Consider the following 461373-nt stretch of genomic DNA (forward strand, 5'->3'; position numbering starts at 1 on the left):
AGGCGCGTCAGGATTTGCCGGGACTGACCCTGGCGATGCTCAATGCCAGTGATTTCATTCGTGGTTGGGGCTGGTTGTGTTTTGGCGTGATGGCGAGCGGTTTCTGGGGCTGGCGCTTGTATTTGCGCAACCCGGCTGCGCGCTTGAATTGGCACAGCCGCATTTTGAGATTGCCGTTATTCGGGCGATTTGTGCTGGGGTTGAACACCGCGCGTTTTGCCTCGACCCTGGCGATTCTCGGTGGAGCAGGGGTACCGTTGTTGCGGGCGCTGGAGGCGGCGCGGCAGACCTTGTCCAACGACAGGCTGAGCCTGAGCGTCAGCGACGCCACGGCCAAGGTTCGTGAGGGCGTCAACCTGGCCGCTGCCCTGCGGGTGGAGAAAGTCTTCCCGCCGGTGCTGATCCACCTGATCGCCAGCGGCGAGAAAACCGGCTCGCTACCACCGATGCTCGAACGCGCCGCGCAAACCCTGTCCCGTGACATCGAACGCCGGGCCATGGGCATGACCGCATTGCTTGAACCACTGATGATCGTGGTCATGGGCGCGGTGGTGCTGGTGATCGTCATGGCGGTGCTGTTGCCGATTATCGAGATCAACCAATTGGTGCAGTAAAAGCTTCGCGAGCAAGCCCGCGAAGGCTGACCATCAGGCGCTAAATTTTCCGGATATTTTCCCACCACCCCAACCCCACCCGAGCGATCCTCGGGATCTCCGTTCTGTCATGTCCAACCACAAATCAACCCCTCCAGCCCTGCATTGCCCGGAGCTGCCAAACCCCTGAGCCAGACGCGGCCGCGAACCCCGCTAAACACCCGAGAATTCAGCGGAAAATCATCGCGCACCTCCCGAGGATTTTTCCTTTCTCTGTCACCGGAACCTGCGAGTTTCTACTTCATGGCCTCACCCCAAACGCCCTTCGCAGCAAGGCAGGATCTGAGCGCCATGGCGTCATTAACGAGCACATCACTCAACGTACAAACACGATGAAAGGAGCTTCTTCATGTTTAAGCGCACTATGATCGCAGCCTCGTTGGCTGTAGCCGCACTGGCTTCCGCCCAATCCATGGCCGCTGTTGTCGGTGGCGGCGCAACTCTGCCAGCCAACCTCTACAACGGTACTTCGACCCTGCCACGTTTGCTGCCAGTTGACTTCACCTACACCGGCTCCAGCAGCGGTACCGGCAAGACTAACTTCCTCGCCAACCCTTCTGCTGTTGACTTCGCCGGCAGCGATTCGGTGTTGACGTCTACCGAGTTGACTAACTACAACAATGCCAGCAGCGCTACCTACGGCAAGCTGATCCAGGTGCCTTCGGTCGGCACGTCGGTGACCATCCCTTACAAGCGTACAGGCGTGACCAGCCTGCAATTGAGCGGTGCTCAACTGTGTAACGTATTTTCCGGCGCCACCACTACCTGGGGCGGCCTGCTGGGCACTGCCGATGCTACCCCGATCAAAGTGATCTACCGTTCGGGCAGCAGCGGTACCACTGAACTGCTGACCCGCTTTCTCAACGATTCCTGCTCAGCCCAGTTCGGCGTCAGCGGCACCTTCACCACGGCCAACATTGGTGCTGAACCTGCCACCTGGCAAGCCGTGGCTACCAGCGCCGACGTCGTAACTGCCGTCAACGGCACCGACGGTGCAATCGGTTACGTCAGCCCTGACTACGTCAGCCTCACCAACGCTGTGGTTGCACGTGTCAGCAAGGCCGCAATGGCCGCAGGTACCGCACCGCTGCCAACCCTCGCTAACGCCCGCACCGCCTTGGGCACAGCTGTCGCACCCGTCGGTGCTGATCGTGCCAACCCGCTGAAATGGGTCCCTACCTTCGGTAGCAACGTCGCTGCCGGTGACAAGCCAATCCCAACTGCCGCCAACGCTTATCCAATCGTTGGCTACACCAACTTCCTCGTGGGTCAGTGCTACGCCACTGCGGCTGACGCTACTGCGATCCGTAGCTTCCTCAATGACCTGTACAGCGGTACCAAAGCCACTGTCATTGCCCAGCACTCCTTCGTCAGCCTGCCAACCGCATTTGCTGCCGAAGTCAAAAAAGCCTTCCTGGACAACACCAATGCCGAAGGCCTGGACATCGCCAACCTGAGCGTTTGCAACGGTGTAGGTCGTCCGTAAGCCACGCGTCTGAAGTCACTTCGCGCTTCACTGGCGAAGGTAAAAAACAATCGGCAGCGGCCTGCACGGCGCTGCCGATTTTTTCTTTGCCACGCATCAACTTTTGAAAATCACAGAACCTGTGGGCGAGCCTGCTCGTGAAAGCGTCAGCCCAATCCACATTGATGCCGGATGTGCTGTCTTCATCGCGTGCAGGCTCGCTCCCACAGGTTTTTGCATCTTGGGCGATTGGTATCGAAACCCCTTGTCACGGCGGGCCTTACCCCAGCTATGTGAACTTTGCGTGACAAGCGTTCGGTCTCGGCCCGCGACAACTGCCTTATCCCATATCAGCAACGCCAGCCGTTGCCGCAGCCCCGTTCCTGGAATTGTAAAAGGAAGAGTAGTGATGCCTCGCGGTAAAACCACGCCTGAACTGAATACCCCTGTGCGCTCGATGGAGCATCCATTGTTGCGCTTGAAACCCCTGGCCCAGGCCATCGCGTTGCTGATGATCGCCGGCAGCGCCGACGCGGCCACGGCCTTCAGTTCCAGTTGGTTCGCTGCCAAAGGCGCTGCGCTGAACAGTGGTGCCGCTCAGCCCGCAGGCCTGGTGCCCGGCGCACCGCCACCGCTGGCCCAGCAGCAGCGGGTCAATCAACAGTTGCGGCGCTCGGTCGAAAACCTGAACAACACCGTGGCGGCGATTGCTGCACAGCAGGCGGCGCAAGCGGCGGGGCGACAGTTTGCCCTCGGTCAGCCACAAAGCGTGCCCAACGGCCTCGGCGAAGGTGGCCTGAAGGTTGACGAGAATCCGCTGACCCAAGGCTGGACTCACGCAAACGGACCGCAGCAATCGCAGTCTGGTGGCAAAACCACCGTGCGTATCGAGCAGACCGCCGACAAGGCGATCCTCAATTGGGAAACCTTCAACGTCGGGCGTGACACCACCGTCGAGTTCGGTCAGCAAGCGAGCTGGGCAGTGTTGAACCGGGTCAACGACCCGAACGCTCGCGCCAGTGTGATTGCCGGCCAGATCAACGCGCCAGGCACGGTGTTGCTGGTCAATCGCAATGGCATCCTGTTCAGTGGCAGCAGTCAGGTCAATGTGCGCAACCTGGTGGCTGCCGCCGCGACCATCAGCGATGACCAGTTCAGCAAAAACGGTGTGTACGTCGACTTCAATGGCACTCAGCCGACTTTCACCGATGCGTTCGGCAAGGTGGAAGTACAGCGCGGCGCGCAGCTGCAAACCCTGCCGGCCGGGTCATCGACCCAGTCCGGTGGCTACGCGCTGCTGCTGGGTAGCGATGTGCGCAACGACGGGACCATCGTTACCGCCAAGGGCCAGACCACCCTGGCGGCGGGCGACAGCTTTTACATCCGCCGTGGCGTCGGCACCGAAGGCAACCAGCAATCGACCACACGCGGCAACGAAGTGGCCACCAGTCTCAAGTCCGACAGCCAGGCTGGCACGGTGGTCAACAGCGGGATCATCCAGGCAGCAACCGGCGACATCACCCTGACCGGGCATCAGGTCCAGCAAATCGGCGTGCTGGTCGCCAGCACGTCGGTGGACACACGCGGCACCATTCATTTACTCAACGCCGCCAGCGACGGCACTGGCAGCGTCACCCTTGGCCAGGGCAGCGTCAGCACGATCATGCTGGAGCAAGGCACCACCGCGCTGGACAGCCAGCGTCAGGCTGCGCTCGATAACCTCAATGGTTTACTGCCCAACAACGCGTCAGGGCGTTTCGACAACTTGAGCAAGATCGCCGACCGCACCGACCTGTCTCGGGTCGAGATCGTCAGCGGCGGCACCGTGGACTTCCAGGGTGGCTCGCGGGTGCTGGCCAATGGCGGCCAGGTCGCGGTCAGCGCCGGCCAGCGCAGCCTGGTGCGTGACGGTGCAATCATTGACGTGTCCGGTGCCATTGGTGTCAAGGTGGCGATGGAATCCAACAGCATCAAGGTCAATATCCAGGGCAACGAACAGCGCGATGCCTCGGGGAACCGCGACGGCGGCGTGCTCAACAGCACCGATGTTTGGGTCGATGTGCGCGACCTGGTGCACGTGGCCGCGGGCGTCAACGGTTACGCCACTGATCGCTGGTACACCGCGGGTGGTTTGCTGGAAGTCGGCGGCTATCTCGGCACCCGTGGCCACAGCATTGGTGAGTGGATGGCTCAGGGCGGCACGCTGACCTTTGCCGGCAACGATCTGGTGACACAGAAAGACTCGCTGATCAACCTGTCCGGTGGCACTTACGATGTGCAAAGCGGTAACGTCAAGCAGAGCTGGCTGCGCGGCGCCAATGGCCGTTTGTATGAAGTGTCCAAAGCGCCCGGTGATCTGCTCTACACCGGCGTCTACAAAGGCTATGAAGACCACAGCGAGCGCTGGGGCCAGACCGATTATTTCTACAACCCGCTGATCGCGCCCCGGCAGCGTTTTGAAAGCGGCTACACCGTGGGTCGGGATGCCGGACAACTGGTCGTGGCCACAAAAAATGCGGCGCTCGACGGCGAATTGCTCGGCAAGACGTTCCAGGGTGACCGGCAGAGCCAAGCGCCCGTCGCCGGGCTCGACGGTTACCAGCAACCCCAGAACAGTGCGGCCCGTGGCGCGCAATTGATCGTCGGCAGTTACGTACCGCGTTACCTGAAAACGCCCGGCACCCTCAACTATCAATTGGGCGCGGTGCTGGACACGGTCTCTCTCGGTGATGAGCAAGGTCAGGACAGCCAGCCCATTGGCCTCAACGATGCGGTGGCCGAAGAGCGTAAGGGCAACCTGTCGCTCAATGCCAGTCTGCTCAATGACTTCGAATTGGGAGCGATCAAGGTCGCCGCCAAGGACCGGATCGTGGTCGATGGCGCCCTGCAAGTGACGCCCGGGGGCGAGATCACCCTGTATGGCCCGCGTATTGATGTGAATGCCGACCTGACTGCTCGGAGCGGCAGCATCCGTGTGGGCAACGTGCTCAATCAACTGAACGACAGCCAGATCGCGGACACGCTGATCGCCGCACCCGTCGGCACCCAGGCGAACGTGGTGATCGCCAAAGGCGTCACGCTGGACGCCAGTGGCCTGTGGCGCAATCAATCGCAGAGCAGCGTAGACAGTGACGGTGTGGCCTGGCGCTCCGGGGGCACGGTGTCACTGCGCAGCAGCGATCACCTGACATTGCAGCAGGACAGCCGGATGGACGTATCGTCCGGCGCAACCTTGCTCAGTAACAACACGTTGCTGGGCGGGCGTGGCGGCGACATCACCCTGGCGGCAAACGCTACTGCCGACAGAGCGCCCGACAGCACGGACGCCATAGGTCAATTGGTGCTCGGTGCTGAGCTGTTGGGTTATGGCGTCGACGGTGCCGGACTCCTCGATATCCAGGCCGCCAAAGTGCAGATCGGCAACCCGAGCGGCGCGCTGGAGGACGGGACGGTGGTGCTGGCGGCGGACTTCTTCAACAAGGGTTTCAGTCAGTACAAGGTGACTGGCCACCAGGGCCTGACGATGCTGGCAGACACCCAGGTCGATGTCACGCGCCCGGTCTACCGCTTGCGGCCCGATCAGCAGAGCAGTGGCCCAACGGTCACGCAGAGGCTGGACGTCTGGACGCCCGAGTTGTATCAGCAAGACCCGATCAAGGGCGTGCTCACCCAGCGCGGTGGTTCAGGCCTGAGTTTGAACGCCGGTACATTGCTCTCGGCCCTCGCCGACCGGCCGGACGTCAGCCTGGTGGTTGAACGTGGTGCGGTGTTGAGCGTCGATCCGGGCCAGGCGATCAACCTCGCCAGTATTGGCCAACTCACCGTCAATGGTCAGCTCAACGCCTGGGGCGGCTCAGTGAGCCTGAGCCAGATCAACCCGATCATCATTGATGGCGGTCTGGATGAGGCGGCACATCAGCGTTCAATCCGCATCGGCAGCGGCGGGTTGATCGATGTGTCGGCGCGAGCCGTCACGGCGCTCGACGCCCAGGGACGTCGTTATGGTCGCGTTGGTGCGGGTGGCAGCATTGTTATCGGCAGCGAGATCAACGCCGATCAGGGCACGGCCAAGGCCCCGGATCTGTTCGTGGTGCTGGAACAAGGTTCTCGGCTATTGGCCAATGGCGCCCAGGCTGAACTGGACATCCGCGACCAGGGTGCGCGGTCGATCGCCGGCGCCGGTGGCAAGATTGCCTTGAGCTCCAACAATGGCCTCATCATCGACGGCCAGCTCAGCGCGGCATCGGGTGGTGCGGGTGCGGCGGGCGGTAGTCTGTCGGTGGCACTGGAAAGCGGCTTCTACCTGAATCGCTCCATCGACAACACGGTGCGCGTGCCACGGGAGCTGATTGTGTCGCAAGCGCCTGGCGCGCCGGCTGATCCATTGGCACCGTTGGCCTATGGGCAGGGGCGTCTGGACGTGCAGCGTATCGTCGATGGCGGCTTCGACAACCTGTCGTTGCTGAGCAACGGCATCCTGTCGTTTGACGGCGATGTCAGCCTGAACCTCAAGCAAAGCCTGAGCCTGTATGCCGGCTCGCTGGCCCTGGCGGAGCACGCCGCCGATAACAGCCGCGTGTCGCTGCACGCGCCGTACTTGCGCCTGGCGGGGCCGACCGCCATCGGCACGGAGGCGGCATCACGGCCGACCGTGAAGGGCGGGTTGTCGACGCGTGACAGTCAGGCGCAGCTGCTGTTAAGCGCCGAGTTGCTGGACGTGCGCGATGACGTGACGTTCGGCGCTCACGGCAATCTCAATCAAAACCAGGGGCCGGACCTTATAGTGGATCGGCGCGGCTTCGCGCAGACCACCTTGCGCAGTGAAGGCGATTTGCGTTTCCTCAAGGCCGCCGGCCTGGCCGGCGAGGGCGTCACGCGTCTGCAAAGCAATGCAGACCTCAACGTGCTCGCCGCACAGCTTTACCCGGTTACCGGGGCCAATGCGAAAATACTGACCACCCCGACATCGACCCTGACTATCGGTCGCACCACCGATGCCTTGCCGGCCGTACCTTATTCGGCATTCGGTCAGTTGAGCCTGGATGGCGGCATCATCGAGCAGGGCGGGGTCATTCGAGCGCCGTACGGCCTGCTGTCATTTGGTGAAACCCTGGACGTTTTGCAGACTCTATCATTTTTGCCCGGCAGCCTGACCTCGGTCAGCGGCGAGGGGCTGCGGATGCCCTACGGCGGCACCATCGACGGCCTGTCTTATCAATATAACGGCAAGACCGTCGAGTTGGCGGGCGTGGGAGGGAGTGCAAGCAATAACGTATTGACGATGGGCATTTCACTGAAAAGCCCGCGTATTGAAGTGCAGCCGGACGCGGAACTGGACCTGTCCGGTGGTGGCGAGTTGACCGGTGCCGGATTTATCTCCGGGCGTGGCGGCTCGACGGATGCCCGTTACAACCCGTTGGTGCAAAACGGCGCGGACGGTCGCTTCACGTTGCCGGGGCTGTCGACTAACCCGGTGTACGCGATCATGCCGGGCAATCCGTCAGCCTACGCGCCGCTGGCCGGCGAAGGCGGGGTGCGTGACCCAGTGATCGGCCAGCGTATTACCCTCGATGCCGGGGTACCGGGTTTACCAGCGGGCACCTACACCCTGATGCCGGCCAGCTACGCCTTGTTGCCGGGCGCGTTCCGGGTCGAGCTCAATGGCCTGGCGAGTGCTGGCGCCTTGAACAAGGGTCTGGCCATGCGTAACGGGTCGTGGGCCACCTCGGGCCGGTTGTCGATCGCCAACACCGGCATCGCGGACACATTGTCCAGCCAGTTGATCGTCACTTCGGGGGATGTGCTGCGTCGCTATGCCCAGTACAACGAAACCAGCTACACCGCGTTCGCCAAGGCGGACGCCGCGCTCAAGGGCGTGCCGCGGCCAGCGATTGAGGCTGATGGTAAAACCTTGTTGCTTAGCTTCACGGGGGCCGGCAACCCTGCGCAAGCTTTCAGCTTCAAGGGTCGCGCTGCGTTTACACCGGCAGGCGAAGGGCTGGGTGGCAGCGTAGGAGTGCTCGGCAATGGGGCGACTGATCTCGAAGTGTTGACGACAGGACAGCCAGCCACAGCAGGTTTTGTCGGTGCGTCTGTCTATGCCAGCGAGTTGAATGCGCTCAAGGCGCCGAGATTGTCCATCGGTGCCTTACCGGGCGTGATGTACGGTCAGGGCGGCAATCTGGTGACTTTCAACGCGGTGGGAAGTCTGTACTTGCGCCAGGGTGCAACGCTCCAGGCCGGGGAAGTGTTTCTGCTAGCAAACGGAAAGAACCGCGACGGCATCGTCATCGAGCAAGGCGCGGGCATCAACACGTTGGGGCAGGGCATGGCCCCTTACGATTCGCGCAGCGGTTTCATTTATAACCCGGGCCTGAATGGCCTGTTGGCGGTATCGAACGGATGGCTCGACGTGCTGCCGCCAACCGCATCCCTGAGTCAATGGGATGGCCCCAGCCCGGTACGCATCGGCCTTTGCACATCGTTGGCCTGCACCGGCACCACGGAGTTGTACTCGGAAGGTTCGATTATTGTCGCCACCGACAACACCTTCAGCCTGGATGAATCGGTGCGCTTCGGTACCCGTAACCTGATCCTGGCGGTGGGTGGGGTCAACATCGGTTCGGCTCAGGCGTTGGCCGCTGCGCAACAACGCAATGCCTTGCCTCAGGGCCTGACACTCAATCAGGACGTGCTCGACCGGCTGCTACGCGGCGACGCCGCCAAAGGTGCGCCAGCCCTGGAAAACCTGGTCCTCAACGCCCGGGATTCGGTGAACTTCTACGACAGCGTAGCGCTCAGCACCCTCGACCAGAATGGCCAGTCGCGCTTGCAACGGCTGGTACTTGGTACCCCGGCCATCTACGGCTACGGCGCCGCCAGTGACCGGGCGACGATTCGCACCGGCACCCTGGTGTGGAACGGCACCAGCACCCCGGCGGGGGCGCCGATCGCCAACGGTGCCGGCACCGGCAGTGGGGCATTGGACATTCTGGTCGATACCCTGGAATTCGGTTATGGACCGAACAGCCAGCCGAACGACAATGACAGTCAGCGCCTTGCATTAGGCTTCAATCAGGTCAATCTCACCGCCAGCCGCCGCATTACCGCCAACCACACCGGCGGCCTTCGCGTGTATGAGGCACAGGGCGAATACACCCCGGGCAGCGGCTTTGCCTACAGCGGCGGCAACCTGCAGGTCAATACTCCGTTGTGGACCGGCGAAGCCGGTTCGGTCAATCGCATCAAAGCCGGTGGCGCCATCACCGTGTCTGGCATTGCCGGCCTGAACGCCGGGGTGGTCGATGCGTCAGCGCTGGGGGCGGAGCTGGCGCTTGAAGGCCAGAACCTCTCCATCGACAGCACCTTGCGTTTGCCGAGTGGCAAGTTGACCCTGGCCAGTAGCGGCGACCTGAATCTGGGCGACGCGGCGCAGCTGGATCTGGCCGGTCGCGAACAGACGTTCAACGATGTCGTGAAGTACAGTTGGGGCGGCGAGCTGATCCTCAAGAGCGCCAGCGGGAGCATTCGCCAGGCGGCCGGGTCGATCATTGATTTGAGTGCGCGCAACAATAATGCCGGCACATTGAGCGCCTACGCCTTGCATGACGCGGCAGGTCTGGTGGACTTGCAAGGGCAGATTCTCGGCAGTGCCAGTGGTGACTACAACGCTGGCGGCACCCTGGTGCCTTACGCGGCGGGCGAGGTCGATATTCGAGCGCAGAGCGTCGGCGATTTCGCAGCGCTCAACCAGCGTCTGAGCCGCGACCAGGTGTTCGGTTCGCGCAGTCTCCAGATCAAACGTGGCGATCTGGTGATCGGCAATGAATTGAAGGCCAATGAAATCAACGTCTCGGTCGACAATGGCAGCCTCACGGTGCTGGGCACCGTCGACGCCAGCGGCCGTCAGGTCGGGAGCATTCGCCTGGCGGGCAAAACCGGACTGACCCTCGCCAACACCGCGGTGCTGGATGCCCATGGTACGCAGCTGCGGGTCGACAGCTACGGCAAGATCATCGATTCGCCGAACCGCGCGATCGTCGAGCTTTCCACACAGGACGGTGCGCTGGTATTGGCCAGCGGCGCGCGCATCGATTTGCGCCATGGCACCGATGCCGTTGCCGGTAACGGGCCGGGGCAATATGACGGCAAGCTGCGCGGCACGCTCGAACTCAACGCCCGACGCCTGGGTGACGCGAGCGCGGGTGACATCGACATTGACGCGCGGGGGCCGTTGATGGTTCAGGGTGCGCGCTCGATCGTGCTCAACGCGGTGCAACGTTACACCGATGCCCCGCCTGGCACAGGCGGCGATGGCAAAAACGCCGACGGTCGTCCGTATCAGGTGATCGATAAGGCTTACCTCGATCAAAAGCATGGCGAGAGCACAACCTTTATCAACGCGGCGCTTGCCAGCCCGGCGTTGCTCAATGGCAAGCTTGCCGGGCTGAACAACGCCACCTACGCCGACGCGTTTCACTTGCGTCCCGGGGTGCAGATCGCCAGTGCCACGCCCGATGGCGACATGGTGATTTCCGGTGACGTCGACCTGTCCGGTTATCGCTACGCCAGTCTCAACCCTCACAGCCAGAAAACCGGCGTCTACGGTTCCGGCGAGCCGGGCAGCCTGGTGATTCGTGCGGGTGGCAACCTGGACATCTATGGCAGCGTGTCCGATGGTTTCACCCCGCCGGACCCATCGGACGCCACCGGGCGCACTGACGGTAACGGCTGGTTGCTGATTCCTGGCAAGCAGCCGTTCGGCGGTGATGTGGTGGTACCGCGCGGCGGTGTCGAACTCGCCGACGGTACGCAGTACCCGGCGGGCAGCGTGCTCAACTATGACGTGCCGTTCAAGGCCATGTCCCTGGTCACTGGCACGCTATTGCCGAATGCGCTGGTGCTCGATACCCCGCTGAACCTGGCGGCCGGGACCCTGTTGACGGCGGCGGTGCGCGATACCAATGGCAACGTATTGTTCGCGGCGGGTACCTTGCTGCCGGAGGCGGTTACCTTGCAGTCCGGCACACGCCTGGATGCCGGCAGCCGCTTCAATGTCGCTGTCGGCGTGCAGGCCGGCGTCTGGCCCAAAGGGGTGGCTTTGCCCGAGGCCGGGCTGGTGCAGTCGGGCGCCAATACGTTGCCTGTCGGCGGTGTGATCCCGGCGCAAACCGATGTCAAACTGGCCGAAGGCACGGACTTGATCGAGCTGCGCCCCCGCGAAAACGGTCAGCAGGGCAAGAACTGGGCCGTGGCAACGCTGCTGCCCAACGGTTCCTTGTCGTGGTCGATGCGCCTGGTGGCTGGGGCCGACACCCAGGCGGCGGATAGCCGACTGACGCGTGCGGATGGGCGTGAAGGGCATCTGCGACTTGCGGATGGGCACTACATGGCCAAGCAGGAGTTGATTGGTGATGACCCAGGCACTGGCTTTGTGTGGTCGCCGGACAATAGTTATGGGATGGAGCCGGGAACCCCGGTCGCTCCCGAAAACTTGGGCTTGTGTGAGATCGCCGGCTGGTGTCTACCGACTCCGCCCAAAACCATCTTGGTATGGGCACCGGGCAATCTCATTTGGATGGAGCCGGGAACTCCGGTCGCTCCCGAAGATCTTGGGTTGTGTGAGCTTGCTGGGTGGTGTGATGAGATAGCGGCGCCTGCGGAGCCTCAACGCACCGTTGTTTCGCCCAGTACCCAGCTGTTCAGCGTCTTGCGCACCGGCACCGGTGATCTCGACCTGCTCAGTGCAGGCGACTTCACGATGCAGTCATTGTTTGGCGTCTACACCGCAGGCGCTCAATCGGCGTCCCTCGCGGATGGCAGCGACGATCCGCACCAGCAAGCCCGTGGTCTGGGGGTTGACGGGACTGTACTCGGTGCCGACGCCAGTGCTTACGAACCGTTGACGAAGGGCACGTCCTATCAAGCCTGGTACCCGGAGCAGGGGGGTAATCTGCGGTTGCACGCTGGGGGTCAATTGCAGGGCGATACGCTCGGCCGCAAAACTGATGGAAGCCTCAACGTCATCCGCCCACAGGTGGGATCTGCCGCAGTGGGCAACTGGTTATGGCGGCAGGGCATGGGCAATGGTTCCGAGATCCCCACCGCCTGGTGGATCAACTTCGGTAGCTTCGTTGCGCAACCCACTGGCGACCCGGCACTGGTTGGCTTCACCGGTATTGGTACGCTGGGCGGGGGTAATCTTGACGTAAGTGCCGCCGAAGACGCAGGGCTTTTGGCCTATAGCGGCGTGACAGAGCAAGTGTCGGTGGAGCGCAGCCAAGGCATTACCCTGGCCGTGGGCAGCACCGGTCGAGTGAACAGCGATGGCAGTCTGGTGATGACCGGTGGCGGTGACATGCAAGTGCGCATCGGCGGCCGGCTTAACCCGTCGGCGACGGCTCGTACCGCCGCCAATGGCGCAACGGCCGACCTCAGAGGGACGTTGGTCAACTTGCGTGGTGCGGTGCAACTGCAAGCGGGCGCCGTCGGCGCGCTCGACCTGACATATGGCATGGCACGCTCGATGCAAGACCCGAAAGAATCCCGGGCGTATGACGCCTATGTCTCCACCTTCGCCAATGCACAAGGCGGCATCACGGTGGTTGCGGGGGATGCCGGAGTGCAGGTCAACAGCCGCGGCGATCTGGTGCTCGACGGCGTGGGTGACCCTGGTCGCCTGGCGATGAAAAACTCGACGGGCTACGTCGATGCGTCCGGTATATCTCACGATGGGGGCGGTTACGCCGGTTTCTCATTGTGGACACCCAACACCTCGATCGACCTGTTCAGTGCGGGGGGCAACCTGACGCCGTTCCGCAATACGGATATCAACCCGAGTCTCAACGCCCCCGTCACGGGCGGACGCCTGTTCTACCCGTCGATCCTGCGAGCCGTGGCGGCCAATGGCAGCCTTTACTACGGAGCTTCGGCATCACTCAGCATACTGTCATCGGCCTTCTCAGTGATGACGGCGCCGTCGGCCAATGCCCAATTGCAGCTCATGGCTGGTGACTCGATCTATGCCGGCGGTTATGGGGTGACTCAGTCCGGAGCCGATCCGGCGCGGATCCCAACGCCGTTCAACCCGGTATACGCGGGGGTGGATTCGTTCGGGCGAGTCGGTTACAGCAACTTCAGTGCAGATATCCCCAAAACTGAATCCAATTCCTTTCCGCTGTTCACGTTTGGTGCCAACACCTTCACCAATATGGCCTGGCCGGAGCGTCAACCGGTGCGCTTCTACGCCATCAACGGCGACATCGTAGGCTTGCGGACAGGGGAGATCCTTCGGTCTTCAGGTGGCGGGGAGGGTGGAGCGCGCTATGAGGGCAGCGGCCCGCTGCGGGTAATGGCCGGCCGGGATATCGTCAATTCCGGCGTGCCTTTGGGCACAACCACCCTCGTACCCTCAACAGTCGCGGGGGACTTTCAGCGCGTATCGACCGGCAATCTGGTCGTCCACAGCCGCGCCGAGGATATTTCCGTTGTTTCCGCGGGGCGCGATATTCGCCTGAGCACGTTCAACATCGCCGGGCCGGGTTTGCTGGAAGTGACCGCCGGCCGCAACCTCTACGGGGCCGGCTCGGGCGTGGGCCAGGTGTATCAGGAGGGCGGCTTCAACAGCATCGGCAACGTCGATGCCCGTTCCACGATCAACGAGGGCGGTGCATCGATTGCGCTGGTCGTCGGTGCCGGGGCTGAAGGCCCGAACTACCAAGGTTTGCTGACCCGTTATCTGGGGCAAGGCGCGATCAAAAACTACAGCGCCGACCTGACTCAATGGCTGCGCGAGCGGTTCGGTTTCAGCGGTGATGAGCGTCAGGCAGCGGACTATTTCGCGGCGCTGCCGGCCGAACAGCAACGGGTGTTTGCGCGCAAGATCTACTTCGCCGAATTGAAGGCCGGTGGCCGTGAATACAACGCCGTCAACGCCCCGCGCAGTGGCAGCTACGTGCGAGGACGCGAGGCGATCGCGGCGCTGTTCCCGGCCAAGGATGTGGCGGGTAACACGATCAACTACGACGGTGATGTCACCCTCTACGGTGGCGCGGGGATTCACACCGATTTCGGCGGCGACATCCAGGTGCTGACGCCGGGCGGACAGCAAATCTACGGCATCGAAGGGGCCGCTCCACCGTCGACGGCGGGGGTCATCACCCAAGGTTCCGGGGACATTCAACTGTACGCCAGGGATAACATCCTGCTGGGCCAGAGCCGGATCATGACCACCTTTGGCGGCTCGATCCTGGGTTGGTCTGCGCAGGGTGATATCAACGCCGGTCGTGGTTCGAAAACCACCGTGGTGTACACGCCACCGAAGCGGGTTTATGACCCTTGGGGTAACGTCACCTTGTCACCGTCAGTGCCAAGTACCGGCGCGGGGATTGCAACGCTCAACCCGATCCCGGAGGTGGCACCGGGGGACATCGACCTGATCGCGCCACTGGGCACGATCGATGCCGGCGAGGCGGGGATTCGGGTGTCGGGCAACGTCAACATTGCGGCGTTGACGGTGGTGAACGCGGCGAACATCCAGACCCAGGGCAAATCGTCCGGGGTGCCGGTCACGGCATCGGTCAACACCGGGGCGATCACCTCGGCCAGTTCGGCAGCGTCGTCAGCCACGCAAGCGGCGGAGGACGTGGCACGCCAGCAGCAGGCGGCATCACGCAAGAACCAGGCCTCGGTGTTTACCGTGCAGGTGTTGAGTTTTGGCTCCGAGCAACTGGCACCGACGCGGGATGGCGCGAGTCGTGTGCCCTCGCCAGCGTACAACGCCGACAGCCCGGTGCAGGTGTTGGGCGCGGGGACGCTGGATGAGTCGGCTCGGCAGCGCTTGACCGAGGAGGAACGGGGAAATCTGACGTTGTAAGACTCTCGTTGTAAGACTCTCGTTGTAAATTTTCGGGCGGCCTTTTGGTCGCCCATTTTTTTTTGGCGTACTTAGCCGTTGCAAACGGTTCATTCAGACACCCCGCATCATCGCTAACGACCTTCGCAACCCACCCCGAAAATGAAGCTTTTATGACAAAAGTTCGGTAGCACATCGCCATTCCGGTCATGCCTATGTAACGCGCTTGAGGGGCCGCAAGGTCGCTTTTCCAGCCGAGGCGGGAAGCCGGGAGTGAGGCAATGGGGACTATGGAACGCTACTCGAAAGTGGGCATGCAGGAACTCGATCAACGCCTGTCGAAGATCGTCGAGGCCGCGCGTAAAAAACCGGTTTCGGTCTATCGCTACGGCGCGCCATGGGTCTGGATCGTGTCCCAGGATGACTGGCAGGGCGCTTTGAAAGAAGTGTCGAGCTACATCCCTGCGGGCCATTCGCTGGTGCTGCTGCGCCCGCAAATCGACGACCTGCTCGACGACCATCGCGACGTGCTGCACGGCCTCAATGCCGAGGCCGGCATGATCATCGCCCCGCAAACCGTCATGCACATCCTGCTCCTGCAATTGCTTTATTCGGTCCCCAGCGAGCAGCAACTCTACGAACAACTCAATTACAACCTGCTGTTCCGCTGGTTCGTCGGCCTGGACCTCAACCAGAAAGTCTGGAGCTTCAACGTATTAAGCCGCGACATAGCCACGTTGCTGAACAACCCGCGGGCGGTGCAGTTGATCCAGAAAATCATTGGCGAAGTGTTCTGCGGTGCGTTGCTGCAAATGCCGGAGTTCTCCTTGAACTTCGCGCTGCTGCACACCTGGCTGGGCAAGCACGTCGCGACGTCGACCAAAAGCAATTGAGCCAGCCTGCCGTAGCGCAGACGGTGACCGGCATTTTGAATTCAGGGGGTGGTGTGGAGCATTTTTTCAAGTCACGGCTAGCGCTGTGGAGCTGGCTGCTGGTGGCTGCGGGCGCGCAGCCGGCGTTCGCCGAGGAAGCGGCGGCACCGACAAAATTGGTCGATGTGAACGAGTATTTTGTACGCGGCAACACCGTGCTCGATGCCCGCGCAATCGAAGAAGCGGTGTACCCGTTTCTCGGTCCGCAAAAGGCCCTGAGCGATATCGAAGGCGCCCGCGATGCCTTGCAAAAGGTCTATCAGGCTCGCGGTTACCAGTCGGTATTCGTCGAGTTGCCGGAGCAGAAAGTCGACGAAGGCATCGTCTATCTGCAAGTCAGTGAAACCAAGGTCGGCCGCGTGCGCGTGGTGGGGGCCAAGCATTATTCACCGGTGGAAATCCGTGAGGACGTGCCGGCGTTGAAAGAAGGCGAAGTGCCGGACTTCGCCAGGGTCCAGACCGAGCTGGCGCAACTCAACAAGACACCGGGCCGGCAGGTCATGCCACTGGTGCGCGAAGGGCAGCGGCCGGGCACCATGGACGTGGACTTGCAGGTCGAAGACCAGAAACCATGGCAAGCCAGCCTGGGCCTGAACAACGACTACAGCGCCGACACCGAAAAACTGCGCAGCGTGGCCAGCCTCGGCTACGACAACCTTTGGCAGTTGGGACACAGCGTCTCGCTGACGTTCTTTACCGCGCCCGAGGATACGTCCAACGCCAAGGTTTGGTCGGGCTCTTACACCGCGCCTTTGAGTGAGCGCTGGAGTGTGCAGTTCTCCGGTTACCAATCCGACAGCAACGTCGCCACTCTCGGCGGCAGCAACGTGCTGGGCAAGGGACACTCGTATGGCGTATCGGCGATCTACACGCTGCCGTCCAGCGGCAACTGGTCCAACTCGCTGTCGGCCGGCATCGACTTCAAGGACTTCGACGAGCAACTGGACCTGGACGGCGAGAGCGACAAAGTCCCGCTCAAGTACGCGCCATTCACCTTCGCCTACAACGGCTTTCGCTACACCGAAAGCGCCCAGTTGGGTCTCGGTCTGAGCCTGGTGGCGGGGACGCGCAGCTTCCTGGGCTATGGCAGCTCCGACGAAGACTTCGACTACAAGCGCTACCGCGCCAGCCCGAGCTTCGCCGTGCTCAAGGGCGATACCAATTACACCTTCACCTTCGGCAACGACTGGCAGACCGCGTCCAAAGCCGCGTTCCAGCTGGCGTCCGGGCCGCTGGTTTCCAACGAGCAATTCTCGGCCGGCGGTGCAACCTCGGTGCGCGGCTACCTGGCCGCCGAGCGTACCGGCGATGACGGTTACCTGCTGAGTCAGGAACTGCGCACGCCGTCCCTGGCCAAGTACCTGGACAGTTACGTCCAGGAATGGCGCTTCTATGCCTTCGCCGAAGGCGCCCAGTTGTACCTGCGTGACGAGCTTCCCGATCAGGACGCGGATTACGCCCTGGCCAGTGTTGGCCTGGGCACCCGCGCGAGCTTGAGCAAATGGCTTTCCGGCAGCCTGGATTGGGGCTACCCGTTGCTAGAAGGGCCGAACACCTCGAAACAGGAGTCGCGCCTGCATTTCAACCTGCAAGCGACATTCTGAACCTACGGAGTAATTTTTCATGCAGCGCTTATTCATCGCTTTCCTGATCTGCCTGGGCTTTGTGCTCCCGGCCACCGCCCAGGCCTGGTGGCAGGATGACTGGCATTACCGTAAACAGATTTCGGTCGACACCACGCCCCAGGGCGCGGCGATCAACGAAACATTGGGCCGCACGGCGTTGCTGGTGCGTCTGCACACCGGCAACTTCACCTTCGACGGCGTCAAGGAAGACGGTTCGGACCTGCGTTTTGTAGCCGCCGATGACAAGACCGTGCTCAACCACCAGATCGAAAGCTTCGACCCGCTGATGGGCATGGCGCTGATCTGGGTCGATGTACCGAAAGTCGAGGGCGGTCAGCGTCAGGACATCTGGATGTATTACGGCAACCAGAAAGCCCCGGCCACCGGTAACGGTCAGCTGACCTTCGACCCGAACTACACCGCGCTTTACCATTTCGACGGTGCCAACGGGACACCCGCCAAGGACACCACGGCCTATGGCAATACCGCGCAGAACGCTACCGGTGCCAGCATCGACGGTGTGATCGGTCGGTCGCTGCAGTGGAACGGTCAACCGTTGCTGTTGCCGGCCAGCCCTTCGCTGCAACACAACGTGGGCAGTGCGTTCACCTTCAGTACCTGGTTGCGTCTGGATCAGGCCAGTGGCGAGCAGTTGGTGCTGACCCGCCGCGAAGGTACAAGCAGCCTGCTGCTGGGCTTGAACCAGGGCATGCCGTTTGTCGAGATCGACGGTCAGCGCGCAGTGTCGACTCAGCCGCTGAACCCCGGCCAATGGCAACACCTGGCCCTGACCGCCGAAGGCAGCAAGGTCTCGCTGTACGTCAACGGCCGTGAAACCGCGAGCCTCGCGGTCGCCATGCCGGTCTTCAACTCGATCATGGCCATCGGCGCCGATCTGCCGAGCGAAACCGCGGGTGTGTATCAGCCATTCAGCGGCGCGATGGATGAACTGCGCCTGTCCAAAGTCGCGAGACCTGTCGCCCAACTGCTGGCCGATGCGAACGCCCAGGGCGCCGAGTCGAAACTGGTGGCCTACGGTGTCGACGAAGAGCAGTCGGGCTACGGTTTCGGCAGTCTCGGTTTCCTGCTCAATGCGGTGCCACTGGACGCCTGGGTGATCATCGTGGTGCTGGTGCTGATGATGTTCCAGTCGTGGGTCATCATGATCCGCAAGAACCGCATGGTCAGCCGCGTCAGCGCTGCCAACGAAGCTTTCCGCGAGCAGTTCGCCAAAGTCGGTACGCGTCTGGAAATGTTCGCCGACGACCAGGAACTCGCCCAGCGTTTGCAGTACTCGTCACTGTGGCGCCTGTATCAGGTGGCGGTGAAGGAAATTCGCACCCGCCGCGAGCAAGGCGCCGACACCTCGTCGGTCTCGGCCGCCACCATCGAAGCCATTCGTTGCTCCATGGATGGCGTGCGCACCCGCGAAAATCAGGCGCTCAGTTCAAAACTCTCGACCCTCTCCAATGCCATCGCCGGCGGCCCGTACATCGGCCTGCTCGGGACGGTGCTGGGGATCATGGTGGTGTTCCTCGGCACGGCCATGGCCGGTGACGTCAACATCAACGCCATCGCCCCGGGTATGGCCGCTGCCTTGCTGGCCACGGCCATGGGGCTGTTCGTCGCGATCCCGGCGCTGTTTGGCTACAACCGCCTGATCACGCGCAACAAGGAAGTCAGCGCCGACATGCGGGTGTTCGTCGATGAGTTCATCACCCGTCTGGCGGAGATGCACGGCGAAAGCCAGTTCAGTGAAGCGGCCCATCGCCGTGGCAATCACACCCATCCGTCCGTACCGGCCTGAGGAACACCGACATGGCTTCCGTAAATGCCTCCCACGACGATGACGATGATGCCGCGGTGGACAGCATCAACATCACGCCCCTGGTGGACGTGCTGATGGTAGTGCTGGTGATGTTCATCCTCACCGCCACCGCTCAGGTCTCGGGTATCCAGATCAACCTGCCCAAGGCGAGTGCCTCGGTGTCGCTGTCCGAAGCCAAAACCAAGGCGATTTCGGTCAACGACGGCGGTCAAGTGTTCCTTGATGCGTATCCGGTGACGCTGGCAGAGCTTGAAGATCGCTTGCGCATCGAGAAGGCGCAAAACCCTGACTTTCCGGTGATCGTGCGCGGTGATGCCACGGTGCAGTACCAGAAAGTCATCGAGGTGCTGGACCTGTTGCGTCGGCTTGAACTGTCCCAGGTCGGTCTCGTCACCGGCAAACCGAGCCAGGGCTGACCATGACCGCACAACAACCCTTCAAGCCGTTGCCGGTGAAGCCGTCGCCCCTGCGCTTTGTGAAGTGGGGCGCCGGTTTGCTGATCGCCGGCGTGGCCGCGTGGTTTCTCTGGCAGTGGGCCAACGACATGAGCGGCGTGCGTCGGGAAGCACCGAAGGTGCCGACGATCATTCCGTTGCCGCCACCGCCACCTCCGCCACCGGAAAAACCACCGGAGCCGGAAACGCCCGTGGAAGAAAAGATGGTCGAGCCCGAACCGACGCCGGAGCCGGAGGAGGTCAAGCCCGAAGAAGAGGCGCCGCCGAGTCCGGCGGAAGATCTGGCTAACCCGATGCAGATGGACGGCGACGCGCAGTCCGGCAACGACGCCTTCAACATAGGCGCGGGCAAGGGTGGCGGCATGGCCGGTGCCGGAGGCGGGCGTGTGGGCAATGGCACCTACAGCCAGTTCCTGGCGTTCACCTTCCAGCGCTTGCTACGGGAGAACCCGGACTTGCGCAACCTGGCGTTTTCGCTGCAGGCCGATGTCTGGCTGAGCAGTGTGGGCGAGATCACTCGGGTGGAACTGGTCAAATCCAGCGGTAACCCTGATGTAGACACCCAGGTGCTCACCGCGTTGCGCAATGCCCAGCACCTGAGCGAGCGGCCACCGGCCTCCCTGACTTTGCCTGTGCGCCTGTCCCTGCAAGGGCGGCGTCCGGGTTAACCGAACATTTCAAGTTTTGCCAAAAGGAGTTGTGTGCAGATGATTTCCAACGTGAATCGATTGTCCCTGGCGGTCGGCATGGTCATTGCGACCCTGGTCGGGCACGCAGCGGCAGCCCCTGCGCCCTCGGAAAACGCCACGATCAATCTGATCCGCTTGCTGGTAGAGCAAGGCGTGTTGAAACAGGACAAGGCCGAAGCGCTGATTGCCCAGGCCCAGAACGAAGCCGTGCAGGCACAGAAGACGGCCAGCGCCAGTTCCGCGGTGGCGACCGGGCCTGCTGCCGGCCCCGGCGATGTGCGGGTGCAATACGTACCGGCGGCGGTACGCGATCAGATCCGCGACCAGGTCAAGGCTGAAGTCATGGCCACTGCCAAGCAGGAAAACTGGGCCCAGCCCAACACGTTCCCGGACTGGGTTTCACGCATCAGCTTCGACGGTGACATTCGCCTGCGTGACGAGTCGCGCTACTACGCGGGGACCAACAGTAACGAGATCGTCGACTTCGCCAAGCTCAACAACAACGGCCCGTACGACGTGAACCCCAACAGCAGCACCAACCTGCCACCGTTGCTCAACACCCGTGAAGACCGCGAAAACCTGTTCCGCTTGCGAGCACGTCTGGGCATGAAAGCGGTGATCTCACCCGAATGGACCGCGGGCATCCGCATCGCGACCGGTTCGGACAACAACCCGGTCAGTACCACCCAATCCCTGGGGGGTGGCTTCGGCAAGAAAGACATCTGGCTCGATCAGGGTTACCTGACCTGGAAACCGTCCAAGGAGCTAACGCTGACTGGCGGGCGGATTGCCAACCCGTTCATGTCCACTGACATGCTCTATTCCAACGACCTGAACTTCGACGGCGTGGCGGCGATTTTCGACCGCAAGCTCAGCCGCGACTGGGGCCTGTTCGGTACCGTCGGCGCGTTCCCGGTGGAGTACACCAACGACACCAGCTCCAGCAACGGTTTCGACAAGGAAGAGAGCGACAACAAATGGCTGTACGGCGCGCAGGTTGGCGCCAACTGGGCGATCAACTCCAGCAACCGTCTGAAGGGCGCGTTGGCCTATTACCGTTTTGATGACATCGAAGGCCAGCGCTCCAGTCCTTGCGAGCCCTGGGCCGGCGCGCCGGGCTGCGACACCGATGGCAGTCGTTCGGCATTCATGCAGAAGGGCAACAGTGTGTTCCTGCTGCGCGACATCACGCCGAACCCGCTCAACCCGGCCGCCACGGCGCAACCGCAATTCGTCGGCCTGGCGTCGGAGTTCAACCTGCTGGACCTGAACGTCGTCTGGGACGCCGACTTGCCAGAGGACTTCAAGCTGCGCAGCCAGGGCAACTACGTCCACAACCTGGGGTACGACGAGGGCGAGATGCGCAAGCGCTCGGCCGGACAGATCGTCAACAACCTCGACAGCAACGGCGATATCGAAAGTGGCGCCAATGCCTGGATGGTTCAGTTCACCCTCGGCAGCGAACTGGAGCTGAAGAAGCAGGGCGACTGGAACCTGTTCGCTGGCTACAAATACATCCAGCCGGACGCCTTGCCTGATGGCTTCAACGACTCGTCGTTTCACTTGGGCGGCACCAACGCCAAGGGCTACTTCCTCGGCGGTAATTACGGGCTGGCCAAGAACGTCGTCGCCACCGGGCGCTGGTTGAGTTCCGAAGCGGTGTATGGCGCGCCGTTCGACATCGATGTCTTGCAGCTTGAAATCAACACGCGCTTCTAAGGCGCCGGGAGAGCTTCATGAACAGAAAAATCCTGCTGTTGGCCTTGGGCTTGCTGGTGACGCAAGGCGCGACTGCCGAAGGCATGGAGGAACGGCTGCGCACGCAACTGCGCTCCACCACTCAGCAGTTGCAAGCGCTGCAAAGCCAACAGGCCCAGGCCAGCGCGGCGCAGGTAGCGGCAGAAAGTCAGGTCAAGGCGGCTCAGGCGCAGATCAAGCAGTTGACCGCCGAATTGGCCAAGACCAAAGGCGTTGCCGAACAGTTGGCCGGTCAGCACGGCAGCCTGCAAAGCCAGGCTCAGGCGCAAGCGGCGGCCAGCAGTGAGCAGATCGGCAAGTTCAAGAAGGCCTACGAAGAGCTGCTGGTGATGGCGCGCGGCAAAGAAGCCGATCGCTCGAAACTGGAAGCGCAATTGGCCGAACGTGACACACAAATGCAGCAATGTTCGGTCAAGAATCAACAGATGTATGGCGTGGCCAAACAGATCCTCACGGCCTACGAAAAAATCGACGTCGCTGAGGTGATGAAGATTCGCCAACCGTTCGCCGGAACTGCCCGGGTCAAGTTCGAAGAACTGGCTCAGGGGTTCGGTGACGAACTCTACAAAACCCAATTTGACGCGCCACAGGCTGCGATCGCTCATTGAACACCAGGGAAGAACTGCGCATGACTCAATTACTTAGCCACGTATCGCCACAATCGCTGACCGACGTGCTGCAAGCCGCCGGCTACCGGGTCAACCAGACGGAACAGAACGGCATCGTGCAGTTGCTCAGCGCCAGCCAGGGTATCGGCTACGCCGTTCGTTTCGGCAACCCGGCCGTGGAGCAGGGCAGCTACGTCGACTTCACCTTCAGTTGCGCGTTGCGCGTGCAGGGTGCCTTGCCGGCGGGGCTGGCGGAATTGTGGAACGCCTCGCGACGTTTTGCCCGGTTGTCGGTGCAGGGCGAGTTTCTGGTCATGGAAATGGACGTCGTGGTTGCCGCCGGTGTGAGCGACGATCACCTGCGAGGCAACCTGGAGCTCTGGGATCGCTTGCTTCAGGAGTTCATCGTTTACCTGCGCGAATACAGCCAGAACACCGAGCAATTGCAGGCTCAGGCTGAAACCACCAAAGAAGAGGTTCCAGCCCTGTGAAAAAACGGATGGTAGTAGCCAGCGCGGGTGCGTTGGCTGTGCTGGTGGTTGCCGTGGCGCTGGGAGTGCGTCCGGGTAATGACCCTGTCGCGGCTCAACAGCCGGCGTCATCGACGGCACTGTCGGCGAGTGAACCTGCGGTGGCGCGACTGGGCAATCAGCAGGTCGCACTCGAAGAACTCAAAGCCCTGCTGGCAACGTTGCCGCCTGAGTCACGGGAGCAATTACAGGCCGATCGTGGGGCTCTGGAAAGCTGGATTCGCTCACGTCTGGCCGAGAAAGCGGTGCTCGAACAGGCCGATGCTCAGGGTTGGCGCCAGCGGCCGGAGGTCGAGCGGCAAACCCGTGCCGCCACCGAGCAAATCATCTTTCGCGACTACCTGCAGTCGGTCAGTCAAGTACCGGCCGGCTACCCCAGTGCGGCCGAATTGCAGCAAGCCTATGAGGCGGGCAAATCCGGGTGGATCACGTCGCCGATGTACCGGCTCAGCCAGATTTTTCTCGGGGTAGCCGATCCACAGAATCTTGAAGCCATACGCAAACAAGCGCTGGAGCTGAGCAAGAAAGCCCAGGCGGTGCCGACGGAATTTGCCGCGCTGGCGATTCAGTATTCGCAGGACCGCGCCAGCGCCGAAAAGGGCGGCGACACCGGTATGCAGCCCCTCCAGCAATTACTACCTGAAGTGCGCGGCGCTGTGTCGCGCCTCAAGGTCGGTGGCGTGTCGGACCCGGTGCAAAGCAGCGCTGGTTTTCATGTCGTCAAACTCACCGAACTGCAACCGGCACGGGTCGCGACCCTGGACGAATTGCGCGAGCGCCTGACCCAGGCCTTGCGTACCCAGCGCCAGGAGCAGATCGCCAAGGCCTACCTGGAAGGCATGCTCAACACCGCTACGCTGAGTATCGACGGCGCAGTGTTGAATACGGTGCTGGAGAACAAGCAATAGGGCCTGCAAGGCCATTCGGCGCGCCTTATGAAAGGCTATCCGGATCCCCAAAAAACATCTGAATCCGCGACCTTAGCCACCGCTCACCCGGATCATTGTCCTGCGACCCACGCCAGGCCATGTGCAACTCAAAGCTGCGCACCGGCAATGGCGGGTCTTCAGCCCGCACACCGCCAGCGGCTGTCAGCGCATCAGCCGTGTAATCAGGCACGGTCGCGACAATATCGGTCCCGCTGATGAGCGTGCTGAGTCCGTTGAATTGCGGCACCGCGAGGACCACATGTCGTTTGCGCCCGAGCTTTTGCAGCTCTTCATCTATAAAGCCGCTGAGGTCGCCCGCGAAGGACACCAGCGCATGAGGCCGCGCGCAGAAATCATCCAGGCTCAACGGCCCTGGTACCGTATCGGCCCGCAACAGCTTCGGCATGCTGCGGCGCAGCACCTTGCGTTTGGCGTTGGCCGGCAGGTCGGCGGTGTAGCTGACACCGATGGAAATCTCGCCCGAGGCCAGCAGGCTTGGCATCAGGATGTAGTTGGCCCGACGCACCACCAGCACGATCCCCGGTGATTCGGCGCGCAGACGCTTGAGCAGCATCGGCAGCAGGGCAAATTCGACATCGTCCGACAGACCGATGCGAAACACCGCCGTGCTGGTGGCTGGGTCAAATTCCGCGGCACGGCTGACCGCGGTGGAAATCGAATCCAGTGCAGGCGAGAGCAGGGCGAAGATTTCCACCGCTCGGGCGGACGGTTCCATGCTGCGGCCGGTACGCACGAACAACGGATCATCGAACAACCCGCGCAGGCGCGAGAGTGCCGCACTGATCGCCGGCTGGCCGAGGAACAATTTCTCCGCAGCGCGGGTCACGCTGCGTTCGTGCATCAATGTTTCGAAAACGATTAACAGGTTCAGGTCGACACGACGCAGGTCATTACGATTCATCTGGAGTCCTGGCAGAGTCATCAAGCTTGACGAAAGCGGCCATATGGGAACAATGGCCGGCATGAATATTAAGGGGAAAGGCTGCTACTCTGCACCGAGTAATTCAGTTTTCCAAAAAAGGTTGCTTCGGTATCACGGCATTTGACGATGTCGCCGGCGCTGCGGAATCAATGACAGGCATGTCGACTATTAATAGCCACTGATAGTCTTGGGTAGAAAGCCCAGATAGAGTTCAGGGCATTAGAGGTTTCTTTGACGAGGTTTGCGATGTCCCGCACGATCCGTTTTCACAAGTTTGGTCCAGCCGAGGTGCTCAAATGCGAAGAGCATGCGGCCGCTCTCCCTGCGCCGGGCGAAGTGCAGGTGCGCGTCGAGGCGATTGGCATCAGCTGGTACGACATTCTCTGGCGCCAGAACCTGGCCTCGTCCCACGCTCGTCTGCCTTCAGGCCTTGGCCATGAAATGTCCGGCGTCGTCACGGCGGTCGGCGAGGGCGTCGATGATCTGGCGGTCGGCGACAAGGTTGCCAGCTTCCCGGCTGAAAGCCCGAACGACTATCCGGTCTACGGTGAGCAGATTGTTCTGCCGCGCACGGCACTCACCCGTTACCCGGACGTGCTCAGCCCGATCGAAGCCAGCGTGCATTACACGCCGCTGCTGATCGCCTACTTTGCTTATGTCGATCTGGCACGGGTCAAACCGGGGCAATTCGCGCTGGTGACCGACGCCAGTCACTGTGCCGGTCCATCCTTCGTCCAACTGGGCAAGGCGCTGGGCATTCGGGTGATTGCCGCCACCAAAACCGCGGAAGAACGTGAATACCTGCTGTCCCTCGGCGCCGAGAAAGTCATCGTCACCGAAGAACAGGACCTGCTGATGCAGATCAACAAGATCACCGACAATCGCGGCGTGGACGTGGTGTTCGATGGTCTTGGCGGTCCACAGATGTCCTTGCTCGGCGATGTGCTTGCACCGCGCGGTAGTCTGGTGCTGTACGGCTTGCAAGGTGGCAACCAGACGCCATTCCCAGCCTGCGCAGCGTTCCAGAAGAATATTCAGTTCTTTGTGCACTGCATCGGCAACTTCACCGGCAAACCGGAGCTGGGCATCGTCCAGGACCAGGTCGCACTGCAACGTGCCTTGCGCGATATCAACCAGCTGACCGCCGACCGCGTGCTGCTGCCGCTGAAGACTCGGGTCTTCCCGTTTGCCGAGTTTGTCGAAGCTCACCGCTACATGGACGAATGTCCATGCCGCGAACGGGTCGCCCTCCAGGTTCAATCTGCATAAGCCCTTTAGATAAGTCCCTCAGCAAGAGTTCGTGCCCCCACGGACTCTTTTTGCATGCGTCATCTGCCATAAATGAGACCTTCCATTGACCGGTCAATGGGGCAGTTCAGCAACTGAACTGGTTTTTGCTCTCAATCTGTATCTTCTAATCATCATATAAGCCTTGATAATTGAATGATTACTTTCATCTCAAGGAATGAGCCATGGCTGGGTATCTGGTTGATACTTTTCAATACACGCTGTTAATCGATATCCGACAAATAGCGCATCGTTGCGCAGTTGCCGACAAAACATGGGCGACTTCTTTCTGTATTTCTTGTGCTAAATGTCTGTGGGACGCTGTCGGACATTTCCTAGGATGTTGCGCGCAGCCGCAAGAGGCTGACTCTACAGGGCCTCGCGCCAACCTGTCTCTGGCCGGAGCAGGGGTGACCTCCAAACATTTCAAATAATTACCAAAAACTTAAGTGTTAGCATTTGGCAATAGCGTCCAGCACTTCAATCGTGGCAGGCAACCCATTGCGCAGTGCATGTCGTTGTTAGTGCGATATCGAACTTACAAGCATCAGGTAAATTAAGATGACCAATATTCATGATCAAGCGATGAACTATGTCTATCAGCAAGTGCTACAGCGATTGTTGAGTTTCTTCTCTCGCGCCGAACGCACGGCATTGCAGCTTATGATTCAGCGCCTGGTGATAGCCGCCGGGGGCATGGAGCGCATTGGCGATTACAAGGTCCTGGCGATTCAGTCCGGGTCCCGCGACAGTTGCTACACTCTGGCGCTGCTGCGCGCAGCACAACTGAGTATTGCCGGTCGGGCGCCTGCGACATTCCGGTTGCGAGTGGTTTCCTTGCGTTTGAACGGCGTAAGCTCGACGGCCCTGGAAAATATCCATCGCAGCTACAGCGCCTTGTTCCTCTACGACGATCCTCGGGTCGAAGTGTTGATGGTCGATAATCGGGAAGTGCTGCCGTTCAACCACCTGACACCGATCTCCGACGCCGGCCGAGAGTCGAATCGGCTCAATCTTTTGATGGTTGGCCATCGTCGCACCTGTAATGGGCTGCATGATCTGTGGGACAACGGGTACCTGGCCACCGGTGAGTTCTATGGGCAAATTGCTCGTTGGGACAGCGGTGTCGATGCGTTGGTCAGTAGCGACACGCCTCGCCAGCAGAAACAGTTTCTCGACGGATTGAAGCGTGCTGCCGCCAAAGCCGGGCTCAAGCCCTCGAATCACTACGAAAGCGGCTATGAGGAGCTATTCGCGCTGCTCGATGAGCTGGGCAGCGACTGTTACCGCGCTTTTTATGCTGAGCATGAGCAGGCAGTGTGGCGTCCGGCCGAACGATTTGAGGCGTGTCGCCGCGCCACGTACATCGACATTCACGACATGGTGGTCAGCAACCTCGAAGAGCGCTGGCCATTGACCACCGAGTTTCTTGGTTTTCAATCCGATGAGCCGGCGGCACAGCTCAGCGACAACGAACACGTCAGCTTTTCTATCTGCGCACACGTTCGGGGTTTGCAGTCGTGCTTCCTACACGGCCGGAACTACGAGACGGGTGTCGCCGAATATCTGCAACGGACATTGGTGATGATGCGCCGCAAACAACTGGCGGAACGGTTGTGCGAACAAGCGGTGGAGGCGTTTGGCAACCCGGCAACGTGGGCCGAGCAGCGAGTTCTGGCAGCGGCCGAAGCTCAAAAAGACCTTGGCTTGAGCGAGGCGCAACTGGTGTGCCTGCTCAATTCACCGTTTGTCGAGCATGGCGCGGCGCTTGAGCGTTTTCTGCGTCAGTGCCACCCCGGCATGCTCGTGGCGATGCCCGATTTGCACCGGGCAATGCAGGGCAATCCTGTGCCGGAGCAGGTTCTGCAATGGATGACCGACGTCAGCGGATTGCCTGTCCACCTGATCGGCAAGCTTTACCGCATGGGCCCGGTGTCTACGGATGAGGGTAGCGGTGGCGCCCCGGAAGTCGGCGGCGACGGTTTGCACGCCGAAGCCGCCGAATATGACGACGAGGCTGTGGCGGATGAACGGTCAGCGGGGCGCTGAAAGTGCCTGGTTTGACGGACTTGTTGACGATGCATGATCACGTTCACATGGCATTTGGCCCTCGCCCATGAAAGGGCCACGAGAAACCGACTTCGCGTACCAGGCGGTATACCGATATCTGACCAATCTGATCAATGAGCCGGTGGGTGACACGCGCATCCGTCTGCCGTCGTTACGACAGTTGGCGGATCGCCTGAGTGTGTCGATCTCGACGATTCAGTACGCTTACTCGCTGCTGGAGAAGGAAGGGCGCGTTTACTCGGTCGCCAAATCCGGCTATTACGCGTTGCCGGTGTCCTCCATCAGCGTCAGCAGCGGCAATGACCTGCTTGAAACCGTCTATGTCAACGCCAGGCGCCCAGGAATGCTGGTCTTGAGCGCCGATGAGCCGGCGCTGTTACAGCCGCTCGACAGCCCGCTGTTACTGCTGGAGCGGGAACTGCTGCGCCAGTATCCGCGCCAGCCGCAACCGTCATCGCAACCGTGTGGCGAGCTGGAGCTACGCATCGCCCTGGCGGCGCGCTACACCACCTCGCCGCTACGCTGCTGGCACGCCGACGATGTCTATATTGGCGCTGACCTGCGAGGCGTGCTGGAAATACTGATCGCCGTGTTGAGCCTCAAGGACGCTACGGTGCTGGTCGAGTCGCCGTGCGACTGGGCGATTCTGCGGTTGCTCCAGGCTGCGCAGGTACGAGTGATTGAACTGGCGGTGCAATCCAGCGGCGGCCTGGACGTCGAGTGGCTCAAGGAGTTGCTGGAGACCGAACCGGTGCGGCTGGTGATGGTTTCATCCGGGCTGAATATGCCGCGAGGCAGCTTGGCGCCCGAGGACAACCGACAAGCTGTTGCGCAATTGCTGGAGCGACATGGCAGCTGGGTGTTGGAAAACGACTGCTATGGCGAACTCGGATTCGAACCGGACAGCCAGCGGTTTCGCGACCTGCTGGACCCCGATCGGCTGATCGTGTTTTCCACGTTCGAGAAAATCATCGGGCCAGAAGCGCCCTACGGCTATTTGCTCTCGCGGCATTTCAGTGCTGAACTGCAACGGCACTTTCTACTGCGTTCGTTTCGCCTGTCACCGATTCGCCAGAAAGCCATCGCTCGCTTGTACAACAACGGACGTGTCGATCAGCACCTTCAGGTATTGCGGCGGATGCTCAAGGATCGCAAGGCGCAGATGACTCAGCTGTTGCAGGAGCGTCTGGGCGATGCCTTGCGCTTCGTCGAGCCTCAGGGCGGTGCAACCATCTGGGTCCGTTCGCTGCGTCAGGTCGATGTACGTCGAGTGTTCCATCGCCTGCTCAAACACCACGTGGTGATCGCACCGGGAGAGCTGTTCAGTCTCCAGGGTTTGCACGCGCAACACTTGCGCCTCAGTCACACCTTCGGCGGCGACCACGACTTGGCCGCGGTGTTGGGCCTGTTAGGGGATGCCTTGCGTCTGGAGTCGATCGATTGAACGGGGTCCCCCAACATCCTCGGCACTCGTGGATCGATCCCATCGCGTTGCGGTCGAACTGCCAGTAAACTGCGTCCTATTCCTGAACCACTCTCTTTCAGAGGTTTTGCATGACACTCAGTCCTTTTGCGGGCAAACCGGCACCGGTAGAACTGTTGGTCGACATCCCGCGACTGGTAACGGCCTATTACACCGGCCAGCCCGATGCCGCCGTCTCGACCCAGCGCGTTGCCTTTGGCACGTCCGGGCACCGAGGCAGCTCGTTCGACTTGAGTTTCAACGAATGGCACGTTCTGGCGATCAGCCAGGCGATCTGCCTGTACCGCGAAGCCCAAGGCATTGACGGCCCGCTGTTCGTCGGCATCGACACCCACGCGCTGTCCACCCCGGCCGGCGCCAGCGCCCTTGAAGTGCTGGCCGCCAACGGCGTGACGGTGATGATCGCCGAAGGTGACGAATACACCCCGACACCGGCCATTTCCCACGCGATTCTCTGCTACAACCGGGGGCGCACTTCAGGCCTGGCGGACGGCATCGTCATCACCCCGTCGCACAATCCGCCGCAAAGCGGTGGCTACAAATACAACCCTACCAACGGCGGCCCAGCCGATACTCACATCACCAAGTGGATCGAAGCCAAGGCCAACGAACTGCTGGGCAACAAGCTCGCCGGCGTCAAGCGCATCAGCTATGAGCACGCGCTGAAGGCCAGCACGACCCATCGTCACGATTACCTCAATACCTATGTCGCCGACCTGATCAACGTGATCGACTTCGACGCTATCCGCGATGCCAAGCTGCATCTGGGTGTCGATCCGCTAGGCGGAGCAGGCGTGCGCTACTGGTCAGCGATCGCCGAGCATTACCGTTTGGATCTGGAAGTGGTCAACAAACAGGTCGATCCGACCTTCCGCTTCATGACGGTCGACTGGGACGGCCAAATCCGCATGGACCCATCGTCCAGTCACGCGATGCAGGGCCTGATCGGTCTGAAAGAGCGTTTCGACGTAGCGTTTGCCTGCGACCCAGACCACGATCGCCATGGCATTGTGACTCCTTCCGGTGGATTGCTCGCGCCGAACAGCTACCTCGCGGTATCGATCGACTACCTGTTCCAAAACCGTCCGCAGTGGCGCGCCGATGCCGCCGTGGGTAAAACCGTGGTCAGTAGTGGCTTGATCGATCGCGTTGCAAAACGTCTGGGTCGTCGCCTGTACGAAGTGCCAGTCGGCTTCAAGTGGTTTGCTGATGGCCTGTTCGACGGTTCTCTGGGTTTTGGCGGCGAAGAAAGTGCCGGTGCTTCGTTCCTGCGCAAGGATGGCGGCGTCTGGTGCACCGACAAGGACGGCTTGATCCCGGCGCTGCTGGCAGCAGAAATGACCGCCCGCACCGGCCGTGACCCAAGTCAGGCCTATCGCGCCTTAACCGATGAACTGGGCGAACCGTTCTCGGTACGGGTCGATGCCAAGGCCAACCCTGAGCAGAAGGCACTGCTGAGCAAATTGTCGCCGGACCAGGTCACCTCGACCCAACTGGCTGGCGAAGCGATCCAGAGCATCCTCAGCCACGCACCGGGCAACGACCAGGCGATCGGGGGGCTGAAAGTCATGACCGAGAACGGCTGGTTCGCGGCGCGTCCGTCTGGCACTGAAGACATCTACAAGATCTACGCTGAAAGCTTCGTCAGTGACGAACACCTCAAGCAATTGGTGGCAGAGGCTCAAACGCTGGTGGATGGCGCTATCTCGGCGAAATAAGCGTCGGACAGTCACCGACAAACAAAAAAAGGCGACCATGACGGTCGCCCTTTTTTTGTCCCGCGTTTACGATCAGGCCACGTCCACCAGAACGATTTCACTGTCCTCGATGGCGGTCACCCGCAACACCTGCTCATCGGCAACGGCGATACCGTCTCTAGCTTGTGCACGCAAGCCATTGACTTCAATGACGCCGGTGGCCGGAACCAAGTAAGCGCGACGGCCATTGTCCAGGCGATACTCGGCGGATTCGCCGGCCTTCAGGTTCGCCGCCACCAGTCGCGCATCGGCTCGAATCCGCAGGCTTTGATCGTCGCCGGCTTTGCCGCTGGCAAGGGTCACGAAACCTTCGCGCTGGCCTTTGGGAAAAGGCTTGGCGCCCCAGGACGGTGCCAGACCGGATTCGTTCGGGATGATCCATATCTGGAAGATCCTGGTCTCGGTCGCTTCCAGGTTGTATTCACTGTGGGCGATCCCGGTGCCGGCGCTCATGACCTGAACGTCGCCCGCTTCAGTACGACCCTTGTTGCCCAAGTTATCCTCGTGGGTGATCGCGCCTTCACGCACATAAGTGATGATCTCCATGTCCCGGTGCGGGTGTTTCGGGAAACCGGTACCTGGTGCAATCACGTCGTCGTTCCACACCCGCAGGTTGCCCCAGTTCATGCGTTTTGGGTCATGGTACTCGGCGAACGAAAAGTGGTGATGAGCATCCAACCAGCCATGGTGGGCGCCGCCCAGGGATTTGAAGGGTCTGAGTTCAAGCATGATCGTCTCCTGAAAAGGTTCGTCATGGGGCAGAGCGCCTGAGCCACGAAACGCGAACCGGTGGTCGATGGCGAGCATCATCTATCAGGTATCAATCGATAAAAAGCGTAAAAACTGCCTCAATACAATCGAATAAACTGATATCGAATAACCTCGAAAGATTCTCACCCAACCTTCACTTCATCGCATAAGCCAATGACCTGTAAGCATTTCACTAGAACTGAACGGCAAATGCAGACACCATAGCCGCAACAGCCTCACACCCTGGAGTCAGCCCGCGTGCCGCAACACACCCCCGATCTTCCTCCTGAACTTCGTCCCTTGGCCGAGATGCCACTGCTCAAGCGTCTGGCCGCCCGGTTTTTTGGCCACGGCCTGACGCGTCTGCGTGCACAGCATCGTGCGTCCTGGCTACACGGCCAGGCGGATGGCTTTCGCAGTGGTCACAGCGCCGGCGTGGATTACGGCTATGAAGAAGGCAAGCTTGAAGGGTTGGAACAAGGCCGGCAGGTGTTGCTGATCCGCGACTCGCGCTCCACCGAGCACCGACCGCCCAACGTTGACGACCATCTGTTCGACGATTGGCGTCTGCCGTTGAGCGCCGAGTTGAAGAAGCGCATGAAGACTGATGTTGCTCGACTGCTGCCACCACACGCGCAGCCCAGCGCCGCGCAGTGGAAAATGATCTTCAGCGACACGCCCTCGACCTCGGTGATTGCCGGCGCGGGTGCGGGCAAGTCGACCACGTTGGTGTTGCGGATTTTGCTGCTGACCCATTATCTGGGGTTCGAGCTGAGTTCGATGACGGTGGTGACCTTTACCCGTGAATCGCGCAAAGACTTCATCAATAAACTGATCGAGCTGTTTGCACTCTGGGGCCGGGTGCTCAGTTTCAAAGAGGCACGTGATCTGGTGCGTACCTTTCATTCGCGAATCCTGCCGATGGTTCGCAGCCTGCCGGGCTTCGAGCGACTGCAAGCCTTCGAAAACCTCAGCAACCGCCCGCAAAGCGGCGATGAGGAGGTTGACAGCAATCCTTTCGACCTGCGCATCAACGATACCCAGCGCCAACAGCTCAATGCCTGCTATCACCACCTGCACACTCGCGATGAGCGCTTCCGCGAACTGATCAAGCCATTGTCCCGTCACGCGTTGCAGCTCAAGGAGCTGGAGCGCGATCACCCGGACGTGCAGAAACGCATGGCCGTGACCGAACTTGCCGCCAAGCGCGATGAAGAGCTTTGCGATGCTGTTGAAGATCTGTGGTTTCGGGCGGGGGCCTGGCCGATCAAAGGCATCGAGCCGAATCGCCAGACGTTCGATATCAACGGTTCAACGTTTCATTGTCATGGCTATATTCCGAGCCTCGACGCTTGGGTGGTGCTGGGGTTCGATCCTCGGGAAAACCCGCAGGTCAGCCGCCCGAATGCCAAACTGACAGTGAGGGCAGAATGGGCGGTGAAACGCACCCTGTTTCAAGCTTTCTGTCGTAAGCCATTGATATGGATAGATAGTTACGAATCTTCAAAGCGAGTACTGGCTTCTCTTGCCGGTGATGCCAGCGCTGGCCCAGGCTTCGATTACAAGGTCAAGGGTGAACTCGGTTCAGCGCCATTGCTGGACTGTTTTGTCGCGGCGGCGGGGTTTATCGAGAACCTCGGCCTGGAGGTGCCCAATGCCGTGGGCCAGATGAGTTTTGCCAAGGACGACCCGGATCGGTTTTTCTTCGAGGCCTTGAGTCTGTACTGGCGATCGCTGGAAGATCACCTGCTCGATCAGAAGCCACCGGTGATGACCTATAACCGGATGTTCGCCTTGTTCAGCGAACATTCTCCAGAAAACCTGAAGCTGCTGAGCGATGAGTTGCTCAGGCCAATGTCGCACTTGATGATCGACGAATTTCAGGACGTATCACCGCAAATCGTTTCCTGGATCCGCGCGAGCCTCACCGAAATCCGCGGTCGCGGACCGGCTATGCACGTGGGGCGTGGCGCACAACGCTCGTCATTGCTCTGTGTAGGCGATGACTGGCAGTCCATCTATGGCTGGCGGGGCAGTTCGCCGACGTATTTCATGGAATTCAACAAGGAATTCCCTTCGCCGAGCACGACCAAAGTCATGCTCAGTGACAACTACCGCAGTCACCAGCACATCATCGATGCCGCCGAACACATCGTTCGTGCGGCGCCCGCGATCGCTGGCAAGAAGGCCAGGGCAAGTGGCGAGCCGAAGGCGTTGCTGCCGGTGAACGTTCTCGATCGCGACGATCAAGCTATGGCCCAGCGCCTGATCGAGCACTACAGAAAGGGCGATTCAATCTTGATGCTTTATCGAAAAAGCAGTGATAAGTCGTTGATAGAAGAGCACATTAAGTCTGTAGTTAATGTTGATTCCAGCTTGCCTTACGAAGCTCGGCGGCTGAAGCAACTGACTTATCACAGCGCCAAAGGACTTCAGGCTGACGCCGTGTTTCTACTGGGCGATTGTCAGCACCTGACCAGTTCACCTTACAAGAACCAGGTCTACCGCATGGCAGGTCTGGGCAAGGCTGGCGACAACGAAGCGTACGACAGCGCACAGAAAGACGAGATCCTGCGGCTGGCATACGTCGGCATCACTCGGGCGGTGAGTCATTGCTACTGGTATCTCGATGGGCAAGACACCCAGGCGGCCAACCTGCCTAAAGCTTCCGATCGGATTGGCAGGGGCAAGGCGTTCTTTGCCGATCACCGACAGGGCAAGCCATCGGCGTGAGCCGTGAATCTTGCGCCACAAAAAAGCCCACTTAACGTGGGCTTGTTGTTGAGTGTTCAGCCTTCAGGCATAGCTCCTGAGGGCGACTGGCGGAATGAAAGCCTCAAGCTCATCTTCCACCGCTTCGATTATTCGTTCTACATCCGCAGCATTCATTACCGTCGCGCAAGGGATACCCGCGATGGCGATCATGGTCTCGCCACTGGCACGGTCAAATAGACGGGCAATCATGCTGCCCGGCGCGTCCATGCTCGCCTCGAAACCCATGGGATGAAAATGCCAGCGCATCAGCTGGCAGGCGTTTGGAAACGTGACTTTACTGAATCCTTTATTCATGTGTTGCCCGCCTTATTCATCGAGCGCTTCCTTTAGCTCATGTTAGGAGGGGAAGAGCCTTCGATGGCTCAACCGGTGACGTCTTTAAAAGTAGCATCCAGATGTGAAAATAATGTGGATTTTTCAGTCCGTTTAGCGATTGATTCAGTTTTTTTGATGCAGGTCACGAGAACGGTAGATTTCCGGCAACTGGCTACCACTGATTGGCCATTCATTGGCCATTGAAGCTGACGCAAAACTTCGGCAAGCTCGGCTTTTTCTCGTCGAGTCCTTTATGCACGCCGTTGATGATGGTCCACTGCAAACCCAGGCCACGGGCGACACGGTGATGCGCTATCACTTGCGCTGGAAACACCGGGATCTGGACGGGGTCACGGCGCTCTATCACCCAGAAATTCAGTACAGCGATTTCTTCCAGAACCGTGTGATGGGGCTGTCTGAATTACGTGAGTACGTGCGCAGCAGCATGCCTCGAGATCCCGGTGAAGCCCTGGAGCATACGGACCGTATTCGTTTGGACGGCAACACGGCGTTCATTCAGTACCGCATCACCCTTCGCGGCGGTGAAGGGCTGGTGTCGTTCCGGGCCAGCGAGGCGATTACCGTTCGTGACGGTCTGATCTGGCGGGTCAACGAGTACGCCTCGCTGGTGCATGAGCAGCCCGTCAGCAAGGTCAGCAGCCAACGCCCAGCTGTCAGTCGGCTCGGGCTGTCTGCGCGCCAGCTGAGCTTCATGGCTGAAGACTTGCAGCAGTATTTTCAGCGCCAGCAGCCTTATCTCGATCCCGAACTGGACCTGCAACGGGTGGCGAAGGAGTGCGGGTACAGCCGCAATCAGATTTCCTATCTGCTGAATCAGGTGCTTGGCCAGAGCTTTTATCGATACGTCAACCAGGCGCGCCTGCAGCATTTGCTCGCGTCACTGGATAGCGCCACGCTGCCGTTGCGTATCGACGAACTGGCGTTTGCCGCCGGGTTCAATTCGCTGTCGGCGTTCTATAGCTGCTTCCGTCAGCACACCGGCCAGTCGCCCAAGGCCTACGTAAAACAAATTTCTTTGCGTGCACGCGCGCAAGACAGCCTCTAAGTCCACGCACTAGGATCGACGTCATCGAAGTTTGAGTGGCGGAGTCTTGCATGCCGGCGTGGCGCACTATCAGTTTGTGGATGGACCAACTCGACGAGCCATTATTGGCGCGTCCCTCGCTGGAGCAGGATCTGGATGTCGACGTCGCCATCATTGGCGCGGGGTACACCGGACTCTGGACCGCGTACTACCTCAAACGCCTGGCTCCCGACCTGAGCATCGCCATCGTTGAAGCGCAAACCGCCGGTTTTGGCGCCTCGGGGCGTAACGGCGGCTGGCTGATGGGCAATGTGCTGGGCGAAGACCGCTTGCTCGCCGATTTGCCGCCCGAACAGCGCCGGGCTTCTTTCGATTTGCTGCACAGCATCCCGGACGAAGTCGGGACGGTCCTCGAACGTGAAGGTATTGACTGCGATTACCGCAAAGGCGGGGCGCTGTATTGCGCCGCACGCTATCCAGAACAGGAAGCCAGTCTTCGGCACTCTCTCGACAAGCTCTACAGCCAGGGATTGACCGAAAGCGATTACCGCTGGCTCAGCCCCGAGCAGTTGGCGCAACAAATCAGAATCGCCAAACCTTATGGCGGTATCTATGCACCGCACGTTGCGACGCTTCACCCGGCAAAGTTGGTGCGAGGTCTGGCTCGTGCGGTGGAGAAAATGGGCGTCAATATTTACGAAAACAGTCCGGTCACCCATTGGCAGTCGGGCGGTCTGCGCACGGCGAAAGCCTCGCTTCGCAGCCGCTGGATCGTACCGGCCGTAGAAGGTTACTCGGTCACCTTGCCGCCGTTGGGACGTTATCAGTTGCCGGTGCAAAGTCTGATAGTGGCCACCGAGCCGCTATCCGTTGCCACGTGGGATGAAATTGGCCTGAGTCGAGGCCAGGCCTTCAGCGAAAGCAGTCGCCAAGTCACGTACGGTCAGCGCACGGCTGACAACCGTTTGGTGTTCGGTGCCCGGGGCGGTTATCAGTTCGCTGGCAAGTTACGCCATGACTTTGACCTGACCACCAGCGAAGTGGAGCTGCGGCGCTATCTGTTCGGCGAACTCTTCCCGCAACTCAAGAACGTGCGGATTACCCATGCCTGGGGCGGCAATCTGGGGATGTCCCGGCGTTTCAAGCCGCACATGCTTTGCGATCAAGCGAGCGGCATTGCGATTTCCGGCGGCTATGGCGGGGAAGGCGTCGGTGCCAGCAACTTGGGCGGCCGGACCCTGGCGGATCTGATTCTGCAGCGTGACACCGAGCGGGTTCGCCAGCCGTGGGTCATCCAGGGTGGTCTCGATGCGCTCAGGGCGTGGGAGCCGGAGCCCTGCCGCTGGCTCGGTTACAACGCGATCATCCGCAGCTTTGTCCACGAAGACCAGACCCTGGCCAACCCGGCCACCGCACCCTGGCGTCGCAAACTGGCCAGCGGTATTGCCGGCTTCATGGAAGGTTTCATGCAGTAAACGGCGCGCTCTTCATCTATCGGCTCAATCGACAGGTACTCCCATGAGCATCACGCAATTCAAGAACACTGCAACCCTGAAGCTGGAAGCGTCGAACCCGGTCGCCGTACCACTGGGCATACCCGTGGCGGTGGCCTCGACCACCAGTGTTGAGCGCGACGATGGCGTCGAAACCGGCGTCTGGGAATGCACACCCGGGCGCTGGCGGCGACAGATCATCGCCCAGGAATTCTGTCACTTCATCCAGGGACGCTGCACCTTTACCCCGGATGACGGTGAAACCCTGCACATAGAAGCCGGCGATGCACTGATGTTGCCAGCCAACAGCCTCGGCACCTGGGATATCCAGGAAACCGTGCGCAAGACCTACGTTTTGATTTTTTGATCCTCTGATTGCCTGCCAGCTTTCCAATAAAAAGAATACAAACCAAACAGGAATCGACTCATGATCCGAAAGACACTGACTCTGGCTCCACTGGCGCTCATCGCATCCCTCAGCCACGCGACCGAGACCGTCAAGATCTACAACTGGTCGGACTACATCGCCCCGGACACCACCAAAAACTTCCAGAAAGAAACCGGCATCGCGTTCAGCTACGACGTCTTCGACAGCAACGAAACCCTCGACGGCAAGTTGATGACCGGCAAATCCGGGTACGACGTGGTATTTCCGTCCAACCACTTCATGGCGCGGCAGATTCAGGGTGTGGCGCTGAAGAAACTCGACAAGAGCCAACTGCCGAACTGGAAAAACCTCAACCCGGCATTGCTCAAAGCGTTACAGACCAACGATCCGGGCAACGAACACGGCTTCCCGTACCTCTGGGGCAGCACCGGCATCGGTTACAACATCGCCAAGGTCAAGGCGGTGTTGGGTGATAACGCGCCGGTGGATTCCTGGGACTTGATTTTCAACCCCGAGAACATGAAAAAGCTGCAGAAATGCGGCGTCGCCATCCTCGATAACGGCCCCGAGCTGTTGCCGGCGGCACTCAACTACCTGGGCCTGCCGCATCACAGCAAAAACCCTGAAGACTACAAAAAAGCTGAAGCGCTGCTGATGAAAGTCCGTCCGTATATCAGCTATTTCCACTCGTCCAAGTACACCAGCGATCTGGCCAACGGCGACATCTGCGTGGCCGTCGGCTTCTCCGGTGACATTCTGCAAGCTGAAAAGCGCGCGAAAGAAGCCAAGAACGGCGTCGACATCGGCTATGCGATTCCCAGGGAAGGCGCCGCCATCTGGTTCGACATGGTGGCCATGCCGGTAGACGCCCCGGACGAAAAGGCCGGCTATGCCTTCATGAACTACCTGCTGCGCCCGGACGTCATGGCCAGCATCAGCAACTACGTGCACTACGCCAACGGTAACGAACAGGCCGACAGCTTGATCGACCCGGCGATCAAGAATGACACCAAGGTCTACCCGAGCGCGGAGATGATGGGGAAATTGTTTGCGCTGGAGGCGATGCCGCTGAACATCGATCGGATTCGTACGCGGGTTTGGAACAAGATCAGGACGGGGAGCTGACGAGATGGGTCGGGCGGTGCACGGGCTAAGGCCCGACCTTTTCGTTCTGGCTAGAGCAATCGTGATAAGAAACCTGTTTTTTATACCTGTCATTTGTAACAGGTGCCTAGCGTTAAAATTTATCGTTATATACCAGGGCAGGGAGTGCAAATCTGCGCTTCCAATCGATTGAAGGAAATTTCTCATGTCCGGCATCACAGAGCAGACAGGTAAAAATGCTAATACGGGAGTCATTGAGGGAACGGTGAAAAACCGTCACACCGAGACCGAATATTCGTTCAGAACCGAAGGCACCTGGCGCGATGAGCAGAACGGTACGCTCCGATTTCATGGCTCCATGAAGGATCCCGAGGGTGAAAGTAAGTATATGCAGGTCAGTCTGCAGCTCAGCAAAAGTGATCAGCCTGCCGGTTCCATTGCAGTGGGTGACCCAAAAATTTTGCATCTGGCCCTAATAAAAGGAGAACCGGGCGAGCAGGTGTTTAAGGCCATTTCGGGTGAGGTGACGCTTGAACGCCACCCCGAAAACGCCGTCAAGGGACAACTCACATTCACAACAAGCACCAGAGTGTTCATTTCCTACGATGTCGATGTGACGTTTCAATTTGAATGACCTGTGAGTCAAGGGGGCAGCCACATCGGATGCTTCCCTTCTATCTTCCCAACTAATGGCACCTGCAATAGCATTTTTAGACTCAGCCTTGAAATTGAGACACACCTAACAAAACCCAACCTACCTGAATTTGATTTTTTACATAGCCGATTGTCAGACAATCCCCCTCGAAACCCTCAACTACAAATAATATTTCGACAGCACAAGCAATGTTTCCGGGTAGTTGCTGGAACAACTCAATTTGAAGTCAAAAAAAATGTAGACGTTTGATTTCAAATTGTGTCAGTTTTCTTTCGCCTTCATTGGGCGAGTGATAGGACGATCTCGCCAGAGATTGTCGCTGTCTGACAAAAAACTGTTCATAGCAAAACAAGGAAGTGTGTTTATGTCGAACGTAAAAAACAACGCTATTGACTCCGCCGAACAGGCGTTCCAGCCACTGCAAGCATTGGCGGCATCCAGTTCTGCGTTCAACCAGATCAATAGCTTCAGCCATCAATATGATCGGGGTGGCAACCTCACGGTCAATGGCAAACCCTCCTTCTCCGTCGACCAGGCAGCGACCCAATTGCTGCGCGATGGCGCTGCCTACCAGGACAAGGACGGCAGCGGCAAAGTCGAACTCACCTACACGTTCCTCACTTCGGCGTCGTCGAGCACCATGAACAAGCACGGGATTACCGGGTTCAGCCAGTTCAGCGCTCAGCAGAAAGGCCAAGCCGTGCTGGCCATGCAATCCTGGGCCGACGTGGCCAATGTCACGTTCACCGATAAGGCCACGGGCGGCGACGGTCACATGACCTTCGGCAACTACAGCGGCGGCCAGGATGGCGCGGCGGCTTTCGCCTATCTGCCAGGCACGGGTGCGGGTTACGACGGTTCTTCCTGGTACCTGACCAACAGCAGCTACACGCCAAACAAGACGCCGGACCTGAACAATTACGGCCGGCAGACCCTGACCCACGAAATCGGTCACACCCTGGGCCTTGCCCACCCTGGCGACTACAACGCCGGCGAGGGCGCTCCGACCTACAACGACGCGTCCTACGGGCAAGACACCCGCGGTTACAGCGTCATGAGCTACTGGAGTGAAAGCAATACCAGCCAGAACTTCAGCAAGGGCGGCGTCGAAGCCTATTCGTCCGGCCCGCTGATGGACGATATCGCGGCCATCCAGAAGCTCTACGGCGCCAACACCACCACCCGTACCGGTGACACCACTTACGGCTTCAACTCCAACGCCGGTCGCGACTTCCTGAGCGCGTCTTCGTCGTCGGACAAGGTTGTGTTTTCGGTGTGGGATGCGGGCGGCAAGGACACGCTGGACTTCTCCGGCTTTACCCAAAACCAGAAGATCAACCTCAATGAAGCCTCGTTCTCCGACGTTGGCGGCTTGGTGGGTAACGTTTCCATCGCCAAGGGCGTCACCCTCGAGAATGCCATCGGCGGTTCGGGCAACGACCTGCTGATCGGCAACAGCGTGTCCAACGAACTGAAAGGCGGTGCCGGTAACGACATCCTCTTTGGCGCGGGCGGTGCGGACAAGCTGTGGGGCGGCGCCGGTTCGGACACCTTCGTGTTCGCAGCCAGCAACGACTCCAAGCCAGGTGCATTCGACCAGATCCTCGACTTTGTCAGCGGCCTGGACAAGATCGACCTGACCGGCATCACCAAAGGCGCAGGCCTGCACTTCGTGAACTCGTTCACCGGTGCGGCAGGCGATGCGGTGTTGACCTCTTCGGGCGGCAACAGCCTGTTGTCAGTGGACTTTTCCGGTCATGGCGTGGCTGATTTCCTGGTCAGCACCGTGGGCCAGGCGGCTTACTCCGACATCGCTGCGTGATGTGAGGTGAAAAAGGAGGGCAGCGCAGACGCGCTGCTCTCTGCCCCTTGAGATGAGTAAAGCGCCTTATGATCCATAACGGCTTCACCTGCAGAACAACCGCGTGGCTATTGGCGACGTTCATGATGTTTTTTGGAGATTTAGCCATGGCGAGCAGCCTGAAATTAGCAGACCCCTCGGAGCTGGCCGGCAAATGGCAGGCGACCCTGATCGCCAAAGAGGACTCGCCAGCGTCCCAGTTATTGCAGGACAAACCGTCAAACGTGTGCACCCTTGAACTTCAAGTAAACCAAACGCTGGGCGAGGGTGCCAAGTGCCTGAGTGCCTGGCTAAGCGAGCAAACATTCGGTTGGTTTACGGAGCCTGACGGCATTGCAATCACTGGGCCTGAAGGCTCAAAAGTGCTGTTTTTCAGTCGGCATCGTGATGGGTTTTATCAAAGCACGTTGAAATCCGGGTTGATCATTACGCTCCAGCGAGACGTGCATTAAGTCCAACGCCCACCAAGAGCGTTATAAGCCGCAGATCAATAATCGAAACGCTTGGTCGACGACATAGAGTTGTTATTGAAGTGTAAGCGGCACTTGAAAATAAGATTAAACAGACCTCGCCAGGTATGGCGAGGGATAACACCTCAGGAAGAATCCATGAAGATGGCAAAGAGCCCGGCCACCGCACCTTTAATTAAGGCCTTGGGCGACTATAAGAGCATTCTGATTGGCGTCGGTTGTTTTACCGCACTGATTAACGTGCTGATGCTGGTTCCGTCGATTTATATGCTCCAGGTCTATGACCGCGTATTGTCGTCGCAAAACCAAACAACGCTGGCCATGTTGTCATTAATGGTCGTCGGGTTTTTTGCCTTCATTGGCTTGCTGGAGATTGTGCGCAGCTTCATCGTCATTCGCGTCGGCAGCCAACTGGAGCGACGCTTCAATTTGCGGGTCTATCAGGCGGCGTTCGAGCGCAACCTGTTCAAGGGCGAAGGCAACGCCGGACAGTCGTTGGGGGACCTGACCCATATTCGCCAGTTCGTCACCGGCCCGGCATTGTTTGCCTTCTTCGATGCGCCGTGGTTTCCGATCTATCTGTTCGTGATCTACCTGTTCAATGTCTGGCTCGGCGTGTTCGCGACGGTGGGCGCGGTGCTGTTGATCGGCCTGGCTTGCCTCAACGAGACCATGACCAAAAAGCCCTTGGGCGAAGCGGCAGGGTTTTCCCAAAAATCCAGCCAACTGGCCACGAGTCACCTGCACAACGCCGAAACCATTCAGGCCATGGGCATGCTCGGGGTGTTGCGTAAACGTTGGTTTCAGGTTCATTCACGTTTCCTCGGCCTGCAGAATCAGGCCAGTGACACCGGTGCCGTCATCAGCTCTTTGAGCAAAACCCTGCGCCTGTGCCTGCAATCGCTGGTGCTGGGTCTTGGCGCCTTGCTGGTGATCAAGGGTGATATGACGGCCGGGATGATGATCGCCGGTTCCATTCTGATGGGCCGCGTCCTGAGCCCTATCGATCAGTTGATCGCCGTATGGAAACAGTGGAGCGGCGCCAAACTTGCCTACCGCCGTCTCGACGCTTTGCTGCAAGCCTATCCGCCCAGTGACGAAGCCATGGCGCTACCCGCGCCCAAAGGCCAGATCAGCTTCGAGCAAGTCAGTGCCGGCCCGCCGGGGCAACGCGCGGCGACCCTGCACCTAGTCAATTTCAGCCTCAGCGCGGGAGAAGTGATGGGGGTGCTCGGGGCGTCCGGTTCCGGTAAATCGACCCTGGCCCGGGTGCTGGTTGGCGTCTGGCCAACGCTTGGCGGGACGGTGCGGCTCGACGGCGCGGACATTCATCGCTGGAACCGCGACGACCTTGGCCCTTACATCGGCTACTTGCCTCAGGACATCGAACTGTTCAGTGGCAGCATCGCCGAAAACATCGCCCGGTTTCGCGAGGCGGATCCGCAAAAAGTCGTTGCAGCCGCGCAGCAGGCCGGCGTTCACGAACTGATCCTGCGCATGCCTCAGGGCTACGACACGGTGCTCGGCGAGGACGGCAGTGGACTGTCCGGTGGCCAAAAACAGCGTGTGGCTCTGGCGCGCGCCCTGTATGGCAATCCGAGTCTGGTGGTGCTGGATGAACCCAACTCCAACCTCGACACCGTAGGTGAATCGGCACTGGCTGGCGCCATTGCACACCTGAAAGCCCGGGGCACCAGCGTGATTCTGGTCACCCATCGCTCTTCCGCGCTGGCCCAGGCCGACAAATTGCTGGTGCTCAGCGAAGGTCGTTTGCAGGCCTTCGGCCCGAGCCAGGACGTGCTCAAGGCACTCTCCGGCGCCCAGGAACAACAACGTGAAAAAGCGGCGCCGGGTGGGCTCAGCATGAGCCGGCAGTATCAGGCCTCGACAGGGAATTCGGGTGTATGAGCAGCGCACAGATGGACAGTCAAAACGAAGCGACGATGGAACACGACTACATCGCTGAACGCCCTGAGCGCGACGCGCGTTTCTTCGTCCGCATGGGCTGGATACTGGCGATCGTCGGCGCCGGCAGTTTCTTCACTTGGGCCAGTCTCGCGCCTCTTGACCAAGGCATTCCCGTGCAAGGCACGGTCGTGGTGTCGGGCAAGCGCAAAGCCGTGCAATCGATGAGCAATGGCGTGGTCAGCCAGATTCTGGTGCGCGAGGGCCAAGTGGTGAAGCAGGGCCAGCCTTTGTTCCAGCTCGACCAGACGCAAGTCGCCGCTGACGTGCAATCACTGCAAGCGCAATACCGCATGGCCTGGGCCAGTTTGGCGCGATGGCAGAGTGAACGGGACAACCTCAGGCAGGTAAATTTCCCCACTGAACTGAGCAACGATCCCGACCCACGCCTGGCGTTGGTCCTCGAAGGCCAGCGGCAGTTGTTCAGCAGTCGCCGTGAAGCGTTTTCCCGCGAACAGGCCGCCTTGCGGGCCAGTATCGAAGGCGCCAGCGCGCAACTGGCTGGCATGCGCCGCGCCCGCACTGACCTGACTGCCCAGGCCGGCTCTCTGCAACAACAGCTGAGCAACCTTCAGCCCCTGGCGGATAACGGCTACATCCCGCGCAATCGGTTGATGGAATACCAGCGTCAGCTGTCGCAAGTTCAGCAACAATTGGCGGAAAACACCGGCGAAAGCGGCCGGGTAGAGCAGGGCATTCTAGAATCGCGGCTGAAACTGCAGCAGCACATCGAGGAATACCAGAAAGAAGTCCGCACCCAACTGGCCGATGCGCAGTTGAAAAGCGTAACGCTGGAAGAGCAACTGACCTCCGCCGGGTTCGATCTGCAACACAGCGAGATCATCGCCACCGCCGATGGCATCGCGGTCAACCTCGGGGTTCACACGGTGGGCGCGGTGGTGCGTCAGGGCGAAATTCTGCTGGAGATCGTGCCTCAGGGGACGAGTCTGGAGGTGGAAGGGCACCTGCCGATCAACCTGGTCGACAAGGTCGGCACGCACTTGCCGGTGGACATTCTGTTCACGGCGTTCAACCAGAGCCGCACGCCGCGCGTCCCCGGCGAAGTCAGCCTGATCTCTGCCGACCAGATGATCGACGAAAAAACCGGTGCGCCGTATTACGTGCTGCGCAGCAGCGTCAGTGACCAGGCCATGGAAAAACTCAACGGCCTGGTGATCAAGCCCGGCATGCCAGCGGAAATGTTCGTGCGCACCGGTGAACGTTCCCTCCTCAATTATTTGTTCAAACCGCTGCTCGACCGGGCAGGTTCCGCGTTGACCGAGGAATAAGGATGTTCCGCAGTATGAATAAGCTTTCCATGCTCGCCGCAACCCTGGCGTTGCTGACCTGCAACAGTGTGCTGGCCATGGGGCCGTTCGAGGTCTACGAACAAGCGTTGCGCAACGATCCGGTGTTTCTCGGCGCCATCAAAGAACGCGATGCCGGCCTTGAAAACCGCGCCATCGGCCGCGCCGGGCTGTTGCCGAAACTCGGTTACCACTACAACAAGGGCCGTAACACCTCCAAAGTGACGTACTTGAACGATCGCGGTCGCAGCCAGAGTGATGATCGTAACTACAGCAGTTACGGCTCGACCCTGACCCTGCAACAACCGCTGCTCGACTACGAGGCCTACGCGGCATATCGCAAAGGCGTGGCGCAGTCGCTGTTCGCCGATGAAAACTTTCGTGGCAAAAGCCAGGAGATGCTGGTTCGGGTGCTGGAGAACTACACCAAAGCACTGTTCGCTCAGGATCAGATCGACATTGCCCAGGCCAAGAAAAAAGCCTTTGAGCAGCAGTTCCAGCAGAACGAGCAGATGTTTCGTCAGGGCGAGGGCACACGCACCGACATCCTTGAGGCCGAGTCCCGCTATGAACTGGCCACGGCCGAGGAAATCGAAGCCCGTGATGAGCAGGACGCGTCGTTACGAGAACTGGGCGCGCTGATTGGCGTGCCGGCGATCAACATCGGCGACCTGGCGCCGCTGGACCAGCATTTCCAGACCTTCGTCCTGCAACCGGCCAATTACGACACCTGGCACGAGTTGGCCGTGGCCAACAACCCCCATCTGGCCTCCCAACGCCAGGCCGTGGAAGTGGCGCGCTACGAGGTTGAACGCAACCGCGCCGGGCACCTGCCCACAGTCAGTGCCTACGCCTCAGTGCGACAGAACGAGTCGGAAAGCGGCAACACCTACAACCAGCGTTACGACACCAATACCATCGGCATCGAAGTCAACGTGCCGCTGTATGCCGGTGGCGGGGTCTCGGCCTCGACGCGCCAGGCCAGCCGCACGATGGAGCAGGCCGAATACGAACTGGACGGCAAGACCCGGGAAACGCTGATCGAGCTGCGTCGGCAGTTCAGCGCCTGCCTGTCGGGCGTGAGCAAACTGCGGGCCTACCAGAAAGCCCTGGCTTCCGCCGAAGCGCTGGTGGTGTCGACCAGGCAAAGCATCCTTGGCGGTGAACGCGTCAACCTCGATGCGCTGAACGCCGAACAACAACTTTTCACCACCCGCCGGGACCTGGCCCAGACACGTTATGACTACTTGATGGCCTGGACCAAGTTGCATTACTACGCCGGAACCTTGAGCGAGCAGGACCTCGCCAAGGTTGACGAGGCGTTCGGTCAGGGCCCGAGGATTCAATAACGCCTGAAAGATTGCAGCTCAAACCATCTCTGACAATTCCAACAAAGAGAGAGGTAATACCCATGGGTGTGTACGACTACAAAAACCTCGGCACAGCAGATTCCAAAGCGTTATTTACCGACGCGATGGCAATCACGCTGTATTCCTATCACAACCTCGATAACGGCTTTGCCACCGGCTATCAGCACACTGGCTTCGGCCTTGGCTTGCCGGCGACACTGGTCACGGCGCTGATCGGCGGCGCCGACTCCCAGGGTGTCATCCCCGGGGTTCCGTGGAATCCCGATTCGGAAAAAGCCGCGCTGGGCGCGGTGCAGAAAGCCGGCTGGACGCCAATCACGGCTTCGCAACTAGGTTATGACGGCAAGGTCGACGCACGCGGAACGTTTTTCGGCGAAAAGGATGGCTACACCAGCGCTCAGGTAGAAATCCTCGGCAAGTACGACGCGCAGGGTCATCTCAGCGAAATCGGCATCGCCTTTCGCGGCACCAGCGGGCCCCGGGAAACCCTGGTCAGTGATTCAATCGCAGACGTGATCAACGATCTGATGGCAGCGTTGGGGCCGAAGGATTACGCCAAGAACTACGTCGGCGAAGCCTTCGGCGAACTGCTCAGTAATGTTGCGGCATTTGCCCGGGCCAATGGCTTGTCGGGCAAGGACGTGCTGGTCAGCGGCCATAGCCTCGGTGGGTTGGCGGTCAATAGCCTGGCGGATCTGAGCAACGACAAATGGGCCGGGTTCTATCAGGGTTCCAACTACATCGCCTACGCCTCGCCGACCCAAAGCAGCACGGACAAAGTGCTCAACGTCGGTTACGAAAACGACCCGGTGTTCCGTGCCCTCGACGGCTCATCGTTCAACCTGTCGTCGGTGGGCGTGCACGATGCCCATCAGGATTCGGCGACCAACAACATCGTCAGTTTCAACGATCACTACGCCTCGACGGCGTGGAACGTGCTGCCGTTCTCGATCCTCAACATACCGACCTGGATCTCGCACTTGCCCACCGGTTACGGCGACGGCATGACCCGAGTGCTGGAGTCGGCGTTCTACGACCTCACCAGCAAAGACTCGACGATCATCGTTGCCAACCTGTCGGACCCGGCGCGCAGCAACACCTGGGTCCAGGATCTGAACCGCAACGCCGACACCCATAAAGGCAGCACCTTCATTATCGGCAGCGACGGCAACGATCTGATCCAGGGTGGCCAAGGCAACGACTACCTGGAAGGCCGCGATGGCAACGACACCTTTCGCGACGGTGGTGGCTACAACATCCTGTTGGGCGGCAAGGGCAACAACGTGCTGGACTTGCAGCAGTCGGTGAAAAACGTCGACTTCGCCAATGACGGTGCCGGCAATCTGTACATCCGCGACGCCAAGGGTGGCATCAGCATTACCCGCGACATCGGCAGCCTCGTGACCAAGGAGCCGGGGTTCCTATGGGGGCTGCTCAAGGATGACGTATCCCACAGCGTCACTGCCGAAGGCCTTAAGACGGGCAACAACCTGACTCAGTACGCGTCAACGGAGAAGGGTGGCGCTGGCGCCGATACGCTCAAGGCTCACGCGGGCGGCGATTGGCTGCTGGGGGTGGACGGCAACGATCATTTGATCGGCGGCAAGGGTGACGACGTGTTTGTCGGTGGGGTGGGAAATGACCTGCTGGAGTCGGGAGGCGGGATCGATACCTTTTTGTTTAGCGGCGCCTTTGGTCAGGACCGGGTGGTTGGCTATCAGGCCAGCGACAAACTGGTGTTTCTCGGGGTTCAAGGGGTGGCGTCGAACGACGACTATCGGGCGCATGCCACGGCGGTGGGGCACGACACGGTGCTGACGTTTGGGGGGGATTCGGTGACATTGGTCGGGGTGGGATTGGATAGTTTGTCGAGTGCGGGGATTGTTATTGCCTGAGGGTGATGTGACGCTTCATCGCGAGCGAGCTCGCGATGAACGTTACGTGGAATTCAGTCTTCCTGCCGAATCGTGGTCACTTCATCGGCATTGACCTTCACTTTTGCCCCGGAAATATCTTCGAACTCAAAGAAGCCATCCTTGGTCTTGGTTTTCGGCGCGTCCTTGGTCAAATACTGGGTGCCGTTCTGCAGCGTCACTACCGTTGGCGTCGAGCAACCCGCCAGGGCCAGAAAGGCCGCTACCGCCAGGGGCAAGCCCAAAGTCTTGATATTCATAACCACCTCTCATCCTTCAAAAAACAGCGCGACTGTCGCGAACGAAATCAATCATCACTGCACCTCTAACGCGGTTGGTGTGATGGATCGGCAGAAAGTTCATAGACACCCGGAAAATACCGATAGCGCCGCCGCTTATCCTTTTCCGTTTGCACCAGGCAGGGCGTAGCTGGTATCTGTACGCATAACCAGTACTCGCTCGCCATGGCCTTTTTTTCCTGTGACAGCAAATCCTCTCGACGATCCGTTCTATTACATGAACAACTTCATGCAAGTGCTTGATTGGCTTGAGCATCGCTATGCCGATGTGTTGAGTGTCGAAGAGCAACACTTCATCCGCGACTTCAATCGGTTGCCCCGTGAGTCCAGGGCGCTGCTGGTCAGGATGGTGATGCGCAAGGGGGAACACTTCAGGGCGAGCAAGCTGCATTACCTCGAAATCGGCGACACCGCCATTGCCGCCGGCCCATTGCTGGCGCTGGGCTGGATCAATGAGCAATTGCCGATGCCGATCGAGGTGCTGTTCGAGGTGTTGCTAAAGGCAGAAATTCTTCAATGTTTTGGCCCCACCATCGATCAGCCCAAGGGAAAAAAGACCGATTGGCTGCCGGTACTGAGCGAGCGGTTTCCCCATAATCAAACCTTCGGCCAGTGGTGCCCGTCGCTGGATGACCGATTGTTCAGCCTGACCATCATGGGCCTGTGCGACCGGCTGCGTTTGATGTTTTTCGGCAATCTTTACCAGGATTGGTCCGAGTTCGTGCTGGCTGACTTGGGCATCTTTACCTATGAAAAAGTCGAGTTCTGTGCCGATTCCCGAGGCCTGCGCAGCCGTGACGACGTGGATGCCTGCCTCTTCCTTCATGAGTGTCAGCAGCATTTCGAGGCCGGCGATGCAGTGCAAGGCATTGTCGAGCAGATCAACGGACTGGCGCTGAGCAATCCCTGGCTGCAACGACGTCGCGGCAAACTGTTGTTCCAGATCGGTCAGCATTGCGAGCGCCTGGCGGATTTCTCGACTGCCCTGATGATCTACCGCGAGTGTGCCTATCCCGGCGCGCGACTGCGGTTGATTCGGGTGTTGGAGCGCTGCGGTGAATATCAGCTGGCCATGGACCTGGCCGTCGCGATAGAGCAATCACCGGAAAGTGCCGCCGAACAGCAACAATTGGCGCGTGTGCTGCCCAGGCTGCGGCGCAAGCTGGGCGGGCCGGCGATGAAGCGCGTATCCCCACGGGCGATGCTGCGCCTGGACTTGCACCTGCCCAGAACCGACCCGGCGTTGTCCGTGGAGTATTACGTTCAGGCGCATTTGGCGGAAGATTCGGCACCGGTGCATTACGTCGAGAACAGCCTGGTCAACTCGCTGTTCGGTCTGCTGTGCTGGCCGGCGATCTTCGCACCGTTGCCGGGGGCGTTTTTCCACCCGTTTCAGCGTGGGCCGGTGGATTTGCTCAATGAAGACTTTCACGCGCGCCGCGCGGAGCTGTTCCAGGACTGCCTGGCTGAACTCGATGATGGGCGTTACCTGCAGACGATTCGTGAACGCTATGCCAGCAAGTGGGGCGTGCAGTCGCCCTTTGTGTTCTGGGGTGTGTTGAGCGAAGAGTTGCTGGATCAGGCACTCGATTGCCTGCCGGCCGAACACCTCAAGCACTGGTTCAATCGACTGTTGTTGGACATCAAGGCCAATCGCGCCGGTATGCCGGATTTGATCCAGTTCTGGCCGCAGGACAAAACCTACCGGATGATCGAAGTCAAAGGCCCCGGTGATCGTCTGCAAGACAATCAATTGCGCTGGCTCGAGTTCTGCCATGAACACCAGATGCCGATTGCCGTCTGTTACGTGCAATGGGCGGAGCAGAGCGCTTGAGTTACAGCATCGCGGTGCGGGCGCTGTGTGAATTCACCGCCAAGGTCGGTGACCTCGACCTGCGTTTTACGCCCTCGCCGACGGCGCTGGAAGGTATCGTCGGGCACCGTACGGTGGCGTCCCGACGCAGCGAGGGCTACCAGAGCGAAGTCGCGCTTGAAGGCCTGTATCAAACGTTGAAGGTAAAGGGCCGGGCCGACGGTTACGACCCGGTGCAAAACTGCCTGGAAGAAGTCAAAACCTATCGCGGCGACTTGAGCAAGCAACCCGCCAATCACCGTCAGTTGCACTGGGCGCAGGCGAAGATTTACGGCCGGTTGATGTGTCAGAAACTGGAGCTGGCGCAGATCAATCTGGCCCTGGTGTACTTCGACATCGTCAGCGAAAAGGAAACCTGCCTGGTCGAGGCGTTCAGCGCCGTCGAACTGGGGCTGTTCTTCGAAGACCATTGCGCCTTGTTTCTGCACTGGGCCGAACAGGAAATGGCTCATCGCGCAGGGCGTAATCGGGCCGCACAACACCTGGCGTTTCCCCATGCCGACTTTCGCCCCGGGCAACGTCATCTGGCGGAATCGGTGTTCAAGGCCGTCAGCATCGGTCGTTGCTTGATGGCCCAGGCGCCCACGGGGATCGGCAAGACGGTCGGCACGCTGTTCCCAATGCTCAAGGCCCTGGCGCCGCAGCAACTGGACAAGGTGTTCTTCCTCACGGCTAAAACCCCGGGGCGCAAACTGGCGCTGGACGCCGCGCAGGTGATCCTTGAGAGCGCCGACGCGCCGCCCTTGCGGGTGCTCGAAATGATTGCCCGGGACAAGGCCTGCGAGCATTCGGACAAAGCCTGTCACGGCGAATCCTGCCCGCTGGCCCTGGGGTTTTATGATCGCTTGCCCGCCGCTCGCCAGGCAGCCAGCGAACTGAGCCTGTTGAACCAAAGCGCATTGCGCCACGTCGCTCTGGAACACGATGTCTGTCCCTACTACCTGAGCCAGGAAATGGCCCGCTGGGCAGACGTGGTGGTCGCCGATTACAACTATTATTTCGATTTCAGCGCGCTGCTGTTCGGGCTGGCCCAGGCCAATAACTGGAAAGTCGCGGTGCTGGTGGACGAAGCCCACAACCTGGTAGAGCGCGGTCGACAGATGTACAGCGCCAGCCTCGACCAATCCACCCTCAACGGCGTACGAAAAACCGCGCCTGAGGCGTTGAAAAAACCCTTGCAGCGGGTCAACCGTGAGTGGAATGCCTTGCATAATCTGCAACTCGGCGCCTATCAGGCCTATGACAAGGCTCCGGAAAAACTGCTCCAGGCGTTGTCGTCGTGCAGTGCGAGCATCGGCGACTACCTGAACGATCATCCTCAAGGCCTGGACGGGCCGTTACAGAACTTCCATTTCGACATGCTGCAATTTTGCCGCGTGGCCGAACTCTTCGATGAACAGTTCCTGTTCGACATCAGCAAGCGCGACCTCGATTGCAAGCGCAACCTGTCGCAGCTGTGCCTGCGCAACGTGGTGCCCGCCGGTTTCATCCGCCCGCGCTTGACGGCTGCCCGCAGCACCGTACTGTTTTCCGCGACCCTGAGCCCTCGCCACTACTATGCCGATCTGTTGGGTACGCCAGCGAACACGGTGTGGATAGACGTCGAATCGCCGTTCCATGCCGACCAGTTGCAAGTGCACATCGTCAGTCAGATCTCCACTCGGTTCGTCCATCGCCAGTCATCCCTCGCGCCGATCGTCGAGCTGATTGCCCGGCAGTTCAGACAACGTCCCGGAAACTACCTGGCGTTTTTCAGCAGCTTCGATTATTTGCAGCAAGTGGCGCAGTTGCTGGCCGAGACGCATCCCGACATCAATCTGTGGTCGCAGTCCCGGGGCATGGGGGAAGGGCAGCGTCAGGACTTTCTCGATCAGTTCACCATCGACAGTCAGGGCGTCGGTTTTGCGGTGCTGGGCGGGGCTTTTGGCGAAGGCATCGACTTGCCCGGTGCGCGCCTGATCGGTGCGTTCATCGCCACCCTTGGGCTGGCGCAACTCAACCCGGTCAACGAGCAATTGAAACAGCGCATGGCGGCGATTTTCGGCGCCGGTTATGACTACACCTACCTGTTTCCCGGTGTGCAGAAAGTGGTGCAGGCGGCGGGGAGGGTGATCCGCACCCAGCAGGATCAAGGGGTGGTGATGTTGATCGATGACCGGTTTGGCGAAAACAAGGTCAAGCAGTTACTGCCGCGCTGGTGGTCGATTGACCCGAGGCTTCTTCACTCAACCGAGTAGGATTTTTTACTTTAAAAACATCGACATATCTTGAAGACACGCCTATTTGAACAAACGGCGAATTCCCGCTTTATTCAAAGGGCGAGTCATCACGTTCAAACCAATCTTTGATAAGGAAATCAAGGTATGTCAGCAGCACCGAAATACACGTACACCCCTGAGCAGGTCATCGCAGTGTTCGATGAAATAAAAGCGAGGCTATTCTGCGGTCTCACGGTCGAGGCAATTCCCAAAATGCTGGTCGTTGCCGGGCTGCAAGGGTCAGGCAAAACCTATCTGCTGGAAAAGAACCTGCTGGCTTCAAAACGCTACGACAACTATGTTCGTCTGTACCTGCCCGACTACCGCAAAAAACACCCCCAATACTCAGAGATGATCAAACTCGGCGTCTTGCATGCGTATGAGCATACCGAGGCATTCGTCCGAGAAGTCAGCGCGAAAATCTTTACGCAGGCCTTCACCGGCAAATACAACATCATCATGGAATGTGCGTTCGACAGTATCGATTTCGCGGCTTTTCCACCGACGGCAACAGCCCAGGGTTATCAGTTCGAGACCCACATCGTTGGCTGCACTCAAGAGTTTGCTCATGTGTCGAGCATTAAACGAGCACTCAAAAGCCTTGAAAATCAGGAAATGGAAAGGTTTCTCACGGTGTCTAAGCTGAATGCCAGCATGGGTTATGCACAATCAATCATCCTGGCTTTCGAGACGGCTGCAAAGGCAGTCAGCGGTTCGCAAATCACTGTGTACGAACGTGGGTTCGGAGTGTTGAACGAGCGAACGGTGCGTGGTCAGAGCACCTACACCAAAGCTGCCGACGGCTCGGTGACTACAACGACGACCATGAGGCCTTTTGAGTACATCGTTTACTCGCGCATTACGGATAACCACGTTTTCGCGGTGAACGGCCACTACGAAATCGTCAAAGAGTGCCATCTGGCATTGCTCAAGGCCGGGACGCATGCCCCGTCTGTCCCAGCCTTTGTCTACAACGACCTGTACACCTATATCGCCAAGTACGTGAACCAATAACACTTACGTCGAGAGGTGCTTTTTGGCTTTCCAAATTCCCGGTTTGTCGCCTACTCCAGAAAAACACCAGTGACGTGAGGGATCAATGAGCGAGGATCGGACCAAAGCCACCGCCATTGAGGACATGCCTTTTCGCCTGTTGATCGATGCCGTGATTGAGTACGCGATCTACATGATTGATTCCGATGGCATTATTACCAGCTGGAACTCTGGCGCCAAGCGTTTCAAGGGGTATGAGGAGGCCGAGATTCTCGGCCAGCACTTCTCGCGTTTCTATACCGAAGAGGACCGTCGTGCCGGTTTGCCCCAGCGAGCACTGGACACGGCGATCAGGGAGGGGCGTTTCGAAAACAAAGCCTGGCGCGTGCGCAAGGACGGTACGCGGTTTCTGGCACACGTCGTGGTCGAATCGATTTGGGGTGACACCGGCACGTTACTCGGGTTTGCCGCCGAGCGCCTGGAAGGTTTCGCAACCAGACTTGCGCGCCTGTCCAAACCCTTTACTCAACTCAATCTGGTGGAAATCATCGCCTCGACCATGAAATGGCAAGCGCGTTCAATGTTAGGCCGCGGATCCCGCGTTCTTCTTGAATCCACGTACGTTCATGGCGCACAGGCAAAACTGCAGCACGATCAGTGCATAAGCCTGGGTGTGGTAACCCCAGATCGCCCACAAAATATTGCTGACAATAAAGCAGACGAAGCCCGAGACCCTGCGCCGGGGGCTTTGCGAACCAATCAACCACGCCGCCAACACCGTGACCAGCATCGCTGGCCATTGCACCCAATCGAGATAGTCCATCCCCATTCCTTAACGTCAGCCTCTTAAGTGAGGGACCACAGTGGCGAGGCACCGTTCGGGGGTGACCTAACGACGCCATTGAATTTTTCGTCATTGAGCGGCTCAGAGTTTTTACAGCGCCTTGGAACACTCCCGCCATGAGCCGTCCTATCGAGAACCTGCCGACCTCCCTGTTTTTCGACGATGACGGGCAGACGCCCAACAGTCGTCTGCCGGTTCTGCTTTATCGAAATGTCGCGCTGAAATCGGCGGACAAGGCTAGCGCCTTCGAAGCATTATTTAGCGCCAATCACTGGCCGGCTCAATGGCGGGCGCAGGTGTTCGATTATCACCATTACCACTCGAACGCTCATGAAGTGTTGGGTGTCATCAGCGGTCGGGCACGCTTGAAACTGGGCGGTTCATCCGGTGCAGAGCAGACGGTGGAAGCGGGCGACGTGTTGATTCTGCCGGCGGGCATCGGGCATTGCAGCCTGGACCAGAGCAGTGATTTTTTGGTCGTTGGTGCGTATCCAACAGGCCAGGAAAAGTATGACATTCAGCGTCCGGACCCGACGACTCACGCCCTGTCCGTTGCTCGAATCGCCAAGGTTCCACATCCTTTGGCCGATCCAGTGTCTGGCGGCGAGGGTGCCTTGATGGGTGCCTGGAGGGGGTGTTGAAATCCAGCTGAACTTGTCGGGAGACGTTTCTTCTAAATGTTTTCCATCCCGTGTGTGACTCTTGTGCCAAAAATACTGACCGAGGCCCCGGCCGAAGAAACCCTGACCGGACACAACGCCAAGATGTTCGGTTCACCCAAGGAGCGTCTGGATTTCTACCGCCAGGAAATCCAGTACGAAACCAGCATTCTGGCCAATCGCACCGACGCCTACCTGGCGGCGCAATCGTTTCTGGTGATTGCCTTCGCATCGTGCATGTCCAACCTCAATCCCGAGTGGGGGAAACTCTTCACGCTGGTGGTGCCACCCTTTTTGGCCCTGTTGGGACTGCTCAGTTCGCTCAACGCCTGGCCGGGCATTCGCGCGGCGTACGACATTATCGATCATTGGCATTTCAAGCAGAGTGAGTTGCTACGCAGCGAGCCCTTGATGGGCCTCGCTTACGATGAGTCGCCGCTGTTCAGTGAGACGGAATCGTCCCATAAGGGATATCGCAAGTCGTTGTTATTTTCCGTGCGTACGCCGTGGATTTTCACCACTTTCTGGGTGCTGTTGGGCAGCTACGCGTTTTACATTCAGGTGACCAACCCGGGTGCGTGAACCGAACAACCAAAAAGGCCCGGCATTTGCGGAACCACAGCGTGGTAGCCCCCCGAGTCAGCCGGTGCGTGCAGACGCAAGCCAACACGCCGCTACTGACGGCCGCCTTTCACTTCAATGATTTGTTCACGCACTGTTCCTGTCGCGAACGACGCAGGCATTGCGCAGGGGGCACCGCGGTAAGGATGCCGTGCATCAAGCCGCCAGATTGGCTGCGCTCAGTTCTTTCTTGTACTGGGCTTTCAAGGTTTCCATTTGCGCGCCCAACTCTTCCAAGGTGGCTTTACCCAGCAGCTTTTTGGCTTGAGGAAACATTTCCGTTTCCTCTTCTTCGATGTGGTGTTCCAGCAGTTCCTTGACCACTTTCACGCGACCGGTAAATTCCGGGGTGGACGGGTCCGTGACTTTGAGGTCTGGCAGCACCAGCAAATCAACGGTGCGATGTTCTTCCTTGGCTTCGTAATACATGACCTCCTGTTCCTTGCCCCCGGCTTTCTTGTACGCCGGGTACAAGACTTCTTCTTCGAGACGGGTATGGATGGCGATCTCCATTTCCAGCTTGGCCAGCAACTCGCTGCGCTTTTTCACACCCCGTTCGGTGGTCTCGCTTAACTGGGTCAGGATGCCTTTTACACGTTCATGGTCGGCTTTCAACAGGTCTATGGCGTTCATGGTCGAGTCTCTCCAACGAGTCAGGGGGTGAGCGCAAACGGTCTCAAGGCCGAAAGTCGCTCATAGACCTTGAGCATTTGTCGTGCCGAATTTAATCCTTCAACTAGGTCGTTATAAATCAACACGTTGGCTTCGTTGATGGCGATCTGCGGTCGTGCAGGCTGCATGAGTCCGGAATTTGACTCATGCAGTTCGCGGTGTCGCTTTTTTTACTCCAGGCAAAGCGCCGCCTGCGCGAAGATGTTCGGCGCCGAGCCAATCTTCATGGTGGCTTATGCCCAGGTGGTAGCTCGCGGCAAGAAGAAAATGCACGCCATCGGAGCAGTGATGCGCAAATACCTGACCGGGTTATGGGCATGCATGCGTTCTGGAGAAGAATTTAATACGGCCAAGCTTTTTAGCGAAAAACATCTCGCGAAAGCTTGACCGTGAACAGAGTATCTACAGGTTCAGACTCTGGATTCGGGCTGCTGGAGCAAGCGATGAGCGTTTTGCGTGGACATCGAGACAGGTGGAAAATCTTCATTAAGCACCCGCAAGTGCTCGATCGCGTCCTGGAACGTCAAGTCGGCCTTCCTGCGCATGGCCTGATAGCGATCAAACAACTCCACGTCCATGTCACTGCCCTCAAGTAGCGCAAAGGCGTTGCGGCTCAGCGCCTGGGCGTTTTCGAACATTTGACGATTACGTTCCAGGGCGAATGCCCGGCAGGCTTTGATTTCATCGGAGGTGGAATAGTGAATCATGACCAGCACCTGATTTTTTCGAGGTCCCTTTTGATAGGTATCGACGCCGCAGGGGAACCGAACCTGATATGTCCCGCCGTGAAAAAGCCGGGCGAGATTAAAGTTGTGACTGGCCGGATCGCAAAAGAATTTCAAATTTATGAACGTGAAAATTCGATAATTCCGATCATGAACGTACAGACATCGAATCAAGTATCCTGTTTTTTATGCTGTTCATATCGAGCCAGGATCGGTTGAGTGCTGAGCCCGTGGATGAGGATGCTGAGCGCGACCACGGACAAGGTCAGATCAATACAGAGTGTAGAGATCGACTCGCCCAGCCCGTGGTTCAGGGCATAAAACAGGTAATACAGACTGCCGATGCCACGAATGCCGAACCAGCCAATCAACATTCGCTGGTGACCGTTGAGCAAACTGCCCCAGGGCATCGCGACGACGCTCAGCGGTCGAATCAGGCAAAACAACACTACAGCGATTGGCAACGCACGCCAGTCCCAGTGCGCCATCAGCACCACGCCAAGCAGCGTCACCAGAAATACTTCCATGGCCCGTTCCACCAGGCTGCCGAAGGCGAGCATGTCGCCCATCATGATGCCCGCGGCGACCTGAGTGTCCTCCAGGCTTGCGGTATCGCCATGAACCGCGTGCTGCGGCTCGACGTTCTGATGGCCCACAACAGGCTGGACGAGATGCTCGGCGGGAAGTTCGTCGCCGCCCGTGGATTTGACTTCTTCGTGACGCAAACCCAGACCTGCGGCGAACACCGACAGAAAGCCGTACCCCCCAATCGAATCGGCCCCGACATACGCCAGAGCAATCAAGGCGAGGGCGAGGTAGTCATTCGGGGAAAGGGTGCTGTCGTCATTCTTGATGCGCATTAACAAGGTCAGTCGGCCAATACCGCGTCCCATCCAGTAGCCGGTGAGCAAACCGGCCGGGACTGCCCACAACAGACTGCGCAGCACCCAATCGCTCAGCCAGCCGGGGTTGCCGTCGTGTTGCACCAGGAGCAGGCCGAGGATGACAAACGGGAAGGCGATTCCGTCATTGAGCCCGGCCTCACCCGACAGCCCGAAGCGCACGCTGTCATCATCCCGGGCGTCGTTGACTTGCACCAGGGCGGCGAGTACCGGGTCGGTAGGCGCCAGAATCGAGCCGATCAACACGGATGCGCCCCAGGACAATTGGAATCCGTAGTGCAGCAACAGGCTGACGCCCGCAATGGTCAATACCATAACCGGACCGGCCAAGCCGTAGGCGATGCGCCAGGTTTTATCCTTGAGCGGCAAGCGCAACTTCAAACCGCAGACAAACAACGAAAACAGCACTGCGACTTCCGTCAGGTGTTCCATCCAGGTGGACGCATTATCGGTGTCCAGTTTCAACAGCCCAAGCCCCGCGGGCCCGATGGCCACACCCAGCACCAGGCACACCGCCGACGTGGTCACCGGCATCCATCGCAGGTACGACGACGTCAGCGCCAGCGTCAACAGCACGGCACCCAACACCGCCACCCATACAATAAAATTCATGCTCTGTACTCGCCGGGTGCGTGCCGCGATGAAGGGCTTTTGGCAATCAACCGACGGTCGCGCGCAAATATTCCGGCGTCAGTACGTTGAACCACAGGAGGATCATTGAAATCAGCATGGTGACCAGCACCAGCAATCCGACGCCCCAGACGCAAGCGGCATTCAGCAGGCCTTGTTCCTTGCGCTCATGCATAAAGGTCGGCAAGCCGACAAACAGCAGAAACGTGGAATAGATCGCCGCCGCCCCCAGCACCAGGATCGCCAGCCAGCGGCTCGGGTACAAACCGGCGAAGCCTGCGAGGAAAAACGGCGTCGCGGTGTAGGCCGCGAATCCGATGCATTGATTGACGGTTGGCCGCGAGTCGAAGGTGCGCGACATCCAGCGGATGAACAGCCCCATCAACGCCACACCGGCGACGATGGTCACGTACAGCAACACACAGAGTTGCAACGCACTGGCGGTGCTGAGCTTGACGGTTTCGTTCACGGCCAGGCTCCAGCCGACATAGGTGGTCCCGATAAACAGGCACACGGCGGGGATCAAGGCGAGCAGCAGTAAATGAGCGAGGTAGTGGTGTGGATGCGCTTCCTCCTCCTTGCGGATATCCGTCCACGCGAAGTTCGGTTGGGTAAACAGCTTGATGATAGGTGCGGACATGATGACCTCCAGATATGGAGCGGCCCATAGCAGAGGGCCCCTAAACGTATTGAGGGGCGGGTTTTGACAGGGTTCATTTTTTATCACCTGAGCCGAGTGTGGTCCGATAGAGGGAATGTTTGGAGACGACGAAGGTCAACCGAGCAGCTCTCCTTTCTGGATGATTTGCCATGAGCATCAGCCAATCCGTGGTCGAGTATTTGCGTCAACACAACTTACTGCTGACCACCGCCGAGTCTTGTACGGCGGGTGCATTCTGGCCGGCACCCTTTATTTCGCCTGGGCCTGTCAGACCGGACAGGGGCGCATCCGATGAACGATGAATCCGGCCATACCGATTACCACAGCCGCGACTATCCGGTGCGCGAAGACATGACGCATCAGGTCAAGGTCTGGCGATTCGAGCGTTGGGGCTGGTACACCCTGGTGCTGTTGGTGTTGCTGGCGCTGCTCGGGCTGTTTTCACGCGGGCCGCTGAGCACCCGAGATGTTCACGGTGACGACGGCAAGGTCCGGGTGCAATACGAGAGGTTCCACCGCCACGGATCGTCCAACCCGATGCAGATCAGCGTGAACGGTGCGCCCAATGCCACCGTTGAGCTGGAACTGACCGGGGCGCTGCTGGACGGTTTCAACATCGAAACCCTGCAACCGCAACCCCTGCGCGCCATCAGTGCCGGGCAAGGCATGAGGCTGTGGGTGCAAACCGACGCTCAGGGCCAGGCAATCCTTTATCTGACGTTGCGTGGCGATGGGCTGGGACTGTTTCGCAGCCGCATTGCATCGCCCGGCGCCTTGCCCGTGAACCTCGATCAATTCATTTTCCCTTAGGTGACCTATGGACTCGGTATTGCGCGCGGCCGCGATGTATCTGGCGCTGATGGTGCTGTTCAAGATTGCTGGCCGGCGCTCTCTGGCCGAGTTGACGACATTCGATTTTTTGCTGTTGATGATCATCGGTGAGGCGACGCAACAGGCGTTGCTGGGCGATGACTTTTCCCTGACCAACTCGATGTTGGTGATCGTCACGCTAATTGTCATCGACGTCGGACTGTCGCTGCTCAAACAGCGTTCGCAATGGGTATCACAGCTGATCGATGGTGGGCCGACGATCATCGTCGAGAATGGCAAGTTTCTACACAAACGCCTGCGCCACTCGCGATTGCTCGAGGCCGACATCATGGAGGCCGCACGCTCGAGTCAGGGCATCGAGCGCCTTGATCAGATCAAGTTCGCGATCCTGGAACGCAACGGCAAGGTATCGGTGATTGCTCAAAAGCCGTCATGAAGCTGCTGCCGAACGCAACCTTCGGCAGCGGCTGCACATCCTGCTCAAAGCATCGGCTTGCCACCGGTGATTCCATAGCGCTGGCCGGTGATGTAGCTGGCCTCATCCGACGCCAGCAACACATAAATCGGCGCTACTTCCACCGGTTGGCCCGGCCGGCCGAGCGGGGTCTGCCCACCAAAGTTCTGAACTTCTTCATCCGGCATGGTTGAGACAATCAACGGCGTCCAGATCGGCCCCGGTGCCACGCAGTTCACCCGAATGTTCTTCGGCCCCAGCATCTGCCCAAGGCCAGCGGTGAAGTTGGCAATCGCGCCCTTGGTGGTGGCGTAAGGCAGGAGGGTAGGTTTGGGCATGTCCGAATTGACCGAGCTGGTGTTGATGATCGAACTGCCGGATTTCATGTGCTTCAACGCGGCCTGACAGAGTCTGAAAATGGCGGTGATGTTGACGTCGAAGGTCATCACCCATTCTTCGTCCGGGATGTCCTCGAAGTGTTCGTGGGTCATCTGGAACGCCGCGTTGTTGACCAGCACATCGATCCGGCCGAACCGTTCGACCGTCTTGTCCACCAGGGCCTGGCAGTGTGCTTTCTGCGCCAGGTCACCGGGCAGCAACAGGCACTGACGGCCGGCCTGTTCGACCCAACGTGCGGTTTCCTGGGCGTCTTCATGTTCGTTGAGGTAAGCAACGGCAACATCGGCGCCTTCACGGGCGAAGGCGATCGCCACGGCGCGACCGATGCCACTGTCGGCACCGGTGATCAGGGCGATCTTGCCTTCCAGACGGCCTGAACCTTTGTAGCTTTGTTCGCCACAGTCGGGGTAGGGGTCCATCTTCTTTTGGGAGCCAGGGACGGGCTGGCCCTGTTTCGGGAAGGGTGGTTTTGGATAGGTAGTCATTGGGAAATCTCCTTTCTCAAGGCAGAAGAGTCAAAGGGTTGACCCTGGTCTTTTGCCTTGAGTTCGGTTGGATTTCCGTGATCATTCCACGCGCCGCGTGGGAATGATCATCAGGTCTTGAGGGTGAGCAAACTGCGCTCCATCCGCGCGATGCCTTCTTCCAGCAACGACCGTGGGCAGCCGAAGTTCAGGCGCACGAACTGTTTGCTGTCATCGCCGAATTCCAGACCCGCGCTCAACCCGACTTTGGCGTGTTCAAGGAAGAACTGTTGCGGGTTGTCCAGGTCCAGCGCCGAGCAATCGAGCCATGCCAGATAGGTGCTTTGGGGTACGTTCATGCTGACACCCGGCAGCCGGGTGCGAATGGCGTCGACCAGGTAATCGCGGTTGCTTTGCAGGTAGGCCATCAGCTCGACCAGCCAGGGCCCGGCTTCGCGGTAGGCGACGCGGGTGGCTTCCAGGCCCAGCGGGTTGACGCTGTCGACCAGGCCGCAGCGCGCGTGGTTGACCCGCTCGCGGATGGCCCGGTCCTGGATGATCATGAACGAGGTTTTCAGTCCGGCGATGTTGTAGGCCTTGCTTGCCGACATCAGCGTGATGGTGCGCTTGGCGATTTCCGGACTTAACGTTGCGATCGGCACATGCCGGCGTCCGTCGAAGCACAGCTCGGCGTGAATCTCGTCGGAGATGATCCAGGCGTCCTGTTCCACGCAGATGTCAGCCACCGCTTGCAGTTCTTCCCTCGGGAAGACCTTGCCTAGCGGGTTGTGCGGATTGCTCAGCAGCAGGGCGCCGCCACCTACCAGGGACTGGCGCAAGGCGTCGAGCGGCGTGGCATACGTACCGTCCGCCATTGCGTCGAAATTCAGTTCAACCTTGTTCAGCCCCCAATGGCTTGGGGCATGGCGCAGCGGCGGGTAGTTGGGCGTCTGGACCACGACGTTCTGCTGCGGCTGGACCAGCGCATGCAGGGCCATATTGAAACCCGACTCGACGCCTGGCAGGAAGATCAGCTCATGAGGCTCGACGCGCCAAGCGTACTTGTTCCAGAGGTCGGCGACGATGGCATCGCGCAAGTCATCCTGGGCCACGCTGTAACCAAGCATCGGGTGCTCCAGACGTTTTTGCAGGGCCTGGATGATCACCGGCGGTGCGCAGAAGTCCATGTCGGCCACCCACATCGGCAACACGTCGGCCGGGTAACGGCTCCATTTGGTACTGCCGGTGTTGCGGCGGTCGAACACCTGATCAAAATCGAAAGTCATGCTCAGTCTCATAAAAGCCGGGATTAATGTGGTAGCCATGATAAGCGCCAAACCCCGTGGGAGCGAGCCTGCTCGCGAAGGCCGATGCTCGGCCCGACAACGCCGAAGTCCCGAACGATTCAGGTTCGACTCCGGCTGCCTTCCGCCATTTCTCCTTTCAACTGAGCAACTGGGTATTCAGCCCAAAGCGCTTCTGGGTAGGGTTTTTTCAACCAGTCCTCAGCCAACTGCTGATTGCCAAACACGTTGATAGCGTGCTCCAGGGCCTGCGCATACTGGAAGGCGACTGTACTTTGCTCTGGTTTAGGCGCACGGGTTTGGTCTCCTTCGCTAAGCGCTGGACGGTCCTGAGGGACTTTCCTGTAATGCACTGAACAAGGCCGTGCAACACGCGTCGTTGCCTACAGGTGCGTAAGAACCCGCCGAGCTCGCGGTGAACTGGCGCTGGATCAACTCGACCCATCTGAGTAGCCACTGCCCTGTGGCGAGGGGGGGCGGAACGCCGCACCGCCCGTTCGGCTCTGTAGCAGCTGTCGAGCGCAAGCTCGACAGCTGCTACAGAATCGGGCGCAGGCTTCGCCAGCTGCAAGGTATGCGTTACGGCTGAAATGGCATTACCACAGCGCCCGAGTTTTTCGCGCTCGACATCAGCACGCAATAGAAGTTATTGCGCGGGGCCGTCGGTCATTGCATCACATAACGCCCCGGTGCCGACTCAATCGCCGGGTATTGGGCGTTACCGGTATGCAGCACCGAGGGCTGGCGTTCGCCGGACTGTTCAGCCAGCCAGACGAACCAGTCATTCCACCAGCTACCGGCATGTTGCTCGGCATTCTTGAACCAGGTTTCAGGGTTTTTAGTGACCCGATTGTTGGTCCAGTAATGGCGTTTTTCCTTGGCCGGTGGGTTGATCACCCCGGCGATATGCCCCGAAGCGCCCAGCACAAAACGCTTGGTCCCGGAGAGCAACTCGGTGCTGGCGTAAGCGCTTCTCCACGGCACGATGTGATCGTCATGGGTGGCGAGGATGTACGCCGGAGCATCGATGGCGCGCAGGTCCAGCTTGACGCCGCAGCAGTCCAGCTCACCGGATTTCAGGTCGTTCTGCAGATAGGTGTGGCGCAAATACCAGCAGTACATCGGGCCTGGAAGGTTGGTGCTGTCGTTGTTCCAGAACAGCAGGTCAAGGGGGATCGGTTTCTGGCCCTTGAGGTATTTGTCGACGTTGTAGTTCCACCACAAGTCGTTGGGGCGCAGTAGCGAGAAGGTATTGCCCATGTCCTCGCCCTTGAACAGGCCGATGGGGCCATCCTGGCCGCCGATGGTGCGCTCGCGGTAGGCCACTAATTGTTCGTCGACGAAGATGTCGATGGGGCCGGTATCGAGGTAGTCGAGGAAGGTGGTCAACAGGCTCACGCTGCCGATCTCGCGGTCGCCGCGCGCCGCCAGGACGGCCAGCGCCGAGCTCAACAAGGTGCCGCCGATGCAGAAACCGACGCAATTGGGCCGCTGTTCGCCACTGATCTCGCGGGTCAATTGCAGGCCTTTGATGATGCCGGTTTCGATCAGGTCATCCCAGGTGGTGCCAGCGTGTTCCTGGTCGAAGTTGCGCCACGACATCAGAAACACCGGGTGCCCTTGTTTCAACAGATGGCCTACCATCGAGTTGTCCGGGCGCAAGTCGAGAATGTAGTACTTGTTGATTGACGGCGGCACGACAAACACCGGGCGCCGGTACTGGGTTTCGGTTTGCGGGTAATACTGAATCAGTTGGAAGAGTTCGTTCTCGAAGACCACTTCGCCGGGGGTGTTGGCGAGGTCGACGCCCACCTTGAAAGCGCCGGCGTCGCACTGGCGCATCTTGCCGTCTTGCAGGTCGCTGGCCAGGTGCAACAGGCCTGTGAGGAGGCTGCTTCCCTGGGTATCGACGACCCGTTGCAGCGCATCGGGGTTACTGGCCAGAAAGTTACTCGGCGCCCCGGCAGCAATGGCTTGTTCCACCAGATACAGCAGGCGCTGGCGCGGTTTTTTGTCCGGGATCGCTAACGTGTCCAGCAGCTTCAGCAGAAACCCGGCGTTGAGCAGGTAAAAGGCGGCGAGGGAGCCGAACAGTGGCTGGCTCCAGTTGCCGCTGGAGAAACGACGATCATCGAAGCTGAACGGCTGACCGGTCAGCAAACGCTGGCCGAGCTCGCCCCATTGTTGTTGATAATCCGATTGAAGGCTGTCCAGGGTACCGCGCGGCAGGTCAAACCACTCGTTGTAGGCTTGGCCGGTAAACCACGGATTGGTGCTGACCCAGAGACGTAATTGCTGCACTGCAAAGGAGGCAATGAACGGAACCTGGCCTGACCAGAAGGTGTTGAAGGTATGCGCGTTATTGTCCATGGAACTCCTTGCCCACATCTGTAAACCGGGCAGAAAAAAAACCGCGGCGCCGGACTTCGGCGCCGCGTCAGCTACTTAAGGAAACACTCCTGTGTTTCTAGCGCTCGATGACCAGGCTGACACCCTGGCCGCCACCGATGCACAACGTGGCCAGGCCTTTTTTGCCGTCGCGACGAATCAGCTCGTGCAACAGCGACACCAGAATCCGCGCGCCCGATGCGCCGATCGGATGGCCCAGGGCAATCGCGCCGCCGTTGACGTTGACCTTGCTGGTGTCCCAACCCAGTTCTTTGCCGACCGCCAGTGATTGCGCAGCGAACGCTTCATTGGCTTCGATCAGGTCGAGGTCGTCCAGGGTCCAGCCAGCTTTTGCCAGTACCAGGCGGGTGGCCGGTACCGGGCCGATGCCCATGATCGAGGGGTCTACACCGGCACTGGCGTAGGCCGTGATGCGTGCCAGCACCGGCAAGCCGAGGGCCTTGGCCTTGGCAGCGCTGGCCAGCAACAGCACGGCGGCGCCATCGTTAAGGGTCGACGAGTTGCCGGCCGTCACGCTGCCGTCTTTCTGGAAAGCGGGTTTGAGGTTGCTCAATGCTTGCAGCGTGCTGTTCGGGCGCGGCTGTTCATCGGTGTCGAACGCCAGCGGCTCACCCTTGCGCTGAGGGATCAGGATCGGGGTAATTTCACGTTTGAAGTAACCCGCTTCGATGGCAGCAGCAGCTTTCTGTTGCGAAGCTGCGGCGAAGGCGTCTTGGGCTTCGCGACTGAGGTCATACTTCTGCGCCAGGTTCTCTGCGGTGATGCCCATGTGATAGTCGTTGAAAGCGTCCCACAAACCGTCCTGAATCACGCTGTCTTGCAGTTGCGCATGACCCAGACGCAAACCTGTGCGTACCTTGGGCAGAACATAGGGCGCCAGGCTCATGTTTTCCTGACCGCCGGCAATCACCAGTTCGGCGTCGCCGCAACGGATGGCCTGGACCGCGAGCTGAACCGCCTTGAGGCCCGAGCCGCAGACCTTGTTCAGGGTCATGGCAGGGGTGGTATGGGGCAGGCCGGCCTTGATCGCCGTCTGGCGTGCGGGGTTTTGCCCCGAGCCTGCGGTGAGTACCTGGCCGAGGATCACTTCATCGATCTGTGAGCCGTCCAGACCTGTCTCTTCCAGCAGGCGGCGAATGACCGCCGCGCCCAGTTCAGTGGCAGGAATCGCGGACAAGGCACCTTGAAAACTGCCAATAGCGGTACGAGTAGCGGCAACGATTACGACTTCGTTCATGCGTGACCTCATAAAAAAGACAACATTCGTCTAGCGCGAGCAGGGCGTCCTTGCCCTGGCCGGTCTACTGCATATTCATGCCGCCGTTGACCGAGAAGTCCGCGCCGGTGCTGTAGCCCGACTCATCGGAAGCCAGCCAGGCCACGATGGAGGCGATTTCTTCGGGTTGGCCGAGGCGCCCGACCGGTGTGGCAGCGATCATGGTGTCGAGAATGTCCGGACGGATGGCCGCGGTCATGCTGGTCTGGATGTAGCCTGGGGAAACGGTGTTGACGGTCACGCCCTTGCCGGACACTTCCCGGGCCAGAGACATGGTGAAGCCATGGATGCCGGCCTTGGCCGCGCTGTAGTTGGTCTGGCCGAACTGGCCGCGCTGACCGTTGATCGATGAGATGTTAATGACCCGTCCCCAACCTTTGGCCAACATCCCTTCAATCACCTGCTTCGTGGTGTTGAACATGCCAGTCAGGTTGGTGCCGATGACTGCATTCCAGTCTTCTGGAGTCAGTTTGCGGAAGGAAGCATCGCGAGTGATGCCCGCGTTGTTGACCAATACATCGATTGGGCCGAATTGCTCGCGTGCCATCTCGAACGCTTTGCGCGTTGATTCCCAATCGGTGATGTCGCCATAGATGAATTCGAATTGATAACCCGCCTCCAGTTGGCTCGCCATCCATTCGCTCTTGCGGGCGGAGTCAGAGCTGCAACCCACGATGACTTTGAATCCTTCCTTGTACAGACGTTGGCTTATCGCAGTGCCAATTCCACCCATACCACCCGTTACCAACGCAATACGACTAAGCGACTTCATACACTCTCTTCCTTTTTGAGTTTGCGCTGCAAGAAGGGTGGATTGTTCGGTATTGGCGGGGTGTGCGGAAGTGTTGAGAGGTGACTGTGTGGTGTCCAACGGTGCCATGCACGAAATGAAATTGAACTGTTCACTGCGTTTGTCATCGCCCGGCAGCGGCTACGGGGCGACGACTGGTGTGAAATAGTGGCTAAAAGTGAGGATTACCTATACTGGGATCAATATTGGCAACGGAACACCCCGTTAGCATTTCGATTCAGCGCAGATCAGTCATGGCTCCGGACCAGGATGTTCGGTTCCACAGGTCATTGAGGACGCCATGTATAGAATGAGTTCAGGCTATGCCAGCGTGCTGGTAAATACGCTTTCGGCTCAAGGACTGGATGTTGCCAGTCTGTGTCGGGAGGCTGGACTAGACGTTAATCTCGCGAACATACCAGGAGCGTTTTGCGAGCGAAGGGCTATCTATCGACTATGGGATCTGACCGCTCAGGCCTCGGGCGATCCGGACATCGGCTTGAAGGCCTATGGAAGTTTCCACCCCGGCAGCTTTCAGATTGTCGGCTACACCATGATGTCCAGCCTGAATCTGAAAAAAGCCCTTGAACGCCTGGTCCGTTTCAGTCCGTTGATTGGCACCGGATTCAGCCTTTTCTTTACCTCGGAACAGCAGAATTACCGACTGTCCGGGCTCGATCATCAACAAAAAGATTCTGTCAAACCTCGCCAATACACCGATGCAGCGCTGGCTTCATTGCTGGGTTTCTGCCGTAAGCTGGCGGGCGGCAACTCACCGCACCCCTTGAGCGTGGGATTCACCTATCCCGAACCTGAAGACACCACCGAGCATCGACGGCTGTTTGGCTGCGATCTGCATTTCGACGCGCCTTACGACAGCATTTTGTTTGACGAGCAGGAGCTGCTGCGTCCGTTGAGCATGGCCAACGAAGAGTTGGCGGTGCTGCACGACAGTTTTGCCGAGGCTCAACTGGATCTGCTGTTTGGTTTTTGCATTGTTGGCAGGGTTCGCGCGCTGATAACCGAGCGCTTGAGTCAGGACCAGGGGCAGTGCGATATGGAGTCGATCGCGGCAGCATTAAACATTAGCAAGCGGACGCTGCAACGCGCGCTGGAAAAGGAAGGGACGCAATTCAAGGACGTGCAGAACGATGTGCGCCGGCAATTGGCCGATTTCTACCTGCGCCATTCTCACTTCAACATGAAGCATGTCGCGTATCTCCTTGGTTTTCATGACCACAGCAGTTTCAACAAAGCCTGTAGCCGCTGGTTTGGCATGACACCCGGTCAGTATCGGGCCGATGAATCGTTTGAAATCGAGGAAGCCGCGCCGGTGTGACGCGGTTCTCCTCAGCGTTAAACGTTATTTCACCGGAGGTGTTTTTACGCCTTGCTTGCCCTTGGCAGGTTTGCGCACTGGACTCGCAACCTTGGCGATGGGGTCAGGGATCACTGCGGGTATTTTCTGTTCGATTGGCTCGGGCATTACCGCTGGAACTTGCTGCTTGATCGGTTTAGGGATTGCCACCGGGGTTTTCGGCTTGATCGGCTTGGGGGTTACCACCGGGGGTTGCTGCTTGATCGGCTCAGGGATTACCACCGGGGCTGTCTGCTTGATCGGCTCTGGGGTTGCCGTCGGGATTTCCTCCTCGATGGTATCGGCCTCACCGGGTGGTTGGGTCAGGTTGAAACCTGGCAGGGGGACATTGAGCAGCGTGTGCAGCTCACACCAGAATGGGTTGTCTGCGCCGCTGGTCAGCAGTTCCGGCAGCAAATTGGCGACGGCCGCCAACACTTGTTGGCGTTCTTCGACCTCAACCAGCATTAAGGGCAGGCTGTGCAGGCTTTCTTGCGGATGGGTAGCGACCAGCAGTTTTTGCAGGCGCAGGGTTTCGCGCAGATCAAGCGGCTTGGCACTGTAGTCCTGGAGCAGTGCCTGCATTTGCAGGATCAATTTGTCGACGCTTTCCTTGCCCGGCTCGTCGCTGTCGCGGCCCAGCAGGAACAGAATCCGTATCAAGGCTTCCATCAGCCCGCCAAGGGGCAGGGCATCTTGCAGGCGCTCGATCAGGACCTTGTCGTGTTGCTCGGCATGTTCCTGGAGATTTCGCCCGGGAGCATTGCCGGCGAGGCTATTGAGTACGCCATACACGCCGTAGAAACACATTTCCTGCGCCGCATCACGCAGATCCCGATAGCCGTTCAAGGCGTCCTGCATCTGGTTGGAAAACAGTTCCTGCCAGACCAGCAACGGGTTGTTTTGGCTGGCGGGGTGACGATCCTTGCTCACGTGGGCGGCGCTACCTGCCAGCCACCACAGTGCCGGGTTCAAACTGCTCCAGGCCACTTGCTGCTGATGGAAAGGGTGTGCCCGGCGCAGCAGTTCGGCGCTGGGTTCGTTGATCAGCAGGCGCAACCATGGGCGTATGAATTCGTCGTACACACTGTTGTTGATGTCGGACGCGCGCTGGACCAGCGCGAATTCGCGATCGTCATCACGAGGCTTCTGCACTTCGCCATGGATGTCGGCGATGCGCCGGGGCTCGAAATGCACGGCATACGGGGTCGCCGAGTTTTCCGGCAGGTCTTCGATCAGCATTTCATACAGCCCGGCTGGCAGCGCATTGATCGCATCGACCGCCCCCAGTAACTCACGGTGCTCACGCCGCGCCACTTCACCGGACACGAAGATGCCCAGATGACCGATGCTCGCGTGCCGCAAGTACACGATGGTGCGTCCGGCATTTTGCAACGCGAGATCGCTGGGATAGACGTCGGTGATCCAGTCCAGTGCCTGTTGCGGGGAGGTGATGTTGTCGCCATACGAGCAGAACACCACCACCGGCACTTCAATCAGTTTGAGGTCAAGCCCGCTGCTCTTGCGACCGAGGCCGCCGGACAGCTGATTACCGATGAACAAGTCGTCGACAATCATCTCGATCTCTTCGCCATTGAGCAGGGTCGGGCTGCCCCACCAGCGTTCGAAATCCAGAAAACGTGCGGCCTCGCTGTCGACTTCACTGAACAGGTGGTAGTACTTGCCCCAATAGGTGTTAGCCGGGTCCAGGCTTTCGAAATTGCTCACCAGCCAGGTGCCGTCGAAGCGGTCATTGCCAAGGTCGCTACCGAGGCGCGCCATCCAGCCACCACCCAGCAAACCGCCGGTGTAGCGCATCGGATTGCGGCCATTGACCCCGGCCCAGTACGACAACGGCGCACCATTGACGATGATCAACCCTGGCAACTCCGGCCGGGTGGCGGCCAGGCCCATTAACGCCCAGCCCGCCTGGCAGTTGCCAATGACGACAGGTTTGGCGCTGTCCGGATGCCGGGCGCTGACGACTTCGATGAACCGCGCCTGGGCTTCTGTGATATCGGCGAGGGTTTGCCCAGGACGTGGCGAGTGACTGAAGGCGATGAAGTAGGTGGGGTGGCCGGCTCTCAGGCTTTCGCCGATGACTGAATCCTGTTTGAAACCGCCGATCCCCGAGCCGTGGCCGCCGCGTGGGTCAATGATGATCACCGGCTGCTTTTTGCTGTCGATCTGTTGTCCGGGGCCGCCGAGGATTTGCAACAGCGAATAGTTGACCGGGTGGCGCAGGTCTTCCCCGGCGACCAGCGTTTCATGATTGAACTTGAGCAGCAGCGGATAACCGGCGCGTTCGTGGGCCAGAGTGTTGTCGCCGCGCTGGCGTAAGGTGTCCCAGAACAACACGCTGCGCTGGCCAAGGTCCGTGAAGTATTCCTGCCAGTCAGCGGGCGTCGGTTGTCTGAGTTGCCCAAGGTTTAAAGCTGCGAAGGTTTTTGCCTGGCGCTTCTGCACGGCGTCAAGGACATTGCGGGTATTGAGGCGGTGCAGATGATTCAGGTGTTGGAACAAACCGACGGGGCCGGAAAGCTCTTCATCTTGCAGCGCAATATTGACTTCCTGACCCATCGTGATCTCCTGACGCTCTACATGGGAACCTGCGCATCTGAACCCTTTAGCTAAAGAGGGCTAGGCTCGCCGTTCGATAGACTGGAGTTTATAGCGAATAGGAAGGGCATGAGCAAAGATTATTTTGCACCGCACAAAAATAGACGTTGCCAAATGGTTTTGTGCACTGCAATATCAAGGCTAACGCGATGACTGGCCGGATCGCTATCGCGTCTTCAGGTCCATCAGGGCCATCCAGTACCAGGAGATTCAAGCATGTCTTTTTTCAATTCGGAAAAACTGCAAACCGCTCAGAAAGCCAACCTCGATCTTCTGCAGCAAATCAGCGGTAAAGTCTTCGCCAGCGTTGAACAGCTCAGCCAGTTGCAGTTCAAGGCACTGCGCGACTCCACCGAAGAGCACTTCGAAGGTGTTCGCAAGCTGATGGCCGTCCGTGATCCACAAGGTTTCGCAGAGCTGCAGGCTTCTTTCACCCAGCCGAGCGCGCAAACCGAACGTCTGGCCGAGTTCAACCGTCAGGTTCAAGCACTGATTGTGGGTACTCAGTCGGACATCGCCAAACTGACCTCGAGTCAGTTCGAAGCCGGCACCCAGCAGGTGCAAGAGTTCGTTGAAACGATCAGCAAGAATGCACCGGCCGGTTCCGAGCCTGTGGTGGCAGCGTTCAAGTCGGGCCTGGCGAATGCCGGTACTGTGTTCGAAAGTGCACAGAAAGCCGTAAAACAGGCGACCGATGTGGCTCAGAGTGGCTTCGACGCAGCGACTGCCGCGGCCACGAAAGCTACCCCGGAAGCAAGCGCCAAGGCTACCAGCGGTAACAAGTAAGTCACGTCAAGCAAGCGGCACCAATGGCGATGGGATCATTCCCCATCGCCATTTTTTTTGTGCCGCGAAAAACCTTGGCAGGAAGGCTCTGGTTCACCCTGATACCAGTCGTCTGATCCACTCTAGCAATACGCTGGGCAACAGTTCTGGTCGGTGCAGCAAGGCGTATTGCCGCGATCCGAATACCGCCGGCAGGTAATTTGCCGCCTGGCGGTCGATGGTCAAACAGAAAGGATAGATGCCTTGGAGTTTGGCTTCGGTCACGGCTTGGCGCATGTCTTCGACACCATAGCGGCCTTCATACTGATCAACATCGTTCGGCTTACCGTCGGAGAGTAGTAATAAGAGTCGGTGGGTGGCGGCTTCGCGCATCAGCAACGTGCTGGCGTGGCGCAGGGCAGAGCCGGCCCGGGTATAGCGTTCCGGTTCGAGTGCGGCAATGCGCCGACCGACTTCATGGCTGTAGCGCTCATCAAATGCTTTCAGTGTGCGTATCGTGACCCGCTGCGGACCTTCGCCGGAAAACGCCAGCACGCTATAGGGCTCGCCCAGGCTCTCCAGTGCCAGACAAACCAGCAGCAACGCCTCGCGCTCGACATCAATGACCCGGCGATGGTGGGACAGCCAGCTGTCAGTGGAGCCGCTGACGTCGATCAGCAACAGGATCGCCATGTCACGTCGGCTACGGCGCTGGGTTTGATACAGCGCCTGCGGCATACTCAGGCCGGCGCGGGCCTCGGCGCAACCGTCGATATACGCCTCCAGATCGATATCGTCGCCCTCCCATTGTTTGCGCAACCTGACACGCTGCGCCCGCAGGCATTCGAATTGCCGGCGGATGGCATCGAGCACCGGGCGGTGAGCCTCCAGGGTTCGCTCGACCCACTGCTGCGGGCCTTCCTGGGCGGGACACAGTTGCAGGGTTGTACCCGGATCACGGTAGATCTGGCGGCGGTAATCCCACTCGGGGTAGCTGATTGCGTTGCCGGGAATGTCCTGTGCACCGCGCCGGACGCGGGTTTGTGGCGGGTCGTCAGACAGCAGCACTTCTTTCGGGCGGCCTGCCGTGACCACCAGTCGGGCTTCGTTGAGTTCGGACAAGGACTCGGCAAAATCAGCCGCCGGGGTATCGGTATCCCGGTCGGTAGGGCGCTGCATCCCCATGGGGTCTTCGGCCTTTTCCAACGGTTCGGCGGGTTGCACCATCCACAAACCCTGTTCCTGATCGTCGTCTTCGTCGGTACGGGCCTCGCGCGCAGTGGGCTGGCGTACGAGGCGAGCGCTGCGTGGCAGGGTATCGGCTGTGTCGATTTCGCCGGGCAGGGGGGGCGTTTTCCGGCCCGCCGACGGCTCGCGCAGGTCGCCGGTCCAGGCATCTAGCAGCAGCAGATGAGCATCGAGCCTGGGCTGTTTTTCGACGGACATGAGACGTTGTGCGAGGGTTTCTGATTGTTGCAACGAGTCGGCCGTTTTGGTGGGTATCTCCAGCCCTTGCAGAGGTTTGCCGCATTCGCTGCGCAGCAGTAAACGCAGCAAGTTTTCCAGGGGCTGTCGCTGAATTGGAAAGGCCTGAAGAGGCGGGCGGGTCATCAAGGCATGATGGCGCAAGCCATGGATCGATGGCGCCAACCCCGGCAACAGCCGTACCAAGTCCGAATCAGCAGCCCAGGCTTCGAGGAGCCGATAGACACTGCGCTGCATCGGGTTGTCGAGGGCCGACAGGGCGGTGGCACTGCCTCGTTGGGCGCGCATCGCCTGTTGCAACGCCAGGGTTTTATAACGTTCCAGCGTGAACGGACCGTCGTCGCTGCCCAGGTTCTCCGGCAACCATATAGACACGCCATCGGTTGCCGGGACCGCGCTTTGCCGACACGGCTTTTCGTGACGCTGTACGAGCTTTTTCAGTAGCGTGGGGGGCGAGGGTGGTTGCGCAACGCGCAGTGAATAGTGGGTGTCGAACACCGCCTTGATCAGCAAATCGAGGTGTTGTGCAACATCCCCGAGGGTGACGATTTTTGCAGTGTCCGAGGGGCCCTGGTGACGCCGCCACAATGCCTGTGCATACACCGTTGCGTGGCGTGCGACATCGGTGATGAGGTCCTCGGCTTCGGCCATTTAGATAAACGTCAGGTCGACGAGATCGCGCATGGCAGCCACCAGCACCGCGTCATCGGACAGCGGCGAGATCAACGCGACCCGGCACGCGATGGGCGCAGCAATGCCGCGGGTGATCAGCCGTGCAGTGGCGATCAGCAGACGGGTACTGGGCACTTCCGCCAGGCCCCGGTCCTGCAAGGCGCGTAGCCGCTGGGCGAGGGTGACCAGCGCATGGGCGGTGGCGTAATCGGTTCCACCCTCATGGATGACAATGGCGATTTCGCGCTCGGCCGGCGGGAAGTCAAAATCCAGCGCCACGAAGCGCTGTCGGGTACTCGGCTTCAAATCCTTGAGTATTCGCTGGTAACCGGGGTTGTAGGAGACCACCAGTTGAAAGTGTGGTGAGGCTTCGAGGATCTCGCCGATTTTGTCCAGCGGCAGAATGCGTCGGTGGTCGGTCAGTGGGTGCAGGACGACAATCGTGTCTTGCCGCGCTTCGACCACCTCGTCCAGGTAACAGATAGCGCCTTCGCGCACCGCACGGGTCAGCGGGCCTTCCGACCAATGGGTGCCCTGGTGTCCGATCAGGAAACGCCCGACCAGGTCGCTGGCACTCAAATCGTCATGGCAGGAAATGGTGATCAACGGACGCTTGAGACGCCAGGCCATGTGTTCGACAAAACGGGTCTTGCCACACCCGGTGGGTCCTTTGAGCATGATCGCCAGTTGCTGCGCATGGCATTGCTCGAAAATCACTACCTCGTCGCCGCAGGGTTGGTAATAGGGTTCTGCCTGCAGCGGTGCGGGGTCGGCGTGCATCCGTGAACGTTCCATCACAACGCTGTGCTTGAGGCTTGAGGTGTGGCCAGGACTGGATCGGCTTCATCGACATTGAAGTCCGGTGCATGGCGGAAAAAATCGAAGATGAACAGCCCCGCCCCCAGGCTGAACATCGACGCCGTCGCCACCAGCATCAGGAAATGCACCTGAATCTTCAACTGCACGTCCAGATAGCCCATGCCGAGAATGCGTTCCAGATACACCTGAGCAATGCCTGCGGTGGCAAATGACAGCGTCATGCCAAACATGCCTCCTAACTGCAGCCAGAATGCCCAATAACCGATGCTGCTTTCCTCAATGGGACGACGGGTTATGCCGGGCAGCGCATAAGTGATCATCGCCAGGACAATCATGGCATAGGCTCCATAAAAGGCCGCATGGCCATGCATGGCGGTGATCAGGGTGCCATGAGTCCATTTGTTGACGTCGGGAAAGGTGTGGGCCAGCCCCAGGAGGCCGGCGCCAAACATGGTGAACAGGGCGCTGCCCATCGTCCAGTGTAAGGCCAGTTTGTTGGGGTGAGAGAGGCCGGAGCGGCGCATCGCGTTGTAGGCATAGATCGCCATACCGACCAGCGCCAGGGGCTCAAGTGCACTAAAGAAGCCGCCCAATGGAAGCCAGTAGTAGGGGACACCGATCCAGTAATAATGGTGGGCGGTGCCAAGGATGCCGGCAATGAACACCAAGCCGACAATCACGTACAGCCACTTCTCCATGACCTCGCGATCGGCACCGGACAGTCTGATCAGCAGATAGGCAAGAAAGCCGCCCTGGATCATTTCCCAGACACCTTCGACCCACAGGTGAATCGTCCACCAGCGGTAGTAGATCGACACCACGTAGTTTTCATAATGCAGCAGCGCCGGCAGATAAAGCACAGCGGCACTGGCCAGACCCAACAGAAGAACGCCCTCGGTGGCAGTGAAACGCCCGGCTTTCTTGATCGTCATGCCGATGTTGTAGAGGAACATCAGCATGCAAATCACGATCACGATCTTGTGCGGCAGCGGTTGTTCGAGCAGCTTGTTCCCGGTGCCATAACCGAACAGGTAACCCAGAACGGCGGTGACACCCATGGCCGTCCACAACCCGAGCTGAATGTAGGCCAGTCGGGTGCTGTGCAACTCACCACGGGACTCATCCGGCACCATCCAATAGGTCGCCCCCATGAACCCGGTCAGCACCCAGACGATCAACAGATTGGTGTGAATAGACTTGGTGACATCGAATGGCAAAAGGTCCAGCAGCGGATCCGGCCCGAGGTATTTGGCCGCCGACAGTAGGCCGAATACCAGTTGCAGGCCGAACAGCACCATGGCAACGGCGAAATACCAGTAGGCGACGGATTGAGATCTGTAGCGCATGGTCATCCCCTGCGGTTACTGGAACGACGCCAGATAGGCGACCAGTTGATCGATCTGTTCAGGCGTAAGCGATTTGGCGAAGGTGTCCGGCATGAAGGACATGCCGTTGGCGGAAAACATGTCGCCCGGATGCAGGTAGGCACTCGGCGTGACGATGGATTCGCGGATAAAGTCTTCGGCGTCCTTGGCCTTGCCCTTGTAGTCAGGCGAGGCGATGACCTGCTTGGCCCGGCTGGCCAACCCTGCCAGGGACGGCCCGGCGAGGTTGACGCCCGGCGCAATCGAGTGGCAAGCGCTGCACACCGGGGTGGCGGTTGTTCGAAACAGCGCCTCGCCCAGGGCGATCGGGTCTTCCTTGCCGGACACTGGGCGTGCGGCGGGTGGCTGGTTGCCGCCGGCGACGTTCTGTTGCGCAACGGTGAGGTCCATGCCGGGAATCGACGTGCCGGTCACCAGAATTGGACGCGGTGGCCAGCCTTGGTTGTCGACCTTGCTCACCCAATCCATAAAAGCGATCAAGGCAGCGATTTCTTCGTCAGAAAGATTCAGGTTCGGCATCAACCGGCGATGGCGTTGCTCGTCATAAAACTTTGAAGGGTCTTTGAGGAACGCGGTGAGATAAGGGGCGCCGCGCAGCTGAGTGATTTTCGTCAGGTCCGGGGCGTAATACGCGCCTTCACCAAACAACGTGTGGCAATTGATGCAATTATATTCATGCCATACATCCTTGCCGCGAGTGACCTCTGGCGTGATCAGTTGAGCGTTGGTCAGTGTGGGGAACTGCCGGTGACTGTCAACGGTCATGCCCAGAAACACCACGGCAGCAATAGCCGTCGATATCAGCGCGAACGAGCGTGTCTGGTGTTTGTTCATTGCGATCTCCCTATACGCCGATGCCGGTCCAATAGGTGATGCCGATCACTGCGGCATAGACGACCGCGCTGGCCATCAGCACGAGCACCGCATAGCTGACAAGCTTCAAGACTTTTTGCACGACTGCCTCCCAATGTGAAAGTGCAGGTGGAAAGTGCCTGGTCATTCGCGTTGCACATTGAGTATGAGTGCGCGCAAAAGAGCGTTAGCCCGCTGCACTGACGATTGCTTGAAGTCTGCATTCGAACAACTGCGAACAGGCGCTAAAGATTGATGACCTCACCAAGCCTTGCGTTTAAGTACCGTGGTTCAGTGGGGAGGCAGGATGACTGAGAGCTTAGTAGACGTCGCGCGACTGTCAATGACTCGGGAGTACTTCATTCACCGTCTTTTTTCTTTGCGCCATCAGCATCAGGCTTGCCGCCAAACATGCCAAACAGGTTCTGGGTGTTCAGATACAGCGCCTTCGACTGGTCGACATATTGGCGCATCAGATCCTGCATCACCGGGGCCTGTTGATGCATGAAGTCGCTCCAGGCCTCGGACGACTGCGCGCCGGTCTGGGACTGAACGTCGATTACGGTCTGAATGCTCTTGTCCAGGTAACTGCCGAGGACGCCCTGATAAGGGCCGTAGAACTGGATAATCCCCATCAGCATTTCGGTGGTGAAGATGGGCTCACCGCCGCTTTCGGCGTCCAGAATCACTTGCAGCAGGATGCTGCGCGTCAGATCCTCACCGGTCTTGGCATCGACCACCTGAAAGGCAATTTTGTCGACCACCAACTGGCGTATGTCCGCCAGCGTCAAATGACTGCTGGTGTGGGTGTCATACAGTCGGCGATTGGGGTACTTCTTGATCAGGCGGGGAGTGTTATCTTTCATGCGGGCGTCTCGCGGCGGGCCTGGTTTGCAGGCATCTTATCCTACTATGGCCACTGTCGCGGATGATCGTTCCCACGCTTAACGTACCGATCATTCCCACGCAGAGCGCGCAGAGCGTGGGAATGATCAGCATGGGAACGATCAAGTACTACCAGATCGGCAACGTGTAGCTGACGATCAGGCGGTTTTCATCCAGATCGCTGCCGAAGTGGGTCGAGCGCACCGTCGCATTGCGCCACTTCACCCCGACATTTTTCAGCGGGCCGCTCTGCACGACATAGCCGATGTCGGTATCACGTTCCCATTCCTTGCCTTCTGGGCGGTTGTTGCCCAGATCGATATCGGAGCCGGTGATGTAGCGGGTCATGAAGGTCAGGCCCGGAACGCCGATGGCCGCAAAGTTGTAGTCGTAGCGAGCCTGCCAGGACTTTTCGTCTTTGCTGGCGAAGTCGCCGATTTGCACGAAGTTCACCAGGAATGCATCGGTGCCGTTGACGTAGGCGTAGCCGGTGTCGCCGCTCATGCTTTGATAACCCAGGCCTAGCGCGTGCCCACCGAGGTTGTAGGTAAACATCGCGCCAATGGCATTGTTATCGACATTACTGCCACCATCGTCCGTGGAGCGGGCGAAGCGCAAATCCGACTTCAGCGACTGGCCGGTTGTGACCGGCAACACGTAGGTCAGGTTGACCAAGTGCTGGCTGTAGAAGTTGTCGAGATGGCCGTAGCTGTAGCCGGTGGCGAGGTTGCTGGTCCATTTGTAATTCAGGCTGGCGAAATCGAAGCTGTCGCTGTCGACATGACGCGTGGAGATGCCTTTGGCGCCGGTCCGGGTGATGCCCATGTCCTCGTAGTCCGAGGAGTCGCGCTGATTGACCTGCGTCAGTCGCCCGGCATCCACGGTCAGGCCTTCGATTTCCAGCGACGTCAACTGGCCGCCCTTGAAGGTTTGTGGCAACAGCCGTGAATCGTTGGCCAATACCGTGGGCAGCTTCGGCAGCAGCGTGCCGAGTTTCAGCGTACTTTTCGAGGCACGCACTTTGGCGGTCAGGCCCAGTTCACCGTACTCGTGCTGAGCACCTTTGCGGGTATCGCTGTGGCGTTTGAGCAGTCCGGAACCCGCGCGATCAGGGCTGGAATCGAGTTTGACACCCAGCAGACCGATCGCATCGAAACCCACGCCGATCAATCCTTCGGTGAAGCCCGACTCATAGCGCAGCAGGAAACCCTGCGCCCATTCCTCTTGTTTGGATTGGCGGGCATTGTCTTGGCGATAGTCACGATTGAAATAGAAATTGCGCAGCTCAAGGCTGGCCTTGCTGTCTTTGACAAATTCAGCAGCGGCGGGGGCCGAGAGGCTGACGACGCCGCCGGCCAGCAACAGTCGGGTAGCGAGGGTGCGGGTGTTGCGGTCCATGGTGAAGCCCCTTTGTTTTTATTATGGAAGACAGGTCCTGCGGCCCTCGCCAAGTGGGCGAGGGCTTATCAATAAAAAACGCGAACGCCGAAAAGATAGGAGCGTGGCGCCGCGTGCGGTTCAATCGTTAGAACTGTTCGGCGCTCAGGCCAAACAAGGAGGCACTGCCCGCGCGGATGGATTGCTCCAGACTCAAAATGCGTGGTAACAGGCGGTGGATGTAGAAGTCGGCGGTGGCTATCTTCGCGCCATAAAACCCTTCATCTTCACCGCGCTTTTGCTGGGCAACCTGTGCCATGCGCGCCCAAAGCCAGGCGTAAGCGACATAACCGAACAGGTGCAAATACTCCACCGAAGCGGCACCGACTTCGTTACGATGGGTCGCGGCCTGATCCTGCAACCAGTCGCTCAGGTCCTCCAGGCGCTGCACGGCATCGAACAGTTGAGTGGAGTAGGGCGCGCCGGGCTGATGGGCGAAGTGGCGAATCTGGCCGGTGAACTGGCGTAGCGCGACACCCTTATCGGCGAGCACTTTGCGTCCGAGCAAATCCAGGGCCTGAATGCCGTTGGTGCCTTCGTAGATCTGCGCGATGCGTACATCACGGACCAATTGTTCCTGCCCCCACTCACGGATGTAGCCATGGCCGCCGAACACTTGCTGGCCGTTGATGCAGCTTTCCAGACCGGTATCGGTGAAAAACGCCTTGGCCACGGGGGTGAGCAGCGCGACCAGGGTTTGGGCGGTGTCCCGTTCCTTGGCGTCATCGGAAAACTTCGCCAGATCGAGTTGCTGACCGACATAACTGGCGAACGCGCGACCGCCTTCGGTCATGGCTTTCATGCTGAGCAGCATGCGCCGCACATCGGGGTGGACGATGATCGGGTCGGCCACTTTGTCCGGGGCGATGGCACCGGTCGGCGCGCGGCTCTGCACACGTTCGCGGGCATAGGCGACGGCGCTCTGATAGGACGCTTCGGCACAGCCAATGCCCTGAATGCCGATGGACAAGCGCTCGTAGTTCATCATGGTGAACATCGCTGCCAGGCCTTTGTTGGCTTCGCCGACCAACCAACCGCTGGCGCCGTCGAAGTTCATCACGCAGGTGGCCGAGGCCTTGATGCCCATCTTGTGTTCGATCGAACCGCAACTCACGGCGTTGGCATGGCCGAGGGAACCGTCGGCATTGACCAGCACTTTGGGGACGACAAACAGTGAGATGCCTTTGGGCCCCGCAGGCGCGTCCGGCAGTTTGGCCAACACCAGATGGACAATGTTTTCGGTCAGGTCCTGATCACCCCCGGTGATGAAGATCTTGCTGCCGGTAATGCTGAAGCTGCCATCGGCCTGAGGTTCGGCACGGGTGCGGATAATCCCCAGATCGGTGCCGGCGTGGGCTTCGGTCAGGCACATGGAACCGGCCCAGCGGCCTTCGTACATCGGCGGCAGGTAGAGGTTTTTCAGGGTGTCGCTGGCGTGGGCATCCAGCGCCAGGCAGGCACCGGAACTCAACGCGGAATACAATGCAAAGCTTGAGTTGGCGCCGTAGAGCATTTCTTCGAATTGAACGGCGAGCATCTTCGGCATGCCCATGCCGCCGAAATCAGCGTTGCCGGACAGACCCACCCAGCCGCCTTCAATGTAGGTGGCATAAGCTTGTTTGAAACCGATTGGCGTGCTGACCTGGCCATCAAGCCACTGAGCGCCTTCTTCGTCGCCGCTGCGATTCAACGGCGCAATCAGGTGCGAGGTGACTTTGGCCGCCTCCTCAAGAATGGCGTCAGCGGTGGCGGCGTCGACACTGTCGGCCAGGGCCGGCAGGCGTGCCCACAGGGCCGGGGCGTCGAACACTTCATGCAGCACAAAGCGCATGTCGCGCAGCGGGGCGTTGAATTCGGGCATAACGTGAACCTCAAAAGGTTGTGCGATGGGCACGGCGCCGCTTGAGCAGGCCGTGCCCTTTCAATCAATGACTGGAAGCGCTGGCGGCGCCGAGGCCGGTCTGGGCACGAACGAACTGGTCGGCGTAAGCGTCACGCTCCTTGTCGGCCCGCACGCTGCGGTCGAGTTTCGACACCATGACGATCACGAAGAACGCCAGCGGCATGGAGAACAGCGCCGGGTGGTCATACGGGAAAATCGCGTGAGCATGGCCGAGCACAGTGACCCAGACCGCTGGCGAGAGGATCACCAGCACCAGCGCGCAGAGCAGGCCGGCGAAACCGCCGATGATCGCGCCTTTGGTGGTCAAGCCTTTCCAGTACATGGCCATGATCAACACCGGGAAGTTGGTCGACGCGGCAATGCCGAATGTCAGGCCCACCAGGAACGCGACGTTCATCTTCTCGAACAGAATGCCCAGCAGAATCGCGATGATGCCCAGGCCAACCGTGGCCATGCGGGTCACGCGCATTTCCTGTTTCTGGCTGGCTTTACCCTTCTTGAACACTGTGGCGTAGAGGTCATGGGAAATCGCCGAGGCACCGGCCAGGGCCAGTCCGGAGACCACCGCGAGGATGGTGGCGAAGGCGACGGCTGCGAGGAAACCGAAAAACAGGTTGCCACCGACCGCTTTGGCCAGGTGCATGGCGACCATGTTGCCGCCGCCAATCAAGGCGCCGCCGACTTCGCCATTGACGTAGTACTGCGGGTCGGTGCCGATGATCACCATCGCGGCGAAGCCTAGGGTGCACACCACCAGGAAGAAGAAGCCGATGAAACCAGTGGCGTAGAACACCGATTTGCGAGCTTCTTTGGCGTTAGGCACGGTGAAGAAACGCATCAGAATGTGCGGCAGGCCGGCAATCCCGAACACCAGGCCCAGCGACATCGACGCGGTGTTGATCGGGTCGGCGAGCATCGAGCCGGGGCCCATGATGTTCCAGCCACTGGCGTGCGCCTGGACGGCTTTGGTGGCCAGGGCTTCGTAGCTGAAACCGAACTGCGACATGGCCATGACCGCCAGGGTCGTGCCGCCCGCGAGCAGCAGCACAGCTTTAATGATCTGGACCCAAGTCGTTGCGATCATCCCGCCGAAAATCACATACACCAGCATCAGTGCGCCGACGATCACCACCGCAACCGGGTAGTCGAGCCCGAACAGCAGCTTGATCAATTGACCCGCACCGACCATCTGCACGATCAGGTAGCAGCACACCACCGTCAACGAACCAAACGCGGCGAAAATCCGCACTTTGTTCTGGTCCAGTCGATAGGACACGATGTCGGCAAAGGTGTAGCGCCCCAAGTTGCGCAGGCGCTCGGCCATCAGGAAGGTGATGATCGGCCAACCGACGAAGAAGCCGATGGTATAGATGAAGCCGTCGTAGCCCTTGGCAAACACCAGGCTGGACAGTCCCAGCAAGGTGGCGGCGGACATGTAGTCACCGGCAATCGCCAAACCGTTCTGGAACCCGGTGATGCCACCGCCCGCGGTGTAGAAGTCTGAAGTGGATTTGGTTTGCCGCGCGGCCCACCAGGTGATGGCCAGCGTGCCTAAAACGAAGACAAAGAACATGCCGATCGCATGCAGGTTGAGCGGTTGTTTTTCCACCGCACCCAGCGCGGGCGCAGCCAGCACAACGGAGGCCGGCAACAGTCCGGCAGCGGCGAGGATAAGTTTACGGAGCAGGTTCATTACTTGCTCTCCTCGAGAATAGCGGCGCCCAGGGCATCGAAGCGCGTGTTGGCGCGGTAGACATACCAGCCGGTGAGTAACCAGGAAAACACGATGATCGCCGCGCCAACCGGCATGCCCAGGGTCAACATCCGATGCTCGGCGATTGGCGCATGCAGCCATTGCGGGGCAAACGCCACTACCAGCATGAACGCGTAGTAAGTGACTAGCACCGCAGCACTCAGCGACCAGGCCAGGCGCGAACGGCTGCTCACCAGTTGAAGGAATTTCGGGTTGGACCGAATGCGTTCACAGCGTTGGGTATCGGTTGAATGGATGTCGATCATGGTGGCTCCACCTTGTTTTTGTTATCGATGCTTTTGGTATTCAAGGGCGGGGCAGGGCCCATTTCGGCCTGCACGAGCCCGAAGCGGCCAGTAAAAACACCGGCCGCTTGACGGGTACAACGTCGATTCGGTTAGAGCGCTTTGGCCCTGTCGCGCAGGACGTACTTCTGGATCTTGCCGGTCGAAGTCTTCGGCAGCAGGGTGAAAATCACCGTGCGCGGGACTTTGAAGCCGGCCAAATGTTCGCGGCAGAAACTGATGATGTCGGCCTCGCGAACGTCCTGGTGATCAGCTTTCAATGTAATAAAGGCGCAGGGCGTTTCGCCCCACTTCTCATCGGGACGGGCGACGACGGCTGCTTCCATCACACCCGGATGGCGATAGAGCACCCCTTCCAGTTCGATGGTGGAGATGTTCTCGCCGCCAGAAATGATGATGTCCTTGAGTCGGTCCTTGATCTCCACATAACCGTTCGGATGACACACCGCCAGGTCGCCGGTGTGGAACCAGCCGCCTTCGAACGCTTCGGCCGTGGCGGTCGGGTTCTTCAGGTAGCCCTTCATCACGGTATTGCCGCGCATGAAGATCTCACCGATGGTCTGACCGTCACGCGGGGTGGGTTCCAGGGTCTTCGAGTCGCCGACCATCACGCCTTCGAGCGTCGGGTAACGCACACCCTGACGGGATTTGATGTGCGCTCGCTCTTCCAGCGGCAACTCATCCCATTCGGCATGCCAGGCGCAGAGCGTCACCGGACCATAGGTTTCGGTCAGGCCATAAACGTGAGTGACCTTGATGCCCATTTCTTCCACGGCACCGATCACTTTGGCCGGCGGCGCGGCGCCGGCGACCATGGCGTTGACCGGGTGATCGATCGCCGCTTTTGCCGACGCCGGCATGTTGACCAGCGCGTTGAGCACGATCGGTGCAGCGCACAGGTGAGTGATCTGATGCTCGCGGATCAACGTGAGGATTTTCTGTGGATCGACACGGCGCAGGAACACATGCACACCGGCCAGCGCGGTGATGATCCACGGGTAACACCAACCGTTGCAGTGGAACATCGGCAGGGTCCAGAGGTAGACCGGATGGTTGCCCATGGCCCAAGTCATCTGGTTGCCCAACGAGTTCAGGTAAGCACCGCGATGGTGGTAGACCACGCCTTTCGGATTGCCGGTGGTGCCCGAAGTGTAATTCAGCGAAATGGCTTCCCATTCGTTCGCCGGCCATTGCCAGGCGTAGGCCGGATCGCCTTCGGCCAACAGCGCTTCATAGTCCAGATCACTGACCGCCTGGCCTTCGCCGTATTCCGGGTCATTAACGTCGATGACCAGTGGCGGGTGATCCAGCATGCCAATCGCCGCGTGAATCACATCATGGAACTCACGGTCGGTAATCAGCACCTTGGCTTCGCCATGCTGCAGCATGAAGGCAATGGCTTCGGCATCCAGACGCACGTTGAGTGGGTTGAGCACCGCGCCAATCATCGGTACGCCGAAATGCACTTCAAGCATCTCTGGAATGTTGGGCAGCATCACCGCCACCGTGTCGTTCTTGCCGATACCACGACCGGCCAGTGCCGAAGCCAAGCGTCGGCAGCGGGTGTAGGTCTGCGCCCAAGTGCGGCGGATAGAGCCATGGATGACGGCGGGGTAGTCCGGATAAACGCTGGCGGTACGCTCGATGAAGCTGAGCGGAGACAAGGCAATATGATTGACAGCCGCAGGGCCTAGCCCTTGTTCATAGATCGACATGTACGGGTACTCGGTGGCTGATTGTTAGCTCTATAGGTGACCTTGCAGCGTAGCCGCTGAGGTCGCCTTTTATGTCCGGTCTGCTTTATATAACATTCAGCTACAGATATGGAAGTACAACCTATGTCATATAGGATATGTACTATATTTGATTCTGACAGGTCTAAATGAATACAGTGACACCGCCGAGGCCGGTATATCCTTGGCTTCCCCAACGAAGCGGACCTGTGATGACCCTGACTCCCGTTCGATTGCACAGCTGGTTGCGCCTGCAGCGCGAGGGTGTGTCGCTGGCCGCCCGGGCTGATGCGTTGTGCCGCGCGTTGCAGGAATGTCCCGAGGTGCGCCGGGCGGTTTACTTGAGTTGGCAACCCAATGCGCGGATTTACAGCCACGAGGGCGCCGCCCAGCATTTTCCACCGGGCCTGGGTGACCCGTCGCTGGCCAGCGATCAGTTGCTGTTTGATCGACTGGTCGAGGCGGGGCGTCTGGATCTGGCGCAAGTACGCCAACTCGATTGCTGGTTGTCCGGTCGATTGCGTCGGGCCGCCATCAGCCATGGCCAGGTGTTTGATCTGGCCTTGCAACCGGGGCAGCCGGGGTTATTGCTGGTGGAAGTGTGCGAGGGCGTGAGTCTTGATTGGCTGGGTTGGGTGCAGGACTTGCTGACGACGTTGCTGAGCAGCGTCAACGGCATGCTGCGCGGCTCGCCGCTGTTGGGCCACGATCCGCAACCGAGTCTGTTGCTCGATGCGCAGGGCCGGCCGCTGGAGTTCAATGCCGCGCTGTTGGCACTGCTCGCCGAAAAGCCGTTGACCGATGTGCTGGGCTTTTTGCCGGTCAATCACCGGGTGCTGGTGCGCGCCTGCCTTGACCAACAACGCGCTGTCGAGGGGGTCGAAGCCCAGTTCGAAGCGCAGATATTGATCTGGACGTTTATCCCCGATCCTCAGGACAACCGCGTGCTCGCCCGTTGCCGCGATGCCACGGCACAAGTGCTGGCCGAGCGTGAAGCGGCCACGGCACGGCGGCTGTACCGGCTGATCATCGAGAACACCACCGACCTGATTTCCAGGCACACACCGGACGGGCGTTTTCTCGATGCCTCGCCGGCGTCCTGGACATTGCTCGGCTACTGGCCGGAGGAGTTGCGCGGGCAAATGGCCCAGGGCTTGTTCCATGGCCAGGACCTGGCCAGCCTGGTGCAGCGTGCGCGGGATGCCCTGGAGCAGGACGGTTATCACACGATGACGTATCGCATTCGCCATCGAGACGGGCATTACCTGTGGTTCGAAACCGCGAGCCGGGCGATTCGTGAAACCTACACCGGGACGGTGGTCGAAGTGGTCAGCGTCTCCCGGGACATTACCGCCCGGGTGCAAGCCGAAGAGAACAAGCGGCGCCTGGCCGAAGTCGTCGAGGCCAACACCGATCCGGTGTTGTTCATCGACCCGGAGGGGCAAGTCACTTATCTCAACCCAGCGGCGCGGCGCATCCTGGGGATCGACGAGCAACAACCGATGCCAGCCCTGGCGCAATTGTTCGCCAGCAGCGACCTGGCACGTCTGCAGCGTGATGGCTGGAGCAGCGCCGAACGTGACGGTGTCTGGAGCACCGAGGCGCGGTTGCAGCCACCGGGTGGCGGCACTTCCGTGCTGGTATCGCTGGTGCTGCTGGCGCACCGTTCGGCCGGTGGCGAGCGCTATTATTCATTGGTCGCACGGGACATGACCGAGCGTGAACTGCGTGAAGTGCAACAGCGCCGCCATCAGGACGAACTGGCACACACCGCGCGGTTGGTCACCCTGGGTGAATTGGCCTCGGGCATCGCACACGAAATCAACCAGCCGTTGGCGGCGGTGGTCAATTATGCCAATGCCAGCCAGCGCTATTTACAGACGCTGGGCTCCAATCCCCAGGCCGCCGACAGAGTGGCGCAAGGGCTGCAACGCATTACCCACCACGCCACGCATGCTTCGGAGGTGATCAGGCGTCTACGGGCGTTTCTGCGCAAGGGACAGCGGCACTTGCAGGCCCTGAACTTTACCGACGTCGCTCGCGAGGCCGTGCGTTTGTGTGCCTGGGAAGCGAGCAATTGCCAAGTGACAATCGAGGATCGACTGCCGGATAATCTGCCGCCGATTTATGCCGACCGGGTGCTGCTGGAGCAGGTCCTGCTCAATCTGTTGCGCAATGCCATCGATGCCAACCGCGAACAACATCCGGGGCAACCATCACTGATCGTAATGACTGCGGGGCAGGGCAGTGGTGCAACCGTGGAGATCAGCGTGCAAGACCAGGGACCGGGCGTCAGCGAGCCCGAACTGGAGCAGATATTTACCCCGTTCTATACCAGCAAGGCCGATGGCCTGGGACTTGGCTTGTCCATGAGCCGCAGCATCATCGAAGGTTTCGGTGGCGAGTTGCAGGCCCGGCGCCAGCCTGTCGGGCTGCTGATGTGCTGCCGTTTGCCGCTGGCCGGCCCAACAAAACAACAACAGGAATAACGTAATGGCAGGTGTGACGGAGCACGTGGTGTATGTGGTCGACGATGACCAAGGCATGCTCGATTCAACGGTCTGGTTATTGGAATCGGTCGGGCTCAAAGCCTTGCCGTTTACCAGTGGCGTAGCGTTTCTCAGTGCCTGTGATGCCACGCTCGATGCCTGCGTGCTGCTCGATGTTCGCATGCCCGGCATGGGCGGTTTGAACGTGCAGGAAGAAATGCGCATACGTGAGCTGAACCTGCCGATCATTTTCGTCAGCGGGCACGCCGATGTGCCGATCGTGGTTCGCGCTTTCAAGGCAGGCGCCCATGACTTCATCGAGAAACCCTACAACGAGCAATTGCTGCTGGACAGCGTGCAACAGGCGCTCAGCAACTGCGCGGCCAGCCGCTCAGGCAATCAGGGACACGAAGAACTGCAGGCGCGTTTGCTCACACTGACCCCACGGGAGCGCGATGTCTTGCTGCCGCTGGTGCAGGGTTACACCACCCGTGAAATCGCGGAGCAACTGGGCGTGAGCGCAAAAACCGTCGACCTGTATCGCTCGCGGGTGATGAAACGCATGCAAGCCAATACCTTGCCGGATCTGGTGGGCATGGCCATCGCGGCTGAACTGGTCGATCCGCTCAAGCTGCGGTGATTTCTCGCGTTTTCTATTGAGCGTCTATGCTGGGCTAACCGATCTTGTACCTTTGCAACGATCTGCAAGGAGGCAGCAATGGTGCCCACTATCCCCTGCAAGAGCGGCTCAAGGGGCCGCTGGGTCAGACACAGGGGCGTATTGCGACGCTGATTGTGCTGGTGGCTATCGTTATTCTCATGGTGCCGATCTATCTGACACCGTTCGAGTCGAACGAGCGGCGATGTTGGCATTTGCTCAAGCCTTCGACCCGCAACCTTTCCACCGAGCGTCGTCATGGGTCTGTGGCGCGCGCATGATGGCTGAGGTCTCTCACCGAGTAGTGTGACGCTGGCCATGCAGGGACAGGATGGAGGGGCGACATTAGTTTCCGGGGTATTGAGCAATGACCTGATCTACGCCTGCTTTGGACAGCCCGATTACCTGATAAACATCATGTTTTCCGTTGACTTCCATACCTGGAGACCCAGCTGGCATGCCAGGAACGGCGATCCCGAGAAGATCGTCACGTTTGCTCATCGCAATGATTTGCTCGGCGGGTACGTGACCTTCAACAAACTTTCCGTTGATCATCGCGGTGTGGCAGGACGAGAGTCGTGGAGCTACACCGAGCTCCTGTTTGACAGCGCTCATGTTGGTTTCTACATGATCAATGACGGTGAAGCCGTTTGCCTCTAGGTGCTGAATCCATTTCTTGCAGCATCCACAGTTTGCATCTCGATGAACATCGATTGTCAGCGCCTGTGCTGCTTGAGCGGTAGAACCGATGAATAGCGCTGCAAACGTTGCGATACGCATGAAGCGACTTGAGAGTTGGAAGTTACCTGTCATAAATTTTTCCTCTTGCCTTGGCTGTGTCGGGATACCCTCGGAAAGAAGCCAAGCTCTCACTCAAGTGTTCAATCCCGCTGCTTCGGTTCAATCGAAGCGCTACCCCTAGAGTGGAGACAGCGACTTCTCGATTATTCAAAATTCGTAAAGGCGGTGCCCAAGTCATTCAGAACCACATCCGAATACCGGCTACAAATTTCGCCTCGCTGGTTTTTTCCCCTTCATCGCTGACTAGGTCGGCTGTTTTTCCGTAGGAACGATTCCAGGAAACACCGATATAGGGGGCGAATTGACGGACAATTTCATAGCGCAACCGCAAGCCCACCTCGGTGTTGGCCAGTCCGGAGCCAACGCCCCGTTCAGGATCGTTTTTACCGTAGAAATTCGCTTCGGCGGTAGGCTGCAAAATCAGGCGATTGGTGAGCAAAATATCGTAGTCACCCTCGATGCGGGCGGCGGTCTGTCCGTTCTCACCAATGAATGCGGTCGCTTCTGCTTCAAAGTTGTAGAGGGCCATGCCCTGAATCCCGAAAGCTCCCCAAGTCTGTGGCGACCCGGGTTTGAAGTCCTGACGAATGCCCGTGACGACATCCCACCAAGGACCGATAGAGTGTCCCCATAACGCTTGAAGTTCAGCGCTTTCGGTTACGCCATTGGTGCGCTCACCTTCAGATCGCAGCCACAGACGGTCAACGTCGCCACCCACCCATCCTTTCGCGTCCCAGCTCAGTGCACTGCCATTGTCGGCATCTTGATATTCGAACTTATCCAGCAGCATGAAGGCGTTGACCTTCTTGTCGTGAACACCGTGACCAGCCACATTCGGGAACGCGGCTGCACGGTCAGCGTCGGTCAGTACAGGGATTGGAGTTCGGCTGGTGGTGGTAGCCCCTCCGTCCATACTTTCCATACCGTCCATTGCTCCATCGTCCATGCTCATCTTGCTGTGATCCATTGCCCCCATCTTGCTATGGTCCATAGCTCCCATTGAGCCGTGGTCCATCTTGGAGTGATCCATCGCGCCATCTTTCGTAGGGGCAGGCTTGGGTTGTTGCGCGGACGAAGGCTTCGAATTCGCACCTGATGGCATTGCCATCGAATGATCCATCTCTTCTGCCGCCTGGGCCATGACCAAATAAGCAGGACTGGTAGAGACTGCAAGTGCTAACAGCGTTGGGCGTATGAATTTGCTGGTCATGATCTCAATCTGCCTTTTTGGTTTTTGGGTCATGATCCATCGATTCATGGCGCTTCTTGCTGTGGTTTGACCCGTGATAGGGCTTTAACTCGGTTGCCGTAGTTGCGGGTTGATTCGTTGCTTTCGCAGGAGTCGCAGTTGAATGGTCACTACTATCAACCCCTGCCAATGCCACGGACGAGAGGCCACCCAACAGGCCAATGGCAAAGAGGCGATCCACCAGCGATTTACGATTTAGGTATGTGCTCACAGATCGTCTCCTTTACTCATCAACCCGTACTTCACGGAACATGCCCATTTCCATATGGAAAAGCAGATGGCAGTGATAGGCCCAGCGACCTAACGCATCAGCGGTAACTCGATAGCTGCGCTTGGTGCCTGGTGGCATATCGATTGTGTGCTTGCGCACCATGAACTTGCCGTTCTCATCCTCAAGGTCACTCCACATACCGTGAAGGTGGATGGGGTGAGTCATCATGGTGTCGTTCACCAGGGTGATGCGCAGACGTTCCCCATACTTCAGGCGCAGCGGCTCGGCATCGGAGAATTTGATGCCGTTGAACGACCATGAAAACTTCTCCATGTGGCCGGTCAGATGCAGCTCAATGGTGCGATTGGGCTCGCGGCCGTCAGGGTCTTGGAAAGTGCTTTTCAGATCAGAGTAGGTGAGTACCCTACGACCATTGTTCCGCAATCCGATGCCGGGATCATTTAGCTTTGGCGTTGGGTTCATGGCTTGCATGTCCACCAAGGGGTTGTTGGTTTCGGAAGCCGGGTGAGTCTGCATTTCGCCACCCATACTGCCCATGCCAGCCATTCCCGACATATCACCACTGCCCATCCCTGCCATCTTGCTGTGATCCATGCCCGCCATCTTGCTGTGATCCATTCCGGCCATGTCGCCTTTGTCCATGCCGGCCATCTTGCTGTGGTCCATGCCTGCCATCCCGGACATGTCACCTTGTTTCATATCGCCGCCGCCGCCCGCCATGCTGCCATGGTCCATGCCCGCCATCCCGCCCATTCCCATGTCATCCATGGTCAAAAGAGGCCGAGGATCGGTCGCAGGCACCTGTGCCTCTAATCCTTCGCGAATGGCCAGGGTACCGCGTGCATACCCGGTTCTATCCATTGACTGGGCGAAAATGGTGTAAGCCTCTTCGTTGGCAGGTTCTACGATTACGTCATACGTTTCTGCCACCGCGATGCGGAATTCGTCGACGCTGACCGGTTTGACGTATTGTCCGTCAGCGGCCACAACGGTCATTTTCAAACCAGGAATACGGACATCGAAATAGCTCATGCCCGAGCCATTGATGAAGCGCAGGCGCAGCTTTTCGCCCGGTTTGAAAATACCGGTCCAGTTACCATTAGGCGCCTGGCCGTTCATGAGGTAGGTATAAGTATCCCCACTGACGTCTGCGAGATCAGTGGGGTTCATTTTCATTTCAGCCCACATCTTCCGATCGGCCACGGCAGCAGACCAACCTTCGTTGCTGACATCGTCGATGAAGTCGCCAACGGTCCGTTTGTGATGGTTGTAATAGTCTGATTGTTTCTTGAGCTTGGCCATGACGCGAGCAGGATCTTCATCGGTCCAGTCAGTCAACATCACCACATAGTCGCGGTTGTACTGAAAAGGTTCAGGCTCTTTTGAGTCGATGACGATTGGACCGTAAACGCCCGCTTGTTCCTGTAACCCAGAATGGCTGTGGTACCAGTATGTGCCGTTTTGATGCACCTTGAATTTGTACTCGTACATGCCGTCGGGTGCGATGCCATGGAAACTCAAGCCAGGCACCCCGTCCATGTTGGCCGGCAGAATGATCCCGTGCCAATGAATGGAGGTGTCCTGATCTAGGCGATTTTTTACGCGCAGCGTGACCGTGTCTCCCTCCCGCCAGCGCAGCAAAGGTCCGGGCAATGAGCCATTGATGGTCATGGCTGTGCGTGGTGAGCCGGTGATGTTTACAGGGGTTTCACCAATAAACAGATCAAATTCGTTACCTGTGAGAACGCTCGGCAGACCAGGACTGGTCACTGCCCATACAGGAGTGCGCCACAGGCCAAGGCCGCCGAGAATGCCACCAGCGGCCAAGCCTTTTACGAATGTCCGCCTAGAGGTTTTGGAATGCATGCCGTTTATGTCCAATCAGTCAGAAGGGAAGCCGTGCGAAACAACCAACGAGTTGTTCAGGTTGAAGGCACTCTCTCGGGGGGTTTGTAATGAGCCCGGATGAGCTTCGCCCGCCGTCACTGAAAATGAGCGCTTACGGCAAGCGAGCTCTGAAATTGCCACATTTGAACCATCACAGTGATTACATTTCTGTCAGCTTGGGAACGCTGCAAGCTATTCAGCAATTCTTGTGGTCCATCGCTTTAACTTTGCTTTCCGCGACAGGTGGTTGGGCGCTCTGCGTTTGAGCTACTTGGTACGACTCCATTGAATTATTCCTAGCCGCTTCCATACGTGCGAAAGCCCGGTCACCACCGCCTTCAGCGATAGCCAAAGAAGAGATGGTCAGAGCTGCGATGACGAATAAAGTTTTGATAGGTTTCATTTAAGGTTCCTCGGATGTATTGGTAATCCCCGAATCCACAACAACGATGAATCTTGGGGGGAGCTTAAGGCTCAATAAGACTATAAGGCTCATCCCCTGTCAGGAAGCTGAGGTCAATATTACAGTTCTGTCAGGTAGCGATGTTTCGTTTGAGAAGCACACAACTTAATGGTGCAGAGGACATAACTCTTATTGTCGATTAGAAAATTTATCTTGTAGTCTTGTGGTCTTGTGTGAATCCCATCTAGATCAAGAACTGATCCATCTGAAGCTTAACCTGAGCCTGAACCGAAATCTGAAGCAGTTTGTGGATCAGTCGGCGGATTGGCGGACTTGGCAATCGTGAAGGTCATCTATTCTATCTGGGCTCACCGTTAGTTGATAAGACAGGCCACCAGAGAAGAAATTTTTTAAGACTTTCCTACAGACTGTTTGCAACGAAATGTTACCTGACGGGAAGCTGACAGGATTGTAATATTCATTTCATCGACGGTCCGCCTCGCGTGGTCTAGGGTGAAAGATGAGCCCTTGAGGAAGCACTTCATCTGAACCCTAAGAAACAGTTTCCTGTTCAAATTGGTTTGGTATTGATCTGCTATATACGAATCCGCTATTGACCCAAAGTGATCAGCTCTTTTAACGCAAATGTCTCAGTCGATGTATATGCCAATCTTCCGACTTCTTACGAGGAGATTCACAATGTCACAGCATATCAAGCACAGCAGCTCTAGCCGGTTCACTTTATCAGCGAGGGCGGTAGCGATAGCTGTCGCGTTCATGGCGACAGCGCCGACGTGGACCAGTGCCGCAGAGCCCGCGAAAAGCGAAACGATGCCGATGCCCTCCGAGCAGATGGATCACTCGAAGATGGACAGCATGAAAGGAATGGGTGGTATGTCCAAGACCGGCGATGTGGATTATGACTTCGCGGCTAACATGCGCATGCATCACCAGATGGCAGTCACGATGTCGCAAGCCGAACTCAAGAACGGAAAAAATCCAGAGATGCTTCGAATGGCAAAGGACATAATTGCCGCACAGGAAAAGGAAATCGCTGTATTCGATCAGTGGATGAAAGCGAATAAAAAACCATGACCCAGGTGCTGTGCGTTGCCTCTACATGACAGAAATTGCCGCGCTGGTGGCCGGTGATCCCCATCCGTCGTGCGCAACACCTTGAACGGTAGGAGCAAAACCAAGCTCCGCTTGGACTATGGATTTCCAGGGCATTCGCGCTTGGGTCAGAGGTCTGCAAACAGGGGCACTGATCTGAGCCCAAGACGAATTTTGCCACCGGGCTCGTGAAGCCTGATCGCTTGGGAGCGAAAGAGACAGAATGTAACTAGGACGTGGGGCAAAGCGTTATGTCCGGGTTCATATCGATGGCAGCATGATGGTCGAGCGGAGGATTACCTTATCGTTGGTAGGCGCCCGCTGAGTGAACGAGCTGTTCCTTTGGCGCAAGCTTTTCTTTCTGCCCCTACAGTTTGTGGAAGATGTAGCTGGAGGATTCCGAAGTATCGACTTGCACACCTCTGTTTCTCACTGTTTCACGCAATTCATGGTCTTCGATGCGCACGTTCCACGTGGCATGGGCCGTTCTTTGAAGACCTGAATCATATTGCTCGAGTGCAGCAATCAGATTCTGTCTATCCGGCAGATACACGGCCAAAGCGTTTTCTTTCCACGCGGCAACCTTCATATCCATGGATTCGCAGACAGCCACTTTCGCGTGCGCATCCAGTCTGTCCGCTTCCCTAGACTGCTCGATCTGAATGAGTAGCGCAGGATCGACTACCCGATCAGAAACGATAATCTCGTCCGCCTCCCACACCTCTGGGGGGCACACCTTATCCGTAGGATCCAAGGTGATGAACGGTGAAATTTCCGCAGGATAGATCTTGCACACCAGCGGTCTCTCTTCATAGATCCCACACCGATCCTGATCGTCAAGATTTGGGCATTGGGTAAGCGCGTTCGCGGCGAAAATCGCGATAACGTTGATCTTGGTGTTACCACTGACAATCTGCGCCGCACGCTTAGCGTTGTGCCTGAACTTCTCAGGCTCAGTGGGCCAAAGGGATTCGTCGAATGCTTCAAGTATCACCGCGACGTCATGGCCCCGCTGTAGCCACTGTCTCGACTCATTCAAGGTCAGAGGAATCAGGCGCCCCTTGCAACACACTCCACAGCCATTGCAAGCAAATCGTATTGCAGTATTTTCCATGCGCGTACTCGATTTATTATCCACGGGCATGAGCGGTTGGTACCGCTACATTACAGGCAAACGTGGCTTAGCCAAAAAATATGCCGGGGGAGACACAAGGGGTCCATGCCGGTCGAAAACTGACCAGCCCGGCGGTTTATTAAACTGAGTTTACGAACCCCGAGACACCCATTTCGTGAGGTTTCACCTGATCCGATTTCAGCTTGTCTTTGAGCTCGTTGACGTGGTCACATTCCATCTAGCTCGCGAGCTGAGCGCTGCTATAGCATCGCGTCATTCATCAGCGCTTTGAGTTTTTCTAGAACGGGGCCAGCATCTTTCACCCCCTTGTCTCCCTGCTCCCTGACCCAGCGCGCCTGCACCTCCTCATAGCGAGTGGTCGTCTGCCAGTCGTTCACCTCTTTGCTCTCTAGTTGTCGGATCTGCGCGCCGGCTGTTTTCAGATCGTCGAGCATGGCGTCGTAGCTGCGGTCCATCACGGTCCCCAGTGCCTGGTAGGCGATATTGGCGGCGCGTTGAATGGCAGCCTTGTCTTCACTTGCAAGCCGTTCCCAGGTGTTGCGGTTCATCGTCAGCAAATAGAGGTGTCCCAGCCACAAATTGCGGGCGACCAGCACATTGGGCGCTGCTTCATGGACCTTGAGCAGGTAACCGCTGTCCACGTTGACCATTAGCCCGTCCAGGGTTCTGGCTGCCAAGGCCTTATAGACTTCTTCGCCCCAATGCATGGTGACCGGAACGGCGCTGGCGTTGAGCAAAAAATCCTGGTGCCAGAAGCTGGCCGTGCGCCAAGTTTGGCCCTTGATGTCCTTCAACGAGCCCAGTGGTTGGGTGCTATAAAACGCAACCGGGTAGCCGGTACTCAACAGGATTGGAACCACATTGTTGTTGGCCAGCTCGGCGGAAAAATCCGGAATATCACCATACACGCGACGGAAGAATGCTACCTGTTTGGCGCCCGCAGGGCCGGTAGGGAAGCTCTTGAACAACTGGTGCAGCGGCAGGTCATTGGCCATGTATTCGGGTACGACGATGCCCATATCCGTCACCTCGCCCTTGCCCACGGTACGCAAGGCGTCGTAACCACTGGAAAGCTCGGCGCTCCAGTGGTCCTCGATCTTCAGGCGTCCGTTGGACTCTCTCTCCACGGCGGTAAAAAACACATCCTTGATAAAGCGGGTGCGCATACCGCCCAGCGGTTCATGATCGGAGTACCGAAGGATGGTGGTGCCGGCTGCGGTGTTGGGTAGCAGGACCGCTGCGAATAGCAGAGGCATGGCTTTCCAGATTAGCTGGGTGAAACAGGCTCTGATGAATTGCATAACGTCTCCATGGTGTCCCTCGTGGCGAAGGCGACAAAAGACGGTAAAGTATATGAACAATCATTCAGGTTTTGAATTCGCATATGAAAATCCCACCACCCGACGCGCTCAAGCCAAGAAAGACGCCGTCTCAGGCCCGATCCGCCGCGACGGTGGACGCCATTTCGAAAGCCGCTATTCAGGTTTTGCTCGATGAAGGCGTTCGTCGCCTAACCATGACGCGGATCGCCGAACGCGCCGGTGTTTCGGTGGGCACGATGTACCAGTACTTTCCGCACAAGCAAGCGCTGCTGTACTCGCTCGTCGAGCAGCACATGACTGAGTACGCCGATACATTCCAGGCGGCCTGTCTGCAACTGCACGGTCAACCTGTTGCTGCGATGAGCGAGGGCATTGTCACCGCGTTCGTCGACACCAAGCTCAACCAGCCCGACGCATCGCGCGCCCTCTACAAAATTGCTGGGGAGTTCGACACTGACGACCTGCGGATCGATATGATAAAACGTCTTCAGGATGCCTGCAGCGCGCTACTGGCCAGCGCTACGGATGCCAAGTTCGCTGACCTTGCCGATGTCTCCTTCACTCTGCTGACGGCGATGAATGGCACCATGAAAGCTATGCTCGAACGAGGCACGCAGGCAAATAAGGTCAAAATACTGCGTATGCAATTACTGGCGCTGTGTCGGGGTTATCTCCTCGCCGTATCGAACTTGCCTGGCCTTGCATTGCCAGCCGGCAACCAAGAGGTCCCGTGTTCAATAACAAGATAATTGTCAAGGCGATCAGTGGCCCCGCAAATCAACCCGCATGCTACTGCAGTGCGAGTGCTACGACAGCAGGTGTTCACTTCACTGCTTCCAAAGCAGTGCTTTCCTGATTGCTGTCCAGTGATATGTAATGGATGGCATTTGGGTGCTGAAGCTGTGACTTCAGAGCAAAGTCAAGAAGATTTGAATCTAGTTATCTAGGCTCTGCGCTCGTATTTGAAGGAAATAACAGCGCTCTCAAGCCCTAATCTGGGAAGGAAAACCTAAAGCTTCAACTGCTCTGCGAACCTGCTCTGGGCTTTCCACGCTTTCAACGCTCACCTTACCAGCTCCCCGATCCACGGAAACTTTAGCTTGGTTGTCGAGTGATTGAATTGCTTTGGTGATTTTGCTGACGCAACTGCCGCAGCCAATGCCTGCTACATCTAAGACGAACATGGTTATTCCTCTTGTGTTGGGCGGTTTCTTTCAACCGTACCGACAGCATCAACGTTGACACGATGGCAAGGTCAAGGGTTATCTCCTTTGAGATCGGGAGCGTCGTTGAAGCTCAATCTATCGGAGTATTCCTCAGTCTCAATGCATTGAAAACTACAGACGCCGAACTGACGCTCATTGCTATGGCGGCGATCATTGGCGACAGGAGGTATCCCGTCAGCGGATAAAGAAGGCCCGCGGCTAGGGGGATACCCATCGCGTTGTAAAGAAAGGCGAACCCCAAATTTTGCCGCATGTTTTTTACTGTTGCGACCGAAAGGGCCCGTGCACGTAGAATTCCCATCAGGTCGCCTTTTACTAGCGTGAGTTGCGCGCTATTCATCGCAACGTCAGTGCCTGTCCCCATTGCGATGCCCACATCTGCCCGCGCCAAGGCCGGTGCGTCGTTGATTCCATCACCAGCCATGGCAACCTTCCGTCCATATTGCTGAAGGTCTGCGACCAGGCGTTCCTTGTCCTGAGGTTTCACTTCACCATGGACCTCTTCAATCCCCATCTCCCTGGCGACAGCCCGAGCGGTGGTGAGCCCGTCTCCGGTAGCCATGATGATTTTGATGTCATTAGCCTTGAGCTTGGTGACCGCTTCTTTGGAGGTCGGTTTTATCGGGTCTGACACCGCCAGTAACCCCGCCAATACCCCGTCAACCGCGACATAGATGATGCTGATGCCTTCAAGACGTAACAACTCTGCACGGTCTTGTAGGATCTTGGTACTCACGCCGGCGGCTTCCATTAACGCCGTGTTGCCCAGCTGTATCTTCTTGTCATCAACCCGGCCACTGACCCCAATACCTGAACCAGACTCAAAGGATTCGGGCTTGGTGAGCTCAATTTTCTCGGATCGAGCGTGATCGACGATGGCATGAGCCAGGGGATGTTCGCTGCCTTGATCAAGGCTGGCGGCTAGCTGAAGAACAACGTGAGGTTTGAAACTGGGTGTGGCCTCCACACTGTGAAACACCGGCCGACCTTCTGTTAGGGTGCCTGTCTTATCGACAATCAGCGTGTCGATTTTGCAAAGGTTTTCGATGGCACTGGCATCCCTGAACAGCACACCCATGCTGGCTGCCTTACCCGTCGAAACCATGATCGACATGGGTGTTGCAAGCCCCAGCGCACAGGGGCAAGCAATGATCAGCACGGCGACAGCATTGATCAGACCAAAGACCCAGCTGGGTTCCGGGCCGAATAGCCCCCAGCCTACGAATGTCAGTATTGCAATCGTGATAACACCCATCACAAAGTAGCCGGCAATCGCGTCTGCCATTCGTTGCATTGGCGCTTTTGAGCGTTGGGCCCGAGCGACCATCTGTACAATCTGCGAGAGCATGGTTTCGGCGCCAACCTTTTGCGCCTCCATTACCAAGCTTCCATGAGTATTGAGTGTTGCACCGATCAAGGTATCCCCAGATCTCTTCATTACCGGCACTGGCTCGCCAGTGAGCATGGACTCATCCACAGCACTTTCGCCCTCCAGTACAGACCCATCAACCGGCACCTTTTCACCAGGTCTGACGCGCAGATGATCACCCAGGTGCACATGGGTGATAGGAATGTCTTCCTCCTGGCCATCTGCGTTGATCCTGCGTGCCGTTTTGGGAGAAAGGTCGAGAAGAGACTTAATGGCGGCAGAGGTTTGCGATCGGGCCTTGAGCTCGAGAATCTGCCCAAGCAAGGTGAGCGAGATGATGACCGCGGCTGCTTCGAAGTAGACGCCGATTCGTCCATCTTGAACGAAGGTAGCGGGAAAACTTTGGGGCATGAGTGTTGCCGCGACGCTGTAAAGATAGGCGGCGGCGGTACCTAAACCAATCAGAGTCCACATGTTTGGGCTGCGATTACGAATAGATGCGATGCCTCTTACAAAAAAGGGCCAACCTGCCCATAACGTCACCGGCGTTGCCAGAGCGAGCTCGATCCAGTTTTGGATCGAGCCATGGAACAATTGCAACGAGTGTCCCGCCATGGCGAGTACGGTCACTACCACGGTTATTGGCAGCGACCACCAAAAACGGCGGGTGAAATCCTTAAGCTCAGGATTTTCCTCTTCATCCAGAGCAGGCAGGACCGGTTCTAATGTCATGCCGCATTTAGGACAATTGCCCGGTACGGGCTGGCGTATTTCCGGGTGCATAGGGCAGGTAAACTCAGTACCCGCTTGTACCGCAGGCTGTGGAGTGCTGCCGCGGGGTTCTGCGCTCGGATGGTTCCCGCTGTAGCGTTCAGGATCTGCTCGAAACTTTTCTTGGCATTTCAGGCCACAAAATTGATACGTGTTTCCCTGATAAGACTCGCCAAATTTACGTGGAAGAGTGACCGCCATTCCGCACACCGGGTCACGCAGATCAGCATCATGGGGAGTGATCGCATGAACGTGACTGTGATCTTGGTGGGTCGGTGAGGTAGGCATAGCTATTTCCCTTTTTCGTCCTTGTTAATTGGTGTTTGATCGCCATGGCGACCATGTCCGCCATGGACATGGCCATGGCCAAAAAAATGCATCAATGGACAAATCAGCAGAATCAGGTAGGGCAAAAATGAATAAACGTGGTTGAAATGCTCCCGCACCACGTAGAAGGCACCGATCGCAATGAGCATGAGCAGTACAACGCCTGTTTTGCGCCTCCAGAATGGTAAGTTGGCGCTCCTATCCGTATGTTGATGGTTATTCATGATCTAAACCTCACGGTGTAAGTGAGTTGCTGTGATCTCTGCGACAGAGCGTAGTCAACTCTTCCGTCGACGCGGTGCTTGCAGCCAGCTCTGGCCTACTTCAGTTCAAACTGACCGACCATCCCTGATTGGTAATGCCCCGGTACGTTGCAGGCAAATTCAAGCCCTGTGCTTTTGGTGAACGTCCAGATGAGCTCTTGGGTTGAGCCTGGCTCGATCAAAACGCTATTTGGGTCGTTGTGCTCCATACCTACCATCTTCATCCCCCCCATGCTGTGCCCCATATCGCTCATCTTGTGGTCAGTACCGCTGGGTGTCAGCGTGCCGTTCTGAACCATGCTCGCCATCTCTTCCTGATGCGCGGCATGACCAGCGGCTTTGCCGATGTTGAACTCGTGCAACAGTGAACCTTCGTTGCGAAGGACAAATCGAACTGTTTCGCCAGGTTTTACATGGATGCTATTGGGTTTGAAGGCGTTATCACTCATCTTGACTTCAATTGTGCGGGTAACCTCGGTGGCGGCTCCAGGTCGACCAATATCGTCTTTCCCATGACCTGCGCTAGCCAAAGCGGTAGCACCAAAAAGAAGGGTAATTGCTGCAATAGCTGGGGTAGTAAGCTTGGCTTTCATGGTGACCTCGTGAGTAAAAGGGAGACACTGGCTATGCTAAATGCACTGAGCTGCCAGTTAACTGACCTGAACACTACATTTCTGTCAGTTTCATAAGAAACACGGCGTTCAGATGACGCCGTGTTAATCAGCTCTAACCAGGAAATGCGTCGAGCACTTACTGATGGCACTCTGAAAGCATCAATTTGTGCTCCCGCTGCATTTGGCTCAAAACGTCATCGACGATTTTGTCGTGCTTTTCCATCCAGGCCAGGTGCTGCTGGGGTGACATTGAGGCGTCGGGATGATCTTTATGGAGCTGGCTCATGATGTCGCCGAGCAGCGTCATATGTTCGGCCATGTGGACATGACGCTGTCCTTCAGGGGCTTTTTCAGCTTGTATCAGGACGGCTTCAGCCTTGTCGCGCAGGCCTTCCATACGCTCGATGACCCGGTCTCCGCCACTTTCAGCCCATACAGAAGCCGAGAGAAGTATCGAGCTCACAAAAAACAGCATTTTTAGGCGATTCATAGGGCAGCTCCTTATGGAATGATTTCCGGCTCCCATACGTTTCATGCTCAAGAGTCGGTCGAGCACTAGGACGTACTCATGTGTGAACCCTAGCCAGCACTCCCTGACATCTACCTGAAGCCAATATTACTTTTCTGTCAGTTACTGGTTGGCTGGTGTGTTTCGTTGCAGACTCCGCTTCATCATTATTGAGAGCTCCCCCCATGAGACTTCTGGTTGCTGAAGACGAACCCAAAATAGGTATCTATTTGCAGCAAGGACTCACCGAGGCGGGGTTCAATGTTGATCGTTTCACCAATGGCAATGAGGCGCTTCAGCATGCGCTGAGCGAGGCGTATGACCTGCTGATCCTTGATGTCATGATGCCTGGGCTGGATGGCTGGGAAGTACTCAAGAAGGTGCGTGCATCCGGGAAGGATGTTCCCGTTCTCTTTCTTACGGCGCGAGACCGGGTCGAAGATCGAGTAAAGGGGCTTGAACTCGGAGCTGATGATTACCTGATCAAACCCTTCGCATTTTCTGAACTGCTGGCTCGCGTCAGAACATTGCTGCGTCGCGGTAACGGCGCGCCCTCGCAAACCTATATGAAATTGGCCGATCTGGAGGTGGACTTGCTCAAGCGCCGGGCCATCCGTGGAGGTAAACGCATCGACCTGACGGCCAAAGAGTTTGCGTTGCTTGAGCTGTTGTTGCGTCGTCGAGGGGAGGTGCTGCCGAAGTCCCTTATCGCCTCCCAGGTTTGGGACATGAACTTCGACAGTGATACCAACGTTATCGAGGTTGCGGTGAGGAGGCTGAGAGCAAAAATTGATGACGACTTCGAGGTCAAACTGATCCATACCTCTCGGGGTATGGGTTACATGCTCGACTCACCTGATTCGGAGTCGTAATGAATCGCATGTCCCTGACGACCCGCATGAGTCTTCTGTTCATGCTTGCTGTAACGGCTGTGCTCACGGTCGCCGGACTCAGTTTCAATAATCTCAGTCGGCATCACTTCAAGGTGCTGGATCAGCAGGCATTGAACGAAAAGCTACACTCAACCCAGAGAATTTTGGCCGGGTTGAACAGCATTGATCAATTTAGCGATTTTAAGCCTGAGCTGGAGGCGTTACTGGGTGCTCATCGTGATTTGACTGCCCTAATAATCGATGGTGACGGCAAGCTGCTGTTTGCTGATCCCGGTCCGGTTGATCTTCCCGAGGAATTCCGCACGACCCCAAACACCAACGTCTGGGAGTGGCGAGAGCAGGATCAGATGTTCCGTGGCGTAACGGCGCAGGCTGTGGTGCCAGGGCAAGACAAGCCGTTGACCGTCATTTTGATCTTTGACGTCACACAACATATGTCCTTCTTCGAGACGCTTGAACAATGGTTTTGGATAGGGCTTTTGATCAGCGCGTTGGTCAGCGCTGCACTTGGTTGGATGGTTGCTAGCAGTGGTATGCGGCCCATTCACCAGGTCACGCGGGTCGCTGCCTCAATGTCAGCTAAATCGCTCAAAGAGCGCATTCCCCTAGCGCCTGTTCCCAAAGAGCTTCAGCAGATGGTGCTGTCGTTCAATGCCATGTTGTCCAGGCTGGACGATGCGTTTGTCCGTTTATCGAATTTTTCTGCGGACATTGCTCACGAATTACGAACCCCCGTCAGCAACTTGATGACCCACACGGAAGTGGTGCTCTCAAGAAAAAGGAATATCGAGGACTACGAAGACAATCTGTATTCAAACCTCGATGACTTGAAGCGTATGAGTCGGATGATTGATGACATGCTTTTTCTGGCGAAATCAGACAATGGTCTGATCACACATGAGAACAAACCAATAGACCTGGTGGAGGTCGTAGAAAAATTGCTGGAGTACTACCGCCTGGTGGCTGACGAGCGCGGTATTGAGCTCACGGTTTCTGGAAGGGGCAGTGTCCGAGGCGATGTTCTTATGCTCCATAGAGCCATTTCTAATCTGCTCTCAAATGCGCTGCGCTACACCTCTGAAGGGAAGTCCATTAGTGTCGATATCCAACAGAAGGAGATGTCGGTAATGATCGTCGTGGAGAATCATGGAGAGCCCATTGCCCCAGAACACCTTGAAAAGCTATTTGATCGCTTTTATCGCGTGGATCCAGCTCGGCGAGAAGGCAGTCCAAGCAACGCGGGGCTAGGGCTGTCGATTACCCGATCAATTATTGAAGCGCATGATGGCAAAATATGGTGTACGTCATTTGATGGGAAAACGGCCTTTCATCTACAGTTCCCGACTGTTGACTTGAAAATGAGCTAAACGACGTCGTGTTTGCGATCAGGGTCGACCGCTCAATCTGTGACCCGCGTCCGCATGCGTCAGCTTTAAATGAGCGAAAGCCCTGATATTCGGGCTTGCAGCCTCCTCGTTACGTCCCGTTACCCCCGTCAATCCACGGCCAATGCCCGCGCTCAAGCTGACTGAAATGTAATCGAACAGTTTGCGTTCGTGTGGCATCGTGATCTTGCATTGTGACGTTGAGATTCTAGTAAGTTTTCCGTTCTCGCGGCCTCAGGGTACGGAGACTACTCGCTATTTCATCAGTGGTTTTGGACAAGAAACGAAAATTAAAAACTAGATATTCCCAAACAAACCTCGAATCAACAGCTCTTGCTGTGAGGAGTCTTGCATGTCATTTCTTAAAACTACCACCGTAGCTGTTGCGCTTACCGCGGGTTTGCTTCTGAGTGCAGTTGCTCAAGCACATCCAAAGCTTCTTTCTTCCACTCCGGCAGAAGGCTCGGATGCGGCGGCCCCTTCGAAAATTGAGCTGCATTTTTCTGAGAATCTTACGACTCAGTTTTCCGGTGCAAAACTGATCATGACCGATATGCCAGGGATGCCGAACTCTCCAATGGGTGTTAAGGCAGCCGTCGCTGGTGGTGGCGATCCGAAAACGATGGTGATTACACCTGCAGCACCTATGACCACCGGTACTTACAAAGTCGAATGGCGTGCCGTCTCCTCGGACACTCACCCGATCACCGGCAACTTCTCATTCAAAGTGAAATGATTTATGAGCGACTCAATATACATTGTGGTTCGCTTTGCTCTTTATTTTGACCTGATGCTGCTATTCGGATTGGCAATTTTCGGTTTGTATAGCCTCAGGGGAAAAGAAAGAGTATCGGGCACAGTCTTGAATTTTGAGTCGCTTCTTTACGGTACTTCCGTCGTAGGTATCGCTCTGTCCCTTGCCGCTATGTTGTTGCTTGCGAAAGCAATGAGCGGTGTGTCGGAGCTTATGGAGCTACATCACCATATTTTCGAAATGGTCCTTATGGGGACCGACGTCGGGTTGACCTGGATGGTCCGAATAGCTGCCTTGGTGGTGGCAATTATTGGTGTCGCTTTGAATAAACGCCATCCGACACTGAGTCTCTGGATCGTCACCTTATGCGCAGCGGTCGCGTTGGCTACGTTGGCATGGACGGGGCACGGCGCGATGGGTGAGGGAAGCCGCCGCTACTGGCACTTTATCACCGATATCTTCCATCTATGGGCCGCAGGTGGCTGGTTGGGCGCACTAGCAGCATTTGCCTTACTACTGCGTTTGAAGTCGCTCAAAAGCGATCAAGAGGCACACATTCTTGCTCGGGTGCTGACTGGCTTTGAGTCGGCCGGCGGAGTGATTGTGGCAATCATAAGCATCACGGGAGTAGTAAATTACCTGTTTATCGTTGGGCCAAACCTCGATGAAGTGATGCTCAGTACTTATGGCCAGCTGCTGTTTTTGAAGATCTTGCTCTTTGCGGGGATGATCGTGTTAGCCGCACTCAACCGTTTTCACTTAAGTCCGGTACTAGAACGGTCAGTTCGCAACGGAGAATATTCTGTCGCGGTCAATGCGTTGCGCCGCAGCATGACGCTCGAATTTACAATGGCAATCGTCATAATTTGTCTCGTCGCGTGGCTAGGCACCTTAAGTCCGGAAATGGAAATGAGCGCGGAATAGAGGGTGGTGGCAGCCAACGAAGGAGACTCAAGGGTGAATTGTAAGGTCCATTTTCACCGGCTACACTCCAGTCCATGAAACGCTCTCTGCGGTTTTGCCTGATTTGCCTGATTTGCCTGATTTGCCTGATCAGCTTGGCGCTTCCCTTCAGCGGGATGGATGGCGATGATGGACGGTATGGGACACGACTGGAAGGACATGAAAAGTCGCACCGAACACGGCAAAACCTGCAAGCCAGGTCAGGAATGCAAGACCGGCGGTATGCTGCAAGTCTCGATCGTCAAGCCGCCTATCACCTTATCCAGCCCTCACGTCCTGTCCTTCTCTAGTGACTTGTTGCCAATACAAACCCCGTCAGGGGTATAGCGACCTCCCCGTATTTGATTCCTGTACCACACTGAGCCTCATTCCGCGTTAGCGGGATGGCATATCGACCGCAAGGCGGCCGCTCGCTACGGGCTGAATATCGCCGACGTGCAGTCGATCGTCGCCGGCGCTATCGGTGGTGGAAACATTGGGGAGACGATTGAAGGACTGGCTCGCTTCCCGATCAACGTACGCTACCCTCGGGAGTGGCGTGACTCGATCAGCGCCCTTGAGCAGTTGCCGATCTACACCCCTCTGGGTAGCCAAATCACCCTCGGCACGGTCGCGAAGGTTAAAGTCAGCGAAGGTCCGCCCATGCTCAAGAGTGAAAATGCACGACCGTCGGGCTGGGTGTACATCGATGTGCGGGGGCGGGATATCGCCTCGGTGGTCGCCGACCTGCGCCGGGTCGTCAATGAACGTTGTTGATCATCTTTGTGCTGCTCTACCTGACTTTCTCCCGTTTCGACAAGGCCTTGCTGATCATGGCCACGCTACCGTCGGCCCAAGGCCATGACTGTGGCCGTGATCATTGCGGGCCTGTTACCCATCCTTCTGGGTAGTGGCCGGTAGCGAAGTGATGAGCCGCATTGCCGCACCCATGGTGGGTGGCATGATCACGGCGCCCTTACTGTCTCTGTTTGTCATCCCGGCAGCCTATCGCCTGATGCGTCGTCGACACCTATCAGATGAACCTGATGAAGGTGTTGATGCGTAAAGAGTAAATGTAGAAAACGAGGCCGCATTTGCGGCCTCGTTAGTTGAAAGCATTAACTGCTTTTGGCGATCTGGACACTCAGTCGTACCTGTGTTCCCCTCGCCTTACTGTTGGACACTCAAGTAATCGCCGGTCGTTTTCAGTGAGATGGTCACATCGTTGTTGCTGCGATTACGCCAGAACCAACCGTGGGTACCGTCAAAAATGGCGGTGAATTCACCTTTATCACTTTTGACCTGCTTGCCCTTGTTGTAGCTGTGGAAGTAACCCTTTTTACCGTTGTAGGGTTCGCCATGGGTGTCGTAGTTCACAGGCCCACCAGCCGCGGTCCATTCATAGCTGACGGTCTTGTTCTTCAGCACTTCCAGTTTGATTTCTGTCCCTTCACCTGGCTTGAGCGTGACGGTCATCTGATTTGTCTTCAAAGCAGAAGCAGGTGTCACCGCTGGTTGAGCAAAAGGTTTCGCAATAGGTTGGATTTGCGCAACCTGCGGAGCTGGAGCTGGAGCTGGAGCTGGAGCTGGAGCTGGAGCTACCGGTTGAGGTGGCGTGGCATCCGCCAACGCCTCCTGGGCAAGGATGATCTTTAGTTCGCCCATCTGGGTCAGACCCAGCGCGCGGCCCACACCCGTAGGATCAACGGCATATTCCGAAGGCATGACCACGGTCACCAGCAAGCCGACCGCAGTCAGCAGTGCAATGACAGTCGAACGCACCAGTTTGCGAGTGCTAGGCAATTCATTAACAGTTGGAAGCGGAGTATTGAACATGGTCAGAATTCCTTACGCGGAGATAAACAGGCCGGTGATCTGGTAGCCCATCAGGAGGAAACCGGCACTCATCATAGCGACGTTGGCGATATAGGCATGGCGCCAGAAACTACCTGTGCGCCGCCAATACCCCATCAAAATGAGAATTGCGCTGAGGGCCAGCAATTGGCCGATCTCGACGCCGACGTTGAAAGCGAGCAGGTTGGGAATCAGGCCATCAGGCGAGATCTCGTACTCCTGGATCTTGGTGGCCAGACCAAAACCGTGGAGCAGGCCGAAGATCAGCGTGGCCACTTTGGTATTGGGTTGGAAGCCAAACCAGCGCTGGAATGCGCCCAGGTTATCGAGCGCCTTGTACACCACCGAGAAACCGATGATGGCGTCGATGATGTAGGAGCTGATGCTGACCTCGGTCAGCACGCCAAGCAGCAGCGTGACCGAGTGGCCTACAGCGAACAGTGTGACGTAGAGCCCCACGTCTTTCAGGCGATAGAGGAAGAAGATCACCCCGAACAGAAACAGCAGGTGGTCGTAGCCCGTCATCATGTGCTTGGCGCCCATGTAGATGAAGGGCAACAACATGACGCCGGAGCTTTCCTGGATGAACCCCTTGTCACCTTCTGCGACGGCATGAGCCATCGCCTCGGGCATTGCGAGGAAAAGTGACGCGACAAATAAAAACAACAGCAGTAGCAGGCGACGCGAAGGCGCAGTAAATGCGTCAACGCCGCTCATCGAGTGCGAAGGCATAGATCAAATCCTACGTTGAAGGGATCAAAAGCCGCAGTACGGCCATGGTCAGGATGCAAACGAAGGACGGGGTGGACGCTCGATCAAGAAAATCGGCGGACGAGGAACTGAATAGCGTGGCGCATCGGCCCGCATAGAGAGCTTCGGTTGCGCGGCCAAACTCAACGCGGAGGTGAGCTGTGGCGTTTCGTGCTGATGGTCAGGTGTCAACGGGGAGTGATAGTGATCCGAACAGCTCGCACACGACATCTCGGCTTGCTCTTCATGGGAGTGATGAGCGTCTTGTGCAATCTCCCAGGCCGACTGTTTCGACATCACTGACAACGCATAGGTATGCCCGGCCCAGGCCACAAACATGGCGAGAGTAAGCGCGACTACCACCGTCGATGTCATTGTTCTGCTGAACATAGCGTTCGGGTTTCAACTCGTTTCATAGGATTTTGATACGTTTGACCCATCCTCCTAGGGGGGATAGGATGCCAGCGTAATTCATTGAGGCCTGAGGCTCAAGTCATGAGTGAGCACGAACACGAACACGAACACAGCCATCCCCACACCCACCAGAGTCATGAGGCGATCATCAAGCGCCTCAAACGGGCGGACGGTCATTTACGCGGCATCATCACCATGATCGAAGAGGGGCGTCAGTGCGTGGACATCGCCCAGCAGCTACATGCTGTTGAAAAAGCGGTGTGCCAAGCCAAGCGCACGCTCATTCAGGATCACATTGATCACTGCCTGGAGGACACCGTCTCGGCGTTGAACAATGGCGAGCGCGCACCACTGGACGCTTTCAAGCAAATCACCAAGTACCTCTAGGTCTGACATGCCCAACTTCGCTGAACTGCTACAACAAGGCGGGGCTCACGCCTGGCTGTATTTTCCGAGCGCTATCTTGCTCGGTGCCTTGCATGGCCTGGAACCGGGCCATTCAAAAACCATGATGGCGGCCTTCATCGTGGCCATCCGTGGCTCGGTCAAACAGGCCGTTTTGTTGGGCTTGGCCGCGACGCTGTCGCACACCGCTGTGGTGTGGTTGATCGCCATCGGCGGCATGTACCTGGGCCAAGGTCTGGACGCGCAAACCACTGAGCCGTACTTCCAGCTTGCGTCCTCTGCACTGATTATCGTAATTGCGCTTTGGATGCTGTGGCGTACCTGGCGCGGTGAGCAGATGTTCAAGTTCGAGCAAGGTGATGCTCACCACCACGGTGAGCATGACCATGGCCATCATGACGAAACCCACCGAATCGATACCGGTCATGGGCGCATCGAACTGTCGATTTTTGAAGAAGGTATGCCACCGCATTGGCGCCTGAAGACATTGACCGGACACGCTTGGGCTACATCGGATGTTCGCCTGATGACGACTCGTCCGGACGGCAGCACCCAATCGTTCTCTTTCGTCGAGCGCGAAGGCTTCTTGGCGTCGGTAGTCGATATCCCGGAACCGCATGAGTTCAGTGCTCGCTTGAGTCTTGGGCATGCGGGCCACTCCCATGATTACGATCTGGCGTTCCAGGAGCATGATCACGGGCACGCGCATTCCGAACTGGAAGGTCTTGAGTTGTCAATTGATGGCTATCAGGATGCGCATGAGCGTGCGCATGCCAACGATATCCGTAAGCGCTTCACCAATCGTGAGGTGACCACGGGCCAGATCGTCATGTTCGGCTTGACGGGTGGGCTCATTCCTTGCCCGGCGGCCATCACCGTTCTGCTGCTCTGCCTTCAGGTCAAAGAAGTAGCCTTGGGTGGCGTGCTTGTCCTGTGCTTCAGCATTGGTCTTGCGCTCACACTGGTTACCGTCGGTGCAGCAGCCGCCATTGGCGCCAAACGGGCCTCGAATCGCTGGCCGTGGTTGGGCACCTTGGCTCGTCGCGCACCGTATCTCTCCAGCGTATTGATCATCGGTGTTGGCCTGTACGTCGGCTTCCATGGTTGGATCGGTTTGAGCGCACAAGGCGGCGTTTGAGTGTTTGAACTCACCAGCTACGTTGGTCTGTTCCTGGCGGCATTCGGTGCCGCCACGTTGTTGCCAATGCAGGTCTGAAGTCGTGCTGGTCGGGATGCTCTCCGACCAGTACGTCGCTTCTACGCTCTTGGCGGTTGCCACCTTCGGCAACGTTGTCGGCTCTACGCTGAATTGGGTGTTGGGTCGCTCCATTGACCGAATTCGCCACAAGCGATGGTTTCCGGTGAGCGAGAGCAAGCTCGAAATGACCCAGCAGTCCTACCTGCGCTTCGGGCGCTGGTCGTTGCTGCTGAGTTGGGTGCCCATCATTGGCGATCCGCTCACGGTCGTCGCTGGAGTCATGCGCGAACCACTCTGGAGTTTTCTATTGATCGTCACGCTGGCCAAGGGCGTGCGTTATCTCGTGCTGACCGCCGTCACGCTGGGGTGGGCATGAGGGGGAAGACCGATGAATTGATGTTTCGCTCATCCGCTCGATTGCACCCAAAAAGACACAGCGATATGGCAACTAGCATCGCCCTAGGGATGACGGGGGCCTGGAGCTTAATCATTAGCTCTGATGAAAAAAACGAGTTCCTAGTCATGAAGGTTCCTGCGTTTCGCAAACACGGTCCTTACAGGCTCCGCTAGAGCTAACAAATATTTTTGAAGGAGCGAGCTAGGTGGCCAGCCCGCGATCCGTGACGATAGGGACTTCTAGAAATTCTTTGTGGGATTCGTGAAAAATCGTAACCTATGCATAGCTGGGTTTGTTCTCCGGTCCACATATGGTTGCAGTGCACCTGATGCGCGACTCCTGCCAGGTCGTTACGCTGTGGTGGTCCGGCCGGGGCTACCTACCGGATATCCATACGATGATCAGCCGCTGGGCGCGCCAGATAAGGTGCGCGAGGCTGTGGCCACGCTCCATTTCGAATCTGTGCGAATCGAGCTATTGTCGGCCCGCTTGGAATCCCGGCGCTATTGCCTAACGCCGATCAGTTAAGCCTGGCTCGGGCGTACAACTCATTTCTCCTGAGCCTGGCTTCTGGAAAAGGGCCAGGTTACCGTCTTGCCAGAACCTGTAGTTCCCCTGGTCATCCTTGCCAGTGTATTGGGTTCCCGAATCACTCGGCACCTGGCTCAGGGTGATCGAGGTGTTCGCCCATTTCAGGTACACGACACCCGGCTGCGTGGTAAAGAAGGTGGCAGCAATCAGCGCGTCAAACCCCGTACAACGAAAAGCCAGGGGGCCTTCGGTAAATCGGTCTGGATCCTTGGTTCTCACAATGGCCGAGCCTTGGCGTAGCTGGTGCGCGCGCTCGGCATAACTCCGGATCGTGCACACCTTGGGCGCAGGCTCGGAAGCACACTGATTGCGGGCGTCGATCCATAACTGCTGGTCGATGATGACTTTGTCTGGACGCGGTACTGAATGTTCATCGGTGAGTGCCAGGCGATAAAGACGCGTCAGTTCGATATCCATCTGCGCCAGTTGCGAATCGCGACAGATAAGCTTTTCGACGGATGCCCTTGCCGTGAAGCAGTCGAAGCTGGTCACGAACGACGCAGCAATGGCACAGGTGCTCGTCGCCGCGCACACGCTGGCAGCGAGCAGACAGGTGAAAAGGGCCGTGACCGTTTTCATGTTGGCTTTACCCAGATCATTACATGATGCCCGGATTGCCGTGGGACGTATCGGTCCGTTGAACATTCATTCATTCGCATTGGGTGTATCGCAGTGTAAGTCAGTCCTCAAAAACTGCCACACCGCCCGGCGGCGGCTGGGTTCTAGAAAATCGACCGATGCCTGTCAGTCGCGAAGCAGCATTCGGTCAGCGCTGGTTGACCACAGTCGTGCTATTGCGCAACGTCAATTCAAACGGCAATACCACATGACGCTGTGCAATCGGTTTCTTCTCAATCAGCGCAATCAGCATCTCGACGGCTTTCTGGCCGAAGACTTCGGCGGGTTGCGCGATGGTCGTCAGGGGTGGATCGCAGTACGCCGCGAAGGGGATGTCGTCGAAACCCACCAATGAAATATCCTCGGGTACCCGCAAGCCCTGCTGCTTGATTCGTTTCAACGCACCAATGGCCATTTCATCGTTTTCGCAAAAGAGCGCGGTGGGACGGACGGGCAACTCCAGCATCGCTGCTGCACCGTCATGACCGGCCTTCAAACTGAAATCACCATGGCAGATAAGAGCGGGATCGGACGCGATGCCGGCCTGGCGCAATGCATCCTGATAACCGGCCACACGATCGCGGGTCAGCGGGCTGCTTTTCGGGCCTTTGATCAGGCCGATCCGGCGGTGGCCCAGTTCGATCAGATGCTCGGTCATGGCCTTGGCTGCCGCGCGGTTATCGAGGCTGATTGTGGGATGGCGACCGCCCTGAATCACCTCACAGGCGTTGACGATGGGCGGTAACTCGGCGCTGGGGAAGGGCGAGTCAAAAGGGTCGTAGGCGCGCAGCTGGATCACGCCATCGGCCTGATGGGCGTACACCAGCCCGGCGAATTCCCGTTCGATTTCCTCGCGGCCCTGGGTGTCGCACAGCAGAAGTCGATACCCGGCGGCCTGGGCAGCCTGTTGCGCACCGCTGATCACCCGGGCGAAAAAGGTATTGGCAATGGCCGGCACCAGAATCACCAGGTTGCCAGTTCTGCGCGAACGAAACTGCACCGCCATCAGGTTCGGCCGATAACCGGCCTTTTCCACGGCGGCGTTGACTTTGTCCCTGGTGTCGGGGAGTACGCGCTCAGGCGACTTCAGTGTTCTGGACACCGTGGCCACCGAGACGCCGGCAAGCCGGGCTACTTCACGGATATTGGACAAGACCACCTCATTATCGAACTGTGCGACTGGCGAGCTTAGCGCAGGTCGGCCGTGCCCTGAAATGTTCATGGGTTTTAATCCAGGGGTTTGACACCTCGCTCAACAGGGCCTAAATTTCCGTCACGATGTAACCGGTTACATCGTCACAGAATTTAAGCACCTCAAACATCGACACGAGGGGCCAAAAAGATGTGTAGACACCTATGTCTCAAACAAAGAAGAGTTGCGATGAATGTTCCAGTGTCAAAAATAAGAATAGGGTTTGTCGGGGGCGGCGAGGGTGCCTTCATCGGCAAAGCCCATCGTCAGGCCGTCGGGCTTGATGGTCGTTTTGAACTGGTGTGCGGCGCGTTCAGCCGGGATGCCCGCAACAATCAGGACACGGGCGCGGCGCTGGGATTACCCGCTTCCCGCTGCTACAGCGACTGGCAGCAGATGCTCGATGCCGAGCGCGCGCAACCCGCCGATGAACGCATGGAGCTGCTGATCATTGTCACGCCTAATCATCTGCACGCGCCGATTGCCCGCCAGGCGCTGTGTGCTGGGTTTCATGTATTCAGCGAGAAGCCCGCGGCGCTGAATCTGCCCGAGCTGCTAGCCCTTAAAAACCTGCTGCAGACCAGCGATCGCCTCTATGGATTGGCCCACACCTACCTTGGTTATCCGATGGTCTGGCAGGCGCGGGAAATGGTTCGCGACGGCGTGATCGGTACGGTGCGCAAGGTCATCGTCGAGTATCCCCAGGGCTGGCTGAGTCAGGATGTGGCCGGGCAGGGCAACAAGCAGGCGGGCTGGCGCGATCAACCCGAACAGTCGGGGTTGGGAGGCTGCATTGGCGATATCGGCACCCACGCCTTTTCATTGGCCGAATTCGTCGCAGACCAGCCCATCAAGCACCTGTGCGCGATGTTGAATACGCACCTTGCCAGCCGGCAACTGGACGATGACGCCGCGATGCTGTTCAAGATGGCCGACGGCGCGAGCGGTGTATTGATCGCCAGCCAGGTCTGCGCTGGCGAAGAGAACCCGTTGAAGATCCGCGTCTACGGCGATAAGGGCGGGCTGGAATGGCGTCAGGAAGAACCGTCGAGCCTGATTCATCGTTCCATTGATCAACCCTTGCGCATCCTGCGTTCCGGCGTCGGTCAACCCTGGTTATGCGAAGCCGCGACCCGACGCATGCGTTTACCCGCCGGACATCCCGAAGGCTATCTGGAGGCCATGGCCAACCTCTACGGCGACTTCGCCAACGCGATCTGCAGCAACGTCGAAGGCAACGATGCGCCCGGTGTGCCGGGCATCGACGTGGGATTGCGCGGCATGGCCTTCATCGAAGCCGTGATCGCCAACCATCGTGGCGACGCGAAGTGGACCGAACTGGTCTGCCATCCATGAACCCGGAGAATCCCCCCGTGAACCCTACGCCCCAACCCCCGACAGGCCTGCGTGGCCCAGGCATTTTCCTCGCGCAGTTCATGTCCGCTGAAGCGCCATTCGATACGCTGGCCAATATTGCTCGCTGGGCGGCGTCCCAGGGGTACAAGGCCATTCAGTTACCCACCTTGGGCACGCAATATATCGACCTGGCGCGGGCCGCCGACAGTCAGGATTACTGCGACGAATTGAAAGCCGTTTGTGCTCAAGCGGGCGTCGAGATCAGTGAGTTGTCGACGCACCTGCAGGGCCAATTGGTAGCGGTGCATCCGGCGTTCGATGCCTTGTTCGATGACTTTGCGCCCGCGCATTTACGCGGTCAGCCGCAGGCGCGGACCGAATGGGCGATCGACCAATTGAAGCTGGCGGCCCGCGCCAGTCAGCGGTTGGGGTTGAAGGCCCACGCGACCTTCTCTGGCGCGTTGCTCTGGCCGTATCTCTACCCTTGGCCGCAACGGCCGAGCGGTTTGGTCGAGCAGGGGTTTGCAGAACTGGCCAAGCGCTGGTTGCCAATCCTCGCGTGTTTCGAAGAGGCCGGCGTCGACCTGTGCTACGAGATCCACCCTGGCGAAGACCTGCACGACGGCGCCTCGTTCGAGCGTTTTCTAGAGGCTGTAGATCATCATCCACGCGCCGCCATCCTGTATGACCCGAGTCATCTGCTGCTCCAGCAAATGGACTACCTGGGCTTCATCGATCGCTACCACGAGCGCATCCGCATGTTCCACGTCAAGGACGCCGAGTTTCGGCCCGATGCGCGTTCGGGTGTCTATGGCGGGTATCAGGGATGGGTTGACCGACCAGGCCGCTTCCGTTCCCTGGGCGATGGCCAGATCGACTTCAAATCGATCTTCAGCAAACTGACCCAATATGACTTTTCCGGTTGGGCAGTGCTGGAGTGGGAGTGTTGTTTGAAGGACTCGGCACAGGGCGCCGCGCAAGGAGCAGCGTTCATTGAGCGGCACATGATCACCAAGACTCAAAAGGCGTTCGACGATTTCGCCAGCGTGACGTCCGACGAAGGTTTCAATCGTCGACTGTTGGGTTTGCCCGATGCCTGAATAAAACGTTGTTCGTTCCTCTCTCCAAAAAGAAAAACAATAAGACGGTGACTGTTATGACCATGATGACCGCGCGCTTAAGCGCCATGATGTTCCTGCAATTCTTTATCTGGGGCGGATGGTTCGTCACCCTCGGTACATTTCTGGCCAGTAATCTGGGCGCCAGCGGTGGGCAGATCGGCATGGCGTTCTCGACACAGTCCTGGGGCGCGATCATCGCGCCTTTTGTGGTCGGTTTGATCGCCGACCGCTTCTTCAATGCCGAACGCATCCTCGCCGTGCTGCACCTGGTGGGCGCTGTGTTGCTGTATCAGCTTTATCGAGCGCCAGACTTCAGCACGTTTTATCCGTTTGTGCTGGCTTACATGATGATCTACATGCCGACCCTGGCACTGGTGAATTCAGTCGCGTTCCGGCAGATGAGTGACCCGGCCCTGGAGTTTTCCCGCATCCGCGTGTGGGGCACCATCGGTTGGATTGTGGCCGGCGTGGTGATCAGTTTTGTGTTTGCCTGGGACTCCCAAGCCGCGATTTCCTCAGGTGGCTTGCGTAACACTTTTTTGATGTCGGCGATTGCGTCGCTCGTTCTGGGGCTCTACAGCTTCACCTTGCCGCGCACGGCACCACTGAAGCCTGAGTCGGGCAGCGGTGGCCTCAAGCAAATGCTCGGGCTGGACGCCTTGGGCATGCTGAAAGACCGCAGCTACCTGGTGTTCTTCATCGCCTCCATTTTGATCTGCATTCCGTTGGCGTTTTATTACCAGAACGCCAATCCGTTTCTGGCGGACATCGGCATGACCAACCCCACGGCGAAAATGGCCATCGGTCAGGTCTCCGAAGTGCTGTTCATGCTGCTTCTGCCGCTGTTCATTCAGCGCTTTGGTATCAAAATCGCGCTCTTGGTGGGGATGCTGGCGTGGGCCTTGCGCTACCTGTTGTTCGCCTACGGTAACAATGGCGACCTGGCCTTTATGTTGTTCACCGGCATCGCACTGCACGGCATCTGCTACGACTTCTTTTTCGTCTCGGGCCAGATCTACACCGATACCAAGGCCTCGGAGCACTTCAGGAGCTCCGCCCAAGGTTTGATAACCTTGGCGACCTACGGCGTGGGCATGCTGATGGGTTTCTGGGTCGCTGGGCAGGTGACCGACCACTACGCAGTGGCGGACAGCCATGACTGGAAAAGCATCTGGTTGTTTCCGGCAGGGTTTGCGTTGGCGGTTTTTTTCTGTTTTACGCTGGCGTTCAAGGGGCGGCAAGCGGTGGTTGTGCAATCGACTGTCTAAGTATCGTGAGTGTTTAGGAGCTTTAGTAAATTCGGCGCGCTAACAGCTTCATCGCACCAGTTGCTCGACCAACTCAGGCGTCACGTAGTGCGGCCCGTCGAACAGGTAAAGCGGATAACCGTCATAGGCCGCCAGTTGCGGTTTGAGCTCGGCAGCGGTCGCGGAGCGGAAGCCGCCGCCGAAGTTGGGGCGGAAGGCTTCGACGATGATCCGCACACGATCTTTGCCCAGACGCTGGCGCATGGCGTCGGCGTAGGTTCGGGCGACCGGTGCGGTGCGGGCGTAAACGCCGACGCCGTCCTGGAAGAACACACCGATGTCGTCCGGCAGCCATTGCTTGAGCCATTCGGCCGTGGCGACGGGGCCGATATTGGCGCCATCATAAACGCTGATCCACAACGGTCGTGGCAGCTTGGCCAGCAGGGCGGGCAGCTCTTTGGCGCGGGTCCAGCTGGGGTCGACTTCGGCCGGGAAGTACCATCCAGTCACGTGTAACGGCGTAGGCAATTTAGCGATCCGTTCCGAGACCTTGGCCAGTTCCTCGATGTTGTCCCGTGAGCGTTTCTCGCTGAAATAACCTGCCAGCCCCAGGATGACATCCTGCGCCCAGGGTGCCTTGGCGATGCGCGCCCAATCGGGCAGGACCGGTACGCCGGGCAGGCCGGTACCGGGAACGAAGGCCTGATCGTCCACGACGGTCCATTGGACCAGCAGCTCACGCGCTCCCAGTTTTTCCCAGTGTCCGCTGATACCGACGGTCTTGTTGTCCGGCTGCCAGACGATGCCGACAATCCCAGGGTCCAGGGCCTTGGTCTTCGTCACGTAGAGCATGCTGGTACCTGCACCGACAGTGACGGCAAGCAACAGAGCCGCAGCGGTCGCGCGACTGGCGGTGTAGCCGAAGATTTTCACGGAAGTGCCTTTTTGATGCGTTGATGCCATTGGCTCAGCGAGGTGACGCCTTTTGCGTTCCAGTTGGCTGCCGCGTCAGGGCCAAGGTGGAACTGGCCCTCGTTGAATTGCCAGACAATCACTTGTGGCTTGTGTTCGGCAAAATCCGCCGACTCCAGGTATTGCAGCAGCGTAGCCCACGGACCGACGTCGCCGGGGTTCCATGTCAGTGCGACGGGACGGTCCAGGGCATTTGAGAGCTTCTGCGTAAAACCCAGGTAAGGCTGGACAAAGCTGTTGCCGATCACCTGAACCGGCGCCGGCATGTCATCGATCAGCAAGTCTTTCTCTGCCTGATGGCGAACGGTGTAGATGTCGCGACCAATCACCTTGCGCTTGATCGCTGGCAGGAAATTACTGGCCAGGTCGCCGAACGCGCGCCTGTCGAACCATTGGCCCAGCACCGAGCCACCACCGGGGTCCCCGCGCAGGAGGAAGCGCTCGGTAATGAGTTGCGCCGTGGCGTCGGCGGTGTTTTCGGCGCTCCAGGCTGTCCAGTGGTAGTCGGCGCGGTAAAACGCGGTCTGTTTGCCTTGCTCGGTCCGTTGCAGGATCGGCTTGATGTTCAGCGTGGTCAGGCCTGCCTGGCTCAGGTCGCTCTGCAAATGGTCGTAGCGCTGCATGACGACCGCGCTCAAGGGCTGATCGGCAGGAAGACGCTGAGCGTAAAAGGGCGCTTTCATCGGCACCACCAGCACGACCAGCCCAATGTGTTCGCGTTCAAGTTGCTGCTGGAGTTCTTTGACCAGCGCAATGTTGCGAGCAGCGCCGTTGTTGTCGACCTTGCTCAGGCTTTCCCAGGCAGGGAATAACCAGCCGCCGTTGCCGGTGATCACTGCCGAGGCCGCTTGAACGCCAGTGCCTGACAGGCTCGCCAACAGGCCGGCGATCATGGCGGGCATCGACAATCGACGGATAAACCGTTCGGGTTTGAATTGAAGGTTCATGGGGCGGTCTGGTCGACAAGGCCAATCAGGCGTGGCGCCTGGCGGGAGCCGATCAGGAACAGGCTATAGCGATCGCCGGCCTTGAAGGGCGCCAGCTTCATCGGCAGGCTGACGTTTTCATTGCAGCTGGCAATTAGCGTTGCCTGCACCGGGTTGATCGTGCGCTGGGCTTGTCCATTGAACGGCAGCTGGTTGAATACCGGGGCGCCATTGGCCAGTTTGACTTCAGCCTTTTCGCAACCGTTGCTCAGGTTATAAATATTGAGTTCGGCGCGCAGGTCTTTACCGCGCAGCGGCGGGTCGATGACCAGGCGTGGCGCCCGTGCCGGATCTGTGTCAAGAATCAGTGTGACCCACGCACTTTTCGGTGCGCTCAGGCCCTTTATCTCGCGGCCATTGACGGTCACCTGTAGTGGCTGTCGCGAGTCCACGACCTGAAAGGGGCTGGCCATCGCGCTCTGGGCGGAAAGGGCAAAACTCGCGCCTTGGCCCACTTGGACCTGCATCGCGGTGTCGGACGGATTGACCACCCGCACCCATGCCGAACCCTCGGGCAATTTTGGCGCGTACAGCTGGGCGATTTCTGGGGCGGCTTGTGCGCCTGTCGAGAGCAGGCCAAGACCCAGCCACACACAGATTCGAACGTTCATGTAAGTCCTCAGTAGGAATAAGTCAGGCGAGCGAAGACGCCTTCGGCACGGTCATCGCCCAGCACCTTGACGCGGTACTGCAGGGAAAAGTCGACGTAGGAGCGGGGCGCGTTGTACGCGTCTTCGCGGAACCAGTACCGGACGTTGTTACCGATACCCACCCCGCCGGCCTTGCCGGATGATGAGTCCGAACGGCCGTCGGCATCGGTGCCGCTGTTCATTTTCGAGTCGTAGTCGAACGCGGCCACGACATGCGGGAAGCTCACCCAGCGCGAGCCAGTGCCACCGATCGCATAGCTGCGGCCGACTTGCCATTCGCTGTTGAAGTAGTTGCGCGAGTCGTTGACGTAATGACCGGCTTCGGCGAACAACTGCGAGGTCCACCAGCTGGAGGCATCGACGCGCAGGTCGGTGCCGACGCTTGAGCCGTAACCCAAACGCAGCAGCCAGTCACCGTCAACGTCTGAAGATCCCAAAGGGAATGTGCGCTCGACGGCGGCCATCACGTTCAGAGCGGTGAAGGGTTTGACGCGCACGCCGACGGCACCTTGCAGCGCATCGAAACCGGTGTCCGCATCACCGTTCTTGCTCCAGAGCGTGTCGGTGACACGGCCATAGAGTTCGACGAAGCGTGCGTTGCGATAGCCCAGCGGCCGCCAGGACAGTTCGGTGCTGTTTTGCAGGCTGTCATTGCTGTTGCTGCCGCCGCTCGGCGCGGAGCTCAGCCCACTGCTGGAACTGTTGCCGCGATAACTGGTGGTGCTGGTCAAGCCCATTCTGCGTGAGACATCGCCCACCGCGCGGCGGGTGTCGAACAGCTGCTGCGCGGACATGTCCACTTCACCGGCATGCTGCGCGTCGATGACGCGCTCGAAGTAGCCTACGGCTTGCTGGTCTTCGTTGGCGCGCATCGCGGTGTAGGCCGCATCCTGAGTGGCTGACGGTGTGAGTCGGGTGTCAGCATCAGCCTTGCGGAACGAGCCGAGGGCGCCGTCATCGTCACCGGCCTGGACCGACAAATAAGCGATCTGCAGGTCACTCATTGATTCCAGTTCGCCCGTGTCCCGCGCTTGTTGCAGCCGTTCGCGCGCGGTTCTGCGCTGGCCGATGGCGGCATACAGACTGGCCTCTTCGTAAGCGGGCAGGCTGCCGAGGGCCAGGGCTTGGGTGAAATCTTTGCGTGCCCCGGCATCGTCGCCGGATTGCTGACGCAAACGACCACGCTGGGCCAGCAGCCGCGCGTCATCGCCATTGAGCCTGAGACCGTCACTGGCCGCCGCGATGGCTTCGGGCACGCGCTTCTGCTCGCTCAAGGCGCTGACCAGCAGACGTCGGTACGCCGGATTCTGTGGCGCCCGGGCAATCGCCTCGTTCGCCAGCACCACCGCGGACGCGGGGTCCTTGCCGGCCAGGGCCGCGTAGGCCTGAGCGGCTTTGTCGGTTCCGGCATCACGCTGATTGCCAGGCCAAATGTCACAGACCAGGCCGAAGGCGGTTTCTTGGCAGTTCAAGGCCGGTGCCGAAAAAGGGGCAATGGCGTTCAAGCCGTTGTTTTTCTGCCGCAGCGCCATTCGGGCGGCGGTACGTCGGCGGGCCACTTCGCGGCCTTCATCGTCGACCAGTGGCTGCAGATGATCGAGCGCCTGCTGAGGCTCGCCATGGGCCAGTGCGGCGTCCGCGGCGAAGAAACGAATGTCACGAATTTCCGCTTCCAGCAGGCCATCGATGGCCAAAGCTTGATTCAGATCAGCCTGGGCGGCCTGAGTCTTACCCTGACGATCAAGGGCGTAGCTGCGCAGAATCCACGGTGCGATTTCCCCATCGTCCTGAGCCAACGCGCCTGACGCCGCCAGCTCGGCGCCTCGGTAATCGCGGGCCGCGAGCAGGGCACTGATCAGCAATTGCTGATTGGCGCCGATTTCCGGGGCCAGGGCGACGGCTTTTCGAGCCTGGTCAACGGCGAGGGTCGCATCGCCTTGCTCCAGGGCGCGATAGCCCTGAACCGCCAGCGGCGCCGCCAGTTGACGACGAATCGCTTCGCGACGCATCAACAACGTATCGTCGTCCGGGAACACGGCCAGTGCCTGGGTGGTGGCTTGATCCGCTTCCTGCAAGTGCTGTTGGCGCTGCAAGGACTCGATCAGCAGTAATCGATAATCCATGCGTTTGGGCGCCTGAGCGATGGCTTTGCGTGCCGCCTGGGCAGCAGCGCCGAAGTCATCGCGATCGTAGGCCTTGAATGCCTGCGCCGCGGCGCCGAAGCCTGGGGCCTGACGCGACTGGCGGTAGCGTTTAGGATGATCACGCAGTTCCTTGTCGCGCTGAGCCAGCACAATCAGGGTGTTCAACCGAGTGATATCGGCGCGTTGACGCAACGCTTCGCGGGCCTTGGCGATGGCCAGGTCGTAGTCTTTACGCTCGTACGCGCTGTACGCCTCGTTGGCCGTTTCATAGGCCGGGCCGGTCAACGGCAGGGGCAGCGTCTCGGCATGAACAAGCCCGGGTAACAGGCTTAGCCCAGTGGCCATGAGGGTCAGGAAGGGGCGGTTCATGCCGGAAGCTCCGCAGGGTAGTGGCTGTGCTGACGCGCCACGGCCTTTTCGATGGTGGAGCGGGGCAGCACGCCACTGTCGACCAGATAGTCGCCAATGCGTCCGTGATGCTGCGGGCGGTACTGCAACATGGAGCGGCTGAACACGTCGCGATCCAGCAGCCCCATCTCGATCAACAGGTCCCCCAACAGCGGCGCACGGGCATCCGGCACGGATTGGCCTTCACGCACGTGCTGTTGACGCAATTGCGCGACGATTTCGCTTTCACGGGCAATCAGCTGCACCGGTTCGCTGCCCAGTTCATCGCTGACCTGTTGCAGACCTTCGGCCGGCAGAGGGCTGGCGACGGCGACTTGCGCGCGGCCGTCGGCATTCAAGCCAAGCGGCACCACGCGCCAGCGCAGCGCGAACTCATCGTCCAGCGTCAGGATCGAGTCCCGGGCCTTGGCGGCCACATCGAACACCCGTGGCAGATCGTTCTGGAAGGCGATGGCTTCCGCCAGCGTCTCGTCGTCTAGCCAGCCGTTGCTGAGCAAAATCCGCCCCAAAGGCATGTGCCGGGTTTTCTGTTCGGCGAGGGCGCTTTGCAGGTCAGCGTCGTTGATCGCCTGCCAGGACAGCAACACGCTGCCCAGCTTGCGCGGTGCGGCAGCCACCAGGTCGGTGGACGGGAAGTCGTGCATGGTCTTGTCCCACACCAACTTGCGGTTCAGCACCTTGCCGACCAGGAACATGCGCCAGGCGCGTGATGCGGCCATGAAGTTGACGAAGTTGCCCACCACCATGCGCGGGATGGACAGCAAACCATGCTGCCAGCCGTACAGCACGGTGGTGAAATAGCAGCGGTGCGCGATACGCCAGGCCAGCGCGATACCGTTGGCCAGTAGCAGGGTTTGGATAAAGCCATTGGTTTCAAATGGCGTCGGGAAACTCACGTCCCACAGGCCACTCTGGCGCAGGATGATCAGGCCCAGCAACTGCACCAGAATCACGTAGGCGATGATGCTGACGAACGCCGTCACCACGCCCTTGCGGTCACGAAACAGCAGATAACGGTTGGCCAGCGAGCCGTTCCAGCCCATTTGCTCCCAGCCTTGCAGGCCAATGCCCAGTGTCCAGCGGGCTTTCTGGCGGAACGCGGTACGGAAGGTATCGGGAAAGAATTCTCGCACGCACAACGGCATCTTCAGGGTCGATTCGTAAGGCTTGCGAAACCATGATTTGCGCAACACGCGAAACTGCACCGGAAAGCGTACGAAGATCGCATTCATGCCAACCTTGGACAGGCGTGCGCCGACGTCGTAGTCCTCGGTGAGGCTGTCAGTGTTGAACGGCTGGTTCTGGGTTTCCCCGGCCAGCACGCGCAGGGCACGATGAGAGAAACAGGTGCCGACCCCGGCAGATGGCACCGTGTCGGTCATGCTTTCACGCACTACCAAATCCTTGCCATGCCATTCGGCGAATTCGTCCATGTAGGTGCCGGCCACCCATTCGTACCAGTTGCGCTCCAGCGAAACCACGGGCAACTGGATCATGTCCTTGCGCGGCAGCAAGTAGTTGAACAGGCGCAATTCCATCGGGTGCAGTACGTCTTCGCTGTCGTGCAATACGACGCCGGCGAAGGTCATGCCGTGGGTTTTCTCGTGCAGGAAGATCGCCTGGATCACCCAGTTCAGGCAGTCGGCCTTGCAGGTCGGGCCGGCATGCGGGACTTCCACGCGATGCAGCTGCTTGTAGCGCCGACGCATGCGTTCCACTTCATCGATGGTGCGTTGGTCATTGATGTAGGTGCCGACGAAGACCACATAGTTCTGGTAATCCAGGGTCGACACCATGTTCTCGATCATCGGTGCGATGACGTCATATTCCAGCCAGGCCGGGACCATGATCGCCAACGGCTGTTCATCCCGGGCCATCAGTTGCTCGGCGGTCAGCGGCCGGTATTTGCGATCCACGGTGAACTTGCGAAACAGGCGGCGAGACCAGTACCACAGGTCAATGAACAGATCGTCCAGGCTGGAGATCAGGATCAGCACCGCGACCACGATGGTCGAGATCTCCAGGAAGCTGTAGTAGTGGGCCAGCCAGTAGGGCCAATAAAGCGACGTCATCGAAAGTTCCCGTTACTGGCGATTGCGACGGGCGCTACGGCCAGCCAGCAACAGGATGAGGAGCAACAGGATGCCACCCGGAATCAGCCACAACAGCGACGGCTTGCGCCAGGCGTCCAGGCCCTTGGGTTCTTCGTTGTCGATCAATTGGCTGCCACTTGGGTCCTGGGTGTCGAAGGTGGTCAGTGCACCGTTGTCACCGAGGATAGCCACGTCGCCGCGGGTCAGCAGAATCTGTTTGGCGAAGCGTGGTGCGTCATTACCCAGGGCGCGATAGACAAGACCGTGCTGGCCTCCGGCATCCACCACTTGCAACGAGGCCAGGTGGTTGAGGGGATGGATGTCCAACAACATCTGATCCTTGTGATTGATGCGCAAGCGACCCTGATCATCGACCTGCACCGATTCCTTGCTGTCCTTGATCGGCAGCTCGAAGGCGAGGAAGGCTTTGTCCGGTGCGACCGAAACCTTTGGGTCGGCGCTGACGTTCAGTTGCGCCCGCAGCGGCGAAACACCGGCGGCGTCAGCCACCGAAATCACCTGCGGCAAGCTGCTCGCCGGTTGCTCGAGGTAGGCCTGTGGTACGAGGATTTGCGTGTCCATGGCAAAGCGCGCAGCCATGCCCGAGAAGTCATCATCCAGCGCGGTTTTTTCCAGCACGATGTGGCTGGTCGGCCGCACCGAGACCGGGAAGGCCTGTGGCGTTTCCAGGCAACGATCGCTGACCGGCTGACGCTGGAACGACACGCGCAGTACGTTCTTCGAACCCAGGGCGTAACGCGGGATACGTGCTTCGATGCGTTGCTGTTCACCGTTGGCCACGAGCTGTTGCGCGCCAATCAAGTAATCGTTGAGAAACACCGAGGCCACTGGCGCGGTGTCCGAGGCACCGGGGGCGGCAGACACATCGATCACCGCCTTCACCGGCAGGCGACCGTCGTAGGCCACGCTGCCGAGCGGGAACGAGGTGCTCCAGTCGGATTTGGCCAGCACGTCGATGGCGCCGGGGTTACCGCCCAGGCGCGACAACGCCACGCGGCCGTCGGCGCTCAGTGGCATCTGTGCTTCGCTGACCGTCAATTGGCGGCTGCGTGCGAGGGTGTTCCAGGCCGAGCTGAACAAGGCCAATGCCTTGCCGGTCGCTTGCGGCGCGATCATCAGCACCGGACGTGTGCCCAGCAATGCCAGGCGTACGTTGTCGGTACCGGTGGCGGCCAGACCGGCATTGATATGCCGCTCACGCCATTGCGTGAAGGCGTTGGCTGCCGTTGCGTCGAGACCCTGAATCTGGCTCTGCAGCGCGTCAAGCGATTCATTCACGGCTTTGAGCAGTTGCGGGTCGTTGATTGCCAGATCCGCCTGGACGTTCGGCGTCTGCCCCAACATCAACAGCGCACCGATTTGCGCCGGGTTCGCCAGAACGTGCGAGCCTTTGCCGTTAAGGCTGGCGAACGCTGGAATAGTCTGCAGTTCGGCCGGGATGCGCAGGCCAGTCAGGTCAACGCTGTCTTGCACAGCGGGGAAGGGCAGGATGCGGCTGTGCTTGCCAATCCGCTCCAGTGCCACACCGAGGCGCCAGGCCGCATCGTAGCTGTCGGCGGATAAGGTGCCCGGCGCGACCATGATCCCCGGTTTGCCAGCCAATGCCGTCCAGGCAGCACCGACGTCCTGTAACTGGCTGGCGTCGTAGCTGTAATTGAGGCGAGTGTCCGGTTCGATACGCAACACGTTGCCGATGGCGCGTTCGTCTTCGCACAACACGCGGGACACGATCGACGACCAGGCAATCCCCAGGCGTAGCGAGCCGCTGTCACGCGCTTTCTTGTCCACGCCCAGTGTGGCGCTGGCATCACCTTGGGCTTCGCTGAGCCCTTCGGCGCGTACCGGATAGCCGTCCAGCGACAGCAACAGCGTGTTGCGTCCACCTTCGCCATTGAGGTAGCTGGCGTCGAAATTCAGGGTGGCTTCCGTCAGCGGCACACCCGCCGGTACCGGCAGATACAGGTCGCGTCGGGCGTCGGTGGAGCCGAGGATGATCGGTGCATCGATCCCCAGATCGCTCAAGCGAATCTCACGCTCTTGTCGGATGTCGGCGTTGAGCCGATTGATCGCCTGGGTAAGCGGGCTGTCCGCGGCCAAGGCAAAGGTCGGCATGAGCGCGAGCAGGCTCACGCCACAGGCAAGGGCGCTGAGCGCACCCGTATGGATGGCAACGGAAGACTTCATTCAGGTAGATCTCAAGCTGATAAGGGGGAGGAGCGGTTTGGTTTATTTAGAAGTAAAAGCCGGGTAATTTTTCTCGGGCACAGGCACCGCTGACGGGTAGTGCAGGAACTTGGGCAAGGGCTGTCCGGCCACGACGAAATCATCGACTGGGCGCCCCATCAGGGCATCGACGATGCGCGCACTGGCCTTGCCATCGCCGTAAGGGTTGGCAGCCTGGGAGCAGCGACGCCACAGCAGGTCGTCATCGAACAATGCGTTGACGCCAGCGATGATCGAGTCCGGCGAGGTGCCGACCAGACGCACAGTGCCCGCCGCGACAGCTTCGGGGCGCTCGGTCACATCACGCATGACCAGCACCGGCTTGCCCAGGGAGGGCGCTTCTTCCTGCACGCCACCGGAGTCGGTGAGGATCACATGCGCACGTTGCATCAGGCGCACGAAGGCCAAGTAGTCCAGCGGATTGATCAGGTGCACGTTCGGCAGATCGCCCAGCTGCTTGGTGACCGGGCCCAGGACGTTGGGGTTCAAATGCACCGGATAGACGATCTGGATATCAGCGCGCCGCGCCAGATGGCTCAAGGCCTTGCAGATATCCAGGAATCCTTCGCCGAAGTTTTCCCGGCGATGCCCGGTCACCAACAGAACCTTGCGGCCGGTTTGCAGGAACGAGAACTGCCGGTCCAGGCCTGCACGCAGGTCAGCGTCTTGCTCAATGCGCCGCGCCGTCATCTGCAACGCGTCGATCACCGTATTGCCAGTCACGAAGGCGCGACCTTGGAGGCGTTCGTCGAGCAGGTTCTGGCGCGACTCGTGGGTCGGGGCAAACAGCATGTCCGCACCGAGGTCGATGCAGCGGCGGTTCATTTCTTCCGGCCACGGGCTGTAGATATCACCGGTTCGCAGCCCGGCTTCGACATGACCGACCGCAATGCGTCGATGGAACGCAGCCATTGAGGCAACCATGGCCGAAGTGGTGTCGCCATGCACCAGCACCCGGTCCGGGCGGGTCATTTCCAGCACCGGGTCAATCGCCCCGTAGAGCGCCGCAGTCAACGAATTGAGCGACTGGTGCGGCGTCATCACATCGAGGGTGTAATCGGCCTTGAGGTCGAACAGATCCAGCACCTGTTTAAGCATGCTTTGATGTTGGCCGGTGATGCAGATCTGCGAGTGAATGCCAGGTTCCGCAGCGAGGGCTTTGACTAAAGGCGCCATCTTGATGGCTTCTGGACGGGTACCGAAGATCGAAAGAATTTTAACCCTTGAATGATGGCGAGCGATGATGTCTTCCTTGCGCAGTTTTAGTGCGCACACAACAGCGGCCCAAGTTTATTGAATCTTGAGCACACCAGCGTTATTTGAATTTAGTAAAGACCGGGGCAATCAGCGTGAGATCAGATGTTCACTTCATTGTGAGGTGGTGCGTCGCCTTAAACCCGGTGCCGGCCGGATTATTAGCATCGATGGTGAATGTTTTAAAGTGTTATATGCGTTATTTTTTTAATAATCAAAGTTTGAAACTTTTATGTTTGTGGTCGGTCTTTTTTAGTTTTTTGTAATTCTTGGAAAAGTTTGTCTTGATTGTTATGGCGACTTAACATCATGGTTTATAACGATATTATTAATGTTTATATCCGCTCGTCGGCGCGAATGAATTATTCATTGGTTATGTCGGTCGGGCTCTGCGTGTGTTAAAGGTCTGGTTTTCAGGAGTGAGGGTTATGATAGTCACTGAAATGACGCCTGTATATTGTCATGATGCAATAAGTGTTTCTTTTAGGAGTAATAAATGAACTTTCTTTCTATCTTCATTATTTAATAATCCCTCAACCTGTACTGGTTCGGGAGGTGACTCAGAGAAGGGTGTCTTCGAGTACCCATAACAGCGGCGTTTTACATGTTGGTAGTGAACCGGGGCCGCGGTCCGGCGAAGAAACCGCGGCGGCCGATCAATCAGGCGGCGGGGAGCAGGCCTTTCTGTTTGGCGACATGAGTCGCCAGTGCGTCCATCAAGTCCGGGGACAGGCAGTCATAGGGCTCCAGGCCGATCGAACGCAGGCGCTCACGGATAGCCTTCATTTGCGCTGGCGGTGTGCCGGTTTCGATGATGGAGGACACGAACGCTGCGAAGCTCGGCGCAGCCCATCCGCTCTGGGGAGAGAGCTCGGTGTGGACGAAGTCCAGGCCATAAAACGCATGGTCCTTGTTCTCGATTCGCCCGAAGAGATGGGCGTGGCACTGCTTGCAGGCGTGGCGCTGGATGGCGGCGCTTTCGTCGACAATTGCCAGTTTTTCGCCGTGGGCAGTGACGCTGACCTTATCCCGAGGTACTACGGCAATGACGGCGAATGTCGCGTTTTGCGGTTTCCAACATTTGCTGCAGCCACACGCGTGGTTATGCAGGGTTTGTGCGTCGATCGTGACCTCGACGTTGTCGATCGCACACAGGCATTGCAGGGTGCCACCTGTGAAATTCGCGGCGGCGGGTTGGATACCATCGTCCAGTGCGGGGTGAAGTTTCAAGGTGCTCACGTTGGCTTCTCCGTTTCAGGGTGTCAGACGAAAGTGCCTGGGGCCGTGCGCCAGGCCGGTAGATCATTCGCGCCAGCGGCATGGCGTGAGTGACGAAGGGCGCCCATTCAAGCTCGCCATTCATCGCATCCTAGACCCTCTTCTGCAACAGGGGGCGGTGTGGGCCTCTGGAAGGGACGGGCGGACTCCAATGCATCATTTGACTTATGGGTAATGTTGAATGTTTATGAGATTTCGTGCCCCAGTCCGAATGAATGCGACATTCCCGCCCGTCACCCACATGAAACCCCAGCCCGTCGAACCAGCACTAACCCGTGGTTACGTTGTCAGTAATTGGCGGTAGCGACGTGGTCGTCTCTGATAGCGGCACGTCAGCCTACGTTTAGTGTTTCTCCAATGCCTTAGGGCAAAAGCTCGCGATGGATTGCGTCTTCGACCGACTATTCCTTTTGCGAGCGACACTCTATGGGTTTGCTTCTCGATCCGCGTCATGACATTGATGCCGCTTTATTAAGCTATCGCCGTGTGTTCTGGTCGTTGGCGCTGTTCAGTGGCGTGATCAACCTGCTGGTGCTGGTGCCGTCGCTCTACATGATGCAGGTGTACGACCGGGTCCTCACCAGCCGCAACGAAACCACTTTGTTCATGCTCACCTTGATCGCCCTGGGACTGTTCATGTTCAGCGCCCTGATCGAGTGGGCACGCGGCGAGGTGATGATTCGCATGAGCGCGGGGCTGGACGAGGCCTTGGGCGAGCGGATTTTCGACGCCGCCTTCGCCCGCAGCCTGCGTGAGCACAACGCCAATCCGGCGCAGGTGCTGACCGATCTGGCGACGCTACGGCAGTTGATCACCGGCCAGGGCCTGATCGCCTTGCTCGATGCGCCGTGGTTGCCCATTTTCGTGCTGGTGGCGTTCATCTTTCATCCCTGGTTCGGCGTGCTGACGCTGGTTCTGGCCCTGGTGCTGTTCGGCCTGGCGCTGTGGGGCGAGTTGGCGACTCGCACGCGTTTGGGCGAAGCCAATCGTCTGGGCGTGCAGTCGTCGATCTATGTAAACAGCACGTTACACAATGCCGAAGTCATCCAGGCCTTGGGCATGCTCGGGCCGTTGCGCCAGCGCTGGAGCCTGCTGCAGCAACGCATCATTGCCGCCCAGGCCCATGCCAGCGATCGCAGCGCGCGTATCACTTCGGCGACCCGTTTTGTGCGCATCTCCGGACAGTCGCTGGCCCTGGGCCTGGGGGCGTTGCTGGTGCTTGAAGGCCAATTGTCGGCGGGCATGATGATTGCAATGTCGCTGCTGCTGGGGCGTGCCCTGGCGCCCGTGGAAATCGCCATTGGCTCGTGGAAGCAATTCAACTCCGGCCGCCAGAGCTACCAGCGCCTGAGCCAACTGCTTGCCCAGCATCCGCGCGAGCGCCTGCGCATGCCTTTGCCACCGCCCACCGGCGCGGTGCGCCTGGAACAGGTGTATGTCGGCCCGCCCGGCGCTTCGCAACCGATCCTGCGGGGCGTTAATTTCAGCTTGGTCAAAGGTGATGTGCTCGCCGTCGTCGGCCCCAGCGCCAGCGGTAAATCAACGCTGGCCAGAGCGCTGGTCGGGGTATGGCCGGCCATGGGCGGGTCGGTGCGCCTGGACGACGCCGAGATCAGTCAATGGTCCCACGACGCCCTTGGCCCGCACCTTGGATACCTGCCGCAGGACATCGAGCTGTTCGACGGCAGTGTGGCCGACAACATTGCCCGCTTCGGCGAGCAGGACGCCGACAAGATCATCGCCGCCGGGCGTCACGCCGGCATTCACGAGATGATCCTGAAATTCCCCAAAGGTTACGACACGCCGCTGGGCCCCGGCGGGCTTGGCTTGTCCGGTGGACAAAAGCAACGCCTCGGTCTGGCTCGCGCGCTCTATGGGCGCCCGTCGCTGATCGTGCTCGATGAACCCAACTCCAACCTCGATGAAGCCGGAGAGCTGGCGCTGGTGCAGGCCATCAATGCGCTCAAGGCTGCTGGCAGCACCGTGGTGCTGATTACCCACCGGCCTAATGTGCTGGCGGTGGTCGATCACATCCTGGTGCTCAAGGACGGCACTCAACATGCATTCGGTCCAAGGGATCGGGTGCTCAAGGCATTGAGGCCGGGGCCAAGACCGGCCGCGGTCAGGGAGGCTGGCAGAGATGCGTGATCTGACCACAGAGGCACAAACGTACAACGAGCAGGGACTGAGTGTGCGCGGCACCACACTGCAGCCCCGCGCCAGTACCGACGCCGGGGGAGCCGCTCGCTATGGTGTGGCTTTCCTGGTCCTGACGCTGGGCGGCTTCCTGCTCTGGGCCTGTCTGGCGCCGCTCGACCAGGGTGTCGTGGGCAGCGGCACCGTGGTGGTGGCGGGCGAACGCAAGGCGGTGCAGTCGTTGGTCGGTGGGGTGGTGGAAAAACTGCTGGTCAGCGATGGCGACCGCGTCACCCAGGGACAGTTGCTGGTGCAGCTCAATACGGTGCAGGCACAGTCGCAACTGGACGTGACCCTGGGCAAGTTGCTCAACGATCGCAGCGTCGAGGCACGGTTGATTGCCGAGCGCCTGGGCTCAGCCGAGATCCAATGGCCCGCTGAACTGCTGGAACGCGCCGACGAGTCGCGGGTCAAGGCCTCCATGGCCTTGCAGAGCCAGTTGTTTCTGACCCGCCGCGCAGAACTGGGCAGCCGCTTGCAGATCATCGAACACGAAGCCGCGGCATTACAGCAGCAACTGCTCGGCTACGAAGGCGTCAAGCGTAACTACGATACGCAGATGCGCTTCCAACAGCAGGAGCTGGAAGGCCTGCGTAATTTGGCCCTTGAAGGCTACATTCCGCGCAACAAACTCTTCGAGGCCGAGCGCAACGCAGCCCAATTGGCCGGGCAGATTGCCTCCGGGGTGGGCGATGTCGGCAGGACCCGCCAAGCGATAAACGAAAGCCACCTCAAGGCCTTGCAGGCGCAGCAGGAATTTCGCCGCGATGCCGAAACCCAGCTCAGCGAGGTCTCTGCTGAGGCGGCAGGTTATGCCGATCAGATTCATGCCTTGCAGTTTGAAGTCGACAACGGTGCGATCCGTGCGCCGGCATCCGGGCAGGTCATGGACGTGAGCATTCATACGGTGGGAGGCGTTGCACAGGCCGGCCAAACCCTGATGCAGGTGGTGCCGATGGATGCGCCGATGGCGATCACCGCGCGTTTCGAGCCGCTGATGGCCAATAAGTTGCGCCCGGGTCTGCCGGTTCATGTGCATTTCACCGCGCTGCAACGGGTGGATACGCCGACCGTCACTGGCACGGTGACAACGGTGTCGGCGGACCAATTGATCAATGAACAGACGCACCAGCCGTACTTTTCCGCCAAGGTCGAAATTCCCGCCGATACCGTCGCCTCGCTGCAGGCCGTCGGCCTGCTGGTGCGCCCCGGTATGCTCGCCGATGTCACGGTGGTGACGGGGGAGCGCACCTTGATGAATTACCTGATGAAACCTTTGCGTGAACGCTTGCTTGCGGCCTTCAAAGAGGAATGAGCATGACCGACCGTTGCCGCTATCGCCGCGGGTGCTTGCGGGTTTGTGTACCTGCGGTGGTCGTTGATTTTCCCGGCACTGCAAATCCCCTGAGGGAGCGAGCTTGCTCCGGGCGGCGTTCCGACGATAGCGGTCGGTCAAACAGCTTCCTTGCTGAATGTACCGCCGTCATCGTCGGAACGCCGCCCGGAGCAGGCTCGCTCACATTAGGTCAGGCTGTGAAATCGCTGGCCTGCAGCTCCTTGACGCCCACCACTTCGAATTCGAACTCGGGGGTGGCGTCGGCGTTGACGCTGCCGTAGAGGATGCCATCGGCAAAGCGTATTTGGCCGGTGGCGTTGGTGGGGTCGAAGGCGTTGCTGCCGATGAACATGAAGGCGTCGAGGGTGGCGGTCAGCGGGTTGGCGTCCAGGCTGGTGAAATCCAGATGATCACCCTCGGTGGTCTTGAAACCGCTGATCACATCGCGCAAAGCCCCGACGCCCATGTCCGACAGCGCACCAAACGCGTAGGTGTCCGCGCCAGTGCCGCCGGTGAGGTTGTCGGTGCCTGCACCGCCGATCAGCCGATCATCGCCCGAACCTCCCACCAGCGTGTCGTTACCGGTACCACCGTTCAGGATGTTCGCGGCACTGTTGCCCGACAGACTGTCGGCGTAGGCGCTTCCCGTCACGTTTTCGAAGAATTTCAAGGTGTCGAGCCCCGAACCCGCGGTGTTTTGTTGTGCGGACGTCGAGAGGTTTACGCTAACCCCCGCCAAGGCACGCTCGAAGGACACCGTGTCATTGCCATCGCGCCCATCCAGCACGTTGTTGCCGGCACCGGCGAACAGCGTGTTATCCAGCGCGTTGCCCGTGCCATTGGCGGCGCCAGCGCTATCGATATACAGATGCTCGACGTTGTTGCCGAGGGTGTAGGCCGCCAGGCTGCTGTGCACGCTGTCGATCCCTCCGGGCACCGCATTGCTGTTGGTCTCGATCACGGTGTCGTCGGCGTTGTCGACATAGTAAGTGTCGTCGCCATCGCCGCCGCTCATGCTGTCGGCCCCTGCGGCACCATCGAGCACGTTGTCGGCGGCATTGCCGGTGATGAAGTTGCGCCGCTCATTGCCGGTGCCGTCGATCTCCGACACCCCGGTGAGCACCAGGTTCTCGAGATTGGCGCCCAGTGTCCAGCTGACCGAGGCTTGCACGGTATCGATCTGCGAGGTCGAGGTGTTGGTTTCCACCACACTGTCGGACGCGTTATCGACCACGTATGTGTCGTTGCCATCGCCACCGGTCATGGTGTCGGCGCCCAAGTCGCCATCCAGTGTGTCGTTGCCCGAGCTGCCCACCAGGGTATCCGCTTGATCAGTACCGGAAATCATCCCGCCTTGGTTCTGAGCGTTGTCGAAAATAGCCTGCACGCTGTTGTTGTCGTTGGGGTTGCCCTGGAAGCCAAGGTCATTGGCAATGTAATCGGCCAAACGCTGGCCGACGATTTCCGCCGATTCCTCATGCAAGTGCCAGACGTCGTCGGGATACACCAAAGGATCGACCTCATAGCGCAAGGGCAGGTCGGTGTAGTCCACCGCCAGCTTGACGTCGGCGCGCTCGGCGGCGATGGCTTCCTGGGCGGCGCGGACATAGCCAACCCCCTCGACGATGGAGGCAATCTTCTCTTCCGAATAACCACGGGCACGCGCCGCGTCCTGCTCGTAGTGACCGGTTTCCATCATGTACACGCTGAAGTTGCCGAACTGGGCATGCAGGTAGTCAAACACGTTCAGGGTAGCGGCCTTGTAGGCCGCTGCTGCCGCCGGTTTGTCCGTGGCACGGGCGATCTCCTGGGCGGCTTCCTCGCCCTGGCTCCAGATGATGCCCATGGTGACGTTATCGATGGATTTAAGTTCGGTGAGCTGGTCCTGCAGCAACGCCACGGCACGCAACAGCGCAGGCCCGGGTTGGTTGGTGTCGGTCAGCCACCAGCACAACTTGAGTTGCTCGGCGCCCAGGGTGGACAGGCCGTTGACCGTGCTGCCACCCACCGCGATGTCAATGCCATTGCCATCGGCGTCGGTGAACTGGCTGCGCACGTCATAGGTTGTGTAGCGGTCCAGGTCCTTGACCAGCATTGAGGTGCCGGATTGATCGTCGTCCTCCGTCATGCGCAGCAGGCGCGCATTGGATTGGCCGAGTGTGGGTAGGTAGAGGATGTCTTGCTGGGCTCGCTCGCCGAAAACGAAATCACTGGCGGTCAGGGTGTTGAGGTAATTGCCGTTGAGGGCGATTTCGAAGCGATTGCCGTCGGCGTCGGCCTCGGCGGATTTGATGTAGGTCTTGTCGCCGGCCGCGTTGAGCGTCATGTACAACGTGCCATTGCTGCCATCGCCGAGGCCGAGAAAGCCAAGGCCCGCAACATTGATCTTGTCGACACCCACGGTGAAGTCATAAACCGTGTCGGTGGCCGTGACACCGCCGGTGTCGTAGTCGCGGTAGCTGTCGAGTACGTTGGTGTAGCGGAAGGTGTCGGCACCGTCGCCGCCGTACAGCGAATCGCGTCCGGCGCCGCCGTCGACGATGTCCGCGCCGGTGCCGGCCTTGATGGTGTCGTTGCCACCGAGGCCGAGGATCAGGTCTGCGGCTGCCGTGCCGTTGAGGCTTTCGGCGTTGTTGGAGCCGGTGATGGTGTTGGCGGGCGCATCGGCCACCGCCAGGGCGAAGCTGTCGCTGACCGACGCACCTGAAGGATCGGTGGCCTTGACCAGTACGTTGTAATTGCCGGACGCCGTGCTGATCGGCGTGCCGGAGAACGTCAAACTGGTGGCATTGAAACTCAGCCAAACGGGCAGGGCGCTGCCGTCGGCGAGGGTCGCGGTGTAGGTCAGCGCATCCTGGTTGGCATCGGTGAAACTGTCGTGGGTTACGGTGTAGTTGAACGGCGTGCTTTCGGTGGCGTTCTGGTCGAGGAGGGGGATGGCCACCACCGGCGCTACATTGCTGGGGGTGTTTTGGTCGGCGAAGACGAAATGACTCGCCGTCAGGCTGTTCACCAGGTTGCCCGCCAGTGACACTTCGAAGCGGTTGCCGTTGGCGTCGACGGTGAGATCCTTGAGGTAGGTTCGGTTGCTCGAAGCGCTGTAGGTCATTTGCAGCGTGCCGTTCAGGCCATTACCCAGGCCCGTGTAGCCGATTGCCGAGACATCGATCTTGTCGGCAGCCACATCGAAATCGAGGATCTGGTCACTGGCACTGGTGGACCCGGTGCGGTAGCTGTCGAGTGTTGAGGTGTAGCGGAATACGTCGGAACCCGCGCCGCCGGTGAGTTTGTCCGCGCCGGTGCCGCCGACCAGAATGTCGTCGCCGGCGCCGCCATTAAGGGTGTCGTTACCGGCGCCACCGAACAGTTGTTCGTTGGCCGCGGTGCCCGTCAGCGTGTCGTTGTTCGGCGTGCCATTGATCACAGTGGGTGCGGCGGGTACGTCCTGTACGGCCAGGGTAAAGCTGTCGTTGACGGTTGCATTGCTGCCATCGGACGCGGTGACCTGTATTGAGTAAGTGCCCGATGCCGTGTCGCTTGGTGTGCCGCTGAAGGTGCGGGTGGCGGCGTCGAAGGTCAGCCAACCGGGCAGGGCGCTGCCATTGGCCAGTTTGGCGGTGTAACTGAGGCTCTCGTTATCCGGATCGGTAAAACTGGTGGCCGGCACCACGTAGCTGAACGGGGTGTTTTCAGTGGCGTTCTGATCCAGCAATGCCGTTGCCACCACCGGCGCATGGTTGACCGTTGGCGAAGTGGCAAAGACAAAATTGGCGCTGGTCAGCTTGTCGAGGTAATTGCCATCCAGCGCCACTTCAAAGCGGTTGCCATTGGCGTCGGCGGTCAGGGTCTTGATGTAAGTCTTGGTGCCGGCAGTGTTGAGCACCAGGTACACGGTGTTGTTTTTGCCGTCCCCCAGGCCGGTGAAACCCATGGCCGAGAGGTCGATCTTGTCGGCGGTGATATCGAAGTCGGTGATCAGGTCGCCAAGGTTGGCGCCGCCGGTGTTGTAGTTGCGATAACTGTCCAGGCGGTTGGAGAACACGAAAGTGTCCGCTCCGGTGCCACCGGTGAGGGTGTCCATGCCGACGCCGCCGTCAATTTTGTCGTCGCCCGCGCCGCCACTGAGGCTGTCGTTGCCTGCCAGGCCGAGCAGGGTGTCGGCCGAATCGCTACCCAACAGCGAGTCGCTGCCGCTGGTGCCGGTGACCACCCGATTGAAAATGAAGTTGCTGGCGGTCAGGGTGCCGGCCAAGTTGCCCGAGAGAATCAACTCAAAGCGATTGCCGCTGGCGTCGGCATCGTAGTCCTTGATGTAGGTGCGGTCGTTGCTGGCGCTGTAGCTGACCTGCAAGGTGCCGCCACGGCCATTGCCCAGGCCGGTGAAACCGAGGCCGGCGAGGTCGATCTTGTCCTGGGTGACGTCGAAGTCGGTAAGGGTGTCATCGAAGCTTGCGGTTGCGTTGCGGTAACTGTCGGACTGGGCGATGAAACGGAACGTATCGGCACCCGTGCCGCCGGTGAGTTTGTCGATGCCTGCACCGCCCACCAGAATGTCGCCACCGGCCCCGCCATTGATCGTGTCGTTGCCGGCTGCGCCATAGAAAATCTCGCTGGCGGCGCTGCCCAGCAGGGTGTCGTTGCCAGCCGTGCCTTGCACGGTGGTCATCGGCACCGTGGCGCTGACGTAGCTGCCGTCGCCATAGACCAGCGTGGCGCCCTTGCTGGTGTGGCTGATGGTGTTGCCGATGATGGCGTTGCGATCGGTGCCGTCTTCATTGCGCTCTGCAACACCGTAGGTCGACAGGTCGCTGCCGCTGATGATATTGCCCTGGATGAGGTTATCACTGCCGTTGAAGTACCTGCCGGACACGCCCAGGGTGTCGTCGTAGGACTGGATGATGATCTCGGGTACAGCGCCGCCCAGTGAGTTGTTGTTGAGCGTGTTGTCGATGACTTCGACGTGGTTGCTGCCGTAGACGCGTATCCCGGCGCTGGCGTTGTCATGGATATCGACGCCGCTGACGGTCACGTCGCTGGACAGTTTGATCAGCACGCCTTCGGCGCCGTTGCCGTACACCTCGCCACCGGTGATGGTGATGTTGCTGGGGGAGGGGATGTCCTCGCTGCCGCGCTGCACCACGATGCCATTGCCGCCATTGTTGTAGGCAACGTTGTTGGTGAGGGTGAAGTCGTGGGTACTGGTGACGACGTTGAAACCGTGGCGGTCATTGTCGTAGGCGACGTTGTTTTCGAAGGTGCTGTCGCTGAGGAAGTCAGCAACGAAGCCGTCCAGGCCATTGCCGTGGGACACGCTGTTCTTGATGACCATGTTGACGGTCTGCTCGTGGGGGTCGAAACCGTACCCGGAGCAATCCTTGATCTCGACGCTGTCGAGGGTGACGTTGGAGTCGTAGCCTTCTTCGCCGGGAATGTAGCCGTTGAACCAACCGTCAATCTTGCCGGTGGTATTGGCGCGGTTACCGTCGATGGTGAGGTTGCTGACGCCAAAGTCGTGGGTTTCTTCGCCATAGGCCGAGCGGATGACACCGGTGATCTTGGTGTCGGAGCCGTCAGCCACTTTGACGGTGGTTTCGCCCATGCCGTCGCCGTACAGGTAGACGTTGCTCTTGAGCATCAGGCAACCGTCGGAAGGTTCCTCACCGCCCGAAACGATATAAGTTCCGGTCGGCATATACACCTGCCCCCCGCCTGCGGCGGCCGCTGCATCAATCGCACTTTGTATCGCCGCCGTGTCGTCTGTGATGCCATCTCCTTTGGCGCCAAAATTTTGTACGTCGAAAATCATGAGCTTATCTCCGTATTAGGCTAGAACTCGCTAGACGCCAATATTCCATCGACGGCCACCGTGTTATGACCCAGCGGAGCGCAAAAGTTGTGACCGCATATCGGGGAAGTGTCAAAAAACCAGAGTTACTGATCAGTGGTTGTAGGGCGTATCAAAAAAGTAACGCTTTGTTGACGTTTGTCACAAACGCCTAAAAAAGTAAGCGTTCCGGGGACACACCTTCCGAACTGCGGCATTAAGAGCGATGGTGTCCGCGTATTTTAAGCGGACGCAATAGCCCTTAACGTCAGAATTTCCATGCGCCAACGAAGCTCCTACCTAAACCGTTCAAGGCCCAGGTTGTAGAGGAATGCCTGCAAACGGGCGCAACCCTATCCAGCGTTGGGCGACTGCACGCACGCTCCCGTGCATTTCGAAGATCGATATCCCGTGTGAGATGACGGTCCCATTCCAACGTCCTGCTCTCCCCAAAGTCGAGTGAATTTCAGAACTGCGCTTCATCCAGTTGGTACAACGTATTGCTCCCGGCACGGATGCAGGCTTCCAGGCTGTAGATGCGCGGCAATAAGCGGCTGAAGAAAAACCCCGCGGTAGTCTGTTTAGCTTGGTAGAACGACGCCGATTGGGCGCTGTTGGTTCCAGCCGCCTGGGCCAATCCAGGGCAAGCTACTGCCATTTCTGCAACCCATTCAGTTAAGCGCCATGACCCTGGCGCGTAATGTGCTGGGTGGCAATGAGGAAGTAAAGTTCCCGGCGATGCTGGTGAAGGTCAAGACTCCGGAAATGCCGCTGCACCTGGCCGGAGAAACCAGCCGTAAGGACTTGCAATGGCAGATCAGCCTTGAGTCACAGGGGCTGATAGCCAGAGGTCTGGACATGGCAGGGCAGCTACGGGCGTTCGTCGTTAGTGAAGACCAAATGAAGCAGGCCTTTACATTGCTGCGTCAACTCGCGTTGTAAATCAAATAGGCAGAGCTCAACCGGATCGCCCAATCGGGCTGAGCGTGTTGTTCTGCTTAGACTTAATGTCGATGCCAAGGCCGCAATCTGCCAGATCGGCTTTGATCAACTGACGGTAGAGGTGCACTTTTCGACGTTGGCGTCGGGACGCATCATGAGCGGCTGGCTCCAGAAACAGATTGGGAGCACAGCATCAGGCTTCAACTGGCGGCTTTGAATGTGTGGGTGATGGATCGCTTACGAAAGGACGTAAGCGATCCATGAACCCCAAAACAAACCAGGCGCGTGGATACGGTAGAAACCCTAGTTGAGAAAAACTGTTTGTCGTCAATTGACATGGCAATGGTGCCACCCCGGTGAGGTGAGAAGGCCGGCTGATGGGTGTCACGTTTTTCATCCTTTGAAATCGGCTGCGACAGGTTGTGTTTGATCTATCGTCGGTTGAGGTAATTTGTTGAAAGGAAGGGTCGAACTACGCTTAACGTTCTACAGAGGGGGATATGCGTCATGAGCGAAGATCGAGTTTGTTGCGCTATCGGTGACTCCGCAATGACCTGGGTAAAGGCCGATCACGCCCAGGATGCCATCGCCGAGATTGAAATGGCCCAGGCTGACATTGCGCGCCTGCCGCTGTTTTCGACGCAATAGCTGAGGGGCGGCTGAAGCCTGACCAGATCGAGAAGGTAAATAATCAAGGCTTTAACGTTCAAGGCCCGCATTGAGGGCCCTGGTTATTTGGAGTTAAAAAGGGATCGGCAGGGGGAAGGCCATGGCATTCAGATGGCTCAGGAAGAGAAACTGTAGTGGTCAACTAATCCCGGACACGACGTTAAGTTTTTCTTCGGCCCGAGCTGGCGCCAGCCCATCGTTGAATTGATGGGGCCGAATCCAGTTGTACCGATGCATCAGGAACTGGCTGATATCGCGTTGAGCTTCTTGAGCAGTCCTGTAGCCCGTGGGTGGGTGTAGTAACTTGAGCGATTGATTTCAAACACCTTGCACAGCCAATCAACCGGTTCATGGACGCTCAGCTGATTGATCGTAAGCGATCCACCGTGCCCACATTCAAAGCCGCCAAGTCATGAAGGGCGCGCTTTTTTAAACGCAAAGCGCCTACTGCACCTCTGCAAGCGCCCTGCGGAATGGTGCATCCGAAACCTGAATCGGGCCGCCAAAAGGAACATTCATGTCCAGCACAAGATAAACAGAGCCGGCTATGAGTAAAGCCGATATGGTGAACATTCCCACAACCATCGGGTTTCTCGGAGCCCGGTATCCAAAACTGGCATAAATGAGTGTCATCCATGCCACCAGCATGCCGATCAGCGGGCCTGGAATGGCACCTTCAGACTGCTCAACGATCCTCCAGCGCTGTTCGATCAGAGAGTGGTATTGCTGGCGTACGTCCAGCATCATGGTCTCGTGAAAGCGATCAGCGGGTTTGATGGCGGTCAATGCCCCCCCCCGATCGCGTCCAGATATTGAACGGCGAGGCTTTTGGGGTTTTGTAACGCCAGGTCACCGCGAAAGGGATTGGCTATGGCCTCTTCGACATACACATATCAAATGTCCCCGGGCATCCTCCGCTGCCGTGCCATAGGCCCTGAGTGATCGGTCGAGAATAATCAAACTGGTTGCATAAGCATCTGCCGAGCAAACAGGCGCGTCTGTTCGGCGGTGTAGGCCGAGCCGTTATCGCTTAGCCACTGTACCGGCGTGGCGGGCAGTTGATCGCCGAAACGCTTCTCCACGCTTTCCAGCATCAAGTCGCGGATATCATCGCCGCTGTACCCGGTTGGACTTGCGACCCAGCCGATGGCCTCACGATCGCAGCAGTCCAGGGCGAAGGTCACGCTCAGTTTGGCGCCGTCCTCGCAACGGAACTCAAAGCCGTCCGAGCATCAACGCGTATCGCTGGTTTCCACCGCAATACGCCCTTCGTGCCGACGCGGCACCCCAGGCTGTTTGATCCGGCGCTCAAGTAGCAAGTTGTGATCACGCATGACCCTGTACGCCCGCCTGACGTTGATCGCCGGCAGCGACTGGATTTCACGTTCCCGACGCAGTAATCCCCAGACACGACGGTAGCCATAGCTGGGCAACTCGCTGACCTGTTGCTGGATCTCAACCACCAACTCAGCGTCGTCCACAGGTCTGCTTCGCCGTACTTTGGGCGATACCGATTGTTTGATTCGAACCGTTAATTGCGAGCGCGCTACACCGAGACATTTGCTGACCAGCTTCACTGGTCGTCCCCCGGCAACAAGGGTGAGTGCGCAATCCATTTTCGCGACCGGGCGATCTCCACGGCCTCTTTGAGGATTTCTGCTTCCATCGTTTTCTTGCCCAGCATCCGTTGCAGTTCACGGATTTGCTTGAGCGCATCGCTCAGTTCCGAGGCAGGCACCACGGCCTCGCCAGCACTGACCGCCGACAGGCTGCCGTCCTGATACAGCTTGCGCCACAGGAACAGCTGGTTGGCATTGATGCCGTTGCGCCGAGCCACCACCGAAACGCTTTGCCCTGGCTCAAGACTCTCGCGAACCATGGCCAGTTTTTGCTCTGGGCTCCAGCGGCGCCGCCGCTCCTGGCCCAAAAGCTCCCCACTCTCGTTGCTGTTAGTCATAAACATAACCGTTTGCCTATCCCTTATCGTAAGGGGGAAACGGTGTCCTGTCTTTCACGGGGCTCGTTCACTGATCAACTTCTATCAAACTTGCGGCTGCAACGGCCTGACCGTGCTTGGGCAGCTGGGTGAGGCTTCCAAACTGGAAGCTGCTGAATCCCTGCAAGTTGCTAGTCGGGCGATTGCAGTCGCCGGCGCCCTACCGGTTATCGTTGGCGTGTCCGCGCCCGGTTTTGCCGCAATGCGCGCGCTGGCCCATGAGGTGATGGACCGGGGCGCTGCAGGCGTGATGATCGCGCCGCCCAACACCCTCCGCACCGACGACCTGATTGTTGGCTATTACACCCAGGCGGTGGAGGCGATCGGTGCCGACATACCGTTTGTGCTTCAGGACTACCCCCTCACCTTCTCGGTACAGATGTCGCACAATGTGATCCGGCGCATCGTCAACGAGCTACCGTCCTGCGTGATGCTCAAGCATGAAGACTGGCCAGGCCTGGAGAAAATTTCCGCCTTGCGCCGCTTCGAGCGCGAGGGCTCGATGCGGCGCATTTCCATACTGGTGGGGAACAACGGGCTGTTTCTAGACTACGAGCTGAGCCGGGGCGCCAACGGCGCCAACACCGGTTATGCCTTCCCGGACATGCTGTGTGATGTGGTGCGACTCGTTGCAACCGGTGAGCGCGAGCAAGCCCATGACCTGTTCGATGCGCACTTGCCGTTGCTGCGTTACGAGCAACAACCCGGCGTCGGCCTGGCGGTACGCAAGTACGTACTGATGAGGCGCGGCCTGTTGACCAGCGTGGCCCAGCGGCGCCCGGCCAGTGTATTGGCCACAGCCAGCCAGCAGGAGGTCGATCATTTGCTGCGGCGCTTAGCGCGGCATGATGGGCGCGCCGCATAGTTGATTGAAATAGAAACGCGCTGGCCTTCATCAGAGGGCCAGCGCGTCCTTTCAGGCGATGATCGGCCCGGATTGGCCGCGTGCCTGAAGGCCCTGCGTGAAGGCGATACTCTGGTTATTGAAAGCGCGACCGACTCGGACGTAGCCTTCGCCAACTAATTAACACCGTCCACGACCTTACTATAGGAGTGGAGGTGCTCACCGGCCACGGTGCAGCCATCGACACTACTACTGCGGCGGGAAAGCTGGTGTTCGGGATCTTCGCGGCACTGGCAGAGTTCGAGTGGGAGTTGATTTCCGAGCGTATGGTCGCCGGGCTCGTCTCGGCACGTGCTCGCGGCAGAAAAGGGGGGCGCCCGTTCAAGATGACCGCTGCCAAACTACCCTTGGCGATGGCGGCCATGGGGCAGCCGGAAACCAAGGCGTCGGATTTGTGTGAAGAGCTGGGTATCACCCGTCAGACGCTCACCGACATGTCTCGCCCAGGGCAGGATGCCTTCCTAAAATTCACAAGTTCGGTATGTGCTGCGGGCAAGATGAGGGCTTAGTTAACCATCACCTCGTCCAGTGCCTGCTCGAGGGTGCTGACCGTGCGCTCGATATTGTGCAGCTTTTCGAGTCCGAACAGACCGATGCGGAAGGTCTGGAAGTCGGCCGGCTCGTCGCATTGCAACGGCACTCCGGCGGCGATCTGTAGGCCGTGGTCGGCAAATTTCTTACCGCTCTTGATGTCGGCATCATCGGTGTAGCTCACCACTACGCCAGGGGCCTGAAAGCCGGCTGCGGCCACGCTTTTGATGCCTTTGCCGGCCAACATTGCGCGCACCCGATCGCCCAGAGCCTGTTGTTCGCCGCGGACCTTGTCGAAACCGTAGGCTTGCGTCTCTTTCATCACTTCGTTAAATCGCGCGAGGGAATCGCTGGGCATGGTCGCATGGTAGGCATGTCCGCCCTGTTCGTAGGCCTGCATGATCTGAAGCCACTTTTTCAGGTCGCAGGCGAAGCTGCTGCTATGCGTCTGTTCGATGCGCTCGAGGGCCAAAGAACTGAGCATCACCAAGGCGCAGCAAGGGGAGGCGCTCCATCCTTTCTGCGGTGCGCTGATCAGCAGGTCGACTGCGCATTTCTGCATATCAACCCAAAGCGTGCCTGAGGCGATGCAGTCCAGCACGAACAGGCCACCCACCGCATGCACGGCGTCGCCGACGGCCCGCAGGTACTCGTCGGGCAGGATAATCCCTGATGAGGTTTCAACGTGGGGGGCGAAGACAATCTGCGGCTTCTGCGCCTGAATGGCTGCCAGCACTTCGTCCAGAGGGGGTGGGGCGTAGGCAGCCTGGCGACCAGTGTCGACCGGTCGGGCTTTCAGCACCGTGGTGGCCGCCGGGATGTTGCCCATCTCAAGGATCTGGCTCCAGCGATAACTGAACCAGCCGTTGCGTATCACCAGGCATTGCTGGTCGGTGGCAAACTGTCGCGCCACCGCTTCCATGCCGAATGTGCCGCTGCCCGGGACCACCGCAACAGCCTGGGCGTTGTAGACCTGTTTCAGGGTCCTGGAAATGTTCTTCATCACGCCTTGAAATGACTGCGACATGTGGTTGAGCGAGCGGTCGGTGTAGACCACTGAGTACTCGACCAGCCCCTCGGGATCGATATTGGGATATAGCTTTGACATGGGGTGACTCCTTTGGCAGAGATCTCAGTGGTATCGACCCTGCCCTAAGCCTTGGCAAATGACAAGATTGCTCGGGATTGAATTGCGACTTCTGTCGAGCGGCTGGCATCATCAGGTCGATTACTGGACGTAGCAATGCTCGCAGGTGGCTGCTGAGTTGTGGGAGGGTGGGCCTTAAAGGTTCCTACCTTTTTACGTTCGGTCGATAACGACCCGTTACGAAGGGCAGCAGCCGACCCAAAGCAACCTTAGGCGATTGGCAGAATGCAGCCGACTCTGTTGAAAAGGGTAGTCTCAGCCGCGAATCAGGATTGCCCCCGGAGGTACTTGCCATTCCAACTTCTGACAACTGCCTGGCGGCGGTTGGTGTCCTGCTGGTCGGTCGGGATACCAGATGCGGCATTCGCCAGGTGGTGGCAGGTGTCCGGCCGGTACGTCATACCCATGATGGGGATACGGATCATAGTCGCCGTACCCATAAGCCACGCAGCCGGCACACAGCAAGAGACCGACGCTGGCCGAAAGCAGGCGAGTGACACGGTAAAGCGCCCTTTGGTCCAAGCCCCCAATTGAATTATTCACGATAGGCTTTCTCCCGCTCTCGATAGAACTCCGCTCTATTCTTGGCATCTTCCCGCTCCATTTCCTCGAAATGCTTGCGCTCTTCGCGATCCATCTCCTCATGGAACTTCCCGTGTTCACTGTCCGCCTCCATGTCAGCCTTGTCCATTTCCCGGTGGTGTTCCCAGTAACGCTTATTCGCCTCCCGAATGTCTTTGTCCGGGTCATCAGCGAAAGCACCCACTGAGGTGAAGCAGAGCAAGGCGAGTGCGAAAACGGGAGCTTTTTCCATGGTGATTGTGTCTCTGGTAAGGATGGACGCAGGCCGCGCTATCCGCGGCTTCCAGTAGACAACAAGAATCGCAAGCTGCTGCGCGGGGTATCATTACTTGGGGCGTTCCTGCGGGAACTTCAGGGTACTGGTCAGGTCAATAGAAGCCCCTTCATCCGTAATGATGGGACAGTGAACCACCCCCAGCCGATCAGCGCTGGAGGCCTGTTTTACGACAGTGCCGTCTATGATCAACCGAGTCTGTCCCCTGATGCCAACCAAGAGTTTGCTGCCAGGTCTCATCCTGACGTTCTGCGCAGCCGCATCGCTTTGCTCGGTGGCTGCCGAGCGAAGAGCCTCCCCGCAAAGTAACAACGCATCAACCACCCTAATTGAATCCGCCTCGCAGCAGTATGCAGATGGCCAGTTGGACCAAGCCGCTGCTACGCTGGAGCGTGCGCTGCATATCCAGCCGAACAATCCCGCGACGCTGCACTACCTCGGTGTGTTGCGTCTTCAGCAGGGACAGTACCAGCAGGCTGAAGCGCTGGCGGCGCGCTCCAACATGCGGGTTGGTCGCAACGTCGAGTTACGCAACCGCAACTTCCAATTGATCCAGGCGGCGCAGCAGGCCCTGGCTTCGAGTACCCTACCCAACGCCGAACAGGATCGGGTTACGGTACAGAAGGGGCTGAAAGAGGAAGCCGGAAGGCGCCGCGAAGCAGAGATGGCGGTCTTTGAGCAATCCATTCCGGACACTGGGCGCGACGCTGGAAACTTCGCTAGCGCAGAGGCAGATCGGGTTTCGGATGCACCAACGGCTGGCAGAGCCGGGCCCGAAGGAAAATTGCTAAGGTCAAATGTCGAGCCAGAGCGGGCGTACGCTGAGGTAGAGATTCCCCGCGGCCATATGCCGCCTCCGGGCAAATGCCGTATTTGGTTCCCTGATCGTCCGCCGTGGCATCAGCCTGCACCCGGCAAATGCAAGAAGCTGCGATATCGTGTTCCCTCAGGGGCCTACCTGGTGCGAGGTTGAGTTTCTGAGTGTCCGCTCCTGGCCGGTTGCTGCCTGTCGGGAAGGGCTGCAAACGACCCAAAGCGGACGTTGCTGAACATCTGCCGATTGTCTTAGGACGACGCCTCAAGCCACTGCATCGAAATATCTATTCGCCGATCCTACGAGGGTCGCGTTGGCAACCTTAGAAATACAACAGTGCTTCCACGGTTCCGGTCAGTTGGTTTCGAGCGTCACCCTGGCCGAAAGGACGCGCGTCATCGCGACCGTCGAACCAGTCGTAGCGCAGTTCCGGGCGCAGTGTCAGGTATTTGTTGAAGTCATACCGCAGCCCCGTGGTCAGCGCATTGAAGGCGCCGCGAGCGGTGGAAGAGGGGAACAGAATGTAGCCGTCCGGGTCGTCGAAATGCTCGGCTCGTACGGAAAACGACAAGTCCTTGCGTTGCTGGTACGTCAACACGACGTTGGCCCCCCACCAGTGTGCGCCATCGAAACCGGGGCCGGTAACGATGTCCACGGTCGACGCGTTGCCATCGCCCGATTGACGGCCGTAGACCATTTCACCGCCCATCGACCACTGTTCGTTGAATTTGTGCCAGCCATTGAGCGAGTGCTGCTGCTTGAACTGACCGTCAGCGGAGATCAGGCGGCCGCGGGGCGTTTGTATGTCGTTGCGACTGTCGTTTTGTGAATCGCCGACGAGAAACTCATAGTCGATCCAGGTGGTCATGTCGGACGTGCGCCAGCGCAGTGCGCCAAGCAGCGACTGGCTGTCGTTGTTGTCGCGCAAGTTGCCTTGACCCTGGATCACGCCGACCTCCGCACCGAGCAACATGTTGGAGTTGTTGACCAGGCGTTTGCCTAGCAGGAAGCCGGAGACCGCGCCGGACTCGGTCATGAAGGCGTAGGAACGACTGGCAAACGGGTTGCGTGCCGCACGCACGTTGGGTGGGATTTCGTAACCCAGCGCCGGGCCAAAAATGCCGACGATCGCGGTAAAGCCGCCGGCATATGGCAGGTAAGCCGTGGCGGCGATGTTAGGTACGGCGAGGAAGTTCTGTTTGTCGCGCCGGGCCTTGTCCGGATCGTCGTCACCTGGAGAGTTGATGCCCCAGTGCATGTCCCAACCGTAGGTGCGGGCTTGTTGAGCATTGCGTCCATAGGCGGTTTCGAAGGTGAAACCGAACGAAGCTTCAGTGGGCGCCGGACCGGGCAACGGCGTGACGCGCGGGATGAAGTTGGCCTTCAGAGCCTTGTCGGCAAACAGGTGAAGGGTCGCGAGCTCAAAGCCCTCATCGCCGAATCCGGCGACGGGCGTGCTGGTCTGCCCTGACTTGCGATCATCATGGGACGAGTTGTTATTATGCGAATAACCGGCGTCGAGCAGACCGGATACCTTGATCCCGTAGTCGCGCTCCAGCGAGTCATCGAAAATGCTGCGAAATACAGTGCCTTCGCCGACATCGGCCGGTTGGCCTGCCAGGCAATGACCCGTTGCGAGGGCGAACAGAACCGCACCGAACGATTTGACGTTGATGTTCTTCATGGGGTTTCTCTTGTTTTTATCGGGATGCGGCTATTCGCTGGCCGCGGTGCGGGACACTCAGTTGGTGACTGGCACAGCCGTCGTCCGATTCAGGCGCCAGAAGCCGATGACGCCGATGGCGGTGATACTGGCGGGAATGGCGGCGGCCACCAGCAGGTCACTCGTCGACCATTGCAGAGACAGGAGCAGGGCGCCGATGAACGGGCCGCAGATGCCTCCCAAGCGTCCCAGTCCCAAGGTCCAGCCCGTGCCGGTGGCGCGCAGTGCCGTCGGGTAAAAAGTAGCGGTCATGGCGTTCAGTGCCGCTTGGCCGCCGAGGATGCCGAAACCGGCGACGGCAATGCTCAGGTAGGCCAGATTGATCGATGCATAAAAATGGCTGAACAGGACGATGGCCGCGGCAGAGACAATGAATGTGGGGACGAGCACGGCGCCGAAGCCGCGTCGGTCGACAAACCAGCCCAAGAGCCAGCCGCCCGCCAGGCCACCCAGCCACATGGACGTGCCCGCCAGTACCGCCTGCGAAGGTGAATGGCCCGCGCCACTCATCAGCACCGGCGTCCACGATGCGAGGAAATACACGCAGAGCATGTTCATGAAGTTGATCAGCCAAAGCAGCAAAGTGCCGGGCAGCCTGCCATCGGCAAACAAGTGAGCGAGTGACAGGCCTTTTTTGCGCGGTTCACCGATCACCAGGGTCGTTTGTTCGCTGATTTGAAGGCCGGGCTCTATACGGGTCAGGATGGCCCTGACGCGGTCGAGTTGGCGTCCGCGCAGAACGCACCACTGCAGTGATTCGGGGAGTGCAAAAAACATCAGCAAACCGAGGCACAAAGGGGCGATGGCGCCCAAATAAAACACCGCTTGCCAGCCGTATATAGGAATCAGCGCGGCAGCAATGGCGCCGCCGACCAGTCCGCCGACGACCATCCCCGACGAGACCAGCGTCAACAGCATCACACGGTTGTGCCGGGGGGCATATTCCGTCACCAGGGTCGCGACGTTGGGCACGATGGCACCCATGGCGATGCCGGTAAAAAAGCGCAGTGCGAGCAAACCGTCCACCGTAGTGGCCTTGGCGGTGAAGTACATCAGGATGGCCATGACCAGGGAGGCGGCCACCAGTACTGGCCGGCGACCGACACGGTCGGCCACCGAGCCCAGGGCGAGTGAGCCGATCAACATGCCGAGCATGCTGATGCTAAATACCGGGCCCAGGTTGGCTTTCGCGATGCCCCATTCGGCGATGAGGCTTGGGGCGGCGTAAGCCATGGCTTGAATGTCGAAGCCATCGACGACCATGCACAGGAAGCATTGGACGAGTACAAGCATCTGAAAGGCGCCCAAGCGACTCCTTTCGACGATCGCGCAGATGTCGAGTTGATTGTTCACGAGCGAATACCTCTGTTGTAGTTATTTTCGGTAAGTGTTGGACGCACGATCAAAGCGGTGGCCGGGTATTGAAAGTCTCTTTTGCGCGGTGATTAATCAGGCCGCGAGCCAGCTGCTGGCCTCGGCGCGCATAGCCTGCTCCAGCTCGCTGCCACGGGTGGCGAAAACCCGTTCAAGCGCGAAGCCACTTTTATCCAACAGGTAGGCCAGCGGCGCGTATTCCCGTGGGTAGCGCGCCACGGTTTCACGATCTATCTCGACCACGCCCTGGGGGAACGTAAAGCTGCCCATGTCGTAGATGCTCTGACGCTTGACCAGCTTCCAGGCGCCCTGGCGTTTCTCGACCAGGTCATAGAAGCGGTTGTGAACGCTGCAACCCAGGTTCAGCCGGACGTTATCGGCAACGATCACCGCGTTGGTTTCCACCACCGCCTTGTTGCCATTGAAACTGACCACGGGTGTGCCGATCAGGTGTTTGGTGCGCAAGTCGGATTTGCCCATGCGCTTGGAGCCTTCGACGAATTCGGCGAACGGACCTTCAAACCAGGTGATTTCAATAACCCCGTCCGGGTGCGCGAGGTTGGCCAGTTGCTCCCATTGACCCAGGTCGCGGTGCATCCATCCGGTAATCAGATCGGTGATTTGAAGTCTGTCTTCCAGGTAACTCTGCATGATTGTTCTCGGCAGGGGGTGTGTTGTTGAATTCAGCATCTGCTGCTGGACAGATAACTTCAAATAGATTGATATGAATGATCGATCATTAAATCTGATGGAGTTGGATGCTCATGGATCTGCGTCATTTGCGGTATTTCCTCGCGGTTGCCGAGGAAGGTCATTTCGGCCGGGCAGCCCAGCGTTTGCACATTGTCCAATCGGCGCTGAGCATGCAGATCCGCGCCCTGGAAGAGGAACTCGGCGGCCCGCTGTTCCTGCGCACCAGTCGTCGCGTCGAGCTCACCGAAGCCGGGATTCTTCTGCGTGCTGAAGCGCAGCGCACCCTTGACCAGGCCGCGCATGCCCAGCGTGTAGTGCAGCGTTCCTTGCGGGGCGAGATGGGCACGGTGCGTATTGGCTTCGCCGGCAATGCGGTATTCAGTGGACGGTTGATGGCCGACGTCCGCGCTTTTCGCGCGGCTTACCCGGATGCTGAAGTCATCCTGCGCGAGCTGGCGCCGCAGTTGCAGGTCGAGGCCATTCAAAACGGCCAATTGGACTTGGGTTACGCGCCCAGTCATGGCGGTCAGGCCCACGATAGCGAGCTATTGTTTGAGCGAATCGGCACTTGGCCGCTGGTCGTTGCATTGCCCGAGGACCATCCCCTGGCGCACCAGAGAACCTTGCGCGTGCCGATGCTCGGCGCCGAGTCGCTGATCATTTACGCCGCGCATGGCGCCGATGAATACATGCTGGCTGGGCTGCGAAAGGCGCTGGGACGCGAGCCCAAGGTTCAACGTACCACCAGCACCTTGAGCGTGCTGGCGTTGGTGGCGGCCGGTATGGGTGTCGCGATGGTGCCGGCGCCCTTGATGCAGGTCACGATTCCGGGCCTGACCTATCGTCCATTCGACGATGTGGAACCGCACACCGACTTGCTGCTCATCAGCCGCGTCAAGGAAATCGGCGGTGCAGTGCGGGCGTTCCTGAGGGTTGCCCATCAAGGTGGCGTGGCGTCTGCGGCGCACTGAAACCTCAATCGTGCCAGCAGCGATACCAGCCGTTTTTTTCGCTGATGTGCAACGGGGTCTGATAGAGGTCCGAAAGATGTGCGCTGGTCAAGAGATCGGATTTTGGACCGTCGGCAATGATCCGCCCCTCCCTGATCAACACCACGCGATCGATTTCCGGAATGATCTCGTCAACGTGGTGGGTGGTAATGATCAAAGAACGGCCCTCACTGCAAAAACTGCGCAGCAGCGTGAGCATGGCCAGGCTCGCCCCCATGTCCAGGCCATTGGCCGGTTCATCGAAAATCAACGCCTCGGGATGATGCACCAGCGCTCGGGCCAGCAACAGGCGTCTTTTCTGGCCGGTGGAAAGGCGTTGGAACATGCAGGATTCATCCTGCGAAACCCCCAGTCTGGTCATCATTGCGCGAGCCTGCTCAAGCTGCAGCTCCGTCAGTTGCAGGTGCTCATGACGGCCAATGGCGCCGAAAAAACCGGAAACCACAACGTCCAGTGCGCTGGTGTAGGGCGTGTAATCCTCTTGCAGGTCCTGCGACACGAAGCCGATCCTGTCCCGCAGTTGCCACAGGTGTAGGGTCTCGCTGCCAAACAGCTTCAGATAGCTGCCTGGCTGGGCAACCGGGTAGAGTTCCCGGTTTATCAATTTCAGCAGAGTGCTTTTACCCGCGCCATTGGGGCCGAGGATCGCCACACGCTCCTGCGGTCCGATTTTCAAGGACAACTGGTCGAGTACTCGGGTCTGTTGCTGATACGCCGTGACTTGATGGAATTCGATCATCTGAAAAACCTTGCAGAAAAATGCAGAAATAGCCGGGCTAGATGCGGAATCTGTCGATGTGCCCGCGCAGCCCTGCGGCCAGCAGCGACAACTCTTCGCTAGTCGAGTGAATCTGTACAGCGCTGGCCGAAGTTTGTACGGACAGATCCCGAATATTGACCAGGCTCCTGTCTATTTCCCGGGAAGCCAGAGCCTGTTGTTCTGAAGCACTGGCGATGACCACGTTCATTTGACTGATCGTCTCCACCGCAACGGTCACTTCCTGCAAGGCTGAATCCGCTTCCCGGGCAATGCCCAGTGTCGAGTGGACGCGTTCGGTACTACGTTGCATGGACGCCAGCGCGTGTGTCGCTACGCTACGCACCGAGCTGACCATGAGCTCGATTTCCTCTGTCGATTGCTGCGTCCTGAACGCCAGCGCCCGAACTTCCTCTGCGACGACGGCGAACCCGCGACCCGCTTCGCCAGCCCGGGCGGCTTCAATGGCGGCGTTGAGTGCCAACAGGTTGGTCTGCTCGGCAATTGACCGTATCACTTCAAGCGCCCGGTTGATCCCGGACACACTGCGTGCAAGCTCCTGGACACGATCCGCGGTCATCGAGATGCCCTCTGTCAACATCGAGAGCGACTCGAGGGTCTCCATGACTCGTGATTTTCCGGTTTGCGCCGCCGCATCGGTGGTTCGTGAAGCAAGGGCCGTCGCCGATGCGTGTCTCGCCACTTCATCAACGGCTGCCGTCATTTCATTGACTGCCGTGGCGGCCTGTTCTATTTTCTTGTTCTGCTCCTGAAGTCCGCTGGTCGTTGTCGCGATCACGCCATGAAATTGCTGCGAAGACAGCGCCAGTTGGGTGGACGAGCCGGTTATGCGCAAAACAGTGTCGTGAAGGTGAACCTGCATGGTCTTCAATGCCTTTAGCAATAAGGCCGGTTCGTCGTTCCCCGTATCGTTGATGACGGATGTCAGGTCGCCGCGTGCAATATTCTGCGCGACCTTGAGAGCGTCGAGCAGTGGCTGGTTGATACTTCGGGTGTAGAACGTCGCCAGCATTACCGTCAACAGCGCGGCGAGGGCAATTGCCGCGATGACTCCCGTCACCACGCGTTGGCGGGTTTGTTGTTCAAGCTCGGCCACCTGTTGGTATTGCTGCAGATAAAAATCCAGCAATTGACTGGAGCGTGCGCCCAGCTCCATGGCGAATTTGTCGATAGGGCCATTGAGAATATCAGTGGCTGCCTGGCGCTGACCTTCGCCGGCCAGCCGGATGACCTCGAGCTGTTCATGACGGAACGCTGTTGAAGCGTCCAGGTAACGTTGAAAAATCTCCTGCTCCGACGGTCGCCGAAGATGCGCGGTAAACGCATTTTGCTGCTGGCGAACATTTTCGAGTACTTGCATCAGCGAATTCTGATTGGCTGATAGGGCCGCCGGGTCCCGCAGGACGACCATGCGGAAGGTCATGATCCCGGCTCGATCCTCTGCATTATTCAATGCTGCCAACCGGATGATTCCAGGAACCCAGACCTCTCTGATCGCGTCGGACTGCACACTCATCTGCTTGACCATACTCAACGAGAACAACCCGAGCAGCAGAACGACCAGGCCAAACAGGCCAAAGCCAAAAATCGAGCGCGGTGCCAATTTCATTTTTCTGAAAAACAACGGATTTTCCTCAAAGAAGGAACGATTCGGCGCCAGCTTGTGGCCGGCGCCGTTGTTTCAATGAAACGCTTTAGGGATGGTTCAGTGCCGAGTGATCGTGGCACTCGGCACTGGCTGCACACCTTGTGCATGACGGGGCGTGTCGCTGCATGCAGACACGCCCATTCCGACATCCTGTCGCTCTCCGGGAGGAGTGAATGTGTTAAACGCTGTCAATGCCCTGGGCGGCAGGTACAGAAGTTCTTGCGGGCGCCGTTTCGCGCAAACAGGTCGCGACCAGTAACCCGACCAGCACAGCGCCGAGTGCCAGGTACATAGTGTTTTCGATGCCGTGATGCTGGGCGATATACCCCGCGATGGCGGGCGCTACGCCGCCACCAAAAATCTCACCGATGCCCACCACCAGACCGGTGGCGGTGGAGGTCAGTGCTGCTGGAACGGATTCGCTGGTGAGCGGCCCGACGGTCATGCAGATCATGCTGAAGTTGAAAAAGATCGTCAGGAACAGCAGCGCGAACAATTTCACCGGTTCAGCGCCCGTGCCCATCAGCAGCCATAGAAAAGCCCCTGTCGCCACGAACGAGATGAGCACCACCGGTTTGCGGCCGATACGGTCCGACACCGCCGGCATGATCAACTGCCCGAGAAAACCACCGAGGCCGATCGCCGACATCACAAAGCCCATCTGCTGCACTTGCAGGTGTAAATAGTCCATCAGGTAATTGGGCATCATCACGCTGATGACGAACAGGCACGTGAGCATGCAAAACATGCCGACGATGTTCAGCCACACATTGCGAAAGCGTAGGGCATCCAGCCAGCCCGGGTGATCGGAGGCGGTGCGGCTTTCGACCTTTTGCGGGGTCACGGCGCGGGTTTCCCGCAGGTAGCGGTACATCGCCAGGGCCAACAGGAAGCCCGGCAACGACACAATCACAAAGACCCAGCGCCAGGACGGCACCACCAGCAGTAATTGAGTGGCGAGAATCGGCGCGAGGCCCAGACCCAGGATCGGGAAGAACGCCTGCTGAATCCCAATGTTCATGCCCCGTCGGCGAGGATGCGAGGACTCCGCCGTGGCCGCCAGCGCTGTCGGGGTAAACGCACCTTCGGAGATGCCCATGATCGCGCGGATCAGCATCAACCCGCCGATGCCGGTCGCCAGACCGGAAAGCCCCGCGAGCAACGAGAACACCAGCACGGCCGGGATCAGTACTTTGCGGCGCCCGATTCGATCGGACAGTCGCCCCATGAAAATCGAAGAAATGCCCCAGGCCAGCCCCAGGACGGCGGTCACATTGCCGAGGTCCTGGTAGTCCAGGCCGAGGTCTTTCATCATCACCGGGAACAGCGGCAGGATGATGAACCGATCCAGGCCCACCAGGCCGAAACCCAGTGCCAGCAAGGCCACCGCTTTGAACTCGTAGCGAACATCCCACGCATGCTTATTGTTGTTCATGGTTGTTACTCGGATGGAGTTAATGAAGGCAGCCGCATCAGCAACCCGGCTGCCAGGGGCTTAGAAATAAACCAGTGCTTCGACCAGTCCGGTCAGTTGCGTGCGGTCACGCCCGGCGCCAAATGGGTGATCGTCGGCATTGCCATCGAACACGTCGTAACGCACTTCGGGACGCAGCGAGATGTACTTGTTCAGGTCGTAACGCAGGCCAGCGGTGACGGCGTTGAAGTTGCCGCGGGCGGTGGAAGCGGGCAGCAGGATGAAACCGTCAGGGTCGGCAAAATGCTCGGCGCGTATCGAGTAGGAAAGGTCCGGTCGTTGCTGATAAGTGAGCACGGCATTGGCGCCCCACCAATGCGCGCCATCGAAACCGGGACCGTTGATGATGTCGACGGTGCTGGCTTTGCCGTCGCCGTCCTGATGGCCGTAGACCACTTCGGCGCCCATCGACCAGTTCGAGTCGAAGCGGTGCCAGCCGTTGAGCGAGTGTTGTTGCTTGAACTGGCCGTCTGCCGACACCAGGCGTGACGTCGGCGCCTGCACGTCGCTGAAGCTGTCGTTCTGCTCATCGCCGAGGATGAACTCGTAGTCGATCCAGGTCTGCATATCGGCGGTGCGCCAACGCACGGCCCCCATCAGCGACTTGCTGTCGTTGTTGTCGCGCAGGTTGTTCCAGCCCTGCACTACGCCCAGTTCCACACCGAGAATCCCTGACTCACCGTTGTACAGACGTGTGCCGAGCTGGACGCCGCCGACTGTGCCGGGCTCGCTGACGAAGGCATAGGTCTTGCTGGCAAACGGGTTGCGCGCGGCACGAATGTTCGGTGGGATTTCATAGCCGAGCGCCGGGCCGAAGACGCCGGCCATGGCCGTGATGCCGGAGCCGTAAGGCAAGTAAGCCGTCGCGGCGATATTGGGAATGGCGAGGAATTTCTGTTTGTCACGCTGGGCCTTCGCCAGGTCGTCGTCGCCCGGTGAGTTGACGTCCCAATGCATGTCCCAGCCTTGCGTACGGGCGAATTGCGCATTGCGGCCGTAGTTCATTTCAAAGGTGAAACCGAAGGACGCTTCGGTCGGCGCCGGGCCGGGCAGGGGGGTAATGCGCGGGACCATGTCGCCCTTGAGCGCCTTGTCAACGAACAGATGCAGACCGCCCCATTCCAGGCCTTCGTCGGCGAAACCCACCAGCGGCAGGTTACTCAAGCCATCCTGGCGCTCGTCGTGGGTCGAGCGGTTGTTGCGCGAGTAGCCAACGTCAAACAGACCGGAGACCGTTACCCCATAGTCCTTTTCCAGGGTGTCACCGAACAGGCTGCGAAACAGCGTGCCTTCGCCCGTTTCAGGGGGCTCGGCGGCGTGGGTATTGAGCGTTGCGAAGGCGGCCAGAACCGCACCAAGCGTTTTTACCTTGATGTTGTGCATTGTCTGTCTCTTGTTTTTGTTGTCAGAGTTTTAACGGGCGGGGCGTCCATGCCCCTGGGTGATCGGTGTCAGGCGCGGCAGGCCTTGGGGTCGTTGGCAATGGGCTGTTGACTGGCGTTCTGTTGCAACTGCTGGCGCAGGGAGTTAAGCAACTTCGGTAGTGTCGACAGCTCAGCCACACCGCCGTAGCAGTAGTAGTCAGGGCGCACGACGAGGGCTTTGAGCCCGGCCTCGGCCATGAACTGCAAATACTTGCCGGATACGTCGCGATAGATGCCCTTGGCACTGTCGGCAACGGTGGCCAGTCGCACGACCTTGAGGTCGTACTCGCTGATGAACTGCAGAAGTTGCGCATCGAGCTGCGACAGAGGGTCTTCGTCGCCCCTGACGAGCAAGTGGAAACCGCGGCCGATGAGATCATCGTAACGACCGACCTTACCGCCGATTTCAATCGAGCCGTGTACCCCGAGAATGCCGCGCAATTGACCACCCTCTTGCAAAAGCCCATCGGTCAAACCGGGAAACGGCGGCAGTGGTGCAACATTGCCGCTCAAATACGCAGCGTCACGCTCGGCGGCTTTCACCGGGTCCGACACGCACACCACTTTGCCCATGGCCATCGAGGCTTCGATCACCGCGCGGATCTGCGGTTTGCGCTCCAGGGTGTAGCTGTCCAGCAGGCTGTTGTCGGACAGGCCGCGCAGCAGCAGGTCCAGGCGCCAGGACAGATTCCACGCATCGCGAATGCCCGAGCACATGCCTTGGCCCATGAACGGCGGCATCACGTGGGCCGCGTCGCCGGCCAGCATTACCCGGCCGCTGTGCCAGTTCGAGGCGATGCGCGAACGGAACTGATAGACCGCGTGGCGCACCAGATCGGCGGTGTCCGGCGTGACCCAGCGCGACAGCAGCGACCAGACCTTGTCGGTGTCTTGCAGGTCTTCGATAGTTTCGTGAGGCAGGCGCATGAATTCCCAGCGGCGATAGCCAGGGCCGCCGGGGACCATGGTGGTCGGGCGCTCCGGGTTGCACCATTGGCCGATATCCGGCACGTCCAGTTGCACACCTGGTTTTGGCTGCAGGTCGACCACCAGCCAGTCTTCCTGGAAGCCCAAATCTTGCCATTCAATGCCCAGCGACTGGCGCACAAAACTGTTGGCACCGTCGGCACCGATCACAAAGCGAGCGCGGACGCTTTGCTGCTCTTCGCCCAATGAGAATTTGCCGTCTTGGCGAATCACCCGATTGAGCACCATGTCGCAGCCATTGGCGTCTTGCTTGAGCGCAGTGGCTTCCCAACCTTGATGAATCTGCACGTTGCCGATGCTCTTGGCCTTGCGGTCCAGTGCGGCTTCCAGCGAGGGTTGGTTGAACAGGTAGCCGAACGGCCCGTCGCTGATGGATTCGGCCGACCAGTCGATCTCCACCAGCACTTTCCAGTCGGCATTGAACCACTGGTAGCGCGCCGACGGCTGGGAGATTTTTTCCAGCTCTTCCCCAAGCCCCATGGACAGGAAAATACGACGGATTTCATGATCGTAAAACACTGCGCGAGGCAGTGGATAAAGCGCGGGCCAGCGTTCGAATACGGCGACCGAATAACCCATCTGACCCAACAGAATGGCCAGGGTCTGGCCGACAGGACCGTAACCGGCGATGGCGACATCGACTGTAGTGTGCTGATTCATGACTGTGCCTCGTGTACTGCGCAATGATTTCCGGACGTGGCCGGGCCCGTCGCGCGTTTCAGTGGAATCGCGCGATGCAGGAAGTAAGGTTGGTAGAGGTGGGTTCAGGCCGGTGCCGGAATATCCGCTTCAGTATTGAAAATGAAGTTGTCCGGTACGTTCGGCCCCCACAGGTACAGGGAGTTCTCCGGTGGGAAATCGCCGGCGGGCCATTCGACCCCTTGGTCTATGTAGTCGATGTCTGCCGAGTATTCGCAGAACGAGCCCCACGGGTCCTGCACGTAATGGAAGTAGTTCGAGCCCAAGCAATGACGACCAGTGCCCCAGCCTTTTACGTGCCCGGCAGCCGCCATCTGTGAAGCACCCGCGCCAACTTCGTTGATGTTGTCGACTTCCCACGCCGCGTGGTGCCAGCCTTTGGCACTGCTCTTGGCAAACGCTACTAGATGATGATCACAGCCGTGGGGTGCGTGACTGAAGGCGATAATGTCCAACGATTTGTCGGAAAGCTTCAGGCCCAGCGCTTGTTCGTAAAAGTGCAGGGCACCGATGACGTCCGGCGTGAACAACAGGACATGGGACAGGCGACGAGGACGGATGATGGCCTGATCGTCGCGCGTGGTTGCGCCACGGCTATTGGCCGGGGTGCCGTTGCTAAGATAGGCAGTCTTCTGGTCGGGCATGGTTTTTTCGCCGACCTTGACCTGCAACAGGTTGCCATCCAGGTCGCGGAACCAGATGCCGCCACCAGGATGATCTTCAAGATGCCCGCCAGCGGTTTCGATTTGCTGGCGTAGCGCCGGGAAGTCCTGCTCGTAGCAATTGAAGCTCAGGTAGGCCATCGATTTAGAGGCGGCGGGCAGGATTTTCGCCCACACATGCCCGTCGGCGGCCCGCAGCAGGAGCTGATCCGGTTGACGTTCCACATCGAGGCCGAAGCTTTCAAAGAATTGGCGGGCTTCGTCCAGCGACGGAACGTTCAGTGCGTAGTGATCGATTGAATGCACACCATGGGAAACGCTCATGATTGCCTCCGTTTCTAATTATTGTAATTATTGTTCGCAGGGCTGACGGGCGGCCCTGCGCAAGATCTGATCGGCGTGATCAGGCTTCGTCGACCACCGGGTTGACCAGCTTGCCGATGCCCTCGATGGACACTTCGACTACATCACCGGCCTTCAGGTACACCTTTGGATTCATGCCAAAACCAACGCCTGCCGGGGTGCCGCTGACAATCACGTCGCCGGCTTCCAGAGTCACCGCTTCGCTCAGGGTCGAAATGATGGTAGCCACGTCGAACAGCATGTCGTTGGTGTTGGCCGATTGTACGACCTTGCCGTTGACCCGGGTTTCCAGCAGCAAGCCCTTGCCGCCTGCCGGCAATTCATCGGCGGTGACCAGTACCGGGCCGAATGCACCGGTGTCATCGAAGTTCTTGCCGACGGTCCACTGCGGCGAAATGAACTGGTAATCGCGCACTGAGCCTTCGTTGAACAACGCGTAGCCGGCAACATGGCTCAGCGCATCTTCCTTGCGGATGTGACGGCCGCCGCTTTTCAACACCACGGCCATTTCACCCTCGTAGTCGAGGCTGTCGGATACTCGTGGACGAATCAGCGGTTTGTTGTGGGCGGTCAGGCTGGAGTTCCAGCGCGGGAATAGCGTCGGGTAATCAGGTTGGGCGTACGGCGATTCTTTGGTGTGGTCGGCATAGTTCAAACCCACGCAAACGATCTTGGTCGGACGCGCCATCAGGGGCAGGTAGGCGTCTTCGGCAATCTCGACCAGCGCACCGCTGGCTTCGGCGCCGTGGGTGGTCAGGTCCACACCGCGAGCCAGCAGGGACTCAAGCGTCTCGGCACCTAGAACGCGTACACCTTCGGCAGTAACGAGACCCAGGACAGGTTGACCTTGATTGAGGAAGCGAACGTAGCGCATGACGGTTTCTCTTGTTGGAGTGGAAAGGGCCAGCGTGATGGGCAGCCGACCGCGTAGCCATAAAGCTAGGGCGAAAAATATATATCGTCAATAGAAAAATATATATTTTATCGAATGTGAGAAATTTCGAAGTCTGTGTATGATTCGTGCAGACCGCGTAAAAGGAGTCGAGCTTGAATTCCCCACTGATCACCTGGCAACCCACGGAGCCCGCAGAAAAGCGCACGATGGCCTCTCAACTAGAAGCCAGGATTCGCCAGGACATCATCAATGGCCAACTGGCACCTGGCAGTCGCTTGCGCCTCAAGGAACTGGCCGAAGCTTACGAAGTCGGGGTGATTCCGCTGCGTGAAGCCTTGTCACGCCTGGCTAGCAGCGGCTTTGTCTCGGCAGCGGACCAGAAAGGCTTCAGTGTGGGGCGGATTTCCGCAGCGGAAATCGCTGACATCACCGCCGCCCGCCTGCACATCGAATGCAAAGCCCTGGCCGAGTCCATTCGTCTGGGGAACGTGGAGTGGGAGAGTCGGGTTCTGGCCTCACATCACCGGCTTGATCGCCTCACCATCGTCGAAGGCCCCGAGCGCTTGCTCAAGCCGGAATGGGAAAACGCCCATGAACTCTTCCATCAGGCGCTGATTTCAAGCTGCAATTCCCCAACGCTCCTGCGCTTGTGTACGTCTTTGCGGGATCAGACCGCACGTTATCGATTCTTGTCGATGCACTATCCCGACAGCACCGAGCGTGACGTGCCCAATGAGCACCGCCAACTGATGGATGCTGCGTTGGTCAAAGATATCGACAAGGCTTGCGAGTTACTGGCCAGTCACTATCAGACCACAACCGACTCGGTGCTCAAGCACGCATTGCTCGGATAGCGGTGATGATCTCTCGCTCAAGCTGCGTTGCAATGATTGGTGTGCGGTAGATCACGTAATTAACGCCGAATAAGGGGCATCGAACCTACGTGAGTGACCGGTATTGGCTGTGGATTCAACCGGTCGATGCAACAGATTGGCTAAATCATTCAGCAGGCGTTTCGTAGTTTAGTGTTTTCCGAGGACGGCTATTTAGCTGCCTTGCCACATCATTGAGCCTGGCTTGCGAGTGATCCGCAAGGTCAGTCCCTTTCGGGAAGTACTGCCTTAACAACCCGTTGGTGTTCTCATTCGATCCCCGTTGGCAAGGACGATGAGGATCGCAGAAGTAGACCTTTATGTCGGTAGCCACCGTAAAGCGTTTATGGTCAGCCATCTCTTTGCCGCGATCCCACGTCAGCGATTTGTAGAGTTCTTGGGGTAACTCGCGGGCGTTTTCGATCAGGGCGCTGATGACTGTCTCGCTATCCTTATCGACCAACTTCACCAGCATTACGTAACGGGTATGACGCTCCACAAGAGTGGCAATTTGGCTGTTCCTGCTACCGCACAGCAGGTCACCCTCCCAGTGACCTGGCACCGTCCGATCTTTAACCGTGGCTGGGCGTTCGCGGATCGATACCGCGTCTGTAATTCGACCGTGATTTTCTTTCTTCTGGGTATGATGGCGCGAGCGACGCATGGCTCGCGTTCGCCGTAAATGCTCAAGCAACTCTTTCTTCAGAGCCCCGCGAGCCTGTATGAAGGGGGTGCGATAGATCGTCTCGTGTGACACCCAAGCAGCCTGATCAGCTTGATTAGCTCGGTAGCATCCTTGACCACCGTTGCGTCTGATCTCACGGCTAATGGTCGAGGCTGCTCGCCTTAGCAGTGCAGCTATGGAGCGGACCGAGTTACCCGCCACCACTGCACGCGAAATCTCTTCGTGCTCAGCCAACGTCAGCGCCAATCTGGACCTGCGGCGTACAGCGGGTCTGATACCGCCTGTTTCCGCCAAGATGCGCTGTATCGATGAGTGGTTTCGTTCAAATAGTTGGGCGATCTGCTGGAGAGAGTCGCCTTTCTGCCAGTGATCCCACATCAGTTTTTTCTGGCTTTCGGTGTAATAAATCCGAGGTCTCTGCTTCATCTGCAACACTCCTTCTACCTTTGATACGATCAGCGTCCCCCATTTACGTCAAAGCACAACTCGAAACTAACGTCCTTCGGATCTCAAGCGATGAGCGCCCGCTAGCGCCAACACGGCGAGCGCTTTTGGCCATGTTTTCCAGACATCTGTGAACTCAGCACTGCTGCAGCTGATGCAGGCTTCCCTCCGATCGGGTCGCGCGAGATTGCCCCGGCCGTTTGTGACCGTTTCATTTCTGGATGGTCGCTATTTTTTCATCGCTGCGCTCCGCCCATCCTTTCATTTGCCATTTATCTCAACTGGTGTTGATATAATTTGCGGGTGGACGTAGGCTCGTGGAAAAGCCGGATCAGGTACGTCATCGACCTAAAGCTCCAAACGCGTGCGCTATTACAATAATAAGGACACAAGAGATGAAACGTTGGTCAGTACTTGTTGGATGTTTTCTCGGAATGAGCATTGCGCCGCCCGCCATTCTGCTGATTCCGCTGGGTCTGTTCATGAAGTCGGTGACCTCCGAGTTCGGTTGGTCGCGTACCGATTTTTCCATCATCATTTCCGTCGCTGCCATCTGCAACGCGCTGGTAATGCCACTGGCCGGCTACCTCGTTGATCGCTTCGGCGCACGTCGTGTCGCGCTGATTGGCACAGTGCTGGGATGCGGCAGCTACATGTGCCTGTCGCTCACTCACTCGTTCGGTGCGTTTGTCGCGGTCACGGCGTTGAGCGTGGCGCTGGGCAATCTGGCGAGTTATCCGGCCTTCCTGTTTTTGACGCAACGCTGGTTCGACAAGCGCTTGGGTCTTGCTTTTGCCATTACCTCGTCGGGCCTTGCGGTCGGCACGGGCGGGTTCTCCTATCTCATTTCGCAAAACATCGTACTGCACGGCTGGCGAGAGGCTTTTCTGGTGGCTGGGGCGATCGCCTTGGTCATTGGCCTGATCAATCTCGCAGTGTTTGTTCGTGACAACAAAGGGCCGATTCCCGAGGCTGAACGCCGCGACGAGAAAACTCAACTTGAACAGTCTGGCTTGACGCTGCGGGTTGCCATGGCAACGCGTGACTTCTGGCTGTATTCGCTGGCCTTTGTGCTGGTGCTTTTTGGCGCAGTGGGCGCCAGCTTTCACCTGCCCGCGATGCTGTCGGATTGGGGCGCATCATCTGCCCAGATCGCCGGCATCATTGCTGCTGGCTCTGCCGGTTCGCTATTTGGGCGACTTTTCGGTGGTGCCTTGCTCGATCATCTTCACACTCGAACCGTGGCCGGCATTTTCCTCACCTGTCAGTTGGTGGGTTTCCTGATGTTGTTGGATGGGCTGAATTGGGCGTTGGCTGCCAGCTTTCTGATTGGCGCAACGCAGGGTGCCGAGATCGATATTCTGGGCTATCTGATTGCCCGCCGATTTGGCCGATTGGCCTACGCACGGATCTTTGGCAGCGCCTTTTCGGTGACCCTGCTGGGCGCCATTATCGGCCCCATCGTGCTGGGTATGGTTTTCGACAAAAGCGGCTCTTACACCCTGGGCTTGATGCTGTTTCCGGTACTCCCGGTGCTTGCGTTTGGCATGTTGTGTCTGTCCGAAAAGTCACCCAAAGAACCTCTGCGTCTTATCACTCCCGAAACCGCATAGCGCAGGCTGATAAACGCATCTTGCGAAAACGCAGCTTTGTGAAAAATAACACGGGCACTGTTGCGCCGGCGTTTGACGTCTGCAATGCGCAAATGACGACCGACAACAAAAATAATAGGAAACAGTATGCCGCCCCATCCAGACGGGACGAACCGAATCCGTAAGCATGCACCTGAATTTGTACGGGTCACTTTGGCGGCAGCGTTGGCTATATGGGCAGCTCAGTCGTTTAATGCTCGCGCTGAAACAATGCCGACGACCCAAAATGCAGCCGGGCAGATTGCCCCGGAACTGAAACAACCTGCTGAGCGGCTTGATCAAACGGCTGCGAAAACAGTACTGCCAGACAGCCAACTGCTGGGTCAAATTATCGAGCGTAAAAAGCAGTTCGCGAAAATCGATGCATTGGTTGAGCAAGGCCAACTGACCGAGTTGCCCCCGCCGTCTGAAAGTATCATCGGTGACGCGGGTGGAATTCGCAGTGATCTGGCTAAACACGGCATCGGTTTCAATATTCTGAACATGACCACTTTTTCCAATAACTACCTTGATCACGACCGTCACAACCCACAAGCTTACGGCGGTGAGCGTCCCACTTACTCGTCGAATTTATTGGTCGGGATTACGTACGATCTGGGACAGGTTGGCCTGGAAAATGGCCAGCTTATCTTCGGCGTCGGTAGTTACTACTCCAGTTGGGATGAAGTGAATCCGTCATCGAAGTTCAGCTATTCGCGCATTGCTTACTACCAAAGCCTGTGGGACAAGACCGTTGAATTCAAGATGGGTGTGCTGCCCAATGACCTGGAGTTCATCGGCCCGTTCACTGGCGGCACGCTGGTGGGCGGCACTCAAGGTTTGCAGGCAGTTATCCCATTCCAAGTGGGATTGAGCCACGCGCCCGTTTCCAGCCCCGCGGCGAACGTGACCTTGAACCTCGGTCACTTCTATAACAAGTTCGGTGTACAACGCAGTATCAGTCCTGACGGTATGGGGCCGGAGATCGATCGCCATTTGGGCGAACTCGATCTGCATGTAGATAACGCCGGGGCGCTGTACATCGATGAGCTTGGATATAAACGTGCGTCTACACCGGGTACCCCGTATGCGTGGCTGCGCGCCGGTTATATCCATAACACGTCGGAATATACGCAGTTCCTGAGCAATGAGCGCAGTGACGACAATTGCGCGGGTTATGTGTTGGGTGATTATCAGTTTCACCAGTTCGACAGCGCGATTGCATCCCGTGGACTTTATGCCGGTTTTACCTGGATGTCTGCGCCAGAAGATCGCAACTTGTTTGACCTGTATTACGGGTTTCGTGTGTTCGCAAAAGGGCCATTGGACTCGCGTCCATTCGACATGGTGATGCTGGAGTACGGGTATACCAGCTACAGCGACGACGCCAACAAAAAGCTCGATGCGCTCGATGTGTCAAATGCTGACGATTCAAAGTCGACAACACTCGCCTACAACATGCGGGTAGCCGCCGGCACCTATGTTCGCGCGGGGCTAAGTTACGTCGAAAACCCTGCATTCAGTCCCGATGTGAAAGATGCACTCAATCTGCAAGCCAGCTTCACGCTGTTTTTCTGAACGTCGATTTACAAACGAATCAATTTTGCGCCGGTTTTTACCGGCGATAGACGAGAGAATCTCACCATGAGCGATACGCAAAAACTGTACACACCCTCCACACCATTACCGCCTGCCAGAACCGGCCTGCTGACCGCATTTGAACCCGGAACGCGAGTGCTGAAAAAAGGCTTCCAGATCGCCCCGCAGTTCCGCCCGATCCCCGTCGACATCGTGTTCGAGAAAGACGTGGCGGTGCAGTTGCGCGATGGCGTGACCATTTACGTGGATGTGTTCCGCCCGGCGGGCAGCGAAAAGGTACCCGTCATTATTGCGTGGAGTCCTTACGGCAAAGGACAGGGCACCTCCGTCAGTGTGATGGGCGTGTTCGGCCTGGTGGGCCTGAACAACAATGTGGTGTCAGGTCTGGCCAAGTTCGAAGCGCCGGACCCCGCTTATTGGTGCGCAAACGGTTACGCGATCTGCAACCCGGACATTCGTGGTTGCGTCGACTCCGAAGGCGACAGCGTGCTTTGGGATCGTCAGGACGGCCGCGATTGCCACGACCTGATCAACTGGCTGGCTGAACAGTCATGGTGCAGTGGCAATGTCGGCATGAGCGGTACCTCGTACCTGGCGGTTTCGCAGTGGTTTACCGCGGCCGAGCAGCCTGAGGCACTCAAAGCCATTAACCCGTGGGAAGGCGTCAGCGATGTTTACCGCGACCTGGTGTTGCGCGGTGGCATGCCCGATCTCGCCTTCGCCGGGCTGTTGCAGAACGGCAGTTTCTTCGGCAAGAATCAAAAAGAAGACATCCTTGCTGAAGCCGCGCGTTACCCGCTGATGAACGAACTGTGGGAAAACAAAATCCCCGAGTTCGAGCGCATCAACGTGCCGGCTTACATCGTCGCCAGCTATTCCAATACGCTGCACACCGCCGGGACATTCCGCGCCTGGCGGCGGATCGCCTCGCACGACAAATGGCTGCGTATCCATAACACTCAAGAGTGGCCTGATTACTACGACGAAGCGAATGTGGAAGACCTGCGCCGCTTCTTCGACCGTTACCTCAGAGACCAGCCCAACGACTGGGAGGCCACACCTCGCGTGCGTTATGCCGTGCACGACTTCGAAGGCGGCGACCAGGTTAACGTCGCAGCAGACGAATTTCCGCCGCAAGGCGTGGTGTCGACCCGGTTTTACCTCGACGGTCGCACCCGCACGCTGGCAACCCAAGCGCCGGCCGCCGATGTGGCGGTCTCGTATAACGTGGCCAACAACCCGAATGTGGTTTCGTTCATCACCCGTTTCGACGAGACGACCGAGCTGGTCGGTTATCCCAAAGCGCACCTTTGGGTCGAAGCCAAAGGCGCCGACGACATGGACCTGTTTGTGCTGGTGCAGAAGCTCGATGCCTACGGCACGCCGCTGCAGCAGTTCACCACACCCAACCACAGCGCGATGATTCACGACCTCACCGATCACGGCGCAACCATTCTTCGTTACAAAGGCTCGGACGGGCGCTTGCGTGTCTCGGCGCGGCATCTCGATAAAGCGCTTTCTAGCGAAGACGTGCCGGCGCACAGTTTCGATCGTGTGGAAAAACTCGCCCCCGGTGAGATCGTCGACATCGAGATCGACTTGCTACCGCTCGGCATCAAGTTCTATCCCGGGGAACAACTGCGTTTTGTCATCAGCTCGCGGAACCTGATGGGCACGATGATGCCTGGCATCGCAGAGTACATCGGTGCCAACAGTGGGGAGCATGTGATCCACACGGGCGGTGAACACGCCTCCTATCTGCAACTCCCCGTCAAAATCAGCTGATCTCTGACGTGCGCCGTGCTCTTCACAGGGTAGGGCGCACTACACCTTCGACTCTGAAAACCTAAGTCGACAGCGTCATGGTTTCCTTTCAGGAGATGAATGCATGATCCTCATTACATCGGCCAATGGTAACCAGGGCAAGCGACTGGTACCCAAGCTGCTCGCGTCCGGACATCAGGTGCGGGCTTGCGTGAGAACCGAAGCGTCGGCTGAGCAACTGCGAGCACTCGGCGCGCAACAAGTGGTGGTGGGCGATCTCGCCGACCCGGTGTTCATTGCCAAGGCGATGAAAGGCGTCAAAAGCGTGTACCACATCGGCCCGACGCTGCATCAAGACGAGCGCGCGATGGGTTTCGCCATGATCGACGCCGCCAGGGCGGAGGGCGTGAGCCACTTTGTATTCAGTTCAGTACTCCACGCCATCGCCAGCGACTTGGTCCAGCATGAGATCAAGCGCGACATTGAAGAGCATCTGCTGTCCTCCGGGCTCGAATACACCATTGTGCAACCCGCCAATTACATGTTGCCTTCGCGAATGAAAGCTGTGTTCGAGGAAGGCGTGTTCCGCTTGGCGTGGTCGTTGGACAGACGACAGTCGATGGTGGATCTGGAGGATGTCACCGATGTGGTTGCACAGGTGCTCTCTGACCGCAAACGTCACGCCGCAGCGACCTATGAGCTGGTCGGTCCCGGACGCTTCACTGCGCACGAGATTGGCGCGGTTGCATCGACAGTGACAGGCCGCGAAATCACGGTGGAGCGCTTCGATGTCGAGGTGTTCGTCGGCGAACGTTTCGGCAATCTCGATCCCGACGCGCTCCAGCACATGTTGCGGATGAACCTCGCAATCGCTACCCACTACAGCAACCACGACTTTGTCGGCAATTCCAATGTGCTGTCCTTTCTGCTTGACCGTCCCGCCACGACCTTCGAGGCGTTTGTTCGCAGGGAATACGCACGTTTCAGGGAAGGTCTGAAAACACTTTCAGATTGAAACAGTCAACGCATTCCCGTTCAGAGAGCCGCTCGTGCAATGCGACGGCTCTGGCGGGAATCTGACGCTATCAGCGATTCAACTGACTCCCATCATTATTGGCCATTGGCCGATCCGCACGCCTACGAGATAGGCTCTAAGCGTTAGAAATGCAGCGCGTCTGACCCCATAAAAACAACAAGAAGCCCTCATATGCTCAGTTTGCCTTGGTGCCCTCTGCTGTATCCGCTCTGGTTCAGATGTGTCTCGCCAGTGTGCAGAGAAGTGTCCCTGTGATCGCCCGCGTGCTGGGCAATCTGTCGGTCGGCAGTAAATTGTGGCTGGGTTTCGGCCTGGTTCTGTTGTCGACTCTAGCCGTTGCAGCGACAGCGTTTTACGCCCTCAACGTGCTCGAAACACGCGCCGGGAAGATGAACGACGTCGCCTCCGTCGAGTCGCTGATCTTGCAGGCGCAAGTGGCCGTTAAGGCGTTCGGTCTGGACCTGGCTGAGGCCGAAGCCGACAAGGTCGCCGGGCTCACCGCTGAGCTTGTCTCGTTGTTGGCAAAATCCCAAATGGAAACAGGACAGGGCGGTTCCATGGAAGCCGCAGACAATTATCTCGCCCAGTTCAAACGATACGCCCAGGCCCAGCGCGATGCCCGCGAAGCTCGCCTGCGTATGCAGCAATTGGCTCAGGCGGTGGGTGAGCGATTCACCGTGGTGATGCTCGACCAGCTCGATGCGGTCAACCTTCTGGCATCGCGGGTGCAGCCAGCGGACGCGGTGCGCATGCTGCAACTGGAGCAAGCCTCCACGTTGCGCGACAAGTTGGCAAACCTGCGTGACAGCGAACTTTATTTCACGCTGCAAGGCAGCCTGGAAGATCGCGACGCCTGGGAAGCGCGGGTGATTGAACTGCGCTCTTACATGGAAAACCTCGAGCTGCGGCTCGAAGGTCTGGAACGAGAGTCGCTGACTCAGGCGCGCGCAGCGCTTGATGAATACCGCGCCGCATTCAATGGTTATGCCGTAAGCCGTGATCAAACCCGCGACAGCCAAACGGCAATGAATGTCGCCGCTGACAAGGTCGGTGAACTGCTAGGCGTGGTCCGCGCCACGCAGGCTCAAGCCTCGCACTCGATGAGTCAGCGGGTGTCGCGTCTGCTTGAAGGCATTGTGCTGTTGGCGCTCGCCTTCGGTATCGGCGCCAGCCTGCTGATTCGCCACTTGATTTTGCAGCCGCTGCGTCAAGCGGTTGAACTGACCCGGCGCGTGGCGTCTGGGGATCTCAGCGCGCAGATCGATGCCGCTGGACGCCGTGATGAGTTGGGCCAGTTGCTCGGCAGCGTCGGGGTCATGCTCGAAAGCTTGCGTGGGCTGATCGGCCGGATTGGTCAGGGTGTCGGGCAGTTGAACGAGGCCGCCGACAGCCTGGTGCAGGTCACCGAGCGCACTCGGCAGGGTGTTGACTCGCAGCGTGAGGAGACTGAATTGGCGGCCACCGCGATGCAACAGATGGCCGCGACTGCGCAGGACGTCGCGCGCAATGCAAGTCAGACCCGCGACGCCGTCGAGCAGGCTAATGGTCAGGCGCGCAAAGGCGAAGAATTGGTGCATCAGGCGACGGCCAAGATCGGTCACCTGGCGCAGGAAATGAGTGGATGCTCCGAAGCCATGGGTTCATTGCTCAACGAGAGTACGGCGATCGGCAAGGTGCTCGAGGTGATCAGTGCCCTGGCCGGGCAAACCAATCTGCTGGCGTTGAATGCTGCCATTGAAGCGGCACGCGCCGGCGAAAACGGTCGAGGTTTCGCCGTGGTGGCGGATGAGGTCCGCAACCTGGCGCGACGCACCCAAACCTCCACTGACGATATCGCTGCCATCATCCAACAGCTGCGCAACGTCGCCGAGCATGCTGCCAGTCGCTTGCAGGGCAGTCAGGTGCTGACCGGCGAGAGCGTGGTGCTGGCCGTGCAGGCGTCACAAGCGCTGCAGGAAATCGCCGCAGCAGTATCGACAGTCGAGCAGATGAGTCAGCAGATCGCGGCGGCGGCCGAACAGCAGAGCGCCGTGGCCGAACAGGTTGGCGAAAGTATGGAACGGGTACGCGCGGTCGGTGAGCAGAGTACCGCTGCCAGCGCCTTGCTCGACGCGTCGGTGCGCGGGCTGGAGCAGGTGGGTGGTGCGCTGAACGCGGCAGTTGGCGGTTTTCGGACCGCATCCTGAACGGATCATTTAAGGCCGGCATTTGATGCCGAAATTCAGCAGCTTAGTACGGCGGCATGTTCTGTCGGTTCATCTCTAAGCAGACAACAACAAGAGTGGAGGCAGATATGAGTTCGCTAAATGAAAATTCGATCACCGGGTCATTGGCTTCGCTGGATATCGACCGGGATGAAACGCAGGAGTGGCTGGAGTCACTGGAGGCCGTCGTGCGCGATGGCGGCTCCGAGCGCGGCCAGTTCCTGCTTAAACAGTTAGAGCAACACGCAAGAGCACTTGGCATCACCTCGCATGTGCACCCGTACTCGGCCTATCGGAACACAATTCCGATTGAAAGGCAGGGTCCCTATCCGGGAGACCTTGCAGTCGAGGAACGGATTACTTCGATCATTCGTTGGAATGCATTGGCCATGGTGGTGCGCGCAAACCAGGCCTACGGAGATCTAGGTGGGCATATCGCAAGTTATGCCTCTGCCGCCGAAATCTTCGAGGTTGGCTTCAACCACTTCTTCCGTGCCCGTGACGAAAGTCACGACGGCGATCTGGTGTTTTACCAGCCGCACTCGGCGCCCGGCGTTTACGCCCGCGCGTTCCTCGAGGGAAGGCTGTCGGAAGAGCAACTGGCCAACTATCGCCAGGAAGTCGGCGGCAATGGGCTGAGCTCCTATCCGCACCCTTGGCTGATGCCTGACTTCTGGCAATTCCCGACCGGTTCGATGGGCATTGGCCCAATCAGTGCCGTCTACCAAGCGCGTTATATGCGCTACCTGGAACACCGCAATCTGGCCGAAACCGCCGACCGTCATGTCTGGGGGGTGTTTGGTGACGGTGAAATGGATGAGCCCGAATCGATTGCGGGCCTCACGCTCGCAGCGCGGGAAAAACTCGACAACCTGACCTTTATCGTCAATTGCAACTTGCAACGTCTGGATGGACCGGTGCGCGGCAACGGCCAGGTTATTCAAGAACTCGAAGCGTTGTTTACCGGCGCCGGCTGGAATGTAGTCAAGGTCATTTGGGGCTCGGACTGGGATCCGTTGTTTGCGCGGGACACCAACAATGCCCTGTTGCAACGCTTTGCACAGACCGTCGATGGCCAATACCAGACGCTCGGGTCCAAGGATGGCGCTTACAACTTACTGCACTTCTTCCAGCAGGATCCGGAGATCAAAGAGCTGGTCTCGCACATGTCCGATGCCGACATTGATGCCCTGAAACGCGGCGGTCACGATTTCCGCAAGCTGCATGCAGCCTTTGCCGCCGCCAAGGCACACAAGGGCCGGCCAACCGTCATCCTCGCCAAAACCAAGAAAGGTTACGGCATGGGCGGCGCCGGAGAGTCGCGCATGACTTCGCATCAAGCCAAGAAGCTCGATATCGACGCACTCAAGGCGTTCCGTGATCGGTTCGCGCTGCCTCTGTCGGACGACGATGTGGCGCAATTGCGCTTCTATCGCCCGGCCGAAGACAGCCAGGAAATGCGCTACGTGCGTGAGCGCAGAGAAACGTTAGGCGGCTACATGCCATCACGGCTGAAGGGTAATGAACACGTTGCCATACCTGCCCTGGCTGACTATGCGCGTTTCGCGTTCGAGGCCGACGGCAAAGAAATGTCCACCACCATGGCGGTGGTAAGAATGCTCGGCGGTCTGCTCAAAGACAAAGAACTGGGGCCGCGCATCGTCCCGATCGTCGCAGATGAAGCACGCACTTTTGGCATGGCCAACCTGTTTCGCCAGATCGGTATCTACTCGCCGCTGGGGCAACTTTACGAGCCAGAAGATGCCGGCTCGATGCTTTATTACCGTGAAGCCCGTGATGGTCAGCTGTTGGAAGAGGGCATTACGGAAGCGGGTGCACTGTCTTCCTGGGTGGCTGCCGCGACTTCCTACAGTGCTCACGGCAAACCGATGCTGCCGTTCTACATCTACTACTCGATGTTCGGTTTTCAGCGCGTCGGCGATCTGATTTGGGCAGCGGCGGACCAACGCGCACGCGGATTTTTGCTGGGTGCCACCGCCGGGCGAACGACGTTGGGCGGGGAAGGGTTGCAGCATCAGGATGGCAGCAGCCATGTCGTGGCAGCCACCGTCCCCAACTGCCGTGCCTATGACCCGGCGTTCGCGGGCGAACTCGCGGTCATTGTCGACCATGGCATGCGCCAGATGATGGAGCGCGATGTCGATGAGTTCTATTACATCACGGTGATGAACGAGAACTACGCCCAACCCTCTTTGCCGTCCGGTGTTGAAGATCAAATCATCCGCGGAATGTATCGCTACGCCGTGTCCGATGCTCCCCCGTCGCGCGGCTCTGTGCGGCTGTTGGGCTCCGGCACCATCCTGCGCGAAGTAATAGCGGCTTCCGAGCTACTGGCGACTGACTGGCAGGTATCAAGCGAGGTGTGGAGCGTCACCAGTTTCAGTGAACTCGCTCGTGAAGCGCGGGAAGTGGAGCGACGCAATCGTCTTAACCCCGCTGAACCTGAGCAAGTCAGCCATCTGTGCGCCTCCCTTGCTGGCGATGCACCGGTGATCGTGGCCTCCGACTATGTTCGCGCCTGGCCACAACTGATCGCCAGCTACGTCGATGCTCGCTTTATTGCCCTGGGTACCGACGGTTTTGGCCGCAGCGATACCCGCGCCGCCTTGCGCAGCTTCTTCGAAGTTGATCGTCACCAAGTGGTTCTGGCTGCATTGGACGGTTTGGTGCGTGACGGCAGTCTGCCGCGTCAGGTGCTGGTCGAGGCCATCGAGCGCTACGGGCTGAAGAGTGATCGCCCGGCGCCGTGGACGTGCTGAAAGGTGTTCTCTTCGCATGCGCTCGATGAGCGCTCCCTCCGTTGCGTTATCCCGCAACGGATCTATTTCTGGGCGACGGTAAGTCATGAGTGAAATCAGAGAGATTCATGTCCCTGACATCGGGGACTTCAAAGACCTCCCGGTGATCGAGGTGTTGGTCAAGCCGGGCGATAAAGTGGCATTCGATGATCCTTTACTGACCCTGGAATCGGATAAGGCATCGATGGATGTTCCGAGCCCTGGCGCCGGCACCGTAGTGTCGGTGACTATCAAAGAGGGGGATCGGGTTTCCAAGGGCAGTTCTATCCTCACGATGCAGATGACTGTCGATGATGCGCCTGCTGCTCAGAATGCAGTGAACAGCCCGGCCGTAGTTGATCTGCCTGTTAGCGTTCCATCGGTACCTGTCGTTGCGGCGCCTGCAGTGCCTGCGGCGGCCGTTGCACCAGCACCTGCCGCGTCTACTTCTGGCCCGAAACCTCACGCCAGTCCTTCCGTGCGCAGTTATGCGCGCAAATTGGGAGTGGACGTCACACGAGTAGCGGCTACCGGCAAGGGCGGGCGAATTCTTCGTGAAGATGTCGAGCGCTTCGTCAAGGACGCTCTGGTTCGTCTTGAAAGTCCTGCGCCGCGTGCCGACCACTCGGGCGGGCTCAACCTGCTGCCGTGGCCGGACGTCGATTTTGCCAAATTCGGCACCGTCGAGAAGGTCGCGCTGTCGCGTATCAAGAAAATCTCTGGCGCAAACCTCTCGCGCAACTGGGTGATGATTCCGCACGTCACCAACAACGAAGAAGCCGACATCACCGAGCTTGAAGCGTTTCGGGTTCAACTCAACAAGGAAGGCGGCAAGGACGCGATCAAGTACACCATGCTGGCTTTCCTGATCAAGGCAGCCGTCGCCACACTGAAAGCTTTCCCGCAGTTCAACAGCTCGTTAGGCAACGAAGACGGCGAGCCAGTCCTGATTCTCAAGCAGTACTACCACATTGGTTTTGCCGCTGACACCCCGAACGGGCTGGTGGTGCCGGTCATTCGCGATGCCGATCAAAAAGGCATCGGCCAAATAGCCACCGAATGCGGTGAGTTGGCGCGAAAAGCCCGGGACGGCAAGTTGGGCCCGGCAGACATGACGGGCGGTACCTTCACGGTATCGAGCCTGGGAGGCATTGGTGGTACCGGCTTTACCCCGATCATCAATGCGCCGGAAGTGGCAATCCTCGGCGTGACTCGCGCGCAAATCAGACCGGTGTGGGATGGCAGTGCGTTTGGCCCACGCCTGATTTTGCCCTTGGCACTTTCATGGGATCACCGCGTCGTGGATGGCGCGGCGGCGGCACGTTTCCTCCAGCATCTGGCGGCTCTGTTGGCTGATTTCCGTCGAATCACTCTTTGAGGGAAAGCCCATGAGTCAGGTTATTGAAGTAAAAATGCCAGGCATTGGCGATGCTGCCGCGATGCCGGTGATTGAGGTGCTGGTCAAGGTCGGTGATGTGGTGGCTGTCGATGACCCCGTCTGCACGCTTGAATCCGACAAGGCGACGATGGATGTGCCGTCGTCTGCCGCCGGTGTGGTCAAGGAAATACGGGTCAAGCTCGGCGAGAAAGTGGCCGAAGGCGCGGTGCTGTTAACGCTGGCATCGAATGAGGTAGCAGCGCCGACGCCGGCGCCAGCAGTGACTTCAACCGGCGCCCGCAGCGCCGAGCTGGAGTGCGACGTGCTGGTCCTGGGCGGTGGACCTGGCGGTTACTCTGCCGCGTTTCGCTCGGCCGATCTGGGCCAGAAAACCTTCGTGGTGGAGCGCTATGCCTCGCTAGGCGGCGTGTGCCTGAACGTGGGCTGCATCCCCTCCAAAGCGTTGTTGCATATTGCCTCGGTGATGGAGGAAGTACCGCATTTGGCGTCCTTGGGTATCGACTTCGGCGCCCGCAATATCGATATCGACACGTTGCGCGCGCACAAAGAATCGGTGGTCCACAAGCTCACTGGCGGGCTCGCCGGGATGGCCAAGGGGCGCAAAGTAGAAGTCGTGCGAGGCTTTGGTCGCTTTCTCGATGCGCACCACATCGAGGTCGCACTCTGCTCGGGTTCCGGCCAGGAACAGACGGGCGAAAAGCAGGTCATTCGCTTCAAACAGTGTGTTATCGCCGCCGGCAGCCAGCCAGTCAAACTGCCCTTTATGCCGAAGGATCCGCGCATCGTTGACTCCACCGGCGCGCTGGAACTGCGGGCCGTGCCCAAACGCATGCTGGTGGTCGGCGGCGGAATCATCGGGCTGGAAATGGCCACCGTCTATTCAGCCCTGGGCGCGCGCATCGATGTGGTCGAGATGCTGGACGGCTTGATGCAAGGGCCTGATCGCGATCTGGTCAAAGTCTGGGAAAAGCACAACAGCCATCGCTTCGATCACCTGATGTTGAAAACCCGCACGGTGAAAGCCGAGGCGAGTGAGCAGGGCATCTGGGTAACATTCGAGGGCGAGAAAGCACCCCCCGAGCCGCAGTGCTATGACCTGGTATTGATCGCTGTCGGCCGTAAACCCAATGGCGACCAGATCGATGCCGACAAGGCGGGTATCACCGTCGGTGATCGCGGATTCATCTCCGTGGACAAGCAGATGCGCACCAACGTGCCGCATATCTTCGCGATCGGCGACATCGTTGGCCAACCGATGCTGGCTCACAAAGCAGTCCACGAGGGACACGTAGCCGCTGAAGTGGCGGCAGGTGAAGCCTTGAACAACGCGGAACTCGCCCGCAGCCGTTTTGAAGCGTTGCAGATTCCCGGCGTTGCATACACCAATCCAGAGGTTGCCTGGGCCGGTCTGACCCAGCAGGAAGCCAAAGACAAAGGCATCAAGGTTGAGGCGGCGGTTTTCCCGTGGGCCGCGTCCGGACGTGCGATTGCCAATGGTCGCGATGAAGGCTTCACCAAGCTTCTGTTTGATGCAGAAACTCATCGGGTGGTCGGCGGCGGCATCGTCGGCACCGGTGCAGGCGATCTGATCAGTGAGGTTTGCCTGGCCATCGAAATGGGCGCTGACGCCGTGGATATCGGCAAGACCATTCACCCCCATCCGACACTGGGTGAAACCGTGGGGATGGCGGCGGAAGTCGCCCATGGCAGTTGCACCGACTTGCCAGCTGTACGTCGCAAAGATGCGTGACGGAGGATATGAAAATGAACGCCTGCAATGAGGCAAACCTGGCCGATTTGACCCAATGGGTGGGCCGCGAGGAATTGCGCAGCGACCGTATCGATCAACGTACGGCGCAGGCGCTGGCTGCCACGCTCGATCTTGATCCCGATTCGCTGCATGAGGGCGCGCAATTACCGCCCCTGTGGCATTGGGTGTACTTCACGCCCAACGCCCGACACAGCGAAATCGGCGTCGACGGGCACCCGCAACGGGGCGGTTTCCTGCCGCCCGTGAATCTGCCCAACCGCATGTGGGCCGGCGGGCGCCTGAGCTTCGAGCAGCCGCTGCGAGTCGGCGAGGCCGTCACCCGGGTTTCGCGGATCCTGCGTTGTGAGCGCAAAGCCGGACGCAATGGCGAGCTGCTGTTCGTCACCGTCGAGCACAAGGTTTCCGGTGAGCGTGGTGTGTGCGTGGTTGAGGAACAGGACATCGTCTACCGTCAGCCGGCGCCCAAAGATGCTCCAATTGCCGGCGAGGCGACCGAGCGCCGCGGTGAGTTCCGCCGGCTGATTCATCCCGACCCGGTCTCGCTGTTCCGCTACTCGGCGTTGACGTTCAACGGGCATCGCATCCACTACGACAAGCCCTATGCCACCCAGGAAGAAGGCTATCCGGGTCTCGTGGTGCACGGTCCGCTGGCGGCCACTTTGCTGCTCGAAGCCTTTCGGGCCACGCATCCATCCAAGCGTATTCGAAGCTTTGTATTTCGCGCGGTAGGTCCTCTGTTCGATACGGCGGATTTTGAAGTGTGCGGACAGCTCACCGGCCCAGGCAGCGCCGAATTATGGACCGATTGCAACGGGCGCCTGACGATGAAAGCTGAAGTCACGTTCGACTGATCCACTGACGCACTCGAAAAGTTTTCAAAAAGGTGCCGCTCTGCAGAAGCGCCAAGGGCGCCGCTGCGCCGCGATTACCCCAGACAAGACAGGAAACCGACATGACCATGCTTTACGCCCCCGACGAACACCAGGAAATCCGTGACGCCGTACGTGCTCTGTGCAGCGAGTTTCCGGATGAATATTTTCGCAAGATCGACGAACAGCGTGCCTACCCTGAGGCCTTTGTCGACGCGCTGATCGGCGCCGGCTGGCTCTCGGCGATGATTCCCGAAGAATACGGCGGCTCCGGCCTGGGACTCACCGAAGCATCGGTGATCATGGAGGAGATCAACCGTTCGGGCGGCAACGCCGGCGCGGTGCACGGTCAGATGTACAACATGAGCACGCTGCTGCGTAACGGCAGCACCGCGCAGAAAGAAAAGTACCTGCCAAAGATCGCTTCGGGTGAGTTGCGGATCCAGTCAATGGCGGTCACCGAGCCGACTACCGGGACTGACACCACCAAGATCAAAACCAATGCCGTGAAGAAGGACGGCCGCTACGTGATCAACGGGCAGAAGGTGTGGATCTCGCGGGTGCAGCATTCCGACCTGATGATCCTGCTCGCCCGCACCACGCCGCTTCCCGAAGTAAAGAAAAAGTCCGAAGGCATGTCGATTTTCATCGTCGACCTCAAGGACGCGATCGGCAAGGGACTTACCGTGCAGCCGATCCCTAACATGGTGAACCACGAAACCAACGAGCTGTTCTTCGACAGCCTCGAGATCCCCGAAGAGCACCTGATCGGCGAGGAGGGCAAGGGCTTCAAATACATCCTCGACGGGCTCAACGCCGAGCGCACCTTGATTGCCGCCGAATGCATCGGCGATGGCTACTGGTTCATGGAGCGCGCCGTCAAATATGCCAACGAGCGCGTGGTGTTCGACCGTCCGATCGGTCAAAACCAGGGCGTGCAATTCCCGATCGCCGACGCCTTCATCGAGATTGAAGCGGCCAACCTGATGCGCTTCAAGGCATGCCAGCTGTTCGATGCGCATCAGCCCTGTGGCGCCCAGGCCAACATGGCCAAGTACCTCGCAGCCAAAGCTTCGTGGGAAGCCGCCAACGTCTGCATGCAAACCCACGGCGGTTTCGGCTTCGCCAACGAATACGACATTGAGCGCAAGTTCCGTGAAACCCGTCTGTACCAGGTCGCACCGATCTCCACGAACTTGATTTATTCCTACGTCGCCGAGCACTTGCTCGGGCTGCCACGCTCTTTCTGAGGACTTTGCCATGGCTACTAGCAAACCGGGTCTCCCGCTAGAGGGCGTGACGGTGGTCTCGTTGGAGCACGCGATCGCCGCGCCACTGGCGACACGGCATCTGGCCGATATGGGCGCTCGCGTGATCAAGGTCGAACGCCCTGGCAGTGGCGACTTTGCCCGCGCCTATGACGCCCGTGTCGAAGGGCTCGCCTCGCATTTCGTCTGGGTCAACCGTTCGAAAGAGAGCCTCACCCTTGATCTCAAACAACCTGAGGCGCAGGAGATTTTGATGCAGCTGCTGTCTGAGGCCGATGTGCTGGTGCAGAACCTTGCACCTGGCGCAGCTGCCCGCCTGGGCTTGTCGTTCGAAGCGCTTTCAGTGAACAACCCGAAGCTGATCGTTTGCGACATCTCAGGCTACGGCGAAGGCGGTCCGTACACCGAAAAGAAGGCTTATGACTTGCTGATTCAGGGCGAGGCGGGTTTTCTCTCGATCACCGGCACAGCGGAGGGTCAGGTCAAGGCCGGTATTTCGATTGCCGACATCGCGGCGGGTATGTACGCCTACACCAATATCCTCAACGCATTGATCGAACGTTTCAAAACCGGGCGCGGCCGCCGTATCGAGATTGCGATGATCGATGCAATGGTCGAGTGGATGGGCTTCCCGATGTACTACGCCTACGAGGGACAGGAGCCGCCGCGCCGGACCGGTGCGTCCCACGCAACCATTTACCCTTACGGGCCGTTTCGCGCCGGAGACGGCCGGACCGTCATGCTTGGTCTGCAGAACGAGCGTGAATGGGCCGTGTTCTGCGAACAGTTGTTGGGCGATGCAGCGATCGCCACCGATGAAAGGTTTGCCAACAACGCGCGGCGTACCGCCAACCGCGATGCCTTGAGCCAACTGATCGTACAGAGCTTCGCCAGCCTCACCGCCGATGAGGTCATGGCTCGCCTCGATGCTGCCGACATTGCCAATGCAAACGTCAGCACGATGAGCGACATCTGGAGCCATCCACAACTCAAGGCGCGCGAACGCTGGACCAGCGTGGATACACCGGCCGGCCCTGTGCCCGCGCTGCAGCCGCCGGGCATGGGCGGAGATCGTCCGGCCCGTATGGGCCCGGTGCCAGCACTCGGCGAGCACACCGGCGCAATACTGCGCGAACTTGGCTATTCAGACCGCGCAGATGAGCTGCGCGAAAGGAAGGTGGTGTGATGGCGAGCCGAGCATTGAATCTGGGTCGCGCGCGAACCTTCCTCTTCGTTCCCGCAAACCGGCCGGAACGCATTGCCAAAGCATTGGCCAGTGGCACCGACGTCGTCGTTGTCGACCTGGAGGACGCCGTGGCACCTGCCGACAAGCCAGCTGCACGGCTGGCCTTGATCACCTGGCTGGATGCCAACCCCGATGAGCGGGTCACCGTGCGGACCAATGCTGCGGACACGGCGTGGCACGAAGATGACCTGACAGCCTGTCGCCATGCGGGCATCGCGGCGGTCATGCTGCCGAAGGCTGACAGCGCTGCGCAGGTTGAGCACGCCCATGACGCCAGTGGCAAACCCGTGCTGTGCATTGTCGAAACCGTGCAGGGTATTGAAGCACTCTCGGACGTCGCCGCTGCGCGCGGCTGCGCCCGCTTGATGTTTGGCAAGCTCGACCTGGCCGTCGAGCTCGACCTGATCCCCGATGAGTCAGACCCTGAAGAGCTGGTGTTCCTGCCCTGGCGCGCCATGCTGGTGCTCGCAAGCAAGCGGGCGCGATTGCCTGCCCCGGTCGACGGGGTGTACACGGTCATTGGTGATAAGACAGGCCTGGCTGGATACGCCGCGCGTGCACGCCGGCACGGGTTCAGTGGTCAGCTGCTGATCCATCCCAGTCAGGTAACCGAAGCCGCTGCGGCCTTCACGCCGTCTGCACAAGACATCGAATGGGCGAAGACTGTCTGCCGGCTGGCTGACGGTGCCGGGGGAGGAGTCGTTGTGCTTGAGGGTCGCATGATCGATGCACCGGTGATGGCTCGCGCCAGGAGCATCCTTTCGGTGGCGGCAGAGTTTGGCCTCGGTGCTTGAAGCGTCGTTCTTTTCTGTTTTGGAACAACTCTTGGTCCAATTCACAAATTCTTAAAACCGGCCTATCTCAATACTATCGAGGTCTGGCAACAGCAGCCGAATTTCTCTTGCGGCGGTCATTTTGCGCCTCAAGCCAAACGTTTCAAATGCAGGAGCATGACCCATGGAAAATAACGCAAACAAAAAACCGATGGCCATGAGTGGAGCCCGAAACGGAGTGCGCAGCGGGGCCGACTACATCGCCTCTCTGCAAGACGGTCGCTCCGTCTGGATTGATGGCGAACGCATCAAGGACGTCACGGTGGACCGCCGGTTCCGTGGCGCGATTCAATCCATCGCTGATCTGTATGACATTCAGTGCGATCCCGCCTTGCAGGACACAATGACGTTTGTGTCGCCAACCTCTGGCGCACGTGTCGGGCGCTCGTTCATGCTGCCACGCTCTGCCGAGGATCTGCGTCTGCGCCGGGACATGATGAAGACCTGGATGGATGCCGTGGGCGGCATGATGGGTCGCACGCCTGACTTCCTCAACGTGATGGTCAGCGCGCATGCCTCGGCCCATGAACTGTTTGCCGCCGGAGGCGAGCAATTCGGCCAGAACATCCTCAAGTACCATGAATTCATTCGCGAAAACGACCTGGCACTGACGCACTCGCTGGTGTCGCCGGATATCGACAAACGCCTGCAAATGTTCGAACAACCGGGCGACATGGTGATGCGTGTGGTTCGCGAATCCGATGCCGGCATCTTCGTGTCCGGTGCGCGCTCGGTGGCCACCCTCGGCCCTTTGGCCAACGAGGTGCTGATCATGCCGGCGGCGGCGAAATTCCCGCTGGTGGCAGATGCCGAAGCCTACGCGGTTGGCTTCGCGGCGCCCATCGACACCCCAGGCATGAAGATGATCTGTCGTCCCTCGTTCCCCACGAACGGCCGCTTCGCCAACGACCCGCTCACCGCGCGGATGGACGAAATGGACGCCGTTCTTTGGTTTGATGAGGCGTTCATTCCGTGGGAGCGGGTATTCATGTACCGCAGCATCAAAGCCGTCGAGTCGGCGATGAAGTCGCCCTCCGGCCCGCACGGTTCACACCAGTCCGCCACGCGTTCGCTGGCGAAGATGGAGTTCCTGCTGGGCATTGCCTACAACCTGACGGAAGTGAACCACAGCCGTTTCCCTAACGTGATGGTTCAACTGTCCGAACTGGTGGCGTATGTCGAGACCCTGCGGGCCTTGATTCGTGTGGCCGAAATCGACTGCATACCGGGGCCCGGCGGCACCGTTGTGCCCTATGAACAACCACTCAATGTGGTGCGCGCCCAGTATCCGGCGATGCATGCCCGGGCGCTGGAAATCCTCCAGCTGCTCGGTGCCGGCAACGTGGTGGTCGCGCCAACGGTCGAGGATCTCTACAGCGAAAACGGTCCGGCAATCGAACGTTACTGCGCCGGGGCCGACATCCCCGCCGAACGCAAGATGCAGCTGTTGCGTCTGGCCTGGGACGCCTCCTGCTCGTCCTTTGCCGGGCGGCAAAACTTGTACGAGAAGTTCTTCTCGGGCGATCCATGGCGCAACGCCCAGATGCGCGGTGAACGTTATCCGGGTGCTCGCGAAGCGCAAGACCGTGTGTGGGCGTTCCTTGATCGCAATAGCGAATGGGATCAGCGGATCAACGGCCAGTAAGCGAAGGCTGCCGCAGCCAATGTAATAGCCACGCTGCGGCAGCTGACCAACAACAATAATGTGCGGAGTTTTGTATGCCTCGTATCCAACTGCCCACCCCTGATGACGAGCCCGAAGCGTTTGCGCTGCTACGGGCCAAGCGTGGCCACGCGCCGACTGCACAAATCTTTCGAACCCTGGCCGTCTGCCCGGAGATCCTCGAAGTCTTCATCCCCATGGCCGATGCGGTGCGCGAGGGCTGCGGCATCGATCCCAAATTGCGTGAGATGGCCATCGTGATGTCCTGCCAGACCATGGGTACCCATTACGAACACGATCCGCATTGGAATCGAGCCATCAAGGAAGGCGTCTCGAGAGAACAAATGCTGGCGCTGTGGGATTTTGAGAAGAGCGCGCTGTTTTCCGATCTGGAAAAGGCCGTCCTGCGTCTGGCCCGTGACGCTACCCGCGCGCCGGCGCAGGTCAGCACCCAGGTGTGGGAAGACGTGTACCACGGCCTCGGGCAAAAGCAGAGCGTGGCGCTGCTGTTCAATATTGGTTGGTACAACATGACCGGTCGGTTGACTGGTCCCCTCGAGTTGAGCAACGAAGCCGATTTCACTCGACTCTGAAAAGACACCAGGAGACTTACCATGCCACTGCCAACACCGGTCTATTACCCACCGTTCAATATCACCCGGTCCAGTCACGCCGTTATCACCTCGCGCGATCTGGAAGCCAGTCGCGATTTTTACGAACAGGTCATTGGCCTGGTCTTGACCGAGCGCGATGCCGACACCCTCTATTTCCGTGGTCTGGAGGAGGTTTGTCACCACAGTCTGGTGATCAAGCGCCACGGCAACAATGCGCACGAAGCCGAAGCAATCGGGCTTCGGGTTTACACCGAAGAAGAGTTGGACAAGGCGGAGCACTTCTACAAGTCCAAAGGCCTGCCCGCACGCTGGATCGAAGTACCGCATCAGGGCCGCACGCTGCTGGTCAACGACCCGGCCGGAACCCCTGTGCAGCTCTGCGCCACCATGCCGGTCCTGCCCCGTTTGTACACGCAGTTTCAGGACTTCAAGGGCGGCGCTGCGATGCGTTTCGATCACTACCAGATCCAAGTCCCGAATGTGCAGGAACAGACCGATTTCTACGCAGAAATGGGTTTTCGCATTTCGGAATACATGGCGCTGGATGACAAGTTGATTGCGACGTTCATGTTCCGCAAACCTGGCACCCAGGACATCGTATTTCTGGAAAACCCGGGCCCACGCTTGCACCACTTTGCCTACACCGTTTCCGACTCCCACAGCATCCTGCGCGCCTGCGACATCGCCGGCAATCTGGGCATGGGTGATGTCGTGGAACGCGGGCCCGGTCGGCACGGCCCGGCAGGCGTGCTGTTCGTGTATTTGCGCGATCCCGATGGCCATCGAGTGGAGTTGTTCTGCGACCACTATCTGCTGATCGATATCGAGGTAGAGCCCGTCGCGTGGGACGTGCGCAAGCCCGGCTTGTCGCTGCGCTGGGGCCTGCCGCCGCAGGAGTGCTGGTTCAACGAGACGACCGCGTTCAGTGGCATCCCGACCAAGGAACTGGATCACGAGCGCGGCCCGTTGGTGACACTTGAGACCTATCTGGCAGACAAAGCACGCGCCAGAGCCGCCAAGTAGTGGGGCAGGGGCCACTTCGGTGGCCCTTCGCCGCACGGCGGTTTCGATAATAAGAAGACTGGAGGCATTCACCATGACGACACAGACAGCAACCCAGACAGACCCGTCCAAGGCAGGCCCAAGTTGCGACGCCCGCGCATTGCGGGATGCTTTCGGCTCGTTCGCCACTGGCGTGACGATAGTCACCACGGCTGGCCCCGGTGGCGTAGACATCGGTTTGACCGCGAACAGCTTCTCCTCGGTGTCGCTGGATCCGCCGATGGTGCTTTGGAGCCTGGCGCGGACGTCGTTGAATATGGATGCCTTCCGTAACAGCGGGCATTTCGCCGTGCATATTCTCTCGGCCGATCAGGAGGCGCTGTCGTCGCGGTTCGCGAGCAAGGGCATTGACCGGTTCGAAGGGCTTGAGCTTGATCGCGGGCCGGATGGCGTTCCGTTGTTGCCCGACTGCATGGCCCGCTTCACCTGCAAACTGGCCTACCAATACGAGGGCGGGGATCACGTTATTTTCGTCGGCGAAATCGTCGATTTCGGCCACTCGGCGCGCAAGCCATTGGTGTTCCATGGCGGTCGATACGGCATGTTGCTGCCCAAGCAAACCGTTGCGTCAGTCGAGTCGGCGGACGAGTTCAGCAACCTGTCTTCCGATGATTTGCTGTACCAGGTGTCGAATGCCTATTTCCGGACCCGGCAGACCGTGATTGAAAAGCTTGAATCTCGGCAGTGGACAGCCGAGGAATACGCCGTGCTAAGCATCATTGGTCGTGAAGATGGCCTGTGCGTGCCCGAGATCGTTGCGCGCAGCGAGAAGGTTCGCGGCCAGGGGATTTCGGCTGCCATTGTGCAGAAGCTCATCGAGCGAGGGTTGCTGCACGAGGTCGATTCCAGCGATGGACAAGTCACTGTCAGGTTGACGCCCGCGGGACGTCTTTCGGTTCTGGAACTGATCGCGATACGCAAGTCCAGCGAGGCCGATGTGCAAGGCAATCTCGATCCAAGCGAAGTGCAATTGCTCAAACACCTCCTGGCGCGGCTCGACGCATGAAAATCGCACGCTACCATTCTGCCGCGGGAGCCGAGCGGCTCGGCGTCGTCACCGGCGTAACAGGCCGTGAAATGCTCGTTGATGTTGCCAAGGCTGCTGCTGCCCGGGGTGCCCCGGCCACGCCCGCGTCGGTGATGGCGCTGATTGAGGGCGGTGCACCGGCAATGGATGCCTTGCGCGAGTTGCTTGCGTGGACAGCGCATCGCCAGGACCCCGTCTGGATGGATGACCCGAACTCCGCGGGCTGGCTTACGCCGGTTCCAGAGAAGTCCATGTTCTGCGCTGGCCGCAACTTCGGGCGGCACAAGATGGAGTCGATCAAGGGCGATCCCGCCAACGCCAGCAAGTTGCACAGCGATTTCCCGACAGGCTTCATCAAGCTCGGGCGCACGTTGGTGCCGCACAAAAGTCAGGTCAAGCGGCCCGACGACGTGCTCAATTTCGACTATGAAGTCGAGATCGCCCTGGTACTGGGCAAGGCGATTGATGCGCGCAACGACATCGATCCCGCCAGTGCCATCTTCGGTTACACCATTTTCAACGACCTGTCGGCCCGCGAATGGCAGCTTCGCGAAATGCAGAACGGCATGATCATGCTCGGGAAAAACTTCCCTGGGTTTGGACCGATCGGCCCCTACATTCTCACCGCAGACGAAGTTACTGATCCCAACGCTCTGGTGCTATGGCTAAAGGTCAACGGCGAGTTGCGCCAGCGCTCCGACTGCCGCGATCTGATCTTTGGTTTTTCGGAAATGGTGCAGTTCTGGTCGCGTTTCGGCCTGGTGCCAGGCGACCTGATCAGCACGGGTACACCCGAAGGTGTTGCCTTGCACCACAAACCCGACCCACAGGAATGGTACCTCAAGCCTGGTGACCGGGTTGAGGCGGGCGTCGACGGCATCGGCGTCCTCGAAACGTTCATCGTCTAGCAACCACATCCCACGTCTACGATTCATGGAGCTTTAAATGAAGCTGTATTTTTTGCCTGGTGCGTGCCAAATCGGCATTCATGCCTTGCTCGCTGAACTCGGTCAGCCGTTCCAGATCGAGAAAGCCGCTCGTCCTGACACTCCGGAGTTCGAGGCTTACACGAAGATTAATCCCAAGGGCAAAGTCCCCGCACTGATTCGCGATGACGGGTCGCTGCTCACAGAATTTCCGGTGATCGCACTTTATCTCGCCCGCATGAATCCTGGGAGGGAACTCATCCCGACGGATATCGAAGGCGAAATTCGTGTGATGGAGATGACCGAATATTTGGTGTCTACCGTGCACATGCAAGGCTACACTCGGGCTCGCCGGCCCGAAAAGTTCGCGCCGAGCGAATCAGACCATGCGGCCGTAAAAGCGCAGGGTCTGAAGATATACCAGGCCGGGCTTGATCGGGCCGAACGACAGATTAACGGCAAAGACTGGCTGTTCGAGAAAATGACCATCGCGGATTTTGCATTGTTCTATCTTGAGCACTGGTGCGTGGTCAACGGGATCGGGTCGCTGGGTCCAAGCTGTCAGGCGCACCACGATCGTCTGTGGTCGAAAGTCGAAATCCGTCGCGCGATCGAGTCCGAACTCATTACTTGATTCTGAGCGCTCCACTATGGACATGCTGTTGAAGCTGAAGGCATTCGTCGTGACCGCCGACACCGGTAACTTCTCAGCCGCCGCGCGCACGTTGTACACCTCACCCTCGGTCATCATGAAGCGGGTCGACGAGCTTGAGTGGGATTTCAAAACCACTTTCTTCGACCGCTCGACCCGGCGATTGACGTTGACCGATACGGGGCAAAGCTACCTGACTCATGCACGCCAACTGCTGCGGTCATACAGCGATATGGCCAGCGGTGCGATTTTGAGCCCTGGCAGCATCGAGGGCCCGATCAGGATCAAGGCCCCAGCGGTTCTTATCCGGCAGGGCCTGGGCAATCTGTTCACCCGTTACCGCGCTGAGCATCCGCTCGTCCAGTTGGAAATCGTCGCGTCTGACCGAGGCGGCAATCCGGCGGAGGAGGGCTTTGATATCTCGGTCGGGATGGATCAAATGGCCTACTCAGACGTTGTAGAGCAAGTCATCCGGCCCTTTCCCCGTGTGATGTGCGCGGCCGCTGCCTATCTCTCGCGATGTGAAGCGTTGCTGCATCCGCGCGACCTGATCCATCACCCCTGTCTTTCGTTTTCCCTCGCCGGTTCCATTTGGGGATTCAACTCGCCAGAGGGGCGCATAGAAGTGGACGTGCGTCCCGTGCTCATCACCAATGATGAAGGCTATTTGTGCGCTGCCGCCCGCGATGGCCAGGGAATTGTTCAACTGGCACTGCCGATCGTTGAGGATGCCTTACAGGCCGGAGAACTTGTGCCAGTGCTTGAAAAATTCTCGTTGGTCGAACGCTGGGTGAAAATCATGGTGCCGGCTGCCAGACTGGAACTGACGCGTGTGAAGCTCCTGTTCGACAAAATGGCGATGCACCTGGCCTCCGACCAAAACGCATAATTCGAAGCAAGATTTGTGGCGAGGGAGCTTGCTCCCGCTGGTCTGCATAGCAGACCCAAAACCTGCGAGTGCGGTATTGCAGAAAACCGCGGTGGCTGATTTTATGACTACTGCGAAGCAGAGCGGGACGGTGCGACGATTCGACGAGCTCCCTCGCTACACGCATTACAAATGCCCATCATTTTTCTAGCGCCTTATTTCCGATCTGAACGCCAATCTGGCGGGCGCAGGCGTGGGCGCTTGCTTCTCCCCCTGAAGAACCAGCGCTCTGACTGAACCATCAGTTTTCTGGCTGCGGTGTAGCGGGTTTTATCATTGTTCAGGCCGAAAAGGGCCTGCATATACTCGGACCAACACGATGCACAGGCACTGAACGAAGATAGAGAAACCGTATTTCAAACCGGGATCTGCCTGTACTTCGATCCGCTCGTGCAATGAATTCAAACCGGTATCACGCAACGCATTGGAGGCATTTTTCTGTAGGTCGCTGGGACTGGCCAGTGTCATGTGACGAGGCAGATCAGCAGTCGGTGTTCACGCGTCAAACAATCTCTAGGTGACAATGATGCAAATAATAAAAATAAGATTTGCAGTGCCGCAAGACGATTTGTACCGCCAAAGCATTCGATCCGTGGTGGTTGCCACTAGTCTGATGGCTGCCGGCTATTCACTGGCCGCGCCGATTGATGTGGGCAATCCCGACATCAAACTGCGCTGGGATAACACGCTCAAGTACTCCGCTGGTATGCGTCTCAAGAACCAGTCTGACACGCTCACCCAGAACGTACCCGCCACTCGGGGTAGCGGAGCTGGTCCCGCCGCGCTCAACGGCGACGACGGCGATCGCAACTTCAAACGCGGCAGGCTCATCTCAAATCGATTCGATTTGTTGTCCGAAATGGACCTGGTCTTTCGCGACGATTTCGGCTTCCGTGTGAGCGGGGCTGCCTGGTACGACGACGTCTACAACCACAAGAACGACAACGACTCGCCGGCGACCAACAACTCGCTGTCGGTGCCGCACAACGAATTTACCGATGACACCCGGGATCTGCACGGCCGCAAGGCCGAGATTCTCGACGCTTTCGTCTTTGGTGGCGCGGACGTTGGCACAGCCCGCGTGAGCGGCCGCTTGGGCCAGCACACGGTGCTCTGGGGCGAGAGCCTGTTCTTCGGCTCCAACGCCATTGCCGGAACCCAGTCTCCGGTGGATGCGGTCAAGGCATCCTCGGTACCAGGATCGACCACCAAAGAAATCATCAGGCCGGTGGGTCAGTTCTCGGGCCAAATCCAGTTTTCACCGGCGCTGACCCTGATTGGTTATTACCAATACGACTGGGAGGCTACCCGCCTGCCCGCAGCCGGCAGCTACTTTTCGGCCGCGGACTTCATCGGCGATGGTGGCGAACGCATTCGCGTCGCGCCCGGAGTACCAGGCAATGGTTTGGCGCGCAGAAAAGATATCAAAGGCAGCGATAAAGGCCAGTATGGTCTTGGCTTGCGCTCTCAGTTGGGCGAGTGGGAATTTGGCCTCTATGCGATCCGTTACCACGCCAAGACGCCTGTGGTTTATTCCCGAGCGCCTGCGCCGACCGGCATCCCCGGTGCCGGGCTGGGGAGCTACCAGTTTGTTTATCCGGAGGGCATTAAGGCGTTCGGTGTCAGTGCCACCACTACCGTGGGTGCGGTCAACTACGCCGGTGAGCTCTCTGTGCGTCGCGACACGCCGCTGACCAGCCTCCCGCAGAACGTAGGGCGTGCTGAGGCGGACAACAACAACCACGCGTTTTATGCCATCGGCAATTCGGCCCATGCCAACTTGTCCATGATTTGGACTATGCCGCGTAACTTCCTGTCCGAAGAACCTAGTTTCACTATGGAAGTGGCCTATAACCAGCTGACCAGTTGCACAAGCAACTGCAATGCCATGGATCCAGGCCTGGACCGCCGCGCTGCAGCGGTGCGTGCAGCATTTGCTGCGCCGCAGCGCAACGTCTTGGACGGCCTGGACCTTACGCCCTCCATCAACGTGGGCTACAACCACGGCAAGTCGCCAGTGGTGCTGATGGGGCCTAACAATGGCGGGGACATGACTTTTACGCTGGCAGGCAACTATCTGACCGTGTGGGACTTTTCGCTGGCTTATACCCACTATTACGGCGGAGAAAACACTGCCACGTATGCGTCCACCGATCCCAACGTCAACGGCACGTTCACCTTCGACCAGACCCTGAAAGATCGGGACTTCGTTTCAGTGTCGCTGCGTCGCACCTTCTAAGGGAAAATCACATGACTATTTTCACTCGCATGACCCTGCTTGCCCTGGCGTGCGCCGCATTGACGGCGCCCACGGTCCAGGCCGCTGTTTCAGCCGATGAAGCGGCCAAGCTCAAGACCACACTTTCACCGCTGGGCGCAGAGCGCGCTGGCAACAAGGATGGCACCATTCCGCCATGGGAGGGAGGCTACCCGGTCGATGCTTCGAAAACCTCGCCGGCGATTGCGGACCTGTTCGCCAAGGACAAGCCCCTGCTGACCATCACGGCGCAGAACGCAGACCAGTACAAAGACAAGCTGACCGAAGGCACGATGGGCCTGCTCAAGCGGTTCCCGAACTTCAACGTTCAGGTATTTCCGACTCGACGCACCGCAGCAGCACCGCAATGGGTCTATGACAATACCTTCGCGAATGCTACTCGGGCGACAATGGACCCGAGTGGCGAACTCGGTCCTTTCCCAAAGGGCACCTTCGGCGGCACACCGTTCCCAATACCGAAGAACGGCGAAGAAGCGATCTGGAACCATCTGCTGAGATGGACGAGCCCTGGCTACCAGACCACGCCTAGCCTGGCGCGCGTCACCCCTGAGGGCAAAGTAATCCCGGTCTCGCAGAACGTGGCCAAGAGTTCGTTTCCGTACTATGACCCGAACAGCAACCTGGAAAAATGGGAAGCCGCTGGTTCCAACATGGTGGTTCGCCGTGTAGACACTTCCGGTCCGCCGATCCGCGCGGGAGAGATTCTCCTTCAGCGCGTGAACATCAACGACATCGAGTCAAAAACCTGGGTGTACCTGACTGGCCAGCGGCGTGTTCGCCGTCTGCCACTGACCTGTTGCGACGTTCCCAGCCCGGTGGCGGGCGGCATTCTCAATTTCGACGAGGTTGAGGTTTACTCATCCTCCATCGGCCGTTACGACTGGAAACTGGTGGGCAAGCGCGAAATGTACGTGCCGTACAACACCAACAGTTACCACCAGGCGGCATCGCTCGACCAGCTCATGCAAGCACAGACCGTGAATCCTGATTTCGTGCGCTTCGAGCAGCATCGGGTCTGGGTGGTAGAAGGCACGCTCAAGCAAGGCCAGCGTCATGTGATTCCGCGCTTGCGTGTGTACCTTGATGAAGACACCTGGATCGCTGTGGCTGGCGAACGTTGGGACGCTCAGGGGCAACTCTGGAAGGTGACTTATAACCTGCCAACCGTGTTCCCAGCCGCGCCGGGCACCATCGTGGCGGGCTATATGTCCTACGACCTGATCGGCGGGGGCTACTTCGCTTCAGCTTACTTCCCCCGTGAACGACAAGTTGACCTGAAAGCTTCATTGCCAGACCGCCTCTTCACCCCCGAATCGCTCGCTGGAGAAGGCGTACGTTAGAACTGTATCTCGCTTGAACAATGAATCTGATGAGATAACCAGTATGAATAACAAGAATAACAATGAAGGCTTCGACGGGTCGCGTCGGCGGCTGTTGGTGGTGGGGATGGGGTTGGGTCTGCAGGTATTGCTGGCCCCCACCATGGCAGCGTCCACCGTAGCGTTTGCCTCGGCAGCCATGCCCGGGCCGCTGCGCCAACCTGCCACGATGACGCCCCGAGCTGCACAAGCTGTGCTGACCCGGGTGGTTCTGGCCGGTGATCGTTTGGTGGCGATGGGCGAGCGCGGCATGGTCGTGCTGTCTGACGACGGTGGGCGACAGTGGCGCCAGGCGCGCGTGCCGGTCAGTGTGACCCTAACCTCCGCGAGCTTCGCCGATGCCCGTCAAGGTTGGATCGCCGGCCACAGTGGTGTGGTGTTGCACACCACTGACGGTGGCGAAAACTGGTCGCTACAGACGGATGGGGTGGCGCTCGCCAAGGCAGGCCTCGCTCAGGCGCTGGGCTTGCCTGACACCGATGCGGACCGTGAACATCGCATCCAGGACGCCCGGCGTCTGGTGGATGACGGCGCCGATAAGCCCTTGTTATCGATTTGCTTTGCCGACGCCCGGCGCGGGTTGGTTGTGGGCGCATTCGGCTTGGCAGCCACCACTGACGACGGTGGCAAGACATGGATTCCCTGTCGGAACCGCCTGCCCAATCCCATGAGCCTGCATCTGTACGCAGTTGCCCACCATGACAAAACCTGGGTGATTGCGGGGGAGCAGGGCGTGCTGATGCGCAGCAGCGACGACGGCGCCAGCTTCGAATCGCTGGCTTCGCCTTCCGAGCGGACCTTGTTCGCTGCGACTGCCACTCGTGGTGGTGGTTTTGTGTTCGCCGGTTTGTTGGGGGCTGCGTGCCGCATCGATCCGCACAGCACAGCCGTCACCTCAATCGAGCTGTCGGCACCGTTGACGATTCTGTCTTGTGTCGAACTACGCGATGGCCGAGTGATGCTGCTGGCGCAGGGCGGACGAGTCCTTGCAAGCCGCGACGGTGGTGTTCACTTCAGCGAGCAGCAACTTCCCCGACGTGCTCCTCTGACCTCGCTGGTTGAAGCTGCAGACGGCGGTCTGGTTGCCACCAGCATGGGCGGAGTTGCCCGGCTTGGCTGACGACACCCAACAGCACGATCACCCGACGCGCCCTACAACGAGTCCAACGACATGACCATTGTGACACCTACCGAGACCGCGGCTTGCCGGCTCGAAGACTTTGATCCGCGCTCGGGCTCCCGGCTCGAACGCGCCGTTTTCAACCATCGTATTCTGGTCCTGCTGCTGTGCGTGCTGGTCACGATCCTGCTCGGCGTCAGCGCCTTGAGCCTGAAGCTTAATGCCAGCTTCGAAAAGACCATTCCAACCAACCACCCGTACATCACGAACTACCTGGACAACAAGAAAGAACTCTCCGGCCTGGGTAACTCGGTGCGGATTGCAGTGGAAGCACGCAAGGGCGATATCTACACCGCGAGCTATCTGGAGACGCTGCGCCAGATCAACGACGACGTGTTCATTTTGCAGGGCGTGGACCGGGCGTTCATGAAGTCACTGTGGACACCCAATGTTCGCTGGACTGCGGTGACCGAGGATGGGCTGGACGGCGGTCAGGTTATCCCCGCGCGCTATGACGGTTCGCCTGCCAAGCTCGAGGAGCTGCGCATGAACGTGCAGCGTTCGGGCGAAATCGGCCAATTGGTGGCGGCCAATGGCGGCTCCACCATCCTCCAGGTGCCTTTGCTGGAGCACGATGCTGCCGGCAACCCGCTGGACTACTCGGCACTGTCCGCACAGTTGGAACAGCTGCGCGCCAAGTACAGCAGTGACGAGGTGGCCGTTCATATCACGGGCTTTGCCAAGCTGTCCGGCGACCTCATGGACGGCATGCAGGAGGTGATAGGGTTTTTCTTCATCGCGTTGGTCATCTGTGCCGCGATGGTGTTCTTGTACAACCGCGACGTCATCAGCACCGCGTTGGTGGTGATCACCTCCGTGACCGGCGTGCTGTGGCAGCTAGGCCTGCTGCCGCTGCTGGGGTATTCGCTGAACCCTTATACGATGCTGGTGCCTTTCCTGATTTTCGCCATCGGCATCAGCCATGGCGCCCAGAAAATGAATGGCATCCTGCAGGATATCGGGCGCGGGACGCATCGCTATGTGGCAGCCCGCTTCACCTTCAGGCGCCTGTTCCTGGCCGGCCTGACCGCGCTATTGGCTGACGCAGTTGGCTTTGCGGTACTGCTGATGATCGACATTCCGGTCATCCGAGAACTGGCGATCGCCGCCAGCCTTGGTGTGCTGGTGCTGGTGATTTCCAACCTGATCCTGTTGCCCGTGCTCTTGAGCTTCGTGGGTGTGAGCCGCCAAGCAGCCGAAAGGGCAGTGCGCCGGGAATCGGCCAACGCAGCCGGGGAGAGCAGTGCGTTCTTTATCTGGCTGGTGCGCTTCACCGAGGGACGACGTGCCACCGTGGCGATCGCTACGGCGATGGTTTTGGCGGTGGTGGGCGTCGCCGTCGGCACCCAACTGAAGGTCGGCGACCTCGATCCCGGCGCTCCGGAATTGCAAGCCGACTCGCGTTACAACCGCGACGTGACCTACCTCACGAATAACTACGGTGCCAGCAACGACCTCTTTGCGATCATGGTCAAGACATCCGAGGGCAATTGCAGTCAGTACGATGTGCTGCGCCGGGTCGACCAGCTCGAATGGGAGCTGATGGATCTGCCCGGTGTCGAGTCCACTCAGTCGATTGCGCGGCTGCAACGGCGCCTCATGGTGGGTATGAATGAGGGCAGTCCGCTGTGGTACGACTTGTCGAGCAACCAGAGCATGCTCAACACCATCACCGCTCGAGCGCCGCGTGAACTGTACAACGAAGAATGCAATCTGCTGACGGTGTACGCCTATCTGCGTGATCACCGCGCCGAGACCCTGCAGCAGGTAGTCGACCTGGTCGAGCGCTTCGCCGAGAAAAACAATGATAAGGACGCCACCTTCCTGTTGGCAGCCGGCTCGGCGGGGATCGACGCGACCACCAACATCGTGGTTCACAAAGCTTGGTACCAGATGTTGTTCATGGTTTACGGGGCGGTGGCACTGCTGTGCTTCATCACCTTCCGCTCATGGCGGGCGGTGTTGGTGGCCATGCTGCCGCTGATGCTCACTTCCATTTTGGCCGAGGCCTTAATGGTATGGCTGGGGATGGGCGTTAAGGTCGCAACCCTGCCAGTGATTGCGCTTGGCGTGGGCATCGGGGTGGATTACGCGCTGTATGTGCTGAGCGTGACCCTGGCACGCATGCGTGCAGGCGCTACGTTGAAACAGGCCTACGCCAACGCTTTGCAGTTCACTGGCCGGGTGGTGCTGCTTACCGGTGTGACCCTGGCGGCAGCGGTCGCGACCTGGCATTTCTCCAGCATCAAATTCCAGGCTGACATGGGCTTGCTGCTGGCGTTCATGTTCTTGTGGAACATGCTCGGTGCGTTGGTACTGATACCTGCCCTGGCGCGTTTTCTACTGCCCGGTGCACGTCAAGGGTCAATTGCTGAGACCACTGATGACGCAGCCCAGGCTCAAGGATTAGCTTCCATTCCCCCCGGTCCTACTGACAAATTGGTGTACGAGAGATGCATGCCATGACTCATTTAATGAGCGCGCCAATAGCGGGCAGACCTCAGGTCAACGTCACGCAAGTCATTGAAGGTGGCAAATTCAATTCGTTCAGCTTGCAAGTGGCGCTGATCTGCTTTCTGGCGATTGTGTTTGACGGTATCGATAGCGCGCTCTTCGGCACGCTACTTCCAGCCATCATGGCCGATATGAAAATGGGCCCTGCCGAGGCCGGAATCCTGGCCAGCGTTGGGCACATCGGCGCTGTGGGCGGCGCGATCATTTTTGGCGTGGCGGCTGATGCGATTGGCCGCAAGCGGATGATGCTCATCGGAATGACGATCTTCATCATATTCACTGCAGCCTGCGGCCTGGCCCAGGGAATCGTCGATTTTGCTATCTACCGCTTTATCGCTGGTTTTGGTCTGGCCGGCATCGTGCCGATTGCTGTGGCGCTGGTTTTCGAATACACACCCGGCAAGTGGAAAGCGATGGCTTCCAGTGTGTCCTATACGGGCATCTCGGTGGGCGTGCTGTTCTCAGCGTTGCTGTCGATTGCTTTACTGTCCACCGTCGGATGGAGGGCGATATTGCTCGGAACCATCGTTTGCATCGTCTTGGTGCCCATCGCTTTCGTATGGTTGCCGGAGTCGATGTCGATTCTGGTGAAAAAGGGCAATAGTGAAAGCATCCGCAAGATCCTGGTGAAGGTAGACCCGCAGTTTGCTCGCGCTATCAACGACGAATACATTCTGCCAGAGCCACCGGCCGCCAAGGTGCCTCTGAAACGCCTGTTCCAAGGTGAATACGCGCGCAACACAGTGTTTTTAGGGGTGGGCATGCTCTGCATCATGATGGTTGCAGTCACCCTGACGACCTGGATTGCGCAGTTGATGGTTCAGCGTGGCTATTCGATAACCACAGGGGTGACGTTTATCCTGGTATTCACCTGCAGCAATTTCATCTCAACTCCGTTGGCCGGATGGATGGCTGACAGGATCGGTTACAAGAAAGTGTTCGCCATCTACATGCCGATTTTATTCATTTCGATCTCAGTGATTGGTGTCATTCAGGACCCAGTTGCCGCATTGATCTGCATGTTTTTTGCCGGATTCACCGCCATGGGCGCCACCTGCATTTTATTACCCTACGTCGGGTCGCTATACCCCATGAGCTTTCGTTCATCGGCGATGGGGGTGATTTACGCCATTGGCCGGGTCGGACCGATTATTGGCCCTGCAATCGCCGGCTTCATGCTTGCCGCAGGCGTCAGTGTGCCGATTATCCTTGTTTGCATGGCAGCCCCTGCTTTGGTGGCGCTTAGCGCTTTTTTGCTGGTGAAAGAGAGTTCGCTGCAAAGTATTTAGCGGCCATTGCTTTGCAGATTTAATACTGGTTTGCGCGCGCCATTCTCGTTAATTGCATAACGCAGGGTTCGAACTCGGCTATTTAGTATTCGATGTATCAAGTAATCGCAATATTTTGTCCCATAACTGAAATAAAGGAAAACCCATGGATCGCTATATCAACCGTTTGTTTCACGTCTGCATCACTGTCGCTGATATTGATGCCGCACTTGAGTTTTACTGTGGCGTGCTCGGGCTTGAATCTATAGGCAAACTGCGTAACGAAAGGGCGCCCGGCGAAATTCTCGGCTTTCCTAATCAAACCATTGAAATCCATGCCGACCACCTCGTCGGCAAGGACAAGGAAAACGCGACCGTTATCGATCTGATCGAGTTCGTGTCACCTAAAACAGTCGTCAGTACGACACCGTCCGCTCCCCTGAATCATGCCGGTATCAACCGCATGGCGTTTGGCGTAGACAGTACTGATGCCATCCATGAAAAATTAAAGGCGCGTGGCGACATCGTTTTCCTTTGCGAGCCACAAGTCGTGATCGCTCCTACTGGCGGGAAATTTAAAATCTTGACGTTCAAAGACCCCTTTGACAACATCTTGGAAGTCATTGAGTACTGCAAGTAATTAGTGGTTTTGTATAAAAAAAGCCATTGGGATGCGGTTTTTTTACTCTGACAAACCGGAGAGTTTTAAATGAGTATTACACAAGATAAATCTGAAATTATTGAAGTCATCAACCTCTACGGTGTAGCGCTCGACAGCCACGCCTGGGACTTGCTGGATGACGTGTTTACCGAGGATGCCCATGCCGACTTCGGCCCAGCGGGGGCGGTTTGGAAGTCTGTCGGTGCGCTGAAGTTCGCTTTCAAGGACTTTCACGAAACGCTGACCAATCACATGCACACCATGATGGGTTCTTGCGTTCACGTTGACGGTGACACGGCCTATGCACTGACGTACGGCGACTGGTTGCTTTCGCGCGACTCAGCCGTGGGCGGTCCCGACTGGGTTGGTCGTGGCTGGTACGACGATGTACTTGTGCGTACTGACAAGGGCTGGCGCATTAGCAGTCGTGTTTGCCGACTGATTTCCTGGACAGGCAATCCGCTTGTTCCCGAACCCGCGTTCGAACAGCACCCGGTGATGACTACCCATACGCTGCGTAGTCACCGCGAAGAAGGGAAAATCAAATACTTTGAGGCAATCGCCAGAAAGTAAACAACCAGAGCCAACAGCGATGCGGTGACCACTTCCAGTTTTCGGGCGGAAGTGGTCTGTGGGCTCTTTTGCCTGAATTTCCATGTTCTCGTCATTAACAAGATCCACAGTTCATATGGGAAATTTAAAAATGAGTGATCAGACAGTTATTTGGACAGTGGGCATTAATTGCCCAGCTGAAGATGAAGATAAATTCAATACCTGGTACGACAATGTGCACGTGCCAATGTTGTTGAAGGGCGATAGTGTCAAGAAAGTTACTCGCTTCAAGCTGGCTGAAGAAACGTATCACGTGGGTACTACCACCCAGGTGTGCCCAACGTATCTGACCATCTATGAATTTGAGAATCAGGCTAAATTTGAAGCGTGGATGAATGGCGCCTCGCGCGCTGAAGCCGGCGACGACAAAACAAAAACCTGGGGCGATAAAGTCTACGACGTTCAATGGGCAACACGTTACAACCTCACCAACGCCTGGAATGTCTAATTAGGGAAGGTATACCGCTATGAACGCATTAGTTAAAAAACTCCTGCATGTTTGTATCACCGTGCCAGACGTGGATCAGGCCCTCAAATTTTACCGTGATGTGCTTGGTTTTGTTTCCACGTTTGAAACAAGAACCGACGAGGCGGACGGACCGCTGCTGGGCTTTGAACAGGAAGAAATCAGTATTTATGCGCACCACATTCTGACAGTAGGCGCAGATCCCAAGCACGCCACTGAAATCAACCTGATTGAGTATACCAACCCGCCCACCATCATCGGTGATGGTCCTTACGACCTGATGAACCAGGTAGGGATTACTCGATTGGCACTTCTTGTCGAAAATGCCAGGGAAGCCTTCGATAAAATCAGTGTCTATGAAGGTATTGAAATTGTTTGTGAGCCGAAAGACATCATTATCCGCAAGCCTGGCGGAAATCTCACGATGACTTGGTTCAGTTTTAAGGATCCGTACGGCGTTTTTATCACCATTGCCGAACCGCCAAAGGCCTAAGCACGGTGCAGTTCAACGTTGCGATTCAGAGTGGGTCGCATCGCCCCGTTCCAGTTCAATAGAATCCAGGAGATAACATGCAGATCGATGTTCTGGTCGATGTGAAGACGACCATCGGTGAAGGCCCTGTATGGGATGTGCAGGAGCAGCGCTTGTACTGGATCGATGTTGTCGGCTGTCGCGTTTTTCGCTGCACGGCTGATGGACGCGAGGTTCGTTCATGGGACATGCCCGACACAATCGGCTCCATGGCGCTGCGACGCGATGGCGGTGCCATCGTAGCGCTGGGCTCAGGGTTTCACTTCCTCGACTTCAACACCGGCGAGACGCAGCTGATCGTTAACCCTGAGGGTGACAAACCACACAATCGGTTAAACGATGGCAAGGTTGATGCGCGTGGACGCTTCATCGTTGGCAGTATGGACACCCGAGAGGGCTTCGCGGACGGTACGCTGTTTCGCGTCGACCCAGACTTGTCGGTGCACACGCTCGACGCGGGGTTTGCGATCTCCAATGGACCCTGCTGGAGTCCCGACGGGTCGACGTTCTATTTCTCGGACACTTTCTCCGGCGAAATTTGGGCCTATGACTACGACCTCGAAACTGGAGGCATTGCGAACCGGCGCACTTTTACCAAAGCGGGCTTCACGCCTACAACAGCGACCGATGGCTCAACCGTCGATGCCGAAGGATTCCTCTGGAACGCCCAGGTCTACGCCGGCAAGCTGTGCCGCTTCGCGCCTGATGGCAACCTTGATCGTGTTATCGAGATGCCGGTCAAGAAAGTCACCAGTGTCAATTTTGGCGGGCCGGACTTGGACACGCTTTTTGTCACGTCGATGGCCAAACCTCCCTTGCCTCGCTATCCCGGTGACGGCGTGATGCGCGGTAGTGTTTTCGCAATTCGTGGCCTGGGCGTGAAAGGGCTGCCCGAACCCCGCTTTGGTGGCTAACCTGGTCTTGCCGCGCTTCTCGATGTCGAGCGGCGCGGCGCTAGCGCTGCTGGATATTGCCGACCTGTCGCAAACGTGCAGGCTGGTTAAGAAGGGAAGAAGAGTCGCAGTTCGTAACCGGCCAATTGCTGGCCGTCGACGGCGGCATGATGAAAGTCAGTTAAAGGGCGTTCCCGCCGTAACAGTGACGACCCGAAATCTTTATCTCTACGCTGACAAAGACTAAGCGGCGCGTAAGCAAACTCATCTCCCGGGTCTACTGAACCCAGTCGGCATGTCGAGCCTTTTTTCGGCCATCCTCTCAAGGCACGCAATGCGCCACGCCAGCAGAAGGCTAGTGAGCGGTGCACTGGTAAGCCATTCCCGATATGGATAGAGTACGAGCTTCCTGCGGCTTTTCTAATTCCGCTTGGCAAAAAAGAATAAGAGACAATCCAGCGCATGACACTCTACGAACCCGCTCGGCCGGAGCAATAGTCACCTCATGCTCCCGAAACTGATGCACATCCGCATGTTTGTTGCCGTGTACGAGGAAGGTTCCTTCACCGTCGCAGCCAGTCGCGAAGGGCTGGGGCAGTCCGGCATTTCCGCGCACGTGCGACAGTTGGAAACTCAATTGGGCGTGCAACTTTTCGCGCGCGACCGCGCGATCGTCCCCACGCCGGCCGGCCATGCTTATTATCGGCAATGCGTGCAACTGCTGCGCCTACACGAGAGCGCATGCAGCGCGATCGGCCGCCGCGCGGAGCCGTCCAGCGGCGCGCTACGGATCGGCATGATCCCAACTATGACCCGCTCGGTATTCAGCCGGGCGCTGCGAGCGTTCGAAACGGCTTATCCCAGTGTTTCCGTGCATCTGACTGAAGGTGCCGGCAGCGTGATAGCGACCGCGGTGCGCCGCGGAATGTTGGATTTCGCCATCACGCAGCGTATGTCAAACGACGGTGGCGGGGCGCTAGGGCTGAACACATCGTTATTCACACGAACACCGGCGTTTCTGGTTTCCTCACCTGACTCCGGTTTGCCCCATTGCGAGCCCGTTCGCCTGAGCAACATCAAGGACTTGCACCTGATACTGCCTGTCGGGCGACGGCCGCTGCTGGAACAGTACCTGATTGACCACAAGGTCCAAATCGTGCAGCGGCTGAACATGTTCGAGTCCATGCTGGGCGCAATGGACCTGGTGCGCTCCAGCCACTGGGCGGCGATTATTTCCGGGCTGTTCATCGCCGACGATTTGCGGCGCCGACGCTTTACACTCAATCCACTGGCCGATCCAATTCTCTGGGACGATTTGCTACTGGTAGAGCCGGCGCGCAAGCCCCTGTCCAGGGAGGCTCAGAATTTCATCGAGTTGTTGAGAAAGGCCACTGAAGACGTCAACGCTATCCCGATCCGCATCGCTCATGGCGAGCATTTGTCTAGCCTCAGCCAGGCTTTCGCCGTCAATGAGCGAGGCGCGCCATGAATGATGTGTTGCCCGGTCTACGGGAGATGCAAATGTTCGTGGCGGTGTATGAGACACGATCGTTCACCGCTGCGGCAGCACGTGAATTCGCCACCCAGTCAGGCATATCTCAGCACATCAAGCAGATTGAAGAATTGCTGGGCGTGCAATTGTTCGACCGGCAGAAAACGGTGGAGCCCACAGCGGCGGGGACCTTGTTTTACCAGCATTGTCTTGAGGTGCTGGCTGCTAACGCCAAGGCCCTGCTGGCAATTGACACTTTAGAGTGCGGCCTTTCCGGCGAAGTCCGATTCGGAGTCACGCCCACGCTGGCGACCCATCAGCTCGCGCCGGCCTATCTGCGCCTGATGGCGCAGAACCCTAACGCCTCTATCGCTGTGATTGACGCCCCCAGTAACATGCTGATCGACATGGTGCGGGCCAATGAACTCGACTTTGCAATCATCCCCTCTATTTTGCAGCCGCCCCCGGATCTGGTCACGACGGTATTTGCTGCCACGCCCGCATTTCTGGTCTCGTCAATCACCCACGCCAGCGGCTTCGAGCATGGGGAAGTCATTGAGCTCGACAAACTAGCGGGTCTCAAGCTTCTGGCCCCTGATAGCCGCGAGCATGCCCAGTGGATCGGTTCGCAGCTGGATGCGCCTTTGAACCCCGGCCCCTATTATCAGCTCGACGCAGTGCTGGCGACGCTGGACCTGATCAGGCAAAGCGAGTGGATGGCCATTCTTCCTGGCCTATTGTTCGTTCACGATCTTAGCGCAGATCCTTCAGAACGGGACTTCAGGCTTAACCCGTTTTCGGGTTCCGGCCTGACGCTGGAACTTCTGCTGGTGCAGCCGTCTCGGCCAACTCCCGCACCGTTGATGTTAGCAGCCATCCACGCCATCCAACAGGTAACCAAAGAGCACATCCAGCTGGTGAGCACCTTCCAGTCGGACGATAAGACAGGCGCTGGCTGACGTAGCCTTCCCAACTTAGTTTCCGATCGCGCGCGGTATGGGAAGTGTCGGCAGCCATTCAGCGTGCGGAACACATGCAGGCAGACATTCGCTTGTAAGGGCAAAGCAGTGTCGTCCCCACAGCTCAAGATAGAAGCACCTCCTATCCACATAGGAGAGCATCGAAGGGAAGGGCATATGGCAGAGCCAGAAAAGTCGCCGTCAGTAGTATCTTCTGGTGCCCTTTCTTAGGAAGGTGTCCAGAGGGGCACTGCCCCTCCGGCGATCGTAGGTCAGGCGTCTGTGAGTGATTTTTCTGCAATCGGGGTGCCAGAAAAACCTGCCACTTTTCGCAGTACGCGATCAGTTCCGTCGCGCGGGCTTCCCGAAGCGTCTGGATGGTCGTCGAACCAGTTCCCATTAGGGTACCGGTACATCAAGTCGACCATAAGGCGGCGCTCGGCGATTAACCAACCACCGTCGCGGCGTTCAAATCTGTCGAAGTAGCGTGCCCATAATTTAACCGTGTCGCCGTTCCAATGATGACGCTCTGAAGCTGCATGATCCGCTTGTAGATACGTCTCAACATACGCAATGTCCGGGCCATCGAATTCGATCAGACTGTTCCCCAGAAAATGCTGGGTTTTATTAAAGCGTGGCATTTCATCAGTTAAAAATTGGAAAAATCCCTCGGCCCCGCCGACGTGAAGGCTTTCGGGGAAATGTATATAGGCGTCTTTGTGAAAAGCGCCGCGGACCAACGACATATCAATACGGTCGAGGCCACGGCAATAGCGCAGCAGAACATCATGTATTTCAGTGCGCGCGACGAGTTCTTCGAGAGTCATAAGGTTTCCTTTAATATTTAATTAAATGATGTTCTTCACTTTGTGTTTGGGAACAGCTTTGACGTAGCCAGTCGCTGATGTTGCTCGTTTCAATTATCGCTTTCGCCCGACCCGCCAGCCATGAAGGGGAAGGGATCGGAATAAAATGGACGAATCTCGCAAATTAAACGGCCTCTGAAACGGATCATCTCGGCTACCTGCGGAGGTGGTCCCTTATGCCCTTCAAGTAAAAACTCGACAATTTCTACCGCATGGTCGTCGCTTATGCTGGTGCCTATAAATGTAAGACCCTCAACCTTAGCCGCCCGCCTCACGCGCGGGATCAGCTCGAGAAAAGCGTCTTTTCCGCGGTAGGTGCCGCCGAACGGCATGAATGAAGGAATGGTGATAACGAAGTCATCGGTCAACAGTTCCCGCGCTGCTGCATGATTTCCGGCTCCATTCAGAGCGTAATGCTGGCGAAGTATTGCTAGCTTCTCTGCGGTCGTTACGATTTCCGCATCTTTAATTTCTTCACGACTCATAACAATTTCCTTAAAGTAAGACTCTGTTACTAGACTCGGAGCAACCGTACAAAGCCGATAAACAGATGTCAGAACTGCAGCGGGATGCACAGGCCTCCGCAAGAACCCTAGATCGAGGCGTTATATGCTTTCGCCGGAACGATCGGCAATTGGATAAAGCCCGGGCGATCTGGACCTGTGTAGATCGTGTTCCGCGCGCCGTCGTGGTACTTAGCCTCATAGCCGTGCCGGGGTCCGTGATCGACCCCGTCGAAGGGCTGAATGTCCACGCGCAGACGGTAGCCCTTGCGGATCAACGCTGTGTTGGGAATGATCTCGATCTCAACCGGTACCACTTCGCCGTTTTCAAGCGGTGCATAGTCGGCTTCGCGGTGCGTGTGCTTGACCGTGTAGTGGGTCGAACGCGATGCATCAATCTTGCGATGCGAGGTCTTTAACCAGCCCTTAGCGAGGGGGTAATTGGGTACGTTCATGCCCATCGTGGTCGGGCCGGCGTAGTCGACTTCCTGGCCGTTTTCATCGAGGACACGCAGGCTAAGGTAGATGTCCATGTCCTCGCTGGTGGACGACACCCATAGCTTGGCTTTGCCATAACCGGCGAACACCATGTCTTCTTCCACCGGCCCACTGATGAACGAAATGCCCGTCCGCCATATTTCCAGCACGGATGGCGGTTTGACGGGCAGAAAGCAGGGCGGCATGCCCGTGCGCAGTTCCAACGGGATTTCTGCGGAATAGGTTGCCTGGCCATCGAGGGCCGGCGGTGTCACCGACAGACGCAGAAAGTCATCACGACACTCGTCGCCTGGCCAATCCGATGGCGTGGTATCGAAGAACCATCGGGGGTAGGTGGTCCTTGCGATCGGCCACTCATTTTCTTCCTGAATATAGGAGGCGCCATTGCCGCTGCGAATCTCCAGGCGCACCGGTGCCTTGTCCATGATGCCGTTGTCGATACCTTTCAGCCAATGGTCGAAGAAAGCCCGATGATCGGCGATAGCGGTTCGTGAATAAGGTTTGGTGAACCAGTCTTCCCAGAAGTCGATCTTCTTGGAGGCCGTGTTGGTGGCGAGATACGCCTCACTGCTGCCGAGCTGATGGAAGTGCGCCATGTGGGTGGTGCAGGCAATGGCCCAGAGCGGTACCTTCACCTTGCTCATGTCCGGACTCATCAAGATTGTCGATCTGGGTCCGAACGCTGCGGTGGTGTCAGAGTCCCTAAAAGTGGCCTTTTTGAGCATCCCGATAAAGTCGACCGCATTGGGTTCGCCGCACACGGCAGCAAGAACGCCAGCTCTATACCAGTGGGTGAAAAATTCTTCATTGAGGATGCCGCCGGTATAAGCCACCTCATCGTACAGATCAACATCGGTGCCAATGGCGATCATGGCTTTCAGATGCCGCGGTTCAAGGCTGGCTGCCGCGTGTTGGCTCATGGCGTAGTACGACATGCCCCACAGCCCGACATTACCGTTACACCAGTGCTGCACGCCCGCCCAATCAATCGCATCGCGAAATGCCTCGGCCGTTTCGATACCAAACGGCGCGAGTGTTCCTGGATTTTTGCCCGAGCCGGGGCCATCTACACGCACCAGCACATAGTCGTGTGGAACCCAATCTACCGTGTTGGCTGTCTCGTGATTCTCAAACACTTGTCCTTCAGGATTGCCGTGGAAGTAACGCTCCTCCATCTCTTCATGGGCCTCAAACGCGGCATCGTCTGCGATCGAGTGATGATAGAACGCCCGACCATAGGGCCCGCAGTTCATGATGACCGGGAACTTGCCTTCCTTTGCCGGGCGGAAGACATCCGCGTACACGAACAGACCGTTTTGCAGTGGAATCTTGACGTCTTTGAAACGCAGAATATCCAGAATATTGCGGCGCACTTCATTGCGAGCAGTCGCCGCGGAACATAGCAGGCGCGGCGTGCGATCAGTAAAGACGCCAGCTGCCGAAAGCTCGGCGAGCAGCGCGGCGATCAAGGGGTCTTGGTCAAACTCAAGAACGGGATTCAGCGCAAGGCCGGCAAAGGAAATATCGTGGCGGAAGTTGATTCGATAGTTGCCGATGATGTCGTGCACGGCGGAGTCGATGATGATGCCACCGTCCAGATTTCCGTCACGGTCGAGCGAGCACAAAAACCGTGCAATGTTGGTCAGCCCCGCATCAAGCAATTTGTTGATATTGCCGTCCACGCGACTGACTATTTCCGCCAGATTGATGCGTGGTGCGCCAAGGGCAGATCCTATCGCCGTCTTCCCGACCAGAAAAGCGATCCGCTCGCCCTCGCGGTACTGGAATTCACCCTTTTCGTTCGTCAGCCCACTGAGGGTAGGGGTCTGATATTTGAGGCCAGCAACTGGCCCGGAAAAAGTGCCTGTCTGCAGCATGTTGAAATCCTTCTAGAAGTCTGCCAACCCATAAGTCGTGATCGCGATGACAGCCAAAAAAACCAGGCGTCGTCGCAAGGCAACCCGCATGCGCCGTGCGCTTGAGGGTGATCTGCTTATATCGAACGGTTCAAATGGCTATCCGGCGGCCTTGATAGGCAACTGGAGGTAGGAGGCATGGCGTCCACCGGTATGGATGACGTGCTGCCCACTGTTCACACCGGTGTATTCACGCAGGCCCGGCATCATGGTTCCGGTCAGATTGCGAGCGCTGACAATGAAGCGCAGTTGCTCGCCGGGGCGGAAGACCAGGCCGAGCGGTAACAGATCAATCTCGACGTCGACAATTTCCCCAGCAGAGAGCTTCTCTACGCGATCGAAGCTGTGTGCCGGCACGTCCTCAGTCGAGAGCGTTTTATCGAGATAGCGAGCCGATGCCCGCAACCTGCCGTCCGAACCTTTGTAGCGCAGGATGCTGCCGCCATGATCGGTGACGTCATGGCATCGCGCGCTCTGGTTGGGAACGGTGAATTGCTGCAAAGGAGTGCCATAGGCGTCGAGCTTTTGAATGAGCACGAACAGATCCATATCGTCAGCGCCACGTGCTTCTACCCAAAGGTGCGCCTTGGGGTAACCGACGATCACCGTGTCCTGTTCGAAGCGGGTAATAAACGACACCGCATTCGGATTGGAGGTGGCGTCGTAGGTTGCCTCGACCTCATCAGTGGGTGCTGTGTTGGCTAACGTGCGAGCACGGCCGTCAAGGTACAACTTTGTCGACGTGACGTCCGCTGGCGGGAAGGTTTCTGCGGGCACGTTGACCCGGTCGCTACCTTTGAGGTCATGAATGGCGTAGCGCACGCGCGGCGTGGATTGCCATCCGTTATCCAAGCCCTTGAGGTAGTGATCAAAGAAACGGCGCAGATCTTCCACGTTCGCTTCGTCGTAGTAGTCAGGCCATTCCTGGCTGTTGTGGATGCGCAGCCATTTGTCTGGGGACGCCATACGACGCCAACCGCGAAAGGTGCCCGCGGTGTGCAATGTGTTGGAGTAACTGGCCACCACAAAGGCCGGTACGGTGATGCGGTCAAAGTCAGGAATCTTGTTGGCCCACAAATCGTTCATCAGTGGGTAGCACTCTAATTCCGCAATGATGTCCTCTTTCTGGTTCTTGCCGAAGAAACTGCCTTCCTGCAACCGCTGACCGAAGGCAACGTCAGGCATGCCGCCACGCTTCAATAGATCACGGTAGACGTCGCTCACGCCTTCCCACGGGTTGATCGCCGCCAAGTGCTTGGGCTGCTCGGCCGCGGTGAACCATTGCGAGACCGCGAGGTACGAGGTACCGCTCATGCCTACCTTGCCGGTGCACCAAGCCTGTTCGGCCAGCCATTCAATCAGGTCGTGGCAGTCGCGGCCTTCCTGGCGGTCCCACAGCACGCTGTTGCCTTCAGAGTCGATGATGCCGCGCGGATCCGGGTTGCAGATGGCATAACCCTGTGCGCACCAATAGGCGGGATCCGGGCCCTCGAACTTTGCCAATCCTGAGACGATGGAATTGCTCAGCCCCACCAGCGCAAAGACACCCATCACGCTGGCTGATGTGCCCTGCGCTTTGCCATAAGGGCTCCACGCCACAATCACAGGCACTTTCTCGACACCGACGGGACGGAACATATCGACGTAGATAGTCACGCCGTCGCGCAATGTCACGGCCACGTCTTTCTCGAACACGATATCGACTGGAAGCGCTTTGAACGGCGGGGCGATTTGGAAGCCTGCCTCCAGCGTGCGGACGCCGGGATTGAAGACAGTTAGCAGGCCGGTTCGGTCAGCCGGCAGCGGGTGGGCGGAAACAAACGTCTGCGGGGTATCACTCATGGAGAGGTCCTCTTGTAGTGCAGATTTTGGGCGGGCAAATGCGAGAGATACGAGTGTAGGTCTTTTGGATTTTTAACTCAACACGTGTTGAGTAAAGGATAAAACCTGACCATAATTCACTTGGCTTCCTCCACAGCTGCATCGTTTTTTGAGCAAGACGCGGGGACGGACACGCCCCCGCGTGGGTGCGCACCGGGCGGCTTTAAAGTTAACGTCAAGAGGCAGAGTGGTGGCGGCAGACTGCGAATGCAGTCTTCGCCAGAGAGCGGTAAAATCCATGGGTTACATGACGACGGCAGAGTGCAGGGCTTGGTATGTTTTGCGATTGCCGTTCCTGCCTGTCAATCATCCTTTTTTCACGATGTTGCGAAGAACCTAAATCGACGCCATGACCATTAAAGAAGAACCAACGTTAGCTGTAGCTCGAACGCGCAAACCTGGGCGGCCGGCAGGCTCGGGAAGCAGTCGGCATACGGTACTAGATGCTGCACGTGCTCGTTTCGCCAGCGATGGTTTTGCGGCGACAACGATGAGGCGCGTCGCAGCCGATGCCGGAGTCGACGTGTCAATGGTGATGCAGTTCTTCCGCTCGAAAGACGAGCTTTTTGCGGCGGTGATGGATATTCCGGAATCGGCGCTGGAGAAGTTAGGTGAGGTTTTCGAGGGGGCAGATGAGCACCTCGGAGACCGCGTCGTTCGCGCATTTCTCCAAGCCTGGGAGGGGGCGCCGGAAGAGTCGGAGCCGCTGATGGCGATGCTCAGGAATGCGATGGTGAATGAACAGGCGCGTGGTCATTTACGCGATTACATCGAATCCAGGTTAGCCAAGGGCGGTATTGAAACGCTTGGCCCGGATGCTCGGCTGCGCGCGGGCTTGGCGCTATCGATGCTTGTCGGTGTGATCACCGGGCGACAAATCATAGGTGTGCCGGTTCTCGCCGCCGCAGACCGGGAGACACTGGTTTCATTCATCGCGCCGGCTATTCAGCACACGCTCTTGCCGACCACGACAGGCTCGATTGGCGCTGATTGATCGGCATCACTGGTGCTGATTGCCGGCTTCGATCATGGTGTCCACCTTACGCGCCGGGTGGACACCCTCGTTGTTGAGGCCTGACTAGGGGACGATCGGCAGTTGCAGATAGCTCGGGTATTCCGGCCCGGTATGAATCCGGTTTACGGCATCCACGTGATAGCTCTTGTCATAGGCACGAACCGGTACGCCCGCCGGCGCATAGGGCTGGATATCGACCAGCAGGCGGTAACCCTTGCGGATCATCGCGGTGCTGGGGTTGAGTCCGATTTCGACCGGCACGATTGCTTCAGGCTGCAGTGGCGCGCAGTCCTTCTCCAAGTGGGTATGCACCGGCCAATATTCGGTCGAGCGTTCGACGTCAAGGCGACGACGAGACACTTTCAACAAGCCATGTCCCACCGGATGGATGTGCACCGGATCCACCGGAAGCACCACGGATTCGTAGCGAATCTCCCGGTCTTGCTCATCCAGAACCCGCAGCGAGACGAATACATCCATGTCAGCGCTGCTCGATTCCACCCACAGGCCGACCTTCATGTACCCGGCGAGCACCATGTCTTCGCTCATCGGCTCGCTGACAAAAGAGATGCCTGTCGACCAGCGCGGAGTGCCGTCATTGGAGCCCCCGGGCGCCAGCGTCGGAGTGCCCAGATCAAGGTGGGCGTCATATTCGGCGCTGGCCTGCTCTGCGGGCACAGTGTCGGTGATGCGCCGCGTATTGAGACGACGACTGTCGTTTTGCCAATCTGAAGGCCGGGCATCGAGGTACCAGCGGCGATATTGGGTTCGCGCGATCGGCCATTCATTTTCATGCAAGACAAAGTGGGCACCGTTGCCGGTTCGAACCTGCACTCGCACCGGTGCTTCGTCCATCACACCGTTGTCGATTCCCTTGAGCCAATAGTCGAAGTAGCGCATGTGTTCGGCGATCGATTTGTTGCTGTAGGAGTCCGGGAACCAGGCATCGGCGAAATCAAACTTCCTCGCTTTGGCGGCGGTGGAACGGATGAAGGTTTCGCTGCTGCCTAGCTGGTGAATGATGGCGCCTACTTGAGGGCCGACGATCCAGACCGGTGCGGTGGCCTTGCTCATGTCCGGGCGTATGAAGATGCTGCCGCGTGGGCCATAGGCGTTGATGTCGTTGAACGGCGTGGCCAGAACGCGGGCCATCCAGTCTGTTTCCGGGCGCTCGCCACAGTGGTTGTTTCCAGACCAGACCTTCCACCACCAGTTCCAGAAACCGGAACCGAAGATGCCGCCGCCGTACAGGGCTTCGTTGTAGATGTCGGCATCGGTACCTTGCGCAATCATCGCCTTGAGGTGCGAAGGTTGCAGGCTGGCCACACTGTGTTGGGCCATGGCCAGGTAAGACATGCCCCACAAACCGACGTTGCCATTCGACCAGGGCTGAGTGCCTGCCCATTCGATCGCGTCGTAATAATCTTCGGCTTCCTGGACGCTGAAAGGCGCTTGCAGCCCCGGACTTTTGCACACGCCGCGCGCGTCCACGCGGATGCACACGTAGCCTTCTGGCACCCAGACTGATGTGTCGACGGTCTCGTGGTTTTCGTACTGGGCACCATCCGGATTGCCAGAGAAATAGCGATCCTCCATCTGCTCCTTGCGGATGACGTCGTCCTCGTTGCAAATGCAATCGTGATAAAAACTCTTACCGTAAAAGCCTTTGCTCATGACGATTGGGTATTGGCCGGGATCCGCCGGACGGAAGACGTCGGCACAAACGTAGGAGCCATCGCGCAAGGGGATGCGCACATCGGTCATCTTGATGATGCCGCGAATGTTGCGGCGCAGTTCATTACGGCTGGTGGCGGCATCACATAATGTGCGTCGCGTTTTTGCAGTGAATACACCGGGCGTGGCGTTAAGCGTTTCGAGGATAAGTTGCAAAGTGGGATCGTTGGCAAAATCGACAGCGCCACCCTGGCCCATGGGCATCACTGGTGGGCTGAAGTTGATCGGAGTCGTGCCAATCAGTTCATGCACCTGAGGTGCAATTTTGACGCCGGACTCGATGTTGCCTTGCTGATCCAAAGTGTGGACGAAGCGAGCGAGGTTGGTGACCGACGGATCCAGCAGCTTGTCGATCTTGCCGTCTACACGATTGGTGAGTTGCGCCAGGTTCAAGCGTGGCGCCGCCCCTATGGCCCCCAGAACGATACCGCCAACCAGAAAGGTAATGACCTCGCCGGCGCGGTACAGGAATTCGCCATCGTCCGTAGTGACTCCGGATAGCGTGGGTGTCTGGTATTTCAGTCCCGCGATCGGGCCGGCGAAAATACCTGTGAAAACAGGGCTCAGAGCAGGTTCAGGAGATAGGCTCATGCTGGATTCCTTATTGTTCTTGATTATGGGAGCGATTCCAGTAAGGTACGGCGGTCGAGAAAATAATTCAACACCAGTTGATATTAACCATATTTCGTAATAATTTGGACATGACTATGAAAAAAGAAACCGCTTCCACGGCGCGCCGTGGCCGTCGGCCTGGGCCCAATAGCTCGCGGAATTTGGTACTTGAGGCCGCGCGCGCGCGTTTTGCCTGCGACGGGTTCGCCGGCACGACCATCCGGCTGGTCGCGGCTGACGCTGGTGTTGATGTGGCTCAGGTGATGCAGTTTTTCCGCTCCAAGGACGAACTGTTCGCCGCCGTGATGGCGATCCCGGCGTCCGCGCTTGAGCGCTTCGATGCGCTCTTTGAAGGACCGGATGAACACTTGGGCGAACGGGTGGTGCGTGCGTTCCTTACAGCGTGGGAGGGTATTCCCGAGGAGTCGGAACCGCTGATGGCGACGCTTCGAGGGGCGTTCGTCAATGATCAGGCCCGCGATCAGTTACGCGCCTTCATCCAGTCGCGATTGCGCACAGGCACGCACGAACACTCTGACTCCGACGGCAATCTGCGGGCGGGCCTCGCGGCATCCCTGCTCGTGGGTATGGTGGTGAGCCGACGAGTTATTGGCGTGCCTATTCTGGTCGCGGCAGAACCAGAAGAACTGGTGAGGATTATCGGTCCTGCCATTCAAAAGATTCTGGTGCCAGAGAGCTGATTGATACAGTGCGACGGTAGCTCCACGAAGACCTGCCTGTGCATTGAACGGGGAACACATGGTCAACTTTTCTGCCGCCAGTTTCAAAACAGTTCACCTCGGGATACTGCTCGGGCAGACAGCTGCGCTGAAAGATCGGCTGCTGGATCGTCATCTGATGCCTCTCGGCATAACCGCTGCGCAACTCAAAGTGCTGAAGATTATTTGTCAAGGAGATGACACCGCAGTCGCGTTGTGCCGACACCTGTCCATCCACAGCGCCTCGATGACTCGAATGCTGGATCGCCTTGAGCGCAAAGGCTTGATCACCCGTAGCCAGGACGGTCAAGACCGACGCCAGGTTCGGTTGGTGTTGACCAGCAAGGGCGAAGCTTTGAGATCCAAGTTTCCGACGATGGAGGCCGCTGCAATGAATGAGTTCACTGCTTGCCTTACGACAGAGGAATTGATGAAGCTGGAGAGCCTCCTGGAAAAGATATTGAGTGCTGAGACGGAGTCTGGCGGGTCGCTCAATGCGCGGCTCAGCGCCTGGTAAAGGCCGCGATACCTGGCAGCATCATCAACATTGCATCAATTCTTGGTCTGCGCTCAGGTAGCGGTTATAGCCATTACAGCACCGCGAAAGCCGGTGTGGTGCAATTGACCCAATCCCTGGCGTTGGACTTGGCGCGTCATAACATTCGCGTTAATGCCATTGCTCCCGGGTATTTCAAGACTGAAATGAACGATGACTATTTCGGCAGCGTGCAAGGCGAATCTTATATCCGCAACTGCGTACCGATGCGCAGGTTGGGTACGCTGGAAGAACTAGAGGGTCCTTTTCTTCTTCTTGCAAGTGAAGCCGGCACGTTCATGACGGGCGCCACATTAGCTGTAGACGGGGGGCATCTGGTGAGCAGTCTGTAAACGAATACAAGGTGACCTTGGGCCGTTTTGCACTGTTGCGGCGTGACGCCACGGCTGAATGTTTGGATCGCAGGGTAGGGGGCTTGCCTTTGGACAGCACACGCACAGATGAATGGCATTAGTAGTGTCTAAGGAGAGCTATGCAATATCCAAGTCTGACAGTTATCGGTTTTTACACATGTAACTGACCCTTCTGGTCTGTCCGTAGGCTCCATCCGGCACCACGCGCTGCCGAGAACAGTGCCTTACTCACCATCAGAAAAAGCACCTATCGAGCATTTACTACTCCCTGCAAACATCCCGTGGCGTTGGCATGGTAGGACAACTGAAAAAAAGACATGATCCGTCATAGGCCGTTGATACCAGGTCCAGACGTATACTGATACTGGAGTGCTGATAAGCCAATGCCGCCTAGCTGCTATACCAAGCTATGGCGTCCGACTTTTGATTCGATCACATCAAAGGCCCTCAATTTCGCAAGATATCTTTTACCGTCGCCAAGCGCTGGCTGCACGTTTCACTAATCTAATAATGCAAGTGGTGGTGGGTGGGGCTGCCAGCTCAGGAGTCTTTTTGACCGCGCCACGGCGTACCGGAAAGTCCACTTTCGTCCGTGAGGACCTTAGGCCTTGCTTGGAGGAGGCTGGAACATGGCATATGATTTAACATAATATACATTACACGTAACAAGGTGTTTCAGGATTAGCCCGATTGCACACAGATTTTGAAGCGATCAATTCACCTCAGCCCTCATCCTCCCATCAGCTTCTCAAACAGCTCCGAATGCTCAGGAAATTGCTCGGCAAGCTTCTGGCGACTGCCCAACTCCATATCCGCAAAATCAAATCCTGGTGAAACTGCTTCACTGATCAGACCGTATCCCGCCAATCCATTTGTAAGCTGCGAAGCTTTCCAGACGCCACCAGGCACATGTAACTGCAAACATTGTCCGGCGTTGATATCGCTGCCCATCACAACCATTTTCATTGTGCCGTCCGGAAATATCAGGCTGTACTGAATCGCATCCCCTAGATGGTAGTAATGCACGATGTCCGATTGGTTCAGATGAAAATGACCTCTCGGCGAATCCTTGGTCGGCAAGTAATAAATGGATGTCATCAGATGCCGCCGGCCACTCGCGGTCTCGACCATCGCGTGGTGATCGGCTTGAAAGGTTCTGCGGTAGAAACCGCCATCCATGTGGGGTTCCAGGTCCTGTGCCCTGATCACTGCCTCAGCGCAGGGGCTGAAAATTGGGTTCTCCAGCCTTGAAATAGCACTCGCCAAATAACTACACCCTATCGACTTAATTGCATCAATTAATATTAACTATGCTAAATAGCTCTTTAGTAGAGCTAGCTATTTAGAGCCGGGACGCACGGTATTGCCCTCGCCCACAGCCGCTATGTCGATATTTTTATTCACACCGCACTCGTGTTTGCGACACGAACGGTGCGAATAAACAAGGCGCGCACCTTCTCCCAGAAATTCCCCCCCAGCACAAAAAAGCTGCCGATCAGCATTGCGTCGCCCAACGCTTGAAGCTGCCAGAGGTTGGGCCTGAGTCCAGGCCAAAGGCTGTCGATGTAGGGTTCAAGCAGGGATGAGATCAGCGGCAAACAAAACATGACGATGCCGATTCGATGACGAACCGGCCCCACTTCAAGATCGGGTTTGGGCGCAAGTGTGGACACGTAACCGAACACGCTGCGTTTGAGTTGCTGGAAGCCCGATTTGCCCATGATGGTGATGACAAGAATCAGCAGGACCTTGTTGCTGATAAACAGCACGCCGGTCAGCGCAGCGATCCTTGAGCCAGGTACACCGGCCGCTGCTGCGACAGGCACCATCAGCCAGGACCCCAACATCAAGCAGATAATGGCTATTCCCATTTTGAAGCGCCAGCCGGCTGAATGGGGTTCAACACTGCCCTGGGTGGTATTCATTCGTCGTACCTTTTTAGCCGGCTGCAGTAGATTTGAAGGAGCTTAAAAGCGTAGCAGCCGCCTGTCGATTCGGGCGGCTATGCTCCAGTGATCTTCGTTGGTCGGGTAATGCGTAATGCATCCAAGTAGACGCCTGCTGATTCGGCCAGGCCAGCTCCTGCTGCTGGGTGTATTCGGCCTCAGTGGTTGCGTACGGCTGGGCCCGGACTTCCAGTCGCCCGGCGAAGAATGGGTCAAGCACTGGAGCACCCCTGCCCTTGAGCAATCCAGCCAACGCGGGCTTAACCCGGACATGCGTCAGTGGTGGCAAATCTTCGCCGATCCGGTTCTCGACCAACTGATTGCCGACTCGGATGCTCACAACGCCAGCCTTAAGATCGCTGGCCTGCGCGTGATGGAAGCCCGTGCCCAGCTGGGCATCGCCCAAAGCGGGCTTTATCCGCAACTGCAGCAGGCCAGCGTCGATAGTCTGTACTTCAATCGAAAACAATCGGGCGGTATCAATCCGCAGGACAGCCATTTCTGGCAATACAGCGCCGGTTTTGATGTTGGCTAGGAGCTGGACTTTTGGGGACGCTTCAGTCGCGCCATCGAGTCGTCCGATGCCAATTACTTCGCCGCCCAGGCCAACTATGAAGACGTACTCGTGCTGTTGCGGGCGCAAGTGGCCGACACCTACTTCTCGCTGCGCACCACCGAAGCGCGTTTGCGCGTCGCCCGGGAAAACGCCAGGCAGCAAAAGCGCAGCTTCGAGATCACCGAGAAGTTGTTCAACAGCGGTCAGACTGCCGAGCTCGACCTGCAACAAGCCAAGACCCAGTACCTGGGCACGCTGAGCACCATCCCCAATCTCGAAGACCAGTTGTTGCGCACCCACAATGCGTTGGCCATGTTGATCGGTCAGCCGCCCGGCGCGCTGCCGCTGCTGATGGAAAATGAAGGATTGATCCCGCTGGTCGACCGTGCCGTGTTGCAGGAAGTACCGGCCAATCTGCTGCTGCGTCGACCCGACGTGCGCGCCGCCGAGCTCAATGTCGCGGCCCAGTCGGCGCTGATCGGGGTGCCTTTGTGATTCCGGTGGCCGCGGAAGTGGCAGCCCGAGTGACCCGTGTAAACGTGCGTAACAACCAGGACGTCAAGGCCGGCGAAGTGCTTTTTGAGGTGGACTCTCAGCCCTATCAGATTGCCGTCGATCGTACACGCGCTGACCTTGAGTCGACACGCCGGCAGATTGGTGCCAGCACTGCCGGAATCGCGTCGGCGCAAGCGTCGTTGCGTGCTGCTCAGGCCAACGAACGCAAGGCCCGGCAGGACAATCAGCGTCTTGAAGGTTTGTATCGCGAAGACCCGGGTACCGTATCGGTGCGTCTGCTTGAAGTGTCCCGCGCCAACCATGAACAGGCGGTCAGCCAGGTCGCCGCCGCCCGTGCCGAAATTCAGCGTGCGCAAGAGCAGGAAGGTGGCAGCGACGAAGAGAACGCCCTGCTGCGCAGCGCCGCCACGGCGCTGTCAAAAGCCGAACTGGACCTGGCCAATACGCAGATTCGCGCGCGCTCGGCCGGCCTGATCACGGACCTGCGCACTGACGTTGGGCAATTCGCAGCGGCCGGTAGCCCGGTCATGACCCTGATCGCCATCCGCGATGTGTGGATCAGTGCAGACATGACCGAGAACAATCTCGGTCTGGTGAAGCCCGATACTGCGGTGGCGATTGCACTGGATGCGTTGCCAGGCCAGATTTTCGAGGGCCGCGTGCGCAGTGTCGGTTACGGCGTCAGCGTGGGCCAGACGCCCGCGCCCGGCACCCTGCCCAGTGTGCAGAACAGTCGTGACTGGCTGCGTCCGGCCCAGCGTTTCCCGGTAATCATCGAGTTTTCCCAAGACTCAATGAACACACTGCGTGACAGTCGCGCCATCCGTGCCGGAGGGCAGGCCGAAGTCATGGCCTTCCCCACCCAGAGCAACCCGCTCAACCCGCTCGGTCGCGTATTCCTGGGACTGATGAGTTGGCTGTCCTATGCCTACTGAACGCCCCCCCCGGGTTCAACGCGCACTGCGGCTGGCTTTCGGCACGGCACTGTGCCTGGCAATCAGTTTCGGCCTGGGTTTGCCGATCCCGTTTATCGCGCCAGTGCTTTGCTTGCTGCTGCTGTCCACGCTCAATCGTGCGCTGCCCTTCAAGGCTGGAGTAGTGCTCGCACTGGCCGCGATGTTGACCAATGGCGTCGGTCTGCTATTGATCCCGATCCTGCGTTATTACCCCTTCAGCGGCGTGCTACTGATCGGCGCGAGTCTGTTCCTGGCTTTTCGTTTTGGACTGCGTGGCGGTAACAATCTGATTGTCACTTTTCTGGTGATTGGCCTGACCATGATCTCTTCGGCCGGTGTGGCGGATTTTGATTTGGCCGCGATGGTCATCGGTGCGTTGGTCAAGGGATTGCTCCTGGCCGTCATAGTGCTGGCACTCAGTCATTGGCTGTTTCCCGAGCCGATCAATGCCCCGTCACCACCGCCCCCTCCGGTTCTACCGGACGAAGAAGTCGGTCGAGTGGCGCTGCGTGCCACCCTGATCGTGCTGCCGACATTCCTGCTGGCGCTGATCGATCCGGCCAGTTATCTGCCGATCATCTTGAAGGCCGTGACCCTGGGTCAGCAAAGCTCGACGACAACCGCACGTCAAGCCGGTCGCGAGCTGGTCGGTTCAACGTTGCTCGGTGGCTTGCTGGCCATTCTGTTCTGGTGCGCGCTCAGCCTGTTTGTACATCTGTGGATGTTCTTTCTGTGGATGCTGCTGTTCGGCCTGATTTTGGCGCGCAAACTCTATGCCTTGAGCCCGACGCGGTTAAGCCCGGGGTTCTGGCTCAACAGCCTGATCACGCTGATTATCCTGCTGGGCCAATCGGTTCAGGACAGCACAGCGGGCAAGGACGTTTACACCGCGTTTGCCGTGCGCATGGGCTTGTTCATCGCCGTGACGCTGTATGCCTGTCTGATGGTGCATTTGCTCGATCAGCGTCAGCCCAAAAATGCTCAAGGATTGACCTGATACCCCTTCCCTTGCAGGCAACTGGTATAGGCCGTTGAACTGGTCGCAGCACTGGTTTTCTGCTGCTCCCGGCGTTCCTGACGCTGGCGCGAGCCACCCACTACGGCTCCCGCTGCCGCTGCCCCTTTTGCCTGGTTCTGGCGATAGTCCTGCTTCACGTCATCATCGACGCGATCATAAAACTCGTCATGCTGACGGCCGCGCACCTGCGCCCCCGCAGCCCCTGCGGCAGCGCCCACAGCGGCTCCCTTCAGTCTTCCTCCAGCAGGAGGCGGTGCCGTCGAGGCGCTCAGACTGGCCGCGATGGTGTGGCAATCGGTGATGTCCACTTGGGTTTGTTGCGAATTCTGCCCCTTCATCGGCACGACCGTTTCTGCCCACACCTGGGTCGAGGAAACCGACAGTGCGATGCACAGGCTAATTGACGACAACGCTCTCATGATGACCTCCTAAAGAGCCCTTGCTACTCCACACACCGTGATTCTGAACCGAGCTCAACACAGAAGATTGTAGATCACCCCTCCTCTCCTCTCACTTCGCCGGGGCAACGTTCAGTTGCTCTTCAGTGATGCGGTCAAGTTGGCGACCGTGTTACTTCCCGAGCAGGCGCAATTGCAAGGGCAACTCAGTGTGCTCGGGACCGCATCCCCTAGCAGTCTTGCTATGGAAAAGGCGGATCTCGTGAAGCAGAGGTGCTATCTCACCGCACAAAAAGACAAGATCCTGAAGCGATTGAGTGCGGCCGGCATCGAATTGGCCAAGCCTGCTCCTGCGACATGACAAATCGCTTGAAAATTTAACGGCTGAGTTTCAGCGTTTCACTCGGCAATTCCTTAAATAACGCCCGATAACTGCTGGAAAATCTTCCTAAATGCCAGAACGACCAATGCATCGCCACTTCGGCAACAGTAGTCTCCATCGCTGTACGGCTGAGCAGTTCTCGGCGCGCACTGTTGAGTCGACGCAAGCGCAACCAATGGGTCGGGGTCATCCCGGTATAAGCCTTGAACGCATGCTGCAACTGACGCAGTGAAACCCCGGCGACCTGCGAGAGCTCCAGCAGATTCAGGGTTTCTTCCGGGGCATCGGCCGCCCATTCACCGATGCGCTTCATCACCGATCGCTCTTCGGTGCGGCGCTGTAGACCTCCGCGATCAAGGCACACACACGCGTTGTCGAGGATGTACAGGCAGTCTTCCAGCAACTGATGGGTCAACGCCTCCTTGCTCGGCGGATCGAGCGTCTGCGCCAGTCGGGTCAACGTCCCGCTGAGCCAGCGACTGAACAGCGCGTTCTGTCCCGAATTCAGTGGCGCCATGAACAGGCCTTCGAGCCTGGCCACATTCAAACCGTGACGCTGAACGAACGCCGGACCGAACACCACGGCGATTTCCTGGTAGTTCTCCGGGGTGATCCAGATGTTGCGGCTTTCACCGTTCAACACGTACAGCGCGTTGTCGCTGCGATCGAAACAGAACGCCAGCGAGCCTTCAGGGGCGCTGAAATTCTGTTCGACCCGCGTGTTCATGTGTTCCTCGTAAATCTCCACGCCTTGCAGGTCCAGATAGCGCACCCTCCCGGCGAAATGCCCTGGCGACATTTGCTGGTAATGCTGCACCCAACCCGGTGTGACGCGGATTTGCTCGGCCACGTCGGCGGTGTTGAACGCTTGGACTTGCAAGGGATTGCACGTTGTCATGGATGACCTTACGCACTCGTTTGGTGCGTTTTGGTGCTGCTGAAAGTGGATAGATAGAACGTCAAGGCTCGGCCAAGATAGTCGTCAACGCGCCACAGGGGAAGTGTGTGGTGGATGAAACCAGCCTCCCGGCGTTAATAAAACCAATAACGAGGTCTTTATGAATGTCCCTTTCGATCAGCTGCTCACGTGGCTGAAAGATCACAAAATTACCGAAGTCGAGTGTGTGGTCAGCGACTTGACCGGCATTGCACGCGGCAAAATTGCACCCACCAACAAGTTCCTGCATGAGCGAGGCATGCGCCTGCCGGAAAGTGTGCTGTTGCAAACGGTAACCGGGGACTTTGTCGACGACGACATCTACTACGACCTGCTCGACCCCGCCGACATCGACATGGTTTGCAAGCCCGTTTCCGACGCGGTTTACGTGATTCCATGGGCCATCGAGCCCACCGCCATCGTGATTCACGACACCTTCGACAAGTTCGGCAACCCGATCGAGCTGTCGCCGCGCAACGTACTGAAGAAAGTCCTGCAGCTGTACACCGACAAAGGCTGGCGGCCGATTGTCGCGCCGGAAATGGAGTTCTACCTGACACAGCGCTGCGAAGATCCGGACTTACCGCTCAAGGCGCCGCTGGGTCGTTCGGGGCGTGCGGAAAGTGGTCGTCAATCGTTTTCCATCGACGCCGCCAACGAATTCGATCCGCTGTTTGAAGACGTTTACGACTGGTGCGAACTTCAGGGTCTGGACCTCGACACCTTGATCCACGAAGACGGTCCGGCGCAGATGGAAATCAACTTCCGTCATGGCGACGCACTGGACCTGGCCGACCAGATCACCGTGTTCAAGCGAACCCTGCGCGAAGCGGCGCTCAAGCACAACGTCACCGCGACCTTCATGGCCAAACCGATTGGCGATGAGCCCGGCAGCGCCATGCATATCCACCAGAGCGTCGTGGACATCGCCACCGGCCAGCCGATCTTTGCCGAAGCCGACGGGCAGATGAGCGAACTGTTCCTGCACCACATCGGTGGCCTGCAAAAGTACATCCCCAAAGTGCTGCCGATGTTCGCGCCCAACGTCAATTCGTTCCGCCGCTTCCTGCCGGACACCTCGGCGCCGGTGAACGTCGAATGGGGCGAGGAAAACCGTACCGTGGGCCTGCGCGTGCCGACCTCCACGCCAGACGCGATGCGCGTGGAAAACCGTTTGCCGGGGGCCGACGCCAACCCTTATCTGGCCATCGCAGCGAGCCTGTTGTGCGGGTACCTGGGCATGGTTGAGCGCATCGAGCCCAGCGCTGCGGTGCAAGGTCGCGCCTATGAACGGCGCAACCTGCGCCTGCCGATCACCATCGAAGACGCTCTGACGCAGATGGAAGAGTGCGAAACCGTCGGGCGCTATTTGGGCAGCAAATTCGTCCGCGGTTACGTGGCGGTCAAACGCGCCGAACACGAGAACTTCAAGCGCGTGATCAGCTCCTGGGAGCGTGAGTTCCTGTTGCTCAGCGTCTAGCACTTGATCGGTCCCACGCTCTGCGTGGGAACGACTCACCGGACGCTCCGCGTCCGTTTTGGGACGCAGAGCGTCCCGGGCTGCATTCGCTCGCAGAGCGTGGGAACGAACATTCTTAGAGGTGTCGATATGCATCTATTGAAATCCGTGGTCCCGGTCGCATTGGCGTTGTTGTTCAGCGCCGTTTCGCAGGCTCAGCCAACGGTCAGCGTCTACAACTGGACCGATTACATTGGCGAGACCACCCTCGTCGACTTCCAGGCGAAAACCGGAATCAAGGTGATCTACGACGTGTTCGACTCCAACGAAACCCTGGAGGGCAAATTGCTCGCCGGCCGCACGGGGTATGACGTGGTGGTGCCGTCCAACCACTTCCTCGCTCGCCAGGTAAAGGCCGGCGCGTTCTTGAAACTCGATCGTTCGCAACTGCCCAACTTCAAGAATCTCGACCCGAAATTGCTGGAGCTTCTGCAGAAAAACGACCCGGGCAACGAGCACTCGGTCCCGTACCTGTGGGGCACCAACGGCATTGGCTACAACGTCGACAAGGTCAAGCAAGTCCTGGGCATCGATCGCATCGACTCCTGGGCAGTGTTTTTCGAACCCGAGAATCTGAAGAAACTCAGTCAGTGCGGTGTGTCGATGATGGATTCGGCCGATGAAGTGTTCCCCGCCGTTCTCAATTACATGGGCATGGACCCGCGCAGCGAAAACCCTGAAGACTACAAAAAAGCCGAGGCCAAGCTGCTGAGCATCCGGCCTTACATCACCTACTTCCACTCGTCCAAGTACGTCTCGGACCTGGCCAACGGCGACATCTGCGTGGCCTTCGGTTACTCGGGGGACGTGTTCCAGGCCGCGAATCGGGCCAAGGAAGCCAAGAACGGCGTGAACATCGCCTACGCGATTCCCAAGGAAGGCAGTAACTTGTGGTTCGACCTGCTGGCGATTCCTGCAGACGCCAGCAACCAAAAAGAAGCCCACGCATTCATCAATTACCTGCTCGACCCGCAAGTGATCGCCCAGGTCAGCGCTTCGGTCGGTTACGCCAACCCCAACCCGGCGTCCAAGCAGTACATGGACTCGGAGCTGGTCAACAATCCTGAGGTTTACCCACCGCAGGAAGTCCTCGACAAACTCTACATTTCGACCACCCCGCCCCAGGCGATAATGCGTTTGATGACCCGTTCCTGGAGCAAAGTGAAGTCCAACAAATGAATCAGAACAGCAACGAACATGCTCGCTCTTATTACGCGGCGTCGGCCAATGACATGGCGCCCTACCCCACGCTGGCCGCGGATCTTGAAGCCGATGTGTGCGTGATCGGCGGTGGTTTCTCCGGGGTCAACACGGCGATCGAGCTGGCGCAGCGCGGGCTCTCGGTGATTTTGCTGGAAGGCCGACGGATCGGCTGGGGCGCCAGCGGGCGTAACGGCGGACAGCTGATCCGCGGCATCGGCCATGACATCAGCGGTTTCGCCCGTTATGTCGGTGAGGACGGCGTGCGCTATTTAGAGCGTGCGGGCACGGAATCGGTGGAGCTGGTAGGTAATCGCATCGGCGAACACGGCATCGATTGCGACTTGCGCTGGGGGTTCTGCGAATTGGCGAACACTACAGCGCAGTTCGCGGCATTCAAGGTTGAGCAGCAAGGCCTTGCCGAATCGGGTTACGCCCACGAAACCCGACTCGTCGGGCCGGAGCAGATCCGCCAGCAGGTGGTGAACTCCGGCGTGTACGCCGGTGGTCTGGTCGACATGGGTTCCGGTCATTTGCATCCGCTCAACCTCGTCCTTGGCGAGGCCAGGCTGGCGCAATCCCTCGGCGTAAAGATCTTCGAGCAGAGCCCGGTGCTGGAGTTGATCCATGGCAGCACCGTGCAGGTTCGCTGTGCCGGTGGCACGGTGCGCGCCGGCAGTCTGGTGCTGGCATGCAACGCGCACCTGGACGAGCTCGAACCGAAACTGAGCGGCAAGGTCCTCCCGGCGGGCAGCTACATTATCGCCACCGAGCCGTTGACGCCCGAACAGGCAGCGCAATTGATCCCGCAGAATCTGGCGCTCTGCGACCAGAAAGTCGGCCTGGATTATTACCGGCTCTCGGCAGATCGACGCTTGTTGTTCGGCGGGGCCTGCCATTATTCCGGGCGTGATCCGGCGGACATCGAAGCTTACATGCGCCCGCACATGCTCAAGGTCTTCCCGCAACTGGCCAACGTGCGCATCGACTATCAATGGGGCGGCAAGATCGGCATCTCGGCCAATCGCTTCCCACAGGTCGGGCGCCTGAGCCAGCATCCGAACGTGTTTTACGCTCAGGGTTACTCCGGTCATGGCCTGAACGTGACCCACTGGTGCGCGAAGCTGTTGGGCGAAGCGATCCATGTCGGACACAGTCAGGGCTTTGACGTGTTCAGCGCCGTGCCGCACATGACGTTCCCCGGCGGCCCCATGCTGCGTTCTCCTTTGTTGGCGCTCGGCATGTTCTGGTATCGCCTGCGTGAACTGCTGGGCTGACCGCCCTCCACCCTCGCGGTGCCCTAGCGCACCGCCCCGACTTATCCCATTGAACAGCCTTTTAATTTGCTCAATCGCGAGGCGCTTCTATATTGAGGAAGTGCTCTGACTTCCCTGCGTCCTGGCGAGTGCAGCCTATGGCTACGACTGACTCACTGATCATCTGCGAGCACTGCGACTGCGTGTATGAAAAAGTCACGCTCGCTAAACATCAGAAAACCCTTTGTATGCGCTGCGGCGGCGTGCTTCAGCGCTATAACGGCCTGTCGGTGGAGCAGCGACTGGCCTTGACCTTCACCGCCGCGGTGCTGTGGATTTTCGCCAATTTCTATCCGCTCATGAGCATCAGCCTCAAGGGCCTGAAAAACAGCGCGACGCTCTGGGATTCGGTGCTGGCCCTGAGTCATGGGCCGATCACGTTTATTGCCATGGTGGCGGCGATTTCCATCATCATCGCGCCCATTTTCCAGTTACTCCTGCTGATCTGGGTCCTGAGCTTCGCGCTCGTGCAGCGACGTTCGCCCGTTTTCAGGTTCTGCATGCGCTGGCTGGAAATACTCCGGCCCTGGAGCATGCTGGAAGTGTGCTTACTGGGGGCCATGGTGGCGGTGTTCAAACTCGCAGGTTTGCTCGACGTGCTGCCCGGGATTGGCCTATTTGCCCTGGCTGTCCTCAGCCTGATGATGATCCGCCTTGCCGGACGCGATATTCGCGATCTGTGGGACATCCTATGAACGCGCCACCGACCGCCAGCGAACTCAACCTCTGCCTGTGTCACAGCTGCGACCTGGCCTGCGACATGACCCATGAACCTCACGAATGTGAACGCTGCGGCGCGCCCTTGCACCGACGCAAAAGTAACTCCCTGACCCGGACCTGGGCCTACCTGCTGACATCGCTGGTGTTCTATATCCCGGCCAATTTGCTGCCGGTGATGAACACCACCATGCTCGGCTCCGGTGCCGACAGCACCATCATGAGCGGTGTGCTGGAGTTCTGGCAACACGGCGCCTGGGACATTGCCCTGATCATTTTCATCGCCAGCATCGCGGTGCCGGGCGTCAAGTTCGTCGCCCTGACGCTGCTGCTGGTCACTGTGCAACGCGACAGCTCATGGGCGCGCAAAGAGCGTTCAAAGCTCTACCGTTTCGTCGAGCTCATCGGCTACTGGTCAATGCTCGACGTGATTGTCGTCGCGCTGGTGGCGGCGCTGGTGAAGTTCCAGGCGCTGGGCGATATCGAGCCGCGCGTGGGCATTCTGTTTTTTGGCCTGGTGGTGGTGTTCACCATGCTCTCGGCCATGAGTTTCGACCCACGCCTGATCTGGGACAAAAAAGAGCGGGATAACCCAAACGAGGAGGCCAAGGATGAAGTCGCAAGCCACTGACGGGCCGCAAGCGCCCGGACAGGCCCCTGTCAAAACCCGTCGTTTCAGCGTTTCGCTGGTCTGGATCGTGCCGATTGTCGCGGTGCTGGTGGGGATTTCCCTGGTCGTACACACCATGCTGCAGGAAGGTCCGACCATTACCGTCACGTTCAAAACCGGCAGCGGCCTGACGGCCAACAAGACCGAAGTCAAATACCGCAACGTGGTGATCGGCCAAGTCACGGACGTGGAACTGAGCAACGACCAGAAAAGCGTCAACGCCACCATCAAACTGGCCAACGAGGCGGAAAGTTTCACCCGCGAAGACTCGCAATTCTGGGTCGTGCGTCCGCGTATTGGTGCTGGCGGGGTGTCGGGTATCGATACCCTGCTGTCCGGGGATTACATTGGCGCCGACATTGGCCAGGCCAACGCTCGCGCAAAAAACTTTACCGGCCTGGAAAACCCGCCGCCGATTACCTATGGCGAGCCGGGCAAGCGCTTCACCTTAAATACTCAGGACCTGGGTTCGCTGGATATTGGCTCTCCGGTTTACTACCGCAAGATTCCGGTGGGTCAAGTGGTGGCTTATGCCCTGAACGCCGACGGTAAAGGGGTGAACATCGAAGTGTTCATGCACGCGCCCAACGACGCCCACGTCACTGAAAACACCCGGTTCTGGAACGCCAGCGGGATCGACGTGAATGTCGGCGCCAACGGCTTTTCGGTGAAAACCGAGTCGCTGTCGTCCATCTTGGTGGGCGGCATCGCCTTCCGCGCTCCGGAATACAGCCCTAACGATCAACCGGCCACAGAGGAGAAAGCCTTCGATCTGTTCGAAGACCAGCTAACCGCCCTCGCCCCGCCCAGCGGCAAGGGACAATTCTTGAGTTTGCGTTTCGATCAGGCCTTGCGCGGGCTCAAGGTCGGTGCGCCGGTGGAATTCCTTGGTATGGAGTTCGGCAGAGTCGTGTCGGTCAATCTGGACTTCGACGCGAAAAAGCGCAGTTTCCCGGTCAATGTCGGCATCGTGATCTACCCGCAACGACTCGGCCAGGCCCACATTAAAATGCTCGAGGCCTTGAAGCATGACCCCAACGACGAAGCCGCAGGCGTACGTCTAATGGGCAGCTTCATCGACAACGGTCTGCGGGCCCAGGCCCGTAGCGGCAATCTGTTGACCGGTCAGTTGTACATCGCGCTCGACTTCTACCCCAAAGCGGAGAAAGTCGTGTTCGATCCGACCGCCCGTCCTGTCTCTATCCCCACCATTCCTGGCAGCCTCGAGCAGTTGCAGGAAAAACTGGAGGGCATGGTCAACAAGATCAACCAGCTGCCAATCGAGCGCATTGCCGGCAACCTCGACAGCAACCTCGTCGAATTGCGTAAAGGCCTGGCGCAATTCAACGCCAAGACCCTGCCCGGCGTGCAGACGACGCTGGCGGACGTCAGCAAGACCCTTCAATCGGCCAGTTCGACCTTGGCTGAAGACTCGCCGCAACGCGAACAATTAGGCCAGACCCTGGACGAACTCGGACGCATGTCGCGCTCCTTGCGTGAACTCTCGGATTACCTGGGACGCCACCCGGAATCGCTGATTCGCGGTCGTCCCGACAATGCCGCGCCGATGGATCTGCAAGGGCCGCCGCGCAAATGACCACAGGAGCATCAGCCATGGCTTTTCCACTGAAGATCACCTTGCTCACCGCGCTGGTGCTGCTCGCCGCTTGCCGCAGTGATCCGATTCAATTCCACACCCTGATTCCGGCTCAACCGAGCCTTGCTGCACGGAACAGCGGTGCAGACATCCAGATTGAGGGCATCAGCGTGCCGCCCCAGGTGGATCGTCCGCAGATCGTCATTCGCCAGGGCAACAGCGGCATGGCGATCCTTGAAACAGAGTGGTGGGCTGCGAGTCTGGTGGATGAATTGCGCAGTGCTCTGGTCGATCAAATGGTCAGCGCCAATCCCCGGCACAACCTGTCGGTGCGGGTGGACGTGCAGCGCTTCGACTCGGTTCCCGGTCAATATGCTTTGATCGACGTCAAGTGGCGCCTGCGCAATCTGAGCGAAGGTGATGCTGCGCTGGTCACCTGCCGCAGCACCTTGCAAACGCCTTCAGGTGCTTCCATAGATGAGCTGGTGGCGGCGCAACAAAACAACGTCAAACGCCTCGCCGCGCTTATCAGCCAGGCCGCTGGCGGAACACAAAAAGGGTGTCCATCGGCCCAGTGATTTGGCGCTTTTTTCTCATACTGCCCTTTACATTTGCCGCGCCTTAAACATGCAAATGATTCGTATTGATGTAGACTGATCGACGACCTTCCCGTTGGTTCTGTCGAATCTGCGTGATCGAATCTAAAAAAGCCAGGAGCTGTCACTGCATGATTTCTCACATCCCTTCTTTCCTGAAAACAGCACTGCTGGCTGCCGCTCTGACGAGCGCCGGTCACGTGTACGCAGCAGAGACTGATGGCATCGTGGTCTACAACGCCCAACACGAAAGCCTGACCAAATCCTGGATCGAGGGCTTTACCAAGGAAACCGGCGTCAAGGTCACCGTACGCAATGGTGACGACACCGAAATGGGCAATCAGATCGTGCTGGAAGGCGCCGCCTCCCCGGCCGACGTGTTCCTGACCGAAAACTCCCCGGCCATGGTGCTGGTCGACAACGCGGGGCTGTTTGCGCCGGTTGCGCCGACCACTCTGGAACAGGTCGGCGATGCTTACCGTCCGGCCCATGGTAAATGGGTGGGGATCGCCGCGCGTTCCACGGTGTTTGTCTATAACCCGAGCAAACTGCCCGAAGCCGAACTGCCCAAGTCGCTGATGGACCTCGCCGGCCCGAACTGGAAAGGTCGTTGGGGCGCGTCGCCGGCCGGTGCCGACTTCCAGGCGATCGTCGCTGCCGTGCTGGCACTCAAGGGTGAAGCTGCCACTCTGGAATGGCTCAAAGGGTTGAAGGCCAATGCCACGATCTATCGCGGCAATAGTGCGGTAATGAAAGCGGTTAACGCCGGGCAGATCGACAGCGGCGTGATCTACCACTATTACAGCTTCGGCGACCAGGCCAAGACCGGCGAAAACAGCAAGAACACCGCCCTGCATTACTTCAAGCACAAGGATCCGGGCGCGTTTGTCAGTGTCTCCGGCGGCGGCGTTCTGGCGTCCAGCAAACACAAGGAACACGCCCAGGCGTTCCTCAAGTGGATTACCGGCAAAGAGGGCCAGGCCATCCTCAAAACCGGCAAATCGTTCGAATACGCCGTGGGCAAGAACGCTGAATCCAACCCCAAACTGTTGCCTTTGCAGCAACTCGACGCGCCGACAGTCGATGCTTCAAAACTCGACAGTAAAAAAGCCGTGGAGTTGATGACTCAGGCGGGACTGCTCTAATTGATGCCAGAAACTTTGCCGGCCGGTGTCGCTGAGGCGATACCCGCGAACGTGCGACGACGATCCCGCGGTATTTTCGCAGGAAGCGGCGGCGCATGGGTGATCGGTTTGTCGGTGCTGGTTTCGCTGCTGTCGCTGCTGCCGATTGCCTTCGTCATCGGCGTGTCGTTTCAGACAGGCTGGGCGACCCTTGTGCCGCTGGTATTTCGGCCGCGGGTCGCTGAACTGTTGATCAACACCGTTTTACTGGTGGTGATCACGATTCCGTTGTGCGTCACGTTAGGCCTGTCTCTGGCCTGGCTGACAGAGCGCACCAATTTGCCGGGGCGGCGTTGGTGGTCGTTGTTGGCGACCGCGCCGCTGGCGGTGCCGGCCTTCGTTCACAGCTATGCGTGGGTCAGTCTGGTCCCACCGATTCACGGGCTGTTTGCCGGGGTTCTGGTGTCGGTCATCGCCTACTTCCCGTTCCTGTACCTGCCGATTGCTGCAACGCTGCGTCGGCTCGATCCGGCCATCGAAGACGTTGCCGAATCACTCGGTCTCAAACCCTGGGCCATATTTTTCCGTGTGGTGCTGCCGCAACTGCGCCTGGCCATCTGCGGCGGTGCCTTGCTGGTGGGCCTGCACCTGCTGGCCGAATATGGCCTGTACGCGATGATCCGCTTCGACACCTTCACCACGGCAATCTTCGATCAGTTCAAGTCCACCTTCAACGGACCCGCCGCCAACATGCTGGCCAGCGTGCTCGCCCTGTGTTGCCTGGTGATGCTGACCGCAGAATCCGCTGCTCGCGGCTCGGCGCGTTACGCCCGGGTCGGGTCGGGAAGCGCTCGAGAGCAGCGGGTTGTGCGCCTGAAATCCGCAGCCACGCTCCTCGCGCTGACACTGCAGATCGCCACCTGTGCGCTGGCACTGGGCGTGCCACTGGTAACGTTGGGTCACTGGCTGGTGGCTGGCGGTACACAGGTTTGGCAGATGGCCGAGCTTCTGCCGGCGCTGGAACAGACACTGATGTTCGGCGTTACGGGTGCAGCCTTGACCACCTGCGCCGCGATCCCGATTGCCTGGTTGTCGATTCGCTCTCCGGGCCGGATGCAACGTGTGCTGGAAAGCTGCAACTACATCACCAGTTCGTTGCCTGGGATCGTTGTTGCCCTGGCATTGGTGACCATCACCATCCATTTTGCCCGGCCGATTTACCAGACAACCATCACGGTGTTGCTGGCGTATCTGCTGATGTTTCTTCCGCGCGCCCTGGTGAGTTTGCGCGCAGGCATCGCCCAGGCGCCGGTAGAGCTGGAAAACATGGCCCGCAGCCTCGGCCGCTCACCCACCCGGGCATTGTGGCTGATCACCCTGCGCCTGGCCGCGCCCGGCGCTGCCGCAGGTGCCGCGCTGGTATTTTTGGCGATCACCAATGAGTTGACCGCTACCCTGCTGCTCGCCCCTAACGGCACGCGCACCCTGGCCACCGGATTCTGGGCCATGACCAGCGAAATCGATTACGCCGCCGCGGCGCCCTACGCCCTGTTGATGATCCTGCTGTCGCTTCCGTTGACCGGACTTCTCTATCACCAATCCAAACGAACGGCTGGCCGATGAACGCTCTCGAACTCCATTCCATTTCCAAGTCCTATGGCGCCTTTCAAGCGCTGGAGAACATCAACCTGTTGGTGCCAACGGGCAGCCGAACGGTCATCGTCGGCCCGTCCGGCTCAGGAAAAACCACGTTGTTGCGGATGATCGCCGGCTTCGAATTCCCTGACACCGGCCGTCTGTCACTCAATGGCCAAACGCTCGTCGACGACACCCACGAAGTCCCGGCGCATCAGCGTTTGATTGGCTATGTTCCGCAGGACGGCGCCCTGTTCCCGCACATGACCGTGTCCGCCAATATCGGTTTCGGGCTTTCGAGCAAGGGCGGCGCAAGACAGGAGCGAATCGCGGAGTTGATGGACAGCGTCGCACTGGATGCGAACATGGCCAACCGTTGGCCCCATGAACTTTCCGGTGGCCAGCAACAGCGCGTGGCGCTGGCGCGGGCGTTGGCGCAACAGCCGCGCTTGATGTTGCTGGACGAGCCGTTTTCGGCCCTCGACACCGGACTTCGGGGCGCCATGCGTAAAATGGTCGCACGGCTACTGACAGACGCCGGCGTGACCACCATTCTGGTCACCCACGACCAGAGTGAGGCTTTGTCGTTTGCCGATCAGCTGGCGGTGATGCGCGACGGTCGGCTGGTGCAGTCAGGCCATCCGCTGGATCTTTACCGCTACCCCGAAGATGAACAAACCGCGCTGTTTCTGGGGGATGCAGTGGTCATGCCCGCCAGAATCGAAGCCGGTTGGGCCCATTGCGATCTCGGTCGTATACCGGTGAACAATCATCGGAACAACAAATCGGCACAGATCATGCTGCGCCCCGAGCAACTGCAACTCGTCAGCCTCCAGCCCAGCTCAACGAAGGCTGCGGGGTGCCGCGCTGTAGTGACCGAGCGGGATTTCAGCGGCAATACCTGCACGTTGACCGTGGAATTGCAGTCTTTGGTTTCCGGCGAACAGCCAGGTCGATCGTTAATGGTGCGCAGTTCGGGCCTGTATGCGCCACCCGCCGGCAGTGCGGTTCACGTCTCGATGATCGGCCATGCCCACGTACTGAGCGAACCTTGAGCCCCGTCCGTCAAAGATCAAACCGGTCCACTGCCCGACGCCGCTCGTTGTCATCGCGCACATCGTAGTTGGCCGTTGTCTGGATGTTGCTGTGATGGGCGAGTTTCTGGGCGATCGACAAGTCATGCTCCTCAATCACTCGGGTAATGAACGAACGCCGAAAATCATGCGGCATGATTTTCACCCCGACCTGCGCACCCCGTTGCCGGGCGATGTAATAGATCGCGTGCTTGGTGATGCGCTCGCGGGTGATGTGGCTGCCGCGACGAATGCGGTTGAACAGGAACGGATCGTCCGTTTCACCCTCCTTCAGCAGTGAGCGCCGCAGTTCCAGCCAGTCATTGAGTTTGGCGAACGCCCAGGCCGGTGCGTACTTGATCAATTGCTTGTTGCCCTTGGCGGTCACACAAAGGCTGCGCTCGGTGAAGTCGACCTGGTTCAGGTCCAGGTTCACCGATTCCGATTTGCGCATCCCCGAACCGTACAAAATCCCGATAATCGCCGCGTCCCGCAGACCTTGTGGCCGTGGATCGGCGGCACAGACCGCCATCAATTCCTGGATCAGCGTGCGCTTTAGGTTGCGACCCTGGGACAGTCGCGTGCCGGCAATCCCCTTGACCGAACGCATTTTCAGCAAGTGTTCCTGACTGATCAGGCTCATGCGCCACGCTTCGTTCATCACCCCGCGCACTGCGTTGACGTACAGCGAAGAGGTGTTCGGCGCGTATCCGTCCGAGCGCAAAGTGGCCACCAGCGCAATGACATCTTCAGGTTGCAGGTTGTGCCACGGAATCTCCTCGACGTTCATGTCTTCGAAGCCCAACCGATCAGCGGCATCCTGCAAAACGTAACGCATGGTCAGTTGGCTGGAGGGTGCGAGGCGCGCCAGATACAGGGTCAGCGGGTTGGTCTTTGAGGGGATTAAGTCAGTAGCGGGTAAGTCAATCAAACGAAACGGCCTTGAGTAGAAACAGTTCATTAAACAACTAAGGATTGAAACATCCTTCCTATAAAGCGGAACACTTCTGTAAGACTTTCTACTAAAAAACTCGATGAACGGCAGAAGTCCGAACAGCGGCTGTATGACTTTCAGAATAAACAGAGGTGTTGGGCCTGGCGTATGAAGCGCCCGGACGTGGCGTTATACAACACGATAGGCGAATTGAAATATGGCCTTGCCTATTCTGATGGCGCACGGCAGCAAGTCGATCCGCACTCAGGAGTGCCCCATGAAAATCAGTGTATTTGGTAGCGGTTACGTTGGCCTGGTGCAAGCGGCCGTCCTGGCTGAAGTCGGCCACGACGTGATTTGCATAGACATTGACGAGAAGAAAGTCGGGCTGCTGCAACAAGGCCACGTGAGTATTTTCGAACCGGGGCTGGCCAGCCTGGTACGCAAAAGCCTGGAAGCCAAACGGCTGCAGTTCACCACCGACGAAAAACTCGCAGTGCAGCATGGCCAGGTGTTGTTCATCGCGGTCGGTACACCGTCCCGGGATGACGGTTCGGCGGATCTGCGGTATGTGCTGTCGGTGGGCGAAGCCGTGGCGCGTCATCGTGAACAACCGGTGATTCTGGTGGAGAAATCCACGGTACCGGTGGGCACGGGTGACACCTTGCGCGCGCACATCGACAAGTGCCTGATCAAGGTCGGCCGGTTGTTGCAGTTCGAGATCGTCTCCAACCCGGAATTTTTGAAAGAAGGCTCGGCCGTGGCCGATTGCCGGCGCCCGGACCGGATCATCATCGGCTGCGAACGCGAAGATGTACGTGACGTCATGCGCGACCTTTACGCGCCATTCAACCGCAACCATGACCGGATCATGTTCATGGACCTGCGCAGCGCCGAGCTGACCAAGTACGCCGCCAACTGCATGCTGGCGACCAAGATCAGTTTCATCAATCAGATCGCCGAACTGGCCGAACACCTGGGCGCCGACATCGAATCGGTGCGCCTGGGCATCGGCGCCGATTCGCGCATTGGTTACCACTTCATCTACCCCGGTTGCGGTTATGGCGGTTCGTGTTTTCCCAAGGACATGCGCGCGCTGATCCACAGCGCCGAAGAGGCTCATTGCTCCAGCGATCTGCTGCAAGCGGTGGAAGCGATCAACCAGCGTCAGAAACACAAGCTGTTCGAACGCATCAACGCGTTCTACAAGGGCGACTTGCGCGGCAGAACCTTTGCCGTGTGGGGCCTGGCGTTCAAACCGAACACCGACGACATGCGCGATGCGCCGAGCCGGGTGCTGCTGGAATCGTTGTGGGCCGCCGGGGCTAACGTCCGCGCGTTCGACCCGCAAGCCATGCAGGAAACCCAGCACCTGTATCCCGATGAATCCCGGTTGATGCTCATGGGCACGCCGGAATCGGTATTGTCCGGCGCCGATGCGTTGATCATTTGCACTGAATGGCAGCAGTTCAAGGCACCGGATTTCAGCCTGATCCAGCAGCGGCTCAACGCCCCGGTGATCTTCGACGGACGCAACCTGTACGACGCCGATCGCCTGGCTCGCGCCGGTTTCATGTACTTCCCGATGGGCCGAGGTGAATCGCGCAATCTGCCGATTCCGCACCAGCAATGGCCAGTGGCTTCGGTTGTTGCTTGATTGCCTCGCTGCCCTCGGCAGTGCCTGAGCCCGGTGATTTGCGGTTTCCTGCTGATGCACCCCCCCCCGCGCCAACGATGTTCTATACCTTGAGCGCGCTGACCGCTATGGGTGGTTCCCTGTGTTTCATGAGCGGTTGTCGCGTGGCATTACAGCAAAATTAATGCACTGAAACTGCATTAATATGAATTTGTCAGCATCAGGAATCAACGGCACACTGCGCCTCGTTCCTCCCCCAATAGTTGGAACTACTTCAAGGGCTTTCTGGGTATCCCAGCTAAGCCTTTTTTTTGCATAGATTTTTGCCAACGGATTGTCTGCCTCATGTTCTCTCGCTGGTTTCCCGCCGCCATCAACACTCGTCCTTCCGAATGGAGCCGGGCCGCCATCGGCATGTCCCTGGGCACACTGTTCAGCGTATGGCTCTGCAGCCAGGTATTTGGCATGGCAGTGGCGCAACACCTGATCGGTCCGCTGGGCGCATCGGCCGTGTTGCTGTTCGCAGTGTCCTCCGGCGCCCTCGCCCAGCCTTGGTCGATTCTTGGCGGCTACTTCAGCGCCGGGGTGGTTTCGCTGCTGGTCGCTCACGTGCTCGGACGAACCCTCGGCAGCGCTAGCCTGGCGGCCGGCATGGCGCTGATTCTGATGTGCTGGCTGCGTTGCCTGCACCCACCGGCCGGGGCCTTGGCGCTGCTGTTGGTGTTGGCAGACCCGGCGACCATTGCTCTGGACTGGAAAGCCCTCGGCCCGGTGATGCTTGGCGCATCGACCATGCTGCTCTGCGCCCTGGCCTACAACAACCTGACGCGCATTCGTTATCCGAAACGCGCCAGTGGACCGGTGGCCGTGGTGCCGGCGGACCACCCGCCCACCGACAGCCAGGCGATCACTGCTCAGGATCTGAAAATGGCCTTGGCGGACATGGAAGCCTTCTTCGACGTCACCCCAGAAGACCTCGAACAGTTGATTCATGCCAGTGAATTGCATGCTAAACGCCGCAGTATTGGTGATGTGTTTTCCAGAAAAGATTGAAGATAAAAAGTTCGCTCCAAGGCAAAAACGCAAACTAACCCTGCACATATCCCGGTTGTACAAGGCAAATTTGCACTGTTACGATCCAGCATCGCTCGCGCGCGGGCTTCTCTATAAAGAACAATAAAAGCAGGGAGTTAGTGATGACTGCTCAAGTTTCTTCTCCGGGGACTCAGTCCATGGATGCCACGCAAAACGAAGTGCTGGCCGAGGTTCGCAACCACATCGGTCACCTGACCCTCAACCGCCCCGCCGGCCTCAACGCCATTACCTTGGACATGGTGCGCAATCTGCAGCGTCAGCTCGATGCCTGGGCGTTGGATCCGCACGTGCACGCGGTGGTGTTGCGCGGTGCGGGCGAGAAGGCTTTCTGTGCCGGCGGCGACATTCGCTCGCTGTACGACAGTTTCAAAAACGGCGACACGCTGCACGAGGATTTCTTCGTCGAGGAATACGCCCTCGACCTCGCGATTCACCACTACCGCAAACCTGTGCTCGCCTTGATGGACGGTTTTGTCCTGGGCGGCGGCATGGGCCTGGTGCAAGGCGCCGACCTGCGGGTGGTTACCGAGAAAAGTCGTTTAGCAATGCCGGAAGTGGCGATCGGGTATTTCCCGGATGTCGGTGGCAGCCACTTCCTACCGCGCGTTCCCGGTGAACTGGGTACTTATCTCGGCGTCAGTGGCGTGCAGATCCGCGCGGCCGATGCGCTCTATTGCGGCCTGGCCGACTGGTACCTGGAAAGCGACAAATTGGGCACCCTGGACGAGCGACTCGATCAGCTCCAATGGCATGAGACACCGCTGAAGGACCTGCAAGGTCTGCTGGCAAAACTTGCCGTGCAGCAATTACCCGATGCGCCACTGAGCAAGCTACGCCCGGCCATCGATCACTTCTTCGCCCTGCCCGATCTGCCGAGTATTGTTGAGCAACTGCGTGAAGTAACGGTCGCCGACAGTCACGCGTGGGCCACGAACACCGCCGACCTGCTGGAAAGCCGTTCACCGTTGGCCATGGGCGTGACCCTGGAAATGCTCCGTCGTGGTCGGCACTTGAGTCTTGAAGACTGCTTCGCCCTGGAGCTGCACCTGGACCGTCAGTGGTTCGAGCGCGGCGACCTGATCGAAGGCGTGCGCGCCTTGCTGATCGATAAAGACAAGAGCCCGCGCTGGAACCCGCCGACCTTGCAGGCGCTGGACGCCGAGCACGTCGCGAGTTTTTTCACGGGTTTTGAGCAGAGCGGGAGCTGAGCCATGCACGATATCGAATTGAGCGAAGAGCAAGTCATGATCCGCGACATGGCCCGGGACTTTGCCCGCGGCGAAATCGCGCCCCACGCCCAGGCCTGGGAAAAAGCCGGCTGGATCGATGATGGTCTGGTGGCGAAAATGGGCGAGCTGGGGCTGCTGGGCATGGTGGTGCCCGAGGAATGGGGCGGCACTTATGTCGACTACGTCGCCTACGCCCTGGCGGTGGAAGAGATTTCTGCCGGCGATGGCGCCACGGGCGCGCTGATGAGCATTCACAACTCCGTGGGCTGCGGTCCGGTCCTCAACTACGGCACTGAAGAACAGAAACAGACCTGGCTGCCGGATCTGGCGAGCGGTCAGGCCATCGGCTGCTTCTGCCTGACCGAACCCCAGGCCGGTTCCGAAGCCCACAACCTGCGCACCCGCGCTGAACTGCGCGATGGCCAATGGGTCATCAACGGCGCCAAGCAATTCGTCAGCAACGGCAAACGGGCGAAGCTGGCCATCGTGTTCGCGGTGACCGATCCGGACCTGGGCAAGCGCGGAATCTCGGCATTTCTGGTGCCGACAAACACGGCGGGTTTCATCGTTGATCGCACCGAACACAAAATGGGTATTCGGGCGTCCGATACCTGCGCGGTGACCCTGAGCAACTGCACCATTCCCGAAGCCAACCTGTTGGGTGAGCGCGGCAAGGGACTGGCGATTGCCCTGTCAAACCTTGAAGGCGGCCGCATCGGCATTGCGGCACAAGCGTTGGGCATTGCTCGCGCGGCATTTGAAGCGGCGCTGGCGTACTCACGGGATCGGGTGCAGTTCGACAAGCCGATCATCGAGCACCAGAGCATTGCCAACCTGCTGGCCGACATGCACACCCGATTGAATGCTGCACGACTGTTGATCCTGCATGCCGCGCGTTTGCGCAGTGCCGGTAAGCCGTGTCTGTCGGAGGCTTCACAGGCCAAACTGTTTGCGTCGGAAATGGCCGAGAAGGTGTGTTCGTCGGCGATGCAGATTCATGGCGGGTATGGGTATCTGGAAGATTACCCGGTGGAGCGTTATTACCGGGATGCGCGGATTACGCAGATTTATGAAGGGTCGAGCGAAATACAGCGGATGGTGATTGCTCGGGAGCTGAAGCACTACCTGGTTTAGAGATCGTTCCCACGCTCTGCGTGGGAATGCCGCCCGGGACACTCCGCGTCCCTTCTCAAGCGTGACGCAGAGCGTCACAGGATGCATTCCCACGCAGAGCGTGGGAATGATCGGTACGGGTTACTTACCTTGGAACTCGGCTTCGCGCTTTGCGATAAACGCCGCCATCCCTTCCTTCTGATCCTGCGTAGCAAACGCCGCATGGAACACCCGGCGCTCAAAACGCACACCTTCCGAAAGGCTCACTTCAAACGCGCGATTGACGCTTTCCTTGATCATCATTGCAATCGGCAACGACTTCTTGGCAATCAGCGCCGCGACTTTCAACGCTTCTTCCAGCAATTCATCCGCCGGAACAATCCGCGCGACAATCCCGCAACGCTCCGCTTCCACCGCATCGATCAGTCGGCCGCTGAGGCACATTTCCATGGCCTTGGCCTTGCCCACGGCGCGGGTCAGGCGCTGGGTGCCGCCCATGCCCGGCAGTACGCCGAGGTTGATTTCCGGTTGACCGAATTTGGCGTTGTCGCCGGCCAGGATGAAGTCGCACATCAGCGCCAGTTCACAACCACCGCCCAAGGCAAAACCGTTGACCGCCGCGATGATCGGCTTGCGGCGGTTGGCCACGCGATCGCTGTCGCTGAACAGGTCGTCGAGGTAGATCTGCGGGTAAGTCAGCTCGGCCATTTCCTTGATGTCGGCGCCGGCGGCGAAAGCTTTTTTCGAACCGGTCAGCACGATGCAGCCAATGTTCGAATCGGCTTCCAGGCCATCGAGGGCCAGGTTCAGTTCGCTGACGATCTGCGCGTTCAACGCGTTCAAGGCTTGCGGACGGTTCAGGGTGATCAGGCCCACACGGCCGTGGGTTTCCAGCAAAATCGTTTCGTAGCTCACAGATGACTCCTTCTCAAAGATTGCGCGAAATAACCATGCGCTGAATATCGCTGGTGCCTTCGTAGATCTGGCAGACCCGCACGTCGCGGTAGATCCGCTCCAGCGGGAAATCGTTCAAGTAACCGTAACCGCCAAGGGTTTGCAAGGCGGCGGAGCAGACCTTCTCAGCCATTTCCGAGGCGAACAGCTTGGCCATGGAGGCTTCGACCAAAGCCGGTTTGCCGCTGTCTCTTAACGCCGCCGCGTAATGCACCATCTGCCGGGCGACGGCGATCTGGGTTGCCATGTCCGCCAGGCGGAACGCTACCGCTTGATGCTCGATGATTGGCTTGCCGAAGCTTTCACGCTCGCGGGCATAGTCCCGGGCCGCTTCGAACGCAGCGCGGGCCATGCCCACCGATTGCGAAGCGATGCCGACACGGCCGCCTTCGAGGTTGGCCAGGGCGATCCGGTAACCTTCGCCCTCCTCGCCTAACCGATTGGCCACCGGCACCTTCACGTCTTCAAACAGAATCTGGCAAGTGTCAGACGCGTGCTGGCCGAGTTTGTCTTCGATCCGCGCGACTTTGTAGCCCGGCGAATCGGTCGGCACGATCAGCGCCGTGATGCCACGCTTGCCGGCACTCGGATCAGTCACGGCGAACACGATCACCACCCCGGCGTTCTGCCCGGACGTGATGAACTGTTTGCAGCCGTTCAACACGTAATGATCGCCTTCAAGACGGGCACGGGTTTTCAGGCCGCTGGCGTCCGAGCCGGCCTGCGGTTCGGTCAGGGCAAAGGCCCCCAGCATCGAGCCGCTGGCCAGCGGTTTGAGGAAGCGTTCTTTCTGGTCGTCGTTGCCGTACTTGAGGATCGGCACGCAACCCACCGAGTTGTGCACGCTCATGATGGTCGAGCAAGCGCCGTCGCCGGCCGCAATTTCTTCCAGGGCCATGGCGTAGGCCAGGTAACCGGTGTCGCAACCGCCCCACTGCTCCGGCACCAGCATGCCGAAGAAGCCCAGTTCAGCCATCTCGCCGATGGCTTCCTTGGGGAAGCGATGTTCGCGGTCCCACTCGGCGGCGAACGGTTTCAGCCGTTCCTGGGAAAATTGCCGGGCCGCGTCGCTGATCTGAAGTTGTTCGTCAGTCGGGAGCATAGTGATTCCTTAATACAGGCATTCAACGGCCATGGCCGTGGCTTCACCGCCGCCGATGCAGATCGCCGCAACGCCGCGTTTCAGACCTTTCTGGCGCAGGGCCGAGAGCAAAGTCACGAGGATCCGCGCGCCAGACGCACCGATCGGGTGACCGAGGGCGCAAGCGCCGCCGTGAACGTTGATCTTCTCGTGGGGGATTTCCAGTTTGGTCATGGTGACCAGACTGACCACGGCGAAGGCTTCGTTGACTTCGAACAGCTCGACTTCGTCCAGGGACCAACCGGTTTTCTTCATCAGTTTCTTGATCGCGCCCACCGGTGCCACCGGAAACAGGCCCGGGGTGTCGGCAAACGCCGCGTGGCCGTGAATCACAGCCAGCGGTTTCAGGCCGCGCTTTTCAGCTTCGCAACGGCGCATTAGCACCAGTGCTGCGGCGCCATCAGAGATCGAGCTGGAATTCGCCGCCGTCACCGTGCCGCCGTCGCGGAACGCCGGTTTCAAGGAAGCGATCTTGTCCAGTTTGGCTTTCGGTGGCTGTTCGTCGTTGCTGATCAGCACCTGCTCTTTACCGACGGTCACGGTGACTGGCACGATCTCGTCTTTGAAGCTGCCGTCCTTGATCGCCTGCTGCGCGCGGGTGGTCGAGACAATGGCAAAGGCGTCCTGGGCTTCACGGGTAAAACCGTTGGTTTCAGCGCAATCCTCGGCGTAGGTGCCCATCAGGCGGCCCTTGTCGTAGGCGTCTTCCAGGCCGTCGAGGAACATATGATCGAGTACGCGACCGTGGCCCATGCGGTAACCGCTGCGGGCGCGGTCCAGCAGATACGGCGCGTTGGACATGCTTTCCATGCCGCCGGCGATAACCACATCGGCGCTGCCGGCCACCAGCATGTCGTGGGCCAGAATGGCCGCTTCCATGCCCGAACCGCACATCTTGTTCAGGGTCGTGCAGCGGGTCGATTTATCCAGCCCGGCGCCCAGTGCGGCTTGGCGTGCCGGGGCTTGGCCGAGACCTGCGGACAGGACGCAACCGAACAGCACTTCTTCAACCGAGTCTGGCGTTACCCCGGCGCGTTCGACGGCGGCGCGGATCGCGGCAGCACCCAGTTGCGGTGCGGTCAGGCTTTTCAATTCGCCCTGGAAACCACCCATCGGGGTGCGGACGGCGCTGACGATAACAATGGGATCGTTGGACTGAGTCATGACACATTCTCCTTACTTGGCGGCCATGCGCAAGGCGCCGTCGAGACGGATCACCTCGCCATTGAGCATGCTGTTTTCAATGATATGCCTGACCAGCCCGGCATACTCGCTTGGTTTACCCAGACGGGGCGGAAACGGCACGCCAGCCGCCAGGGACGCGCGGACTTGCGGGGTCATGCCGGCCATCATCGGGGTTTCGAAAATGCCCGGGGCGATGGTCATCACCCGGATGCCGAAGCGCGCCAGCTCGCGAGCAGCGGGCAACGTCAGGCTGACGATCGCGCCTTTGGACGCGGCATACGCGGCCTGGCCGATCTGGCCGTCGTACGCGGCAGCCGAGGCGGTGTTGATGATCACACCGCGCTCGCCGTCGGCATCCGCTTCGGTTTCAGCAATCGCCGCGGCGGCGAGGCGCAGCATGTTGAAGCTTCCGATCAGGTTGACGTTGATCACCTGGCTGAAATTGGCCAGCGCATGAGGGCCATTCTTGCCGAGGATCTTCTCACCCCGCACGATGCCAGCGCAGTTGACCAGACCGTTGAGGCCACCGAAGGCTTTGACCGTCGCCTGCACGGCGGCCTCGGCCGCGGCTTCGTTGCTGATGTCCGCCACCACACTTTGCGCGCCGAGTCGTTCAGCCTGGGCCGCAACGGCCTCGGCGTTCATGTCCACCAGCATCACCTTGGCGCCGGCCGCGACCAGCATTTCAGCCGTGGCCGCACCGAGTCCGGAGGCACCGCCAGTGACGAGAAAAACCTTGTTTTCGATCTGCATCATTGTTTCCTTGGATTCAAGCTTAAACGTTCTTCGCGGCGGCCTCTTGAGCCTTGGCGATTTCCTGGTTGCGCAAGATAAAGCGCTGCAATTTGCCGCTAGGGGTTTTCGGCAACTCGCTGACAAATTCGATTTCACGGGGGTAGGAGTGCGCGGCCAGCCGTTTGCGCACATGTTGGCGCAGTTCTTCGGCCAGTTCCGGCGCAGCGCGGTATTGCGCGCTGAGCACCACGAAGGCTTTGACCAGTTCGGTGCGTTCCGGATCGGGTTTGCCGACTACGGCCGCTTCGACCACTGCGGGGTGTTCAATCAATGCGCTTTCCACGTCGAACGGACCGACGCGATAACCGGAGGTGGTGATTACATCGTCGCTGCGACCGACGAAGCTGATGCTGCCGTCCGGGTTCCATTCGACAGTGTCGCCGCTCAGGTAATAGTTGCCGACGAAGGCCTTGGTCGGTGCGCCTTCGTAACCGGCGAACCAGCACATCGGCGACTGGGTGCGATCGATGGCCAGAATGCCCGGCTGGCCGACGCCGAGTTCATTGTACTCGTCGTCCAGCACCACAATGCGGTGGCCTGGCGAAGTGAAACCGGCGGCGCCCATGTGAATCGGATGCTCCAGGCCGTGGTGATTGCACAGGACCATGCCCAGTTCGGTCTGACCGTAATGATCGTGAATGACCACGCCAAGGTTGTCAGCGAACCAGCGGATCACTTCCGGGTTGAGCGGCTCGCCGGCACTGCTGACAATGCGCAGTTTGCCTTTGATCGAGCGGGCGAATTCGTCGCCTCCGGCGATCAACAGACGGTAAGCCGTCGGCGAACCGGTGAGGTTGGTGATCCCGTATTTGTTGATCACCCGGCAGGTGCTTTCGAGGGTGAACGGGCCATCGTAAAAGGTGATCGGATGCCCCATGGCCATCGGCCCGGTGACACCGAAGTAGATGCCATAGGCCCAGCCCGGATCGGCGACGTTCCAGAAGGCGTCTTCAGGGCGCAAGTCGACGGCGTCACGGGTGTAGCTCTGGAAGGCAACGATGGCCTTGAGCGGTACGGACAGCGCTTTCGACGGTCCGGTGGTGCCAGATGTGAACATCAGCAGGAATGGATCTTCACCGGTCAGCAGGACCGGTTCGCACTCAGGAGAATAATTGGCCAGTTCGGCCCAGAAGCTGTAATCGCCGCGGACGATGCCTTGGTCTTTTGGACCGGCGACGGTGACGATGGTCGGGCAATCCGCGACTTCAGTGAGTTTGGCGCGATTGCCCGCGTCGGTGACCACCACTTTGGCGCCAGAAGAGCTGAGGCGGTGTTCGATGGCTTTTGGGCCGAAGGCCGTAAACAGCGGTTGATAGACCGCGCCGATGCGCCAGGTGGCGAATACGGTGATCAGTAATTCGATGTTGCGTGGCAGGAGACCGGCCACCTTGTCGCCTTTTTTCACGCCCTGGGCCAGGAGGAAATTGGCGAAACGCGCGGCTTTGTCCTGCAAGTCGCTGAAGGTGTACGTTGCGCTGGCGCCATCGCGGCCTTCCCAGAACAGCGCGATGCGCCCCGGCAAGGCATGCCGGTCGCAACACTCGACGCAGGCGTTGAGGGCATTCAAATCGCCGGCGAGCGCGGCGTCGACGGTGTGCTGATAATTGAACTGTGTTGTAGCAGACAAATAATCGCGCATTGCCAGAATCCCTCTGTATTTTTATTAGGTTGGGGGAACCGTAACTAACAGGGAAATACTCGCTCTGCGCGGGGCGCGGGACAATGGTCAAAGCTATCAAGTTGCGTGACTGGTTTGGCCAAGGTTCAAGAGGTGTGGTGCCAGTCAGGGCCTCTTCGCGAGCAAGCTCGCTCCCACAGGGGATTTGGGTACACCACTGAACCAATGTGGGAGCGAGCCTGCTCGCGAAGAGGCCGGCTGCATCACCACCAAATCCGGATCAGTCAGCCTCGTTAAGGATCAAACTCCGGTAATGCCCCGGATTTGACCCCGACCACTTGCGAAACGCCTTGTAGAACGAGCTGGTGTCAGCAAACCCTAAACGCGTGGCGATCTCGGCGAAGCTGATTGCAGGCTCGGCCAGCCAAACAATCGCCAATTCCTTGCGCACGCTGTCCTTGAGCCCTTGGTAGGTCTGGCCTTCTTCCGCCAACCGCCGACGCAGCGTCGAAGCCGACATGCACAGCTGTTGCGCCAGCGCCTCGGTTTCCGGCCAGTGTTCGGCGGGCAGGTGCCGCAAATCGTGCTTGATCCGGCTGGCCAGGCTTTCCGGATCACGGTACTTGACCAGAATATTGGCCGGCGCATGGGCCAGGAAACGCTTGAGTTCTTCCGGGCTGCGCTTGATCGGCAAATCCAGGCACTCGGCCGAGAAAATCATCCGCGTGCGCGGCCGGTCGAAACGCAGGTTCTCGGAGAACATCACCTGGTAGTCATCGCAAAAGTCCGGTGCCGGACAGCGCAATTCGATGGCCAGGATCGGAATTCGTCGCCCCGCCAGCCAGCAGGCGACGCCGTGGACGATCATCCAGTAAGTGAAATAAGTGAAGGCGCGGCGCGGGTCCTGGTCGTCTTCGAGCAGGACGATTTCCGCCAGGCTTTGCTGACGAACCAACCGTGCGGGCATGTACTCGAGCATCAATGACAAAAAGCTCAACCCCGAGGTCAGACCAGCGGCCAGGCTCGGCTGGACCATGGAGCAGCGACAGAGAAACTCCAGGCTGCCGGATTTGAGTTTGCGCGGGTCCATGCCAAAAAACTCATCGTCTCCACGTCGTGCCAGCAAACGCCACAGACGCGCATAAGCGGTGGCCGGAACGCGTGCATCGCTGCTTTCGAGCAGTGCCGGATCGATGCCGACTTTGTTCAACACCTCATCGGTAGCGACTCCTGCGGCGCAGCTTTGCAACAGCGCTTCACGCACGAGTTGAATGGAGATGGTGTCTTTTTCCGACATTGGGCGAGGCAAGCCTTGTTCTTTGAGTGGTGGGAATGTTAGCCCGTCAAGATCAAAAGATCGTCCGACCGCGGCTCGAATCTTCGGCAGCTCCTGCCACGGTGAACGTCATCCCACTGGAGCTGCCATAGACTGCGATCTTTTGCCTTAAGTCTTAAAGAATTCGGTACAACAACCGCTCAATCCGCACCCGACTCACGCGTTTGAGGAACTTGGCCACCCCCGCCGGGTATTCCAGCAGCGTGTCCAGGTCCTGATAACGCTCGATGCGGCGAGTGTTCTCGGAAATCTCCGCCAGCTCTTTACGACGCGGCTCCAGCAGCTCGCCTTTCGGATCATCGATCAGCAAGGCGTTTTCCAGATCAAGACGAAACGCCCGCGGGTTGAGGTTGTTGCCGGTCAGCAAGGTGAAACGCTGATCGATCCACATGCCCTTGAGGTGATAGGTGTTGTCGCCGTCACGCCACAGATGCAGGTTCAACTGGCCGCTGTCGACGCTGCGATGATGCCGCTTGGCGAAACGCCGAAGGCTGATCTCGTAAAGGTACGGCAGCGCCGAGATCACCTTGAACGGCTCGCTCGGCGGGATGTAGAAATCGTTGGCCGTCTTGTCGCCGACAACGATGTCGATCTTCACGCCCCGTGCCAGTGCCCGGTTGATTTCCCGGGTCACGGCCAGCGGCAGGTTGAAGTACGGCGTGCAGAGGGTCAGTTGATGTTGAGCGCTGGCGATCAACTCGCAAATCACTCGACTCAGCGGATTGTTCTTGCCGACACCGAGCAATGGGCTGACCGACAAACCGCCCTTGTCCAGGGTGCCCGTGGTGGTGTCGTACGTCGCATGCTTGAGGCGGCTGCGCAAGTCGCCGATGTCGTTGCGCAAGCTGCGGGTGGTTGGCAGGTTCGGCAAATCGAGACGATGCACCGCTTTGGAGGCGATCAGGCCGTGCTGAATCAGGTGCTGCATCGAATCGGCCAGGGCGTGGCTGTGCAGCAGGTGATAACGGTCGTAGCGGTACTTGTCGAACTTGTGCAGATAGACGTTGTTCAGACTCGCGCCGCTGTAGATCACACAGTCATCGATCACGAAGCCTTTCAAATGCAGCACGCCAAACAACTCTCGGGTCTGCACGGGAACGCCATACACCGGGACTTCACTGGCATGAGTCCGGGTGGCTTCCTGATACCAGGCCGAGTTGCCCGGCTGCTTACCGGCACCGATCAAGCCGCGCTGGGCGCGCAGCCAGTCAACGACCACCACCACGTCCAGTTCAGGACGCGCCAGCTTGGCCGCGTGCAAGGCATCGAGAATTTCCTGGCCGGCTTCGTCCTGTTGCAGATAAAGCGCGACGATATAGATGCGCTGGGTGGCGCTGGCGATCTTTTCCAGCAAGCAACGGCGAAACTCGGCAGCGCCAGAAAGGATAGTGACGGCATCGGCGGTCAGCGGAAAACTGCGCAGTTTGGGCAGCAGAGAGCGTTTGAAAAGCGACGGCATAGGGCTCGCAATGGGTCGAATCCGAAGAACCCGAGAGCTTACACCATGGATGGGTTCGGGTCTTCCCACCACGCTGATCCCGATCGACGGGGCCATTACCGTGGCGCTTGTCTTGGGTGATCACAGTGCCGCCGATAATGCGCAATGCATGGCGCGAAAGTTATTGGACCTGTAATACTTTAATCAAGCCCGACACCGTGTTTGAACTCTAATTTATAGGGAGACTGTCAATGTCTAACGCCGAAGTTCGTCCGCCATTACCGCCATTCACCCGTGAGTCGGCCATCGAAAAAGTCCGCCTGGCCGAAGACGGCTGGAACTCTCGCGACCCGGAACGCGTGTCGCTGGCCTACACCCTGGACACGAAATGGCGTAACCGCGCCGAGTTCGCCTATAACCGCGAAGAAGCCAAAGGTTTCCTGACGCGCAAATGGGCAAAAGAGCTGGATTACCGCCTGATCAAAGAACTCTGGGCCTTTACCGGCAACCGTATCGCCGTGCGTTATGCCTATGAATGGCACGACGACTCGGGCAACTGGTTCCGTTCCTACGGCAACGAAAACTGGGAGTTCGCCGAGAACGGTTTGATGGCCAATCGGTTTGCCTGCATCAACGACATGCCGATCAAGGAAAGCGACCGCAAGTTCCACTGGCCGCTGGGCCGCCGACCTGACGATCACCCAAGCCTGTCGGACCTGGGTCTGTAAACCAACACTGCTCGTTCCCACGCGAGCGTGGGAACGAGCAGCTGTAGGAGGACAATTTTATAGGTAAGATATCGGCCCTTCCCCGCAGCCCTGTTCTGCACCCCGCCGAATAAGCCGACTCCATGCCTTTCGAACTCAGTGTTGACCTCACCACCCTCGCCATTCTGGCCCTTGTCGCTTTCATCGCCGGTTTCATCGACGCCATTGCCGGCGGCGGCGGTCTGTTGACCACCCCGGCGCTGCTGACCGCAGGCCTGCCGCCGCATCTAGTGCTGGGCACCAACAAACTCAGTTCGACATTCGGCTCAGCCACCGCCAGTTTCACCTTCTACCGACGCAAACTGTTCCACCCCAGGCAGTGGATGCACGCCATTGTCGGCACGCTGGTGGGCGCGCTGACCGGCGCCGTGGTCGCTCACTACCTGCCAGCAGAATGGTTGAACAAGATGCTCCCGGTGATCATTTTCGCCTGTGGCCTCTACCTGTTGTTTGGCGGCACGCCGAAAGCGCCGCTGGACAGCGACGCACCGATCAAGAAAAAGTGGCAATCGACCCAAGGCTTCGGCCTCGGCTTTTACGACGGCGTGGCCGGCCCCGGCACGGGTGCGTTCTGGACCGTCAGCACCATGCTGATGTACCCCATCGACCTGGTGAAGGCCAGCGGCGTGGCGCGCAGCATGAACTTCGTCAGCAACATTGCGGCATTGTCGGTGTTCGTGTTTTCCGGACAGGTGGACTGGATCATCGGCCTGAGCATGGGCCTGTCGGTGATGGTCGGGGCGTTCTTCGGGGCTCGCACCGCCATCAGCGGCGGTGCGAAGTTCATTCGTCCGGTGTTCATCACCGTGGTGCTGGGCTTGACCGTGCGGTTAGCCTGGCAACACTGGTTCAGCGTGGCCTAAGCGCCGCGCCACATAGACGTCGATCAGGTACCGGGCAATCGAGCGTGCCGCCGGCAACGGCGGCAAGTCACGTACGTTGAACCACTGGGCGTCTTCGATCTCGTCTTCCTGACACACGATCTCGCCACCGGCGTATTCGGCGTGAAACCCCAACATCATCGAATGCGGGAACGGCCAGCACTGGCTGCCCATGTACTGGATGTTCTTGACCTCGATCTGCACTTCTTCGCGAACCTCACGAATCAGGCAGTCTTCGGCCGACTCGCCCGGTTCGGCAAACCCCGCCAACGTGCTGTAGATCCCGGTGACAAAGCGCGGCGAACGGGCCAGCAGGACTTCATCGCCACGGGTCACCAGCACAATCATGCTCGGTGATATGCGCGGGTAGCTGCGTAAATCACACGGTTCGCAATACATCGCCCGTTCCCGGGTCACCTGGCTCATCGCCTGCCCGCAGTTACCGCAAAAGCGGTGTTCGCGGGCCCAGGTGCCGATTTGCGCGGCATAACCGAGCACCTTGAACACCGTATGATCGCCTTCGAGCATGAACGCCCGCAGGCCTTTCCAATTGCAGCCCGGCACTTCGCTGTGACTGCGCAGTTCCAGCAGGTAGACCGGTTCGCCATCCAGATGGCCGATGCCATGTTCGGCGAGAATCGACAAATCCTGGCGCTTGAGCCATTCGCGGGGGAACAGCGCGCCATTGTCATCGAACAGAAAACCTTCGGGGCTGCGGGCCACGGCCCAGCCGCCGGGTTGGTCGGTGTCCAGTACTGCGGTGGTCCAGCGTGAAATCATTTTTAATCAATCCAGAAATTCGGGTTTCTGTTTGCTCATATGGGCGGCCATGGCCACGCGCAGATCGTTGGATTGCAGCATGGCGGCGTTCCAGGTGGCGACGTATTCCAGGCCGTCGTCGATGCGATGGTCGCGCATGTAGCTGATCATCTCTTTGGTGCCGGTGATCGCAATCGGCGACTTGCTGGCGATCTCGCGGGCTATGCCCATGACACCGTCGAGCAGGCTGGCCGTGTCGCTGTAAACGCGATTGACCAGGCCCATGCCACGCGCTTCTTCGGCACCGAAAGTGCGACCAGTGTAAGCCAGTTCACGCAGCATGCCGTCACCGATGATCCGCGGCAAGCGTTGCAAGGTGCCAACGTCGGCCGCCATGCCGATGTCGATTTCCTTGATCGAAAACTGCGCGTCTTCGGCGGCGTAACGCATGTCGCAAGCAGCAATAAGGTCGATGGCGCCACCCAGGCAATAACCCTGAATCGCCGCCAGCACCGGTTTGCGGCAATGGTCGACCGCATTGAAAGAACCTTGAAGGGCGAGGATTTTGCGGCGCAGCAAGCGCGCGTTGCGACCCACGTCCTTGCCCAGTTCATTGGCCACGCCGGCTAGCATCATCAGGTCGATGCCGGAAGAAAAATGTTTGCCTGCACCACTGAGCAACACCACCCTGACTTCGTCAGTGTCGTCGACCCACTGGAAAATCTCGATGATCTCGCTCCAGAACGCGGCATTCATCGAATTGATTTTTTCCGGCCGGTTGATCTGCACATGGGCGACTTTATCGTTCAGTTCGACGGTGAACGCGGTGTACTGAGACATGGCAGTGATCCTTTTACCGGGCAGAAAATGAGGCCCGAACTATAACAAGGCATCCGGGCAGGCCGTAAGGCAGCGGTTCGGACAAAAACGGGACTTGCCCGTTGCGCACCACAACAGTGCGCGAGCAGGGTCGCACTGCACACATTCATGTGACATCTCGAATATTTTTTGAGGTAAAAACGGCTAAAAAACAGGCCCTTCGTCAGTGCGTTTCTTCTTCCAAGCGGTACGTCCGTACCTCTTTAAACCGATTGTCGAACAATTTTGCCATTTGACCTCCCCCGCTCTAAGTTCTGGCCTAGACTCATTTCCGCGGGGCGAAACCGGCGGGTCACAAAGCGCAAAGAAAGTCGAAACTTTTGCCGCTCGTGACGTGTCAGGTTAATGGTAAGTGCGTTGCGACTGGTGCAATCCTTGCAGCGTCTAACCCAGCCATTCTGCTTCAACGCATTGGCAGCGCTTGCTCTCCGATGCGTAGCGCGTTTGCGCCCGGCCACAGGAATTGGCCACGAAATACCGTTTGTGCCAGACCTAAGAATTAGATCAACAACACGGGAGATTCATATGATCAGTGCGGCTTTAGATATTCAGGGAGAATGTGCTCATCAGCAGGTCGGCGAAACGAGCACTGTGAGCGCGCCAAGTCACCAATCGGTCAGCGTACCAGGCACCAAGACGCTGACACCGGTGGCCAGTCAGAACCCCAACAAGAAGAAAGTGCTGTTCGTCACCTCGGAGATCGCCGATCTGGTGAAAACCGGTGGTCTGGGCGACGTTTCCGCAGCGCTACCCCGAGCCATGGCGCATCTGCATGATGTGCGTGTGCTGATTCCCGGTTACCCGCAAGTGCTGAACAGCGAAAACCCGATTCATATTATTGGTGAGCTCGGTGGTCACGCCGCGTTGCCCCCCTGCAAGATCGGGCGCATGGACATGCCCGACGGTCTGGTCATTTACGTGTTGATCTGCCCCGAACTCTACGAGCGCGAAGGTTCGCCTTACGGTGCCAACAACGGCCGCGACTGGCCGGACAACCACATTCGTTTCGCCCGCCTGGGTCTGGCGGCCGCCGACATTGCCGCCAATCTTGCACAAATCCACTGGTGCCCGGACCTGGTGCACGCCCATGACTGGCCGGCCGGTCTGGCACCCGCTTACATGCATTGGCGTGGACAACGCACGCCGACGCTGTTCACTATTCATAACCTTGCCTACCAGGGCGTGACCAGTCTTGGGTCGTGCCCGGAACTGGGTATTCCCATGCATGCCTTGCAACAGGAAGGCATGGAGTTCTACGGCAAGATGTCATTCCTCAAGGCCGGCATGGCCTATTCGAGCCACATCACCACTGTCAGCGCCACCTATGCCCAGGAAATCACCACCCCGGCCTTCGGCTGCGGTCTCGACGGTTTTCTCGCCGCCAAGACCCAGCAAGGTCTGCTCAGTGGTATTCCCAATGGCATCGATGAGAGTTGGGACGCGGCCACCGACTCGCACCTGTTCCGCCCGTTCAGTATCGGTGACTGGGAAGGTAAAGCGGTCAACGCTGCACACGTCCGTGAGCTGTTTGGCCTGGACGATAGCGAAGGTCCATTGTTCGCCGTGGTGTCGCGACTGGTGTATCAGAAGGGCCTGGACCTGACCGAAGCCGTCTCCGAATACATCGTCAAATCTGGCGGGCAGATCGCAATCATCGGTCGTGGCGAGCCGGAAGAAGAACAAGCCATGCGTGAACTGGCCCTGCGTTTCCCCGGCCAGATCGGCGTACGCATCGGTTTCAACGAAACCGACGCTCGTCGCATGTTCGCCGGCAGTGATTTCCTGCTGATGCCTTCGCGTTACGAGCCTTGCGGCTTGAGCCAAATGTACGCCCAGCGCTTCGGTTCGTTGCCGGTAGCACGCAACACCGGCGGTTTGGCCGACACCATTGAAAACGGCGTGACCGGTTTCCTGTTCGATGAATCCACGGCTGAGAGCTATCAGGAAGCCCTGAGCCGGGCATTCAAGATATTTGCCTTCCCCGACCTGCTCAATGCCATGCGCTGCCGGGCCATGGCGGCGCCTTTCAACTGGTGCAAGGCAGTCGAACCGTACGCCGAACTCTACGAAAAGCTTGTCACTAAGGCATTGGGTAAATCGAGCAAACATTAAGAGGTTTTCATAGATGCCGTTACGGACCCTTGAGACCTGGCCCCACGGCGCAATCATGCTGGACGCAGAACACACGCGTTTTGCCTTGTGGGCGCCAGATGCGTTGTACGTCAGTGTCGAACTGGAAGACGGACAATCCTTGCCGCTAGTGCCTCAGCCCAATGGCTGGTTCGTGATCAACACCCGCTGCCCCGCTGGCACGCGTTACCGCTATAACATTGATGGGGGGCTTGCGGTGCCCGACCCGGCCTCCCGCGCGCAGGACGGTGATATCGACCGCCACAGCGTGGTGGTCGATCCCTTTGCTTACCAATGGCAACACAGCGCCTGGCTCGGTCGGCCGTGGACTGAAGCGGTGATCTACGAATTGCACGTCGGTGCGCTCGGCGGCTACAGCGAAGTCGAGCAGCACCTGTCGCGCCTTGTCGAATTGGGCATCACCGCGATCGAACTGATGCCGCTGGCGCAGTTTCCCGGTGATCGCAATTGGGGCTACGACGGGGTTCTGCCCTATGCGCCCCAAGCGTCCTACGGTTCCCCCGAACAACTCAAACACCTGATCGACACCGCCCACGGTCATGGCCTGGCGGTGATTCTCGACGTGGTCTACAACCACTTCGGCCCGGATGGCAATTACCTGCATCGCTACGCCAAGGGTTTCTTCCGCGAAGACAAGCACACCCCGTGGGGTGCGGCGATCGACTTCCGGCGGCGCGAGGTGCGGGACTTCTTCATCGACAACGCGCTGATGTGGTTGCTGGAGTATCGCTTCGACGGTTTGCGCCTGGACGCGGTGCATGCTATCGAAAGCCCCGACTTTCTACAGGAACTGGCGCAGCGGATCCGACAGCAGACCGGTCCGGCGCGGCATGTATGGCTGACGGTCGAGAACGAACACAACCAGGCCAGCTTGCTGCAAGAAGGGTTCGACGCGCAGTGGAACGATGACGGCCACAATGCCTTGCACGTGCTGCTGACCGGCGAAACCGACGCCTATTACGCCGACTACGCCGACGAGCCCACCGAACAACTGGTGCGCTGCCTGAGTCAGGGTTTCGTGTTTCAGGGCCATATCAATCGCCATGGCGAAGCCCGAGGCGAGCCCAGCGGGCACTTGCCGCCCAGCGCGTTCGTGCTGTTTCTGCAAAACCATGACCAGATCGGCAATCGCGCGTTTGGCGAACGGCTGCATCAGCTGACCAACCTGGACGCGTTACACGCAGCGACAGCGCTGTTACTGCTTTCACCGATGATCCCGCTGATGTTCATGGGCGACGAGTTCGCCGCCGAAGAACCATTCCTCTTCTTTACCAGCCATCACGGTGAACTGGCGGAACGGGTTCGCGAGGGACGACGTAACGAGTTTGCCGCGTTCAGTGCGTTTGCCGATCCTCACAAGCGCAAACAAATTCCCGACCCGAACGCGACACAGACCTTTGAAGCTTCCCGACCGACGCTGACGGCACCCCAGGGCTGCGCGATGCATGACTTGTATCGCCAGCTGTTGCAGATCCGCCATGAGCAGATCATCCCGCATCTACCCAATACCCACCCATTGGGTGCTGAGGTACTGGCCGAGGGTGCTGTGACTGCGCGCTGGCGACTGGGCAACGGCAGTGAGCTGCGCATTGACCTGAACCTCAGCGACAAGCCTGTGGTCCACTCCCCACTGGCCGGCGCTTCGTTGTTGTATGAACATCCCTCGAAGTCCGCCGACCTGCTGGAACAGGGCACCCTTGCCCCGTATTGCGCGCTAGTCAGCCTCACGGCCGCAGCCCCTTTGCTACCCCCGGATGGAGAGCGCCAATGAGTGATGCGCAACTGGAAATACTGGCCAGCCGAGCTGGCCTGGCAGTCGACTGGATCGACGCCAACGGCCGCCCACAGAAAGTCGCTCCATCAGTGTTACGCAACGTCCTCACCGGACTCGGCCACCCCGCCAGCACCGCACAGGAAATCGACGCCAGCCTGCTGCAATTGCAGGAAGTGCAACAGACCCGGCACCTGCCACCGCTACTCACCGCAGACTTCGGTGTCGGCCTTAGCCTGGCGCATTACTTTGAGCCCGAAACACCGTGCGAGATCCACCTTGAAGATGGCGCGCGGCTCAACCTGAAACTGGATGCCGAGGCGATGCTGCCCGGTCTGGTCCCGGTCGGTTATCAGCACGTCAGCATTGATGGACAATCATTTACCCTGGCTGTGGCGCCGACGCGCTGCTACAGCGTCGGCGATGCCGTCGACAGTCCGATTCCGCGCACCTGGGGCCTGAGCGTGCAGCTGTACTCACTGCGTCGCACCGGCGATGGCGGGTTCGGCGATACCCAGGCGCTGGAAGACCTGGCCCGTGTGGCCGGCGAACGCGGTGCCGAAGCGTTGGCGATCAGCCCGTTACATGCAATGTTCAGCAACGATACCCAGCGTTACAGCCCTTATTCGCCGTCCAGCCGTTTGTTTCTCAACAGCCTTTACGCCGCACCGGGCGCCATCCTGGGCGAACGAGCGTTGCGGACCGCGATTGATGCCACTGGCCTGGCGGCAGAACTCAAGCAACTCGAAGCATCGCCGTTGATTGATTGGCCGGTGGCGGCTGAAGCTAAACATCGCCTGTTGCAGGCGCTGTACGAAGGGTTTGTCCAGGGCGAACACCCGTTGCATGCCGACTTCAGCAGCTTCCGCCATGCTGCTGGCGAAGCCCTGGAAAACCACTGCCGCTTTGAAGCCATTCAAGAAGCTCGCGCCGCCAAGGGCGAAAGCCTCGACTGGCGGCAGTGGCCCGAGCAATGGCAAGACCCGCGCAGTGCGGCCTTGGCCGAATTCGCCGAAGAGAACGCCGGACGCATTGGCTTCTTCGCCTTCTGCCAATGGTTGATCACCCGCTGCCTGGAGCGCGCGCAAACCGCCGCCCGCAGCAGTGGCATGAGCATCGGTCTGATTGCCGATCTGGCCGTCGGTGCCGATGGCGGTGGCAGCCAGGCCTGGAGTCGTCAGGACGAATTGCTCGCCTCGCTGACCGTGGGCGCACCACCGGACATGCTCAACCGCACCGGTCAGGGCTGGGGGATTTCCGCGTTCTCGCCCGAGGGCCTGGTACGCAACGGCTTTCGTGCGTTCATCGAAATGCTTCGCGCCAACTTCGCCCACGCCGGTGGCCTGCGCATTGATCACGTCATGGGCCTGCAACGGTTGTGGGTGATCCCCAATGACGCGTCACCCGCCGACGGCGCCTACCTCTATTACCCGGTGGACGACCTGCTGCGTTTGCTGACCCTCGAGTCCCATCGTCATCAGGCCATCGTCCTCGGTGAAGACCTCGGCACCGTGGCGGATGGTCTGAGAGAAAAGCTTATCGCGCGTTCGATCCTTGGCATGCGCGTCCTGCTGTTCGAACAGGACAACGCGCACTTCAAAACGATTCTCGACTGGCCGGACAATGCCCTCGCGACCACCAGCACCCATGACCTGCCGACGCTCAATGGCTGGTGGCATGGCCGCGATATCGACTGGAACGCTCGACTGGGCCTGGTCGACGCCCCGGGTGAAATCGAATGGCGCCACCACCGCGAACGCGAGCGCGAAGGCTTGCGTCGGGTGTTGAGCGAGGATCCGCAGAACTTTCGCGAAGAGTCCCATGAAACCGATCAGGTGCTCGACGCCGCGATACGTTTCCTCGGTCATACCCGCGCGCCGCTGGTGTTGCTGCCGCTGGAAGATGCCCTGGGTATCGAACAGCAAGCCAACTTGCCCGGCACCATCGACACGCACCCCAACTGGTCCCGGCGCCTGGCGGGTGATACCGACGCCTTGCTCGATAACCCGGACGCCGCCCGACGCCTGGAACTGCTCGCCTGTGCACGACTTCAGGCGGCCGAGCGTGACCAATGAAACAAACGATTATCCAACCGCTGCGGGCGACCCAGCGGCTGCAGTTTCATAAAGGCTTCACGCTGGACGATGCGGTGCCGCTGGTGCCGTACTTCGCCAGCCTTGGCATCAGTCATGTCTATGCGTCGCCACTGCTGAGCGCCCGCGCCGGGTCCATGCATGGCTACGACGTCGTGGACCCGACCACCGTCAACCCCGAGCTGGGCGGCGAAGCGGCGCTGCGGCGGTTGGTCAGTGCATTGCGCGAACAGAACATGGGGCTGATCCTCGACATCGTCTCCAACCACATGGCCGTCGGTGGTGGCGATAATCCCTGGTGGCAGGATTTGCTGGAGTGGGGGCGCCTGAGCCCTTACGGCGAGTTCTTCGATATCCAGTGGCATTCGCCCGATCCGTTGATGGCAGGCCAGTTGCTCTTGCCCTTCCTCGGCAGCGACTACGGCATCGCCTTGCAGGACGGCACCCTGCCCTTGCGCTTCGATGCACAGAAAGGCGCGTTTTATGTCGAACACTATGAGCATCACTTCCCGATCTGCCCGACCCATTACGGCGAACTGCTCAGAACCGATGACCCACTGAACGCCGAATCCCTCAAGTCGCTGGCAGACCGTTTCAGCACCCTGAGCTACCAGACCGACGCCCATCGCCTGGCGATACCGCTGAAAGCAGAGCTGCGTGAATTGGCCGGCGCCCCGGCGATTCTGCAAGCCATCCAGCAAAACCTCAGCGCTTACGACTCGCTCACCGCCGACGGTTTCCACCGCCTGCACGTGTTGCTTGAACACCAAAGCTATCGCCTGGCCAGTTGGCGCACAGCGGCAGATGACATCAACTGGCGGCGCTTTTTCGATATCAACGAACTGGGCGGCCTGCGCGTCGAACGCCCCGCGGTGTTCGAAGCCACCCACGCGAAAATCTTCGAGCTGGTGGCCGAAGGCCTGGTCGACGGTCTGCGCATCGACCACATCGACGGCCTCGCTGACCCTCGGGGTTACTGCCGCAAACTGCGGCGAAGGGTCGACAGCCTGTCGCCAAATCGGCACCTGCCGATCTTTGTCGAGAAGATCCTCGGCGAAGGCGAAACCCTGCACCGCGACTGGTCGGTGGATGGCACCACAGGTTACGAGTTCATGAATCAGTTATCGCTGCTGCAACACGCTCCCGAAGGTGCCCACACCTTGGGCGAACTGTGGAATCGCTACAGCGAACGGCCCGCCGATTTCCGTCAGGAAGCGCAACTGGCCCGCCAGCAGATCCTCAACGGCTCCCTGGCCGGAGACTTCGAAAGCGTCGCCCAGGCCCTGTTGCAAGTGGCCCGGGATGACCTGATGACCCGCGACTTGACCCTCGGTGCGATTCGTCGGGCGTTGCAGGAACTGATCGTGCATTTCCCTGTGTACCGCACCTATATCAGTCCCCGTGGGCGTTCGGCTGAAGACGATGTGTTTTTCCAGCAGGCCATGGACGGTGCCAGGCTTACCCTCAGCGAGGCCGATTGGCCGGTGCTCGATAGCCTGGCCAGCTGGCTCGGTGGCGAATCATGGCGCAAACGCCCATTGGGCCGGCCACGCAAGATGCTCAAGCATGCCTGCGTACGTTTTCAGCAACTGACATCGCCGGCGGCGGCGAAGGCCGTGGAAGACACTGCGTTCTATCGCTCAGCGACGTTGCTGTCGCGCAATGACGTGGGGTTCAGCACCGAGCAGTTCAGCGCGCCGGTGGCCGATTTCCATGCGGCTTGCGCCCATCGTCTCGAAGCATTTCCCGATAATTTGCTGGCCACCGCGACCCACGACCACAAACGAGGCGAAGACACCCGTGCGCGCCTGGCGGTGTTGAGCGAACGCAGTGCCTGGTACGCCGAACAGGTGCCGCTCTGGCAAGCCCTTGCCCGGCCCCTGCGCGACGACGACCCAATGCCGACGACGGGTGATGAGTTGATCCTCTATCAAGCGATCCTCGGCAGTTGGCCGCTGGATTTGCGCAGTGACGATAAAACGGCGCTTGAGCACTACACTCAACGGGTGTGGCAGTGGCAACAGAAAGCCTTGCGCGAGGCCAAGTTGCAAAGCAGCTGGAGCGCGCCGAATGAGGCTTACGAACAAGCGGTTCAGCAATTTCTGCAGCGACTATTGCTGAGTCCTGAAGGGGAACTATTGCGCGCGGCACTCTGCAAAGCGGCCCAAAGCATCGCCGTCCCCGGGGCACTCAATGGATTGGCGCAAACCTTGCTGCGCATGACCGTGCCGGGGGTGCCGGACCTTTATCAGGGCACCGAGTACTGGGACTTCTCGCTGGTCGATCCGGACAACCGTCGACCCGTGGATTACGCCAGCCGTCAGCGGTCCCTGCAGGCGCCATTGGAACTTCCTGAGCTGTTGGCTAACTGGCGGGACGGGCGCATCAAGCAAACCCTGATCGCTCGTACGTTAAACCTGCGGCTTGAGCACACCGAGCTGTTTCGACGAGGGACGTATCAAGCCCTTGAAGTCGTCGGCAGCCAGGCTCACCGGGTGCTGGCATTTGCTCGCTCGCTGCAAGGAAAAAGGGCCATCGTGATCGTACCGATACGCTGCGCCGAATTGTTGAAAAACAGTGCCGAACCACGGATTGACGCGCCGCTGTGGGGCGATACACGGGTCAAATTACCATTCACCACCCCTGATGAAAATTTCAAGGGACTTTTTTCCAGCGTCGCAGTCACACCCCAAAGGGAGCTGGACATCAGCGCCGCGCTGGGGGATTTCCCAATCAATATTTTTATCCAAACTACCCCAACTTGAGTTCAGTTCAGGAGCATTGCGATGAGCACTAACGATAAACGCATTCGCGAATTTGCCTATCAGATCTGGGAATCGGAAGGACAACCCGAGGGTCAGGAAGCCCGCCACTGGGAGATGGCCAGCAAACTGGCTGAAGCCGAAGCCCTGGCACCGAGCAAATCGCCAAAAGCCGCTGGCAGCAAAACCGCCGGCGCCAAGGCCCCAGCTAACAAATCCACCAATGGCAAGGCTGCCGAGCCAAAAGCCAAAGCCAAGCCCGCCGCGGCATCGAAGGTGATCCCTCCGGGCGAAAAAGCCACCGAGAAAAAGCCTCGATCAGCGCGAAAACCGCCCGCTGTCTGACGCCGCTCACCGTTGACTTGATTGATTTTGTGGCGAGCCTTCTCGCCACCGAGGGCTCGCTCGCCCTCAAAAAAAACCGGAGCCCCGACCTTTTATAATTGAGTAATGTCCCCCCTTTGCAGGAGCACCCATGACCAATCCAAATAAAGCCGCGCCAGAACCTCACGTCGAGGCCTCGCGAATCCGTGAAGGCTTGCCCTTCCCGCTGGGCGCGACCTGGGATGGCCTAGGAGTCAACTTTGCCTTGTTTTCCGCCAACGCCACCAAGGTCGAGTTGTGCATCTTCGATGATGCCGGCGAGGTGGAACTGGAACGCATCGAACTGCCGGAATACACCGACGAGATCTACCACGGCTACCTGCCCGACGCCCATCCCGGGATGATCTACGGCTACCGTGTCTACGGCGCGTACGACCCGGCCAACGGTCATCGCTTCAACCACAACAAACTGCTGATCGACCCTTACGCCAAACAATTGGTTGGCCAGTTGAAATGGTCCGAAGCGTTGTTCGGCTACACCATCGGCCACCCCGACGCCGACCTCAGTTTCGATGAACGCGACAGCGCCCCGTTTGTACCCAAGTGCAAGGTGATCGACCCGGCTCACACCTGGGGCCACGACCATCGGGTCAGCGTGCCGTGGGACAAGACGATCATTTATGAGACTCACGTACGCGGCATCAGCATGCGTCACCCTTCCGTCCCCGAGAATGTGCGTGGCACCTTCGCCGGGTTGATGGTCGATGACGTGCTGGAACACATCCGCAAGCTCGGCGTGTCGACTGTGGAATTGCTGCCGATTCATGCCTTCGTCAACGACCAACATCTGTTGCATAAAGGCATGACCAATTACTGGGGCTACAACAGCATCGCGTTCTTCGCCCCGGACCCGCGCTACCTGGCCAGCGGCAAGATCGCCGAGTTCAAGGAGATGGTCGCGCACCTGCACGAAGCCAATCTTGAAGTGATCCTCGATGTGGTCTACAACCACACCGCCGAGGGCAATGAGCAAGGCCCGACCCTGTCCATGCGCGGCATCGACAACGCCTCCTATTACCGCTTGATGCCCGATGACAAGCGCTTCTACATCAATGATTCCGGCACCGGCAACACCCTGGACCTGAGTCACCCGTGTGTCCTGCAAATGGTCACCGATTCCCTGCGCTACTGGGCCACGGAAATGCACGTGGACGGTTTCCGCTTCGACCTTGCGACCATTCTGGGGCGCTACCACGATGGCTTCGACGAACGTCACAGCTTCCTCGTCGCCTGCCGTCAGGACCCGGTGCTGCGCCAGGTGAAGATGATTGCAGAAGCCTGGGACTGCGGCCCTGGCGGTTATCAGGTCGGTAACTTCCCGCCGGGCTGGGTCGAGTGGAATGACAAATTCCGTGACACCGTGCGTGCGTTCTGGAAAGGCGACGACGGTCAACTGGCGGACTTCGCCAGTCGCATGACCGCTTCCGGCGAGATGTTCAATCAGCGGGGTCGGCGGCCGTATGCCTCGGTCAACTTCATCACCGCCCACGACGGTTTCACCCTTAACGACCTGGTGTCGTACAACGACAAACACAATGAAGCGAACGACGAGGACAATCAGGACGGCAGCAACAACAACCTGTCCTGGAACCACGGCGTCGAAGGCCCGACCGACGATCCCGAGATCAATGAACTGCGTCAGCGGCAGATGCGCAACTTCTTCGCCACGCTGCTGCTGTCCCAAGGCACGCCGATGCTGGTGGCCGGCGACGAATTCGCCCGCACCCAAGAGGGCAACAACAACGCCTATTGCCAGGACAGCGAGATCGGTTGGGTCAATTGGGACCTGAGCGAAGACGGCAAGGCCCTGCTCAAGTTTGTAAAACGCCTGATCAAGTTACGCCTGGCCTACCCGATCCTGCGGCGTGGACGGTTCCTGGTGGGCAATTACAATGAGGACATCGGCGTCAAGGACGTCACCTGGCTCGCGCCGGATGGCAGCGAAATGTCCATAGAGCAATGGGAGGAAGGCCATGGCCGCTGCCTCGGCATGCTGCTCGATGGCCGCGCCCAGGAAACCGGTATCCGCCGCAAGGGCGCCGACGCCACCCTGCTGTTGGTGGTCAACGCGCATCACGACGTCGTCAATTTCCTTCTCCCGGAAGTGCCTGACGGTGGTTTCTGGACCTGCATGATCGACACCAACCAACCGTCGATTCGGGGTCAGGAACGTTTCGAATTCGGTCACGAATATTCGGTCACTGGCCGTTCGCTGCTGCTGTTCGAATTGCAGCGTGAGGAAGAAGAGTGAAATGGACCTTCAGGGATTTCTCCAGCGTCAGCCAGCGGATTACGCCGACACTCAAGCGTTAGGCCGGTGCCTGCGCGCGCTGGTGAAGGCGGGTCTCGATCAGCTTCCGCTGCCCGGCGGTGGCCAGACACTGGAGCGATTTCAGCGTCTGGCCGAGGTCGGCGGTCATGACCTGGGGTTGTGCAAGTTGTACGAGGGGCATACCGACGCCTTGGCGATTGTCCAGCAACTAGGCGGTTCGCCGACGCCTTCCAGCACGTGGGGCATGTGGGCTGCAGAACCACCGCAAGCGCGAGTGGGGGTCAGTCAGGGTCAGAGGGTTGCGTTGAATGGGCGCAAAGCCTGGTGTTCGGGTGCGGCGGTGTTGAGTCACGCCTTGCTCACGGCGTGGGATGAGCACGACCGACAACAACTGGTCGCGGTGGCACTGGACCAACCCGGCGTGACGATCACTGATCAGGGCTGGCAAGCCGTGGGCATGAGCGCCACCGCCAGCGTCGAGGTGCTGTTCGAAGGCGCTGAGGCGCAAGCCATTGGCAACCCCGGCGACTACCTGCAACGGCCAGGCTTCTGGCAAGGCGGGATCGGCATTGCCGCTTGCTGGTATGGCGCTGCGCAAAGCATCGCCGAGCGCCTGCGCCGTCACTGCGCACACGGTGAAGAACCCCATGCTCTCGCTCACCTGGGTGCCGTCGACAGCGCGTTGCATGCCGCCGCCCAAGTGTTGCGTACCAGCGCATGGTCCATCGACACCGCGCCACTGGATGACGCCGAACGTTTGGCCCGCCGCGCCCGCGCGGTGGTTGAACAGTCCGCCGAACAGGTCATCCGGCATGTCGGCCGCGCGCTCGGGGCCGGCCCCTATTGCAAGGACCGACAGTTCGCCCGACTGATCGCCGACCTGCCGGTATTCCTGCGTCAAAGCCACGCCGAACGGGATCTCGCCGCGCTTGGGCAGCAGGTGTTGACGGAGACATGGATGTTATGAAAACCAACCCCATTGTCGGCCAGGGAACGCCTCTGCATTTATGGCAAACCTCACACCATCTGGCGCAGTTGCCAGTGACTGACATCCTGACACTGGTGCCGCAAGGCTCGCGAGCAGTGATCATCGCCCCCCATCCGGACGACGAAGTGCTGGGGTGTGGCGGCTTCCTGCAACTACTCGCCGCGGCTGGCCGGCCGCTGCAACTGATCTCCGTCACCGATGGCAGTGCCAGCCATCCCGGTTCCGAGCGCTGGCCGGTGGAACGCCTGAGCGTGGTCCGCCCGCAGGAGTCGGCCCAAGCCCTGCGTCGTCTCGGCCTGCCGTTGCACAGTCTGAAATGGCTGCGCGGTGGTTTCGCCGACAGTCAGGTGGCGGCACGGGAAGCCGAGTTGTGCGAGTTCATCGAACGTCATCTGCGGCCCAACGATGTGGTCTTCACCACGTGGCGCGAAGACGGCCATTGCGATCACGAGGCTGTGGGGCGTGCCAGTGCCGAGGCGGCAAAACGGGTGGGTGCGACGCTGCATGAGCTGCCCGTCTGGACTTGGCACTGGGCAACCCCCGAAGACAGTTTCGTGCCTTGGCATCGGGCGCGAAAAATTCTCCTTGAACCGCATCTGGTTGCCCGCAAGCGCCATGCGATTCACGCGTTCGCCAGCCAGTTGGAAGGTGATCCGCACATCGGCTTGCCACCGGTGCTGGCGCCGTATGTGCTGGACCGACTGCTGCAACCGTTTGAAGTGGTGTTGCTATGAGCGTCGAGGATCGCTATTTCGACGGTTTGTTCGCCGGCAACGACGATCCCTGGGCTTTCCGTCAGCGCTGGTACGAACAGCGCAAACGCGCCATAACGCTGGCCGCGTTGCCCCGGCCGCACTACCGCGCGATCTTCGAGCCGGGTTGCGCCAATGGGGAGTTGAGCGCTGATCTGGCCACGCGCTGCGATCGCCTGTTGTGTTGCGATACCGCAGCCGCCGCCGTGGCGCTGGCTCGGACGCGCCTGAGCCTGCTCGACCACGCAGAAGTCCGCCAAAGCCGCCTGCCGGGCGATTGGCCAAACGAGCAGTTCGACCTGATCGTGCTCAGCGAAGTCGGCTATTACCTGGACGCCGAAGACCTCAAGCGCCTGATCGAACACGCCAGCCGGTCACTGACCGCCGACGGCCAGCTCCTGGCCTGCCACTGGCGCCCACCGATCGATGGCTGCCCGCTGAATGCCCGGCAGGTCCATGACTTGCTCCACGAACAGTTGCACTTGCCGCGCCTGGTCCTGCATCAGGAGGCCGATTTCCTGTTGGAACTCTGGAGCCGGGAACCGCGCTCCGTGGCCGCTCTGGAGGGATTGCGATGATTGGGATTTTGATCCCGCCAACCGCTGACCGGATAAAAAACGTACCGGATGGAACATCGAGGCGACGAATAGACTGACATGAGCGATACTCTGCTAGCGGCAATCCAGGGTTTGGAGCGCTGCACATTGCTATCCGACGAGAACAAGGACGTAGCCCATGAAATCGGTTTCCATCAACGAAAGCAGCCTGCCAGCACAGATCTGGAACAGCGCCCCGCAACTGGACAACATTCCTGTCATCAGCACTCAGACCCTTGTTCCCGCCGGCGCTCGCGCTGTGGTGATAGCCCCGCATCCCGGCGATGAAGTCGTGACCTGCGGCGGCCTGCTGCAGTTGCTCAGCTCCTTGGGTCATCCCCTGCAATTGATCTCGATTACCGACGGCAGCGCCAGCCATCCGGGCTCGCAACAGTGGTCGGAAAAACGCTTGAGCGTGTTTCGCCCCCAGGAAAGCCTCGAAGCCTTGCGCCGGCTCGGGTTGCCGATGCACAGCCTGAAGTGGATTCGTGGCGGCTTCACCGACAACGCCCTGGCCGAACGGGAGTTTCAATTGACTCAATTCATTGCCCGTTATTTACGCCCCGGGGATGTGGTGTTCAGCACCTGGTGCAAGGATGGAAATGTTGACCATGACGCCGTCGGCCGGGCCAGCGTAAAGGCCGCGGCCATGGTCGGCGCGTCGTTCAACGAAGTACCGGTCTGGGCCTGGCACTGGCCAACTCGCGATCGAGGGCTCATCCCGTGGCATCGTGCGCGCAAGGTGCGCCTGGATACCTGGACTGTCGCGCGTAAAAGCCACGCCACCCACGCCTACGCCAGCCAGCTCGACGGCGAACCGGCCATCGGCCTCGCCCCGCTGCTGCCCCCGGTGCTTCTGGAGCGGATGCGGTTGCCTTATGAAATTGTGTTTGTTTGAACGAAAGACGCTGAACTGCCCGCCCCCGTATCAGTCGCATACATAAGCAGCCCTGATTCAGAGGAGTGAAGCGTGACCAGTGATTCCAAGTGGCAGGCCGTCGAATCATCTCCATTGAACACGCCCCCGGCGATTCATCGACTGAGAGTGCTGACAGTCAACACCCACAAGGGTTTTACCGCACTTAACCGACGTTTCATTCTCCCGGAACTGCGTGAAGCGGTACGCAGTACGTCGGCGGATCTGGTGTTCCTGCAGGAAGTCGTCGGTGAACACGACCGCCATTCCTCTCGCTACAACGAGTGGCCGCAGACCTCACAATACGAGTTTCTGGCCGACAGTATGTGGAGCGACTTCGCCTACGGTCGCAACGCGGTCTACCCCAACGGCCACCACGGCAATGCCCTGTTATCGAAATACCCGATCCGCGAACACCGCAACCTCGACGTCTCAATCACCGGCCCCGAACGTCGCGGCCTGCTGCATTGCGTACTGGACGTACCGGGGCACACCGAAGTCCATGCGATCTGCGTTCACTTGAGTCTGCTGGAAAGCCATCGCCAACTGCAGCTCCAGCTACTTTGCCAACTGCTCGAATCGTTACCCGACGATGCGCCAGTGATTATCGCCGGCGATTTCAATGACTGGCAGTTGCAAGGCAACACGGCCCTCGCCCGACGCGAATACCTGCATGAAGCCTTCGAGCGCCACCACGGCCGTCCCGCGAAGACGTATCCGGCACGCTTCCCGCTGCTGCGTCTGGATAGAATTTATCTGCGCAATGCCAGCAGTCATGAGCCGCGAATACTGGGGCACAAGCCCTGGACGCATTTGTCGGATCATTTGCCGTTGGCGGTGGAAGTGCATCTGTAGTGGTTCAACCACGAGCCGCTACGAATGACCCTTTCCAGCCTCATTATTGACAGTAACCAACAGCGCGAATCAATTAGCGATTTGGCTCATTCCGAGCAGTTTGAAGACCGACTGTCGGCTGACGAACGCCTCTGATTCGCGGGTTTCGCGATGATTTTACGTACAAACAAGAACTTAGATAAACGCAGGAAAACAATCAGTTGCAACGAGTAAATTAGCCATACCGCTCATCGTTCATTTTCTTGACGCAGTGGCAACGGTCTTCTTAGCTACACGTACTACCCCCGGAAATACCATCAGGGGCAAACCCCCAGACACTCGCAAAATCGGGCGGTCAGAGGCTTGCCCACTACATTCGGTCGCCCCTCATTCGGGGTAGGAGAGACGCCAGAGCGAGACACGGCATGCGATTGCAAGGTAAACCTCCATGAGAACTTCATTCACCCAACAAGAGATCAAAGTCACTTTCTGCACTGTCTCGAGTTCACTCCTTCTGTGCTCATCCATGGAAGTACAGGCAGGGCCGGCAGAGGATGAAACCACGCCCTGGTACCGTCAGGATGTTCCGGTCATGACGTTGCCCGCCGTCTCGATCACCGCCCCCTACCCCGGTCATTTCAGCGCCGCCTCCGATACACGAAGTTCACGCCTGACCATCGAAGACGCCGCACCTTTGGCCTGGGACCAACTGTATGGGCAGGCTTCGCGGCAGGCGCAAACCGATTTTCAGGCTCAGGGTTTTTCTAACCCTGGCAGTCGCGAATTCAAAGGCCCGGCGATCCTGACTCTGCAAAGCGGTAGCGGTCATACCCAGCGGGTCGGACTGGTTGGCGGCATGACTCAGTTACAGGGCAACAACAACGGACTGCTGACCCGTCGCGCCCTCGCCGACCCCGACAATGACACCCTCAACCTCGAAGGCCAGAGCCTCGGCGCCTACTGGAGCCTGACCGGGCCCCAAGGCTGGCACGTGGATTTGACGGCCAGCGGCGGACGGGTCAACGGCTATACCCGCAATGACCAGGGTGCTCGGCAAGTGACTGAAGGCAGTGCGGTGACGTTGTCGGTGGAAGGTGGCTTCCCCATTGGGCTGAGCAAAAACTGGGTAGTCGAACCGCAGGCGCAGTTGATCAATCAACGCATCACCCTGGACACCCCGTATGCCGGGTCAGGCAATGCCTCGTCCAGCGAGCTGACGTCCTGGAGCGGCCGGGTCGGTGCACGGTTGAAAGGTAGTTACGACATCAACGGCCTGGGGGTCGAACCCTATGTGCGGACCAACTTGTGGCACACGGTGTACACCGGCAATACCGTGAACCTCGATCAGGTCGAGAAGATCAGCAGCAGCCGCTATTCATCGACCGTCGAAGTGGGTTTGGGCTTGGTGGCCAGAGTGACACCTGCCGTGAGTCTTTACGTCAGCGCCGACTACAGCAGTGCGGTGGATGAAAATGATTTGAACGGGTTGATCGGCAGTTTGGGTGTGCGGATGCGCTGGTGAAGATCCGGCTTGAAGAATGTTTTGTCAGGGCTGATGCCATCGCGAGCTTGCTCGCGATTGGCCCCACCACCCATCTAACTACCCCTCACCGCCACACATGCCGCATTTGAGCTTTTTGCAAAGACCGCCTGAAAGAAATGAATAACTGTTCACACGTGTGGTGTTCACCTCTCAGCGGGCGCAACTGCGGACCATCGATGCGCGATTGGGCCTGAATCTTAATTGTTGAGAAGTCGACTGAGCGCGTAGTCATATCGATCGTTCCCACGCTCCAGCGTGGGAATGCATCAAGTGACGCTCTGCGTCACAGGGACGCGAAGCGTCCCGGGCGGCATTACCACACAGAGCGTGGGAACAATCCACCCGTAGGCGTCAGGCAGGGGTCGGCAACCACAGACGAAACCGTGCGCCGCCCAGCGGCGATGCTTCAACGGCCAGCGTACCGCCCTGAGCCTCCAGCGCCCGCCGACTGATCGCCAACCCCAGGCCAAACCCGCCAGTCGCCCGATCCCGACTGCGGTCCAGCCGATAGAACGGTTCGAAAATCCGCTCCCGCTCCTCATCCGGAATACCGATCCCATCGTCTTCGACCCAGATCTCACATCCCTTGGAGCACACCCGCACACCAATCTGAATGCGTTTTTCGCAGTAGCGCATCCCATTGCGCAGCAGGTTCTGGAGTGCGCGGGCAGTCAGACGTGGGTCGAGGCTGAAGCGTTCAAGCTGGCCGTGGAGCAGCACGTCGATGACGATGTCTGGCGACTCCAATTCTTCATCGACACTCCCCAGAATGCTGTCGATGAATTCATCCAGCGACACCTCGACCCGCTCTGGCAGCCGCGCCGGGTTTTGCAGACGGCTGTAGGACAACAGTTCCAGCACCAGTTCGTCGAGTTCGCGAATGTGCGCGACCAGACCTTGCAGACGCTCGCGACTGGCGGCGGGCAAATCGTCGGACAGCGCCAGCGCCAGGCCAAAATCCAGTCGTGTCAGGGGCGTGCGCAGTTCGTGAGAGACGGCATTGAGCAGGTCGCGTTGCTGGTTGAGCAGGTTTTCGATGTCGCCGGCCATGGTGTCGAAAACATTGGCCAGGCTGCCAATGTTGGAGCTTTGGGAAATCTGTGTGCGCTCGCTCAAATGGCCCTTGCCGAAACGCTCAGCCGTCCCTTTGAGGCGTTCCAGATCACGCCAGTGCGGGCGCAGCCACAGCAACAGGCAGGCGAGCATGGTCGCGCCGATCAGAACGTTGATGCTCCAGTACAACAGACTGACGTCCATCGGGTCCGGCGGCACGATCATCTCCACCACCGTCTGCCCGTTGAGCGGCGACACCGCCAGGGTGCGCCAGCCCCAGTCACCAATGCGTACGACATTCTCGCCACGCTGCAAACGTTGCCGTTCATCGAGCGTGAAGTCGGCATCATCATTGCGCGCCAGCACGATACGCAGCGGCTTGAATTCCTGATCCATTTCGGCGGCCAATGCCGGCCATTGCTCAGGAGCGGCGGCGTGAAACTGTTTGACGATGAGGGTTTGCAGCCCGCGGGAATAGTCGAGGTTATAGGTGACGAAGCGCTCATGGAAGAGCTTGATCACCACGTCAGGCACCAGGTAAATCGCCGCACTGTACGAAACGATCGTCACCAGGTACAGGCGAAACAGGATTCTAAACATCGCCTCAGCATTCCCACTCGGAACGACTGAACAGGTAACCCTTGCCCCACACAGTCTTGATCTTGCGCGCCTCGCCGGCGTGGTCGTCAAACTTGCGCCGCAGCTTGGAAATCGCGACGTCCACCGAGCGGTCGGTGCCATTGAATTCGATGCCGCGCAGACGTTGCAAAATCTGGTCGCGGCTCAGCACTTCGCCGGCATGCCGAGCGAGTACCACCAGCAGGTTGTACTCGCCGCAGGACAGCTCGACCAATTGCTCGCGCCAGGTCACGGTACGCTCGGAGAGGTCGATGCACAGATTGCCCATCAGAATGCGGTCGTTGGCCGTCTGTGGTTCAGTCAGGCTACTGCGCCGAAGCAAGGTCCGCACCCGGGCCAGCAACACGCGCGGTTCGCAGGGTTTGGTGACGTAGTCGTCAGCGCCCATTTCCAGGCCCAGCACCTGATCGTGGCTGTCGTCGCGGGCGGTGAGCATCAGGATCGGCAGCGTTGCCGAATCGGCGCGCAGCAAGCGGCAGACTTGCAGGCCATCGAGCCCCGGCAGCATCAGATCGAGGATCACCAAGTCCGGCGGATTGACTCGCGCACGCTCGCGCACAGGGTCGCCACGGCTGATCACGCTGACCGAATAGCCGTTGCGTTCCAGATAGCTGGCGATCAGTTCGGAGAGCGCGGTGTCGTCTTCGACCAGGAGGATATTGGGCATGGGGGGTGTTCCAGAAAGTGCAGTGGCGTTTGATAGACCGCTTTCGCGAGCAGGCTCGCTCCCACAGGGGACCGCATTTCAACTGTGGGAGCGAGCCTGCTCGCGAAAGCAATCTATCAGTCGCAATAGAAATCAAGGCGTGAAGGATATACGCCCTCACGCACCCGCAAGTAAAACCCTTACACAATTTCACACAGCGCCTACAAAGCTTCACCGCTACCCTCGCCGCCTCCCCGTAGGATGCCGGGGGTCATTATTGGGGTTTTTACATGTCAAAGAATCTGCTTGCCAGGCTCAGCCTGATTGCACTGGCGCTGACGCTGAGCGCTTGTGACAAGTCCTCCATTGCTGAAGAACAGGCGCCTCTGGCCACGGTTCGCATAGAAACCCTCTCAGCCCGGCCCCTGTCGATCACCAGCGAACTGAGCGGGCGGATTGCTGCGCCACGGATTGCCGAAGTCCGCGCCCGGGTTGCCGGCGTGGTGTTACAACGAGCCTTCCGTGAAGGCAGCGATGTGAAAAAAGGCGATGTGCTGTTCCGTATCGACCCGGCACCATTCCAGGCAGACCTGGACAGCGCTGAAGCGGCGCTGCGCAAGGCTCAAGCCAATGCCTTCCAGGCGAAACTACAAGAGCAGCGTTACGCACAGTTGATCGAAGGCAACGCCATCAGCGGCCAGGATTATGACAACGCCCGGGCCAGTGCCCGGCAAACCGCGGCCGACGTCGCCGCGAACAAAGCCGCCGTTGAGCGGGCGAAACTAAACCTCGGTTACGCCACCGTCACGGCGCCGATTTCCGGACGCATCGGCCGCGCACTGGTGACCGAAGGCGCACTGGTCGGGCAGAACGAAACCACACCACTGGCGCTGATTCAGCAGCTGAACCCGATTCATGCCGACCTTACCCAATCGACCCGCGAACTCAACGACCTGCGCCGGGCGTTCCGTTCCGGCCAGTTGCAGCAGGTCGGTCAGGACCAGGCCAAAGCCACGCTGATCCAGGACGATGGCAGCCTCTATCCGTTGCCCGGCAAGTTGCTGTTCACCGACATCACCGTCGACCCGGGCACCGGCCAGATCATTCTGCGCAGCGAATTCCCCAACCCGGACCTCGACTTGCTGCCGGGCAGCTTCGTTCGCGTGCGTCTGGAGCAAGCGGTCAATCAGCACGGCATCAGCGTGCCGCAACGGGCCATCCAGCGTGACAGCGCCGGTATCGCCCACGTGTTGTTGCTCGACGCCGAACAGCGGGTCGGCCAGCAGTCGGTCGAACTGGGCGCCGTGCAGAACGATCGCTGGATCGTCACCGGCGGCCTCAAGCCCGGTGATCGCATCGTCACTGAAGGCCTGCAGCACGCCCGTCCCGGCGAACAGGTGCAGATCGACGACACCCCTCTTCCACTTGCCCAGGCTTCTGGTCAGTAAGCAGGACGCTTATTTATGCCGCAGTTCTTTATCGACCGCCCGGTGTTTGCCTGGGTGGTTGCCCTGTTCATCCTGTTGGCCGGCGCCCTGGCCATTCCACAGTTGCCGGTGGCGCAATACCCCAACGTTGCGCCGCCGAAAGTCGAAATCTACGCCGTGTATCCCGGTGCCTCGGCGCAGACCGTGGACGAAAGCGTGGTCAGCCTGATCGAGGAAGAACTCAACGGCGCTGACCACCTGCTGTATTTCGAATCCCAGAGTAGCCTCGGCAGCGCCACCATCACCGCGACGTTTCAGCCGGGCACGGACCCGGAAATGGCGCAGGTCGATGTACAAAACCGCCTGAAAGTGGTCGAGTCGCGCCTGCCTCAAGCGGTGACGCAGCAGGGTTTGCAGGTGGAGAAAGTCTCCGCCGGTTTCCTGCTGCTGATCACCCTCACGTCCAGCGACGGCAAGCTCGACGACGTGGCGCTCAGCGATTACCTGGCGCGCAACGTGATGAATGAGATCAAGCGTCTGGACGGCGTCGGCAAGGCGCAGTTGTACGGTGCCGAACGGGCAATGCGAATCTGGATCGACCCGCAGAAGCTGATCGGTTTCAACCTGACCCCGGCCGACGTCAACGCCGCCATCGTCGCCCAGAACGCACAAGTCTCGGCGGGTAGCATCGGCGACCTACCGACCCGCACCACCCAGGAAATCACCGCGACCATTCTGGTCAAAGGTCAGCTGTCGACCCCTGAAGAGTTCGCTGACATCGTGTTGAAAGCCAATCCCGACGGTTCTACCGTGCGCATCGGCGATGTAGCGCGAGTCGAGATCGGCAGTCAGCAATATCAGTTCTCCACCCGCCTGAACGGCAAACCGTCGACCGCCGTCAGCGTGCAGTTGGCGCCGGGCGCCAATGCCTTGAGCACCGCGACGCTGGTGCGGGCAAAGATGGACGAACTGGCGCGCTACTTCCCGGCAGGCGTCGAGTACAAGATCCCGTACGACACCTCGCCCTTCGTCAAAGTCTCGATCACCAAGGTGGTTTACACCCTCGGCGAGGCGATGTTGCTGGTGTTTGCGGTGATGTTTTTGTTCCTGCAAAACATCCGCTACACGCTGATTCCTACGCTGGTGGTGCCGGTGGCGCTGATGGGCACCTTTGCGACCATGCTGGCGCTGGGGTTCTCGATCAACGTGCTGACCATGTTCGGCATGGTGCTGGCGATCGGCATCCTGGTGGATGACGCGATTGTGGTGGTGGAGAACGTCGAGCGGATCATGGCCACCGAAGGCCTGTCGCCCAAGGAAGCGACGCGCAAGGCGATGAAGCAGATCACCGGAGCGATCATCGGCATCACGCTGGTGCTGGTCGCGGTGTTCATTCCGATGGCGTTCATGCAGGGTTCGGTCGGGGTAATTTACCGGCAGTTCTCGCTGTCGATGGCCACCTCGATTCTGTTCTCGGCGTTCCTCGCCCTGACCTTGACCCCGGCGTTGTGCGCGACGCTGCTCAAGCCGATTGCCCAGGGCGAGCATCACGAGAAACGTGGGTTCTTTGGCTGGTTCAACCGGCGTTTCGAGCAACTGACCGCGCGTTATCAGGGCTGGGTCGCCTATGCGTTGAAACGCACGGGCCGTTACCTGTTGATCTACGGCGTGCTGCTGATCGGATTGGGCGTGTGTTTCAGTCGCCTGCCCTCCTCGTTTCTGCCGGTGGAGGATCAGGGCTACACCATCACCGACATCCAATTGCCACCGGGTGCGAGCAAGAACCGCACGGTGCAGGTGGTCGAGCAGATCGAAGCCCACAACGCCACTGAACCCGGCGTTGGCGACAGCACGTTGATTCTCGGCTTCAGTTTTTCCGGTAGCGGGCAGAACGCGGCGTTGGCGTTTACCACGCTCAAAGACTGGTCTGATCGGGGCAGCGAGGACTCGGCGAGTTCGATTGCCGACCGCGCCAACATCGCGTTGAGCCAGATCAAGGACGCCGTGGCCTTTGCGGTTCTGCCGCCACCGGTGGATGGCCTCGGCACGTCCAGCGGTTTCGAATTCCGCTTGCAGGACCGTGGCGGCCTCGGGCATGCCACGTTGATGCAGGCGCGCAGCGAGTTGCTGGCAGCCGCCGAGAAAAGCCCAATCCTGATGAACGTGCGCGAAAGCGCCCTGGCCGAAGCGCCGCAGGTGCAGCTGGAGGTCGACCGCAAACAGGCCAACGCGCTGGGCGTGTCCTTTGCCGACATCGGTAACGTGCTGTCCACGGCCGTCGGTTCGGCCTATATCAACGACTTCCCCAATCAGGGGCGGATGCAGCGGGTGGTGGTTCAGGCTGAAGGCGATCAGCGCAGTCAGGTCGCCGATCTGCTGAAGATTCACGTGCGCAACAACGCCGGGAAAATGGTGCCGCTGTCGGCCTTCGTCCAGGCCAAATGGACCCAGGGCCCGGCGCAATTGACTCGCTACAACGGCTACCCGGCGATCAGCATTTCCGGCGAACCGTCACCCGGTCACAGCACTGGCGAAGCCATGGCCGAAATCGAACGGCTGGTGGCGCAAGGCCCGGCGGGATTGGGCCAGGAATGGACCGGGCTGTCATTGCAGGAACGCTTGTCCGGCAGCCAGGCACCGATTCTGCTCGGGTTGTCGCTGTTGATCGTGTTCTTGTGCCTGGCGGCGCTCTATGAGAGCTGGTCGATTCCGACCTCGGTGCTGCTGGTGGTGCCGCTCGGCGTACTCGGCGCGGTACTGGCCGTGACCTTGCGCGGAATGCCCAACGACGTGTTCTTCAAAGTCGGGCTGATCACCATCATCGGTCTGTCGGCGAAGAACGCGATCCTGATCATCGAGTTCGCCAAAAGCCTGTACGACGAAGGCCACGACTTGATCGAAGCCACGCTGCAAGCCGCGCGCCTGCGGTTACGGCCGATTGTCATGACGTCGCTGGCGTTCATCCTCGGCGTGGTGCCACTGGCGATTGCCGCCGGGGCCAGTTCGGCGAGCCAGCAAGCGATCGGTACCGGGGTGATAGGCGGGATGATTACCGCCACGTTGGCGGTGGTGTTTGTGCCGGTGTTTTTTGTGGTGGTGATGAAGTTAGTCCACAAGCGGCATAAAGACCTCTAATCCACACCACCGGCCTAATGTGGGAGCGAGCTTGCTCGCGATAGCGGTGTAACAGTCAACATGGATATTGAATGTTACGGCCTCATCGCGAGCAGGCTCGCTCCCACAAGGGTTTGCATCGACCTCAGGGTTATGGTCACAGCGGACCACCCTGGGCTAATGTGTTTGCATACCCAGGCCCATCGAGTTCACATGCCCTTCCTCGCCCGCACCCACCCTCGCCTGTCCGCCGCTGCCACGCTCGGCGTCGCAGTAGGCATTCTGACTCCAGCCGACTCGATCATCAGCAAAATCCTCATCGGCTGGAACGCCGGGGTCTGGACGTATCTGGTGCTGATGGTCTGGCTCGCTGTGCGCGCCAAAGCGCCGGACGTGAAGCGCATTGCCGAGGTCGAGGATGAGAACGCCGCTCTGGTGCTGTTCGTGGTGTGCATCGCAGCGCTGGCCAGTCTGGCGACCATCACCTTCGAACTGGCCGGCAGCAAGGACCTGGAAACCACCCGCAAGCTCATGCACTACGGTTTCACCGCCCTCACGGTGATCGGTTCATGGCTTCTGATTGGCGTGATCTTCAGCGTCCACTACGCGCGGTTGTATTACACCTGGGAGGGTAAGGAGCCAGCGCTGCGTTTTGCCGAAGGGCTGACCACCCCGAACTATTGGGACTTCCTGTATTTCTCGTTCACCATCGGTGTGGCAGTGCAGACGTCGGACGTTGGCGTCGCCACCCGGGATTTGCGCAAAATTGTGCTGGCGCAGTCGCTGATCGGCTTTCTGTTCAACACGGCCATTCTCGGGTTTTCGATCAATATTGCGGCGGGGTTGTTTGGCTGATAGCTCTAACCACAGCGGCGTTGGTACAGGGTTTGGTAGCTGGATTGGATAACGTGAACTTGGCTCTATAGGCAATCGATTAAAAATCACATATTTGTCTCCTTGTAAACTGTCATGTATGACAGTTTACAACGCAGACCTATAAGCGCTTTTATACGTCATCCCGGAAGCTTTTTTTACCAGGATACCTATCGTCATGACAGTGGAGACCGTATTGATGAACTCGATCAAAAGCAGTAAGAAGCAAACCGCCGGTAGCTGTAACGGAACAATTGACAATGTAACGTTCAACGCAAGCCTGGTAGAACTTACTTCAGAAACTTTTCCGCCAGAACATGGCGAGGCTCACGTGATGCTTGCCTGGCATCGCAACTTGGACAACAGCCTAAGACATATAACGCTGTCGTTTCAAAAACTATTGGCGGCGGGTTCCTACGAGTTGAAGCCGGACTCCGATGAGGTGCGGCTGAATCTCGCTGAACGCAGCACTGCGTCAACGGTTCTGTATTCGCAAATCAGTGGAACAGCCGATCTTGCATTCGATGCCATCACGGGCATTTTCTCAGGCACGCTGAAGGATGCCGTCGTAGAACATGAAGAGGAAGATGGAGGCAAAAAAACGTTAACTATCAATATTGAATTCAGCGCAAAGAGTGATGTTGCGCTTGCCGGTCAGTTTTACAATCGTACTCAAGCCGCCTGACAGGCGAGTGAACTGCTGAATAAAAAAGGAAGCCTTGGCTTCCTTTTTTAATTCAGTTCAGACCTTAATTTTAAAAGCCGTATCGAACGCCAAAATTCGCACCAATCGGCCGCTCGATATTTTTACCGTTGCTGTAATCAACATCGACGTGCATCTGCAGGCTGTTCGTAAGCGCTACAACGACACCGGTAGCCAATTCGCCACGCGTTCCTGACAGGTCGTTATTGAAGACATTGTTGTTAACGCTGACTTCATTACTCTTGGCGAACTCATGAGCCAACGCGGCACGCACGTAGGGTTGCACCTGCATGTCGTTTAGCGTGAAATTGCGCCCGACGGTCATCCCCGCCTCCCCCAGCAACGAGCGCGTACGATCGCCGTCGGCTTGCAGGTCATTGTCCAGGGAAAACGTTTTGCCCTGGATAACTACTGCAGACCATTTGGTATACGGTTCGATGAAATAGGCGTTGTCGAGTTTGATGTGTCGACCGACCTCGACAGAGCCGCCCAGGCCGGTATTGTCATAGTCACCTTTGGCTCTGCGACCATCGCTCAAACCGACCTTGGCGTCATTTCGGAAACGGTTGACCTTCACCACGCCATCAAAGTAGTAACCGCTCTGTGCATCAATCCAGGTGGCGTAAGTGCCAAGGTAATAACTGGTGACCGTGCCCGAGGTGCCGCCATCGAGATTCAGGTCGGATTTGCTATGCCCGGCCATCACGCCCACCAGCCATTGGCCGTCACCGATCGGTAGCGGCGCATCGGCGCCGAGGGTGAAGCCTTGCTGGGTTTGTTGATACCCGACACCCGAACCATCGGCCACATTGTATTTATTGCCATAGGTGCGGCCCCAGGCGCCAGCCTCAGCGCCATTGAAACGCAACTCCCCCATGCGCGAACGCAACGACGTGAGCTCGCCATACCATACCGTCGGCGCCGTGTTGAACAAGGCCAAAACCGAGCGTGCGCCAGGACTGACCGTGCGGGTACTCGGATCCAGAATCCAGTCGTCGCCACTTTTCGCCAAACTGTAGGAAAAGGTTCCGAGATCCACGTCTCTCTCCAGAAAGAATTGCGCATCGCCACCCGCCGTCTGCACCACCCGAACAGGTTGGCCGGCGGCCGGATCAACGCCGCTGCTGCTGATCAACAGCTCATGTCGCCCACTGGCAGATCCTGTTACGTTCAGCAGATCGGTTTGGCCCGTGGCGAAATTCGTGCCCATCTCGAATCGACCGTTCCCCGAAAGCTGATTCACATTTAGTTGATAGAAAGCGTTATCGGCCCCGAAGCGTACCGTCCCGCCATTCAGGGTCAACTTATCGATCTGACCGTCCCCGATCAGCACCCAGCGAGCGTTGTCGTTGATGGTCGCGCTGGAGACATTTTCCAGGCGACCGGTCAACACCGAGTTGTTCTGCAAGGTCAGATCGAGGGTACTGCCTGCTTCATTGATGATATTGCCGGTCAATGCGCTGTTGTTGACAGTGACCGAGGTGTCGGCACCGCCACGGACATCCAGCAGCGTTCCGTTACCGGCCAACAGTCGAGAATTATTCAGGGCGATAGTAGCTGTGGAAGTACCTGCATTGGCGAAGTCGACCAGGATGGCCGAGCCGGTTTGTCCCTGAACGGTCGTATTGTCCAGCGCCAGCGTCCCCGGTTGAATCGCGGTCGGCTCCAAATCGAGCGTTATGCCATTTTGTCCACCAATGATGGTGCTGTCAGTGGCGGTGGCTTGAGCACTGCGCAATCTCAACCCATAGCTGATAGCGCCGGTGCCCTGAATCGTTGAGTCGTTGACGTTCAGTCTGCTGAATGCACTCACCAGAGCCCCACCCGTCACACCGCTGATCACGCTTTTACCACTCACCGTCGCCGTTGAGCCGGTTTGCGTACTCACTTCACGCACGACCTGCAGCCCTACGCGATTGCCGGTAATGGTGCTGTTGTCGATATCGGCTCGACTGTTGCTAAGCACAACAGCCGCCAGACCGCCAACACCCGAAACGTTCGCACCGCTTAAATTAACGTTGGAGCCGTTACGGGCCGTGATCTGCTGGGTGGTACTCCCAGCATTGACGTTGAGAGTCGAACTGTCAGCGTTAATGAACAGCGTTTGTGCACCGTTAACGTTCAATGTGGCGTTCGAACTGAGATCCCAGCTTTCCGGTGTTCCACCAGTAATGGTTACGTTGCCGCCAACAATGGGCGCGGCTGTGGTAATTGGGCTGGAAAATACCAGAATGGGTGAACATAGGAGAGCACAACGAAATGGCACGTTTAACGAAAACTTGCTTCGCATAGTAGACACCTGCTTGGGAAAACCGGATTGCTGCCACTCGCGGATTGGAAGGCCAGCCAAATGAGGGTCGCTAGGCTAGCGTGTAATTACACATAGTTATGTAGGATTAATCCTCATTCGAGGGGTGAAAAATCCCCTAACAAGATTACTGCCTCTATAACAAAATAAGAGTGAAACAGTGCGGCGAACACAGTTTCGCCGCACTTTTCCACCAGCTGTTTTTATGGAGCTGGAATTGGGTTCACCTCTTCGCAGTACTGCGCCTCACTGTTTGTCAGCAGCACAAAATGTTTGGCTACCACTGAAGTAGGGGTTGGCGTAGTGCCCGTTCGGCTAATGGTATAGCTGAGGTGACCATTGGCACGGTTCGCCGGCTTTAAGTGAGTTTCATAAGTACCGATATCGATGAGTGCGCCTTCATCAGGAAACGTACCGCTGATCATAAGATCAGCAGTAGTTTCCGTACCAGGAACAAGCACAGGCTGCTCTGCATCGGTGTACGCTGCCCATGACAAAGTAATGGTTTCACCGGAAACCGTGTAAGCACTTTTCGGAACACGCACTCTCAAGTTACGTCGTTTTGTGTTATCCCCAGGAGGAACGAAGTTCAATGTAGAACAACCGATCCTTTTAAGTGGGCCCGCAAGGTTCAACACCTCGGGCATAGGCGTTTCAATGGGAAATGCATCTACCGAGATGTCTTTAGGAGGAGCGCTTACCGGATTAGGATTTGCCGCGGTATAGAGCACCCAACGCAACACCTTTGTCCCGCTTTGCTGATCAAAAATTGTTTTCCAGGGAAGTGTTCGTGTAAGCGTTGTGCCTTCTTGCCCACCGGTCAAACGGATGGTTTCGCCTACCTTGACGTCATCATAAAATATATCAATCAACCATCCTTCTTCAGTGGCGGGCAATGCGAAAAGCTCGATTGAAATCTCTGCATCTTTGCCATAGTCCGCTTCCACAATTTTATCAACCGAGCCGTCTGCGGTTTTCAGCACAGCAGGATTTAAAGCATCGTTTACAGGGTCGGGTTCATTCGGGTTTAGTGGGCCAACATAAGAAATATTGGTGTTGATATCCACGTCATTGCCACCGATAACACGGGGGCCTCTAAACATCTTATAGCTAATGTTTGTTTCTTCATCACCATCGGTGTTGCCATAAACTTGTTTGATAATCGAAAAATCAACGTTATCCCAAGTCAGCTTGCCATCGACACTGGCATCGACTCTCTTTTCGCCGAGCTCCACTGTTCCCCAGTAAGCCATAATGGTGTCCGAAGCTGCGTTCGGCGTGGGTACATCGATGACGATGTCGACACCTTGCTTACAGTCGGCCAAGTCAATCAAATCATCGCCGTCAGCACCATTGGCCAGTGGCACCACTGGTGGCGCAAATATGGTAGGGTCAGCGATGCGCTTGACTTCGCGATAACTGGGATTGGATGTTTTCCCTTTGTTACCTGCAAGATCCGTCACGACATAAATAAGTGTATTCAAGCCTTCAACGGACGCTACGAACACATCAATGGGCACGATGACTTCATACGTTGATGGCAGCACGCCTTCAAACACGGGCTGGTCGCCAACAACGGGGGCTATGCCCCAGAAAACCTTGATCACATCAGTGGCGTGATAGTTGCTATAAGTCGCGACCTTGATCGTGATACCGCCCGGATTATTGCCGATATAGGTTTCATCGATTGGATCGTTTGGCCCAAGATCAGCAGGAAACGAAGCCGCCCCCGGGGATCGGTTCGACGCCGGGGTTTTTACTCTATAGGGCGCTGTACGGTCGATGGCGTACGTAGTAATGTCCGAGAACCCTTCATTCGTTGCACCGTACCAATAGATATACTGAACTTCATATTCGGTAGGTGTTTCCGGAGTGCTTTCTTCTGCCAGGTACTGCAAGGGAATTTGACGCGGCAACGGCCAGGCCCGATCAGCAATAGTCCCTAACTCCAAAAATGGTTCAATTTCTTGCCAGGTGGTTTGTCCTTTTTTTCGGATCTTGAACTCGATCAAGTCATCCGGGTCTTCAGGCTCTGTGGGTTTGGGAATCGTATAGAGTAGCGGCGCGGAGAGAGCGGCCACGGGAATCCTCAAATCGTTTTCAAGTGTTTGCGCTGGAATGGTGACGCGGACGGGATTTGCGAGTACACCGCCGGATTTTCCGTAACTTTTTTCAAGTACTGCTCTTCGGGACAACTGGGCTTTTTCAACGATTGCGTTCATTTTACCGCCTCCATGTGTTCACGATTGATTGCCATACAATTTGAAGAAGGTTGTGGCCTCTTCGTACAACTTTGCTCCCGCCTATCCCCACGCTTGCTGGAGGCTCGCATGGAAACTCTTCGCCAGGTTTAATCCTGTCTATTTTTACCACCGCAGTTTTTGATTTTCCTACACGTTTCACGCCGCGATAGACGCTATAAACAACGGTGGCGGACGCGTTTTTCACCATCGGTTTTATATGAGTCTCGTAAGGCTCTATAACCAGTGAAAATCCTTCACGGATGTCTTGTTCACTTAAAGCCGGACGAATAACAGTTTTTTTAGCACTGATGAACTCTGTGCCACTGCCGTTCAGAGTGGAGAACCCTCGCCAGCGCACTTCACAGCGGTCTCCGACGTTAAATCCCGCCAGTGCAGGGATGTTGACCGTGACACCTTCCCACAAGGGAGGATCAGTTTCGCAATTCAGATAGCCCCACTTGGTGGCGTGCTCAAAGTCAGCTTCCTCGAGATCGCCGGCATGATCAATAGTCAGTCGCCGCGGAAAAGAGTTGGATGGATTGTCGGCGCTATTAAGAATTCCATACCACAGCTCCCCGACACCATTAATCCTTAAATATTCCGGACCGATATGAATAATGAATTCTGGTTTCATATCGTCCGGGTAGTACGTATTCTGAATGGTTACTAGAGGCTCTCCGGGTTGTTCAAAGAAAACTGTCAGAATGTCCCTTTCACCTGGATCTTTCGCTGGTTCGGGCCACAAAGGGACGACTACATCAATTCCTTTGAGCAGCAAGTCATTTGGAATTTGCCCATCCGGATCAACAACCGGATCAGCGACACCTAGAACTTTCGGCGCATCGAATGTCAGTGGCTTATTGAGCGCCATATCGCAAGTCCTTTGATTGGTCGTAGAATCATTCTTTTGCCTGAAAGAAATTAAGCACCGAGTTCAATGGTGTGGCTACTGTCATATCTGACAGGTATTGCTACCGTTTGTCGGGTTTTTCCTACACATTGGGATATCGCTGGCTTGATGCGTTCTGGTTAATGGTGTCTTCTGAAACCGGTTTCAAAGCCAGCCTGCACACACTTCAATAACTAGGTTAAAAACCGTGAACGACTTCTCCGCCGCCCAACCGCCTGCCGTCAGCACGGCTACAGCCTGGTGGTGTGCAATACCGATCGCGATGACGAGCAGGAACGCCAGCACCTGGCGCTGCTGCGCTCGTACAACATTGAAGGCTTGATCGTGAACACCCTCGGTCATCACCGCGATGAGTTGCGCGAGCTGCATCGGGAAATGCCGCTGGTGCTGGTGGATCGCAAGGTCGAGCAACTCGAGAGTGATCTGGTGGGGCTGGACTATCTGGCTGCGGTTGAGATCGCCCTCGCGCACCTTGAAGAACGCGGCTATCGCGACGTGTTACTGGTCACCGAACCCTATGACGGCACCAGTTCGCGGATCGAGCGGGTCAGCAGTTTCAAGGCGCAGATCGAGCAGCGTCCGACCCTGCGCGGCAGCCTTTCGCGAACGCGGCCAGGGAGGGTTGCGGGCTCCTGATGGATATCGGAAGCACAGCATCAGGCTTCAACTGACAGCTTTGAATGTGTACACAGTGGATCGCTTACGGTTTAAACGCTTGCCAGCAAACATCGTGGATCTTCACCGTATAGGCAACCACTATCATCTTGAAAGCTCGTTGGATGTGTCGGCCTTTTTACCGATGGTGCCGAACTCGATAGGCGCCGAAATTTCCTCAGCCTACAGACGTTCAAACAAACGAGTGCGTCCACTTTTTCGACGATCATGTCGCCAAGAGGTGGCTATCCGAGACTGTATAGCAGTCAAAGCATCACTTGATGCCAAGTGGTCGATCCAGCGACATTGCACCTCCACCACGTGCGACGATGAGCAGTAGCAGGCCCGCCCAGGAAAAGTGCGTTGGCCAGGCATCAGGGTAGACAAACACCTGGATTACAAACGTCATGCCCAGTAATGCGAATGCTGATAGTCGTGAGAGCAGTCCGAGCACAAGAAGCAGTGGAAACAAATGCTCACTGTAGGTAGCGAGATGCGCGGCCAGTTCTGGAGAGAGGAATGGTAGTGAGTATTCTGTGCGGAATAGCTCATAGGTACCGGGTGTGATCGTCAAAAATCCACTGACTTTGGTGCGTCCTGACATAAAGAAAATGGCTGCGATGGATAGGCGAGCAACCAGCACCAATAGCGAGTCACAAATCATTAAGCCAAGTCGGTCTGCCATGCGGTTCCAAATGCCGCGCAGAGATTTGTCGGCGGTGGACGAAGTATTTCGTATCACGTCCATGATGTGCTCCGTTGGTAAGTTGGTGTTATGTCTTCACAAAGAGCGAGGGGTGTTTACAGCGACGAACGCGTCGGCACTGAACAAGCGGGCAATGAGGTCTGCCAAATCCAAATCAGGCTGAACTTCAAGGGTTTTTTCTGCGGCCAGTTCAAGCGGCAGGTGTGCCGCACAGGCGTCTAGAAACGTGCAATCCGCAGCACTGGCGGCCTCCCAACAAACCCGGCTTTGCTTGCGCGTCAGAAGCGCTCCTTCGCCGCGCCAGTCAAGTTCATCAGGCATGTCCCGCTGTTCGCGATTGAGGCGCCAGAGGGTGTAGGCCGGGTGGTCTGGGAACCAGGCCCAACGGGAAGCGGCCCTCGGTGTGAGCCGGCAACACGCCAAGTCCTTTTGGGACAGGCTCGCAAATGCGCGCGGATCAATGTCGGGCTCGTCTTTAGCGCAATGGACTTCTGTCCAGAGCAGATCCAGGCGGGCGACGTCGCCCAGATAAGACATTTCTCGCGCATGCTCAAAAGCGTCGAGAAAATCCGGGAAGTCAGCGCCGTAGTGCAGTAATCGGGAATCCGTCGGTGGCGACTGCCGGGCATAGATCGCTGCAGCGGCCTTGAGCCACTCTGTACCGACCAAGCGCTCTATGGTGGGAAAGTTCGCGAGTAATGCGTCCGTCGATCCTTTCAATACAGTATTGCGGTACACCCTAAAACCGGGCTGTTCGATTAGAGCCGTCATTCCGATCGAATTTCGCTCATATAACGCATCGATGAATGCATCCTGAAAGCTTTCGAGTGATGTGTTCATATCGTCACTTCCGAGGGTTGCTTCTTCCCGATGCTCAACAGAGTCTGCGCTCTGTCTCGTTCAGCCAGCAAGACGTCGAATCCTGGGATATTGTCGTCGCGCTCGATCAAGGTCGGGCGCATGCCAATCCGTTCGATAACGCGTTGATACAGCAACCAGACGCCGTCAGCGATGGGAGCATCGTGAGTGTCTATCAGCAACCGCGTATCCCCCGGATCCACTGCGTGGCCTGCCAAATGGATTTCCACAATCGCCTTGGCCGGGAAGGCATCCAGATACGTCGCCGCATCGAAGCCCAGGTTATGCGCGCTGATGTGTACGTTATTGACATCCAGTAGTAACCCACAGCCAGTTCTCACGCTCAGCTCGGTCAAAAAGTCGAGTTCGCTAAATTCATGACCATCCAGGTGTAGGTAATGGGTGGGGTTTTCAATTGCGATATGACGTCCTAGGGCGTCTTGTGTACGTTGGATATTGCTTACGATGCGCTGCAATGCCTCGACCGTACGAGGGAATGGCAGTAGGTCAGGATGATACTGACCACGCCATGCCGACCAGGCTAGGTGTTCGGAAATCAATGCGGGCTGAACGTGATCGGCCAGTGCTTTTAGGCGCATCAAATGCTTTTCGTCCGGCGGACAATCGGCGGCAAGTGAAAGTGAAACACCGTGCAGCGAAAGCGGGTGTTGGCTCCCAATCGCCTCCAACCATGCGAGCCGGGGGCCACCACCTACCATGTAGTTCTCCGGATGAACTTCGAACCAGAGACCCTCAGCCGTGCAGTCGAGCGCGTCTGGGTAATGGTTCGGTTTCAGGCCGAGTCCGGCCCCCATCTGGAATTCAGTTTTCATGATGGGTGAGCCCCCGTGGTATTACGATTACATAGGCGCGAGAGTGCCCATGCCTTTTGGTGTTTTGATGGAGGTACAAGTACCCACAGGAACGTTTTTCCAGGCATTAGGCTGGTAGTCCATTTTGGCGGTGCCTGCACAGGTGGTACCTGCGCCCGCCTTGCAATCGTTCTTTCCGGCCAGGGAAACGCCGTAACACTTCTCCATGGTGCCTGCTGCGGCAGGAGTCTCTGCGGCCATAGCACCGGCAGCAAACGAAGAGAAGGCAACGGCGAGGGCGGCAAGTTTGAGATTGTTCATAGTTATATCTCCGGGTGATGGGGGTTGGTCGCCGCATCAGCGCTTGGGCACTGTGTTTGCGACCCAAAAGGTAGTTCGATGGCTTTTCATATCTGGTTACAGCGACCGCAAAATATTTCTAAGGCCAGCAAAAATGATTCGCCTGTTACCTTATGCCGGGAAACCGCAGATCCACAGCCCGTCATTAGCAGGAACGAGATATTTTTACCCTTCGTGTAACCCGAGCGAACGATGGAACGAACTACACATAACGACGCTTTGCGCAGCCGAGAGCTCCACCTTCAGGCTCTGTTCCTCGCAGGTCTGGACGGAGACGAACGGGCTTATCGCACGTTTTTATCGGAGTTAAGTGGTCATCTTCGCGGCTTTTTACGCTCGAGACTTCAGCAGCGACCTGGTGAAGTCGAGGATTTGCTGCAAGAGGTTCTGCTGGCCGTTCATAATGCGCGCCAGACGTATCGGGCAGATCAACCGCTGACGGCGTGGGTTTTTGCCATTGCGCGCTACAAGCTCACCGACTTTTTCCGAGGGAAGTCACGTCATGACGTGTTCAACGATTCCCTTGACGATGCGGCAGAGCTATTTGCCGAGCCGCATCTTGAACCTGCGCAGGCCAGTCGCGACCTCAGCAGGCTGCTTGAGCAGTTACCTGAACGTCAGCGTCTACCTATCGTGCACGTGAAACTAGAGGGGCTGTCTGTTACTGAAACCGCTCGGGTGACGGGGTTATCTGAGTCTGCGGTAAAGATAGGCATACACCGTGGGCTTAAAGCACTGGCGTTAAGAGTTAGAGGCGCACGATGAATACTGATGATTTTATTTCCATGCTCGCGTCGGGTGTGGCCCCGGTCGACCATAGGACGCTCGCTAAGCGATTCAGCGGCGCGGTGCTGGCCGGCCTCTTGAGCGCCACGTTGCTCGTAATGGTAATAATGGGCGTTCGTCCAGATCTGGATCAGGTCATAGCAACACCGATCTTTTGGGCGAAAATCGCCTTTGCGCTTTGCCTGATGATCGGTGCGCTGAGCATGCTGACGCGGCTGGCAAGACCGGGTATGGTTCCGGGCTCCGGGAAGCTGCTGATCATTGCCGCAGTTGCAGCGGTGTGGGTCGGTTCCATCTATGTACTCATGGTGGCCGCACCTGACGTCCGCGTCGCGATCATCCTCGGCAATACCTGGCAAGTATGCGCACTTAATATTACCTTGCTGTCGATTCCAGGATTTATTGCCGTGTACTGGGCATTAGGCGGTCTCGCACCCACTCACCTGAAACTGGCGGGTGCCTGCGGCGGACTACTCGCCGGTGCAATGGCGACGATTGCATACTGTCTGCACTGCCCCGAGATGGAAGTGCCATTTTGGGGAATATGGTACTCACTGGGTATGTTGGTGCCGACTATGATAGGTGCGTTACTCGGGCAGTTCTGGCTGCGCTGGTAGACAGTCAGGATAACGACAACAATAGTTAGGTCCGTTGCCATAAGCACCCCGCAGAAAGTGAGGTGTTGTCTTGACTTTGGTCGCTCTGCCGCCGTCAGAAGTCTGTATCAAGAAGTACCTTCAGCGGGTCTATCACTCCAATCGGCGTTCTTTGCCCTGATGCGCCCGGAGAGCATCTTCATCAACATTTCACGGGGCAAGGTCGTGGACGAGGCGGCGCTGATTCAGGCCTTGCGAGACGGGCAGATTCGCGTTGCGGGGCTGGATGTGTTCGAACGTGAACCGCTGAACCTTGACTGGCCGCTGTTGCTTGGTGAACACACAAGCGTGGAATGCCTGAGCCGATGATCGTTCCCACGCGGAGTGGGAACGATCTGTCTCTGGAATCAGGCCCGGCGCGCTTCCAGAAGGTCCGCCGCACACAACGCAATCCGCTCGCACGCATCCGCCAGCTTCAACTGATCCACCACCAACCCCAATCTGATATGCCCCGCCGCACTTGGCCCAAACGCTTCGCCGGCCAGCACTGACACGCCGTAACCTTCCAGCAGCCGCTCGGCAAAACTCTGGGCACACAACCCGGTCTGACGCACATCGACCATCACGAACATCCCACCATCAGGCCGAATCGTTCGGATGCCCGGGCAATCATTCAGACTCGCGCACACCAGGTCGCGGCGCTGGCGATACTCCTCGCGCATCACCGCCACTTCCGGCAAGTCCTCATCCAGCGCCAATTGCGCAGCATTCTGAATAAAATCCGGAATGCCAAACAGCATGCACATCGAGAGATGCTCCAAGTGGTCATTCAAGGGTTTCGGGCCGATCACCCAGCCCACTCGCCAACCGCTCATGGCGTGGGATTTGGACAGGCTATTGATGGTCGCCGTGCGCTCGGCCATGCCCGGCAGACTCGCCGGGCTGATGTGCTCGCCTTCGTACAACAGATCGCTGTAAACCTCGTCGCTGATCAGCCACAGGTCGTGACGAACACAGAGTGACGCCAGCTCCTGCCAAATCATCAGCGACAAACTGGCGCCGGAAGGATTGTTCGGACTGTTGAGCAAAATCGCACGGGTTTTAGGCGTGATCAGCGCCGCGACATCCGCCGGATCAACCCGAAAGCCGTTCTCGGGGCGCACCGCCACCGGCACCACTTTGGCTGCGCAGGCACCGAAGACACCTTCATAGGTCACGTACATCGGCTCGGCGACGATCACTTCATCGCCCGGATCGAGCAGGCATTGCGCGACCGAATACACCGCACATTGCGCGCCCGGCAGCACGATCACATGATCGGCATCCACGACTTGACCGCTGCGGTGTCGATGACGCGTGGCGATGCTGTTGCGCAATCCCTGACTGCCGCGTACTAGCGGGTAGTGGGTATCGCCGGCCATCAAGCTGTCGATGCACGCCTGAATGATGGGCTGCGGCGTATCGAAGTCGGGATCGCCGATCGATAGCAGCAGCACATCAACGCCCTGCTCACGTAATTCCAGTGCTCGGTCATGAATCTGCCAGGCCGCAGCGCCGTCACCGGCGATTCGTTTGGTCAAGGCTGAGTAGCGCATGTATTTCTCCAGTCGCGCGGGGTCCAAGCCTCAACCCTATCTCAAATCACGAAACGCGCCACCATGGCATTTAAATCCACGGCCAGGCGCGACAGTTCGTGAGTGGCGGCGCTGGTCTGGTTGGCGCCAGCGGCGGACTGGGTGGCCAGGTCGCGGATGTTCACCAGATTGCGGTCGACTTCGCGAGAAACCTGGGCCTGTTCTTCGGACGCGCTGGCGATCACCAGGTTGCGCTCGTTGATCAGTTGGATCGACTGGGTGATCTGCTCCAGCGCGACACCGGCGGCGCGGGCCATTTCCAGGGTGCTTTGGGTGCGTTGATTGCTTTGCTGCATCGACGAAACCGCTTCGCCGGTGCCGTTTTGGATGCCGGCGACCATTTTTTCGATTTCCTGGGTCGATTGCGCGGTGCGATGGGCCAGCGCCCGGACCTCGTCCGCCACCACCGCAAAACCACGCCCGGCTTCACCGGCACGGGCGGCTTCGATCGCGGCGTTCAGCGCCAACAGGTTGGTCTGTTCGGCGATGGCGCGGATCACGTCCAGCACCTTGCCGATGTCACGCCCCTGAGCGGCCAGGCCTTCGATCATCACGGAGGTGTTCTGCACATCGTGGGTCATGGTCTGGATCGCGCCGACGGTTTCCACCACACGGTCGCGACCTTCACGGGCCGCCTGGGTCGACTGGTTCGAGGCTTCGGACGTCGACACCGCGTTGCGCGCCACTTCTTCCACGGCGGCGGTCATTTCGTTGACGGCAGTGGCCGCCTGTTCGATTTCGTTGTTCTGCTGTTGCAGACCGCGGGAGGCTTCTTGGGTGACCGTGCTGAGTTCTTCAGCGGCAGCGCCCAGTTGGGTGGCGGAACCCGCGATCTGTTCGATGGTTTTGCGCAGATTGGTTTGCATCGCGGACAAGGCACCGAGCAAACGAGCCGGTTCGTCCTTGCCGTCGATGTCGATGGTTTTAGTCAGGTTGCCGCCCGCAATGGTTTCGGCCGCCTGGAGCGCACGGTTCAGCGGCGTGACGATGCTGCGGGTCAGCAGCCAGGCCAGCAGCACGGTCATCAGCGCCGCAATCACCGCCACGGCGATGATGCCGGTAACGGCGCTGCGGTACTGTTCGCCTGCCGCAGCCGAGGCGGTTTTCGCATATGTGTTGTTGAACGCTACCAGTTTGTTCAGCTGCTCGCCCATCTGGTCCGTACCGTCCTTGATCCGGGTGTTGATCAGCGTGCGCATCTCATCGAGTTTGTTCTGCCGCGACAGCTCCAGCATCTGATTCTGGTCTTGCATATAGCTGTCCAGTGATGTCGTGAACGTCTTGTACAGCGCGGCTTCTTCCGGGGTGGCCGGCAACGCTGCATAACTGGATTGTGCGCTACGAACCTTGTCGACCAGCACACCGATGCGCGTCTGCGCTTCCTGCAACGCGTTCGGATCACGGTTGGCCAACACCCGGAAAGAAAGAATGCGCAGGCGCAGGATGTTTTCTGTCAGGTTGCCGAGAAACACGATGCTGGGCAGCTGCGTGGTTGCCATGTCGATGGAGGCTTGGCGAATGGTCGACATGCGGTTCACGGCAAACACACCCAGCACGATGACGAGCAAGGCAATGAAGGAAAAACCCAGGAAGGCTCGAGGCGCGATATTCAGATTACGCAGTGACATAGGATGATTCTCGGGTGATTGTGGCTGCGAGCATCCTTGCCGTGATCGCTGAATGGCGGGCGATGGCGCGCGCGTTTTCAGTTTGGCGCCACTGTTGGAATTGGTTTATGTGGGCCTGCTAGCTGTATCGGCCGGGGTTGAGGATTTTTGCGGTGGGTTGAGAAATATATTTCAAGTCTGGAACCACACCTCACCCTAACCCTCCCGGGAGGGCTGGGGTGAGGGGTGGATCTAAAATCCACGCAAGACTCAAGCCTTACGCAATGCCACCCGCCAAACTCGCGCAACATCACTGGCCCGCTCCCGCAACAACCGCGGCGCCTCTGCACACGCCTGCTCCAGCGTCATCGGCCCACTGGCCAAGGCAAATGCAGCATCAATGCCATGTTCGTACAACGCCTGATAATTCTCACCCAGTGTCCCGGCGATGACGATCACCGGTACGCCATGCTGACGAGCGATACGCGCCACACCAAACGGTGTCTTACCCCGTAGTGTCTGCGCATCGAAACGGCCTTCTCCGGTGATCACCAAATCGGCGCCCTTGACCGCATCGTCGAGGCCGACCAGTTCAGCGACCACTTCGACTCCGGCCTTGAATTGCGCACCCAGAAACGCTTTGGCGGCAAAGCCCAGGCCTCCCGCCGCTCCGCTGCCCGGTTCGTCACGTACGTCGTTGTTCAGTACCTGAGCGCAACGGTCGGCAAAGTGACCGAGCGCGGTATCCAGTTGCTGGACTTGCTCGGGCGACGCGCCTTTCTGCGGGCCGAAAATCGCTGAGGCACCGTGAGGGCCGCACAGTGGATTGTTGACGTCGGCGGCGATGTCGAATCGCACCTCGGCCAGACGCGGGTCAATTTCACTCATGTCGATTCGCGCTAATTGCGCGAGCGCCAGACCACCCGGAGCAAGCGCCTGGCCCTGTGCGTCCAGCAGTTTCACGCCCAAGGCTTGCATCGCCCCCGCACCGCCGTCGTTGGTGGCGCTGCCGCCAATCGCAAGAATCACCCGTTGCGCTCCGGTATCCAGCGCGGTGCGGATCAATTCGCCGGTGCCGAACGTGCTGCTGATGCACGCATCACGCTGGCTTGGCGGAACCAGCTGCAGGCCACTGGCCTCGGCCATTTCGATGATCGCGGTATGACTCTTGGGCAACCAGCCCCAGGCGGCATCAACCGTTGCGCCGAGCGGCCCGCGGACTTGGGTTCGGCGCAGTTCGCCCTCGCACGCCGCCAGAATCGACTCGACAGTCCCCTCCCCGCCGTCAGCCATGGGGCATTTGACCAGTTGTGCGTCGGGCCAGACCTCCGCCAATCCCTGGGCAATGGCATCAGCCACACCCTGGGCACTCAGGCTGTCCTTGAACGAATCGGGGGCGATGACGACTTTCATGCGAATTCTCCAGTTCCAATGCCCTCATGCTGCCAGCAGGCAAGAACAATAACGCCGGTCCGCTGCACAAGCGGTCATGACGATTATTGTTCATTCTCACAAAACCTTTCTGTCCCTACACATTCCTTGTAGCCGCTGCCGAGCTGCTACGGGTTGGTCTTCGGTGTGTCCGTCTGGGGCAGGAGCTGCACGCCCAAATAAAGCGCGAGCATCCCGTCCAGCCTTAGCGGGTCGACGCCGCTGAGCTCGGCAATTCGCTCCATTCGATAACGCAGGCTGTTGCGGTGGATGCCCAGTGCATCGGCACAGGCCTGGCTCTGGCCGTCGTGATCGCACCAACTGCGCAGGGTTGCCAGCAATTGGCCGTTGCCATCCTTGGCGATGACTTTGCGCAGCGGTTTTAGCAACTCGTCCAGCGCGTCGTCGTTGCGGTGTCGCCAGAGCATCACCGGCAATCGGTAACGGGTGAGCGTCAGCAAACGGGAGTGCGGCAACACGTCGCGCCCATAGGCCAGCAAGTCGCCGACGCGGCGGTAGCAGCGGCGCAGTCCCGACAGCCCATCGGCCTGCCCACCCACGGCGATGCGCAGGATGTTCCAGCCCAGGCCGTCGAGTTTCTCCAGCAGCCGATCATTCTCGATCGCCGGGCTGGCCGGCCGGCACCAGAGCAACGAGGACTTGGCCGAACTCACACACCAACTGTCCGGGTAGCGTGACATCAGCCAGGCGCTGAGCGCTTCGACGGTGTGCCCCGGACCGTGTTCCATCCCTAACTCGAACAGATACGGCACCCGCGTCATCTGCGGCTTGAGCCCAAGCTGTTGCGCTTCATCGATCAGCCGCGGCGAATCCCCGGCCTCACTGAGCAGCAATGCCAGCAGATCGTCGCAACGCTGGCGCCGCCATTGCTGTTCAGCCTGCTGGTTGCGCTGGCCGACCAGCATCTCGGCGGTCATCCGCACCAGTTCAGCGTAGGTGCGCAATTGCTCGGGCTCACCCGTGATGCCCAGCACGCCAATCAAACGCTGATCGAGCAATAGCGGCAAGTTGATGCCTGGCTGCACACCCTTGAGATGAATCGCTGTTTGGGCGTCGATCTCCACCACCCGCCCGTTGGCCAGCACCAGTTGCGCGCCTTCATGACGGGTGTTGACGCGCTCCGGTTCGCCGCTGCCGAGAATCAGCCCCTGGCTGTCCATGACGTTAACGTTGTACGGCAGGATGGCCATCGCCCGGTCGACGATGTCCTGGGCCAGGTCGTGATCGAGTTCGAACATAGCGGTGATCCTTGAAAGCGTGATGAGCAGATTGTTCACCCGCACAGGCCTTGGTTGCAAACCCTGTGCTCAGGCACAAAGACAACGACCCAAGGGGTGGCCGAGACTCGTTGGGCGATCAACGTTACCCTTTGCATCGCAAAAAATCATAATAAAGAGAGAGCCGCCATGTCACAGAGCGCCGCAGCTATCCAGGCCATCGCTGACGATAAAAACGCCGTCTACAAACGCATTACCCTGCGTTTGATTCCCTTCATCTTCATCTGCTACCTGTTCAACTACCTCGACCGGGTGAACGTTGGATTTGCCAAGCTGCAGATGCTCGACGCACTGAAATTCAGCGAAACCGTGTACGGCCTCGGGGCCGGGATCTTCTTTATCGGCTACGTGCTATGCGGCGTGCCGAGCAACCTGGCCCTTACCAAGTTCGGCCCGCGCCGCTGGATCGCGTTGATGATGATCGTCTGGGGCTCGCTCTCGACCTGTTTGCTATTCGTCACCACACCGACCGAGTTCTATACCTTGCGCCTGTTCACCGGCGCGGCCGAAGCCGGATTCTTCCCGGGCGTGGTGCTTTACCTATCGCAGTGGTTCCCGACCTTTCGCCGTGGCCGCATCATGGCGCTGTTCATGTCGGCGATCCCGGTGTCCGGTCTCCTCGGCAGTCCGTTTTCCGGTTGGATTCTCAACCACTTCGGCGCCGGGCAAGGTGGCTTGGCTGGCTGGCAGTGGATGTTCCTGTTGCAAGGTATCCCGACCGTCATCCTCGGCGCGCTGGCGTACTTCCTGCTCAGCGACAGTTACGCCAATGCCAAATGGCTCACGCCGTTCGAGCGCTCGGTGCTGGAGGCTGACCACGCTGAAGACTTGGCCAACAAACCGAAAACTACAACCGACTCGCTGCTGGCGGTGTTCAAGAACCCGGCGATCTGGGCGTTTGGCCTGATCTACTTCTGCATCCAGAGCGGCGTTTACGCGATCAATTTCTGGCTGCCGTCGATCATCAAGAACCTGGGCTTCAGCGATAACCTGGTGATCGGCTGGCTCAGTGCGATTCCGTACCTGCTGGCGGCGTTGTTCATGTTGATGGTCGGCCGCTCCGCCGACCTGCGCAAAGAACGCCGTTGGCACTTGGTGGTGCCGATGTTGATGGGCGCGGTGGGTTTGCTGATTGCCGTGAACTTCGCCGCCAACCCCGCCATCGCCATCCTCGGCCTGACCATTGCCACCATGGGCGCCCTCACCGGCCTGCCGATGTTTTGGCCAGTGCCGACTGCGCTGCTCAGTGCCGGTGCGGCGGCGGGTGGTTTGGCGTTGATCAACTCCATGGGGCAGATGGCGGGTTTCCTCAGTCCGTATCTGGTAGGTTGGGTCAAGGACAGCACCGGGTCGACTGATGCGGCGCTTTACCTGCTGGCGGGAGTGATTGTGTGCGGGAGTTTGTTGGCGTTGCGTATGACGCGGACGTTGCGGGTGTAGGGTTGATCGTTCCCACGCTCTGCGTGGGAATGCCTCAAGGGACGCTCCGCGTTCCAGCTCTCGAAAGGGACGCGGAGCATCCCGGGCTACATTCCCACGCAGAGCGTGGGGACGATCGGCACGCGGTGTTCAATATTCCGTTTGCCCCGCCCTACCGTTCTGGTATTTGATTGGGCCTTTCCCCACCGGTAAAAGGATTTCGTCATGAGCTATCGCACACTGGGTCATTCGGGTTTACAGGTTTCCACCCTGACCCTGGGCACCATGATGTTCGGCGAACAGACCAGCACCGAAGATTCCCTGCGGATCATCGACAAGGCCTGGGACCAGGGCATCAATTTCATCGACACCGCAGACGTTTACACCAACGGCCGCTCCGAAGAAATTGTCGGCGAAGCGATCGCCGGTAACCGTCACGAATGGGTGCTGGCCACCAAGGTCGGCTTCGGCCCGGTGGACGGTGTACCGAACCGCAGCGGCCTGAGTCGCAAGCACATTTTCAATGGCATCGACGCCAGCCTGACGCGCCTGGGCACCGATTATCTCGACATCTATTACTTGCACCGCGAAGACCACAACACACCGCTGGAAGTCACGGTGTCGGCCATCGGCGATTTGATCCGCCAGGGCAAAATCCGCTATTGGGGTCTTTCGAACTACCGTGGCTGGCGCATCGCCGAAGTGATTCGTGTGGCCGATCAACTGGGCGTCGATCGGCCGGTCATCAGTCAACCGCTGTACAACATCGTCAACCGTCAGGTGGAAACCGAGCAGATCACCGCCGCGCAAAATTATGGCCTGGGCGTGGTGCCTTACAGCCCACTGGCGCGAGGCGTGCTCAGCGGTAAATACGCACCAGACGTGAAGCCGGATGCCAACAGCCGAGCCGGCCGCGCAGATAAACGCATTCTGGAAACCGAATGGCGCGTCGAATCATTGCGCATTGCTCAGCAGATCCAGCAGTACACGCAAGGGCGTGGCGTGGGCATCGTCGAATTCGCCATCGCCTGGGTGCTGAACAACAGCGCTGTCACCTCGGCCATCGTTGGGCCCCGGACCGAAGAACAATGGGATGCCTACACTAAGGCTCAGGCGGTGAAGATCACGGCGGAGGATGAAGCGTTCATTGATTCGCTGGTTGTGCCTGGGCATGCGTCGACGCCGGGGTTCAATGATGTGAGCCACTTTGTGTCAGGGCGAAAACCACATTTGGCTTGATCGTCCCATGCGCAGCAAAGGGATGCAGCCCGGGGCGCTCTGCGTCCCAGGAGCGGACGCAGAGCGTCCATTGAGGCATTCCCACGCAGAGCGTAGGAACGATCAGTGTTGAAAATATTGAGCAAGCGGCCAATATCCAGCACAAAACCACGTATCCTGCGCGCCCCGTTTGACCTTCAACCCGCGAGGACAGTTTGTCTAAAGGTATTGCTCTATCGGTTTCAGCCTCGGTGCTGTTTGCCGTCATGTATTACTACACCTCGCTGCTCACGCCTTTGAGCGGTGTAGAAATCTTCGGCTGGCGGATGCTGCTGACCCTGCCGTGCATGACCGTGTTTATGGTGGTCTCCGGTGAATGGAAACGCGCGGTCGCCATCCTTCGCCTACTGGGCGGCAAACCCAAGTTACTCGCCGGCCTGATCGTTTCTTCGACGCTGCTTGGCCTTCAGCTCTGGCTGTTCATGTGGGCGCCGCTCAACGGCTATAGCCTCGACGTGTCACTGGGCTATTTCCTATTACCGCTTTCCATGGTTCTGACGGGGCGAATTGCCTATGGCGAGCGGTTGTCCTACCTGCAAAAGATTGCCGTGTTTTTCGCCTCTCTCGGCGTGCTCAACGAGCTGTATCAGGTCGGCGGTTTTTCCTGGGCGACCTTGCTGGTCGTCATCGGTTATCCGCTCTACTTCATCCTGCGTAAACGACTGGCAACCGACAACCTCGGCGGTTTGTGGGTGGACATGGCCCTGATGTTGCCCGTGGCGTTCTGGTTCGTTCAGGGCGGTGAACAGGGTTTCGGCGTGTTCAATCAACATCCGTGGCTGTCGCTGCTGATCCCGTTGCTCGGGGTGATCAGTGCTTCGGCGCTGGTGGTCTACATCATCGCCAGCCGGCTGTTGCCGTTTAGCCTGTTCGGGTTGTTGAGCTATGTCGAGCCGGTGTTGTTGCTGGGCGTCGCGTTGCTGCTGGGGGAAAGCATCAAAACCGGTGAATGGCTGACCTACATCCCGATTTGGTTCGCGGTGGTTGTTCTGGTATTCGAAGGGTTCAAACACCTGGTCCGGCATCGACGAAAAACGATGTAGGAGCGACATGAAAAAGCCCGGCCAGCATTGCTGCTGACCGGGCTTTTTTACATCCGAAACGACTTAGTCGGTGGAGAGCACGCCACGACGAACCTGGTCGCGTTCGATGGATTCGAACAACGCCTTGAAGTTGCCTTCGCCGAAACCATCGTCGCCTTTACGCTGGATGAACTCGAAGAACACCGGGCCCATCAGGGTTTCCGAGAAGATCTGCAGCAGCAGACGCTTGTCACCCGACTCGGACGAACCGTCCAGCAGAATGCCGCGCGATTGCAGTTGATCAACCGGTTCACCGTGATTTGGCAGGCGGCCTTCGAGCATTTCGTAATAGGTTTCCGGCGGCGCGGTCATGAAGCGCATGCCAATGCTTTTCAAATGATCCCAGGTCTTGATCAGGTCATCGGACAGGAAGGCAACGTGCTGGATGCCTTCGCCGTTGAACTGCATCAGGAACTCTTCGATCTGCCCGGCACCCTTGGACGATTCTTCGTTCAACGGGATGCGGATCATACCGTCTGGCGCGGTCATGGCCTTGGAGGTCAGGCCGGTGTATTCGCCCTTGATGTCGAAAAAACGGATCTCGCGGAAGTTAAACAGCTTCTCGTAGAAATTGGCCCAGTAGGCCATGCGACCGCGATACACGTTGTGGGTCAGGTGGTCGATGATCTTCAGGCCGGCCCCGACAGGGTTGCGGTCAACGCCTTCGATGAACACGAAGTCGATGTCGTAGATCGAGCTGCCTTCGCCGAAACGGTCGATCAGGTACAGCGGCGCGCCGCCGATGCCTTTGATCGCCGGCAGGTTTAGCTCCATCGGGCCGGTTTCGATGTGAATCGGCTGGGCGCCCAGTTCCAGGGCCCGGGAAAACGCCTGCTGGGCATTCTTGACGCGGAACGCCATGCCGCACACCGATGGACCGTGCTCGGCCGCGAAGTACGAAGCGACGCTGTGAGGTTCGTTATTGAGGATCAGGTTGATCTGGCCCTGGCGATACAGGTGCACATCTTTGGATCGGTGGGTCGCGACCTTGGTGAAACCCATGATCTCGAAGATCGGCTCAAGGGTGTTCGGGGTCGGCGATGCGAACTCGATGAATTCAAAGCCCATCAGGCCCATTGGGTTTTCGTATAAATCTGCCATGGTTGGCGCCTCATCATTTTCTTATCAATTAACGGATCGTTAGTTGCTAGCAATGCTGAGACCGGCGGGTGGCGCGCAGGAGATGCCCCGCACGCTGCGGGCGAGAAAGTCACCGTAGATCAATTGAAACCCGAAACTCTTCATTGTCGACCCAAGGCTCTTGCGGGCAAGGCTTCTGCTGCCAGAAGACGATTATTCTTATATGCGTAACCCAATTCTACACAGCGTAAATCGGTTTGTCCGCCTTCTGTATCAAATCCCCTTTTTCCCTGCTCGCGCAAGGGGTTTGTTGCACAGGAAAAACCCCGCGAGCATCAGCCCTCCTCCCAGGCACATCGTCAAGGTCAACTACTCGCCCAACAGCAGCGCGGCGATCGGCGTTCGCTCGTAATGCGTCTCACGCTATCCTGATACCATGCAACCATGCAAAGCGCTTCTGCCACCAACGAGCGGGAGTCCTAAAACGCTTCGAAGTGCTGGTGTAGAGGATCCTTCGGGGAGCCATGAACGCAACCAGCGGCTCTAACGCCTTATGAGTGTTAATACCTATGAACACTGTGCCTCACTCCGTAAGTTCTAATAAACCAAGTCCAATCGAATCACTTCGCATGGACATCGTTCGCAGATATGCCATCCTTGACACCCCTCCGGACGGCGCATTTGACCGTGTGACCGCAATAGCAGCGCGCCTTCTCGATACTCCGATAGCAATCGTGAGCATCGTCGATACAGATCGAATCTGGTTCAAATCCCATCACGGGCTCGACACAAATCAAACTCCCCGCAATTCCGGGCTTTGTGCCTCCGCGATCTTACAGAGTGGGCCTTGGTTAATAACGGATGCTAGGCACGATCCTCGAACGCTTGCTAATCCCCTCGTCGTAGGCGAATTGGGGCTTCAGTTTTACTTGGGTGTGCCGCTGCATACGCACGACGGCTTCAATCTGGGAACGCTTTGTGTGTTGGACAGGAAGCCACGCACAGTGACCCAAGAACAGATAGACACGTTGACGGATCTTGCCAGCGTTGTAATGGATCAGCTCGAGCTGCGACTCTCCGCCATGAGATCCATAGCTGAGAAGGAAGCTGCGCTGAACCATTCCCACCTAATGGCTGAGGAAATTGACCATCGAGTGATGAATAGCCTGCAGTTGATTGTGTCGATGCTGAGCATTCAAAGTGCTCAGTTGGGCAGCTCTGAAGCGGCTAATGAGATTTCTAGAGCGGCAGCCAAGATATTTGCCGTAGCCAATGTCCATCAACATATGCATGTCGGCAAGGCTGTCACTACACTCGATTGCGCTGACTACTTGGTTCGACTGTGCGCTGGCTTATCAACAATGCTAAGTAGTGGGGATCAGGCAGCCATTTCGGTCGAGGCCGTCCCGTTAACTTTAGCGAGCGAACAAATCAGTCGAATCGGCCTAATTGTTAATGAATTGGTGACTAACGCGTTGAAATATGGAGCCTCCAGGGTCCACGTGCGCTTAGCACCCTTTCAGCACCAATACTGCTTAACGGTGAGCGACAACGGTAGGGGACTTCCAGCTGACTTTGATGTAGATAAAATGTCGGGGCTGGGAATGAAGGTAATCACTACGCTTGTAAAAAACTTAGGCGGTACGCTAAGTCATGGGGCCGATGCAGACTTCAACGGCACCGCGTTTCAGATGATTTTTTCACCTATATTGAGTCGCGCCATCCCGTTGAGCTAGTTCCTGATCGACAAATTTGGATGCTGAACGGGCGCCTAGCGTCCCCAAAGCGTATCAAGGCGTCTTGCGCTCAACCAGAGAGTTTCCACCATCTACAACTATGACTTCGCCGGTGATGTAGCTAGCTTCAGGGGAGGCTAGAAAGTTTACGGCGCTAGCCACTTCCTCCGGTCGCCCGGCACGTCCTACAGGCGTGTACCGTGAAGCTTCCATTTCTTCTTTGCCACTTGATTCTGTGGCGATCCAGCCTGGCGCTACGCTGTTGATCGTGATGCCATTTTTGGCGACTTCCAACGCCAGTCCCATGCTCATTCCAAGCATTCCGGCTTTCGCTGCGCTATAAGCAGCTTCACCTGGATTACTGCACCGAGTTCCGGTCGTGGAACTGATGTTAATGATGCGGCCATAACCGTGTTTCTGCATTCCTGGTAATACTGCCCGAGTGAGCAAGAACGCCGTTGTCAAATTACGTGTCAATGACAGATTCCACATGTCTAGGCTCATGTCAGCCAACGAAGAGAACGGTTCTGGACTGCCTTGCATGGCCATGCCCGCATTATTCACCAAAATATCTATTCGCCCCCAAAGACTGGAAGCCCACTCAACCAACTCTTTTACTTGCCTCTCATCACTAAGGTCCGCAGCCATTCCCTTGGCCAGGAAACCCTCGGATTTCAGCTCAGCAACGCGATCCGCAATACAGGCACTGCTCGCACTAATGATTAATTTAGCCCCGGAACGACCCAGCCGGCGAGCAATCGCCATTCCTATTCCATTCGCAGAGCCTGCGCCACTGATAAGAGCTACGTGCGTTTCAAGATTAAAGTTAGGCATGTGCAGGTTCCCGGCAGTTAAAAATGCAGCAATCAGCATATACCTAGATCGAAGGCGTCGAAGAGCCTCCACGACGCTGGCGCCAATCATGTACTCCGGGACTCGATCAAGATGGTGCGACTCGGACGCAGGTGGCACTGCTGCCGGAGTGCCTGGACAACTACGTAACCGAAGAAAATCCAGTCCAAAAACCACTGTCGCCTCCGGTCGCACGTCAGGTGGGTCTGGCGGTGCTGGATCAGCGCCAGTCATCACCTGCAGCGCTGGCTTTTATCAAATTGGCCGAGGGTCTGAACTACCGCTGAGCGGCACACGTGCCAAGAGCCAACTATCATGGCCTCTACCTGAACTCTTATTGGAAGGCGTCCCGTCCTGCCAGCATTTGAGAGCCCTATTTCATCGTTACAGGTTTCGCAAATGCCATTGAACGTCAAATCTCGCCGCAAACGCAGCATCAGGATGGCTGTGACTCTACTGAGCGGATTACTCCCGGTGCTGCTGGGGTTCGCCATTCTCTATATGCAGGCTGAACGCGCACTCAAACACAGCACCGAGCAGAGCGCCGAGGAAGCCATTCGCCAATTCGAATTGATGCTCGACAACACCGCTCAGGCCGCGCACGAATTGCTGCCACTGGCCGGGCAAAATTGCAACGACGTCAAACTGGCCCTGCGCGAACAGGTCACCCGCCGCCCATTCGTTCGCTCGACCAATCTGGTGCAGGACAACAACCTTTATTGCAGTTCTCTGTTCGGCGACTATCAGGAAAAGGTCAATCCCGGCGACTACACCCAGGGCAAGTTGTGGCTCATGAACGGCAACCCGGTCACGCCCAATACCGCGTTGCTGGTGTATCGACTCAGCGAAGGAAACCAAGGGGCGCTGACCACCCTGTACGGTTACCACCTGAGTAATGTGCTGCGCCTGAGCGGCCGCAAGACATTGCTGCTACTGCAAGTCGGCCCCGATTGGTTGTCCGCCGATGGCAACGTCCACGAAGGTGCCCTGCCCGCCTTGCCGGTGGCGCAAAGCACATTGACGTCCTCGCGTTACGCTTTCACGGTGGCGGCCGGTTTTCCCGAAGGTGAAACCTGGCGTTACATGACCACCGAGTATCCACCGCTGTTCAGTTTGATGATCTTCTTTGGTGTGGCTTCAGGTGCCATTGGGCACGCCCTGCAGAAGCGCTCGTCGTCGCCAAGCCATGAAATGCAGCGCGCTCTGGAAGCTGCGGAGTTCATCCCGTATTTTCAGCCTGTGGTGCATGGCGCCAGCAAAAAGTGGTCCGGCGCCGAGGTGCTGATGCGCTGGAATCATCCAAAGGAAGGTCTGGTCAATCCGGAATTGTTCATTCCGTTTGCCGAACACTCCGGGTTGATCGTGCCGATGACCCGCTCGTTGATGCAGCAGACCGCCGAACTGCTGGCGCCTGTTTCATCCTCATTCGAGGGAGCTTTCCACATCGGCATCAACATCACCGCCAGCCACTGCAAGGACCTGGAACTGGTCGATGATTGCCGCGAATTCCTCGGCGCCTTCTCACCGGGTGCCGTCTGCCTGGTGCTGGAGTTGACCGAGCGTGAACTCATCGAGCCGACGGCCATTACCCTCCAACTGTTCGAGCAGCTCCACGCGCTGGGCGTAATGATCGCGATTGATGACTTTGGCACTGGCCACTCAAGCCTGGGTTACTTGCGTCAGTTCAATGTCGACTTTCTGAAAATCGACCAGAGTTTTGTCGCTATGATCGGTGTTGACGCGCTCTCACGGCACATTCTGGACACCATCATCGAACTCTCGGCCAAGCTCGATCTGGGTATCGTCGCCGAAGGTGTGGAAACCGCGGAACAAAGTGATTATCTGACCGCTCACGGCGTGAACTTCCTGCAAGGTTATCTGTTCGGCCGGCCGATGCCCGGCGCAGAGTTCATTAACGCATTAAGTCACCATTAACTAGCGGCTCTAAGCGACGAGACAAGGAGACCGGGCACCCATTTGAATCAAAAGACTACTGTTGTTACATGAAGAAAAAGACAGGATTTACTCTTGGCCAATTAACTACTACAATTTTTCATGCCTGCGCAAGATTAGCAGGCGAGCCACTATCACCGAGTCGCCTCAAGGCTCTTGGCTTATAGCTTTGTTTGCGGTTGGTATCAGCCAAACACACTATTGGAGTAAAGATATTGTCCAGACTCGCTGAATTTCGTGCAGCTGAAAAGGCCCTTCAAGAGCAGCTTAAACAGCTGGAATCCCTGAAGAACGATGCCGGGCTCAAGAAGGAAATCGAATTCGAAGAAAAGCTCCAGGGGCTGATGAAAACCTACGGCAAGAGCCTGCGCGACATCGTCGCCATTCTCGATCCGAACTCGGCAAAGTCCGGCCTGCTACAGGCCACAGCGCCTAAAACCCGCCGTGCACGCGTGGTCAAGGTTTATCAGAATCCGCACACCGGTGAACTGATTGAAACCAAGGGTGGCAACCACCGCGGCCTGAAAGCCTGGAAGGAACAATACGGTGCAGCTACCGTCGATTCCTGGCTGCGCGACTAAGCACTCGCGGTGGCAAAAAAAGCCCTGCCAATGCAGGGCTTTTTCATGGACGCCTTCTAAATGCAACGATTGGCGTCGATTATCTCGTTACTTGTTGAATAACTTTGGGTTAATCCCTTTGGGTATCTAAAAATTTCAGAATGCGCTGAAACGGCTATCATTGAAATCCTTAACTAAAGTTTCAAGCTGTTACGAGCTGCCTCTATTTCATCCTGACTTGCCTTATAAACCTCTGCCTGCCCCGCGTAGGAAAGAACATAGGCCTTATCGGCATCCACGGCGGCAACCAATGTTTGAGAGAGCACATGCCTTCCGTTCTGTGTGATCGTGCAGGTAGTTTCCAGCGCGGATAAGCGGCTCAAGGTCGTCGGGTGAATCTTATTGCAGACACTTTGATAACCGCCTTGAAAGAAGTCCTTCTGCACCGACTTGCGCATCTCCAGCAACACGCCTGGCAGATCCACCTGATGACCGCTTTCCACCTGAGTCATGGTCAACTCCATCACCATCACCGGCGTGCCGCCCTGATCGTTTTTCACCGCGCGCTGGCGGAACACCTGGGTGTTGGTGTCATCTTTCGGGACGGATTCGACTTCCCAGCCGTTGGGCCAGGTCACGATTGGCTCGTCTGCGTGAGCGCAGGCAATCGCTGAAAGCACACCAAACAGGACGAAGGTCGATTTACAGAATCGAGTCATTGCGATGAATACTCACGGATAGAACCGTAAAGTTTGAGCCTCGCCCGTCTGTCAGGCAATAGCCGACGGTTTGGGTTTGGTGATGTCCGAGCCCTTGCGTATCATTGTTGCCATTCGTTAACCCCACTTATTTTCCGGAGGGCCCATGAGCCTGCACGAATTGAACACCTTCCCAGGCGTGACTGCCCAACCTGACACCGCCACCCAGAAGTTCGTCTTCAACCACACCATGCTGCGGGTCAAGGACATCACCAAGTCCCTGGATTTCTACACGCGCGTCTTGGGTTTCTCGCTGGTAGAAAAACGCGACTTCCCGGAAGCCGAGTTCAGTCTTTACTTCCTGGCGCTGGTTGATAAAAACCAGATCCCGGCCGACGCCGCTGCGCGCACCGAGTGGATGAAATCGATCCCCGGCATTCTTGAGTTGACCCACAACCACGGCACCGAGAACGACGCGGATTTCGCCTACCACAACGGCAACACTGACCCGCGCGGTTTTGGCCACATCTGCATCTCGGTGCCGGACATCCGCGCTGCCTGCGAGCGCTTCGAAGCGCTGGGCTGCGATTTCCAGAAACGCCTGGATGACGGCCGCATGAAGAGCCTGGCGTTCATCAAGGACCCGGATGCTTACTGGGTTGAGATCATTCAGCCTGCTCCGATGTAAAAAAGGAACGCAGAGCGTCCCGGGCTGCATTCCCACGCAGAGCGTGGGAACGATCAGTGTGAAACACAAAAACCCCATGATCGCTCATGGGGTTTTGTGTTTCAGCGTCGGCGTTTTATGCCGGGGCCGAGCTCCGGATCAAGTGATCGAACGCGCTCAGAGAGGCTTTGGCACCCTCGCCCACCGCGATCACAATCTGCTTGTACGGCACGGTAGTCACGTCACCGGCAGCGAATACACCCGGCATCGAGGTTTCACCACGGGCATCGACGATGATCTCACCGCGAGGCGACAACTCGATGGTGCCTTTGAGCCAGTCTGTGTTGGGCAACAGACCGATCTGCACGAAGATCCCTTCCAGCTCGACGCTACGCAGCTCGTCCGACTGGCGATCCTTGTAACGCAGGCCGTTGACTTTCTGACCGTCGCCCATCACCTCAGTGGTTTGCGCACTGGTGATGACGGTGACGTTCGGCAGGCTGTGTAACTTGCGCTGCAAGACCGCATCGGCGCGCAGCTGTACATCAAACTCCAGCAGCGTTACGTGGGACACGATACCCGCCAGGTCGATGGCCGCTTCGACACCGGAGTTACCGCCCCCAATCACCGCCACACGCTTGCCTTTGAACAGCGGACCGTCGCAGTGCGGGCAATACGCCACGCCGTTATTGCGGTATTGCTGCTCACCCGGGACGTTCATTTCACGCCACCGCGCACCGGTCGCCAGGATCACGGTCTTGGCTTTCAGGGTCGCGCCGCTGGCGAAGTGAATTTCGTTCAGCTCGCCGTTCTTGCCCGGCACCAACTTGTCGGCGCGTTGCAAGTTCATAATGTCGACGTCGTATTGCTTGACGTGCTCTTCCAGCGCCACAGCCAGTTTTGGCCCTTCGGTTTCCTGCACGGAGATGAAGTTCTCGATGGCCATGGTGTCCAGCACCTGCCCACCAAAACGTTCAGCCGCCACACCGGTGCGAATGCCTTTACGGGCTGCGTAGATCGCAGCCGAAGCGCCGGCCGGGCCACCACCGACGACCAGTACGTCAAACGCTTCTTTGGCGCTGATCTTCTCGGCCTGACGCTCGATACCGCTGGTGTCGATTTTGGCGAGGATTTCTTCCAGGCCCATGCGGCCCTGACCGAAGTTCACGCCGTTCAGGTAAACGCTTGGCACGGCCATGATCTGACGATCATCGACTTCGGCCTGGAACAGCGCGCCGTCGATGGCGACGTGGCGGATGTTCGGGTTGAGCACGGCCATCAAGTTCAACGCCTGAACCACGTCCGGGCAGTTCTGGCAGGACAGCGAGAAGTAAGTCTCGAAGCTGAATTCGCCTTTGAGCGAACGAATCTGTTCGATCACCTCAACGCTGGCCTTCGAAGGGTGGCCGCCAACTTGCAGCAACGCCAGCACCAACGAAGTGAATTCGTGGCCCATCGGGATGCCGGCGAAACGCAGGCTGATATCGGCACCCAGGCGGTTGATCGAGAATGATGGCTTACGCGCATCGTCACCGTTGTCGAGCAACGTAATCTGGTTGGAAAGACTGGCAACGTCTTTAAGAAGTGCGAGCATTTCCTGGGATTTCGCACCGTCGTCGAGGGATGCAATGATCTCGATCGGCTGGGTGACCCGTTCCAGGTATGACTTCAACTGGGCTTTAAGATTGGCGTCCAACATACGGGCGATTTCCTTGATTTGTAAAAAGTCGATTCGAAAAAAAACGCCCGAGCGAATCTCGCCCGGGCGTTTTTTAAAGGGCGGTTGCAGCTTACTTAGGTGCGGAAACCCGCCCTGATGATGCTTTTTTCACAGACTTAGATCTTGCCGACCAAGTCCAGGGACGGAGCCAGAGTGGCCTCGCCTTCTTTCCACTTGGCTGGGCAAACCTGGCCTGGGTGAGCAGCAACGTACTGAGCAGCCTTGATTTTGCGCAGCAGTTCGCAAGCGTCACGACCCACACCGCCGTCGTTCAGCTCGACGATTTTGATCTGGCCTTCAGGGTTGATCACGAAGGTGCCACGGTCAGCCAGACCTGCGTCTTCGATCAGCACGTCGAAGTTGCGGGAGATGGCGTGAGTCGGGTCGCCGATCATGGTGTACTGGATTTTACCGATGGCTGGCGACGTGTTGTGCCAGGCAGCGTGGGCAAAGTGAGTATCGGTGGAAACGCTGTAGATTTCGACGCCCAGCTTCTGGAATGCGTCGTAGTTGTCAGCCAGGTCTTCCAGTTCGGTCGGGCAAACGAAGGTGAAGTCGGCTGGGTAGAAGAACACCACAGACCACTTGCCTTTCAGGTTAGCGTCCGACACTTGTACGAAGTCGCCATTTTTGTAGGCGGTAGCTTTGAACGGTTTAACTTGGCTGTTGATGATAGGCATCGATGACTCTCTGTCAGGGTTGAAAAGTTTGGTTGAGAAGTTAATGGAGTGAATCCTACCCACTCGATGGCCGGATGGCTCATTGGCAAAGCTCATGCTGCTCATTGGTTTTCGCTATTACCGAACGTATTAATAGAAGAAAACTTACTTAGCAGCGCCAATGGTTTTTTCCGCGAGCGGTGTCATCCCAAGAAACGGGCTGGCTTCAACATAGCGCATGGCGGACTTCATATCCTTCCAGCCCACGTAACTCATCAACGACTTCAAGTCCCACCCGCTCTGATGGGCCCAGGTGGCAAAACCGCGCCGCAAGGAGTGGCTGGTGTAATGCTCGGCCGGGATGCCGGCACGTTCCAGCGCCTGGCGCAGTAACGGAATCACGCTGTTGGCGTGCAGCCCCTCCTCGCTCAGGTGGCCCCAACGGTCGATGCCCCGAAATACCGGTCCACGGACCAACGCTGATTCAGTGATCCAGTCGATGTACGCTCGCACCGGGCACAGCCGCTGCAACGCTGGCGTCTGGTAAGTCTTGCCGAGGTTTTCGCGGTCGCTCTTGGTTCGCGGCAAATAGAGCGTGATGCCTGAGCCGGCAGCCGCTTGAACGTGCTCAATCTGTACGCGGCACAACTCATCGCTACGAAAGCCACGCCAGAAGCCCAACAGGATCAGCGCCGTGTCGCGTCTGGCCCGCAGGAGTGCAGGCTGATCATTTTGAACCTTTGCTTCTGTAGCCTCCCGCTCCAGCCAGGCAACCACCTGTTCGAGATGCTGCAGCTGCAATGGCTGGGCCTGTTTCTCCTGAACCGGGTGTAGCGCGCGAATGCCCTTGAAGACTTGGCGCACCACCGGCGCCTTGGTCGGGTCCTGAAAACCCTGGCTGTTGTGCCATTGCGCCAGTGCTGACAAGCGCAACTTCAAGGTATTGATCGACAGCACGCCTGCGTGAGCGACGAGGTAACGCGCCACGCTGTCGCTGGTCGCCGGCAGGAATCCGCCCCAACTGACTTCGAAATGCTCGATAGCCGCCCGATAGCTGCGACGGGTGTTGTCGCGCGTGGCGGCCTGCAGGTAACGATCCAGCTCACTCATCGACTCAATCTCGCTCAACTCTCTAAAACGTACCGCTTTGGCGGGTGAAACTGCGCTAGAGCATTTATCACACGGGGTAATACCAGTATATCCCGCATCATTAATCTACATTATTTATCTTTCTCGTCAGGATGGTACACTACGTACCTTAGTGGCATGTACCACAGTACGAAATCGTAGGAGAAGACATGGCTCGTGGCGGCGTTAATAAAGCAGTAGTGCAAGCGGCACGTTTGGCGATCCTCGCCCGAGGCGAAAACCCCAGCATCGACGCGGTACGGATCGAGATGGGCAATACCGGCTCAAAAACCACTATCCACCGCTATTTGAAGGAGCTGGACGACGGCAGCGAGCGCGCCGAAACACCTTCCGAGCCCATTGATGATGAGCTGGCAGGCCTGGTCTCACGCTTGGCGCAACGCCTCAAGGAACAGGCGCAAGAACCCATCGACCAGGCACGCGCGCAGTTCGATCAGCAGCGAAAAGCGTTGGAAATTCAGCTGACTGAAGCTCGACAAGCCAATGCAGAATTGCAACAGCAATACGAGATTCAAAGCCTGGCACTGACTCAGGAATCCGAGGCACTGCACGAAACCCGCTCCATCTTGCAGACCGAGCAAACCCGCAACGCCGGGCTGAACCAGGCATTGGCCGATTTCGAATTACGCTTGAACGACAAGGACGAGCAGATCCGCTCCCTTGAAGAAAAACATCTCCATGCTCGTGACGCACTGGAACACTACCGCAACGCAGTCAAAGAACAGCGCGAGCAGGAGCAGCGCCGCCACGAAAGCCAGGTGCAGCAGATTCAGATGGAATTGCGCCAAGCTCAACAGAGCGCATTGGTGCGCCAGGATGAGATCACGCAACTGCACCGCGACAACGAGCGCTTGCTGACGGAGAACCGTGGCACCTTGAGAGAGTTGAGCCTGCTGCAGGATCAACTCAAACAAACCAATGCTCGACAGGATCAGTTGCTGGAACAGGTCAACCGTATTGACAGCGAACGCACCCTCCTCCAGGAACGCTTGCGCGCGGCCCTGCTGGAAAGCCAGTCGCTGAAGCAGAGCGTCGACGAGCAGTCGCAGATAAACAAAGGGTTGGAAATTGAGTTGCTCAAGACTCAGGCGAGCCTGGATGAGAGCGTGCGCCTGGCGGCCGTCATTGCGACGGCGCCAGACGCATCAGCGCCCCAAAAGGACGATTAACTCGCGACCGGCGTACGCAGGGTGACGAACTCTTCGGCGGCAGTTGGGTGCACGCCGATGGTTTCGTCGAAATCGCGCTTGGTGGCGCCAGCCTTCAAGGCAATTGCCAGGCCTTGAACAATTTCCCCGGCATCTGGACCGACCATGTGGCAGCCCAGAACCTTGTCGGTCTTGGCGTCCACCACCAGCTTCATCAGAGTGCGCTCCTGGCATTCGGTCAGGGTCAGCTTCATCGGACGGAAGCGGCTCTCGAAGATCACCACCTCGTGGCCGGCCTCCCGGGCCTCTTCCTCGGTCAAGCCGACCGTGCCGATGTTCGGCAAGCTGAACACCGCGGTCGGAATCATCTTGTAATCCACTGGGCGATATTGCTCAGGCTTGAACAAACGTCGCGCCACGGCCATACCTTCGGCCAGCGCGACTGGCGTCAGCTGAACTCGACCGATCACATCGCCCAGCGCCAGGATCGACGGTTCGGCGGTCTGATACTGCTCGTCGACCTCGACGAAACCTTTCTTGTCGAGTTTGACGCCGGTGTTTTCCAACCCAAGATTGTCGAGCATCGGGCGTCGACCCGTGGCGTAGAACACACAATCCGCCTCCAGCTCACGGCCATCCTTGAGCGTCACCCTCAGGCTGCCATCGGACTGCTTGTCGATACGTTCGATGTCGGCGTTGAACTGCAGGGCCATGCCGCGCTTGGTCAGCTCTTCCTGCAAATGCTTGCGCACCGCACCGTCAAAGCCTCGCAGGAACAGCTCACCGCGATAAAGCAACGTGGTCTCGGCGCCCAGGCCGTGGAAGATTCCGGCGAACTCAACAGCGATATAACCACCGCCCACCACCAAAACGCGCTTGGGCAGTTCTTTGAGAAAGAACGCCTGGTTCGAACTGATCGCGTGTTCGTGCCCCGGAATCTCCGGAATCTGTGGCCATCCACCGGTAGCAATCAAGATGTTTTTGGCGGTGTAGCGTTCACCATTGATCTCGATCTGGTGCGGATCAACGATCTTGGCGTGGCCTTCATGCAAGGTCACGCCGCTGTTAACCAGCAGGTTGCGATAGATGCCGTTCAGGCGATTGATCTCGCGATCCTTGTTGGCGATCAGGGTCGCCCAATCGAACTTCGCTTCGCCCGGTGTCCAGCCAAAACCTTGCGACTGCTCGAAGTCTTCGGCGAAGTGTGCGCTATAGACCAGCAGCTTCTTCGGCACACAGCCGACATTCACACAAGTGCCACCCAGGTAGCGGCTCTCGGCCACAGCCACTTTCGCGCCAAAACCGGCAGCAAAACGCGCAGCCCGCACACCGCCGGAACCGGCGCCAATCACATAAAGGTCAAAATCGTAGGCCATGTTTTCAATCTCCTCGGCAGTCCACAAGCATAACCGCAGACGTCCGTTGGGCAAGCGCTGCAAACAATATAGGGACGGAAAATGAAAAAGCCACCCGAAGGTGGCTTTTCAATACAAGTGGGTCAGAGGCTATCAGTAAGCCTTGCCAGTCTTGTAGAAATTCTCGAAGCAGAAGTTGGTCGCATCGATGTACCCTTCAGCGCCACCGCAGTCGAAACGCTTGCCCTTGAACTTGTAGGCCATGACGCAGCCGTTTTGGGCCTGCTTCATCAGGGCGTCGGTGATCTGGATTTCACCACCCTTGCCTGGCTCGGTCTGTTCGATCAGGTCGAAAATGTCCGGGGTCAGGATGTAGCGGCCGATGATGGCCAGGTTCGACGGCGCATCTTCCGGTTTTGGCTTCTCGACCATGCTGTGAACGCGGTAGATGTCGTCGCGAATCATCTCACCGGCAATCACGCCGTACTTGTGAGTTTCTTGCGGATCGACTTCCTGGATGGCGACGATCGAGCAACGGAACTGCTTGTACAACTTGACCATCTGGGTCAGTACGCCGTCGCCTTCAAGGTTGACGCACAAGTCATCCGCCAGGACCACGGCGAAAGGTTCGTCGCCGATCAGCGGACGGCCAGTCAGAATGGCGTGGCCCAGGCCTTTCATTTCGGTTTGGCGAGTGTAGGAGAACGAGCAGTTGTCGAGCAGTTTACGGATGCCGACCAGGTATTTTTCCTTGTCAGTGCCCTTGATCTGGTTTTCCAACTCGTAGCTGATGTCGAAGTGGTCTTCCAGAGCGCGTTTGCCGCGACCGGTGACGATGGAGATTTCGGTCAACCCAGCGTCCAGTGCTTCTTCGACGCCGTACTGGATCAGTGGCTTGTTTACCACCGGCAGCATTTCTTTGGGCATGGCTTTAGTCGCTGGCAGGAAGCGAGTACCGTAACCGGCTGCTGGGAACAAGCATTTTTTGATCATATAAGTCCTTGAAAGGGCTGTGTGTACGAGTTTCGGCGCAGTCTAATCAGGCGGCGCGCACCTTACAATGCCCCGCGCTGGCTAACCAATGCCATCATAGAGAAATATTCTCGCGGATAGTTCCCGAGATAGCTCCGCAGCCTTTATAGATAGCACAGACCACCAGATCTGCACGGCCGCGAATCGCACCACCCTACACCATCAACACCCGTTGAGTGAATTTGGCGCTATCATTGCGCGATTGAACCAGTCAACGAGGCAGATAGATGTCGGTAGCAAAAAGCGTCAACGGATACCTGATCAATCAGGCAAAAGACGGACAGTGGTGGGTAGACAGTGCAGGCGGGGAAAATATCGCCGGGCCTTTCCCTACCGAAGCGTTGGCGATTGAGGTGGCATCGGTGTTGCAAGATCAACCCGCGGGCCCTAAACGACGCGGCAAGGATAAGTCCTGAGAAACACCTGACTCGACCAAAGCCCTGCTGTAACGCAGGGCTTTTTTGTAATTATCTGCAATGAAGTGGCCATTCGCTATAACCTTTTGATGCCAGCGCTGTCACAGGCTCAGCCCCATCATCCTGACGACGACTACGACAACGACATGAATAAATTTTTGCCACTGATTGCGGTACTGGCCCTGAGCGGCTGCGCCACTTCCGAAACGACTTACTTGAACAACGGCGAACAAGGCCTGGCCATCGATTGCTCCGGGGAAGCCAACTCCTGGGCGACCTGCTATGAAAAAGCCGATGCCTCTTGCGCCGGCACCGGTTATCGAATCGTCGGTACCGACGGAACACCTTCGAGCCAGGAAAGCGACAAGACCCTGGGCGTCGACGTCGGTAACTACAAGAACCGCAGTGTCGTGGTGGTCTGCAAGTGAGGCGCCCCTGCCCTACATGTGAATTTCGGCGAACTTGATCCCGAGGCCGCGCACCGTCTCGATCAAATCGTCGAGACGACTGAAGGATTCGACTTCATCGTTATCATCCACCAGAAAATAACTGCGCCCGGCGCTTTTCTTGAAAAACACAATCCATTCTCCCGGATTCGCCGGATTTTGAATGACGTGGGTGGCAGAGATGTGACCCTCTGCATGGCGCTCCCGTACCTGCTCTCGCTTCATGCTCAACTCCAGAAATGACAATGCCGCCAACGCGCTGCTTTGACGGCATCGGTGCGAACTGGCAACAGTCTATCAGCCGGAAATACACGCAGTAGCGGCATTGCGCACATCCATTGGGCGCAACGGCACATTGGAGATGCGCTCATGCAACTTGATACTGCTGCCCGTGGATCGGTCTTCGATATCAAATACAGCGGCCGGGCCTGAGGAGAACTTCTGCGGCACGATGACGCGCATACCGTCCTTGTGCGGCTCGACTTGCAAGGCTCCCCGGCTGCGGGCCAGTTTTTCAGTGAGGCATTGCGCGTATTCATGAGGCTTCTTGCCTGAAATCACGCTCATGGTGGGCAGCGACTCATTAATCTCCGAGACACTCGCACAGCCACTCATCGCTAACGCCATAGGCAGGATCAGCACACCCCACTTCATACAACACCTCCGATAAAGACACTCCGACAGTACAAATGCTGTTTTTCTCCGAGGCTTGCTGCGTTTATCGCTCATAGAATTCCGAATAACTGTTTTTAATTGTCAAAGCGGACCTCGACGACCGGATAATAACCCGTTCGGGCTGATAAACTGCGCCAATCGCCCATGCTATCGTTTTGATTTTGTAGAAAAAGCCCTTCTGGAGGCGCCTCATGAAATTTATCCACCAACGCGAGCACCTCAACGAAGACGACATCGTCGTCATTCAATGCTCCCAAACATGCAACATCCGCTTGATGAACGACGCCAATTTCCGCAGCTTCAAGAATGGCGGTCGCCACACTTACCACGGCGGTGCGTTCGACACTTTCCCGGCGCGAATTACTGCACCGAGCACCGGTTTCTGGAACATTACCATCGACACGGTCAACCGCCGGCCAATCAGCGTGACTCGCACACCGACCCTGACTCACACCATCAAGATCATCCGCCGCTCCAGCACGAAACTGAGCTGAGTGACACCCAGCACGAGAATCAGGCAGCTATGACCGTGGCCCAAACGACTAAATACGTCATCAAATACAAACTCAATGGTGAGCGTCGCTTCGAATTTGCCCAGCTTGAAAAAGGCACAGAAGAAGAAGCCAAGGCCGCACTGGACGCCATTCATGGTTCCAGCGAAGACCTCGTCATCAGCGAAATCAGCGTCAGCAAAGCACTGTAACGGGATCCGGAGCGACAACAAGGACGTCTGCTCCCCCGTCTGAGATTCGACCGCAAGCGCCGGAGTGATCACCCACTCACCGCGCCCTAGACTGGCCACCTCAACCTTTGGTTAGGAGTCAGAACATGTGTGCTTCCTCGATTCGCTTCATCAGCGGCAGTTCTAGCCGTGGCGTCTTGCTGCTCGCGTTCAGCGCCGAAGGTCTGTGCGCGCTGTTGCTCGGTGATGACCTGGCAACGCTGGAACGCGGGCTGAAGCGCAAACGGCAATTGCTTGATCGTGAGTCGCAGCGATGAACGAGCCATTTCTCGATGGACTGGACTGGGCCACACTGGAACAGCAACTCGATCAGGATGGCTGCGCGATGATCAAGTCGCTTTTAAGTCACAAGACGTGCGATGAAATCAGCGCACTGTATGCCCGCCCCGAACCGTTTCGCTCGCAAGTGGTCATGGCTCGTCACGGCTTTGGCCGTGGCGAGTACAAATACTTCAGGTACCCGTTGCCGAATGTCGTCGGACATTTGCGCAGGTCGCTCTACCCTCGACTGGTGCCGATAGCCAATCGCTGGTACGAGCACATGGACCTGCCGACCCGCTTCCCTGGAACGCATGAAGCGTTCCTCGAACGCTGCCATGCCGCCGGTCAGGAACGCCCGACGCCGTTGTTGCTGCAATATGGCCCGCAGGACTACAACTGCCTTCATCAGGATCTGTACGGCGAACACGTTTTCCCACTGCAAGTGGCGATTCTTCTGTCAGAACCAGACGAAGATTTCACCGGCGGCGAGTTCGTGCTGACCGAACAGCGCCCGCGGATGCAGTCGCGCCCCCAGGTCATTGGCCTGAAGAAAGGCGACGGGCTGATCTTTGCCGTCAATCAAAGACCGGTAAAAGGCGTCCGTGGTTACTACCGAGTGACCCTGCGCCATGGTGTGAGTCGCCTGCACAGTGGAAAGCGGCATACCCTTGGAATCATCTTTCACGATGCGTTATGACCCATGAACCCGACCACTTTCGACTTGTTTGCCGACGCGCAACCCCAGCAGCCACCCAGGTTCGATCAGATCGGCGAACAATCCTGCGTCCTCAGAGGCTTTGCCCTGCCCTGGCTGGATCAGTTGCTGCCCGCACTGGACGCAGTTCTGGCGGCTGCACCGTTTCGACAGATGATCACGCCCGGGGGCTTTACCATGTCGGTAGCCTTGAGCAGTTGCGGCGCGCTGGGTTGGACCACCAATCGCAGCGGTTATCGCTATACCCGCAATGATCCGCAGACAGGTCAACCCTGGCCGAAAATGCCCGACGTGTTTCTCGAACTGGCACAAGCGGCGGCGCGGGAAGCGGGGTTTGCGGATTTCGTGCCTGATTCCTGCCTGATCAACCGTTATGTTCCCGGAGCCAAGATGTCGCTGCACCAGGACAAGGACGAAGTTTCCTACGCTGCACCCATTGTTTCAGTGTCGCTGGGATTGCCGGCGATGTTCTTGTTCGGCGGTTTCGAGCGCAGCGATAAAAGCCAGCGGGTACCGCTATTGCATGGTGACATCGTGGTCTGGGGCGGCGTGGATCGCTTGCGGTATCACGGCGTCTTGCCGATCAAGGACGGCCAACACCCGCGACTGGGCGAACAACGGATCAACTTCACCTTTCGTACCGCTGGATGAAGCCTTCGAATTCGACCGCAAGACCCGGGGTGCAGCGCCCCCGTCGGCTGGTTAACCTGAATAAAACAGGTCAGGACATGAAACCATGACAAGCCATTCGACAAAGATCGCCACCGAGAATGATTCTCGCTGGGCTGCCGTCGTTGCGCGTGATCCCCGGGCAGACGGACAGTTTGTGTACGCGGTGAAAACCACCGGTATTTACTGCCGCCCCAGCAGCCTGGCACGCTTGCCGAAACCGCAGAACGTCGAATTCTTCGACACCGCCGAGCAGGCGCAAGCGGCGGGTTATCGCCCCAGCAAACGAGCCGCGAAGGATCAAAGCGACGTCGCCGCGCAACATGCCGCGACCGTGGCTGCCGCTTGCCGCCAGATTGAAACCGCGGAAGAGCTGCCTGTACTGAGCGAACTGGCCTTTGCTGCCGGCCTCAGCAGCTTCCACTTCCATCGGGTGTTTAAAGCGGTTACCGGTCTGACGCCCAAGGGTTACGCTACCGCCCATCGCTCGCGCAGAGTCCGTGAACGCCTAGCGGGTGGCGGCTCAGTGACCGACGCGCTGTATGACGCTGGCTTCAACTCCAACAGTCGTTTTTATGAAGCAGCCGATCAACTATTAGGCATGAAACCCGGTGATTACCGCTCAGAAGGCCAGAACAACGACATTCGTTTCGCCGTCGGCCAGTGCTCCCTGGGGGCGATTCTGGTGGCGCAGAGTGAACGGGGAGTTTGCGCGATCCTGCTCGGAGATGATCCGCATCAACTGGTCTGCGATCTGCAGGACAAATTTCGGCGTGCAAATCTGATTGGCGCCGACCACGCGTTCGAGCAACTGATCGCCAAGGTGGTTGGTTTTATCGAAGCGCCGGCCCTGGGCCTGGATTTGCCGCTGGATGTTCGCGGCACTGCTTTTCAAGAACGGGTCTGGCAAGCCCTGCGGGAGATTCCCGTCGGCTGCACCGCCAGCTACGCCGATATCGCCCAGCGAATCGGCGCACCAAAAGCGATGCGCGCCGTGGCTCAAGCCTGCGGCGCGAACACTCTGGCGGTGGCGATTCCGTGCCACCGCGTGGTGCGCAGCGACGGCAACCTGTCGGGCTATCGCTGGGGAGTGGAACGCAAACGGCAATTGCTGGAGCGTGAAGCCCTGTAATCAGCGATTCACATCCACTACAACCCGCCCGCGCAATTGCCCCGCGAGCAACCGCGGAGCGGCGTCGATCGCTTCACTCAAACCGATTTCGTGGCTGATCAGCGGCAGCAAGGCGAAGTCGAGATCCTTGGCCAGACGATTCCAGGCCAATACTCGCTTGGCTTTCGGTTGAGTCACGCTGTTGATCCCGGCCAGGGTCACGCCGCGCAAAATGAACGGTGCGACTGAAGCCGGGAAGTCCATGCCTTGCGCCAGGCCACACGCGGCAACGGTGCCGTTGGCCTTCGTGCTGGCACAAGCGTTGGCCAGGGTGTGGCTGCCGACCGAGTCGATAACCGCCGCCCAACGCTCCTTAGCCAAGGGTTTGCCCGGCTCGGATAGCGTGGCGCGCTCGATGATTTCGCTGGCGCCTAGTTGCTTGAGGTAATCGTGCTCGCAGGTTCGTCCGGTGGACGCGACCACCCGATAGCCGAGCTTGCTCAGCAGTGCGATGGCGAAACTGCCGACACCGCCATTGGCGCCGGTGACCAATACTTCGCCCTGATCGGGCGTCACGCCATTATGTTCCAGCGCCAGGATGCTCAGCATCGCCGTGTAACCCGCCGTGCCGATGGCCATCGCCTGCGCCGCGGTGAATGCCTTGGGTAGCGGAATTAACCAGTCGCCGTTCAAGCGCGCCTTCTGCGCCAGTCCGCCCCAATGTCCTTCGCCAACCCCCCAACCATTGAGTACGACCTGATCACCGACCCTGTAGTCCGGATGGCCACTGACTTCGACAGTGCCTGCCAGATCGATGCCCGGCACCATCGGAAATTTTCGCACCACCGGGCTGCTGCCGGTGATTGCCAGGCCATCCTTGAAATTCAGCGTGCTGTACGCCACACGCACCGTGACATCGCCCTCGGGCAGTTGATCGTCATTGATCTCTTGCAGTGTGGCCCGGTAACCGCTGTCGTCTTTGTCGATCAAAATGCCTTGGAACATCGCTGCCTCCTAATGGAATCACTCAGTTGTGGTGCCGTTGAAATAACACATAGCAATATTTCCTCGTACTCGACTTTAAGCCAAGAGTGGCATACGAACTGAAAACTCGACTGGCCTTGTATCAGTCATTGCTGATACAAAAACGGTCCTACCGTCCCTGCCCTGTTATGACGTCGGAGTACCTTTCAAATGAGCCAATGGCCAGACACTCGCATTCTTGACCTGCTCGGCATTGAACTGCCGATCATCCAGGCGCCCATGGCCGGCGCGACCGGTTCGGCCATGGTTATCGCAGCCAGTAACGCCGGTGGCCTGGGCTCGATGCCTGCCGCCATGTTGAGCATCGATCAGTTGCGCGAGGAGCTGAAAACGATTCGCCAACACACTCAGCGCCCGATCAACGTCAACTACTTTTGCCATCAGCCACCCGCCGCCGATGAGCAACGCGCTCGAGACTGGAAGCATCTACTGGAACCTTACTACCGGGAACTTGGCGTGGACTTCGACGCACCGACACCGGTGTCCAATCGAGCGCCGTTCGATAACGCGGCCTGCGACGTGATCGAAGAGTTTCGCCCCGAAGTCGTGAGTTTCCACTTCGGCCTGCCGGAAAAGTCCCTGCTGGACCGCGTGAAAGCCACTGGTGCGAAAGTACTCTCCTCGGCCACCACCGTTGAAGAGGCCATCTGGCTCGAGCAACATGGCTGTGACGCGATCATCGCCATGGGGTATGAAGCCGGTGGCCATCGGGGCATGTTTCTCAGTGATGATCTGAGCACCCAAGTGGGGATCTTTGCGCTGGTGCCTCAGATCGTTGATGCCGTGAACGTGCCGGTGATTGCTGCCGGCGGTATTGCCGATGCACGAGGTGTCGCGGCAGCTTTCCTGTTGGGCGCTTCGGCGGTGCAAGTGGGCACGGCGTACTTGTTCACGCCAGAGGCGAAGGTCAGCGCCTCTCATCACAAGGCGTTGCGCACCGCCAAGGAAAGTGAGACAGCCGTCACGAACATTTTCACCGGACGCCCGGCGCGTGGAATTCTCAATCGGGTGATGCGCGAACTCGGGCCGATGAGCGCCAAAGCACCAGCCTTCCCGCTCGCGGGTGGTGCGTTGATGCCGTTGCGGGCCAAGGGGGAAGCGGATTTCAGCAATCTGTGGGCGGGTCAGGCATTCACGCTGGGCGTTGAAATAACCACGGCTGAACTGACCCGGCGATTGTCGGATGAAGGGTTGGCGAAATTGCTTTGTCGGTAACGCACGATCTTGTAGCAGCTGGCGCAGCCTGCGTCCGGCAGCTGCTACAGGTTCATGCGTGGCCTCAATAACGCGCATCAGCACGTTCCGTTTACGGGCAATTCGCTATATATTCCGCTATATAGCGTTTACCCCCCGCGTTGTACTTGCCTGCCACGGAGCCGTTTCATGACCATTCGTGCCTCACGTTTTGCCCCCACCTGCCTGGCAACCCTGCTCGCAGTGTTCGCTTTCGGGTCCGCCCAGGCGAATGAAGTCCAGGTTGCCGTCGCCGCCAACTTCACTGCACCGATTCAGGCGATCGCCGCCGATTTCGAAAAAGACACCGGGCATAAACTGGTCGCTTCCTATGGTGCAACCGGGCAGTTCTACACCCAGATCAAGAATGGCGCACCGTTCGAAGTGTTCCTCTCGGCGGACGACACCACCGCGCAAAAACTCGAAACCGAAGGCGACACGGTCAAAGGTTCGCGCTTCACCTACGCCGTCGGCACTCTGGCGCTGTGGTCGGCCAAGGAAGGTTACGTCGATGCCAAGGGCAAAGTGCTGAGCGACAACCCGTATAAACATCTGTCCATCGCCAACCCGAAATCGGCGCCTTATGGTCTGGCCGCCACTCAGGTGTTGGCCAAGCTGGGCCTGACCGACAAGGTCAAAGCCAAGATCGTTGCAGGCCAGAACATCACCCAGGCCTACCAATTCGTCTCCACCGGCAACGCCGAACTCGGTTTTGTGGCCTTGTCGCAGATCTACAAAGACGGCAAAGTCACCGGCGGCTCGGCCTGGATCGTTCCAACCGACATGCACGACCCGATCAAACAAGATGCGGTGATCCTCAACAAAGGCAAGGACAACCCGGCCGCCAAGGCGCTGGTTGACTACCTCAAAGGCCCAAAAGCGGCCGCTGTCATCAAATCCTACGGTTACCAACTCTAAATGACGCTATCGAGTGCCGACTTTTCCGCCATCTGGCTGACCCTGAAACTGGCGTCGCTGACGACAGTCATCCTGCTGATCATTGGCACTCCGATTGCGTTATGGCTGTCGCGCACCCGTTCGTGGTTGCGCGGCCCAGTCGGGGCGATCGTCGCCCTGCCCCTGGTGCTGCCACCGACGGTGATTGGCTTTTACCTGTTGCTGGCGCTCGGCCCTAACGGGTTTGTCGGCCACTTCACCCAGTCACTGGGGCTCGGCACCCTCACGTTCAGTTTTGCTGGGCTGGTGATCGGCTCGGTGCTCTACTCGATGCCGTTCGTGGTCCAGCCACTGCAAAACGCTTTTTCTGCCATCGGTACTCGCCCATTGGAGGTGGCCGCGACCTTACGCGCCAATCCCTGGGACACGTTTTTCAGCGTGATCCTGCCGCTGGCCCGCCCCGGTTTCATCACCGCTGCCATTCTCGGTTTCGCCCACACCGTCGGTGAATTCGGCGTGGTGCTGATGATCGGCGGCAACATTCCCGACAAGACCCGCGTGGTCTCGGTGCAGATCTACGATCATGTCGAAGCGATGGAATACGCCCAGGCCCACTGGCTGGCCGGGGCGATGCTGGCGTTCTCCTTTGTTGTGTTGCTGGCGCTCTACTCCAGCCGTAAAACCAAATCGGGCTGGAGCTGATCGATGATTCATACGCGTCTGAAACTGAGGTATTCGGGATTCACCCTGGAGGTGGATCTGCAATTGCCCGGCCGCGGTGTCACTGCGCTTTACGGTCATTCCGGTTCGGGCAAGACCACCTGCCTGCGCTGCATCGCCGGCCTGGAGAAGGCCGAGCAGGGTTTCATACAGGTCAACGGTGAAGTCTGGCAGGACAGCGACGAGAAGATTTTCGTCCCACCCCACAAACGTGCGCTGGGTTACGTCTTCCAGGAAGCCAGCCTGTTTCCCCATCTGTCGGTGTTGGCCAATCTGGAGTTCGGCCTCAAGCGCATTCCTCGCCAACAGCGCCGGGTCGACATGACTCACGCGACTGAACTGCTCGGGATCGGCCACCTGCTGGATCGCCATCCACAGAATCTTTCCGGCGGTGAACGCCAGCGCATCGGCATCGCCCGCGCCCTGCTCACCAGCCCCAAAATATTGCTGATGGACGAGCCGCTGGCAGCCCTGGATAGCCAGCGCAAAAACGAAATCCTGCCGTACCTGCAGCGACTGCACGATGAACTGGACATCCCGGTGCTGTACGTCAGTCATTCCCAGGATGAAGTCGCGCGGCTGGCCGACCACCTCGTCCTGCTCAGTAACGGCAAGGCACTGGCCAGCGGTCCTATCGGCGAAACTCTGGCCCGTCTTGACTTGCCCTTGGCGCTGGGCGACGACGCCGGCGTGGTGATCGAGGGGCGCGTCAGTGCCCATGACGCCGACTACCAGTTGCTGACCCTGCAACTGCCCGACACGACCCTGAACATTCGAGTGGCTCACTTACCGATGGCCCTGGGTCAGGTGCTGCGCTGCAAGGTTCAGGCGCGGGATGTCAGCCTGAGCCTGCAAAGCGTCGAGCAAAGCAGCATCCTCAATCGCCTGCCGGTCACCGTGATCAGTGAAATGGGCGCGGACAACGCCGCCCACGTACTGATCCGCCTGGACGCCGGCGGCACACCGCTGCTGGCGCGGATTACCCGCTACTCCCGGGACCAACTGGGCGTGCACCCCGGTCAGCAACTCTGGGCACAGATCAAGGCGGTGGCGGTGCTGGCATAAATCCGCTGGCACGACTGCAATGGCGTGCGGTCAATGGCTGTAACGGCCCCTGATCCGTCGCCAAGGACTATCGCCATGTCCGATATCGCGCTGCCCGATGTGCTGCCATCCGACCTGCATTACGTCGATGACACCCAGCCCGGCATCACCCGCAAGAAACTGCGCGGCAAGTTCTGTTATTACGACCCTGCGGGTCAGCACATCACCGACCAGGATGAGATCAAACGCATCAACGCTCTCGCCGTGCCCCCGGCCTATACCGATGTGTGGGTCTGTGCCGACCCGCGCGGCCATCTGCAAGCCACCGGCCGTGATGCCCGAGGTCGCAAACAATACCGTTATCACCCGCGCTGGCGAGAGGTGCGCGATACCGACAAATATTCGCGCCTGCGGGACTTCGGCATGGCCCTGCCGAAACTGCGCAAACAGCTTGAAGCACTGCTGGCGGCTCCCGGTTTCAGCCGCGACAAGGTCATGGCCACGGTCATCACGCTGCTCGATGCGACGCTGATCCGGATTGGCAACACCCAGTACGCTCGGGACAACCGCTCCTACGGCCTCACTACCCTGCGTAACCGTCACGTCGAGGTCAACGGCAGTGCGATCCTGTTCCAGTTCCGCGGCAAGAGCGGCGTCGAGCATCAGATCACCGTAAAAGACCGGCGCCTGGCGCGGATTATCAAACGCTGCCTGGAAATTCCCGGGCAAAACCTGTTTCAGTACCTGGATGAAAACGGTGAGCGGCACACCGTCAGTTCCTCCGACGTCAACGCCTACCTGCAAACCCTCACCGGCGCCGACTTCACTGCCAAGGATTACCGCACTTGGGCTGGCAGCGCGTTGGCGTTGGCGGTTTTGCGGGAACTGCAGTGGGAACCCGAGTCGGATGCAAAGCGGCATTTGGTGGAGATGGTCAAGAACGTCGCAAAACAGCTGGGTAACACCCCGGCAGTCTGCCGCAAGTGCTACATCCACCCGGCGGTGCTTGATGGTTTTCTTCTGGGTGCGTTGGCTGAGCTGCCCAGGCCACGAGCGCGCAAAGGGCTCAGGGCAGAGGAAGTCGGGCTCGCGGTGTTTTTGGAGATGAGGGCCGCAATGGCTGAGGCGACGAACTGACCCGTCTATTTTTTGCACGATCGCAAATGGCTTCTATAGTTGTTCTGAACACGAATTAGCTGCGGTGGCGCCATGGAAGACATTTTCGTTGTTAAACGTTGCACCAAGATCATCATCCATGGCCGCCGAGACGGAGAAACCAACCATCCACCACCGGACGCCGGCGTTTGGTACCGCATCGCCGATACTCGAACCCACGGCTTCATCGGTGACGGTTTCGATCGTGAAGAAGATGCCCAACATGAATGCTGGCATTTAAATGCCAGATCACAAGTGACGGCCCGACAAGGCTAAGGTCACCTGCCTTTTACGGGTCTATACTGAGAAAGCTGAAGGAACAGCGACCCCATCGGCAGAAAGCTCGCTCCCAGCGGGCTTTTTGCTGCCAAATACAGGTTTCTTGAACGGAGGTGTTTGCCATGTCCGAAAAAGAGTCCATCACCACTTTGCTCACTCTGCTCGACTCCCGTCAGGCTCGCCTGGCAGCGGCATGCAAGGAGATTGCTGACTGGGTCGATCATCAAGGCGGTCACCCGACGGCCCTCAGAATTCGTGATCGACTGAACGACATCGAGAAAGACGCGCCAATGATTCGCAATACGCTGTCGTCGCTCAAACCTGTCGACCCGCCCCTGCCGCGGTTCAGATGATTCGATCTGGGCACCTTCAAGGATACGGCCTGATTCAGGACGCATGAACGGCGACATTGTTGTCACCGTGTGCGTCCTTGCCTGATCGCTTCCTGGTACATCCCCAACCCGGCCTGGTGCTGGGCTTCTTTATGGCAGCAGTCTATTTCACACGGTGTTCACATCACAGGCTCTACATTGATCGGACTCCTTTGAAGAATCCCCTGGCCCGCCCGCACGCGGGCCTTTTTTTGCCCGTTACGCCAGCAACGAACGTCACCGTTCGCTGGAGGTCAAACGATTACACGTCACCAAGGAGGCGTCTGATGGTTACTCACTTCAAAGTCGGCGGGCATCTGGCCTGCGGTCACAAAGGCAGCAAACTCGTCTCAACCAGCGAACTTACCCGGGTGAAATGCAGAAGCTGTCGCGAAACCGACGCGTTCAAGGATGCGCGCAAAGACCAGCGCAACGCTGCACGCCGCGCCGCACGCAAAGCCAACGTTACGCACACTGCCATAGACTGGCGTGCGGCTTGGGTCGAACGGCTCACCGCCATGGAAGGACGGCAGCGATTGCCACGTGGTTTTACCGGTCAGCCTTTCGTTTAGCTGACAGCTTCGGCGGCTGAATCGAACTCACTCGAGCCGGCCGCTGATGCCATGATTTCACGCAACGACATGCGTTTGAAGGCCTCGACCAGAACACGCCCCTCCTCGAGTGCACATGAGATGGCCAGCCGCATGGTCGCCTCCCCCAGATGCCAGATCAGAAACGCGGATTCACGAACCTGCTGCGCATCACCGCCTGGATACACACAAAGCATCGCGTCGGCCAATAACCCACCCGCTAGACGACTCTCTTGCAGCTCCAGCGCCATGAGCTGTTTGTCTGCCTGCATCCCGGACCAGATATTGTTTGATTCTAAGAATAATAGCGGCGTCACCGGGTGCGCATCATCGCCATGCCATTTTTGGCGGCGAACGAGTTCCTCGACTAGGATTCTATCGAACTAGAATTGCGCCGACGGTATTGGCGGGCACTCATCAAGGAGGGACAGATGACATCAATTCGTAAAACCGAGCAAACCTATCGCGCCTGGTCCAGCCCCATCTTGCTTGAGCTCAAGGAGAGAGAGCACCAGCTGGACGCTGCAGCCCGCCAGGCCCTTCAAAATGTCTTGGCAGAGCGAAGGCTTGTCAATACCGGCAACCCTTCCGGCGAAAATCGCCGCGAGGCGGATCCAGCGACTGACGGCCGGCATAAATAGCTTCGGTCAACTCAAAATAGCAGGCCAGAAACAAACAAGGGCTTGCATCAGCTTTCGCTCGCAAACCCTTGATTTTAGATGGTGCCCGAAGCCGGAATCGAACCGGCACGCCCTTACGAGCGGGGGATTTTAAGTCCCATGCGTCTACCAGTTTCGCCATTCGGGCGGTAGCGCGGTGAAGCAGTCTGAACCTGTCAAATAACGATTAACAGCTCTGACGCTTGTGCAGCAGAGGGGGAAATATATACATCCTGCTTCAGTGAAGCAAGTTCGCGACGGCCTTTTCAAGACTAATTCTTGCGGAACAACGCAAATAAAAAAGCTCCGTAAATCATAGATCTACGGAGCTCGTTTAAAGTGGAGGCCGAGGTCGGAATCGAACCGGCGTAGGTGGATTTGCAATCCACTGCATAACCATTTTGCTACTCGGCCTCAAACATCTGATGTCATCTAGCACAACATCAAACGCGTACAAACTTGGAATCAGATACGCGATCTAACTCCTTGAAAACATTGAGCTTTTTCAGCGGTCAGTGCTTTCGATGGCGTGAATTATGTACTGATTTCCAGAGGCTGGCAACCCCTTGATTTCAAAAAAAATTCTGTCAGGCGGTTTCTATGTTTTACGGGGGGCCTCAGCCCTTCTGGCTGGGATCGTTCGCTACGTCTTCCAACGCAATCAACGGTTCTATGCCCCAGTCGCCATGCAGGTACCAATCGTCTCCGATCATTTCGGCCGGATGCATCGTCCTGTCGGAGCCATTGCCGCACGCCAGGGAATTGGCTGGGCAGTATCTGTCGCAGCCCCAGCAAATGCGCTCGGGGTGCTTTGGGCTTATTGGAAAATTCTTGGCCATGTCGATCCCGTGTTCGCCTCAAGGATGTGCCACCAACCTACATCGCTTGCGCAAAAAAGCCCTTGATACAGATCAAGGACTGACATCGAAAGCCTGCACTCAATGTCAGTCTTACAGCTAAGCTTTGTCCTGCCGGGAATCGGCTGCGGCGCAGCGTTTTTCCGGCCCTTGGGCAGCCACACAAAAACACCTGGAGAGGCCTCTTATGCCTGGTAAAAAACCATCTGCCGGAGAACAAAGTCCTGTCCAATTGTCGACATGGGATGATGATGGCGCGGAAAAATCACTCAATGCAGAAGCATTTTCTTCTCCCCCCGACTTGACCAATGCAGAACTGGTACACCTTCGTGTCCGGGTGATTGCCCTGGAAAATCTGGTCATTGCGTTACTGACACAAGGTTCGGATCAACAGTTGGCCGTCGCCCGCGAAATGGCCGCCTACATTTCACCCAGACCCGGCTTCACCCAGCATCCTCTAACGATTCATGCGGCGGCGCAGATGAGCGACAGCGTCGACCGCGCTGAGCGATTTCGAAAGCGTTCCGGTTCATAACCTTAATCGCTGCAAACTTGACAATAATCATTATTATTCGCAAGAAAGCTTCCTACACTTGGGCTCCTACTCGCTAGTGCCCAGGAAGACATCATGCGTACGACCTTTTCGCTGTCACTCGCCCTGCTCCTCCTCACACCGTTGGCTCAGGCCAAGGAATACCCGATCGGCGAACCACAGCTGTGTCCGGGGCTGGAAGTCGGGGCGGTGTATTTGCAGCCGATCGAGATGGCACCTGCCGGAATGATGCGGGCCACTGTAGATTCCGATGTGCATCTGGAAGCCGACATTCGCGCCACGGCGGACAATCGACAAGGCTTTCAGGAAGGCAGTTTCGTGCCGTACCTCAATGTCTCGTTCAATTTGAAAAAACAAGGCAATGAGAACCAACTCAACGGTGATTTCCACGCCATGGTCGCCAATGACGGCCCGCACTATGGCGACAATGTAAAGCTGCTCGGTCCAGGCAAATATCAGCTGACCTTCACCGTCCTGCCACCCGGCGGTCATGGATCCCTTGGTCGCCATACCGATAAGGAAACTGGCGTAGCCCCCTGGTTTGAACGCTGCGAATTGCACTATGAGTTCATCTACGCCGGCATCGGTAAAAAAGGCGGTTATTGAATGAAGCGCCTGCACATTGCCTGGCTGATGCTTGCCGGAGCAGTGTTGCCATTGACGGCGTATGCCGAGTTACTCAGCTATGAGCTGAGCCTGCGCGATGGCCAGTTCTCCCCCGCCTTGCTGGAGGTTCCGGCTGGGCAGCGCTTCAAAATCATCCTGAAAAATATCGGTCAAGGGCCGGCCGAATTCGAGAGCACGCCATTGCGGGTTGAAAAAGTACTGTCGCCGGGAGTGACAACCTTCGTGGTCATTCACCCCCTCAGACCGGGTCACTATCCCTTCTTCGACGAGTTCAATCCGCAACTGCCCGAGGGCGGCATCCTCGCGAAATAACCCGTTCAGTACGGAGTTTCCATGAATCAATCAATGTTCATTGTCTGGCGCGAAAGCGTCGAGGCGCTGCTGGTAATCGGCATTCTCCAAGCCTGGGTCAGCCAGCAGCACCAGGGTCATCGACTGGTGAAGTACGTGTGGGCCGGTGTCATGCTGGGGTTGATGCTTTCGGGCCTGCTGGCGGTGTTGATTCTGTTTGCCGGTGAGGCCATGAGCGGCTCAGCCAGTGAATGGTTCCAGGCCGCACTCGCGCTGGTTGCCAGCCTGCTGATGGTGCAGATGGTCGGCTGGATGCACCGTCACGGGCGCACGCTCAAGCACGATTTGCAACGACACGCCGATAGCCACTTGGCCCGGCGAGGTGGCGCAGGTCTGTTACTGCTGGCCATGCTCGCCGTCAGCCGTGAAGGCAGTGAAACGGTGGTCTTTCTCTATGGCGCCGGTGCTCAGTTACGAGGTCCGCAGCTTGGTTTGTTTGCCGTCGGCGGTGCATTGGGATTGGTGTTGTCAGTGCTGACGATTGGGCTGCTGCACAGCAGTCGCCGGTTTATTTCGTGGCAGCGATTCTTTGCCATCAGCGAAGCTGTTTTGCTGATGCTTGGGGCGGCATTGTTGGTTAACGGCACCGAGCGAATCGGCGGTCAATTACTCGCCCTGGATTTACCGGAGGTGGTCTACAGCCTCGTTGGCGAGGCGCTTTGGGACAGCAGCGCAGTACTCAGCGACAGCCATGGTTTGGGTGGTTTTCTTGCCGGTTTTGCTGGTTATCGTGCGACGCCCAGTGGCATGACGTTACTGGTGCTGGCAGGTTATTGGCTGACTGTGGGCGGTTGGCTGCGCCAGCGTGCTGCGGAAAAAGTCCCATGCCTGAGCTGAGTCGTCGCAATCGATGGCTGCAGCGCCTGGGCGATGGAATGCGTCGCCATGCGCCGGTCATTCGTGCCGTGCAGTGGGCCGTTGTACTGTTCTATGCGTTGCTGCTGGTGACCCCAGCGCTGTTGCCGCTCCCGGACAGCCAGGCACGGCTGCTCGACAACCTGACCCTGTTCGCGCAGTTTTTGTTCTGGGGCATTTGGTGGCCATTCGTGCTGCTGTCGATCGTACTGTTCGGCCGACTCTGGTGTGGTGTTCTCTGTCCGGAAGGCTCACTCAGTGAATGGGCCAGCCATTACGGCAAAGGCTTGGGTGTGCCGCGCTGGTTGCGCTGGGGCGGCTGGCCAACCCTCGCGTTCTGCCTGACGACCCTCTACGGCCAGTTGATCAGCGTCTATGACTACGCCCAGGCGGCGTTATTGATTCTGGGTGGCTCGACTGTCGCGGCGGTGGCCGTCGGTCTGCTGTTCGCCCGGGGCAAGCGAGTCTGGTGTCGTTACCTATGCCCGGTCAGCGGCGTCTTCGCCCTGCTCGCCCGCCTGGCGCCCGTGCATTTTCAGGTAGACGAACACCGCTGGATAGAAAATGCCGCGCCGCGCCTGCCGCCGCCCAACTGCGCGCCCTTGCTCGACATCCGTCGACTGCAAGGCGCCAGCGACTGCCACGCCTGCGGACGCTGCAGTGGGCAACGCGGCGCCGTTCAGCTGATCGCCCGCTCCAGCAACCAAGAGATTCTTCACGCGACCGCGCAGACGCTTTCACCGTGGGACGCGCGTTTACTGCTGTTCGGTGTAATTGGCCTGGCGATGGGCGCGTTTCAGTGGACGGTCAGCCCCTGGTTTGTCGCCCTCAAACAAACCCTTGCCCAATGGCTGGTCGAGCACGACCAACTCTGGGCGCTGCAGGACAACGCGCCCTGGTGGCTGCTCACCCATTACCCGCAGCTCAACGACAGCTTCAGTTGGCTCGATGGTTTCAGCATCGTTGCTTACTTGAGCTTGAGTTCGATGGTGTTGGGCACGGCGTTGATGATTCTTATGCGCCTGACGGCTCGACTGGCACATAATCGCGCACTGTATTGGCCCCTGGCACTGACCCTCACGCCCTTGGGTGGTGCCGGATTGTTTCTCGGACTGTCGGCCACGACGGTGAAATTGCTGCGCTACGAAGGTCTGCTGCTGGAGTGGGTACAACCGACCAGGGCCTGTCTGTTAATGGCCGCGATGGGCTGGAGCCTGGTGCTAGGTTGGAAACGACTGGACCGCGAAGGCATTTCCCGCGCTCGACGCTGCGCTGGCAGCACTTGCCTGTTACTCGCCATCGGCCTGGTAGGGTTTGGCTGGTGGTTGCAATTCTGGGGCTGGGCCTGAGTACTTCAGCGCCCTCCTGCAACCACCCACCCGAACACTCAGACTTTAAAACGTGCCACTGTCTGGTGCAGCGCCCCCGCCATCTGCGCCAATTCGTGGCCGGCGGTGTGGGTATGTTGAGCGCCTAACAAGACCTGCTCGGACAAGTTACGAATACCCATCAGATTGCGATCCACCTCTCGAGCCACCAATGCCTGCTCTTCCGTGGCACTGGCAATCATCATGTTGCGCTCGTTGATCTGTGAGATCGACCGGGTGATTTCGTCCAGTGCATCGCCCGAACGCTGCGCCACTTCAAGGGTGGCTCGAACCAGATTGCTGCTGCTTTGCATGGCCGTTACCGCATGGCCGGTATCCAGACGAATGTTGCCAATCATCTGCTCGATCTCTTGGGTGGACTCTTGAGTGCGATGAGCCAAGGCGCGCACTTCATCGGCGACCACGGCAAAACCGCGTCCGGCATCCCCGGCGCGGGCCGCTTCAATGGCCGCGTTGAGGGCCAGCAAATTGGTCTGCTCGGCGATGCTGCGAATCACATCCAGGACCTTGCTGATGTCCTGCACCCTGCCCGCCAGTTGCTCGATGCGTTGCGAGGTATCGGTGACGCCATTCGCCAGTTCGCCGATTGAAACCACGGTTTCCTGAACCTGTTCACGCCCGCGCTGCGCGGTTTGTTCGGACTGCCGCGAGGCCTCGGAAGTGCTGACCGCATTGCGCGCCACTTCATCGACCGCAGCGGTCATCTGGTTCACAGCGGTAGCCGCCTGCTCGATCTCCAGACCCTGCAATTGCAGATTGCTGCTGGTCTGGCTGCTGACCGCACTCAGTTCTTCGGAAGAACTGGCCACCTGGTCAACCGAGTTCGCGATGTGCCTGACCATGGCATTCAGACTTTGCTGCATCTGATGCATATTCATCATCACGCTGCCGCCGTCACTTGAGCTCACGGGCACCTGAATCGTCAGGTCGCCCTGAGCCATTTGACTCAAAAACCGTGCGGCATCATCCGGCTCGCCACCCAGTGGCCGGGTCACACTGCGCGTGACGATCACCGCGGCGGCGATGACCAGCGCCACACAAAACAAAAACAACCCGAGCATATTGCGCCGGGCATCACTGTAGAGTTCCTGTGCCGACTGTTCACGGTCGGCGAATATTTTTCCTTGCAGCGCCATCAGCTCATCCAGGCTTTTATAAACCTGGTGTTCAGCTGGGACGACCTTTTGCTTGAGCTGCGCCATGGCGTCATCGAAGGCCCCTTGCCTGATCAACACCTGCACTTGGGTGAACGCAGCGACATAGACCTCGCGATTCTTTTTCAGGGCGGCGTAAGCGGCTTTGCCTTCTGGCAAATAGAACAGCGGCTCAAGCGTTTCGAGCGCCTGAGTGATGCGTTTCTTGGTGGTGTCGATCGACTGTTGCACTTGCTGATTGTCTTTATCGATCAGCAAGTCCCGGGTGTTCCTGGCGTTATCGCGCACGCCGGTGGCAATGATCATGATCGGATCGATCTTAGGCCAGTCCTGCTTGACGATAACCACCGCCTGTTCCTTGAGCGTTGCCAGATCGTGCAACGCGTAAAACGCCATGCCCATCAATGCCAGCGGCGCAATTGCAAAGCCGATGACAATACGGTGTGCCGTGCTTAATTTGGCCATATCAAATGCTCCCCGTTTGATACCTGCCAGAAAGGCAGCGCATTTGAAAACCTAATGGTGGATGTCACTGCTAAACGGTATTGCGCCGGCTCGGCTACCCCCGTAGCACGAAGGCTGGAAACAGCTCGCGCATCGCTTCCCATAAGTCAGGTAGCAAGGCTTGTGCCGAAATGCTTGGCAGCAGCGGATCGAACATCCGCTCGGTGCGCACCAGTTGCACGGCGAAACGTTTGACGCCGAGCTCGTTCAGACGCTGTGCCAGGATCAACAAACGCGCAGGCTCGAACAGATGCCAATGCACGGTGGTCCGACATTCGTAGTCGACACCGCTGGCGAGCAGATGCTCAAGGCTGCGCCAGTTGGCGGTTCCGCTACCCTCGACCCGAGTGATGGCCTGGCAATCCTCGGGCAACGCCTTCACATCGAAGCCGACCCAATCGGCCCCGGTCAGTGCCTTGGCGAACGCTGCGGGTTTAATGCCGGCGCTGTGTAAACCGATGCGAAATCCCATCGCCCGCACCTCATCCATGGCGCCCAGCAAACCATCCTGCAAGGTGGGCTCGCCGCCACTGAACACCACGGCATCGAGCAGGTCCTGTCGCCGTTGCAGAAACGCCAACACCCGCCGCCAATCCACTTCGTCTGCGCCTCGAGGCGGGATCAACTGCGGGTTGTGGCAGTAACGACAACGCCAGGCGCAACCCTGGCAAAACAACACGCAGGCAAGCAGTCCCGGATAGTCGATAGTGGTCAGGGGCACCATGCCCCCGACCCGAAGCGTTCGACTCATTGGCGCCCGGCCAGCGCCGCGCTTTCAGTGAAGTGCACCCGCTCGCGGTGCTCCGACTGTTTACCCGGATTGAACGCCGACACAGGACGGTGATAGCCCATCACCCGAGTCCAGACTTCGCAGCGTTGACGTTGAGCCTGGGGCAGTGTTTGCGATGCAGTCATGGTGAAGCTCCTTGCGGTTGAGTGGATCGAAATCAATGAACGGTGCCGAGCTTCTGTTCTCGCAGCAGCAGGACCTCGTCGCACTTGGGGCAGAACTCATGCTCGCCATCGAGGTAACCATGCACCGGGCAGATGGAGAACGTCGGGGTCACGGTCAGGTAAGGCAGGCGGAAGCGGCTAAGGGCCTTGCGCACCAGTTGCTTGCAGGCCTCGGTCGACGAAATCCGCTCGGCCATGTACAGGTGCAAGACCGTGCCGCCGGTGTATTTGCATTGCAGCTCGTCTTGAAGTTCCAGCGCCTCGAAAGGGTCTTCGGTGTAGCCCACGGGCAGTTGCGAGGAGTTGGTGTAATACGGTGCTTGCATGCTGCCAGCCTGGAGAATGTCGGGGTAGCGCTTGAGGTCTTCCTTGGCGAAGCGGTAGGTCGTGCCCTCGGCGGGCGTCGCTTCCAGGTTGTACATATGGTCGGTTTCTTCTTGAAAACGCAGCAGCGTGGTGCGCACATGGTCCAGCATTTTCAGGGCAAACTGCCGACCGTGTTCGGTGTGCATGCCCTCCTCGTCGCCGGTGAAATTGCGCAGCATTTCATGCATGCCGTTGAGGCCGATGGTGGAAAAATGGTTGCGCAGGGTTCCCAGATAGCGCTTGGTGTACGGGTACAAACCGGCATCCATGTGGTGCTGAATGACCTTGCGCTTGACCTCCAGGCTTTCCATCGCCAGTTCCATCAATGTGTCCAGGCGCTGCAGCAAACCGCTGGTATCACCTTTGAACACATAGCCCAGCCGCGCGCAGTTGATGGTCACCACGCCGAGCGATCCGGTCTGTTCCGCCGAGCCGAACAACCCGCCGCCACGCTTGAGCAACTCGCGAACATCCAGCTGCAAGCGGCAGCACATCGAGCGCACCTGATTGGGCTGCAGGTCCGAATTGAGAAAGTTCTGGAAGTAAGGCAAGCCGTAACGCGCGGTCATCTCGAACAGACGGTCAGCGTTTTCACTGTCCCACGGAAAGTCATGGGTGATGTTGTAGGTCGGGATCGGAAAGGTGAACACCCGCCCTTTCGCATCGCCGGCCTGCATCACCTCGATGTAGGCACGATTAAGCAGCTCCATTTCAACTTGCAGATCGCCATAAGCAAACGGCATTTCCTCGCCGCCGATGACGGGGATTTGCTCACGCAAATCCTGCGGGCAAACCCAATCGAAGGTCAGGTTGGTGAACGGTGTCTGAGTGCCCCAGCGCGAAGGAACGTTAAGGTTGTAGATGAACTCCTGGATCGCCTGGCGCACCTCCTGATAGCTCAGTTGATCCTTGCGCACATAGGGCGCCAGATAGGTGTCGAACGAGCTGAACGCCTGGGCGCCAGCCCATTCGTTTTGCAGGGTGCCGAGGAAATTCACCATCTGCCCCAAGGCACTGCTCAAGTGCTTCGGCGGACCGGCTTCGACTCGCCCCGGCACACCGTTAAGCCCTTCGTGCAACAGGGTGCGCAGCGACCAGCCAGCGCAGTAACCGGCGAGCATGTCCAGGTCGTGCACATGCAAATCCGCCTCGCGGTGAGCCTGGCCGATGGCCTCGCTGTACACCTCGTCCAGCCAGTAGTTGGCGGTGACCTTGCCCGACACGTTCAACACCAGACCGCCCAGGGAATAGCCCTGATTAGCGTTGGCCTGGACCCGCCAGTCGTCACGGTCCAGGTATTCGTTCATCGAGGTCGCCACCTCGACCATGGTCCGGCGGTCACGGCGCAAACGCCCATGCTGTTCGCGGTAGACGATGTAGGCGCGCATGGCGAGGAAAAATCCGGCGTCCATCAATACCCGTTCAACCCGGTCCTGGATTTGTTCGACATGCAGCCTCGGCAACCCTTCCAGCCTGGCCAATACCGCCTGAAGCAACCCTTCGACCTCAACCTCGCCGTACTCCCCCGTCGCCTTGCCGGCGGCGATCAACGCCTGACGGATTTTGTCGGCATCGAAGGCGACCTGGCTGCCATCGCGTTTGTGTAAGCGGTTACTTCCTACTGCGATCAGCGTGCTCTGCATTCGTCCTCCAGACACTACATATAGATGTTTAATTGCAAATAGACACAACATGCGGTGAAGGCTACGGACAAACTGCTGATATGCAATTGATCGATATCAAGATTTGTCGGCGAAAAAAAACCGCCCGAAGACGGCATAAGGAAATCGAGTGTGGGAGTGAGCCTGCTCGCGAACGCGGAGTGTCAGTCGACATCATTGTTGCCTGATAGAGCGCTTTCACGCCCTGAGCCTTTCCGTCAACGCGGTTTTGCTGTGTCCAGCTCGCTGGTCAACGGTGAGCCGTGCCGAAGCAAGGTCTGTAAATAAACGTTTTCGTCGTACACGGTGCTGGTCTTCCAGCACCGATAAACGATCCGGATCCACTTGAACGCCAGAGCCCTGAGGGCTGCTTGGTAAGAGCTGCCTTTGGCCCTTTGCTGGCGATAATACGCCTCTGCCCACACCGATTGATTGATGCTGTGGGCAGCCCACTCAACAAAGGTCTGGCGCAAAAAAGTTGCGCATTGATAGCGCCAGTGGACGACTTTTTTCTTGCCACTGCGTTCGGTGACCGGGGCAATTCCGGCATATCGCTGCACCGCACTGGCATCCTTGAAGCGATCACGCTGCTCACCAAAGGCGACCATCAACCGTGGGGCAAGCTGTTGTCCCGCGCCGGGCAAGGCCTTGAAGAGTCGGTAGTCGGCCAGGGTGTTGGCAGTTTTTTCGATCTCCCGATCAAAGTCTTTGATCGCCGTGATAACCCCTTTCAGTTGCGAGACCAGGGCCAGCACATACAGCGCTGAAGGACTGACCACGCCTGGATCTTCAGTCAACGGCATGGCTTTGGCGATCAATGCCAAACGCTGCTGATTGAGCTCAGCATGGCGAACATTATGCGCGTGAAGGAACTTCAAAACGCTGGCTGGCCGAGCGTGCTTAAGCACTTCAAATGTCGACCAGCGCGCCAAAAACTCACAGAAAACCAGCGTGTCATGGTCATGAAACAGCTCAAGAGCCAACGGGTAATACTGTTTGAGCATGCAGACCAGACGATTGCTGATCTTGACCCGGTCATCGACCAACCCGCGGCGATGTTCGGTCAGGCTGGCGAGCGAACGCATGGCGGAGCTTTGCTGGACCAGTTGAGGAAACCGTTCGGGATGATTCAGCAACAGCTCAAGCGCCCATTGAGCATCCGTTGGATCATCCTTGGCGCCACTGGGGACGAAGGTTTTACGGTGCCGGGCCAAGGTGCTCGGATTGATCGGAAAGATACAAAAAAACTCATATTTTTGCAGAGCCGCTATCAGTGGGCCTTTGTTCAACTCCACGGCGATCGCGATCGGGCCACCGTAACGTTGATGCAGCGACCTGGCCCAGCGATCAATCGACTCGGGCTCGTGGTCGATGACCTCGAAACTGCGCTGAGCCTCTCCAGCTATCTGCAAACAGATGTCGTGCTTGGCGTCTGCCCAATCAATTCCGATATAAGCAGTGAAACTCTGAGACAGGAGCGTTTGCATGGAACACCTCAACAGGCGCTAAAGTACATGCAGGGACATGCATGCTTGCGTCCAGCGAAGGCGATATAGAGAGCCGTGTCGGGCTTTCCCTGAGAATTCGTTAGAGGGCGCAAGCGCACCTGTGGACTCGAAGGTGAAAGCGTAATCATCGAGTGCTGCGCGAGCATATTCGTAGCCCGCAGGTGCATGTTCCTTCCTCGCCGACAACCGACTTCCAGCGAATATCAGTATGGAAGAGAAAGGAACGGACTACCTATATCGCGAGCAGGCTCGCTCCCACATTGGATTTTCTGTGTTTTACAGAACAGTTCAACCGCCGCTCATGTTCATGAATCTGACAATCTGCACCTCCCCGTCGGGGCTGAAGTCATGGCGCAGTGGTTTACCACGCAGCGCTCTCTGCACCGCGCTGATCACGGGCTGGTCATCCAGCGGATAACGCCGCAGCAATCCGCGTAAATCCAGGGCATCGTCCTGGCCCAGACACAGCAACAGCTTCCCTTCAACAGTCATCCGCACCCGATTACAGCTGCCACAAAAGTTGTGGCTGTTGGGCGAAATGAATCCGATCCGGGTCTCGGCATGGCGTTCCAGACGCACATAGCGCGCCGGTCCGCCGCTGTTTTCGGTGCTGTCGAGCAACCGATGCTGGTTGGCGATCAGCGTGCGCACTTCGTCGCTGGAACAAAACGACTCGCCCCGGGAACGACCGACGTCGCCCAAGGGCATTTCTTCGATAAAACTGATATCGATACGCTGATCGATGGCGTATTGCACCAATCCCAGGACTTCATCGAAGTTGCGTCCTTTCATCACCACACAGTTGAGTTTGATCCGCTCAAACCCTGCGTCCCGCGCCGCTTCGATGCCGTTGAGCACTTGATCGAGGTCGCCGTTACGGGTGATCGCCCGAAACTTCTGCCCGTCCAGGCTATCGAGGCTGATGTTCATCCGTTTGACCCCGGCGTCGACCAATGGCCGGGCCAGACGGCCCAGCTGCGAGCCGTTGCTGGTCATTACCAGTTCGCGCAAACCGGGCAAGGCAGCGATGTTGCGGCACAGTCCGACAATGCCGGGACGGATCAGCGGCTCACCGCCCGTCAGACGGATTTTGCGCACACCCAGGCTGACGAACAGCGTCGCCAAGCGCTGCAATTCCTCCAGGGTGAGCACCTGCTGACGCGGCAGGAAGGTCATGTTTTTCGCCATGCAATACACGCAACGAAAATCACACCGGTCCGTGACCGACATCCGCAGGTAATCGATCTGCCGCCCAAAACCATCCTGCATCACAACGTTCATCACTTCTCCCGGTTTACGCAATGCTCACTGCACCAGCGGTGAGTCGGCGCCCTGTAAGTGGATGCCGCGAATGTCGGCCGCACCGATCAGGGTTTGCAGGTATTGGACCAGCGCTTTCTGCCACACGCCTTGCTGCAACTGCGTACGGATCGCCGTCGACACCACTTCATAGGGCAACGGCATGCCTTCGATCCGTTGATCGACGCTGACCACATGCCAGCCGTAACGGCTTTCCAGTGGTTTGCTGGCCAGGCCCGGAGCCAGGGTGAACAGCTGACGTTCCAGTTCGGGCACGGTCTGGCCCTTGCTGATTTGTCCCAAAGAACCGCCTTGACCCTTCGACGGGCAAGCCGAATATTTCACCGCCAGCTCGGCAAAACTACCGGGGAATTCTTCCAGGCGCTGCAGCAGGATTTGTGCCTGATCATGCGCCAGCTCGCGGGCCTCGACATCGTCCGGTGCACATTCGAGCAGGATGTGCCGCACCGCCAGCAACGGCGCGCTGTGGAAGCGTCCGCGATTGTTTTCGTAGTAACGAAGACTCGTTTCCTCGTCGCACTGAGGCACTTTCACCTCACGTTCGAGCAGCAAGCGAGTAGCCGCTTCCTCTTCATTCTCACCGGCGCCGATCTCCAACGACACACCGAGTTCGGTGATGCGCTGCTGCAACAACTCGCGGATCACCAGTGCCTTGGCAGCCAAATAGACTGCCTCCTCACGGCTTTCGGCCGGGTGGTATTGCAGCTCCTGGGCCATCGCCTCCGGGGTGATCGACACCTCGTTGACGCTGATGATCGGCCACTCCTGTTCACTGCTGGCGATCAACTGCGCCGGAGCGTCATCGTCAGCCGCGGGCTCAACCGGCAGCGCTTCAAACTGCGCCTCTGCGACCGGCGCGATGTCGAGAACGTCCTGCGCTTTTTTTGAAGAACCGCAGCCACCGCTGCCCCCATTACCGCCACCACATCCACATCCACCTGACATGATTGTCTCCTCAGTACTTCTGACGAACGATTTGATAACGACGTCCCAGGTACCAGATCGGTGCACTGATCATGTGTACGAGACGGGTGAAGGGGAACAGCACAAACAGGGTCAATCCGAGAAACACATGCAACTTGTAGGTCAGCCCGACCGGCGCGATGGCCGCCGCCGCTTCCATCGGCCGCAACAGCACGGTGTTCTGCGCCCAATCGGCGAGCATCACCATCACCGAGCCATCCATGTGCCCGGTGGACGCGACGATGGTCAGCAGACCGAGCAGCAATTGCGTCAGCAGCACCAGCAGAATCAGAATGTCCGAAGGACTGGAGGTGGCGCGTACTCGTGGATCGGTGAGGCGCCGGTTGACCAGCATCAGCAGGCCAATCAGGCACAACAGACCGAAGAACCCGCCCGAGACCATTGCCAGCAACTGCTTGTTCTCAGTGCTGATCACATGGTGATAAATCGACGCAGGAGTCAGCAGGCCGACAAAGTGTCCGGCCAGCACGAACAACACACCGATATGGAAGAGGTTGCTCGCCACGCGCATGCCGCGCTGATTGAGCATCTGGCTCGAACCTGCCTTCCAGCTGTACTGCGACAAATCGAAGCGCGCCCAACTGCCAATCAGGCAAACCGCCAGGGCCACATAGGGATAGACCCCGAACAACAACAGATTCCATTTAGACATTGTCCACCTCCTTGGCTGGCACGGCGGCCAGCCCTTCATGCTGAAAATCCACCCAGTGCAACGGCACCGCGCTTTCTTCCCGGGCCTTGCCCGGCGCGCTTGGCAGCGAACTGCAACGGTCCTGCTGCTCGGCCTGGAGAAAGTCCACGGCCTCCTCTTCCCAGATCTTGTCGAGGGCTTCGAGGGAGTCGTCGCGAGGTTCCGCCGCGACTTGCGCCCGCAGGTCGGCCACCGCTTGATGGGGCTCGGCTCCGGCAATTTGCAGCAGCGCCCGGAAGCAACTGGCATAGGCGCTTTCACGCTCTTCCAGACGCGCCGCGAGCAAGGCCAGCAAGTGCGAAACATCCGCAAGGCCCTCGCGGGCCTCGATGTCTTCGCGGGTGGAAAGGAACTCCAGGTACAGCGGGATATAGTCCGGCAGCTCCTTGACGCCGATGGCAAAACCGGCGGCTTCGTATTGCGCCATCATGTCGACCATGGCCTGGCCACGGTCGCGGGATTCACCGTGCACATGCTCGAACAACAGCAGTGACAGCGAACGCCCCCGGCCAAACAGCGCACCGTAGTGCTCCTGCCCGTCCATCAGGTCATTGGCGCAGATCAGCTCAAGCAACTCGAACAACGCAGCACGCTGCGTCGGGCTGATTTCCCTTGACTGGATGATCGCTTGCTCCAGCTCGTCGCGACCGCCAATCAGCGCCTCGGTCGGGTAATCGAGCAGCAGCGAAATCACTTTGAGAATTTGCATGCTCATTCCTCCCACAACTGGACGGTTTTCAGGATGTCGCGGCGGTTGGCTTTCTTGGCGCCGAACATGTTGGTGTCGGAGCTGCCGCTACAGCCGCTGCCGAAACTGAAGCCGCACCCGGAGCGCTCGGCAAAGGCGTCGCTCATGGCGTCTTCACGGTGCGCACTTGGCACCACAAAACGGTCTTCGTAGTTGGCGATCGCCAGGTAGCGATACATTTCCTCGACCTGGGCCACACTCAGGCCGACATCCGCCAGCACTTGCAGATCCTGAACGCCGTCGACTTGCTCGGAACGTTTGTAGGCGCGCATCGCCAGCAAGCGTTTAAGCGCACGCTTGACCGGTTTTTCATCGCCCGCCGTCAGCAGGTTGGCCAGGTACTTCAATGGAATACGCAGGCTGTCGACGTCCGGGATCACCCCGTTCATGCCCACGGTGCCAGCGGTTGCGGCGTTCTGGATCGGCGACAGCGGCGGTACGTACCAAACCATTGGCAAGGTGCGATATTCCGGGTGCAGCGGCAGTGCGAGTTTCCAGTCCACGGCCATTTTGTAGACCGGCGAACGTTGCGCCGAGTCGATCACCGATTGCGGCACCCCGTCCTCCAGGGCCTGACGAATCACCGCCGGGTCATTCGGATCGAGGAAGATCTCCAGTTGTTTCTCGTACAGATCCTGCTCATTGGCGGTGCTCGCCACTTCGCTGATGCGGTCGGCGTCATACAGCAACACACCGAGGTAGCGGATACGCCCGACACAGGTCTCCGCGCACACGGTCGGCAGCCCGGCTTCGATACGCGGGTAGCAGAAGATGCATTTTTCGGACTTGCCGCTTTTCCAGTTGAAATAGATCTTCTTGTACGGGCAGCCGCTGATGCACATCCGCCAGCCACGGCATTTCTCCTGGTCAATCAGGACGATGCCGTCTTCTTCACGCTTGTAGATCGCCCCGCTCGGGCAAGCTGCTGCGCACGTCGGGTTGAGGCAGTGCTCGCACAGGCGCGGCAAATACATCATGAAAGTGTTTTCGTATTCGCCGTAAATGTCCGCCTGGATCTTGTCGAAGTTCTTGTCCTTGCGGCGCTTGGCGAATTCGGTGCCGAGGATTTCCTCCCAGTTCGGGCCCCACTCGATCTTCTCCATGCGCTTGCCGGAGATCAGCGAACGCGGGCGTGCGGTAGGCTGATGCTCGCCCAGCGGCGCGGTGTGCAAGTGCTGGTAATCGAAGTCGAACGGTTCGTAGTAGTCGTCGAGGCTCGGCAGGTCCGGGTTGGCGAAAATGTTCGCCAACACGCGGAATTTACCGCCGATGCGCGGGTTGATCGTGCCGTTGGCATTGCGGATCCAGCCGCCCTTCCACTTGTCCTGGTTTTCCCATTCTTTCGGGTAGCCGATCCCGGGTTTCGATTCGACGTTGTTGAACCAGGCGTATTCCATGCCTTCGCGGCTGGTCCAGACGTTTTTGCAGGTGATCGAACAGGTGTGGCAACCGATGCATTTGTCCAGGTTCAGAACCATGCCGATTTGTGAGCGAATCTTCATCTCAGTTCTCCTCGATATCGGTCGGCAGGGGACGCGGCAGATCATCGCCGGACGAACCATCGAGCCAGTCGACTTTGGACATTTTGCGCACCACGACAAATTCATCGCGGTTGCAACCGACCGTGCCGTAATAGTTGAAACCGTAGGCTTGCTGGGCGTAGCCACCGATCATGTGGGTCGGCTTGAGCACCACCCGGGTGACCGAGTTGTGGTGGCCGCCACGGGTCTTGGTGGTTTCCGAACCGGGCACGTTCACGATCCGTTCCTGAGCGTGATACATCATCACCATGCCGTCCTTGACCCGTTGGCTGACCACCGCGCGGGCGGTCAGTGCGCCGTTGATGTTGAAGCACTCGATCCAGTCGTTGTCTTCGATGCCGGCGCGTTTCGCGTCGTTCTCCGAAAGCCAGACAATCGGTCCGCCACGACTGAGGGTGAGCATCAACAGGTTGTCGCTGTAGGTGCTGTGGATGCCCCATTTCTGGTGCGGGGTGATCCAGTTCAGGACGATTTCGATCTCGCCGTTGCTGCGCTTGCCTTTCACGCCTTCGATGGTGCGGGTGTTGACCGGCGGCCGATAACTCATCAGTTGCTCGCCGAACGCCTGCATCCACGGGTGATCCTGATAAAACTGCTGGCGACCGGTGATGGTGCGCCATGGGATCCCTTCGTGAACGTTGGTGTAGCCGGCGTTGTAGCTGACGTGATCGTCTTCGAGCCCCGACCAGGTCGGGCTGGAAATGATCTTGCGCGGCTGTGCCTGAATGTCGCGGAAGCGGATCGCTTCGTGGGCTTTGGACAGCGCCAGGTGGCTGTGGTCGATGCCGGTGAATTCCGACAGCGCAGCCCAGGCCTTGACGGCAACCTGGCCGTTGGTTTCCGGCGCCAGGGACAGAATCACTTCAGCAGCATCGATTGCCGTGTCGATTTTCGGCCGACCCTGACTGATACCGGCATCGCCTTCTTTGTGATTGAGTTCACCGAGGAATTTCACTTCGTCTTCAGTGTTCCAGTTGATGCCCTTGCCACCGTTGCCGTGTTTCTCCAGCAATGGCCCAAGCGAAGAAAACTGCTTGTAGATGTTCGGGTAGTCTCGCTCCACCACATGCAGGTTCGGCGCGTTCTTGCCTGGCTCCGGTGCCACGCCAGCGCTTTTCCAGTCGGTGCCGCCAAACGGTTGGGCCAATTCGCCTACGCTGTCGTGCATCAGCGGGATGGTCACCAAGTCCTTCTCAACGCCCAGATGCCCTTCGGACATGCTGGAAAACGCCTTGGCGATGCCTTTGTAGATTTCCCAGTCGGAACGCGATTCCCACGCCGGGTCGATGGCCGCCGACAACGGGTGAATGAACGGGTGCATGTCCGAGGTGTTCATGTCGTCTTTTTCGTACCAGGTTGCCGTCGGCAACACGATGTCGGAATAGACGCAGGTCGAGGACATGCGGAAGTCCAGCGTAGTGACCAGATCGAGCTTGCCGATGGCGCCCTCGTCCACCCATTCGGCTTCTTCGGGTTTGCAGTCGCCGACCTGGCCGATGTCTTCGTTCATTACCCCGTTCTTGGTGCCAAGCAGGTACTTGAGCATGTACTCGTGGCCCTTGCCCGAAGAGCCCAGCAGGTTGGAACGCCAGATGAACATGTTGCGCGGGAAGTTGACCGGGCTGTCCGGTTGTTCGCAGGAGAAGCGCAGCGAACCATCCTGCAGCGACTTGACCACGTAGTCTTTCGGGTCCATGCCGGCCGCAGCCGCGTCGCGGCAAATGTGCAAAGGGTTAGTGTTGAGCTGCGGTGCGCTGGGCAACCAGCCGGCGCGTTCGGCGCGGATGTTGTAGTCCAGGGCATGCTCGGGGAACTGCGATTTATCGGCCAGCGGCGAGAGCACGTCGTGCATGCTCATTTTCTCGTGACGCCACTGCGAACTGTGGGCGTAGAAGAAGCTGGTGCCGTTCATTTGGCGAGGCGGACGGTTCCAGTCCAGGCCGAACGCCAGGGGCAGCCAGCCGCATTGCGGACGGAGTTTTTCCTGACCGACGTAATGCGCCCAACCGCCACCGGTCTGGCCGACACACCCGCAGAGCATGAGCATGTTGATCAGCCCGCGGTAGTTCATGTCCATGTGGTACCAGTGATTCATCGCCGCACCGACGATGATCATCGAGCGGCCCTTGGTCTTGTCGGCGTTGTCGGCGAACTCACGGGCAATCTGGATCGCTTTCTCGCGGCTGACGCCGGTGATCTGCTCCTGCCAGGCTGGGGTGCCAGGCACCGAGGCGTCATCGTAATCCTTGGCGACGTTGTCACCACCCAAACCGCGATCGATCGCCAGGTTGGCGGCCGACAGGTCGAACACGGTGGCGACTTTGGCTACGCTGCCGTCCGCCAGCACCACGTTATGCACCGGCACGCGGCGGTACTGCACGGCATCGCCGGCCACGTGCTGAAAGTGTTCGTGGGACTCGCCGGCAAAATACGGGAACGCCACTTCGGCGACGTCATCACCGATCAAGCTCAGCTTCAGATCGATCTCACGGCCTTCGCCACCTTCACGAGGCAGGATGTTCCACTTGCCCTTCTCGCCCCAGCGATAACCGATGGAACCCTGAGGGGACACCAGTTCACCGCTGACATCGAGGGCGATGGTTTTCCATTCCGGATTGTTTTCCTGGCCGAGGTTGTCGGTCAGGTCACTGGCGCGCAAGAAGCGGTCCGGCTGATAACCGGCGCCCGGTGCCTTGTCGACCATTTGTTTGAGTAGCACCAGCACCGGCAAATCGGTGAAGCGCTTGGCGTAATCGGTGAAATAGGCGCTCGGTTTGTCCAGGTGGAATTCTTTGAAGATCACATGGTTGAACGCTTGGGCCAGCGCCGCATCGGTGCCCTGCTTGGGGTTCAGCCACAGATCGGTGAGCTTGGCGACTTCCGAATAGTCCGGGGTGATCGCGACCGTCTTGGTGCCCTTGTAACGGACTTCGGTAAAGAAGTGCGCATCCGGGGTGCGGGTCTGCGGGACGTTGGAGCCCCAGGCAATGATGTAGTTGGAGTTGTACCAGTCGGCCGATTCCGGCACGTCAGTCTGCTCGCCCCAGACCATCGGCGAGGCCGGTGGCAAGTCGCAGTACCAGTCGTAGAAGCTCAGGCAGGCGCCGCCGATCAGCGACAGGTAACGCGAACCCGCAGCATAGCTGACCATCGACATGGCCGGGATCGGCGAGAAACCGACGATCCGGTCGGGGCCGTACTGCTTGATCGTATAGACGTTGGCCGCGGCGATGATCTCGTTGACTTCCTCCCAGTTGGAGCGAATGAAGCCACCCATGCCGCGCTTGCTTTTATAGGAGTCGGCCTTGGCCTTGTCCTCGACGATGCTGGCCCAGGCTTCGACCGGCGCCATGGTCTGCCGCGCATCGCGCCAGAGCTTGAGCAACGGCTTGCGGATTTTTGGGTACTTGAGCCGGTTAGCGCTGTAGATGTACCAGCTGTAACTGGCACCACGGGGACAGCCACGGGGCTCATGGTTCGGCAGATCGTTACGGGTGCGCGGGTAGTCGGTCTGCTGGGTTTCCCAGGTGATCAGGCCGTTCTTGACGTAAATTTTCCACGAGCAGGAACCGGTGCAGTTCACCCCGTGGGTGGAACGCACGATCTTGTCGTACTGCCAGCGTGAACGGTAGACGTTCTCCCAGTCGCGAGACTCTTTGCGGGTCTCGCCATGACCGTCGGAAAACTCGTTTTGCTTGCGATTGAAAAACTTCAGTTGATCCAGTAAATGACTCACGGTGTAGTCCTCTCAGGCTTGCTGCGGGGTTCTGTGCCCCGCCCACGCAATGGTTGGATTCGGGTCGTCTTAGCAGGGTGTCGCCGCGCCTTTGCGCGCGTACCACCACCAGGTCACCACGATGCAGCTCAGGTAAAAGCCGACGAACATGTAGAAGGCCATCTCGGGGCCGCCGGTCTGGGCCATCGAAGTACCGAAGGATTTGGGAATGAAGAACGCACCGAAGGCGCCCATGGCGGAACTGAAGCCCAGAACGGCGGCCGACTCTTTGCCGGCGTTCTTCAGTGCTTGTTCACGTACAGCGGGTGGTTTGCCGACACAGGCTTTTTCATGCTGTGTGCGGAAGATCACCGGGATCATGCGGAAGGTGGAGCCGTTGCCGATGCCAGTGGTAATGAACAGCAGCATGAACATGCCGAGATAGCCGTAGAAGTTGCCGCCCGAGCCGTTCTGCGGCAGGAAGTGCATGACGCCGAAGACCATCACGATCATCGCCACGAAGTTCCACAAGGTCACCTTCGCGCCACCGAGCTTGTCCGCCAGCCAGCCGCCCAATGGACGCACCAGCGCGCCAACCAACGGGCCGAGGAAGGCGAATTTCAAGGCGATGACGTCAGGGAAGGAGGTTTTGATCAGCAGCGGAAACGCCGCGGAGAAACCGATAAACGAACCGAAGGTCGCCAGGTACAACCAGCACATCAGCCAGTTGTGTTTGCGTTTGAAGATCACCGCCTGTTCGCTGAACGAGGCCCGAGCACTGGACAGGTCATTCATGCCGAACCAGGCCAGCACCGTCACCAAGACAATGAACGGCACCCAGATGAAACCGGCGTTCTGCAACCACAATTGGCCGCCATCCGGCAGTGCTTGCGGCGAGCCGCCCATGAAGCCGAACACACCGAAGGTGATCACCAGCGGCACACAGAACTGCATCACCGAGACGCCCAGGTTACCCAGCCCGGCATTGAGACCAAGGGCTGTGCCCTGCTGCGACTTGGGATAGAAGAAGCTGATGTTGGACATGCTCGAGGCGAAGTTGCCGCCACCAAAACCGCAGAGCAAGGCAATCAACACGAACACGCTATACGAGGTGCTCGGGTCCTGCACGGCGAAGCCCATCCAGATCGATGGCAACAAAAGCGACGCGGTGCTCAGGGCAGTCCAGCGACGGCCACCGAAGATCGGCACCATAAAGGAATAGAAGACGCGCAAGGTCGCACCGGACAACCCCGGCAACGCCGCCAGCCAGAACAGCTGGTCGGTGGTGAAGCTGAAGCCGATGGCGTTCAAACGTACAATCACCGTGCTCCAGACCATCCACACCGCAAAGGCCAGCAGCAGCGCAGGAATGGAAATCCACAAGTTGCGCGTGGCGGTCTGTTTGCCGCTACGTCCCCAGAATGCTGGGTCCTCGGGGCGCCAGTCATGAATGACCGGGCCTTTTTCAGGCTTTTGCAGAACGGACATGTTCTTCTCCTAGGGCAATGCTGGAAATCGGGGACGGGGTCAGCAGCGGCGCTTTACCCAGCACCGGGCTTTTGCGTATTTCGCTGAAGTACATCCAGGTGAGGGAGACCCAGACCACGCCGTACATCAACATGAAGCAGGAAGAGCGCACGCCGGTGAGGTCCACCAGGGCGCCGAACAGGATCGGCAACACGAAGCCGCCCAGGCCACCGGCGAGGCCGACGATGCCGGACACCGCGCCCATGTTTTTCGGGTAGTCATTGGCGATGTATTTGAAGACCGAGGCCTTGCCGAACGCGAAGGCAATGCCCATGACGAACAGCAGCACGGTGAACAGCGCGGGATTGAGGCCGATGTGGAAATCCACCGGGCCACTGATCGTTTGCACTTGCAGTTGGGTCTGGGGGTACGAGAGCAGGAACAGGCAGATCCAGCTGACCCACAACACCCACCAGGTCACGCTTTGCGCACCCCAGCGGTCCGACATCCAGCCGCCGACGGCACGCAGCACGCCACCGGGCAAGGAAAAACAGGCCGCCAGCAGCGCCGCGCTTTGCAGGCTGAAACCGTATTCCTGCACGTAGTACTTGGTCATCCACAGCGCGAGGGCGACATAGCCACCGAAGACGATCGAGTAGTACTGGCAGTAGCGCCACACCGCCGGGTCCTTCAGCGAGCTCAATTGCTCACGCAACGTGGCGCCGGTGGCACTGCGGTGATCCTTGTTTTCGGCGCTGAAGAACCAGAACAACAGCGCGGTGATGAAGAGGATCGCGCTGAAGACTTTCGGCACCAGCTGCCAACTGCCGGCAGCGATCAGTGCCGGGGCGAGAAACTTGGTCACCGCGGCCCCGGCGTTACCGGCACCGAAGATGCCCATCGCAAAGCCCTGATTCTCCTTGTCAAACCATTTGGCGACGTAGGCAATCCCGACCGAAAACGAGCCGCCGGCCAGGCCGACGAACAAGCCCAGCACCAGGAACTGCCAGTAGGCAGTGGCGTGACTGATCAGGTACAGCGGCGCCACGCAGGCCAGCATCAGCAGGAAGAACACACTGCGACCGCCAAAACGGTCGGTCAGCAGACCCAGTGGCAAACGCACCAGCGAGCCGGTCAGTACCGGGGTCGCGGCCAGCAGGCCGAACTGGGTTTCGTTGAGCTGGAGCAGATCCTTGATTGGCACCCCGAGCACGGCAAACATCATCCAGACCATGAAACAGACTGTGAAGGCCAGCGTGCTCATGCCCAGCACCAAGCCTTGTCGTACTTGCGGTTGGTTCACAATGCTCTCCAGTCAGTTAGCCATGGCGGCAGACTAGAGAGGCCAACCCCGCAAAAACTTGATCCATGTCAACGAAGCCCTAGGGAGCATAGGCCTATGCTTGTGCGGTCTACCTCTAAGGAGGTAGTTCAACCAAACCCTGAAGTTGTTTGTTTATCAGCGTCTTAGGGATTTCTACCAATGTTTTTGCTGACAAGGATCAGTCGACAACTCTTTAGAGGTAGCGCGCCCGGGATCGGCGGCAAAACCCCACCCTGGAGCTCCACGTGCTCTGTTTTCCTGATTTTTTCCCGGACCTGCGCTGATGATGCGCTGGTTACGCAGCTCCTTGCCCGCTCGCGCCGGGGTGGCGGTGATCCTGATCGCCGTGCTCGCCCTCGCCAGTTCATTGAGCGCCGGACTGATCGCCTGGTTCAGCCAGGGCGATGCCGCCGCCATCAACACCGCAGGCTCGGTGCGCATGGAGACCTACCACCTGAGCTGGAAACTGGCGGCTGGCGCCACCGGCGAAGAAATTGCCGCCGTCACCGACAGCCTGCAAACCCGACTCAACAGCCAGTCACTCAAGGCTGTGCTGGAAGATGGCCCGACCACCGCGCTGCAAATCAGCTATGGGCAAATCCAACAGCGATGGAACGAGGATTTGCGCCCGGCACTCGAGCGCGGCGATGCCGCCTATTTTCAGGTCCAGGCCCTGCCCTTCGTTGAACAACTGAACCAGTTCGTCAACCTGTTGCAGCGCGAAAGCGAACAAAAGCAAGGCTGGCAACAGGTGATCCAGGGACTGGCCTTGTTCACCACCATGATTGTCCTGCTGCTTGGGCTTTACGAGCTGCAGTGCGGCGTAATCACGCCCTTGAAAGAGTTGGTGGACGCGACCCAGCGCTTTCGTCGCGGCGATTTCAAGGTGCGGGTCAACCATCAGTCCCAGGACGAGCTGGGCCAGTTGGCCACAAGCTTCAACGCCATGGCCGAGACGATCGAAGAGTCGCACCGCACGCTGGAGAGTCAAGTCCAGCAAAAAACCCTGAACCTGCAACAAGCCAATGCCGCCCTCGAACTGCTGTACCAAAGCAGCCGCAGCCTGGCCACACGCCTGGCCAATGCCGAAGGGCTGGATGAATTGATTCGACGCTTCCAGCAACGCCTGCCCGGCTTGCGCCTGTCGCTGTGTCTGCAAGGGCAATTGCAGGCACCGGCCCAGCAGTTACTCGCCCTGCACGGCGCGAACATCCGCGAAGTTTGCGCCAGCAGCGACTGCGCCACGTGCCAGAAGCACCACAAGGCCAGTCCACAAACGTTCAGCATTAGCAATCAGGGCAGTGAACTGGGTGAACTCAAGGCGCATTTTGTCGACGGGCATCCGACGCAAGCTTGGGAAACCCAACTGATCCAGGCCCTGGCCAACCTCATCGGCACGTCGCTGTCGCTCAAGCGTCAACGGGAACAGGATCATCGCCTGCTGTTGCTCGACGAACGCACGATCATTGCTCGCGAGCTGCACGATTCACTGGCCCAGGCCCTGTCCTACATGAAGCTGCAAGTCAGCCGCCTGCAGACCCTGATGCGCCGTGGCGAACCGGTCGAGACCCTGGAAAACGTCACCGCCGAGCTGCGCGAGGGGCTGAACAATGCCTACCGCCAGTTACGTGAGTTGCTGACCACCTTTCGCTTGCAGATTCACGACGCGGGACTGGTGCAGGAACTCAAGGACACCGCCGAGGAGTTCTCCCGTCGCGGGGAATTTCAGGTGCACCTGCACGTCGACGCGCTGGCCTTTCAGTTATCGGCCAGCGAACAAATCCACATATTGCAGATCACCCGCGAGGCGCTCTCCAATTGCCTGCGCCACGCCCACGCACAAAACGCCTGGCTAGAACTGCGTCAGGACGGTGAAACCGTCAGGCTCATCGTCGAAGACGACGGGCGCGGGTTTAGCGGCAACGTCGACCAACGCGAACACCATGGCCTGAACATCATGGATGAGCGGGCCCGCAGCTTGCGCGGCCAGCTGCAGATATTTCCCAGGGAGCCGCAAGGCACCCGCGTCCAACTGGAATTCCAACCGGAGTTTCTCGGGCAGCAAACAGAAGGTAGCGTCACATGAACCCGTCCCTGCAACACACCATCCTGCTGGTCGACGACCATCCGATGATGCGTCACGGCATCCGCCAGATGCTCGAACTCGAAGATGATTTCCTGATCGTCGGCGAAGCCGGCAACGGTGAAGAAGCCCTCGGTCTTATCGAGCCGCTGCAACCGGATCTGGTGTTGCTCGATAACAACATGCCGCAGATGAATGGCATTGAAACCCTGCGCCAGTTACGGGCGATGCACTACACCGGCAAGGTGCTGCTGTTCACGGTCTCGGACGCTGAAGACGATATTCGCGACGCACTGCGTCTGGATGCCGACGGCTATCTGCTCAAGGACATGGAGCCCGAACTGTTGATTCAGTACATCCGCAATGCCTTGAACGGCGAATTGGTGATCAGCCCGGGCCTGACCCAAGTCATGGCCCAGGCGCTGCGCTCACCGCAACGCCAGACCGTGGTAGAACTGACCGAGCGTGAGCGTCAGGTGCTGAAAACCATCGCCAGCGGTTTCAGCAACAAAGTCATCGGGCACAAGCTGGGCATCACTGAAGGAACGGTCAAGGTTCACGTCAAAAACCTGCTGCACAAACTCGGCTTGCGCTCGCGGGTAGAGGCAGCGGTGTGGGCCATGGAGCATCTGCGCAATGCAGGCTGACGGGCATCCCTCCTTAGAGGTAGGCCGGCAGAGGCATAGGTCAATCGCCTCGTGCTCTCTACTATGACCTTCAGCGGAGGTACGCCATGCTGACCCACCCTTCCATCGTTTTAACGTTGCGCCGTCATCATCTGTTCAGCCAACTGCCGGAGAAAATCTTCGAGGAAGTCTGCGGCCTGGCGATGCTCAAGCGCCTGGCCTGTCACAACACGCTCATGCATCAAGGGGATCCGGCCAAGCGTTTTTTCCTGCTGGTCAGCGGTCAGATAAAGTTGTACCGGCTCACGGGCGAAGGTCAGGAGAACCTGGTGGAGATCATTCAGCCCGGCCAGACTTTTGCCGAAGCCCTGCTGTTCAGCCAGGCCCGTCTCTACCCGGTGAGCGCCACGGCGCTGAAGGACAGCGTGCTAGTGAGTATCGAGGGCAACCATTACCGCAATGCACTCGAAGACCAGCCGAAAGTTTGCCTGGCCATTCTGGCGAGCATGAGCGTTCACCTGCACCTGCGTCTGCGCGACATCGACACCTTGACCATGGCCAGCGCGAGCCGTCGGGTGATCAATTTTCTGTTTCAGGAACGCAACCCGATCAGCGGCTTGATTGTCTTGCAGGTGTCCAAACGCCTGGTCGCCTCGAAGCTGGGTATTCAGCCGGAAACCTTTTCGCGGATTTTGCACCGTTTGGTGGACAGCGGCCTGATCGCCATGGAGCGACGCAATATCAGCATCCTCGCCGAAGAAGGTCTCGCGGCATTCCAATAGACGCAATTGACCGCAATCAATGCGCATTGCCACCGGCCTTGCACACTGAAGAAGGTTATCCATGGAGAGTGCTCATGCCCCGTTCAAACTTGCCTCTGGTTTACTCCTGCTCAGGCTGCTCCAACGTCGCCCAACTGGCCAATACCCTGGCGGTGCGACTGGATCGCAGCGGACTGGCCGAGATGTCCTGCATCGTCGGCGTCGGCGGGCATGTGGCGGCACTGGTCAACAAGGCGCGTTCGGGGCGACGGATCTTCGCGCTGGACGGCTGCCCGCTGGAATGCGTCGAAAACTGCCTGCAGCAACATGGACTGCATGCGGATGTGCACTTGATTCTTAGCCATCACGGGCTGCGCAAGCGCAATGGCGAAGACTGCACGCAGGCGCAGGGTGATGAGTTGTTTGAAGAGATCAGGCAGTTGATTGCCAGTGATGCCCGGAAGGAAGAAAGCCTGCAGGAAACGATGGCCTGAAGAACTACGAAAACCCACTGTGGGAGCGAGCCTGCTCGCGATATAGGTAGTCCGTTCCTTTCTCTTCCATACTGATATTCGCTGGAAGTCGGTTGTCGGCGAGGAAGGAACATGCACCTGTGGGCTACGAATTTGCTCGCGCAGCACTCGATGATTACGCCTTCACCTTCGAGTCCACAGGTGCGCTTGCGCCCTCTAACGAATTCTCAGGGAAAGCCCGACACGGCTCTCTATATCGCCTTCGCTGGACGCAAGCATGCATGTCCCTGCATGTACTTTAGCGCCTGTTGAGGTGTTCCATGCAAACGCTCCTGTCTCAGAGTTTCACTGCTTATATCGGAATTGATTGGGCAGACGCCAAGCACGACATCTGTTTGCAGATAGCTGGAGAGGCTCAGCGCAGTTTCGAGGTCATCGACCACGAGCCCGAGTCGATTGATCGCTGGGCCAGGTCGCTGCATCAACGTTACGGTGGCCCGATCGCGATCGCCGTGGAGTTGAACAAAGGCCCACTGATAGCGGCTCTGCAAAAATATGAGTTTTTTTGTATCTTTCCGATCAATCCGAGCACCTTGGCCCGGCACCGTAAAACCTTCGTCCCCAGTGGCGCCAAGGATGATCCAACGGATGCTCAATGGGCGCTTGAGCTGTTGCTGAATCATCCCGAACGGTTTCCTCAACTGGTCCAGCAAAGCTCCGCCATGCGTTCGCTCGCCAGCCTGACCGAACATCGCCGCGGATTGGTCGATGACCGGGTCAAGATCAGCAACCGTCTGGTCTGCATGCTCAAACAGTACTACCCGTTGGCCCTGGAGCTGTTTCATGACCATGACACGCTGGTTTTTTGTGAATTTCTGGCGCGCTGGTCGACCTTTGAAACGCTTAAGCGCGCTCGGCCAGCCAGCGTTTTGAAGTTCCTTCACGCGCATAATGTTCGCCATGCTGAGCTCAATCAGCAGCGTTTGGCATTGATCGCCAAAGCCATGCCGTTGACTGAAGATCCAGGCGTGGTCAGTCCTTCAGCGCTGTATGTGCTGGCCCTGGTCTCGCAACTGAAAGGGGTCATCACGGCGATCAAAGATTTTGATCGGGAGATCGAAAAAACTGCCAACACCCTGGCCGACTATCGACTCTTCAAGGCCTTGCCCGGCGCGGGACAACAGCTTGCCCCACGGTTGATGGTCGCCTTTGGTGAGCAGCGTGATCGCTTCAAGGATGCCAGTGCGGTGCAGCGATATGCCGGAATTGCCCCGGTCACCGAACGCAGTGGCAAGAAAAAAGTCGTCCACTGGCGCTATCAATGCGCAACTTTTTTGCGCCAGACCTTTGTTGAGTGGGCTGCCCACAGCATCAATCAATCGGTGTGGGCAGAGGCGTATTATCGCCAGCAAAGGGCCAAAGGCAGCTCTTACCAAGCAGCCCTCAGGGCCCTGGCGTTCAAGTGGATCCGGATCGTTTATCAGTGCTGGAAGAGCAGCACCGTGTACGACGAAAAGGTTTATTTACAGACCTTGCTTCGGCACGGCTCGCCTTTGATCAGCGAGCCGGACACAGCAACATCGTGTTGACGGAAAGGCTCAGGGCGTGAAGGCGGTGTGTCAGTCAACATCAATGTTGAATGAACTGGCCCCTTCGCGAGCAGGCTGGCTCCCACAGTTTTACTGCGTCGCCAAGCCCTTCCCGGCCCGCTCCAGATTGCGCCACAACCACACCGGCAAGACGTCAGGATCAAGGCTGTCGATCAGATTCTTCAGCGCCAGCCCCAACTCCGTATCGCCCTCGATCACCAGGCGCCTGCGAAAGAAAAGCGTGTCCGGATCTTCCTGACGGCTGGCCAGCAATAAGAACTCTCGCCAGTTACCGCTGATGGTCACGTGCGCCGTAGCACGTTCGGCAATCCGCAACCCTTCACGGGTGAGCGTCAGGTACCAGGACAAACCCAGATCCGGGATCCGCAGGCACAACCAGCGCCCGCGCAACACTTCAAATTCGCCATCGCGCAACGGCTCGGCGAGGCAGCGATTGAGCGCCTGCTGCAACGCCAGGCGCTGCACTGCAAAGGGCACCCGACGTACCAGCGGCAGTAACCGGTCGGCGCCCTTCAACAGCCATTTTTTACGATTCAACACAGGCCGACCTCCTCGACGCGCAACATGCCGGCCTGGCCATGCCAGTAGCCATTGCAACCGTCAACGAACAGCGGCGGTGTCTCGCCCAGACGAACCCGTTGATAGCCGGCAATGACCTCGGCCATGCCCTGAGCACGGGGACTCAAACGCAACAGATCGGCACCACAGGCCACCAGCCCGGCGTAGTCCGCCAGCAGATTGGTCACCTCGGCCGACATCGTTTGAATACCGTTAATGGTGAACAGCGCCTGCCCTTCCTGACTGGTCAGTGCCAGGCCGTCGGGGTAGTTGAGGCAGCAGAACCGGCAGTCGTCCTTGGGCAGGTTTTCCGCCCGGGCCGTAAAGCAGCGTGCGGAATAGGCCAAGGGCAAATGCCCATAGGCAAAGATCTCGACTTCTGGAACCTCACGGCCCAGTTCGCGCACCTGTTCGAGTACGTCGCCAATCAGCGCCGCCGAACATTCCACGGGCGGCACCCATCGGGTCATCCCGCAGTCTAGCAACTGCGCCAGCGTATGACCGTTGTACAGATTAAGAGCAGGACCACCCACGAAAGGCAACTTGCGCTCGGCCATAAACTGCACCGCGCCCATGTCGTTGGCTTCCACCAGCAACTGGCCGTTGTCGCAGAGCCGACGTAGGCTGGAGAGCTCGGACGCCGCTTCGATCAACGTCAAGCTGGAGAGCACCAACTGTGCCTGGCTGCATTCCTGTAACTCGCGCCCCAGCCCCAGCCATTGATCGAGTGAAAAGGCCCGGCGTTTCGAGCACACGGTTTCCCCCAGATAAATCACATCCAGGGGCAAGGCCGACATCTCGGCGTAAAAATGACTGAGTTGTTCTTTGTCCCAATAAAACAGGACCGGTCCAAGGCTGAGCTTCATGTCGCCTCCCTCATTGCCATGATCGATGATAAGCACCCAGGGTGGTCTGGCTGCCTTCGGACAAACCGGCCAGCACCCGACGCCATTCATCCTTGACCCGAAAACTGCCCGGCGAGCCACGGTGGGCATCCAGTGCTGCGCGCCAGACACGGGTGACTTGTTCGACATAGGCCGGGCTGCGTTGGCGGCCTTCGATTTTTACCGCTTCGACGCCGATGGCGGTCAATTCCGGCAGCAAGTCCAGCGTGTCGAGGCTGGTGGGTTCTTCCAGCGCATGAAAGCGTTTGCCGCCGACCAGGAAACGGCCTTTGCACAGGGTCGGGTAACCGGCGGGTTCGTCAGGGGTGTAGCGGTCAATCAGCACTTCACTGAGCCGTGCGCTCAAGCCTTCGGCGTCGTCGCTCCAGCGCACCGCCTTAGCTGGCGAACACACACCGCATAGGTTCGGCGACTCGCCGGTGATGTAGGAAGACAAATGGCAACGCCCTTCAGCCATGATGCACAAGCTGCCGAAGCCGAAGACTTCGATGGGCACCGGGCTGCTCGCGGCGACCTGACGCACCTGCGCCAACGACAACACCCGTGGCAGCACCGCACGACGAATCCCGTAGCGCTGCGCATAAAACTCCAGCGCCGCGGCATGGGTCGCCGAGCCTTGGACCGACAGGTGCAACGCGAGTTGCGGATGCCGCTGGCTGGCGTAGTTCAATACCCCTGGATCGGCGGCAATCAGCGCATCCACGCCGAAATCGGCGGCCCGATCGACCGCGCGCTGCCAACGTTCCCAACCCTTGGGCTGCGGGTACGTGTTGACCGCGACGTAGAGTTTGCGTTGATGCTGGCGAATGTGGGCGACCGCCGCATCGAACTGTTTGTCGTCCATGTTCAGCCCGGCGAAATGCCGGGCATTGGTGTCATCACGAAAACCGACATAGACGGCATCGGCGCCTTCGCGCACCGCGGCTTTTAGCGCAGGCAGGTTCCCTGCCGGGCAGACCAGTTGCATGGATAATCCTCATGGAAAAACGCCTCTCGACCCTCAATCGATGCCTGTGCCGCTGCGATCGAAAAAGGCGCTGCCAGTCTAGCGAGACCGTTAGGCACAGCCTTGACGGCAATCAATTGCCATCAATGCATCAGGTCGGCGAAGGACACAAACATCACGGTGTCGTGCTTGAGCACTTGCTGCTCGCACTCGATCACCGCCAGGCCATCGGCCCAACACGCGGCGGTCAACATCGCCGAGCTTTGCTGAGGGTGCAGCTCCACACTCAATTGGCCGTCAGCGCCAGGCGTCAGCCGTGCCCGCAGGTACTGCCGGCGCTTGTTGCGCTGCAGCCAGTCGAACCCGGCGGGCACGGCCAATGGCACCGGCAACACGTCGCTGACGCCCTGGGCCCTGAGCAGGAACGGACGCACCACCACCAATGCGGTGATCAGCGCCGCCGAAGGATTGCCCGGCATGCCGATCCAGGGTTTGCCGGCCACTTCGCCAAAGGCCAACGGTTTACCCGGCTGAATGGCCAGTCGCCAGAAATTCAGGCTGCCCAGTTCCTCGATGGCCTGTTTGAGGTGATCTTCCTCACCGACCGAGACGCCACCTGAACTCAACAGCAGGTCGCATTCCGAAGACGCCAGGCTCAAGGCATGTCGGCTGGCCGCCAACTCATCGGTCATGACGCCATAGTCATGCACCTCAACGCCCCAACCGCTCAACAACGCAGCGAGGCAGTAACGATTGCTGTTGTAAATCTGCCCGGGCGCCAACGGATCGCCCGGCTCACGCAGCTCATTGCCGCTGCTGAGCAAGCACACTTGCAACGGTCGATAGACCTCGACCCGCTCAATGCCAGCGCCCGCCAGCAACCCCACTTCCTGCGCGCGCAGCCGCTTGCCGGCCTTGAGCAATAGATCGCCTCGACGAACTTCCTCGCCCTCCTTGCGCACGTGATCGCCAGCGTTGACGGGCGGGAACCAGACACGTTCGGCCTCAATTCGGCAACGCTCTTGCGGCACTACCGTGTCGGCACCCGTTGGCAATGGCGCACCGGTAAAGATTTGCACCACTTGATGCGCGAGCAAGGGCGAGCACGCCGGATCTCCTGCCGCAATCCGTCCGCCAATCGACAAATAACCACCTTCCGGTGGCAGGTCAGCAGCCCTGAGGGCATAACCGTCCATGGCACTGTTGTCCCAGGCCGGCAAGTTCACCGGGGAATGAATATCCGCCGCCAGAACCCGCCCCAAGGCTTGATCCAGTCCGATCATTTGCGCCAGGGGTGGCGGCGGTGCCTGCTCCAGCAGACGGCTGATGGCCTCGTCCACGGGCATCAGGTGACCGAGGTCGCACACCCGGCCGGTCATGAGCGTGACTCGCAGGCGTCGACGACCCGCTGTACTTGCGGTTTCAAATGCGGGGCGAAATTGCACGGGCCAGTGCGGCTGTCCAATTGTTCGAGCAGGATCTGGTTCCAGGCGGTTCGACACGCTCCCGGCGAACCCGGCACGCAGCACACCAGCACGCCGTTGCTCATCCCGGCCAATGCCCGGGATTGCAGACTGGACATGCCGATTTCCGCCAGGGACACCTGACGGAACAGTTCGCCGAAGCCTTCCACATGCTTGTCCAGCAACGGCAAGACGGCTTGTGGCGTATTGTCGCGTGCGGTGAACCCGGTGCCGCCGGTCATCAACACCACTTGCACCTTGGGGTCGGCAATCCAGTGGGAGACCTTTGCGCGAATCTGATAAATGTCGTCCTTGACCAGATCACGGTCGATCAACACATGCCCGGCCGTTTGCAGCAAATCTGTCAGGGTCTGCCCCGAGGTGTCGGTGTCAAAGGTGCGCGTATCGCTGATGGTCAGCACGGCAATGTTCAGGGGTTCAAAGGTGCGTTGCGCCAGATGGGCCATATCCAAGCCTTCCCGTAGATGAGGTATGGCCCAAAGCCTGAACCGGAATGGCGAGCGAGCCTATTCCTCCAAGGAGGTACCTCCACAGAATCAAAGAGCGTTCAAGGCGCCAAGCGGTTGCGTTGCCATACGCCATCGCGCAAACGGTAATCGAGACGGTCATGCAAGCGGTCGGCGCGGCCTTGCCAGAACTCCAGTCGCTCAGGGTGCAGGCGATAACCGCCCCAATGTTCGGGCCGCGGCACGGTCTTGCCGGCGAAGCGTTGGGTGGTTTCCCTCAACAGCGCTCCAAGTACGGCCCGACTGGCCAACGGCTGGCTCTGCGGTGAAGCCCAGGCGCCCAGACGGCTGTCCAGCGAACGGGAATCGAAATACGCATCCGACAGCGTAGGGTCGAGCCTGGACACCCGGCCTTCAATACGCACCTGACGCTCCAGCCCCGGCCAGAAAAAGGTCATGGCGGCATTCGGGTTAGCGGCCAGCTGCTGGCCCTTGTCACTCTGGTAATTGCCGAAAAAGGTAAAGCCATCATCGCTCAAGCCCTTGAGCAGCAGGACCCGACAGTGCGGACGCCCTTCACTGTCGACCGTCGCCAACACCATGCTGTTGGCTTCGGCAGGCGGGCACTCGAGGTCGCGGGCCAGTTGCAGCCATTGCCGGAACATCGCCAGCGGGTCGTCCAGCGCAGATTCGTCCTGCAGGCCAAAAAGGGTGTAGTTGCGGCGCATTTGTGCCAGGGAAAGGGGCATGACGGTGTTCTCCGGAAGGTTCTACCCAGTGTGCGAGACACTGCGCAACACCACCTTGACCGCCATCAACACTGAGTATGCCCACCTTTATTTGAGACGCAGGCGCCGAGCCAGTTTGTGCAGGTTGCTAGGATCGACTTCGAGAATCCGCGCGGCGCTGGCCCAGTTCTCCCCGGACAGGCTCAAGGCCTGAAGGATTTTCTTGCGCTGGTAATCGTCAACCGCTTCGCCCAAGGGCTGGAACGGCGCATCAGCCCTATCGTCCAGAGGACTTTCGACTTCAGCGCCCTGTCCGCGCATGGCACTGTCGAGATCCAGAATCTTGGGTTCCAGCGTCATGATCAGCGTGCGACTCGTGCCACGACTGAGCTGCTTCAACGCGGCTCGACTGATCACATGTTCCAGCTCACGCACGTTGCCCGGCCAGCTATAAGCCAGCAGCGAGCGCTCGGCCGCCGGCGACAGACGTAAGCCGCGCAGGCCGAGCCGCGCCCGATTGAGCTCAAGGAAATGCCCGGCCAGCATCAACACATCGTTGCCCCGCTCGCGCAGGGGCGGAATCGGCACCGGATACACTGAAAGCCGGTGATACAGATCGGCCCGAAACAAGCCGTCGCGGATGCTGTCCGGCAGGTGCCGGTTGGTCGCTGCGATGATTCGCACATCGACATGCAACGGCTTGTCGGCGCCGAGGCGCTGGATCTCGCCGTTCTGCAGGGTGCGCAGCAGCTTCGCTTGCACGGCCAATGGCAATTCACCGACTTCATCGAGAAACAACGTGCCACCGTTGGCGGCATCGAAACGTCCGGCACGGTCACTGGTGGCGCCGGAAAAGGCACCTCTGACATGGCCGAACAATTCACTTTCTGCCAGGGACTCCGGCAAGGCCGCGCAATTGACCTGAATCAGTGGCTTGTGGCTGCGACGTGAAAGACGATGCAAGCGCCGGGCGAACAGCTCTTTACCGACACCGGTCTCGCCCAACAGCAACACCGGCAGCTCGGAATCGGCCAGCACGTCCAGTTCATTGAGCAACTGATGCAGCACCTCACTCTGCCCCAGGATTTCGCCTTCATCAGCCGGCCTGCGCACGTCTTGAATATCGCTGCGGGACAAGCGCAGGCTGCGGTTTTCTTGCTCAAGCCGGGTGACTCGCACGGCGGCTTCGATCTGCAAGGTACAGCGCTTGAGTTCTTCCCGCGCACGGCTGTCGAAGGTCCCGGCATGCAACGCATCGAGGGTGATCGCGCCCCAGATACGACCCTCCACATACAGGCTCACGCCCATGCAGTCGTGCACCGGCAGCGGTTCGCCGACGTGGTTGTCGAGCAAGCCGTCATAGGGATCCGGCAAGCGACTGTCGGGCTCGAACCAGGTGGGTTCGCGCGACGCCATGATCGCTGCCAGCCGCGGATGCTGGGCGATGACGAACCGGCGCCCCAACGCTTCATGCACCAGCCCCACCGTCGCGACTGGCCTGAGGCTGTCGTCATCCAGACGCAGCAATCCCACGGCGCCACTGTTGAAGTACTCGCGCAGGGTGTGGACCAGTCGTTGCAACCGCACAGCATTGGGCAACTCGACGATCAGGTCGGCCGCCAGGCTTTCACGCAGCATGGTAGTAATTACCCTCTATGGTTGGATTCACCCTAAAGCGTCAGGGTGTCTATCACCACAACTAAAAATTAATCCATATTTATCAATACGTTAAATATGGCATGCCGGATGCAACAAGCCTGGGGAACCGTTGAAATCCAATCAAGGAACCCTGATGAGCCTGACCCTACTGGAACAAAGTCTCGGCCAACTGGCCTGCGACATTCCCGGCGCCACCCGGATTTTTCACACCTTCAAACTGGACTTCTGTTGTGGCGGGCATAAAAGCCTGCGTGAAGCGGCGCTTGGCAAAGCGCTCGATCCGGTCCCGATTGCCGATGCGCTGCACAGGCTGCAAGACACTGGCGAAACCCAACACGACTGGCGCCACGAACCTTCGGAGCTGTTGATCGCTCACCTTCTGGCGCGCTACCACGCCCGCCACCGCGAGCAACTGCCGGAACTGATCCGCCTGGCCCGCCGTGTCGAGCAGGTCCATGGTGCGCGCAGCAGCTGCCCCAACGGCCTGGCTGATCTCCTGACCGACATTCAGCAAGAACTCGAAGGCCACATGCTCAAGGAAGAACAAGTGCTCTTCCCGATGCTGCAACAGGGCATCGGCCCTCAGGCCGCACCGCCGATCCAGGTGCTGCGTTTTGAACATGATCAACATGGTGAAGCGCTGGAGAGGCTGCTCGCGCTGACCAACAACATCACCCCGCCTGCCGATGCCTGTAACACCTGGCGTGCCCTTTATCGTGGGCTGCTGGAGTTTCGAGATGACCTGATGCAACACATCCATCTGGAAAACAACGTGCTGTTCATTAACGCCCTGAACCCTCGCCATTGATCGATTGTCGGTCACACCCTACCCGCGCCAGCCAACCGGTTGACGCGGGTTTTGTCTGTCAGGGATGGCGTGCGATCAACCGTGCCAATAGAACATGGCCTTGGCCAGGATCACGATCAGTACCATGTGCCCAAGGATGCTGCGGCGAATCCAGCGGGCGCGGGTCACGGTCAGCCGTGCGCTTTTCAACCAGTACGCCAGCAGGAAATAATGGCCGATGATGCTCAGGGCCAGGACGATCTTCAGGCTCAACAGCGTGCCGAAGCTGCTGGCCATTGGCTGACTCAATGCGCCACGGTGCTGCCACGCCAGGCTGATGCCGGCGCCATACAACAGCAACACCACGCCATGCAGTACCTTGCGCGAACGCACTGCAATGGCCTGATCCGCCGTCGTTTGCGCGGTAGCCGCCAACGGCTGACGGGCGTGATGCCAAATCACCACCTCGAAAAACAGCGTGCCGATGAAGGCAATCGCCGCCAGTAAGTGGGTGACCAGTAAAAAGGGATACATCACCGGCAGCCTCCATCAGTTCGCTTGCTTATCCCGGATGACCGTCAACGCGGGCCTGCAGCAGCATCGGCCCGTAGCGCCAGGCGTACAGCGCAAACGCCAGTGCCCAGCACAGACCGGCCAGCCACAACGCAGTCAATGGAAAGAACAGGATCAACACGACCCGGCTCAGGCACGCCAGGTTGAGCAAAATGAACGCCAGAGTCATGCCCGACGGCGGCTCCAGCGCGCGGCCGGTATGGCCCAGGCTGACCCGCGCGATCATCGCCAGCACCAGGCCGCCCATGGCACCTATCGTCAGGCAATGCACCGCCAGACTCGGGCTCACCGGTACGCCGAAATGCCACAGGGCCATGCCGAGACAGGCCACCGCCAACCAGCCATAAGCCAGGTACAACGACCACAGCAACGGCACGCGCCAGAGTGCGTGATCATGCCAGCGAACCAGACGCACCAGATGCCCTGCCGCCAACACGGCGAACAACAGGCCCACCCAGAGATTGGGCTCAAGCGCAGTTCCGGCGGCATATAACAACGCCACGAGGGGTGAACCCATCAGCAGCAGCCAATCCAGCCAGGGCCAAGGGGCAACGCCCTCGACCTTGCCGAGGCCGCGCTGGATGAAGAACGGAATGACTCGCCCACCGATCAACCCCATCATCGCCGCCACCAGCCAGATACCGGTCAGCACGCCTTGACGCTGCCAGCCTTCATGACCTTCGACCAGGCCGTACAGGGACAATCCGTCGGCCGCCGCTAACAACAGCAGCACAACTGCAATCGGGTAGTTACGTTTCTGCCGCACCTTCCACAAGGTGAAACCCATGAGCGCGGCCACCGCCAGCGGGAACGCCAATTCCAGCACCGCGAGCACCGGCCACGGTGCATTGACCAGCCAGGCCACGCGCGCCAACAACCACAGCAACGCCAGCGCGGCCAGCGGTTTCCCGCTGATGCCGGGGCGACCGGTCCAGGTTTGCACGGCCGTCAGCAGAAAGCCCGCGATGATCGCCAGCCCGAACCCGAACAACAATTCGTGTCGATGCCAGCCCAGCCAGCCACCGGCCGGCTGCCAACCGGAAAGCGCACCACTGAAGGCGGCCAGCCAGAGCGGAATGGCCAGCACCGCCAGAAGGCAGCCTGCGAGGAAAAACGGCCGAAAGGCCAAACGTAACAGCGGCGCGATTGCCATCGCTTTACGGCGGTCGAGCACTTGCATAAAGCCACTCCTTTACCTTGCTGCTGACCTGGCGCTAACCCGCAAGCGCCGAGGTAAATACGTGGGTCAATTATCGGGTAACAGCGATCAATTGCCTTTGTCGCAGATCAAGTGTGCAAGGGCCGTGCCCCGCTGACGCTCTGCGCCGGGGCAGGCACTCCTCCCGCATAGAGGTCATCCATTCAGGGTAGAAATGACCCTCAATGGTCATTTCTACCCTAGAGCCTAGGGTCTTTTTTACCCTTGTATTTGACAACCCCAATAAACAAGGACTGACAGGCATGGCCCGCGTTTTGCTCAAGCTACGGCAATCAAAGAAACATTGAACCCTCTCGATCCCCAGGAGCCGTCATGAAAAAAGTCATCCAGCCACTGGCCTGGTTTGTGGTGTTGACCTCGGTTCTGGCGTTGGCCAGCGGTGTCTCTCTAGGCCTCGTTTGACTTGACCGCCATCCCCTTCTCAACCTTCAGGATGAATTCTTATGGTGCTTCATCGCGTCCATCACCAGATTCTGCGCAGTCATCATTTGTTCGAGCCGTTGAACGAAGAACAGCTGGATGAATTAATGAGTACCAGCCACTTGCTGAGTATCGACAAAGGCGAGCCGTTGTTTCGCCAGGGCGAGCCGGCTGACTCGTTTTATTTCATCATTGCCGGGGCGGTGAAAATCTACCGACTGACACCGGATGGGCAGGAAAAAGTGTTTGAGGTGATCAGCGATCGGCAAACCTTCGCCGAGGCGATGATGCTGATGGACACTCCAAACTATGTGGCCTCGGCCGAAGCGATCTGCCCGACTCAGCTCTATCGGTTATCCAACAACACCTACATGCGCTTGCTGCAGAGTAATAGCCGACTGACTTTTGCGCTGCTCGGCAAGCTTTGCGTTCGCCTGCATCAACGGGTCAACGAAATCGAAACCCTGTCACTGAAAAACGCCACCCACCGGGTCGTGCGCTATCTGCTGACGCAGCTTGTGCGCCAGCAAACCGTTGACAGCCAATTCGAGCTGCCGATGGCCAAGCAACTGATTGCCGGGCATCTGTCGATCCAGCCGGAAACCTTTTCGCGGATCATCCGTCGCCTGATCGATGAAAACATCATCACGCAGGACGGCCGCCAGATCGCCATTCTTGATCGTCTGCGCCTGGAACAGTTCGAGTGAGTGCCATGCCCGTCTGTTTGTATTGCCAACATGCCAACCCACCGCAGGAATCCGAGTGCCGCCAATGCGGCATGCCCCTGCCGGCATTCGCCGCACACGCGGCGCAACGTCGGCTGCGCCGATTCATGTGGTTCTGCATCGGCCTGACGGTCTTCTGCGTGGCCATGTTTTTCTGGCTGCCACGCAGCATCTCCTGAAGACTGCACAAATCCCTGTAGCAGCCTTCGGCAGTTGCTTCAGGGGAAGTCTGCATCAAGACTGAGTCAACTGACGGTACAACTGCGGCAAGCGCAGGGGTAATTGCTCGGGCTGGCGGATCAAGGTGTAGCCATTGGCGCCGAACATGTAAGGCAAGTAATCCCCGGCCTCGCGATCAATCGTGATACAGAACGGCGTCAACCCCTGACGCCGCGCCTCCAGCACCGCCTCGCGGGTGTCTTCAACACCGTAGCGTCCCTCATACAGATCCAGATCATTCGGTTTGCCATCCGTCAGCAGCAGCAACAGTTTGCTGCGTCGTTTGCTCTTGCCCAGCAGTTGGGTGGCCTGGCGAATGGCGGCGCCCATGCGTGTGTAAAACCCCGGTTTGAGCCCTTGAATGCGACCTCGGGTGTTGTCGTCATAGCGCTGGGTGAAGGACTTGAGTTCCTGCATACGCACTTGCTGACGGCGCAGCGAGGAAAATCCGTACAGGGCGAAATCATCGCCCAGCACCGACAGGGTTTCGCCGAACAGCAGCAGGCTGTCGCGAATCACATCAATCACCCGATGTTCATCGTTCAAGTGGGCGTCGGTGGACATCGACACATCGGCCAGCAACAGGCACGCCAGGTCGCGGCGTGTCTGTCGTTGTTCCATGAACAGACCTCGTTCCGCACATTGGCCATGCTCGCGTTCAACGTGAAAATCCAGCCAGGCCTGCATGTCCAGTTCAGACCCTTGAGGTTGCTGGCGTAACCATTGACGGTCATTGCGCAAATGCTCGAACTGGCGGCGCAGACGGTGCGCCGAAGCCTTCAGTCGTGGCGGCAATGGTTGTGCCTCACTGTCGCGGGGCTCCATCATTTGCAAATTGACGAAGCCGTCCTGCATCTGCTGTTTGCGATAGTCCCACTCCGGCAACTTGATGCCCTCGCCAAGAGGAATATCGTCGACATCGGCGGGCGGCAAATCCAGGTGCAGCTTGAGGCCGCCGCCCTTGCGCAGCCGCGTGCGCGACAGCGTCAGTTCGTCCAGGTCGTCGGCGACCCTGGCGGCGTCCGGGTCTTCGCTGTCGTCCGACCAGCGATCCAGATCGACGTGTTCGCTCCAACTGAAGAGGTTTTCCAGACGCACTACCAGCAGCCCTCCTTTGCTGGTGCTTTCATCGATCCGCGTGGCGCGCTTGCGTCCGCTTTTCTGTTCGCCGGGAGGGGTGGCCAGATGATCTTCCGAGTCTTGCGATTCTTCGAGATCCCCCGCCTGGGGGCTTGCGAGGTGCAGCGGCGGATACAACCACAACGGCAGCGGCCAGGCCGCCCGTTCGCTGCGGGGAAAATGTTCGACACTGCCGGGATCGCTCAGTGCCTGTCGCAACGCCCGCTCCAGCGCCGCTTCGCCGCCCCTCAACGAGGCGGGATCCGGGCGCAATTGCAGATGAGCATCGACCAGTCGTTCGTAGCGCGAACGCAACGCCGGGTAACGTTGCAAAAGGATTTGTGTCCAGCGTTGATTATCTCGCCCCCAGTGGCGCATCTGCCCGGCCTGGGCCGCCAACAGCGCCAGCCAGCGATACAGCTCTTGATTCAACGCGGCATCCGGGTACACCGCGAGGCTCGATGGCAGGCGAAGGTTATTCTCGTCACACCACGCCAACGGTACTTGTTTGCAGGTACCGGCGATCTGCTGCAGCACGTTGCGCCGCAGCAACAGATCGCGATCGCTGGCGGCTTCCACGCCGACGCCATTGGCACCGCCCATGGCGCGAAACAACAGCGCCAGCGGTCGCTGCTGGCTGATCAGTTCGACGCGGGCCTCGGGAAAATCCGGGCTGGCGCGGCGGGTGATGAAGCGATGCCAGACACTGCCGACCCACTCTTCCAGTTCGACGGTAAAGGCCATGGTTTTTTTCCTCTGAAAACCAATGTGAAACGGCCCGCTGTACCAGCCGGGCCGTCCTCCTCCAGGATGTTATTGACTCACGAACGAACAGCGGAGGTGGCAGTCGCAGTGATCCCCACTGGCACCCGTCGCTTGAAGCTGAACAGGTAACAGAGCAGCCCTGCGAAGAAACCGAGACCGGCGCCCAGACGAGCCCAGAACAGCACTTGCAGATGATCGACAGTGGCCATGAACGGTAACGCGACGCCATCCACCGGCCAGCGTTGCAGGTAGATCTGCACGACACCGGCAGCAGTGAGTAACAGCGTGATCATCACCATCGACAGGGTCATCAACCAGAAACCCCAGATCTCAAGTTGCTGCGAACGCTCGTCCGCTGCCTCGCCGAGCCCGCGCAGTTTCGGCATGGCGTAGCTGATCAAGGTCATCACGATCATCGCGTATGCACCGTAGAAGGCCAGGTGACCGTGAGCCGCCGTCAACTGCGAACCATGGGTGTAGAAGTTGACCGGTGCCAGGGTATGCAGGAAGCCCCAGACGCCAGCGCCGAAGAAGGCAGTTACCGTGGTGCCCTTGGCCCACAGCGTGGCCGCGCGGTTCGGGTGGTCCCGGCGCCGGTTCTTGACCATGCTGAAGGCGAATATCACCATCGCCAGGAAGGGTAGCGGCTCGAGTGCCGAGAAGATTGAACCCACCCACAACCAGACCTCAGGCGCTCCGATCCAGAAGAAGTGGTGACCGGTACCGATGATCCCCGTTATCAGCGCCATGGCGATGATCACGTAGAGCCATTTTTCCACAACCTCCCGGTCCACACCGGTGATCTTGATCAGCACAAAGGCCAGCATCGACCCCATGATCAGTTCCCACACGCCTTCTACCCAAAGATGCACCACCCACCACCAGTAGAACTTGTCGCGGGCGAGGTTGCCGGGGTTGTAGAAGGAGAACAGGAAGAACACCGCAAGCCCGATCAACCCGGTCATCATCACCATGCTGACGGTGGTCTTGCGCCCTTTGAGCAAGGTCATGCCGATGTTGTAGAGAAAGCCCAGGCAGACCACCACAATGCCCATCTTGGAGATGGTCGGCTGTTCGAGGAACTCTCGACCCATGGTCGGCAGCAGCTCGTTGTGGGTCAGCTTCGCCAGGCCGGCATACGGCACCAGCAGGTAACCGAGAATCGTCAGCACACCCGCGGCGGCGAACACCCAGAACAGGATGATTGCCAGCTTCGGACTGTGCAGTTCGCGGTCGGCCTCTTCCGGAATCAGGTAGTAGGCAGCCCCCATGAAGCCGAACAGTATCCAGACGATCAGCAGGTTGGTGTGCACCATCCGCGCCACGTTGAAGGGGATGATCGGGAAGAGAAAGTCCCCTACCACGTATTGCAGGCCCATGATCAAACCGAACAGTATCTGACCGAGAAACAGGATCAGGGCAAACACGAAGTACGGTTTGGCCACGGATTGCGAGGCGAATTTCAGATGCGGATTAGCAATGCTCATCTCTTAGCCCTCCTTGTTTGGCGGCCAGCCATTGGTGTTGATTTTCGAGGTCCATTTGAGGAACTCGGCGATGTCATCCACCTCCTGGTCACTCAACTTGAACTGAGGCATCGCTCGGCGGCCCGGTACGCCCAGTGGCTGCATTTTCATCCAGGCATGCAGGAAGGGTTTGAAGCCCGCCTCCCCGCCGCGCCGCTGGAACACGTTGCCCAGCTCAGGCGCGAAGTAAGCGCCCTCGCCCAACAGCGTGTGGCAGCCGATGCAGTTGTTTTGCTCCCAGACCAACTTGCCCCGCTCCACTGATTCGGTTAATAGCGCTTCATTGCTGCGCTCTGGAAAGGTCTGTTCCGTGTGATAGGTCAAGGCCAGGAATATCAGGAAGAAGAAGATGCTTCCCCCAAAGTAAATATTCCTGGCCATGCCTTTGGTGAAGGTGTCTGACATGGTCGCTTCCTCTTTGCTAGGCGTGTCCATGATAGGAAGCGAAGGGTTGAAACCTGCTTGATGGCGATCAAGAAAGCCAGATGGTTCTGGTCGGGTATTCGTTTCAAGAAGCCGGGCGCCTTAGCTGTGGCTAAGGAACGTGTTCCCCTCGATCCGGATTAACGGAAGCGTCCTACGCAAAATATCGATTCGTCTGACTGCGCGAATGGGTAGATCCACGCAAAGTCCCGTGCCTTCAACTAGACACAGGGACATGTGGATGCTCAGCGATGCCAAGCAGGTCGCTTTCAAACTCGACATTGACGGTTTTTCCCACGACCTTCAGGTACTCAAATTCCGCGCCAAGGAAGCGCTTAACCAGCCCTACGAAGTCAAACTCGAACTGGTCAGCGAGCGCCCCGACCTTGACCTCGATTCTCTGCTGCATCGCTCGGCTTTTCTGCGCTTCGGTCCTGACGGCGCCGGCATTCACGGGCAGGTCTATCGAATCGCCCAAGGCGATTCAGGCAAACGCCTGACCCGTTATCAGATGACCCTCGTGCCCCGGCTCGCCTACCTCACCCACTGCCATAACCAGCGTATTTTTCAACACCTGAGCGTGCCGCAGATCATCGCCAGCGTGCTGAACGGCCAAGGGATGCAGTCCGATGCCTGGCGCTTCCAACTAAGCGCCGAGTACCAGGCACGGCTCTATTGTGTGCAGTACGAGGCTGACCTGCATTTCCTGCAAAGGTTGTGCGAGGAAGAAGGTCTGCACTTTCATTTTGAGCATAGTCCCGACGGACATTTGCTGGTGTTCGGTGACGATCAAACCAGCTTCTCGAAACCCTCCCAGTCAACCGCGTACAGGCCAGGCAGTGGCATGGTTGCCGAAGCGCCGGTGATTGATCGTTTCAAGCTGCGACTTGAAACCCGACCGACCCACGTCAGCCGTCGTGATTACGATTTCGAAAAACCGCGCCTGCAACTCGACAGCGAGACTAAAAGTCCGCTGCTGCCACACCTTGAGGACTATGCCTTCCCAGGGCAGTTCACTCATCGTGATCGCGGTAAACACCTGGCCAATCGAGCACTGGAACGCCTCCGTGCCGATTACCGGCAAGCCGAAGGGCGCAGCGATCAGAGTGCCATGCGCAGCGGCCATTTTGTCGAGATGACCGAACACCCACGCGCTGACCGGAATGGCCTGTGGCTTCTGACTGAAGTCGAACATGTTGGCCTGCAACCCCAGGTGCTTGAGGAATCAATCACCGATGCCAGTCCGCAGGACGGTTTCAGTCAGGGCTACCGTAACCACTTCGTCGCGACACCTTGGGACGTCCTATTCAGGCCGGCTCTTGAACACCCCAAGCCGCGAATAACGGGCAACCAGCATGCCGTCGTCACAGGCCCGCCCGGCGAAGAGATCTACTGCGACGAATACGGTCGGGTAAAGGTTCAACTGCCGTGGGACCGAGAGGGTCAGCACAACGAACAATCGAGCTGCTGGCTGCGAGTCACCACCGGCTGGGCCCATGACCGCTATGGCAGCGTGCTGATCCCGCGGGTTGGCATGGAAGTGCTGGTGGGATTCACCGACGGCGACCCCGACAAACCCTTCGTCCTTGGCTGTATGCCCAACGCCTCAACCCCCGTGCCACTGGATCTGCCGGCTGAGCACACCCGCAGTATTTTCCGTAGCCAGAGCAGCCCCGGTGGCGGCGGTTACAACGAGTTGCGCATCGAGGACAGACAAGGCGCCGAGGAAATTGCCCTGCGTGCCCAGCGCGATTTTGTCCAGCACGTGCTCAATGACGAACGCCTTCAAGTCGACAACCAGCGAACCGTGATCATCGGTGGCATCGCCAGCCACGACCTGCGCAGTGAAGAACATCACCTGACCCACGGCAACCGCCTGACGGAACTCAAACAGGACGATCATCTGTTGGTTCACGGCGACCGCCACGTCCGAACAACCAATCAGCTGCTCAATGCCACCCAGCACATTCACCTGAACGCCGGGCAGCAAGTCGTCATCGATGGCGGAGCGCGCCTGTCAGTCCAGGCTGGCGGACACTGGCTGACGCTGGGGCCGGAAGGCATTTTCAGCAGCGTGCCGATTCAACAAGGCGGCGCCCCAGCCGTGGGTATACCCGCCGAGCCCCTGATGCCGGGCGCCTTGCCCCTGCTGAAAGTGACGTTCGATGCGATCCAGCAACGCCATGCGTTGATTTCAACCCGCGCCTCGCGCTGCCTGATATGCGAGGCCGCTCAAGCATGAAGCTTTTGACCCCACTGCCTGAAGACCTGCCCTGGAGCGAGCAACAGGCTTTCCTGTTGCTGGACGGTGCGACCTTGAGTGATTTGCCGGAGCGCTTGAAACAACTGAGTCCCGGCGCCACCACCGTCGCGCTATATGACTGTGCGCCGTTCACTGCGCTGCGGGATATCTCACCGCTGTTGGTGGCCGTTCAACAACCTGACGAGCCACTCGTTCAGTTTTGTCTGGAGCACGCACACGAGGAATCGAGCGTGCTGTTGTTCAGCCCGGACTCGGCGCACGCCGTCGCTCAACACTTGCGCAAACTGCTCACGGTTGAGTTGCCAGAGGGGTTGCCGGTCTTGCTGCGACTGGCAGACGCCGCCGTGGCGCGAATCCTGTTCGGTAGCGGCGATCAGCGATTGTTTGGGCCTCTGTCCTGTGTGGTAACCGCCGACGGTGTCGAGGTTAATTGGCAACAGCACCAACCCCGGCTGGCCGAGTGCCCTGAATTGCTAACGCCCTATCGCCTGAGCGCTGAACAGAATTCCGCGCTGGACCACGCTGATCGGCGCCGCGTATTGCTCGAACTCGACGCTCATCTGCTCACGCACTTCCCTGAACGCTATGGCAGCGAAACCGTGGCCGAACGCTGGCCAATGCTCGAGCAACTGGAGGCTGAGGCCAGCACGCTGGGTTTGAGCAGCCAGTCCGAATTGTTTTATTACGCCAACGTCATGGCCTCGCTGGATGGCTCATCGCTCGATCAGCACCCGCACATCAACCAATTGCTGCATACGCCGTCGCTGCAATCCCCCGGCGAGCGCGTTGCGCTGGCCGCTGACCTCGCCCACCAGTGGGCCAGCCAACGAGGCCACCCATGACTTCGCCCGCCAACCTCGCCGCAGCGGCGGCATCCAAATCCCCCATCGGCTCTTTGGGTGCCTGCCCCTTGCGCCAAGCCCACGTGCAACTGCTGCCTTTGCGTTATGGACTGGTGGAAAAGCCCGTCGACCCGAGTGCCGAACTGAAGCTGCCGTATGCCCTGACGACCCGCCCGCTGGGCATTCGCATGCTGCGCGATGGCTGGTTGTACGTCATCGACAGCGTGACTGGCCACCTGCACGAGTATCAGGTCCTCAACGGACTGGTCAGCGCCTTGCTGCACAAGGGCGCCAAGGTCGACAGCGATCAGCGCACGCCCATCGAAGAGCGTCCCGCGCTGGTGTTTTCACGACGCAGTACCCTGCATGTGACCTTCGCCGAAGTGCAGTGGACGGCGACCAAATGCATGCAAGTGCTCGACAGCCGCGAGGAACGCGAACACTTCAAGCAGGCCGTCGATCTCGGCCCGGTGGATTGCCAAACCGGTGGCGAGCATCTGCTGACGGTCGCGCAAGGCAAACAGTGGCTGGCGGAGATTGCGACCGTTCCGACCCAGCAGGCACAAGTCGCAAAAGACGGCGAAGAGCAGGAAGCCGAGTCGCCGCAGGACGCCGTTCTATTGCCGACGGTGCATGTCAGCGATGCCCCCGCGCACGAACGTGAACTCTATTTGTGGGAGCAGCCGCGGCGCTTTCGCGAGGCGCACATCGGCGAGTTTCTCGGGCGGGTGCGCCCGGCCTATCAGGACGACACGCTGTTCCTTGTGGTGCAGGATGACCTCGGCGTGCTCCGCGATCTGGCCGAGTATCAGGACACCGTGGTCGGCTGGGTCGACGACTGGAGCAATACCGACCACAACGAACGCGATTACCTGTTGGCTTGCTACATCGAATCCTTGAGCCGGCTCAGTCCCGGGGATATCGGCAATCTGGTCGACGCCAGCGACGATCCGCGAGTCCAGGCGCTTTTTGACGATCTGGAACAGTTGCCCGAACCGGATCGGGAGCACACCCGCAAAGCTTTGCTCGATTACCTGAACAAGGGCGGCAAGGTCGAGTCGCCGGACACCCCCGTGCCCCCGGAACTGGAGCAAGCGCGCAAAGAAGCCCATGCCGAAGCCTTCAAATTCGCCAAGTACCAGGGCGCCACACCCGACTTCACCGCCCACAGCCGCGCCAGTGACGAGGCAGACCGCCGTTACTACACGCGCCAACATTTCAGGGTCGCTCCCGACGATTTCGTCGAACGTCACCTCGATACCTTGATAAAACTTGGCCAAGAGCAAAACAAACGCATCATCGATGTGCTCGAAGGTTCCAGTTTCAGTGGTAAACGCGGGGTCAACGATTTCATCGACCGGCCGGCCATGGACGCTGCGCTGCTTCAGCATCGCGACGACCTCAGCCGCTGGAACCGCTTGCTCGAGCGCATCACCGCCGACCGCACCCTGCTGGTGGGTGCCGGTCGCTTCCATCGCTCGGCCTGGTATTACGACGCGCAGGATCAACAGCAACTCCACCAGGCCTTCACCGCCGAATACGCCTGCCTCAAGGACATCTGCCGCAGCGATCACGCCAGCGAAAAAATGCTGGGCTATCTGGAAAAACACCCGGAACTGACCCGGCCACTGTTCTACACCTTGCCCCTGCGCCTGCAGCCGGAACGGGCCGCGCAATACACCACGTTGTTCAACGCCGGCATGGGGATGTTCAACAACCTGCCGCACTGGCTGGGCGAACTGCAGAAAATCGAACAACCGCACTTACCGACCCTCGACGACTTGCCCGAACACACCCGCGCCGTTGCCGACGCGGCCCAGCACAGCCTCAGCCCGGCGCTGAACCTGGGCCTGAGCCGTGCGCTGGAAGGGTTTGACCTGTCGGCAGAGAAAATCCCCGACCTCGACGAACTGTTCCGGCGCCTGCCCAAGGCCTTGTCGGGGCGGATACTCGATGCGGCGAAAACCACCGGGGTGACCTTTACTGTCGCCAGCCCGGAAGAACACGCGGCGCTGCAAACCAACCTCAAGGAAATGATCAGAGAACGCGATTACCTGAAAACCTTGACCCGTGAACGCAACCAGCTCACCCACAACAAAAACCGGGCGGGGCACAAGACGCCACGGGCAGTGGAATTGCAGGGTGAGATCGTGCGGGTGCGCGGGCAGTTGACGCAACTTGAAGGCCGACTGGCGGGGGCGCTGAGCCCGATTGCGGAGTTACCGGATCTGTCGGCGCGCCTGTACGGCGCGACGCAGGCTCGGGCGGGGGTGACGGTGGTGTTCCCGCCGGCGCAGCAGTTGGAGGTGCGGAGTTTGTTAAAGGACATTCGGCTGGGGGTTGGCTCGGTGCCGAATGCGAGTTTGATTCGAAGTGAGGGGATGGGGTTGTTGGTGTTTTTGGTGCAAGGGGTGAATTTGGTTTCGGTGTATCGGGAGATGATGAATCAGACCAAAAATCCCAAGAAACGGGCCGAGTTCTTTGCCGCGTTTGCCGCTACGGGTGCCGCGGGATTTACGGCGGCGCAAAGTCTGGCGGATACCGCTCTGAAGGCGCGTAGCACGGAACTCGTTGCCGGACTTCAACACCATGCTTTGCAGAATGTGCAGGTGCAGATGGGCAAGATGCATGTTGGACTGGGTTTCTTTACCTACCTTTTTGGTTTTGTGTCATCTCTGTCCAGCTTCAATTCCCAACAGCAGAAATGGCAGCAGGCGACGCGTACCGGAGATCGCTCGGCACAAACTAGTGCGGCGCTTGCCACACTGGGTGCGGGGGGCATGACGGCGGCTAATGCCTATGGTTTGGGTCACACCTTACACGCGGGCTATACCGTAGCGATTGCCAGAAACGCTGCAGCAAGAACGGCTGCTTGGGCTGCTGCGGGGACAAGGCTATCCACCGTATTCTTCCGCTTCAACCTGGCCGGTGCCCTGTTCACCATTTTGGAATTGGGCGGAACCTGGCTGTACAACCGCTACAACATCAGTGCTCATGATAAATGGCTGAAAACCACACCCTGGAGCCTGGACACTGATCATCGTGGCGACCATACCCTGGATGAATATCAGCGTTATCTGGCCTATTTGCTGAACGCCCCGTACGCGCAACTGGGCCCGAATGAGCATGACTCGTGGCTGAAAAACTTTCTGCTAAAAGCCAGGCCCAGCGACATTCACCTGGTGATGCCAAGGCTCAAGCTCAGTGATTTCCAGCCACCATTGAGTGGACAACCGGCTCATCGCCTTGGGATCGGCGCCCACCGCATTGCCATTCCTCTCCACAGTCGCGGCGCACCCCGAGAACGCAAGGACATCATCAGTGAGGAAGTGGCGAACAGCCTACGCATCGTACAAACAGGGCCAGATCGGTTGGTGCTGTGTCTGCAGTACCCGCTGGACCCTGACGCCGAATTTACCCCGGCGTCCGAAACACTGGAGCTGGCCGTCTGCATCCAGACCTTGAGCGCCAAGGGGGTGTGGGAATCGCTGACTGACGTTATTCACCTCAACCCGCGCGGCAAGGACCATTTTCCTTCGTTGCCCCGTCAATCCGTTACCGAGCATCCACCGTTGTTGCTGGTTGAAACCCATCTGCTGGAGCTGGCCGACCATGCCCACCAAGATTGATATGCCTCTGCCTTCCCCGCACCTTGAGCAATCCCGCAAAGCCGGCGATGTCGAACCGTTTCCCAGTGGGAGGATCACTTATCTCGCGCCGTTGCCATTGCCGACACCGCTGCCGCCGCTTGGCCCTCATATCGGGGAATTAAATGAGGTGTACATGGACTTCGGATTGGGATCGCCGCAGGTGTTTATGTGGCAAGTAACATTAGGTGGACCATTCAGCGGCACTTTAATGCTCGCTTTTCTACCTCCAATGCTTGCTGCGTTCCTCGGGGTTGTGTTCGGTTACAGCCAAGTAGAAATCTGGGACTCGGTACTCGGCGTGTTTGATGAAAGCTATGGCTACGCGCTAATAAGTGGCTTTTGCTCTCTACTCATCGGCCTCGCCGTCTGGCACCACAACCACAAAAAACGCCTCCACATCATCCCCACCCGCTTCAATCGCCAACGCCGCGAAGTCTGCTTCATGCCCGAAGACGCCACCGAACCGCTCTTCGTCCCTTGGGAATCCCTCTCCGCTTGGATCATCGAAGCTCAGGGCGCCACCCAGTACGGCATCCACCGCCAGTACGGCATGGGCATCGGCTTCCAGCACGGCGAGACGCTGACCAGCGTCGAATTCCCTTGCTTCGGTCTTTCCCTGGCCATCAGCCACTGGGAAGCCATCCGCGGCTACATGGAATACGAAATCCACGACCTCAAATCCATTCAGGACCCGCTAGACCTGCAAGGCCCGAACGACCCGCCCTACGAAGGCCTGCACACCTTTCACAACGCCCGTGCGCGTATGCATCAGCAAATCCGCGACGGCCAACGTGGTCGAGTGTCCGGCTTCTTCTGGTACCTGTACCACGTGATGACGCAGTGGACGATTCCCAACCACCTGACCGAATGGGAAGTCCGCCGCCTTCAGAAAATGGCCCCGCACGCCTTGCCCGAAGCGATGCGTCTATGGTCCGAACCATTACCGAAGGAACAATGGGCAAAACCGAGTGAAGAACTGCTGCGCCTGAGCGCACAGGTCCGCGCCCTGCACAAACGCCAACCTCGCCGCCCGATTACCGAGATTTTTGCCGAGGTTCAACGTTTGAATCCGACGGACAAACGCCGCGCATGAGCTGTTACAGCCGTAAAACCCCGCTCGACTATCAGGAAAAACACCCGGAACTGATCCGGAGTGGCAAAGCGACTCATCGGCTGGGGATCGGCGTCCACCGTCTTTCCGTTCCCCTCCACAGTCGTGGTGTACCGCGCGAGCGCAGGACATCATCAGTGAGGAAGTGGCGAACAGCCTGCGCATCGTGCAAGCAGAACCAGATCGGTTGGTGTTATGCCTGCAATATTCCGTGGAGCCTGACAGCGAATTTACCCCGGCGTCCGAAACGTTGGAGCTGGCAGTCTGTATACAGACCTTGAACGCCAAGGGCGCGTGGGTTTCTCACATTCGGGTCATTTGCCTGAACCCTCGAGGTGAAGGCCGCTTTCCGGCGTTGGCCCCACAATCCGTTACCGAGCATCCGCCCATGTTGCTGGTTGAAACCCATCTGCTGGAGCTGGCCGACCATGCCCACCAAGATTGATATGCCCCTGCCTTCCCCGTACCTTGAGCAATCCCGCAAAGCCGGCGATGTCGAGTCGTTTGCAAGTGGAAAGATTACCTACCTTGCACCGTTGCCACTGCCGACAGCGTTGCTGCCGCATGGTCCGCATATCGGGGACTTAAATGAGGTGTTCATGGACTTCGGATTGGGATCGCCCCAAGTGTTTTCATGGCAGCTCATATTAGGTGGGCCATTCAGCGGTGCCTTCATGATCGCCTTCCTCTTTCCGTTGATTGGCGGCTTCCTTGGACTCGTACTTGGATATAGCTGGGAAGATACTAGGGATTCCATCGAAGGGATCTTCCATGCGTCCTACGGACTAGCCCTGATAACCGGCTTCTCCGCCTTGGCCATCCTCTTCTGCACTTGGCTCCACACCCACAACAAACGCGCCGCCATCATCCCCACCCGCTTCAACCGCCAACGCCGCGAAGTCTGCTTCATGCCCGAAGACGCCACCGAACCTCTTTTCGTCCCTTGGGAATCCCTCTCAGCCTGGGTCATCGAAGCCCAAGGCGCGACCCAATACGGCATCCACCGCCAATATGGCATGGGCATAGGTTTCCAGCACGGCGAGACCCTGACCAGCGTCGAGTTTCCCTGCTTCGGTCTCTCCCTGGCCATCAGCCACTGGGAAGCCATCCGCGGTTACATGGAATACGAAATCCACGATCTCAAATCCATTCAGGACCCGCTAGACCTGCAAGGCCCCGACGATCCACCCTACGAAGGCCTGCACACCTTCCGCAACGCCCGCGCGCGTATGCATCAGCAAATCCGTGACGGCCAACGTGGTCGAGTGTCCGGCTTTTTCTGGTACCTGTACCACGTGATGACGCTGTGGACGATTCCCAACCACCTGACCGAATGGGAAATCCGCCGCCTCCAGAAAAAGGGCAACCAGGCGTTGCCCGAGGCGATGCGCCAATGGTCCGAGCCGTTATCGAAGGAACAATGGGCGAAGCCGAGCGAAGAACTTCTGCGCCTGAGCGCACAGGTCCGCGCCCTGCACAAACGTCAGCCGCGACGCCCGATCACCGAGATTTTTGCCGAGGTACAGCGTTTAAGTCCGACCGACAAACGTCGCGCATGAGTTGTTTTTTCAAGTTGGCTAGCCGACCAACACCAGCGTCAGCCCCACAACGGTCGCCAACACCAACGCCCAGCTCACCATCAATCGGCGCCACAGTCGTGGTGCGTGGCGCATTTCCATGAAGCCATCGGTGATCAGCCACGCCTTGCCGACCGCCACCAGCAAGATGGCAATCGACAGCAACCACGTCGCCCCGGCCTGCGCCAGCACCACGGTGCAGACGCTTAACGTCGCGAGCGCGGCCCAACAGACGAGCAAAACCCTGGAAACAGACATGAGAACCTCGTCAACTCAGCACATAGACCAGCGGGAAAAGCATGACCCAGATCAGATCGACCATGTGCCAATAGAGCACGCCGGATTCAAACCCACTGCGGTTGTCAGCGTCGCACAGGCGACGGCGACAGCGCTCGGCCAGCCATCCGAGAATGACCATGCCGAGCAATACGTGGAGAAAATGAAACCCGGTAAGGATCCAGTAGAGGGTGAAAAAGGTGTTGTGCTCCATGCCCAGCCCGGAGGCCAGCAAGTGCCGGTATTCGGTGAGTTTCAACACCACGTAGACACTGGCGACGAGCAACGCCATGAGCAGGAAGACGGCGCCATGTCGGGGCCGTGAGCGCCTGACTTGCTCTTGAGCCAGCGCGGCGAACAGCCCCGCGGTGAGCAGGCTCAGGGTCATCGCCAGCCCGGTCGAGGTGTTCAGCAATAGACGGCTTTCACTGAACATCTGCGGTTTGAGCGCCTGTGTCACAGCGAACGCCAGGATCAGGATGGCAAACACCGACAGCTCGGCCAGAATGAAAAACCACATCGCCAGATCGCCCGGCAAGTGGCGAGGCGAGACGCCCGAGGACTCAACCGAAGTGGACATCAACCACGTCCATCAGCGCGGCAACGGTCAGCGGATCATCACTCAGCGGCTCGGCCAGACAGGCCATGCAGGCCTCACGCGGGCTCATGCCGGAACGAATCATACGCGCGGTAAAAATCAGCAGTCGCGTTGAGGCGACCTCCTCCAGATCATGTTGATCGAGCCGGCGCAGCGCCTGGCCCAGCCGGACCACTTGCGCCGCCAGCGCGTTGTCCACCTGAGCCTCCCTGGCAACGATGCGCTCCTCATCAGCCACCGGCGGATAGCCGAAGCGCATCGCCACGAAGCGTTGCCGGGTGCTGGGTTTCATGCCTTTGAGCAGGTTCTGGTAGCCGGGGTTGTAAGAGACCACGAGCATAAATGACGGCGGCGCCTTCAGCACTTCGCCGGTGCGTTCCAGGAACAGCTCCCGACGATCATCGGCCAGGGGATGCAGCACCACCACGGTGTCCTGGCGCGCCTCGACCACTTCGTCGAGGTAACAGATGCCGCCTTCACGCACCGCGCGGGTCAGCGGTCCGTCCTGCCACCAAGTGCCCTGTGCTCCGATCAGATGGCGGCCGATCAGGTCAGCAGCGCTCAGGTCATCGTGGCACGCCACGGTGTACAGCGGCAGTTTCAGCCGATGGGCCATGTGCTGGACAAAACGGGTCTTGCCGCATCCCGTCGGGCCTTTGATCAGCACCGGCATGCCGTGTCGCCAGGCTTGCTCGAACAGCGCCTCCTCATTATTGAGCGGTTGATAAAAGGGTTCGATCGGGTGTTCGCAAGACTGGATTCGGTCCATGGGCTGCCTGTTCCAAAAGCGGATTCAAGCAACACGCTACGGGCCCCTGCGACAACCTGGCAAGGGAGATGGCCGGCAAACTTGATCGCCGTCAAGCGAGCATTGGCCTGCTCGGCATAGCCTTGCACGGCACTAAGAACCTGCGTTCTGCGCTGCCGTTCAGCACATCGCAAAGGTCTTGCCTGAGGAGAAATGGAATGCTGATCAGCAATAGAAAAACGTTTGCTCTGACCCTTACCACGCTGTGTTCGGCACTGGCCCTGGCGGTGAGTCATGCCGCCAGCGCCGAGGAGCCCGCCGCTGCTGCGGCCACCCCGCCCATGGTCAAAACCGCTGGTGCTCCCGACATGAGCCAGGCCGAGTTCGACTCATCAAAGGAAATCTACTTCCAGCGCTGTGCAGGCTGCCACGGTGTTCTGCGCAAAGGCGCCACCGGCAAACCGCTGACACCGGACATTACCCAGAACCGCGGACAACCGTTTCTGGAGGCTTTGATTACCTACGGGTCGCCGGCGGGCATGCCGAATTGGGGGACGTCCAATGCACTGACCAAGGACCAGATAACGTCAATGGCCAAGTTCATTCAGCACGCGCCGCCAACGCCGCCGGAATGGGGCATGGCCGAGACGCTGAAGACTTGGAAAGTGTTGGTCAAACCCGAGGATCGTCCGAAGAAGCAGCTGAGCAAACTCAACCTGCCGAACCTGTTTTCGGTGACGCTGCGCGATGACGGCAAAATCGCCCTGATCGACGGTGACAGCAAAAAGATCGTCAAGCTGATCGAGACCGGTTACGCGGTGCACATCTCGCGGATCTCCGCCTCGGGTCGCTACCTGCTGGTGATTGGCCGGGACGCGCGGATCGACATGATTGACCTGTGGCCAGTCGAGCCGACCAAGGTCGCCGAGGTCAAAGTGGGCATCGAGGCGCGCTCGGTCGAGACCTCCAAGTTCAAGGGCTACGAAGACAAATACACCATCGCCGGCTCTTATTGGCCGCCGCAATTCACCATCATGGATGGCGAAACCCTGGAGCCGAAACAGATCGTTTCGACCCGCGGCATGACCGTCGACAAGCAGGAATATCACCCGGAACCCCGGGTCGCGGCGATCATCGCCTCCCACGAATGGCCGGAGTTCATCGTCAACGTCAAGGAAACCGGCAAGGTCATGCTGGTCAATTATCAGGACATCAAAAACCTCACCGTCACCTACATCGATGCCGCGCCCTTCCTGCATGACGGCGGTTGGGACAGCACGCACCGCTACTTCATGACCGCCGCCAACAACTCCAACAAGGTCGCCGTGATCGACTCCAAGGAGCGCAAATTGACCGCGCTGGTGGACGTCGGCAAAACCCCTCACCCGGGTCGCGGCGCCAACTTCAACCACCCGACCTACGGCCCGGTCTGGGCCACCAGCCACTTGGGTGATGACGGCATCTCGCTGATCGGCACCGACCCGACCAAACACCCGCAATACGCCTGGAAGCAGGTCGGTTCACTCAAGGGCCAGGGCGGCGGATCGCTGTTTATCAAAACCCATCCCAAATCCCGTCACCTGTACGTCGACACCACCCTCAACCCGGACAACAAGCTCAGCCAGTCGGTGGCGGTGTTCAACATCGACAAGCTCGACGCCGGCTACACCGTGCTGCCCATCGCCGAATACGCGGGCATCAAGAAAGGCGCCATGCGCGTCGTGCAACCGGAATACAACAAAGCCGGCGATGAAGTCTGGTTCTCCGTGTGGAGCGGCCAGGAAGACGAATCGGCGCTGGTGGTGATCGACGACAAAACACTGAAGCTCAAGTCAGTCATCAAGGACAAACGACTGATCACACCCACCGGGAAGTTCAACGTCTACAACACCCAACACGACATTTATTGAGCTCCATCAATGCAAGGAAACACCATGAAAAATACTCTGTTTTCACTGTTTGCCCTGACCGCTGCGCTGAGCGTGCAGCCGGCCATGGCTGCCGAGGACGGGCCGGCGTTGTTCAAGAGCAAACCCTGCGCCGCCTGCCATTCCATCGACGCCAAGGTCGTCGGCCCTGCACTCAAGGATGTCGCGGCCAAGAACGCTGGCGTACCCGGGGCCGTGGACACCCTGGCTGGCCGCATCAAGAACGGCACACAAGGTAATTGGGGGCCGATGCCAATGCCGGCCAACCCGGTAACGGATGAAGAAGCAAAAATTCTCGCGACCTGGGTACTGACACTCAAATAACCGCCTGGAGGGCGTCATGATGGTTTATCGACACGCTGTGATTCTGGCGGCCCTCCTCCTCATTTGCGCAACCGCGGTTGCGGCGCCGGACGCCCAGCGTCAGGCACAACTCGAACACTTGCTGACCCAGGACTGCGGCGCCTGCCATGGGCTGCACCTGACCGGCGGACTGGGTCCCGAACTGACGCGCGCAGCGCTGGCCGGCAAGTCCAGGGACAGCCTGATTGCCACCGTCACCCAAGGTCGGCCCGGCACCGCGATGCCCGGTTGGGCCCCGTTGCTCAGCCCGGACGACATCCGTTGGCTGGTCGACCTTCTTCTCCAGGGATACCCCGCACCATGATCCGTTCAATCCTGCTGTCAGCGGCGACCGGGCTGTTGTTGTCCGCTTGCGTTCAGCCACCGTTGCGTGGCACCGGCGATCTGGGCGTGGTCGTGGAGCGCGCCACCGCAAGCGTTCAAATCATCGAAAGCGACACCCACACCGCGCTCGCCCGGCTCGAAGGTTTCGGCGACCTGTCCCATGCCTCGGTGGTGTTCGCGCGCGACCAGCGCTATGCCTATGTGTTCGGACGCGACGGCGGGTTGAGCAAAATCGATTTGCTGACCCGGCGTATCGACCGTCGTGTGATCCAGGGCGGCAACAGCATTGGCGGCGCCATCAGTCAGGACGGCAAATTGATTGCGGTGTCCAACTACGTGCCCGGCGGGGTCAAGGTGTTCGATGCCGAAACCCTGGAGCTGGTGGCCGATATTCCGGCCACACCCTTGGCCGATGGCAGCAAGCGCTCCCGAGTAGTCGGCCTGGTCGACGCACCAGGGCAACGTTTTGTCTTCAGCCTGTTCGATACCGGCGAGATCTGGACCGCCGATTTCAGTCAGCGCAGCACACCACAAATCAGCCGTTTCACCGGCATCGGTGAGCAACCCTACGACGCCCTGATTACCCCCGATGGGCGCTACTACATGGCCGGCCTGTTCGGTGAAGACGGCATGGCCCAACTCGACCTCTGGCATCCGGAACGCGGTGTGCAGCGGGTACTCGGCGATTACGGACGCGGCGAGGCGAAACTGCCCGTCTACAAGATGCCGCACCTGGAAGGCTGGGCCGTCGCCGATCACCAGGCCTTCGTACCCGCCGTCGGCCGGCACCAAGTGCTGGTGATGGATTCACGCACCTGGCAGCAGACCGCTGTGATCCCGGTGGCCGGCCAACCGATATTCGTCACCTCGCGCCCGGACGGTCGGCAGCTATGGGTCAATTTCGCTTACCCGGACAACGATCGGGTGCAGGTCATCGACACCGAAACCCATGCCGTGGTCGCCGATCTGCGCCCAGGGCCGGCGGTGCTGCACATGGAATTCACCGCACGCGGTGACCAACTGTGGCTGTCGTTACGCGACGGCAATCAGGTTCAAGTCTGGGATCCGTACAGCCTGAAGCTGCTGAGCACCCTGCCGGCCACCGCGCCGAGCGGCATCTTCTTCAGCAGTCGCGCGCAGAAAATGGGGTATTGAAATGAACCTTGAGCTGCTCACTCGCCAACTCATCGACCGCTTCCAGCACGGCATGCCGCTGTGCCCGGCACCGTATAAGGAGATGGCGCGGATCCTCGGTTGCCGCGAATCGCAAGTCATGGCCTGCCTGGAAGAAATGGATAAGGCCGGCACCCTTTCACGGATCGGCCCGGTGTTCGAACACAGCCGCGCCGGGGCCAGCACCCTCGCCGCCCTCGCCGTGCCCGCCGATCGCCTGCAACAGGTGGCCGATCGCGTCAGTCAGTACCCCGAAGTCAATCACAACTACGCACGGGAGCACTTCTACAACCTGTGGTTTGTGCTGACCGGCCCTGATCGCCAGCACATCGACTGTGTGCTCAAAGAACTTGAGGACGACACCGGCCTCATGCCACTGGACCTGCCGATGTTGACCGCCTACCGCATCGACCTGGGCTTTGCCCTGGGAGAAAACTGATGACACCTGGATTGAGCCCCAAACAAGCGCTGGCGCTGCGCCGGCACCTCGAAGGTGGGTTGCCGCGGGTATCGCGCCCCTATCAGGCCCTCGCCGAACGGATAAAGACTGACGAAACCCGAGTGCTCGATCAAATGCGTCTGTGGAGCGAGCAAGGGCTGTTCCGCCGCGTTGGCCTGGTGCTGCACCATCGCGCGCTGGGTTTTACCGCCAACGCCATGCTGGTGCTGGACATTCCCGATGCGCTGATCGACGAAGTTGGCCAGCGCCTGGGGCGAGCGCCCGGCATTACCCTCTGCTATCAGCGGCCCCGGCGTTTACCGCAATGGCGCTACAACCTGTTTTGCATGGTTCACGGGCGTCAGCGTGATCAGGTCGAGGCGCAGATTCAGGCGTTGCTGGAAGACCATCTGCTGAGCGACCTGCCCCATCAACTGCTGTTCAGCACTCAGGTCTTCAAACAGTGCGGCGGACGCTTTGCGCCCTCGCGTACAGGCGCACTTAGCCATGGATGACCTCGACCGCCGACTGATCAACCGATTGCAATTGGGCTTGCCGCTGGTGCGCCACCCCTGGCAGGCATTGGCTGTCGAACTGGAGAGCAGCAGCACTGAACTGCTCGACCGACTGCATGCCTTGCTCGATGACGGCGTGCTCACACGCTTCGGCCCGATGTTCGACATCGAACGGCTGGGCGGCGCCTTCACCCTCGCCGCACTGTCGGTGCCGGAAGAACGTTTCGACGACGTCGCCGAGCAACTGCACGGTATGCCCGAAGTGGCGCACAACTACCGACGCGAACACGCCTGGAACATGTGGTTCGTCCTCGCCTGCGCAACGGGACATGACCTGACCGAAGCCCTGCAGCGCATCGAAACCCTGACCGGCCTGTCACTGCTCAATCTGCCCAAAGAGGAGACTTACCATGTCGGTCTGTATTTCCCGGTCTGAAGACACCCTCGCCCAGCGGCTGATCGCGTTGACACAGGCCGGTCTGCCACTGCTGGACGACCCGTGGGCGTGGCTCGCCGAACAGCTGGAACTGAGTATCGAATCCACCCTGGATCTGCTTAAGCGATTGCAGGCCGAGGGCGCGATTCGGCGTATCGCCGCCGTGCCCAACCACTACCGATTGGGCTATCGCCACAACGGCATGACGGTCTGGGATGTGCGCGACACCGACATGCCGCGCCTCGGTGCGCTGATCGGCGCGCAACCCTTCGTCAGCCACTGCTATCGCCGCCCGCGCCGAACCGACTGGCGTTACAACCTATTCGCCATGGTTCATGGCCGCAGCAGCGATGAAATCAACAGCTACCGCGAGCACCTGCGCTACTTGCTGGACGACGCCTGTGCCGCCGACGAGATGCTGGTGAGCAGCCGCATCCTGAAAAAAACCGGCTTGCGCTTGCCGCCCGTGTCGCGCTGAACACACCCTGACTCAAGGAGAGTTGCATGTTGAGGATCAGCCAATACCTGCAGGCGCTGGACGGCCAGGCGCCTGCGCCCAGAACCTGTCCACCGGGCAGCAACCGGCCGCCGGTGGTGATATGGAACCTGCTCAGGCGCTGCAACCTGACCTGCAAACACTGCTACGCCACCTCGGCCGACAGTGTCTTTCGCGACGAACTGGATACCGCCGCCGCGCTGACCGTGATCGACGACCTGCATGATGCCGGGGTGAAGGTATTGATTCTTTCCGGTGGCGAACCGCTGTTGCGCGAGGATCTGTTTGTGCTCAGTGCGTATGCCCGGGCCAAGGATTTCTTTGTGGCCTTGTCCACTAACGGCACGCTGATCGATGAGCAGAACATCGCGCAAATCAGCGCGGCGAATTTCGACTACGTCGGGATCAGCATCGATGGTCTGGAAGCCACCCACGATGCCTTCCGCCAACTCAAGGGCAGCTTCGCCCGCTCCATGCGGGCGATCCGACTCTGTCGCGAACAGGGCATTCGTGTCGGGCTGCGCACCACCCTGACCCAGGAAAACCACCTGCAGCTGCCCCAGTTACTGGCGCTGATGCGCGAGTACGACGTGCAAAAGTTTTACCTGTCGCACCTCAACTACAGCGGTCGCGGCAAACGCAGTCGCAAACTCGACGCGCAACAGCAGATGAGCCGCGAGGCCATGACACTGATCTTCGAACACGCCTGGGACGACATCCTACAGGGCCGCGACAGCGATTTTGTCAGCGGCAACAACGATGCCGACGCCATTCTCCTGCTGCAATGGGCCGGCCTTCGTCTTCCCGAGCATTACCCACGCCTGGAAAACATGCTCCGCGCCTGGGGCGGCAACGCGTCCGGCAGCGGCATTGCCAATATCGACAACACCGGCGAAGTGCACCCGGATACCTACTGGTGGCAGCACTCGGTGGGCAATGTCCGGCATACGCCGTTCCGCACGCTGTGGCTGGACCAGCCGGATGCCCTGCTGTTGCGCCTGCGTGAGCATCCCCGCGCCGTCGGCGGCCGCTGCGCGCAATGCCGCTGGTTGCACATCTGCAACGGCAATACCCGCACGCGCGCCTGGGCCGAGGGTGACCTCTGGGGCCAGGACCCCGGCTGCCATCTCAGCGACGACGAAATTGGTATGCCGCCGTCAACGACCATTCCTTGCATCACCCACTGAATCGCCCGTCCGGCCAACCACCTGACAAAGGCTGGGGCCGGCCAACCTGATGAAGCACCAAGGACGTCCCATGCCTCCATCGATTGCTATACCGGCCACCCTTCAGTCCCCGTTCAGACCGGGCGAAGTTGCCCTGGTCGGCGCTGGCCCCGGCGATCCACGCCTGCTGACCCTGCGCGCCTGGAGCCTGTTGATGCAGGCCGACGCCGTGGTCTATGACCGACTGATCAGCCCCGAGCTGCTGACGTTGATTCCTCTCACCTGCGCCCGGCATTACGTCGGCAAGGCCAGCGGCTGTCACAGCCTGCCCCAGGAACAAATCAACGAACTGCTTGCCGACCTCGCCGATCAAGGGCAGCGCGTGGTCCGGCTCAAGGGCGGCGACCCGTTTATCTTTGGCCGTGGCGCCGAGGAACTGGAGTACCTGCTGCAGCGCGGTGTTGACTGCCAGGTGGTGCCGGGCATTACCGCCGCTTCCGGCTGCAGCGCTTACGCGGGCATACCGTTGACCCACCGCGACCTGGTCAATTCCTGCCGATTCATCACCGGCCATTTGCAACGTGATGGTGAGTTGTCGCTGCCCTGGAGCAGCCTCGCCGACAGTAGTCAGACGCTGGTGTTTTACATGGGGTTGTCGAACCTGGGGCTCATCGCTCAACGCTTGATCGAAGCCGGGCTGTCGGCCGATACACCGGCGGCGCTGATCAGCAACGGCACGCGTCCCGACCAGCACGTCGCCCGTGGCAAGCTACACCAATTGCCGACCCTGGCGCTGGATTGTCCGCCGGGTACTCCGACACTGACGGTGATCGGCACAGTGGTCGATCTGTTTGCCGCGGAACAACTGGAATACCCGGCGCGGCTTTACCCGGCTCAAGCACTGCAACGCCATGCCAAGGTGGCGATATGAGGCGCAGGGTCCTTGCCCACGTGCTATGGGTCAGTGCGGCGCATGCCAGCGCAGCGGTTCCACTCCCGGGCGCGGCACTTGAACAGGCCGCGAAAAATTACCAGGTGCATTGCCAGCGCTGCCACGGCATTAACCGTCTCGGCGGTGCGGGGCCGGCGTTGTTGCCGGAGAGTCTCAGTCGAATCAAACCGGATGAAATTCGCCGCGTGATCCAGAACGGCCGCCCCGCGAGCCAGATGGCCGGCTATGCCAATGTGTTCAGCCCCGCGCAGATCGACGCGCTGGTGGACTACCTTCAACAACCGCCCGCCACCCCGCCCACCTGGAGCAATGACGACATTCTCGGCAGTCATTCGCTGCTCGCGGATATCAGCAAGCTCCCAGCCACGCCCCAGCATGGCGCCGACCCGCTGAACCTGTTCGTAGTGGTGGAAGCCGGCGACCATCACATCGACATCCTCGACGGTGACCGCTTTGAGGTGCTGGCGCGGTTTGCGTCGCACTTTGCCGTGCATGGCGGGCCGAAATTCTCGCCGGACGGGCGCTTCGTCTACTTCGCCTCCCGTGACGGCTGGATCAGCCTGTATGACTTGCACAACCTGAAACTGATCGCCGAGGTTCGCGCCGGGCTCAACACCCGCAACCTGGCGGTGAGCAAGGATGGACGCTGGGTGCTGGTGGGCAACTATTTGCCCGGCAACCTGGTGGTGCTCGATGCCCGCGATCTGTCGCTGGTCAAAACCATTCCCACGATCGGTCAGGACGGCACCGCGTCACGGGTCAGCGCGGTCTACTCCGCCCCGCCGCGCGACAGCTTTATCGTGGCGCTCAAGGACGTGAAGGAAGTCTGGGAACTGTCCTGGGCCGGCACACCGGACTTCCAACCACGGCGGATCCTTGCCGGGGATGTTCTCGACGACTTCTCCTTTTCACCGGACTACAAACAACTGCTGGCCACCTCGCGCAAGGCCCAGGGCGGTCAGGTGATCGACCTCGACAGCGGCCAGGTGGTCACCGACATCCCGCTGCCGGGGATGCCGCATTTGGGGTCGGGGACCTATTGGAAACGTAACGGTGAGTGGGTGTTCGCCACGCCAAATATCAGCAAGGGGCTAATCTCGGTCATCGACTTCAAGACCTGGAAACTGATCAAGGAAATTCCGACCCTGGGGCCGGGGTTCTTCATGCGCAGTCACGTCAACTCACGATATGCCTGGACCGACGTGTTCTTCGGGCCCGACAACGATGCGATCCACCTGATCGACAAACAGACCCTGGAGATCGCCCATACTTTGCGCCCGATGCCTGGCAAGACCGCCGCTCACGTCGAGTTCACTCGCGACGGTCGTTACCTGCTGCTGAGCATCTGGGCCACCGACGGTGCGCTGATCGTTTATGACAGCAACACCCTCAAGGAGATCAAACGCCTCCCGATGAACAAACCTTCGGGCAAGTACAACGTTGGCAACAAGATCGAGTTTGCCGAAGGTACTTCGCATTAGGCGTTGTGCCCTAGCGCTTAGGTCGACAGCGGGATATCGCGAGCAAGCTCGCGCCCACAGGAACCCAAGTGCCCCCTGTGAGCGCGAAACCAAACTCAGGCCAGGCTTTTGCTGACCACTTCAAACACATCGCTCGACAGCTGACCCGAAGCACGAATGCGCTCCAGCTCACCTTTCATCAACGCTTGACGCGCATCGTCATACTTGCGCCAGCGAGTCAGCGGCGCCAATTGGCGAGAGGCAATCTGCGGATTAAAGCCGTTCAACTCGATCACCAGATCCGCCAGGAACCGATACCCAGAACCATCGGCCGCATGGAAGTTGATCAGGTTCTGCCCGGCAAACGCGCCGACCAATGCCCGCACCTTGTTTGGGTTCTTGATGTTGAACGCCGGATGCTGCATCAACGCCTTGACCCGCTCCAGACCACCGGGCAATACACTGCCGGCCTGGACGCTGAACCACTGATCCATGACCAGCGGATTGTCCTTGAAGTGCTCGGCGAAACTGGCCAGGGCCTTGGCTTTCTCGTCTTCGAACGACGAATTGACCAGCACCGCCAACGCCGTCAGGCGCTCAGTCATGTTGTCGCTCGTCTCGAATTGCTCCAGCGTCGCCGCCAACACTTCCGGTTTACCGCTGAGCATCAGGTACGACAGCGCGATGTTCTGCAATGCGCGACGAGCGAAGTGTTCGGCCTCAGCCACATACGGGGTCTTCTTCGAGAGATCGCGATTGGCCTGATAACGCAGCCACAGCGCTTCGAACAAACCCTCAGCTAATTGTTTACGAGCAAACTCGCGAGCGATGTGGATGGCGTCAACGTCAGCCACGTCGCTGATCTCGGTCAGATACGCTTCCCCCGGCAGCGAGAGCATTTCGGCGACCATGGCCTGATCCAGCGTCCCGTCCGACAGCACGGCGCGCAAGGCAGAAATCAAGCGCTGATCGAGCACCAGTTTTTCGCCCTTCTGATGATCGGCAATCAGCTCTTGCAATACCTGAACCGACAACTGCTGCCCGGCATCCCAGCGATTGAAGCCGTCGCTGTCATGCTGCATCAGGAACATCAGCTGATCGCGATTGTAGGGGAAGCTCAGCTTGACCGGTGCCGAGAAGCCACGCAGCAACGAAGGCAATGGCTGTTCAGCGATGTCGATGAAGGTGAAAGTCTGCTCGGCTTCAGTCACCGAAATAACCCGTGAGGTGCCCTGAGCGCTGGCTTCACCGGAAAGACGCAACGCAATGGCCGCGCCTTTGGCGTCCAGCAGGCCCAATTCCACCGGAATCACGAACGGCAACTTCTCAACCTTGTCCGGGGTTGCCGGGCAGCTTTGACGGAACGTCAGGCTGTAGGTTTTCGCCGCAGCGTCGTAGGACTCGCTTACCGCCAACCGCGGTGTGCCGGCCTGGCTGTACCAGCGTTTGAACTGGGTCAAGTCGACACCGTTGGCATCTTCCATGGCCTTGATGAAGTCGTCACAGGTCACGGCTTGGCCGTCATGGCGCTCGAAGTACAGGTCGCTGCCTTTACGGAAGCCTTCGGCGCCGAGCAAGGTGTGGATCATGCCGACCACTTCCGAACCCTTTTCGTACACGGTCAGGGTGTAGAAGTTGGAAATCTCGATGAAGCTGTCCGGGCGCACAGCGTGGGCCATGGGACCTGCGTCTTCGGCGAACTGGTGGGTCCGCAGGTACGCCACGTCCTGGATGCGCTTGACGGTGGCCGAGTTCATGTCGGCGGAGAAACCGGAATCGCGGAACACGGTGAAGCCTTCCTTGAGCGACAACTGAAACCAGTCGCGGCAGGTCACGCGGTTGCCTGACCAGTTATGGAAGTACTCGTGCGCAACGATCGCCTCGACCCGCTGGTGCGCGGCGTCGGTGGCGGTTTCGGCGCGGGCCAGCACGGCGCTGGAGTTGAAGATGTTGAGGCCCTTGTTCTCCATGGCACCCATGTTGAAGTCGTTGACCGCGACAATCATGAAGATGTCCAGGTCGTACTCGCGACCGTAGACCTCTTCGTCCCAGCGCATGGACTTCTTCAGACTGTTCATGGCGTGCTGGCACTTGTCGATGTTTTCCGGCTCAACATAAATGCGCAGCGCCACGGAGCGATCAGTCAGGGTGGTGAAGGTGTCTTCGACGCACCACAAATCACCGGCCACCAGCGCGAACAGGTAGGCAGGTTTCTTGAACGGATCTTCCCAGGTCGCCCAGTGTCGGCCGTCTTCGCCGGGACCTGAGGCAATCGGGTTGCCGTTGGACAGCAGCACTGGATAGCTGTGCTGCTCGGCGACGACCGTGGTGGTGAACGTGCTCATCACGTCCGGACGGTCGAGGTAATAGGTGATCTTGCGAAAGCCTTCGGCCTCGCACTGGGTGCAGAACATCGTGCCGGATTTGTACAGGCCTTCCAGCGCGGTGTTGGTTTCCGGGTGGATCTTGACGCTGGTGTCGACCGTGAAAGTGGTGCTGGTCGGGTGCAGGGTCAGATGGTTGTCCGTCAACTGATAGTCGGTGGCGGTCAACTCGCTGTCGGCCAGGGTGATCGACAGCAATTCAAGCTGCTGGCCATCCAGCACCAGCGGCGGCAGCCCCGGGCCACGTTCAGGATTGCGGCGCATCACCAGTTGCGCATGGACCAGGCTGTGGTCCTCGAACAACTCGAAGGTCAGGTGCGTCTCGTCGATCAGGTACTCAGGCGCCTGATAGTCTTTCAGGTAGATCATCTTCGGTTGTTCGGTGCGCATGCTGGAGTCCTTACTGATGCACGGCGAGCTGATAGGCCGTGTATTTACGAATGTTGATCACGCCGGTGTCGAAGATCAGGTATTGGCCCTTGATCCCTAGCAGCGTGCCTTCGGCAATCGGGTTCTTGTCCAGGTTGAAGCTGACTATCTTCGCCGGGTATTGCTCGATCGGATAGCGGATCTCGAGCGTTTCTACATCGGCAATAGTCTGGATTGCCTGTAGGCCGAATCGTTCCTGCAAACCTTGCAAGCCCTCGGCGCAGCTGTCGAACAGTTGATCGCGAACCTCGGCCAAATTCACCGACACCGCGTCGCCCTTGAGTAAAGCACGCCAGTTGGTTTTGTCTGCCACCTGACTGCGGAACAGATCTTCGACGAAGCCCGATTGCTGACGGGTCGAAACGCGCATGATCGGCAACGCCTGACGGGCGCCCTGATCGATCCAACGGGTAGGCAGTTGAGTGGCGCGGGTAATCCCGACCTTCACCCCCGAAGAGTTGGACAAATACACAATGTGCTCAGTCATGCAGAACTGTTCGCCCCACTGCGGCTCACGGCAGGTGCCGGCGTCATAGTGGCAGCGCTCCGGGCTCATGATGCAGAGGTCGCACTGGGCCAGTTTGGTCATGCACGGGTAGCAATAACCCTGGCTGAAACTGGTTTTAGTCTTGCGTGCGCAATGGGAGCAGTGAATCGCTCCCAGGTACTCCAGACGCACCGTGGTGCCGATCAATGGATTGACCGGGACCTCGACGTCATCCAGACGAAACGCGTACTGCACGTTCGGCCCGTCAAGGCGCGCCGACATCTTGCTGATTGCACCGCGGCCAATCTCGATCAATGGACGGCATCCGACTTGAACAGGATGTTCGGCACTTCGATCGACTTGGAACCGCACTCCTGCACGCCCATGTAACCGGTGCGCTGGTCTTCGGGCAGGTTCTGGATTTCCCAGGCGATCATCGCTTGCAGTGACAGTTCGCGTTGTTCGGCGGTGAGTTTGCCACCGTCGGACCATTTACCGATTTCCACCGCCAGTTTCAGGCTCTGGTAGATATCGGGGGTAATGTTTTGGATCATTTCGTTAAAAGAGGACATCAAGGGCTCCGCGCTCACATCACTAATTTAGACGGCCAGTTTACGGCGGTTGTACAAACCGCCCAACAAACCGGTCAAGCATCCGACGAGCAACCCACCGACGTGGGCCGCATTGGCAATTTCACCGAAGCCGATCATCGAGACCAGCCCGGACAGGCACAGCAGCAGCCACACCAGCATCATCACCAGCACACCGCGCGGCAGGCGATAAGCCTGGTTCGGCGACAACAGCTGGAAAATCCAGCAGTGCCCCAAAAGGCCATACAACACACCGGACAACCCGCCGAACAAAGTCGGACCGCTGAAATAATACTGGGCGTAGTTGGAAACCAGGCTGAAGAGCAAGGTCAGGCCGATCAGGTTGATGCTGCCCTGACGCGACTCGATGCGTCGTCCCAGTTCCCAGTACCACATGCCGTTCATGGCCAGGTGCAGGATGCCGAAGTGGATCAGCATCGGCGTCACCAGACGCCACCACTGCCCCGACGCCAGGCTGTCGGCCAATGGCACAAAGTGGATGTACTCGCCGACAATGCGGAAGTCGAGGAAGGTCAGCCAGCGCATCGTATCGAGGTTTTCGCCCAGCAGCGTCACCGCGCCGACAAGCAGGCTCAGCAGCAGCACGAACGCTGTCGCCTTGGCGTGGCGCAGTTGCTCGACGAAACTTGGGCGCTTGATGGTTTTCGCCACCGGAATGTCCAGCTGTTGATCGGGATCACCGGCCGGGTAGCGTTCGTACAACGAGCGCACGTCTTCGCTGATGTTGGCCGGCACCCACAGCACCTGCTCACCCGCCTCTTCGCTGACCCGATGCGGCACCTGCATGCGCTGCAACAGTTTGACAAACCCGCTCAAGTCCGCCGCCAGCGGCAGACGTAAAACGGCAACGGCACTCATCGCAGCACCTCCGGCCGCTCGACATCGACCCAGACAAATTTGTGCGGGTCGAGACGGGTTTCCTGGTCCAGACGGTAGGCGACCAGTTTGCCGTAGAGCACGGCGCTGTAATCCAGACAGGCCAGGTTCGGCCGGATCGGCACCGGTTTGCCACTGCGCCAGTAGTGGCCGACGAACAACAAAGGCTCATCGATGCCATAGCGCAGCAAGGTGTTTTTTTCGGTAGACGACAGCGGTGTCTGGGCCACGGGCTCGGGCAAGGCGTCAGGCTGGAACACAATGTCTCCGTAGGTTTGCGGGTCGTCTTCCCAGAACTTGGTGCGGAAAAACGAACGCGTCAGGCCATCGCCGCTGGTCATGGTCTGACCATCAGGCAAGCGCATGTCGGTGCCGCGCAGCAAGCGATCGAACACGGTGCAGGCGAAACTGCCTGGCACCGCGGAGGCCTGGAGGAAGTGCTCCTCGACGCAACCGTTGGGGAACAGTGCCCGTAGCGGTTCGATCAGTCCCGAGTCCCAGCAGGCATGCACCACCCGGAAACGCCCGGCATCGACGAACAATGGCATCTCATAGAACCATTGCAGGAAGTCATGCCAGTCAGCCGGATGGTCTTCGAACTGGGTCAGGGTTTCGTTCAGCAAGCGGGCATGGCGCGGGGTGTGTTCACGCACGAACTGCTTGCCGCTGCCCGGAGGCGCCGGTGTGCTCCAGCCGAGGGCGTTGAATTCATGGTTACCCATGATGCACAGCGCCTGGCCGGCTTCGACCATGTCGTGAACGATGTGCAGCGCTTCGCGAATCCGCGGGCCGCGGTCGATGATGTCGCCAACGAACACCGCCATGCGCAACGGGTGCCGCCAGACGCCACCGTGTTTTTTATAACCGAGCCGGTCGAGCAGGTGCTCAAGGGTCAGAGCGCAACCGTGCACGTCACCGATCAGGTCGTAGCTACGCGCGGGATCGAGCATCAATCGCCTCCACCACCCAACCGACTGCCCCAGCCGAGCTTGGTCCGGCAGACTTCATAATAGTTGTGGTCGAGGGGGTGAATCAGCCGCAGCTTCTGGGCCTTCTTGCTGATAGTGATGGTGTCACCCGGCGCGCAGGTGAAGTGGTTCTGCCCGTCACAGGAGACTTGCGGGTAGATCTGCATATCTTTGGACACGACGATTTTCAGCTCACTGTTGCCATCGACCACGATCGGCCTACCCGACAAGGTATGGGGATACATCGGCACAATCACAATAGCGTCGAGTTTGGGATGCATGATCGGCCCGCCCGCCGACAGCGCGTAGGCAGTCGAACCGGTGGGCGTGGCGACGATCAGGCCGTCGGCCTTTTGGCTGCAGACGAACTGGCCGTCGATGTACAGCTCGAACTCGATCATCCGCGTCGATTTGCCGGGGTGCAGCACCACATCGTTCAGCGCATCGCCCTGGCCAATGGCCTCGGCGTGGCGGCGGACTTCGGCTTGCAGCAGAAAGCGGTTCTCGACCAGATAGTGGCCGTCGAGCACTTCGGCGACTTTGACTTCCAGCTCATCGGGGCGAATATCGGTCAGGAAGCCCAGGCTGCCACGGTTGATGCCAAGCACCGGAATATTGTGGCGGGCCAGCGCGCGGGCGGCGCCCAACAGACTGCCGTCACCACCGACCACAATCACCATGTCACACACTTCGCCGAGCATCTTGCGCGACGAGGTTTGCAAGCCATGGCCCGGCAGCACTTCGGCGATGGTGTCTTCGAGGATCACGTGCAGGTGACGATCGAGCAGAAACCGTTTCAGTCGGCGGACGGTATCCAACACCTGAGAACTGCCCAGGCGACCGATGATGCCGATATTGCGAAATTGCTCCATGGGGCCCCTGAGTCTGTGACGGCGAAAAACACGATTATGGGCGAAAGCCGTCCGTAGACAAAATCCTTTCAGCCACAAGGATGTACTCCTGTTTAAGGCTATGCTCGCAAGATGATCTTATTTCCAGATTTGCTGCAGTTACCCCACCAGTTGCGCCACCCCGAAGTGCGCGATCTGGCATGGGTCATCCTCGCTCCGCCGATGCTCGGGGAAACCTCGTGGCCGCAACGTCATCCACTGGCCGGAAGCGACTGGGTGCAGGCGCCGGAGCGACTGGAGCAATGGCTCAGGCAACTCGATCGCGACAGTTATGACTTGTTGCACTGGCTGGCGCAGGCCAGAACCCGGCGATTGGGCGTGTACTACGAACGCCTCTGGCAATACGCCGTGCGGCACGCGCCGGGTATCGACCTGATTGCTGCCAACATGCCAATCCGCCGCGAAGGCCACACGCTGGGCGAGCTGGACATGCTGCTGCGCGATCGCGACGGCGTGCATCATCTGGAACTGGCGATCAAACTTTACCTTGGCCCGCAAAATGGCGACGGACACGACACGGCCCAGTGGCTCGGCCCCGGCTGTCACGATCGGCTGGACCGCAAACTGGCCCACCTGACTCAGCATCAGTTGCCGATTTCGGCGCGCCCGGAGAGTCGCGAAGTGTTGGCGGCGCTGGATATCCAGCAGTTCAGTGCGCATTTGTGGCTAGGGGGCTATTTGCTGTATCCGTGGCCGGGACCGGCCGGGCCACCGAACGGCGCACATCCACAGCATTTGCGCGGTAGCTGGTTGCATCAGAAGGACTGGGCAGACTTTGTCGTGCAGCGTCCATTCGGTCGCTGGCAACCCCTGCCCCGCCATGCCTGGCTGGCACCGGCGCACTATCCCGAGGAGCAGACCTGGAACACTGAGCAGCTGAATGCCTGGATCAGCGATCTGGAGCCACTGGCGCCTGCGCAGTTGCTGGTGCGACTCACAGAAAACGCCCAGGGCGACTGGGAAGAAGCCGAGCGGCTGTTTCTGGTGGCGGATCTTTGGCCGAATGTTCCTGGCACTGGCTGAGTTTTGTCGCGCCTGGGCTGGCCCCTTCGCGGTCTATACCGATAACCGCAAAGCCAAAGCCGTCAACGTCACCAACAATACCGGCACCGTCAGCACAATCCCGACGTTGAAGTGGTAATCCCCAACCGATCCGAATGCTCTGGCGGTCCAGCTCATGCAGCCATAGCAAGGTCGCCAGGCTGCCGATCGGAGTAATTTTCTGTGGCCGGCTCCGTGCTAAATGAGCGTCATAGCTTCTTGTGTTGCTCGACCCACTTGCCATATGCATCGATGAATTTTTGCAAAAACGGTCTGACCGCCTCGGACAGCTTGCCCGCCTCGTCGAATGCCGAACCGGCACCGTTCAAGTACGCTTCCGGTTGCTGCATGCACGGCACATCCAAAAACACCATGGACTGACGCAAGTGATGGTTGGCACCAAAACCGCCGACAGCGCCGGGCGAAACACTGATCACCCCACCAGGTTTGCCGCTCCAGGCGCTCTTGCCATAAGGACGCGATCCCACGTCGATCGCATTCTTCAGCGGTGCCGGTACCGAACGGTTGTATTCGGGGGTCACGAACAGCACTGCGTCGGATGAGCTCACGTGTTGCCGGAAAGTGCTGTAGGCTGCCGGCGGTGAAGCACCATCGATGTCTTCGTTGTAGAGCGGCAGATCGCCGATTTCGACGATAGCAAGCTTGAGATTGGCAGGCGCCAGGTCAGCCAGGGCCAGCGCCACCTTGCGATTGATCGATTCCTTTCTCAAGCTGCCGACCAGTACGGCGATCGTATAGACGTTGCTCATGGAAGATTCTCGACTGTCCGATGGAAAGAGCTTGTAGTTATAGATGACGATTCAACCAGTGGGCGACTGAAAACGCCGCCCCTGACTATTTTTTTCCTGTAGGAAAACTTACCTCGCCCAACCACGGTCTACAGAGCCGCATATTGAGTGATTTATCTCCAGAGGTTCTAAGCAGATGGCAGCAGTACTCGTCGGTCAGTTCCATGCAAGAGACGCGGAAGGCCGTGTCTATTCCGTGCATGAGTTCCAGGAATCCACCCCGTCGGCAGACGGCCTTGCTGGCTCGGTGCCTGTCACCACCTACAAACTGGCCATTGGCGATCGCGTCAAAAAGCTCGATGACAACCAGTTTTTGCTGGTGCAATCGGACGTCACCATCGTTCGCGAACCCGATACCTATGTCGGAAGTCTGCCGGAAACCACCGTCGCCTCATAACCCCGTGTTATGAGCAGAAGTCATATGCGCGCACTTGAGTTAGGATTCAGCCACTGACTCCCTCACCTGCTGAACATGGACTTCACGCATGCGTTTACGTCATATCGAAGTGATCCAGGCGCTCCTGCAGACCGGTCACCTGGGCACCGCGGCCGAATGGCTGCAGCTGCCTGCGGCCGAAGTCGAAGGCATTCTTCGCGACGCCGAGGATCAGTTGGGTTTCATGCTGTTTTCCAGCGTGCGTGGACGCCTGCAGGCCACGCGCGAGGCGCGGGAGTTGCAGGTCCAGATCGCCCACGTCTATGAAGCGCTCGAGCCGGTCCAGCGCCTGGCCACCAGTCTCAAGCAATATCAGGCTCCGCCCTTACGGATCATCTGCACACCGCCACTGGCACAGCAGTTATTGCCCCAGAGCATTGCCGCCCTGCGCCGACGTCTCCCTGACGCGCCTTGCACCCTCCTGAGTCAACCCACCCGCGAGATCGTCAGAAGCCTGCTGCTGCGCGAAAGCGATCTGGGCCTGAGCCTGCATGATCCCGATCACGCCGACATTCATTGCCAGGTGATTGCCCAAGGCAAACTTCAGCTGCTGGCACCTCACGGCTGGTTGCAACCCAAACAAAAATACATCTCGCTGCAGGACCTGGCCGGCCAATCGATGGTTGGCCTGGAGGGTCATGATCCGCTGAGTCCGGCACTGGAAAACAAACTGCATGCCCTGCGCCCTGCCCCGGTCATTCAGACCCGCGTACAGACTCACCAGATGATGCGCAGCATGGTCGAGGCCGGTGAAGGCCTGGCCATCGTCGACCCTTTCACCGCCCTCGGGGCCAAATCAGCCGGGCTGGATGCCTGTCCGCTGGCGCCTGCCGTGCCAATCAGCCTGTATGCCTTGACCCTTAAGAACGGCGAGCCTTCACCGGCGGTTCAGGCCTTACTGAGCATCATCACGGAACAAGCCGTGGCGATGCTGGCGATTTAAGCGGGGCTTCCAGCGGGTTATCGAACAATCGATACCAGAAAAGCGCCACTTCGGCGGTGTTCGGATCGATCCCGCGATAACGCAGATGATCGATCCCGCCGATCATATAACCGCTGCGCTCATAAAGCCGACAGGCACCCAAATTGTTGTTCTGGGTTTCCAGCATGATGCCCGGCAGTTTCTTTTTGCGGCTCCAGAACTGCGCCACATCCAGCAACGCTTTGGCCACGCCATGGCGCCGCGCCGGCGCATGCACCGCCAACTCGTCGATATGGGCAAAGCCGTTCCAATTGGTGCTGACCACCAAGTGACCCACCGGTTCATCATCGAGATAAGCCATGAAAATCGCGCTGTCAGCGGCATCGCGGAAGCTGCTGAACTCTTCAGGGTCGATGCCGTAGCACTTGCGATAGGGCGTGATCGGTGTCACGACCCACTGCTCAACCGGCTTGCCAACTTCGGCTGCGCCGTAGGCCGCGACTTCAAAACTGAAATCACTGCCCCAGATGTAGGCTGCAAAACCGTCGTCGGCAACGCGCACCGACAGCCCTGGATATTTAGGATTCATGAGTGGTTGCATACTGGGAAAGGTCCTCATTCCTTGATGCAATCGACGGTGTAATGCCGTCCATTGCCCTCGTCTTCGTGTTGCAAACCGTGCACATCAGCGACAAACCCCGGGAAGCTGCTATCGAACGTGCGGGCGAATGCCAGGTAATCGATGATCGAGCGTGTCGACTCGGTAAAACGCTCGCCGGGCATGATCAACGGGATCCCCGGCGGGTACGGCACCAGCATCACCGCGGCGATCCGCCCGTCCAGAGCATCGATCGACACCGCTTCAACCTCGCCACGCACCAATTGATCATAGGCGTCGGATGGCTTCATGGCGATTCCCGGCAGCACCGTGTACATGCGCTTGAGGTGCTTGGCTGTGGCATTGCTGCGGTAGCAGGCGTGCAATTGATCGCACAGATCGCGCAAACCCATGCCCCGATAGCGCGCGACATTCTCTTGCGCCACGCACGGCAGGCAATTCGCGAGGCTGACGTTGGCATCGTAGCTGCGCTTGAACTCCAGCAACTCGGTCAGCAGCGTGCTCCATTTGCCCTTGGTGATACCCATGGAGAACAGCACTAGGAATGAATACAGCCCGGTCTTTTCAACGACCAACCCACGCTCCCAAAGGAATTTGCTGACTACCGCCGCCGGAATCCCGCGCTCGCTGAGGGCGCCGCCTGCCGTCAGGCCCGGCATCACCAAAGTGACCTTGATCGGATCGAGCAGCACGTAGTCGTCGGTCACGCCGCCAAAGCCGTGCCAGTCGGCGTCGGGTTGCAGCAGCCAGTCTTGCGTGACAACACGGTTGATGCCTTCCACCGACGGCGGCTGCCAGATGGAAAACCACCAGTCGTCAGCGGCGATGTGTTGGCGCAGATTGGCCAGCGCCCGGCGAAAACTCAGCGCTTCGTCGAACATTTCCTGCAACAGCGAACGCCCGGCCGGCCCTTCCATCATGGCCGAAGCCACGTCCAGCGAAGCGATGATGCTGTACTGCGGCGAAGTGGAGATGTGCATCATGAACGCTTCATTGAAGCGATCCCGATCCAGTTGCCGCGCGCCGCCGTCCTGCACGTGAATCATCGACGCCTGGCTGAACGCCGCCAGCAGTTTGTGGGTGGAATGAGTGGTGAACACCAGCGGGCCGTCATCACTGCGGGAAGTGCCCATGCCGTAACGCCCGGCGAAGAACTCGTGAAACGCCGCGTAGGCGTACCAGGCTTCATCGAAGTGCAAGACCTCGACGCTGGTGCCCAGCTGCTGCTTGATCAGCTCAGCGTTGTAACAGAGGCCGTCGTACGTCGAATTGGTCACCACCGCCAGCTTGACCTTGGGTGCCCGGCCCTTGGTCAGCGGGCTGGCGTCGATTTTGGCCTGAATCGATTCGCGGCTGAATTCGCTCAACGGAATCGGGCCGATGATCCCCAGTTCATTGCGCTCCGGGCATAGGTACAGCGGGATGGCGCCAGTCATGATGATCGAGTGCAGCACCGACTTGTGGCAGTTGCGGTCCACCAGCACCAGGTCATCGCGAGCGACCATCGAATGCCAGACAATTTTGTTGGCGGTCGAGGTGCCATTGATCACGAAAAACGTGTGATCGGCACCAAAGTTGCGGGCAGCACGCGCCTCCGCTTCTGCCAGCGGACCGGTGTGATCGAGCAAAGAACCGAGTTCCGGCACCGACACCGACAAATCCGAACGCAGGGTATTTTCCCCGAAGAACTGGTGAAACGCCTGCCCCACGGGACTCTTGTGGTACGCCACGCCGCCGCCATGACCGGGTGTGTGCCAGGAATAATTGGAGTCGGCCGTATGCTGCACCAGCGCTTTGAAAAACGGCGGCAGCAACCCATCCAGGTATTTGCGCGCGGCTCGGGCCACTTGGCGGGCCAGGAATGGCACGGTGTCTTCGAACAGATAAAGAATGCCGCGCAGCTGATTGAGTTCAGCCATGGCGTCGGCGGGAGCGTTCTCCAGGGTCACCTGCTCACCCAGAGCGAAGATCGGCAAGTCGGGCGCACGAACCCGCGCCAGGCCGATCAGCTCGGCCATGTTGTGTAATAGATGAGAGTGTGTGCTGGCGTCTTCGGCCGCAATCAACATGCAGGAAAGACCGTGATGGGTCGAGGCGACCAGGCGCCCTTCGGTGTAATCCACCGCCGAGACAATGCTGAAGCCTTCCTGCTCCAGTTCCCGGGCGATGCCACGCACGCGGTCACCGGCGACGGTGTCGGCCTTGATGTCACGATGGACGATCAGGACCGGGAATTTCAGATCTTTATACATGGGGCTCAGTGTCCTGAGGCGGCAGACCGTGGTCCGCCAATCACCTCAGGGTAGAGGGTTCAAGCGCTTGTGGCGAGCGCGATGCCCTGATGTGGGTCAAAGGATGCACCATCATGTGGCCAGCAAATCAGGCCTGAGCCTTGGCCTCGGCCAGTTGCTGCCAGAGCGACGGGGCGCCGGCGGATTTGGCGATGGCTTCCAGGCGTGCCACGTGTTGGGCCAAGTCATCTTCGCTGGCGCGAACAATTCGCGTCGGTTGACGATCGACCGGCAGACGGCGGATTTCGGTGGCCGAGTTATCTGCCCCTTCACCGGAACCATTGCCATCGGAGGCATTACCGGCCAGGGACAGGCTGGTTTGGCCACCCGTCATGGTCAGGTAAACGTCGGCGAGGATCTCGGAGTCGAGCAAGGCGCCGTGCAGTTCACGACCGGAGTTGTCGACGCCATAACGTTTGCACAAAGCGTCGAGACTGTTGCGCTGCCCAGGGTGACGTCCCCGGGCCATCATCAGGGTGTCGAGGATCGAGCAGTGCTGCGTGATGTCCGCACGATCGTGCTGGCCCATCAAGGCGAATTCGTTGTTGATGAAGCCAACGTCGAACGCCGCGTTATGAATGATCAGCTGCGCACCCTTGATGAATTCGAAGAACTCATCGGCCACTTCAGTGAAGCGCGGCTTGCCCACCAAAAATTCGTTGGTGATGCCGTGGACGCCAATGGCGCCTTCATCACTCTCGCGGTCTGGTTGCAGGTAAACGTGGAAATGCCGGCCCGTCAGGCGCCGACCGATCAACTCGACACAACCGATTTCGACAATCCGGTGGCCGTCGGTCACCGGCATGCCGGTGGTTTCGGTATCGAGTACAACGGATCTGGTGGCCATCAGTGCTCAGCTCTCAACGGGGCAATCGTGCAAAAGCGGCGATGTTAACACGCTCGCCGGGGTCTTTCAGATACACCGTGTTGCACCCATTCGCGAGCAGGCTCGCTCCCACTGATCGTTCCCACGCTCCGCGCGGGAATGCCTCAAGGGCCGGTCAGGCCTGTTTGTAACCGCGCACTTCATCCACGCCGCGGTTGGCCAATTGGTCGGCCCGTTCATTGCCGTGGTGGCCGATGTGGCCACGCACCCATTTCCAGGTGACGTTGTGGCGATTGACCTGCTCATCGAGCAGCTTCCACAAATCAGCATTTTTAACCGGTTCTTTCGCCGCCGTTTTCCAGCCGCGCTTCTTCCAGTTGTCCATCCACTCGTTGATGCCTTTCATCACATATTGCGAATCAGTCACGAGCAGTACGTCGCATGAGCGCTTGAGTTCTTCCAGGCCGCGGATCGCGCCCATCAGCTCCATGCGGTTGTTGGTGGTGTTGGCTTCGCCTCCCCACAGTTCTTTTTCAGTGCCCTTGCACACCAGCAAAGCGCCCCAGCCGCCTGGGCCAGGATTGCCTTTACAGGCGCCGTCGGTGAAGAGTTCTACGCTATCGCTCATGCCAATCTATCCAGAAAATGCGGCGGCTCGCCGATCAGTGATCGACGATGCCCGAGGCCGGGGCGAACCCGGCCGGGAAAGTAAAAATGTATTACGGATCGAGGCGGCGACGATTGACCTTGGCCATCGGTAATGGAATCAGCTTGCCCATCGGTTCACGCCGCTCCTGACGGACGGGCCGCAGGCCCACCACGATCTTGCGCGCCACCAATAAATAGAAGCCGCCACCCGACAGTTGCCAGTCACCGGCCTTGCGCTCCCAACCGGCCAGACGAGCCTGCCAGGCGGGTGACGCAAGCGGCGGACGATAGCACCCGAAGCGGCGTTTCTCCAGCGCGAAACCCAGCAGATTGAGCCAGTCGCCGACGCGCGACGGGGAGATGCAACGAGCCTTGCGCAAGGCGTCGTGGGCGAAAACATGGCGCAAGCCCCAGCTGCTCCAGGGATTGATCCCGACGATCAGCAGATGCCCGCCGGGCCGCACGCTGCTCGCCGCTTCACGCAGCAAACCGTGGGGCGACAGGCAGAAATCCAGCCCATGCTGCAACACCACCACGTCGGCGGCATGCTCGCTCAAAGGCCACGCCTGTTCTTCGCAGACAATCTCGACCCCCGGCAACGGCGCGCCGAGCCGCACATTGCGCTGCACTTGCGGCGCCGACGGCGGTGTCTGGGCCGACGGACCGTAATGCACCAGGTAGCCACCAAAGAAGCGCCCCAGCTCGTCTTCGAGCATGCGACGTTCTTCGTCCAGCAGAAATTGCCCAATGGGGCCGGACAGCCATTCACGGGCCGCGCTGATCAATGTCAGCCACTCAGGATCAGCCTGAGCGAACGCTTTATCGGTCATTGCATTCTCCAACGCGCCAGGAAGCTCTAAGATGCACCATTGTTTTCCGCTTGGCGAATCCGACGATGATACAGATCAGTGCCCTGCCCGCCTTCACCGACAACTACATCTGGTTGTTACAAGACCACCGCACCCAGCGCTGCGCAGTGGTCGATCCGGGTGATGCCGCGCCAGTGCAGGCCTGGCTCGCAGCGCATCCGGGTTGGGTGTTGAGTGATATTTTGATCACTCACCATCATCATGACCACGTCGGCGGCGTCGAGCAGCTTAAAAAAGCGACAGACGCGAAAGTCTACGGTCCGGCGAGCGAAACCATCCCGGGCCGGGACGTGGCGCTCAAGGACAACGACCGCGTCACCGTGCTGGGCCGGGACTTCGATGTCTTTGCCGTCCCCGGTCACACCTTGGGGCATATTGCCTATTACCATCACGGCCTGCTGTTCTGCGGCGACACCCTCTTTGCCGCCGGCTGCGGGCGGCTGTTTGAAGGTACGCCGGAGCAAATGCACGCCTCGCTTACCCGCCTCGCCGCCCTGCCTGAAGATACGCTGGTCTACTGCACCCATGAGTACACCCTGAGCAACCTGAAATTTGCCGCAGCGGTCGAACCGGGCAATCGGGACACCGCCGCACGTCTGGAAAAAGTCACCGCGCAACGTGCAGCCGGAATCATCACGCTGCCCTCTACTCTGGCGCTTGAAAAGCTTACCAACCCATTTTTGCGAATCGACGAAACATCCGTTAAAGAAAAAGTGGACGAACGGAACGGAACCGATAACCCGGCTTCGAGTGCGGTTTTTGCTGCTCTTCGTGCTTGGAAAGATAAGTTCTAAGTGGCCTGGCTGATGGTACAAAAATTCTGAATGGTTGACCGCGGGGGGTACGCTTTCTAGAATCGCCCGACATTTTTGCCCGGAACTTACTTCCAGCCAATGTCGTCATCTATTCGTAAAGCCATCAGTTCAGACGCATTGACCCGCCTGGTTCAAGCCATTGCGGTGGCTGTGGCCGCCACCCTGGCGGGCTGTTCCAGCCATGTGCCGCAGACCGAAGCGACACACACACCGAACATTGCCGCGCGAGCCAAGCAGAAACCTATCTGGATCAGTGAAAAACCGACTCCGGAAATTCCACAGGATGTCTGGGAGCGTATGCGCCAAGGCTTCCAGCTGCAGGACAACGTGGGCGTCAACCCGCGCATCGAGCAACAGCGCCTGTGGTTCGCCAGCAACCCGTCCTTCCTCGAAAATGCCGGCGAACGCGGCAGCCTCTACATTCATTACATCGTCGAACGCCTTGAAGAGCGCAACATGCCGCTGGAACTGGCGCTGTTGCCGGTGATTGAAAGCGCCTACAACCCGATGGCCTATTCCCGGGCCAACGCGGTTGGCTTGTGGCAATTCATCCCCTCCACCGGGCGTTACTTCAACCTGCGTCAAACCCGTTTCTATGATGGCCGTCGCGATATCACCGCCTCGACCACCGCGGCCATGGATTACCTGACGCGCCTGCATGACATGTTCAACGGCGACTGGCTGCTGGCCCTGGCGGCCTATAACGCTGGCGAAGGCACGGTCAGCCGGGCCATCGAGCGTAACGAAAAGCTCGGCTTGCCGACCGATTACTGGAACCTGCCGCTGCCGGCCGAAACCCAGGCCTACGTGCCGAAGTTGCTGGCGTTGTCGCAAGTGGTGCTGGCGCCAGAAGCCTACGGCGTGAACCTGAACCCGATCGCCAACGAACCGTACTTCCAGGTCGTCGAAATCAACCAGCGCATGGACCTGTCCAAAGTTGCCGCGGTGGCCAACATCGACGAAGACGAACTGTTCCAGCTCAACCCGGCGTTCAAGCAGCGCACCACCATCGATGGCCCTCAGCATTTGCTGGTGCCAACCTCCAAGGCGCAACTGCTGACGGCCAGTCTCTCGACCATGCGTCCTGAGGAGCTGATCAGCAAGAAGCCACTCAAGCCAGTATTCGAAGGCGCAGACGACTCCGAAATTGCCAGCCTCAAACGCGCTTACCGCGTTAAACGCGGCGACAACCTCGGCACCATCGCCAAGGCCAACAAAGTCGATATCAAGGACCTGCAGCGCTGGAACAAACTGACCGGCAAGAACCTCAAGGTCGGCCAAACGCTAGTCATGCAGGACACCACCAAGCGCAGTTCCGGGCGCACCACCACCGTAGTGGCGGCCAACACCAAGAAGTCGCAGACCCAATACAAGGTCAAGCAAGGCGACTCGCTGTACATGGTGGCCAAGCGTTTCAACGTTGAAATGCAGCACCTCAAGCGTTGGAACCCGCGTGTCGGTCAGGCCCTCAAACCGGGCCAGATGCTGACGGTGTATTCGCCGCACTAAAACGAGCCCCTGACTTCAGGGGCTTTTTTTGTCCATTGTGGCCTGTCACCCGAGCAATTAACGGCGCGTTAAGCCCCCGTCTTTTTCCTGTCGATACAAGCTGTTACTGTACGGGCCACAAAGCCCAAGCCGCCTGGATCGGATCTCTGACTTGAAGCGTCCCCTCCTCCTGCTCCTGATCAGCCTGGCCTTGAGCTGCCCCGCAAGCGCGACGATCAGCGAAAGCCATGGTTATGCGCAGTTCGGCACGCTCAAGTACCCGGCCAGATTTACCCACTTCGACTGGGTCAACCCGCAAGCGCCCAAGGGCGGTACGTTGCGGGTGATGGCGTTTGGCACCTTCGATACGCTCAATCCCTACACCTTCAAGGGCTCAAGTCCGGTTTCCACGCCGAATTTCTCGCAATACGGCATCAATGAGCTCAACGAACCACTGATGGTCGGCACCGGGCAGTACGCGCCGTCCGGCGATGAACCGACCTCCAGCTATGGCCTGATCGCCCAATCCGTGGAGTACAGCGAGGACCGCAGCTGGGTGGTGTTCAACCTGCGCCCCGAAGCGCGTTTCCACGATGGCACGTCGATCACCGCCTATGACGTGGCGTTCTCCTACCGTCTGCTGCTCAAGGAAGGCCATCCGCAATACCGCACCACTCTTCAGGAAGTGTCGCGGGTCGACATCCTCAACCCGCAGCGCATTCGTTTCGTCTTCAAGCGTGTCGGCAATCCGTTACTGATCCTGCGCTTGGGCGAATTGCCCGTGCTGCCCCAGCATTACTGGAAAGGGCGTGACTTCAAGGCCACCACCTTCGAACCGCCACTGGGCAGTGGACCGTATCGCATCACGTCGGTAGAGCCTGGGCGCCAGATCGTTTTCCAACGCGTCAAGGATTACTGGGGCAAAGACCTGCCGGTCAATCGCGGCAAATACAACGTCGACCGCATGGAAGTCGAGTTCTACCGCGACAGCGACGTTGCCTTCGAAGCCTTCAAGGCCGGCGAATTTGACATCTATATCGAGCATCAGGCGAAGAACTGGGACAACGGTTACCACTTCCCGGCGGTACGACGCGGCGACGTCATCAAGGCGCAAATCGCACATAAAATCCCGACCCAGAGCCAGGGCCTGTTCATGAACACCCGGCGCCCGGCCCTCTCCGAGACCAAGGTCCGTGAAGCCCTGGGCCTGATGTTCGACTTCGAGTGGACCAATCGCACCCTGTTCAGCGGCGCTTACAAACGCGCCATGAGCTACTACCCCAACAGCGAGTTCTCCGCCACCGGCCTCCCGGTCGGCCATGAATGGCTGATGCTCAAGCCGTATCGCGAGCAGTTGCCCGCCAAGCTGTTCACCGAACCATTCAGCCTGCCGCAGACCCAAGGGCGCGGCATTCCCCGGGAAACCATGCGCCAGGCCCTGAGCCTGCTTGCTGAGGCCGGCTGGAAGCTGAGTGGCCAACGCGTACAGAACGCCGCCGGGCAGCCGTTGCGTCTGGAGATCCTGCTGGTCAATCCGAACCTGGAACGCATCCTTCAGCCTTACGTCGAGAACCTTGCCAGCATCGGCATCGACGCTCGGCTGCGCACCGTCGATCGCGCCCAGTACAAGCAACGCCTCGATCAGTTCGATTTTGACATGATTCTGATAACCCTCAACCAGACACTCAGTCCGGGCCTGGAACAATGGCAGTACTTCCATTCCAGCCAGGTCGGGGTCAAGGGCAGCAAAAACTACGCCGGCATCGCCCATCCGGTGGTCGACCATTTACTCGAACAATTGCTCGCCGCCCAGACCCGCGATGAACAGGTCGCCGCCGGCAAGGCCCTGGACCGGGTATTGCTATGGCAGCACTACATCATTCCCAACTGGTACCTCAATTATCACCGCCTGGCCTACCGCAACCGGTTCGCCTTCGTCACCACGCCGCCCTACACGTTGGGCCTGAGCGCGTGGTGGCTGAAATCTTCGGAGAAAGATCGATGAAACCCGTACGCGCCCTGCTCTTGCAGGCCAGCGGCCTGTTGTTCGCCGGGCTGGCCTGCGCCGCCCCGCAACATGCCCTGACCCTGTACAACGAGCCGCCGAAATACCCGGCCGACTTCAAACATTTCGATTACGTGAACCCCGATGCGCCCAAGGGCGGGGTCTTCCGTCAAGCCGGTTTCGGCGGCTTTGACAGCCTCAATCCCTTCATCAGCAAAGGGGTCGCGGCCGACGACATCAGCATGATCTACGACACCCTGGCCAAACAGGGCCTGGACGAACCGTTCACCGAATACGGTCTGGTCGCCGGCAAGATCGAAAAAGCCCCGGACAACAGCTGGGTGCGTTTCTACCTGCGCCCCGAAGCGCGCTTCCACGACGGGCATCCGATGCGCGCCGAGGACGTGGTGTTCAGCTTCCAGACCCTGATCAAGGACGGCGCGCCGCTGTACCGCGGTTACTACAGCGATGTCGAGGAAGTGGTCGCTGAAGACCCAATGACGGTGCTGTTCAAGTTCAAACACACCAACAACCGAGAGCTGCCGCTGATCCTCGGCCAGTTGCCGGTGTTGCCCAAGCATTGGTGGGCAACTCGCGATTTCAACAAGGGCAACCTGGAAATGCCGTTGGGAAGCGGCCCGTACAAGGTCAGTGAAGTGAAGGCCGGGCGTTCGGTGCGCTATGAGCGGGTCAAGGATTACTGGGGCAAGGACCTGCCGGCCAACCGCGGCTTCTACAACTTCGACGTCATGACCACCGACTACTACCGCGACAACACCGTGGCCCTGGAAGCGCTCAAGGCCGGGCAATTCGATTACTGGCTGGAAATGGCCGCGAAGAGCTGGGCGAACGCCTACAACATCCCGGCCGTCACCGAGGGCCGGCTGATCAAGGAACAGATCCCGAACAGCAACCCGACCGGCATGCAAGGCTTCGTGTTCAACCTGCGCCGCCCGGTGTTCCAGGACGTGCGCGTGCGTCAGGCCCTGACCCTGTTGCTGGACTTCGAATGGACCAACAAGCAACTGTTCAATGGCGCCTACGCGCGCACCCGCAGTTATTTCGAGAATTCGGAAATGGCTGCCTCCAGCCTGCCGGATGCCGATCAGTTGGCGATCCTTGATCCGTTCCGCGGCAAGGTTCCCGAGCAGGTGTTCAGCGAGGCGTTCCAGAACCCGATAACCGACGCCAGCGGCATGATCCGCGCCCAGCAGCGCAAGGCCTATCAACTGCTGCAAGAGGCGGGCTGGCGGATCGTCGATGACAAGATGGTCGACGCCACAGGCAGACCGGTGACTATCGAATTCCTTCTGGCCCAAACCGAATTCGAGCGGGTGCTGCTGCCGTTCAAGCGCAACCTCAGCGACCTGGGCATCGACCTGGTGATCCGCCGGGTCGACGTCTCGCAGTACATCAACCGCGTACGCTCCCGGGACTTCGACATGATCGTCGGCAGCTTCCCGCAGTCCAATTCACCGGGCAACGAACAGCGTGAATTCTGGATGTCCGCTGCCGCCGACAAACCCGGCAGCCGCAACTCCATGGGCCTGAAAGACCCAGTGGTGGACCAACTGGTCGAGCAACTGATCAACGCCGATTCGCGCAAAAGCCTGGTAGCCCACGCCCGCGCGCTGGACCGCGTGCTGCAATGGGGCTATTACGTGATCCCCAACTGGCACATCAAGACCTGGCGCGTAGCCTATTGGAACCACATCGGTCACCCGAAAATCTCACCCAAGTACGACATCGGCATTAACACCTGGTGGGTCAAGCCTGACGCGAAACCTGCGGTAGAAGTCGAAACCAAACTGCAAGCCGACCCTGCAGGCACGGAGTAATCAGATGCTGGCGTATATTTTTCGGCGACTGCTGCTGATCATCCCGACCTTGCTCGGCATTTTGCTGATCAACTTCGTGATCATCCAGGCCGCTCCCGGCGGGCCGGTGGAGCAGATGATCGCCAAGCTCGAGGGCTTCGAAGGCGCCACCAGCCGCATCGCCGGCGGCGGTGCCGAAGTCTCGGTGGCCGGCTCCGCCTATCGCGGCGCCCAGGGCCTGGACCCGATGCTGGTCAAGGAAATCGAACACATGTACGGCTTCGATAAATCGGCGCCGGAACGTTTGTGGATCATGATCAAGAACTACGCCACCCTGGATTTCGGCGACAGCTTCTTTCGCGATGCCAAGGTCATCGACCTGATCAAGGAAAAGATGCCGGTGTCGATCTCCCTAGGGCTGTGGAGCACACTGATCATGTACCTGGTGTCGATCCCGCTGGGGATCGCCAAGGCGACGCGACACGGCAGCCACTTCGATGTCTGGACCAGCTCATTGATCATCGTCGGCTACGCGATCCCGGCATTTCTGTTTGCCATCCTGCTGATCGTGGTGTTCGCCGGTGGCAGCTATTTCGACTGGTTCCCGCTCAGAGGGCTGACCTCCAACAACTTCGACGAGTTGAGCATGGGCGGCAAGATTCTCGATTACTTCTGGCACCTCGCATTGCCAGTCACGGCACTGGTGATCGGTAACTTCGCGACCATGACGCTGCTCACCAAAAACAGCTTCCTCGATGAAATCAACAAACAGTACGTGGTCACTGCCAAGGCCAAGGGCCTGACCCATCACCGCGTGCTCTACGGCCATGTGTTCCGCAACGCCATGCTGCTGGTGATCGCCGGGTTCCCGTCGGCGTTTATCGGCATCTTCTTCACCGGCTCGTTGCTGGTGGAAGTGATCTTCTCCCTCGACGGTCTCGGGCTGATGAGTTTTGAGGCCGCGATCAACCGCGATTACCCAGTGGTCTTTGGCACGCTGTTCATCTTTACCCTGCTGGGGCTGGTGGTGAAACTCATCGGCGACCTCACGTACACCTTTGTCGATCCACGCATCGACTTCGAAAGCCGGGAGCATTGAGATGAATCTCTCCCCTCTCAATCGCCGACGTTTCGAACTGTTCAAGGCCAACAAGCGTGGCTGGTGGTCGCTGTGGCTGTTTCTGCTGTTGTTCGGGCTGAGCCTCGGTGCCGAGCTGATCGCCAACGACAAACCGCTGGTGGTGCACTACGACAACGGCTGGTACTTCCCGGCGCTCAAGCGTTACCCGGAAACCACCTTCGGCGGTGAATTCCCGCTGGAAGCCAACTACAAGAGCCCGTACATCCGCGAATTGCTCAAGGCCAAAGACGCCTGGGTGCTGTGGGCGCCGATCCCCTACAGTTACCAAAGCATTAACTACGACTTGAAAGTCCCGGCTCCGGCGCCGCCCTCCACCGACAACCTGCTAGGCACTGATGATCAGGGTCGCGATGTGTTGGCCCGGGTGATTTACGGCTTCCGGATTTCGGTGTTGTTTGCGCTGACGCTGACCATTCTCAGCTCGATCATCGGCGTCATTGCTGGGGCTTTGCAGGGGTTCTACGGTGGGTGGGTGGATCTGGCTGGGCAGCGTTTTCTGGAGATCTGGTCCGGACTGCCGGTGCTGTACCTGCTGATCATCCTCGCTAGCTTCGCGCAACCGAACTTCTGGTGGCTGTTGGGGATCATGCTGCTGTTCTCGTGGATGAGCCTGGTCGACGTGGTCCGCGCCGAATTCCTGCGCGGGAGAAATCTGGAATACGTGCGCGCTGCGCGGGCGTTGGGGATGCAGAACGGTGCGATCATGTTCCGCCACATCTTGCCCAACGCCATGGTCTCGACCATGACCTTTATGCCGTTCATCCTGACCGGTGCCATCGGCACCCTGACCGCTCTCGACTTTCTGGGCTTCGGTCTGCCGCCTGGCGCGCCGTCCCTCGGTGAACTGGTGGCTCAGGGCAAGTCCAACCTGCAGGCGCCGTGGCTGGGCATGAGCGCGTTTGCGGTGCTGGCGTTGATGTTGAGTTTGCTGGTATTCATCGGCGAGTCCGCTCGCGATGCCTTCGACCCGAGGAAGTGAAATGAATCAGGACAATCTGATCGAAGTGCGCGACCTGGCCGTCGAATTCGTCGTCGGTGCTCGCGTCCAGCGGGTGGTCGAAGGCGTGAGCTTCGATATCAAGCGAGGGGAAACCCTGGCGCTGGTGGGCGAAAGTGGCTCCGGCAAATCGGTCACTGCTCACTCGATCCTGCGGTTGCTGCCGTACCCGCTCGCCCGGCATCCGTCCGGGACCATCGAGTACTCCGGGCAGAACCTGCTGAGCCTGAAAGAGAAAACCATCCGCCACATCCGTGGCAACCGGATCGCGATGATCTTTCAGGAACCGATGACCTCGCTCAATCCGCTGCACTCGATCGAGAAACAAATCAACGAGGTGTTGAGCACCCATAAGGGCCTGATCGGCAAAGTCGCGACCAAGCGCACGCTGGAGTTGCTGGAAATGGTCGGCATCCCGGAGCCCGAGAAGCGCCTCAAGGCCCTGCCTCACGAATTGTCTGGCGGCCAGCGTCAGCGAGTGATGATTGCCATGGCCCTGGCCAACGAGCCGGAACTGCTGATTGCCGACGAGCCGACCACCGCGCTGGACGTGACCGTCCAACTGAAAATCCTCGAATTGCTCAAGGAATTACAGGCCCGATTGGGCATGGCGCTGCTACTGATCAGTCACGATTTGAACCTTGTGCGAAGAATTGCGCATCGCGTATGTGTCATGCAGCGCGGTTGCATCGTCGAACAGGCATCGTGCGAAGAGTTGTTCCACGCGCCGCAGCATCCGTACACTCGGGAACTGCTGGCAGCGGAGCCCAGCGGAATGCCTGCAACCAACGTTATTGGCCCGCCATTGCTGCAAGTCGAGGACCTGAAAGTCTGGTTCCCGATCAAGAAAGGCTTTCTGAAAAAGACCGTCGACCACATCAAAGCGGTGGACGGGATCAATTTCAGCCTGCCTCAAGGCCAGACCTTGGGGATTGTGGGAGAAAGCGGTTCCGGCAAGTCGACACTGGGTTTGGCGATTTTGCGGCTGATCGGTAGCAAAGGCGCGATCCGTTTTGAAGGCAAGCAGCTAGACTGCCTGACGCAGCAACAGGTTCGGCCGCTGCGTCGGGAGATGCAGGTGGTGTTTCAAGACCCGTTCGGCAGCCTGAGCCCACGGATGTGCGTAAGCCAGATCGTCGGCGAAGGCCTGCGGATCCACAAGATGGGCACCGAGGCGGAACAGGAACAAGCGATTATTGCGGCACTCAAGGAGGTAGGTCTGGACCCGGAAACCCGGCACCGCTACCCTCACGAATTTTCCGGCGGGCAACGGCAGAGAATCGCCATTGCCCGGGCATTAGTGCTAAAACCGGCGTTGATTCTGCTGGACGAGCCGACTTCGGCCCTCGACCGGACCGTGCAACGCCAAGTGGTGGAGCTGCTGCGCTCACTGCAAACCAAGTACAACCTGACGTATCTGTTCATCAGCCATGACCTGGCTGTCGTCAAAGCGCTGAGCCACCAGCTGATGGTGGTCAAGCAAGGCCAAGTGGTCGAACAGGGAGACGCGCAAAGTATTTTTGCGGCCCCCAAACATCCGTATACACAGCAGTTGCTGGAAGCCGCTTTCCTGGTTCCAGCCACTGCGTAATAACCTGAAAAAGAGGAGCAACACATGGGTTTTCTCGCCGGTAAGCGCGTACTGATCGTCGGTGTCGCCAGCAAGCTGTCCATCGCATCCGGCATCGCTGCCGCCATGCATCGCGAGGGCGCTGAGCTTGCCTTCACTTATCAGAACGACAAACTCAAGGGTCGTGTCGAAGAGTTCGCACAAAGCTGGGGTTCCAACCCTGACCTGTGCTTCCCGTGCGACGTGGCCAGCGATGAAGAAATCGCCAAGGTCTTCGTTGAGCTGGGCAAGAAGTGGGACGGCCTGGACTGCATCGTGCACTCCGTCGGCTTCGCCCCGGGCGACCAACTGGACGGCGACTTCACCGAAGCCACCACCCGTGAAGGTTTTCGCATCGCTCACGACATCAGCGCCTACAGCTTCGTGGCCCTGGCCAAAGCTGGCCGCGAAATGATGAAAGGCCGCAACGGCAGCCTGCTGACCCTGTCGTACCTGGGCGCCGAGCGCACCATGCCGAACTACAACGTCATGGGCATGGCCAAGGCTTCCCTGGAAGCTGGCGTTCGTTACCTGGCCGGTTCCCTGGGCCCGGACGGCACCCGCGTCAACTGCGTATCGGCTGGCCCGATCCGCACCCTCGCCGCTTCCGGCATCAAGAACTTCCGCAAGATGCTGGCCGCCAACGAAGCGCAAACCCCGCTGCGTCGCAACGTCACCATCGACGAAGTCGGCAACGCCGGCGCCTTCCTGTGCTCGGACCTGGCGTCCGGCATCAGCGGCGAAATCATGTACGTGGACGGTGGTTTCAACACCACGGCCATGGGCAGTCTCGAAGAGTAATCTTCGGTCAGCCAACTAAAAAACCCGCCTCTTCAGGCGGGTTTTTTGTGCCCGAAATTCCAAGAACAATTCAAGCCCCTGTGGGAGCGGGCTTGCTCGCGAAGGCGGTGTGTCAGTCACATGGATGTTGGATGTGACGCCCTCTTCGCGAGCAAGCCCGCTCCCACAGGGGATTTGTGATTAACCATCGATTTGTGTCAGACACCGGGCAAACAGCTGCTGGATCGGCTGTGTGCGTTGGCTATAACGCTGCAACAACACGATCTCGCGATAGAAAGCCAGCTCACCCAACGGGATGATCCGGACCTTCGCCCCATGCTCAAGCCAGAGCCCCGCTTCGGGTAGCAGCGACACCCCCAATCCGCATTCGACCATTTTCACGATCGCTTCCAGTTCATCCAGCTCCAAAGCCACCCGCACATCAATCTGCTGCTCGCGCAAAAACCGCGTCACCAGGCGCCCACCGAACGAGTTGCGGTCGTAACGCACATGCGGATGGCTCGCGAGGATCTGCAACGGCTCATCGCCTTCAAGGTCGGCCGGCACAATCAGCACGAACGGCTCCCGGCGAATGACCTGCGCCGACAATTCCTTGGGCAACTCGAACGGCGGCGTGATCAGGATCGCCAGATCCACCTCACCGGTGTCCACCTGGCTCAGCAGGTTCAGCGACACGCCCGGTACCAGTTTCGGCTCCAGCAACGGCGCCTGTTGCCTCAGCCGCAGCAACGCCTGGGGCAGCAGTCCGGTTTGGGCCGTGGCCACCGCGCCAATTTTCAACTCGCCGCGATACTCGCTGACATCATCGCTGACCGCCATACGGCTGAAGGTCTCCAACATTTCCCTGGCCAGCGGCAACGCCCGCCGGCCCGCCGCATTCAGCAGCGCTTGTCGTCCGGTGCGGTCGAACAAACGAATCCCCAGGGCCTGTTCCAGATTGCGAATCTGCGCGCTGACGGCCGACTGGGTAAGGCCGATGTGCATCCCGGCTGCGGCAAAAGTACCGTAGCGCGTCACGGCAATGAAGGTTTTCAGTTCCCGCAGCATGGCCTTCTCGATTGATCGAAATAATTTGAGCTCGATGTAAAAATTATCGTCTTTTAATCAAAAAGCACAGGGCTAAACTCAGTCTAAATCCAAACAGTCGAGGCACGTGCGATGCAACTCTCCCCTTTTCACTTGGCCATCCCGGTTTACGACCTGACCGCCGCGCGGAATTTTTATGGCGGCGTTTTCGGCCTGGAAGAAGGTCGCTCAAGCGATCATTGGGTCGATTTCAATTTCTTCGGCCATCAGCTGGTCATTCACCTGGCGCCGAAAAACGCGTCTCAAGAAGCCGCGCACACCAATGCTGTCGACGGTCATGACGTGCCCGTGCCGCATTTCGGTGTGGTGTTGGGTATGGCGCAATGGGAAGCGCTGGCCGAGCGATTGAAATCGCTGGACACCCGATTCGTGATCGAACCGGGCATTCGCTTTCAGGGATTGGTGGGTGAGCAAGCGACGATGTTTCTCTTCGATCCGTGCGGCAACGCGCTTGAGTTCAAGGCATTCAAAGATGTGGGCCAGTTGTTTGCCAAGTGAACGCATCGGCCTGCGCCAACAACTCCTCAATCGAGCCGGGAAGTTGAGCGTTGCACTCGATTTGCCCGATGCTGAAGCGGATGTCATAACCGCGATGCAACGTGGCATTGCGCTCTTCGAGTATTTCTTCGAGTCGCGCCTTGATGGCGGGTATCTCCACAACGCTTGAGCCGGTCAACAACGCGACGAATTTGTCGTTACCCAGTCGGCCGATCACATCGCTCTCGCGAAAGGCAATTCGCAGCACATCAGCGAAGGTTTTCAGGGCTTTGTCACCCTTGTCTCGACCATAGAGATAGTTGATGTATTTGAAGTCATCAATATTGAAGAGCAGTAGCGTCGCCGGCTTTTCCAGCTGCTGGCAGGCATCCAGCCCTTGTTGGGCCAGCGCTGTAAAACCGTGTCGATTGGAGAGCAGCGTCAGTTCGTCCATGCTCGCCATCTGCACGCCCATCAGCTCCTCCTCGGCCTTGCGGGCCAGGTCACGCAGCAGTTCGCGCTTCTGCAGTGGTGTGCGCAACGGGTCAGCGCACGCGCCTGGTTTTACCGGTTTGCCTGGGATCAGCATTACTCACTCCATTGGTGGGTATATTTCTTAGAGTCGTCCATACCCTGTTTGACTCCCTGTTAACTGACCGCCGGTCAACTACCCAGTATCGGACACGGCCCTCCAGCTTCTGCCCAGCGCTTGAACTGGGTGACGAAAATCTCGTGCGGCACCGATACCGGCGCCCTTCCCTGACCCGGATTCCAGCCCCAAAGCACCAGTTTGTCGTCGCTGACGTGCTTGATCAGCGCGGCGAAATCGCGGTCGCCGTTGCTGGAGCGATCCTTGATCATTGCGCACAACTTATCGGCCGGCAGACCGATCCAGGCCATTTTGTGCGCAGCGGGCGGCAGGCTCCAGTGCGGTGCTCCCGGTGGGGTGTTAGCGCCATAACTGGCCGGCGAATTACTGTCGGCGTGGCAAGTAGCGCAGGGCAAACCCGCCGCACCCTTGCCGTCCATGCCCCGCACGACGTTCATTGCGTGGGGAATCCCGGCGTCGAATTGCAGTGGCGAATCGCCGGGAATATGGCAGTTCTGGCAACGCGGGCTCTGAAAGACCTTTTGCACCGTATCGAACGCCTTGATGGCTTCCTTATCGTCAGCGAACAGGTCCTCGGCGTAACCGATCAGGCCGATCAACACCACCGCACCAAGAATCAGATGTCGTTTCATCTCACACCCCCGACAGTTGCAGCGGCAGTTCGCGCAAGCGCTGCCCGGTCAGGGCGAACACCGCGTTGGCCACTGCCGGCGCCGTGGGCGGCACACCGGCCTCGCCGATGCCGCCGGGTTTGTCGCTGCTGGGCACGATATGCACTTCGACCACCGGCATTTCGTTCAGCCGCAGCACCTGATAGTCGTGGTAATTGGACTGCACCACTTGCCCGTTCTTGAAGGTCAGTTTGCTGTGCAAGGTAAATCCGAGGCCAAACGTGATGGCCGACTCCATTTGCGCCGCAATGCTCATCGGGTTGACCGCAATGCCACAGTCCACCGCGCACACCACCCGATGCACGCGGATCGCCAGGTTGTCCTCGGACACCTCAGCCACCTGGGCAACGTAACTGCCGAAGGACTCATGCACCGCGACACCCAACGCATGGCCGTCCGGCAGCGACGCCTTCCAATCGGCTTTCTCGACGGCCAGGTTCAGCACGCCAAGATGCCGTGGATGGTCCTTGAGCAAGGTTCGCCGGTATTCGACCGGATCCTTGCCAGCCGCCTCCGCCAGTTCGTCGATCAGCGATTCCATCACGAACGCGGTGTGGGTGTGCCCTACCGAACGTAGCCAGAGCACGCTGATGCCGGTTTGCGGAGAATGCAGTTCAACCTGGTGATTCGCCAACCCCTCAAGGTAAGGACTGTCGGCGACCCCTTCGACAGAGGTCTTGTCGATGCCATTCTTGACCATGGTCGCCTCGAATGACGTACCCGCCATGATCGACTGCCCGACCATGACATGCTTCCAGGCGATCGGCATACCGCCAGCATCAAGGCCAATGCGTGCCTGATGGAGGAACGCCGAGCGGTAGTACCCGCCGCGGATGTCGTCCTCCCGCGACCAGACAGTTTTCACCGGCTCGCCCGCTGCCTTGGCGACTTCCACGGCTTCAGCAACAAAGTCCGAAGTTGGATTGGCCCGGCGACCGAAACCGCCACCCAGAAACTCGGTATGAATCTCCACCTGCTCGGGTTTGAGTCCGGTGATTTTTCCCGCGATCATTTGATCCAGCGTCTGGAACTGGGTGCCAGTCCAGATTTCGCATTTGTCCTGGGTGATTTTCACCGTGCAATTGAGCGGCTCCATCGGCGCGTGGGCCAGGTACGGCACGCTGTACTCGACATCGATGGTCTTCGCTGCTTTACCCAGGCTGGCCGCGACATCACCGGCCTGACTGGCAGACATGCCAGGGGTGGCGGCGAGTTTGCGGAAGCTTTCCAGTAGCTTCTCACTGTCGAGTCCGGTGTTCGGCCCCAGATTCCAATCGATCTTCAACGCATCGCGCCCCAACTTCGCCGCCCAGTAATGATCGGCAATCACCGCCACGCCAGTGGGCACCTGCACGACTTTGTGCACGCCCGGTATCGTCAGCGCTTCGGCGCCTTCGAAGGATCTGACGCTGCCACCGAACACCGGTGAACGCGCGACCATGGCGGTCATCAGCCCGTCGAACTGCACGTCCATGCCGAACTTGGCGCGGCCGGTGATTTTCTCCGGCGTGTCCAGGCGCTTGGTCGGTTTGCCGATGAGTTTCCAGTCCTTGGACTCCTTGAGCTTGATCGACGCCGGATCCGGCACCGGTAGCTTGCCGGCGTCATCGGCCAGTTCACCGTAGGTGGCGCGTTTGTCGCCAGCGATGACCACACCCGATTCGGTGCGAATCTCGGAAGGTGCGACATTGAAGCGTTTAGCGGCTGCGTCGATCAACATCAAACGCGCGGCTGCACCGGCCTGACGGTAGCGGTCGAACTCCATCCAGGTCGAGGTCGAACCGCCGGTGATCTGCATCCCGCCAAATCCGGCCAGGCCATAGTCGGCTGCCGAGGCCGGTGAATGTTCGACACGGATCTTCGACCAGTCGGCATCCAGTTCTTCGGCGATCAGCATGGTCAGGCCGGTCCAGATGCCTTGGCCCATTTCCGAATGACCGAGCAGTACGGTGACGCTGTTGTCGTTGCCGATCCGTAAAAACGCATTGGGCGCGAAAACATTGCCTTGGTTCTCGGCGCCGATGGCAAAGCGATGGGCACCGGGGATGACAAATGCCACCACCAGACCACCGCCCAGCAACGCGCTGCCCTTGAGAAAACCACGGCGCGACAGAGGATTGAGGCTGTTCATTGCTCAGACTCCCTTCAACGTGGCATCAACCGATCTCGGCGGCGCGTTTGACCGCTGCGCGAATTCTTGGGTAGGTGCCGCAGCGGCAGATGTTGCCGGACAGCGCCTGATCGATGTCGCTGTCGGTGGGTTTGGGAATCTTCGCCAGCAAGGCCGCCGCTGACATGATCTGCCCGGACTGGCAGTAACCGCACTGGACCACATCGAGTTCGGCCCAGGCTTGTTGCACCGGGTGTGAACCGTCGGTGGACAGGCCTTCGATGGTGAGGATTTTTTGCCCGTGGGCCACGGCCGTGGCGGGGGTGATACAGGAGCGCAGCGGCGCGCCGTCGACGTGCACGGTGCAGGCCCCGCACTGGGCCATGCCGCACCCGAATTTGGTGCCGGTCAGGTGCGCGACATCGCGCAGGACCCACAGTAGCGGCATGTCTGCGGGAACATCCAGCGCCTGGTCCTTGCCATTGATGTTGAGGGTCAGCATTGCGAATGTCCTCAGACTCACGGTGACGCCTTACTTTTTGAGTCGGCGTTATCCTTTCAGCTAAGCGCAATTTGCCCCGCGGGACAGGATCATCGACCACCGGTCACACACAGGCCGAGCTCTTTGCCTCCTGAATCAGATCAGTTGTGCGTAGGATATATCAAGTCTCATACGAGCTAAAAAACCCATAAAAATCAAACTATTGAAAAGTTACAAGTCAATATGACCACATTCAAAATGTTGTCATATCGACACTATCAAAAGTCATTACGACTACATATGAGTGTTTCCACTTGTCGATCTACGGTACGGCTAGACGACCCGAGGCTGACTACGCTGAACAGTCCAGCCTGAGTAATCCGTAGAGGAGCTACGCCATGCACCGCGTTCAAAAACTGACCCCCTGCCTCTGGTTCAACGATCAGGCCGAAGAGGCGGCAAAGTTTTACTGTTCAGTCTTCGATCATTCGAAAATCACCGCCATCACTCACTACGGCAAAGCCGGTCATGAGGTTCATGGCCAGCCTGAAGGCTCGGTGTTGACAGTCAGTTTCGAACTCGACGGACAGCCTTTCACAGGCCTCAATGGCGGCCCCGATTTCACGTTCAGCGAAGCGATTTCATTTCAGGTCAACTGCCAGGCCCAGGACGAAGTCGACCATTTCTGGGGGGTGCTGTCCGCCCATCCACAGAACGAGCAATGCGGTTGGCTCAAGGACAAATTCGGCTTGTCCTGGCAGATCGTGCCGGTTGCCATGATGGACATGTTGAAAGACCCTGACGCGGCAAAATCCCAGCGCGCCATGCAAGCCATGATGCGGATGAAAAAACTCGACATCGCCACCTTGCAGCGGGCCTTTAACGGCGAGAGCTAATACACTCCCGTTCTGACCTGCCGAGGACGCTGACAATGAAACCCGCCGTTGCCAAAGACGCTGACAAAGCCCCGCGCTTCTGGCGCGACGACGCCCTGCCCTTCATCGAAGCCCGTTCCATCGCCGACGGCCGCAAGGTCTGTTACACCCGGCATTCTCACGAGCATTTTTCCATCGGTGCGATCACGGCCGGGCGCAGCACCTATCTCCACGAGCAATCGCAATTACAGGTCAGTGCCGGCACCGTGGTGCTGATGAATCCTGGTGATGTCCACGCCTGCAATCCCATTGATGACCAACCATGGTCGTACCTGATGCTGTACGTCGAGACACCCTGGTTGACCGATTTGCAGCATCAGCTCGGCTTCAGCCAGGACTTGGCGTTTCGGCGTTTTTCCATCACCCACATTCACGACAGCGACCTGTTTGCCGGCCTCAAAGGTTTGTACGAAGTGCTGGTCGATGCGCAGCAAGACGTGCTGCGCAAGCAGAGCGCGGCCGTGGAGTTTTTCACCGACCTGCAGCAGCGGCTCAATCCGATCGATCAGCCGCTGCGCGAGCCCAATTTCAAACTGGAACGGGCGGCCGATTACATTCGCGACAACTGCACGCAAATGCTCAAGCTCGAAGCTATTTGCGAGGCTGCTCAGCTATCGCCGTCCTACCTGATCCGCGCGTTCAAGCAGCATTACGGCATGACGCCCCACGCGTTTCTGGTCAACCGGCGCATCCAGTTCGCCCGCGATCAACTGCGCAGCGGCAAGCTGATCGCCGATGTGGCGCTCGAAGCCGGGTTTGCCGATCAGGCGCATTTTCAGCGCGCGTTCAAACAGCATCTGGCGGCGACACCGGGGCAGTACCGCGGGTGACTCAAGTACTCTAGGGCAACAACAGGTAAACCGCGCTCGCCGCCAGCAACAGCGCCATGCTTCGATTGAACAGGCGCATGCCCGCCGGGTTGTTCAAATAGCCGCGCAAAAAGGTCCCGGCATACGCCCAGCAACCGACGGACAGATAGCAAATCACCAGATACACCGCCGCAAACTGCCAGACCAGCCGCGCCTCGCCATCCGCTACAAAAGCGCCCATGCCTGCCACACAGGCCAACCAAGCTTTCGGGTTGAGCCATTGCATGACGGCGCCGTACAGCATCGACGGCGCCCGGCCTGATTCCTTCGCATTGAGATGTCCCTTGTCGGCGGCCAACTTGAAGGCCATGTGCAACAGGAAAGCCACACCCGCCCATTGCACCACCTGCGTCAGTGCGGGCCATAACCGCAACAACTCGTGCAGCCCCAAACCCATCAGCACCAACAACACGACAAAGCCCAGCGTAGCACCGACCACATGCCGTTGACTGGCACGAAAACCAAACCGTGCCCCTGAGCTCAGCGCGACAATATTCACCGGTCCCGGCGTTATCGAAGCGACCAATGCAAACGCCGCCATGGAGATAATCAGACTCATCACAGACCTTCTTCAATTCAGTTGAACGAGGCCTCACGGTAAAGAGCGGCGTGATGGCTGTATTGAAGAAAACACCCCTCACCTGTACCGCGACCGCCCAAGAAGCTCGCCTGATCAGCCTTCTGATGTAACGAAATCATTCACGGATATTTACCTATAGAGCAGATCCTTATACGATGAAGTCGCATCTACTGCTCTCCATCAGGTCTGCGTAGGCTATGGTTGTTCAGGACATGACAGTGCGAGTTAACAAAGAGTGCTCTATCGTCACGCAAATTTTGCGCGACAAACAAACGAAAGCTGTAGACGGGTTCAATTATCTCTATCACTGCATACAATACTATTGAGCACCTGAACGATGAACAATACTAGCTATCCAACTGAAAGTGCTAAAACCTTTAGCATAGCTATAGTAAATTACAAGACGCCGGAAATTACCAAGATATGCTTAGACTTATTGCACCAACATCTAGGCGACCACAGCATACCCATATGGGTAGTTGACAACTATTCCGCCGATGAAAGTACTGAATATTTGCGCACACTTAACTGGATCAATTTAATAGAGCGTTCTGTTTCTGAGCCAGAACCAGGCCATATCGCACATGGCAAAGCACTTGACCTGGTGTTGGAGCGAGTTGAAACTGATTATTTATTCCTATTGCACACTGACACATTTATTTTCGACAAAAATGTTTTTCCAATGATGCTGAATAAATGCATCAACAACCAAAAAATCGTAGCCGTCGGTTGTGTAGAGCAACTAAATCGTGGCGCCACGAGAACGCTTTGGCGCTTTAGCTCACGACTATTCAAACACCATTTCAGACGCCTGAAAATCTCCATTGGATTACGTTCCAGACAACCGAAACCGTACAGAGAAGTCTACTTGAAGAGTTTCTGTACATTGTGGAACTGCAAACTTATTAAACAGCACAACCTGCATTTCTCGATGGATGATCGTGTGCCAGGCTATACCCTCCAAGACCGCATGACCGAGTTGGGCTACCTCGTTGAATTGTTATCACCGCGTAAAATTTTCAGCTATCTAGATCATATCCAGTCCGGTACTGTCGCTGCGGCTGGCGGCTATGAAAAGACTCATAGACGAACCAAAATATACAACAACATCCTGAAACGCCTGAACAATGACGACAGCAAAGTTTAAGCGACGAAGACACGCAACGAGCACGGCGCTCGACACTGTTTGAAGTCACCCATAAGTTTTATATTAAGTTGTTGGAGCGGTAATGACACCCATCACTCAAGCACTGCCTATCACCCTCAACCCGGAGCTTGATTTCGACCAGAACGCCGCCAGCGCCTTTGGTTACTCATTGGCCAGTCGCTATACTCAGGCCACGCCATTTCCGCACATCGTCATCGATAACTTCTTACACGAAGACCTGATTGCAAGCATCTGCTCGCACTTTCCAGTCGAGCCGACTCACAACGAAATGCTGTACGAGCGCGGCTATAAAGGTCAACGAAAACGTCAAATCAGCCCCAACGAATGCGCCCCTTATTTGAAGACTGTTTTCAACGCCTTTAACTCGGCCCCCATGTTGCAGTTTCTTGAAAAGCTCACAGGCATCGAAGGTTTGATACCCGACCCCTACTTTACCGGTGGCGGGCTGCATGAAACAAAAAGTGGTGGTTTCCTGGGGGTACACTCGGACTTCAGGCTCAACAAAAAGCTGAATGTTGAGCGCAGACTGAATGTCATCATTTATCTGAATGAACGCTGGCAAGACGAATTCGGCGGCAACCTGGAACTCTGGGATGTTGACATGAAAACCTGCCTTAAAAAAGTCCTGCCTATTTACAATCGCTGTGTCATTTTCAACACAGACAAAGACAGTAATCATGGGCACCCAGAGCCTTTAACGACTCCAGAGCACATCACGCGCAAGTCTATAGCGCTTTATTACTACACCGCAGGAACCATGGCGATCGACCCCGCACAACGAAACAAAACCCACTACAAGCCTAGGCCTAAAGATCGTTTCAGCCTCAAGTACTACATGAGTAAACTAATCAAGAAGAAAAACTGAACTATATAGCCAGACGAGGCGCGGCGGGCCTGAAGTTTATGCCGCCGTTTACAGGGCCTACGAATTCTCTGTCGATTTTCCGGTGGAGGCGATAGCCGACGCGTCCTATGCTCATTCCATGAACCTACAAAACGCTTTGCTTCCGCCCCACGCCGAGATGGTTCGCGCCATGCTCGAACGAGACACCGCCTACGAGGGAGTGTTTTTCACCGCGGTCAAAACCACCGGTATTTTTTGTCGCCCCAGTTGCACGGCACGTAAGCCGAAGCCGGAGAATGTCGAGTTCTTCGCCCATGCCGATGAGTGCATGTCGGCCGGCCACCGTGCCTGTTTGCGTTGCAAGCCGCTTGACGCTGCAGCTATCGCGCCGGACTGGGTGCAGCGGCTGCTCAAATCGGTAGACGCCGATCCCGACCAGCGCTGGACCGATGCCCATTTGCTGGCCGAAGGCATCGAGCCGCTGAAGTTGCGACGCTGGTTCAAGCAGCATTTCGGCATGACCTTTCACGCTTGGCTGCGCACTCGACGCCTCGGCATGGCGTTAGGCGGGATCAAACAGGGCGCCTCAATCGACAACGCGGCGTTCGACTCGGGCTACGAGTCCCTGAGCGGCTTTCGCGATGCGTTTCAAAAGTCCTTCCACATCACACCCGGCCGTGCCGCCAACAGCGAGCCGCTGCTGTTCACTCGCCTGACCACACCGCTGGGGCCGATGATCGCCATGGCCGAACGGCGCGGGCTGGTCCTGCTGGAGTTTCTTGATCGGCCAGCGCTGACCAAGGAAGTCGAACAATTGCAGAATCGATATGGCTATGCGGTCGCGCCGGGACATAACGCGCATTTGCAGCAGATTGAATCCGAGCTGACACAGTACTTCGCCGGCAAACTGACTGAATTCACCGTTCCCCTGCACTTCCCCGGCAGCGATTTCGCCCGGCAGGTCTGGGCCGAGTTGGCCAAGATCCCGTACGGCCAGACCAGCACCTATGGCGCTATCGCGGCGCTATTGGGCAAGCCCGGCGCCAGTCGGGCCGTGGGACTGGCCAACGGCTATAACCGCCTTTCGATTGTCTTGCCCTGTCACCGGGTGATCGGTGCGGACGGCTCACTGACCGGCTATGGTGGAGGACAACCGCGCAAGGCGTTCTTGTTAAGGCTGGAAAAAGCGGCGGTGCAGATGACGCAACAACTTGCATTCTGATCACTCGCAGGTTACTCAAAAAATCATAAGGAAGGACATTCGATGGACCCGCTCGGCAACTCATTTCATCAGTTGCACCAGGATGGCCTGCTGATACTCACCAACGTCGCCGATGCCGCCGGCTTGCGAATCGTTGAGTCACTGGGCGCCAAAGCCGTTGCCACCAGCAGCGCGGCGGTGGCCTGGGCTCACGGTTATCAGGATGGCAATGCCCTGCCCCTTGAGCGTCTGATATCGCCGGTCGAGTCCATCGCTCGGGCCACCTCAAGGCCTTCACCTACGGGGACGTTAACGCCCTCTTGGCGCCGACACGGAAAGTTTGACCTCCATGCCCGATACCTACCTGGCCGCCACTGAGTTCCTGGCGGCCATCGACGAAGATTGGCGTCGCCACATTGCCACCGTCGGCCCTTGCCTGCATCAGCCCCATGCGGCCCGCGATCCGTATGAGTCGCTGGTGCGAGCAATTGCCTACCAGCAACTGCATGCCAAGGCCGGGGATGCGATTGTCGGTCGGCTACTGGCGCTGTTTGGGACGGGTGTGTTCCCGCGGCCTGAACAGATTGTCGCGACTGCGTTCGATCCACTGCGCAGTTGCGGCTTTTCCGCCAGCAAGATCGCGACCATTCAGGGCATTGCTCAAGCGGCGCTGGATGGCGTAGTGCCGGACTACGCTATGGCGCTGGCGATGGATGATGAGGCGCTGATTGAGCGGTTGATTACCTTGCGTGGGGTTGGGCGCTGGACGGTTGAGATGCTGCTGATTTACAGCCTGGAGCGGCCGGATATTTTGCCGGCCGATGATTTTGGCGTACGAGAGGGGTATCGGCGACTGAAGGGGTTGGAGGTGCAGCCGACGCGTAAGCAGATGGTTGAGACTGGGTTGGGGTGGAGTCCGTTTCGGACGGTGGCGGCGTGGTATTTGTGGCGTGTTCCAAAGCCGCCCGTTCCAGTCACAACCCCGACTTCAACCGACTGAACGCCCGAATCAAAGCCCGGTTAAACGCCTTCCCATTGTCATTCTTGCTATACAACGAAGCCCTCACCTCAGCCGACGGATACGTCCCCGGATCATTGCGAATCGCCGGATCAATCAAGTCATCCGCCGCCGTGATCGCGTTGGCGTAATGGATGGTGTCGGTGATCGGCGCAATCACCTCCGGTGTCATCAAATAATCCATCAACGCGAGCCCGGCTTCGGGATGCGGCGCGTCCTTGGGAATGACCATGGCGTCGAACCAGATCAGTGTGCCCTCCTTCGGTATGCGGTAGGTCAAGGTGAACGGTTTCTTCGCGGCTTCTGCCTGGCCGGCGGCGATGGCCACGTTGCCGTTCCACGACATTGCCACACAGGTGTTGCCGTTGGCCAGGTCGCTGATATTCAGGTCATTGTCGAAGTAGCGAATGAACGGCCGGATTTTCGCCAATTGCTGCTCGGCGAGTTTCAGGTCATCGAGGTGCTGGCGGTTGATGTCCAGCCCCATGTACTTCATGACCGCGGCGAAAACCTCATTGGGGTCGTTGAGCAGACTGACCCCGCAATCGGCAAATTTCGACACCACCGCCGGATCGAACAGCATCGCCCAGCTGTCCGTTGGCGCGTCGGGCAAACGCTTGATGATCGCCTCTTGCTGATAGCCAACGCCGGTGGTACCCCAAGCGTAAATCCCGGCGTAGCGGTTGCCTGGGTCGAACACGGCCATGTGCTGGCGAAACTCGTCACCAACGCCGGCAAAATGCGGCAACTGTTGCGGGTTCAGCGTTTGAATCGCACCGCTCTGGATCGCCCGGGACAAATGCTGACCCGCGGTCAGCACCAGGTCATAGCCGCTGCGACCCGTGAGCAGTTTGGTCTCGGCGGTTTCAAGGGAGTCGAAGTGATCAGCCACTACGTGGATGCCGGTTTTCTTCTCGAAATTGGTCAGGGTGTCCGGGGCCAGGTACTCGCCCCAGATGTACAGATTGACCACCGGTTTCGCGGTGTCGGCGGCCTGCACACACAGGGGTGCGAGCACCAGCAGCAATGCTTGAGTCAGTTTGTGCAGGCCCATGATCAGACTTCCTTTTTGTTGCAGGCACTGCCGGCGTACTGCGGCATGGTGATGCACGCGACGTTACCGCCGCCGAGGAGGATTTCCCGAGAGTTTTCGATGCCGACGATTTTATGCTGCGGGAACAATTCGGCCAGGGTCGCCTGCGCCGCCTGATCATGGCGGCCGCCAAACAGTGGCACGACAATCGAGGTGTTGCTGGCGTAGTAGTTGATGTACGACGCGCAGATTTTGGTCCCGGCCTGACGGACGTGGGTGCTGTCGAGTTGATCGAGGCCTTCGGCTTCTTCAGCGGTCCACTCCAGCACGTCCGGTTGCGGCAGCTTGTGCACAATCAAATCGCGGCCACGGCTGTCGCGAGTGCTGCGCAGGATGTCGTAGGCCTCCTGGTAGATTTCCCATTGCGGGTCATCGCGATTGTCGGTCCATTGCAGCACCACTTCACCGGGGCGTACGAAGCATGCGAGGTCGTCGACATGGCCATCGGTTTCGTCAAACTTGCAACCGCGTGGCAGCCAGATGACTTGCTCGGCGCCAAGGTAATCGGTCAATCGCCGGGTGACTTCGCCCTTGCCCAGGTGCTGGTTACGGTTGCGGTTGAGCAGGCATTGTTCGGTGGTGAGAAGGCTGCCTTGGCCGTCGCTCTGGATGCCGCCCAGTTCGGCAATCAGCGGGGCGCGGTAGCGGTCGAAACGTTCGATTTCGAGGATTTTGCTGGCGATCTGATCGTCCTTGTCCCACGGGTAATAGAGGCCACCCTCGAGGCCGCCGTAAGCGTTGAACTCAAAGTCCACGCCGCGCACCTCACCCTTGTCATCGTTGACCACAAAGCATGGGCCACTGTCGCGGAACCAGGTGTCGTTGCAGGTCATTTCCACCACGCGCACGTGAGGCGGCAATTGGCGGCGAGCGGTGGCAAACTGCGCGGCGGAGGCGCATACGGTGACCGGTTCGCTCCGGGAGATGGCGGTGACGATTTGCACCCAGACTTTCTGCGCAGGCTTGGCGCCGTTACGCCAGACGTCGGTCCGCTCCGGCCAGCCGAGCCAGCAACCGGACTTGGTTTCGAATTCGCCCGGCAACCGGAAACCGTCGAGTTTGGGGGTGGAGTCGAGCAAACGCGCCATGGTCAAACCTCATCATCGGGGATTGGAATGACCACAGGCTAAGGTCGCCGGCGCCCTCCCCGCCAACGATGATTATTTCGGAATACTTGAATTCAACTCATCAATCGACCAGTTGATCTTTGAACCACTCCAGCATCTGCGCGACCGCTGGGCGCTCCAGCCTTACCCGCTCGCACACCAGCGCATATTGGCCGAGTGCAGTCATGCTTGAGGTGAACGGCCGGACCAGGCGACCGCTGATTAAATCCTCCTGCGCGGTCAAGTTATCGCCCATGGCCACACCTTGGCCTTGAGCCGCTGCTTCCAGCGCCAAACCCGCGTGGGCGAAATACAGCTGCCGTTCCGGGCGCTGATCGCCGGCATGGCTGGTGAGCCAGGCGGTCCAGGTCTTGCCGTCCTGATCGTCGTGCAACAGGCAGTGACGCGCCAGATCCTTCGGGGTTTTCAACGTGCCCTGGTTGAACAGACCGGGGCTGCACACCGGGAAGAACTGCAACGCCGGCAAGGGCCTGACGAAGTACGCGCTGCTGTCCACCGGGCCGGTGCCGTAAGTGATCGCCAGGTCGATGTCTTCGCCCGGCGCTGTGGCGTCGATCGGTTGTTCATAGAGGTGCAAAGTGATGTGCGGATAGCGCGCGTAAAAATCAGTCAAGCGACTCATCAACCACTTTTGCGCCAACTCGGCAGTCACCGCCAGGCGTAACACCGCCAGCGATGATGGGTCACGCAGCTCATCGCAGGCATCGCCGATCAGTTCGAAGGCCTGCTGCAAGCTTTGCATCAGGCGCCCGGCGGCCATCGTGGGGCGAATCTGCCGGCCTTCGCGGACGAACAGCGACACGCCCAATTGCTCTTCGAGCTGCCGAATCTGATGACTGACCGCGCTGTCGGTGACACACAACTCCGCAGCCGCCCGACCGAAGTGGGCGTGGCGGGCGGCGCATTCGAAAGTTCTGAGTGCGGCCAGGGAAGGCAGTCGGCGCATGGCAATGGCTCCAATAGGAAGGCGCCCATGCTGCCCCGGCCGTAGGCGGGCGTCCAGCGGACCGCGTTTTCAAAACTTGTATTCACAGAAGATCCCTGTGGGAGCCGAGCTTGGTCCGGGCGGCGATCCGACGATGAGGCCAGCCTATTCACCACAGATCCAACTTCCCATCACCATTCATTATCGACAATGACTTCCCCCCAAACCCAGCGCATGTTGCCCCCTCAACCGGAGGGATTCGACATGCTCAACGCACTCAAACAGATCAACTCAACTTCAGCCTTCAACCGCTGGGCCGGCTTTGAAGTCACCCGAGCAGAAAGCGGAGAGGCCGAGCTCACCATGACGTTTCGCGATTCCGATATGGCGCAATACGCAGGCTTCCTGCACGCCGGACTGATCGGCGCGTTACTCGACACGGCCTGCGGTTTTGCCGCAGGAACAGTCGCCGGCAACGTGCTGGCTTCGCACTTTTCGGTCAACTGCCTGGCGCCCGCCATCGGTGAAGTGTTCATCGCGCGGGGTCAGGTGGTGAAGGCTGGCAAGAAGCAAGTGTTCGCCTGCGCCGAATTGTTCGCGCAAACCGGCGATCAGCTGAAACTGGTGGCGACCGGCGATGCGATTCTGGTACCGGTCGAGGCGCGCTGAAGGTCTACGCTGTCTTGGGTAAGTTCCAGACCCGTCGGAGGTCCCATGCAGCTCGAAGGTTCCTGCCATTGCGGCGCGGTGTCGTTCAGTTTGACCAGCGCCCACCCCTACCCGTATCAGCGTTGTTACTGCTCGATCTGCCGCAAGACCCAGGGCGGTGGCGGTTATTCGATCAACATCGGTGGCGACGCTGACAGCCTGAAGGTTCGCGGACGCAAGCACATCGCGATTTATCATGCGCGGCTCAAGAGCGACAGTGACACACGCGCCCACCGCAGCACGGCCGAACGGCATTTCTGTTCGGTGTGTGGTTCGGGGTTGTGGCTGTTCAGTCCCGAATGGCCGGAGTTGATCCACCCGTTTGCCTCGGCCATCGACACGCCGTTGCCAGTGCCGCCGGAGCTCACCCACGTGATGCTCGGTTCGAAAGCGCCGTGGGTGGAGGTCAAGGAGCAGGCGGGTGATCGGCAGAGCGATGTCTGGCCGGATGAGTCCATCGCCGAGTGGCACGAGCGGTTGGATTTGAAGGGTTGACCGCCGCTGTTACCGTCAAGCCGCGGCGGGTACACCGCTGTGGAAACGGAACTCCACGTCCGGCGACTCGATCAGTTCCTGCTCGGTGGTGCGGACCTTGTCGATCACCTGGGCGATGTCCTTGGCGTCACCGTACTGGTAGGCCAGTTTCAGGTAACCCTGGAAATGCCGGGCCTCGCTTTTCAGCAGGCCGAAGTAGAACTTGCCCAATTCTTCATCCAGATGCGGCACCAGCGCCTCGAAACGCTCACAGCTGCGCGCCTCGATAAACGCGCCGACCACCAGGGTGTCCACCAACTTGACCGGTTCATGGTTGCGCACCACTTTGCGCAAGCCCGAGGCGTAACGCCCGGCGGACAGCTGACGCAGCTCGATCTTGCGCTTTTTCATCAAGCGCATGACCTGTTCGTGGTGCACCAGCTCTTCCCGGGCCAGGCGCGACATCAGGTTGATCAGATCGACGTGGGAGTGATACTTGGCGATCAGGCTCAACGCCGTGCTGGCTGCCTTGAATTCGCAGTTTTTATGATCGATCAGCAGGGTTTCCTGGTCGGCCAGCGCGGCCTGAACCCAGCCATCGGGGGTACGGCAGCCGAGGAACTCGTGAATTTCGGGAAGGATCATGGGGCTCACGGATAAGAGGTTCAAATCGAAGGGCGCCGATTATACCGGCCTGCCGGCAGACCACCAGTCGCGACCGTTGATATGCATCAAGTCCCGAAAGCGCGACCAGCAACTATAGTTGTCCAACGCAGTATTTTTTACTTCCTGGAGATCCCGAACATGCAAGCCATTCGCAGCATCCTGGTGGTCATCGAACCCGAACACTCGGAAAGCCTGGCGCTTAAACGGGCCAAATTGATTGCTGGCGTGACCCAGGCGCATCTGCATCTGCTGGTCTGCGACCGCAAGCATGACCACAGCGGCATGTTGGGCGTGCTCAAGGCGGCCCTGCTCGAGGACGGCTACAGCGTCACCACCGAGCAGGCCTGGAACGAAAGCCTGCACGAAACCATCGTCGATGTGCAGCAGGCTGAAGGCTGTGGGCTGGTGGTCAAACAGCATTACCCCGACAGCCCACTGAAGAAAGCCCTGCTGACCCCGGCGGACTGGAAACTGCTGCGTTATTGCCCGACGCCTGTGCTGCTGGTCAAAACATCGAAACCCTGGACTGGCGGGGTCATTCTGGCGGCGATCGATGTCGGTAATACCGAAGCCGAACACCGTACGCTGCACGCCGCCATCATCGATCACGGCTATGACATCGCCGGCCTGGCCAGGGCTCACCTGCACGTGATCAGCGCTCATCCATCACCGATGCTGTCGTCAGCCGACCCGACGTTGCAGCTCAGCGAAACCATCGAGGCCCGCTATCGCGAGCAGTGCAAGGCGTTTCAGGCAGAGTTCGACATCGACAACGACCACCTGCATATCGCAGAAGGCCCGGCGGATGTGTTGATTCCGTTCATGGTCCACAAGCTGCAGGCGTCGGTGATCGTGATCGGTACGGTCGCGCGGTCCGGGTTGTCGGGGGCGCTGATCGGCAATACGGCGGAAGTGGTGCTGGATGCGGTGGAGAGCGATGTGCTGGTACTGAAGCCGGACACGATCATGGATCATCTGGAGGAGATCGTGACTCAGCATTAAGAATTGCAGCGTCTGAACGATTGCCATCGCGAGCAAGCTCTCTCCCACATTGGATTTGTGCAGGACGCAAAACCCTGTGGGAGCGAACTTGGTCCGGGCGGCGTTCCGACGATGCTTTTAGGCGCCAAAGGCGTCTTTCAGGAAGCCGGGGGCGATGTAGCGCTGGTAATGCGCCTCGGAGAGCAAAAAAAACTCCCGATCAATGGCGTCCCGTAATTCCGGCAGGTTCCAGTCGCGAAACTCCGGCATCAGCACCATTCCGTAGGCTTCCAGATTGTTGATCACCCGCGCCCCCCGGGCGATCAACTGATACGCCCAGCAATATTCCGACTGATGCGGAACAAAGCGAATCTTGCGCTGCTCCAGCTGCAATCGCAGGCGCGGGGGATCGAAAACTTCCAGCTTGCTGGCCATCACCTGGGACAGTAATTGCTCAAGACGCAGCCACACCGCGCGCTTTTCTTCCTCGTTGTAACCATTCCAGTTAATCACTTCATGGTGGAAACGCTTGCAGCCACGGCACACCAAATCACCGTAAACAGTGGAGCAGAGGCCGACGCAGGGGGTTTTGATGGTCTGATTGGGCATAGTCAGGGAGAACACGGGAAAGCAGAACAGATCGGCATGTTAGCCCTTTGTCTAACATTCATCACCCCTCAAAGTTCAGGGTCTAACTTACCTTTAATTTTTTTTTGCCGTAGAATCAGCCAGCCTTTTAAGGCGCCAATGTCCGTTAGAAGCTGTTTTCAAAGCGTCACGAGCACAGTCGTTCCTTCAGAGCGGAGTTGGCGAAGGGTTTTTCCAGCGGGGAAAAGCTCTACGCCAACCCTCATCAGCTCCCCGTTCTGCAGGCGTAAAACTTTGAAAGCAGCTTCTGTAAGGAATTGTCGGTAATTCTGGCTAAGTGGCCCACAACGCCACGCAGCGCATGAGTACGGCAATTTTGGGATGAGCGTCCCGGACACCCATTTGGGACCACTGATGAGGGTAATAACTGTGCTTGAAGCCTACCGCAAACATATCGAAGAGCGTGCAGCCCTGGGTATCGTTCCCCAGCCGCTTAACGCCGAACAAACTGCAGGCCTGGTCGAGCTGCTGAAGAATCCCCCGGCTGGCGAAGAAGCTTTCCTCGTTGACCTGATCACCAATCGCATTCCGCCAGGCGTGGACGAAGCGGCTTATGTAAAGGCCGGCTTCCTCTCTGCTCTCGCCAAAGGCGAAGCCAGCTCCCCTCTGATCGACAAGAAGCGCGCAGTTGAACTGCTTGGCACCATGCTGGGCGGCTACAACATCGTCACGCTGGTCAACCTGCTGGACGACGCCGAACTGGCACCTGTCGCTGCCAAAGAGCTCAAGCACACCCTGCTGATGTTCGATGCCTTCCACGACGTCGCTGAAAAAGCCAAGAACGGTAACGTTCACGCCAAAGGCGTGCTGCAATCCTGGGCTGACGGCGAGTGGTTCAAGAACCGCCCGACCCTGGCCGACAAGATCAGCCTGCGCGTGTTCAAGGTCACCGGCGAAACCAACACCGACGACCTGTCCCCTGCTCCTGATGCCTGGTCCCGCCCGGACATCCCGATGCACGCCCTGGCCATGCTGAAAATGGAGCGTGACGGCATCGTGCCGGACGTCCAAGGCTCCATCGGCCCGATGAAGCAGATCGAAGAAATGCGCAACAGCGGTTTCCCGATCGCCTACGTGGGTGACGTAGTCGGTACCGGCTCCTCGCGTAAATCGGCGACCAACTCGGTGCTGTGGTTCTTCGGTGACGACGTGCCTTACGTGCCGAACAAGCGTGCCGGCGGTTTCTGCTTCGGCAGCAAGATCGCTCCGATCTTCTACAACACCATGGAAGATGCCGGCGCACTGCCGATCGAATTCGACGTCACCCACATGAACATGGGCGACGTGATCGACCTGTACCCGCACGCTGGCAAAGTCTGCAAGCACGGTACCGACGAAGTCCTGACCACCTTCGAAATGAAGACCCCGGTCCTTTTGGACGAAGTCCGTGCCGGCGGTCGTATTCCGCTGATCATCGGCCGTGGCCTGACCGAGAAGGCGCGTGCCGAACTGGGTCTGCCAGCGTTCGACCTGTTCAAGAAACCGGATGCCCCGATTGAAAGCACCAAGGGTTTCACCCTGGCGCAGAAAATGGTCGGCAAGGCATGCGGCGTAGTCGGTGTGCGTCCAGGCACCTACTGCGAACCGAAGATGACCACCGTCGGTTCCCAGGACACCACCGGCCCGATGACCCGCGACGAATTGAAAGACCTGGCGTGCCTGGGCTTCTCGGCCGATCTGGTCATGCAGTCGTTCTGCCACACCGCGGCGTATCCAAAGCCGATCGACGTGACCACCCACCACACCCTGCCTGACTTCATCATGACCCGCGGCGGCGTTTCCCTGCGCCCGGGCGACGGCATCATCCACAGCTGGCTGAACCGCATGCTGCTGCCGGACACCGTCGGTACCGGTGGTGACTCCCACACCCGTTTCCCGATGGGCATTTCGTTCCCGGCCGGTTCCGGCCTGGTCGCATTCGCCGCGGCCACCGGCGTGATGCCGCTGGACATGCCGGAATCGATCCTGGTGCGCTTCAAAGGCAAAATGCAACCGGGCGTTACCCTGCGTGACCTGGTTCACGCCATTCCTTACTTCGCGATTCAGGCTGGCCTGCTGACCGTCGAGAAGAAAGGCAAGAAGAACGCGTTCTCCGGCCGCATCCTGGAAATCGAAGGCCTGGACAACCTGAGCATCGAGCAAGCGTTTGAGCTGTCCGACGCTTCGGCCGAACGTTCGGCTGCCGGTTGCACCATCAAGCTGTCGAAAGAGTCGATCACCGAGTACCTGAGTTCCAACATCACCCTGCTGCGCTGGATGATCGGCGAAGGCTACGGCGATGCGCGTACGCTGGAACGTCGTGCTCAAGCGATGGAAGCCTGGATTGCCAACCCTGAGTTGATGGTTGCCGATGCTGACGCCGAATACGCTGAAGTCATCGAAATCGATCTGGCCGACATCAAAGAGCCTGTGCTCTGCGCGCCAAACGATCCGGACGACGCCCGTCTGCTGTCCAGCGTTGCTGGCGAAAAGATCGACGAAGTGTTCATCGGTTCGTGCATGACCAACATCGGTCACTTCCGCGCTGCCGGCAAGTTGCTGGAACAGGTCAAAGGGCAGCTTCCAACCCGTCTGTGGCTGTCGCCGCCGACCAAAATGGACGCTCACCAGCTGACCGAAGAAGGCTACTACGGCATCTACGGCAAGGCCGGCGCTCGCATGGAAATGCCAGGCTGCTCGCTGTGCATGGGTAACCAGGCACGTGTAGAGCCGAACGCCACTGTGGTGTCGACGTCGACCCGTAACTTCCCGAACCGTCTGGGTGACGGCGCGAACGTCTACCTGGCTTCGGCCGAGCTGGCGTCGGTAGCTTCCATCCTGGGTCGCTTGCCGACCGTCGAGGAGTACATGGAATACGCTGGCAAGATCGACAGCATGGCGGCCGATGTTTACCGCTACCTGTCCTTCGACCAGATCGCCGAGTTCCGTGAAGCTGCTGCGAACGCCAACATTCCGGTCGTTCAAGCCTAACGTTACAACGCCATAAAAAACGCCGCCCATCGTGAGATGTGCGGCGTTTTTTTATGCCTGCGAAAGGTGCCCGTTGGCCTGAAGCGCTTGTTGCACAGCGCCGTCGACGCTCAGGCCGCTGAGGATTACCTGCGCGAGTTCCTGCGGCGGCAACAGTGAGAGCACCGCCTTGGCCTGGTGCTTGAGCCGCGCCAGAATCAGCAGTTTGTCTTCGGCTCGCACTTGCATAAAGAACCCCTCCAGCGCCTCGATGCTGGTGCCATCCAGGTTGGGAGACTCCTCCAGACTTAGAATAATCGTATGAATCGGTGGCGATGCCTGTCGGGCCAGACGCAGTGCACCGCCCAGAATGCGCTCCACGTTTGCAAAAAACAGCGCCTCGCTCGGCCTGACAATCAGCACACCGGGGATCTCGATGGCCTGGGGATGGCGTTGCACGTCGACAAAATCATGGCCACCGTCCATTTGACCCAGCACCTGAATATCCGCCGACGTCATCTGTTTCAACATCAGCACTACGCTGATCACCACCGCCACCAACAAGCCGTCCAACACACCCAGCACCAGCACCGCCGCCACCGCGCATATCACCAGCAGGCGGTCGCGGCGCCAGATGAAATACCGGCCCAAGGGTTGCAGGCTCAAGCCGCGCGCCAATGCATGAATGACGATGGCCGCCAGCACCGGCTCGGGGGTCAGGGCAATCCAGGGCAACACCGTCAAGACGATGAGCAACACCACCCCCGCCGCTACCGCACCGGCCAGACGCGAGCCTGCACCCGCGGCCTCATTGGCCGACGTCGCAGAGTAACCGGCGCCCGCCGGCATGCCATGGAACAGGCCCGACAGCACATTGGCCGCACCGAGCGCCAGCAGATCGCGGTTTGAGGACACACGGTCGCCGTGCTTGAGCGCAAACGAGGTGATCGATCCGTAAGATTCGGCATACAGAATCATCACCATGGCAAACGCCAATTCTCCCAGGCGCAGCCAGTCGGTAAACGGCAACACGGGAAGACGAGGCACTTCCAGGCTCAGGTCGATCACGCCGATCAGTTTCACCCCATAGGCTGGCAAGTTCAGCCATTGACCGGCCGCGATGCCGAGCGCCACCACCAGCAAGCCACCCGGCAAACGCCTGACCCGCGCGCACAGCCACAACACCAGCAAGGACACGGCCGCCACCAGCACGCCGACCCGGTTCCACTGCGGTAACTGCTCAAGCAGTTGCGGCACGAAACGGATCACATTGCCGTTGCTCAAGTGCACATCAACGATGCTCGCTACTTGCTTGAGGATGATCGTCACTGCCAGGCCAAAGGCAAAGCCTCGCAGCACCGGTTTGGCAATAAACGACGTCACGCTGCCGAGCTTGAACAAACCGGCCAATAGGAAAAATCCACCCGTCACCAGCACCAGGCCGATCGCCAGGGTCATGCGCACACCCGAGTCACCATTGGCCAAAGTTGCTGTGGCGGCAGCCAGCACCGCCGCCGAAGACGACGTAGCAGAAACGATGGCAAAACGACTGGTGCCGAACAGCCCGTAGCACAGTAGACCGGCAAATAACGCAATCACACCCGCTTGGGGCGGCAACGCAGCAATGCTTGAATAGGCAACCGCCTCAGGTAACAACAAGCCGGCAATCGACAGTCCGGCCAACACATCCGGCCAACGGTTTGGCCTATCGGCAAGGGGTTGCGCCGATGCGCCGTGGGCACGAGCCATGAAGCGTCTCCAGAGAAAGGGGCAATCCTGCGGCAAACGGTCTACGACGCGCTGAGGCAGTACCTAGAGTAGTCGCTCAAAGGACGGAATGTCGGCTCTGGGTCAGGTGTTGAGCGTTTTCAACTCAATAAAAAACGCCGCCCATCGTGAGATGAGCGACGTATTTTTTGTGCCTGATCGTTCCCACGCTCCGCGTCGGAATGCAGCCCGGGACGCTCTGCGTCCCTTCCGAGAGCTGGAACGCGGAGCGTCCCTTGAGGCATTCCCACGCAGAGCGTGGGAACGATCATGGTCGGTCAGGCAGTCAGGGAGTAAATCAACGCAGAAATAGCCACCAGACCCACTGCCGCCACGAAGACGTTGGAAGCCTGACCGCGATAACGCGCCATCGCCGGTACCTTGCGGATCGCGTACATCGGCATCAGGAACAGGATCGCGGCGATGATCGGGCCACCGAGGGTTTCGATCATCCCCAGGATGCTCGGGTTCAGCGTGGCGACGATCCAGCAGACCACCAGCATGAAGGCGGCAGTCATGCGATCCAGGGTTTTCGGTGCCGGGCGTTGGCCACTTTTCACGATCAGACCTTTAAGTCCTTCGCTGGCGCCGATGTAGTGGCCCAGGAACGACTTGGAAATGGCCACGAACGCAATCAACGGCGCCGCGAAGGCGATGGTCGGGTTGCTGAAGTGGTTGGCCAGGTACGACAGGATCGACAGGTTCTGCGCCTTGGCTTCCGCCAGTTGCGCTGGCGACAGGGTCAGCACACAGCTAAAGACGAAGAACAGCACCATCACCACCATCAAGGCGTGGGCGCGGGACAAAATCTGCGAGCTGCGTTCTTCGGCGTGCTCGCCGTAACGGCGCTTCTGGTCGACCGCGAATGCCGAGATGATCGGCGAATGGTTGAACGAGAACACCATCACCGGAATCGCCAGCCACAGCGTGTGCAGCAGTGCCGACGGTTCTGGCAGCGTCGAAGCGGTGGCGAGGATGCCGCCGTTCCAGTGAGGAATCAGGAACACCGCGAGGAACAGCAGCGCAACAATGAACGGATAGACCATCAGACTCATGGCCTTGACGATCGCTTGCTCGCCGCAACGTACCACCGCCAACAGACCGAGGATCAGCACGAACGACAGCACGGCGCGCGGTGGCGGCATGATGTGCAGTTGATGCTCAAGGAAACTGCCCACGGTGTTGGTCAAGGCCACGCTGTAGATCAGCAGGATCGGGAAGATCGCGAAGAAGTACAGCAAGGTGATCAGCGCGCCGGCCTTGATCCCGAAGTGCTCTTCCACCACTTCAGTGATGTCCGCGCCTTCGCGTCCGGACAACACAAAGCGTGTCAGGCCACGGTGTGCGTAAAAAGTCATGGGGAACGCCAACACCGCCAGGACCATCAACGGCCAGAAGCCGCCCAGACCCGCGTTGATCGGTAAAAACAACGTGCCAGCCCCGATGGCCGTGCCAAACAGGCCCAGCATCCAGGTGGTGTCATGGCGATTCCAGCTCTCAAGCGTCGCTGGTGCCGCCGCTACATAGCGTTCGTCGACGCTATTGGCCCGATCATTCATCCGGTGGGATCTCCGCATTCGGTCAGTTGCTACCCGGCCAGGACGAGTCGGAAAAACCCGACAGGCAGCGCCCTGGCCGAAACAGGGGCGCGATTGTCCGGGATTAATGAGCAGAAGCAAAGATTTAGCTGAGGAGTGGTTGTGTGGAACAGATTCCCCCGCCATGCACAGCGCCATTGGCTTGCCGCAGAACGATAACTTCCAGATTCTTGCCGAGCACGATGAACAGCATTTCATCTTTGATCCCGGATACCTGGGCATCGATCGCACCGACAATCTGGTGGTGATTCAGATCACCCTGAGCGAAGGCCGCACCATCGAGCAGAAAAAACGCCTCTACAAAACCATCGCCGAGAACCTTAACGCGGAACTGGCGGTGCGCCTGGAAGATGTCTTCATTAACCTGGTGGAAGTAAAGAAAGAGAACTGGTCGTTTGGCAACGGCATCGCTCAATACGCCGTTTGAGCAATTAATCGGCAAAAAGCGTTGGTGGACTATTCGCTGATGGTCGGAGCCCTGACCCTGGCCCGCGCTACCCGTGATGACGCCTTGTCCGATGAAATACTCGACGCGGCTCGGACGTTTCTCTCTTCGGACACGGCCGTTTAAGAGTCATTCGCAAAAATGTTGAACACGGTGGAGAGGTAAGAGCTGCCGAACGCTCCTACACTGAGGTCGCGGGCCACGTGCCTGTGACCTTTGGTGATTGCCAAACCGTTGCGCAATCAGCAATCTGAAGCGACGTTCGAGCCCGACTTTCCCATGCCCACAGGAGCCCAGCATGCCCGCAACCGTTCTGGTACTGGTTGAAACCATTAATGATTACCTGCCGATTCTCGAACGTCAGGGCTTTCACCTGATTCTGGCGCCCACGCCTGCCGAGCGCGCCGAGGCCATCGCACGGCATGGCGCCCAGATCGATGCGGTGCTGACCCGCGGCCCATTGGGCCTGTATGCCGATGAAATCGCTGCACTGCCGAATCTGAAGATCATCTGCGTGATCGGCGCCGGCTATGAACACGTCGACCTGCAAGCCGCCGCCGACCGGGGAATTACTGTCACCAATGGCGCTGGAGTCAATGCCTCTTCGGTCGCCGACCATGCCATGGCGATGCTGCTCTCGCTGGTGCGTGACATTCCCCGTTGCGACGCCGCCGTGCGCCGGGGTGAGTGGCCAAAAATCATGAGCCCTTCCCTGGCCGGCAAGCACTTGGGCATCCTGGGGCTCGGGGCGGTCGGCATGGCCATCGCCAAACGCGGCGCCAACGGCTTTGACATGACAGTCAGTTACCACAACCGCCAACATCGCAGCGACGTGCCGTACAGTTTCTGCTCGACGCCCACCGAACTGGCACGGGCCTCGGACTTTTTGATCATTGCCACCCCCGGTGGCCTGGGCACCAAACACCTGATCAACCGACAGGTACTCGATGCCCTGGGGCCCAACGGGTTCATCGTCAACATCGCCAGAGCCAGCGTGATCGTCACCGCAGACCTGATCACCGCGCTTGAGCAGCGCAGGATTGCCGGCGCTGCGCTGGATGTCTTCGATGCCGAACCCCAGGTACCGAATGCACTCAAGGCATTGACCAATGTGATCCTCACCCCACATGTCGCCGGTCTGTCCCCGGAAGCCACTCAAGGCACTGTGGAACTGGCAGGTCGCAACCTGGTGGCGTTCTTCTCCGGGAATCCGGTCTTGACCCCGATTGCCCTGCCAGCGTCGATAAGCGTGATCTGACGACCATTCAAACAGCCGTATCAAAAACAATGATTGCCCGGCAACACGCTCACCTATAAGGGCTGTTCGTGGTTGTGGGTGCCGGGTGTGCACATTAGATTAGCCAATAGTCTCTGGCCTCCAGAATAAGTAGAAGGGATAAGCATGGCGCTTACTGACCAGTCCACCCGTATTCGCACCGGCGAAGAACTCGATGCCAGCCTGATCGATCCGTACCTCAAGGACCACATTCCGGGCCTGAGTGGTTTGCCGCAAATCAGCCAGTTCCCCGGCGGTGCGTCGAACCTCACCTACTTGCTGGAATACCCCGAACAGGAGTTCGTCCTGCGTCGGCCACCGTTCGGGCGCAAGGCCAAGTCCGCCCACGACATGGGCCGCGAGTTTCGCATCCTCAATCAGCTACGGGACGGCTTTCCGTACTGCCCCAAAACCTACGTGCACTGCACCGATGAGTCGGTGATCGGCGCCGAGTTCTATGTAATGGAACGGGTCAACGGGATCATCCTGCGCTCCGAACTGCCACCGGAACTGGGTCTTGATTCAGCGCAAACCGAAGCGCTGTGCAAAAGCTTTATCGACAAGTTCGTTGAACTGCACCGGGTCGACTACAAGGCCTATGGCCTGGGCGACCTTGGCAAACCCGAAGGCTATGTCGCGCGGCAAATAGAAGGCTGGAGCGATCGCTACGAAAAAGCCCTGACCCCGGACGCGCCGAAGTGGGACGCGGTCAAAGCCTGGCTCAACGACAAGATGCCGGCCGATCACCCGACGTCGAGCATCGTTCACAACGACTACCGCTTCGACAATGTGATCCTGGACCCGGACAACCCGATGCAGATCATCGGCGTGCTCGACTGGGAGCTGACCACCCTCGGCGACCCGCTGATGGACCTGGGAAACACCCTCGCCTACTGGGTCGAAGCCGATGACCCGGCGCCGGTGCAACTGATGCGTCGCCAGCCGAGCCACGCGCCGGGCATGCTGACCCGCCGTGAATTCGTCGATTACTACGCCGAGCGCTCAGGCATCCAGATCGACAACTACGACTTCTACTACACCTACGGTCTGTTCCGCCTGGCGGGCATCGTGCAGCAGATTTACTACCGCTTCTTCCATGGTCAAACCCAGGACAAACGCTTCGCGCAGTTCATTCACATGAACAAACTGCTGGAGCAGATGAGCCTGCAGGTCATTTCGAAATCCAGCCTCTGATCGCGGTTCTGATCGCACCCAAGGCCTCCATAACAAGGAAAAACCATGTCCAAGACTCAGTTGTTCGACCTCGACGGCAAGATCGCTTTCGTCTCCGGCGCCAGCCGCGGCATCGGTGAAGCCATCGCCAAACTGCTGGCCCAGCAAGGCGCTCACGTGATCGTCTCGAGCCGCAAACTCGACGGTTGCCAGCACGTGGCCGACGCGATCATCGCTGCCGGTGGCAAAGCCACCGCCGTCGCTTGCCACATCGGTGAAATGGAACAAATCAGCCAGGTCTTCGCCGGCATCCGCGAACAGTTCGGCCGCCTGGACATCCTGGTCAATAACGCCGCGACCAACCCGCAGTTCTGCAACGTACTGGACACCGACCTCAGCGCCTTCCAGAAAACCGTCGACGTGAACATCCGCGGCTACTTCTTCATGTCAGTGGAAGCCGGCAAGTTGATGCGCGAAAACGGCGGCGGCAGCATCATTAACGTTGCTTCGATCAACGGCATCTCGCCGGGGATTTTCCAGGGCATCTACTCGGTGACCAAGGCTGCCGTCATTAACATGACCAAAGTCTTCGCCAAGGAATGCGCGCAGTTCGGCATTCGCTGCAACGCCCTGCTGCCGGGCCTGACCGACACCAAGTTTGCTTCGGCGCTGGTAAAAAACGAGGCTATTTTGAACACCGCATTGCAGCAGATTCCGCTCAAGCGTGTGGCGGACCCGAGTGAGATGGCGGGAGCGGTGTTGTATCTGGCGAGTGATGCGTCGAGCTATACCACTGGGGTTTCATTGAATGTGGATGGCGGGTTCTTGTCCTGATCGGTTCTTCCGGATGAACACAAGGCAGCCTCAGGGCTGCCTTTTTGTTACTGGCATCACCGCCGATCGTTCCCATGCTCTGCGTGGGAATGCCTCAATGGACGCTCTGCGTCCGCTTTGGGACGCGGAGCGTCCCGGGCTGCATTCCCACGCAGAGCATGGGAACGATCACGCGAATGAACTTTAATTCCATTATTTGCAATTAAAGAATATTTATTCCATTAATAGCCTCTCCTGAAAATAAAATCCCAAAAGGACCCCGGCTATGCGCGAACTCGGTATCGGACTCATCGGCACAGGTTTCATGGGCCGCGCCCATGCCTTGGCGTTTCGCAACGTCAGCGCGGTTTTCGAACTTCCCCTAAAGCTTAAACTTGCGGCCCTGGCCGACGCCGATCCGCAGCGTGCCCGCCATTGCGCCGATGCCTGGGGTTTCGACACCGCTCATAGCGGCTGGCAGCAACTGATCGATGATCCCAGGGTCAATCTCATCGCTATCACCACGCCCAATCACCTGCACTACCCCATGGCCATGGCCGCCCTCGCCGCCGGAAAACCGGTGTACTGCGAAAAACCATTGGCGGTGAATCTGGAACAGGCCGACGCCATGCGCCTGGCGGCCAAAGCGGCGGGTGTGGTGACGCGGGTGGGTTACAACTATCAACACAACCCGATGATCGGGCTCGCCCGGGAGCTGATCGAAAACGGCGACTTGGGCCAGATCATTAGCTTCCAGGGTGAATTCAGCGAAGACTTCATGGCCGATCCTGCATCACCCTGGTCCTGGCGTTGCGATGCCGATCATGCTGGCGGCGCGCTGGCAGATCTGGGCAGTCACTTGTTGGCCATGGCCCGTTATCTGGTGGGCGATGTCGAGGCCGTTAGCGCCGACACCCAGACCGTGCACCGGCAACGTCCCGCCTCGGCTGACCGCCCGGAACAACGCAGTATCGCTGTCGACGATCAGGTCCACGCCTTACTGCGTTTTGCTAACGGCGCCCGGGGGACGTTCAGCAGCAGTTGGCTCAAGCACGGCTACAAAAATCACCTGAGCTTTGAAATCAGCGGCACCCGAGGGACGTTGGCGTTCGACCAGGAACGCTTGAATGAACTGCGTCTGTTTCGTGCCGGGCAGGATGGCTTCCAACGCTTGCTGGCAGGGCCGAATCTGCCGGGGTATGCGGCGTTCAGCCCGGCGGCAGGGCATCAGCTCGGCTACAACGAACTCAAGACACTGGAGGTCCATGATCTGGTGATGGCGTTGGCCGGGGTCGGCCAGGGCGGAACGGATTTCGAGCAGGCGTGGGAAGTCGAACGTCTGGCGACGGCGATCCGGTTGGCAGCGCGGGAGTCGCGGTGGGTCAGGGTCGAGGAAGTCTGAGCCAGACGCGGGTGATAACCGCCAGCGGCACAGCGCCGCTGGCGGTACGCCTGAGCAGATGGATGCTTACTGAGTGACGCAACGAGTGAGCGTCGTTTCCCGGGTCACCTGCCCCTCAGCCCTCATATCGCCTTGCACATCGGTGTCTTCGGTAGTCTGGCAAGTGCGTACAGGAGGTGGAGGTGGCGCGGCGGGAGGTGGCGGCGGAGGACTGGCACACCCCCCCAGAATCGCGACGCAGAATGCAAACGGCAGTGGAGCAATAACGCGTTTCCCAAGACTGTTCATAGGTTAGCCCGCGGTAAGTGATCGAGATATTTCCGCGACCCAACACCCTCACCGCGAACACGCGGACTGGTCACAGAAAAAATACTTTCGTATTCCTTAATACGACCGCCAGCAAAACCCGACAGTTCCTAGGAAGTCTCGGTACGATGCAACGTGTTGCTCTCAAGCTCGTACCGCAGCTCTTCGATCAACGACGCCACCGCCTCCGGCGTTCTAAGGTTGCTTACATTCAACCCACTGACCACCAGATCCACCTGCCCCGACACCGGATGATAGAGCTTCACCGTCAGTGAATTATCACCCGTAACACTGCAGTCACAGGCCAGCGGCGAAAAACTCCGCTCCAGCTGCATACGCAATTGCGCCACGTAATTCATCCTGCGGTTCCCGTAGCTGTTTTCGAAAGGGACGCGATACCCGAAGACCTGTATCGCACCCTCACAGCCTAAGAACTGCCGCACCGGTCCAGAACATCCATTTGCACCCCTTCGAGTAGTGCATTTGCACCTAACGCTGGGCCTTGGGTCGCCATTCGCTGGAGAACAAACCGCGCTCGCGGGCCCAGACAATCGCCTCGCTACGACTGTGAACATCGAGCTTGGAATACACCGTCGACACATGGTTGCGCACCGTGTTGGGCGCGAGCTTCAGCCGCGCGGCGATTTCCTTGTCGGCCAGGCCTTCGCAGATCAGCCCCAGCACATCGCGCTCACGGGCCGTCAGGTCGGTGAAAGACACGCTAGGCAACTGCGGCGAGTTGACGGTCTTAACGTTGGCGAGCTTCTCGATAAGCGTGCGGCTGAACCAGGAGGCGTCTTTCATCACCTCTTCGATCGCCGACACCAACTCCAGCTCCGTACGTTTACGCTCGGTGATGTCCATAAACACCAGCAGGTAGCAGGGGTTGTCCTGAATGTTCACGGTGTCGGCCGAGACCGCGCAATCGATCATCTGGGCGCCTTTCTTGCGAACCCGAACATCGACACGATCCACACTTCCGGTTTTTTCCAGGGCCGCAAAAAGTCGCGTGCGAGCGCCTGTGTCATCGATAAAATCGATCTGCGCCACAGTCTTGCCGAGCACTTCTTCACTGGGATACGCGAGCGTATCGAGGAAGGCTTCATTGACGTCCATCACCACCTGATCGCTGGCGTTGCAGACCAGGATCGGCACCGGGGTCAGACGAAAAGCCTTGGCGAACCGTTCCTCGCTCTGGCGCAGGGCGACTTCGGCCTTATGCCGGGGCTCGATGTCCACAAAGGAAAACAGCATGCAGGCTTCGTCGTTCAGCTCAAGGGGCTGGCCGGCGACGATCACCTGTTTGCTGCCCCCCTCTGGCAACTGCAACTGGGCCTGCATTTGCGGAATAGTCGCCCCATCGCGCAAACGCTGCTTGGCCAGGTCTTTGTTTTCAGCCCCTTCCAGTATGTCCAGTTCATAGGTCGAACTGCCGATCACCTGATCACGGGCATAGCCGGTCATCTCCAGAAAGCCTGGGTTGACTTTGATGTAGCGCAAATCGCTGAGGCGACAGATCACAGCCGGGGCCGGGTTGGCATTGAAGGTTTTTTCGAAACGCTGCTCGGCGCTGGCCCACTCCGTGACATCGTTCATGATCAGCACCAGCGACTCAGGCTTTCCGGAGCTGTCAGCCAACACCATGCTGCGCACGCTATGGACCCAGGTGCGCTCTTCGTCGTCCGCGGGCGTCACCTCAACCAAGACATCACTGAATGTCTCGCCTCGGGCGACACGGCTGATCGGATAGTTGTCGGCCTGAACCGGATGATTGTTGCGATAACGCAAGGCAAAGCGCTTGGCGTACTCCTTGGCATTCGCCCCCAGCTCGCTGAGCTCCCCGACGCCGTGCATGGCCAACGCGGCGTCATTGGCCCAGAGGAGAGTCTGGTCGAGTTCCACCAGAATCACCCCATCGGACAGGCCGGCGATAATCTGCTGCAACTGACGACGATTGGTTTCAGTGATCAGGACGTCCTGGCTCATTGGATCTCCACGCGTGCGGCCGCGCATTCATGCGCCGCCCTGTGAAGATTACGACCGCAGGGGGTTGGGATAGTGCAGCAAACACCCCCGATCCGGCAGCGTGCACCTGTGGTAACAAAAAACGACCGGTAGGCCGTTTCTTGTGTTGAAGCACTGACACACTCAGCTGGTTAGTCCGCTGCGTTCTGCGGGTCAATATTGTCCAGTGCCCGATTCACTGCCAGCTCGCCCAGCATGATGATCTGCGCAATACCCAACAGGGAATTGCGACTCGGCCCTTCCATATGATCCGCCAGGTCCATGGTCATGACATTGGCCGAGGCCAGCGACTCGCAAGCGTGGGCAAGTAGGGTTTCGGTATCGAGTTCCGGGTTGACGATGAACATGGTGCCGGGTGTGCGCGGGGTGGCTTTGATGTGGGCGGCCAGGTTGAGGTGGTGATCGAGGGCGCGGTCGGCGGCTTCGTGGAGTTTTTTGGAGTCGAGGGAATCGTAGGGGGAAACGTTGTCGGTTTCCGGGGGATTGGGTGTGGCTTTGAACATGGTGATGCTCCTTGATTAGCGGAGCCGCCACCGTTCGCGGTCAAACGAAAAGGTGGCAGCTGTGCGCGGGTTGACCGACCGGAAATCAAGGTATCCGGCACACCCGAAGGTGTCCCGCGCACAGCCACCGCAAAAAAGCCTGAAGCTTTTCTTGGACACTGATACGCCTTGATTGAATCGGACGGTCAAATCCGGACGCTGAATTGGCAGCGACCCGGAAACGATAGAGCCCAGGCCCAAGGCGCACAAGCCGGCGGATTCTGGCGTAGTTGTAGGCAATGGCGCAAGGTGGTGTAGCCTCGCATTCCCCGTGTAGGAACCGTCAATAGCAACAAGACTTTTCGATGATTGCGACTCGAATTGTCAGGAGAACTGACCAAAACAATTCTTGGTAAGTGAGGCATGCCAATTGATCAAAAAAGATCGTCCGAACGCGGTCCGAGCCTTCGGACGATCTTTTGATCTTCAGGCCGCCAATTGACCACTGGCAATCGCCGCCGACGCCGCCAGCATTGCCCGCAACAACACCGCACACCCGGCCGCCAAATCATCCGGCGCAGCGTTTTCGATTTCGTTGTGGCTGATGCCGCCTTCGCACGGCACGAAGATCATCCCGGCCGGGCCGAGTTCGGCGAGGAAGATTGCGTCGTGCCCTGCTCCGCTGACGATGTCCATGTGCGACAGGCCCAGCCCTTGGGCGGCGGCGCGTACCGCTTCGACACAGCCTTTGTCGAAGTACAGCGGCGGGAAGTCGGCGGTGGGTGTGAGCTCGAAGGTCAGGCCGTGTTCCTCGCAGGTGGTTTCGATGACTTCGCGGACTTCGGCGATCATCGAATCCAGGCGCGTCGGTTCCAGATGACGGAAGTCCAGGGTCATGCGCACTTCGCCGGGGATGACGTTGCGTGAGCCGGGATAGGCTTGCAGACAACCGACGGTGCCGCAGGCGTGCGGTTGATGACCGAGGGCCGCGCGATTGACCGCACCGACGATCACCGAAGCGCCGACCAAGGCGTCCTTGCGCAGGTGCATCGGCGTCGGGCCGGCGTGGGCTTCGACACCGCGCAGTTTCAGGTCGAACCATTTCTGGCCGAGGGCGCCCATTACTACGCCGATGGTTTTGTGCTCGTCTTCGAGGATCGGACCTTGTTCGATATGCGCCTCGAAATAGGCGCCGACGGCATGGCCACTGACGTTGCGCTCGCCGGCATAGCCAATGGCGTTCAAGGCTTCACCGACGGTGACGCCTTCGGCATCGACCTTGGCCAGGGTTTCTTCAAGGGTGAATTTTTCCGCGAACACACCGGAGCCCATCATGCAGGGGGCGAAGCGTGAGCCTTCCTCGTTGGTCCAGACCACCACTTCCAGTGGCGCTTCGGTTTCCACGCCCAGGTCGTTGAGGGTGCGCAGCACTTCGACGCCGGCCAGTACGCCGAAACAGCCGTCGAACTTGCCGCCGGTGGGTTGGGTGTCGATGTGGCTGCCGGTCATCACCGGTGGCAGGTTCGGGTTGCGACCCGGACGACGGGCGAAGATGTTGCCGACGGCATCGATGCTGACGGTGCAACCGGCCTCCTCGCACCAGTTGACGAAGATGTCCCGGGCCTGGCGGTCGAGGTCGGTCAGGGCCAGGCGACAGACGCCGCCCTTGACCGTGGCGCCGAGCTTGGCCAGGTCCATGAGCGACTGCCACAAGCGGTCGCGGTTGATGTGCTGATGGGTGGACTGCAGAACGTCTACGGCAGCGTTCATGATGATCTCCTCAGTTCTTCTAGTTCCCACGCTCTGCGTGGGAATTCATCCATGGACGCTCTGCGTCCGCTTGTGGGACGCGGAGCGTCCCGGGCTGCATTCCCACGCAGAGCGTGGGAACGATCAATCACACCGGAGATTTCGCAACAGACGGGTTGGGGCGCATTGAGCACAACCCGTAATAAATCAGCCCGCCAAGCGCCGAGCCGGTAAACCAGCCATAGCTGTAGAACCAAATGAATGCGTCACTCCCGAGCGACAGCAGCGTCAGCGCCACCGGCACACCAAACGCGATGAAACCGAACCAGTTCCACGCCGGGTAAACGTCGTCGCGATAGAGGCCGGCCAGGTCCAGTTGCTGTTTCTTGATCAGGAAATAGTCCACCACCATGATCCCGGCGATTGGGCCCAACAGACTCGAATAGCCCAGCAGCCAGTTGGAATACACCGTCTCCAGGCTTAAATCCGAGACGATCAATCCGAGCTTCTTCAACAGCTCATGGGCCATCAGCGCCAAGCCGACCAGGCCGGTGAGCAACACCGCTTTGGTGCGGTTGATGAATTTGGGCGCGACGTTTTGGAAATCGTTGGTCGGCGAAACAATGTTGGCCGCGGTGTTGGTCGACAGCGTGGCGATGATGATCAGCGCCATGGCCAACGCGACCCAGACCGGGCTCTGGATATGGCCGATCAGGGTGACCGGATCGGAGACGGTGACGCCCACCAGTTTTACCGAGGCCGCCGTCATCACCACGCCAAGGGAAGCAAACAGGAACATGGTCAGCGGCAAGCCGATAATCTGCCCGACGATCTGATCCTTCTGGCTTTTCGCATAGCGGCTGAAATCCGGAATGTTCAGGGACAAGGTGGCCCAGAACCCGACCATGGCGGTCAGCCCGGCGGCAAAGTAACTGACCACGCTGGCGCCTTCCGGACGTTTGGCCGGGATCGCCAGCAACTCGCTCATCGACACGTTCGGCATGGCCCACACCAGCAGGCCTACGCCCACCAGCACCAACAACGGCGCCGAGAGGGTTTCGAGCCATTTGATCGAGTCCGCACCGCGAATCACCACCCACAGGTTCAAGGCCCAGAACACCATGAAGCCGATCACTTCACCGGTACCGCCCAGGGGTTTCCAACCCTCGAACACCGAGCCGAGAAACAGGTGAATGGCCAGTCCGCCGAACATCGTCTGAACGCCGAACCAGCCGCACGCCACCACCGCACGGATCAGGCACGGAATGTTGGAGCCGAGAATCCCGAAGGACGAACGCAGTAACACCGGAAACGGAATGCCGTACTTGGTGCCGGGAAACGCGTTCAGGGTCAGAGGGATCAGTACGATGATATTGGCGAACAGAATCGCCAGCAGCGCTTCGCCGACGGTTAGGCCGAAATAGGCGGTGAGCACGCCTCCGAGGGTGTAGGTCGGCACGCAGATCGCCATGCCAACCCATAACGCGGTGATGTGCCATTTGTTCCAGGTTCGTTCATGCACCTTGGTCGGTGCCATGTCGTGGTTGTAACGGGGGCTGTCGAGGACGTCACTGCCGGCTTCGAGCTCAAACAAGCCGTCGCGCTCGGTCACTTGCGATCTGATCTGTTGCATGGCCGCTCCACTGTTCTTTTGATTATTTTTGCTCATCAAGGGCTGGTGGCATCAATAAACGTGCCGGTTACCCCGTTTGCGCATCGGGCAGTTCCATAAAAACTTTGTAACCAACTGATGTTTATCAATTTTATTTATAGATTCGATGAGTCAGCGGTTACTTGCATGTTTTCTCAGGCCGAATGCCACGCAAGTTGTCCGGACAGTCAGGACTCAATCTGGTGCAGACCTCTTTTTTTTAAAGTCGCGTATCAACCATAGACCATCCTCAACCGGCTGATTTCACATAAGAAATCTCGTCTATTTTTAGAACCTGTCAAGTGCGTCAAAATGGTGAGAGGCCTCACTATTTTGGTGATTTCGTTATTTAAACCTTAACTATCAATACGTTAAAACAGATATAAGCTTATAAAAAATATTCTTGCTCTATCCGTAAACTCAGACTAGCTTTTATTCCTGACAGCGCTGGCAGGAATACACCTGTTTGCGTCGGCTTCATATAAAACATTTAGAACCGGCATAAGTCGGTCATTGCCTGCGAGGAACTCGGAATGTCTCTGTTGATCCGTGGCGCCACTGTTATTACCCACGATGAAAGTTATCGCGCCGACGTCTATTGCGCCGACGGCGTGATCAAAGCCATCGGCGAAAACCTCGATGTTCCGGCGGGTGCCGAAGTGCTCGACGGCAGCGGCCAATACCTGATGCCCGGCGGCATCGACCCGCACACGCACATGCAGCTGCCCTTCATGGGCACGGTGGCCAGTGAGGATTTTTTCAGTGGCACGGCGGCAGGTCTGGCCGGCGGTACCACGTCGATCATCGACTTTGTGATTCCCAATCCGCAGCAATCCTTGATGGAAGCTTTTCATCAGTGGCGCGGCTGGGCCGAGAAGTCAGCGTCGGATTACGGTTTCCATGTCGCGATCACCTGGTGGAGCGAACAGGTGCGTGAGGACATGGCCGAGCTGGTCAATCATCACGGGGTCAACAGCTTCAAGCACTTCATGGCCTACAAAAACGCGATCATGGCCGCCGACGACACTTTGGTGGCGAGTTTCGAGCGCTGTCTGGAATTGGGTGCAGTGCCGACTGTGCATGCGGAGAACGGTGACCTGGTCTATCACCTGCAACGCAAGCTGATGGCCCAGGGCATGACCGGCCCTGAAGCGCATCCGTTGTCCCGCCCTTCGCAGGTTGAAGGTGAAGCGGCCAGTCGGGCGATCCGCATCGCCGAAACGCTAGGCACGCCGTTGTACCTGGTGCATGTCTCGACCAAGGAAGCCCTCGACGAAATCACCTACGCCCGCAGCAAGGGTCAACAAGTCTACGGAGAAGTCCTTGCCGGGCATTTGCTGCTGGACGACAGCGTCTATCAACACCCGGACTGGCAGACCGCCGCCGGTTACGTGATGAGCCCGCCCTTCCGTCCTCGCGGCCATCAAGAGGCGCTTTGGCACGGCCTGCAATCGGGCAATCTGCACACCACCGCCACCGACCATTGCTGTTTTTGCGCAGAACAAAAAGCCGCCGGCCGTGACGATTTCAGCAAGATCCCAAATGGCACGGCAGGTATCGAAGACCGCATGGCGGTGCTTTGGGATGAAGGCGTGAACACCGGGCGTTTGTCGATGCAGCACTTCGTGGCGCTCACCTCCACCAACACCGCGAAGATCTTCAACCTCTACCCACGCAAAGGGGCGATTCGCGTCGGTGCGGATGCGGACCTGGTGCTGTGGGATCCGGAAGGTACGCGCACGATTTCAGCGAAGACCCATCACCAGCAGGTCGATTTCAACATCTTCGAAGGCAAAACCGTTCGCGGTGTTCCGAGCCACACCGTCAGCCAGGGTCGGGTGGTTTGGGCGGATGGTGATTTGCGGGCCGAGCGTGGTGCCGGGCGGTACGTCGAACGGCCGGCGTATCCGGCGGTGTTTGATTTGCTGAGTAAGCGGGCTGAGCTAACTCGGCCGGTTGCTGTGAAACGCTGAGAGCGGCCTTCGGCCTATCGCGGGCAAGCCACGCTCCCACATTTGAAATGCATTCCCCCTGTGGGAGCGTGGCTTGCCCGCGATGGCGTCAGTCCAGACAACACAAAAATCAATGCCCATCAGAGGCAGTACCTCAATAACCGTGAGGCCAACACCGTGATCAAGACCCTGAACCACCTCCCGCATCCCTATGAGAATGCGGCCGCCCTCGCCGGCCATTTCACCGATCTGGCACCACCACTCAACGACCGTCAGGCGCATCTGGAAGCCTCGCGTTGCCTGTACTGCTACGACGCGCCGTGCGTGAACGCCTGTCCGAGCGAGATCGATATTCCGTCGTTCATTCGCAATATCCATCAGGAAAACGTTCAGGGCGCCGCGCAGAAAATCCTTTCAGCGAACATCCTCGGCGGCAGTTGCGCCCGGGTGTGTCCGACGGAAGTTCTTTGCCAGCAAGCCTGCGTGCGCAACAACGACCATGAGTGCGCACCGGTGCTGATCGGCCTGTTGCAGCGTTACGCCGTAGACAACGCACACTTCTGCGAACACCCCTTCCCACGTGCGGCATCTACTGGCAAGCGCATCGCCGTGGTCGGTGCCGGACCGGCCGGTTTGTCCTGCGCTCACCGCAGTGCCATGCACGGTCATGACGTGGTGATCTTCGAGGCACGGGAAAAGGCTGGCGGCCTCAACGAATACGGGATCGCCAAGTACAAACTGGTGGACGATTACGCGCAGAAGGAGCTTGAATTTCTATTGGAGATCGGTGGGATCGAGATCCGCCATGGGCAAAAACTGGGAGAGAACCTGACCTTAAGCGAACTGCATCAGCAATTCGACGCGGTGTTCCTCGGCCTCGGCTTGAATGCCAGTAAACAACTGGGGCTCGCCAACGAAGAGGCGCCGGGCTTGCTTGCCGCCACCGACTACATCCGCGAACTGCGCCAAGCCGATGACCTGACGCAACTGCCGCTGGCCGATCATTGCATCGTGCTGGGCGCCGGCAACACCGCCATCGACATGGCCGTGCAAATGGCTCGCCTCGGCGCTCGCGACGTGAACCTGGTGTACCGCCGCGGTGTCGAGGAAATGGGCGCCACGGGTCACGAACAAGACATCGCCAAGGCCAATCAGGTGCGGCTGTTGACCTGGGCACAACCGGAAGAAGTGCTGCTCGATGACCAGGGCCACGTACGCGGCATGCGCTTTGCCCGCACGCAGCTGGTGGACGGTCGCCTGCAAACCACTGGCAAAACCTTCGAACTGGCCGCCGACGCAATCTTCAAAGCCATCGGTCAAGCCTTCGACGCCAGCGCCCTCGCCGACCCGCTGGCCCGTGAACTCGAGCGCCAGGGTGAGCGGATTCAAGTGGACGAAAACCTGCGCACCAGCATTCCCGGCGTGTACGCCGGTGGCGACTGCACCAGTCTCGATCAGGACCTCACCGTGCAAGCCGTACAGCACGGCAAACGGGCTGCCGAGGCCATCAACGCCCAACTCATGCTCAACGTGGAGGCTGCGTAAATGGCCGATCTCTCGATTGTCTTCGCCGGCATCAAAGCCCCCAATCCGTTCTGGCTGGCCTCCGCGCCACCGACCGACAAGGCCTACAACGTGGTCCGCGCCTTCGAGGCCGGCTGGGGGGGCGTGGTCTGGAAAACCCTGGGTGAAGACCCGGCGGCGGTCAACGTGTCGTCGCGCTACTCAGCGCATTTCGGTGCCAACCGCGAAGTGATGGGCTTCAACAACATCGAACTGATCACCGATCGCTCGCTGGAAATCAACCTGCGGGAGATCACTCAGGTCAAAAAGGACTGGCCGGACCGCGCGCTGATCGTGTCGCTGATGGTGCCCTGCGTCGAAGAATCATGGAAATTCATCCTGCCGCTGGTGGAAGCCACCGGTGCCGACGGTATCGAACTGAACTTCGGCTGCCCGCACGGGATGCCGGAACGTGGCATGGGCGCGGCGGTCGGCCAAGTGCCGGAGTACGTCGAACAGGTCACCCGTTGGTGCAAGACGTATTGCTCGCTGCCGGTGATCGTCAAGCTCACACCGAACATCACCGACATTCGCGTCGCCGCCCGCGCGGCCCATCGCGGTGGCGCGGATGCGGTGTCGCTGATCAACACGATCAACTCGATTACCAGCGTCAACCTGGAGCGCATGGTCGCCAATCCCGCCGTGGGCAGACAAAGCACCCACGGTGGTTATTGCGGCTCTGCGGTGAAGCCGATTGCGCTGAACATGGTCGCCGAAATCGCCCGCGACCCACAGACGCAAGGCCTCCCGATTTCCGGCATTGGCGGCATCGGCAGTTGGCGCGACGCGGCGGAGTTCATTGCGCTGGGCAGCGGCTCGGTGCAGGTCTGCACGGCGGCGATGCTGCATGGTTTCCGGATTGTCGAGGAGATGAAGGACGGGTTGTCACGCTGGATGGACAGTCAGGGTTACGCCAGCGTGTCGCAGTTCACCGGGCGTGCGGTGGGCAATACCACGGACTGGAAGTACCTGGACATCAACTATCAGGTGATTGCGAAGATTGATCAGGAAGCGTGCATTGGTTGCGGTCGCTGCCACATTGCTTGCGAAGACACCTCGCACCAAGCGGTTGCCAGCCTGAAGCAGGCGGACGGGACGCATAAATATGAAGTGATCGATGATGAGTGTGTGGGGTGCAATCTGTGTCAGATCACGTGCCCGGTGCAAGATTGTATTGAGATGGTGCCAATGGATACGGGCAAGCCGTTTCTGGATTGGAATCATGATCCGAGGAATCCGTACCACGTCGCTCTCTAACCGATCGTTCCCACGCTCTGCGTGGGAATGATCGAGTCAGGGCTCCAACCCGATCCCCCGCAAGATCACACTCGTCACCGTCTGCACCGCCCGCTCAAACTGCATGTCCGACAGCGGCTGGTGGTCATTCAGAATATTCACCTGATGATCGAAGTCTGCGTAATGCTGGGTCGAGGCCCAGATCATGTACAGCAGGCTTGAAGGCTCCACCGGCAGGATGCGTTTGTCGTCCACCCACTGGCGAATTTTCGCCTCTTTCATCTTTGCCCAGTCGTACAGACTCACGTCCAGCTTCTCACCCAGCGTCGGTGCACCATGGATGATTTCGTTGGCCCAGACTTTGGAGCCGTAAGGCCGGCTGCGGGAGTGGTTCATTTTGGCGCGGATGTAGCTGCTGAGCACCACGCGCGGATCGTCGAACATCTCGAAGCACAGAGCGTCCTGTTTCCACACTTCCAGCAAATCGAACAGCACAGCGCTGTACAGTTCACTCTTGGTGCTGAAGTAGTAATGCAGGTTGGAGCGCGGCAGTTGCACTTCAGCGGCGATGTCGGCCATGGCGGTGCCGCCGAAACCTTTTTCGGCGAAAACCTTTTCGGCCCCCAGCAGAATTTTCTCGACGTTACTGCGACGAATCTCGATCTTGTGATTGCCCATGAGGGCTCCCTGACAACAGCGTTGGCCAAGACTAGCATCCGCTCTACATCGCGGCGACAAGGGAAAACGAAACTTCGTACACCCGGCTTCTCGCAGGTAAACTAGCGCCTCTTCGAACCTGCCTCAGAGGTATTCACGATGCTGCTCAAGAAAGCCCTGACCACCGCCGCCCTGCTCGGCTCGTTGTTCGCCGCTTCATCGGTGTTTGCCCACGCCCATCTGAAAAGCCAGACCCCGACCGCCGACAGCACGGTGAGCGCGCCGTCGGAACTTCGCCTGGTGTTTTCCGAAGGCGTTGAAGCGACCTTTTCCAAGGTCACGATCAGCAAGGACGGCGCCGACGTGCCGGTGAAAAGCCTCGCCACTGAAGGCAGCGACAAGAAAACCCTGATCGTCACCCCGGCTGCACCGCTGGCGGCGGGTGCCTACAAAGTCGAATGGCACGCGGTGTCGGTCGATACGCACAAAAGCGAAGGCGCCTACAGCTTCAAGGTTGACCAGTAATTCATGACGAGCGCGATGGTGCTGTGCCGCTTCCTGCATTTCACCGTGGTGCTGATGCTGTTCGGGGCCTGGGTGTTCAGACCTCTGCTGCTCAATGGCGCCGTTGAAAAGCTGGATCAGCGACTGGCGAGAACCAGCCGCTGGCTGGCGGCGGTGGCATTGGTCAGCGGCGTTGCCTGGTTACTGTTGATCACCGCCAGCATGGCCGGGGCCTGGGACGCGGCATTCGATCCGTCGACCCTGCGCCTGGTGTTGGGCACTACATTGTTCGGGCAGGTCTGGCGCTGGCACCTGCTGCTCAATGCTGTATTGGTAGCGCTGCTGATGACGCCATTGCGTTCGAACCTGCCCCTGCGAATCGGCCTCGCCGGCCTGCTGCTGGGGACGCTCGCCCCGGTCGGCCACGGTGCCATGCTCGACGGCCTAAACGGCCAATTGCTGATCCTCAATCAAATCATTCACCTGACCTGCGTCGGCGCCTGGCTCGGCGGTTTGATGCTGCTGGTGATGATCCTGCGGCAACCGGCAGAGCAACGCGTTAAAGCAATATTGCAGCGCTTCAGTGGTGTCGGTTACGCCTTGGTTGCGGGGCTGCTGATCACCGGGCTGATCAACGTTCGGGTACTCACTGGGCAGTTCTGGCCGACGCCATTGTTGTCCGGGTTTGCGTTGATTCTGTTGATCAAGGTGGTGCTGGTCGCTGCGATGCTGGGATTGGCACTGTTCAATCGGCTGCGGATCAACACCGGCGAGCAGCGCCTGACGACCTTGCGTGCCAGCGTGATCCTCGAATGGTTACTCGGGATGGGTGCAGTGGCGGCAGTTTCTTTACTCGGCACTATGCCGCCAATGACCACCCTTTTGTAGGAGCGAGGCTTGCCCGGGAAGGCCTCCCCGCGATTCATCTGATCAACCGCGTTATCGTTCTTCGCGGGCAAGCCTCGCTCCTACGAACAATCGACATACCTCAGACCACATTAAGTCATCGTATAACTTCTGATTGACATTCCCTGAAATCCTCGCAAATAATCGCCCCAATGTTGTACGACGACGTACGACAAAAATAAAAACAACAAAGAAACAAGGGAGCGTCATTGTGAGCAAGCTCGTCCGTAATCCCTCCATCTGCACCCCTCGCCCAACCTTCGCGCGCCGTCGTACCCTGAGCCTGATCGGTTGCAGCAGCCTGGCCTTCGCCCTGCCCATGACGAGCAATGCCGAAGGTTTTGTCGATGACGCCAAGGCCACACTGAACCTGCGCAACTTCTACATCAACCGCAACTTCACCCACCCGGCCTACCCACAGGGCAAGGCTGAAGAGTGGACCCAAAGCTTCATTCTCGACGCCAAATCCGGGTTCACCCAAGGCTTCGTCGGTTTCGGCGTGGATGTGCTGGGCCTGTACTCGCAAAAGCTCGACGGAGGCAAAGGCACGGGTGGCACCTCGTTGCTGCCAATTCACGACGACGGCCGCCCTGCTGACAATTTCGGCCGTCTGGGCGTGGCGCTGAAAGGCAAAATGTCGAAAACCGAATTGAAGGTCGGGGAATGGATGCCGGTGCTGCCGATCCTGCGCTCCGACGACGGCCGATCCCTGCCGCAAACCTTTCGCGGTGGCCAGGTAACGTCCAGCGAGATCAGCGGCCTGACACTCTACGGCGGCCAGTTCCAGGGCAACAGCCCGCGCAACGATGGGAGCATGGAAGACATGTTCATGAACGGTAAAACCGCGTTCACCTCCGACCGTTTCAACTTCGGCGGAGGCGAGTATGCGTTCAATGAAAAGCGCACCCAGGTCGGGGTCTGGTACTCGGAACTCAGCGACATTTACCAACAGCAGTACTTCAACCTGAGCCACAGCCAGCCCATCGGCGACTGGACCCTCGGCGCCAACCTGGGCTACTTCATCGGCAAGGAAGACGGCAGCGCCCTGGCCGGCGACCTCGACAACAAAACCGCGTTCGCCATGCTCTCGGCCAAATACGGCGGCAACACCTTCTTTGTCGGTCTGCAAAAACTCAGCGGCGACGATGTCTGGATGCGGGTCAACGGCACCAGCGGCGGCACCCTGGCCAACGACAGCTACAACTCCAGCTATGACAACGCCAAGGAAAGATCCTGGCAACTGCGCCACGACTACAACTTTGTAGCGCTCGGCATTCCCGGCCTGACGATGATGAACCGCTACATCAGCGGCGATAACGTGCACACGGGCACCATCACCGACGGTAAGGAATGGGGCCGCGAATCGGAACTGGCTTACACCGTGCAGAGCGGCGTGCTGAAGAACCTCAACGTCAAATGGCGCAACGCGAGCATCCGCAAGGATTTCAGCACCAACGAATTCGACGAAAACCGAATCATCATCAACTACCCGATCTCGTTGCTGTAAGGCATTGATCCGCCCTGCTGATAGGTCGTTATCACGGCGATCTATTTCAGCGGTTGGTCGAATTGAGCTCGGGACGACCCTCCGTCAATTTCAAACGATGTCGCGTTGACAAGAATGGGAAAGCTTAACAATACTTCGATCAAGTCGTACGACAACTTACAACGAACTCAATAACAATGACTGCTTGCAGGGACTTCCATGACAACTACTCCTACAGCCCGCGCCCCTTTTAATCGCCTGCTCCTGACCGGCGCCGCCGGTGGCCTTGGCAAAGTCTTGCGCGAAAGCCTGCGGCCTTACGCCAACGTGATTCGCCTGTCGGACATCGCCGATATCACCCCTGCCGTCGATGATCGTGAAGAAGTCGTGCCCTGCGATCTCGCGGACAAACAAGCGGTGCATCAACTGGTCGAAGGCGTGGACGCGATCCTGCACTTCGGCGGTGTTTCGACGGAGCACTCGTTCGAAGATATCCTCGGCGCCAACATCTGCGGCGTGTTTCACATTTACGAAGCCGCTCGCCGTCATGGCGTGAAGCGCGTGATTTTCGCCAGCTCCAACCACGTGATCGGCTTCTACAAACAGGACGAAGTCATCGATGCCCACTGCCCTCGACGCCCGGACAGCTATTACGGTTTGTCCAAGTGCTACGGCGAAGACATGGGCAGTTTCTACTTCGATCGCTACGGCATCGAGACCGTCAGTATCCGTATCGGCTCCTCGTTCCCGGAACCACAGAACCGTCGAATGATGAGCACCTGGCTGAGTTTCGGCGACCTGACCCACCTGCTCGAATGCGCGCTGTATGCGCCCAATGTCGGCCACACCGTGGTCTATGGCGCGTCCGACAACAAGAACGTCTGGTGGGACAACCGTTTCGCCACCGCCTTGGGCTACTCGGCAAAAGACAGCTCCGAAGTGTTCCGCGAAAAAGTCGAAGCCCAACCGATGCCGGCCGCTGATGACCCGGCCATGGTTTACCAGGGTGGCGCGTTTATCGCGGCTGGCCCGTTCGGCGACTGAAGCCCCTTACTCCACTTGATCCCGACAGCAACCCCAAGGGAATGAGTTGCCATGCACGCTGAATTGATTGTCGATGCCCGTAACGCAGTGGGTGAAAGCCCAGTCTGGGTCCCCGAGGAAAACGCCCTGTATTGGGTTGACATTCCTGCCGGTGGACTTCAGCGCTGGAGCGCCGAAACCGGCCATGTCCATTCTTGGACCGCTGCGCAGATGCTCGCCTGCATTACACGTCACAGCGACGGCGGCTGGGTTGCCGGGATGGAAAGCGGGTTCTTCCATCTGCACCCGCATAACGAAGGCAGCCTCGACAGCGCACCGCTGGCGCACGTCGATCACGCCCGCCCCGATATGCGCCTGAACGATGGGCGCTGCGATCGTAAGGGACGCTTCTGGGCCGGCAGCATGGTGCTGAACATGGCCGCCAATGCTACCGACGGTACGCTTTATCGCTACAGCGCCGGTCAACGCGGGCCGATCGATGCTCAGCTCGGCGGATTCATCGTGCCTAACGGCCTGGGTTTCAGCCCGGACGGGCGGACGATGTACCTGTCTGACTCCCATCCCCTGGTCCAGCAAATCTGGGCTTTTGATTACGACCTCGACAGCGGCACGCCGTCCAATCGTCGGCTATTTGTCGACATGAATCAGTTCGCGGGTCGTCCCGATGGCGCAGCGGTCGATGCCGAAGGCTGCTACTGGATCTGCGCCAACGACGCCGGGCTGATTCACCGCTTTACCCCCGACGGACGACTGGACCGTTCCCTCGCCGTACCGGTGAAAAAACCGACCATGTGCGCCTTTGGTGGGAGCCGACTGGACACGCTGTTCGTGACCTCGATCCGCCCCGGCGACGACCTTGACGAACAGTCGCTGGCCGGCGGGGTGTTCGCCCTCAATCCCGGGGTGAAAGGTTTGCCGGAGCCGCTGTTCAAAGACTGATTTCTAATCACCCCCGCTTCAAACGCTTCTGCTGCACCGCTGTGCCTTGAATAAAAAAAACAACAAGACTGGAGACACGCCCCATGGACTTCAAACGTAGCTTGCTCGCCGCTGCACTTCCCTTGGCCTTCACCCTCAGCAGTGCCGTTCAGGCACTGGAAATCAAATTCGCCGACATCCACCCCGCGGGTTACCCGACCGTGGTGGCAGAGGAACAACTCGGCAAGACGCTGGTTGCCGACAGCGACGGCAAGCTGACCTTCAAGATGTTCGCCGGCGGTGTGCTCGGCTCCGAAAAAGAAGTAGTTGAACAGGCTCAAGTCGGCGCCATCCAGATGGCGCGGGTCAGCCTCGGCATCGTTGGCCCCGTGGTACCAGACGTGAATGTGTTCAACATGCCGTTCGTGTTCCGTGACCAGGCGCACATGCGCAAAGTCATCGACGGTGAAGTCGGCGACGAGATCCTCGACAAGATCACCCATTCCGAATTCAACCTGGTCGCCCTGGCCTGGATGGACGGCGGCACGCGCAACATCTACACCAAAAAACCGGTACGCAGCCTCGCCGACCTCAAAGGCATGAAGATCCGCGTGCAAGGCAACCCGATGTTCATCGAAACCATCAATGCAATGGGCGGTAACGGCATTGCGATGGACACCGGCGAGATCTTCAGCGCCTTGCAAACCGGGGTGATCGACGGCGCGGAAAACAACCCGCCGACCCTGCTCGAGCACAACCACTACCAGAACGCGAAGTTCTACAGCCTGACCGGCCACTTGATCCTGCCAGAACCGATCGTGATGTCGAAAATCACCTGGGACAAACTCACCCCCGAGCAGCAAGTGCTGGTGAAGAAAACCGCCAAAGCCGCACAGGCGCAAGAACGCATCCTGTGGGACGCCAAATCGACCAGCAGCGAAGAAAAACTCAAAGCCGCTGGCGTCGAGTTCATCACCGTCGACAGGAAACCTTTCTATGAGGCAACCGCCTCGATCCGCGAAAAATACGGCGCTCCTTACGCCGATTTGATCAAGCGCATCGAAGCCGTTCAGTAACCCTCCCTGCACTCATGAAAGGCCCGGCGCGGTTGACGTGGGTGTATGTCAGCGCGCGCCCGGTTACGGTGAAACCCGATGAAGAATCTGCTGCTGCGCATCAACGACAAAATCTACATGACCTGCATCTGGATTGCCGGTCTGTCGGTTCTGACCATTTCGCTGATCATTCCCTGGGGCGTCTTCGCCCGTTACGTGCTCGGCACCGGCTCGAGCTGGCCGGAGCCCACCGCAATCTTGCTGATGATGGTCTTCACCTTCATCGGCGCCGCCGCCAGCTATCGTGCCGGTGCGCACATGGCGGTGGCGATGCTCACCGACCGCATGACGCCCCAACTGCGCCAGACCATGAGCATCGTGTCGCAACTGTTGATGGCAACGATCTGCCTGTTCATGACGATCTGGGGCACCAAGCTCTGCCTGTCCACCTGGAACCAGTTCATGAGCGCCCTGCCGACTTTGCGCGTCGGTATTACGTACATGCCAATCCCGATTGGCGGCGTGCTGACGCTCATTTTTGTGTTGGAAAAACTTTTGCTCGGTGACCAGAGCAACCGTCGGGTCGTGCGTTTCGACCTGGTTGAAGAAAGCGAAGGTGCCGCCTAAATGGACGCTCTGATTCTGCTGGGTAGTTTTATCGCATTGATCCTGATCGGCATGCCGGTCGCCTATGCGCTGGGGTTTTCCGCCCTGATCGGGGCGTGGTGGATCGACATTCCGTTCCAGGCGCTGATGATTCAGGTCGCTGGCGGTGTGAACAAATTCTCTTTGCTGGCTATTCCGTTTTTCGTACTCGCGGGCGCGATCATGGCCGAGGGCGGCATGTCCCGGAGGCTTGTGGCATTTGCCGGCGTGCTGGTCGGGTTCGTCCGTGGCGGGTTGTCGCTGGTCAACATCATGGCCTCGACGTTCTTTGGCGCGATTTCCGGTTCCTCGGTAGCCGACACCGCGTCGGTCGGTTCGGTACTGATCCCGGAAATGGAACGCCGTGGGTATCCCCGGGAATTCGCGACGGCGGTCACCGTCAGCGGCTCGGTACAAGCGCTACTGACCCCGCCCAGCCACAACTCGGTGCTTTACTCGTTGGCCGCTGGCGGCACGGTGTCGATCGCGTCGCTGTTCATGGCCGGCATAGTGCCGGGTCTGTTGATGAGCGCATGCCTGATGGTGCTGTGCCTGATCTTCGCCAGAAAGCGCAACTACCCCAAGGGCGAAGTGATTCCCCTCAAGCAAGCGCTAAAAATCTGCGGCGAAGCGCTGTGGGGCTTGATGGCAATGGTCATCATCCTCGGCGGCATTCTCTCGGGCATTTTCACCGCCACCGAATCGGCGGCAATCGCGGTGCTGTGGTCGTTTTTTGTGACCATGTTCATTTACCGCGACTACAAGTGGCGCGATCTGCCGAAACTGATGCACCGCACGGTGCGGACGATTTCGATCGTGATGATTCTGATCGGCTTCGCTGCCAGCTTCGGCTACATCATGACCCTGATGCAGATCCCGGCGAAGATCACCACGATGTTCCTGACCCTGTCGGACAACCGTTACGTGATCCTGATGTGCATCAACGTCATGTTGCTGTTGCTCGGCACCGTGATGGACATGGCGCCGCTGATCCTGATCCTCACGCCGATTCTGATGCCGGTGATTCTGGGCATTGGCGTGGACCCGGTGCAGTTCGGCATGATCATGCTGGTGAACCTGGGGATCGGTCTGATAACGCCGCCGGTGGGTGCGGTGCTGTTCGTAGGGTCGGCAGTGGGCAAGGTCAGTATCGAAAGCACCGTGAAAGCCCTGCTGCCGTTCTATGGCGTGCTGTTTTTGGTGCTGTTGGCCGTGACCTACATTCCTGCGCTGTCGCTGTGGTTGCCGCATTTGGTGTTGTAACGCTTTTTTTGCAGGAGCCAGGCTTGCCGGCGAAAGCGTCCTTGAGTGCGCCTTCGCCGGCTAGCCTGGCACCTACAAAGGGCCATTCACCCATTATCGAAAAATCCCTACCTATCGCTGGTCAACATGACGCCAACACTGCTCAAACTCGAAGACGAACTGACCCACCTCACCCTCGCTCCGGAACTCGGTGGCAGCATCGTCAACTGGACGGTGCGGGGCACGGATCAGCCGCTGTTGCGCCACAGTGACGCTCATGCGCTGGACACCGGTCTACCCAACAAACTCAGTTGCTTTCCCTTGGTGCCCTGGTCCAACCGGATTACCGACGGTGGTTTCGATCGCCCGGACGGCTGGCTCGCGCTGGAGCCCAATAGCCTCACCGATCCGTATCCTATTCACGGCAGCGCCTGGCAGCAGCCGTGGCAGGTCATTTCACAGACGCGTAATGAGGTCGTCCTGCAACTCGACAGCACCACGCCGTTCGCGTATCGCGCCCGGCAGCGTTTCCATCTGAGCGCGGGCAAGCTGAGCATCGAGTTGCACGTTACGCATCTGGCCGAGCGCGCCGCGTGGCAGGGTCTGGGATTGCATCCCTATCTGCCGCGAACCACCGGCACGCAGCTACAGGCAAAGGCCGGGCAAGTCTGGTTGTGCGATGCGTCCAAACTGCCGACACGACTCAATTGGTTGCCTGCCGATTGGAATTTCCAGTCCCTCAAGGCATTGCCCGACACGTTGGTCGACAACGGTTTCTGCGAATGGGATGGCCACTGCCTGATCCAGCAACCCAACCTCGGTTATGAACTGCAATGCCAGGCCAGCGGCAGCGACTACTACCTGCTGTACTGCCCTGTCGGGCTGGAGTTTTTCTGCATCGAACCGGTGAGCCATCCGGTCAATGCCCATCATTTGCCCGGTCGGCCAGGGTTAGTGTTGTTGGAGCAAGGTCAGTCCACTGAGTTGGGTTTCAACTTGCAGTACCGCCCCTACCCCAACAACTGACTCAGCACCGCGCGCAACTTGCCGGGTTTCACTGGTTTGTTCAGCAACGGCGCATCGAGTCGCTGTAATGAGCGTCGACACTGATCGGTGCGGT

General features: G+C 58.8%; 392 protein-coding genes, 2 tRNA genes and 23 pseudogenes (2 of these 417 only partly in view). 240 read left to right on the forward strand and 177 right to left on the reverse strand.

What is annotated here, in order from left to right:
* From gspF to ACYZTR_RS13865, 12 genes are all read left to right on the forward strand, one after another.
* Positions 1–614 carry the 3' portion of a type II secretion system inner membrane protein GspF gene (gene gspF / locus ACYZTR_RS13810; RefSeq protein WP_461971667.1) on the forward strand. It extends 598 nt beyond the left edge of the window, so the window shows 614 of its 1212 coding nt (coding positions 599–1212); its start codon lies off the left edge, out of view; it ends in the stop codon at positions 612–614.
* 388 nt (positions 615–1002) lie between these two features.
* The gene (locus ACYZTR_RS13815; RefSeq protein ID WP_461971669.1) at positions 1003–2139 is read left to right on the forward strand and encodes a substrate-binding domain-containing protein; all 1137 of its coding nucleotides are present in this window, start codon (positions 1003–1005) and stop codon (positions 2137–2139) included.
* 388 nt (positions 2140–2527) lie between these two features.
* Positions 2528–14992 (forward strand): filamentous haemagglutinin family protein, encoded by a 12465-nt coding sequence (locus tag ACYZTR_RS13820; protein WP_461971671.1) that lies wholly within the window; start codon positions 2528–2530, stop codon positions 14990–14992.
* Positions 14993–15261: 269 nt separating this feature from the next.
* Positions 15262–15864 (forward strand): transposase, encoded by a 603-nt coding sequence (locus ACYZTR_RS13825; protein WP_461979720.1) that lies wholly within the window; start codon positions 15262–15264, stop codon positions 15862–15864.
* A 53-nt stretch (positions 15865–15917) separates the two neighbouring features.
* Positions 15918–17507: a ShlB/FhaC/HecB family hemolysin secretion/activation protein gene (locus ACYZTR_RS13830; protein ID WP_461971673.1), complete on the forward strand. Its 1590-nt coding sequence runs from the start codon at positions 15918–15920 to the stop codon at positions 17505–17507.
* Between the two features lie 19 nt (positions 17508–17526).
* Entirely contained in the window at positions 17527–19335 is a 1809-nt protein-coding gene (locus tag ACYZTR_RS13835) for a DUF2341 domain-containing protein (RefSeq protein WP_461971675.1), read from the forward strand.
* Positions 19336–19346: 11 nt separating this feature from the next.
* Complete coding sequence (locus tag ACYZTR_RS13840; protein ID WP_309674130.1) at positions 19347–19772, forward strand: ExbD/TolR family protein; 426 nt, start codon at positions 19347–19349, stop codon at positions 19770–19772.
* A 2-nt stretch (positions 19773–19774) separates the two neighbouring features.
* Positions 19775–20479 carry an energy transducer TonB family protein gene (locus tag ACYZTR_RS13845; RefSeq protein WP_461971677.1) on the forward strand — a complete coding sequence of 235 codons (705 nt, stop codon included), beginning with the start codon at positions 19775–19777 and terminating at the stop codon, positions 20477–20479.
* 39 nt (positions 20480–20518) lie between these two features.
* Positions 20519–22219 (forward strand): putative porin, encoded by a 1701-nt coding sequence (locus ACYZTR_RS13850; protein ID WP_461971679.1) that lies wholly within the window; start codon positions 20519–20521, stop codon positions 22217–22219.
* 17 nt (positions 22220–22236) lie between these two features.
* Complete coding sequence (locus ACYZTR_RS13855; protein ID WP_461971681.1) at positions 22237–22866, forward strand: DNA repair protein; 630 nt, start codon at positions 22237–22239, stop codon at positions 22864–22866.
* Between the two features lie 20 nt (positions 22867–22886).
* A complete protein-coding gene (locus ACYZTR_RS13860; RefSeq protein WP_461971683.1) occupies positions 22887–23357 on the forward strand; it encodes a YbjN domain-containing protein in 471 nt (156 codons plus the stop codon).
* Entirely contained in the window at positions 23354–24304 is a 951-nt protein-coding gene (locus ACYZTR_RS13865; RefSeq protein WP_461971685.1) for a peptidylprolyl isomerase, read from the forward strand. Before ACYZTR_RS13860 ends, ACYZTR_RS13865 begins: the two co-directional genes overlap by 4 nt.
* Before the next feature lie 25 nt (positions 24305–24329).
* Here the strand turns inward: ACYZTR_RS13865 and ACYZTR_RS13870 are convergent, their stop codons facing one another.
* Positions 24330–25247: a LysR family transcriptional regulator gene (locus tag ACYZTR_RS13870; protein WP_461971687.1), complete on the reverse strand. Its 918-nt coding sequence runs from the start codon at positions 25245–25247 to the stop codon at positions 24330–24332.
* 267 nt (positions 25248–25514) lie between these two features.
* On the opposite strand from ACYZTR_RS13870, the gene ACYZTR_RS13875 reads away from it, so the two are divergent.
* The 4 genes from ACYZTR_RS13875 to pgm all read left to right on the forward strand — a co-directional run bounded on the left by ACYZTR_RS13875 (position 25515) and on the right by pgm (position 31826).
* Positions 25515–26537 (forward strand): zinc-dependent alcohol dehydrogenase family protein, encoded by a 1023-nt coding sequence (locus ACYZTR_RS13875; protein WP_461971689.1) that lies wholly within the window; start codon positions 25515–25517, stop codon positions 26535–26537.
* Between the two features lie 579 nt (positions 26538–27116).
* Positions 27117–28604 (forward strand): hypothetical protein, encoded by a 1488-nt coding sequence (locus ACYZTR_RS13880; protein ID WP_461971690.1) that lies wholly within the window; start codon positions 27117–27119, stop codon positions 28602–28604.
* 67 nt (positions 28605–28671) lie between these two features.
* Positions 28672–30069: an aminotransferase-like domain-containing protein gene (locus ACYZTR_RS13885; protein WP_461971692.1), complete on the forward strand. Its 1398-nt coding sequence runs from the start codon at positions 28672–28674 to the stop codon at positions 30067–30069.
* A 110-nt stretch (positions 30070–30179) separates the two neighbouring features.
* Entirely contained in the window at positions 30180–31826 is a 1647-nt protein-coding gene (gene pgm / locus ACYZTR_RS13890; RefSeq protein ID WP_461971694.1) for a phosphoglucomutase (alpha-D-glucose-1,6-bisphosphate-dependent), read from the forward strand.
* A gap of 72 nt (positions 31827–31898) precedes the next feature.
* Here the strand turns inward: pgm and ACYZTR_RS13895 are convergent, their stop codons facing one another.
* Positions 31899–32594 (reverse strand): pirin family protein, encoded by a 696-nt coding sequence (locus ACYZTR_RS13895; RefSeq protein WP_461971696.1) that lies wholly within the window; start codon positions 32592–32594, stop codon positions 31899–31901.
* A gap of 279 nt (positions 32595–32873) precedes the next feature.
* Here ACYZTR_RS13895 and ACYZTR_RS13900 point away from each other — a divergent pair, with 279 nt between their 5' ends.
* Positions 32874–35348 (forward strand): UvrD-helicase domain-containing protein, encoded by a 2475-nt coding sequence (locus ACYZTR_RS13900; RefSeq protein ID WP_461971699.1) that lies wholly within the window; start codon positions 32874–32876, stop codon positions 35346–35348.
* A gap of 63 nt (positions 35349–35411) precedes the next feature.
* On the opposite strand, the gene ACYZTR_RS13905 is transcribed toward ACYZTR_RS13900, so the two are convergent.
* On the reverse strand, positions 35412–35684 hold the full coding sequence (locus ACYZTR_RS13905; protein WP_033054957.1) for a DUF1652 domain-containing protein: 273 nt from the start codon (positions 35682–35684) through the stop codon (positions 35412–35414).
* Between the two features lie 274 nt (positions 35685–35958).
* Between ACYZTR_RS13905 and ACYZTR_RS13910 the strand changes: the two genes are divergently transcribed.
* The 11 genes from ACYZTR_RS13910 to ACYZTR_RS13960 all read left to right on the forward strand — a co-directional run bounded on the left by ACYZTR_RS13910 (position 35959) and on the right by ACYZTR_RS13960 (position 49258).
* The gene (locus tag ACYZTR_RS13910; RefSeq protein ID WP_461971700.1) at positions 35959–36771 is read left to right on the forward strand and encodes a helix-turn-helix domain-containing protein; all 813 of its coding nucleotides are present in this window, start codon (positions 35959–35961) and stop codon (positions 36769–36771) included.
* Positions 36772–36821: 50 nt separating this feature from the next.
* The gene (locus ACYZTR_RS13915) at positions 36822–38225 is read left to right on the forward strand and encodes an NAD(P)/FAD-dependent oxidoreductase (RefSeq protein WP_461971702.1); all 1404 of its coding nucleotides are present in this window, start codon (positions 36822–36824) and stop codon (positions 38223–38225) included.
* A gap of 43 nt (positions 38226–38268) precedes the next feature.
* A complete protein-coding gene (locus ACYZTR_RS13920; protein WP_461971704.1) occupies positions 38269–38610 on the forward strand; it encodes a cupin domain-containing protein in 342 nt (113 codons plus the stop codon).
* Positions 38611–38670: 60 nt separating this feature from the next.
* Complete coding sequence (locus ACYZTR_RS13925) at positions 38671–39756, forward strand: polyamine ABC transporter substrate-binding protein (protein ID WP_461971706.1); 1086 nt, start codon at positions 38671–38673, stop codon at positions 39754–39756.
* A gap of 184 nt (positions 39757–39940) precedes the next feature.
* Positions 39941–40369, forward strand: a complete 429-nt coding sequence (locus ACYZTR_RS13930) for a hypothetical protein (protein WP_461971707.1) — start codon at positions 39941–39943, stop codon at positions 40367–40369.
* Between the two features lie 385 nt (positions 40370–40754).
* Entirely contained in the window at positions 40755–42212 is a 1458-nt protein-coding gene (locus ACYZTR_RS13935) for a serralysin family metalloprotease (protein WP_461971709.1), read from the forward strand.
* A 68-nt stretch (positions 42213–42280) separates the two neighbouring features.
* Positions 42281–42703, forward strand: coding sequence for an AprI/Inh family metalloprotease inhibitor (locus ACYZTR_RS13940; protein WP_461971711.1), 423 nt, complete (start codon positions 42281–42283; stop codon positions 42701–42703).
* Positions 42704–42859: 156 nt separating this feature from the next.
* The gene (locus ACYZTR_RS13945) at positions 42860–44629 is read left to right on the forward strand and encodes a type I secretion system permease/ATPase (protein WP_461971713.1); all 1770 of its coding nucleotides are present in this window, start codon (positions 42860–42862) and stop codon (positions 44627–44629) included.
* A gap of 11 nt (positions 44630–44640) precedes the next feature.
* The gene (locus ACYZTR_RS13950; protein WP_461979722.1) at positions 44641–45975 is read left to right on the forward strand and encodes an HlyD family type I secretion periplasmic adaptor subunit; all 1335 of its coding nucleotides are present in this window, start codon (positions 44641–44643) and stop codon (positions 45973–45975) included.
* Positions 45976–45977: 2 nt separating this feature from the next.
* Positions 45978–47342, forward strand: coding sequence for a TolC family outer membrane protein (locus ACYZTR_RS13955; RefSeq protein WP_461971715.1), 1365 nt, complete (start codon positions 45978–45980; stop codon positions 47340–47342).
* Between the two features lie 62 nt (positions 47343–47404).
* Positions 47405–49258, forward strand: a complete 1854-nt coding sequence (locus ACYZTR_RS13960) for a polyurethane esterase (protein WP_461971717.1) — start codon at positions 47405–47407, stop codon at positions 49256–49258.
* Between the two features lie 53 nt (positions 49259–49311).
* Here the strand turns inward: ACYZTR_RS13960 and ACYZTR_RS13965 are convergent, their stop codons facing one another.
* Entirely contained in the window at positions 49312–49536 is a 225-nt protein-coding gene (locus tag ACYZTR_RS13965) for a YgdI/YgdR family lipoprotein (protein WP_461971719.1), read from the reverse strand.
* Positions 49537–49792: 256 nt separating this feature from the next.
* Here ACYZTR_RS13965 and ACYZTR_RS13970 point away from each other — a divergent pair, with 256 nt between their 5' ends.
* The 4 genes and pseudogenes from ACYZTR_RS13970 to ACYZTR_RS13985 all read left to right on the forward strand — a co-directional run.
* Positions 49793–51409, forward strand: a complete 1617-nt coding sequence (locus tag ACYZTR_RS13970; protein ID WP_461979724.1) for a VRR-NUC domain-containing protein — start codon at positions 49793–49795, stop codon at positions 51407–51409.
* Positions 51406–53685, forward strand: coding sequence for an ATP-dependent DNA helicase (locus ACYZTR_RS13975; protein WP_461971721.1), 2280 nt, complete (start codon positions 51406–51408; stop codon positions 53683–53685). The genes ACYZTR_RS13970 and ACYZTR_RS13975 overlap by 4 nt, the downstream gene beginning before the upstream one ends.
* Before the next feature lie 126 nt (positions 53686–53811).
* Positions 53812–54720, forward strand: coding sequence for a zeta toxin family protein (locus tag ACYZTR_RS13980; RefSeq protein WP_461971723.1), 909 nt, complete (start codon positions 53812–53814; stop codon positions 54718–54720).
* A gap of 85 nt (positions 54721–54805) precedes the next feature.
* Positions 54806–55168: pseudogene (locus ACYZTR_RS13985) on the forward strand (PAS domain S-box protein); the annotation flags it as partial.
* Between the two features lie 114 nt (positions 55169–55282).
* On the opposite strand, the gene ACYZTR_RS13990 reads toward ACYZTR_RS13985, so the two are convergent.
* Positions 55283–55522, reverse strand: coding sequence for a hypothetical protein (locus tag ACYZTR_RS13990; RefSeq protein WP_461979726.1), 240 nt, complete (start codon positions 55520–55522; stop codon positions 55283–55285).
* Positions 55523–55659: 137 nt separating this feature from the next.
* Here ACYZTR_RS13990 and ACYZTR_RS13995 point away from each other — a divergent pair, with 137 nt between their 5' ends.
* Positions 55660–56184, forward strand: coding sequence for a cupin domain-containing protein (locus ACYZTR_RS13995; RefSeq protein WP_461971725.1), 525 nt, complete (start codon positions 55660–55662; stop codon positions 56182–56184).
* A 63-nt stretch (positions 56185–56247) separates the two neighbouring features.
* Positions 56248–56784, forward strand: a complete 537-nt coding sequence (locus ACYZTR_RS14000; protein WP_461971726.1) for a hypothetical protein — start codon at positions 56248–56250, stop codon at positions 56782–56784.
* A gap of 195 nt (positions 56785–56979) precedes the next feature.
* On the opposite strand, the gene ACYZTR_RS14005 is transcribed toward ACYZTR_RS14000, so the two are convergent.
* The gene (locus ACYZTR_RS14005) at positions 56980–57456 is read right to left on the reverse strand and encodes a hemerythrin domain-containing protein (RefSeq protein WP_461971728.1); all 477 of its coding nucleotides are present in this window, start codon (positions 57454–57456) and stop codon (positions 56980–56982) included.
* Positions 57457–57738: 282 nt separating this feature from the next.
* Between ACYZTR_RS14005 and ACYZTR_RS14010 the strand changes: the two are divergent.
* Positions 57739–57882: pseudogene (locus ACYZTR_RS14010) on the forward strand (IS110 family transposase); the annotation flags it as partial.
* 23 nt (positions 57883–57905) lie between these two features.
* Here ACYZTR_RS14010 and ACYZTR_RS14015 read toward each other — a convergent pair.
* The 3 genes from ACYZTR_RS14015 to ACYZTR_RS14025 all read right to left on the reverse strand — a co-directional run bounded on the left by ACYZTR_RS14015 (position 57906) and on the right by ACYZTR_RS14025 (position 60392).
* Positions 57906–58202: a hypothetical protein gene (locus ACYZTR_RS14015; protein WP_461971730.1), complete on the reverse strand. Its 297-nt coding sequence runs from the start codon at positions 58200–58202 to the stop codon at positions 57906–57908.
* A gap of 188 nt (positions 58203–58390) precedes the next feature.
* The gene (locus ACYZTR_RS14020) at positions 58391–59734 is read right to left on the reverse strand and encodes a cation:proton antiporter (RefSeq protein WP_461971732.1); all 1344 of its coding nucleotides are present in this window, start codon (positions 59732–59734) and stop codon (positions 58391–58393) included.
* A 46-nt stretch (positions 59735–59780) separates the two neighbouring features.
* Positions 59781–60392 (reverse strand): Yip1 family protein, encoded by a 612-nt coding sequence (locus tag ACYZTR_RS14025; RefSeq protein ID WP_461971734.1) that lies wholly within the window; start codon positions 60390–60392, stop codon positions 59781–59783.
* A 312-nt stretch (positions 60393–60704) separates the two neighbouring features.
* Between ACYZTR_RS14025 and ACYZTR_RS14030 the strand changes: the two genes are divergently transcribed.
* On the forward strand, positions 60705–61223 hold the full coding sequence (locus ACYZTR_RS14030; protein ID WP_461971736.1) for a hypothetical protein: 519 nt from the start codon (positions 60705–60707) through the stop codon (positions 61221–61223).
* Between the two features lie 7 nt (positions 61224–61230).
* Positions 61231–61680: a DUF421 domain-containing protein gene (locus tag ACYZTR_RS14035; protein ID WP_461971738.1), complete on the forward strand. Its 450-nt coding sequence runs from the start codon at positions 61231–61233 to the stop codon at positions 61678–61680.
* Positions 61681–61724: 44 nt separating this feature from the next.
* Here the strand turns inward: ACYZTR_RS14035 and ACYZTR_RS14040 are convergent, their stop codons facing one another.
* The 5 genes from ACYZTR_RS14040 to phbB form a co-directional block, all read right to left on the reverse strand.
* Entirely contained in the window at positions 61725–62582 is an 858-nt protein-coding gene (locus ACYZTR_RS14040) for an SDR family oxidoreductase (RefSeq protein WP_461971740.1), read from the reverse strand.
* A 110-nt stretch (positions 62583–62692) separates the two neighbouring features.
* Entirely contained in the window at positions 62693–63847 is a 1155-nt protein-coding gene (locus ACYZTR_RS14045) for a MalY/PatB family protein (protein ID WP_461971742.1), read from the reverse strand.
* A 684-nt stretch (positions 63848–64531) separates the two neighbouring features.
* Positions 64532–66235, reverse strand: coding sequence for a class I poly(R)-hydroxyalkanoic acid synthase (gene phaC, locus ACYZTR_RS14050; RefSeq protein ID WP_461971744.1), 1704 nt, complete (start codon positions 66233–66235; stop codon positions 64532–64534).
* Between the two features lie 97 nt (positions 66236–66332).
* Positions 66333–67511 (reverse strand): acetyl-CoA C-acetyltransferase, encoded by a 1179-nt coding sequence (locus ACYZTR_RS14055; protein ID WP_461971746.1) that lies wholly within the window; start codon positions 67509–67511, stop codon positions 66333–66335.
* 64 nt (positions 67512–67575) lie between these two features.
* Positions 67576–68322, reverse strand: a complete 747-nt coding sequence (gene phbB / locus ACYZTR_RS14060) for an acetoacetyl-CoA reductase (protein WP_461971748.1) — start codon at positions 68320–68322, stop codon at positions 67576–67578.
* Between the two features lie 319 nt (positions 68323–68641).
* Here phbB and ACYZTR_RS14065 point away from each other — a divergent pair, with 319 nt between their 5' ends.
* Positions 68642–69679 carry an AraC family transcriptional regulator gene (locus ACYZTR_RS14065; RefSeq protein ID WP_461971750.1) on the forward strand — a complete coding sequence of 346 codons (1038 nt, stop codon included), beginning with the start codon at positions 68642–68644 and terminating at the stop codon, positions 69677–69679.
* Positions 69680–69703: 24 nt separating this feature from the next.
* On the opposite strand, the gene ACYZTR_RS14070 is transcribed toward ACYZTR_RS14065, so the two are convergent.
* Positions 69704–72277 (reverse strand): DUF3141 domain-containing protein, encoded by a 2574-nt coding sequence (locus ACYZTR_RS14070; protein WP_461971752.1) that lies wholly within the window; start codon positions 72275–72277, stop codon positions 69704–69706.
* A 255-nt stretch (positions 72278–72532) separates the two neighbouring features.
* Here ACYZTR_RS14070 and phaP point away from each other — a divergent pair, with 255 nt between their 5' ends.
* Entirely contained in the window at positions 72533–73102 is a 570-nt protein-coding gene (gene phaP / locus ACYZTR_RS14075) for a TIGR01841 family phasin (protein ID WP_461971754.1), read from the forward strand.
* 93 nt (positions 73103–73195) lie between these two features.
* Here phaP and ACYZTR_RS14080 read toward each other — a convergent pair whose 3' ends face one another.
* The 10 genes from ACYZTR_RS14080 to ACYZTR_RS14125 all read right to left on the reverse strand — a co-directional run bounded on the left by ACYZTR_RS14080 (position 73196) and on the right by ACYZTR_RS14125 (position 86292).
* Positions 73196–75217, reverse strand: a complete 2022-nt coding sequence (locus ACYZTR_RS14080; protein ID WP_461971756.1) for a nitric oxide reductase activation protein NorD — start codon at positions 75215–75217, stop codon at positions 73196–73198.
* The gene (locus ACYZTR_RS14085; RefSeq protein WP_461971758.1) at positions 75218–76018 is read right to left on the reverse strand and encodes an AAA family ATPase; all 801 of its coding nucleotides are present in this window, start codon (positions 76016–76018) and stop codon (positions 75218–75220) included. It lies immediately after the preceding gene.
* 14 nt (positions 76019–76032) lie between these two features.
* Positions 76033–77403 carry a cbb3-type cytochrome c oxidase subunit I gene (locus ACYZTR_RS14090; protein ID WP_461971760.1) on the reverse strand — a complete coding sequence of 457 codons (1371 nt, stop codon included), beginning with the start codon at positions 77401–77403 and terminating at the stop codon, positions 76033–76035.
* Positions 77404–77418: 15 nt separating this feature from the next.
* Positions 77419–78276: a c-type cytochrome gene (locus tag ACYZTR_RS14095; RefSeq protein ID WP_461971761.1), complete on the reverse strand. Its 858-nt coding sequence runs from the start codon at positions 78274–78276 to the stop codon at positions 77419–77421.
* Positions 78277–78653: 377 nt separating this feature from the next.
* Entirely contained in the window at positions 78654–79160 is a 507-nt protein-coding gene (phaR, locus tag ACYZTR_RS14100; protein ID WP_461971763.1) for a polyhydroxyalkanoate synthesis repressor PhaR, read from the reverse strand.
* A 148-nt stretch (positions 79161–79308) separates the two neighbouring features.
* Positions 79309–80577 carry an OprD family porin gene (locus tag ACYZTR_RS14105; protein WP_461971765.1) on the reverse strand — a complete coding sequence of 423 codons (1269 nt, stop codon included), beginning with the start codon at positions 80575–80577 and terminating at the stop codon, positions 79309–79311.
* A 127-nt stretch (positions 80578–80704) separates the two neighbouring features.
* The gene (locus ACYZTR_RS14110; protein ID WP_461971767.1) at positions 80705–82477 is read right to left on the reverse strand and encodes an acyl-CoA dehydrogenase C-terminal domain-containing protein; all 1773 of its coding nucleotides are present in this window, start codon (positions 82475–82477) and stop codon (positions 80705–80707) included.
* Between the two features lie 64 nt (positions 82478–82541).
* Positions 82542–84212, reverse strand: a complete 1671-nt coding sequence (locus ACYZTR_RS14115; RefSeq protein WP_461971769.1) for a cation acetate symporter — start codon at positions 84210–84212, stop codon at positions 82542–82544.
* Positions 84212–84538 (reverse strand): DUF485 domain-containing protein, encoded by a 327-nt coding sequence (locus tag ACYZTR_RS14120; protein ID WP_461971771.1) that lies wholly within the window; start codon positions 84536–84538, stop codon positions 84212–84214. Before ACYZTR_RS14120 ends, ACYZTR_RS14115 begins: the two co-directional genes overlap by 1 nt.
* Positions 84539–84669: 131 nt before the next feature.
* Positions 84670–86292, reverse strand: a complete 1623-nt coding sequence (locus ACYZTR_RS14125) for an acyl-CoA synthetase (RefSeq protein ID WP_461971773.1) — start codon at positions 86290–86292, stop codon at positions 84670–84672.
* A gap of 230 nt (positions 86293–86522) precedes the next feature.
* Between ACYZTR_RS14125 and ACYZTR_RS14130 the strand changes: the two genes are divergently transcribed.
* From ACYZTR_RS14130 to ACYZTR_RS14140, 3 genes are read left to right on the forward strand one after another with little or no spacing between them, the layout of a single operon-like run.
* Positions 86523–88799: a PAS domain-containing sensor histidine kinase gene (locus ACYZTR_RS14130; RefSeq protein ID WP_461971774.1), complete on the forward strand. Its 2277-nt coding sequence runs from the start codon at positions 86523–86525 to the stop codon at positions 88797–88799.
* A gap of 4 nt (positions 88800–88803) precedes the next feature.
* Positions 88804–89439, forward strand: coding sequence for a response regulator transcription factor (locus ACYZTR_RS14135; protein WP_461971776.1), 636 nt, complete (start codon positions 88804–88806; stop codon positions 89437–89439).
* A 44-nt stretch (positions 89440–89483) separates the two neighbouring features.
* Positions 89484–89738 (forward strand): hypothetical protein, encoded by a 255-nt coding sequence (locus ACYZTR_RS14140; RefSeq protein ID WP_461971778.1) that lies wholly within the window; start codon positions 89484–89486, stop codon positions 89736–89738.
* Between the two features lie 64 nt (positions 89739–89802).
* Here the strand turns inward: ACYZTR_RS14140 and ACYZTR_RS14145 are convergent, their stop codons facing one another.
* From ACYZTR_RS14145 to ACYZTR_RS14165, 5 genes are all read right to left on the reverse strand, one after another.
* On the reverse strand, positions 89803–90270 hold the full coding sequence (locus ACYZTR_RS14145; RefSeq protein ID WP_461971780.1) for a DUF411 domain-containing protein: 468 nt from the start codon (positions 90268–90270) through the stop codon (positions 89803–89805).
* 166 nt (positions 90271–90436) lie between these two features.
* Positions 90437–91501 (reverse strand): copper resistance protein B, encoded by a 1065-nt coding sequence (locus ACYZTR_RS14150; protein WP_461979728.1) that lies wholly within the window; start codon positions 91499–91501, stop codon positions 90437–90439.
* Positions 91473–91718, reverse strand: a complete 246-nt coding sequence (locus tag ACYZTR_RS14155; protein WP_461971782.1) for a hypothetical protein — start codon at positions 91716–91718, stop codon at positions 91473–91475. Before ACYZTR_RS14155 ends, ACYZTR_RS14150 begins: the two co-directional genes overlap by 29 nt.
* A gap of 12 nt (positions 91719–91730) precedes the next feature.
* Entirely contained in the window at positions 91731–93605 is a 1875-nt protein-coding gene (locus ACYZTR_RS14160) for a copper resistance system multicopper oxidase (protein ID WP_461971784.1), read from the reverse strand.
* A gap of 217 nt (positions 93606–93822) precedes the next feature.
* Positions 93823–94029, reverse strand: coding sequence for a co-regulatory protein PtrA N-terminal domain-containing protein (locus tag ACYZTR_RS14165; RefSeq protein WP_461971786.1), 207 nt, complete (start codon positions 94027–94029; stop codon positions 93823–93825).
* Between the two features lie 699 nt (positions 94030–94728).
* On the opposite strand from ACYZTR_RS14165, the gene ACYZTR_RS14170 reads away from it, so the two are divergent.
* Positions 94729–95124, forward strand: coding sequence for a DUF305 domain-containing protein (locus ACYZTR_RS14170; RefSeq protein ID WP_461971788.1), 396 nt, complete (start codon positions 94729–94731; stop codon positions 95122–95124).
* A 385-nt stretch (positions 95125–95509) separates the two neighbouring features.
* Here the strand turns inward: ACYZTR_RS14170 and ACYZTR_RS14175 are convergent, their stop codons facing one another.
* Positions 95510–96256 (reverse strand): YkgJ family cysteine cluster protein, encoded by a 747-nt coding sequence (locus tag ACYZTR_RS14175; RefSeq protein ID WP_461971790.1) that lies wholly within the window; start codon positions 96254–96256, stop codon positions 95510–95512.
* 260 nt (positions 96257–96516) lie between these two features.
* On the reverse strand, positions 96517–97578 hold the full coding sequence (gene dctP / locus ACYZTR_RS14180; RefSeq protein WP_461971792.1) for a TRAP transporter substrate-binding protein DctP: 1062 nt from the start codon (positions 97576–97578) through the stop codon (positions 96517–96519).
* A gap of 83 nt (positions 97579–97661) precedes the next feature.
* Between dctP and ACYZTR_RS14185 the strand changes: the two genes are divergently transcribed.
* Positions 97662–98348: a TetR/AcrR family transcriptional regulator gene (locus tag ACYZTR_RS14185; RefSeq protein WP_461971794.1), complete on the forward strand. Its 687-nt coding sequence runs from the start codon at positions 97662–97664 to the stop codon at positions 98346–98348.
* Positions 98349–98582: 234 nt separating this feature from the next.
* On the opposite strand, the gene ACYZTR_RS14190 is transcribed toward ACYZTR_RS14185, so the two are convergent.
* The 5 genes from ACYZTR_RS14190 to ACYZTR_RS14210 all read right to left on the reverse strand — a co-directional run bounded on the left by ACYZTR_RS14190 (position 98583) and on the right by ACYZTR_RS14210 (position 102659).
* The gene (locus ACYZTR_RS14190; RefSeq protein ID WP_461971796.1) at positions 98583–98783 is read right to left on the reverse strand and encodes a heavy-metal-associated domain-containing protein; all 201 of its coding nucleotides are present in this window, start codon (positions 98781–98783) and stop codon (positions 98583–98585) included.
* Positions 98784–98895: 112 nt separating this feature from the next.
* Complete coding sequence (locus ACYZTR_RS14195; RefSeq protein WP_461971798.1) at positions 98896–101253, reverse strand: heavy metal translocating P-type ATPase; 2358 nt, start codon at positions 101251–101253, stop codon at positions 98896–98898.
* A gap of 2 nt (positions 101254–101255) precedes the next feature.
* On the reverse strand, positions 101256–101516 hold the full coding sequence (locus ACYZTR_RS14200) for a DUF2933 domain-containing protein (protein ID WP_461971800.1): 261 nt from the start codon (positions 101514–101516) through the stop codon (positions 101256–101258).
* 95 nt (positions 101517–101611) lie between these two features.
* Positions 101612–102148, reverse strand: coding sequence for a cupredoxin domain-containing protein (locus ACYZTR_RS14205; protein WP_461971802.1), 537 nt, complete (start codon positions 102146–102148; stop codon positions 101612–101614).
* A gap of 157 nt (positions 102149–102305) precedes the next feature.
* Positions 102306–102659 carry a co-regulatory protein PtrA N-terminal domain-containing protein gene (locus tag ACYZTR_RS14210; RefSeq protein ID WP_461971804.1) on the reverse strand — a complete coding sequence of 118 codons (354 nt, stop codon included), beginning with the start codon at positions 102657–102659 and terminating at the stop codon, positions 102306–102308.
* Positions 102660–102862: 203 nt separating this feature from the next.
* On the opposite strand from ACYZTR_RS14210, the gene ACYZTR_RS14215 reads away from it, so the two are divergent.
* The 6 genes and pseudogenes from ACYZTR_RS14215 to ACYZTR_RS14240 form a co-directional block, all read left to right on the forward strand.
* Positions 102863–103549, forward strand: a complete 687-nt coding sequence (locus tag ACYZTR_RS14215) for a heavy metal response regulator transcription factor (RefSeq protein WP_461971806.1) — start codon at positions 102863–102865, stop codon at positions 103547–103549.
* A complete protein-coding gene (locus ACYZTR_RS14220; protein ID WP_461971807.1) occupies positions 103549–104937 on the forward strand; it encodes a heavy metal sensor histidine kinase in 1389 nt (462 codons plus the stop codon). Before ACYZTR_RS14215 ends, ACYZTR_RS14220 begins: the two co-directional genes overlap by 1 nt.
* A gap of 370 nt (positions 104938–105307) precedes the next feature.
* A complete protein-coding gene (copC, locus tag ACYZTR_RS14225; RefSeq protein ID WP_461971809.1) occupies positions 105308–105691 on the forward strand; it encodes a copper homeostasis periplasmic binding protein CopC in 384 nt (127 codons plus the stop codon).
* Positions 105692–105694: 3 nt separating this feature from the next.
* The gene (gene copD, locus ACYZTR_RS14230) at positions 105695–106633 is read left to right on the forward strand and encodes a copper homeostasis membrane protein CopD (protein ID WP_461971810.1); all 939 of its coding nucleotides are present in this window, start codon (positions 105695–105697) and stop codon (positions 106631–106633) included.
* A gap of 74 nt (positions 106634–106707) precedes the next feature.
* Positions 106708–106999 (forward strand): annotated as a pseudogene (locus ACYZTR_RS14235) (hypothetical protein).
* 63 nt (positions 107000–107062) lie between these two features.
* Positions 107063–107717: pseudogene (locus ACYZTR_RS14240) on the forward strand (efflux RND transporter permease subunit); the annotation flags it as partial.
* Positions 107718–107821: 104 nt separating this feature from the next.
* On the opposite strand, the gene ACYZTR_RS14245 reads toward ACYZTR_RS14240, so the two are convergent.
* The gene (locus tag ACYZTR_RS14245) at positions 107822–108487 is read right to left on the reverse strand and encodes a transmembrane anchor protein (protein WP_461971812.1); all 666 of its coding nucleotides are present in this window, start codon (positions 108485–108487) and stop codon (positions 107822–107824) included.
* Between the two features lie 12 nt (positions 108488–108499).
* A complete protein-coding gene (locus ACYZTR_RS14250; RefSeq protein ID WP_461971814.1) occupies positions 108500–109237 on the reverse strand; it encodes a HupE/UreJ family protein in 738 nt (245 codons plus the stop codon).
* A 513-nt stretch (positions 109238–109750) separates the two neighbouring features.
* On the opposite strand from ACYZTR_RS14250, the gene ACYZTR_RS14255 reads away from it, so the two are divergent.
* The 3 genes and pseudogenes from ACYZTR_RS14255 to ACYZTR_RS14265 all read left to right on the forward strand — a co-directional run bounded on the left by ACYZTR_RS14255 (position 109751) and on the right by ACYZTR_RS14265 (position 111648).
* Positions 109751–110056, forward strand: coding sequence for a metal-sensing transcriptional repressor (locus ACYZTR_RS14255; RefSeq protein WP_461971816.1), 306 nt, complete (start codon positions 109751–109753; stop codon positions 110054–110056).
* Positions 110057–110063: 7 nt separating this feature from the next.
* A complete protein-coding gene (locus tag ACYZTR_RS14260; protein WP_461971818.1) occupies positions 110064–111212 on the forward strand; it encodes a nickel/cobalt efflux protein RcnA in 1149 nt (382 codons plus the stop codon).
* Positions 111213–111648 (forward strand): annotated as a pseudogene (locus tag ACYZTR_RS14265) (YqaA family protein). It abuts the gene before it with no gap.
* Between the two features lie 531 nt (positions 111649–112179).
* Here the strand turns inward: ACYZTR_RS14265 and ACYZTR_RS14270 are convergent.
* A complete protein-coding gene (locus ACYZTR_RS14270; RefSeq protein WP_461971820.1) occupies positions 112180–112839 on the reverse strand; it encodes an MliC family protein in 660 nt (219 codons plus the stop codon).
* A gap of 187 nt (positions 112840–113026) precedes the next feature.
* The gene (locus ACYZTR_RS14275) at positions 113027–114031 is read right to left on the reverse strand and encodes a LacI family DNA-binding transcriptional regulator (protein ID WP_461971821.1); all 1005 of its coding nucleotides are present in this window, start codon (positions 114029–114031) and stop codon (positions 113027–113029) included.
* 228 nt (positions 114032–114259) lie between these two features.
* Here ACYZTR_RS14275 and ACYZTR_RS14280 point away from each other — a divergent pair, with 228 nt between their 5' ends.
* From ACYZTR_RS14280 to ACYZTR_RS14290, 3 genes are read left to right on the forward strand one after another with little or no spacing between them, the layout of a single operon-like run.
* Complete coding sequence (locus ACYZTR_RS14280; protein ID WP_461971823.1) at positions 114260–115426, forward strand: Gfo/Idh/MocA family protein; 1167 nt, start codon at positions 114260–114262, stop codon at positions 115424–115426.
* Entirely contained in the window at positions 115423–116526 is a 1104-nt protein-coding gene (locus ACYZTR_RS14285; protein ID WP_461971825.1) for a sugar phosphate isomerase/epimerase family protein, read from the forward strand. The genes ACYZTR_RS14280 and ACYZTR_RS14285 overlap by 4 nt, the downstream gene beginning before the upstream one ends.
* Positions 116527–116582: 56 nt before the next feature.
* Positions 116583–117815 carry a nucleoside permease gene (locus ACYZTR_RS14290; RefSeq protein WP_461971827.1) on the forward strand — a complete coding sequence of 411 codons (1233 nt, stop codon included), beginning with the start codon at positions 116583–116585 and terminating at the stop codon, positions 117813–117815.
* A 48-nt stretch (positions 117816–117863) separates the two neighbouring features.
* Here the strand turns inward: ACYZTR_RS14290 and ACYZTR_RS14295 are convergent, their stop codons facing one another.
* From ACYZTR_RS14295 to gfa, 8 genes are all read right to left on the reverse strand, one after another.
* Positions 117864–118646: an alpha-amylase family protein gene (locus ACYZTR_RS14295; protein WP_461979730.1), complete on the reverse strand. Its 783-nt coding sequence runs from the start codon at positions 118644–118646 to the stop codon at positions 117864–117866.
* A gap of 77 nt (positions 118647–118723) precedes the next feature.
* Positions 118724–119713: an alginate O-acetyltransferase AlgX-related protein gene (locus ACYZTR_RS14300; protein ID WP_461971829.1), complete on the reverse strand. Its 990-nt coding sequence runs from the start codon at positions 119711–119713 to the stop codon at positions 118724–118726.
* Positions 119710–120363, reverse strand: coding sequence for an alginate O-acetyltransferase AlgF (locus ACYZTR_RS14305; protein ID WP_461971831.1), 654 nt, complete (start codon positions 120361–120363; stop codon positions 119710–119712). The genes ACYZTR_RS14300 and ACYZTR_RS14305 overlap by 4 nt, the downstream gene beginning before the upstream one ends.
* 8 nt (positions 120364–120371) lie before the next feature.
* Positions 120372–122915 (reverse strand): NfrA family protein, encoded by a 2544-nt coding sequence (locus ACYZTR_RS14310; RefSeq protein ID WP_461971832.1) that lies wholly within the window; start codon positions 122913–122915, stop codon positions 120372–120374.
* Positions 122912–125026 (reverse strand): glycosyl transferase family protein, encoded by a 2115-nt coding sequence (locus tag ACYZTR_RS14315; protein ID WP_461971833.1) that lies wholly within the window; start codon positions 125024–125026, stop codon positions 122912–122914. Before ACYZTR_RS14315 ends, ACYZTR_RS14310 begins: the two co-directional genes overlap by 4 nt.
* A 12-nt stretch (positions 125027–125038) precedes the next feature.
* Entirely contained in the window at positions 125039–127252 is a 2214-nt protein-coding gene (locus ACYZTR_RS14320) for a hypothetical protein (protein WP_461971835.1), read from the reverse strand.
* A gap of 42 nt (positions 127253–127294) precedes the next feature.
* Positions 127295–128533, reverse strand: coding sequence for a non-hydrolyzing UDP-N-acetylglucosamine 2-epimerase (gene wecB, locus ACYZTR_RS14325; protein ID WP_461979732.1), 1239 nt, complete (start codon positions 128531–128533; stop codon positions 127295–127297).
* A 672-nt stretch (positions 128534–129205) separates the two neighbouring features.
* A complete protein-coding gene (gfa, locus tag ACYZTR_RS14330) occupies positions 129206–129784 on the reverse strand; it encodes an S-(hydroxymethyl)glutathione synthase (protein ID WP_461971837.1) in 579 nt (192 codons plus the stop codon).
* Positions 129785–130249: 465 nt separating this feature from the next.
* Here gfa and ACYZTR_RS14335 point away from each other — a divergent pair, with 465 nt between their 5' ends.
* A complete protein-coding gene (locus ACYZTR_RS14335) occupies positions 130250–131971 on the forward strand; it encodes a type I secretion system permease/ATPase (protein ID WP_461971839.1) in 1722 nt (573 codons plus the stop codon).
* Complete coding sequence (locus ACYZTR_RS14340) at positions 131964–133334, forward strand: HlyD family type I secretion periplasmic adaptor subunit (protein ID WP_461971841.1); 1371 nt, start codon at positions 131964–131966, stop codon at positions 133332–133334. Before ACYZTR_RS14335 ends, ACYZTR_RS14340 begins: the two co-directional genes overlap by 8 nt.
* A gap of 211 nt (positions 133335–133545) precedes the next feature.
* Here ACYZTR_RS14340 and ACYZTR_RS14345 read toward each other — a convergent pair whose 3' ends face one another.
* Entirely contained in the window at positions 133546–139161 is a 5616-nt protein-coding gene (locus ACYZTR_RS14345; protein WP_461971842.1) for a putative Ig domain-containing protein, read from the reverse strand.
* A gap of 484 nt (positions 139162–139645) precedes the next feature.
* On the reverse strand, positions 139646–139837 hold the full coding sequence (locus ACYZTR_RS14350) for an acyl-CoA dehydrogenase C-terminal domain-containing protein (protein WP_461971844.1): 192 nt from the start codon (positions 139835–139837) through the stop codon (positions 139646–139648).
* A 26-nt stretch (positions 139838–139863) separates the two neighbouring features.
* Between ACYZTR_RS14350 and ACYZTR_RS14355 the strand changes: the two genes are divergently transcribed.
* Both ACYZTR_RS14355 and ACYZTR_RS14360 read left to right on the forward strand, forming a co-directional pair.
* Positions 139864–140121: a hypothetical protein gene (locus ACYZTR_RS14355; protein ID WP_461971846.1), complete on the forward strand. Its 258-nt coding sequence runs from the start codon at positions 139864–139866 to the stop codon at positions 140119–140121.
* Between the two features lie 507 nt (positions 140122–140628).
* The gene (locus ACYZTR_RS14360) at positions 140629–140769 is read left to right on the forward strand and encodes a hypothetical protein (protein WP_461971848.1); all 141 of its coding nucleotides are present in this window, start codon (positions 140629–140631) and stop codon (positions 140767–140769) included.
* A 159-nt stretch (positions 140770–140928) separates the two neighbouring features.
* Here ACYZTR_RS14360 and ACYZTR_RS14365 read toward each other — a convergent pair.
* From ACYZTR_RS14365 to ACYZTR_RS14375, 3 genes and pseudogenes are all read right to left on the reverse strand, one after another.
* Positions 140929–141084, reverse strand: a pseudogene (locus ACYZTR_RS14365) (IS3 family transposase); the annotation flags it as partial.
* A 150-nt stretch (positions 141085–141234) separates the two neighbouring features.
* Positions 141235–141576, reverse strand: a complete 342-nt coding sequence (locus ACYZTR_RS14370; protein WP_461971850.1) for a bestrophin-like domain — start codon at positions 141574–141576, stop codon at positions 141235–141237.
* Positions 141577–141749: 173 nt separating this feature from the next.
* Positions 141750–142747 (reverse strand): annotated as a pseudogene (locus tag ACYZTR_RS14375) (IS3 family transposase); the annotation flags it as partial.
* Here ACYZTR_RS14375 and ACYZTR_RS14380 point away from each other — a divergent pair.
* Together ACYZTR_RS14380 and ACYZTR_RS14385 are read left to right on the forward strand one after the other, a co-directional pair.
* On the forward strand, positions 142668–143651 hold the full coding sequence (locus ACYZTR_RS14380; RefSeq protein WP_461971852.1) for a dihydrodipicolinate synthase family protein: 984 nt from the start codon (positions 142668–142670) through the stop codon (positions 143649–143651). The pseudogene ACYZTR_RS14375 and the gene ACYZTR_RS14380 overlap by 80 nt on opposite strands.
* Positions 143652–143833: 182 nt before the next feature.
* A complete protein-coding gene (locus ACYZTR_RS14385; protein ID WP_461979733.1) occupies positions 143834–144199 on the forward strand; it encodes a recombinase family protein in 366 nt (121 codons plus the stop codon).
* Here ACYZTR_RS14385 and ACYZTR_RS14390 read toward each other — a convergent pair.
* The 3 genes and pseudogenes from ACYZTR_RS14390 to ACYZTR_RS14400 form a co-directional block, all read right to left on the reverse strand.
* Positions 144196–145329 (reverse strand): aminotransferase class V-fold PLP-dependent enzyme, encoded by a 1134-nt coding sequence (locus ACYZTR_RS14390; protein ID WP_461971854.1) that lies wholly within the window; start codon positions 145327–145329, stop codon positions 144196–144198. The genes ACYZTR_RS14385 and ACYZTR_RS14390 overlap by 4 nt on opposite strands.
* 294 nt (positions 145330–145623) lie before the next feature.
* A pseudogene (locus ACYZTR_RS14395) lies at positions 145624–145767 on the reverse strand (tetratricopeptide repeat protein); the annotation flags it as partial.
* 136 nt (positions 145768–145903) lie between these two features.
* Positions 145904–146182 (reverse strand): hypothetical protein, encoded by a 279-nt coding sequence (locus ACYZTR_RS14400; RefSeq protein WP_461971855.1) that lies wholly within the window; start codon positions 146180–146182, stop codon positions 145904–145906.
* A gap of 250 nt (positions 146183–146432) precedes the next feature.
* Here ACYZTR_RS14400 and ACYZTR_RS14405 point away from each other — a divergent pair, with 250 nt between their 5' ends.
* A complete protein-coding gene (locus ACYZTR_RS14405) occupies positions 146433–147197 on the forward strand; it encodes a tetratricopeptide repeat protein (RefSeq protein ID WP_461979735.1) in 765 nt (254 codons plus the stop codon).
* A 163-nt stretch (positions 147198–147360) separates the two neighbouring features.
* On the opposite strand, the gene ACYZTR_RS14410 is transcribed toward ACYZTR_RS14405, so the two are convergent.
* The 3 genes from ACYZTR_RS14410 to ACYZTR_RS14420 form a co-directional block, all read right to left on the reverse strand.
* A complete protein-coding gene (locus ACYZTR_RS14410) occupies positions 147361–148722 on the reverse strand; it encodes an outer membrane beta-barrel protein (RefSeq protein WP_461971857.1) in 1362 nt (453 codons plus the stop codon).
* A gap of 57 nt (positions 148723–148779) precedes the next feature.
* Positions 148780–150114 (reverse strand): MFS transporter, encoded by a 1335-nt coding sequence (locus ACYZTR_RS14415; RefSeq protein ID WP_461971859.1) that lies wholly within the window; start codon positions 150112–150114, stop codon positions 148780–148782.
* 96 nt (positions 150115–150210) lie between these two features.
* Positions 150211–150786, reverse strand: coding sequence for a nuclear transport factor 2 family protein (locus ACYZTR_RS14420; RefSeq protein ID WP_461971860.1), 576 nt, complete (start codon positions 150784–150786; stop codon positions 150211–150213).
* A 113-nt stretch (positions 150787–150899) separates the two neighbouring features.
* Here ACYZTR_RS14420 and ACYZTR_RS14425 point away from each other — a divergent pair, with 113 nt between their 5' ends.
* Entirely contained in the window at positions 150900–151799 is a 900-nt protein-coding gene (locus ACYZTR_RS14425) for a LysR substrate-binding domain-containing protein (protein ID WP_461971862.1), read from the forward strand.
* A 4-nt stretch (positions 151800–151803) separates the two neighbouring features.
* On the opposite strand, the gene ACYZTR_RS14430 is transcribed toward ACYZTR_RS14425, so the two are convergent.
* The 7 genes from ACYZTR_RS14430 to ACYZTR_RS14460 form a co-directional block, all read right to left on the reverse strand.
* Positions 151804–152577: an ABC transporter ATP-binding protein gene (locus ACYZTR_RS14430; protein WP_461971864.1), complete on the reverse strand. Its 774-nt coding sequence runs from the start codon at positions 152575–152577 to the stop codon at positions 151804–151806.
* A 37-nt stretch (positions 152578–152614) separates the two neighbouring features.
* The gene (locus tag ACYZTR_RS14435) at positions 152615–154225 is read right to left on the reverse strand and encodes a methyl-accepting chemotaxis protein (RefSeq protein WP_461979737.1); all 1611 of its coding nucleotides are present in this window, start codon (positions 154223–154225) and stop codon (positions 152615–152617) included.
* A 217-nt stretch (positions 154226–154442) separates the two neighbouring features.
* Positions 154443–155699, reverse strand: a complete 1257-nt coding sequence (locus ACYZTR_RS14440) for an MFS transporter (protein WP_461971866.1) — start codon at positions 155697–155699, stop codon at positions 154443–154445.
* 60 nt (positions 155700–155759) lie between these two features.
* Positions 155760–157121 carry an outer membrane beta-barrel protein gene (locus ACYZTR_RS14445; RefSeq protein ID WP_461971868.1) on the reverse strand — a complete coding sequence of 454 codons (1362 nt, stop codon included), beginning with the start codon at positions 157119–157121 and terminating at the stop codon, positions 155760–155762.
* Positions 157122–157189: 68 nt separating this feature from the next.
* Positions 157190–158809 carry a bifunctional 3-(3-hydroxy-phenyl)propionate/3-hydroxycinnamic acid hydroxylase MhpA gene (mhpA, locus tag ACYZTR_RS14450; RefSeq protein ID WP_461971870.1) on the reverse strand — a complete coding sequence of 540 codons (1620 nt, stop codon included), beginning with the start codon at positions 158807–158809 and terminating at the stop codon, positions 157190–157192.
* Between the two features lie 104 nt (positions 158810–158913).
* A complete protein-coding gene (locus ACYZTR_RS14455) occupies positions 158914–159834 on the reverse strand; it encodes a VOC family protein (RefSeq protein WP_461971872.1) in 921 nt (306 codons plus the stop codon).
* A gap of 79 nt (positions 159835–159913) precedes the next feature.
* Complete coding sequence (locus ACYZTR_RS14460) at positions 159914–160747, reverse strand: fumarylacetoacetate hydrolase family protein (RefSeq protein WP_461971874.1); 834 nt, start codon at positions 160745–160747, stop codon at positions 159914–159916.
* A gap of 173 nt (positions 160748–160920) precedes the next feature.
* Between ACYZTR_RS14460 and ACYZTR_RS14465 the strand changes: the two genes are divergently transcribed.
* Complete coding sequence (locus ACYZTR_RS14465; RefSeq protein WP_461971876.1) at positions 160921–161622, forward strand: GntR family transcriptional regulator; 702 nt, start codon at positions 160921–160923, stop codon at positions 161620–161622.
* Positions 161623–161767: 145 nt separating this feature from the next.
* On the opposite strand, the gene ACYZTR_RS14470 is transcribed toward ACYZTR_RS14465, so the two are convergent.
* Positions 161768–162751 carry an IS30 family transposase gene (locus ACYZTR_RS14470; RefSeq protein ID WP_461971878.1) on the reverse strand — a complete coding sequence of 328 codons (984 nt, stop codon included), beginning with the start codon at positions 162749–162751 and terminating at the stop codon, positions 161768–161770.
* A 335-nt stretch (positions 162752–163086) separates the two neighbouring features.
* Here ACYZTR_RS14470 and ACYZTR_RS14475 point away from each other — a divergent pair, with 335 nt between their 5' ends.
* From ACYZTR_RS14475 to ACYZTR_RS14630, 32 genes and pseudogenes are all read left to right on the forward strand, one after another.
* Positions 163087–164382 carry an MFS transporter gene (locus ACYZTR_RS14475; protein WP_461971879.1) on the forward strand — a complete coding sequence of 432 codons (1296 nt, stop codon included), beginning with the start codon at positions 163087–163089 and terminating at the stop codon, positions 164380–164382.
* A gap of 126 nt (positions 164383–164508) precedes the next feature.
* Complete coding sequence (locus tag ACYZTR_RS14480) at positions 164509–165978, forward strand: carbohydrate porin (RefSeq protein ID WP_461971881.1); 1470 nt, start codon at positions 164509–164511, stop codon at positions 165976–165978.
* A 66-nt stretch (positions 165979–166044) separates the two neighbouring features.
* Complete coding sequence (locus ACYZTR_RS14485; protein WP_461971883.1) at positions 166045–167784, forward strand: CocE/NonD family hydrolase; 1740 nt, start codon at positions 166045–166047, stop codon at positions 167782–167784.
* Between the two features lie 103 nt (positions 167785–167887).
* Positions 167888–168778 (forward strand): SDR family oxidoreductase, encoded by an 891-nt coding sequence (locus ACYZTR_RS14490; RefSeq protein ID WP_461971885.1) that lies wholly within the window; start codon positions 167888–167890, stop codon positions 168776–168778.
* A gap of 1121 nt (positions 168779–169899) precedes the next feature.
* Positions 169900–170121: pseudogene (locus tag ACYZTR_RS14495) on the forward strand (HAMP domain-containing protein); the annotation flags it as partial.
* Positions 170116–170985 (forward strand): methyl-accepting chemotaxis protein, encoded by an 870-nt coding sequence (locus ACYZTR_RS14500; RefSeq protein WP_461979739.1) that lies wholly within the window; start codon positions 170116–170118, stop codon positions 170983–170985. The pseudogene ACYZTR_RS14495 and the gene ACYZTR_RS14500, both read left to right, overlap by 6 nt.
* A 107-nt stretch (positions 170986–171092) precedes the next feature.
* Entirely contained in the window at positions 171093–173783 is a 2691-nt protein-coding gene (gene mdeB / locus ACYZTR_RS14505; RefSeq protein ID WP_461971887.1) for an alpha-ketoglutarate dehydrogenase, read from the forward strand.
* A gap of 85 nt (positions 173784–173868) precedes the next feature.
* A complete protein-coding gene (aceF, locus tag ACYZTR_RS14510; RefSeq protein WP_461971889.1) occupies positions 173869–175179 on the forward strand; it encodes a dihydrolipoyllysine-residue acetyltransferase in 1311 nt (436 codons plus the stop codon).
* Positions 175180–175189: 10 nt separating this feature from the next.
* A complete protein-coding gene (gene lpdA / locus ACYZTR_RS14515) occupies positions 175190–176950 on the forward strand; it encodes a dihydrolipoyl dehydrogenase (protein WP_461971891.1) in 1761 nt (586 codons plus the stop codon).
* A gap of 14 nt (positions 176951–176964) precedes the next feature.
* The gene (locus tag ACYZTR_RS14520) at positions 176965–177822 is read left to right on the forward strand and encodes an HTD2 family dehydratase (RefSeq protein ID WP_461971893.1); all 858 of its coding nucleotides are present in this window, start codon (positions 176965–176967) and stop codon (positions 177820–177822) included.
* 107 nt (positions 177823–177929) lie between these two features.
* Positions 177930–179090, forward strand: a complete 1161-nt coding sequence (locus ACYZTR_RS14525; RefSeq protein WP_461979741.1) for an acyl-CoA dehydrogenase family protein — start codon at positions 177930–177932, stop codon at positions 179088–179090.
* Positions 179091–179100: 10 nt separating this feature from the next.
* Entirely contained in the window at positions 179101–180294 is a 1194-nt protein-coding gene (locus ACYZTR_RS14530; RefSeq protein ID WP_461971895.1) for a CaiB/BaiF CoA transferase family protein, read from the forward strand.
* Complete coding sequence (locus tag ACYZTR_RS14535) at positions 180294–181148, forward strand: HpcH/HpaI aldolase/citrate lyase family protein (protein WP_461971897.1); 855 nt, start codon at positions 180294–180296, stop codon at positions 181146–181148. The genes ACYZTR_RS14530 and ACYZTR_RS14535 overlap by 1 nt, the downstream gene beginning before the upstream one ends.
* Before the next feature lie 163 nt (positions 181149–181311).
* Positions 181312–182832, forward strand: a complete 1521-nt coding sequence (locus ACYZTR_RS14540; protein WP_461971899.1) for a 4-hydroxyphenylacetate 3-hydroxylase family protein — start codon at positions 181312–181314, stop codon at positions 182830–182832.
* Positions 182833–182906: 74 nt separating this feature from the next.
* Positions 182907–183443 carry a carboxymuconolactone decarboxylase family protein gene (locus ACYZTR_RS14545; RefSeq protein ID WP_461971901.1) on the forward strand — a complete coding sequence of 179 codons (537 nt, stop codon included), beginning with the start codon at positions 182907–182909 and terminating at the stop codon, positions 183441–183443.
* Positions 183444–183464: 21 nt separating this feature from the next.
* Positions 183465–184487 (forward strand): VOC family protein, encoded by a 1023-nt coding sequence (locus tag ACYZTR_RS14550; protein ID WP_461971903.1) that lies wholly within the window; start codon positions 183465–183467, stop codon positions 184485–184487.
* 73 nt (positions 184488–184560) lie between these two features.
* Complete coding sequence (locus tag ACYZTR_RS14555; RefSeq protein ID WP_461971905.1) at positions 184561–185532, forward strand: flavin reductase; 972 nt, start codon at positions 184561–184563, stop codon at positions 185530–185532.
* Complete coding sequence (locus ACYZTR_RS14560) at positions 185529–186461, forward strand: fumarylacetoacetate hydrolase family protein (RefSeq protein ID WP_461971907.1); 933 nt, start codon at positions 185529–185531, stop codon at positions 186459–186461. The genes ACYZTR_RS14555 and ACYZTR_RS14560 overlap by 4 nt, the downstream gene beginning before the upstream one ends.
* Before the next feature lie 37 nt (positions 186462–186498).
* Positions 186499–187113 (forward strand): glutathione S-transferase family protein, encoded by a 615-nt coding sequence (locus ACYZTR_RS14565; RefSeq protein ID WP_461971909.1) that lies wholly within the window; start codon positions 186499–186501, stop codon positions 187111–187113.
* 16 nt (positions 187114–187129) lie between these two features.
* Positions 187130–188020: a LysR family transcriptional regulator gene (locus tag ACYZTR_RS14570; RefSeq protein ID WP_461971911.1), complete on the forward strand. Its 891-nt coding sequence runs from the start codon at positions 187130–187132 to the stop codon at positions 188018–188020.
* Positions 188021–188612: 592 nt separating this feature from the next.
* Positions 188613–190298, forward strand: a complete 1686-nt coding sequence (locus ACYZTR_RS14575) for a DUF1302 domain-containing protein (protein WP_461971913.1) — start codon at positions 188613–188615, stop codon at positions 190296–190298.
* 11 nt (positions 190299–190309) lie between these two features.
* Positions 190310–191677, forward strand: a complete 1368-nt coding sequence (locus ACYZTR_RS14580) for a DUF1329 domain-containing protein (RefSeq protein WP_461971915.1) — start codon at positions 190310–190312, stop codon at positions 191675–191677.
* 43 nt (positions 191678–191720) lie between these two features.
* Positions 191721–192836 carry a WD40/YVTN/BNR-like repeat-containing protein gene (locus ACYZTR_RS14585; RefSeq protein WP_461971917.1) on the forward strand — a complete coding sequence of 372 codons (1116 nt, stop codon included), beginning with the start codon at positions 191721–191723 and terminating at the stop codon, positions 192834–192836.
* Positions 192837–192887: 51 nt separating this feature from the next.
* Positions 192888–195362 carry an efflux RND transporter permease subunit gene (locus ACYZTR_RS14590; RefSeq protein ID WP_461971919.1) on the forward strand — a complete coding sequence of 825 codons (2475 nt, stop codon included), beginning with the start codon at positions 192888–192890 and terminating at the stop codon, positions 195360–195362.
* Positions 195359–196699 (forward strand): MFS transporter, encoded by a 1341-nt coding sequence (locus ACYZTR_RS14595; protein ID WP_461971921.1) that lies wholly within the window; start codon positions 195359–195361, stop codon positions 196697–196699. Before ACYZTR_RS14590 ends, ACYZTR_RS14595 begins: the two co-directional genes overlap by 4 nt.
* A 145-nt stretch (positions 196700–196844) precedes the next feature.
* Positions 196845–197318: a VOC family protein gene (locus ACYZTR_RS14600; RefSeq protein WP_461971923.1), complete on the forward strand. Its 474-nt coding sequence runs from the start codon at positions 196845–196847 to the stop codon at positions 197316–197318.
* Between the two features lie 69 nt (positions 197319–197387).
* Positions 197388–197912 carry a nuclear transport factor 2 family protein gene (locus ACYZTR_RS14605; protein ID WP_461971925.1) on the forward strand — a complete coding sequence of 175 codons (525 nt, stop codon included), beginning with the start codon at positions 197388–197390 and terminating at the stop codon, positions 197910–197912.
* A gap of 130 nt (positions 197913–198042) precedes the next feature.
* Complete coding sequence (locus ACYZTR_RS14610) at positions 198043–198399, forward strand: DUF4286 family protein (RefSeq protein WP_461971927.1); 357 nt, start codon at positions 198043–198045, stop codon at positions 198397–198399.
* 19 nt (positions 198400–198418) lie between these two features.
* Entirely contained in the window at positions 198419–198910 is a 492-nt protein-coding gene (locus ACYZTR_RS14615; protein WP_461971929.1) for a VOC family protein, read from the forward strand.
* 77 nt (positions 198911–198987) lie between these two features.
* Entirely contained in the window at positions 198988–199863 is an 876-nt protein-coding gene (locus tag ACYZTR_RS14620; protein ID WP_461971930.1) for an SMP-30/gluconolactonase/LRE family protein, read from the forward strand.
* A 484-nt stretch (positions 199864–200347) separates the two neighbouring features.
* On the forward strand, positions 200348–201331 hold the full coding sequence (locus ACYZTR_RS14625; RefSeq protein WP_461971932.1) for a LysR family transcriptional regulator: 984 nt from the start codon (positions 200348–200350) through the stop codon (positions 201329–201331).
* Positions 201328–202293: a LysR family transcriptional regulator gene (locus tag ACYZTR_RS14630; RefSeq protein ID WP_461971934.1), complete on the forward strand. Its 966-nt coding sequence runs from the start codon at positions 201328–201330 to the stop codon at positions 202291–202293. The genes ACYZTR_RS14625 and ACYZTR_RS14630 overlap by 4 nt, the downstream gene beginning before the upstream one ends.
* A 272-nt stretch (positions 202294–202565) precedes the next feature.
* On the opposite strand, the gene ACYZTR_RS14635 is transcribed toward ACYZTR_RS14630, so the two are convergent.
* From ACYZTR_RS14635 to ACYZTR_RS14650, 4 genes are all read right to left on the reverse strand, one after another.
* The gene (locus ACYZTR_RS14635) at positions 202566–203120 is read right to left on the reverse strand and encodes a nuclear transport factor 2 family protein (RefSeq protein ID WP_461971936.1); all 555 of its coding nucleotides are present in this window, start codon (positions 203118–203120) and stop codon (positions 202566–202568) included.
* 89 nt (positions 203121–203209) lie between these two features.
* Positions 203210–203644, reverse strand: coding sequence for a nuclear transport factor 2 family protein (locus ACYZTR_RS14640; RefSeq protein WP_461971938.1), 435 nt, complete (start codon positions 203642–203644; stop codon positions 203210–203212).
* Between the two features lie 107 nt (positions 203645–203751).
* Positions 203752–206037, reverse strand: coding sequence for a CocE/NonD family hydrolase (locus ACYZTR_RS14645; RefSeq protein ID WP_461971940.1), 2286 nt, complete (start codon positions 206035–206037; stop codon positions 203752–203754).
* A 138-nt stretch (positions 206038–206175) separates the two neighbouring features.
* Complete coding sequence (locus tag ACYZTR_RS14650; protein WP_461971942.1) at positions 206176–207918, reverse strand: CocE/NonD family hydrolase; 1743 nt, start codon at positions 207916–207918, stop codon at positions 206176–206178.
* Between the two features lie 388 nt (positions 207919–208306).
* On the opposite strand from ACYZTR_RS14650, the gene ACYZTR_RS14655 reads away from it, so the two are divergent.
* On the forward strand, positions 208307–208951 hold the full coding sequence (locus tag ACYZTR_RS14655; protein ID WP_461971944.1) for a TetR/AcrR family transcriptional regulator: 645 nt from the start codon (positions 208307–208309) through the stop codon (positions 208949–208951).
* 84 nt (positions 208952–209035) lie between these two features.
* On the opposite strand, the gene ACYZTR_RS14660 is transcribed toward ACYZTR_RS14655, so the two are convergent.
* Positions 209036–211297 carry a CocE/NonD family hydrolase gene (locus tag ACYZTR_RS14660; protein ID WP_461971945.1) on the reverse strand — a complete coding sequence of 754 codons (2262 nt, stop codon included), beginning with the start codon at positions 211295–211297 and terminating at the stop codon, positions 209036–209038.
* Between the two features lie 116 nt (positions 211298–211413).
* On the opposite strand from ACYZTR_RS14660, the gene ACYZTR_RS14665 reads away from it, so the two are divergent.
* From ACYZTR_RS14665 to ACYZTR_RS14675, 3 genes and pseudogenes are all read left to right on the forward strand, one after another.
* Entirely contained in the window at positions 211414–212019 is a 606-nt protein-coding gene (locus ACYZTR_RS14665; protein WP_461971947.1) for a TetR/AcrR family transcriptional regulator, read from the forward strand.
* Positions 212020–212077: 58 nt separating this feature from the next.
* The gene (locus tag ACYZTR_RS14670) at positions 212078–212554 is read left to right on the forward strand and encodes a MarR family winged helix-turn-helix transcriptional regulator (RefSeq protein WP_461971949.1); all 477 of its coding nucleotides are present in this window, start codon (positions 212078–212080) and stop codon (positions 212552–212554) included.
* Positions 212509–212925, forward strand: a pseudogene (locus ACYZTR_RS14675) (SDR family NAD(P)-dependent oxidoreductase); the annotation flags it as partial. The gene ACYZTR_RS14670 and the pseudogene ACYZTR_RS14675, both read left to right, overlap by 46 nt.
* A gap of 750 nt (positions 212926–213675) precedes the next feature.
* Here the strand turns inward: ACYZTR_RS14675 and ACYZTR_RS14680 are convergent.
* Both ACYZTR_RS14680 and ACYZTR_RS14685 read right to left on the reverse strand, forming a co-directional pair.
* Entirely contained in the window at positions 213676–214200 is a 525-nt protein-coding gene (locus tag ACYZTR_RS14680; RefSeq protein ID WP_461979743.1) for a cupin domain-containing protein, read from the reverse strand.
* A gap of 146 nt (positions 214201–214346) precedes the next feature.
* Positions 214347–214871, reverse strand: a complete 525-nt coding sequence (locus ACYZTR_RS14685; protein WP_461971951.1) for a transporter suffix domain-containing protein — start codon at positions 214869–214871, stop codon at positions 214347–214349.
* Positions 214872–214986: 115 nt separating this feature from the next.
* Between ACYZTR_RS14685 and ACYZTR_RS14690 the strand changes: the two are divergent.
* From ACYZTR_RS14690 to ACYZTR_RS14700, 3 genes and pseudogenes are all read left to right on the forward strand, one after another.
* Positions 214987–215934, forward strand: a pseudogene (locus ACYZTR_RS14690) (TolC family protein); the annotation flags it as partial.
* Positions 215931–216899, forward strand: a pseudogene (locus tag ACYZTR_RS14695) (HlyD family secretion protein); the annotation flags it as partial. The pseudogenes ACYZTR_RS14690 and ACYZTR_RS14695, both read left to right, overlap by 4 nt.
* Positions 216889–217917, forward strand: a complete 1029-nt coding sequence (locus ACYZTR_RS14700; protein WP_461971953.1) for a DUF2955 domain-containing protein — start codon at positions 216889–216891, stop codon at positions 217915–217917. The pseudogene ACYZTR_RS14695 and the gene ACYZTR_RS14700, both read left to right, overlap by 11 nt.
* On the opposite strand, the gene ACYZTR_RS14705 is transcribed toward ACYZTR_RS14700, so the two are convergent.
* Positions 217902–218357, reverse strand: a complete 456-nt coding sequence (locus ACYZTR_RS14705) for a hypothetical protein (RefSeq protein WP_461971955.1) — start codon at positions 218355–218357, stop codon at positions 217902–217904. The genes ACYZTR_RS14700 and ACYZTR_RS14705 overlap by 16 nt on opposite strands.
* 115 nt (positions 218358–218472) lie before the next feature.
* On the opposite strand from ACYZTR_RS14705, the gene ACYZTR_RS14710 reads away from it, so the two are divergent.
* Positions 218473–218697 (forward strand): hypothetical protein, encoded by a 225-nt coding sequence (locus tag ACYZTR_RS14710; protein ID WP_461971956.1) that lies wholly within the window; start codon positions 218473–218475, stop codon positions 218695–218697.
* A gap of 16 nt (positions 218698–218713) precedes the next feature.
* Here the strand turns inward: ACYZTR_RS14710 and ACYZTR_RS14715 are convergent, their stop codons facing one another.
* Positions 218714–219616 carry a helix-turn-helix domain-containing protein gene (locus tag ACYZTR_RS14715; protein WP_461971958.1) on the reverse strand — a complete coding sequence of 301 codons (903 nt, stop codon included), beginning with the start codon at positions 219614–219616 and terminating at the stop codon, positions 218714–218716.
* 160 nt (positions 219617–219776) lie between these two features.
* On the opposite strand from ACYZTR_RS14715, the gene ACYZTR_RS14720 reads away from it, so the two are divergent.
* From ACYZTR_RS14720 to ACYZTR_RS14765, 10 genes are all read left to right on the forward strand, one after another.
* Positions 219777–221135: a glutamine synthetase family protein gene (locus tag ACYZTR_RS14720; protein WP_461971960.1), complete on the forward strand. Its 1359-nt coding sequence runs from the start codon at positions 219777–219779 to the stop codon at positions 221133–221135.
* A gap of 129 nt (positions 221136–221264) precedes the next feature.
* Positions 221265–222353: a polyamine ABC transporter substrate-binding protein gene (locus ACYZTR_RS14725; RefSeq protein WP_461971962.1), complete on the forward strand. Its 1089-nt coding sequence runs from the start codon at positions 221265–221267 to the stop codon at positions 222351–222353.
* Positions 222350–223651, forward strand: a complete 1302-nt coding sequence (locus ACYZTR_RS14730) for an NAD(P)/FAD-dependent oxidoreductase (protein WP_461971964.1) — start codon at positions 222350–222352, stop codon at positions 223649–223651. Before ACYZTR_RS14725 ends, ACYZTR_RS14730 begins: the two co-directional genes overlap by 4 nt.
* 137 nt (positions 223652–223788) lie before the next feature.
* Positions 223789–224385, forward strand: a complete 597-nt coding sequence (locus ACYZTR_RS14735) for a paraquat-inducible protein A (RefSeq protein ID WP_461971966.1) — start codon at positions 223789–223791, stop codon at positions 224383–224385.
* Positions 224382–225038 carry a paraquat-inducible protein A gene (locus ACYZTR_RS14740; RefSeq protein ID WP_461971968.1) on the forward strand — a complete coding sequence of 219 codons (657 nt, stop codon included), beginning with the start codon at positions 224382–224384 and terminating at the stop codon, positions 225036–225038. Before ACYZTR_RS14735 ends, ACYZTR_RS14740 begins: the two co-directional genes overlap by 4 nt.
* Positions 225019–226674 (forward strand): PqiB family protein, encoded by a 1656-nt coding sequence (locus tag ACYZTR_RS14745; RefSeq protein ID WP_461971970.1) that lies wholly within the window; start codon positions 225019–225021, stop codon positions 226672–226674. Before ACYZTR_RS14740 ends, ACYZTR_RS14745 begins: the two co-directional genes overlap by 20 nt.
* A gap of 17 nt (positions 226675–226691) precedes the next feature.
* On the forward strand, positions 226692–227252 hold the full coding sequence (locus ACYZTR_RS14750) for a PqiC family protein (protein ID WP_461971972.1): 561 nt from the start codon (positions 226692–226694) through the stop codon (positions 227250–227252).
* Between the two features lie 149 nt (positions 227253–227401).
* Entirely contained in the window at positions 227402–228415 is a 1014-nt protein-coding gene (locus ACYZTR_RS14755) for an iron ABC transporter substrate-binding protein (protein WP_461971974.1), read from the forward strand.
* Between the two features lie 3 nt (positions 228416–228418).
* A complete protein-coding gene (locus tag ACYZTR_RS14760; protein ID WP_461971976.1) occupies positions 228419–230017 on the forward strand; it encodes an ABC transporter permease in 1599 nt (532 codons plus the stop codon).
* Positions 230014–231084, forward strand: a complete 1071-nt coding sequence (locus ACYZTR_RS14765) for an ABC transporter ATP-binding protein (protein ID WP_461971978.1) — start codon at positions 230014–230016, stop codon at positions 231082–231084. Before ACYZTR_RS14760 ends, ACYZTR_RS14765 begins: the two co-directional genes overlap by 4 nt.
* 10 nt (positions 231085–231094) lie before the next feature.
* On the opposite strand, the gene ACYZTR_RS14770 is transcribed toward ACYZTR_RS14765, so the two are convergent.
* Complete coding sequence (locus ACYZTR_RS14770; RefSeq protein ID WP_461963710.1) at positions 231095–232033, reverse strand: site-specific integrase; 939 nt, start codon at positions 232031–232033, stop codon at positions 231095–231097.
* A 280-nt stretch (positions 232034–232313) separates the two neighbouring features.
* Here ACYZTR_RS14770 and ACYZTR_RS14775 point away from each other — a divergent pair, with 280 nt between their 5' ends.
* The 5 genes and pseudogenes from ACYZTR_RS14775 (at position 232314) to ACYZTR_RS14795 (ending at position 237130) form a co-directional block, all read left to right on the forward strand.
* On the forward strand, positions 232314–233693 hold the full coding sequence (locus ACYZTR_RS14775; RefSeq protein WP_461971980.1) for a UDP-glucose dehydrogenase family protein: 1380 nt from the start codon (positions 232314–232316) through the stop codon (positions 233691–233693).
* Positions 233694–233717: 24 nt separating this feature from the next.
* A pseudogene (locus tag ACYZTR_RS14780) lies at positions 233718–233857 on the forward strand (MFS transporter); the annotation flags it as partial.
* Positions 233858–234017: 160 nt separating this feature from the next.
* Entirely contained in the window at positions 234018–234725 is a 708-nt protein-coding gene (locus ACYZTR_RS14785; protein WP_461971981.1) for an HPP family protein, read from the forward strand.
* Positions 234726–234868: 143 nt separating this feature from the next.
* Positions 234869–235975, forward strand: coding sequence for an enoyl-CoA hydratase/isomerase family protein (locus ACYZTR_RS14790; RefSeq protein WP_461971983.1), 1107 nt, complete (start codon positions 234869–234871; stop codon positions 235973–235975).
* A gap of 3 nt (positions 235976–235978) precedes the next feature.
* Positions 235979–237130, forward strand: coding sequence for an acyl-CoA dehydrogenase family protein (locus ACYZTR_RS14795; protein ID WP_461971985.1), 1152 nt, complete (start codon positions 235979–235981; stop codon positions 237128–237130).
* A 120-nt stretch (positions 237131–237250) separates the two neighbouring features.
* On the opposite strand, the gene ACYZTR_RS14800 is transcribed toward ACYZTR_RS14795, so the two are convergent.
* The 7 genes from ACYZTR_RS14800 to pssA all read right to left on the reverse strand — a co-directional run bounded on the left by ACYZTR_RS14800 (position 237251) and on the right by pssA (position 245597).
* Positions 237251–238024 carry an enoyl-CoA hydratase gene (locus ACYZTR_RS14800; RefSeq protein ID WP_461971987.1) on the reverse strand — a complete coding sequence of 258 codons (774 nt, stop codon included), beginning with the start codon at positions 238022–238024 and terminating at the stop codon, positions 237251–237253.
* A 13-nt stretch (positions 238025–238037) separates the two neighbouring features.
* The gene (locus ACYZTR_RS14805; RefSeq protein ID WP_461971989.1) at positions 238038–239165 is read right to left on the reverse strand and encodes an acyl-CoA dehydrogenase; all 1128 of its coding nucleotides are present in this window, start codon (positions 239163–239165) and stop codon (positions 238038–238040) included.
* Between the two features lie 9 nt (positions 239166–239174).
* Entirely contained in the window at positions 239175–240368 is a 1194-nt protein-coding gene (locus tag ACYZTR_RS14810) for an acetyl-CoA C-acyltransferase (protein ID WP_461971991.1), read from the reverse strand.
* Between the two features lie 12 nt (positions 240369–240380).
* Positions 240381–241142 (reverse strand): SDR family NAD(P)-dependent oxidoreductase, encoded by a 762-nt coding sequence (locus ACYZTR_RS14815; protein ID WP_461979745.1) that lies wholly within the window; start codon positions 241140–241142, stop codon positions 240381–240383.
* Positions 241143–241164: 22 nt separating this feature from the next.
* Positions 241165–242823: an AMP-binding protein gene (locus ACYZTR_RS14820; RefSeq protein ID WP_461971992.1), complete on the reverse strand. Its 1659-nt coding sequence runs from the start codon at positions 242821–242823 to the stop codon at positions 241165–241167.
* A 259-nt stretch (positions 242824–243082) separates the two neighbouring features.
* Positions 243083–244099, reverse strand: a complete 1017-nt coding sequence (locus ACYZTR_RS14825; RefSeq protein WP_461979746.1) for an AraC family transcriptional regulator — start codon at positions 244097–244099, stop codon at positions 243083–243085.
* A gap of 154 nt (positions 244100–244253) precedes the next feature.
* Complete coding sequence (gene pssA / locus ACYZTR_RS14830; protein WP_461971994.1) at positions 244254–245597, reverse strand: CDP-diacylglycerol--serine O-phosphatidyltransferase; 1344 nt, start codon at positions 245595–245597, stop codon at positions 244254–244256.
* Positions 245598–245670: 73 nt separating this feature from the next.
* Between pssA and ACYZTR_RS14835 the strand changes: the two are divergent.
* From ACYZTR_RS14835 to ACYZTR_RS14845, 3 genes and pseudogenes are all read left to right on the forward strand, one after another.
* Positions 245671–245772, forward strand: a pseudogene (locus tag ACYZTR_RS14835) (TetR family transcriptional regulator); the annotation flags it as partial.
* 55 nt (positions 245773–245827) lie between these two features.
* Positions 245828–246304, forward strand: coding sequence for a nuclear transport factor 2 family protein (locus ACYZTR_RS14840; protein WP_461971996.1), 477 nt, complete (start codon positions 245828–245830; stop codon positions 246302–246304).
* Positions 246305–246426: 122 nt separating this feature from the next.
* Complete coding sequence (locus tag ACYZTR_RS14845) at positions 246427–247206, forward strand: TSUP family transporter (RefSeq protein WP_461971998.1); 780 nt, start codon at positions 246427–246429, stop codon at positions 247204–247206.
* On the opposite strand, the gene nudC is transcribed toward ACYZTR_RS14845, so the two are convergent.
* Positions 247174–248004, reverse strand: a complete 831-nt coding sequence (gene nudC, locus ACYZTR_RS14850) for an NAD(+) diphosphatase (RefSeq protein ID WP_461972000.1) — start codon at positions 248002–248004, stop codon at positions 247174–247176. The two genes, ACYZTR_RS14845 and nudC, sit on opposite strands and share 33 nt — an antisense overlap.
* A gap of 6 nt (positions 248005–248010) precedes the next feature.
* A complete protein-coding gene (locus ACYZTR_RS14855) occupies positions 248011–248823 on the reverse strand; it encodes a crotonase/enoyl-CoA hydratase family protein (protein WP_461972002.1) in 813 nt (270 codons plus the stop codon).
* A gap of 564 nt (positions 248824–249387) precedes the next feature.
* On the opposite strand from ACYZTR_RS14855, the gene glgA reads away from it, so the two are divergent.
* The 12 genes from glgA (at position 249388) to ACYZTR_RS14915 (ending at position 265903) form a co-directional block, all read left to right on the forward strand.
* On the forward strand, positions 249388–250974 hold the full coding sequence (glgA, locus tag ACYZTR_RS14860; RefSeq protein ID WP_461972004.1) for a glycogen synthase GlgA: 1587 nt from the start codon (positions 249388–249390) through the stop codon (positions 250972–250974).
* 13 nt (positions 250975–250987) lie between these two features.
* Positions 250988–252784, forward strand: a complete 1797-nt coding sequence (treZ, locus tag ACYZTR_RS14865) for a malto-oligosyltrehalose trehalohydrolase (protein WP_461972006.1) — start codon at positions 250988–250990, stop codon at positions 252782–252784.
* Positions 252781–254859 (forward strand): 4-alpha-glucanotransferase, encoded by a 2079-nt coding sequence (gene malQ / locus ACYZTR_RS14870; protein WP_461972008.1) that lies wholly within the window; start codon positions 252781–252783, stop codon positions 254857–254859. The genes treZ and malQ overlap by 4 nt, the downstream gene beginning before the upstream one ends.
* Positions 254856–257642 carry a malto-oligosyltrehalose synthase gene (locus ACYZTR_RS14875; RefSeq protein ID WP_461972010.1) on the forward strand — a complete coding sequence of 929 codons (2787 nt, stop codon included), beginning with the start codon at positions 254856–254858 and terminating at the stop codon, positions 257640–257642. The genes malQ and ACYZTR_RS14875 overlap by 4 nt, the downstream gene beginning before the upstream one ends.
* 21 nt (positions 257643–257663) lie before the next feature.
* Positions 257664–257984 carry a DUF2934 domain-containing protein gene (locus ACYZTR_RS14880; RefSeq protein ID WP_461972011.1) on the forward strand — a complete coding sequence of 107 codons (321 nt, stop codon included), beginning with the start codon at positions 257664–257666 and terminating at the stop codon, positions 257982–257984.
* A 130-nt stretch (positions 257985–258114) separates the two neighbouring features.
* Positions 258115–260274, forward strand: a complete 2160-nt coding sequence (gene glgX, locus ACYZTR_RS14885) for a glycogen debranching protein GlgX (RefSeq protein WP_461972013.1) — start codon at positions 258115–258117, stop codon at positions 260272–260274.
* A 1-nt stretch (position 260275) separates the two neighbouring features.
* On the forward strand, positions 260276–261262 hold the full coding sequence (locus ACYZTR_RS14890) for an acyl-CoA dehydrogenase (protein WP_461972015.1): 987 nt from the start codon (positions 260276–260278) through the stop codon (positions 261260–261262).
* On the forward strand, positions 261259–262017 hold the full coding sequence (locus tag ACYZTR_RS14895) for a PIG-L deacetylase family protein (protein ID WP_461972017.1): 759 nt from the start codon (positions 261259–261261) through the stop codon (positions 262015–262017). The genes ACYZTR_RS14890 and ACYZTR_RS14895 overlap by 4 nt, the downstream gene beginning before the upstream one ends.
* Positions 262014–262613: an SAM-dependent methyltransferase gene (locus tag ACYZTR_RS14900; RefSeq protein WP_461972019.1), complete on the forward strand. Its 600-nt coding sequence runs from the start codon at positions 262014–262016 to the stop codon at positions 262611–262613. The genes ACYZTR_RS14895 and ACYZTR_RS14900 overlap by 4 nt, the downstream gene beginning before the upstream one ends.
* A gap of 157 nt (positions 262614–262770) precedes the next feature.
* Complete coding sequence (locus tag ACYZTR_RS14905) at positions 262771–263529, forward strand: PIG-L deacetylase family protein (RefSeq protein ID WP_461963668.1); 759 nt, start codon at positions 262771–262773, stop codon at positions 263527–263529.
* A 72-nt stretch (positions 263530–263601) separates the two neighbouring features.
* Positions 263602–264402 (forward strand): endonuclease/exonuclease/phosphatase family protein, encoded by an 801-nt coding sequence (locus ACYZTR_RS14910; RefSeq protein WP_461972020.1) that lies wholly within the window; start codon positions 263602–263604, stop codon positions 264400–264402.
* Positions 264403–264829: 427 nt separating this feature from the next.
* The gene (locus ACYZTR_RS14915; RefSeq protein ID WP_461972022.1) at positions 264830–265903 is read left to right on the forward strand and encodes an autotransporter domain-containing protein; all 1074 of its coding nucleotides are present in this window, start codon (positions 264830–264832) and stop codon (positions 265901–265903) included.
* 372 nt (positions 265904–266275) lie between these two features.
* Here ACYZTR_RS14915 and ACYZTR_RS14920 read toward each other — a convergent pair whose 3' ends face one another.
* Together ACYZTR_RS14920 and ACYZTR_RS14925 are read right to left on the reverse strand one after the other, a co-directional pair.
* Complete coding sequence (locus ACYZTR_RS14920; protein ID WP_461972024.1) at positions 266276–267577, reverse strand: ATP-binding protein; 1302 nt, start codon at positions 267575–267577, stop codon at positions 266276–266278.
* Between the two features lie 4 nt (positions 267578–267581).
* Complete coding sequence (locus ACYZTR_RS14925; RefSeq protein WP_461972026.1) at positions 267582–268283, reverse strand: response regulator; 702 nt, start codon at positions 268281–268283, stop codon at positions 267582–267584.
* A 269-nt stretch (positions 268284–268552) separates the two neighbouring features.
* Here ACYZTR_RS14925 and ACYZTR_RS14930 point away from each other — a divergent pair, with 269 nt between their 5' ends.
* The 4 genes from ACYZTR_RS14930 (at position 268553) to ACYZTR_RS14945 (ending at position 274361) form a co-directional block, all read left to right on the forward strand.
* Entirely contained in the window at positions 268553–269710 is a 1158-nt protein-coding gene (locus ACYZTR_RS14930) for an efflux RND transporter periplasmic adaptor subunit (protein ID WP_461972027.1), read from the forward strand.
* Positions 269711–269725: 15 nt separating this feature from the next.
* Complete coding sequence (locus ACYZTR_RS14935) at positions 269726–272824, forward strand: multidrug efflux RND transporter permease subunit (RefSeq protein ID WP_461972029.1); 3099 nt, start codon at positions 269726–269728, stop codon at positions 272822–272824.
* A 192-nt stretch (positions 272825–273016) separates the two neighbouring features.
* Entirely contained in the window at positions 273017–273658 is a 642-nt protein-coding gene (locus tag ACYZTR_RS14940) for a DUF1345 domain-containing protein (protein WP_461972031.1), read from the forward strand.
* A 217-nt stretch (positions 273659–273875) separates the two neighbouring features.
* Entirely contained in the window at positions 273876–274361 is a 486-nt protein-coding gene (locus ACYZTR_RS14945; protein WP_461972033.1) for a hypothetical protein, read from the forward strand.
* 70 nt (positions 274362–274431) lie between these two features.
* Here ACYZTR_RS14945 and ACYZTR_RS14950 read toward each other — a convergent pair whose 3' ends face one another.
* From ACYZTR_RS14950 to ACYZTR_RS14960, 3 genes are all read right to left on the reverse strand, one after another.
* Positions 274432–276669, reverse strand: a complete 2238-nt coding sequence (locus ACYZTR_RS14950) for an autotransporter outer membrane beta-barrel domain-containing protein (RefSeq protein ID WP_461972034.1) — start codon at positions 276667–276669, stop codon at positions 274432–274434.
* Between the two features lie 221 nt (positions 276670–276890).
* Positions 276891–278909, reverse strand: a complete 2019-nt coding sequence (locus tag ACYZTR_RS14955) for a hypothetical protein (RefSeq protein WP_461972036.1) — start codon at positions 278907–278909, stop codon at positions 276891–276893.
* Position 278910: 1 nt separating this feature from the next.
* Positions 278911–279801 carry a hypothetical protein gene (locus tag ACYZTR_RS14960; RefSeq protein ID WP_461972038.1) on the reverse strand — a complete coding sequence of 297 codons (891 nt, stop codon included), beginning with the start codon at positions 279799–279801 and terminating at the stop codon, positions 278911–278913.
* 249 nt (positions 279802–280050) lie between these two features.
* Here ACYZTR_RS14960 and ACYZTR_RS14965 point away from each other — a divergent pair.
* Positions 280051–280449 (forward strand): annotated as a pseudogene (locus ACYZTR_RS14965) (type 1 periplasmic-binding domain-containing protein); the annotation flags it as partial.
* A 319-nt stretch (positions 280450–280768) separates the two neighbouring features.
* Here ACYZTR_RS14965 and ACYZTR_RS14970 read toward each other — a convergent pair.
* From ACYZTR_RS14970 to ACYZTR_RS14985, 4 genes are read right to left on the reverse strand one after another with little or no spacing between them, the layout of a single operon-like run.
* On the reverse strand, positions 280769–281242 hold the full coding sequence (locus ACYZTR_RS14970; RefSeq protein WP_461972039.1) for a DoxX family protein: 474 nt from the start codon (positions 281240–281242) through the stop codon (positions 280769–280771).
* A gap of 33 nt (positions 281243–281275) precedes the next feature.
* Complete coding sequence (locus ACYZTR_RS14975) at positions 281276–282040, reverse strand: HvfC/BufC family peptide modification chaperone (RefSeq protein ID WP_461972041.1); 765 nt, start codon at positions 282038–282040, stop codon at positions 281276–281278.
* Positions 282037–282891 carry an MNIO family bufferin maturase gene (bufB, locus tag ACYZTR_RS14980; RefSeq protein WP_461972043.1) on the reverse strand — a complete coding sequence of 285 codons (855 nt, stop codon included), beginning with the start codon at positions 282889–282891 and terminating at the stop codon, positions 282037–282039. The genes ACYZTR_RS14975 and bufB overlap by 4 nt, the downstream gene beginning before the upstream one ends.
* A 27-nt stretch (positions 282892–282918) precedes the next feature.
* A complete protein-coding gene (locus tag ACYZTR_RS14985) occupies positions 282919–283191 on the reverse strand; it encodes a BufA1 family periplasmic bufferin-type metallophore (protein WP_461972045.1) in 273 nt (90 codons plus the stop codon).
* 231 nt (positions 283192–283422) lie between these two features.
* On the opposite strand from ACYZTR_RS14985, the gene ACYZTR_RS14990 reads away from it, so the two are divergent.
* From ACYZTR_RS14990 to ACYZTR_RS15000, 3 genes and pseudogenes are all read left to right on the forward strand, one after another.
* On the forward strand, positions 283423–283995 hold the full coding sequence (locus ACYZTR_RS14990) for a sigma-70 family RNA polymerase sigma factor (RefSeq protein WP_461972047.1): 573 nt from the start codon (positions 283423–283425) through the stop codon (positions 283993–283995).
* Positions 283992–284633, forward strand: coding sequence for a DUF1109 domain-containing protein (locus ACYZTR_RS14995; protein WP_461972049.1), 642 nt, complete (start codon positions 283992–283994; stop codon positions 284631–284633). Before ACYZTR_RS14990 ends, ACYZTR_RS14995 begins: the two co-directional genes overlap by 4 nt.
* A gap of 141 nt (positions 284634–284774) precedes the next feature.
* Positions 284775–284942 (forward strand): annotated as a pseudogene (locus ACYZTR_RS15000) (NAD(P)-dependent oxidoreductase); the annotation flags it as partial.
* A 77-nt stretch (positions 284943–285019) separates the two neighbouring features.
* Here the strand turns inward: ACYZTR_RS15000 and ACYZTR_RS15005 are convergent.
* The 4 genes from ACYZTR_RS15005 to ACYZTR_RS15020 all read right to left on the reverse strand — a co-directional run bounded on the left by ACYZTR_RS15005 (position 285020) and on the right by ACYZTR_RS15020 (position 290543).
* Complete coding sequence (locus ACYZTR_RS15005) at positions 285020–286207, reverse strand: pyridoxal phosphate-dependent aminotransferase (RefSeq protein WP_461972051.1); 1188 nt, start codon at positions 286205–286207, stop codon at positions 285020–285022.
* Between the two features lie 41 nt (positions 286208–286248).
* Positions 286249–287874: a methyl-accepting chemotaxis protein gene (locus tag ACYZTR_RS15010; RefSeq protein ID WP_461972053.1), complete on the reverse strand. Its 1626-nt coding sequence runs from the start codon at positions 287872–287874 to the stop codon at positions 286249–286251.
* Positions 287875–288123: 249 nt separating this feature from the next.
* Entirely contained in the window at positions 288124–289266 is a 1143-nt protein-coding gene (locus ACYZTR_RS15015) for a glycerate kinase (protein ID WP_461972055.1), read from the reverse strand.
* A gap of 146 nt (positions 289267–289412) precedes the next feature.
* On the reverse strand, positions 289413–290543 hold the full coding sequence (locus tag ACYZTR_RS15020) for a sugar diacid recognition domain-containing protein (protein ID WP_461972057.1): 1131 nt from the start codon (positions 290541–290543) through the stop codon (positions 289413–289415).
* A gap of 168 nt (positions 290544–290711) precedes the next feature.
* Here ACYZTR_RS15020 and ACYZTR_RS15025 point away from each other — a divergent pair, with 168 nt between their 5' ends.
* From ACYZTR_RS15025 to rarD, 3 genes are all read left to right on the forward strand, one after another.
* On the forward strand, positions 290712–292022 hold the full coding sequence (locus tag ACYZTR_RS15025) for an MFS transporter (RefSeq protein ID WP_461972059.1): 1311 nt from the start codon (positions 290712–290714) through the stop codon (positions 292020–292022).
* A 204-nt stretch (positions 292023–292226) separates the two neighbouring features.
* Entirely contained in the window at positions 292227–293240 is a 1014-nt protein-coding gene (locus tag ACYZTR_RS15030; protein WP_461972061.1) for an aldo/keto reductase, read from the forward strand.
* A 194-nt stretch (positions 293241–293434) separates the two neighbouring features.
* The gene (gene rarD / locus ACYZTR_RS15035; RefSeq protein ID WP_461972062.1) at positions 293435–294322 is read left to right on the forward strand and encodes an EamA family transporter RarD; all 888 of its coding nucleotides are present in this window, start codon (positions 293435–293437) and stop codon (positions 294320–294322) included.
* A gap of 63 nt (positions 294323–294385) precedes the next feature.
* Here the strand turns inward: rarD and hppD are convergent, their stop codons facing one another.
* Complete coding sequence (gene hppD / locus ACYZTR_RS15040; protein ID WP_461972064.1) at positions 294386–295462, reverse strand: 4-hydroxyphenylpyruvate dioxygenase; 1077 nt, start codon at positions 295460–295462, stop codon at positions 294386–294388.
* Between the two features lie 608 nt (positions 295463–296070).
* Between hppD and ACYZTR_RS15045 the strand changes: the two genes are divergently transcribed.
* Complete coding sequence (locus tag ACYZTR_RS15045; protein WP_461972066.1) at positions 296071–297177, forward strand: sensor histidine kinase; 1107 nt, start codon at positions 296071–296073, stop codon at positions 297175–297177.
* A gap of 54 nt (positions 297178–297231) precedes the next feature.
* Here the strand turns inward: ACYZTR_RS15045 and ACYZTR_RS15050 are convergent, their stop codons facing one another.
* The gene (locus tag ACYZTR_RS15050) at positions 297232–298011 is read right to left on the reverse strand and encodes an SDR family NAD(P)-dependent oxidoreductase (RefSeq protein WP_461972068.1); all 780 of its coding nucleotides are present in this window, start codon (positions 298009–298011) and stop codon (positions 297232–297234) included.
* A 182-nt stretch (positions 298012–298193) separates the two neighbouring features.
* On the opposite strand from ACYZTR_RS15050, the pseudogene ACYZTR_RS15055 reads away from it, so the two are divergent.
* From ACYZTR_RS15055 to ACYZTR_RS15065, 3 genes and pseudogenes are all read left to right on the forward strand, one after another.
* Positions 298194–298316, forward strand: a pseudogene (locus tag ACYZTR_RS15055) (LysR family transcriptional regulator); the annotation flags it as partial.
* A gap of 112 nt (positions 298317–298428) precedes the next feature.
* Positions 298429–299964, forward strand: a complete 1536-nt coding sequence (locus ACYZTR_RS15060; protein WP_461972070.1) for an EAL domain-containing protein — start codon at positions 298429–298431, stop codon at positions 299962–299964.
* Between the two features lie 233 nt (positions 299965–300197).
* Complete coding sequence (locus ACYZTR_RS15065) at positions 300198–300563, forward strand: histone-like nucleoid-structuring protein, MvaT/MvaU family (protein ID WP_461972072.1); 366 nt, start codon at positions 300198–300200, stop codon at positions 300561–300563.
* A 173-nt stretch (positions 300564–300736) separates the two neighbouring features.
* Here the strand turns inward: ACYZTR_RS15065 and ACYZTR_RS15070 are convergent, their stop codons facing one another.
* A complete protein-coding gene (locus tag ACYZTR_RS15070; protein ID WP_461972074.1) occupies positions 300737–301261 on the reverse strand; it encodes a DUF4946 domain-containing protein in 525 nt (174 codons plus the stop codon).
* Between the two features lie 145 nt (positions 301262–301406).
* Between ACYZTR_RS15070 and gloA the strand changes: the two genes are divergently transcribed.
* The gene (gloA, locus tag ACYZTR_RS15075) at positions 301407–301928 is read left to right on the forward strand and encodes a lactoylglutathione lyase (RefSeq protein WP_461972076.1); all 522 of its coding nucleotides are present in this window, start codon (positions 301407–301409) and stop codon (positions 301926–301928) included.
* A 115-nt stretch (positions 301929–302043) separates the two neighbouring features.
* On the opposite strand, the gene ahpF is transcribed toward gloA, so the two are convergent.
* The 3 genes from ahpF to ACYZTR_RS15090 form a co-directional block, all read right to left on the reverse strand.
* Positions 302044–303606, reverse strand: coding sequence for an alkyl hydroperoxide reductase subunit F (gene ahpF, locus ACYZTR_RS15080; RefSeq protein ID WP_461972078.1), 1563 nt, complete (start codon positions 303604–303606; stop codon positions 302044–302046).
* A gap of 137 nt (positions 303607–303743) precedes the next feature.
* A complete protein-coding gene (gene ahpC / locus ACYZTR_RS15085; protein ID WP_461972079.1) occupies positions 303744–304307 on the reverse strand; it encodes an alkyl hydroperoxide reductase subunit C in 564 nt (187 codons plus the stop codon).
* Between the two features lie 144 nt (positions 304308–304451).
* On the reverse strand, positions 304452–305396 hold the full coding sequence (locus ACYZTR_RS15090) for a site-specific integrase (RefSeq protein WP_461972081.1): 945 nt from the start codon (positions 305394–305396) through the stop codon (positions 304452–304454).
* 188 nt (positions 305397–305584) lie between these two features.
* On the opposite strand from ACYZTR_RS15090, the gene ACYZTR_RS15095 reads away from it, so the two are divergent.
* On the forward strand, positions 305585–306604 hold the full coding sequence (locus ACYZTR_RS15095) for a DNA-binding protein (RefSeq protein WP_461972083.1): 1020 nt from the start codon (positions 305585–305587) through the stop codon (positions 306602–306604).
* Here the strand turns inward: ACYZTR_RS15095 and gorA are convergent.
* Positions 306601–307959 (reverse strand): glutathione-disulfide reductase, encoded by a 1359-nt coding sequence (gene gorA, locus ACYZTR_RS15100; protein WP_461972085.1) that lies wholly within the window; start codon positions 307957–307959, stop codon positions 306601–306603. The two genes, ACYZTR_RS15095 and gorA, sit on opposite strands and share 4 nt — an antisense overlap.
* Positions 307960–308091: 132 nt before the next feature.
* Positions 308092–308931, reverse strand: coding sequence for a UTP--glucose-1-phosphate uridylyltransferase GalU (gene galU / locus ACYZTR_RS15105; RefSeq protein WP_010460715.1), 840 nt, complete (start codon positions 308929–308931; stop codon positions 308092–308094).
* Between the two features lie 266 nt (positions 308932–309197).
* On the opposite strand from galU, the gene ACYZTR_RS15110 reads away from it, so the two are divergent.
* Positions 309198–309386: a hypothetical protein gene (locus ACYZTR_RS15110; protein WP_461963612.1), complete on the forward strand. Its 189-nt coding sequence runs from the start codon at positions 309198–309200 to the stop codon at positions 309384–309386.
* 146 nt (positions 309387–309532) lie between these two features.
* Positions 309533–309814 (forward strand): hypothetical protein, encoded by a 282-nt coding sequence (locus ACYZTR_RS15115; RefSeq protein ID WP_461972087.1) that lies wholly within the window; start codon positions 309533–309535, stop codon positions 309812–309814.
* Between the two features lie 12 nt (positions 309815–309826).
* Here the strand turns inward: ACYZTR_RS15115 and ACYZTR_RS15120 are convergent, their stop codons facing one another.
* On the reverse strand, positions 309827–310057 hold the full coding sequence (locus tag ACYZTR_RS15120) for a hypothetical protein (protein WP_027922990.1): 231 nt from the start codon (positions 310055–310057) through the stop codon (positions 309827–309829).
* A 72-nt stretch (positions 310058–310129) separates the two neighbouring features.
* Positions 310130–310486 carry a hypothetical protein gene (locus ACYZTR_RS15125; RefSeq protein WP_461979748.1) on the reverse strand — a complete coding sequence of 119 codons (357 nt, stop codon included), beginning with the start codon at positions 310484–310486 and terminating at the stop codon, positions 310130–310132.
* A gap of 212 nt (positions 310487–310698) precedes the next feature.
* Here ACYZTR_RS15125 and ACYZTR_RS15130 point away from each other — a divergent pair, with 212 nt between their 5' ends.
* From ACYZTR_RS15130 to ada, 6 genes are all read left to right on the forward strand, one after another.
* A complete protein-coding gene (locus ACYZTR_RS15130; RefSeq protein WP_282375786.1) occupies positions 310699–311001 on the forward strand; it encodes a DUF1883 domain-containing protein in 303 nt (100 codons plus the stop codon).
* A 29-nt stretch (positions 311002–311030) separates the two neighbouring features.
* Complete coding sequence (locus tag ACYZTR_RS15135) at positions 311031–311210, forward strand: hypothetical protein (protein WP_461972090.1); 180 nt, start codon at positions 311031–311033, stop codon at positions 311208–311210.
* Positions 311211–311335: 125 nt separating this feature from the next.
* Positions 311336–311506: a hypothetical protein gene (locus ACYZTR_RS15140; protein ID WP_461972092.1), complete on the forward strand. Its 171-nt coding sequence runs from the start codon at positions 311336–311338 to the stop codon at positions 311504–311506.
* Positions 311503–312207 (forward strand): 2OG-Fe(II) oxygenase, encoded by a 705-nt coding sequence (locus ACYZTR_RS15145; RefSeq protein ID WP_461972094.1) that lies wholly within the window; start codon positions 311503–311505, stop codon positions 312205–312207. Before ACYZTR_RS15140 ends, ACYZTR_RS15145 begins: the two co-directional genes overlap by 4 nt.
* A gap of 3 nt (positions 312208–312210) precedes the next feature.
* Complete coding sequence (gene alkB, locus ACYZTR_RS15150) at positions 312211–312876, forward strand: DNA oxidative demethylase AlkB (RefSeq protein ID WP_461972096.1); 666 nt, start codon at positions 312211–312213, stop codon at positions 312874–312876.
* Positions 312877–312961: 85 nt separating this feature from the next.
* A complete protein-coding gene (ada, locus tag ACYZTR_RS15155; RefSeq protein ID WP_461972098.1) occupies positions 312962–314026 on the forward strand; it encodes a bifunctional DNA-binding transcriptional regulator/O6-methylguanine-DNA methyltransferase Ada in 1065 nt (354 codons plus the stop codon).
* Here ada and acuI read toward each other — a convergent pair whose 3' ends face one another.
* On the reverse strand, positions 314027–315010 hold the full coding sequence (gene acuI / locus ACYZTR_RS15160; RefSeq protein ID WP_461972100.1) for an acrylyl-CoA reductase (NADPH): 984 nt from the start codon (positions 315008–315010) through the stop codon (positions 314027–314029).
* A gap of 189 nt (positions 315011–315199) precedes the next feature.
* Here acuI and ACYZTR_RS15165 point away from each other — a divergent pair, with 189 nt between their 5' ends.
* From ACYZTR_RS15165 to ACYZTR_RS15200, 8 genes are all read left to right on the forward strand, one after another.
* Entirely contained in the window at positions 315200–316264 is a 1065-nt protein-coding gene (locus tag ACYZTR_RS15165) for an NAD(P)H-dependent flavin oxidoreductase (RefSeq protein ID WP_461972102.1), read from the forward strand.
* A 168-nt stretch (positions 316265–316432) separates the two neighbouring features.
* The gene (gene modA / locus ACYZTR_RS15170; protein WP_461972104.1) at positions 316433–317200 is read left to right on the forward strand and encodes a molybdate ABC transporter substrate-binding protein; all 768 of its coding nucleotides are present in this window, start codon (positions 316433–316435) and stop codon (positions 317198–317200) included.
* Entirely contained in the window at positions 317201–317881 is a 681-nt protein-coding gene (modB, locus tag ACYZTR_RS15175; protein WP_461972106.1) for a molybdate ABC transporter permease subunit, read from the forward strand.
* A gap of 3 nt (positions 317882–317884) precedes the next feature.
* Positions 317885–318964 carry a molybdenum ABC transporter ATP-binding protein gene (modC, locus tag ACYZTR_RS15180; protein WP_461972108.1) on the forward strand — a complete coding sequence of 360 codons (1080 nt, stop codon included), beginning with the start codon at positions 317885–317887 and terminating at the stop codon, positions 318962–318964.
* 75 nt (positions 318965–319039) lie between these two features.
* Positions 319040–320080 (forward strand): DNA topoisomerase IB, encoded by a 1041-nt coding sequence (locus ACYZTR_RS15185; protein WP_461972109.1) that lies wholly within the window; start codon positions 319040–319042, stop codon positions 320078–320080.
* Between the two features lie 72 nt (positions 320081–320152).
* Positions 320153–320374: a hypothetical protein gene (locus ACYZTR_RS15190; RefSeq protein ID WP_461972111.1), complete on the forward strand. Its 222-nt coding sequence runs from the start codon at positions 320153–320155 to the stop codon at positions 320372–320374.
* Between the two features lie 125 nt (positions 320375–320499).
* Positions 320500–320730, forward strand: a complete 231-nt coding sequence (locus tag ACYZTR_RS15195; RefSeq protein ID WP_461972113.1) for a hypothetical protein — start codon at positions 320500–320502, stop codon at positions 320728–320730.
* 305 nt (positions 320731–321035) lie between these two features.
* Positions 321036–321320 carry a hypothetical protein gene (locus ACYZTR_RS15200; protein ID WP_461972115.1) on the forward strand — a complete coding sequence of 95 codons (285 nt, stop codon included), beginning with the start codon at positions 321036–321038 and terminating at the stop codon, positions 321318–321320.
* On the opposite strand, the pseudogene ACYZTR_RS15205 reads toward ACYZTR_RS15200, so the two are convergent.
* Positions 321317–321625: pseudogene (locus ACYZTR_RS15205) on the reverse strand (TetR/AcrR family transcriptional regulator); the annotation flags it as partial. The gene ACYZTR_RS15200 and the pseudogene ACYZTR_RS15205 overlap by 4 nt on opposite strands.
* Positions 321626–321769: 144 nt before the next feature.
* Between ACYZTR_RS15205 and ACYZTR_RS15210 the strand changes: the two are divergent.
* Complete coding sequence (locus ACYZTR_RS15210; RefSeq protein WP_461972117.1) at positions 321770–321979, forward strand: hypothetical protein; 210 nt, start codon at positions 321770–321772, stop codon at positions 321977–321979.
* Positions 321980–322058: 79 nt separating this feature from the next.
* Here ACYZTR_RS15210 and ACYZTR_RS15215 read toward each other — a convergent pair.
* From ACYZTR_RS15215 to ACYZTR_RS15225, 3 genes are all read right to left on the reverse strand, one after another.
* A tRNA-Leu gene (locus tag ACYZTR_RS15215) sits at positions 322059–322145 on the reverse strand.
* Positions 322146–322337: 192 nt separating this feature from the next.
* Positions 322338–322411: transfer RNA gene (locus tag ACYZTR_RS15220), tRNA-Cys, on the reverse strand.
* A 203-nt stretch (positions 322412–322614) separates the two neighbouring features.
* Positions 322615–322836, reverse strand: coding sequence for a DUF3079 domain-containing protein (locus tag ACYZTR_RS15225; protein ID WP_461972119.1), 222 nt, complete (start codon positions 322834–322836; stop codon positions 322615–322617).
* A gap of 205 nt (positions 322837–323041) precedes the next feature.
* Here ACYZTR_RS15225 and ACYZTR_RS15230 point away from each other — a divergent pair, with 205 nt between their 5' ends.
* From ACYZTR_RS15230 to ACYZTR_RS15250, 5 genes are all read left to right on the forward strand, one after another.
* Positions 323042–323389 (forward strand): hypothetical protein, encoded by a 348-nt coding sequence (locus ACYZTR_RS15230; RefSeq protein ID WP_461972121.1) that lies wholly within the window; start codon positions 323042–323044, stop codon positions 323387–323389.
* Positions 323390–323482: 93 nt separating this feature from the next.
* Positions 323483–324013, forward strand: coding sequence for an iron transporter (locus ACYZTR_RS15235; RefSeq protein WP_461972123.1), 531 nt, complete (start codon positions 323483–323485; stop codon positions 324011–324013).
* Positions 324014–324346: a cupredoxin domain-containing protein gene (locus ACYZTR_RS15240; RefSeq protein ID WP_461972125.1), complete on the forward strand. Its 333-nt coding sequence runs from the start codon at positions 324014–324016 to the stop codon at positions 324344–324346.
* A gap of 21 nt (positions 324347–324367) precedes the next feature.
* Positions 324368–325222: an FTR1 family iron permease gene (locus ACYZTR_RS15245; RefSeq protein ID WP_461972126.1), complete on the forward strand. Its 855-nt coding sequence runs from the start codon at positions 324368–324370 to the stop codon at positions 325220–325222.
* Complete coding sequence (locus ACYZTR_RS15250) at positions 325210–326589, forward strand: 4Fe-4S binding protein (RefSeq protein WP_461972128.1); 1380 nt, start codon at positions 325210–325212, stop codon at positions 326587–326589. Before ACYZTR_RS15245 ends, ACYZTR_RS15250 begins: the two co-directional genes overlap by 13 nt.
* A gap of 38 nt (positions 326590–326627) precedes the next feature.
* Here the strand turns inward: ACYZTR_RS15250 and ACYZTR_RS15255 are convergent, their stop codons facing one another.
* The 14 genes and pseudogenes from ACYZTR_RS15255 to ACYZTR_RS15320 all read right to left on the reverse strand — a co-directional run bounded on the left by ACYZTR_RS15255 (position 326628) and on the right by ACYZTR_RS15320 (position 344544).
* Complete coding sequence (locus ACYZTR_RS15255) at positions 326628–327689, reverse strand: methyl-accepting chemotaxis protein (RefSeq protein ID WP_461979750.1); 1062 nt, start codon at positions 327687–327689, stop codon at positions 326628–326630.
* A 36-nt stretch (positions 327690–327725) separates the two neighbouring features.
* A pseudogene (locus ACYZTR_RS15260) lies at positions 327726–328247 on the reverse strand (MCP four helix bundle domain-containing protein); the annotation flags it as partial.
* A 94-nt stretch (positions 328248–328341) separates the two neighbouring features.
* Entirely contained in the window at positions 328342–329037 is a 696-nt protein-coding gene (locus ACYZTR_RS15265; RefSeq protein WP_461972129.1) for an anaerobic ribonucleoside-triphosphate reductase activating protein, read from the reverse strand.
* Positions 329034–329201: an anaerobic ribonucleoside-triphosphate reductase gene (gene nrdD / locus ACYZTR_RS15270; RefSeq protein WP_017338867.1), complete on the reverse strand. Its 168-nt coding sequence runs from the start codon at positions 329199–329201 to the stop codon at positions 329034–329036. Before nrdD ends, ACYZTR_RS15265 begins: the two co-directional genes overlap by 4 nt.
* Positions 329202–329233: 32 nt before the next feature.
* Positions 329234–331249: a ribonucleoside triphosphate reductase gene (locus ACYZTR_RS15275; protein WP_461972131.1), complete on the reverse strand. Its 2016-nt coding sequence runs from the start codon at positions 331247–331249 to the stop codon at positions 329234–329236.
* Between the two features lie 236 nt (positions 331250–331485).
* The gene (locus ACYZTR_RS15280; protein WP_461972133.1) at positions 331486–332754 is read right to left on the reverse strand and encodes an IS110 family RNA-guided transposase; all 1269 of its coding nucleotides are present in this window, start codon (positions 332752–332754) and stop codon (positions 331486–331488) included.
* A gap of 309 nt (positions 332755–333063) precedes the next feature.
* Positions 333064–334056, reverse strand: coding sequence for a GTP 3',8-cyclase MoaA (moaA, locus tag ACYZTR_RS15285; RefSeq protein WP_461972134.1), 993 nt, complete (start codon positions 334054–334056; stop codon positions 333064–333066).
* Between the two features lie 24 nt (positions 334057–334080).
* Positions 334081–335040: a peptidylprolyl isomerase gene (locus tag ACYZTR_RS15290; protein ID WP_461972136.1), complete on the reverse strand. Its 960-nt coding sequence runs from the start codon at positions 335038–335040 to the stop codon at positions 334081–334083.
* Positions 335041–335050: 10 nt separating this feature from the next.
* Entirely contained in the window at positions 335051–335731 is a 681-nt protein-coding gene (narI, locus tag ACYZTR_RS15295; RefSeq protein ID WP_461972138.1) for a respiratory nitrate reductase subunit gamma, read from the reverse strand.
* Complete coding sequence (gene narJ / locus ACYZTR_RS15300; RefSeq protein WP_461972140.1) at positions 335724–336479, reverse strand: nitrate reductase molybdenum cofactor assembly chaperone; 756 nt, start codon at positions 336477–336479, stop codon at positions 335724–335726. Before narJ ends, narI begins: the two co-directional genes overlap by 8 nt.
* A gap of 2 nt (positions 336480–336481) precedes the next feature.
* Complete coding sequence (gene narH, locus ACYZTR_RS15305; protein ID WP_461963563.1) at positions 336482–338020, reverse strand: nitrate reductase subunit beta; 1539 nt, start codon at positions 338018–338020, stop codon at positions 336482–336484.
* A 1-nt stretch (position 338021) separates the two neighbouring features.
* Positions 338022–341795: a nitrate reductase subunit alpha gene (locus ACYZTR_RS15310; RefSeq protein ID WP_461972142.1), complete on the reverse strand. Its 3774-nt coding sequence runs from the start codon at positions 341793–341795 to the stop codon at positions 338022–338024.
* 69 nt (positions 341796–341864) lie between these two features.
* Positions 341865–343262, reverse strand: a complete 1398-nt coding sequence (locus tag ACYZTR_RS15315) for a NarK family nitrate/nitrite MFS transporter (RefSeq protein ID WP_461972144.1) — start codon at positions 343260–343262, stop codon at positions 341865–341867.
* A complete protein-coding gene (locus ACYZTR_RS15320) occupies positions 343240–344544 on the reverse strand; it encodes an MFS transporter (protein ID WP_461972146.1) in 1305 nt (434 codons plus the stop codon). The genes ACYZTR_RS15315 and ACYZTR_RS15320 overlap by 23 nt, the downstream gene beginning before the upstream one ends.
* 304 nt (positions 344545–344848) lie before the next feature.
* Here ACYZTR_RS15320 and ACYZTR_RS15325 point away from each other — a divergent pair, with 304 nt between their 5' ends.
* The 5 genes from ACYZTR_RS15325 (at position 344849) to ACYZTR_RS15345 (ending at position 350097) form a co-directional block, all read left to right on the forward strand.
* Positions 344849–346651, forward strand: coding sequence for a HAMP domain-containing protein (locus tag ACYZTR_RS15325; RefSeq protein WP_461972148.1), 1803 nt, complete (start codon positions 344849–344851; stop codon positions 346649–346651).
* Positions 346648–347295: a two-component system response regulator NarL gene (gene narL, locus ACYZTR_RS15330; RefSeq protein ID WP_449643740.1), complete on the forward strand. Its 648-nt coding sequence runs from the start codon at positions 346648–346650 to the stop codon at positions 347293–347295. The genes ACYZTR_RS15325 and narL overlap by 4 nt, the downstream gene beginning before the upstream one ends.
* Before the next feature lie 86 nt (positions 347296–347381).
* A complete protein-coding gene (locus tag ACYZTR_RS15335) occupies positions 347382–348056 on the forward strand; it encodes a Crp/Fnr family transcriptional regulator (RefSeq protein ID WP_461972150.1) in 675 nt (224 codons plus the stop codon).
* A 74-nt stretch (positions 348057–348130) separates the two neighbouring features.
* Positions 348131–348529, forward strand: coding sequence for a putative zinc-binding protein (locus ACYZTR_RS15340; RefSeq protein WP_461972152.1), 399 nt, complete (start codon positions 348131–348133; stop codon positions 348527–348529).
* A 299-nt stretch (positions 348530–348828) separates the two neighbouring features.
* Positions 348829–350097, forward strand: a complete 1269-nt coding sequence (locus ACYZTR_RS15345; RefSeq protein WP_461972154.1) for an IS110 family RNA-guided transposase — start codon at positions 348829–348831, stop codon at positions 350095–350097.
* Positions 350098–350187: 90 nt separating this feature from the next.
* Here ACYZTR_RS15345 and ubiT read toward each other — a convergent pair whose 3' ends face one another.
* From ubiT to norR, 7 genes are all read right to left on the reverse strand, one after another.
* Positions 350188–350658: a ubiquinone anaerobic biosynthesis accessory factor UbiT gene (gene ubiT, locus ACYZTR_RS15350; RefSeq protein WP_461972156.1), complete on the reverse strand. Its 471-nt coding sequence runs from the start codon at positions 350656–350658 to the stop codon at positions 350188–350190.
* Positions 350652–351542: a U32 family peptidase gene (locus ACYZTR_RS15355; protein WP_461972158.1), complete on the reverse strand. Its 891-nt coding sequence runs from the start codon at positions 351540–351542 to the stop codon at positions 350652–350654. Before ACYZTR_RS15355 ends, ubiT begins: the two co-directional genes overlap by 7 nt.
* A 10-nt stretch (positions 351543–351552) precedes the next feature.
* The gene (gene ubiU / locus ACYZTR_RS15360; RefSeq protein WP_461963545.1) at positions 351553–352548 is read right to left on the reverse strand and encodes a ubiquinone anaerobic biosynthesis protein UbiU; all 996 of its coding nucleotides are present in this window, start codon (positions 352546–352548) and stop codon (positions 351553–351555) included.
* Between the two features lie 122 nt (positions 352549–352670).
* Positions 352671–353906 carry a molybdopterin molybdotransferase MoeA gene (locus ACYZTR_RS15365; RefSeq protein ID WP_461972160.1) on the reverse strand — a complete coding sequence of 412 codons (1236 nt, stop codon included), beginning with the start codon at positions 353904–353906 and terminating at the stop codon, positions 352671–352673.
* Entirely contained in the window at positions 353903–354457 is a 555-nt protein-coding gene (moaB, locus tag ACYZTR_RS15370; RefSeq protein ID WP_461972161.1) for a molybdenum cofactor biosynthesis protein B, read from the reverse strand. The genes ACYZTR_RS15365 and moaB overlap by 4 nt, the downstream gene beginning before the upstream one ends.
* Before the next feature lie 101 nt (positions 354458–354558).
* Complete coding sequence (pdxH, locus tag ACYZTR_RS15375; protein WP_461972163.1) at positions 354559–355206, reverse strand: pyridoxamine 5'-phosphate oxidase; 648 nt, start codon at positions 355204–355206, stop codon at positions 354559–354561.
* An 87-nt stretch (positions 355207–355293) separates the two neighbouring features.
* Entirely contained in the window at positions 355294–356823 is a 1530-nt protein-coding gene (norR, locus tag ACYZTR_RS15380) for a nitric oxide reductase transcriptional regulator NorR (protein ID WP_461972165.1), read from the reverse strand.
* A 154-nt stretch (positions 356824–356977) separates the two neighbouring features.
* Here norR and ytfE point away from each other — a divergent pair, with 154 nt between their 5' ends.
* The gene (ytfE, locus tag ACYZTR_RS15385; RefSeq protein ID WP_461972167.1) at positions 356978–357652 is read left to right on the forward strand and encodes an iron-sulfur cluster repair protein YtfE; all 675 of its coding nucleotides are present in this window, start codon (positions 356978–356980) and stop codon (positions 357650–357652) included.
* Positions 357653–357727: 75 nt separating this feature from the next.
* On the opposite strand, the gene ACYZTR_RS15390 is transcribed toward ytfE, so the two are convergent.
* A complete protein-coding gene (locus ACYZTR_RS15390) occupies positions 357728–358165 on the reverse strand; it encodes a CopD family copper resistance protein (protein ID WP_461972169.1) in 438 nt (145 codons plus the stop codon).
* Positions 358166–358193: 28 nt separating this feature from the next.
* Positions 358194–359384, reverse strand: coding sequence for an NnrS family protein (locus ACYZTR_RS15395; protein WP_461972171.1), 1191 nt, complete (start codon positions 359382–359384; stop codon positions 358194–358196).
* Positions 359385–359866: 482 nt separating this feature from the next.
* Here ACYZTR_RS15395 and ACYZTR_RS15400 point away from each other — a divergent pair, with 482 nt between their 5' ends.
* Both ACYZTR_RS15400 and ACYZTR_RS15405 read left to right on the forward strand, forming a co-directional pair.
* Complete coding sequence (locus ACYZTR_RS15400) at positions 359867–360550, forward strand: Crp/Fnr family transcriptional regulator (RefSeq protein ID WP_282381557.1); 684 nt, start codon at positions 359867–359869, stop codon at positions 360548–360550.
* On the forward strand, positions 360547–360747 hold the full coding sequence (locus ACYZTR_RS15405) for a protein DnrP (protein WP_461972173.1): 201 nt from the start codon (positions 360547–360549) through the stop codon (positions 360745–360747). Before ACYZTR_RS15400 ends, ACYZTR_RS15405 begins: the two co-directional genes overlap by 4 nt.
* Positions 360748–360802: 55 nt before the next feature.
* Here the strand turns inward: ACYZTR_RS15405 and ACYZTR_RS15410 are convergent, their stop codons facing one another.
* The 3 genes from ACYZTR_RS15410 to ACYZTR_RS15420 form a co-directional block, all read right to left on the reverse strand.
* Entirely contained in the window at positions 360803–362650 is a 1848-nt protein-coding gene (locus ACYZTR_RS15410) for a nitric oxide reductase activation protein NorD (protein WP_461972175.1), read from the reverse strand.
* A gap of 77 nt (positions 362651–362727) precedes the next feature.
* Positions 362728–364158 (reverse strand): cbb3-type cytochrome c oxidase subunit I, encoded by a 1431-nt coding sequence (locus ACYZTR_RS15415; RefSeq protein ID WP_461972177.1) that lies wholly within the window; start codon positions 364156–364158, stop codon positions 362728–362730.
* A gap of 3 nt (positions 364159–364161) precedes the next feature.
* On the reverse strand, positions 364162–364602 hold the full coding sequence (locus ACYZTR_RS15420; RefSeq protein WP_461972179.1) for a c-type cytochrome: 441 nt from the start codon (positions 364600–364602) through the stop codon (positions 364162–364164).
* A 259-nt stretch (positions 364603–364861) separates the two neighbouring features.
* Between ACYZTR_RS15420 and ACYZTR_RS15425 the strand changes: the two genes are divergently transcribed.
* From ACYZTR_RS15425 to ACYZTR_RS15450, 6 genes are all read left to right on the forward strand, one after another.
* Positions 364862–366862: a type VI secretion system Vgr family protein gene (locus tag ACYZTR_RS15425; RefSeq protein WP_461972181.1), complete on the forward strand. Its 2001-nt coding sequence runs from the start codon at positions 364862–364864 to the stop codon at positions 366860–366862.
* The gene (locus ACYZTR_RS15430) at positions 366859–367725 is read left to right on the forward strand and encodes a DUF4123 domain-containing protein (RefSeq protein WP_461972182.1); all 867 of its coding nucleotides are present in this window, start codon (positions 366859–366861) and stop codon (positions 367723–367725) included. Before ACYZTR_RS15425 ends, ACYZTR_RS15430 begins: the two co-directional genes overlap by 4 nt.
* Complete coding sequence (locus ACYZTR_RS15435; RefSeq protein ID WP_461972184.1) at positions 367722–371354, forward strand: toxin VasX; 3633 nt, start codon at positions 367722–367724, stop codon at positions 371352–371354. Before ACYZTR_RS15430 ends, ACYZTR_RS15435 begins: the two co-directional genes overlap by 4 nt.
* Before the next feature lie 229 nt (positions 371355–371583).
* On the forward strand, positions 371584–372468 hold the full coding sequence (locus ACYZTR_RS15440) for a hypothetical protein (protein WP_461972186.1): 885 nt from the start codon (positions 371584–371586) through the stop codon (positions 372466–372468).
* Positions 372469–372631: 163 nt separating this feature from the next.
* Positions 372632–372931 (forward strand): hypothetical protein, encoded by a 300-nt coding sequence (locus tag ACYZTR_RS15445; RefSeq protein ID WP_461972188.1) that lies wholly within the window; start codon positions 372632–372634, stop codon positions 372929–372931.
* Positions 372915–374045, forward strand: coding sequence for a hypothetical protein (locus ACYZTR_RS15450; RefSeq protein WP_461972190.1), 1131 nt, complete (start codon positions 372915–372917; stop codon positions 374043–374045). The genes ACYZTR_RS15445 and ACYZTR_RS15450 overlap by 17 nt, the downstream gene beginning before the upstream one ends.
* A gap of 18 nt (positions 374046–374063) precedes the next feature.
* Here ACYZTR_RS15450 and ACYZTR_RS15455 read toward each other — a convergent pair whose 3' ends face one another.
* The 3 genes from ACYZTR_RS15455 to ACYZTR_RS15465 are packed head-to-tail and all read right to left on the reverse strand — an operon-like array spanning position 374064 to position 375706.
* Positions 374064–374321, reverse strand: coding sequence for a cytochrome C oxidase subunit IV family protein (locus tag ACYZTR_RS15455; protein ID WP_461972192.1), 258 nt, complete (start codon positions 374319–374321; stop codon positions 374064–374066).
* 10 nt (positions 374322–374331) lie between these two features.
* The gene (locus tag ACYZTR_RS15460; RefSeq protein WP_461972193.1) at positions 374332–374919 is read right to left on the reverse strand and encodes a cytochrome c oxidase subunit 3 family protein; all 588 of its coding nucleotides are present in this window, start codon (positions 374917–374919) and stop codon (positions 374332–374334) included.
* Positions 374903–375706, reverse strand: a complete 804-nt coding sequence (locus ACYZTR_RS15465; RefSeq protein WP_282383225.1) for a CbbQ/NirQ/NorQ/GpvN family protein — start codon at positions 375704–375706, stop codon at positions 374903–374905. The genes ACYZTR_RS15460 and ACYZTR_RS15465 overlap by 17 nt, the downstream gene beginning before the upstream one ends.
* Before the next feature lie 197 nt (positions 375707–375903).
* Between ACYZTR_RS15465 and ACYZTR_RS15470 the strand changes: the two genes are divergently transcribed.
* From ACYZTR_RS15470 to ACYZTR_RS15520, 11 genes are all read left to right on the forward strand, one after another.
* Positions 375904–377595: a cytochrome D1 domain-containing protein gene (locus ACYZTR_RS15470; protein ID WP_461972195.1), complete on the forward strand. Its 1692-nt coding sequence runs from the start codon at positions 375904–375906 to the stop codon at positions 377593–377595.
* Between the two features lie 24 nt (positions 377596–377619).
* Positions 377620–377937 (forward strand): c-type cytochrome, encoded by a 318-nt coding sequence (locus ACYZTR_RS15475; protein ID WP_461972197.1) that lies wholly within the window; start codon positions 377620–377622, stop codon positions 377935–377937.
* Between the two features lie 16 nt (positions 377938–377953).
* Positions 377954–378280, forward strand: coding sequence for a c-type cytochrome (locus ACYZTR_RS15480; protein WP_046046545.1), 327 nt, complete (start codon positions 377954–377956; stop codon positions 378278–378280).
* On the forward strand, positions 378277–379455 hold the full coding sequence (locus ACYZTR_RS15485) for a cytochrome D1 domain-containing protein (protein ID WP_461972199.1): 1179 nt from the start codon (positions 378277–378279) through the stop codon (positions 379453–379455). The genes ACYZTR_RS15480 and ACYZTR_RS15485 overlap by 4 nt, the downstream gene beginning before the upstream one ends.
* A 1-nt stretch (position 379456) precedes the next feature.
* On the forward strand, positions 379457–379912 hold the full coding sequence (locus ACYZTR_RS15490; RefSeq protein WP_461972201.1) for an Lrp/AsnC family transcriptional regulator: 456 nt from the start codon (positions 379457–379459) through the stop codon (positions 379910–379912).
* Complete coding sequence (gene ahbB / locus ACYZTR_RS15495; RefSeq protein ID WP_461972203.1) at positions 379912–380427, forward strand: siroheme decarboxylase subunit beta; 516 nt, start codon at positions 379912–379914, stop codon at positions 380425–380427. The genes ACYZTR_RS15490 and ahbB (ACYZTR_RS15495) overlap by 1 nt, the downstream gene beginning before the upstream one ends.
* Positions 380420–380863 carry an Lrp/AsnC family transcriptional regulator gene (locus ACYZTR_RS15500; RefSeq protein WP_461972205.1) on the forward strand — a complete coding sequence of 148 codons (444 nt, stop codon included), beginning with the start codon at positions 380420–380422 and terminating at the stop codon, positions 380861–380863. Before ahbB (ACYZTR_RS15495) ends, ACYZTR_RS15500 begins: the two co-directional genes overlap by 8 nt.
* Positions 380838–381341, forward strand: a complete 504-nt coding sequence (gene ahbB, locus ACYZTR_RS15505) for a siroheme decarboxylase subunit beta (RefSeq protein ID WP_461972207.1) — start codon at positions 380838–380840, stop codon at positions 381339–381341. The genes ACYZTR_RS15500 and ahbB (ACYZTR_RS15505) overlap by 26 nt, the downstream gene beginning before the upstream one ends.
* 26 nt (positions 381342–381367) lie before the next feature.
* Positions 381368–382546 carry a heme d1 biosynthesis radical SAM protein NirJ gene (gene nirJ / locus ACYZTR_RS15510; protein ID WP_461972209.1) on the forward strand — a complete coding sequence of 393 codons (1179 nt, stop codon included), beginning with the start codon at positions 381368–381370 and terminating at the stop codon, positions 382544–382546.
* A 70-nt stretch (positions 382547–382616) separates the two neighbouring features.
* Entirely contained in the window at positions 382617–383456 is an 840-nt protein-coding gene (gene cobA / locus ACYZTR_RS15515; RefSeq protein WP_461972211.1) for a uroporphyrinogen-III C-methyltransferase, read from the forward strand.
* Positions 383453–384958, forward strand: a complete 1506-nt coding sequence (locus ACYZTR_RS15520) for a cytochrome D1 domain-containing protein (protein ID WP_461972213.1) — start codon at positions 383453–383455, stop codon at positions 384956–384958. Before cobA ends, ACYZTR_RS15520 begins: the two co-directional genes overlap by 4 nt.
* Positions 384959–385053: 95 nt before the next feature.
* On the opposite strand, the gene pepN is transcribed toward ACYZTR_RS15520, so the two are convergent.
* From pepN to ACYZTR_RS15550, 6 genes are read right to left on the reverse strand one after another with little or no spacing between them, the layout of a single operon-like run.
* Positions 385054–387711, reverse strand: coding sequence for an aminopeptidase N (pepN, locus tag ACYZTR_RS15525; RefSeq protein ID WP_461972215.1), 2658 nt, complete (start codon positions 387709–387711; stop codon positions 385054–385056).
* Positions 387712–387721: 10 nt separating this feature from the next.
* A complete protein-coding gene (locus ACYZTR_RS15530; RefSeq protein WP_461972217.1) occupies positions 387722–388552 on the reverse strand; it encodes a DUF2797 domain-containing protein in 831 nt (276 codons plus the stop codon).
* A complete protein-coding gene (locus ACYZTR_RS15535) occupies positions 388549–388809 on the reverse strand; it encodes a YeaC family protein (protein WP_461972219.1) in 261 nt (86 codons plus the stop codon). The genes ACYZTR_RS15530 and ACYZTR_RS15535 overlap by 4 nt, the downstream gene beginning before the upstream one ends.
* Before the next feature lie 27 nt (positions 388810–388836).
* Positions 388837–389706 carry a rhomboid family intramembrane serine protease gene (locus tag ACYZTR_RS15540; protein WP_461972221.1) on the reverse strand — a complete coding sequence of 290 codons (870 nt, stop codon included), beginning with the start codon at positions 389704–389706 and terminating at the stop codon, positions 388837–388839.
* The gene (locus tag ACYZTR_RS15545) at positions 389703–390674 is read right to left on the reverse strand and encodes a metallophosphoesterase (protein WP_461972223.1); all 972 of its coding nucleotides are present in this window, start codon (positions 390672–390674) and stop codon (positions 389703–389705) included. Before ACYZTR_RS15545 ends, ACYZTR_RS15540 begins: the two co-directional genes overlap by 4 nt.
* Positions 390674–391564: an NAD(+) kinase gene (locus ACYZTR_RS15550; protein WP_010459816.1), complete on the reverse strand. Its 891-nt coding sequence runs from the start codon at positions 391562–391564 to the stop codon at positions 390674–390676. Before ACYZTR_RS15550 ends, ACYZTR_RS15545 begins: the two co-directional genes overlap by 1 nt.
* A gap of 111 nt (positions 391565–391675) precedes the next feature.
* Between ACYZTR_RS15550 and ACYZTR_RS15555 the strand changes: the two genes are divergently transcribed.
* Complete coding sequence (locus tag ACYZTR_RS15555; RefSeq protein WP_461972225.1) at positions 391676–392626, forward strand: DUF1853 family protein; 951 nt, start codon at positions 391676–391678, stop codon at positions 392624–392626.
* Between the two features lie 33 nt (positions 392627–392659).
* Here the strand turns inward: ACYZTR_RS15555 and ACYZTR_RS15560 are convergent.
* Together ACYZTR_RS15560 and ACYZTR_RS15565 are read right to left on the reverse strand one after the other, a co-directional pair.
* A pseudogene (locus ACYZTR_RS15560) lies at positions 392660–392825 on the reverse strand (ArsB/NhaD family transporter); the annotation flags it as partial.
* 28 nt (positions 392826–392853) lie between these two features.
* The gene (locus ACYZTR_RS15565) at positions 392854–393414 is read right to left on the reverse strand and encodes an NADPH-dependent FMN reductase (RefSeq protein ID WP_461972227.1); all 561 of its coding nucleotides are present in this window, start codon (positions 393412–393414) and stop codon (positions 392854–392856) included.
* 175 nt (positions 393415–393589) lie between these two features.
* Between ACYZTR_RS15565 and ACYZTR_RS15570 the strand changes: the two genes are divergently transcribed.
* Together ACYZTR_RS15570 and ACYZTR_RS15575 are read left to right on the forward strand one after the other, a co-directional pair.
* Entirely contained in the window at positions 393590–393850 is a 261-nt protein-coding gene (locus ACYZTR_RS15570; protein ID WP_449644615.1) for a hypothetical protein, read from the forward strand.
* A gap of 88 nt (positions 393851–393938) precedes the next feature.
* Positions 393939–394832 (forward strand): LysR family transcriptional regulator, encoded by an 894-nt coding sequence (locus ACYZTR_RS15575; protein WP_461972229.1) that lies wholly within the window; start codon positions 393939–393941, stop codon positions 394830–394832.
* On the opposite strand, the gene ACYZTR_RS15580 is transcribed toward ACYZTR_RS15575, so the two are convergent.
* From ACYZTR_RS15580 to ACYZTR_RS15600, 5 genes are all read right to left on the reverse strand, one after another.
* Positions 394798–395412, reverse strand: coding sequence for a GNAT family N-acetyltransferase (locus ACYZTR_RS15580; protein WP_461972231.1), 615 nt, complete (start codon positions 395410–395412; stop codon positions 394798–394800). The genes ACYZTR_RS15575 and ACYZTR_RS15580 overlap by 35 nt on opposite strands.
* 14 nt (positions 395413–395426) lie before the next feature.
* Positions 395427–397682 (reverse strand): Orn/Lys/Arg family decarboxylase, encoded by a 2256-nt coding sequence (locus ACYZTR_RS15585; protein WP_461972233.1) that lies wholly within the window; start codon positions 397680–397682, stop codon positions 395427–395429.
* Between the two features lie 127 nt (positions 397683–397809).
* The gene (gene dnaQ / locus ACYZTR_RS15590) at positions 397810–398568 is read right to left on the reverse strand and encodes a DNA polymerase III subunit epsilon (protein WP_461972235.1); all 759 of its coding nucleotides are present in this window, start codon (positions 398566–398568) and stop codon (positions 397810–397812) included.
* A 154-nt stretch (positions 398569–398722) separates the two neighbouring features.
* Entirely contained in the window at positions 398723–399175 is a 453-nt protein-coding gene (rnhA, locus tag ACYZTR_RS15595; RefSeq protein WP_461972237.1) for a ribonuclease HI, read from the reverse strand.
* Positions 399176–399266: 91 nt separating this feature from the next.
* Positions 399267–400025 carry a methyltransferase domain-containing protein gene (locus ACYZTR_RS15600; RefSeq protein ID WP_282380240.1) on the reverse strand — a complete coding sequence of 253 codons (759 nt, stop codon included), beginning with the start codon at positions 400023–400025 and terminating at the stop codon, positions 399267–399269.
* Between the two features lie 65 nt (positions 400026–400090).
* Here ACYZTR_RS15600 and gloB point away from each other — a divergent pair, with 65 nt between their 5' ends.
* The 8 genes from gloB (at position 400091) to fabI (ending at position 410737) form a co-directional block, all read left to right on the forward strand.
* Complete coding sequence (gene gloB / locus ACYZTR_RS15605) at positions 400091–400858, forward strand: hydroxyacylglutathione hydrolase (protein WP_461972239.1); 768 nt, start codon at positions 400091–400093, stop codon at positions 400856–400858.
* Positions 400859–400957: 99 nt separating this feature from the next.
* A complete protein-coding gene (locus ACYZTR_RS15610) occupies positions 400958–402388 on the forward strand; it encodes a transglycosylase SLT domain-containing protein (RefSeq protein ID WP_461972240.1) in 1431 nt (476 codons plus the stop codon).
* A 151-nt stretch (positions 402389–402539) separates the two neighbouring features.
* On the forward strand, positions 402540–404372 hold the full coding sequence (locus tag ACYZTR_RS15615) for an extracellular solute-binding protein (RefSeq protein WP_461972242.1): 1833 nt from the start codon (positions 402540–402542) through the stop codon (positions 404370–404372).
* Positions 404369–406210: an extracellular solute-binding protein gene (locus ACYZTR_RS15620; RefSeq protein WP_461972244.1), complete on the forward strand. Its 1842-nt coding sequence runs from the start codon at positions 404369–404371 to the stop codon at positions 406208–406210. Before ACYZTR_RS15615 ends, ACYZTR_RS15620 begins: the two co-directional genes overlap by 4 nt.
* Before the next feature lie 4 nt (positions 406211–406214).
* Positions 406215–407288, forward strand: a complete 1074-nt coding sequence (locus tag ACYZTR_RS15625) for a microcin C ABC transporter permease YejB (protein ID WP_282380248.1) — start codon at positions 406215–406217, stop codon at positions 407286–407288.
* Between the two features lies 1 nt (position 407289).
* Positions 407290–408309 (forward strand): ABC transporter permease, encoded by a 1020-nt coding sequence (locus ACYZTR_RS15630; RefSeq protein ID WP_461972246.1) that lies wholly within the window; start codon positions 407290–407292, stop codon positions 408307–408309.
* A 1-nt stretch (position 408310) separates the two neighbouring features.
* On the forward strand, positions 408311–409918 hold the full coding sequence (locus tag ACYZTR_RS15635; RefSeq protein ID WP_461972248.1) for an ABC transporter ATP-binding protein: 1608 nt from the start codon (positions 408311–408313) through the stop codon (positions 409916–409918).
* 24 nt (positions 409919–409942) lie between these two features.
* A complete protein-coding gene (gene fabI / locus ACYZTR_RS15640) occupies positions 409943–410737 on the forward strand; it encodes an enoyl-ACP reductase FabI (RefSeq protein WP_008152082.1) in 795 nt (264 codons plus the stop codon).
* A 180-nt stretch (positions 410738–410917) separates the two neighbouring features.
* On the opposite strand, the gene ACYZTR_RS15645 is transcribed toward fabI, so the two are convergent.
* On the reverse strand, positions 410918–411784 hold the full coding sequence (locus ACYZTR_RS15645; protein WP_461972250.1) for a LysR family transcriptional regulator: 867 nt from the start codon (positions 411782–411784) through the stop codon (positions 410918–410920).
* A gap of 111 nt (positions 411785–411895) precedes the next feature.
* Here ACYZTR_RS15645 and ACYZTR_RS15650 point away from each other — a divergent pair, with 111 nt between their 5' ends.
* Entirely contained in the window at positions 411896–412321 is a 426-nt protein-coding gene (locus ACYZTR_RS15650) for a VOC family protein (protein WP_461972252.1), read from the forward strand.
* On the opposite strand, the gene ACYZTR_RS15655 is transcribed toward ACYZTR_RS15650, so the two are convergent.
* The 4 genes from ACYZTR_RS15655 to ACYZTR_RS15670 form a co-directional block, all read right to left on the reverse strand.
* Positions 412290–412889, reverse strand: coding sequence for a GGDEF domain-containing protein (locus ACYZTR_RS15655; protein WP_461972254.1), 600 nt, complete (start codon positions 412887–412889; stop codon positions 412290–412292). The genes ACYZTR_RS15650 and ACYZTR_RS15655 overlap by 32 nt on opposite strands.
* A 74-nt stretch (positions 412890–412963) precedes the next feature.
* On the reverse strand, positions 412964–413542 hold the full coding sequence (locus ACYZTR_RS15660) for a hypothetical protein (RefSeq protein ID WP_461972256.1): 579 nt from the start codon (positions 413540–413542) through the stop codon (positions 412964–412966).
* A 1-nt stretch (position 413543) separates the two neighbouring features.
* Positions 413544–415712 (reverse strand): xanthine dehydrogenase family protein molybdopterin-binding subunit, encoded by a 2169-nt coding sequence (locus ACYZTR_RS15665; RefSeq protein ID WP_461972258.1) that lies wholly within the window; start codon positions 415710–415712, stop codon positions 413544–413546.
* A 25-nt stretch (positions 415713–415737) separates the two neighbouring features.
* The gene (locus tag ACYZTR_RS15670; RefSeq protein WP_054615082.1) at positions 415738–416193 is read right to left on the reverse strand and encodes a (2Fe-2S)-binding protein; all 456 of its coding nucleotides are present in this window, start codon (positions 416191–416193) and stop codon (positions 415738–415740) included.
* 377 nt (positions 416194–416570) lie between these two features.
* On the opposite strand from ACYZTR_RS15670, the gene ACYZTR_RS15675 reads away from it, so the two are divergent.
* Entirely contained in the window at positions 416571–417068 is a 498-nt protein-coding gene (locus tag ACYZTR_RS15675) for a VOC family protein (RefSeq protein WP_461972260.1), read from the forward strand.
* 35 nt (positions 417069–417103) lie between these two features.
* Positions 417104–417937 carry an AraC family ligand binding domain-containing protein gene (locus ACYZTR_RS15680; RefSeq protein ID WP_461972262.1) on the forward strand — a complete coding sequence of 278 codons (834 nt, stop codon included), beginning with the start codon at positions 417104–417106 and terminating at the stop codon, positions 417935–417937.
* 10 nt (positions 417938–417947) lie between these two features.
* Here ACYZTR_RS15680 and ACYZTR_RS15685 read toward each other — a convergent pair whose 3' ends face one another.
* Entirely contained in the window at positions 417948–418535 is a 588-nt protein-coding gene (locus tag ACYZTR_RS15685; RefSeq protein WP_461972264.1) for a LysE family translocator, read from the reverse strand.
* Between the two features lie 358 nt (positions 418536–418893).
* Here ACYZTR_RS15685 and ACYZTR_RS15690 point away from each other — a divergent pair, with 358 nt between their 5' ends.
* The 5 genes and pseudogenes from ACYZTR_RS15690 (at position 418894) to ACYZTR_RS15710 (ending at position 422769) form a co-directional block, all read left to right on the forward strand.
* Positions 418894–419703, forward strand: a complete 810-nt coding sequence (locus ACYZTR_RS15690; protein ID WP_461972266.1) for a glycosyltransferase — start codon at positions 418894–418896, stop codon at positions 419701–419703.
* Between the two features lie 82 nt (positions 419704–419785).
* Positions 419786–420589 carry a 2OG-Fe(II) oxygenase gene (locus ACYZTR_RS15695; RefSeq protein ID WP_461972268.1) on the forward strand — a complete coding sequence of 268 codons (804 nt, stop codon included), beginning with the start codon at positions 419786–419788 and terminating at the stop codon, positions 420587–420589.
* A gap of 118 nt (positions 420590–420707) precedes the next feature.
* A complete protein-coding gene (locus tag ACYZTR_RS15700) occupies positions 420708–421790 on the forward strand; it encodes a bifunctional transcriptional activator/DNA repair enzyme AdaA (RefSeq protein WP_461972270.1) in 1083 nt (360 codons plus the stop codon).
* A gap of 42 nt (positions 421791–421832) precedes the next feature.
* Positions 421833–422063: pseudogene (locus ACYZTR_RS15705) on the forward strand (isocitrate lyase/phosphoenolpyruvate mutase family protein); the annotation flags it as partial.
* 55 nt (positions 422064–422118) lie between these two features.
* Positions 422119–422769, forward strand: coding sequence for a DNA-3-methyladenine glycosylase family protein (locus tag ACYZTR_RS15710; protein WP_461972272.1), 651 nt, complete (start codon positions 422119–422121; stop codon positions 422767–422769).
* Here the strand turns inward: ACYZTR_RS15710 and ACYZTR_RS15715 are convergent.
* From ACYZTR_RS15715 to ACYZTR_RS15725, 3 genes are all read right to left on the reverse strand, one after another.
* The gene (locus ACYZTR_RS15715) at positions 422744–423841 is read right to left on the reverse strand and encodes an extracellular solute-binding protein (protein ID WP_461972274.1); all 1098 of its coding nucleotides are present in this window, start codon (positions 423839–423841) and stop codon (positions 422744–422746) included. The two genes, ACYZTR_RS15710 and ACYZTR_RS15715, sit on opposite strands and share 26 nt — an antisense overlap.
* Positions 423842–423843: 2 nt before the next feature.
* Complete coding sequence (aguA, locus tag ACYZTR_RS15720) at positions 423844–424968, reverse strand: agmatine deiminase (RefSeq protein WP_461972276.1); 1125 nt, start codon at positions 424966–424968, stop codon at positions 423844–423846.
* Between the two features lie 100 nt (positions 424969–425068).
* Positions 425069–425953, reverse strand: a complete 885-nt coding sequence (locus tag ACYZTR_RS15725; protein WP_461972278.1) for a LysR substrate-binding domain-containing protein — start codon at positions 425951–425953, stop codon at positions 425069–425071.
* Positions 425954–426196: 243 nt separating this feature from the next.
* Here ACYZTR_RS15725 and ACYZTR_RS15730 point away from each other — a divergent pair, with 243 nt between their 5' ends.
* Both ACYZTR_RS15730 and ACYZTR_RS15735 read left to right on the forward strand, forming a co-directional pair.
* Positions 426197–426601 (forward strand): PaaI family thioesterase, encoded by a 405-nt coding sequence (locus ACYZTR_RS15730; protein ID WP_461972280.1) that lies wholly within the window; start codon positions 426197–426199, stop codon positions 426599–426601.
* Positions 426602–426646: 45 nt separating this feature from the next.
* Positions 426647–427135, forward strand: a complete 489-nt coding sequence (locus ACYZTR_RS15735; RefSeq protein WP_461972282.1) for a GFA family protein — start codon at positions 426647–426649, stop codon at positions 427133–427135.
* 15 nt (positions 427136–427150) lie between these two features.
* Here the strand turns inward: ACYZTR_RS15735 and ACYZTR_RS15740 are convergent, their stop codons facing one another.
* On the reverse strand, positions 427151–427759 hold the full coding sequence (locus ACYZTR_RS15740) for a MiaE family protein (protein WP_461972284.1): 609 nt from the start codon (positions 427757–427759) through the stop codon (positions 427151–427153).
* A 159-nt stretch (positions 427760–427918) separates the two neighbouring features.
* Here ACYZTR_RS15740 and ACYZTR_RS15745 point away from each other — a divergent pair, with 159 nt between their 5' ends.
* Positions 427919–428782 carry a universal stress protein gene (locus tag ACYZTR_RS15745; RefSeq protein WP_461972286.1) on the forward strand — a complete coding sequence of 288 codons (864 nt, stop codon included), beginning with the start codon at positions 427919–427921 and terminating at the stop codon, positions 428780–428782.
* Positions 428783–428899: 117 nt separating this feature from the next.
* On the opposite strand, the gene ACYZTR_RS15750 is transcribed toward ACYZTR_RS15745, so the two are convergent.
* Positions 428900–429370 (reverse strand): DUF1289 domain-containing protein, encoded by a 471-nt coding sequence (locus ACYZTR_RS15750; protein ID WP_461972288.1) that lies wholly within the window; start codon positions 429368–429370, stop codon positions 428900–428902.
* A 408-nt stretch (positions 429371–429778) separates the two neighbouring features.
* On the opposite strand from ACYZTR_RS15750, the gene acnB reads away from it, so the two are divergent.
* Positions 429779–432379, forward strand: a complete 2601-nt coding sequence (gene acnB / locus ACYZTR_RS15755) for a bifunctional aconitate hydratase 2/2-methylisocitrate dehydratase (protein ID WP_461979752.1) — start codon at positions 429779–429781, stop codon at positions 432377–432379.
* A 51-nt stretch (positions 432380–432430) separates the two neighbouring features.
* Here acnB and ACYZTR_RS15760 read toward each other — a convergent pair whose 3' ends face one another.
* Both ACYZTR_RS15760 and ACYZTR_RS15765 read right to left on the reverse strand, forming a co-directional pair.
* Positions 432431–434107, reverse strand: a complete 1677-nt coding sequence (locus tag ACYZTR_RS15760) for a SulP family inorganic anion transporter (RefSeq protein ID WP_461972290.1) — start codon at positions 434105–434107, stop codon at positions 432431–432433.
* 296 nt (positions 434108–434403) lie between these two features.
* Positions 434404–435684 carry a serine/threonine transporter gene (locus tag ACYZTR_RS15765; RefSeq protein ID WP_461972292.1) on the reverse strand — a complete coding sequence of 427 codons (1281 nt, stop codon included), beginning with the start codon at positions 435682–435684 and terminating at the stop codon, positions 434404–434406.
* A gap of 160 nt (positions 435685–435844) precedes the next feature.
* Between ACYZTR_RS15765 and ACYZTR_RS15770 the strand changes: the two are divergent.
* The 6 genes and pseudogenes from ACYZTR_RS15770 to ACYZTR_RS15795 all read left to right on the forward strand — a co-directional run.
* Positions 435845–436150: pseudogene (locus tag ACYZTR_RS15770) on the forward strand (tautomerase family protein); the annotation flags it as partial.
* Positions 436151–436294: pseudogene (locus tag ACYZTR_RS15775) on the forward strand (TetR/AcrR family transcriptional regulator); the annotation flags it as partial.
* Between the two features lie 172 nt (positions 436295–436466).
* Positions 436467–437426, forward strand: a complete 960-nt coding sequence (locus ACYZTR_RS15780; RefSeq protein ID WP_461972294.1) for a 2-hydroxyacid dehydrogenase — start codon at positions 436467–436469, stop codon at positions 437424–437426.
* 144 nt (positions 437427–437570) lie between these two features.
* Complete coding sequence (locus ACYZTR_RS15785; protein ID WP_461972296.1) at positions 437571–438638, forward strand: phosphotransferase family protein; 1068 nt, start codon at positions 437571–437573, stop codon at positions 438636–438638.
* 45 nt (positions 438639–438683) lie between these two features.
* On the forward strand, positions 438684–439451 hold the full coding sequence (locus ACYZTR_RS15790) for an SDR family oxidoreductase (RefSeq protein WP_008149805.1): 768 nt from the start codon (positions 438684–438686) through the stop codon (positions 439449–439451).
* Between the two features lie 265 nt (positions 439452–439716).
* Positions 439717–440832 carry a Gfo/Idh/MocA family protein gene (locus ACYZTR_RS15795; RefSeq protein ID WP_461972299.1) on the forward strand — a complete coding sequence of 372 codons (1116 nt, stop codon included), beginning with the start codon at positions 439717–439719 and terminating at the stop codon, positions 440830–440832.
* A 416-nt stretch (positions 440833–441248) separates the two neighbouring features.
* Here the strand turns inward: ACYZTR_RS15795 and ACYZTR_RS15800 are convergent, their stop codons facing one another.
* From ACYZTR_RS15800 to ACYZTR_RS15820, 5 genes are all read right to left on the reverse strand, one after another.
* Positions 441249–441497, reverse strand: a complete 249-nt coding sequence (locus tag ACYZTR_RS15800) for a DUF1652 domain-containing protein (RefSeq protein ID WP_461972301.1) — start codon at positions 441495–441497, stop codon at positions 441249–441251.
* A 130-nt stretch (positions 441498–441627) separates the two neighbouring features.
* A complete protein-coding gene (locus ACYZTR_RS15805) occupies positions 441628–443124 on the reverse strand; it encodes a PAS domain S-box protein (protein ID WP_461972303.1) in 1497 nt (498 codons plus the stop codon).
* A gap of 170 nt (positions 443125–443294) precedes the next feature.
* Positions 443295–443666 (reverse strand): DUF6124 family protein, encoded by a 372-nt coding sequence (locus tag ACYZTR_RS15810; protein WP_461972305.1) that lies wholly within the window; start codon positions 443664–443666, stop codon positions 443295–443297.
* A 465-nt stretch (positions 443667–444131) separates the two neighbouring features.
* Positions 444132–445415: a Zn-dependent hydrolase gene (locus tag ACYZTR_RS15815; RefSeq protein ID WP_461972307.1), complete on the reverse strand. Its 1284-nt coding sequence runs from the start codon at positions 445413–445415 to the stop codon at positions 444132–444134.
* Between the two features lie 127 nt (positions 445416–445542).
* Positions 445543–447027, reverse strand: coding sequence for an NCS1 family nucleobase:cation symporter-1 (locus ACYZTR_RS15820; RefSeq protein ID WP_461972309.1), 1485 nt, complete (start codon positions 447025–447027; stop codon positions 445543–445545).
* 551 nt (positions 447028–447578) lie between these two features.
* Here ACYZTR_RS15820 and hydA point away from each other — a divergent pair.
* The 3 genes from hydA (at position 447579) to preA (ending at position 451817) form a co-directional block, all read left to right on the forward strand.
* Positions 447579–449018: a dihydropyrimidinase gene (hydA, locus tag ACYZTR_RS15825; protein ID WP_461972311.1), complete on the forward strand. Its 1440-nt coding sequence runs from the start codon at positions 447579–447581 to the stop codon at positions 449016–449018.
* Positions 449019–449174: 156 nt separating this feature from the next.
* Positions 449175–450542 (forward strand): NAD(P)-dependent oxidoreductase, encoded by a 1368-nt coding sequence (locus ACYZTR_RS15830; protein ID WP_461972313.1) that lies wholly within the window; start codon positions 449175–449177, stop codon positions 450540–450542.
* The gene (gene preA / locus ACYZTR_RS15835) at positions 450543–451817 is read left to right on the forward strand and encodes an NAD-dependent dihydropyrimidine dehydrogenase subunit PreA (protein WP_461972315.1); all 1275 of its coding nucleotides are present in this window, start codon (positions 450543–450545) and stop codon (positions 451815–451817) included. It abuts the gene before it with no gap.
* A 36-nt stretch (positions 451818–451853) separates the two neighbouring features.
* On the opposite strand, the gene ACYZTR_RS15840 is transcribed toward preA, so the two are convergent.
* The gene (locus ACYZTR_RS15840; RefSeq protein ID WP_461972317.1) at positions 451854–452474 is read right to left on the reverse strand and encodes a TetR/AcrR family transcriptional regulator; all 621 of its coding nucleotides are present in this window, start codon (positions 452472–452474) and stop codon (positions 451854–451856) included.
* A 138-nt stretch (positions 452475–452612) separates the two neighbouring features.
* Here ACYZTR_RS15840 and copC (ACYZTR_RS15845) point away from each other — a divergent pair, with 138 nt between their 5' ends.
* The 9 genes from copC (ACYZTR_RS15845) to ACYZTR_RS15885 all read left to right on the forward strand — a co-directional run bounded on the left by copC (ACYZTR_RS15845) (position 452613) and on the right by ACYZTR_RS15885 (position 461279).
* Positions 452613–452978: a copper homeostasis periplasmic binding protein CopC gene (gene copC, locus ACYZTR_RS15845; protein ID WP_461972319.1), complete on the forward strand. Its 366-nt coding sequence runs from the start codon at positions 452613–452615 to the stop codon at positions 452976–452978.
* Positions 452979–452981: 3 nt separating this feature from the next.
* Complete coding sequence (gene copD, locus ACYZTR_RS15850; protein ID WP_461972321.1) at positions 452982–453845, forward strand: copper homeostasis membrane protein CopD; 864 nt, start codon at positions 452982–452984, stop codon at positions 453843–453845.
* Between the two features lie 229 nt (positions 453846–454074).
* Positions 454075–455370 (forward strand): OprD family porin, encoded by a 1296-nt coding sequence (locus tag ACYZTR_RS15855; protein ID WP_461972323.1) that lies wholly within the window; start codon positions 454075–454077, stop codon positions 455368–455370.
* Between the two features lie 198 nt (positions 455371–455568).
* Positions 455569–456393, forward strand: a complete 825-nt coding sequence (locus ACYZTR_RS15860; RefSeq protein ID WP_461972325.1) for an NAD-dependent epimerase/dehydratase family protein — start codon at positions 455569–455571, stop codon at positions 456391–456393.
* 51 nt (positions 456394–456444) lie between these two features.
* On the forward strand, positions 456445–457332 hold the full coding sequence (locus ACYZTR_RS15865; RefSeq protein ID WP_461972327.1) for an SMP-30/gluconolactonase/LRE family protein: 888 nt from the start codon (positions 456445–456447) through the stop codon (positions 457330–457332).
* An 83-nt stretch (positions 457333–457415) separates the two neighbouring features.
* Positions 457416–458387 carry a TRAP transporter substrate-binding protein gene (locus ACYZTR_RS15870; protein WP_461972329.1) on the forward strand — a complete coding sequence of 324 codons (972 nt, stop codon included), beginning with the start codon at positions 457416–457418 and terminating at the stop codon, positions 458385–458387.
* A 78-nt stretch (positions 458388–458465) separates the two neighbouring features.
* Complete coding sequence (locus tag ACYZTR_RS15875; RefSeq protein ID WP_461972331.1) at positions 458466–458993, forward strand: TRAP transporter small permease; 528 nt, start codon at positions 458466–458468, stop codon at positions 458991–458993.
* Complete coding sequence (locus tag ACYZTR_RS15880; RefSeq protein ID WP_461972333.1) at positions 458994–460274, forward strand: TRAP transporter large permease; 1281 nt, start codon at positions 458994–458996, stop codon at positions 460272–460274. It begins immediately after the preceding gene.
* 126 nt (positions 460275–460400) lie between these two features.
* Positions 460401–461279: an aldose 1-epimerase gene (locus ACYZTR_RS15885; RefSeq protein ID WP_461972335.1), complete on the forward strand. Its 879-nt coding sequence runs from the start codon at positions 460401–460403 to the stop codon at positions 461277–461279.
* Here ACYZTR_RS15885 and ACYZTR_RS15890 read toward each other — a convergent pair.
* Positions 461264–461373: the 3' end of a PAS domain-containing hybrid sensor histidine kinase/response regulator gene (locus ACYZTR_RS15890; RefSeq protein ID WP_461972337.1), read on the reverse strand. 1618 nt of this gene lie beyond the right edge of the window; 110 of the gene's 1728 nt are visible here — the last part of the coding sequence; its start codon lies beyond the right edge, outside the window — the gene reads right to left on this strand; it ends in the stop codon at positions 461264–461266. The two genes, ACYZTR_RS15885 and ACYZTR_RS15890, sit on opposite strands and share 16 nt — an antisense overlap.

This window comes from Pseudomonas sp. Hz4 (assembly GCF_054898165.1).

What these genes read in the sequence shown, in the direction of transcription:
- ACYZTR_RS13815 (WP_461971669.1), top strand. Translation starts at nt 1,003, where the DNA reads ATGTTTAAGCGCACTATGATCGCAGCCTCGTTGGCTGTAGCCGCACTG.
- ACYZTR_RS13820 (WP_461971671.1), top strand. Translation starts at nt 2,528, where the DNA reads ATGCCTCGCGGTAAAACCACGCCTGAACTGAATACCCCTGTGCGCTCG.
- ACYZTR_RS13825 (WP_461979720.1), top strand. Translation starts at nt 15,262, where the DNA reads ATGGAACGCTACTCGAAAGTGGGCATGCAGGAACTCGATCAACGCCTG.
- ACYZTR_RS13835 (WP_461971675.1), top strand. Translation starts at nt 17,527, where the DNA reads ATGCAGCGCTTATTCATCGCTTTCCTGATCTGCCTGGGCTTTGTGCTC.
- ACYZTR_RS13840 (WP_309674130.1), top strand. Translation starts at nt 19,347, where the DNA reads ATGGCTTCCGTAAATGCCTCCCACGACGATGACGATGATGCCGCGGTG.
- ACYZTR_RS13845 (WP_461971677.1), top strand. Translation starts at nt 19,775, where the DNA reads ATGACCGCACAACAACCCTTCAAGCCGTTGCCGGTGAAGCCGTCGCCC.
- ACYZTR_RS13850 (WP_461971679.1), top strand. Translation starts at nt 20,519, where the DNA reads ATGATTTCCAACGTGAATCGATTGTCCCTGGCGGTCGGCATGGTCATT.
- ACYZTR_RS13855 (WP_461971681.1), top strand. Translation starts at nt 22,237, where the DNA reads ATGAACAGAAAAATCCTGCTGTTGGCCTTGGGCTTGCTGGTGACGCAA.
- ACYZTR_RS13860 (WP_461971683.1), top strand. Translation starts at nt 22,887, where the DNA reads ATGACTCAATTACTTAGCCACGTATCGCCACAATCGCTGACCGACGTG.
- ACYZTR_RS13870 (WP_461971687.1), bottom strand. Translation starts at nt 25,247, where the DNA reads ATGAATCGTAATGACCTGCGTCGTGTCGACCTGAACCTGTTAATCGTT.
- ACYZTR_RS13875 (WP_461971689.1), top strand. Translation starts at nt 25,515, where the DNA reads ATGTCCCGCACGATCCGTTTTCACAAGTTTGGTCCAGCCGAGGTGCTC.
- ACYZTR_RS13880 (WP_461971690.1), top strand. Translation starts at nt 27,117, where the DNA reads ATGACCAATATTCATGATCAAGCGATGAACTATGTCTATCAGCAAGTG.
- ACYZTR_RS13885 (WP_461971692.1), top strand. Translation starts at nt 28,672, where the DNA reads ATGAAAGGGCCACGAGAAACCGACTTCGCGTACCAGGCGGTATACCGA.
- pgm (WP_461971694.1), top strand. Translation starts at nt 30,180, where the DNA reads ATGACACTCAGTCCTTTTGCGGGCAAACCGGCACCGGTAGAACTGTTG.
- ACYZTR_RS13895 (WP_461971696.1), bottom strand. Translation starts at nt 32,594, where the DNA reads ATGCTTGAACTCAGACCCTTCAAATCCCTGGGCGGCGCCCACCATGGC.
- ACYZTR_RS13905 (WP_033054957.1), bottom strand. Translation starts at nt 35,684, where the DNA reads ATGAATAAAGGATTCAGTAAAGTCACGTTTCCAAACGCCTGCCAGCTG.
- ACYZTR_RS13910 (WP_461971700.1), top strand. Translation starts at nt 35,959, where the DNA reads ATGCACGCCGTTGATGATGGTCCACTGCAAACCCAGGCCACGGGCGAC.
- ACYZTR_RS13915 (WP_461971702.1), top strand. Translation starts at nt 36,822, where the DNA reads ATGCCGGCGTGGCGCACTATCAGTTTGTGGATGGACCAACTCGACGAG.
- ACYZTR_RS13920 (WP_461971704.1), top strand. Translation starts at nt 38,269, where the DNA reads ATGAGCATCACGCAATTCAAGAACACTGCAACCCTGAAGCTGGAAGCG.
- ACYZTR_RS13925 (WP_461971706.1), top strand. Translation starts at nt 38,671, where the DNA reads ATGATCCGAAAGACACTGACTCTGGCTCCACTGGCGCTCATCGCATCC.
- ACYZTR_RS13930 (WP_461971707.1), top strand. Translation starts at nt 39,941, where the DNA reads ATGTCCGGCATCACAGAGCAGACAGGTAAAAATGCTAATACGGGAGTC.
- ACYZTR_RS13935 (WP_461971709.1), top strand. Translation starts at nt 40,755, where the DNA reads ATGTCGAACGTAAAAAACAACGCTATTGACTCCGCCGAACAGGCGTTC.
- ACYZTR_RS13940 (WP_461971711.1), top strand. Translation starts at nt 42,281, where the DNA reads ATGATCCATAACGGCTTCACCTGCAGAACAACCGCGTGGCTATTGGCG.
- ACYZTR_RS13945 (WP_461971713.1), top strand. Translation starts at nt 42,860, where the DNA reads ATGAAGATGGCAAAGAGCCCGGCCACCGCACCTTTAATTAAGGCCTTG.
- ACYZTR_RS13950 (WP_461979722.1), top strand. Translation starts at nt 44,641, where the DNA reads ATGGACAGTCAAAACGAAGCGACGATGGAACACGACTACATCGCTGAA.
- ACYZTR_RS13955 (WP_461971715.1), top strand. Translation starts at nt 45,978, where the DNA reads ATGTTCCGCAGTATGAATAAGCTTTCCATGCTCGCCGCAACCCTGGCG.
- ACYZTR_RS13960 (WP_461971717.1), top strand. Translation starts at nt 47,405, where the DNA reads ATGGGTGTGTACGACTACAAAAACCTCGGCACAGCAGATTCCAAAGCG.
- ACYZTR_RS13965 (WP_461971719.1), bottom strand. Translation starts at nt 49,536, where the DNA reads ATGAATATCAAGACTTTGGGCTTGCCCCTGGCGGTAGCGGCCTTTCTG.
- ACYZTR_RS13970 (WP_461979724.1), top strand. Translation starts at nt 49,793, where the DNA reads ATGAACAACTTCATGCAAGTGCTTGATTGGCTTGAGCATCGCTATGCC.
- ACYZTR_RS13980 (WP_461971723.1), top strand. Translation starts at nt 53,812, where the DNA reads ATGTCAGCAGCACCGAAATACACGTACACCCCTGAGCAGGTCATCGCA.
- ACYZTR_RS13990 (WP_461979726.1), bottom strand. Translation starts at nt 55,522, where the DNA reads ATGGACTATCTCGATTGGGTGCAATGGCCAGCGATGCTGGTCACGGTG.
- ACYZTR_RS13995 (WP_461971725.1), top strand. Translation starts at nt 55,660, where the DNA reads ATGAGCCGTCCTATCGAGAACCTGCCGACCTCCCTGTTTTTCGACGAT.
- ACYZTR_RS14005 (WP_461971728.1), bottom strand. Translation starts at nt 57,456, where the DNA reads ATGAACGCCATAGACCTGTTGAAAGCCGACCATGAACGTGTAAAAGGC.
- ACYZTR_RS14015 (WP_461971730.1), bottom strand. Translation starts at nt 58,202, where the DNA reads ATGATTCACTATTCCACCTCCGATGAAATCAAAGCCTGCCGGGCATTC.
- ACYZTR_RS14020 (WP_461971732.1), bottom strand. Translation starts at nt 59,734, where the DNA reads ATGAATTTTATTGTATGGGTGGCGGTGTTGGGTGCCGTGCTGTTGACG.
- ACYZTR_RS14025 (WP_461971734.1), bottom strand. Translation starts at nt 60,392, where the DNA reads ATGTCCGCACCTATCATCAAGCTGTTTACCCAACCGAACTTCGCGTGG.
- ACYZTR_RS14030 (WP_461971736.1), top strand. Translation starts at nt 60,705, where the DNA reads ATGAACGATGAATCCGGCCATACCGATTACCACAGCCGCGACTATCCG.
- ACYZTR_RS14035 (WP_461971738.1), top strand. Translation starts at nt 61,231, where the DNA reads ATGGACTCGGTATTGCGCGCGGCCGCGATGTATCTGGCGCTGATGGTG.
- ACYZTR_RS14040 (WP_461971740.1), bottom strand. Translation starts at nt 62,582, where the DNA reads ATGACTACCTATCCAAAACCACCCTTCCCGAAACAGGGCCAGCCCGTC.
- ACYZTR_RS14045 (WP_461971742.1), bottom strand. Translation starts at nt 63,847, where the DNA reads ATGACTTTCGATTTTGATCAGGTGTTCGACCGCCGCAACACCGGCAGT.
- phaC (WP_461971744.1), bottom strand. Translation starts at nt 66,235, where the DNA reads ATGGACAATAACGCGCATACCTTCAACACCTTCTGGTCAGGCCAGGTT.
- ACYZTR_RS14055 (WP_461971746.1), bottom strand. Translation starts at nt 67,511, where the DNA reads ATGAACGAAGTCGTAATCGTTGCCGCTACTCGTACCGCTATTGGCAGT.
- phbB (WP_461971748.1), bottom strand. Translation starts at nt 68,322, where the DNA reads ATGAAGTCGCTTAGTCGTATTGCGTTGGTAACGGGTGGTATGGGTGGA.
- ACYZTR_RS14065 (WP_461971750.1), top strand. Translation starts at nt 68,642, where the DNA reads ATGTATAGAATGAGTTCAGGCTATGCCAGCGTGCTGGTAAATACGCTT.
- ACYZTR_RS14070 (WP_461971752.1), bottom strand. Translation starts at nt 72,277, where the DNA reads ATGGGTCAGGAAGTCAATATTGCGCTGCAAGATGAAGAGCTTTCCGGC.
- phaP (WP_461971754.1), top strand. Translation starts at nt 72,533, where the DNA reads ATGTCTTTTTTCAATTCGGAAAAACTGCAAACCGCTCAGAAAGCCAAC.
- ACYZTR_RS14080 (WP_461971756.1), bottom strand. Translation starts at nt 75,217, where the DNA reads ATGGCCGAAGCCGAGGACCTCATCACCGATGTCGCACGCCACGCAACG.
- ACYZTR_RS14085 (WP_461971758.1), bottom strand. Translation starts at nt 76,018, where the DNA reads ATGCACGCCGACCCCGCACCGCTGCAGGCAGAACCCTATTACCAACCC.
- ACYZTR_RS14090 (WP_461971760.1), bottom strand. Translation starts at nt 77,403, where the DNA reads ATGCGCTACAGATCTCAATCCGTCGCCTACTGGTATTTCGCCGTTGCC.
- ACYZTR_RS14095 (WP_461971761.1), bottom strand. Translation starts at nt 78,276, where the DNA reads ATGAACAAACACCAGACACGCTCGTTCGCGCTGATATCGACGGCTATT.
- phaR (WP_461971763.1), bottom strand. Translation starts at nt 79,160, where the DNA reads ATGAAAGATAACACTCCCCGCCTGATCAAGAAGTACCCCAATCGCCGA.
- ACYZTR_RS14105 (WP_461971765.1), bottom strand. Translation starts at nt 80,577, where the DNA reads ATGGACCGCAACACCCGCACCCTCGCTACCCGACTGTTGCTGGCCGGC.
- ACYZTR_RS14110 (WP_461971767.1), bottom strand. Translation starts at nt 82,477, where the DNA reads ATGCCCGAATTCAACGCCCCGCTGCGCGACATGCGCTTTGTGCTGCAT.
- ACYZTR_RS14115 (WP_461971769.1), bottom strand. Translation starts at nt 84,212, where the DNA reads ATGAACCTGCTCCGTAAACTTATCCTCGCCGCTGCCGGACTGTTGCCG.
- ACYZTR_RS14120 (WP_461971771.1), bottom strand. Translation starts at nt 84,538, where the DNA reads ATGATCGACATCCATTCAACCGATACCCAACGCTGTGAACGCATTCGG.
- ACYZTR_RS14125 (WP_461971773.1), bottom strand. Translation starts at nt 86,292, where the DNA reads ATGTCGATCTATGAACAAGGGCTAGGCCCTGCGGCTGTCAATCATATT.
- ACYZTR_RS14130 (WP_461971774.1), top strand. Translation starts at nt 86,523, where the DNA reads ATGACCCTGACTCCCGTTCGATTGCACAGCTGGTTGCGCCTGCAGCGC.
- ACYZTR_RS14135 (WP_461971776.1), top strand. Translation starts at nt 88,804, where the DNA reads ATGGCAGGTGTGACGGAGCACGTGGTGTATGTGGTCGACGATGACCAA.
- ACYZTR_RS14145 (WP_461971780.1), bottom strand. Translation starts at nt 90,270, where the DNA reads ATGACAGGTAACTTCCAACTCTCAAGTCGCTTCATGCGTATCGCAACG.
- ACYZTR_RS14150 (WP_461979728.1), bottom strand. Translation starts at nt 91,501, where the DNA reads ATGACCCAAAAACCAAAAAGGCAGATTGAGATCATGACCAGCAAATTC.
- ACYZTR_RS14160 (WP_461971784.1), bottom strand. Translation starts at nt 93,605, where the DNA reads ATGCATTCCAAAACCTCTAGGCGGACATTCGTAAAAGGCTTGGCCGCT.
- ACYZTR_RS14165 (WP_461971786.1), bottom strand. Translation starts at nt 94,029, where the DNA reads ATGAAACCTATCAAAACTTTATTCGTCATCGCAGCTCTGACCATCTCT.
- ACYZTR_RS14170 (WP_461971788.1), top strand. Translation starts at nt 94,729, where the DNA reads ATGTCACAGCATATCAAGCACAGCAGCTCTAGCCGGTTCACTTTATCA.
- ACYZTR_RS14175 (WP_461971790.1), bottom strand. Translation starts at nt 96,256, where the DNA reads ATGGAAAATACTGCAATACGATTTGCTTGCAATGGCTGTGGAGTGTGT.
- dctP (WP_461971792.1), bottom strand. Translation starts at nt 97,578, where the DNA reads ATGCAATTCATCAGAGCCTGTTTCACCCAGCTAATCTGGAAAGCCATG.
- ACYZTR_RS14185 (WP_461971794.1), top strand. Translation starts at nt 97,662, where the DNA reads ATGAAAATCCCACCACCCGACGCGCTCAAGCCAAGAAAGACGCCGTCT.
- ACYZTR_RS14190 (WP_461971796.1), bottom strand. Translation starts at nt 98,783, where the DNA reads ATGTTCGTCTTAGATGTAGCAGGCATTGGCTGCGGCAGTTGCGTCAGC.
- ACYZTR_RS14195 (WP_461971798.1), bottom strand. Translation starts at nt 101,253, where the DNA reads ATGCCTACCTCACCGACCCACCAAGATCACAGTCACGTTCATGCGATC.
- ACYZTR_RS14200 (WP_461971800.1), bottom strand. Translation starts at nt 101,516, where the DNA reads ATGAATAACCATCAACATACGGATAGGAGCGCCAACTTACCATTCTGG.
- ACYZTR_RS14205 (WP_461971802.1), bottom strand. Translation starts at nt 102,148, where the DNA reads ATGAAAGCCAAGCTTACTACCCCAGCTATTGCAGCAATTACCCTTCTT.
- ACYZTR_RS14210 (WP_461971804.1), bottom strand. Translation starts at nt 102,659, where the DNA reads ATGAATCGCCTAAAAATGCTGTTTTTTGTGAGCTCGATACTTCTCTCG.
- ACYZTR_RS14215 (WP_461971806.1), top strand. Translation starts at nt 102,863, where the DNA reads ATGAGACTTCTGGTTGCTGAAGACGAACCCAAAATAGGTATCTATTTG.
- ACYZTR_RS14220 (WP_461971807.1), top strand. Translation starts at nt 103,549, where the DNA reads ATGAATCGCATGTCCCTGACGACCCGCATGAGTCTTCTGTTCATGCTT.
- copC (WP_461971809.1), top strand. Translation starts at nt 105,308, where the DNA reads ATGTCATTTCTTAAAACTACCACCGTAGCTGTTGCGCTTACCGCGGGT.
- copD (WP_461971810.1), top strand. Translation starts at nt 105,695, where the DNA reads ATGAGCGACTCAATATACATTGTGGTTCGCTTTGCTCTTTATTTTGAC.
- ACYZTR_RS14245 (WP_461971812.1), bottom strand. Translation starts at nt 108,487, where the DNA reads ATGTTCAATACTCCGCTTCCAACTGTTAATGAATTGCCTAGCACTCGC.
- ACYZTR_RS14250 (WP_461971814.1), bottom strand. Translation starts at nt 109,237, where the DNA reads ATGCCTTCGCACTCGATGAGCGGCGTTGACGCATTTACTGCGCCTTCG.
- ACYZTR_RS14255 (WP_461971816.1), top strand. Translation starts at nt 109,751, where the DNA reads ATGAGTGAGCACGAACACGAACACGAACACAGCCATCCCCACACCCAC.
- ACYZTR_RS14260 (WP_461971818.1), top strand. Translation starts at nt 110,064, where the DNA reads ATGCCCAACTTCGCTGAACTGCTACAACAAGGCGGGGCTCACGCCTGG.
- ACYZTR_RS14270 (WP_461971820.1), bottom strand. Translation starts at nt 112,839, where the DNA reads ATGAAAACGGTCACGGCCCTTTTCACCTGTCTGCTCGCTGCCAGCGTG.
- ACYZTR_RS14280 (WP_461971823.1), top strand. Translation starts at nt 114,260, where the DNA reads ATGAATGTTCCAGTGTCAAAAATAAGAATAGGGTTTGTCGGGGGCGGC.
- ACYZTR_RS14285 (WP_461971825.1), top strand. Translation starts at nt 115,423, where the DNA reads ATGAACCCGGAGAATCCCCCCGTGAACCCTACGCCCCAACCCCCGACA.
- ACYZTR_RS14290 (WP_461971827.1), top strand. Translation starts at nt 116,583, where the DNA reads ATGACCATGATGACCGCGCGCTTAAGCGCCATGATGTTCCTGCAATTC.
- ACYZTR_RS14295 (WP_461979730.1), bottom strand. Translation starts at nt 118,646, where the DNA reads ATGCTCTACGTGACGAAGACCAAGGCCCTGGACCCTGGGATTGTCGGC.
- ACYZTR_RS14300 (WP_461971829.1), bottom strand. Translation starts at nt 119,713, where the DNA reads ATGAACCTTCAATTCAAACCCGAACGGTTTATCCGTCGATTGTCGATG.
- ACYZTR_RS14305 (WP_461971831.1), bottom strand. Translation starts at nt 120,363, where the DNA reads ATGAACGTTCGAATCTGTGTGTGGCTGGGTCTTGGCCTGCTCTCGACA.
- ACYZTR_RS14310 (WP_461971832.1), bottom strand. Translation starts at nt 122,915, where the DNA reads ATGAACCGCCCCTTCCTGACCCTCATGGCCACTGGGCTAAGCCTGTTA.
- ACYZTR_RS14315 (WP_461971833.1), bottom strand. Translation starts at nt 125,026, where the DNA reads ATGACGTCGCTTTATTGGCCCTACTGGCTGGCCCACTACTACAGCTTC.
- ACYZTR_RS14320 (WP_461971835.1), bottom strand. Translation starts at nt 127,252, where the DNA reads ATGAAGTCTTCCGTTGCCATCCATACGGGTGCGCTCAGCGCCCTTGCC.
- ACYZTR_RS14335 (WP_461971839.1), top strand. Translation starts at nt 130,250, where the DNA reads ATGGGTTTGCTTCTCGATCCGCGTCATGACATTGATGCCGCTTTATTA.
- ACYZTR_RS14340 (WP_461971841.1), top strand. Translation starts at nt 131,964, where the DNA reads ATGCGTGATCTGACCACAGAGGCACAAACGTACAACGAGCAGGGACTG.
- ACYZTR_RS14345 (WP_461971842.1), bottom strand. Translation starts at nt 139,161, where the DNA reads ATGATTTTCGACGTACAAAATTTTGGCGCCAAAGGAGATGGCATCACA.
- ACYZTR_RS14350 (WP_461971844.1), bottom strand. Translation starts at nt 139,837, where the DNA reads ATGGCAGTAGCTTGCCCTGGATTGGCCCAGGCGGCTGGAACCAACAGC.
- ACYZTR_RS14355 (WP_461971846.1), top strand. Translation starts at nt 139,864, where the DNA reads ATGACCCTGGCGCGTAATGTGCTGGGTGGCAATGAGGAAGTAAAGTTC.
- ACYZTR_RS14360 (WP_461971848.1), top strand. Translation starts at nt 140,629, where the DNA reads ATGAGCGAAGATCGAGTTTGTTGCGCTATCGGTGACTCCGCAATGACC.
- ACYZTR_RS14380 (WP_461971852.1), top strand. Translation starts at nt 142,668, where the DNA reads ATGGCCAGTTTTTGCTCTGGGCTCCAGCGGCGCCGCCGCTCCTGGCCC.
- ACYZTR_RS14390 (WP_461971854.1), bottom strand. Translation starts at nt 145,329, where the DNA reads ATGTCAAAGCTATATCCCAATATCGATCCCGAGGGGCTGGTCGAGTAC.
- ACYZTR_RS14400 (WP_461971855.1), bottom strand. Translation starts at nt 146,182, where the DNA reads ATGGAAAAAGCTCCCGTTTTCGCACTCGCCTTGCTCTGCTTCACCTCA.
- ACYZTR_RS14405 (WP_461979735.1), top strand. Translation starts at nt 146,433, where the DNA reads ATGCCAACCAAGAGTTTGCTGCCAGGTCTCATCCTGACGTTCTGCGCA.
- ACYZTR_RS14410 (WP_461971857.1), bottom strand. Translation starts at nt 148,722, where the DNA reads ATGAAGAACATCAACGTCAAATCGTTCGGTGCGGTTCTGTTCGCCCTC.
- ACYZTR_RS14420 (WP_461971860.1), bottom strand. Translation starts at nt 150,786, where the DNA reads ATGCAGAGTTACCTGGAAGACAGACTTCAAATCACCGATCTGATTACC.
- ACYZTR_RS14425 (WP_461971862.1), top strand. Translation starts at nt 150,900, where the DNA reads ATGGATCTGCGTCATTTGCGGTATTTCCTCGCGGTTGCCGAGGAAGGT.
- ACYZTR_RS14430 (WP_461971864.1), bottom strand. Translation starts at nt 152,577, where the DNA reads ATGATCGAATTCCATCAAGTCACGGCGTATCAGCAACAGACCCGAGTA.
- ACYZTR_RS14435 (WP_461979737.1), bottom strand. Translation starts at nt 154,225, where the DNA reads ATGAAATTGGCACCGCGCTCGATTTTTGGCTTTGGCCTGTTTGGCCTG.
- ACYZTR_RS14440 (WP_461971866.1), bottom strand. Translation starts at nt 155,699, where the DNA reads ATGAACAACAATAAGCATGCGTGGGATGTTCGCTACGAGTTCAAAGCG.
- ACYZTR_RS14445 (WP_461971868.1), bottom strand. Translation starts at nt 157,121, where the DNA reads ATGCACAACATCAAGGTAAAAACGCTTGGTGCGGTTCTGGCCGCCTTC.
- mhpA (WP_461971870.1), bottom strand. Translation starts at nt 158,809, where the DNA reads ATGAATCAGCACACTACAGTCGATGTCGCCATCGCCGGTTACGGTCCT.
- ACYZTR_RS14455 (WP_461971872.1), bottom strand. Translation starts at nt 159,834, where the DNA reads ATGAGCGTTTCCCATGGTGTGCATTCAATCGATCACTACGCACTGAAC.
- ACYZTR_RS14460 (WP_461971874.1), bottom strand. Translation starts at nt 160,747, where the DNA reads ATGCGCTACGTTCGCTTCCTCAATCAAGGTCAACCTGTCCTGGGTCTC.
- ACYZTR_RS14470 (WP_461971878.1), bottom strand. Translation starts at nt 162,751, where the DNA reads ATGAAGCAGAGACCTCGGATTTATTACACCGAAAGCCAGAAAAAACTG.
- ACYZTR_RS14480 (WP_461971881.1), top strand. Translation starts at nt 164,509, where the DNA reads ATGCCGCCCCATCCAGACGGGACGAACCGAATCCGTAAGCATGCACCT.
- ACYZTR_RS14485 (WP_461971883.1), top strand. Translation starts at nt 166,045, where the DNA reads ATGAGCGATACGCAAAAACTGTACACACCCTCCACACCATTACCGCCT.
- ACYZTR_RS14490 (WP_461971885.1), top strand. Translation starts at nt 167,888, where the DNA reads ATGATCCTCATTACATCGGCCAATGGTAACCAGGGCAAGCGACTGGTA.
- ACYZTR_RS14500 (WP_461979739.1), top strand. Translation starts at nt 170,116, where the DNA reads ATGCTCGAAAGCTTGCGTGGGCTGATCGGCCGGATTGGTCAGGGTGTC.
- mdeB (WP_461971887.1), top strand. Translation starts at nt 171,093, where the DNA reads ATGAGTTCGCTAAATGAAAATTCGATCACCGGGTCATTGGCTTCGCTG.
- aceF (WP_461971889.1), top strand. Translation starts at nt 173,869, where the DNA reads ATGAGTGAAATCAGAGAGATTCATGTCCCTGACATCGGGGACTTCAAA.
- lpdA (WP_461971891.1), top strand. Translation starts at nt 175,190, where the DNA reads ATGAGTCAGGTTATTGAAGTAAAAATGCCAGGCATTGGCGATGCTGCC.
- ACYZTR_RS14520 (WP_461971893.1), top strand. Translation starts at nt 176,965, where the DNA reads ATGAACGCCTGCAATGAGGCAAACCTGGCCGATTTGACCCAATGGGTG.
- ACYZTR_RS14525 (WP_461979741.1), top strand. Translation starts at nt 177,930, where the DNA reads ATGCTTTACGCCCCCGACGAACACCAGGAAATCCGTGACGCCGTACGT.
- ACYZTR_RS14530 (WP_461971895.1), top strand. Translation starts at nt 179,101, where the DNA reads ATGGCTACTAGCAAACCGGGTCTCCCGCTAGAGGGCGTGACGGTGGTC.
- ACYZTR_RS14535 (WP_461971897.1), top strand. Translation starts at nt 180,294, where the DNA reads ATGGCGAGCCGAGCATTGAATCTGGGTCGCGCGCGAACCTTCCTCTTC.
- ACYZTR_RS14540 (WP_461971899.1), top strand. Translation starts at nt 181,312, where the DNA reads ATGGAAAATAACGCAAACAAAAAACCGATGGCCATGAGTGGAGCCCGA.
- ACYZTR_RS14545 (WP_461971901.1), top strand. Translation starts at nt 182,907, where the DNA reads ATGCCTCGTATCCAACTGCCCACCCCTGATGACGAGCCCGAAGCGTTT.
- ACYZTR_RS14550 (WP_461971903.1), top strand. Translation starts at nt 183,465, where the DNA reads ATGCCACTGCCAACACCGGTCTATTACCCACCGTTCAATATCACCCGG.
- ACYZTR_RS14555 (WP_461971905.1), top strand. Translation starts at nt 184,561, where the DNA reads ATGACGACACAGACAGCAACCCAGACAGACCCGTCCAAGGCAGGCCCA.
- ACYZTR_RS14560 (WP_461971907.1), top strand. Translation starts at nt 185,529, where the DNA reads ATGAAAATCGCACGCTACCATTCTGCCGCGGGAGCCGAGCGGCTCGGC.
- ACYZTR_RS14565 (WP_461971909.1), top strand. Translation starts at nt 186,499, where the DNA reads ATGAAGCTGTATTTTTTGCCTGGTGCGTGCCAAATCGGCATTCATGCC.
- ACYZTR_RS14570 (WP_461971911.1), top strand. Translation starts at nt 187,130, where the DNA reads ATGGACATGCTGTTGAAGCTGAAGGCATTCGTCGTGACCGCCGACACC.
- ACYZTR_RS14580 (WP_461971915.1), top strand. Translation starts at nt 190,310, where the DNA reads ATGACTATTTTCACTCGCATGACCCTGCTTGCCCTGGCGTGCGCCGCA.
- ACYZTR_RS14585 (WP_461971917.1), top strand. Translation starts at nt 191,721, where the DNA reads ATGAATAACAAGAATAACAATGAAGGCTTCGACGGGTCGCGTCGGCGG.
- ACYZTR_RS14590 (WP_461971919.1), top strand. Translation starts at nt 192,888, where the DNA reads ATGACCATTGTGACACCTACCGAGACCGCGGCTTGCCGGCTCGAAGAC.
- ACYZTR_RS14595 (WP_461971921.1), top strand. Translation starts at nt 195,359, where the DNA reads ATGACTCATTTAATGAGCGCGCCAATAGCGGGCAGACCTCAGGTCAAC.
- ACYZTR_RS14600 (WP_461971923.1), top strand. Translation starts at nt 196,845, where the DNA reads ATGGATCGCTATATCAACCGTTTGTTTCACGTCTGCATCACTGTCGCT.
- ACYZTR_RS14605 (WP_461971925.1), top strand. Translation starts at nt 197,388, where the DNA reads ATGAGTATTACACAAGATAAATCTGAAATTATTGAAGTCATCAACCTC.
- ACYZTR_RS14610 (WP_461971927.1), top strand. Translation starts at nt 198,043, where the DNA reads ATGAGTGATCAGACAGTTATTTGGACAGTGGGCATTAATTGCCCAGCT.
- ACYZTR_RS14615 (WP_461971929.1), top strand. Translation starts at nt 198,419, where the DNA reads ATGAACGCATTAGTTAAAAAACTCCTGCATGTTTGTATCACCGTGCCA.
- ACYZTR_RS14620 (WP_461971930.1), top strand. Translation starts at nt 198,988, where the DNA reads ATGCAGATCGATGTTCTGGTCGATGTGAAGACGACCATCGGTGAAGGC.
- ACYZTR_RS14625 (WP_461971932.1), top strand. Translation starts at nt 200,348, where the DNA reads ATGCTCCCGAAACTGATGCACATCCGCATGTTTGTTGCCGTGTACGAG.
- ACYZTR_RS14630 (WP_461971934.1), top strand. Translation starts at nt 201,328, where the DNA reads ATGAATGATGTGTTGCCCGGTCTACGGGAGATGCAAATGTTCGTGGCG.
- ACYZTR_RS14635 (WP_461971936.1), bottom strand. Translation starts at nt 203,120, where the DNA reads ATGACTCTCGAAGAACTCGTCGCGCGCACTGAAATACATGATGTTCTG.
- ACYZTR_RS14640 (WP_461971938.1), bottom strand. Translation starts at nt 203,644, where the DNA reads ATGAGTCGTGAAGAAATTAAAGATGCGGAAATCGTAACGACCGCAGAG.
- ACYZTR_RS14645 (WP_461971940.1), bottom strand. Translation starts at nt 206,037, where the DNA reads ATGCTGCAGACAGGCACTTTTTCCGGGCCAGTTGCTGGCCTCAAATAT.
- ACYZTR_RS14650 (WP_461971942.1), bottom strand. Translation starts at nt 207,918, where the DNA reads ATGAGTGATACCCCGCAGACGTTTGTTTCCGCCCACCCGCTGCCGGCT.
- ACYZTR_RS14655 (WP_461971944.1), top strand. Translation starts at nt 208,307, where the DNA reads ATGACCATTAAAGAAGAACCAACGTTAGCTGTAGCTCGAACGCGCAAA.
- ACYZTR_RS14660 (WP_461971945.1), bottom strand. Translation starts at nt 211,297, where the DNA reads ATGAGCCTATCTCCTGAACCTGCTCTGAGCCCTGTTTTCACAGGTATT.
- ACYZTR_RS14665 (WP_461971947.1), top strand. Translation starts at nt 211,414, where the DNA reads ATGAAAAAAGAAACCGCTTCCACGGCGCGCCGTGGCCGTCGGCCTGGG.
- ACYZTR_RS14670 (WP_461971949.1), top strand. Translation starts at nt 212,078, where the DNA reads ATGGTCAACTTTTCTGCCGCCAGTTTCAAAACAGTTCACCTCGGGATA.
- ACYZTR_RS14685 (WP_461971951.1), bottom strand. Translation starts at nt 214,871, where the DNA reads ATGAATACCACCCAGGGCAGTGTTGAACCCCATTCAGCCGGCTGGCGC.
- ACYZTR_RS14700 (WP_461971953.1), top strand. Translation starts at nt 216,889, where the DNA reads ATGCCTACTGAACGCCCCCCCCGGGTTCAACGCGCACTGCGGCTGGCT.
- ACYZTR_RS14705 (WP_461971955.1), bottom strand. Translation starts at nt 218,357, where the DNA reads ATGAGAGCGTTGTCGTCAATTAGCCTGTGCATCGCACTGTCGGTTTCC.
- ACYZTR_RS14715 (WP_461971958.1), bottom strand. Translation starts at nt 219,616, where the DNA reads ATGACAACGTGCAATCCCTTGCAAGTCCAAGCGTTCAACACCGCCGAC.
- ACYZTR_RS14720 (WP_461971960.1), top strand. Translation starts at nt 219,777, where the DNA reads ATGAATGTCCCTTTCGATCAGCTGCTCACGTGGCTGAAAGATCACAAA.
- ACYZTR_RS14725 (WP_461971962.1), top strand. Translation starts at nt 221,265, where the DNA reads ATGCATCTATTGAAATCCGTGGTCCCGGTCGCATTGGCGTTGTTGTTC.
- ACYZTR_RS14730 (WP_461971964.1), top strand. Translation starts at nt 222,350, where the DNA reads ATGAATCAGAACAGCAACGAACATGCTCGCTCTTATTACGCGGCGTCG.
- ACYZTR_RS14735 (WP_461971966.1), top strand. Translation starts at nt 223,789, where the DNA reads ATGGCTACGACTGACTCACTGATCATCTGCGAGCACTGCGACTGCGTG.
- ACYZTR_RS14740 (WP_461971968.1), top strand. Translation starts at nt 224,382, where the DNA reads ATGAACGCGCCACCGACCGCCAGCGAACTCAACCTCTGCCTGTGTCAC.
- ACYZTR_RS14745 (WP_461971970.1), top strand. Translation starts at nt 225,019, where the DNA reads ATGAAGTCGCAAGCCACTGACGGGCCGCAAGCGCCCGGACAGGCCCCT.
- ACYZTR_RS14750 (WP_461971972.1), top strand. Translation starts at nt 226,692, where the DNA reads ATGGCTTTTCCACTGAAGATCACCTTGCTCACCGCGCTGGTGCTGCTC.
- ACYZTR_RS14755 (WP_461971974.1), top strand. Translation starts at nt 227,402, where the DNA reads ATGATTTCTCACATCCCTTCTTTCCTGAAAACAGCACTGCTGGCTGCC.
- ACYZTR_RS14760 (WP_461971976.1), top strand. Translation starts at nt 228,419, where the DNA reads ATGCCAGAAACTTTGCCGGCCGGTGTCGCTGAGGCGATACCCGCGAAC.
- ACYZTR_RS14765 (WP_461971978.1), top strand. Translation starts at nt 230,014, where the DNA reads ATGAACGCTCTCGAACTCCATTCCATTTCCAAGTCCTATGGCGCCTTT.
- ACYZTR_RS14775 (WP_461971980.1), top strand. Translation starts at nt 232,314, where the DNA reads ATGAAAATCAGTGTATTTGGTAGCGGTTACGTTGGCCTGGTGCAAGCG.
- ACYZTR_RS14785 (WP_461971981.1), top strand. Translation starts at nt 234,018, where the DNA reads ATGTTCTCTCGCTGGTTTCCCGCCGCCATCAACACTCGTCCTTCCGAA.
- ACYZTR_RS14790 (WP_461971983.1), top strand. Translation starts at nt 234,869, where the DNA reads ATGACTGCTCAAGTTTCTTCTCCGGGGACTCAGTCCATGGATGCCACG.
- ACYZTR_RS14795 (WP_461971985.1), top strand. Translation starts at nt 235,979, where the DNA reads ATGCACGATATCGAATTGAGCGAAGAGCAAGTCATGATCCGCGACATG.
- ACYZTR_RS14805 (WP_461971989.1), bottom strand. Translation starts at nt 239,165, where the DNA reads ATGCTCCCGACTGACGAACAACTTCAGATCAGCGACGCGGCCCGGCAA.
- ACYZTR_RS14810 (WP_461971991.1), bottom strand. Translation starts at nt 240,368, where the DNA reads ATGACTCAGTCCAACGATCCCATTGTTATCGTCAGCGCCGTCCGCACC.
- ACYZTR_RS14815 (WP_461979745.1), bottom strand. Translation starts at nt 241,142, where the DNA reads ATGCAGATCGAAAACAAGGTTTTTCTCGTCACTGGCGGTGCCTCCGGA.
- ACYZTR_RS14820 (WP_461971992.1), bottom strand. Translation starts at nt 242,823, where the DNA reads ATGCGCGATTATTTGTCTGCTACAACACAGTTCAATTATCAGCACACC.
- ACYZTR_RS14825 (WP_461979746.1), bottom strand. Translation starts at nt 244,099, where the DNA reads ATGTCGGAAAAAGACACCATCTCCATTCAACTCGTGCGTGAAGCGCTG.
- pssA (WP_461971994.1), bottom strand. Translation starts at nt 245,597, where the DNA reads ATGCCGTCGCTTTTCAAACGCTCTCTGCTGCCCAAACTGCGCAGTTTT.
- ACYZTR_RS14840 (WP_461971996.1), top strand. Translation starts at nt 245,828, where the DNA reads ATGTCTAACGCCGAAGTTCGTCCGCCATTACCGCCATTCACCCGTGAG.
- ACYZTR_RS14845 (WP_461971998.1), top strand. Translation starts at nt 246,427, where the DNA reads ATGCCTTTCGAACTCAGTGTTGACCTCACCACCCTCGCCATTCTGGCC.
- nudC (WP_461972000.1), bottom strand. Translation starts at nt 248,004, where the DNA reads ATGATTTCACGCTGGACCACCGCAGTACTGGACACCGACCAACCCGGC.
- ACYZTR_RS14855 (WP_461972002.1), bottom strand. Translation starts at nt 248,823, where the DNA reads ATGTCTCAGTACACCGCGTTCACCGTCGAACTGAACGATAAAGTCGCC.
- glgA (WP_461972004.1), top strand. Translation starts at nt 249,388, where the DNA reads ATGATCAGTGCGGCTTTAGATATTCAGGGAGAATGTGCTCATCAGCAG.
- treZ (WP_461972006.1), top strand. Translation starts at nt 250,988, where the DNA reads ATGCCGTTACGGACCCTTGAGACCTGGCCCCACGGCGCAATCATGCTG.
- malQ (WP_461972008.1), top strand. Translation starts at nt 252,781, where the DNA reads ATGAGTGATGCGCAACTGGAAATACTGGCCAGCCGAGCTGGCCTGGCA.
- ACYZTR_RS14875 (WP_461972010.1), top strand. Translation starts at nt 254,856, where the DNA reads ATGAAACAAACGATTATCCAACCGCTGCGGGCGACCCAGCGGCTGCAG.
- ACYZTR_RS14880 (WP_461972011.1), top strand. Translation starts at nt 257,664, where the DNA reads ATGAGCACTAACGATAAACGCATTCGCGAATTTGCCTATCAGATCTGG.
- glgX (WP_461972013.1), top strand. Translation starts at nt 258,115, where the DNA reads ATGACCAATCCAAATAAAGCCGCGCCAGAACCTCACGTCGAGGCCTCG.
- ACYZTR_RS14890 (WP_461972015.1), top strand. Translation starts at nt 260,276, where the DNA reads ATGGACCTTCAGGGATTTCTCCAGCGTCAGCCAGCGGATTACGCCGAC.
- ACYZTR_RS14895 (WP_461972017.1), top strand. Translation starts at nt 261,259, where the DNA reads ATGAAAACCAACCCCATTGTCGGCCAGGGAACGCCTCTGCATTTATGG.
- ACYZTR_RS14900 (WP_461972019.1), top strand. Translation starts at nt 262,014, where the DNA reads ATGAGCGTCGAGGATCGCTATTTCGACGGTTTGTTCGCCGGCAACGAC.
- ACYZTR_RS14905 (WP_461963668.1), top strand. Translation starts at nt 262,771, where the DNA reads ATGAAATCGGTTTCCATCAACGAAAGCAGCCTGCCAGCACAGATCTGG.
- ACYZTR_RS14915 (WP_461972022.1), top strand. Translation starts at nt 264,830, where the DNA reads ATGAGAACTTCATTCACCCAACAAGAGATCAAAGTCACTTTCTGCACT.
- ACYZTR_RS14920 (WP_461972024.1), bottom strand. Translation starts at nt 267,577, where the DNA reads ATGTTTAGAATCCTGTTTCGCCTGTACCTGGTGACGATCGTTTCGTAC.
- ACYZTR_RS14925 (WP_461972026.1), bottom strand. Translation starts at nt 268,283, where the DNA reads ATGCCCAATATCCTCCTGGTCGAAGACGACACCGCGCTCTCCGAACTG.
- ACYZTR_RS14930 (WP_461972027.1), top strand. Translation starts at nt 268,553, where the DNA reads ATGTCAAAGAATCTGCTTGCCAGGCTCAGCCTGATTGCACTGGCGCTG.
- ACYZTR_RS14935 (WP_461972029.1), top strand. Translation starts at nt 269,726, where the DNA reads ATGCCGCAGTTCTTTATCGACCGCCCGGTGTTTGCCTGGGTGGTTGCC.
- ACYZTR_RS14940 (WP_461972031.1), top strand. Translation starts at nt 273,017, where the DNA reads ATGCCCTTCCTCGCCCGCACCCACCCTCGCCTGTCCGCCGCTGCCACG.
- ACYZTR_RS14945 (WP_461972033.1), top strand. Translation starts at nt 273,876, where the DNA reads ATGAACTCGATCAAAAGCAGTAAGAAGCAAACCGCCGGTAGCTGTAAC.
- ACYZTR_RS14950 (WP_461972034.1), bottom strand. Translation starts at nt 276,669, where the DNA reads ATGCGAAGCAAGTTTTCGTTAAACGTGCCATTTCGTTGTGCTCTCCTA.
- ACYZTR_RS14955 (WP_461972036.1), bottom strand. Translation starts at nt 278,909, where the DNA reads ATGAACGCAATCGTTGAAAAAGCCCAGTTGTCCCGAAGAGCAGTACTT.
- ACYZTR_RS14960 (WP_461972038.1), bottom strand. Translation starts at nt 279,801, where the DNA reads ATGGCGCTCAATAAGCCACTGACATTCGATGCGCCGAAAGTTCTAGGT.
- ACYZTR_RS14970 (WP_461972039.1), bottom strand. Translation starts at nt 281,242, where the DNA reads ATGGACGTGATACGAAATACTTCGTCCACCGCCGACAAATCTCTGCGC.
- ACYZTR_RS14975 (WP_461972041.1), bottom strand. Translation starts at nt 282,040, where the DNA reads ATGAACACATCACTCGAAAGCTTTCAGGATGCATTCATCGATGCGTTA.
- bufB (WP_461972043.1), bottom strand. Translation starts at nt 282,891, where the DNA reads ATGAAAACTGAATTCCAGATGGGGGCCGGACTCGGCCTGAAACCGAAC.
- ACYZTR_RS14985 (WP_461972045.1), bottom strand. Translation starts at nt 283,191, where the DNA reads ATGAACAATCTCAAACTTGCCGCCCTCGCCGTTGCCTTCTCTTCGTTT.
- ACYZTR_RS14990 (WP_461972047.1), top strand. Translation starts at nt 283,423, where the DNA reads ATGGAACGAACTACACATAACGACGCTTTGCGCAGCCGAGAGCTCCAC.
- ACYZTR_RS14995 (WP_461972049.1), top strand. Translation starts at nt 283,992, where the DNA reads ATGAATACTGATGATTTTATTTCCATGCTCGCGTCGGGTGTGGCCCCG.
- ACYZTR_RS15005 (WP_461972051.1), bottom strand. Translation starts at nt 286,207, where the DNA reads ATGCGCTACTCAGCCTTGACCAAACGAATCGCCGGTGACGGCGCTGCG.
- ACYZTR_RS15010 (WP_461972053.1), bottom strand. Translation starts at nt 287,874, where the DNA reads ATGTCACTGCGTAATCTGAATATCGCGCCTCGAGCCTTCCTGGGTTTT.
- ACYZTR_RS15015 (WP_461972055.1), bottom strand. Translation starts at nt 289,266, where the DNA reads ATGAAAGTCGTCATCGCCCCCGATTCGTTCAAGGACAGCCTGAGTGCC.
- ACYZTR_RS15020 (WP_461972057.1), bottom strand. Translation starts at nt 290,543, where the DNA reads ATGTTCGAACTCGATCACGACCTGGCCCAGGACATCGTCGACCGGGCG.
- ACYZTR_RS15025 (WP_461972059.1), top strand. Translation starts at nt 290,712, where the DNA reads ATGTCACAGAGCGCCGCAGCTATCCAGGCCATCGCTGACGATAAAAAC.
- ACYZTR_RS15030 (WP_461972061.1), top strand. Translation starts at nt 292,227, where the DNA reads ATGAGCTATCGCACACTGGGTCATTCGGGTTTACAGGTTTCCACCCTG.
- hppD (WP_461972064.1), bottom strand. Translation starts at nt 295,462, where the DNA reads ATGGCAGATTTATACGAAAACCCAATGGGCCTGATGGGCTTTGAATTC.
- ACYZTR_RS15045 (WP_461972066.1), top strand. Translation starts at nt 296,071, where the DNA reads ATGGACATCGTTCGCAGATATGCCATCCTTGACACCCCTCCGGACGGC.
- ACYZTR_RS15050 (WP_461972068.1), bottom strand. Translation starts at nt 298,011, where the DNA reads ATGCCTAACTTTAATCTTGAAACGCACGTAGCTCTTATCAGTGGCGCA.
- ACYZTR_RS15060 (WP_461972070.1), top strand. Translation starts at nt 298,429, where the DNA reads ATGCCATTGAACGTCAAATCTCGCCGCAAACGCAGCATCAGGATGGCT.
- ACYZTR_RS15070 (WP_461972074.1), bottom strand. Translation starts at nt 301,261, where the DNA reads ATGACTCGATTCTGTAAATCGACCTTCGTCCTGTTTGGTGTGCTTTCA.
- gloA (WP_461972076.1), top strand. Translation starts at nt 301,407, where the DNA reads ATGAGCCTGCACGAATTGAACACCTTCCCAGGCGTGACTGCCCAACCT.
- ahpF (WP_461972078.1), bottom strand. Translation starts at nt 303,606, where the DNA reads ATGTTGGACGCCAATCTTAAAGCCCAGTTGAAGTCATACCTGGAACGG.
- ahpC (WP_461972079.1), bottom strand. Translation starts at nt 304,307, where the DNA reads ATGCCTATCATCAACAGCCAAGTTAAACCGTTCAAAGCTACCGCCTAC.
- ACYZTR_RS15090 (WP_461972081.1), bottom strand. Translation starts at nt 305,396, where the DNA reads ATGAGTGAGCTGGATCGTTACCTGCAGGCCGCCACGCGCGACAACACC.
- ACYZTR_RS15095 (WP_461972083.1), top strand. Translation starts at nt 305,585, where the DNA reads ATGGCTCGTGGCGGCGTTAATAAAGCAGTAGTGCAAGCGGCACGTTTG.
- gorA (WP_461972085.1), bottom strand. Translation starts at nt 307,959, where the DNA reads ATGGCCTACGATTTTGACCTTTATGTGATTGGCGCCGGTTCCGGCGGT.
- galU (WP_010460715.1), bottom strand. Translation starts at nt 308,931, where the DNA reads ATGATCAAAAAATGCTTGTTCCCAGCAGCCGGTTACGGTACTCGCTTC.
- ACYZTR_RS15110 (WP_461963612.1), top strand. Translation starts at nt 309,198, where the DNA reads ATGTCGGTAGCAAAAAGCGTCAACGGATACCTGATCAATCAGGCAAAA.
- ACYZTR_RS15115 (WP_461972087.1), top strand. Translation starts at nt 309,533, where the DNA reads ATGAATAAATTTTTGCCACTGATTGCGGTACTGGCCCTGAGCGGCTGC.
- ACYZTR_RS15120 (WP_027922990.1), bottom strand. Translation starts at nt 310,057, where the DNA reads ATGAAGCGAGAGCAGGTACGGGAGCGCCATGCAGAGGGTCACATCTCT.
- ACYZTR_RS15125 (WP_461979748.1), bottom strand. Translation starts at nt 310,486, where the DNA reads ATGAAGTGGGGTGTGCTGATCCTGCCTATGGCGTTAGCGATGAGTGGC.
- ACYZTR_RS15130 (WP_282375786.1), top strand. Translation starts at nt 310,699, where the DNA reads ATGAAATTTATCCACCAACGCGAGCACCTCAACGAAGACGACATCGTC.
- ACYZTR_RS15135 (WP_461972090.1), top strand. Translation starts at nt 311,031, where the DNA reads ATGACCGTGGCCCAAACGACTAAATACGTCATCAAATACAAACTCAAT.
- ACYZTR_RS15140 (WP_461972092.1), top strand. Translation starts at nt 311,336, where the DNA reads ATGTGTGCTTCCTCGATTCGCTTCATCAGCGGCAGTTCTAGCCGTGGC.
- ACYZTR_RS15145 (WP_461972094.1), top strand. Translation starts at nt 311,503, where the DNA reads ATGAACGAGCCATTTCTCGATGGACTGGACTGGGCCACACTGGAACAG.
- alkB (WP_461972096.1), top strand. Translation starts at nt 312,211, where the DNA reads ATGAACCCGACCACTTTCGACTTGTTTGCCGACGCGCAACCCCAGCAG.
- ada (WP_461972098.1), top strand. Translation starts at nt 312,962, where the DNA reads ATGACAAGCCATTCGACAAAGATCGCCACCGAGAATGATTCTCGCTGG.
- acuI (WP_461972100.1), bottom strand. Translation starts at nt 315,010, where the DNA reads ATGTTCCAAGGCATTTTGATCGACAAAGACGACAGCGGTTACCGGGCC.
- ACYZTR_RS15165 (WP_461972102.1), top strand. Translation starts at nt 315,200, where the DNA reads ATGAGCCAATGGCCAGACACTCGCATTCTTGACCTGCTCGGCATTGAA.
- modA (WP_461972104.1), top strand. Translation starts at nt 316,433, where the DNA reads ATGACCATTCGTGCCTCACGTTTTGCCCCCACCTGCCTGGCAACCCTG.
- modB (WP_461972106.1), top strand. Translation starts at nt 317,201, where the DNA reads ATGACGCTATCGAGTGCCGACTTTTCCGCCATCTGGCTGACCCTGAAA.
- modC (WP_461972108.1), top strand. Translation starts at nt 317,885, where the DNA reads ATGATTCATACGCGTCTGAAACTGAGGTATTCGGGATTCACCCTGGAG.
- ACYZTR_RS15185 (WP_461972109.1), top strand. Translation starts at nt 319,040, where the DNA reads ATGTCCGATATCGCGCTGCCCGATGTGCTGCCATCCGACCTGCATTAC.
- ACYZTR_RS15190 (WP_461972111.1), top strand. Translation starts at nt 320,153, where the DNA reads ATGGAAGACATTTTCGTTGTTAAACGTTGCACCAAGATCATCATCCAT.
- ACYZTR_RS15195 (WP_461972113.1), top strand. Translation starts at nt 320,500, where the DNA reads ATGTCCGAAAAAGAGTCCATCACCACTTTGCTCACTCTGCTCGACTCC.
- ACYZTR_RS15200 (WP_461972115.1), top strand. Translation starts at nt 321,036, where the DNA reads ATGGTTACTCACTTCAAAGTCGGCGGGCATCTGGCCTGCGGTCACAAA.
- ACYZTR_RS15210 (WP_461972117.1), top strand. Translation starts at nt 321,770, where the DNA reads ATGACATCAATTCGTAAAACCGAGCAAACCTATCGCGCCTGGTCCAGC.
- ACYZTR_RS15225 (WP_461972119.1), bottom strand. Translation starts at nt 322,836, where the DNA reads ATGGCCAAGAATTTTCCAATAAGCCCAAAGCACCCCGAGCGCATTTGC.
- ACYZTR_RS15230 (WP_461972121.1), top strand. Translation starts at nt 323,042, where the DNA reads ATGCCTGGTAAAAAACCATCTGCCGGAGAACAAAGTCCTGTCCAATTG.
- ACYZTR_RS15235 (WP_461972123.1), top strand. Translation starts at nt 323,483, where the DNA reads ATGCGTACGACCTTTTCGCTGTCACTCGCCCTGCTCCTCCTCACACCG.
- ACYZTR_RS15240 (WP_461972125.1), top strand. Translation starts at nt 324,014, where the DNA reads ATGAAGCGCCTGCACATTGCCTGGCTGATGCTTGCCGGAGCAGTGTTG.
- ACYZTR_RS15245 (WP_461972126.1), top strand. Translation starts at nt 324,368, where the DNA reads ATGAATCAATCAATGTTCATTGTCTGGCGCGAAAGCGTCGAGGCGCTG.
- ACYZTR_RS15250 (WP_461972128.1), top strand. Translation starts at nt 325,210, where the DNA reads ATGCCTGAGCTGAGTCGTCGCAATCGATGGCTGCAGCGCCTGGGCGAT.
- ACYZTR_RS15255 (WP_461979750.1), bottom strand. Translation starts at nt 327,689, where the DNA reads ATGCTCGGGTTGTTTTTGTTTTGTGTGGCGCTGGTCATCGCCGCCGCG.
- ACYZTR_RS15265 (WP_461972129.1), bottom strand. Translation starts at nt 329,037, where the DNA reads ATGAGTCGAACGCTTCGGGTCGGGGGCATGGTGCCCCTGACCACTATC.
- nrdD (WP_017338867.1), bottom strand. Translation starts at nt 329,201, where the DNA reads ATGACTGCATCGCAAACACTGCCCCAGGCTCAACGTCAACGCTGCGAA.
- ACYZTR_RS15275 (WP_461972131.1), bottom strand. Translation starts at nt 331,249, where the DNA reads ATGCAGAGCACGCTGATCGCAGTAGGAAGTAACCGCTTACACAAACGC.
- ACYZTR_RS15280 (WP_461972133.1), bottom strand. Translation starts at nt 332,754, where the DNA reads ATGCAAACGCTCCTGTCTCAGAGTTTCACTGCTTATATCGGAATTGAT.
- moaA (WP_461972134.1), bottom strand. Translation starts at nt 334,056, where the DNA reads ATGAACGTTGTGATGCAGGATGGTTTTGGGCGGCAGATCGATTACCTG.
- ACYZTR_RS15290 (WP_461972136.1), bottom strand. Translation starts at nt 335,040, where the DNA reads ATGTCAGGTGGATGTGGATGTGGTGGCGGTAATGGGGGCAGCGGTGGC.
- narI (WP_461972138.1), bottom strand. Translation starts at nt 335,731, where the DNA reads ATGTCTAAATGGAATCTGTTGTTGTTCGGGGTCTATCCCTATGTGGCC.
- narJ (WP_461972140.1), bottom strand. Translation starts at nt 336,479, where the DNA reads ATGCAAATTCTCAAAGTGATTTCGCTGCTGCTCGATTACCCGACCGAG.
- narH (WP_461963563.1), bottom strand. Translation starts at nt 338,020, where the DNA reads ATGAAGATTCGCTCACAAATCGGCATGGTTCTGAACCTGGACAAATGC.
- ACYZTR_RS15315 (WP_461972144.1), bottom strand. Translation starts at nt 343,262, where the DNA reads ATGTCCGTTCTGCAAAAGCCTGAAAAAGGCCCGGTCATTCATGACTGG.
- ACYZTR_RS15325 (WP_461972148.1), top strand. Translation starts at nt 344,849, where the DNA reads ATGATGCGCTGGTTACGCAGCTCCTTGCCCGCTCGCGCCGGGGTGGCG.
- narL (WP_449643740.1), top strand. Translation starts at nt 346,648, where the DNA reads ATGAACCCGTCCCTGCAACACACCATCCTGCTGGTCGACGACCATCCG.
- ACYZTR_RS15335 (WP_461972150.1), top strand. Translation starts at nt 347,382, where the DNA reads ATGCTGACCCACCCTTCCATCGTTTTAACGTTGCGCCGTCATCATCTG.
- ACYZTR_RS15340 (WP_461972152.1), top strand. Translation starts at nt 348,131, where the DNA reads ATGCCCCGTTCAAACTTGCCTCTGGTTTACTCCTGCTCAGGCTGCTCC.
- ACYZTR_RS15345 (WP_461972154.1), top strand. Translation starts at nt 348,829, where the DNA reads ATGCAAACGCTCCTGTCTCAGAGTTTCACTGCTTATATCGGAATTGAT.
- ACYZTR_RS15355 (WP_461972158.1), bottom strand. Translation starts at nt 351,542, where the DNA reads ATGAAGCTCAGCCTTGGACCGGTCCTGTTTTATTGGGACAAAGAACAA.
- ubiU (WP_461963545.1), bottom strand. Translation starts at nt 352,548, where the DNA reads ATGCAACTGGTCTGCCCGGCAGGGAACCTGCCTGCGCTAAAAGCCGCG.
- ACYZTR_RS15365 (WP_461972160.1), bottom strand. Translation starts at nt 353,906, where the DNA reads ATGACCGGCCGGGTGTGCGACCTCGGTCACCTGATGCCCGTGGACGAG.
- moaB (WP_461972161.1), bottom strand. Translation starts at nt 354,457, where the DNA reads ATGGCCCATCTGGCGCAACGCACCTTTGAACCCCTGAACATTGCCGTG.
- pdxH (WP_461972163.1), bottom strand. Translation starts at nt 355,206, where the DNA reads ATGCCCCTTTCCCTGGCACAAATGCGCCGCAACTACACCCTTTTTGGC.
- norR (WP_461972165.1), bottom strand. Translation starts at nt 356,823, where the DNA reads ATGCTGCGTGAAAGCCTGGCGGCCGACCTGATCGTCGAGTTGCCCAAT.
- ytfE (WP_461972167.1), top strand. Translation starts at nt 356,978, where the DNA reads ATGAGCCTGACCCTACTGGAACAAAGTCTCGGCCAACTGGCCTGCGAC.
- ACYZTR_RS15390 (WP_461972169.1), bottom strand. Translation starts at nt 358,165, where the DNA reads ATGTATCCCTTTTTACTGGTCACCCACTTACTGGCGGCGATTGCCTTC.
- ACYZTR_RS15395 (WP_461972171.1), bottom strand. Translation starts at nt 359,384, where the DNA reads ATGCAAGTGCTCGACCGCCGTAAAGCGATGGCAATCGCGCCGCTGTTA.
- ACYZTR_RS15400 (WP_282381557.1), top strand. Translation starts at nt 359,867, where the DNA reads ATGGTGCTTCATCGCGTCCATCACCAGATTCTGCGCAGTCATCATTTG.
- ACYZTR_RS15410 (WP_461972175.1), bottom strand. Translation starts at nt 362,650, where the DNA reads ATGGCCTTTACCGTCGAACTGGAAGAGTGGGTCGGCAGTGTCTGGCAT.
- ACYZTR_RS15415 (WP_461972177.1), bottom strand. Translation starts at nt 364,158, where the DNA reads ATGAGCATTGCTAATCCGCATCTGAAATTCGCCTCGCAATCCGTGGCC.
- ACYZTR_RS15420 (WP_461972179.1), bottom strand. Translation starts at nt 364,602, where the DNA reads ATGTCAGACACCTTCACCAAAGGCATGGCCAGGAATATTTACTTTGGG.
- ACYZTR_RS15425 (WP_461972181.1), top strand. Translation starts at nt 364,862, where the DNA reads ATGCTCAGCGATGCCAAGCAGGTCGCTTTCAAACTCGACATTGACGGT.
- ACYZTR_RS15430 (WP_461972182.1), top strand. Translation starts at nt 366,859, where the DNA reads ATGAAGCTTTTGACCCCACTGCCTGAAGACCTGCCCTGGAGCGAGCAA.
- ACYZTR_RS15435 (WP_461972184.1), top strand. Translation starts at nt 367,722, where the DNA reads ATGACTTCGCCCGCCAACCTCGCCGCAGCGGCGGCATCCAAATCCCCC.
- ACYZTR_RS15440 (WP_461972186.1), top strand. Translation starts at nt 371,584, where the DNA reads ATGCTCGCTTTTCTACCTCCAATGCTTGCTGCGTTCCTCGGGGTTGTG.
- ACYZTR_RS15450 (WP_461972190.1), top strand. Translation starts at nt 372,915, where the DNA reads ATGCCCACCAAGATTGATATGCCCCTGCCTTCCCCGTACCTTGAGCAA.
- ACYZTR_RS15455 (WP_461972192.1), bottom strand. Translation starts at nt 374,321, where the DNA reads ATGTCTGTTTCCAGGGTTTTGCTCGTCTGTTGGGCCGCGCTCGCGACG.
- ACYZTR_RS15460 (WP_461972193.1), bottom strand. Translation starts at nt 374,919, where the DNA reads ATGTCCACTTCGGTTGAGTCCTCGGGCGTCTCGCCTCGCCACTTGCCG.
- ACYZTR_RS15465 (WP_282383225.1), bottom strand. Translation starts at nt 375,706, where the DNA reads ATGGACCGAATCCAGTCTTGCGAACACCCGATCGAACCCTTTTATCAA.
- ACYZTR_RS15470 (WP_461972195.1), top strand. Translation starts at nt 375,904, where the DNA reads ATGCTGATCAGCAATAGAAAAACGTTTGCTCTGACCCTTACCACGCTG.
- ACYZTR_RS15475 (WP_461972197.1), top strand. Translation starts at nt 377,620, where the DNA reads ATGAAAAATACTCTGTTTTCACTGTTTGCCCTGACCGCTGCGCTGAGC.
- ACYZTR_RS15480 (WP_046046545.1), top strand. Translation starts at nt 377,954, where the DNA reads ATGATGGTTTATCGACACGCTGTGATTCTGGCGGCCCTCCTCCTCATT.
- ACYZTR_RS15485 (WP_461972199.1), top strand. Translation starts at nt 378,277, where the DNA reads ATGATCCGTTCAATCCTGCTGTCAGCGGCGACCGGGCTGTTGTTGTCC.
- ACYZTR_RS15490 (WP_461972201.1), top strand. Translation starts at nt 379,457, where the DNA reads ATGAACCTTGAGCTGCTCACTCGCCAACTCATCGACCGCTTCCAGCAC.
- ahbB (WP_461972203.1), top strand. Translation starts at nt 379,912, where the DNA reads ATGACACCTGGATTGAGCCCCAAACAAGCGCTGGCGCTGCGCCGGCAC.
- ACYZTR_RS15500 (WP_461972205.1), top strand. Translation starts at nt 380,420, where the DNA reads ATGGATGACCTCGACCGCCGACTGATCAACCGATTGCAATTGGGCTTG.
- ahbB (WP_461972207.1), top strand. Translation starts at nt 380,838, where the DNA reads ATGTCGGTCTGTATTTCCCGGTCTGAAGACACCCTCGCCCAGCGGCTG.
- nirJ (WP_461972209.1), top strand. Translation starts at nt 381,368, where the DNA reads ATGTTGAGGATCAGCCAATACCTGCAGGCGCTGGACGGCCAGGCGCCT.
- cobA (WP_461972211.1), top strand. Translation starts at nt 382,617, where the DNA reads ATGCCTCCATCGATTGCTATACCGGCCACCCTTCAGTCCCCGTTCAGA.
- ACYZTR_RS15520 (WP_461972213.1), top strand. Translation starts at nt 383,453, where the DNA reads ATGAGGCGCAGGGTCCTTGCCCACGTGCTATGGGTCAGTGCGGCGCAT.
- pepN (WP_461972215.1), bottom strand. Translation starts at nt 387,711, where the DNA reads ATGCGCACCGAACAACCGAAGATGATCTACCTGAAAGACTATCAGGCG.
- ACYZTR_RS15535 (WP_461972219.1), bottom strand. Translation starts at nt 388,809, where the DNA reads ATGTCCTCTTTTAACGAAATGATCCAAAACATTACCCCCGATATCTAC.
- ACYZTR_RS15540 (WP_461972221.1), bottom strand. Translation starts at nt 389,706, where the DNA reads ATGAGTGCCGTTGCCGTTTTACGTCTGCCGCTGGCGGCGGACTTGAGC.
- ACYZTR_RS15545 (WP_461972223.1), bottom strand. Translation starts at nt 390,674, where the DNA reads ATGCTCGATCCCGCGCGTAGCTACGACCTGATCGGTGACGTGCACGGT.
- ACYZTR_RS15550 (WP_010459816.1), bottom strand. Translation starts at nt 391,564, where the DNA reads ATGGAGCAATTTCGCAATATCGGCATCATCGGTCGCCTGGGCAGTTCT.
- ACYZTR_RS15555 (WP_461972225.1), top strand. Translation starts at nt 391,676, where the DNA reads ATGATCTTATTTCCAGATTTGCTGCAGTTACCCCACCAGTTGCGCCAC.
- ACYZTR_RS15565 (WP_461972227.1), bottom strand. Translation starts at nt 393,414, where the DNA reads ATGAGCAACGTCTATACGATCGCCGTACTGGTCGGCAGCTTGAGAAAG.
- ACYZTR_RS15570 (WP_449644615.1), top strand. Translation starts at nt 393,590, where the DNA reads ATGGCAGCAGTACTCGTCGGTCAGTTCCATGCAAGAGACGCGGAAGGC.
- ACYZTR_RS15575 (WP_461972229.1), top strand. Translation starts at nt 393,939, where the DNA reads ATGCGTTTACGTCATATCGAAGTGATCCAGGCGCTCCTGCAGACCGGT.
- ACYZTR_RS15580 (WP_461972231.1), bottom strand. Translation starts at nt 395,412, where the DNA reads ATGCAACCACTCATGAATCCTAAATATCCAGGGCTGTCGGTGCGCGTT.
- ACYZTR_RS15585 (WP_461972233.1), bottom strand. Translation starts at nt 397,682, where the DNA reads ATGTATAAAGATCTGAAATTCCCGGTCCTGATCGTCCATCGTGACATC.
- dnaQ (WP_461972235.1), bottom strand. Translation starts at nt 398,568, where the DNA reads ATGGCCACCAGATCCGTTGTACTCGATACCGAAACCACCGGCATGCCG.
- rnhA (WP_461972237.1), bottom strand. Translation starts at nt 399,175, where the DNA reads ATGAGCGATAGCGTAGAACTCTTCACCGACGGCGCCTGTAAAGGCAAT.
- ACYZTR_RS15600 (WP_282380240.1), bottom strand. Translation starts at nt 400,025, where the DNA reads ATGACCGATAAAGCGTTCGCTCAGGCTGATCCTGAGTGGCTGACATTG.
- gloB (WP_461972239.1), top strand. Translation starts at nt 400,091, where the DNA reads ATGATACAGATCAGTGCCCTGCCCGCCTTCACCGACAACTACATCTGG.
- ACYZTR_RS15610 (WP_461972240.1), top strand. Translation starts at nt 400,958, where the DNA reads ATGTCGTCATCTATTCGTAAAGCCATCAGTTCAGACGCATTGACCCGC.
- ACYZTR_RS15620 (WP_461972244.1), top strand. Translation starts at nt 404,369, where the DNA reads ATGAAACCCGTACGCGCCCTGCTCTTGCAGGCCAGCGGCCTGTTGTTC.
- ACYZTR_RS15625 (WP_282380248.1), top strand. Translation starts at nt 406,215, where the DNA reads ATGCTGGCGTATATTTTTCGGCGACTGCTGCTGATCATCCCGACCTTG.
- ACYZTR_RS15630 (WP_461972246.1), top strand. Translation starts at nt 407,290, where the DNA reads ATGAATCTCTCCCCTCTCAATCGCCGACGTTTCGAACTGTTCAAGGCC.
- ACYZTR_RS15635 (WP_461972248.1), top strand. Translation starts at nt 408,311, where the DNA reads ATGAATCAGGACAATCTGATCGAAGTGCGCGACCTGGCCGTCGAATTC.
- fabI (WP_008152082.1), top strand. Translation starts at nt 409,943, where the DNA reads ATGGGTTTTCTCGCCGGTAAGCGCGTACTGATCGTCGGTGTCGCCAGC.
- ACYZTR_RS15645 (WP_461972250.1), bottom strand. Translation starts at nt 411,784, where the DNA reads ATGCTGCGGGAACTGAAAACCTTCATTGCCGTGACGCGCTACGGTACT.
- ACYZTR_RS15650 (WP_461972252.1), top strand. Translation starts at nt 411,896, where the DNA reads ATGCAACTCTCCCCTTTTCACTTGGCCATCCCGGTTTACGACCTGACC.
- ACYZTR_RS15655 (WP_461972254.1), bottom strand. Translation starts at nt 412,889, where the DNA reads ATGCTGATCCCAGGCAAACCGGTAAAACCAGGCGCGTGCGCTGACCCG.
- ACYZTR_RS15660 (WP_461972256.1), bottom strand. Translation starts at nt 413,542, where the DNA reads ATGAAACGACATCTGATTCTTGGTGCGGTGGTGTTGATCGGCCTGATC.
- ACYZTR_RS15665 (WP_461972258.1), bottom strand. Translation starts at nt 415,712, where the DNA reads ATGAACAGCCTCAATCCTCTGTCGCGCCGTGGTTTTCTCAAGGGCAGC.
- ACYZTR_RS15670 (WP_054615082.1), bottom strand. Translation starts at nt 416,193, where the DNA reads ATGCTGACCCTCAACATCAATGGCAAGGACCAGGCGCTGGATGTTCCC.
- ACYZTR_RS15675 (WP_461972260.1), top strand. Translation starts at nt 416,571, where the DNA reads ATGCACCGCGTTCAAAAACTGACCCCCTGCCTCTGGTTCAACGATCAG.
- ACYZTR_RS15680 (WP_461972262.1), top strand. Translation starts at nt 417,104, where the DNA reads ATGAAACCCGCCGTTGCCAAAGACGCTGACAAAGCCCCGCGCTTCTGG.
- ACYZTR_RS15685 (WP_461972264.1), bottom strand. Translation starts at nt 418,535, where the DNA reads ATGAGTCTGATTATCTCCATGGCGGCGTTTGCATTGGTCGCTTCGATA.
- ACYZTR_RS15690 (WP_461972266.1), top strand. Translation starts at nt 418,894, where the DNA reads ATGAACAATACTAGCTATCCAACTGAAAGTGCTAAAACCTTTAGCATA.
- ACYZTR_RS15695 (WP_461972268.1), top strand. Translation starts at nt 419,786, where the DNA reads ATGACACCCATCACTCAAGCACTGCCTATCACCCTCAACCCGGAGCTT.
- ACYZTR_RS15700 (WP_461972270.1), top strand. Translation starts at nt 420,708, where the DNA reads ATGAACCTACAAAACGCTTTGCTTCCGCCCCACGCCGAGATGGTTCGC.
- ACYZTR_RS15710 (WP_461972272.1), top strand. Translation starts at nt 422,119, where the DNA reads ATGCCCGATACCTACCTGGCCGCCACTGAGTTCCTGGCGGCCATCGAC.
- ACYZTR_RS15715 (WP_461972274.1), bottom strand. Translation starts at nt 423,841, where the DNA reads ATGGGCCTGCACAAACTGACTCAAGCATTGCTGCTGGTGCTCGCACCC.
- aguA (WP_461972276.1), bottom strand. Translation starts at nt 424,968, where the DNA reads ATGGCGCGTTTGCTCGACTCCACCCCCAAACTCGACGGTTTCCGGTTG.
- ACYZTR_RS15725 (WP_461972278.1), bottom strand. Translation starts at nt 425,953, where the DNA reads ATGCGCCGACTGCCTTCCCTGGCCGCACTCAGAACTTTCGAATGCGCC.
- ACYZTR_RS15730 (WP_461972280.1), top strand. Translation starts at nt 426,197, where the DNA reads ATGCTCAACGCACTCAAACAGATCAACTCAACTTCAGCCTTCAACCGC.
- ACYZTR_RS15735 (WP_461972282.1), top strand. Translation starts at nt 426,647, where the DNA reads ATGCAGCTCGAAGGTTCCTGCCATTGCGGCGCGGTGTCGTTCAGTTTG.
- ACYZTR_RS15740 (WP_461972284.1), bottom strand. Translation starts at nt 427,759, where the DNA reads ATGATCCTTCCCGAAATTCACGAGTTCCTCGGCTGCCGTACCCCCGAT.
- ACYZTR_RS15745 (WP_461972286.1), top strand. Translation starts at nt 427,919, where the DNA reads ATGCAAGCCATTCGCAGCATCCTGGTGGTCATCGAACCCGAACACTCG.
- ACYZTR_RS15750 (WP_461972288.1), bottom strand. Translation starts at nt 429,370, where the DNA reads ATGCCCAATCAGACCATCAAAACCCCCTGCGTCGGCCTCTGCTCCACT.
- ACYZTR_RS15760 (WP_461972290.1), bottom strand. Translation starts at nt 434,107, where the DNA reads ATGGCTCGTGCCCACGGCGCATCGGCGCAACCCCTTGCCGATAGGCCA.
- ACYZTR_RS15765 (WP_461972292.1), bottom strand. Translation starts at nt 435,684, where the DNA reads ATGAATGATCGGGCCAATAGCGTCGACGAACGCTATGTAGCGGCGGCA.
- ACYZTR_RS15780 (WP_461972294.1), top strand. Translation starts at nt 436,467, where the DNA reads ATGCCCGCAACCGTTCTGGTACTGGTTGAAACCATTAATGATTACCTG.
- ACYZTR_RS15785 (WP_461972296.1), top strand. Translation starts at nt 437,571, where the DNA reads ATGGCGCTTACTGACCAGTCCACCCGTATTCGCACCGGCGAAGAACTC.
- ACYZTR_RS15790 (WP_008149805.1), top strand. Translation starts at nt 438,684, where the DNA reads ATGTCCAAGACTCAGTTGTTCGACCTCGACGGCAAGATCGCTTTCGTC.
- ACYZTR_RS15795 (WP_461972299.1), top strand. Translation starts at nt 439,717, where the DNA reads ATGCGCGAACTCGGTATCGGACTCATCGGCACAGGTTTCATGGGCCGC.
- ACYZTR_RS15800 (WP_461972301.1), bottom strand. Translation starts at nt 441,497, where the DNA reads ATGAATTACGTGGCGCAATTGCGTATGCAGCTGGAGCGGAGTTTTTCG.
- ACYZTR_RS15805 (WP_461972303.1), bottom strand. Translation starts at nt 443,124, where the DNA reads ATGAGCCAGGACGTCCTGATCACTGAAACCAATCGTCGTCAGTTGCAG.
- ACYZTR_RS15810 (WP_461972305.1), bottom strand. Translation starts at nt 443,666, where the DNA reads ATGTTCAAAGCCACACCCAATCCCCCGGAAACCGACAACGTTTCCCCC.
- ACYZTR_RS15815 (WP_461972307.1), bottom strand. Translation starts at nt 445,415, where the DNA reads ATGAACGCTGCCGTAGACGTTCTGCAGTCCACCCATCAGCACATCAAC.
- ACYZTR_RS15820 (WP_461972309.1), bottom strand. Translation starts at nt 447,027, where the DNA reads ATGCAACAGATCAGATCGCAAGTGACCGAGCGCGACGGCTTGTTTGAG.
- hydA (WP_461972311.1), top strand. Translation starts at nt 447,579, where the DNA reads ATGTCTCTGTTGATCCGTGGCGCCACTGTTATTACCCACGATGAAAGT.
- preA (WP_461972315.1), top strand. Translation starts at nt 450,543, where the DNA reads ATGGCCGATCTCTCGATTGTCTTCGCCGGCATCAAAGCCCCCAATCCG.
- ACYZTR_RS15840 (WP_461972317.1), bottom strand. Translation starts at nt 452,474, where the DNA reads ATGGGCAATCACAAGATCGAGATTCGTCGCAGTAACGTCGAGAAAATT.
- copC (WP_461972319.1), top strand. Translation starts at nt 452,613, where the DNA reads ATGCTGCTCAAGAAAGCCCTGACCACCGCCGCCCTGCTCGGCTCGTTG.
- copD (WP_461972321.1), top strand. Translation starts at nt 452,982, where the DNA reads ATGACGAGCGCGATGGTGCTGTGCCGCTTCCTGCATTTCACCGTGGTG.
- ACYZTR_RS15860 (WP_461972325.1), top strand. Translation starts at nt 455,569, where the DNA reads ATGACAACTACTCCTACAGCCCGCGCCCCTTTTAATCGCCTGCTCCTG.
- ACYZTR_RS15865 (WP_461972327.1), top strand. Translation starts at nt 456,445, where the DNA reads ATGCACGCTGAATTGATTGTCGATGCCCGTAACGCAGTGGGTGAAAGC.
- ACYZTR_RS15870 (WP_461972329.1), top strand. Translation starts at nt 457,416, where the DNA reads ATGGACTTCAAACGTAGCTTGCTCGCCGCTGCACTTCCCTTGGCCTTC.
- ACYZTR_RS15875 (WP_461972331.1), top strand. Translation starts at nt 458,466, where the DNA reads ATGAAGAATCTGCTGCTGCGCATCAACGACAAAATCTACATGACCTGC.
- ACYZTR_RS15880 (WP_461972333.1), top strand. Translation starts at nt 458,994, where the DNA reads ATGGACGCTCTGATTCTGCTGGGTAGTTTTATCGCATTGATCCTGATC.
- ACYZTR_RS15885 (WP_461972335.1), top strand. Translation starts at nt 460,401, where the DNA reads ATGACGCCAACACTGCTCAAACTCGAAGACGAACTGACCCACCTCACC.